This window comes from Synechococcus sp. BIOS-U3-1, assembly GCF_014279975.1.
Classification (GTDB): domain Bacteria; phylum Cyanobacteriota; class Cyanobacteriia; order PCC-6307; family Cyanobiaceae; genus Synechococcus_C.
Window position 1 is genome coordinate 226,816 of sequence record NZ_CP047936.1, and the last position, 444,795, is coordinate 671,610.

The following is a 444,795-nucleotide window of genomic DNA, read 5'->3' on the forward strand; positions in this document are numbered from 1 at the left end:
TGTCCATACCCATTTTGCAGGGATCGGAGCACGAACGGCTTGGTGGATGAGCAAGTTTTATGGGATTTCTTATAGCTTCACTGGCCATGCAAACGATATGTTCTGCAGCAATGATGATCCTTTGCTTCTTCAGGATCTCGTCGATCAATCCTCATTTGTTGTCACCGTTTCAGATTTTTCGCGTGAGTGGCTTTTGATCCAGTGTCCTGATTCTTCCGCGAAAATTCATAGAATTTATAATGGTATGGAGTCTCGATGCTTGCCTGCAAGTGGGGCCAAAACTTTACCCCCTAAAATTGTTTCTGTAGGTCGACTGATTACGAAGAAAGGTTTTCAATACCTTGTCGAAGCTTGTGCATTGCTGCGAGATAGTGGATTAGATTTTCATTGTGAAATCATTGGCAATGGTCCACTCGAGGATGACTTAAGGTACCAGATTCAGCAGTTGAGATTAGATGACTGTGTCGAACTGGCTGGGGCTTTGCCTTGGCAAGAAGTCAATTCCAGGCTCAATGCATCTTCCGTGTTTGTCCTTCCTTGTGTGAGTGATGATGGTGGTGGAATGGATAATCTGCCAACCGTTATTCTTGAGGCGATGAATGCTGCTTTGCCTGTTGTTTCGACGCGATTGGCAGCCGTTCCTGAAATGGTAGATGAGGGGATTACAGGCTTTCTTGTTGATGAATGTGATGCCTCGGCACTTGCTGATGCTGTGGGGCATATTCTTAAGATGCCGGATTGTGGCCAAGCAATTGGACGGGCTGGTAAGGACTATGCTGAAAAAAAGTTTTCTGTTGTACAGACTGTTTCAAGTCTGATGTCTTTAATAAAGCAATCCCTTTAGATGTAAGTTTTGACCGGCCTAATGAAGTTATGTCTGGAGAATTAATGTCAACTATTATGCTTAAGCAGCGTACTACTTGCTAACGGCATGCCAAGAGCTAAGCCAATTATAACTTGTAAGGTATGGTTGTAAACGAAAAAGGTCGTACTAAAACTGCAGATTATTATAAAAACCCCCATTGTTATAATTGCTTCGCTCCAGGGTGCAACAGTGAGGGGCAAATAATTAAAAATTTTCTCTACTTTGATGTAGCCAATAAGGCCTTTGACGTAGACACTGGAAAGTATCGTTAAAGCAAAGATGCCAAAGAGACCATGTAGGCCCATCACGTGTGCCAAGACATTGTGTGCATGACCCCTTGTTCTGCCTGGTTTGCTCCAAAAAATGCCTACCTTTTCATCTGTGCACCTTTGCATAATGAACTCCTTGTTATGACCAGACCCGTAAATAAAACGATTGTTGCCAGAGAGCATTGAATTTGCCCAGCACAATGCAATATTTACGCGCCCTTTGTCGCTAGCTAGTGCTGGTAGGTCAGGTGTTGTTTTGATGACTGGGGATATTGCGACTGCGAGAACAATGCTTAAAATAGAGGCCATAAACGTTGATGCAAAAATAATTTTTGTTTTTGTCTGTAATTTCCTTATTTTGCCAGTATGAGACAACGCAATGCCAAGGATGATGCTTAAAATCGGAGCAATGATGGCCATCCTTGAGTCTGTTATGAGGCATAATACGAAGCCGCCCGCGGCGCCCAAATAGCTCATTATTTTTCCCTTTAAGCTGCTTGACATTCGTCCTGCGATAATTCCTGAGATTGCAAGAAACGAGAACACAGTCTCTTGTAAAAAAGATCTGAGTTCGTCGATATCTGAAAATGCTTGGACTATTGCGGTTGAATTGATGCCGAGTTGTTGGAAAAAATTAGTTGAGACGTCTAGTTGCTGTAGTCCAAAAAGTGCCAGTAAAGGTAGAGAAGTTGCCCCCATCCATTGTAAAAGTCGCTTCCACTGTTGAAGCGTCAAGCCTGCCGCTGCTGCTATCCCTAGGCCAATCAAAAAGTATTGAGTTAGTCCATATTCGTCTTCAATTTTTAGAATTGTTCTGGTTTGGATTAATAGTAAGCCTAATAGCAAAGCATACAGAGTTGATTGATTTTTATTTGTTTGATTGCCATTTTGCCAAATCTTTGTCAGGAATGTGATGCTGATCCATATGATGGTCAGGCCTACGCCGAGTTCTTTCGTTGAATGTTCAATTTGTAAGATGATTCCTGCCGAGAGCAATGCATTGTGCGCTTGGGTATCGAGCAGCGCTTGTTGCGTTTGTGAAAAAAGGTACTGAAGAGGAAGTTTGGGTTTCACGGGGTCTTGCTTTCAACAAGGGATCATGTCTTTGGGATTAAGCCCATTAAGGTTGTGTCAGGCTTAAGTAATTGCAAAAATTGCCGATCTTGGTCCTTTACAAGTCTTCTTTCGCATCAGCTTAATTAGCAATGAACTTTAGCTAATTTGAATCGCAAAAATCATTTGCATTAGTTAGAATAACATAATGAGTTTTTTAGCCGGCCTTAATGACGCCCAGCGCCGGGCAGTGGATCATCACGAGGGGCCGTTGTTGGTGGTGGCCGGTGCAGGCAGTGGCAAAACGCGGGCTCTGACCCATCGCATCGCTCATCTGATCGGTGAACACGGAGCTGATCCGTCTCAGATCCTTGCGGTGACCTTCACTAACAAGGCGGCTCGGGAGATGAAAGAGCGGTTGGAGTTGCTTCTTGCTCAGCGACTGGCGCAGAGTCAGTTCGGGCAGCCTTGGAGCACCCTGCCACCTGTGGAGCAGCGTCAGCTGCGCTCGCGTATTTACCGCGAGGTCACCAAGGAGCTGTGGATCGGCACCTTCCATGCCTTGTTCGCGCGCATGCTGCGCTACGACATCGACAAGTTCAAAGACAAAGAGGGACTCACCTGGACCAAGCAGTTCTCGATCTACGACGAGGCCGATGCTCAGAGCCTGGTGAAGGAGATCGTGACCCAAGAGCTGCAGCTCGATCCCAAGCGTTTTGAGCCTAAGAAGGTGCGCTGGGCGATTAGTAACGCCAAAAACCAGGGCTGGCTCCCGGAGCAGATGGAAGCCAACTCCGAGGGGCAGCGCGGCAAGCTCGCAGCGGATGTTTATCGCCGCTATCGCAAGGCCCTGGCTGCCAATAACGCTCTCGACTTTGATGATCTGCTGCTGCTTCCCGTGCAGCTGTTGCAGCAGAACGAGCAGGTTCGCAGTTACTGGCATCGCCGCTTCGCCCACGTGCTTGTGGATGAATATCAAGACACCAACCGCACTCAGTACGACCTGATCAAGCTTCTTGTCACCGATGGCAAGGAACCCCAGGTTTACGACAACTGGTCAGGGCGTTCGGTGTTTGTGGTGGGGGATGCCGATCAGAGCATCTACAGCTTCCGTGCTGCCGATTTCACCATCCTGATGGGCTTTCAGGACGACTTCGGCGACCAGGCGCCGGACGATGCTACGCGCACCATGGTGAAGCTGGAGGAGAACTATCGCTCTACCGCAACGATCTTGGAGGCGGCCAATGCTCTGATTGCCAACAACAGCGAGCGCATCGACAAGGTGCTGCGTCCCACCCGTGGCGAAGGGGAGTTGATTTCACTCACCCGCTGCGATGACGAGATTGCCGAGGCCGAAGCTGTGGTGCATCGGCTTCGCATGATGGAAGCCGCCAATCCCGAGCTGAGCTGGGGTGACATGGCCTGTCTGTATCGCACCAATGCCCAGTCTCGAGCACTGGAGGAATCGCTGGTGCGTTGGCGGATCCCCTACGTGGTGGTGGGTGGTCTGCGCTTTTACGACCGCCGTGAGATCAAGGATGTGCTCGGCTATTTGCGCCTGATGATCAACCCGGCTGACACCGTCAGCCTGTTGCGGGTCATCAACGTCCCGAAGCGAGGCATCGGCAAAACCACGATTCAGCGGCTCACGGATGCGGCGAGTCAGCTGGGAATTCCGCTCTGGGATGTGGTGAGCGACCCGGAAGCGGTGCGCTCCTTGGGAGGCCGCTCGGCTAAGGGGCTACTGCAGTTCTGTGAACTGATCAATGGGCTGCGCGAGCGCGTTCACAACACGGCGCCTTCGGAACTGATTCAGCAGGTGATGGAGCAAAGCGGCTACGTCAGTGAGCTGATCACCGAGGGCACCGATGAAGCCGAAGAGCGCCGGCGCAATCTGCAGGAGTTGGTCAATGCCGGCTTGCAGTATCAGGAAGAGAACGATGAAGGCGATCTCGAGGGTTTCCTGGCGTCAGCTGCCCTGGCCAGCGATGCTGATAGCAAAGACACTGCAGCCGATCGTGTCACATTGATGACGCTGCACAGCAGCAAGGGCCTGGAGTTTCCTGTGGTCTGCCTGGTGGGGATGGAGCAGGGGCTCTTCCCCAGTTATCGATCGCTGGATGATCCTGCCTCCTTAGAAGAGGAGCGACGCCTCTGTTATGTGGGCATTACCCGGGCCAAAGAACGGCTGTTCCTGTCCCATGCCAGCGAGCGCCGACTCTGGGGCGGAATGCGTGAACCGGCCGTGCCCAGTGTGTTTTTATCCGAACTACCGGAAGCTCTGGTGCAAGGCGAAATCCCCCGCACCGGCGGAGCAGCAATCCGTCGTGAGCAACGTCTTGATCGGCTCACCCGTGTGGACCGCGACACTCCCAGTCCCAGTAGTGCGCCTGCCAACGCTGTCCGTCGCCGTCAGGCTGGACCTGCTCCTGGAAAGAGCTGGAGTGTGGGAGACCGGGTGATGCACAGCAGCTTTGGAGAAGGTGAAGTCACGCACACCTTCGGCAGTGGCGAGAAGGTTTCGATCGCGGTGAAATTTGCTGGCATGGGGCCCAAGATCCTCGATCCGCGTCTGGCGCCGATTGAAGCTCTCGACAGCTAATGCAGCCATGAATCAGCGCGATCGCACGCTGCCGATGTCTGTCCATGGGCTTTGCGGTTGAGTCGTTAGCTGCTGGGCGATATCTGCTTCAACGCTGATCAGCAGCGGTCCACAGGTCTGCGGATCCACTAGCAGCTCCAGCAGGGCTTGATGCTGCTTACTACCTGGATCGATTCCGGCCAACTGCAGATTCACGGATCCGTTGTCCAGCAATCTCCAGGCTCGTCGGTTAGCGGGGGCCAGGCTGCTGGCATAGCCCTTGGCCAGTAGCGAAAGAGCTCCTGGGAGTGCAGGGATCTCGTGGCCGTTGAGCACCACGTTCAGGCCAGTATTACGCAGCATTTCGTCCAGATGCCCCAGCAACCCGAAGCCAGTGATGTCGGTCGCGGCATGAATGGCATTTGGATGTTTGGTTTGCAGAGCTAGAAGCTCTTCCAGCAAGACGTGCTGGCTCCTGCCCATTTGTTCGAGGGCTAAATCCAAAGCTGGAGCTGGAGTTGCACCGGCCATGGCCGCGGCAAATAGCACTCCTGTTCCCAGCGGCCTGCTGAGCAGCAGTCTGTCTCCAGCCTGAAGCCCTGCTTTGGGCCAGAAGGCTTCAACGGTTTGGCCGCTGACGCTCAGCACTATCTGCACCGCTCGGCTGAGCGGCGGCTGGACCAGGCCATCGCGAGCCTCCAAGGTGTGACCACCAATCAGCTGGGCGCCCTGGGGATCAAGGGCGGAGCGAATCCCGGCCAGCGTCTGGGCCAGCAGGGTTTCCTGAGCTGACTCACTGGCTTCGGGAAGGGTGACCACGGCCTGGGCTGCTAGCACCCGCGCACCGCAGGCCCAGAGATCGGAGCAGGCATGCAGGGCCGTAACTCGTCCGTTCAGCCAGGCATCACTGACCAGGGCTGGAAAACCATCCACGCTTTGCAGCACAGGAGCGCTGCCCGCGGCGGTACCCAACGGCAGCACTGCGGCATCTTCCGGGTTTGTGCCAAGCGTTGCGATGCCGGCCTGCTGCAGAGCACTCTCCAGGGGCCCAGCAGGAAGCTTGGCCGCACAGCCCCTGCAGGCCATTGTTTCGGCGCTGTCCATGGATCTTCTGTGCCGAAACATCGCCATAAAGCGCGCATCAATGATCGCTTTGAGGCGCCATAGCAGTGGATGAGGGCCGAGCAGAGCTGAGCCCCGTAGTGCCCAAGCTGTGGGTTGACCCTTGTTGAACCCGCCCAGCAGTTGCAGTGCCTGTCGCTGGGGTCGCCAGTTTCGTAAAGGTTGACCATTGCAAGCGGCTTCCAGGTTTCGGGCCAATGGTTTGGCGGCCCGTACGGCCCAAACTCCTGATGGGGAACGGGGTTGTGCATCGATCAGAGCGCAGTCGCCTGCGGCGAAGAGATTGGGCTGTCCGATCACCTGAAGGCTTACTTCGGTGCGGATCCGACCGCTGTTTGGGCAGCAGGGCAGGCCGCTGGAGGTCAGCCGCTGGGGTGCTTGGCTGCCAGTGCAAAGCAGCCCTGCAGCGGTTTCAAGCTGATTGGTTGGATCTAGGTTGCGCGTTTCAATGAGCTGGATGGATGCTTCTAGCAGCGCCCGTTTCAGCACTGGTTTCAGCTTTGCCGGGTGGATGCGCAGTAGAAGAGGACGCCTTGGCCATCGCTGCCTCAGAGCTAAGACTGTCTCCACTGCAGCCAGGCCGCTGCCGACCACCTGAAAAGGCGAGCTTGCATTAGCCGGCTTGCCCATCTGTTCGTCCTGGTCGGCCAGAAAGGCCAGTGCTGGTTCCAGCGGTTTGATTGGCACTAGTCCTGGAGTTGGCGCTGGGCTGCTTGACGTCACGGCGCCCAGGTTGAGGCTGAGGTGCTCGTAGGGGAGTGCCGGGCGTTGATTCAGTTGCAGTTGCTGGTTTTGGAGATCCAGACCGGTGATCTCGGCCACCACCAGCGCCACGCCGGCCTGATCGGCCAAGTCGCGCAGGTCGACTGCCACCTCGTCGCGTTGATAGACCCCTGCAATCAGCCCAGGCACCATGCCTGAATACAAAGCGGTGCTCGTGCGGCTCACCAGCGTGATTAGTTGATTGGGGCGCTTGCTGGGCTTCATGGCCCAGCGCCGCAAGACCAGTGCGTGACTGTGCCCACCACCAGCCAGCACAAGACCGCTCATTCTTGATCGCTGTAGCCCGTTGGATTGGCCGACTGCCAGGCCCAGCCGTCACGGCAGATCTCGTCTAGGCCGCTCTGCGTTTGCCAACCAAGCCGTTGAAAAGCCATTGCGGGATCGGCAACAGTGATGGCTGCATCTCCATTGCGTCGAGCCACCACGTCGTAGGGCACTGGGCGACCGCTAGCGCGTTCAAAGGCACGGACCACCTCCAGCACAGAGGCACCCTGGCCACTGCCCAGATTGAGGGTGAGCAGTTGTGCTGGTTCAGCGAGCATGCAGTCGAGAGCAGCTCGGTGGCCTTCCGCCAGATCCATCACGTGGATGTAATCACGAACACCGGTGCCATCGCTGGTGGGCCAGTCGCCTCCGAACACCTGGAGAGATTTGCGCCTGCCAACGGCCACCTGACTCACGAAGGGGAACAGGTTGTTGGGGGTACCCAGTGGATCTTCTCCGATCTTGCCGCTGGGATGCGCTCCCACGGGATTGAAATAACGCAGGCAGGCAATGCGCCATTGGTTGGGAGCACTGGAGGCTAGATCGTGTAAGAGCTGTTCAACCGCTGCTTTGGAGTGGCCGTAGGGGTTGATCGGCTGAATGGGCGCTGATTCTGGGATCGGTTCGTCTTTTGGGTAGCCATAGAGCGTTGCGCTGCTGCTGAACACCAAGGTGCGGCAGCCATGGGTGTTCATGGCTGCCAGCAGACAGCGGCTGCCAGTCAGATTCACGTCCCAATAACGCAGCGGTTCACGCACCGATTCACCAACGGCTTTCAGCCCGGCGAAATGAATGACCGCTTCGATCGGCTTGCCAGCGTTGCGGGCATCGATGAACACCTTCTCCAGGCAAGTGATGTCACGGATGTCGCCTTGGATGAGCTGCAAGCGTTCTTTGCTTCTCTCTCCAGAAGCCTGTAGCCCGGCCAGTGCTACCACTCTTTCAAGAGCCACCGGTGAGCTGTTGCTGTAGTCATCCAGAACGATTAGGTCGTGCCCTTCTTGCAACAGCACCAGACAGGTGTGGCTGCCGATGAAGCCTGCGCCTCCTGTGATCAACAGCTGTGACATTGGCTAGAACCTATGGCAAAAATTTTCGCATGAGCGATAACTGAGGGGCAGACTGATCAGTGGTTTCGAGGATTTCGTGACTCAGCTGCAGAGCCTGCGCGGCATGGTGGATCTAATGCCTGCCCAAACTCATCGCTGGCAGGCGGTGGAAGCAATAGCTAGGGCGCATTTTGGACGTTCTGGGTTTAAGGAGATCCGCACGCCGATCCTTGAGGTCACAGAATTGTTCGCCAGAGGGATTGGCGAGGCCACCGATGTGGTGGGCAAGGAGATGTATAGCTTCCAGGATCGAGGGGATCGTTCCTGCACGCTCCGACCTGAAGGAACAGCCTCTGTGGTTCGTGCCGCCGTTCAGCATGGTCTTCTCAGCCAAGGCGCCCAGAAGCTTTGGTACGGCGGTCCGATGTTCCGGTATGAACGGCCTCAGGCGGGTCGCCAGCGCCAGTTTCATCAAATCGGTGTTGAGTGGCTGGGTGTCAGTTCTGCTCGTAGCGACGCGGAGGTGATTGTTTTGGCCTGGGATTTGTTGGCATCTCTCGGGCTCTGTGGCCTTGACCTGCAGATCAATAGTCTCGGAACACCAGAAGATCGTCAGAGCTATCGCGATCAGTTGGTTGCCTGGCTCGAAGCTCGGTCCGACCATCTGGATGCTGATTCGCAGCAACGACTTACCACCAACCCTTTGCGCATCCTCGACAGCAAGAACTCGCAGACCCAGGAGTTGCTTTCAGACGCGCCCACGCTTCTTGATGCTCTCTGTGCTGACAGTGCTCAGCGGTTTGAAGCGGTGCAGAGTTTTCTTGTTGCCATGGGAATTCCCTTCTCGATTAATGAACGTCTCGTGCGTGGACTCGATTACTACGGTCATACCGCTTTTGAGATCACCAGTAATCAGCTCGGCGCTCAAGCCACTGTCTGTGGTGGAGGTCGCTACGACGGTCTGGTTCAACAGCTTGGAGGTCCGGTCACGTCAGCTATTGGCTGGGCTCTCGGCATGGAGCGTCTGTTGTTAGTGCTCGAGGCCGCGGCGTCAGCGGATCCAGATGGGGTGGCGTCACGGCTCACGACCAGCAATGTTCCGGATTTTTACCTCGTCAACCGCGGCGAAAAAGCTGAAGCGTCCGCTTTGGTGCTGGCGCGCAAGTTGCGAGACGCAGGATTTTCTGTAGAGATTGATGACTCTGGGGCGGCCTTTGGCAAGCAGTTCAAGCGCGCCGATCGCAGTGGTGCTGCCTGGGCTGTCGTGATCGGTGATCAGGAGGCGGAGGTTAGTCAATTTTTAATCAAGCCCCTTCATGCTGAGGGTGATGAGCATCGTCTTGCTCTCGAAGACTTTCAGGATGTTGTCGGCATTTTGCAGGGTTAAAATTGGGATTTATTCAACATTTTTTAGCTTTGGAATGTCTTTGCGAGATTGACGTTGCTCCATAAGAAGTATGCCTATTTTCCCGCTCGATTTCTCGATGTTTATAGAGCTGATCGTCTCTCCCAGGTTGCTCGATCGTTAATTATCAAGAATTGGTTGTGTTGTCTGGTTGCTTTATGTCATGGGTCCCTATTTAGCCGTTGTTGGTGATGTCGATAGTTCGCGAGCCGATTGCTAATTGTGGTCATCGCTTTAGCAGGTCTATTATTACTCGTAATGGTTTGGTGAGTCGCCATGATCTGCTCTTCAAAACCATCTGAAGATTGAATCGCTCTTGCTTTAGTTCGGCTTGGAAGTCTTCATGCTGTCGTTCAAGTTGCTTTAGCCGCGCCTTGAGCTGGTTGTGCTCATCAAAAAGACGCAGTTGTCGCTGATCAAGTTGCTGTTGTTGCTGATCAAGTTGCTGTTGTTGCTGATCAAACCGATGGCATAGATCATTGAGAGTGGTTCCGCCAAATGCCTTTGCGCTGCTCTTTAAGGTCTCGCTCAGATGGGGAACCCCACCCTTGATTGCTACCACTGCATAGTCGGGACTGACGCCTTGAAGGACATCACGAAGAAGGATTGATTTGCGTTGCGATAAGTCTTGATCATGTTGCAATCGCAGGATATGAGCATCTTGAAAGCTGCCATGTTGAACTAAGAATTGAAGTAGTTGTGCCGGTAGCGGGCGTTTGTGGGAGGGATCTAGGTAAAAAGTGTTGCTCCCAACGCATAAATTGTCAGGATTTGGGGTCTCCAATATTAAATGGCCGCCTGGAATCAGCACCCTGTGGGCTTCTTGGATGAGGTGCCTTAGCTCTTCGTTGGGAAGATGTTCTGCTAGGTGAAATGCTGTAATGAGTGTTTGGCTGTTCTCCTCTAGCGCTCTTAATTCATCCAATGCGTTGTTGCAGCTTGCCTTAAGTCCGCGCTTGTGACAGCTCTCCAGTTGTGCACTATCAAGATCGATTCCTCGTGCTGAGGCTCCCTGAGCCTCAAGCAGTTCGAGCCATTCACCCCTGCCACAGCCCAGATCGAGAGCAGAAAAAGTCTGGACATGCTCCCTTAGTGGTTCAAGCAACGGCAGATAGCACTTAAGGCGTTGATAAATTATGCTTCTCGGGCCTCGAAACCTCGCTTCAAAATCTGCGTAAAAGCGATTATTTTTTTCTGAGTTCATTTGCTTTGTGAGTTCCTCAAAACTTTGACACGATTACGCTTGTTAAGTGACCCCTCTGGATTTGAAGTTTTTGTTTGCGGGGTGTTTTGGCACTTGCTTTTCAGCGTTTAGGTTTGATACCAACCACTCTGAAGTGTCATCTACCATGGGAGTTGACTCTTGTTGGTCATGAGCTGAGTTACCCTTGCACTCTTTGGCTGATCCCTTGCCAGGTTTGGCCTTGGAGTTGGATCTTGTTTTTCTCAAACCTCGTCAGGTTTAGCTGACCTGATTTGGATAGGCGTGGATGTTGAGGTAGCCGATGGTCGATGAGCAGATTGTGCTTGAGGTGAATGGCCTTAGCAAATGCTTTCGGATCTATGACTCTCCGCGAGACCGTCTGAAACAGTCTTTATGGTGTGGTCGACGTTGTTATTACCGTGAGTTTTGGGCTCTTCGCGAGCTGTCATTTGTCACTCAACGGGGAGAGGCACTGGCCATTATTGGCCGTAACGGCAGTGGAAAGAGCACGTTGTTGCAGTTGATCTGCGGCACTCTCACGGCCACTGCTGGAAGCGTGATCACCCGGGGGCGAGTCGCGGCGTTGCTCGAGTTGGGCAGTGGCTTCAATCCCGAATTCAGTGGTCGGGAGAACGTGTTTCTCAATGCTTCTTTGCTCGGTCTTTCGACGCAGCAGACCCTGGAGCGATTGGATGACATCCTCGCTTTCGCTGACATCGGAGAGTTCATCGATCAGCCAGTCAAGACCTATTCCAGCGGCATGCAGTTGCGCTTGGCCTTTGCGGTGGTAACTCAGGCTGACGCAGATCTGCTTGTGATTGATGAGGCTCTCGCGGTGGGTGATGCTGTCTTCACCCAGCGCTGCATGCGTTTTATTCACCACTGCCGTGAAACACGCACATTGTTGTTGGTCAGTCATGACGCTGCATCGGTAGCTGCGCTCACTGATCGGGCACTGTGGTTGCACGAAGGTTCGCTCCAGCAGATCGGGTCTACTCCTGAGGTGATGCCTTATTACGTGAACTTTTGTCAGCGCTTGACAGGGGCTCAGCAGACACAGGCGAAGGAAGAAACTGATCCCCCTGAGCTCTCAATAGACCGCTCAATGCTCACTGCAACGAGCTCCTCCCCAGAGCATCCTGCATTGGGAGGGGGGCTGGTTCACGACGCCCGCCAAGAGCTTGTCAACTATGAGCTGCTTCCTATGGATTTCTGCTGCGGTTCATTCACGGGCGGAAGCCCCAGTTCCCACACCGATGGTTGTTGTGAAGTGCTCGAGGTCGGTTTTGAAGATCGCCGTGGAGAGCCCCTCGCCTTTTTGAGGGGTGGCAGTGTCTGTCGCTTGAGGATTCAAGGGCGCGTGCTGCAAACCTTGCGTTCACCGATCATTGGTTTCGCTGTGTTGGATCGGTTGGGACAGGTTCTGTTTGGGGAAAATACCTTTGGCAATGGAGTGCATGCCGAAATGGCTGTGCCATCTGGAGAATGTTTGGAGGCTGTGTTTGAGTTGGAATGGCCATGGCTTGCCGCCGGTGAATATGTCGTCACGGTGGCGATTGCTAGCGGTGGACGTGTGGAACATGTCAATCACTGCTGGCTCAATGATTGTGTGTTGATTACTTCCACACCAGGTACGCGTTTGGTGAGTGGCCTTTTTGCTCCTCCAATGTTGCGTATTGATCTGGAGCAGAAGCATCATGGCTGAAACTTGCGCGGCCTTGCTTCAGTCACCACTGCAGGCAGGAGATCCTCTGCTTCTGAGCTGCAATGTTCGTCTTGCTCCTGACTGCTCATTGGAGTCTCTGACTGCCACACTGTTTTCTCTGATTCATCAGAGCTTTCGCAACGTTGAAGTGATCCTGCCGCAAGAACCCTGGCCTGTTGGCTTTGACCTAGAGCTCTGGCGAGAGCGATGCCGCAGTTTGCGGGGTTTACACATCAAGGGCTCTAGTGGAATGCACAGTCATTACCAATTTGAGGTCACAGCAGGAGTCGTGTTTGAACCCGATGAGATGCTTGCCTTGGAATGGCGTCTGAGGCGCCGGCTGGAACAACGTCCTTAAGAGTGTGTTGAACAGTTTCACGCTGATAGCCCGTGCTTTGAAGCTGAAGTTGGGGCTTGCGCTGTTATGGACGCTCGGTCAATGGCGGCTGGGGAGCTTGGACCGTCGCCGGCTTCTGCAGCGTTCTGGTTTGTTTGATGGTCGGTGGTACTCCAGCGCATGCAGAGATTCTTTGCTGGGTGAGCTGGGCCCGCTACTTCACTACCTGACACGCGGCTGGCTTCAGGGTTTGATGCCTGCTCCCGGTTTTAGTGCCAGGCGTTACCAACACCTTCTGAAACAACGGGGACTATCGCCCTGGACTGAGGATTGCAGTGCTTTGCTGGATGCGCTGAGGCGTTTGCAAAGCCAGCAACTGGAGCTCTCCGCACTTCAAACACTCATCGACCGAGATGTGCCATGCATTGTTGGCGCATCAGAGCAGAGACCGTTACCGCTCACTCTGGTTGGTCCGTTTGGATCGGCGACTGGCCTTGGGCAGGCTGCACGGAACCTTGCCTACACATTCGATACAGCAGGTGTCTCCGTTCAGTTTCACGATCTGCCTATGGCAGGCCCCTTGGTGGATACGGAATTTGCCACGAAGTCTTCTGAGTTGCCTGATGGTGGCACCGTGATGCTGGTGTTGCCGCTTTCGCGTGTAGCTCTTGCACCATTGCATGGCTTGCGAGGAAGGCGGAGAGTGCTCTATCCCTCCTGGGAACTTGAACATTTGCCTGTCGACTGTCTTTCTTTGCTGAAAGACGAAGTGGATGCTTTTTGGGCACCTTCCAGCTTCATTGCCGACGCCCTGAAGCCACTAGGCAAGTCAGTGTGGCTCTTCTCTCAGCCCATTCGAATACCTCCCTCTTCTTTGGTTCTGGCTGCTCAGGATGAGCGGGTTGAAGCACCTTTTACTGTGCTCACCTACTGCGATCTTGATTCGTATCCCGCACGTAAGAATCCTTTTGCTGCATTGGACGTGTTTCAGCGGGCGTTTGCTGGTCGTGCTGATGTCTGCCTCACAGTGAAATTGCGCGGCCGCCACGGTGGATCGGTGCGCCGGGAGATGCGCCGCCGCGTGCAATGTGATTCACGTGTGCAGTTGCTGGACCAGACCCTCAGCCGAGAGGCGATGGATCAACTGTTGCTGAATTGTGATGCTTTCTTGTCTCTACACCGTTCCGAAGGAGTCGGATTTGGTCCGGGGGAGGCACTGGCGGCAGCTAGGCCAGTAGTCACAACGCATTATGGCGGTGTGACGGACTTCATTCATACTCATACAGCGTTTCCTGTCGGATATGAGCTTGTTCCGGTCAAGCCAGGTCAGTATCCCCATGCGCGTGGTCAGCACTGGGCTGAGCCTAATTTGTCGGAAGCGGTGAAGCGATTGCGTTGGATCGAGGCGCATAGAACTGAGGCTCAGGAGCATGCCTGGGCTGGACGTTCCTGGCTGCAGGAGCATCAATCCATTGATGCGATGGCTCAACATCTCCTCAGCAAAGAACTCAGCATCCATGAGGGCTGACGCTTTCTGCTTTGTTGTCCCACAATGCGTCTCAGTCAAAAGTTCAGTGATCATTTCAGACCATCAGCTTGGAACAACAGCACAGTGAGCTGAGCTCTCGCACAGCGCACTAAATCTTTTGTTGTTGGAGCCAGCGTTGACTGCGGCGCAACCCTTGCTTGACGCTCGCTGGTAGAAGTATTGCGAGGCGTCTCAGCCGTGATGCTGAAACATGAGGTGCAGTTGATTCCAGTTGCGGCTTTACAAGCCACTTGGCGTAGGGGTGCCTAGGGGTGTTTAGCACCTGGCAGTAGACGCTCAGCAGTTCCTGCGCGTGATCGCGCTGCTGGTCGTACGCAAGTTGCTGCTGCCATACCTGCACGTTTATCTTGCGACAGGCGGGGTCATTCAACAATTGAGCCAGCACGGAGTTGGTGCGGGGGCATGAATAGGGATCAACCGCCACCCAATTCGGCAGCTCCGTGTACACCGAGGTGTTGGCGACAACGGTAGGGCAATGGTGCATTGCCGCCTCATAGGGGATGTAGCCGAAACCTTCCTGCAGACTGAGATAGAGCACCAGCTCTGCGCTTTTATAGAGAGATGTCAGTCGTGCGTCACTCACAGCTCCTTCGATGTGCACGGCCCTCTCCAGCGTCTTGTCGCGGTTGAGCAAAGTCTTCAGCTCCGTAAGGCAGCCGCCATGTGCCACTTCAGGTCCCACTAGTACGAGTTTCAACTGCGGATCAAGTGGCAGTAACGCGTCCCGGAAGAGCTCAACGGAGCCGAGCAGATGCTTATGGCGGAAATCAGTGCCCACGATCAGGCAGAAGCGTTCGGCCGGTGGCCAGTTCTTCTGTTCAGGTTCTGGTGAGATTTGGAGGTGGCACAGAGGGTTGGCGAAGACGCTGCAGCGCTGATGGGTTAGTTGCAGCTGTTCCAGTCCATCGCGCAGAGTGTTCTCCGAGATAGCCAGCACATGGTCGGCCAGACCGGTCAGTTCTCGTAATTGCTGGCGGTAGCTCAGGAAGCTTTCTCCGTTAGCGAAGTAGCTGGGGTTCTCAAAAGCAATTAGGTCGTGGAGCGAGACAACCAGACGGCTGGCGTGACGACGTCGCCGTTGCACAACTTCAAAAGGAATGTTGGCGTGGCATAGGTGATAAATATCCCAGCGCTGGCCTTGACTATCTAGATCTGAACCGGTGAGCCATTCCACCTGCGGGGTGCTCGATTGGTAGCGCTTTTGGGTGCCGGTATCACTCACCACGGCACTCACTTTTAGATCGCCGCGATTGATTGAGGGGTGCAGGAGTTCAATCAAGGTGTCCAGATAACGGACCACACCAGTGAGGCTCTGGCTCAGCACCTCTGCTTCAAGAAGCAGACGCAATGGTTTGGAGTTGTTTGCCCCCGGCAGCAAGTCATAGGGCTGATCCAGGCGTTCAAACCAGTCCTGCACCAGAGCGGCATAAGCAGGGTGTTGCTGCTGGATCAGCTCGTAGTGCCGTTTCTGCAGGCCTGCTTTGTCGGGACCAAAACTTTCTCCGCCCTCATGGTGCACATAGACATCAGAAGCGATGCGGCACTGCAGCCCATGGGCCCTAAGGGTCTGGCAGAGATCGTTTTCTTCTTCGTATCCGGGCGCAAAGGTGGCATTGAATTTGGGAGCGATCGAACGTGCCAGTGCAGTGATCAACAGGCAGAAACCCATCCCGGTGGGTGCCAGCGGGTAATCACAGCCTGTTCGCTTTTCTAGCAGCGCTTCGATGCGCGGCAGATCCTCTCTCGTCAACGCACGACGGCGATCATTTGGGTCTCTGATCGTGCTGAAGGTGGCGTTGTTGCTCAAGGGGGTGAGCGCCCCGAGGCGTGGGTAACGCTTCGCACCTGCTTGCAGACGCGTGGCCCAGTCTCGAGTCACGACCGTGTCGGAATTGAGCAGAACCACCGCACCTGTGACTCGCTCCAGTTGTCGGTTCACGCTGGCGAGGTATCCGAGGTTTGTGTTCTGCTCGATCAGCTCCACCCGCGGCGTTTGATTGCGGAATTCTTTGAGTCGTGGTGAGATGCGTGTATCAGTACTGGCATCGTTGATCAGAACCAACTTGGTGATCGCCGCATCCAAAGGATTTGTGTCGTTGTGCAGGCTGTGAAGGCAGCGGCAGACCGCCTCAAAGCTGTTGTGAATTGGCAGGAGAACAGTGAGTGCAGGCAAGCGAGGAATTAGCCAATCGGTCGGAGGATTCGGCTGATCAGGAGCACCTGACCCTGCATCGAATCAACCAGTGTTCATTTGATTCTCCATGCTCTGGTGATCGTGGCCGTTGTCTCGATGCAAGAAGACATCGTTATCCCAAATGAGCTATCGCTTCACGGTCTGCTTTTCTTCGTAGATTCCAGGATTTCAATCGATGCGCAGGGAGTGAAGGATGTATTTCAGCCTTCGCTTGAAATTCTGCGAGCGAGAAAGAGGAGGCTTCGGAGGAGGCTTCGGAGGAGGCTCGGTGTTAATGGCCAGCCAGGTGTGTGGGACGTTCAGCCAAGTGTTTTTAGGGGGTAGGGGATGATGTGCATTCCAGGTGACGCCACTTGGGTTTAAACCCCAGTAGGTGTTGGTGAGTTGCAATCCTGTGCCACGGTCCAGTCGGTTTGGAATGGCTGCGGAGCTGGTTTCAGTAGAAACTGCCGTACGCAATTGATCAAGATCGTCGATGCTGATGAGGCTGTCAGCCCTCAAAAAGGTGAGCCAACGTAGTTTTTTTGAGAGATCAGGCTCATGAAGCTTATGTTGTCCATTGCCCCATGGGATAACACGAAATCCCGATCGTTTCCAAGCCTCTGCTGCGACGGGCCAATCATCCCCAGTGCGTTGGTGCAATAAGAGACCATGCTGTCTGCGATTATGAACAGTTAATTGTTGAAGTTGGCTCGGAATCTGAGTGGTTTGTTGATCTGACTTGTGTGGCCAGAGTCGTGGCGGCACGCCGATGGCCTCCGCGCGCTGCAAGAGTGATGATGGATTTGAGTTGAAGTCTCCGCCCAGCTGCTGCTTCCAGATGTCGTCGATTAAGAGCCAGCAGGGATTGTCTCTTTGATCGGCTACGACTATGAGTGGCCAGTCTTCATGAAGCAAAGTATTGAAGATGTTTTGGTTCTGCTCCAAGTCGAATTTTGGGAGGGAATTTCTAAGTGGTAATGCATGAATCTTTAGCTGATTTTCATTTGACTCTTTGGGTAAAGCAGGCACTCCTAATGTCGGTAGATCAATGCTCCAGGCGCCTGGCTCATGCACAATTTCATCGAGAAGTAGCATGACGCTGTTGTTTTCATCGGTATGCCAAAGGGCCTCGCGAGATTGCAGCCACGCTGAACCAGAACCAAGTAGCCAGCGACTGGCTGAAAAACATTTGCTGAAGCTGCTGATCTGTTCCAAAAGTGTTGGTTTCCAGGTGGTCTGGAGCTGCACAGGGAACAGCCAGTGGCCACAAGCGACGATTCGACTGACTTCTTGCAGGCTTTTGCTTGTGTGTTTGGGAAACACCCTGATTGCCCCGCTCAGCCAAGGCCTCCAGGCTTCGATCCAGTGGGGTTCTGGGCCTGGCACCAGAAGTTCCCATGAGTTCTCTTGGTGCTCCATCAGGGTGTGCAGCAAGGCCTGCCTATCCATTGGCTCTTGCGAAGGCAATGGTGCATCGAGCAGGAAGCTCACCAGCTGAGTTGTCTCCGGTGGAGGGGGTTGCCAAGCGTCGCTGCGACACCGGGGGCTCAATATTCGGAGTATTTGGTGGATGTGCTCGAGCCCACTCTGTGAATCTGATTGCGTCACAGCACTGTGCTCAGGGCATGGCGAATGGCTGAGGCAACTGCCTTCGATCCGCACTGCTGTTCGATTGCATTGCTCGCTGCCTGACGGATTTCGTCGGCAAGGAATGGTTGATTGTCATGTAACTCTGCTGCTTGGCGTAATGCATCGGCCAGCGGCTCAGGTTCAACCTTGGCCCAAACACTATTTTCTTTGTAAATGCCGTAACCATTGCGGATAGCTTCCAGTTGACAAGGCACGGGAAAACCAGTTTCAGTGTTTAGCCAGTCGCGACAGCCGCCATGGTCGGTCGCAGCTGTGAGACAACCATGGGCCATGGCTTCTGCAATCGTGAGGCCAAATCCTTCACTGGCGTGAGGTGAGGCATAGATGGCACTGCTTCTGAGCAGCTGACTGATGCTCTGTCGATCGAGGACTGCATCGAGAAGTTGAATTTGTTCAGGCCATAGCTTCTGAAGTTCAATGAGCCGTTGTCGCAAATAGTTGAGGATTGTTGGTTCTCCGCCCGCTTCACCGAGGTTCCGTGTCTTCAGAATCAGCTTCCAACCTCGCTCAGGAAGCCCACTGATGGCGAAGGCTTCCAGTAATAGATGTGGATTTTTGCGATGCAAATAACTGTGCCCATCGAAGATATAAAGCACTTGGCGTTGTCGCTTCGTAGGGGACCCTGCTGATCTGGGCTTGCCGACGAGGTGGGGAACCACGTGTACGCGTTTGTTGGTGTAATGCTGCAAAAGATCCTGCACGTAGCCACTGGGCACCCAAAGCTGATCAATCCAGTTCAAGGCTTGGTGCCAGCTGGCCGGAAGTTGCTGGCTTTCCCAGACCCATGTGCCGACGACATAGCGACTGTTTCTCAGCCTGTGTCTTTGATCCGATGTCAGGGAATAGCTGGCGCCATCAGGGTTGCAATGCAGCCAACTCAGAGTTGACTTGGGATGATGTGAAGTTCCAATGCAGTGTTGATGAGGGCTAATCCGCTCATGCAACCCGAAGTGCTCAAAGCCCTCTGCTTCTACATCCAGTTCAGCACTCATCGACCATAGGGTGCGAAGAGCACCTCGGGCTGCTTCGCCAAGCCCAGATGCGTGGTTCCATGGCCCAAGGAACCATATTGAGGGACGCTCTTTGTCCAGCGTCATAGGTGTCAACTTTTAAGTGGTGCTAGTGCTTGAAACTTACCTGAGACTCGAGGGGTCACTCCAATAGCCGACTGCTGATGTCTTGAATAAATGCCAGTCACCAATAGGATTTAGATATTGATAGATGGTCTTTCCGCTTGTCGGTCACTCTGCTTCCACAGAGCCCAGGATGGCGGACAGTAGTTGCGTTACTGAGTCTTTTTTCGGCAGCACCAATTCCTGCTTTGGCGCAAGCCCTCAAGTCTCAGCCGGTGATTTGGCAAGAAGTAGAACCGCCTCCGCCAGTGCTAGTTGCTTCAGACAAAGTTCAATGGGAAATCGTCTCTTCTGATGAGTTAGGTAATTCAGTTCTGCAAAGACCAATTTGGTTAGTTGATGGAGGCATTGATAATGATGAGGCTTTGAAGGATGACCAGCAACCAGTTGTTTGGGTGGTGCTTGACCAGGATCAAGAACAGCAATTTAAAGATTCCCTGAAATCACAATTTGCTTCTGAACCACAACTTCCAGAAGATGTTGAGGTGACTGATTCAACTCAGTACCCGACTGCTGATCAAATTGCTAAAGCGCGCTTTCGGGGATCTGATCCACTGCCTTTTCGCTCTGTTTCCCGCAGCATCGCTTATGGAGAAACGCTTTACCCAGAAATGGGCTTCTGGGTGCCAAGTGCTTTTAGGCAGTCAGAAGATTATCGCTTTACATTCACCGGCCAGCTATTAGGTAATCCCACTAACGGATCAACGCCCGATTGGTGCAACTGGGAGGATTTTTGGAACGGATGTTCTGATAGTCAATATTTGCTGGAGGTGACGCCACTGATTGCTGGCCCAATTTCGATTGGATTGAACTATTCACAGCAAGAATCGTTTTTGGGTGAGCGTTCTGATGGAGACTTTGATCAAGCTGGTCAAGCTTTTGGTTTTGCTCTCAAAAGCAATCTTGGTAATAACTTTGGTGCGGCAATTGTTGGTCAACATTTATGGAGCCCTTACGATAAAGGTGGTCCAAATGGATCGTACCCCAAGCCCAACGAAGACATCCAAGCTGATTTGGGTCGCTCTTATTTGTGGTTGGGATCAGCCGCCTGGGATCTCGGTTTTTGGTTTGGCGCTGATACCCCAGCTGTTTTGGCCGTGACCGGTGGTTTGGGCAATGGTCGTTATAAAGATATTCAAGACACCCAGCGCTTATGGATTAACTACGGTCCTTATGCACCTGTTGGGACAGTCGCCTTAGCCTTAAATTCGCATATTTCTTTCTTTACTGAATGGTCTGGTCAGTACAACGGATTTGGCTTAAGTGTTAAGCCTCTCAAGGAAGTTCCTTTGACGGGAACACTAATGTTCCGAGATTTTCAAAACACGTCCACTGGCATAGTTAATTGCCAACGCGGAGATCCTGATAATTGCCGTACAACAGTCGACGGCAGATTAACGATTAGTTTTTAATCAACTCAGCTCCAGTTCAGGATCGAGCAGAATCCAGCCAGCTAATGGCGTACCTTGTAGCGCCAGCTTTTGCTTCAGCTGGGAGAGCTGAGTGCGAGTGGCAACGCCCGGTGCTGTGAGTAGAAGCTGGGTCGCGCAACGGCTGGTTTGGCGAAGATCGCTGCTGACAACAAGTTCACGGCTGCCAAGCGCATTTTGTAGTTCGCTGCCAAAGCGCCTCAGTTGATCGCTGGGCACATTGCCGACAGGTATCAGAGCAATGGCGCCATTGGTGGACACGTTGAGTGGTCCATTAGCAAGCAGATCAGCAGCGTCGTACCAGCTGTTGGGGGCAAGTGCGGAAAGGTGCTTCAGCAGTGGGCAAGGAAGCAATACCTTGAGATCATCGCTGCTGAATACCAGCCCGGTGCGGCGATCCACCACAAGTGCTGCACCACTTCCCGCGACCAAGCCCGCTAGCAAGCCAAGAGCAATGATTCGCTTTTTATTTGGTGCGACCGGCGAGTCAAGTAATGTCGGTTTTGAGATCAGCTCCCATGGTTCGCCTTGCCTCGCTTGTTCCAATTGCATGGCTTGCAATTGTACTTCCAGCTCAGCAATTGTTTTTTCATCGCGAAGGGCTGCGCGTACCAATTCACGGTGCTTGATGATCACTTCATGTGGTCGATTGAGGGAAGCGAGTTGAGCTTGGGCTGTTTGAAGCTCTCCTCGTAAAAGGCCCATGGTCTGTTGATTGATCACAAGAGTGAGAGATCGGCGCTGGCGTTGTAAGGCCCGAATGCTGGGGTCTGATGGAAGTAGTAGTGATGATTTCTCCTGGAGACTGGCTTCGATCGATTGAAGTTGTCCGTAGAGCTCAGCATTTGCCACTAACTGGGGGGCCACATACACGCGATTGCTACCACTCACTTTTGCATCATTGAGCTGTTGTTGAAGCGCATTCACCTTGTTTTGCGCAGCATTGCGGGCATTTTCAATTGAAGATTCACCAGAATCACCTGATGTACCAATGGCGCTTGCGCCAAGTCCATCTTTCACGCCGAGGTCATTGGCAAGACCGTAATTCTGCGCTGCGCGCATCGAACTGTTTGCTTCTGGGGTCAGCTTGATAATTTGTTGTTCGAGATAAGCCACAGCACTATTCAGTCCGCGGGTGCGATCGCGATCTGAATAAGCCTGATAAGCCTTGGAGATGCGATCAATCACTGGGAGGATCAAGTCTTCCTGGGTGTCGCGGTAGGCGATTTCCAGTACTGAAGTCCCCTTGGCGAGTTCAATTGTGAGGTTGCTCTTAGCCCAATCTGAATAGCGCCAATCGCTGACATCGTCTCCAGCTTTAGTTTTGCTGGCTTTAACGAAATCGAAAACGGGTTTGAGTACCGACGGGCTTTCGAGAATTTTGACCTCTGTTTCCAGTTGACTTTCGCCACTACCGGAGCCGATCAAACCGGCTAAGGCTGGATTGTTTTGCAGCAGGGCTGCTGCCCCACTGGAAGGCTGTTCATTGTTTTGAAGCACAATCTGAAATTGCCCTTCCCAGACCGGCTTTCGGGTGAAGGCATACAGGGTGGAAAGTACAAGTGCAGATCCGGCAACAGCTCCAATCAGGCCCTTGTGGCGCAGGAGTGCTCCTCCCAGTTGCCTTAGGTCAACCTCATCCTCCCTGGAAGTGCTCTCAATTAATGATTGAGTAGTTTTCGAGTGCGTCACTGGTTAGAAATCATTGAAAATGGAGTAAACGCTGTAAATCCCTACAATAGGAGCTGCAAATTCATTAAGCATTTCGGCCGTCGCGCTAAGGGGGGACTCGCGCAAATTTATTAAGTCGCCGGACATTAAAACAGGATTTCTGTAGTCATCTGATGGTGCATTGGGATTGTAATTAAAGATTCTGCGATCAATCTCTCCCTCACGGGTAAAACGAATGAACTCTACTTTTCCGCTAAGAAGTTTTCGCCCACCAGCAAGTGCTATGGCTTGGTTCATTGCAGACCCTTGAGGTACTACAACGCCGCCAGGGCTCTGCACTCTGCCACTCACGAAAACGCTCATGAATTGAGGGGAGAGATTCGTTTGCCCAGCCTGCAACAACTGTTCTTTCATTACGATGTTGCTCTTCGTTACTCTCACCACATCGCCGTCAAATAGGCGAATATTTTGCGATTCGTCCCCCCCAGTAATTAATGAAAGAAAATTAAGGTTTGCACGGATGCGGCCACCACCCAAATTTAGTGCACGTTTGCGAGTTACCTGTACTTTTGAAAGATTGGAGTAAGGAGTAATCCCCTCGGCGCTACGAATTGCGTCAAATACAGTGGGAAATAGTGCCCCAGATGTGCTCAGGCCATTGCTAGGAGCTGATGTTGTTAGTCCTCCAGGTACTTGCCCTAAGCCTGGACGTATCGTCGTTGTGGAGGTACCACGTCGGGCCTGAGCAATATCAGCTGTCGTACTCAAATTTTGACGTTCAGTATTTCCACTAAGTGTATAATAACCAGGCCTTTTGACTTCTCCACTTACGTAAATACGGATCGGGCGGTAGATCACCGGTCTCACATAAATCTGAGGATCACGCACATAAGCTCTGAATTGCTCAGTGAGAAAATAACGCAGCTCTTCTACGGTGAGACCTTCGACGTAGAGAGCGCGCAGTCGTGGCAAGTAAAGGGTCCCGTCTGGACCGATCGAAAATGTGCCGCTTAGCTCAGGCAGATCAAGCAACTCAATCTGAAGCCCATCACCGGGTCCAAGAATGTATGCGTCATATGTGATTTGTGCCCGCTGTTTCAAAGGCAGTGGTTGTTGCTGTCTAGTCGTCGGCTCTTCGATTTCAATGAGCTGCTGAGCACCCACCCTGACGGCCTGGAGGGTTAGCAAGGCTCCTGCAGTGATTGCCCATAGGTAACGGGTATTCAGCAATGCTGAGTCTGCCTAGATCACTTCGAATTTATGGCATTTCCTTTGCGTGGGGAAGCGGGTAGTAGCCAGGCAACGGATTGGGCTGCTGAAAGGTGACTTCCCGTCATGCTGGTTTCACCTAAGAAAAGTAGGCGCGATTCAGCTGCAGAGCCTTCTAGGCATGGTCGACTTTCTATTTGATCGGACTCGCCGTTAATAAACGGTGGAGGCATTGGCTTGTGTTTATGTCCTGGCTTCGGGTCGAGGAGATTCGGACTCCTTTGCTTTTAATGACCGATCTCTTCGCTCGAGGGCTTGGTGAAGCTAGTGGCGTGGTTGTTAAGGAGATGTACTCCTCCCGGGATCGTGGTTAACGCTCTTTCACTCTGCGTCCTGAGGGAAACGCCTTGGTTGTGCTCGCAGCATTGCAAAAAGGCCAACTGAGTCATGAGGCTCAGACGCTCTGGTATTCAGCGTCCATGCTCCGCTAGGAGGTTACCTAAGCAGGATGTCAGCGCCATTTTTATCAGATCGGCGTTGAATTTCTTGGAGTCAGTAATGTTCGCATTGATGTTGAAGTGACCGCATTAGCTTGTGCTTTCTTCATGAGCTCGGGGTATCCGGGTTAAAACACCAGATCAACAGCCTTCGCATGCTGGAGGATCGTCGCCGGTGACGGCCAGCGCAGTCGTTTTGGGATGTTTTTCGTCATGACGATCAGAAGTAAGTCTGCAATTTCCTTGTTGGACTCAGTGCTGGGGCTGACGCCGCTGCAGCGCCGGCTTCTATTAATCACTGCCGATGCACTGCTAATGCCCTTGGCTTTGTGGTTGAGTTTCTGGCTGCGGCTCGCCCATCCCTTTCATCTCAACTTCACTATTACTGGTTTTTGGTTGTTGCCAGCTCTATGGCTGATTGGTTTGCCGCTGTATGCCTTCAGTGGCCAATACAAAGGTCTTACTCGCTATGTGGGCAGCCGATCTCTATACCAGCTGGCGCTACGCAATGGCCTGCTAGTGATGATGTTGGCGGCCCTTGGTTGGCTGTTGCTCCTACCTATGCCGCCGCGTAGCAGCTGGTTGTTGCTCTGGTTGCTGCTTACTGGCTGTACCGGCGCGGTACGTTTTGCCTTGCGAGATCTGCTGCTGAGTTTGCACAACAAACCACGGCAGGTACTTAATCGGGTGGCGATCTATGGCGCTGGAGCTGCTGGGGTTCAGCTGGCGGCGGCCCTGCGCTTGGCCAAAACTCACAGCGTGCAGCTGTTTGTAGACGACGAACCGGCCCTCTGGAGCCGATCAATTAACGGCGTGCCAATCAAGCCACCGCAGGTAATAAAACAGCGCGCTGACGATCTTGATCAGGTGTTGCTAGCGATTCCCTCGCTACGCCGTAGCCGGCGGCGCCAGATTGTCGATGGCTTGCAGGAGAGTGGCATCACTGTGCTGCAGATCGCCTCAATGGAGGAGATCACCAGCGGACGCGCTCGCATCGATGCTCTGCGTCCTATTCAGGTTGAGGAGCTGCTTGGGCGTGATCCGGTGCCCCCCGATCCCCAGCTGCTTGGACCAGCTATTGGTGGGGCGTCGGTCTGCGTCACTGGAGCGGGTGGTTCGATTGGCTCAGAACTTTGTCGCCAAATTCTGGCTTTAAAGCCTAGGCGGCTGGTACTTCTCGAACTCAGCGAACCAAGCCTTTATGCCATCCACCAGAATCTGAGCGGTCTGCTGCCTGCGGGAGTGGAGGTTGTTCCTGTGCTTGGGAATGCCGCCAATGCTCCCTTGGTGGAGCGTTGCTTCAAGGAGCATGGTGTGGAGGTGGTGTTCCATGCAGCTGCTTATAAGCATGTGCCGTTGGTGGAAGCCAATCCCCTGGCGGGGTTGGCCAACAACGTCTTGAGTACCCGCGTAGTTTGCGAGGCAGCCCGGAGGTGTGGATCACGGCATCTGCTGCTGATCTCCACTGACAAGGCGGTTCGGCCCACCAATGTGATGGGGGCTAGCAAACGCCTGGCGGAACTCGTCGTGCAGGCACAGCCTCCTGGTCAGACTCGTTTCGCAATAGTGCGCTTTGGAAATGTGCTGGGCTCTTCTGGCTCAGTGGTGCCCTTGTTTCGGAGTCAGATAAATGCTGGTGGACCAATCACGCTGACGCATCCGGAGATCATTCGTTATTTCATGACTATCCCCGAGGCGGCCCAGCTGGTGCTGCAGGCGGCTGTGCTCGCCGAAGGAGGTGATGTGCTGCTGCTGGACATGGGCGAACCGGTGAGGATCAAGGCCCTTGCGGAGCAGATGGTGCGGCTGAGTGACCTTTCCCTCAAGGACGCCAGCAACCCCCACGGTGATATTGAAATTGTCTGCACGGGTCTGCGACCCGGTGAGAAGCTTTTCGAAGAGTTGTTGATTGATGCCGAGAGCGAGTCGACGGCCCATCCTTTGATCTTCAGGGCTAAGGAGCGAGCACTTAATCCGGAACAGCTCTGGCCGCTTTTGGATGACTTGGAGGAAGCAATTTCCCTGCAGGATGGCCAGGCTGCTTTAGCGGTCTTGACCGCTTTAGTTAAAGAGTGGCGGCAGGAGAAGGTAGATAACAAATGATGCGAGATATGCCTGACTTGACACCTGCCATAACAGCACTTTCACCGGCATCATCGTGAAAGACGTGAGCTATCTAGCGGAGGTGTTCTCTGAGAAGGGCTACAACGTTCAAGGAATCAAGGGGAGCGCAAGCAGCTTCAAAACTACCCGGATTGATCACCTTTACCAAGATCAGATCCCCACGAAACTGGTGAGTATGGCCAGCCACCTCGCCTCACCCTTCACTACGGAGACCTTACCGATAGAACCAATCTGATATGAATCATCCAGTAGGTGTAGCCGGATGAGATCTACAACCTTGGTGTTCAGAGTCATGTGGCCGTTAGCTTTGAGTCACCGGAATACATCGCAAATAGCCGCGCCCTGGGCAGGTTGCGGATCCTTGAGGTGGTTCGGATCTTGGCGTTAGTAGGAACACCCGTATTTATCAGGTAAGCACTTCCGAGCTCTACGGCTTGGTACAAGAAACTACTCAGAAGGAAAGCACACCCTTCTAGCCGGGCAGCCCCTACAGAGTGGCCAAGCTTTATGCCTACTGGATACTGTGAACTACCGCGAGGCCTACGGTATGTATGCATGCAACGGAGTTGTGTTTAATCATGAATCACAGCGTTGGGGTGAAACTTTTGCCACCCGCAAGAGCACTCCTGCCTGGCCCGCATTAATGCGGGCCAGGCAGGAGTGCCTATTTATTGGCAATCTCGATTTTCTTCGTGATTGGAACAATGCACGAAATTATGTGGAAATGTAGTGGTGGATGTTGCAGCAATCCACCACTCCGAAAGACTTTGCGATCGCCACGGGCAGACAGGGATCTGTGCACTGTTTTATTGAGCTCAAGGACTTTGCGTTGGGCTGGGGCCCATTCAGATTGGAAGAGTGAGTGGCGCAACGAAACTGGCTGAAGTAGTGCGGTTGAGGTAGTGGTGCGGATCGATCCGCGTTATTTCCGTCCGACTGAAGTGGAAACTCTCTTAGGCGATCCCAGCAAAGCTCACCAAAAGCTTGGCTGGACTCCAATCATCACTCTCGAGGAGTAAGTGGCTGAGATTGTTGCAGCTGATCGCCAAGAAGCCACCAAGGAGGCCACCCTCAAACTTAAGAGCTTCAACGTGTTTGGCTCGATGGATAACCCAACCCCTGGTCGTTGCCGCCACTTCAAAAAAGGGCTAATGGATTATCTGATCAACTGCAAAGACCGTATCTTTATTACTGGCCACGGCGCATGGCCGGCGGCGCCATCTGTCGCCCTCTATACCGGGCGCGCTACACCATTTTGCTCACAGCCACTCATGCGCAGCTTGATTTGGAAGACAGCCTGGCCGTGCAGCTCTGGTTTGCTCAATATCAGCCCTCGGCGGTGGTGCTGGCGGCGGCCGCGAACACCGATGCTTTGTTCATGACTGTAGCCGTATTTCAAAGACTCGCAGCAATTTGATGAGACAGCGTGTAACCAATCCAGACCAGAAATCCACCCGCATTTTGCTGCTGGGCATCTTGAGCTATCTCAGTCGCCGTCGCCGCATTCAACTTGGCTTGCTGTTTGTGGTGATGCTCGCTTCTGGGGTGGTGGAGTTGGTGTCTTTAGGAGCAGTCCTGCCGTTCCTGGCGGTGCTGAGTGACCCGGAGCGTCTGTGGCAGCAACCATTGGTACAGGCATTTGCGGCTCAAGTGGGCTTCACCACGGCGACTCAGCTAATAATCCCGACGACTCTGATGTTTGCGTTCGCAGCAGTTTTTGCAGCTCTAATCCGGCTAACGAACCTCTGGTTAAATGGACGATTTGTTGCGGCACTGGGTTCCGACTTGAGCTGTGAGGCCTATCTGCGGACTCTCAATCAGCCATATGTCGTGCATGTGCAGCGCAACAGTGCGGCTTTAATCGTAGACCTAACCGCCAACATTAATTTGACGGTGATATCTTTACGTGCTCTACTTCAGTTGATCACATCTGCTTTGGTTGCTGCAGGTCTGTTTACGGGTTTGCTTCTGATTGATGCACAGCTTGCTGTTTCTGTTGCTGCGCTATTTGGAAGTTCTTACGTAATTTTAGCAACTACCTTAAGGCGAGAGCTTCGCATCAACGGTCAAAAAATCAAAGATGCTGTAAGCACCCAGCTCAAAGCAGTGCAAGAAGGACTAGGAGCCATTCGTGATGTGCTACTAGATGGAAGTCAACGTACTTATTTAAGGATTTACCGAAAGGCTGATCGACCCCATAGGCAGTTGACAGCTAAAAATTTATTTATTGGCGCTTTTCCACGCTATGCACTGGAGGCTGTGGGAATGGTCGCTATTGCTCTGCTAGGGGGAGTGTTGGTCTTGCAGCGAGGAAGCGGGGCTGAAGTAATTCCTTTGTTGGGTGCTTTGGCCTTAGGGGCGCAACGTTTGTTGCCTGCTTTACAACAAATTTATAGTAGTTGGGTGTCCTTGAAGAGCAACAATGCTGCAATACAGGGGGTGTTGACCATGCTCAATCAACCTTTACCGCTCATGGAAAGTTCTGCTGAGCTGCTACCGTTGTGCGAAAAAATCACCCTTGAAAAGGTACATTTCCGATATGAGCTTAAGCAGCAGGAGGTGCTGCAGGGCCTGCATTTAGAGATATATCGTGGTGAGCGCATCGGCATAATTGGTAGTACTGGCAGTGGCAAGAGCACCACTGTCGATCTCTTGATGGGCTTACTCGCTCCCTCTTCAGGCAGATTATTAGTGGATGGTGCAGATATGCACGATCCGATGTATCCAGAGCGCCAGGCTGCCTGGCGGTCGTCGATAGCCCATGTGCCGCAGAGTATTTACCTTGCCGATAGCTCGATCGCAGAGAATATTGCTTTCGGTGTGCCTCGCTCGCAGATCGACTTAGCTCGTGTGAGGCAAGCGGCTGCCCAGGCACAGATTGCCAACTTTATTGAATCCAGCTCGGAGGGTTATGCGAGCTTTGTGGGAGAGCGGGGCATACGCCTCAGTGGCGGACAACGTCAGCGCATCGGCATTGCCCGAGCGCTCTACAAGCAGGTGCAGGTGCTTGTCTTGGATGAGGCCACTAGTGCACTTGACACTGCTACTGAGCAGGCTCTGATGGATGCTATTAATAATTTTAGCAAGGAGATTACTATTGTGATGATTGCTCACCGGCTCAGCACTGTCCAGCAGTGTGATCGGGTGATCCGCTTAGAGAGGGGCAGAGTGGTTGCTGACGGCTCGCCGGAACAGGTTTTGATTGGTGATCGTTTCAACTAACAGTATTGAATAAGATTCAGTATGTTTAACTTCAATTAATAATTGAAGTTAAAAGCTAATCGTAGATATTTCGTAGAATGTGCTGAGCACATGCATTAAGCATTAGATAGAGAGCCAGGCAGCTCATGTTGATAAGGCAAAAGCTTGAAAGAGACATCATATTTTGGCCGAATAAACTAAGAATTAGCAATGAAAAGAAAGAAGTTGCGAAGAATGCAGACTTGGCTAACAAGCTGAAGTATGGAAAATGTGTTTCCAGGACGAGCTCAATTGATGAATATCTAAGCGATAAATAACTTATCGGCAAGGCTAGGATAGAAATCAGCATTGATTCAATCAACGAAAATTGCAGAAAAAAGCAGAAAGCGATTACTCCAATCGGAGGCAAAAATACTAGTGAAGACCTGAACTTAGTAAGATGGGTATTATTATTCAGTGCAGATTTGGCTGTTGAGCCTTGAGAAATAAAATGTAAATATTTAGGCAAGTAAATTATGTATTCAAGACGTAATGACATCTGAACTACCAATGAGAGTGACCAAGCTGCAACAAGTGAAGGTGCTACTGTTCCAAGTAAGGAGAAACATATGAATGAACCAAAACGAGGTAAAATATTTAAGAAAGAAGATATGAGGCTAAATGAGCGGAAATGATAGAATTTGGACTTAGCAATTCGATCAGATTTTAACTTCCAGAGAGCTAGACAACATAGAGCAATAGCAGGGATTGCAAAAAAATATGGTTTTAGGGTTGTATCTGATCTTAAAAATATTCCGTAGACAAGTAAACCTATATACAGAATTGGATTGCCATGCAGAAGAGTTAATAAGCGTTGACGGCCAGTACATGCTAATGCGTGACAGGTGTATTCAGATATCAGGAAAAATGCTGAAAAAGTGATTGTATCAATTAAGCCAATATCGAGATTGCGGTATTTAAAAAAATATGAAAGAAATACCAGTAGTAATATATGTGGGAAAACATTAATTGGCTTAGGAAAAAATATTCTCGATCTTGTGATTGAAAATGGTAAATTAAGAAGAGATACTCCACCAATGAATCTAGATGAAGCAAGTAGAACTAATACACTTGAGAAGTGCGTCTGAACTTCGAAAAAAGCAAATAGCGATAAGAGAGATGGTAAAAGTAATGCAATAATTCGAATGAAGAAGTAGAGGTTCAAATTAATAAAGTAGCAGCTTTCGTTTTAAAAGGATTAAAGAATGAATTAGAATGATCAAGCGTGTAATTAGTTTGAGGAAGTAATTTCTATCATTTTTTGTAAGATTATTTGAATGAATTCGACGATAAGTGATTACTGATGAAGTTCTAAGAAGTCCACCCTTGTATGTTGAAGCACAAAGCGAGAACCACTTATCATGTTCGTCAATGAGGGCTGGCAGAGGTAATGCAATATTCAGCAAATCCCTACTAAACAACATGGTGCTACCAAAGTAAGGCCTGCTTTTATCTGAGAATAACTGAGCTATTAGGACTTCGTAGAATCTCTCTTGTATAAGATATTCATCTTTAACAGAGCTTCTTGAAAATTGAGATAATTCTGAATTGTTTCTAAATTCTGTGAAATTACCACATAACATCGAAGGATTAAATTTATTAAATACAAGCTGCGTATGCGAAACGCGAGTTAGTGGCCAAATATCATCTTGATCTGAGAAAAAAATGAAACTACCTCGACATTTAAGAAGGGCAATTTCGAAGGTTTTATTATGTCCTAAATTCGTAGAATTGCAAAAAATACGCAGAGGCATTGAGGTTGCGAGATCATTTAAGATTTCAACAGAGTTATCAGTTGACTTGTCGTCAACACACACTAGTTCAAATGAGCTTTGCTTAGAAGCAAAATTAAATGCAGCATTAATAGAATTAACCTGCTCTATTAAATAGCGTGAGCCATTATAAACAGCAATGGCAACCGAAAAAGTTGGAGCTTGCATTAATTCGCAAAAGCCTTTGTATTTAAAATATATAGACCTGTGCATATATATACTGGAGCCATCTGAGTGCTACCAGAAGGGTTAAAAAGGCCTGCTATGATAAAAGGTAACATAAAAGATGCGGCCAAAGGCACGTTTAAATCGCTTCTGCTCTTGGCTATATAAATTGATTTGAGTTCTGTAAACAATTTATATAGAGTGTTAATGTAAAATGCAAATAGTGGGACAACAAATATCCCTAATTTATGAACTAGGTTAAGGTAAATTAATTCTATACTATACGGGAGTCCACCTCGGGGCTCTACATCAGCAAAACCGGCACCAAGTCCATGCCCTAACAAATTAAATTCTTTCGTAATTAATCCAATTTGTTCTAGCCTTGGATCATTTTCTAAAAATGCGAAAGAACTTACATCAACATAAACTAGGGAAAAGCAAGAAGCAACTAGCAAAATTACAGTGACTAATGCAAGAAGTAGAGGTCTTGATCTTCTAGTAAAAAAATGTGGGAGCATATAAAGGATCAATAGAATCATTATAATTGAGTAAGTGACTGAAGAAATATACCCAATGTAGGCTAAAATGAAGCACAAGCTAAATGTAATTCTGAAAGACTTAGACCATGATATTGTATTTGGGGAAATCAACATCACTACAAAAGAAGGGATAGCTACATAAAACATTGGTGTATATAAATCGCTTATTATAAGTGCAAAATCAAGGTCGGTCAGTAGCATTAGGATGCTAATAGCTCCAATGACAAATGCTGAAAAGCAATAGGCATTTAATTTTAATATAATCTTGATGAACTTGACGTTTTCTGTCGGCTTTAATCCGAATACCATAAAATTATAGATGCCAAAAAGGGATAAAAAATTGAAATTAGATAGTATATAATTTAGATCTGTCATTTTGAATATTGAAACTGAAAATCCCCATAGCCAACTTAGTGATACCATTATGCATATCCAAGATGATATGTGAACTGGCTTTCTGTGTGTTAGCCAGGATTCAAGGGCAAGTATATTTCCAAATAAACTCCCTAAAAATAATGGAAGAAAGATTCCTGTTGATTTGATTAATTCTGTTGGTATCTGTGAATTTATAGGTATAGCGTGAACTCTAAACTCCCCCAAGTAGTTGAATGCTATGAGAAATGGTAGTAGATAAATGTATGCATTAAGAAGCTTTTTCATGATTCTGATTTAATTGCTCGATACACTTTGATGGCTAAGCGAAGTAAGTTGTGGATAAGTTTTGAAGCGTAAGCTTGAATAGGATTATATCCTAGCAAAGACAGGTTTTTAGAGTAATCATTCCAAAAATTAAGATCATAATTTGACTTACTGATTCCCGCGTAGTCATCATGTCGCGAAGTAACTAACATGCTGAAAGAATACGAGGTTGACTTGTAAAGCTTTAGATTTAAAAGAAAGTCTGCAAGAATTGCATACTTTGGATCGTATGAATTAGCAATAATGAATGATGCCTCGTAAAAAATTGACTGATGACAATTATTGAATATTGTCCTGCTAAAAGATTTATGAAGATGATGAATTCTTCTTCGCTTTGGCAGGTATGAGCGGCAAATTAGTGTTTTATTTATTGGTAGCTTTGGTAAAACATAAAGGCAATCAAAGCCGCCAAGGAATATTATATGAGAGCAGTTTTTATAAAGCAATGTGGACCCATGATTGTATGCATGATAAACACCACTCTTTGCTCTAGAAACTACGAGTGTTAGTTTGTCAATACCATAATATTCTGCAATATAATTTACTTTTCGCGAAGAAGTTTCCGGCGTGATAACTATGCAGATTTTTACAGGTTGAGTGGTAGAGGTTAACGCTGTTTTGATTGAATATATTGTGCAGGCAAGTCCCACAAGATCATCATGGATGGCTATAACTATGCCTAGAGCTTTCAAGGTAATGATTTTAGTAAACTACATCAAATTCTAATTCATCACAGCTGCATTTTCTGGGTACATGAGCTCGGAAATGGGACTCGTCTCAAGGAGGCTAGGTGGCAAGCAAAAGTAGTTGCAATTTTCCGTTTGCTATCATTTATTGCTTTAGAAATTTTGCTTGCGCTATTGCTTATGACCTTGCCTGTTTGGTTTGGAAAACTCACTTGTTCTCGCTTAGAAGAGGATTTTGGCGCTGTTGTTTCGTCTGAAGGAGTAGGTGCAGATAATCCTGGCTCTCAAGAAATATATTTTGTTCTTGAAATTTAGATTTTAACCAGCCGAATAATATTCGGTTGGTAGGTTATGAGCCTTATGCCGATTTGTATGATTGTCGCTTGGCTGGTGCCACTGGTTTTCAGTAAATTCACTCCGGAATTAATGTTGGAGCTGGCTCAAATGACCAGAGTCTGTGTTTGACGATTTTATGTATTTGCATAAGCTTGTTCAAAACTTACTAGAAACTGATGGTAAAGAATTCATTTATAAGTTCCTACTGTTTGGGATCATTTCACTTTGCCCTGTCCGTCTGTATCCGAATTCGGGAAGCTCAAGCAGGCATCAGAAGTACGAATGAGGAAAGGGCTTGATCGTTCCAAGCACCAGCTTGATACGCCTAATGCAGTAAGGATAAGGTCGAATTCTCGAAGATCGTCCAAAGAGCTACTGGTGATGCTTGAGCGCAGCTTGACGTACCACCTGATACTTGGCACAGTCGTGCACTCGCAAGATTTTCGCCCAGTTATACCCGCGGCATGTATGGCCTTGGAAGGAGGCGTGCAACTTGAATCAATTCATGGCTGTTTCAGATATCCTGGCGTCCCAGAGGTGACTATCGAGAGGATACGCGTGTCCCTTCATCTGCTCTCATTTGACATGCAGGCAGACAATTATCGGCATTGGCGCGAAACGTTAATCAATATTAAAAGTATCAGTAATTGGGTGTAGGCTTTCCTTTTTTTGCTTCTTGGCAATGAAAACATTTTCGCTGGAGCCAGATTATTTCTTTAGCCGCGTACCCAGGATTACTAAAATGAGTGATTTCGCTAATAAATTTGAATTAATTGTGCTACGCAGATCTGAATTTATCTGTACTATTGTATGATAATGTGGCGAAGTTTAATCCTTTCATTTGGATTCTATTGCAGATAAATAGATCTTCTTGTACAAGCCTGCAATCCGTCTAGGGGCCCAGAGACATTCTGCCCGCTTACGAGCCGCAGCTCCTAAAGCATTTCGGCGCTTCGGATTCGCAAGAACCCAACTAATCGCCGCCGCGAGGGACGCTGGCTCAAACGGCTCGGCAAGTGCGCCGGTGACACGGTCGTCGATGATGTCGGTAAGGCCTCCAGTATTGAATGCCACAACCGGGGTGCCGCAGGCGTGGGCTTCTAGACCGGTGTTGGGTAAGTTGTCCTGGCGGGATGGCACCACCATCACATCAGCAGCGCTGTAGAGGACACGCAAGCTGAGGTCATCGTGAAGATGGCCTGTGTAATGCACTGGGAAGCCAAGCTGAGGTGGCGACTGAGGTGCGAGCTGGCCGAACACCATGAGTCGAAGATCTTGCAGATTGCCTTCAGTGCGCAGCTGGGTGAGGGCCGTAAGAAGAAGATCCATTCCTTTACGGTGATCGTTGCCCCCGCCTATGGCGCCGAACAACAACAGCGGGCAGTCCTGTGGCAACTCAAGCAAATGACGTGCCAAACGCTGCTCAATCGGTTGCCAACGATTGGTGTCAACTGGATATGGCACCACTGCCACGGGCCAGTCAGCCATCAGAGCGCTGGCGTGTACGCAATCTGCTAACCACTGACTGGGGCAGACGATCTGCAGCGGCCGGCGCCAGTGCTTCCGCTTCCGCTGCCAGGTGGTGCGGTTGAGATCAAAACCGCTTTCATGGTCGGGGCGATTGTCTGAGCGATAACCATCACGCCAGCGGTGATCGGTGGTGTAATGCTCAGCGCCGCAGAAGGCCCACATGTCGTGAAGGGTCCACACGATCGGTTTGCGGATGCGGGCAATGTCGGTAATGGAGAGCATCTCGTTCTGAACCCAATGCAGGTGCACCACATCGGCATCGGAGACATTTAGGCGATCCGGCCAACCAGAAGGCACCAGAGATGGTGAGTGAAGAATCGGGTTTTCGGTGTGCAGAAGCTGGCGCAAGGGGGTGACAAGTTGGTGGCGTACGCGGCCGATTGCCTTCGACCTTTTGCTTGTGGGGCCTTGCACCGACCAATCGCCCGAGGCGGCCACATTCACAAGCATCCGTGAGTCGATTCCTGAATTATGTAGAGCGTGATGGATCCGGTAAGCCGCACGTGCGGCGCCGCCGTTGATGTCCGAATGGTTGAGATGGAATATTTTCACTTGTCTAAAGGTTTTGATCTCCTATCAAGTAAGGCCTTGACTCTGCTGACTATGGGTTCAAGATTTTGCTTCATATTAATTTTTTTAGTGGAATAGAAGTGATTCCAAATCCAGTAGATCCATAACCATTCCCATTGTGGAAGATGTAAAGATTGTTGTTATAGACAAAGGGGTAAGAATAGCAAACCATTTCAGAAGCCCACTCACAGTTAAAATTACTATGCAACGAGAGTTCACTGCTGTTTTCCATAGGCCCCCAATTTTTTCCGTCAACAGAATATACATGGTGTATTGAATATTCAGTCTTAGGTGATTTTTTGGAGTACCACATGTGAAATCCATTTTTTGTTTTAATCACAGATGGTCTTGCTAGTGATGTTATCTCTTCAGTATTATCTAAGCATACACATATATTTTGATCCCAATGTTTTCCATCGCTGGATTCAGCATACTTTATATTATAACAAGGCGTGTCCGGACTTTTCCATCCTGTTCCTGACACGTACCACATACGAAATATTGAAGATTTTTTATCAAATAAGACCCATGGAGCAGTAAGAACATGAAAAGGCTCACTGTCTGACAGTGTAAAGATTGGGGCTCTGCTCACTCTCGTATATTTGTTTCCCGCGATTTGTATTGCTAGGCCCCCAAATAATCCAAATCTGACAGTTGATCTAGGTTTCCAACCTATATAGTAAAGCAATTTTGTAATATTTTCACTGCTGACCACAGACGATGGTGAGACTCCATTATCATCAAAACATCCCAATTCTCCTGGCTGAAATACTGTTTCTACGCTTTTTCCAGATATGTGTGGAAAAGGTTCCATATCTATATGAATTCGTCTTATGAATGATCGGTTTTTTGCGTCTCTGTCCGCGAAAAGTACTGCTATAACTGAATTTTGAATTGATTCTACTACCGGGAGCATGAAGTGCTGAATATCAGTATCAAATTTATTTTTCACTATTTCACGGGAAACAATTGGTTTGTCTGCAAGTTTGAATTTCATTTGTTATCAAAAGATATTTGCTGTGGACGAGTCACTTGAGATTATTCTGCCAGGTAGACCCATGACAACTGATGAAGAAGGTATATCCCTCAAGATGTTTGCTCCTGCACCAATCACAGCCCTTTCTCCAATATGGAGGCCATCTCTAATTGTACTATTGACTCCTATAAAGCATGATTCTCCGATAGTGCACCTCCCACTAATTACAACATGGGATGTCACGAATGAGTGAGATTCAAGCTTTGAATGATGTCCAAAATGATTTCCACTCCACATAATTACATTATTTCCGATCTCTGCAAAGTGTTGTATAACATTGTTTTCTAATATAAAACAGTTTTCCCCAACCTTTGCTGTTGAAAAAATAAGTGCATGCGGGCTTATATAAGATATAAAGTTATACCCTTTTGTTTTTGCTGTCATATAACGACTTTTTCTTGTTTCATTCACTTCTCTTGAACTCATAACAATAAGCATTTTGCAGCTCTCGGGCGGAACTTTTTTCTCAATAGTTTCAAATTCATATAAAGGTAATCCAAAATAAGCTTCCTCAGAGATATAATTCGAATCGCATGTAAAACCAACTACTTCATAGCGCGGATCTGCCTTTAAATAAGTATATACAATTTCGGCCATTTGGCCATTTCCATAAATCAATATTCGTTCAACCATAGTTTAGGAAACCTGTGATAACTTTAATCGTAGATTTTAGCTCATCGCTTTTTCCGTTGTTGATTGGAAAGTTCAATATACGATTCGTGAAATCCGTCGCTTGCGACTTTTCTTTCTGATGAAACCCTAATATAAGAGGTAGAGAGGGATAAAGCTTATTGGCACTTAAATCACAAGCCCACAATCTTTGAAGCAATTCATCCCTAGAATTTTTTGATTTCATTAAAATCGAAAACCTCCATAAAACATCAGTGTCTTTTGAATCTAAGATTCTTATTTGGCCTGAGTATGGTTTTAATAGGGTTGTTACATATCTAGTTGTTTTTTTGTATTGAGCACAAATCTCATTTACAGTTTGCAATTTTCTTTCTATATCTTGTTTTTTTGCTGGATCCCCATTATGTGTATAGTACTCACTCCATTTAAGCATCAGTCGGTACATCTCCTTTTTACTGCATACATCCTCATCCTTGTCTGTAATTAAATTAAGTAGTCTATAGTATTCATCACGAAAAGCAGTATTTCCATTATTAGCGGAATTGTACTTTTTATTTTCAGGTTTAATTGCGAAATTCGACAATCTTGTTTTAATTAAGCCTCCACCTCCTAGGTTTATTTGCTTTGAGCTTCCAAAGCTATAAACTGCAAAGTCGCCATAAGAGCCCATTAAATCATTGGTTTTACATCTGTATTCCGAGAGAACGGATTGAGCACAATCTTCCAATATGAATACACCATATTTATCGCATATATATTTAATTTTCCCCATATCCTGTACTATTCCGTTTATGTGAGCGCAAAATAGTATTATTTGCTTTGTTTCTTTGATTGGCATGTCCCTTAATCTTTCTGATAGCGAATCTATGCTCATGTTGCCTGTATTTATATCTGTATCAATAAATTCATACATCACCTTGGCTTGCCATATTGCCATTAAAACCTGAAAGCATATATTGCAAGGCAGGATTACTATTGTTTGACTTTCTCTCTCTCTCATCCACCGAAGAATATGATAAATTCCATTCGTCGCAGATTTCGTTAATATAGAGTTTTTAGGAAAGACTTTCAACATCTTCTTTCGTTAATGGTGTTCCAGTTTTAATATCTTTTTTCGCGCGCAGTCCTATTACTTTTTCCAGCATACATGGATGTAAGCCGTTAGCGGGTCTTATAGAGCGAAGATCTTCTCGTTGAATTATATCACCCTTCATTATGTCATTTACTACATACAATGACCTCCTATATTTATACGCTGTTTTCTCACTTTCTGTAGGACCAAATTCTTTTCTCCCTATGGTCTTAGAATATTCTTTAATCATATATACTAATTCTTTGAATTCAGCCGGTGTTAGGGAAAAAGCAGAGTCAAGAGCACCATCGCTACGTTCTAGTGTGATGTGTTTCTCAAATACCCTTGCTCCTGCGCCCATGGCTATCAAAGGAAGGTGAATTCCAAGGGAGTGATCAGATAGTCCAACGTTACATTCATATCTTTTTATTAGTTCAGGTATTCTTGCAATATTTGCATCTGTTAGAGGTGCCGGATAAGCGGCAGTACACTGTAAAAGCGTTAGATCTTTACAATTTGAAGCCAAATAACTAGTGTATATTCTTTCTATCTCCTCAATTGAAGCCATTCCCAGTGATACCAGGCATTTTTTAGCGTTTTTTAGCACATATCTCACGAATTCAATGTCATTTGCTTCTGATGATGCTACTTTGAGATTCTTGCAACCAATTGATACTATTTCATCAGTTGTTCTTGAGTCGAATGGCGTACAAATAAAATCTATTTTGTTTTCTTGGCAGTATTTTTTTATTCTTCCTTGCCACTCGAAATGCATAGCACCCTCGGTATAGATATCGAACAATGTTCTACCCTGCCATAATGTATCACGAAGCAAAAATTCCGACCTATTTGATTCAATTGTAATCGATTCTGGCCTGTAATGTTGCGTTTTAATGGCATTTACATTCGCCCATTTGCAACTATCTAGAAGTCGAAGACATCGTTCCCAGCTATTGCCATGATTTCCTGAAATCTCTGCGATGACATAACAGGTTTCCATTGTTTTCATTACTTTATCTGTCTTAATGTGCTTGAGGCTTGAATAAGACTTAGCCATTCCGATTTATCGGCGTGCAACATAAGATCTAACACACTTAAATTAGGAATGAAATTTGTATTGCTAGGATACTCTTTTTGTTCATAGCTTATTGAATAAGTCTTGCACCCTTTATTCCAGAATTTATTGATAAGCGGTTGTGCATAGTCAAGTGACCTTGATGGCATTATATAGTCAGTTCCACTAGTAATTTCTAAGATGTCAATTAGTCGGTCAACAGGGGTTTCATACATCGTATCACTATTTTCAAGCGATGATGCCATTATCATTTCTACCTGTATTCCTAAGGACCTTAGACTCTCCTTTATCAACGATACATTTAATTGGACCAATTTGGTGTATTTATAGTTGATTATTTGAATGATGTTTTCAAGAACTTCGTGGTTGATGATTTTCTTTGCAGGAAAATCTATTCTTAATCTCGATACGAGATTCTTTGGGTATTTGTCGGTTCTTATTTCGATATCCTTTATTAACTTTGAATCTACGTGCTTATGGTATACCGGAACTGTGTAAGTTACCTTTTGTCCTTTGTGATTCATAAAAAATCTGTTCTGCGCACCTCCTTTTGAAAAATTTACCACATCTAATATTACTAGTAAATCTACATTCATCGCTAGTGAAAAAAAACCACCCCACGGTATCAGAGCAGGTTGCATAATTCCGATTCTACGGGATTTCATAATTCCTCTGACTCAGTAATTCTATCTTGAATTAAGCTTTCGAGTAACTCATTTTGTGAAATTTTCTTAGATTTAGCTTCTTTTACAATCCAACTTTTTAATTCTGGATTTATTCCATCTAATTTCCCATGGTATCTCTTATGCATGGTTCCACCTCGAGGACTCTTGTGCCTAATATTGGGATTAATTTTTAGTGTATTCATTAGCTTTGTAAATTTAATCATATAGAAGCAATTTCTAACAATATACTCACAAGTTACATTTGTTGCGTTTATTGGTATTTGTGTAATTGGAGCACTGTGGGCATAAAGGGAGTTATTTTCTATGACCATTTTTCCTATATCTGTGTTCCTTAACCATGGGGCTACTGACTCATCTGAAAATACTACTACTCCGTCCTGTGGCTTAACGCATCTTGCCATCTCGTCAATTGCCTTTTCAATGTTTGCAAAACGATTTATTCCACCGAAATGATGTATATAATCAAATTCATCATTATTTAAAGGAAGGCAGCAGGCATCTCCATTGAAAATTATTATTTTATTGCCTTTACTTGAATGCTTTTCTAGGATTTCATTGCCGATATTTTCATAGATATGTTGTATAAAGACGCTTGAAATGTCCTGAGCCACAATTGTACAATTTTTTCTTTCTTGATCAGATATTATTTTTAGGATTTCTATTAATTCATGGCCAAGCCCTACACCTGTTATTAGTATCTTCATGCCATCTATTGTTTCTAGGTATTTGAACAGTTCATGGCGGAGTTCTTTGTCTGTCATGCAGAATGTTCCGTAAAACCATTCCAAATAGTTTTGATAAAAATCAATACTACTTTGAAGCATATACTCTATTTGACCAGTTGTAAGCTTTTCTTGACTTTCTTCTTCAAAGAAATATCTTGTCAATATTTTTTTCGATTCCGACTTCAATGTGTATTTGAACATTGTCTATTCTGATAGTAGGTTTATGATCGCTTCTTTGATAGGGCGACCACTCATGACATTATAATACTGTTCTTCAGGCCACTCTTTAAATGAGGCCTTCATGCCACACTTCACAAATGTATTTAATACATCGGAGCTTAATTCACCAATCATGCATGAATCTACTGACGTTTGGGTTTCGAAAGCACTGTTAGCTCTTCTATGGTGTTGATCTGGATGAATAAGATAAAGTTTTTTCCTATTCAATGTACCGTCATATTTGATTAGGCCACTAGAGCTTATCATATGTGTCGAATTTTGAATGTATTTGAAGAAGTCTTGGCCGATATCTTTTGCAAATTTAAATTGTGATTTATCGAAATTGTATGTTGTTGCTGGAGATGAAGTATAATAGACGATTACACTATTTCTTAGTTCATTGCATTTTTGTATGCCTGTCAAAACCTCTCTTGTTATACTCGCTGGATCACTATATCCTGCTGATAACAGTATTTTATGCTTACCTTTTGCTCTCTGATCATATAGCTTCGATTTACCATCCCATGTTAGTCCTCCATAAGTGTGTAAATGTGGACCATAAATTGTGTTTTGTAGGTCGTGGCATTTCAGCTCTTCTTTATTAATGCAGTATGGCAATATAGTTTTGATATTTTCGCAAAAGAGATCTGCAATATGCCTATCTTGAGCTAACCCCTCAATTGCAATGACTTTCCTATAGTTAGAGTTTTTGACAAAGAACTTTTTCTTTGGTAATTGCCTATAGAACTTAGGCGAGCACACATCTAAAATTATGTTTAAATTTATATTTGTCTTTAGTATTTGCTTTAAGTCATTATAGTTTTTTGCTTGATAGATCTTGGGATCGTTGTCCCTCATTAATCTTCTAATTCTATTGAGCCTTGTGACATGTCCGCTTCCATATGTCATTGCATCTAGTCCGATCATCACTACTTGCATTTATAGCCTTTTTTGAATATAAGACTATTTCAGCGATCTTCCCTTTTTTTGTCAAGCTATTTGCTATGTTCTGCTGTTTTTTGTCATGCTGGCTATTTCTCCTGGATGCTAATTTATCTTTATATCTTTGGTCGTTGTTAGATCGTTATACTTTTACAGGCTTTGCGTATAATTCTTAATTTAACTATTTTGTCTTTGGTTTCCATGTTCGAGGATCCAAAAAGTCTGATTCGATATTTATTTTTCGAATTTCTGCTGATTGATCCCAGTCGTTATTAGTATTCCATGACCTGTATATGCCATCAAGTTGTTTCTTGCTACATATACCGATGACTACAGCTTCAATCATTTGCAATGATCTAGCAAAACCCAGGCAAGTGTCTAGCATTGTTTTCCCAATTGATGCAGAATAAATTTCTAAGGCTCTAAAATGCTTAATTACTTCCCTTGGTGTCTCTAATGGCCAATTTGATGAAGGAGTTAATAAAAGTCCTTGGAGAAAGATGCTTCTTGCATGTACGGCTATACCATTATCGGTTAATTTTTTAATCGTACCGTCTCTAATTAGACGTTGATCTAAAACTGATAGCGGCAGTTGTACGATATCAATATACTTAAGATTGATATCCTTCAAATCATCACTTGTATATATTGAGATTCCAATGCGCTTAGTTAGCCCCTCTGACTTAATCTTATTAAGCCAATTTAGTAAATATTCATTTCCTTCTTTCCTTAAGTCATTGACCGAATGAAGTAGCAATGAATCAAGTGAGGCTACACATAGTTTATTAAGTGAGTTATTTAAACTTGTATCCCAATCCTTTGTGTGGTTCTCGTTGAAAACCATCTCGTTTTGCGGTGATAATTTGCTTATTATTTTAAATTTATCATTTATTAAACCGCTTTTGCCTAATATTTCTTCGGCACATCCATAAGACTGTGCACTATCAATTATATCAATGCCCATATCGTGTGCATGAGTCAAAATTTCTTTGACATTTTCAAATGCCACTTGCCCTAGGTTGTTCGTAACACCATAGTTTGATCCAAATTGTGCCGTTCCTAGGCATATGGCAGGCACTTTACTCATAGTAACCCTTTTAGGTTTTCTACTACTAAGTCTTGTTTTTCATCACTTAGCCCAGGATATAACGGTATGCTCATAGCCGATTTTCCATATAACTCAGAATTAGGAAATTCACCTTTCTTGAACCCTTGTTTTTGATAGTAAGGCTGCATGTGTACCGGAAAATAGTGCAATTGCACTCCTATGTTTCTCTTACGCATTTCTTCAAATATAGCATCTCTCTTTTGATGTTCACCAATCAATATTACCGAAAGATGTCCAGCACTTTTAACAGCAGGTGGAATATTCATCGTCGATATTGGCATACCTTTAAGTTTCTCGGCGTAGTATTCCAGTAGTTTATTTCTTTCTTCAACAATGTTATCCAGTCTCTTTAGTTGACTAAGTCCTAAGGCGGCTTGTATATCAGTTAATCTGTAGTTATACCCCAGTGATGTTTGTTCGTAGTACCACGATGCCATATTTTTTCTTTTCTGTCTCCAGCTATCTTTTATTATGCCATGGCTTCTTAGGTCACGCATTTTTTCCGCTAATCCACTATTATTGGTCGCACAAATACCCCCTTCTCCTGTAGTTATTATTTTTACAGGATGAAAGCTAAATACTGTGATATCACTGAATTTACAATTTCCTACATATTTCTCTTTGTATTTTCCACCTATTGCATGACTCGCATCTTCAATAATTTTGAAACCATATTTTCTACTCAGCATTGCGATTTCTTCCATATCACAGCTGCTCCCAGCTAGGTGTACAGGTATAACTACTTTTGGCAACCTTCCCTCATTCTCAGCTATTTTCAATTTTCTTTTAAGTGACTCAATATCCATCAGCCCCGTTTTGATATTGATATCAACAAAGTCAACTTTTGCTCCGCAATATAATGCACAGTTCGCTGAAGCTACAAAAGTAATGGGAGATGTCCACAACCAATCTCCTTTGCCCAAGCCTAGTGACAAGCATGCAAGATGAAGCCCACTTGTTGCACTCGATGTAGCAACGCTGTAATTAGCTCCTACTTTATTCGAAATGGCATTTTCGAAATCTTGTACTACTGGACCTTGCGTTAAGTACGTCCCCCTTAATATTTGCACTACTGCATCTATATCATCATTTGTTACATTCTGTTTACCGTAAGGAATAAATGATTCGTTAGATTTCATACCGGATCAAAATTAGGGTCAATGTTGATTTTTATCAGTTCTCTTATTTCATCTATAGACAGCTTTTGCGGGTTAGTTCCCGAATCGTAAGCAAACCCTGGTTCAACATGTGAGAACTTGACGGCTTTCTCTTTGTAAAAATCAAGTATCCTAGTCTCAGCAGGGATAATGACATAAAAGTCCTTAAGCCTGATTGTCATTGGAGCGTCTGATCTTGTTATCATATCTTCATGTAGCTTTTCACCGGGCCTTATCCCAATAATTTTTTTATTACAGTTTGGACCAATTGCTTCAGCCAGGTCCATTATCCCATAGCTTGGAATTCTTGGAACAAATATTTCACCTCCAAAGCTATTGTTCAATGCGAATAGTACCATTTTTACACTATCTTTCAACGTTATCGTAAACCTTGTCATTTTAGGATCTGTAATTGGAAGTATTCCTTTTTGCGCAGATTTCATGAAGAAGGGTATAACTGAACCTCTCGATCCCATTACATTACCATATCTTACTACAGAAAATTTTATTGATCTTCCTCCTCTAATATTGTTTGCAGCTACAAAAAGTTTGTCTGAACATAACTTTGTCGCGCCATATAAATTTATTGGTGCCGCTGCTTTGTCAGTGCTTAGAGCAACCACATTAGTTACCCCTGTATCTAGACATGCTCGAACAACGTTTTCAGCACCAATTACATTAGTGTTAATATATTCAATTGGGTTATATTCTGCAGTCGGTACTTGCTTTAATGCTGCTGCGTGCACAACTGTATCTACGTTTTCTAGTGCCCTTCTTAGACGCTCTTGATCTCTAACATCACCCAAAAAAAATCTTAATTGTGGAAACTTATCAGGCGGATATAAGCATTGTAATTCCCACTGTTTTAGTTCGTCTCTACTATATATAACCAATCTTTCAAGATCATTTATATCTCGAAGCGCAGCACTAACAAACTCTTTCCCAAAGCTTCCTGTTCCCCCAGTTATTAGAATTCTTTTCATTTTACTAGGACTCATGCTTTTTTACCTCTCTACATCCTAGCATCTAAGCAACAACTTTATATTCTTATTAACTTATTATCCCAGCAGCCTGTTTCTCTCCAATTTGCACTGGCAATCATTACTTTATAAATGCGATAGCTTTATGTTTTTTTGTTTCTAATGCCTATAACCTCCCCCCTTTGATCATTCTCCTTTTTGCCTGGCAGCGACCTTTCAAATCTTTTTCTAGATTCTCTACCTTCGAGTAATTATTTATTCGTTGCATCTACCAAGTATGCTTAATACATAGTCACTTAGATTTGTCTCTGTTTTAGTTTTTCGTTTTGCCTCTATGTATTGCTTTGTACTCTATACTTTTGCTTAATAATTTTTTGACTTCTAATTTATTGGGGCTTCACTTATATCAACCTTTTTTTTACTTCATAGATTTTTGATTCTTTTTCTATTTTCTTTTGCTCGTTAATCTCTTGTTGACTGCATTAGTGGTTACTCTTTTCTCAGCTTCACCGTTGATTTTTCTTTGTATGTCCGTTTTCTCTGTCTTGGTAGCTTTATTTAGTATCCTTCAATTGTTTTTGCGTAATACAAAGTTTCATTATTGTGCCAGCGATTACCTTTGGCATCATTAACCTATACTTTTTTCTGACGCCCTTTCCCTGCTATTTATTTTACTGATGATTTTTCATTGAATCCAACGAATGGTCTTTCTATCGTTGTATATTTAATAATACTAAGTGAGCTTTGTGTTATCATTTGCATATTTGACACTTTGCCTTGACCTTAGCCATTTAGGATCATTGATTCCCTCAGCTTTTATCCAATATTGTACTTCTCTTTGAATTACTCTTCTTTTGGCTAAAACGGCTTTTCCTTTTTCGATATCATTATGAATTGGCTGCGAAATTTCCATTTAGTTGATTTACCATCTTCTTTGCCTTGTTTTTCACCTGAAAAGGTATCTATTGACAATATAAGAACCGTTATTTCCAATAATATACCGTGTGCAATCGTTAAGAATTTTTATCCATCCAATCTTTCTCTTGCAGCTGCGAACGAAATTGAGCAGTGGGCATTTACTTTACCACCCCATAATACGAGACTTGAGCCTGATCGCACATCATCTAATTTTTGGAGCCTTGATATTTTACCCCGATCTGTCTTAACTAATAGAGTTATGCGGGATTTTATGCTTGGCGATCTTTCTAGTTCTTCATTTCAATTTTCAGATACTTACAAGCTTTTTGACAAACTAAATTCATTTCATTTTTCTCATGTACTCAACAATGATGTAAATGCTATTCAAGCCTTTAAATATGCTCCTCAAATCTTACATATTCCTGAGGGTGGAGGATTCTTTGATTGGCATGTTCACTCCAGGTACCCTCAAAACTACGGCTTTCTGTTAATGATTAAATCTAACACGATTGTTGAGAGTTCAAATGCCCCGGCTTCTATGATAGTGAAGTTTGATGATATCATTTATTCTACTCAAGGTGTACTATCCCCTGGCGATCTTTTTATTTTCAGATATGACTTGCTCCATGCAATTACTCCACATCTTCCACTAAATGATCTCAATCTTTCACACAGTGGGGCTTATTTTGCTGTAAATCCTCTTATCAAGCCTTGTTCTTAAATTCTCAGCTAATTTTGACTATCATTGTTTTTTATTTTTGATTGTTTCCTGCTACATTTCACTTCTTTAGTTTTGCCACCTCCCAAATTTTAGACTCTTTACTACCAAGCCTTCCTAATTGATAATATACAATGTCTTTTCAACAACTTTGTGAGTCTTCACCTTATAACTTTATTTCTTCCTCTAATATTAAATTAATTGCCTCTCTTTCTCTCTCTCTCCAGTCTGCATTGGCCAGTACCTTATCTATACAATCCTCATATTCTGTTTTTACTGGCAATGAGGAGAAATGTTATTTATGGTATCTACTTACCTATGTTGAATCTTGTCAATCGTGTCTTCCAGAACCCCGCGCATACCCTTCTAATTTTTCACTTAGCATAGCTAGTTTAGATTTAGAATCTACTTCTACTTCTACTTCCTCCTCTCTTTCTTTTAAAAGGCGACTGCCTCTTTTCTTCAAGCGTTTTTTACTCCATCTTCCTGACAAGCTTTTTCATATCCACAAGCTTCGAAAATTCAATCTTTTTCACTATTCCTCACACCTGTCTGGCAGCTCTAAGGTTTGTCGAAATTTTACATATCTTTTTGCATCTCACCTATCTGATCGTCATTCGCCTCGATTACGTTCAATATTTTTGAATAATCTCTTGTCATATGGTCTTTCACCTATTATTGCTCATTCAATAGTTAATTCATTTCCACTAAGCCACCTGGAGCATTATTTTTATTTTTCTTCCCACTATTTACACAAAACATGTCATGTTTCTTCGTATTTTGCCTCTATTTATGGAATTCTTGAAGATCCTCTTTTGAGTTATCTCGCAAGAAATTCTTCGGTTTCCTTATATTATGTTGCTCATGGAGGCGGATATGGTCTCCACCCAAACCTACTTTTGCATTATATTGAATCGACTGGGTGTAGCGAACTCATCTTGTGGTGTTTCGGTAGATTTCCAATTCGACAAACTCGTTTCCCAAAAAAAATTATTAAACATAAAGTTCCAATCATTGCTTTTGTTTTAAGTGTTGGTGCCAATCCGCAATGTATCAGTTATTTTACTCGTTTATCTCATCAAATAAATTATATGTTACGCAATTCTGGCTTTACTTCAAAAGTTTTTCTTCATCCAAACTCTTTACATATTAACGAATTTATCCATCTGGATGTTGGCGTCTCCCATAAACTTCATTCCTCTTACTCTCTTGTTGTCTATGACAATATAGGTCATACACTTATGTGGGATCGTATTGAGAACAATTTGGCTTTCCTTATCGTTGATTACGATCATCCTATTGACTACGATCTTTTGGACAAAGATGTTATGAATTTTGTTAAGTTTCTTTCTGGTTTAAAGATATTACTTGGTTCAGATCAAGTACTCGGAGAGATTTTATATCTTATTCATTCAATGATTGAACTTGAGCCATTTCCAGAACGTTATGTAAGGTTGAATGCATGGTACCAGTCTTTTCCCGATTTATTTGAGTTAGCTTCTTCTCTGGCATAGCCTGTTTACTTTGCGATTTTCTTTAGAATATTTTTTATCAATATTTATTTGATTTTTTTTATTTTTTTCGTGGCTTCAGTGAAAATGGTAAAATTGATAAATTGTTTTTGCTCCGTATGTCTATTGAGAGATGGAGACGCGCTTTAAAGGTCATTCCCGGAGGTAATTCACTTCTTTCTAAGAGACCTAATCTTTTTGCTCCCACAAATTGGCCAACATATTTTAGTAAATCTAAGGGTTGTTATGTATGGGACCTTGAAGGTAAACAGTATTTAGATATGTCTATTATGGGTATAGGCCCCAATACACTCGGTTACGCCAACAGTAACGTTGACCGTGAAGTTATTAGTGCCATCAATAATGGAACAATGTCTACCCTTAATGCTTTTGAAGAAGTACTTTTAGCTGAAAAGCTTGTTGATTTACATCCCTGGTCCGACATGGCCAGATTTGCAAAATCCGGCGGTGAGGCTAACGCGATTTCTGTTCGAATTGCTCGAGCGGCTACTGGTCGCGAGATCATTTTATTTTGTGGATATCATGGTTGGCATGATTGGTACTTAGCTTCTCAGCATTCTAGTGATTCACTTAGATCTCATCTTTTTAGTGACACTGGTATTGCCGGTGTACCTCATTCCTTAAGCGGCACCTCTTATCCGTTTGAATGGAATAATATTAAATCCCTCGAAAACTTGTTACGTCAACATTCATCTAATGTCGCCGCTATTAAAATGGAAGTTACTAGAAATATCTTGCCGATGCCAGGTTTTCTTGAATCTGTTCGTCACTTATGTGATAAGTATGGTGTTGTTCTTATATTTGATGAATGTACATCTGGTTTTCGTGAATCATATGGTGGTTTGCATCTTAAATATTCTGTTTCTCCTGACTTAGCTGTTTTCGGGAAGGCTCTCGGTAACGGTTATCCAATTACTGCTGTGATAGGCCGAGAATCAATTATGAAGTCTGCCACGAATACTTTTTTAAGCAGTACCTTTTGGTCTGACCGTATTGGTTTTGTTGCTGCTCTTGCGACTCTTGATGAAATGTATCGCACTAAAAGCTGGGCTGTCATAACAGATGTTGGAAAACGTGTTCAATCCATATGGTTCAATGCTGCTTCTCGGTATCAGATTTCCATTGATTGCGGTGTTATTCCAGCCATTAGTAATTTACAGTTTTTAAATACTCCACGCGCTATTGAATATAGAAGTTATTTTACCCAAGTTATGCTTGAAAATAATATCTTAGGTGGGACTCTGTTTTTTGCATCCACAGCTCACCAAGATGTCAACTTGAAACTCTATGAGTCTTTGATTGATTCCATTTTTCTTCAAATATCAAAAAGAGAGTCTGATCTCTTGCCCCCACTTGTTCGTGAGGACCAGCTTGTTGCTACTACTTTTAAGCGCCTTAACTAACTATGCGTCTTCTTATCACTGTTTTGGCACGCGGTGGCTCTAGAAGAGTACCAAGAAAAAACATCCGCCTTCTCTCTGGTGTCCCTGTTATCTTTCATACTTTAAATGTCATTCGCGATTCTAATATTTCTTCAGATATTGTCGTATCAACAGAAGATCCTGAGATTTCACAACTTATTGCTACCTCATCTTTTAGCTCCTCTCTAAGGCTTCGACCTCATTATTTGTCCTCTGATACAACTCCCTCATTTGCTGTAATTCAGCACATACTTGACTCGGAGGATTCTTCTGGCTGCAACTTCACTCATGTGTTAAATATTCCTCCTACTGCAGCACTTATACGTGTAGATGATTTATGGAATCTATGTTCATTTGCCACCAAATTTCCAACATCTTCTATTATTAGTGTGAAGCCTTTTAATGTTCCTTTTGAGTCCTCTTACATAATGTCTGATGAGTTAGATCTTTTGCCTAATCGCCCAGATTTGTTTACCTCTAATACGCAAAGTTTTGCACGCAGTTATTACGATTGTGGGCTTTATTCTTTAATCCCAGTCAAGTATATTCGATCTTGGCCATCTTATGAATTCTATAAGGTATCGTTAAAAGGTCTTTCAATTAATCATCCATGTGTTGATGTGGATGATGAGTCTGACTGGGATGATCTTGTATCTCTGTTTCAAGCTTTTTCTTCCTAGTCTTGTTTTTGTACACGATTCCACTTCTTTCCCTGTGTTGCTTCTCCCCACCCACCCATTCTATTGTTTCTTTCGCTGACTTTTTTGTTTTCCTAGTGTTTTGATTTTGAGCATATTGCTCTATTTCTTTTTTACCTTACCCTGATCTCTTTATGTACAAAATCTGCTCACGAACCGTAATGGATACTAGTGATACTCGTATCACTTTTAATGACGAAGGTGTTTGCGATCATGCTATTGATTTTTATGAAAATGTATTGCCTAATTGGCATGTAGGCCAGCAAGGCCAAGAATATATTCACAGCGTCATACAAAAAATCAAGCATGATGGCCTTAATCGTGAATTTGATTGCATTCTGGGTCTTAGTGGTGGTGTTGATAGTTCTTACATGCTGCATCTCGCTGTTAAGGAATATGGTTTGAGGCCTCTTGTTTTTCATGTTGACGGGGGTTGGAATTCTGAATTGGCTGTACATAATATTCATGTTTTGGTTGAGAAGTTGGGTCTCGACCTTTTTACTGAGGTTATCAACTGGGAGGAAATGCGCGATTTCCAACTTGCTTGGTTTAAGTCTGGAGTACCTCATATAGACCTTCCCCAGGACCACGCTTTTGTCGCTACACTTTATAATTTTGCTGCTAAGCATGGAATTAGATATATCCTTAATGGTGGCAATATTTCTACGGAGTGTGTAAGAAATCCTATGGAGTATTTTTATTACGGCACCGATATGATTCACATTAAAGACATTATCAGACGTTTTGGTCAGGTACAAATGCAAACATATCCCTTCAGCTCTATCCTGCGCCATAAAATCTACTTGCGTTATTTCCGCAGGATAAAAGTCTTTCGGCTTCTCAATCATCGGGAATATATCAAATCTGATGCTGTCAAACTCCTCCAGAGAGAATATGATTGGAAGTCTTATCCGCAAAAACACTTCGAATCGCGTTTTACTAAGTTCTACGAGTCTTATTGGCTCCCTGAGCGTTTTGGCTTTGATCCCCGTCGAGTTCAATTCTCAAGTTTGATCCTCACGGGTCAAATGTCTCGTGATGACGCACTGAGTTGCCTGAAGAAGCCTGCTTACGATTCTTCCACTATTGGTCTAGATTTTGAGTATGTAGCTACCAAACTTCGTATAAGCATAGATGAGCTGACTCATTACTTAAGGATGCCTAAGCGGTTCTATTGGGATTACAGGAATCAAGAAAAACTTTTCAACACCGGTGCCCATATTCTCAAGGCTATTGGGCTGGAGACTTCGATTAAGCGATGATTACTATTGTTGATTACGGTCTAGGTAACGTTAAGGCGATTGCTAACATTTATAATAGGCTTGGTATTGCTTGCTCGATAGCGCGTGACCCTGATGAGTTGATACGCTCGAAACGATTAATTTTGCCTGGTGTTGGCGCTTTCGATTGGGCAATTAAGCGACTGGAGGCTTCTCGTTTGCGTCCCGTTCTTGATGAGCTTGTCATTAATCGGCGGGTCCCAGTTCTAGGTATCTGCGTTGGTATGCAGATTATGGCTAATCGAAGTGAAGAAGGCCTTCTTCCTGGTCTGGGTTGGATACCCGGTGACGTCAAGCGTTTTGATGAGAACTTGCTGTCGTCAAAGATATGCTTGCCTCATATAGGATGGAATAATGTTATTGCGAACGATCATTCATTGTTTGGCAATATCTTGGATCCACGCTTTTATTTTTTGCATTCATATTATTTCCTGCCATGTTCTGTAGATCTGATTTTGGCCAAAACTCATTATGGTTTACCTTTTGCCTCCGCAGTCTGCCTTGATCATGTGATCGGTGTTCAGTTTCATCCTGAGAAGAGTCATCGCTGGGGTACTCAGCTTCTGCAAAACTTTGCTCAATTTGAGGTTTAGCTCTTTCCATGTTGCGCGCTCGAATTATTCCATGTCTCTTGGTTCATAATGGTGGCTTGGTTAAGACCACCCGCTTCGGTGGCTCGAAATATATTGGAGACCCTCTGAATGCTGTTCGAATTTTTAACGAGAAGCAAGTCGACGAGCTGATTGTTGTCGATATTGATGCCACAACTAAGGATCTTGAACCCAATTATGGCTTAATTGCTAATCTTGCTGCCGAATGTCGGATGCCATTGTGCTACGGCGGTGGTGTTAGAACTGTTGAGCAGATTGAGCGAATAGTAAGTCTTGGCGTCGAAAAGGTCAGTCTTGGTAGTGCAGCAGCCTATAACCCTGGCCTGATTAAGCTGGCGTCTCAGCGAGTTGGAAGCCAGAGCATCGTCGCTGTTATGGATGTGAAAAAGAGTAGTTTCCGTGGCCGCTATGAAGTTCTCACGCATAACGGCTCTAAAAAGACAGGCTGTAATCCTGTTGAGATGGCTCGTCAGTTGCAAGCATTAGGGGCTGGTGAAATTTTGCTTAACTCGATTGATCGCGACGGAACCATGAAGGGCTATGACCTAGGACTCATTGATGCCGTCAGAAAGGTCACTCGGCTACCGATGACGGTCATTGGCGGTGCGGGATCTTTCGATGATATGCGGGCATTGGTCATCCGCTACGGAGTGATTGGGGCTGCCGCCGGCAGCTTGTTTGTTTTCAAGGGTAAGTATCGCGCTGTCTTGATCCAGTACCCACAGCCATCTGAAATAGATTTGTTATCAGCTGTCCTATGACGTTTTGACGCTTAGCCGATCCGAGCAATCTTCTCGTTGCTGATAGTTCACCTGTGAAACAACTCCTCCATTCTCTCGCCACCGGTGCCAGCGAACTTCCTGAGCTTCCAGCACCCGTTGTTCCTCGTGGGCATTTGTTGATTCGCAGTTCTTGCTCACTCGTTTCTGCAGGAACGGAGCGCATGTTGGTGGATTTTGGCAGTGCTAACTGGATCGGTAAGGCCCGTCAGCAGCCAGCCAAGGTTCAGCAGGTATTGGAGAAAGCCCGCACTGATGGTCCCTTAACCACTTTAGATGCGGTGCGTAGCAAGCTGGATCAACCCTTGCCTCTTGGTTACTGCAACGTGGGAACTGTAGTAGCCGTTGGCTCCGAAGTTTCAGGCTTTCAGATTGGCGATAAAGTTGCTTCCAATGGAGCTCATGCTGAGCTCGTATCTGTATCACATCTCCTATGTGCCGTCATCCCGACTGAGGTAAGTGATGAGGCTGCTGCTTTCACTGTTCTCTCCTCTATTGGTCTGCAGGGAACACGTTTAGCCAATCCGACTCTGGGTGAAACCTTTGTGGTTAGTGGTTTGGGCCTGATTGGTCTGCTCACAGGTCAGCTCCTCGCCGCCCAGGGTTGTCGTGTGTTAGGTCTCGATCCGGATCCCTCGAAGTGCGCTCTCGCCGAAACGTTGGGCATCATGGCTCTCCATCTTTCCAGCGGGGTGGATCCAGTGGCTTGGTGTCTTGATCACACTGCAGGTATTGGTGTTGATGGCGTGTTGATCACAGCAGCCACCTCCTCTACTGAGCCAGTTCATGTTGCAGCCGGGGCCTGCCGCCAGCGGGGCCGCATCGTGTTGGTGGGAGTCACCGGCCTGGAACTGCGCCGTGATCTTTTCTACAAAAAAGAGCTTTCCTTCCAGGTGAGCTGCTCGTATGGCCCCGGGCGCTATGACCCAGCTTATGAGCAACAAGGCCACGACTATCCCATTGGTTTCGTGCGCTGGACGCAACAGCGCAACTTTCAGGCTGTGCTCCACGCTCTGGCCAGCGGTGCCCTACGTACCGAGCCGCTCATCTCCCATCGTTTTTCATTCGAGCAGGCCTCAGACGCCTACGAACTGCTCAGCAGTGCCGAACCCTCTCTCGGTATTCTGCTGCGTTACCCCGAAACAGCCGATCCCGAGCAGCGTCTGATTCAGCTGCCGGCAGCTGCCGAAGATGTGGCTTCTACTAAGCCGCTGCTGAGCGTTATTGGAGCTGGCAATTTCGCTAGCCGCGTGCTGATTCCCGCTTTCACCAAGGTCGGGGCCGGCTTCTATACCATCGCCGCCTCCAGCGGCATCGGACCGGTGCACTTGGGCCGGAAATTCGGTTTCCGTCAGGCCAGTACCGATGTGCCCGCTCTCCTGGTCGACCCCAATTACAACACTTTAGTAATCGCCACTCGCCACGACAGCCATGCTCTTCTTGTTCAGCAAGCTCTGGCAGCCGGTAAGAATGTTTTTGTGGAGAAGCCCCTCTGCCTCACAGTCGAGGAGCTGAGTTCTATCCAAGCGGCCTTTACTGGTGAGCAGTTGTTGATGGTGGGTTACAACCGCCGCTTTGCGCCGCTATCAGTTCTTCTACAGCAGCAGCTCTCCCGTTCGCAGGGCCCCAAGGCCTTTGTGTATACCTGCAATGCTGGTGCCATACCTGTTGATCATTGGACTCAAGATCCATCCGCCGGTGGCGGCCGCATGCTCGGTGAGGCATGCCACTTCGTGGACCTGCTGCGCCACTTGGCTGCCAGCCCCATCGAAGACCTCCAGCTATTCAGTGCCGCAGACAGCAAACCCTGTCCAGACACTTTCTCCCTTCAGCTTCGCTTTGCTGACGGCTCGATTGGGACCGTTCACTACTTCGCCAATGGCAGTAAGGCCTTCCCAAAAGAGCGCCTTGAGGTTTTTGTCGATGGCAAAATATTTCGTCTCGATAATTATCTAAAGCTCAAGGCCTGGGGCATCCCTGGCTTCCGCACCCGTCGCTTGCTCCAACAAGACAAGGGACAAGTGGCTTGTTGTGCAGCTTTCCTTACAGCCATTGAAACCGGCGGGTCACCGCCGATCCCCACTTGCGAGATCTTTGAAGTGCAGCGGTGGCTTTTGGAGGCTGTGAATCAGTGAGTACTTGCTGTGTCCTTGGTCTCGGATATATCGGCTTGCCTACTGCTGCTGTACTCGCACGTTCTGGCCATCGGGTGGTTGGAGTAGATGTGAGTTCCAAAGTTGTGGCCATTGTCAATCAGGGCCAGATCCATATTTTGGAGCCAGATCTCGATCAAGCGGTGGCGGCTGCCGTTGCCTCTGGAGCCCTCATGGCTCAGTTGACTCCTGCAGCTGCTGATGTGTTTCTGATTGCTGTACCAACACCTTTCCGCGGTGGGGCCCATGGCATCCCCCAGCCCAACATTGACTACGTGCTTGCCGCAGCCCGCGCGATCGCAACAGTGCTGCGGCCAGGCAATCTCGTACTGATCGAATCCACTTCGCCGGTGGGTACCACCGAAAAGGTTGCAGATGAGCTTCGCAAGATTTCCGGCTTCAATAGTGATCAGATTCATATCGCCTACTGCCCTGAGCGGGTCCTGCCTGGCCGGATCCTGCAGGAGCTGATCGCCAATGACCGCGTCATTGGTGGTCTTACCCCAGCTGCTGCTGAAGCAGGACAGGCCTTCTATGCCAGCTTCTGCCAGGGCCAATTGATTACAACCAACTCACGCACCGCTGAGCTGGTCAAGCTCACTGAGAACAGTTTCCGCGATGTGAACATCGCCTTCGCCAATGAACTCTCGCTGGTGTGCGATCACTTAGAGATCAATCCGCGTGAGCTAATTCGCTTGGCCAATCACCACCCCCGCGTGAATGTGCTGCAGCCCGGTTGCGGCGTGGGAGGCCACTGCATCGCCATTGACCCCTGGTTTATTGCCTCCGCCGCCCCCCATTGCACACCTCTGATTCAAACTTCACGCCACGTGAATGACGGCAAGAGCCGCTGGGTGATAGAGCAGGTGCAGGCCCGCGCAGCAGCCCTGGAAGATCAGCTCGGCCGCACCGCCCGTATCGGCTGCCTGGGCCTCGCTTTCAAGCCGAATGTAGACGATTTGCGCGAATCCCCCGCCCTCCACATCACCACTGAGCTGCTCGTTGCTGGCCTCGACGTGCTTGCTTGCGAACCCAATCTTCACGACCACCCAATCATCAAATTAGATACTCTCAAGCGGGTGCTCGAGGATGCCGATCTGTTGGTGTTTCTAGTCGCTCATACCGCCTTCAAAGGTCTTGATTTGGATGGCCGCTCTGTATTCGATCTCTGCGGTGTAACCAAGTAGACGTGCAGGTGATCTCCCAGTTGCGCATCATCAAGCGGCTGGGTTGGCGCAATTGCGCTGCCGTCGCAGCGCACCGAGTAGCACTGCGGACTGGCCTCTACGTACGCCAGTTGCCGCTAATGCCGTGCCCCATCCCTGAGCGGCTTAACGGCCAGCCCCACCCGGCTCCGTTCTCCGCCGATGGATGGTCGGCGACATCGCTTAATGGCTGTCTCGCAGCGGCTGATGCCCTGCTGGCAGGTACGGCCACCTGGTTCAGCCATGAGAGTCATGCCGTTGGCTCACCTCCGGAATGGTTTTTTGATCCCGCTTCGGGCCAGCGTTTCACGGATGGCAGCCAGCACTGGAGCTGCTGTCGCCCATTCGCCGGGGCTGATATCAAGCGCTGCTGGGAGCTCTCCCGTTGGGCTTGGGCTCCTCTGCTGATCCGTGCCTGGCGCCTCAGCGGCGACCACCGCTACCGCGATGGCTTCAACAGCTGGTGCCTGAGCTGGTGCCAGGCCAACCCCGTGAATGGCGGCAGCAATTGGGTCTGTGGCCAGGAGGCTTCCATGCGCCTGCTCCATGCCCTGCAGGCTTGGCAGCTTGCCGATGCTCCCGCTCAGCTGCCTGATCCCAGGCCCCAGCGGGCAGCATTTGTGGCGGCGCATCTGCAGCGCATCGCCGCCACCGAGCGCTATGCCCAGGCGCAAGACAACAACCACTGGATCTCAGAAGCCGCCGCCCTATTCATCGGCGGCAGCTGGTTGGAGGCTTCCGCCAGCGCCCATGCCTCGGAAGCCCAGCGCTGGGCTTCTGAAGGTCGACGCGCTCTGGAGCGCAGCGTGGCGCGGCTGGTGATGGCAGATGGCTCCTTCGCTCAACACTCGCTTACCTACCACCGTCTGCTGCTCGACACCCTCGCCCAGGTGGAACTGTGCCGCCGTTGGCTGGATCTGCCCGGCTTCTCGCAGCGCTTTCGGGAGCGCTGTCGGGCGGCTACCCATTGGTTTGCTGCGCTGGTGGATCCCTGCAGTGGTGATGGTCCCAATCTGGGCAGCAACGACGGGGTCTTTGTCTATCAGCTGCACAGTCAGCCCTACCGCGATTTCCGGCCCACCTTGCAGCTCGCCTCGGTCTTGTTTGCAGGCCAGCGAGCCCTGGAGCCGGGTCCCTGGGATGAGCCTCTCCATTGGTTCGAGCTGATCAGTTCGTCAGCAGAAGGTCTTGATGCATCATCACCGCAAGCACCGAAGGCTCCTTCGCTTAAGCCCTCACAAGCAGTTGAGCTCTTTGCCGATGGGGGCTATGGGCTGTTGCGACCTACCTCCAGAACTTGGGCTTTGCTGAGGCTCCCTAATTACCGCTTCCGGCCGGCTCATGCCGACCCGCTGCACCTCGATCTCTGGCATGAGGGCGTGAATCTGCTGCGCGATGGCGGCAGTTACGCCTACAACTCTGATGCTGCTGATCTGGCCTACTTCCCAGGTATCGCCAGCCATAACAGTGTGCAGTTCGATGGCGCTGAGCCTATGCCCCGCCTCGGTCGCTTCCTCTGGGGCGACTGGCTTCAGCTGGTAGACCCGCCACTGGTTGAGTCGGGTAAAGCTTGCTCGTCGATCACCGCGGCCTACCGCTCCCCCCACGGTCGCCATAAGCGCCAGGTGCAGGTGGACCCAAGCGGTCTGGGGTGGATCATCACCGACCATTGCTCCTCGTTTCGCCATCGCCTGCTCCTGCGCTGGCGCCTCTGCCCGGCCGACTGGCAGCTGTTGACTGAAGGTGCGACAGCTCAGCTATTCAGCTCCCGTGCCCAGATCAGCCTTGAGACCAATTTTCCTATCCAGCGCCTAGAGGTGGTGGAGGGCTGGGAGTCGCTGCTCTATGCACAAAAAACAACACTTCCTGTCTTGGAGATTGAAGTGGCCGCAAGTTCAAGCCCTGCTTTGATCATCACCAACATCGCCCTGCCGGTGCCGCCATGAAGGTTCTCTACTTCCACCAGTATTTCTCCACGCCTGCAGGTTCCAATGGGACCCGTTCTTATGAACTTGCACGCGATCTCGTTAACCACGGTCATCAAGTGACCATGGTTTGTTTGAGGACAGATCGGTCAGCGACTGGTTTGGAAGGGGATAGATGGAATGGACGCCGCCATGGTTCTGTCGATGGCATCGAGGTGATTGAGTTTGACCTGCCTTACTCCAATCACGCCGGCATGTTGGAACGTGCGTTGGTGTTTCTGCGCTACAGCTGGGAGAGCCTGCTGCTGGCGCTAGGCGCCGAAGTTGATCTTATTTTCGCCACCACTACTCCGCTGACGGCGGGTATCCCAGGAATAGCTGCCCGCTGGTTGCGGGGGATTCCTTTCGTTCTCGAGGTTCGTGACCTTTGGCCCGAGCTCCCCCGAGCCATGGGTGTGGTGCGTAATCCTTTTTTATTGAAGGTGTTATCAGTACTGGAGTGGAGTAGCTACCACTCTGCAGATGCCTGCATCGGTCTGGCCCCTGGCATCTGCGAGGGCATTGCGGATAGGGGGATCCCTCCAGACCGCATTACTAGTATTCCCAATGCCTGTGATCTTGAGCTGTTCAAACCCCTAAAGGCGCAACAGTCCAAGCAGCCAGAGCTAATTAGAGGCTTGGCTTCACCCATGCCAGCTGGATCCTTTGTTGCTGCTTTTACAGGGGCTCATGGTCTGGCTAATGGCCTTGATGCAGTCCTCGATGCAGCTTCCGAATTACAGAGGCGAGGTCGCCACGACATTCGACTGCTCTTTATCGGTGATGGCCGCTGCAAGCATGCCCTTCAGCAACGTGTAAAAGCTGAAAGTCTGGAAAACTGCCATTTTCTTCCTCCGCTCCCTAAGTCCCAACTCGCCCGAAGCCTGGGGCTGTCGGTGCATGTGGGCCTCATGGTGCTTGATGACATACCGGCTTTCTACCGCGGTACTTCCCCAAATAAGTTTTTTGACTACATCTCCTGCGGATTGCCAGTGGTGAATAATTACCCTGGCTGGTTGGCTGAGCTCATTCGTGATCACCAATTGGGTATCCCCGTCCCCCCACGCGATCCGAATGCTTTCGCGGAAGCACTAATCACCTTGAAAGATGATCCAGACCTGCGAGAGGCTGCAGGTGCTAATGCGCGCAGCCTCGCTGAATCCCATTTTTCTCGTCTTGTGTTGGCAGGGCAATGGCGAAATATTTTGACCACGACAGCAGTTCGTAACCGATGGCGAACAAACAGATATTTATGGCGTTTTATTTACTTTACTTTCAAAAATATTGCTGATCGTCTCGCTGCCCTACTGGCGTTGCTGCTGCTGTCGCCGCTATTGCTTTTTGTGTCTCTGCTGGTGCGCTGGCGCCTAGGTGCCCCGGTGTTGTTCCGTCAGCCCCGCCCCGGTTACGGCGAAAGTCAGTTCCAGCTTCTCAAGTTCCGCACAATGACCAACCAACGTGATACCGATGGGGATTTGCTTTCCGATGCCCAGCGCCTCACACCTTTTGGCCGTTGGTTGCGCGCTATGTCTATTGATGAATTGCCAGGGTTGATCAATATTCTGCGCGGCGAGATGAGCTTCATTGGGCCTCGCCCTCTGCTGATGCAATATTTGTCGCTTTATTCTTTTGAGCAAGCTCGCCGTCACGACGTGAAACCAGGTTTCAGTGGCTGGGCCCAGATTAATGGACGTAATGCCCTCTCCTGGAAGGAAAAACTCCGCCGCGACGTCTGGTATGTGGATCACCAAAGTCTCTGGCTTGATCTCCGCATTTTTCTGATCACGATTTGGAAAGTGATCAGTCGAGAGGGTATCAGCGCCCCGGGAAATGTCACCATGCCCCCCTTCCGTGGTGACGAAAATGCCTAATGCGATTCCCACCGGAATCCTGATCACATCGGCGGGGCGAAGGGGGGAGCTTATTAAAATTTGGAAAAAAAGTGCTCTTTCAACTTTAGGGTCTGAAGCTAGAATATATTCTTGTGACCTTAATCCTTCTCTTTCAGCAGCTTGCCAGCTCGCTGATCAGTCATTTAAGAGTGTCCAGTGTACGGAGCCTGATTATCCTGCTCAGATTCTTGAGCTCTGCCTGGCCAATGATATAAAAATGGTCATACCTACAATAGACACAGAATTGCAAGTTCTAGCTGAATCTAGAGAAGCTTTTGATGCCGCAGGTGTGCAACTAGTTGTTAGTGATCCTGGTTTAGTTCGCCTATGTAGGGATAAGCGTCGCACAGCTGATTTATTTGCATCGCTATCAATACTAACTCCCAAGATTCTTGATCCTGAAAGACTCATATTTCCTTGCTTTATGAAGCCAGTGGGCGGCAGCTGCAGTCAAGGAATTAAAACAATACTATCTGCAGATCACTTGGCGCCTGTTGACACTAGCGATTCAAATAATCTTTTCCAAGAACTTGTTCCCAATCATTGGATCGAGTATACAGTTGATCTTTGCTATTCAAAATCAGGTGATCTGCTCGGTTGTGTCCCGAGACAACGTCTGGAAGTTCGAGGCGGTGAAATCAGCAAAGGAGCGACTCGTAAGGATAACGTGCTGCGAACCTTGAAGAAGCGCCTTGGCACATTGAAGGGTGCTAGAGGTGTTATTACTCTGCAGATCTTTGTGGATCCCAGCAGAGATAAGATGCTTGGTATTGAAATCAACCCACGCTTTGGTGGTGGGTATCCGATGAGCCATGCGGCGGGTGCCGACTATCCATCCCTCTTGATCAGGGAATATTTGCTTGCTGAATCAATCGGCTATGAGGAAGCGTGGGAGGCTAATCTTATATTGCTCCGCTATGACACCATGGAGTTTTACTCATCTCCTATGCCAACCGGAATTCAATGAATCTCGACGATTGGGTGGTCGTTTTTGATTTAGACGACACATTGATTTCTGAGCTTGAATATCAACGTTCTGGAATCTCTGCAGTTGAAAAAGTTATTTTTTCAATCTATGGTATTCCTTTTGACGGCCGCATTCAAAGCGCATCTGAGAGGGGTGTTGAGGATGTTTGGGGCTGGGCTTGTGAGCAGCTAAACCTTCCGTTCGAGGTGAAAACAAGTTTTTTGTGGCTTTACAGACTTCATAGGCCTGCAATTCAGCTTGCATCAGGAATTCGTGATACTTTGGATGTACTTTCAGATTTAAATGCAAATCTTGCTATACTGTCTGATGGTCGATCTGTTACCCAACGTCTCAAGTTAGCTGCCGTTGGCCTTGGTTCAATACCTCTTTTTGTCTCTGAAGACTATCAGTGTGAAAAGCCAAGTCCTGAGCGTTTTGTTGCTATTGAGAAGCGATGGCCTGACTGTCGTTATGTATATGTTGCTGATAATCCTGTCAAGGATTTCCTGGCTCCAAATGAAAGGGGGTGGCTCACCCTTGGAAGCAATTGGGTCAAGACTAGGGTTCATCAGATTGATCCCTCATTTTTAGGTGTCGACTATCAGCCGTCGTATTGGCTTTCTGAACCCATCGAAGTTATTCGTCAGATTCAAGCAGCTCAAAAGCATGTTCTGGCCACCTAAGTCCGATGAAGTTGAAAAAAATACTTGTTCATTACGCTGAATATTCTCTTTTGAATTTGATACTATCTCTGATGCCTGTTGATATTCATCTTGTGTTTTTGAAAGGCTTCTCGATGTACGATGCCGGTATGTTTTTTAGAAGCATTTGTCAGCAGCAGCTAAAGGCTCCAATTCTTAATGCACCTAAGTAGGTGAGCGACGAATTTCGCTGTGCCAATTTTTGCTCGAGCTAAGTTTTTCGGATTTACTTCTTCTCATGTAGTGTGAATTTGCTTGTTGCGAAGAGGCTGAGTACGCTCGATTCGTGATCAGTTAAGGAGAAGGATGTTTGAATCTTCATCCATTAATATGTTGCTTGTTGATGTTCGATGGTGATTTGGCTGTTGTTTTTCGATGTTGTAAAGCTTCCTGATTGCCAGGCTCTTTTGATCCAGCTGATCCTTTTGTTGTGATGTCTGGTCAGGATGTTTTTCTGTCTGCTAAATATTTGCTCTTAGGCTTTATGGCCCAGGTAGTGAGATTTTTCCGCCGACCCAAGTTGGTGTGAGTGAGGCTTCTTCGGCTATTCTGTAGCAAGTTAAAATTGTTCCGAAGAGTCAATAAGTCGAATGTGAATCTTTGCTCTTCCCTCAAATTGATTTTTCAGCTTTGTATGCGAGTTGATGGCGTAATGCTCACCCGTAAAGATTGAACATGTCACTTCGATCCAAGCTGGCCCCCTGGCCCCAGTTCGACTCTGATCAGATCGATGTCGCCACTAGTGTGCTCTCCTCTGGCAAGGTCAATTCTTGGACAGGACACGAGACCACCGCCTTTGAGAAGGAGTTCGCCAGCTGGTGCGGCAATGCCCATGCCATCGCCAGCGCAAATGGATCCTTGGCTCTCTCGACTGCTTACTTGTCGATTGGGCTCGCCCCTGGCGATGAGCTGATCACTACCCCGCGGACGTTCATCGCTACCGCTTCGAGTGCTGTATTGCTCGGTGCCAAGCCTATTTTCGCCGACGTAGATGCCGAATCTGGTGCCATTACTGCTCGCGCTATCGAGCCACTGATCACTTCCCAGACCAAGGCAATATCAGTCGTGCATTTAGGTGGCTGGCCTGCCGACATGCCCTCGATACTCGATCTGGCGCTGAATCACGGCATTGCCGTGATCGAAGATTGTGCTCAGGCTCATGGCGCTCGTATCAATGGCCAGTCTGTTGGCAGCTTCGGAGACGTGTCCGCTTGGAGTTTCTGCCAGGACAAGATCATCTCTACGGCTGGTGAAGGTGGCATGGTCACCACCAATCGAGAGGAGTTATGGGATGCGGTATGGGCCTTTAAAGATCATGGCAAAACTCATGAGGCTGTCTATGGGCGCGAACACCCATCCGGCTTCCGCTGGCTCCACGAGCGTTTCGGCTCTAACTTCCGCCTCACCGAGCTACAAAGCGCAATAGGTCGCGTTCAGCTAAAGCGTCTCCCTGAGTGGACTGACACACGCACTCGAAATGCACTTCTCTTAGCAGAAGCCTTGGCTGATTGCTGTGCTGTGCGTGTGCCTTTGCCGCCTGAGAGCATCACCCATGCCTGGTACAAGTTCTATGCCTTCGTTAATCCATATGCATTGGCAGAGGGCTGGAGCCGTGATCGAATCCTTGCCGAGATTGCTGCCCTGGGGTATCCCGCTCTATCTGGTAGTTGCAGCGAGATCTACTTGGAGAAGTGCTTCCAGCAGGCTGGTCTGGCTCCTGCCGAACGCCTTCCTGTGTCTCGCGAGCTCGGGGAGACCAGCCTGATGTTCCTGGTGCATCCCACCATCACTCCAGAGCAAATGGATGGCTACGTCGAGGCTGTGAGGTCGGTGGTGTTGCGGGCTTGTCGATGAAGCTTTTTTCATTACGCCAGGTCATTCGGTTGTCCCCTCTTGCCCGTCGGCTGCTGCTGATAGCGATCGACGCTCTGTTAGTCCCTTTGTCGGTGTGGCTGAGCTTCTGGCTTCGGTTGGCCCATCCTCTCCATCCCAGTTTTCAGGCTGCCGGACTGTGGATGCTTTCAGCAGTGCTGCTGTTCGGCCTGCCCCTATATGCGCTCACAGGACAGTACCAAGGTCTGACGCGTTATGTCGGCAGTCGAGCTTTTTACCAGCTCGCCGGCCGCAATGCACTGTTGGTGTTTCTGTTGGTGGCCACCGGCGTATTGCTGCGCCTGCCGATGCCGCCACGCAGCAGCTGGATCCTGCTCTGGTTATTGCTCACCGGCTTCACCGGATTGGTGCGCTTTGCCCTGCGTGATCTGCTCCTGTCGCTGCGGTCGGTGTCGCACAAACAGATGGTTCGTGTTGCCATTTATGGCGCCGGTGAGGCCGGTGCCCAGCTTGCCGCCGCTCTCCGCCTGGCCGGTAATCATCAGATTATTACGTTCCTCGATGATGCGCCGACCCTATGGCGGCGCACGATCAACGGCATACCGATTCAGCCGCCCCAGGTACTTAGCCAGATCCTGGATCAGCTCGATCAGGTGTTGCTGGCAATTCCCTCAATGCCCCGAGTTGAACGCCGTCGCATCGTGGCTGAGCTCCAACGCCAGGCGATTCCGGTGTTGCAGATTCCCTCGGTTGATGACATCACGGCAGGGCGGGCGCGCATCGATTCGCTTCGCCCTGTCGCCATTGAAGACCTGCTCGGCCGTGATCCTGTGCCGCCTGTGCGGGAGCTGCTTGGCCCTGGCCTGCGCGATGCAGTGGTGTGCGTCACCGGTGCCGGTGGCTCGATCGGTTCCGAGCTCTGCCGCCAAATTCTGCAGCTGTACCCCAAAGTCTTGATCCTGCTCGAGATCAGTGAACCGTCGCTTTATGCCGTCGAGGAGGAGCTGCGCCAACAACTGCCCGCTTCGGTGACCTTGCTTCCTGTGCTTGGCAGCGCCACCGATCCGGCTCTGGTGCAATGGCTTTTTGCAGGCCATGGTGTGCAGACCGTCTTCCACGCCGCTGCCTACAAGCACGTGCCCCTGGTGGAAGCGAATCCGCTGGCGGGCCTCGCCAACAACGTGGGATCCACTCGAGTGCTGTGCCAGGCCGCCATATCGGTTGGTGTGAGTGAAGTGGTGTTGATCTCCACCGATAAAGCGGTGCGACCCACCAATGTGATGGGCGCCAGCAAACGTCTGGCTGAGCTGGTGGTGCAGGCCACGGCGCAAGAGCTTTCTCAGAGTGCCAAGGGCGCAGGCCAGCTGCGCACTCGTTTTGCAATGGTGCGCTTTGGCAACGTGCTGGGGTCTTCTGGCTCAGTGGTCCCTCTGTTCCGTAGACAGATAGCCGCTGGAGGACCGATCACCCTTACCCACCCAGAGATCATCCGCTACTTCATGACTATCCCGGAGGCGGCCGAGCTGGTGCTTCAAGCTGCCACTCTTGCCAAGGGCGGTGATGTCTTCTTGCTGGACATGGGCGAACCTGTGCGTATCAAAGCTCTGGCCGAGCAGATGATCCGGCTCAGTGGTCTTTCCTTGCGGGATGCCCAGAATCCCTGCGGCGATATCGAGATTGCATGCACTGGCTTGCGCCCGGGCGAGAAGCTCTACGAAGAACTACTCATCGATGCCGAATCTGAAGCAACCCAACACCCCCTGATCTTCCGCGCCCAGGAACGGGTCTTCCCTCCTGAGGTGCTGTGGCCTCTGTTGGATGCACTCAATGCAGCGATCGAAGTACATGATGCGGAGGCCGCTCTGCCCTTGCTTGCTGAGCTGGTGCCCGAGTGGGAGCGGGGTGAAGTATCTAATTGATTTTTTTCAAAATCTCTCCGTTAAGGCTCTCGCCACAACAGTGCTAGCCATCTTGAAGACCACCACCTAGGGCCGTTTCGCCTCTAAGAATCAGCGATAACCTTCCAGCGTTTGACGGCTTAGCCCCACCACTAAATGCCTGTTGCTTCAATTCGCTCTATTTGTTGCATCGGTGCTGGCTACGTAGGCGGACCAACCATGGCGGTCATCGCCGATCGCTGCCCTGACGTTCAGGTCACAGTCGTTGATATCAACCAGACCCGCATCGATGCCTGGAACAACAGTGATCTGAGCAGGCTGCCGGTGTACGAGCCAGGCTTGGATGCCGTTGTTAGGCGTGCGCGAGGCCGCAACCTGCATTTCTCAACGGCTGTGGAAGAGGCGATCGCCGCAGCAGACATGGTGTTCATTTCGGTGAACACACCCACCAAAACCAAAGGGCTTGGTGCCGGTCAGGCCAGCGATCTACGTTGGGTGGAAGCCTGTGCCCGTCAGGTGACCAAATCGGCAACGGGCCACACGATTGTGGTGGAGAAAAGCACTCTCCCAGTTCGCACCGCGGAAGCAGTGAAGGCCATTCTGGCCTCTGCGGAGCAATCTTCTGATGGCTCCCAGGTCACGTTCGCGGTGTTGTCTAACCCTGAATTTCTGGCGGAAGGCACAGCAATCCAAGATCTTGAGTCCCCTGACCGGGTGTTGATCGGCGGAGAAGATCCTGATGCCATCGATTCTTTGGTATCTGTTTACAGCCATTGGGTCCCTCAAGAACGGATTCTGCGCACCAACCTTTGGAGCAGCGAGCTCTCCAAGCTCACGGCAAATGCATTTCTGGCCCAGAGGATCAGCTCGATCAATTCCGTTGCAGCCCTTTGTGAAGCCACTGGCGCTGATGTGCGTGAGGTGGCCCGGGCAATTGGCAGCGACAGCCGCATTGGTGCGAAATTTTTGCAGGCAGGCCCAGGTTTTGGTGGCAGTTGCTTCCAGAAAGACATCCTCAACCTTGTTTATCTCTGCAGGCATTTCGGGCTTCCCGATGTGGCCAACTATTGGGAATCGGTGGTGCAGCTGAATAGCTGGCAGCAGCACCGCATTGCTCGCACTGTGGTGCAGAAACTGTTCGGCACCGTCACCGGCAAACACGTGGCCATCCTGGGTTTTGCTTTCAAGGCTGACACCAACGACACCCGTGAAGCGCCGGCAATCCGAATTGCCAAGGACCTCCTGGAAGAGGGCGCTCAGCTCGCTATCCACGACCCCAAGGTGGATTCGGAGCAAATTGCCCGTGACTTGCAGCTGCCCGCCAGCACAGAACCTGATGTGGAGTCAGGTCTTACTCGGGCGGCACTGAGTGGTGAGGGCACCTGGTGGCCCAGTGACGACATCGCCTCTGCGATCAAGGGAGCTGATGCCGTAATCATCCTCACGGAGTGGAATCAATATCGAGAGCTCAATTGGGCGGTACTGGCTCCATTAATGCGTCAGCCCGCCTGGGTGTTTGATGCCCGGTCTGTCGTCACACCTTCTGAGATTCAAGCTGCTGGTCTGAACCTCTGGCGCGTGGGTGAAGGCCAGCCATGACCCTTCCAGTTTTGGTGACAGGTGCCGCCGGTTTCATCGGAGCAGCCCTCAGCTTGCGGTTGCTTGAGCGAGGGGAGAAAGTGGTCGGTGTCGATAACCTCAACAGCTACTACGACCCCCAACTCAAACGTGCGCGCCTTGCACGGATTGAGGAAGTAGCTCCACCAGATGCCTGGCGGTTTGAGCAGCTGGCACTGGAGGATGGTGAAGCCTTGATGCCATTGTTCGCGTCAGAGCAGCCACGGGTGGTGGTCAACCTGGCAGCACAAGCTGGTGTTCGCTATTCACTGGAGAATCCAGCTGCCTACATCCAGAGCAATCTGGTGGGTTTTGGGCAAATCCTTGAAGGTTGCCGCCATCACGGAGTGGAGAACCTGGTCTACGCCTCCAGCAGTTCGGTGTATGGCGGCAATCGCAACCTGCCGTTCCATGAACGCCAGCCTGTCAATCACCCGGTGAGCCTCTACGCCGCAAGCAAGAAAGCTAACGAGCTGATGGCTCACACTTACAGCCACCTCTATGGCTTGCCTGCAACCGGACTGCGTTTTTTCACCGTCTATGGCCCCTGGGGCCGGCCGGATATGGCACCGATGCTGTTTGCCAAGGCAATTCTTGCGGGCGATCCGATCAAGGTGTTCAACCACGGAAAGATGCAGCGTGATTTCACCTACATCGACGACATCGTCGAAGGGGTCCTTCGCTGCTGCGATAAACCAGCAACAGCCAATCCCGACTTCGATCCGCTTCAGCCTGATCCGGCATCGGCCGCAGCCCCGCATCGGTTGTTCAACATCGGTAACAGCCAGCCCACTGAATTGCTGCGCTTCATTGAGGTGATGGAGCAAGCGCTGGGCAAAGAAGCGATCAAGGATTTCCAGCCGATGCAGCCTGGTGATGTGGTGGCGACTGCTGCGGATACCCAGGCTCTTGAGGAGTGGGTGAGCTTTCGTCCCAGCACTCCGATCGAAGAAGGTGTGGATCGCTTTGCACGTTGGTATCGGGAGTTTTACGACGTCTGAGTTTGATCGCCACTGGCCCGAACTCTTCTATGGCCATCTGGCTGAGCAAAATCCTGCCGTTTGCTCTGTTGCCAATTGGCCTCAGTTTGATTCTGCTTTTTGTGGGCTTGATCGGTCGCTGGCGCTGGCCAGTGATCACGGCTGTGGTCTTGCTTTGGCTGTTTTCGCTGGGGCTGGTGAGCCAGATCCTCTGGCGTTTGTTGGAAGCACCCTGGCAACGCCAATCGGCAGCCAAGGCTGAGAATGCTGATGCGATCGTTGTGCTCAGTGGCGGACGTCACCCGGCTCCCGGCGCTGCGAAGGTCAGCGAGTGGCATGACCCAGATCGCTTTCTCGCAGGACTCGATCTGTATCGCAAGGGCAAAGCGCCGCGCTTGCTGTTTACCGGCGGTGCCAGTCCGTTCAGCCCAGGCCAGCCACTGGAAGGGGAGCGTTACTCAGAGGAAGCCAAGCAGTTCGGCATTCCTGCTGCGGCGATGCAGAGCACACCGCCCGTGGTCAACACAGCGCAGGAAGCCATTGGGATTCGCAAGCTGCTTCAGAGTCCTGATCGCTCAGCCAGCATCCAAAGAATTCTCTTTGTCACCAGTGCATTTCATATGCGCAGAGCCCAACGCTTGTTCGAACGCCAGGGGGTGAAGGTGATTCCATTCCCGGTGGATTTCCAGGCCCGTGGCCACTGGGCAGGGCCGATTTGGCGCGATCCCACCCAGTGGCTTCCGACCGCTGCGGCTCTTGATGGCAGCTCACGGGCCTTGCGTGAGTTGCTTGGCAGACTGGCTTATCGGGCCTGGTAGCTCTTCGTTTCCGGGATGGGTTTTCCTTTTACAGCAGTCAGGCTTGTTCGGGAGGTATTGGTTAAGTGAATTACATGTAGCCTGACTTTGTAATTCACTGGTTGGGTCTTGAGAAGCGCGATCACCTCGCGTGGCCAAACCGTTATCCCAGTTGCGATTCGTGAGCGCTTTGATCTGGGTCCATCTCAACGCTTGGAGTGGTTGGTTGAAGAGGACGGTTCGATTCGAGTGGTGCCTGTGGTGGCATCTCCCGTGCAGACCTTTCGCGGACAGGGTCGTGCAGGTGGCTCTACAGCGAGGCTCCTGGCAGATCGGGAGCTCGATCGAAACGCTGAAGGGTGATGCCAGCTTTTTGCCTCGATACCTCAGCAATCATTACCTTGCGAGATGACGAGCCAGGCGCAGAGCGCGTCGCCACGTTGTTGGAAGGACCTGATCTCTGTCTCGCCTGTTTCATCACGCTCATGGAGGTGCTCTACCGGGTTTGGAAAGACGAAGGAGAGAGGAGTGGGCGTCTTGCTTATGAACAGTTGCAATCTTTGCAAATCCAATGGGTTGACCAGACAGAACCCTTGTTACATGAGGCCTCTCGAATCAAGGCGTCGCATCCACTTTCCGTTGCTGATGCCTGGATCGCTGCCACGGCGATCCTCAGTCGGGCAACGCTGCTGCATAAGGTCCCAGGATTTGAGGCCATGACTGAGCTGGATCAGGATTGGTTGGCTTGAAGACCATTGATGGCAAGAGCAGATCTTCGAGGGCTGCTCTGAGGGGGAGAGCGATTTCAGTTGATCGAACCAGCAGTTTTCAGCAGCGGTCGTAATAGCGCTTGCCATCCTCCCGTTTCTGGCGGTGTCGCCCTGCTTCTCTGCGGGAGTACTCGCTTGCTGTGGGTTTGGTCACGATCGGATCCTCATGCGCCACTTGTTGCCATAGCTTCCAGGGCGCCCAGCGCACCGTGTGATTCACGCGGTTGTGCTTAATCAAATGGCACCAGTGCAAGCATCCGCACTTGGGGCAATACAACTCTTCTAGCCACTCATTCTCAGCACCAGAACTGGATAGGCGTTGATGATCAGCTGGGCGCGTTTGGCTGAGATACCTCGCTGATGGAGTTGTTACGGCTGCAGTAGGTGCAGGTAGTGCTTTCTGCCGTTACCTTCGATGTGCTGCTCTGGGTGGGCTGGGCAAAACAGTTGCCGCTTCTTGGCGCGGCGATTGCGCTTGGGCGAGTTCGAAACCTTGAAGGCGGCTGGCTTCCGGGTAAGAAGAACCATCAGAGACTGCCTTTCCCCTCAACCGTATGCCGGCGAGGTGGCCTTTGTCTGTTGCCTATGCATGAACTGCATTGTTGGGATCAAAGCTGATTGGATGGATTGATCCGCTGGGATGAATCTGCAAAAAACCACAAAAAAACCGGGTGTGAACCCGGAACTTTGTTTAAAAAATAAGTGCCGAACAATTCAGGCGGAACCAACACCGGTGTAAGACCCGTAGAAGAACAATCCGACAACAAAGATTGCAGCCATCCCTCCTGCAGTCGCGATCAGCCATAGAGGCAATGTGCCTTCTGTCCAGCGAGAGCGCCAAGCAACTGCTGGGCGACCATCGGGTAAACGATCGGGAATACGACCGTCGGGAAGACCTGATTTCTTACCACTCATGATTCAGACCTCAGTTGAAGAAGTAGCTGGAGAACAGAATGCCTGTGACGAACACAAACAGAAGACCCAGATAAAGGCTGGTCCGGTTGAGTTCAACCGGCAAGGTATTGGGATTTTTGTTGCGCTCCATGGTGTCTCAGAACTGGTGGGAAATCAGCGGCGAATGAATTGCATGGCGGCCAAAGCGCCAATAAAGAACACCGCGGGTACTCCCAGGGTGTGAAGGGCAAGCCAGCGAACCGTAAAGATCGGATAAACGCGGGGTTTTGAGGAGGTGGGTGTCTGCGTCATGGAAAATCCTTATTTCAGGCGTAAGTCAAGATCCGACTTGCCTTCGAAGCGCTGACCAACCACAGGAGCTTTGCTCTCACTGGCTTGGTAATACGAGTCAGGGCGTGGGGTTCCGAAAGCGTCGTAGGCCAGGCCTGTAGACACAAACAGGAATCCAGCAAGGAAGATGGAAGGCAACGTGATTGCGTGGATCACCCAATAGCGAATACTGGTAATGATCTCGAAAAACGGACGTTCCCCGGTTGAGCCGGCGGCCATGACTTCGGGTGTAACAGCTCAGTGATCTTAAGGGCAGGGGTCCGGCGACTGCGCCGGCTCCTGCCAGTTGGTTACAGAGCGTTGTTCGCCAAGCGGCCCCAGTCGCTCTCAGCTCGACGCTGACCAGCGCAGCATCAACCCGCGCTCACCTAGCAGAAACGCATGCTTCTGATTGCCTGTGTCGTCGAAAGCAAAGCGATTGAAGTTGGTTGGTGCTTGCACGCTCTCAGGGTCGCGCTCCCAGCTGTTGCCCTCATCTCGGCTGACCAACAGGGTGCCGTTACCACCGCTGGCCCAAATCGCTCCGTCATCAGACCAGGCCATGTCCATGTAGCCATAGCCGTTGGTGATGGGGATGATCGGCTTGCTCCAGTTCTCTTTGTCGGCTGCATCCTCGTTGAAGCGGATCTGTGCCCCACGAGCCACCATCCACAGCCGGCCGTCGGGCTGGTATCCAATGCTCTGCAGCCTTTGGCTGCTGACCCGCTGATGGACTTGCCAGACCGTCTGGCCTGGATCCCAGGTGGCGTAGAAGTTGCCCAAGCTGCTGACGCTGACGTAGGCGCCATCAGGACTCCGCCGCAGATCGCGAATGGAACCTGCGGCATCACTCACCTCAGCGTCCCAGCTGCCACCGCCGTCGCTGGTTCGGTACACAGCTCCCACATTGGTGGCTAGTTCCGCACTGTTTGGCCCAATGGCAGTGATCAGATAAGGCTCGCCTGGAAGCTTGGTATCCAAGAACAAGCGCGTCCAGTTCTGCCCACCATCGGTGGTGTGCATCAGCAGTCCAGGTTGACCTGCAATCCAGCCGTCATCACCTTCGAAAGCGATGCTGATCAGGCGGAAGTTTTCTTCTTCTGGCAGATCCAGGCTGCGTTCATTCCAGCTGGCGCCACCGTCATTCGTTTCAAGAATTAGGCGGTTGCTGCCCACCAAATAGCCATGGTCGGCGCTGGTAAAGGCAACATCCAGCGGATTGGCCTGGGTGTTGAGATCGATCACCTGCCAGGGGCTTGCTGTTGCAGTGGGAACCTTGGTGGTGACGCAACCGCCGAGACCGAAGCCGATGCAGACCACGAGTGCCAACTTGGCCAGGGATTTGATCAGGGAATTCATGCCGGATTGAGAACGAAGGCAGGCTTGGAGCAATGCGGGTGATCTAGCGCAGTGAATACAACGAGAGGAAGAAGGCAAATCCAAGAGCCAAGCTGCCGAAGATCAGCACATTCTTCTGTCCTGGGGTCAAACGATTGACGCCCAGGCCGAAATCGAGATTCTCTTCGAACCCACTGGCCTTGGAGCGAGGTCCAATGTCGCGGAAGGCGCCAACTCTGCTGCGGCAGACCGGGCAGCGGAACGCCAAAGCATCCAGCTGCTGAAAAGCAGTGCCCGATTCGATGCGCAGTTTTTTGACGCCTTCTTCAGGGTCGTAGACGAATCCGCAGCTACGGCATTCGAAACGGTGCGTGAGTGGATCACTTGGTTGTTCCGCCAGAGTCTTTTCTGGGGCGCGCACCTTTGTATCTGTTGAAGTCTCGACTGAAGGATCAGCTTCAGAGACTTGCTCCACCTCGTTGTCAGCAATTTCGGAAGCAGCAATTTTGGAACCAGAAATTGTCTGATTCGCAGGGTCCTGCGGTGCTTGTGGTTCGTCGCTCACCGCTGATTGACCCAAGGGGGATACCACTCTATCGACGCCAGCTGGCCAAACGTCAGCTAAAGGCTGCAAATGCCAGACTGCATGTCATTCCGATCAGCCCAGATGTTTGTCCTTCCGGGGTACGACGCTTTCCTCGGCTTCCTGCTGATTGCAGCGGCTGTGCCTGTGTTGGCCCTGGTGACGAACAAGCTTGTGTCTCCCCGGAGTCAGGTTGGCGAGCGTGAACTCACCTATGAGTCGGGCATGGAGCCAATTGGCGGAGCCTGGATCCAGTTCAACATCCGCTACTACATGTTTGCGTTGGTCTTCGTGATCTTCGATGTGGAAACGGTTTTCCTCTATCCATGGGCCGTGGCATTCCACCGGCTAGGTATTTTGGCTTTCATAGAAGCCTTGGTGTTCATTGCCATCCTTGTGGTGGCTTTGGCCTATGCCTGGCGCAAGGGCGCCCTGGAGTGGAGCTGATCCCATGACCTCATCCATTGAACGTGCTGCAACAACAGGAGAACCCCCCTCGATTCAGGCGGTCCGCGATCTGAGGGAATCCAGCTGCGGACCTGTGGCTGGCGCTGCGGATGGTGTGCCGACCGTCACTCAGGACCTCAGCGAAAACATCATTCTCACGAGCTTGGATGATCTGCACAACTGGGCACGACTGAGCAGTCTTTGGCCACTTCTCTATGGAACGGCTTGCTGCTTCATTGAATTCGCTGCCTTGCTGGGCTCACGTTTTGATTTCGATCGTTTCGGTCTTGTGCCGCGCAGTTCACCGCGTCAGGCCGATCTCTTGCTCGTCGCTGGCACGGTCACGATGAAGATGGCGCCAGCGCTGGTGCGTCTCTATGAGCAGATGCCTGAGCCCAAATATGTGATCGCCATGGGTGCCTGCACCATCACCGGTGGCATGTTCAGCTCAGACTCCACGACCGCCGTTCGCGGAGTGGACAAGCTGATTCCCGTTGACCTCTACTTGCCCGGCTGTCCCCCCAGGCCTGAAGCGATCTTCGATGCGGTGATCAAGCTGCGTAAGAAAGTGGCCAACGAATCCGTGGCAGATCGTCGTCTGCTAATTCAGACCCATCGCTACTGCACGGTGGAGCATGCGATGACTCCTGTTGAGCCGATCGTCACCGGTGCTTACTTGCGTGCTGAAACTCAGGTTGCTGCACTCAAACCTGGCGCAGGATTGCCGATGCCTGCTTTGGAGACAGCTGAACCCGTCAAGATCCCTGAGGAGTCATGAGCGCAACCCCTGAGAAGGAAACCAAGGCAGATGTTCCAGTTGCGACGGGACCGGATCCAGGGCCTGTCAGTCAATGGTTGAGTGAGCAAGGTTTTGATCACGCTGTGCTGGATCCTGACCATGTCGGGGTCGAGCAGATCGGTGTGGAGGCGTTGTTTCTCCCTGTGATCGCAGCAGCTCTCAAAAGCCACGGTTTTGATCATTTGCAATGCCAAGGCGGCTACGACGAAGGGCCTGGCCAGCAATTGGTCAGCTTCTATCACTTCATCGCACTGGCAGAAGTTGCTGATGGTCTGGTGGATCAGCTACGCGAAGTACGTTTAAAGGTGTTTCTATCCAGGGAGGGAGAGCCCTCTATTCCCAGTCTCTACGGACTATTCCGAGGTGCCGACTGGCAGGAACGCGAGACTTTCGACATGTTCGGTATCAATTTTGAAGGCCATCCCCATCCCAAGCGGTTACTGATGCCTGAGGATTGGACCGGTTGGCCACTGCGCAAGGACTACGTGCAGCCTGATTTTTATGAGATGCAGGACGCTTATTAAGTCGGACTGTTTCAACTCATAGCAGACGTTCTTTCTGCTTTGTACCTTCTGTAAAAGCGCATCACTCCCAGGGCCAAGCTGCGGGGGTCATGACGCAGGGTTGCTGTAGGCCGGCTGCCCTGCAGTGTTGCTTCCATCACGTCGTATCCCTCGGCTTCCAGTTCGCGGCGGTTGCAGGTCACCGGCTCAGCGCCGCGTGAGCGGTAATGCTTGATCAGCGGCGATTGCCGAATGGGCTCTTGAGCGAGCACAGCATCAAACAGTCGATGGCTGATGCCGAGTGAGGCCAATTGCGCTTCGATCGCTCTCAAATGTCCGCTCACATCCAGACCATCGGTTTCTCCGGGCTGCGTCATCAGATTGCAGATGTAAAGCCTGGGTGCGCGGCTGCGTTGGATGGCGCTCACCAGTTCAGGGACCAGCAGATTGGGCAGCAGTGAGGTGTAAAGGCTGCCTGGGCCCAGCAAAATCAGATCGGCTTGTGCAATGGCTTCAAGAGCCCTCGGGAGTGCTGGCGGACGTTCAGGCAAGCAGCCCAGACGAACGATGGGGCTCGGTGCCTTGCCGATCGCCGATTCGCCTTCTATGCGGCGACCGTCTTCTAGTTCCGCCCAAAGCCGCACATCCACATTCGTGGCGGGCACCACCTGGCCCTGCACCGCCAGCACGCGGCTTGAGGCGGTGATCGCGGTTTCCAGGCTGCCGGTGATGGCCGTGAGTGCCGACAGGAACAGATTGCCGAAGCTATGACCTTCAAGACCGCCTCCGGCGGAGAACCGGTACTGGAACAGACGGGTCAGCAGCGGTTCTTCGGTGGATAACGCGGCCAGACAGTTGCGGATGTCGCCAGGTGGCTGCACGCCCAGCTCTCGTCGCAGCACGCCGCTGCTGCCACCATCGTCAGCCACGGTGACGATGGCCGTGATGTGGCTGCTGTAGCGCTTGAGGCCACTCAGCAGCGTGGAAAGCCCGGTGCCGCCGCCGATGGCGACGATGTTTGGACCACGGTTGAGGCGGCTTTTGGCGCGCAGCGCATCCACCAGCACGGTGTCTTTTTCTGGAGCCAGGGCCTGCTGGATGGAGCCGAAGCTGCGGCTCTGCCCCCAGAGCAGCAGGCCGACTCCCACGAGCAGCACCAATGGTCCGGTAATGCCCCTTGGCATCACTCTTGTGATCCAGCTCAGGGATTCCTGGATGGCCCAGAGCATCCAGTAGATCGGCTGTAAGTCGGCCCAGACGGCAGCACCGAGCAGGGCCAACATCAGGCCAATCCCTGAGGTGAGTAGCCAGCGCTTCACGACCAGACCTGGTTGGAGCCAACGCACGGCTCGGCGGGAGCGCAGCATCAGATCGCGCTGCCGTTCGGCCTGCATGGCCCGGATGCGTTGACGGCGTCCGCGATGGCTGGGGCTGGTCAAGTGCAATCCGGGGCCAGGGTCGTCGCTTCCCTCGCGATAAGTGAACTGTACGGAAGTTGTTCCTGATGGCCATCCCTAATAGTGCAAACAGGGCAAGATGGGTCTGTAACGCGCAATCGCTCCGTGCAGACCAGGCTGGATTCAACATCTCCAGCAACCCAGACCCCAGTGGTGGAGATGCGTGGTCTCACGATGCAGTGGGGATCCAAGCCTGTTCTTGACGATGTGTCGCTCTCCATGCAGCCAGGAGAACGTATTGCTGTGGTGGGGCCTTCAGGAGCTGGCAAATCCACGGTGCTGCGATTGTTGGCTGGATTGCAGGTCCCTACAGCTGGTGAACTGCGCCTGTTTGGTGAATTGCAGGAGTACTTGCGCCTGGATCAGCGACGGCCGCCGGATGTGCGTCTGGTGTTTCAAAACCCTGCATTGCTGGCTTCGCTCACGGTTGAAGAAAACGTCGGCTTTCTATTGATGCGTCTTGGGCGCATGACAGCTCCCCAAATTCGTGAGCGCGTGCAGCAGTGTCTTGAGGCTGTTGGACTGAATGATGTGGCTGATCAATATCCGGGTCAGCTCAGTGGCGGCATGCAGAAACGAGTGAGCTTTGCCAGGGCTCTGATTGATGATCCCGATCGCGAAGAGGGCGCGATGCCTCTGCTGCTGTATGACGAGCCGACGGCAGGGCTTGATCCTGTGGCCTCAACCCGCATTGAGGATCTGATCGTGAAGACCACCACCGTGGCCCGCGGCTGCTCGGTTGTGGTGAGTCATGTGCACAGCACCATCGAGCGTTCAGCCGAACGGATTGTGATGCTCTATGGCGGCCGTTTCCAGTGGGACGGCTCGGTCGATGAGTATCGCTCCACCGATAACCCCTATGTCGTTCAGTTCAGGACGGGTAACCTGCGCGGACCGATGCAGCCCTCCGATCAATGAGCCATGCGCCGTAGTGTCCGTGAAGCCCTTGTGGGGTTTTCGATCGTTGGAGCGATTGCAGGATTTGCTGGCACCATGCTGTGGCTGAGAGGTGTGCGTCTGGGGTCGGAGACCTGGACTGTGACTGCAGACTTCGCCAATGCCGGAGGACTGGCGGCCCGTTCCCCCGTGACCTTCCGGGGAATCATGGTGGGCACGGTCCGATCCGTTGATGTCACTCCGATGTCGGTGAAAGCAACGCTTGAGATCAATGCCGATGACCTGAAGTTGCCTTTGCCCGTCAAGGCAACGGTCTCCTCGGCATCACTATTGGGGGGCGATTCACAGGTTGAACTGGTCACAACCGGTGCGCCGCTCCCGAAGAACGCGCCAATGCCGAAATCTGGCGGTTGTCGTAACAGCGGAATCCTTTGCAACGGTGCAACCGTCCCTGGCGAGTCAGCGGCGAGTCTTTCCACCGTGACTGCCTCCCTGGAGCAGCTGCTCAATCAGGCTGAGAAGTCGAATCTGATCCCCCAGCTGGTGGAGTCCACCAAGCAGTTCGGGATCACCAGTCAGGACGCTTCCAAGTTTTTGAATACGGCTGATGTGGCGGCTGAAAATGTCGACACGCTGGTCCATCAGCTGCGCGCTGAAGTGGCCAGAGCCAAGCCCACCATTGAAAATCTGAATAGGGCCACTGCGGAGGCTGCCGCTGCTGCGGCCCATATCAACAACTTGGCAGGGGCCATCGATAACCCAGAAACAGTCAGTGATCTGAAGCAGACGGTGACCAATGCCCGTGAGCTCACAGCTCGCATCGACCAGGTGGGTGGTGATATCGAACAGCTCACCGATGACCCCCGTTTCATGAAGGGTTTACGCAGCCTGATGATCGGACTCGGCACCCTGTTCGAGGAGGTCTATCCCGCCCAAACGGGTGGCTCGAAGTAGGTCTGTAGATCAGGTCACGGCGTTGATGGCATCCATGGCAATGGCCGCGATCGCTTGATCACTGGCCTTGGGGAGCTGCACGTATTTGCCCCCGGCGGCTTCGGCCAGGTCTTTGCCCATGCCACTGCCAATGAATTTGCGTTCGGTGTCGATCACTAAAAGCTTGATTCCCAGCATGCGGTAGCGCGTCGCTACATCCAGCACTTCCTGTTTGAGGTCAGGCTTCTCTTCGCCTTCCAGTTCAGGCTGGCCTAGGGAGGTGCTGAGGGGCACGTTGCCACGCCCATCGGTGATGGCCACCACTACAACCTGGCCCAGATCGCCTGTTGCCAGGGCGTTAGCGCCAACACGGGCTGCCTGGGTCAGTCCGTGGGCTAACGGTGATCCGCCGCCGCAGGGCATCGATTCCAGCCGCCGGCGCGCTGCGGTGATCGAGCGTGTGGGCGGCAGCAGCACCTCGGCCTGATCGCCTCGGAAGGGGATCAGCGCCACTTCGTCGCGGTTTTCATAGGCCTCGGTGAGCAGCCGAATCACGGCACCTTTGGCGCTCTGCATGCGGTTCAGGGCCATGGAACCGCTTGCATCCACTAGGAAAATCACCAGGGCACCGGCCTGGCGCTGCAACAGCTTGGCGCGCAGATCGGATTCCTCAACGATCACGTTGCGCCCTGGCTGGCGTTCGCGCCTTGCCTTTTGATAGGGCGCCGCCGCGCGCAGCGTGGCATCCACGGCGATGCGCCGTACGGGCCCCCTGGGCAGCATCGGTTTCACATAGCGGCCGCGGCTGTCGCTGAGCACCACCGAACGACTGCCGCTGCTTCCGCTTTTGCTCTTGGCTGCATTGAACAGCAGCAGGTCGGGATCGATGGACACCGCCTCCGGATCGAGCATGAATTCCTCTGGAACCGAGGGCGGTGCTTCGTCCTGGTCCGACTCGTCATCGTCCTCGTCGCGATTGTCGTCTTCGCGGTTCTCGTCTTCGTCGTTGGAGTCGTCTTCGGGCGAGTCGCTCTGATCCTGATCAGTGCCTTGCGGCGGAGGCGGTTGGTTTTCCGGGTTCTGCTCCCCTGCGTCCGGTGGCGGCGGTGGCTCCATCTGTTGATCTGGCGGTGGCAGTTGCGACGCACGCGGGGCGATGACCAGGGCTACAGCCACCTGCAGGTCGTCTGCTTCGACCTGTTCACGGCCACTGAGGGCTGCATGGGCTCTGGCGACGCGTACGGCATAGAGCTCGGATCGGTGGCCTTCCACACCACCGCGAAGCGCTTCGGTCACGAGGTACTCGATTTGCTCGCGGCTGATGCGCACGTCCGGCAGCCACTGACGGGCCAGTAGAAGCTGGGTGGCCAGAGCATCGGTCTCCTCTTTCCAGCGCTCGGAGAAACTGCGGCTGCACTGACCATGGCTCAGCACCGCATTGGTGATTTCGACGCGTTCCTCCGTGCTCACTAGTTGGTTGGCTGAGAGGGCGATCGCAAAGCGGTCGAGCAGGTGGTCGCGGACGTTGCCCTCCTCGGGGTTGTAGGTGGCGATCAGCAGCGGCCTGCAGGGGTGGCTGAGGCTGAGGCCTTCCCGTTCCACCTGGTTTTCGCCAGCGCCGACCGCTGCCAGCAAAAGATTGATGATGCCGTCATCGAGCAGGTTGAGCTCATCGACGTACAGCACTCCGCGGTGAGCTTCTGCGAGCAACCCCGGCTGGAAGACAGCGCTGCCGCTGGCCAGTGATGCGGCCACGTCGACGGCGCCGACTAGGCGGTCTTCGGTGATGCCGAGGGGCACCTGCACGAAGGGAGCCGGAATCACCTTGGAGGGTGGTTCGTGGCTCAGCCGCTCGCGCCAGTTCTCATCCCATTCCTCGGGTCGGGTCGGGTCGAGGTTGAGACCTGGTCCTGCAGGCACATAGGCGCTGTCTTGATCCAGCACCTCGATCGGTGGCAGCAGGGCGTGCAAGCCTCGTGCCAGAACCGATTTGCCGGTTCCTCGCCCTCCGGCGATGATCACGCCTCCCAGAGCCGGGTCCACCGCTGCCAGCATCAGCGATAGTTTCAACGTTCCATGGCCTGTGATGGCTGCCAGTGGGAAGGCACGGCTTGCCTGTTCCTGAGCAGCTGTGCTGGCTAGTCCGCTGGCGACCCCTCCACCTGAAACCATGAATGTTTGCCGGCCCAGGGTGTGAGCGCCAGTCTCGCTGATCAGGCTCATTGTCTTGCGATCGCTCTTGGGGCGAACCTCCCCAGTGCCGTGGGTACGCCTCGTCAGACGCTGATCACAGTGCGTCCTCAAGTGGAGCAGCTTGTGATCGCTTGGGCCAGGTCAGCCGCGGGAGAACTTCGCTGCTCCTGGTCACCATTGTTTGAGACGGTTCCTGTGGGTGGGCCTTCAGGTCAGCCGCTGTACTGCAATGCCGTGGTGCTCATCAAAGGAGTCCAACGCCCTGTCGTTGAGGCCGCGGCGTTGGAGCTGCTTATGGAGCTGCATCAGCTGGAGCGACGTTTCGGCCGAGATCGAGGCCAGGAGTTGCCATGGGGTCCGCGCAGTCTCGATTTGGATCTTTTGTTCTGGGGGGAATGGCGTCTCGAACATCCGCGTCTGGTCTTACCTCACCCCCGCCTGCACCTGCGCCAATTTGTTCTCGAGCCCCTGTTGGCAGCCATGCAGCGATCAGTCGACTGGCGTCCCTAAATCAGATCTTGATCACTGCAGAGGCCAGTTCGATCACCACATCGGCTTGCTTCAGCAGAGCCGGGTCGTGGCTGCTGATCAGCACTAGTCGCTCTCGCGACCTTTCATGGATTACATCACGCACTATCTGGCTGGCGCTGGCATCGAGAAATGCTGTGGGCTCATCCAGCACTTCGACCGGTCGGCTCCGCAGCCAGGCACGCAATAGGCCGAGTCGATGCAGTTCACCACCTGAGAAGGGCATCTGGGCGAGCGACATGGGGGAACTGAGCCCGTCTTGCCGGTCGAGCAGATGGCTGAGGCCTAAGCGATGCAGCCATTCCTCAATGATCTGGTCTGGAAGATCAGCGCCAAGCAGCAGGTTGTCGCGCAGGCTTGCTTCCAACAGCACCGCATGTTGTGGTGCACAGGCGATGAGGCCTCGCAGCTGCTGAGCAGCGGGCAGACCAGAGAGCCGCAACGTCTGCTCATGGCAGTGGATTGACCAGCAGCTGTTTTCTTCGTCTCCAAGTCCGCTGAATCGATCCAGAAGCTTGGTTTTGCCACAGCCTGAAGCCCCTGTGATCACGACCAGGCGCTGCGGTTGAAGACTGATCGATGTCGGCTCAAGGGCTTCAGGGTCCGTGCTTTGCCAGTGAAGCTGGCTCCAGCGTTCCAGTTCGAGTCTTGGCAGAGAGTGTTCGCTTAGAGGAGTGCCACTGGTCTGTGCAGGATTGGACCGCAGTTGATGGCGACGCTCACGCAGAGCCTCATATCCAGGCAGATTTCCGAGGCACAGGCGTCGGGCTAGCACCACTGCACTGAGGGATGTGCCGGCTCGGTAGGACAGCACCAGTGTTGTGGCCAGCACTTCAGCCGTGAGCGCATCCCCCTGCCTCAGCATCCAGATGCCAGCAATGGCCACCACCAGCGTGTCGCGCCAGGCGTTGTAGCCCGCTCGTCTGCGCACGCGTTCTTTCAGCAACCAGCGGCCTTTGGCCGTCTCCTGCGCAAAGCGGTTTAGGAGCCAGTCTTCAGCGGCAGCGGCACGCAAGGCTTTGAGTCCATGTAGGCCATCCCCAACGGTGCGTTGCAGGGCTGCATTCAGACGGCTCTGGATCCTGCCTAGTCCCCAACTGCCGGACCGCCTCAGCAGGGCCGCGCCGGCGGTTGCCGCCAGCGCCAGCAGCAGCGGCCAGGCTGCAGTGCGCCCCACGAACAGCACGCTGATGAGGTAAATCAGCATCGCCAGCAAGGCCTGAACCATGCGCAAGGCTTGATCCAGGCTCATGGCAGAGCGAGTGATGTCGGCCATCAGTAGCGCCAGTAGATCACCTCGGCCAAGCCGATCAAGCTGCCGGGAGGAGGCTGAGAACACCTCGTGTAGCAACTGCTGCCGAAGCCGGTCGGTGAAACCGGAACGCAGCCATTCCCTGCTGATGGCCACGCGGGCCTGAATCAGACCCCGAGCAAGGATCAGGCTTACCAGCAGGGCCAGGCTGGACGACAGGGGCAGCCCTTTGAGCAGCGTCGGTGATGCAGCGGATTCTGTCCCCGAGTTCAGCAAGAGGCTGATGGCCAGCCCAAGTCCAGCGATATCCAGCAGGCTGCTGACCACGCTCAACATGGATTGCAACATCAGATGTCGCCATCCCGCTTCCTGCGCCAAAGCTTTCAGGAGCTGCAGCTGCTGCAGCAGTGCTTGATCAGTCAGTGCGATGCGGAATGAAGCAAAAGTCGTCCGTCGATCCTGACGCTCAACCGCCATGCTGGTGCCCAACGTCCTGAGAAGCCATGGCCCCGCTGCCGGCTCCAGAGCCCTACGAGCTACTGGAGACCATCGATGCCCTGGATGCGCGCAAGGTGCGCTTCGAACGCAACCGCATCAGGTTGCCGATGGGAGTGGAGGGCAGCTTTGGGATCATCCGGCATCCCGGTGCATCCCTTGCTGTGCCGATCACGAGTGAGGGTCAGGTGGTGGTGTTGCGTCAGTATCGCTTCGCCGTTCAGGCCAGGCTGCTGGAGTTCCCTGCTGGCACCCTTGAGGACGGAGAAGATCCTCTCGAGTCGATGAAGCGGGAGCTCGGGGAAGAAGCGGGCTATAGCGCCGCTCGCTGGGATGCCCTCGGTCCCATGCTGCCCTGCCCGGGGTACTCCGATGAGGTCATTCATTGCTTCTTGGCCAGGGATCTCATAGCGCTGGAGAATCCCCCCGCGGGAGACGACGATGAGGATCTGGAGGTCCTGCAGATGAGTCCTGCCGAACTGGATGCTCGCCTGAGTTCCGGCGAAGAGTGGCTCGATGGCAAGAGCGTCACCGCTTGGTATCGGGCCAAGCAATTGCTCGGTTTCTGAATTCAACTAAGGATGAGTACCCCTCGCACGCTGTTCTGGCACCGCCGCGATCTGCGCTTGGCGGACAACTCAGGTCTTCAGGCGGCCGTAGCACTAGGCCCGGCTGTGACTGGCGTTTATGTGCTCGATCCGGCTCTGATCACTCCGCCACCCCAGCTGCCGCCGATGGCACCAGCCCGGTTGTGGTTTCTGGTGGAGAGCCTGGTCGAACTGCAACAGCGCTGGCGCCAGGCCGGTAGTCGCCTCCTGGTGTTGGCCGGTGATCCTGTTCAACTGTTGCCGCAGCTGGCAGATCTTCTGAACGCGCCCACTGTGGTCTGGAGTCGCGATGTAGAGCCCTATGCCCGCGAGCGTGACCGTCAGGTGGCCAAGGCCTTGCAGACCGATGGGCGCAAGCTGCTGGTCGACTGGGACCAGCTGCTAGTGGCGCCGGAGTCACTCAAAACTGGTGGTGGTGATCCTTATCGGGTGTATGGGCCATTCCTGCGCAATTGGCGTGGTCAGGTCGAGCGCCTCGGCCCAAGCACCACAGAAGCTCCGCAAGGCCTGCAGGATCTGACGCAGTCCCAGCTTCAGCAGATCAGCTCTGCAGAAGGCGATCTTGGTCGGCTTTGTTCCCAGGGACAGTCTGAGCTTGAACGTCTGCGTAGCAACCATGGCTTCGCAGGTACCGACGTGTGCCCTTGCCGCCCTGGAGAAATCGCAGCAGGCGACCAGTTGGTGACGTTCGCTGACGGCCCCCTGCTTGGCTACGAGCCGGACCGCAATTTCCCGGGGCAGCAGGGGACTTCATCCTTAAGTGCGGCTCTGAGTGTTGGCACGGTCAGCCCCAGACAGGCTTGGTGTGCTGCTCAGAGCGCCAAAGAGATCGTGCGCAGTGATGAACAGCAGCATGCGATCACGGTGTGGGAGCAGGAGTTGGGCTGGCGTGAGTTTTACCAGCAGGCGTTGTTCCATTTTCCCGAATTGGCGGATGGTCCCTACCGCGAGCAGTGGCGACGCTTCCCCTGGGAGAACAACGAACAGTGGTTTGGCTTCTGGAGAGAGGGCCTAACGGGGATGCCGATCATCGATGCAGCGATGCGTCAGCTCAATCAGAGCGGTTGGATGCACAACCGCTGTCGCATGATTGTCGCTTCTTTTCTGGTTAAAGACCTGATCTGCGATTGGCGTTGGGGCGAGCGGGCGTTCATGGAGCTGGAGGTGGATGGCGACCTTGCGGCCAACAACGGTGGTTGGCAGTGGAGTGCCAGCAGTGGAATGGATCCCAAGCCCTTGCGAATTTTCAATCCGGCGACACAGGCATCAAAGTTTGATGCCGATGGCGATTACATCCGTCACTGGTTGCCGGAGCTGCGCCATGTGAACACCAAGGATCTGATCAGTGGTGAGATCGGTGCATTGGAGCGACGCGGATATCCCGAGCTTCTGATCGATCACAAGAAACAGCAAGCCCACTTCAAGGCGCTGTATGCCACGATCCGATCCTGAGCTCAGGCGGCCACGCCGCAGGTTTGCGAGTCCAGTGGGGCGGTTTGGATGAGTAGCGAGCGAAGCACAGAAATGACCTGTTCTTGCTGTTCGTTGGAGAGCTCGGGGAAGATCGGCAGACTCAGCACCTCGCTGCACAACTGCTCGGTTACAGGTAGGCGGGTGCTTTGGTGTTGATCGGCGTAAGCCGGTTGGCAATGTATGGGAATGGGGTAATAAATGATCGTGCTCACTCCCCGCTCCTGAAGGCTCTGTCTCAGCCAATCACGGCAATGACTGCTAGGTAGTCCGAACTCACTCGGGCGATGGCTGGCATTGGAGGAGACCTCAGTTGGACAGACCGTGACACGCACGACAAATTGATTCCAGCCATGGTCGTTGCAAGTCGACGCATCGGGTAGCAGCAGGCCTGGTATATCCTGGAGAGCTTCGCGGTAACGCTGGGCGATCTGCCGGCGCCGATCAACCCACTGGTTGAGTCGGGGCAGTTTCACGTTGAGTACAGCGGCCTGCATCGCATCGAGCCGACTGTTGTAGCCGAGCTCCGTGTGCAGGTAGCGGCGGGGCATGCCGTGTACAGCCAGCTCACGCATGCGCTGAGCAAGCTCTGCGTCGTGGCAGGTGATGGCTCCGGCATCACCTGCCGCTCCAAGATTTTTGGTAGGAAAAAAGCTGAAGCAGCCCGTATCGCCCCAGCTGCCCACCGGTCGCCCCTTCCAGCTCGCTCCTGTGGCTTGAGCACAGTCCTCAATCACGCGCAGATTGTGGTCCTTGGCGATCGCCATCAACCGCGTCATGTCGACAGGCCGACCGAACAAATGCACCGGGATTAGGGCTTTGCTCGCCGCAGTAATCGCCGCAGTGATTTGATCGAGGTCGATCAGGTAGGTGAGTGGATCGACATCCACGAACACGGGTGTCGCACCCACAGCGCTAATCGCTTCGGCTGTGGCAAAGAAGCTGAAGGAGGCTGTGATGACTTCATCACCGGCCCCAATTCCGAGCGCTCTCAACGCCAGGATCAGTGCATCAGTGCCGCTATTGCAGCCCACGGCGTGGGCAGTCCCTACCGCCGCTGCGAAGGCTGTTTCAAACGTCTTGATTTCGGTGCCACCGATGTACTGCCCGCTGCGCAACACACGCAGCGCGGCTTCATCGAGTTCCGGCCCCAGGTCGGCGAGCTGCTGACTGAGGCTGAAGGGAGGCACCTGCATGGGGGGCACCTTAAGCCGGTGCCCCGAACCACGGTGGCTCCTGTCCGGGATGCCACTTGATGTTGCAGCCGACGGATGGCTGCTGTTCCTTGCTGACAGGTTGGCCATTCAGGACCGCATCCAGTGCCTTGCGCAGATCGCGACCATCCAGTTGAACGTCGTTCCCCGGGCGGCTGCCGTCGAGCTGACCGCGATAACGCAGGGTCTGTAGACCCGCATGATCTGGACTGAAGAGATAGAACTCTGGTGTGCAGGCACCCTTGAGCGCTTTGGCCAGGTTCTGCTGCTCATCCAGCAGATAAGGGAACCTCCACTGTCGCTGCTCCGCCTGATGGCGCAGCCCTTCAGGACCATCCTGGGGATGGGTGATGAGGCTGTTGCTGGAGACGGCCAGCAGGGTCACCTCTGGGCCGTAATGCTCAGCAATCCTGCTTAGTTCGGGTTCCACATGCTTCACAAACGGGCAGTGCGCGCAGATCAGCATCACCAGCAGCGGTTGTGCAGGCAGCTCGCTGTCGCTGAGAGTTGCTGAGTCAGCGGCACCGATCAAGCTTCCGCTCACCACGGGCAACTGGAAGGCAGGCAGCGCTTCGCCGAGCGGCAGCATGGTCGAGGGAGTGAGAGCCATGGCGAACGAGCAACAAATGGTGCATCGCTCTTCATCCTGGTTCAGAATCCGGCGCTCCGGTGCAGTGAACGCGTGCTCAGGCGTGCCCAGGCAGCTCGGATCCCAGTCATTTCGCTAGCTCTGATGCTCGGAGCCTGCTCGGCACCGCAAGCTGCCAGCTGGAAAGTGTTTCCGCTGCAGCGGCGTATGCCCCATGACGGGCTTGCGGTTGTGAGTCAGCCCGATGGCTTTGGTCTCCATTTGTTTCTTGAAACCGACACTGACGATCCAGGGGAGTGCAAACCCCGCTGGTTTCCCGATGCGGCACGTCTCTTCAATGGCAATGGCACAGCGCCCTTCAGCGCAGGGCTGGCGCCGCGAGAGGAATTCTTCGCTGCTGTGCGTCGCAGCGATGTGCGCCGTGCTTTGCAGGCCGAGTTGAAGGCCCTCTGCCAGCAGCGGGCTCCCCAGGCCCGCTGGCAGTGGACGCCCCCGCCCACCGAGGCCTCGGAACTCATGCCACTACACCTGCCGGCTTATGAGCGGCGGGATCTACTGAGGGATCCCGCCAAAGAAAAGCGGCTTGAGGACGACCTGCTGGGTGACGCTCAGAAGGCTTCCCAGACCACTGGTTCGGCCTCTCGCCAGTAGCGGCTGAATCGACCAAGCCGTGGTGGTCGCGGCATGGTCACGAACGGTTCTGGTTCAAGCAGTTCCAGTGGGCAGTGCTCTTCGATGGAGGTCGCGATGCGTTCCAGGCGAGGGTCGACGGGCAGGCTGCTCAAGATGCCATCTGCGTTGTGTCGTTCAGCAAAGGCAATCACTTCCTTGACCACATCGCCCTTGCGCAGGGTGATGGGCAGATCCAGGGCGCTTTCGTACAGGAAGCCAAGCCGCTTGCGGCTGATACGGGCTTCCTGGATCCAGCGGGTATCAAAAACAAAGAGGGCTGGGCTATTCGGCCGTTCAAGCAGCGCTGGGTTGCGGGAACCGAGTGCTTCCTCGTGCACCCAGATGACAGGGCGTTGAAAAGACATGGCTTATCGCTTCGGTCGGGCCATGGCCGCTTGGCCGCTTCCCTTCAGGCTCTGCTGTCGGCCTGAGCGTTGCTGGTGGTTGCGGCTGCGTCTGGTCGGTACATCGCGAATGGAGCCCTGATTGGCGAACAGCTGATTTTCCAGCTGTTCGTAACTGCCCTCGAATGGACAGCGCTCACTGCTGGAACAACTTCTGCAGAACTGTCCATCGCTGAACCGTTCCAAATTGCCTTTGTTGAAAAAGTAAGGCTTGTGGCTGAAGCTGCTCGCGACCCACTGCCAACTCAGGTGGTTGCTGGAGGGATCTCCATCTAGGAGATGCTCCAGAAACCAGTCTGCGCCCGCTTTCCAGTGCACCTTGCGCCAATGCACTACATAAGCCGCCATCCACATTCGGGCGTGATTGTGCAGCCAGCCGTGGGTGGTGAGCTTGCTTTGAAATTCATCCATGCAGGCCAGACCTGTTCGTCCTGTGCGGATGTCTTCAGGTAGCTCTCGGGCGTAAGTAGCAGGGTCGTGTCCGGTCTTCAGCTCTTCCTGGCTGTCGTGAATGCCATCTCCGAGATCTCGCCACATGCGCTGCCAGAAGTCCCGCCAGCCCAGCTCGTTGATCAACTTGCTGCCCTCGTCGCGGCTGCGAATGCGTTGGAACACGGCATCACGGACCTCAGCGAGGCTGAGCACACCGTGGCGGATGTAGGGCGACAACCCGGTGACGGCGCCTTTGAGGTGATTGCGGCTTTTGGTGTAGCGCCGCGGGTCGAGACGAGCCAATTTTGTTTCGGCGGCTGCACGACCTCCGCGCAGTGGACTGAGACTGCCGACGGCTTCAGGAAACTGTTCGCCCAGCAGGCGATCGAGGGCTCTGCGGTCCGGAAGATCCCTGGGAAGATCTCCAGACTGTTCTGGCCATGACAAAGAGGTTGAGCTGGGCTGCGAGGGCACCGAACGGCGGACTTTTGAGCAGCCATCCTGTCGATCCAACGGCTCGAACGCGACCGCTCTTGGGAGTTTGGGTCGGGGATGATGGAGAATCTCCTCAACAGTTCAGCGAAGACCGGTCCGATGCTTCTCGATCTCACGGGCAAGAAGATCCTCGTTACCGGCATCGCCAACAATCGATCGATTGCCTGGGGCATCGCTCAGCAGCTCAAAGCGGCCGGCGCCGAGTTGGGCATCACCTATCTCCCAGATGACAAAGGTCGTTTTGAGACCAAGGTTCGTGAGCTCACCGCACCGCTTGAACCCTCTTTGTTTCTGCCTCTGAATGTTCAGGATCCCGTTCAAATGGAGACGGTCTTTGCAGAAATCAAGCAGAAGTGGGGCGTCCTTGATGGATTGGTGCATTGCCTTGCTTTCGCGGGCAAGGAAGAGCTGATCGGTGATTACAGCGCCACGAGCTCCGAGGGTTTTGCCCGTGCACTCGAGATCAGTGCCTATTCCTTGGCTCCCCTGTGTCGTCATGCCAAGCCGTTGTTCAGTGAGAAAGCCGGGGTGGTCACGCTCACTTACTTGGGTGCTGAACGAGCCATCCCCAATTACAACGTGATGGGTGTGGCCAAGGCGGCTCTGGAAGCTTCCGTTCGCTACCTCTCCGCCGAGCTTGGTCCGGATAAGCAGGTTCGGGTGAACGCCATCAGTGCAGGCCCGATCCGCACTCTGGCCAGCTCTGCCATCGGCGGCATCCTCGACATGATCCACAACGTGGAGGAGAAAGCTCCGCTGCGCCGCACCGTCACACAGACTGAGGTCGGCAACACTGCTGCATTCCTGCTCAGCGAGCTGTCCAGTGGCATTTCCGGCCAAACCATCTATGTGGACGCGGGGTACTGCATTAATGGCATGTAACTCTGCGCTGATGGCCCTTGGTCAGCGCCGTCTGTTTCGGCATGATCGGAGCAGCGAAGTCGCCGCCTCCGGAGCTGAACAGCATGCGTACGGGTGAGATCCATCGAGTCACCGGTGAAACCGATGTCAAGGTGTGCCTGGATCTGGACGGCAGTGGGAGGTGCCAGGCCAGCACCGGCGTGCCCTTCTTGGATCACATGCTTCATCAGATCAGTAGCCATGGCCTGATCGATCTGGAGATCAATGCGGTGGGTGATACCCACATTGATGATCACCACTCCAATGAAGACGTGGGCATTGCCGTGGGACAAGCCCTGGCCCAGGCGCTGGGTGATCGTCGAGGCATCGTGCGTTTCGGTCACTTCGTCGCGCCGCTGGATGAAGCCCTGGTGCAGGTCGTGCTCGATTGTTCGGGAAGACCCCATCTCTCGTACAACCTCACGATTCCGAAAGAGAAGATCGGTCGCTACGACACCGAGCTGGTCAAGGAGTTTTTTGTGGCGGTGGTCAACAACAGCGGGCTCACCCTCCATATTCGTCAGCTGGATGGGACCAATTCCCATCACATCGTTGAAGCCTGTTTCAAGGCCTTTGCCAGGGCGTTGCGTATGGCGACGGAGATCGACCCGCGTCGTGCCGGTGCGGTTCCCAGTAGTAAGGGTGTGCTCGAGCAGGCCGGAGCGAACTAAGCCTTCGCCGCGCTTCACAGTCCGTTACGAGAGGATGGAGGCCGATGCCGTTGTTCTCCGTGACCGTCGCTCCCGCCGCTGAACGTTTCAATCGGTCGGAATGGGCCAGCGCCTTCCGCAATGTTGAGCAGGAGCTCACTGAGGTTGCGCTTCAGCCAGCGAGGGGCAATGTGCCGTCCGAGCTGCTGGGAACGCTTTACCGCAATGGCCCTGGATTGATGGAGCGCGACGGTCAGCGGGTCCATCATCCCTTTGATGGTGACGGCATGATCACCGCGATCCAGTTCAACGCTGAGGGGGTTTCGCTCACCAATCGTTTTGTGCGTACGGCTGGATGGCAGGCCGAGGAAGCTGCCGGCAAGGTGCTGTATCGAGGGGTTTTTGGCAGCCAGAAACCTGGAGGTCCACTGGCGAATGCCTTTGATCTGAGGTTGAAAAACATCGCCAACACTGGTGTTGTGCAGCTTGGTGACCAGCTGCTCGCGCTTTGGGAAGCGGCCGAACCCCATGCGCTCGACCCTCGAACCCTTGAGACCCACGGCATCAGCTTGCTAGGGGGTGTTTTGAAAAAAGGTGAGGCCTTCAGTGCACACCCTCGCTTCGATCCCGGCCATCACGATCGTCCGCGCATGGTCACCTTCGGGGTCAATACCGGGCCACGCAGCACCATCCGCTTGATGGAATTCGCCACGGAAAACGACTCCACCGCTGGAATCAAGGCCGGAGACCTGCTGAGCGACCGGCGTGACAGCTTCAACGGCTTCGCCTTCCTGCACGATTTCGCCATCACACCCAATTGGGCGGTGTTCCTGCAGAACGCGATTGACTTCAACCCGCTTCCTTTTGTTCTCGGCAGGAAAGGTGCGGCCCAGTGTCTGCAATCCAAGCAGAATGGTCAGGCCAAGTTTTGGCTGATTCCACGGGATAGTGGTGCCTATGCCGGCCAGGCCCCTCGGATCGTGGATGCGCCCGAGGGCTTTGTGTTTCACCATCTCAACGCCTGGGAAGAGCAGGGTGATGTGGTCGTAGAGAGCATCTACTACAGCGATTTTCCTGCGATCGGCCCCGATGTCGACTTTGCAGCCGTCGACTTCGACCTGATCCCCGAGGGTTTGCTCGAGCAGTGCCGCATCAACCTGCAGAGCGCCTCGGTGCAGACCACGCGTCTCAGCGAACGCTGCTGTGAATTTGCGATGGTCAATCCTGCGAAGGAAGGCCTTCCCTGTCGCTTCGCCTGGATGGCGGCTGCAGCGCGTGAGCAGGGTAATGACCCTCTTCAGTTGGTTAAGAAGCTTGACCTGGTCAGCGGTGAGCGTCAGATCTGGAGTGCGGTGCCCCACGGCTTTGTGAGTGAGCCCTTGATGGTTCCCAGGCCAGGTGCAAGCGCCGAAGACGATGGCTGGGTGCTTGAACTGGTGTGGAACGGCGATCGGGAAGGTTCTGATCTTGTGATCCTTGACGCTGCTGACCTGCGCGAGCTGGCGGTGTTCGAGCTGCCGTTGGCGATACCCCACGGTCTGCACGGCAGCTGGGTTGATGCCAGCTGAATCAGTCGGATTTGGTGGTGTCTTAAGGGGCGCTGGTCATGGTTCTGCAATCGTCTGAGGTGGTGCCTGATCTAGACAGCGAAGCAAGATCCTGCGCTTGTTTCGCCCTTGACGTCCTCAGTCTTGAATTCCTCAGTCCTGTCCTTGGCATCAGCTCTGCTGCTGTGTCCGGTGATCTCGCTGCTGCCTAATTCGGCCAAGGCTCAGATACAGGGCCCTTCTTGCAGGGGAACTCTGTTGCAGCTGACTCTGCGCGAGAGCGGTGAAAGTCGAACTGAGAGCTTCCGCTTCAACCTGCGCCTTGAAGCGGAAGCTTCCAGCAGCGCAGCCGCACTGGAACAACTCAGTGGGCGTTTGCTCAGGCTGCGCAAGGAGTTGGAGCCCCTAGTCATCGGTCGGCTTGTGACCCCTGCGCCGAGAACGTATGCCACGCCAGGTTCTCAGCAGTTGAAGGGCTATCGGGCCTCTACAAGCATCAGCGGAACGGTGGGTCGCAGCAACTACGACACCCTGATTGAGCGTGCCGGCCGTTTGCCGGGCGTTCGACTCCAGGGCATGACCTCTTTGCCATCCGCTGAAGGCCAAGACCGCCTGCAAGACCAACTGCTTGAGAAAGCTCTGCAGCGCGGTCGCAGGCAGGCAGAGCGAACAGCATCTGCCCTGGGGCTACGTCGCGTTGCGTTGCTGCGCATCGATCAACGCAGTCACTCCACCGCCCGCCCCTCTCCAATGGCGGTCAGGGCTGCACCACGATTTAGGCCGGAGGAAGCACCGCTGCCCAAAGCCAGCCTCAGTCTTGCGTTGGATTACTGCCTGAACTGAGCGATTCCCCCACACTGACTTTGAGCTGTTGGCAGAGAGTCATGGAGGCGAGACGCAGCGATCGGTTGCTCTGGGTGACGAGTCTTCTGTTTGTGGTCTGGCTGGTCTGGGTGGAAACCAGCTTTCAGTATTTCGAAGGTTCACTGGGATCGGATCTGCGTCTGCATTCGGCAGGGGTTGCGCTGGTTGCCGGCAGTTTTTTGTTGCCCTACGGCCTGGTGCAAGTGCCCGTTGGCCGTTTGATCGACCGGGGCAGGGTCGAGCTCTGGCTGCTGCTGGCGGCTTTGGCCGCAGCGTGCTGCAGCCTGGTGTTTGCGAGTAGCGACAGCCTGCAGGGGCTGCTGCTGTCCCGTATCGGCACTGGCATGGCTTGCGCTGTGGCGTTCCCTGCATCAGCGTTGCTGGCACGTCGCAGCCTGCCCGCAGAACGCTTCGCTCTGGCGATGGGGTTCACCGATGGCCTGTTGGGGGTTGGTGCCGCCTTGGCGGCCGTCGTGCCCCTGCTGCTAGGCCGCTCCGGCTGGCGGGATCTGGTGCTCCTGCAGGGTCTGTCCCTGGCCCTGATTGTGGCGTTGCCGATGCTTCTGCTCGGGGCCAGCCGACGCGCGCCTGCCGTGTTGCCAAAGGCAGAGCAGGACGTTCGTGTGCAGCGCTGGACCAGGGCTGGAGTCAATCGCCTGATTCAGTGCTGCCTTCTCTACGCGTGGGGGCTTGGCTTCGTGTTCGGGATGGCGCAGTACGGCCTGCTTTCCAGCTTGCGCGGCTGGTCCAGTCCGTTGATGGAGAGTCTCACCCTGATCATGTCGATCGGTCTTGTGGTGGGGATGGTTGTCAGTGGGGCTCTTGGTGGCCGACCTCAGCAACGTGGTGGTTTGCTGTTGGCCGGCACCGTGATCACGCTGCTCTCGCTGTTGCTGTTGATCATGCCTTCTCTGCCTCGTGGGGTTCTGATGCTGCCGGCTTTCAGCTTCGGTGTTGGCATCGGTACGTCCGTGCTGGCGTTCCCGATCGCGGAAGCTGCTGCACCTCCAGGGCAAACAGCGATGACGGTGTCGATCGTCAACACCTCCGGCACGGTGATGGGCGGATTGATGACGATCGTGTCTGGGCTGATTCTGCAGGCCTCTCCTCAGGGAGACCTGTCGCTGGTGCTACTGATCTATGGAGCACTGGCCCTATTTGGTGTTGCAATGGCCAGCTGGATCAGTTTCAGCTCTGAGCTGGCTGTCGTTGGCGCCATTCCTTCCAGGCCAAACGTGGTGCGGTCCAGAGACTCAGCAGAACCAGAGGAGTAACCGGCACCGCCGTGATCACGATGAAGGCTTGCAGTGCGGTGACCGAGGTGTTGTCGCCCAGGCTGGTGCCGATGCGCAGCAGCACCAGGGTGAGGCTGCCGATCATCAGAGCCCAGAACAAACGCAGCAGCGTTGGGGGGGTTCGCTGGCCACTGACCACCATGGCTGCGGCATAACTCATTGAGTCGGCACTGGTGGCCATAAACAGCACCACCAACACAAGACCGACCGGAATCAGCAGCCAGGACAGTGGAAGCTGGCCGAGAATCGCTAGAAGTGCCCCCGACTCCCCGCTGGCGCTGAGAGGGACACTGATGGAGCCAGGGTCGGCGAGTTCCAGCTGCATGCCAGAACCGCCGAGCAACGTGAACCAGATGTTGGTCACGATCGGGCAGAGGATGGCCACCGCAAGGACCAGTTCCCGCAGAGTGCGGCCGCGGCTGACTCCTGCTGTGAACAGACCCATCAGGGGCGCATAGCCGAGGAACCACCCCCAATAGAACACAGTCCAGATATTCACCCAGTTGCCCGAACTGCTGTTGGGCGCAAGGGCCATGCGCGGCAGATTGGTGAGATAGAGCCCAAATGCGCTGATGAAGTGCTGAATCAGCCAAAGGCCTGGGCCCAGCAACAGCAAAGCAGCGGCGAGTCCGAGGGTCAGCCATACATTCAGCTCAGACAGCCACTTGATGCCTCGTTGGATTCCACTCACGGTGGAGGTAGCAAACACTGCTGTGAGCAGGACGACTACGAGTGATTGGAGACCTGCGCTGTCCGTGAATGCAGGCAGCCTCCCCGCGGCGTTACTCAGCTGAAGAGAGAGGAAACCCAGGGGGCCTACGGTTCCTGCGATGGCCGCCACTACGGAGAGGCCGTCCGCCAGGTCTCCAAGGGGACCTCCCACCCAGCGGCTGGGAAGGATGCCCACCAGCAGCGTTCGTGGTCGCAAAGGTTCGCCCCGTTGCTCCTGGATCGAGAGGGTGATCGTCACCGTTGTTGCCACCAGGGCCCAGGCCAGGAATCCCCAGTGCAGGAAGCTCACGGCCAGGGATGGATCGACCGCAGCAGCTGTTGATCCCTCCACTCCGACGAAGTAGGGCGCGGGATCTTTGAAGTGGAAGAGCGGTTCGGCTGCAGACCAGAACACACCACCGCCGGCCAGCAGCGTGCAAATCAGCACAGCACACCAGTCGAAGAATTTCAGGCTCGGTTTGGCATCAGCTCCTCCCAGGCGCAAGGTCCCGATCGGGCTGACCGCCAGCACGATGGCAATCACAAACAGCAGCAGCACCATCCACTGCCAGAGGCCGCCGAGAGCGTTGCTCACGATGGCTTTTCCTGAGCTGGTGAAATGTTCCGCCAGTTTGAGGTCAATGGCGGCGACGACAAGAAAAACCAGCAATGGCCCTGCGCCGATCCACAGGGGTTTGCGTTGCCACCACTGACTGGTTTCAGTCGCGCCGTCCTGGAGGGTTGATGGGTCGGGCAAGGGAGATGTCTTGGCGGGAGGGTGTTTAGGCGCTGACGGCTTCGCGCTGGTGACTCCAGCAGGAAAGATCAACAGCAGGGGTTTCGCCGCTGGCAAGTCGTGCCAGCGAGTCGCCGATCAGGGGAGCGAATTTGAAGGCTTGGCCTGAACCACCGGCAAACAGGCTCAGCTTGGGGCTCAGGCGGTCCAGCACGAAATTGACGTCGCTGGCCATTGAGTAGGGACTGATCACTGTTTCGACCCTTTCCTGGACGCCTTCGACTTCGTTGAACAGGAACGTGTCGAGCAGTTCGACCAGCCTTGCCGGTGGCTCGGTGGTCATGGCATTGGGTTCTGCGACACGTAGTTCCTTGGGTGCCCAGTCGATGCCAGCCTTAATTCGTGGCCGGCCGTCGTTGGTCTGGCTGAGTACTGGGAAGCCGTAATACAGACCTCCGTCATCGCCGCGTTCTTTCTGGAAGCAGAACCATTGCGGATAACGATCCGCCAAAGCAGGGTCCACGGTGTAATGAGCCCAGAGCATGGGCCAGACCTCGAGCTTCGGAGCGAGACCCAGCGGTGCCAGCATCAGCTGACTCCAGATGCCGCAGGCCACGACCAGCTGACCGGCGGTGATGTGGTGGCCGCTCTCAAGAGTGACGCCACCACCGTCGGCATCCAGGCTCGCCACCGGGCAATGTTCGACCAGTTGATGTCCGGCCTGACGGGCTGTACTGATCCAGTGGGCCAGCACCTTGTCGCTGCGCACCGCTCCAGCGGTGGGCTCAAACAGCCCGCTGAAATCGCTTTTTGGTTTCAGCGGAAAACGGGTTGAAATCTGGTCGGCATTCAGTGCTTCATACGGGATGCCCTGTTCGTCCATCACCCGGCGGGCACCAGGAATCGACCCTTCGATGGTTTCTTCATCCCAGCTTTCGCCGTAAAACAACAACCCATGGGTTTCGCGCAGCTGTTCTCCTGCGTGAATCTCTTCCTCACGCCAGAGCCTGTTGGCCTCTTGAGCGAGACGGCAGAGCACGGGGTCGGAGTACATCTCACGAAACATCCGGGTTTCGCCAAAACTGCTGGCCTTGGCATGCGCCAGGGTTTTGGCCTCGAGCAGCACCACGTCGTTGATGCCGCGACGGGCCAGGGATGCGGCACAGCTGAGACCGGCCATGCCACCGCCGACAATCACCACCGATGCCTTAGAGGGAAGAGCGGCTGAGCTCATGCCTCGTCTCCGAAGCTGAGGCCGATCGGATCGGTCTCCCGTTCGGCGGTCACTTCCACCAGAGCTGCTCCAACGGAAAGGCCCTGATCGCGCTGATTGAGGTAGTCAGTGGCTCTTTGGCGCACCTCACTGCGCACGAAGGCGTAGACATCCTCCGCTCCAGCACCTTTCCAGGCATCGGGTGAGAAGCGTTCGATCGAGTCAGCGATGACCGCGCCCGCATTGACCAGTGGATCTGGCAGCACTCGGATGCCCCGGCGACGCAGGTCGTCGGCGAGTTGAGAGCTTTGGAACGGAGCATTGGCCGCTGGGACCACGGATTTGACTCTCAGGGCCGAGGCGATTTCAGCATTGATCAGACCTGAGATCGAGCAGGGCAGCAGCAGATCCAGCTTCAGCTCCCACCATGGACAGTCCTGAGGCAGAGGGGTGGCACCAGGGAAGCCTGCACGTTCGGGACTGAGATCCACGGTGAACACAGTCCAGCCGTGCTCAACCAAGACGCGGGCCACTGTGCCGCCGACGGCGCCACATCCATGCACCAAAGCTCGGCCGGGTTTCGCGTCAGCCAGGGTTGATTCGAGTACGGCTTCAACGGCGCCGAGGGTGCCATGAGCCGTTGCTGCGCTGGCATCAACAGGACTGCCGACTGCTGCCAGCACATGGGGAGTGAGCTCCGTCAGGCGCTCCATGTCTTCCAGGCTGGTATTCAGATCGCAGCCAGTAATCATGGCTCCGTCAAGAGACTCCAGAAGCCCAGCGGTGACGCTGATCAGCTCGTCCTTCACCGCTTCCGGCTCGGCGGCGCGCGCCACGATCTTGCCGCCGGCGAAACCGGTGCCGTAGAGATCGTGCTTGTGGGTCATCAGCCCAGCAAGTCGCTGTCCGTCAGCAATGCAGGCCTCATCGCTTGGGTAATTGAGCAGGCGTAAGCCGCCGTTGGCGGGGCGGCGCGCATCGGTGTTCTCGGCCACCACGAACACCGATAGATGCTCGGAGACATGTTCAGCTAGCACCGAGACGTCCGGCGCAGGTCGGGTTGTTGTTGTCATCAGGCCACTCTCTCCATCATTTGGTGGTGCTCCACGTAATCCAGGCTCCACTCGGTGGGTGCTGCCGCAATCCGTTTCTCCAAGCGGCTGTATACCTCATCAGCCACCGCATCTCCGGCAGTGCTGGCGAAGCTGTGACGGCTCCAGCTGCGGATCGTGGCCATCAGTCCAGCGGCGAAGGCAGCAGTGTCGCCATTCTCCTCCCAGCGGCGGCGGTAGGGGCACTTGACATACACCGTGCGCTCATCCACCAGACGCAGTCCATTGCGGTAGGGCGCCGAGCTTTGGTCTTTCAGTGGCGCCATGAACTCTTCGGGTGACTTGTAGAAGTTCAGCACCGTTCCCTTGCGGTACTGCTCCTCAGAGATCACGCCTTCATCGGCAAGACTCTTCCAGATCTGATGCAACTGGTCGTGCACATTGCGGGTTTCGCCGCCGTTGTTGCCCAGATAACGACCCTCTTCATCGCGTGACAGGTTCACCGTCAGCAGCCGACCACCAACTTTCAGCTCTTTGCTGCGCAACTCCAAGACATAAGTCCAGTCCTTGAGAGCCTGCGCTGTGAAACGTTTCAGAGCATCGGCATCACCGGATGCCAGCACGTGGGTATGGGTATTCAGCGGACCTGGCGACTCGCTCAGCCAGTGCATTGCCGTGGCGGAAAAGCCAAAGCTCACCGTGTTGGGACCCACTGATGGCTCATAGAAGCTGCGGGCGCTCACCAGCACCGTGGGCTTGGGAGTGCGCGGGATCTGTCGTGCCAGATTTTCGGCGAGGGCAACGTTGTCGTTGCTGGGCAGATCGTTACCGATCAGGGTCAGGTGCGCCTGAGGCTGGTTGGCGTGCAAGCGGTCCAGCACCTGGTGCCACAGACCCACGGCAGTCCCTCCATCGGCGGCTCCGTAATCGATCAGCACATGGCTGTCAGCGATAGCAAGTTGGTCAACACAAGTCAGGGCCCAGTCCGAGGCGGCTTCGATGCAAAGCAGAGCGCCTTCAGTCTGTGCGCTGTAACCGGTGGTCATGGCGATGGCCATCGACCTCGTCAGCGACAGATACCACCGTACAGGAACTGTTTGTCAGCCCCTCGTCATCATTAGTGCATCCAAGGGTCTCACTGCTGAGACAGCAGTTGCCGCAGGCGAGGTTCCAGCAAGGTGAACGCGCGACCTCGATGGCCGTGGGCTTTTTTGTCCTGCAGAGACATTTCTGCGAACGTTGCCTGTGTGCCTTCGACTTCAAAAATTGGGTCGTAGCCGAAGCCTTGATCTCCCCTTGGTGTTCGGGTGATCCATCCCTTGCACTGGCCCTCAACCTCGAGCAACACCGTGCCGTCGGGAGCTGCCACACAAAGGGCTGCGCAGAAGCAGGCGTTGCGCTTGTCTTCAGATTCGAGTGCTTGCAGCAGCCGAGCGATTCGTTCTGGATCGCTCGGGGCGTAGCGGGCGGAGTGAACGCCTGGCGCTCCACCAAGCGCATCCACGCTCAGCCCTGAGTCGTCCGCAAGCGCCCACTCCCCGGTCTCTGCCGCCACTGCAAGCGCTTTGATGCGCGCGTTGGCGGTGAAGGTGCTGCCTGCTTCCTCAACGTCCAACCCCTCAGGCTGGGCTTTGACCTTCAGCGGTAGTCCGCTAAGCAGACCCTTGAATTCCCGCACCTTGCCGGGATTGCCACTGGCGATGATCAGGATTTGCGTGTCCATGCTCAAGCGGCCTCCGCGTAGCTGCGCGCCCAGGCCAGCACGGCCGTTACTCGATCACTGTCGGGTGCTTCGCAATACAGCCGGAGCAGGGGTTCAGTGCCGGAAAAGCGCAGCATTAACCAGTGGCTAGGGCCGAGCCGCAGTTTGACGCCATCCGTCGTGATCACCTCCGTCACGGCCTGGCCCGCCACTTGTGCTGGTGGCTCGGTCGCCAGTCGTTGTTCCAGGCGACGACGGGACTCCATATCGGGCAGGCGCAGATCGAGCCGGTCGTAATGACTCGAGCCGCCGCAGCGCTGACGCAGAGCCTGCATGCGGGCTCCCAGCGGCATGCCTCCCTGAACGAGGGCCTCCAGCACGAGCATGGCGGCGAACAATGCATCGCGTTCAGGCAGGTGCATGCCGAAGCCAACGCCTCCCGACTCCTCTCCACCGATCAACACCTCATTCACCAACATCTCTGCGGCGATGTACTTGAAGCCCACGGGTAGCTCAAGCACTTCTCGGCCGTGGTCCTCTGCGACCAGTCGCATCAAGTCGGATCCGCTGACGGTCTTCACCACAGTGCCGGGCAATTGCCTTGCTCCAGCCAGATGATCGATCAGGAGAGGCATCAGTTGCTGGGTGCTGCAGAAACAACCGTGCTCATCCACTGCTGCGATGCGGTCGCCATCACCGTCGAAGACAAGGCCCACTGCAGGCTGCCCGTGGCGACCAGAGGTCTGAACCGCTGCGATCAGATCCTTGAGGTGAGATGCGAGCGGCTCGGGAGGACAGCCGCCGAAGAGAGAATCTCGCTGGCTGCGGATTTCGGAAACGAGGCCATCGGCATCAGTTTCGAGCAGATCCAACACACAGCCTGCAGCTGAGCCATGCATTGGGTCCACGATCACCCGCAGGTTCATGGCCTTGAGTCCAGCGGTGATGGCGCTCAGATTCAACTTGGTTCTCAGCCCTTCCAAGTGCTCGCTGCGTGCGTCAAAGCGTGCCAGCTTCCCCGCAACCGGCACGTTGATGCTGCCTGCCGCCAATCGCTGCTCCACCGCTGCAGTGAAGCTGCCGTCCACTGATCCGCCGAATGGTCCCTTGATCTTCAAGCCCAGCCATTCGGGCGGGTTGTGGCTGGCGGTGATCACGAGGGCTCCCAAGGCCCCGCGCTGCACCACGGTCCAGCTGCATGCCGGTGTGGGAACAGGGGTGCTTGTGAGCAGGGGCTCTAAGCCAACTCCGCGAACGGAAGAAGCGATCGCCTCCGCAAGCTCCGGTGCCAGGAACCGGCGGTCGTAGCCGATCACCACCGTTTTGCTATTGAGCTGAGCCGGTGCTTGGTGGGCGAGTTCCTGGGCGGCCGCCGCCGCCACCGGCAGCAGCCGCTCCAAGGTGATGTCCACGCCGAGGATTCCTCGCCACCCGTCGGTGCCGAAACGGATCGGAGCTGCGCACAGAGGGAGGGGAGCCGTCGCCATGGCATGCCTTGAGTCCATCTGGATTTAGCAGTTGGCCGCCTTAACCTCGGTTCATGGGTGACACCCCTTCTGCTGACAAGCCGCTCACCGACCGACTGCTGCGCAGCTGGTCCCGTTGCCGGCGCCGCGCATGGCTCGATCGCCATGGTGATCAGAACAAGAGGGTTTACAGCGCCCATCGCACCCTGCAGCTTGATGATCAGCAACGCAGTTTCGTTGCGTTATTGCCGCAGAAGCCAGGACATGGGGTTGCCGCCTGCGAGCGGGGGGAAGTTGGTGTCGTGGGATTGAGGCTGCGTGGCCGCACCGAGGAGGGATACAGCATCGAGGCCCATCCAGCGCTGTTGCAACGTCAGCCTGGTCGCAGTCGCTGGGGCGATTACGCCTATCGCCCCGTCCTTGCCAGGCAGGGACGACGACTCACCAGGGAACATCGGCTTCAGCTGGCGTTGTCAGCTCGTCTGCTTGCACTGTTTCAGGACTCTCCTGTGATGGCTGGGCTGGCTCTGGCTGGAGCAGGTCGCTACCTCGAGAAGGAGACCGTTGCTCTCAGTGAGAACCAGCAGCGTCAGCTGGATGAAGCACTGCGCAAACTGGCGGCTGACCTGCAGCGAACCGAGCCACCCCCGCTCGCATCAGACCGACGTAAATGTTCGTTGTGCAGCTGGCGAGGGGTGTGTAACGCCGAAGCTCGACGAGATGGACATCTTAGTGAGGTCAGTGGTATCGGTGCCAAGCGGCGGGAGATGCTTCTCGAGCTGGGGATTGATGGCCTCAATGCACTTGCCGATGCTGATCCGAATGCCTTGGCGGAGCAGCTGCAGCGATTTGGAGACCAGCACAGAGCCGTGGCGGCTCCCCTCGTGGCTCAGGCCCGAGCTCAGCGGGATGGGCAGGCGGAGGCTCTGGCCGATTCTTTGGCTTTGCCGGAATTGATCAATGCGCCTGGGGTGCTGCTGTATGACATCGAATCAGACCCGGATGCCCGAGATGACTTTCTGCATGGATTTGTCTGTTTGCCTCGGGACCCCGACGGTCGCTGGGCTCTTGAGCAGGCCAGTTACCACCCTCTGCTCATGCTGCAGGAGCATGGTGAAGGCCGTTGCTGGCAACGCATCCAGCGATTCCTGAACCGTTATGAGGGCTGGCCAGTGCTCCACTACGGCGAGACCGAGTCATTGGCTCTGCGCAGGATGGCCCAACGTCAGGGCGTCAGTGAGGGGGATCTGCATGCCCTGCGCTGTCGGCTGGTTGATGTGCATGCCCGAATACGCACTCACTGGCGACTTCCCCTGAGTAGTTACGGGTTGAAGACAGTGGCTGATTGGCTTGGATTCAGTTGGAGTCAGGCAGGGGTGGATGGTGCGAGGGCTCTGCTGTGGTGGAGGCAGTGGCGTGGCACCGGACCGCTGGACCGTGGGCATGTCCAGGCTCTGCGCTGGATCTTCACCTACAACCGTGACGATGGGTTGGCGACCTGGGCTGTGGCTGAGTGGATGCTCAAAGCTGACAGCCGCTCTCAACCTCGGGCGGGTGGATCGCAGAAGGTGCTGGGCCGCGCAATGGAGACCACCACATCGTTGTTACCTGCTTGCAATGTTTCTGCATCCAGTGCCTGACGTCGGACCAGGGCAAGGCCGAAACTGCTCCCCGTTGCCTTGTCTCGGGACACGCTGGTGATGATCCCGGCACGCGAGTTGTTCAGCTTCAGCTGATCGCCGCTTTCCAGCACATGTTGAGTTTCAGAGGTGCTTTGCCAGCAACGCAGCTGTTGTTTCACGCCACCGCGGGACGCCAGTTTGGCCACGGTTTCCTGTCCGAGATAACAGCCTTTGTTCAGCTCGACCCAATTGGACAAACCCAGTTCAAAGGGATTGGTGTCGCCAGTGAGCTCCTGATCTCCAAGCGGCCAGCCCTGTTTGTTGCGCCAGTCTTCCAATTCTGTGGGGTTGCAGGGTGAGAGATCTGCCCAGGGGCTCGTTGGCTCGCTGGTTTCATTGAGCCAGATCACCTGGTTCAAGTTGGGCGCTTTGCCCGCCTCAAGGCGTTGCATCCGGCGCTGCTGGCGCCTCTTTCCAAGTCGCACCTGGTCTGCAGGAAAGATCACCCGATCAAACCCGTCAGCGACGCTGTCGCTGTCTCCGTTGAGCACGAGCACATCGGCACCATCTGCATCTAGACGAATTTCAAGCAGGGCCTGTACACGGCCTGTGGCATTGAGCCAACAGGCCTGGATCAGTTCGCCGTGGGCGCACCCGTCGACCCTGGAGCTGGTCTGGCCATGCAGGAAGCTGCTGCATCCACTGCCTTCAAGACGGACGAGGGGGAATCGCGCTTCCCAGATCAACGCTGCGGAGTCCTGATTGCTGTTCATCACTGTTCAAGCTCCTTGGCTCTGGCAGCCACCTCGCTCAGTCGAAACAGGCTGACCAGTTCCAGGCCCGCTTGATCCATGGCCTCCTGACCACCTTCTTCACGATCCACGATGGTGACCACGCGCCGAACGGAATATCCGGCTTCTTTCAGCTGGTTCACAGCCTGGATCGAGGACCCACCGGTCGTGACGACGTCCTCCAGCACCGTGACTAGGGCACCTGATGCAGGCAATGGGCCTTCCAGCCAGGCACCGGTGCCATGGCCTTTGGCCTGTTTGCGCACAATCAGTGCATTCAAATCACGGCCCTGCTGCGCCGCCGCCATGGCCACCCCGCTCACCAGGGGATCGGCCCCAAGCGTGAGCCCTCCAACGGCCGCGGCATCGTTGTCCACCAGGGCCAGCATGGCGGGACTCAGCAGCGCCAGGCCGCTGCCACTGAGGGCCACCGGTTTGCAATTCACATAGTGTTCGCTGCTGCGTCCCGACGCCAGGCTGAACTGTCCGTGCCGGTAAGCCTCCCGGGCCAGTCGCTCTAGTAGGACCTGGCGATCCGTAGACGGGTCGGAATGAACGGACATAAGGGCTGGTGCTTCGCGGATCCTCTACCTAGTTTGCGCGCAGTGATGCCTCTTCCCTTGGACAGGCTGCGATTGGGAACTTAACTTCAGTGTTTATGAGGTATGTCCACATCGATAGCATCTAAAATGGCAAGTGTGGGTTAAAAACTTCAAGATTGCGGCAATTATTGATCCATAAATTGCATTAAAATGAAATTGCTTAAAAGCCTTATTAGGCCAAAGATTTCAGTTTTAAATATTTAGACATGTATAGGCGTCATGCAAAATTAAGTAATCTGATAAATCCGAAAAGTGAAAATAATTTTTCTTGAGTATTAAAACGCAGGTCTTTTAGTTGTGAATAGTCGGCTTGCTTGGTGTCGCAAGCAATCGACAGTAAATCTTTTGAGAATTGAGTCGGAACGCCGGCAATTTAATGTGGATAATGTCATGCATGCAAATAGCAGATTGAAATTAATGCAACATTTTAGCGAAAAGTCTGAAGTGAAAAAAATTTGAGCTTGATTCGAAAAAAATGCTAGAGCCATTTTCTGGCATGCGACTAAATAATTGTATGTTCAACCTTGGAATAGATTTTAAAATAAATGTACCCAGCAGGCCTGTATAGTTAGTTGCCAACAAATTTTCTGCATTTAAGAGTTTTTTTATTTAAGACCAGGCAAAGTATTCCTGCCATGTATAAGTTAAAAATCAGTAAATATCGTTAAAGGCCTAAAGGAATTACAACTATTTTTGTTATTTAGCTTCTAATGATGTTAAGTAATCTTTGTATGTTTGATGTATGCCAGCGCTGAGGCTAATTTTTGGCTTCCACCCTAGCTGCAAAAGTCTATTTGTGTCCAGATTTTTTCTTGGCGTTCCATCTGGCATACTTGCATCCCAGTAAATTTTTCCTTCGAATTGCACTACCTCCGCAATTTGTGTGGCTAATTGGCTGATTTTTACCTCTTCCCCTGACCCTACATTTAACAAAGAAGTCGATTTCTTTTTGTTGTCATTGCTGTCACCTTCGACTTTATTGGCTTTATAATTTTCTAAAACAAAGACGCAAGCCTCGCCTAAATCTTCTGAATGCAAAAACTCTCTTAAAGGTGCTCCAGTGCCCCAGCAAGTTACACTGCTAGCGCCTACATGTTTTGCTTCATGAAAGCGGCGAATTAGTGCTGGTAGTACATGACAATTTTGGGGATGATAATTGTCTCCTGGGCCATATAAATTGGTTGGCATTAAGCTTATCGCGTCAAAGCCATATTGCGTTCTAAGTGAGTCGCATAATTTGATTCCTGTTATTTTGGCAATTGCATACGACTCATTAGTAGGCTCCAATGCACCTGTTAGCAATGAATCTTCTTTAATCGGTTGCTCTGCAAATTTGGGGTAAATGCAGCTGCTTCCCAAAAATAGCAAGCGTCTTACGCCGGCCTTCCAAGCACCTTCAATTACATTCGTTTGGATTTTCAAATTCTCTAATAGAAAATCCGCTGGATATGTTTTGTTTGCATAAATTCCGCCAACTTTTGCTGCAGCTAAAATAACTATGTCAGGTCTATTTATTTTATACCAATTTTTAACAGCTTCTCCATCTAACAGGTCTAGCTCTTGGCGTGTTGGCATTAACAACTCACCTCCCATGGATGTATCGCCATACCTATTCTTTCGCAAAGCCTTGCATATTGCGCTGCCCGCCATTCCACGTGCTCCTGCAATAAAAAAACGATCATTTGCCTTGATCAAATTGCTCACTCTGTTCCTCCTGAGCCCTGCATCGGCTTTTGGCTTGTAGGTGGATTTTCCATGGAACTCACTACTTTGAATCCTTTCTTCATTAAATAAGCTTCTTTGCTGGCTTCTTCTTTATCAAGAGCCACCATTTCTGCCACTAGTTCTTCTAAAGTTGTAGTTCGTGCCCAGCCCAGCTTTTCCATTGCTTTTGTTGGATTGCCTAGTAAGGTCTCTACTTCCGCAGGTCGAAAATAGCGCGGGTCAATTCTTACCACTACTTCTCCGCTTTTGCGTATACCAGTCTCTTGTAATCCCTGACCTTCCCAACGGATTGCACCCCATTCAAGTTCAAGGGCTGTTAATTCAATAAAACGCCTCACGCTTTCTTGCCGTCCGGTTGCTATTACGAAGTCTTCCGGTGGACCCTCCTGTTGCAGCATCCGCCACTGCATTTCTACATAGTCTCTGGCATGTCCCCAATCCCTCTGCGAATCAAGATTACCCATGTAAAGGCAATCTTCTAGGCCCGCATCAATCCGCGCCAATCCACGCGTGATTTTCCGCGTCACGAAGGTTTCTCCGCGACGTGGACTCTCATGGTTGAACAACACCCCGTTGCAGGCATACATTCCGTAAGCCTCACGGTAATTCACCGTAATCCAATAAGCATATAGCTTTGCTACTCCATAGGGGCTTCTTGGATAGAAAGGCGTACTTTCCTTCTGAGGCGTTTCCTGTACTAAACCATATAATTCGCTAGTGCTCGCTTGATAAATTCGCGTTTTTTTTATTAGGTCGAGGATTCGGACTGCTTCTAAAATGCGTAATGTTCCCAAGGCATCACAATTAGCAGTATACTCAGGGACTTCGAAGCTTACTGCTACATGACTTTGGGCAGCAAGATTATAAATTTCATCTGGCTGTACTTGTTGGATTATGCGGATTAAATTAGTGCTATCTGTCAAATCTCCATAGTGAAGTATTATTCGCGGGTCGTACTCATGTGGATCCTGGTAAAGGTGATCAATGCGATCAGTATTAAAACTGCTTGATCGCCTTTTGATTCCATGTACTTCGTAACCTTTCTCAAGAAGCAATTCCGCCAAGTAGCTTCCGTCTTGACCAGTAATGCCTGTGATTAATCCAATTCTGCGGTCGGTTTTTTTTAATGATGGGTTCATCGAGAGCCTGAGTAAAGTCCTTGATGTAGCGTTTACGCGTAAGGTCTATTTCGATGTTAGCCTTGCAAGTCAAGATTTACAAGTTTCAAATAAATTGCGCTGTGTGGAATGTTGCTGCAGGTCGAGAGTTGGGCAAAGTCAGTAATGCCGCATGAATATTTTGCAATAATTGTGATGCAAGGTCTTGCTTATTAATATCAAAATTAAATATCATCGCTTTCGCGGAAAATTATTTAGTTTGGTCTTTAGCCATCAATTTTGCAATTAGTGTGCTCTTGCTCAGTTTTCCCTTGGAGGGGTTTGGCAATTGACTGGGTGCGAAAAGCGAGATTTCGTAAAAAGTTCATTTTGGCTTGTTTGCGATGGATCAGTCCAGGCATATCTTTTTGGCTTTATTTTTCAGGTCTGACGCGTAATCAGTAATGCTGCATTCGCATCCTAATTAAATTTGTTAAAGTCACACCTTAACAACGTGTAATTCTCGAAATTTGAATAACTTTTTCTGCATTGCTTAGAAGATAAATTAAATTATATTAGTGAAAATGTACATAAGCAGAGCAGCGCAAGGCCCCTGCCACTGAGAGCCACCGGCTTGCAGTTCATGGAGTGCTCGCTGCTGCGACCCGATGCGAGGGTGAGCTGCCCGTGCCGACAAGCCTCACGGGCCAGTCGGTCCAGCAGGATCTGGCGATCCATTGATGGGTCGGAATTGACGGGCATGGGGCTGGTGCTTCGCGGATCCTCTGCCTAGTTTGCGCGAAGTAGTGCCTCCTCCCTTGGACAGGCTTCGATTCAGAACTTTGTTTCTGCTTCTGTCACTGAGTTTGTTTCAGGCAGCGGCAGTGGCCCGACCGGTGGTTTGCTCCACCACGTTGGAGGCTCCTTCGACTGCGATCTCTGCAGCTGATGTGACTCCATCACCGGTTGAGGTCACCCGTTGCGGGCCGGTGCAGAGCACTTCAGCCTTTATGGAAGAGCGCTTCTATGGCTGGACAGCTCCTTATGCCAGCGGTGTGGATCTCCTGCATCAGGTCACGGACCTGCTGGGCATTGCCGTTGCCGGTCCTCAGGGCAACCGCTACATGGGATTCGGTTTCCCTGATCAGACGATCATTTGGGACGGAACTGCCGTCGAGAACACCTACACGATGCTGCTTGAGGATCAAAGTGATCCGATCCCCTGGCGCACCGTTGACATCCCCAATGGCTTCAGCGGCAGCCTGGTTGATGACGTGTCCTCGTCAGGTTTTGGCGAGTATCAAGAGGAGGAAGCCTTTCCGCCTGTGCGTGCCCTGTGGTAAATCCACAAATCTGGGGGTCTAGCAATCTGGTGAATGCAGCGAACTCATAATTCGCCTTAGGCGGGTTCGATCCCCGCGACCCCCATCGTTTTGTTCCAATGCGCACCCTGCTGCTGATCGCGCTGCTGGTTCTCCCGGCTCTGTTTTCAGCTGCTGAAGTGGCCCTTCTTCGGCTCAGGCCCAGTCAGGTGCAGGCTCTCAGTGAGGAGGGCCGCCCCGGTGCCCAGTCGGTACAGCGTCTGCAGCGGCACCTGCGCATCGCTCTGCTGATGACCCAGTTCGGGGCATGTTTGTCGCTGGTTGCCTTGGGCTGGATCGGTCGTGGATTCGGTCAGCGCTGGTGGCCACTGGAGATGCCCGCAGGCCGCTGGTGGGATCTCGCCTGGTTTTTGCTGCTGGTCGTGCTGGCCACCTTGGTTGCCGGCCTGCTTCCACGGGCCTGGGTGCTCAGCCGTCCTGAGTTCGCTGCCCTGCAGCTTGGTCCTGTTCTCGAGGGGGCGATCCGGGTGCTGAGTCCCCTGTTGTCGTTTCTCGACAGCCTGGCTTCGTTATTGCTGCGATTGGCGGGGCTCACTCAGCGCTGGGATGCTCCCGTACCGGCTCTCACGGCCGGGGAGCTGGAGACTTTGATCGAGAGTGGCGCAGTGACCGGTCTCAAACCAGACGAGCGCAACATCCTTGAAGGCGTGTTCGCATTGCGTGATACCCAGGTTCGTGAGGTGATGGTGCCGCGATCCGGGATGGTCACCCTTCCCGTTGAGGTCCGTTTTGCGGAGTTGATGGAGGCTGTGCACCGCACCCGCCATGCGCGCTTCCCCGTCATCGGTCAGTCGTTGGATGATGTCCGTGGGGTCCTTGATCTGCGGCGTCTCGCCGAGCCCATCGCTCGGGGCGAGTTGCGTGAGGACTCCTGGCTTGAGCCCTACCTGATGCCTGCGCAGACGGTGCCGGAGACGAGCAACTTGGCCGATCTGCTGGCCATCATCCGCTCAGGGAACCCCCTGCTACTGGTGGTCGATGAACATGGCGGTACCGAGGGCCTTGTCACTGCAGCAGATCTCACCGGAGAAATCGTTGGTGATGAACCTGACGATGAAACCGATGAACCGGACCTGGTGCCCATGGATGATCAGCCGGGCACTTGGCTTGTGGCCGGGGATCTGGAGATTGTTGAGCTGAATCGTCAGCTGCAGCTGGACCTCCCCGAAGCCAGCGACCATCACACCCTGGCTGGATTCCTGCTGGAACGGCTGCAGCACATCCCCTCACCTGGCGAGGCATTGCGCCACCACAACATCCAGTTCGAGATCGTTGCCATGGCTGGTCCCCGCATTGTGCGGGTGCTTCTGGTTCTGATTGAGGAGCCGGATTCGCCCCTTGATTCCCACAATCCGGACCAGGGATTGATGTAATTCACTCTCCATTGCATTGATCACCGATAATCAGCCGGTTCGCGCAGTCCCACTGATGACCGACGCCATGGTTCCGGTGAAGGTCGGCGTGATCGGGATCGGCAACATGGGTTGGCATCACGCGCGCGTGCTCAGCCTGCTCAAGGACGCTGATCTCGTGGGCGTTGCTGACCCGGAAGCGCAGCGTGGGGCACTGGCCACTGAGCAGTTTGGATGTCGCTGGTTCTCTGACTACCGCACCATGCTCAAGGAGGTTGAGGCCGTCTGCATCGCAGTGCCGACCCTGCTCCATCACTCCGTCGGCCTGGCTTGTCTTGAGGCTGGTTCACACGTGCTGATCGAGAAGCCGATCGCCGCCAGCCAGGAGGAGGCCGCGGCCCTGATTGATGCCGCCAGCCGAGTGGGGCGCTTGCTGCAGGTGGGTCATATTGAACGCTTCAATCCCGCTTTCCGCGAGCTCACCAAGGTGGTGGCCAATGAAGAGGTGGTGGTGCTCGAAGCTCGTCGTCACAGCCCCCACGCCGATCGTGCCAACGATGTGTCAGTGGTGCTCGATTTGATGATTCATGATCTGGATCTGGTGCTTGAGCTGGCCAGTTCTTCGGTAGTGCAACTGGCGGCAGCCGGAGGTCGCAGCTCGGACGGGCCGATCGATTACGTCAACGCCACGCTCGGGTTTGAAAACGGCGTGGTGGCCAGTTTGACGGCCAGCAAAATGAGTCATCGCAAGATCAGGACGCTGAGTGCTCACTGCCGGGCCAGCCTTGTTGAAACTGACTTTCTCAATCACAACCTGCACATCCACCGCAGGGCCCATGAGTGGTACTCCGCTGATCATGGAGAGCTGCTGTATCGCAACGACGGTTTCATCGAGGAGGTGAGCACCACCTCGATCGAGCCTTTATATGCCGAACTCGAACACTTCTTGCAGTGTGTGCGCGGCCGGGAGACGCCTGCAGTGGATGGTCAGCAGGCTTCGAGGGCCCTGCGTCTGGCTGATCTGATTGAACAGGCCGTGGAGCAGCCCGGCGTTGGTGTTCCGATCGAGACTCCTATTTGATCTGGATCAGCGCAGTGCTTCCTGATCCGCGAGTTCCCTCAGGGCTTGGATCTGCCACTCCCTGCATTCGGCTGGCGATGACCGGTAGAACTGAGCCCATGCAGCGGCTTTGTACTGGGAATAGTCCACGGTCTTCTGCTCAGGATGGCGATTCCGCCAGCCCACTCTTACGGCGTGTCCGATGACCACATCAAGGGCAATGTCGTCGTCGAAGTGCATGTTGGGATTGGCTGTTGCAAAGGCCATCAATGAGAGCAGGCTTTCAGTGCAGAGTTGTCGGTATTCCGGTGCTCCAATGCGACTAAGCAGATGCTCCACCTGAATGGCGAAGTTGCGTTCGCCCGGGGTTTTTTCCCGAAGCAGGGCGCTGGTTAGACGGTTGCGGCGCTCCAGCTTGTCGCCAATCACCAGCCCATGGCAGTGATGTAGCAGTGACCAGATCCCTGCATAGAACTCTTTGGGCACCTGTTGCAGCGAGCCCAGGCGGATCCGGTGCTGCAGCCAGTCGCTACCGCTGGGGCTTTCATCCAGGGGTTCGGGGATGTTCCATTCCACCTTGCCGCTCAAGTGCAACAGTTCCCGACGTTGCAGGGCCGCTCTGGCGTGATCGACGTCGGCCAGCACCGTGCGCAGGCGCAGGCTGATGCGGTGAGGAGGTTCATCGCACAGAGCTTCGAAGGCTTCGTCTTGACTGCAGTGCTGCTCGGCTGCCAGCTCAGAGGTCAGCAGCAGCAGCAGCTGCCCAAGCTGGAAGGTCAGAGAGCCTCTGATCATGCTCGGTTCACGCCTGGCGATCCCGTCCAGTGCGAGCAGTAACTCCTGCTGCAGCATGCGTTCGCGGCCGTCACTGCCGCAGGTGCGGTCGATCAGTGCTGCGATTGACTGGTTGGAGATAGGACTGGTGAGCCGCGATTCGCTGCTGTAGTTCCTGCCGATGACAACCTGTTTCTGGCGGCTCAGCAGGTCCGTGAGGGCATCTTCCAGCTGAGGATGAATCAGACCCATAGCGCCGGCGCAGCGCCTGGCCACGTTCCAGTCCTCCTGGCTGAGGCCGCGGCGGTAGATCTCTTGCTGCAGTGTGGACAGCTCAACAGGAGCTCCTTTGGGTCCGCTGAGGATGGCCTGCTGACCAAGTCGTTGTGTCAAAAGCTCCAGGACTTCCGCTTGTTCCCGTAGTGAATGGCTGCTCCAAAGCCTCTGACGTAGCTCTTCCAAGGGAATGTCATCCAGTTCCTGCTCCTGGGCCGCGGTGAGGTCACTCAGATCGGTGGAGGCTTGAAGCAGTTCAGCTGCTTGTTGTGTGTTGTCAGGCAGTCTGCTGTGCTCGCTTTCTTCCGGGAGCGTTAACCACTGGGCTTTGCTGGCTAGCGACTCAAGATCAGCGAATTCCACAGCAACCCCCTCAATGTTGCCGCTCTGCAGGCGTTGGGTGAGTTCCAGCAGAAGCATTTCTTCCCTCTCCAGCAGAGCGGCTTGCACGGGGATCAGCAGCAGGGGCGCTCCCTGGCCTTGCCAATGTCGTTGAAGCAGGTGCAGTTCGTTGACGATGCTTTCGATGAGCTGTCGCGGGTCATGGCTGAGAAAAAACGTGCCCTCCTCCAGCACAGAGGGCAGAAAAGCCAGCTGTTGTCCGCCCTGGCGATAGAGACGAGCTGTGACCGCTGTTTCCGGTCGCAGTGGTGGGTGGCCGCTGAGGCCAAGGGCCTGGTCGGCGCCAACGTTGCTTAGCCGTTCTCGCAGCGCTTCAGAGGGGAGCACCGGCAGGTCTGCGGATTGGGGATCGCTGACCGGCAACCCCAGTTTTTGCAGTTTTTTCGCGACGGCGTCATTCCCAGGAACCAGTGAAACCAGCACTGTGTCGGCTCCCAGCGTGGCGGGCAGTCGCCGGCCGCAGGGGTCAAGATCCTCTGCCTTGATCAATCCATCCAGGAGCATGTCTCCAATCCAGGCGAGGCTCTGGGTCCAGAGCAACGGCACGTTTTCATTGGCGATGCGTTTCTGGCTTCCGGGAGTACGTCGTTCCAGCTCCAGCTGTTCAGCGGGCACGAGATAAAGCTCTGGGAACAGTCGTTCTCCATCGCGTTTCACCTGCAGTGCCTGCAGACGTTCACGCCAGAGGCTGGCATCGTCCCAACGCTGCTCGAAACAGGCGGTGACCAATTCGTAGGCGAGGAACAGCGGCCATTCCGATTCGATGCCTTCAAAGGTGGCCAGCTCTTCACGCTCGTAGTGCAGCCGGCTGATGTCTTCCACCACCGTCTGATGACCATCCCTGCGAAAGCGCTTGTAGCCGTAGAGACCGCCCAGCTCCCGCCTGATCCGCCTGTTGGTGCGTTCCACCAGCGCTCGATCCTCCACCGCCCAGGCGGGGTAGCCGACCACGGAGAGGCAGGCGCTGTCGACTTCCTTGCTTGCTGACTCACGCGGCAGCAGCCCCGTTAGGGCTCGTCTCAGACGCACTACAGCACCGTGAGGAATCAGCACCTGCATGCTTCCGTCTCCATGGGAAGCGCAAAGGTCAACCCCGTTTAATGCCTCCAGTGCGGCTTTGGCCATGCCGATCGAACTGGCATTCCTTTCGGGTAGGCCGTGGTTGCCCTTGTCGCCGCGCTCCCAGATTCCGTAGTCGGCAACCCGGTAGGCCCTGGCCACGTAATACACCAGGTTCTGGATGAAGCATGCTTCGTGAGTGTTATGGATGACGGCCAAGCCGCTGGAGCTCAGCTGGGCCAGTTGCAACAGAAACAGTGATGTGGCATCTAGCTGTAGATGACCCCATCCATCATCGGGAACCACCGGGGCTCCGTTGGCACTGTCGTATTTCGCATGAAGAGCATCCAGTGGATCGAGGCTGCCTTTGAAGCGCTCCACTTTTTCGGCCTGACGCATCATGGCGTTCAGTAATCCGCGCATCAGGTCGATGACGCGCTGTTCGAGCTCCCAGCAGCGTTGACAGCGACCTCTCTGTCGCCGGTGGGCAATCGCCAGACCCCAGACGCACTGGATCGAATAGATGCAGTCGCGAACCCAGGCATCTCCGTAATTGCCATGCACGGTGTGGGCTGTGCTGGCGGGCAGCAGGCCACTAATTGGGTTCTGTCGCTGAAGCACCACCCGCTCGATCGAGCGGTCCAGCTGCGTCAGTCGCTGCGCCTTTAGTTGATCCTCTTCACGGTTCGGGTGCGACAGAACCATGGTGGCTAACGCGACCGGATCTAGATTCTCTCGTGCAGCGGACACGTGGATGGAAGCACTGACAACGGGTCCGCGCGATCAACGTCGTTGCCAAGTTCTCGACATCCCCGTAGATGCCTGCCGGGATGTCACTGCCGCAGCGATCGGCCTGCATGCGGAGGGTGGGGGTCAGATCGTCACGCTGAATGCAGAGATGACGATGCTTGCTCGACGCAACACCGATCTAGGTTCTGTGATCCAAGCTGCTGATTTGGTGGTTCCTGATGGAGCAGGCGTGGTCTGGGCGCTTGCTCGCCAGGGCATCAAGGTGCAACGCAGTCCTGGAATCGAGCTTGCCTGGTCATTGCTCAATTACGCCGAAGCCCATGGTTGGCGCGTCGCACTGGTTGGGGCGTCGCCAGAAGTGATGGAGAAGTTGTCTGATCGCCTTGCTCAGCAGAGTCCATCACTGCAGCTGGTCTTCGCAGAACACGGATATCAGGAGGCCAGTGCCTGGCCAGAGCTTGAAACAAGATTGCGGCGACTCCGCCCAGATCTGGTGCTGGTGGCTCTTGGGGTCCCCCTTCAGGAGATCTGGATCCCGAGAATGCGTGATCAGCTCCCCGGTCTCTGGATGGGCGTCGGCGGCAGCTTTGATGTCTGGTCAGGTTTGAAGCAACGTGCCCCAGGCTGGGCCAGCCGTTTGCAGTTGGAATGGCTCTACAGGCTGTTGCAGGACCCAAGCCGGTGGCGGCGTTATTTTGTTTTGCCTCAATTTGCCTGGACGGTGCTGCGCAGCCCGCGGCGCAGTGGTGAAGGCCAGCGCTGAACGCTTTAACGGAAACCGACGGAAGCTTGCCAGACGAAGGCCAGCAGCAGGAAAAACAGAGGAATGATCGGGAGGATGTCGATCAGCGGACCGAAAGCCTGATAGGCCTCTGGAAGTTGGGCCAGCAGGTCGAGGGAGAAAGCAGCCATCCCGGCGGAATACGGTCAGTCTTCGGACGCTACCACGTGTGATGAGCCGGGGAGTCCTCTTCCCAGGGAGCGAAATCCTCTGAAAAACAGCCGTCCTTGATTGCCTGGCCCATGGCAGTAGTGAAGCGGATCAGGTGGGTGAGGTTGTGCAGGCTGAGCAGGGTCAGCCCCAGCAGCTCATCACTGCGGATCAAATGGTGCAGATAGGAGCGGCTGTGCTGCCGGCAGGCCTGGCAGGGACAGGTCGTGTCCAGCGGCGTGTGGTCATGGCGGAATCGAGCGTTGCGCAGATTCCAGCGCTCGCCACCCACGAGGGCTGTGCCGTGCCGGCCAAGCCGCGTAGGCAGGACGCAGTCGAACAGATCGATGCCGTTGGCGACGGCAACGCTCATTTCCCTCAGGGTGCCGATCCCCATCAGATACCTGGGCCGATCATCGGGCAGCAGCGGAGTCACCTGACGCACGATCCTGTGCATGTCGTCCACGGGCTCGCCCACGCTGACCCCACCGATGGCGATTCCTGGCAGATCGAAGCCGGCGACCGTCCGTGCGCTGGCCTCACGCAAGTGTGGGAAGCAACCTCCTTGCACAATGCCAAAAAGAGCCTGATCGGTCTTCTGATGCGCGTTCACGCAGCGCTCGAGCCAGGCATGAGTTCGACGACTGGCCTCCTCCACATCGTTCTCTGTTGCTGGATAGGGGGGGCATTGATCGAAGGCCATGGCGACGTCGGCCCCCAGTGCCATCTGGATTTCCATCGATCGCTCCGGTGTGAGCAGGATGCGACTGCCGTTGCGTGGATTGCGGAAATCCACTCCCTGGTCATCGATGCGATTGAGATCGCCAAGGCTGAAGACCTGAAACCCACCTGAATCAGTGAGCATCGGTCCCTTCCAGCCCATGAACCGATGCAGTCCGCCTGCACCTTCGACGACCGCTTCGCCCGGTTGGAGATGCAGGTGGTAGGTGTTGGATAGCACCATCTGGGCACCGGTGGTGGCCAACTGATCCGTGCTGACCCCCTTCACAGTGGCCAGGGTTCCCACCGGCATGAACCGAGGAGTATCGACGACTCCATGGGGGGTGGAGAACCTTCCACAGCGCGCGTCCGTGCGCGAACAATGAGCGCTGATCTTGAAGTCGAACACGCGCACCTCCGCCCGACCTCTGACCCTACGGTGAGTGAACTCCGTGATCTGCGCTGCTCTGCGGTTTGCCTCTCCCCCTTGGTTGCGTGATTTGGCCGGTGCCTGGGTGTTCTATTCAGTGCTGCCCGGCTTGCCATGGCCGGTACCCCGTTTCGAGCGCATCGCCCGCTTTGCTCCCTTGGTTGGAACGGTGATCGGTGGGCTGATGGCAGCCCTTTGGCTCCTGCTCAGTGCTTTGAACTGGTCACCTGTGGCGATCGCTCCTGTGGCGCTAGCTCTTGGCCTCTGGCTCACGGGTGGGCTTCATCTAGATGGCTTGATGGACACCGCCGATGGCCTGGCTGCCGGTAACAGTCGTTGTCTGGAGGCGATGGATGACAGTCGTGTCGGCGCCAGTGGTGTTCAGGCGGCAATCATCGTGCTCTTGCTCCAGTTTGCAGCGCTGGTCCAGCTGGATGGGTTCGCTCCGACTGCCCTTGTTTTGTCAGCGATCTTCGCAAGAGTTTCGCCGCTGTGGGCCATGGGGCGCTTCTGTTACCTGCGCGGGCAGGACTCAGGCACTGCGGCTTTTCATCGCAGCAATTGGCGTGGTTGGAGTGAAGGCAATCCGACCCTGTTCCTGTTGCTTTTGACAGGGCTGCTCTTGTGGGGTCTGCAGCCCAAGCTGTTCATGGCTTGGACGGGTGTTGTGTTGTTGGGGACTTCGGCAGCTCTGCTTCCGGCTGAGTGGCTGGGCAGGCGTCTTGGGGGTCATACCGGCGATAGCTACGGGGCTACTTTGATGCTCTGTGAAACCCTCACCCTGCTGGGTTCTTCCTTGCTTGCTCCTGTTCTGTTGCCGGCAGCTTGAGCAGAAAGGCATTGCCATGCATAGGCAGATCCGCATCCAGGCTCTTTGGTTCGGTGTGGAGTTTCAGTGAGCCGCCACGGTTTTCAGCCAGACGACGGGCCAGCGAAAGACCCAGTCCGGTGCCAGGGCGATCGATGCTGCTGCTGCCACGCTCACCTTGCTGAAAAATGCGCTCGTGCTCCGTGGCGGGAATGCTGGGGCCTGCGTCCCAGACACAAATTGCATGGTTCAGAAGCTTCAATCCCAGTGCGGTTCCGGGCGGGCTGTAGCGGAAGGCGTTTTCCAGCAGGTTGGCCACGATTTCAGCCACCACGGCATCGGCTGCTGGGCGAGCGGCTTGGGTCCATGCAGTCCAACGATCAGGGCCATCCCATGGCCTGTTCTGCAGGGTCGCTGTGGCAGAAGCTCTCTGAATGAGAGGGTTGAGCAGATCTGCAACGGTCAGGTCAGGAGCATCTACAGGAACGGGTGGCAGCAGTAGAGGTGTGGAAGCATCCGCCTCCAGCCGGAGCTCGCCCCTGCCGATCCTGTCGAGGGATTGGAGATAACGATCCAGCTGATCCTGTTCCTGAATCAGGCTCTCCACCAATGAACGCTGTTGATCCTCTGGGCCAATGCGACGCAGCAGAAGCTGGGCGTAAGTCCGCAAAGCTGTTAAGGGATTGCGCAGTTGGTGTACCACCAGATTGAGCTGCTGACGTTGCTCGTCAAGCTGGTAATGAAGCTTTCGGCAATCTTGTTCAAGACCGAGAATGCAAGCGAGAGTTTCCGCGCAGATCTGAAGGCGAGGGTCGTGCTCGACGGGCCTGCCTGGAAGCGGTCGTTGTTCTGCACGAAGCACGCCAAGCAGCAGGCTCTCGTGCCGCAAGGGGTACCAGCGTCGTTCCTGGGCAACGCTGCGCAGGCTGGGGTCTTCGCTGATTGCCGGAGGTAGTGCTGAGTCGAGAGGCCACTGAGCCACAAGGGTCAGGGTGGGAGTTGAGCTCTGACTTCGATCGGTGACGTACAGGGCAAGTCGTGCCATGGCTGTATCGACCGCGAGAGTCTGCAGCTGCTGCTGCGCCAGCTCTAGGAACCGATCGGACAGTTGCATCAGCCGGGCTGCATCACGGAGTACAGACGGTCGTGCGGAACAACCTCATGGACTGCTTGCCAAATTGGAAAAAAGTCTTAAGATCGGAGATGCGATCGGCAGCACGCCTTTTCAAGAAGACGTGTTCCCTCGTTGCTCAGATTGAAGTTGCACTTTCCTTGCCACCTAGGTTACAGCAGAGGTTGATGAATCCCCTGTTGACGTCGACATTTGTCGTTGTGAGCAATGAAGTGTGTCTGATTGCGAGCCGGCCTTTACCGGATTTCCGCAGTCCGAAACTGATGACCTGAAAAACCTTTTGTGGATTTTCAGGCCATTGTTTAACCAACGGCTGTGTTCAACAGCTCCTTTCCGTCCACCTCTCAGCTCCCGTCTGCGGGAAGCATCCCTATGTCTAAGAAGCGCAAGCGGATTAGCCGCCGCCGTCTTGCCGGTCAGCGCGTGCTGGCTCACGTTTCAACCTTCCACCTTGAAACCGGTGAACACAAGCCTGTAACAGCGGCTCGCCGTTTCATTGCTGAAGGCTGTCTCGTTCCTCCAGCACTTCTCAATGTGCGGCGCAACGAGCACACCACTGACCGTTTTTTCTGGGGTGAAAAAGGTTTGTTCAGTGCTCAGTACGCGGAGGAAAATCACTTTCTCTTCCCTTCGCTGCGCACCATCGTCGACAGCGTTGGCGAAGAGGTGATTTTTGAAGGCCTGGAGCTTTCCTCTGACGACTGGGAAGAGATGGAAGAGTACGAATACGCTTTCGTCTGAACCAGGCGAGACAGCCTCCTGGCCGGGTTATCCCAGCCAGGAGGCTATGGCTTCTGCCATGGCTTTCTGAGCGTCCAGCGGAATGGTGTGTCCACCGGCAAAGGTTTTAAGACTGCATTCTTTTGCTCCAGGTCTCAGCAGCTCAAGCAGCCTGTCTGCTGCGGCAACGGGTACAACCTCGTCATTCCTTCCGTGCAGCAGCAGCACTGGTGGACGGGCCAATGGTGGATTCCACTCCGGATGGGGATAGCCACTGCAGCTGATCACTCCTGCCAGTGGCAGATTGCATCCCACGTGCAGGGCCATGGCCCCACCTTGGGAGAAACCGATCAGAACAGTTTTAGAGAGTGGAATGGCTTCCAGGTCGAGTTTTTCAATGCGCTGGCGCAACTGTTGCGTGGCTGATGGAACGGCCTCCCAGTCAGATGGGAAAAGTCCGTACCACTGGCGCCCCTGTCCGCTTGGGTGAGGTTCGGGTGCTTGAAGTCCGATGCATTCAGCAGGAACTTTTGCGGTCGCCGCTAGCCCTTCGCCGAGCGGGAGCAAATCCTCTGCATCGGCCCCCCAGCCATGCAGAAGCACTAGTCGAAGGCCTCCCGCTCCCGGACCGGCATGAATCACTGAATCAGGCATCAGCTGTTTGACCTGCTGCTGCGTAGGTTGGCCCAAGGTCTTATTCCTGTCCTGCTGCTATGGCTCCCATTGCGTTGCTGAGCGTGTCCGATAAGCGCGGACTGGTGCCTCTCGCAGAGGCTTTGCATCACCGCTTCGGCTACCAATTGCTGTCCAGCGGTGGGACAGCCAAGGTGCTCAAAGAGGCTGGTCTGCCTGTCACTCCTGTGGCGGATCACACCGGCGCGCCGGAGATCCTCGGCGGGCGTGTAAAAACGCTGCATCCCCGCATTCATGGCGGCATCCTTGCCCGGCGTGGTGATGCCAGCCATGAAGCCGATCTGATCGCTCAGGACATCGCTCCGATCGATGTTGTGGTAGTCAATCTTTATCCGTTTCGGGAAACGGTTGCTGATCCCAAGGTGAGCTGGGACACCGCAATTGAGAACATCGATATTGGTGGTCCGACGATGGTGCGATCCGCTGCCAAAAATCATGCGCATGTCGCTGTGCTCACCGCCCCGGATCAGTACGACCGCTTTGTGGCTGCGATGGATGCTTCAGGTGGGGCACTCACAGATACTGTTCGTCGCCAGCTTGCTGTGGAGGCTTTTGCGCATACGGCGGCTTATGACGCCGCGATCACTCGATGGATGCAATCCAGGCCGGAGTCAGGAGACACAAGCGATCCCACTGCGGCGGATCTTCCTTGGCTTGAGGCTTTGCCGTTGCGTCAACGGCTGCGATACGGAGAAAACCCCCATCAACACGCCAGCTGGTACAGCGCGGCCAAGTCGGGGTGGGGCGGAGCCATCCAATTGCAAGGCAAAGAGCTCAGCACTAATAATTTGCTAGATCTGGAAGCTGCTCTGGCAACGGTCCGAGAATTCGGCTACGGCGCTCACGGCGGCCACCCCGCTAGTCGCGCTGCAGCTGTTGTGGTGAAACACACCAACCCCTGCGGAGTGGCGATTGGTGACGGTACAGCTGCCGCATTGAGTCGGGCCCTAGATGCGGATCGGGTCAGCGCCTTTGGAGGCATCGTGGCCTTGAACGGTTGTGTTGATGCAACAGCTGCGCGTGAGCTCACGAGCCTGTTCCTGGAGTGTGTCGTTGCACCGGCGTTTGCACCTGAAGCGCGGGAGATCCTGGCTGCCAAAGCCAATCTGCGCTTGTTGGAGCTCTCCCCGGATTCGATTGACTCCGCCGGCCATGATCATGTCCGCAGCATTCTGGGTGGAGTCCTCGTGCAGGATCTCGATGATCAGCCCGTGACTTCGGATGATTGGACTGTGGCCACTGAGCGAGTCCCCACCGCAAGTGAACGCGAAGATCTTTGTTTTGCCTGGCAATTAGTCCGCCATGTGCGTTCCAACGCGATCGTCGTCGCCAGGGAAGGTCAGAGCCTTGGAGTGGGAGCCGGCCAGATGAATAGGGTTGGCTCGGCGCAGATTGCCCTCAAAGCCGCAGGTGATCGCTGTCGGGGAGCGGTGTTGGCTAGCGATGGATTTTTCCCTTTCGACGACACGGTCCGCTTAGCTGCTGAATATGGAATTACAGCTGTGGTCCATCCAGGCGGCAGCAAGCGTGATGGGGATTCAATCCAGGCTTGCAATGAACTTGGCTTGACGATGCTTCTGACAGGTCGTCGTCACTTCCTGCACTGATGATCTGAGTGGCAAGAGGGTGCGGTAGTCCACGGCATGAGGGCTGCAGTTTTAGTCTTCGACCATTCATGTGATCGTTGATGCCTGAGTCCCTGTCTTTTGGCCTCAATTTCGTTCATCCGCTGATGATGTGGCTGTTACTGGCGGCAGGTGGCTACGCCATGTACTTGGGCATCAAGGCCAAGAAGGTGCGTACAGGGACACCCGAGCAGCGTAAGGCCCTGGTCCGAGGAAAATTTGCCCAGAGACACTTTCTATGGGGCAGCGCGCTGATGGCCGTGATGGTTTTTGGAACGCTGAGTGGAATGGCGGTGACTTATTTGAACAACGGCAAACTGTTTGTCGGACCGCATTTATTAGTAGGTCTTGTCATGACCGGAATGATCGCAGCAGCCTCAGCACTTTCACCCTTAATGCAGCGTGGGAACCTATTGGCCCGAAAAGCTCATGTCGGGCTGAATATGGGAATGATGACATTATTTTTATGGCAAGCTGTCAGTGGAATGCAGATTATGAACCGAATTTGGATCAATCGTTGAGACATGCTGGGGACTTAGATGTTGTTAACGATAAAAATCTTCTCGGGTTAAAGGTGTTTTTCTGTCGTTATTTTTGACGTAAAAGAAGACTGTTGCGGCTACTGCCAGTACGGGAATAGCTGTTAACAGCAAAATTGCAATTGCGGTGTAATCTTGATACATAGAGCTCTGCGTGAACCAGGTCGTCAATTATACAGTGATCCAGCCATGTATTTTATGATATCCGTTTAAGTTATTTATATTACGTCAATTGTGGTTTGCAGCTTTTGCGTCCGTTTAATTGAGTTGTTTCGATGTGCACGATGTTGAAAACCGTGATCAGCTCTGTTTTGCGTGTTCTCGGCCTTCTCGAAACACATCGAGATCACGCTTAGCGCACCAATAAGCACTGAGTTGCTCGCAGCTCTTGTATTGCATCCAGTTGGCTTCTGCTGCCACAACTCTTGCGTGTAGAGCCCTTTCAGTTTTCGTTTCAAACTGAATCGTCCCTTGATCCAATGGAGCGTTAATGAAATAGTCCCAATTCGGTTCAACCACTATTCACGTTGAAGTTGATTTATTTTGGCCGATCCTGCGCCGCGAAGTCCTCCATTTTTTATAGTTAAAGGAGTAATCTGTTGCTTCAATCTCTGCAAAGAAAGATAGTTGATAGCTCTTTTGATTGCCGGCTGCGTGTAGTTCCGCTGGCTTTATTAAAGTTTACTTTTGGTTCTGTTGTCAAAGTTGCATCTATTCATGTCATTCAGCCGGGCTTGGCACGTTCTCGTTCAAGGATTGGGTTCAGCAGAACTCGCAATCTTTCCTGGCTGTCTTAGGATCTATCGACATTGAAATACGGTTCAGGTGCTGAAGCCTTTTCTAATATCGCTGTTGTACGTGAGCAGTTGTGTGCTCGCCTTGCTTCAGGCAACACGTGAATCAACTCCACAGCCGATTGGGCTTCTTATTTTTGCCATGGTCATGACGCCTTTACTGGTCAGCATCATTGCTGGACTTCCTTTGAATTGCATGTCTTTTCAGAACAAGCAAACCAATTGATTTATTGATTTGCTTTCTCTGAAAATCAATTGATATTGGGTTCGATATAATTGAAAACATTTAGGCTGCCGACAGTTTTGGTTGAAGATTGAAGTGTCATTATCTTGATTCTTCCAAGATTGTTTTGCACCAAGCTTCCAAGCGACCCTGCGTCTTTTCTGACTCATTGTCTTCATCAATTGGAAGCCCACAAAACATCCCATCGATCATGCTTTTTGAATCATCAAAAATATAGTCTTCACCTGATACACGCCCAATGAGGTTTCCACCAGCTTTCTGGAACGCTGTATAGAGCTCTTCCATTGCATCACAGAAAAATTTGCTGAAAGCTGCTGAATCTCCAAGGCCAACGATGGCCACAGGTTTTCCTGAACAATTGAGAGCTGGAATCTGCTCGATGTGCTCGTCCCAATCGGTGCCTGACCTTTTGACGTCGGACCCCGTATTCCAGGTGGGTGTGCAGCAGATCAGGGCCTCACAGTCTTCAATATCCTTGATGTCCTGAAAATCACTGAGCTCTTTGAGTTCAGAATCAGGAAGGAGCTGGTCGAGCCTCTCGGCGATGTCTTCCGTATGACCGGTTGCTGATGCAAAGACAATCGTAAATTTCATAGAGAAACCTCTCAACACTATTTTTTCTTGCCGCGAGGCTTCGATCAAATAGTATTTAACAATGCATTGTGGCTTACTATACAGCTGAATTCTGTATCCGGCATGCCTTTCAATCTGCCTCTAAGCCGTTAAATAATTCTTTATGAACTGCAAAAGTATGATATAGCGATGTTGCATTCTCTGGTTGTAGTTTAGTCCCGTCGCATGTGTATGCGATTGCACAAACTAAATTTCCTTGCCACGCGATGTTGTCATCGCTTTGATCTTCTGACCAAGTCATCATCGCTTTGAATTGAACAGGGAGATGATGGCCAATCTTTTCACATGCCTTGCACAATCGATATAAAGCAGGCGGTTTGGATGGCATGGACAATGCCTTCTTTAAGCTGAGTTCATTGAACACCCCGATATATCGTATGTATTCAATAATTTCGCTTTCAATGTCGCTGAGATCGGCCTGGCTGATGGCGTTATCGATCTCATTTGGGTTGAGAGTTGGCCTCACGTTGGATTTTGCAATGTTCGTTGATCAAGCAAGTTTGTAATGGGATCAGTTGCTGATTCTTGTTAAAAAGCTTGGCTTCAGGCTTGTTTGGTAATTGATATCTTCGATCATTTTTTGGGCGCTTGTGTGGACAACGACGCTGATGTCTTGGGTCGTATTATGAATTTTCCAGAGACCAACTCGAATTTCTGATCTTGCACAGGTCACTTGCCATGCGTCTGGTATGGGTGAGCCAACCTGCTTCACGGTGATCTTTGTCCAGTAAGAGTCTCGCCGATGTCCCAGGATTAGCGTGTAAGAGGACGACCCATCTTCTTTTTTTTCTTTTTGGAAATTCAGCTTCAGAAGCTGCTGACTCCAGTCATCCATGATTGCTAATCATTAAGACTCAATCTTAGTCGCCAATGAATTGATTCATGCATCTTTTTTGTCTCCAGCGTGAGCCAATAATTACGATTGGCCGGCAAATCAACCTACCCTTTCTGGAGAGCGAAGGTTTCAATTCGCAACAAATTAAAGGGGGTTGTAGTCGTTGTTGTGATGGATTTATTTTTAATTTGGATGACTTGATTTAAGCCTATTTCTTGAAAACATGCTGCGTTGTTGAGCCATCGAGGGACGGCCTGGAAAGCATTTATCCCTCTTCAGGGGCAGATGTCTTGTCGGCAGCAGGTGCGGCTTTTTTGTCAGCGGCGGGAGCAGCTTTTTTGTCGGCAGCTGCGGGTTTTTTGGGTTTCAGCTTGGATGTGTCGAGGTTTTTCTCGCCGAAAGCTTTGTATCCGAGAAAAATCAGGCCGCCCAACACTGGAATGGAAGCGATCCCACCCACTGCAATCTCAAACCCTGACAATGCCATTGCTGATTGGCCGAGAAAAAGAAAACATAACATATGACCATTTTCACAGTATGCAGCAAAACTGATGGACTAAAAGGAGGAACTTCAGGATTGATCTGAAGCGTGATTTAAAGCGCTTTGCGCTGATCCTTGGCGACTCATGTTTCAATCAATCATGATCAAATATGGATAATTTTTCCTGATTTTTTGAGTCTGTGGAATTAATTGCTGTCTTGACTTGGTAGGTTTTGAAGCATGCTTTCTACGATTAGAAGCTGTATCTGAGCAGCTTTTGTTAGTCGCTAAGTCTGTTAATCGTTGGCGTTCTCCCTGAGCCAGTGTCAGAAAGCTGCTCTCCGTCGTGGAGGGCATGTCAGTTCGTGGGTTGAGTGGAAATCCTCTTGAACTTTCCAGGTCAGTCTGCGTGAGATCTGTCGCACGATTTGGCGAAGCAGATGGTCGCCACTGGATTGAACTAGCCCATTGGGGAGCATGGTGATCACTCGGGGAAGTGCGATCCAGACCGTTAGATCAAGCGTCCAGTTGACCCATGTCTGATCGAGCTCCGCGGTGTTCTCAGGGAGGTCCACCAGGCAGAGATTGGCTTGGAAATCAACGTCATACAACTTCGCCAGAGCTGGGTCGTGATCTGGAAGGGCAACGGTTTCGATCGCGTAACTCCTGTCTTGGCGTGGCAGGAGCCGCAGGCCGATTGTGGGCTCCACTTCGAAGCCGAAATTGCCAAAGCGTCCGAGTGTCAGAGCGTATGCCTGGGGATCGAGCGCTTCGACTTCCATCGGAGCAGCACACCTGCAGAACCAACCTTGGTGTTGGTCGAGATACGTGGCAATTGTGCTGGGATCTGCCCGCATTTCCATGCGGTCACTGAAGTGGCTGCGGTAGCAGCGCACTTGTGGGTCCACGTCCTCGTGATGACGTAGGGCTTCGTCGGATGGTCTCGACAAGAGCAGGACGGACGAGCCCCGATCAGGGGAAGTGCTGTGATGAATCAATGTAAAGCTTCGCGGTGATCAATCTGCGTCGCTGATGGCGATCATGCGTTGAATCACGTGTTCCACCACTCGATCTGGGGTTGAAGCTCCGGAGGTGATGCCAACGGTGATTGGTCCATTCGGCAAAAAGTCCGTGTCACGGGTTAAGTCTTCGCCGAGTGGTTTGTGCTCGATGCTGTTGTCCTCGCTGATTCGTTCCGGCGTATCGATGTGGAAAGAGCGGATGCCACGACTGATGGCAATTTCTTGGAGGTGGGTGGTGTTGGAGGAGTTGTACCCACCGATCACGACCATGAGGTCCAGGGGTTCGTCGACCAGAGAGAACATTGCGTCCTGTCGTTCTTGGGTGGCGTCGCAGATGGTGTTGAAGGCCAGAAAGTGCTCGTTCAACTTGATGGGACCGAATTTGCTGAGCATCGTGCGTTCAAACAGTCGACCGATCTCCTCTGTTTCGCTTTTCAGCATGGTGGTCTGGTTGGCCACACCGACACGCTGCAGGTCGCGGTCCGGGTCGAAGCCTGGAGAGCAGGCATTGGCAAAACGGTCCATGAAGTTGTCTCGATCTCCGTTGCCGAGGATGTAATCAGCGACTAACTGAGCCTCCTCTAGATCCAGCAGCACGAGATAGGTCCCTGCAAAGGAACTTGTGGCGAGAGTTTCTTCATGTTTCACCTTCCCGTGAATGATCGAGGTGAACACATGTTTCTTGTGCTTTTCCACTGTGTTCCACACCTTGGAAACCCAGGGACATGTGGTGTCAACGATGTGGCAGCCACGATCATTGAGCAGTTGCATTTCCTGCACGGTGGCCCCGAAAGCAGGAAGAATCACCACGTCGCCATATTCCACACCCGAGAAGTCCTTCACCCCCTGATCGACAGGGATGAAATGAACATTCATCTTGCGTAGATGATCATTCACCGAAGGGTTATGGATGATTTCATTGGTGATCCATAACCGCTCACTTGGATAGTGCTTGCGCGTCTCGTAAGCCATGGCAACGGCACGCTCTACGCCCCAGCAGAAACCAAACGCTTCCGCTAGTCGAACGTTCAGGCGTCCGTGGCTGAGTTGATAGCCGTTTTCGCGGATGGATCCGATCAGGCTGCTCTGGTATGCCTCTTCCAGGCTTCCAGCGACCTCTTCAGCACGCCCGAATCCACGACGGTTGTAGCGGTCGGAATTATGAAGAGAGCGCTTGAAGGCGTGGGTATCCATGGCCGCTGCAACAGTGCGATGACTCTATGGGCTGTGGGTGGGAGCTGTCTTTTGCTGATGGCCGTACTGACCAAATCAAGAAAAACCCCGGTCCCTCTGGACCGGGGTTTTTCATTCTTCCTGGAACTTCAGTTGCCGGCAGAGGCGAAATCGGGATACGCCTCCATGCCGTGTTCGCCGATGTCGAGGCCGTTGACTTCCTCTTCCTCGGTCACGCGAATTCCGCCGAACAGGGCGCCGATCACGCTCCAAGTGATCCAGCAGGTCACGACAGCCCAGATAGCGAAGGCTGCTGTACCCAAAGCCTGGATACCCAGTTGCTCAAAGCCACCCCCCACAAATAGCCCGAGAGGTGAACCCTCCTCCTGGAGGTCGAATCCCCAGAGGCCAACGACAAGAGTGCCCCAGATGCCACAGACTCCGTGAACGGAAAAAGCTCCAACGGGGTCATCGATGCCTGCGCGGTCGATAGCGCTCACCGCGAACACCACGATGATTCCTCCGATCAGTCCGGCGAGCCAAGCACCTACCCATGTGAGGTTGGCGCATCCGGCTGTGATGCTCACCAGTCCAGCGAGGATTCCGTTGATGATCATCGTCAGGTCCGGCTTGCCTGAAGTGAGTGTTGAGACGATGGTCGCACCGATCGCCCCCCCCGCTGCTGCAAGGGTTGTGGTGACGGCGATGTAAGGAACCCACTCATCCATACCCAGCTGTGAGCCAGGGTTGAATCCATACCAGCCGATCCACAGAATCAAAGCGCCAAGGGTGGCAATGGCCATGTTGTGTCCGGGAATGGCCTGAGTTCGGCCGTTCACGTATTTACCAATCCGGGGGCCAAGCAGCATTGCTCCCACCAGGCCTGCCCAGGCACCGACGGAGTGAACAATCGAGGAGCCTGCGAAATCGATGAATGGCTTGTTGCCAACGCTGTTCAACCAGCCACCGTTCCATTCCCAGGATCCTGAAATGGGATAGATAAGACCTGTCAGAACAAGCGAGAAGATCACGAACTCGCCAAATTTGACGCGCTCGGCCACGAGGCCCGAAACGATAGTCGCTGCAGTTCCTGCGAAAGCGGCCTGGAAGAGGAAGTCAACCGAAGGCACAAGCTGTGAGCACCCCTTTGGACCTTGGCCGGCGGCGCAGGCGAGGGCATCGGCAGCACTCCAATCGAAGAAAAAGCCTTTGAAGGACAACCAACCGCTGATGATCCAAGGCTCGGTGTTGCCATACATCAATGAGTAACCCACGACCCAGTAGGCGGTGACGGCTAGTGCAAAGACGAAAAGGTTCTTGGCGAGAATATTGACCGCATTTTTCTGACGACACATTCCGGCTTCGACCATGGCGAAGCCTGCGTTCATGAAGATCACAAGTGCGGCTGCAACGAGCAACCAGAGGTTGTCGGCAAGAAATTTCGCAGCCTGCATGCCGTCGAGGTCAGTTAGACCAACGCCGGCGCGGGCAGACAGGTTGAAGACGCCGAGGCCAAGCAGTGCAACGGGTGCGCAGGCCAGCCAGAGCAAAGCACGATGGCTGCGAAGCCCCCGGATGCTTTGTAAAAGAAGCATGGGGCCTTCAAGCAGGCTTGCCTCTTGGAGGCGCGCTTTGCGCCGCCGCGATGGCGGATGCAGAGCAGTTGTCATGGAAAAAAAATGCGAAACTGCGGTTTAGATAGTCCTGATAGGAACCATCAGACCTGCACAAATTGCATAAAAGCGAACACTTTCCGAGTCGCCGTTGTTACAAAATCGCTGATTGCTCCGGCAGAACAGGCTTTTGGCCCTTCCAAAAGATTCGGTCTGCTTCGAAGCTGAATGCACATGGAAGGACCTCAACGCCCGCATTCATGGCCTGCCGGAATAGCTCTCCGTAGCGTGGATCAGCACTGTCTCCAGGAGCGAAGCAGGTCACATCGGGGCGGCTCAGACACGGCACCAATACCCCACGTGCATCAGGCAGCACACCCATGAGCTCCTGAAGGTGTTTCTGTCCCCGTTCGGTCACCGTGTCGGGGAATAGAGCTAATGGCCCTTCGCACCAGGTGGTGTTTTTCACCTCCAGGTAGATCGGGCGTGGATCAGGGGCTCCTTCATCCGGCGTGAGCAGTAGATCGATTCGGCTGCGGCGGTTCTCTCCATAGGGCACCTCTGCTTTGATTCCACCGATCGGCCCCAGGGCTTGTTGGAGGCAGCCAGCCTCGATGGCCGCTCTGATCAGGCGATTGGGCAAGGCTGTATTGATTCCTACCCAGCAAGAGTCTTCGTTCGTTCCTGGCACTTCTGCCTGTTCCCAGGTCCAGGCCAATTTCCGCTTTGGCGAAGGGGCGTAGCGCAATCGCACCCGGCCCCCCGGGTGGAGCACGCCGGTCATTGGTCCGGTGTTGGCGCAGTGGGCGGTTACAACGGAGCCGTCCTGGAGTTGCACATCGGCGAGAAAGCGCTTGTAGCGCTTGATCAGGACACCCTCGGTTAGGGGTTCGAACTCAAGTAGAGGGGTGCCGGTCATGGAGGCGGGCTGGCTGGCGCCATGGTGCCTGGCGGTGGACCGAAACTCTCTTTTATTAATCGCATGGTTCAGCGGGCATCGATGGGGAGATCTCTCAAGCGCATCGCTCTGGTGGTCACCTATGGCACTTTGCTCAGCAAGGCTGGAGGCCTGATCCGTCAGCTGGTGATTGCGGCGGCGTTCGGAGTCGGTGCGGCTTATGACGCCTACAACTACGCCTACATCCTTCCCGGTTTCCTGTTAATTCTTCTGGGAGGGATCAACGGCCCGTTTCACAGCGCCATGGTCAGTGTGCTCAGCCGCCGGCCCCGTGAGGAAGGTGCCCATATCCTGGCCACCCTCAACACCACCGTGAGTGCTTTGCTGCTCGTGGTCACCGTGGTGTTGGTGCTTGCTGCCGACCCCTTGATCACCCTCGTTGGGCCGGGGCTAACTCCAGAGCTGCATGGCATCGCCGTTGCGCAGCTTCAGGTGATGGCTCCCATGGCATTGCTGGCAGGTCTGATCGGACTTGGCTTCGGATCGCTGAATGCCGCTGATGAGTTCTGGATTCCTGCTATCTCACCGCTGATGTCGAGCGTGGCTCTCGTCCTGGGAGTGGGTTTGTTGTGGTGGCAGCTCGGTTCTGAGATCGGCCTTCCCATGAACGCTCTTTGGGGGGGTGTGGTCCTGGCGCTCTCCACGCTTGTCGGGGCTCTGCTGCAGTGGCTGCTGCAGCTACCTGCATTGGCCCGCCAGGGGATGGCGAGCCTGCGTCTGTCATGGGACTGGGGTCATCCTGGAGTGCGCGAGGTCTGGCGTGTGATGGGTCCCGCAACCCTGTCTTCGGGAATGCTGCAGATCAACGTGTTCACCGACATGTTTTTTGCCTCAGGAATCCTTGGTGCTGCGGCAGGCCTGAGCTACTCGAATCTGTTGGTGCAGACCCCATTGGGCTTGATTTCCAATGCTCTGCTGGTGCCTTTGTTGCCGACGTTCTCCCGACTCACGGCCCCTGAAGACCGGTTGCCTTTGATCGCCAGGATCAGGCAGGGACTGATGCTGTCGACCGCTTCGATGCTGCCGCTTGGAGCTTTGTTCCTGGCGTTGGCGACGCCCATCGTCGCCCTCGTCTACGAACGCGGAGCATTTGATGAACAAGCGGTCCAACTGGTCACGGGTCTGCTGATGGCTTATGGGATTGGCATGCCGGCCTATCTCGGCCGGGATGTACTCGTGCGTGTTTTTTATGCCCTTGGCGATGGAACAACTCCTTTTCGCCTCTCCATGGCGGGGATCGGCCTGAATGTGCTTTTCGACTGGGCACTGGTAGGTGGCCCTTCCCCCTGGGGGCCTCAGTTCCCGATCAATCTCGGTGCACCTGGATTGGTGTTGGCGACCGTTCTGATCAATTTGCTGACTTGCCTTGCACTGCTTTTGGCTCTGCAGAAGCGGCTGGGTGGATTGCCGCTGCGTGACTGGGGTTTCGATTCACTCAAGCTCACCCTTGCGGCAGCGGCTGCTGGAGTGGCGGCCTGGGCGCTCAGTTTTGGCATCACCTGGCCTGAGAACTTCATGGGGCGCCTGTTCCAGGTTGGCCTTTCCGGTGCCTTGGGATTGATGCTGTTTGTGCTTTGCGCTCAGGCCCTGGCTGTACCGGAGGTGAGCGAGATCAACCGTGGGATTGTCAGTCGCTTCCGGCGTCGTTGAGCCGTACCTCTCGCTCTTCCCTCACTTGTATGGGGAGCTCAATGTGCTGGCGCCCTACTAACTGAGGGCCTTGCACGGACAAGATTCTGGCTTCGATTCCGAATTCCCGGAAAGCAGTATCGATTTCTTGAATCAGGGCTTTCTCCACCTGTGCTTCGGGATCGACGACCTTGCCGATCAGTCGCTCACCCAGGCGGCCGATGCGCTGACGCACCACGTCGCGGGCATTGGTGACCTCGATGATGAGCACGCGCACTTCCTGAAGCTCAGCAACCTTATCGGCAGTGGTCCTCGAGAATCTGCTCCAGCTCGGAAAGTTGAGAGGATGGCAGTAAGCGGCCAAGCGGCAGCCGGCTACTTCCAGCACCGATGGGAACTTGAACTGCTTCCAGTGCTCGTCGCGCACAGACGGCTGGACCCTGGTCCAGCAGAGCACTGCATTCAATGGCCAGAGTCTCAGCCAATCCTGCATCTCCAAGGTAGAGATGCCAGCCAGCGATCTGGAGGTAAAGCCGTTCACTCAGGGCTGCAGTGAGATCTTTTAGGTCAGCAGCATCAAGGGTCATGGCGAGGGGGTGTCTTCATCCATCGTGCCGTCAGGATTCACGGCTGTCTGCATCATCAACGGGCCGCAGCTTCAGAACCACAGCGAGGTGGATCAACAGGGCGGCCAACCAGATTTCACTGAAGAGATCCAGGTGATTCCATGGGTGCCGCATCGACTGGACAAACCACAGACCACTGTTGACTGCGACGAAGGCCCCAGCATGCAGTGTGAAATTCACAATCCGGCTGAAGTGCCTGTAGAGGGGATCTGTGTTGTCACCGGTGCCGTACCAGCGGATGGGCATTGGGAGTGTCGTTCCAGTGCAACGATTCTGGCGTGTGGATGGCACCCTGTTGACGAACGGCACCTTCGTGGGGTCAGATGGTGTGACGCAAGCGCTTGTAGCTCAGCGGATTAGAGCATCTGACTACGGATCAGAGGGTCGGGAGTTCGAATCTCTCCAGGCGCGTTTGTGAAACTGCCTCAGGGCAGTTTTTTTTTGCTCACGTCCTGTCACGTCACGTCAAGGCAGGACTCGTTGCTTACGATTCGGGCAAAGCAATATTGCGACGCATGGCGGATTTCGCTTCGACCCCGATCAATGCATCTCTGGCATCGTCCGACCCGGCCATTGCCGGCCTGATTGATCAGGAACAGAAGCGTCAGGAGACTCATCTGGAGCTGATTGCCTCCGAGAACTTCGCATCAAGAGCGGTAATGGACGCTCAAGGTTCCGTGCTGACTAACAAGTACGCGGAAGGGTTGCCGAGCAAGCGCTACTACGGCGGTTGTGAGCATGTCGATGCAATCGAAGAGCTGGCGATCGAGCGCGCCAAGCAATTGTTTGGCGCAGCCTGGGCCAATGTTCAGCCTCACAGCGGCGCTCAGGCGAACTTTGCCGTGTTCCTGGCGCTGCTTCAGCCCGGAGACACGATCATGGGTCTTGACCTCTCCCATGGAGGCCATCTCACCCACGGTTCTCCGGTCAACGTCAGTGGGAAGTGGTTCAACGTCGTTCAGTACGGCGTCGACAAGCAAACCCAGCGCCTTGATATGGAGGCGATCCGTGCATTGGCTCTCGAGCACAAGCCGAAACTGATTGTCTGCGGGTACTCCGCCTATCCCCGCATTATTGATTTCGCAGCGTTCCGCGCGATCGCCGATGAGGTAGGCGCCTATTTGCTTGCAGACATGGCCCATATCGCCGGACTTGTGGCAGCGGATGTTCATCCAAACCCCGTTCCTCACTGCGATGTCGTAACGACCACCACACACAAAACACTGCGTGGCCCCCGCGGTGGCCTGATCCTCTGCCGTGATGCTGAGTTCGCCAAAAAATTTGATAAAGCCGTGTTCCCTGGCAGTCAAGGCGGCCCCCTTGAGCATGTCATCGCTGCGAAGGCAGTCGCCTTCGGAGAGGCGTTGCTGCCCTCGTTCAAGACTTACAGCCAGCAGGTGGTGGCCAATGCCTCCGCACTGGCGGAGCGCTTGATCGAGCGGGGGATTGATGTGGTGAGCGGTGGTACCGAGAACCATGTGGTTCTGCTCGATCTGAGGGGAATCGGGATGACCGGAAAGGTCGCAGATCTGCTCGTGAGTGATGTTCACATCACAGCAAACAAGAACACTGTTCCCTTTGATCCTGAATCCCCCTTCGTGACCAGCGGCCTGCGTCTGGGTACTGCTGCCCTCACAACAAGGGGCTTTGATGCCGCAGCCTTCCGTGAAGTGGCGGATGTGATCGCGGACCGATTGCTCAATCCTGAGGACGACGCCATTCAGGCCAGTTGTCTCGAGAGGGTGGCCAGCCTGTGCAGCCGTTTCCCCCTCTACGCCACTGCTGCGGAGCCGGCGCTTGCCTGACTGGTCCACGGTCCACTGGATCTTGCATAAAGGGCTGCCTAAGATCCCAGTGTTTCGGCCCTATCCGGGTCGCCACCTCCGGAGTTTTGTTTGACTCTCGCGGGTACTCCCCTCGCAGTTGCTGTCGGGATCTTCGTCACGTCGACGTTGATCACTACAGCGATCGCTCCGTGGGTGATGCAGCTCGGACTCAGACACGGCTTTACTGACGCCCCAGACGCACGGAAGCAGCACAGCGTCCCGATGGTGCGTCTCGGCGGCATTGCAATGGTGCTGGGGTTTTGTTTGGCGCTTGGCCTCACCTGGTTGTTAGGGGGGTTCGGGATGTTGACCCCAGCGCGAGATCAGCTGATTTGGACAACTCTGGCTGGATCACTTTGCTTTTTTGTGATCGGCCTGGCAGATGACCTTCTTTCTCTCTCCCCGTGGCCGAGATTGGCTGGCCAGGTGGCTGTGGCTGTTGTGGTCTGGTCACAGGGGGTTCAGATCGGTGCGATTGATCTTCCCTGGCTCTCCAGCAGCGCCGAAGCAGTGATCCTTCCGGATGTGATCAGTCTGCTCGCCACGGTGATCTGGCTTGTCGGAATCACCAATGCGATCAATTGGTTGGATGGTCTCGATGGGCTGGCTGCCGGCGTTGCCGGTATCGCTGCGATCGGTCTGGTGTCAGTGAGTTTTTCTCTGCATCAGGTGGCAGCTGCTTTCTTGGCAGCATCCCTGGCTGGCTGCTGTCTCGGATTCCTTCGACATAATTTCAATCCCGCCCGCATTTTCATGGGTGATGGTGGTTCCTATTTCTTGGGTTTCAGTCTCGCGGCGATCAGCATCGTTGGGCCTGCCAAGGGACTCACCACAGTCAGCCTTCTTTTGCCGCTGTTGATCCTTTCCCTGCCTCTGGCAGATATGTCAGCAGTGATCATGGGGCGTTTGCGCTCTGGCCGTTCGCCCTTTTATCCCGATCGTCGTCATCTCCACCACCGTTTACTGCGTGCAGGCTTCAGTCATCGCAGAACGGTCCTGCTGATTTACGTGTTCACGCAGTGGTTGGCGTCAATTGCCATGGTGGTTGCCAATGTGGAGATGCGTTTCCTCTGGCTCGCGTTGGCTACAGCGATCCTCGTTGGAACCGTCATGGTGATGCAGCGTCATCGCCACAGTGACATTGTGATTGATGCGCCCGAGCAAGAATCTCAGCAAGAGTGCGCTCAGTCGTGCTGTTCGGATTCCCGTGGCTGAAGCTTCCCCATCCTCTGGGGTTGAGATTCTTTGCGTCGGCACCGAGCTGTTGCTCGGCAACATTGTCAACGGCAATGCACGTTGGCTTGCAGAGCAATTGGCCGCTCTTGGACTACCTCATTTCCGTCAGACCGTAGTTGGGGACAACCGTGAACGCTTAATTGCTGAGGTGCAGGCCATCTCTCGTCGTTCACGGGTGCTGATTACCACCGGTGGCCTGGGTCCGACTCCCGACGACCTCACCACCGAAGCGATTGCAGCTGCGTTCTCCACACCATTGGAGGAGCGCCCTGAGGTCTGGGACGACATCACTGCCAAAGCCCATAGTCGTGGCCGGGAGCCTGGAGCCGAGACGCGCCGGCAGGCTTTATTACCCCTTGGTGCAGGCTTGCTGCCCAATGCCACCGGAACGGCCCCAGGAATGATCTGGTCCCCGATTGAGGGATTCACTGTGCTCACTTTCCCAGGAGTGCCCAGCGAGATGCGAGCAATGTGGCAGTCCACTGCAGTGCCTTGGTTTCAACAATCTGGGCTTTCCAAAGGAGTGTTCAGCAGTCGATTGATGCGTTTCTGGGGTATTGGAGAGTCCAACCTTGCTGAACAGCTCCATGACCTGCTTGATCAGAGCAATCCAACGGTGGCGCCTTATGCCGGTCGTGGTGAGGTCAAGCTGCGCATCACGGCCCATGCCCCAGCCGAAGTTGAGGCTCTGCGTCTGCTGGATGCCACAGAGGCTGAGTTGCGTCAGCGCACCGGCACGCTCTGTTTTGGCTGTGATGCTCAGTCGCTGGCTTGTGTGGTTCTCGAACAGCTTCGCCAGCGGAAGCAAACTCTCTCGGTCGCGGAATCCTGCACCGGCGGTGGGTTGGGGGCTGAACTCACGGCGATGCCAGGATCATCTGATGTGCTGCTGGGTGGAGTGATCGCCTACTCAAATGCCGTCAAACAGCATTTGCTCGGTGTTTCAGCGGATCTCCTTGAGGAGTTCGGTGCGGTCAGTGATCCTGCGGCTCAAGCCATGGCTGAGGGCGCTCGACGCATCACGGGCAGCGACTGGTCGATGGCGGTGACGGGTATTGCCGGCCCTGCTGGTGGTTCAGCGGAGAAGCCGGTTGGATTGGTCTACATCGCCGTTGCCGGCCCCGATGGTTGCTTCAGCCAGCCCATCCGTCTTGGTGAAAGTCGCGGACGCGACTGGGTCCGTACCGTGAGCGTGGGAGAGGCATTGAATCGATTGCGATTGCGTCTGATAGAGACGATGTGATGGATGTCGGCCATTAGGGTTAACAGGTGAAGGCTGACATGAAATGAGCAGCGGAACCCTCTACGACAAGGTCTGGGATCTGCACTGCGTCGCAGATCTTCCTGGAGGTGCCACTCAGCTGTTCATCGGTCTGCATCTCATTCACGAGGTCACCAGTCCACAGGCCTTTGCCGCTTTGGACGACAAGGGCCTTCCAGTGCGCTGCCCCGAGCGCACAGTTGCCACGGTGGATCACATCGTTCCCACCATTAGCCAGGAGCGACCGTTCTCTGATCCCCTGGCCGAGCAAATGCTCAGCACTCTCGAGCGCAATTGCGCTCGTCATGGCATCACCCTGAACGGACTGGGGAGCGGCCGTCAGGGAATCGTGCATGTGATTGCACCTGAACTTGGCCTCACCCAGCCGGGAATGACGGTTGCCTGCGGTGATTCCCATACCTCCACTCATGGAGCCTTCGGGGCGATTGCCTTCGGTATCGGTACGAGCCAGGTGCGCGACGTGCTCGCCAGTCAGAGCCTTGCCATGAGCAAGCTCAAAGTACGCCGCATCTGGGTGGAGAACCGACTCACTGATGGGGTCTTCGCCAAGGATCTGATTCTCCATGTGATTCGGACTCTCGGCGTGAAGGCCGGAGTTGGCTTCGCCTATGAATTTGCAGGGCCTGCGATTGAGGTTCTCTCAATGGAGGAGCGGATGACCCTTTGCAACATGGCGATTGAGGGAGGTGCACGCTGTGGGTATGTCAATCCTGATCAGATCACCTTTGATTATTTGAAGGGTCGCGCCGAGGCTCCAGCTGCGGAGATCTGGGACCGTGCTGTTGCCTGGTGGAGTTCACTCGCCTCGAATGACGATGCGAGTTTCGATGATGAAATTCGCTTCGATGCTGCTGCCATCGCTCCCACGGTCACCTGGGGCATCACGCCTGGACAGGGCATCGGGGTCGATGAACGCGTACCGATTTCAGACCAACTTGATCCGGCTGACCGCCCGATTGCCGAAGAGGCTTATCGCTACATGCATCTTGCTCCCGGCCAGCCCATCGAAGGCGTGCCTGTGGATGTCTGTTTCATTGGCAGTTGCACGAATGGTCGTCTCAGTGATCTTCAGGCCGCGGCTGCTGTGGCTCGCGGTCGGCACGTTGCCGAAGGCATCAAGGCTTTTGTGGTGCCTGGTTCGGAACAGGTAGCTCGCGCCGCGATCAAGGAAGGACTTGATCAGGTGTTTCGTGAGGCAGGTTTCGAATGGCGTGAGCCTGGCTGTTCGATGTGTCTGGCCATGAACCCTGACCGTCTCGAAGGCAGCCAGATCAGTGCGAGTTCAAGCAACCGTAATTTCAAGGGTCGTCAGGGTTCCGCCAGTGGCCGAACCCTTTTGATGAGTCCGGCGATGGTGGCTGCAGCTGCCATCGCTGGACGGGTGAGCGATGTGCGTCAGCTGAGCTGAGTGCACACCGCATTCAGTGCCATTCCGCCCCTGACCATTTCGCCCAACGCTGATTGTTTTGTGATGACTGAGACCACCGCCTTCCCTCAGGGCCCGATCGGCCGTGTTTCTGGCCGTGGACTTGTACTGCGGGGTGATGACATCGATACAGACCGGATTATTCCAGCTCGTTTTCTCAAGTGTGTGAGCTTTGAAGCTCTGGGAGAACAGGCCTTTGCTGATGATCGAAAGGAACTGGCCGGAGCACACCCGTTTGACCAGCCGGAGCATCAGGGAGCATCGATCCTGGTCGTGAATGACAATTTCGGCTGTGGTTCAAGTCGTGAACATGCGCCGCAGGCACTGATGCGCTGGGGGATCCGTGCTGTTCTGGGCGTGAGTTATGCCGAGATCTTTCAAGGCAATTGCCTCGCGCTGGGAATTCCCTGTGCCACAGCCACGGCTGATCAGATCTGCGCTCTTCAGGATGCGGTTGAGGCTGATGCCACAACTGAATGGACGCTTGATCTTCAGGCGCTCAACTTCAGTGATGGATCAATGTCTCAGACCATTTCCCTGGCTTCAGGCTCTCTGGACATGCTCCGCACTGGCCAGTGGGATGCCACTGGCCAGCTCGTGGCGAGAGATGCGGAGCTCACCCGCACGATGAAGGCACTCCCCTATTTGAATGGTTTCTGAGCTCGGTGGAAGCTTTTGATGAATGCCCCATGGCAGGCAGAGACCAGATTGTCTAAGACTGAGATAGAGGCACTGATGCCATGAATCAGTTTCGACCTGTTCAGCTTGCTGCTGTCCTTCTGGTCAGCGCATTGATTCCTGTGACTGCCAAGGCTGAGCCGATTCAGTCATTGCTCGTTCAGCCATACGGATCGGCCAAGGAGCGATTGTTGATCAGCGGTGCCTGTTCTGGTTGTGATCTGCGCTCGGCTCGTTTGCAAGGCGCCCATCTGATCGGCGTGGATCTTCGCGATGCCGACCTCCGCGATGCTGATCTACGCGAAACCAACCTGGAGGGGGCTGATCTCAGTGGCGCCCGTCTTGATGGAGCTGATCTGCAGGGAGCGCAACTCAGCAATGCTGATCTCTCTAGAACCGATCTGCGTCGTGCTGATCTCCGTGGAGCTGTGGTGATCAATGCCTATGCACCGGATGTACGCACAGATGGCATGCGTTTTGCAGGTGCGGATCTCACCGGCAGCCATCTGATTTACGGGGGTGGACCCAACTAAAGCAGGCTCTGGTTAGAACGGTCGCCGGTCAAGTTCGTTGGGGAGATTGCGTGGTGTGTAGGGGATGAAGGGCTGCCCTGTCCCCGTGAAGTTGAAGTCATTCAGGCGGAATCGGAAACCGCCAATGCCTTCGTAGGGATTGAAGTAAAAACCAAGGTCATAACTGCGGCGCTGCCAGCGCAGCTCAATATTGGAATTGATCACATTGCCGTAGAACTCGGAGTTGGGATCAATGTTCACGCCAAGGCCTGCATTCAGGAGTAATGGCCCAGCAAGCTGCTGGGTGATGCCGATGCCGAGGGTGGCGAGGTCCACTGACTGGTCGAATTCAAACGGACTGTCTCCGTTTTTTAGGGTGCCGCCACCGGCGATGGAAAGCTGGGTGTAGTCAAGAAAAGACTTGCTGAACGTGCCGAGAGTGAGCGTTGGTCCACCGGTGAGGCTGATCGTGTTCTGACTCTTTCCGGTCCCGAAGGCTGCCAGAGATGTATTGATGTTGGTGCGCAGAGTCAGGCCAGGCACGATGGCTACTGGCGAGTAGCGGTAAGCGGATTCCGGAGTAAGTGCAGCAGGTTTACCGCGCCAGAGTGGATAGCTGCTGTTTAACGATCCGTAGAAATTGGCCCGCGTGGTGTCGATGAGGTTGGTACTCGTGAAACTCTCAGCCTGGTAATTACCGAGGCCAAAGCGCCAGATGTAGTCGTTTGAAAGCTTGCCCCATCGCCAGTCGCCCTTCTGCTCAGCGAAAGCGCCGTAAGCGCTGTATACGTCGGTCTCACCAAGTGAGCCGTTCCAGGTGCGGTACCGATAAGCGCCAAAGAAACGCGTTTCTACTTGGCCAAGTAGGGGCAGCTTGAAATAGCGATTCACGTTGCCCCAGAAACGGCTGCCATTCATGAAATTGCTGGGATTGAACGTACTGATATCGGCTTCCGCCTCAGTGTTCCAGCCCAGAACCGTGCCACTGAGTTCGGCCTCAAGGCCGAACAGGTCTCCGAGGGCATTGTCTTGTGTTGCTTTGGAGCTATCGATGGGTGTTCCTGGTGCCACGTAGCTGTTGTTGCTGCCGTCAATCGCTCGCTGTACCAGCAACTGGGGTTGCAGATCCAGAATGAAGTTGTCCGACAGTTCGATGGACTTGAGTTCGCGGCCAACGAAGAAACCACTGCGATCGTCTTTGTCGATACTCAGCACCCAGCGGTTCACGACCTCTTCTTGTTTTTGAATTCTTTGTGTCCTGGAGACGGGGATTGGCAACCGCTCTTCAACGATCAATCGGTTGCGCTGGCTCTTGATCAGGATGTCTCCATTCTCTTGCTCCGTGGCCACAACATCCTCCGCATCGATGCGGGTCTGAGCCGGTGTGTAGGGATCATTGCTGAAGCTCATCCGGCTGGCTGTCCAGCCCTCGGGGGTGAATGTCACCTGGGTCGCCTGGATCCGCCAACGGCTGATTTCGCCACTGATCAGCTTGCTTTTTCCGCGTTGATTCAGTTGGGAAGGCTTCACTCCGCCATATTTGTTTGCGGCAAGAACTTCGCTGTTGCGGACTTTGTCACTGTCACCCTGGCTTTGCTCGATCACCAGCCGCTGCTGCAGCTGGATGCTGCTGATCCGTTGATCAATGGCTGCAATGGCCGCGCTGCGACGTTTCTCCTGTTCAGCGAGAGAAAGGCTCGAGTCAGCGTGCTGCGACTGAGGCTGTGTGAGATCTGCAGCAGCTGAGTTCGCAGCTGTTTCCCGCACAGGATTCCCAAGAGTGATGTCTTCGAGTTGTTCGCTGAGACTCTGCGATTGGATCCGCGCTGCGCGGTCGGAATCTGGGCAGCCCAGCGGAGGCGGCGCTTCAGGACTCACCGGTTCAGGTTGATCCTGCCCCCAGCGATAGCGGAGTCCGACCAAGTAAGCGTTGCTGCCTTCCTTTACGCCGCTGTAAGTCCCGAAGGCTCCGGAGCGGTGGTGGATCCGTCCCACCATCGAAAGCTCCGGAGACACCGATGCTTCCAGCTCAAAAGCGAGGTAGTTGAGCAGATTCGCGTAATTCTCGCGGTAGGTGCGCTCGTAATTGCTGACCGCAGAGTTGTAGCTGATGCCTTCGACGAAGCCGAGGCTGAGCCAGGGTTGAACCCACAGGCGAGCACCAATGCCGAGGATGCCCTCGCCGAATGTTTGGGCCGGGGTATTTGCGTTGGGAATGGTCTGATTGAACGGGCCCCCTTGCTGTTCATAGGCCTGGTGGGCAAACAGATCAGCCTCCAGCTCCAGTTGCAGCGGTCCTGCTCGCCAGATGCGTTTCTGCATGCTGACGCCAAGCAGATATTCAGGACGCATCCTTCCGTTGAACAAGAAGGTGTCGCCGAAGTTGGAATCAATCATCTGTCCGCCCCAGGCGGTGATGGCCCAGGGGTGCGGATGCCAGTCGGGGATGGGTGGGATGGCCGGTGGGCAAGCCATGCCTTCCCCATCCTTGCTCTCTGGTGGGGTGGTGTCCGAGACCAGCCATTCTTCGCTGGGCAGAGGCTGTTCCCTGTCCCAGAAGCCTGCATCATCACCCTGGGGGCTGATGCGATTAGCCGTGAACGCGTCAAGCTCGATGTCAATGGCAGTCGGGAATCCCAGGCCAGTGCTCTCGATCACTGGCAGCAACCTGTCTTGGCTTGGATCCTCTGCAGGGACCTGACCCGATGGCGGTGCGTTGGACGTCGGTGCTCCTGGGTTGCTCGGTCGTGGGTTGAAATCAACGGCAGCGGTGTCGAGATCGAGAACGCCGTAAACGTCCGCCATTGAACCGCTGCCTTGGATCAAGTTGAACCGCAGGCTGCTGGCCTGGAAATACTGAGCACCTTTGCGATAACGAACACTGCCGCGAGCGAAGAGGCTGTTGAAATTCGTGTCGAACTCCAGGCGATCTGCTCGTAGGACCCCGCCATTGATCACCGCACTGACGTTGCCTTCGGCTACGAACAACTGACGCTTGGCGTCGTAAGTCTGGCGGTCGGCCCTTAGGCGCAATTTGGGAGGAGGCTGAACGTCTGCCAGAGGTTCTGCAATTTCCGCTTGCTTGGCCTCGGTTGTCGACGCCTCGCTATCCCCATCTTCGTCAGCGGACGATTCCACTCGGGTGGGTGGAATCACTCCGAAGTCGACCAGGTTCTCAAGACCTTCTGATCGCGCTGGGCTTCCCAGGACTGCAGCCACAGCCAGAAGTCCCGTGACCGTGATGGGAGATCGGGAAGCTGGCAAATCCGCTCAAGAGTGGCCGGTGATCCTCACACGAGCATCCTCGGCATCTCTCCTGAAATGACCAGTGTTCGTCGTGACCCCTGAACGGAGTGCGCTCAGATCACGTCTGCACTCAATCTTCCAGGTCTTTGCGACTCGGAGTGCGGCTCGGGTCACTCGCCAGAAATCCAAAGACGAAGATCCCGATAAAAAAGAAGACGACCGAGTAAACGGAAATCTTGAGGGCGAGCATGGAGACCGACCGGCGTCTGGGATAGCGCCATCATCTTATGGGTCAAGGTTGTGAGATCACGATGCAGCCCCCTCTACAGCCCCGGCGATTGGCTTGGATTGAAACGTTTCGAAGTCGCAGCCACCTCAATCGGCTGCCTTTTTGGCATCGTTGCGGCGATTTGTGCCGCCATTCCGTCCTTGAAGAGCCCTGGGGGGCGCAGCATCGACCTGATTGGGCGAAGCGTGGGCTGTTGATCTGGCCAAGAGGGGGCGTCTGGTTGCGAATCGAGCAGACCATCGCCTGGCCAGAGCATTGGCAGCATTGCGAGGAGAGCCTTGAGCGTCTCGTGCTCAGTTGGTGGGCAGACCAGGTGCGGCTCTGGGTGGATGGGGTTCTCGTTCATGAAGGGGACCTGTTCGACACGCGCTGCCGCTGGAAGCTTCCGGCTCACTGGAGGCATGGGGTAGGGCTGAGAGTGCTTCTGGAGCTGCGCAGTCCTTGTCATGACGATGGTGCACTGATCAGAAGTGATCTGGTGAGGGAACCTGCGTCGCCTGCTCTTGATCCGCAGGGGTGCTTGCTTCCCCAGGCCCTTGAACTCACTGGCATCACGGCAGAGTCGGTTCCTGAGTTGTGGCTTGACTGCGATCCGCTCTCTGGCAGGGCGGTGTCTCAGGTTGATCAACACCTCGCGGGACAGGCTCGTGCCAGCGGAGGACTGCACTGGGTGGGTCATGCCCATTTGGATCTGGCCTGGTTGTGGCCCGTTGCTGACACTTGGCAGGCGGCTGAACGCACCTTCCGCTCTGTTCTGGATCTAATGGAGCTCTTCCCGGAGCTGCATTTCGCTCACTCCACTCCGGCTTTGTACGAGTGGGTGGAGTGCCACCGTCCTGCGTTGTTTGCACGCATTCAGCAGGCCAGTCGTCTGGGCCGTTGGGAGCCCATTAACGGTCCCTGGGTTGAGACCGACTGTGTCCTTGTGAGCACGGCTTCTCTCTGGCGACAATTTGCAATAGGCCAGGAGACCAGCCATAGACAGTTCCCTGAGTGGCAACATGACCTGGCCTGGTTGCCGGACAGTTTCGGATTTGCCGCTGGGCTGCCAGCCGTCGCTCACGTCACCGGTGTGCGCTGGTTCTGCACACACAAGCTGGCCTGGAATTCCACCAACGTTTTCCCACACCGTCTGTTTCGCTGGCGAGGCCGCGGCGGGGCCGAGCTGCTGGCGTTGATGTTGCCAGGCATCGGTACGGATGCCGATCCACTGGCCATGCAGCAGGAACAGCAGCGCTTCTTGGCCAAGGCAGGCGTTGATCAAGCGCTGTGGTTGCCCGGAGTTGGTGACCATGGCGGCGGACCCACCAGGGAAATGCTTGAAGAGATGCAGCTCTGGCAAAATCATCCACAGGCCTCTCCACGTCGAGCAGGGACGGTCCGTGAATACTTGACGCAGCTGGAGCCGCTCAGAGCTTCATTGCCCGTCTGGAAGGACGAGCTATACCTGGAACTGCATCGGGGCTGTGCCACCACACGTCCGGATCAAAAACGACACAACCGCACCCTGGAGCGCCTGCTGCGGGAAGCTGATCTGGTGGAGGCCCTTGGGGCTGGCTCGACGCAGCGGCGAGACTGGCAGGTGCTGCTGTTCCAGCAGTTTCACGACATTCTCCCGGGAACATCGATTCCTGAGGTGTTTGATCAGGCGGAGCCCCAGTGGCGAGCGGCCCGCCGTGCTGCGGCAGTGTTGCGGACTGCCGGTCTCCGTCAGTTAATCAGTCATGCATTGCCCGCGGACTCAGGGCCTGGCAAGAGGTGCCAACGCTGGGCATGGTGCGGCCTTCAGCCACTGCAGCGCTGGTCTCCACTGGTGCGGCTGCCGCTAGGCCGGTGGTCGTGTGAGGGCAACAACCTGCCGTCACAGGTGGCTCCAGGCGGGGATCTGTGGGTGCAGTTGCCCGAGGCCCAGGGGGTGATGGCACTGCCTCTGGAGTGTCATCAAGATGCAGCCGCGGTTGCGACAGCTGCTCCTGTAGTGCGGAATCCGGTTCGGGTTCAGGTCATCGCCGAGCAGAGCTGGCGACTCAACAATGGTCTGCTCACGCTTGAGCTGGACCACAGGGGACTGACTCGACTGCAGGACGAGCAGGGTGTTGATCAGCTCTCAGAACCATTGCAGTTCAAGCGCTACAGCGACCGCGGTGAGTTCTGGGATGCCTGGGATCTGGCGGCGGATTATCCGCAGTACCCACTGCCGATGGCTGCTGACTGGCAGCTGGAGCTCGTGGAGCAGGGCCCGCTGGTGGCCAGGGTGGTGCTGCGCAGTTCGATCGAGAGCAGCGCGTTGCGTATGGATGTGCTGCTGCGAGCCGATAGTCCCGCCGTAGAACTGCAAATGACCATCGACTGGCATCAGACCCATGAACTGCTTCGCATGGTCTGCCCCCTGGCTAAGCCAGCGGTGCGCTGGGCTGCGGACACCAGCGGTGGCGTGATCGAACGACCCGCTGTTGCCTTGATGCCCATGGAGCAAGCCCGTTGGGAGGTGCCTGTGATCTCCTGGTTGGCTAGTGAGGAAACATCTCCCGGCGGTGGACTTGGCGTCTTGCTCGACGGTCCTCAGGGTGTTGATGCCGGATCGCATCACCTAGGAATCTCGTTGCTGCGTGGGCCAACCTGGCCCGATCCATCGGCGGATCGGCGACTGCATCGTCATCGCCTGGCCCTGATGCCAGTTGCGAAGGGGTGGTATCGGGATGGTCTTGCGCAGGCAGCGATTCACTTTCGTGAACCGGGTTGGCTCGGACCGCTTGAATCCCGTGATCGCTGGCGGGGTTTCCCTGCTTTACCCAAAGAATTAGTACCGATTTCGATTCGACCGGATCAATCAGCAGATGCGATTAAAAATTCGGTCCTTATTCAGCTGTTGAACCCCGGTGGCGCAAGGGTGAAGTGGTCACCTGGCGATCAGGGCTGGTGGATTCAGGATCAACAACATTCCGCTGAGATCTTTCCAGGAGCCCTGAAAGAACTGCGCCTAACCCCTCAGTCGTCGTGATCATCGAAGGGATCGTCCAGGCGTTTGGACGGTGGTCCGAAGGCTGTATAAACGCCAAAACCAGTGAGTCCGAGCAGTGCGGTTAACACTGCGATTGACACCGACAGCGCCGGGGAGGAGCTTTCCATCACATCTCTCGACAGGATCAGCCCTGTTCAGGGCCGGGACCCCTACAGTATCTGGACTGAACTTCACCCGAGACCTCAGGGCCGCTATGGCACAACGCACTCGTTTGGGCGATCTGCTCCGTCCCCTCAACTCCGAGTACGGCAAGGTTGTGCCCGGATGGGGTACAACTCCCGTCATGGGCATCTTTATGGTGCTGTTTCTGGTTTTCCTATTGGTCATTCTTCAGCTCTACAACCAGTCGCTGATCCTTGAAGGAATCAATGTGAACTGGAACGGCGGCGCCTGATTCGGCCCGCTCATCACCTTCCATGAACATTTTCGGCATCGGACTTCCTGAAATGGCCGTCATCGGAGCCGTTGCGCTTCTGGTGTTTGGGCCTAAGCGTCTGCCTGAATTTGGTCGGACACTCGGCAAAACCTTGAAAGGTTTTCAGACGGCTTCCAAGGAATTTGAGCGCGAAATCAGTAAGGCGATGGCAGATCCGGAGGAACTTCCACCCTCCTCTTCATCCGATGCTGCGTCATCGCCAAAGGGCTCTGAGGACTGATCGGTGATCAAACGTGGGGACCTCCGTCTGGTGGTCGGACTGGGCAATCCGGGTGAAAAATATGCATCAACTCGGCACAACGTCGGATTCATGGCGCTTGAGCTGCTCACAACACGTGAGGGTGGGAATTTCAAGGCGATGTCAAAACTTCATGGTGACCTCGCTGATGTCGGTTCCGGTTGCGCTCGACTCAGGTTGCTGATGCCCCAGACCTACATGAATGACAGTGGCCGTTCGATCCGTGCAGCACTGGATTGGTTTGATCTGGGGATTCATCAGCTGATTGTGCTCGTCGATGACATGGACTTGCCGCTTGGACGGTTGCGCTTGCGGGCGCGCGGTGGTGCCGGCGGACATAACGGTCTGAAGAGCACTATTCAGCATCTCGGCACCCAGGAGTTCGCCCGCCTTCGTATTGGAATCGGCGCTCCCGGTCGCAATCCTGAGGAACGCCGTGCCCGCACGGTGTCTCACGTCCTTGGTCAGTTCAACCGTGCTGAGGAACCTCTCCTTCAGGAGGTGCTGCGGGAAGTGTTGTCCGGCCTCGATCACATCCAGCGGCAAGGCTTGGATCGGGCAGGAAATGCCATCAATGCGGTGAATCTGGAGCCTGCTGTTGATGGCGATCCGGCCTGATGGCGCCATTGCCTGTCACCACGGCTCATCTTCGGGTGCACCAACACAGCTTCCGAGACAAGTGTCTGCAGGGTGAGGTTCAGGCGGGTGGCTTCACCTGGACATTTCACTGGTTGTTTGACCGGGGTGAGCTGAGTGTGGAGCCCTCCCTGGGTAGAGCGTTGATTCAGGACGCGTTGCTTCGCTTTCTTGTCAAATCCGACTACAGGCTGGAAGCCGGAGGTGATTACAGCTTTACTGTGAGGGCGCGTTTCTGAGAGGAGCTGGTCCCGGCCAGAAGATTTGGCGGCCCAGCTCCGATTCAAGAATGACCAGGGCAGCCACGGCATCAAGTTCGGTAGGTGGTATCAGCAAACCTTGGGGGATTAATCGCCGCCATCCTCTTGGCGGCCATAGCTGCCAGTAACGCTTGCGAGCTTGCAGTGTGGTGCCGCGCTCATCCACCAGCTTGACGGGAAGATCCTCAGGAAGCTCATTCCTCAAGCTGTCGCTGGCTGTGCCATCCCCCAGCACTAAGCATTCAACGGGCGCGATCTGCCTCCAGCACTGCAGGGTGTGCAGCACAGCCTTGGTTGCAACGACATGACCTTCGATGACGCAGTCACTTTCGCAATCGACCAGGACTAACCCGCATTTGTTGCGTCCTGGGTCAACAGAGACGATCCAGCTCATGGAATCTCGTCCTGAAGCGTTGAAGTTGGCCGTAGCCGGCGGCTCGGACGGAGCTCGACGGCTATGGCATCGGCGGTTTCACTACGCTGCGCGGCCACTGCTTCCAGTTCAACCAGTCCGCCGCTTCGCTCGGTCAGCTCTCGGGCGAGTGTGTTGACGGCGTTGGCATCAAATTGAAGTCCTTGGCTGAGAGACCCCCGTCGGCGGACCTCCGCCAGGGTGGACGCCAGCAGCAGGTTGATGCGGTTTCGCACCGCTTCTGGATTGGTGTCTTGGCTGGCAAGAGTCGTTTTGGCCAGAACCTCTCCCTCCATGGTGATGGCCACATTGGGACGCACATCCGGAAAGGCGTAAACCACGCGCTCACCACGCAGCACATTGGCCGCTGAGCGCAGCAGCACCACCCAGGTGCCAGGTTTGCGGATGGCTTGTTCCAGCCTTTCAATGTCCTGGCGGGGCACAAGGATGATTTGGCGATCCGGAGCCTGTCCAGGCAGAACCTTTTGAAAGGCCTGCAAATTGGCTTCTCGCAGCACCTGGTCAATCACTTGCCTGGCTTGATCAGGACGATCCAGCTTGAGCGTCACAGTGGCCAATGGCTGGCCACTGCTAATGGCGACATCTCCACGGCGTAGGGCCAGCAGGTTCTCCTCCAGTTGCTGGAGCTCTGATTCGCCGGAGCTGATCCGTTCCCGCACCGCCCGAAGTTCATTATCCGTGCGTTGGATTTCCGCATCACGGTTGCGCACGTCTTGGCTAAGTCTCTGCCGTTCCGCCTCAAGTCGGCGAGTCTGCTCCTGCAGGGGTTGAAGTGTGCTGCGCAGCTCGTCGGCTCGTGCCTGGGCATTCGCCAGGATCTTTCTGGCTTTGATTTCATCGGCGCGAGCTTCTTCGAGTTGCTGACGAGCCTGTCGCTGAGCATTGCGGCTGCCCTTCAGATCTGAGCGGCTGCTTCGTAGGCGTGCTTCGAGGTCGTTGAGTTCAAACAGGCCAACGCGCAGCTGACGGCTCACCAGAAGCATCAGTCCAAGCGACAGAGCACTGATCAGGCTCCCCGTGAGCACAGTGATCACTACGGCGGTTTGACGCGGGCGAAGACCGAAAAGGCTCAGACGGGCCTTCCCGACTCTCGAACCCAGTCGATCACCAAGGGTGGAGAGCACCCCCCCGAGGATCAATAGAGACAGCAGCAGAAGCCAGCCGGTCACGGACGTTCAAACATGCGGTAGGCCTATGAGGTGCTGCCTATCTTCACCTGTCGAGGGGTTAACTGAAACGTTTGGCCAGTGCAATCGGATCCAAAACAGTGATCTTCTTGCGGTCAATTTCGACTAGGCCTGAATTGCGTAGATCGCCAAGCAATCGCGTGATCGTGACACGCGTGGATCCGATCGCTTCGGCGATGGCCTGATGAGACAAACGCAGGTCAATGGTGATGCCTTGGGGCCCAGGCACGCCGAAGTCCCTGCAAAGGACAAGCAGAAAACTCACCAGACGGGAGGACATATCCCGGTGTGTGAGTGTTTCAATCATGGTCTCGGTCTGCAGAATTCGGGTGGAAAGACCCTGAAGCAAAAGCAATCCCACGCTGGTGTTCGCTTCGATCGCCTGACGCACGGAGCTTGCGGGTGCCGTCACCATCTCCACTCTGGTGAATGCCACAGAGTGATAGAAGCGATCGGAGCGATGGCCGGTGAGCAGTGAGAGAACGCCGAACAGGCTGTTCTCTCTGAGCAGGGCAACGGTGATCTCTTCACCCGACTCATACACCCTTGACAGCCGCACAGCTCCTCGTCGGATCAGATAGACGCGCTCGGCGGGGTCGCCAGGAAAAAAGATCGTCTTATTCCGTTCCACCATTTCGGTGCTGGCACCATCCAGATCACGGATCACTTCCAGCAGGGTGCGGCTGGCTGGGTTGGGCGCATTGGTCAGGCTTGTTTCTGCGGATCGCCCAGCTTGGGGAGCAGTCCGACTAAAGCCGCGCATCACTTCAGCCATGACCAACGCATCAATGCGTGGAAGTTAAGGAGCGATGCGCTGTCACCCTGTAGCAACGAACACGGTTCTCCTTGCTCAGTCCTCATGCAGTGCATCCAGCTGGGCAGCCATGAGTTGCTTGAGCCCTGGTTCAGCAAGGTCCAGCAAACTGTTGAGCTGCTGGCGGCTGAATGGTGCGCCTTCAGCAGTGCCTTGTAACTCCAGCAGATCGCCGGCATTGTTCATCACCACATTGAGATCCACATCGGCCCGACTGTCTTCGCTGTAGTCCAGATCGAGCAAAGCCTGCCCCTCGATCAGCCCAACAGAGACAGCCGCCACCTGGTTGATGACTGGATTGGTGCTGATACGACCTTGTTGAAGCAGCCGTTCGCAGGCTTTGTGCAAAGCGAGCCATGCCCCTGTGATCGATGCTGTTCGAGTTCCCGCATCCGCCTGAATGACATCGCAGTCGATCAGCAGGGTGTTCTCACCCAGCGCCTTCATATCGATGGCGGCCCGAAGGCTGCGGCCGATCAGGCGCTGGATCTCCTGGGTGCGTCCTGACAGTTTCATCAGTTCCCTGCGCTGACGATCAGGGGTGGATCCAGGCAGCAGTCGATATTCAGCGCTGAGCCAACCCAGCCCCTGATCCCGTCGCCAGCGCGGGACGCCGTCTTCCTGGCAGACGCTGCAGAGAACGGTGGTGCGTCCGGTGCTCACGATGACGGAGCTCAGGGCGAAACCCATGGGATCCCAGTCGGTCGAGAAGGCCCTGAGGTCGGCGGGTTGGCGGCCATCGTTGCGCTGGGTCTTGCTCATGGGGAAATCGATCTAGATCTTGAGCCTGCCAGTTGGCGTAGAGACACTAGGGATGGTGTCAAAGGGATTGTGATTTGAGTTTTCGCCGCTAGATTCAAGTGCCACTGGGTCAATTCGATTCCAGTTACGACGGAAGCGACCGAGATGACCGCCAGCCTGGGCCCAAGCCATCGTTCCCGCCAACAGAGCGGTGCAGATCATCGGGTTCTGAATCGTGCCGGCTTGCATTCCCTGCCATCTCTCCAGCCACAACAGCCCCTGCATTTAGTAGCTCCTGAGGGGCAGTTGCAGGTGCATACCTCTCCCTATCGAGGAAGTTTCGGCACAGTGCTCAGCCAGGCCCTGCGTACCGCTGGCCTTGGCAGCCGTGTCGCAGTGATGCAGTTTCTCAAGGGTGGAGTTGCTCAGGGGCCAGATGCTGCGATCACGCTCTGCGATCGCATGATTTGGATGCGGCCTGCGGTGATCGGATGTCTTTCTGAACCGGCCAGTTCATCCGAATCCACGACTTTGGATGCTGTTCAAGCGATCTGGCAGATCTGTCGCCGTCACTTGGCCAGCGGTGATCTTGATCAATTGGTTCTGGACGAACTCGGCTTGGCCATTTCTCTTGGCTATCTCAATGAAGCAGAGGTGCGTGACAGCCTGGACGCACGTCCTGGTTCCATGGATGTGATCATCACAGGACCGTCGATTCCAGAATCTCTCATGGGTCTGGCGGATCAAGTGACGGAACTGCGCAGAGGTTTCTGATGCTCAAGAACGACCGTTGGATCACTGAACAGGCTGCCGCCGGCATGCTCGAACCCTTTCAAAAAGGGTTGATCCGCCATTTGAATCCCGAACAGAAGCTGGCGCCTGTTCTCAGCTTTGGGTGTTCTTCCTATGGCTACGACCTGCGTTTGTCGCCTCAGGAATTTCTGATCTTCAAGCACGTTCCGGGAACAGTGATGAACCCCAAACGGTTCAATCCTGGAAACCTTGAACCCACAGAGCTTCACCACGATGATGACGGTGACTATTTCATCCTTCCCGCCCATTCCTATGGCTTGGGTGTGGCTCTCGAAAAGATGAAGGTTCCGCCGAATATCACTGTGATCTGCCTCGGCAAAAGCACCTATGCACGACTGGGGATCATCGTGAACACCACACCAGCTGAAGCCAGCTGGGAGGGGCATCTCACGCTTGAATTCAGTAACAGTTCAGGAGCTGACTGCCGCATCTATGCGAATGAAGGCATCTGCCAACTCTTATTTTTTGAAGGTGATCCCTGCGACACCACTTACAGCGATCGACAGGGCAAATACCAGCATCAACCTGAGAGGGTGACACTGGCCAAGGTTTAATTCGTCAAGGACTTAATCGCCTAGATCTAAGTCAGCAGGGCTGCGACAGTTTTTTGATTTAGGGAGCCAAACGCGCCTTGTGCAGGCGGTTTTTCTCGTACCAGGCAGCGAACTCAGGTGTCCAGTTCTGGAGATGTGGCCACATCAGGTCACAGAGCTCTCGGATTTCCTGCTGTGCATCCAGTTTGGAGCGCAGATCAAGGAAGTGGAGGAAGGCACGCAGGCTGAAGCTCACAACAAAGTGCTGTCGGTAGTCGAACGGCAGGATGCCTCGGGCATGTTCTTCAGAAAAACCTTCTCGCAACAGATCGCGATAGCGCTCTGCTGCTTGTTGGCAGATTTTCAGATCGATGAGTCGTTGCTCATTGACGTAGGTGTATTTCTTGCCAAGTCGGTCTCGGTATTCCCCGACGGGACGCAGGTAAAACACTTCCTCGAGATCCAATTCCCCATCAGCAGCTCTGCAGATGCGCTCGCCGGTGTAACGCATCGATTGCACATCGAAACTCACGCCCACCCTGTGCGTTCGCGCTTGCTGCATCACCGAGTGTGGAAACCACCCCACGTTCAGCACGATCTGTGCATGTTCCAGTGGGCCGTAATGGCCTTTCATTCCACCCAGCAGCCGCTTGATGCAAATTTCTCCAGCTCTCGTTTCGTCCGGCCACTGATCCCGTTCCATCACCACGAACCCCTCGCTGTAGTCCTGGTGCATGCCGGCATACACGCTTTGCTGGGGATTGGGTGTGGCGGCGATCAGTTCGACCCTGAAGCGGGAATCCATGGGGTTTTGAGGTGTCGTGTACGGGATGTCGTTCGATCATCGCCTCTCCGGTGAGCATCGACCGGATTTAGGCGTGGCTTCGTGGACCGGTGGAGTCCGCAGTGGTGCTCTCAGGGAGAGGACTCGTGCTGCCTACGCCAGCCAGAGCTGGGAGTGGGCTGCCGTGCATCAAGGCGTTTGCGATCGAATCCAGCTCGGTTTCACTGCGTGCTCCAAGCGACCGACCACGCATTGTGCCGTCTGCCGAGAACAGGTTCAGCTGGGGAATTCCAGTGACGTCGTAGCGATCGGTCAGATCAAGCCAGCGCGGATTGTCGATGTTGACCAAAACCACATCCAGATCGGCATTGTGACGTTGTTCAACCTCCAGCATCGCTGGAGCCATTTCACGGCAGACCTCACACCAGTCGGCATAGAACTCGAGGATCGTGGGCCGACCGTTACTGAGCGCTACTTCTGGGGCAAGCGAACGTCTGGCGAGCTGATCCAGGGGCGATTCAATGGAACCGCCGTTGCGCACCAAGAAAAGGCTGACAGCCAAGACCAGCGCTGAGATCAGCAGTAAAACTTTCTGCAATGTGGTGAGGCTGGAGTTTGAAGCGCTGTCGGTCATCTCGGACTGACATCAATGGCACCACTCTGACAGGACAAACCGCTTGCTGTTGCTAGCGTCTGACCGCAGATGTTCGCGTCGTTGATGACGCTTGTCCGCCGCGAATCTGCCTCCAAGCCGATGCCCGTCTTGCGTTTTCTCCTGTTACCGCTTCGGGCTCCGCTGCTGATCGTTCTGTTTGTGGTGTCGCTGTTCCTCGGCCATCACTGGGCGATCCAGGAGGCCTGGCTGGCTGAGGCCCACTCGATTTCGGTCAGCACGTTCTGGGCACTCGAGATGATCCAAGCCGTGGTGGTGGTGGTGATCTGCACCATGCCCGATCTGCTGTTACGTCAGCTTTCCATGCTGATGGCGTCGAGTCGTGTCCTCAGTTTGATGGTCACGCTCACGCTGTTGATCACAGTTGGCCTCTACGTGCTGAGTTTGAGTCTGTTGTCGGATGTGTTGATCCTGGGGTCCGCCACCCTGCTGGCGCGCCTTGACCTCAGTCGCATCAAAGTGGTTCCCCCTCCGCAGCTGATGGCGTTTTGGCTTGCAGTCATCGTGATGACCGGTATCTGGATCGGGCATGATCTGCCCAACCTTCCGGGTTCAATCAGTGCAGCGATCCGTGCCGCCATCGTGACCTGAATTGTTGTTCAGATAGGCCCAGAGATTACCCAATACTTTTTTGGTGTAGAGACGAGTTTCAGGGTAAGGAATGCGTTCGACCCACAGCTCAGGATCCTCGTCAAGTTCAGCGCTCACCCATGATTCTGCTGCTCCAGGCCCCGCGTTGTAGCTGGCCACTGTCAGCCAAGGATTGCCTTGCCAACGGTTGAGAAGACCTTCTAGATAGCGGGCCCCTAGAGTGGCGTTGCGCTGAGGTTCGCGCAGCTCATCGCCACTGAGCTTTGCTCCCGCTACTTCAGCGGCAGTGGTCGGCATGAGCTGCAACAGCCCTACGGCTCCAACGGGTGAAGCCACGCCTGGTGAGAACCGAGATTCCTGGCGTGCAACAGCCAGAAGCAGCTCCAATCGCACCTTTTCCTGCTCTGAAGCCGCCACGAACAGAGGCAATAATGGTTTGGGGTGAAGGCTTTTGTGCAGTAGTTGGCGTGTGTTGCAGGTCGGTGACACCAGGCGCAGACTTGCTCTCCACAGACGGCTGAGCCCGGTCCAGTAATCATTCATCCCCAGCCGGAGCCGCCCTTCCAGGAGGAGTTGTTGCGGGGATGGATCCGCCTGTCTTGCGTCGCTGCGCCAGGTCTCCCAAGCTTCCTGATTCAGTCCTAGGCGCCAGAGCTGGTCAATCAACGCACTGCCGCTGTTGAGAGGGGTCCATGTGAGGGCGGAGTTCGGCCGGACCGTTTCTGTGGCATTGATGATCTCGTCGCCTGAGAGAACCGGCAACTGTCCAGATCCAAGCCTGGCCTGAGCTCTCCAGGTGTAGTAGCTGGGTGGTTGTTCACGGATCAATGTCTGCCAAATCCGTCTCGCTTCCTTGTCGTCTCCGAGTTTGTCCATGCTCATCCCCAGCCAGAACTGCTGGCGCGCACGCAGGGGGTCAGGCAATTGTTCGGTTGGGATCGCAGCGAACCATGTCCTCGCCAATTCCCATTGACCTGAGAGGAGCGCCTCACGAGCCAGGTCCCATTGCAGTTGCCAGCTGGCTGGATGGCCTGGCCAGCCTTGCAGTACGACCAACCCTCCTTCGCCCCCTGCCAGACGGACCCGCGCTGCGGCCACATCGGCGGAACGCTTCTGGAGAGATTCAGGCAAAGCGTCGATGAGAGCCCGTTTCGGACGCAAGGGCTCGCTCAGCAGCGCGGCAGACTCAAGGGCCTCCTTGCTATCCGGATCATCCTTGGCCAGCTGCACCAACATCGCTTCACCGCGTTGCTGTTGATCCTTGTTGGCTCGAAGCAGTGTTCGCCCGATTGCCAGGGCTTTTGATGGTGCCAGAGGAGTTCCCTGCAGGCAAAGTTCAGCGGATCGTCCATCCCCGAGCTCAGCCAGGGATGCAGCCAGCTGCAGACGCTGCTGCTGCTGCAGTCCTTGGCCTGTGATTGCGCCACAGGCCTGGCGAAGCAGACGCTCCGCTCCAGGCCAGGTGGCTCCCCAGCGGGCCAGATGTATGGCGCTCGCTTGGACTAAGGCCTGCTCGGCATCATCCGGGATTTCAGCTGCGGCCGCTAGGGCAGCGGGATGGGCGGGTTGAAGGCTGAGCAGCTCCTCTCTCAGTTGCGGCTGGCGATCAGCAAGGTGATAGCGGGCATCGGCACTGGCCACCGAACTGGGAAAACGTTGGAGTAGATCTCGCCAGTGTTGTTGCTCCTCCTGATCGCGGCCCAGTGTCTTTGCCGCCAGGGCTTGTTGTTTCAGGGCCACAGCGGCCATTGGAGCTGGTCCCCAGCCCTGGCCGGTGAGGAGGTGCCTGCGCCTTTGTGGAGAATCGCTGCTGCGGCTGCCCAGCATCAGGGCGGCTTCGCGTCGCTGCTCAGGGTTTGTGGACCAGCGGTAGTGCGTCCAGAGCTGCGCATCACTCAGCTCCGGCGTAATCGGATTGTGCTGGCTGAGCAATAGGGCGCGGCCACCCAGGATCGCCAGAACAGTCAGGAGCGTGGTGCCGCCGAGAAGCAGCGGTCCGCGGGTCTCTGGAGTGTTCAAGCCGTGGCTGAAAACTGCTGGCATTCTGTGCCCAGCAGGATCGAATTGGATGGTTGCTCAGCGGCGGCAACCGCGACCTGGCCAGCGCCAACGCTTGCGCCTGGTTGTGGCTTTAGGGCTGGCTTTTGTGGTTTGGGGCATGCGCTGGCTCTGGCCCTTGCAGTGGCTGCCTGGCTGGGTCGTGCTGCTGGTGGTTTTGTGGGCTCTGCTGGAACTGGCAGCGCTGCTGCTTGTTCCTCAGCGCTGGAACTGATCGGCATCGTGCGGCTGTGGCCCTGTCCCTGGCTCAAGGATCGGTTGTCTCAAGGCTCTTAAGGTTCAATCCACAAATGAGACCTCATGGCCTCTTCTGCTGCCCATCCGCTCGGTTCACTCCAGTCTCCCGAGGTCAGTTTTGGGACGGATGGCCTGCGGGGTCGTGTCGGTACGGCGATCACGCCCGCTCTGGCTTTGCAGGTGGGCTTCTGGTGTGGACGCGTTCTGCCATCGAATGGCCCCGTTCTGATCGGGATGGATTCCCGCTGTAGTGGTTCGATGGTTGTGGCAGCTCTGACTGCAGGCCTCACAGCTGCAGGTCGTGAGGTCTGGACGCTTGGTCTCTGCCCAACGCCAGCTGTTCCAGGCTTAATCCGCCGCTTTCAGGCGTCGGGTGGGCTGATGGTTTCGGCAAGTCACAACCCGCCTGAAGACAATGGCATCAAGGTGTTCGGGCCAGACGGCAGCAAGTTGGGTGCCGCGTTGCAACGCCGCATTGAATCCGGTCTGCGTGGAGAGGTGGACTCTGCTGGGTCGATGAGTGCCTGTGGCACTGCAAGCCACCGCGCTGAATTGCTGGAGCACTATCGAGACAGTCTGTTGAGCAGCGTTCAGCATCACCGGCTTGATGGCGTATCGATTGTGCTCGATCTGTGCTGGGGCTCAGCAACAGCCTGTGGTGCAGAGGTCTTCCGCTCACTTGGTGCCGACCTCACAGTGCTGCATGGCGTTGCCGACGGCGAACGCATCAATGTGGGCTGTGGATCCACCCATCTCGGACCGCTGCGTGAGGCAGTGATTGAACGCGGTGCGGCGATGGGTTTTGCTTTCGATGGTGATGCCGATCGGATGCTCGCTGTGGATGGTCGTGGTCGCGTGGTTGATGGTGACCACGTGCTTTATCTCTGGGGATCTGTGCTTCAGGACAGGGGTGCTCTGCCTGATCAGCGCCTGGTGGCCACGGTGATGTCCAATCTCGGATTTGAGCGGGCTTGGCAGGCAAGAGGTGGTCAGCTGGAGCGGACTCCGGTGGGTGACCAGCATGTGCACGCGGCCATGGTGAGCAGTGGTGCAGCCCTAGGGGGGGAACAGTCCGGTCACATCCTGTCCTCAGCCCATGGACTGGCCGGTGATGGAGTTTTGACTGCGCTTCAGCTCGCCACCCTTTGCAACGGCCAGCAGATGACACTCTCGGACTGGCTTGACCGCAGTTTCCAGGCCTATCCCCAGAAGCTTGTGAATGTACGGGTCACAGACCTCGCCCGTCGCAAGGGTTGGGCCGACTGCGCTCCTCTTCGAGATCTGGTTGACGAAGCAGAGCGTTCAATGGCCGAAGACGGCAGGGTGCTGGTGCGCGCAAGCGGTACCGAGCCTCTCTTGCGGGTGATGGTAGAAGCCGCCGAAGCGGATGTAGTGGAGCTCTGGACTGCTCGCCTTGCTGAGGCGGCAGATCGCCATCTCAATGCGGCCTGAAGGAGGAACGTTCCAGGGCGTAGGCCAGCGCGCCATCACAGGCATCCCCCGACGCTGATTGCCAGTTGCTCTTGGGCAGCAGTTGGAACATTTCCTTGTTGACGAGCTGGCGGAACTCCAATAAATGCTCCAGTGCCCCCCCGCGTGCGCTCAGTGATGGGTTGTCCAGATCGAGTGCTTTCGCAGTGGCGGTTGCTGCCTCAGCGAGCGCGGAGGCAGACCTCTTCAGGATTGCCCGAGCAGCGGCATCTCCTTGTGCGGCTGCGTCGTCGACCAGGGGCGCCAGCTTCGCTTGGTCGGCTACGCCGTGGTCCGGGCTGACCACGAGCGCTTTGAGGTCGGCAGCGCTGCGACAGCTCAGCGCCTCCCAGAGTCGTTGGCGCAGGGCCCCATCTGGAGCACGGCCATCGGCCATCTTCACGCTCAGTTGAAGTGCCTGATGGCCAATATCGAAGGCAGATCCTGCGCCATCCAGACGCCAGCCCCAACCACCGCAGCGATGTTCGCGGCCATTGACGTCTCGGCCAACCACGATCATTCCGGTGCCGCTGATCAGCACGATTCCCGCCTGCTCGGGGAATGCGCCTCGCAAGGCGGTGCGTTCGTCGCCGGTTGCCAGACAGCGCGTTTCCGGCAGCCGCAGTTCTGCAGCGAGCAGCGCTCTACCCCTCGCCTGCAGGGGCGTCTCAGCCTCGATGCCGCTGGCTCCGATGGCCGCAGCATGGATCGGTGCTGTCTCGTTGGAATCCCGACCCAATTGCTGCGTCCAGTCGAGTCGGGCTCTGTTGAGACTGGAGCGGATGGCAACTCGAAAGCGCTCTTCTCCATCAGCGGCATCCAGATGGCTGACTCCAGGTCCTGAACCGTCTCCGATTGGTCGTAGCTGGCCGTCCTCCCAGACACTCAGCCGGCAGCGGCATTGGGTCTGTCCGGCATCAAATCCAGCCAGGATGGGGGCTTGACTGTTCAAGGTTTGCGGAGCAACTGACTCAGGGTGGCGAGGCAGAACCAGCCGCTGATCTGCACCTCAGGGCGGAAGAAGATCGTATCGGCGGCACCCTGGATCAGCAGTCCGGCGATGGCCGCCAGGCAGCCCAGGCAGGGGAGAGCCAGGTCTGAGTCTGCAGTTAGTGCACGCCAGCCGTTGCGAAGGCTGGCAACCGCGAGACCCACGCAGGCGAGCAGCCCAGGGATGCCTGTCTCTACGAGGATTTCAAGGGGTACTGAATAGGCGCTGAGGGCATTGAATTTCGGTTGCTGGTAGAGGGGGTAAATGCTGTTGAAGGCTGCGTTGCCTGGGCCGATGCCTAGCCAGGGACGGTCCTGGATCATGTCGATCGCAGCCAGCCAAACGTTGATGCGGAAATTGTTGGAACTGTCGCCTCTGCCTGCCAGCAGGCTTGCGACTCTGGTGCGGATTGGTTCCACCTGAGTGGCAGCAAGGGCTAGCACCATGCCAGTGACAACCAGTAGGGCCAGAGGAAGAAATCGTCTCCAGAACGCAGGCCAGTGGCGGATGTAGCGAAGCAGCAGCAGTAGCAGCAGAGCACCAAGTGAGGCCACCATCCCGAGCCAGCCTCCTCGGCTGTAACTGAACAGTGTTGAAGCACAGCCCAGGATCAGTGCCGTGGCTGCGTAGAGCCTCGATCCCAAGCCACGCCAGCGGATGATCGCCACCATGGCGATGGGCAGGATTGGAACCAGGTACCCCGCTAGGAGATTGGGATTGCCCAGTGGCCCATAGATACGGATGGTGCCCTCCGCCACCGAGTTGGGATCGGCCCAGCGAGCCAGCTCCTCCGTGGGGGCATACAGCTGGCGTAATGCCAGCAAGCTGCTCAGCAGAGATCCGCCCAGCAAGCCCGCCACCAGACGGTCCCACCATTCAGGCCTGACACTCAGCAGCTGGCGCATCAGGGCATAGACCCCGAGGTAGCTGATCAATTTCAGGAGCCCTTTGGCGGCAGCGCTCGGTACCGGTGAAAGGCCTGTGGCCAGCACTGCCAGAGCCAGGAACAGCAGCAGCCAGCCAGTCACCGAGCCGATGCGAGCGGGAGTCCGGGTGAGTGACCAGAGCACCCAGAGGGCTCCGCAGGCCAGCACAATGAGGCCAAGGCCAGCGCGAGTGAGCACTGGAAGTCCGGCCATCAGCAGAATCAGAACGATCCCTGCCAGCTCGCTCAGGCGCTTTTGCTGTGCCGCTGAACTTGGAAGGAGTCCTTGCCAGCGCAGCAACCAAGGGGTCGGGGCCGAAGCCTCAGCCATCAGTGATTGAGAGGAACATCATCGGGATTATCGACCCGTTGCCAGGCCATCTCTAGTTCTTCCAGCTTCGGCAGTGGCTGTTTGTTGCGGCGGTAAAGCACCCTGTAGGCGGGTAGGTCCCGCTCCTGCACATAGCGTTCGCGTTCCGTCGGCACCGGCAGGGGGTTGTCGGCTCGCCAGGGAAGGCTGTCTTCGGCGGGGCGGTCGAAGCAACCGCACAGTTCCACCAGTGTGACCATCGGTTCTACAACCTCCAGCACATCGCTTTGCAGAAACAGTTCGCGACTGGGACTGAGAGCCGCAGCGATTGCCAGTAGCAGCGAGGGCTGCATCACCCGGCGTTTGCGGTGGCGACGCTTGAACCAGGGATCCGGAAACTGGATGCTCACCAGTTGCAACTGATCCGTTGGCAGCCTTGCAAGCCAGCCCTCCAGGCTGATGTTGGCATTGCAGAAGAGGTAGTGGAGATTGTGACGTTCGAGTCTGTCTCGGTCACGCTGGGCTGCCAGCACAAGCGGACGCCTGATTTCCACACCCAGATGATTCCAGTCTGGTTTCAGTGTTGACAGCTCCAGCAAACAGACGCCACGGGCGCAGCCGATATCCAGATGAATGGGGCGATTTGCTGTGTCAAAGAGCTGATCGGGACAGGGCAGCTCCAGAGGCAGCTGGAAAAAGCGGCTCAGGGGATTGACGTGCTGCCGCATCAGGACCTTGTGGAATCCTTTGGAGGATCGCAGCGCAGTAGACCCCAGCAGGCGGTGTAGCCATGAAGATGAGTGGAACCTCCGAGGGGGCCGATCTCGCCGTTGCAGAAGCTGCCGGCAACTGGAAGTTGTGGAAAGACATCGCGAGCAATGCTGATATCGCCATTGGGGCTGCCGAACAAGCCGTTGCCTCGGCCCAAGCAGGCGAACAAGATTCCCATGAGCGGTGCGGCATCGCTGCCTTGATCGTGCCTGGTTTGTAACAGCTGGCGGGCTTCCAGTCTTGAGGCCTGCGCTTCACGCAGCTGAAATTGGACGTTTTGTCCGGCACGGACGCGATCGGCGACTGCAACCGCGCCGTTGCGGGGATCGACGCCGATCAGGTTGCGGACCAGAAAGGCTCTTTCGGGTCGATTGCCTGATGTGCCCCCCTGATTGAGTCCGGCCAGCATGGCGTCGGCAACCAACTCCTCCCGTTCCACACCCAGGAAGAGTGAGTGCTGCACCAATTCTCTGTCTTCGGCGCTGAGATCGGCGAGGACGCGCTGTAGGCAGGCCACAGGACTGGCGCGATGGTCGCCGTCACTCAGTTCGAGCAGAACGTTGCGTTGAGCCTGTTCAATGGCGAACACCGGACCGATCGGTCGACATCCCTGGGCGACCACTGGATCCAAGCTCCAGCGTCCACCAATGGTGAGTCCTACTGCTCCTCCGACGACCTGATCTCCATAGAGCAAGGAGCCATGAGCCGCATTGTGAGCAACAGCGATTCCTCCGACTTTGGCGATGCCCGGGTAGGCGTAATCCAGTCCGCTCACAAGATCGGTGATGGCATTGCAGCCTGGATCGAGCAGCAGCAGCATCGAGCGGCTGTGCACAGGATTCACCCCCACCCAGTCCTGCCAGTTCTTGGCGGCTCCATCAAGATCGGGCAAATGGGTGCTGTCGAGACTGAAACTGCTCAGTTCAGCCCCTGGAAGATTGAGCAGACTGATGCTGAGAGCTGGCGTGCGCTCCACTTCATGGGCTTCGCCTGAGCTCGTGGTGCCAACGACACCACCGCCAAGACAACCCAGCCAGTGTTTGGCGTTCAGGCGTTTTTGCAGCAGTGGTAAGAGGCGGGTCAAATCGCTCGCGAAGTGACTGGAAATGAACACCAGAGCCAGATCTGCCTCATTTGAGCCCAGAACACTGGTCACTTCCCTTGCAGCGTCCTCAAGAGAAGGCTGGCTGGAGAGGGCATGTCGGCATTGGCCCTGCAGCCCGCGGCTCCGGAACCAGTCGAGAGGATTGAACGGAACCATGAATTGGACCTTACCAATCCTGTCGACCTGCTGGATGACCGTGATAATGACTTTCTGATGTCCCTGGCCGGTGTCCGATCTCACAACACGCACCCTGGTGTGGCTGACTTATCGCCTAGGGGCGACGATCGCTCTCGGAATTCCGCTTGTGCTTCTGATTTGGTCGGTGTTGCGACGTGACCCCGCTTTGGTCAGGTTGCTAGGGATTTACTGGAAAGTGGCGAGTCTGCTTGCCATCAGCGTGTTGCTGCTGACTGATCAAAGGCCGATCGGCTATCTGACGGCTTTTCTCGCACCTCTCCTGATGGCGGCCTCTCTGTGGTTCTGGGTTGACCTCAATGAGGAGCTGGCTGATAGCCCTCCGGGTCGTGCGCTGCCGTTCACAGTGCGGGTCTGGCGATGGGCTCTCACGCTGTTCGCTCTGTTTGCTGCCGTCATGTCCGGTTCTGCACTGGGCTGCACCCGTCAGCTTGGGACCGATGCATGTCGGGTGTGGCTGGAGGCCCCCCAGGGGCTGCATCGAGTCGCTGAATCGGTATTCGACTTTGTATTCGGCGGTGAGTGGACCATGGCCGTGGCGGCCTTCATCGGATATGTAGCGCTGGTGGCTTACGGCGTGGGTCTGCTGCAGTGGGCTCTTGTTCGTCTTCCCAAACAGGGAAGGGTCGCTGGGGATTTCTGATCATGGAGTCCATCGTTCTGGTTCAAGAGCTGGAAGAACGCACGCGTCTGAGTCCTGATCGGGTGGTGAGATTGCACGGGTTTGTCCTGGATGAGCCATTTGAACTCTTGATCTTTCGTGGCTTCAGCAGCAGTACGACGCATCCAACAGCCTTCGATCCAGATACCTCGGTGCTCCCCGAGGGCATCCGTCTGGATTGGGCGGAACTGCTTCAGGGTCCATTGAACGCATCTCAGGAGATTGTGCTGGCAGGTCCCATGCAGCCTGATGGATTGTTGAGTCCGTCGCACTGGGTGTGATACGAGCGGGCGGATGGAAGTTGAGTTGCGATCAAACTGCCGCCACGGAGGGCTCCGCTGAGCTGAAGTTAAAGCTGATCAAGAGGTCGTCATAATCGGCATCTCCGCCTCCAAAAATATCTTCCAATCCCAATAGATTTTTACCGAGTTGGTAGAAATGGCTGATGCCGTCTTTATTGGCGTCGGCAAATCCGAAAAATGTTTGTCCATTGACGATTGCATATGGTGCTAGATAGCCAGTCTCGCCATTGAAGGTGGCGGTTTTGATCGAAGCTTCGTCTGAGTCAGTCGTCAGACCAGTCAATGAATCGAAAATATTGTTATCTCGCAGGGCTTCTTTCGCATAGTCCTCATCACCTGGAGACAGCAGTCTGCCGTTTTTCGCTTCGACGGTTCCGGTCAAGTCAAGAACGCTGAAGAACCCAACAGTGGGTGCATAGTCTGCATCGCGACCAATGACGATGTCAGCTGTCATTGACTCATCCGAGCCCAGAGCGCTGAAATTAAATACGGGTGAGTTGGCATTGCTGTCGAGCCAGTTTTTTGCTGACAATTCTTGTGCGTCGCCCAGTGCAAGTCCAGCTCTCTGGCCGAAATCCAAATAGTTGGTAATGGCTTCATATGGTGATGCGCTGATGCCGTCGTTAATCAATTCCGGATTGGTTGTGAGATAACGCATTCCCACGGCTGCGGCCCTGAAGTTCACAAACGGCGTGATCTCGCCTGTTGTGCGGTTCGTATTGAAAAATGCTTCTGGGTCACTAAGCGCCACTGAGTCGGAGAGGAGATTTGGGTTGCCGGCGAGATAGGCCGCGTCGTCGAATGTGCCGCCGTTGGAATTGATTGTTTTGAGGTTTTGATTGATCGTGGTAGTGAGTTGACTTAACGTTAAGTCATTTGCTGTAGAGCTAATAATAATTCCTGGTTGTTCGCCTCCATAAGTAGATAAATAGTTGTTGAGTTGCTCCCTGGCCGCGCCGCCCCTCTCGGTTAATTTCTGATTGATAGCTGCTGCGATATCAAAAGAGATGCTTGCGTCCATGCGCATTTCCGATCCCCCTCCCATTGGGAATGAGCTGATGGTTAAGGAGGGTAGGAAGTCGAATTGATCTATTTTCTCCTGACTCGTGAGTTGGCTGATCTGCTCGGCTCCGCCAATAATAATCTTGATTGGTGCTGAGCTATTCATTTTAATCTTGTAATCCAGGTCGATTTCGATGGATATTGGGTTGATTTTTTTTGTAGTATCTGAAAGGTCTCGAATCTGATCAATGCTCAGTGGCAGGTTTGTTGTGATCGCTTGAGTGAGTAATTTGTTGTCTTCCAGGGTTGTCAGCGAAATGTTGTTGAGGTTTTTTTGGCTTGCTATTGGGCGGTATGAGGGTAATTCCAGTAAAAGGGTGGCTGGATTGGGACCTTTTTCTGTGAATTCATCCAGTTGGTCGTAGGTGTAGTTGGGGCTGTAAAGACTGCTCAGAACTCTGGTTGGATCGGCTCCCCATTGTGAAAAAGTTGTTGAGTCTTCACTTCCACTTGATGACGGCGCAAAAAATTGATAATTCCAGGGATTATTGGTTAATTCGCTTGTGCTCAAGTAGCTTGCTTTATCAGAAAAATTCCAGTCACTTAGCAGTTTATCAATATAGGAGTGATGGATCCAAAAGATTGGATCAAAGGCAGCACCTTCGACGTTATACATAAGCCCAAATGGGAATCCACTCGCATCGGAAGCGCCTAAGGCTTTGGCGGTGTCTTGCAGGGCCAGATTGACATCGTCGTTGCTGATCGATTCCTGGCCGGATGGCGAGGCCAGGGCTGAGTTCTCGAAAAAGTTGTCATAGGCGCCTCCTAGCGCAACGTGCATCGTGCCATGTGGATTTGCATTTAAGAGTTCATTGAAGCTTTTAAAGCTAGTTTGTGCTTGTGCAGTATTCAGACCTGTTTGGATGGAATCAAGAACCGTAATTCCTTCACGAATCAGGATGTTGCTGAGGCTGATTCCTTCATTGATCAGTACGCTGCGACTGGCTTCATGGAGAGGGGATAAGGTGTCGCGAAATGGTTCGGGAATGATGTCTTCCCCCTGCTTGGTGTACTCCCAGTAGGGAAGTGCCCATGTGTCAGCTCCCTGGATTCCTGCGGCTTGCAGGACTGTGCGTGCAACTTCTTCAAAGCTTTGAAGATAAAGACGATGCCAGCTTAAAAAATTAATCCCAGAATCATCCTGCCTTGAGATAACAGCTGGTGAGGTGTTCCCATCATCTTGGCCCCATAAATCCCTAAAGTGAGTGCAATTCATCAGGGCTGTGTTTCCTAGCAGCACGTCGTCTGCGCTTTCGACATAACCATTGGTTGCCGCCCAGGTCGCAAGAGATTGTCTGTCTGGTTCAAAAGTCCCGTGAATTCCGGCCTGATAATTCCAGCCCAGAGGGTCGCCTGCGTTGTCTGCTGACCGTTGCTTCATCAGCCCAACGGCTGTTTCGTAAAGCTTGAGGGCTTGTTGTCCTGCTTCTGTCTTGACGTTATGGCGAACGAAACTGGTGTCAAAGGTCTCCATGCTGGCTTCGGAGAATCGTTCCGCCAGCTGACTGAAAGACATTGTGGAATTATCTGATTTCCCTATCTAGCAGTCGTTTCTTGTGCTGTGAACCTGTTTAAACATGAATTGTTTTCCTTTTTGTTTTGGTGCCTGCGTAGTTATCGATCAGAGGGTTGATATTGCATTGGTTTGCATTAGCAATTTGATGCTTCTGAGGTCTCAGATCCTGGCCAGAACGCCGATGCAGCGCCCACAGAGTGCTGGATGCTGGCTGTGCTGCCCGATATCACCCTCGTAATGCCAGCAGCGTTCGCACTTGATTCCACGGGCTCTGCTGACCTCGATGATCGCGGTGTCGTCCGTCTGGGTGGCCAGGAGTTCGGCCCAGGGCTCTCCCCCTAATTGCAGCTGGGACACCAACAGCCAGTCACGCAGACCATCCGCTTCCGTGTCTCCGTTCTCGTTCAACCAGTAGAGAGCCGCTTGCAGTTCGGGATTTCGGGTTTCGATCCTTACCGCTGCTTCAAGCGATGCCCCGAGTTCCTGTTGGCTTCGGCACTCCTCCAGAACTTTGTTCACAGCAGCACGTAATTCGCGCAACCTCTGAATCGGTTCGCTGAGGGTCGGATCGCGCCAGTCGGTCGGAACGTTCGGCCAGCCGCGGTTGAAAATTGATCTTTCCTCCACCGCGTAGGGGAGGTTTTGCCAGATGTCTTCCGCCATGTGGCAAAGCACCGGAGCGATCATTCCTGCCAGGCGTTCGATGATCAGCGACATCACGGTTTGGCAGCTTCGCCGTCGGCGGTCTGCGGGAGCGCTCACATAGAGCCTGTCCTTAGCGATGTCGAGATAAAAGTTCGACAGGTCGGTCACGCAGAAGTTCTGCAGTAACTGGAAGAAGCGGAAGAACTCGTAGCTCTCGAAGGCTGCTGTGATCTCATCCATCACCTCTGCAGTGCGCTGGAGCATCCAGCGGTCCAGCAACGGCAGCTCCGCCACAGGAACGGCGTCGTCGGTTGGGTTGAAGTCGTGGAGGTTGCCCAGCAGGTAGCGGCTGGTGTTGCGCACCTTGCGGTAGACATCGGCGAGCTGGCGAAGGATGCCAGAACCGATCGGCACATCAGCGGAGTAGTCAACCGAGCTCACCCATAGGCGCAGCACATCAGCGCCGTAGGCAGGCTCCTGCTTCTGGTTCTTGCCGCCCTCGATGATCACCATCGGGTCGACAACGTTGCCCAATGATTTGCTCATCTTGCGACCTTTCTCATCCAGGGCGAAACCGTGGGTGAGTACTCGCTGGTACGGGGCATGACCATTCACGGCAACCGACGTGAGCAGTGAGCTCTGGAACCAGCCGCGATGTTGGTCGGAGCCCTCCAGGTACAGATCGGCGGGATAGCTAAGGCCCTCTTTCTGGCTGGACACTGCGGCCCAGCTGGAGCCGGAGTCGAACCACACATCCATGGTGTCGCTGCCTTTGCGCCACTGCTCAGCCTGATCGGCATAGGCGGGCGGTAGTAGATCAGCTTCGTCCTTTTCCCACCACACATCGGCGCCGTGTTCGGCGATCAGCGCTTCGATATGCGCGAGCGTGTCGGCGTTGAGCAGTACGTCGCCTCCACTGCGGTTGTAGAAGACGGGGATCGGCACACCCCAGGTTCGCTGACGTGAGATGCACCAGTCACCCCGTTCCTTCACCATCGCTTCGATACGGTTTCGACCTGAAGCTGGAGTCCACTCGACTTGATCGATGGCATCGAGGGCCTGCTGGCGGAAGCCGTCGACGGAGGCGAACCACTGTTCGGTTGCACGGAAGATCGTGGGCTTTTTCGTGCGCCAGTCATAGGGGTAGCGGTGTCCGTAGGCCTCCTGCTTCAGCAGTGCCCCTGCCGTCTCGAGTGCTTCGATGATGACTGGGTTGGCGTCCTTCAGGACGTTGAGACCGGCGAAGGGGCCCGCCTCCTGGGTGAGCGTGCCGGCTTCGTCGACAGGACACAGAACAGGCAGGCCGTTTTTCTGGCCTGTATAAAAGTCGTCGACTCCATGGCCTGGGGCCGTGTGCACCAAGCCTGTGCCTGATTCAGTGGTGATGTAGTCACCGCCGATCACAACGGGGCTTGTGCGGTCCAGTAAGGGATGGCGGTATGTCAGTCCAGCGAGCAGCGATCCCTTCACCGTGGCTTTGCGGACGAGTGGTCGTTCGAGCGTTCTGGCAAGGGAGTCGATGAGGTCGGCGGCAACCACAAGCAGCCGCCCCTGGCCATCGTCGACGAGGGCATACTCCAGGCGTTCATTGACGGAGACCGCCAGGTTGGCCGGAATCGTCCAGGGGGTTGTGGTCCAGATCGCCACCTGAAGTGTCTTCCCGAGTGCGTCGGAATTACTTGGCAATGCGATGCCCTCTGTGCTGAGGGCGTCGCGCAGCAGCGCAGGTACTTCAACCGCAGGGAAGGCGACGTAAATGCTGGGGCTGGTGTGGCCATCGGGGTACTCGAGCTCTGCCTCCGCTAGTGCTGTCTGCGAGCTGGGGCTCCAATGAACCGGTTTGAGACCTCTATAGATGTGCCCTTTAAGCACCATCTCGCCGAAGACCTTGATCTGGGCCGCTTCGTAGGTCTTCTGAAGGGTGAGGTAAGGCTCTTGCCAGTCGGCCCAGATGCCCCAGCGCTGAAACCCTTTCATCTGGCTGTCCACCTGCTTGCGGGCGTAGGCAGCGGCTTTTTTGCGCAGTTTGATCGGGGTGAGCGTTTGGCGCTGATCCTGATCCATCGACTGCAGCACTTTCAGTTCGATCGGCAGGCCATGGCAGTCCCAGCCAGGGATATAACGAACCTTGCGTCCTCGCAGGATCTGATATTTGTTGATCACATCCTTGAGAACCTTGTTCAAGGCATGGCCCATATGCAGGGGGCCATTGGCGTAGGGCGGACCGTCGTGCAGTGTGAAGATCGGACCTGAATTGTCCAGGCCCAGCTTCAGGTCAATTCCGTTGTCGGCCCAGAAAGACTGCAGCTCTGGTTCCCGCTGTACGGCATTCGCGCGCATCCCGAAGCTGGTCTGCAGCAGGTTGAGCGTGTCCTTGTAGGAGGGACGTCCTTCGGCGTTGGCGTCGCGCGTCTCCTTGCTCACGGTTGGGCAGCTGCAGACGGAATTATCCGTCCTCGTTGGCCGACTTGGGTGCGGTTGCCTCCTTGGGCTGCTCCAATGCCGTTGAAAGAGCTTCCTCCAAGCTGTCTTGCTGATTGGAGTCCTCCGGCCGAACCCAGCGTTTGCCGCTGCGGCTGCTGCCCTCTTCGCGGTTGTCAGCCGGTGGCTCAGGCTTCAGGCTGCCAACCGCAGATCGAAGATTGGCGAGCAGTGTGGTGACGGACATGCTGAGCTGTTGTGCGCTCGTCGCCCAGCGCTCCTTCGATTGCAGGCGCTGTTGCTCGTCCTGGCTGAGTCGTTGCCAGCGCGATTGGGCCACTTCCGCGCCGAGTCGACTGATCAGCAATGCGCTGCAGATGACGGCGAGCATCGGTGCGCCGCGTAGGCGGTCACTGCTGGTGACCAAAACCAAGCCCAGCAGCAGCACAATGCCTCCCCAGATTCCGTCTCTGGGTCGACTGAGTTCAGTGGCGAGCAATGGTAAAAACAGTACCGCTAGGCCCAGCAGCAGACAAAGGTCTCCAGCGATTGTGGCCAGCATCAAGGCATCCGCATGTCTGAGTGCATTCTGGTTCTCTGCCTAGAGTTGCAACTTGCCCATCTGGCGGAATTGGTAGACGCGCTGGTTTTAGGTACCAGTGGCTTCGGTCGTGGGGGTTCAAGTCCCCCGGTGGGCATCCGTTTCCCTAATTTGGTTTCACTTACTGCGGTTAGCCAATCACCCCTCGTTGATGACACAGGCTTTCGTACAACCTGCAACGCAAGGCGCCGAGACTCGCTTGCGCTCTGTGCCGAGGGAGTTCCTGGCACCGCCTGCAGCGTTGAACCTCACTCTTGGGTTGTTCATTGGTGGTTATGTGCTGGCCGCACTGACCATCTGGGGCTGGTTTTCAGCGGGTTGGCCCCTGCCGGTGCTGTTGGCCACGGGCTTTCTGGCTTTGCACCTGGAAGGCACTGTTATTCATGACGCCTGCCATAAATCAGCACATCCGGTTCCCTGGATTAATCAGGCCATGGGGCATGGCTCAGCACTGTTGCTTGGCTTCAGCTTTCCTGTTTTTACTAGGGTTCATCTCGAGCATCACGCTCATGTGAATGATCCCAAAAATGATCCAGATCACATCGTGAGCACTTTCGGACCTCTTTGGTTAATTGCTCCCAGGTTCTTCTATCACGAGTGGTTTTTCTTCCAGCGCAGGTTGTGGAAGCGCTGGGAATTGATGCAGTGGGGTCTCGAGCGCAGCGTGTTTCTGGTCATCGTGCTTGCTGCGGTCAAATTTCAGTTTCTCCCCTTCATTTTCAACTGCTGGTTTGCTCCAGCTCTAATGGTGGGAGTGACTCTGGGCTTGTTTTTTGATTATTTGCCTCACCGACCTTTTACGTCTCGTAACCGCTGGAAGAACTCAAGGATCTATCCGGGGCGAATGATGAATTGGTTGATCATGGGTCAGAACTATCACTTAATCCATCACCTCTGGCCTTCTATCCCCTGGTTTGATTACAAACCTGCCTATGAGGCCACAAAACCTTTACTTGATTCCAAAGGCTCTCCTCAGCGCTTGGGAATTTTTGAAACGCGCCGCGATGGATACAATTTTCTCTACGACATTCTTGTTGGTGTCCGCAGTCACAAACGCCGTAGGGGAAAAATGCGTCGCGTTGCCAGATTCATGCCTTTGCGGCGATTGCAGCGATCCTGGCTTGGATTTGTCAACCAGATTGCGATCAAAACCGAGCCGAGGCGTTCGTCTACTCGCTGAATTATTCAGCCAGAATTTTGGGTACCCGAAAGAAGTCTCCTTCTCTTAAAGGTGCTTGTTCGAGAAGCTCTTCCCGCACCTGGGTTGGCTCCACCTTGTCTTCTCTTGTGGCATTGACCACTTCCACAGCACGTGTGGTTGGCGGAATACCTTCGGTGTTAACGCCCTGGAGCTGATCCACATAATCGAGAATGCGCTCGAGCTGCCCTGTGTAGGTCGTGATTTTCTCTTCAGGCAGATCGAGGCGGGCCAGATGGGCCACCTTGCGCACGTCGTCGGCGGTGATCTTGCTCATGCAGCGGCGAGAAAATTTTCTAGATCCTCGCGCAACGCCTTCGCTGCTGTGTTCAAAAGCTCTTGGCCATGTTCTGGTCTGGCCAGAAAGGGGTCTGATCCCATGCGTCCGTCGGGGTAGCGGCGGCGGAAGTCCGCAGGCCCATGAATCGATCCGCAGGGTGCTGGATCTGGCAGCGATCTCTGCTTGCTGATCAGGCTGTCATGGAGATGCAAGGTGACGGCAATTTCGCTGGGAGTGGCGTGCTGCCCTTCGCGGTCGCCATAGAGCTCGCGGGCCCGCCTCATCACCGAACCGGCCATGAACCAATTCGCCAGCCTGCAGCGCAGGCGTGGGGCAACTTCCAGGCCGCGGCTTGCGGCGGTGCCGTAGGCCTGCGCGAAAGCTGCCTTGGTTGTGGCAATGTTGCCGCCATGACCGTTCACCACCAGGATCCGCTCGAAGCCGTGGGTGGCCAGTGACATCACGAGGTCGTGCATTACGGCCAGCAAAGTTGCAGGCTGCAGGCTCATAGTGCCGGAGAAGCCCAGATGGTGTTCGGCCATGCCAAAGGCCTGCACAGGCGTGACCAGTACACCGCTGAGCTGTCCGAGCTCGAGCGCCACGGCCTCGGCGGTCAAGGCGTCGGTGCCGATAGCTCCAGTTGGTCCATGTTGCTCAGTGGATCCGAGGGGGACGATGATTCCCTTGCAGCCCTGAAGATATTGGTCAACGTCTGGCCAGCTCTGCAGAGCCAGGCGAATCGCGTCTTTGTTGTCGGCCGGGCCGGGGAGAATGGAAGACATGCCGCGCTTGGCGTTGGCTTGAAAATCGATCTTGCGAGCTGGCGCTAGTGGGCTGTGCCGTTGCCGTCGTACTGATCGGTGTTGTAATACCCACCCCAGGTGCCGACCAAGAACGTGGCCGCCACGAAGAAGCCGCTGCCGAATAGCAACACTGTGCCCAGGTTGAAACCGGAGAGTGCAGCATCCATGGCGTCAGAACTGTTTCTCTAAGCCTGGCAGCGGATTGGTGCTTGTCATCACTTGCATGCTGGGATCGTCATCGCCCCCGATCTCACTGCCGCTGCTCGGGATCTCAAGCCACTGTCTCAGTCGACCTGTGATCCAGATGAACGGCAGGGTGTCTGCCAGTGCAGCCGCCGATTTGAACAGATAGCCGCTGGCAATGAACGAGATCAGTTGCGGAGCCACTGGTTCGCCGGGCCGTACAGGTAAGACGCCAGAGGCGTAATGGCTGATCAGTACCACCGCGCTGGTGTCGACCAGCTGGCTCACCAGCGTGGAGCCGTTGTTACGCAGCCAGAGGGCCTTGCCATTGCTCACCCTTTTCCAGAAATGGAACATGCGCACGTCCACAAACTGTGCGGTGAGATAGGCGGCCATGGAGGCGATCACGGATCCAAAGGCCAGGCGTTGAATCTCGAAGAAGGTGGCATCCGGTGCACCTTCCACTCCTGGCAAGACTCCGCCCAGCCAGAGGATCAGTACCACCCAGCCGTTGAGAAGCAGGCCAACCCACACAACCTGGGTTGCCCTCCTCTCTCCCCAGAGCTCGCTGATCAGATCTGTACAGAGAAACGTGATGGGGTATGGCAGGGCGCCAACGGCCACCACAATTGGCCAGGAGCCAATGTGCCCAAGTTCGAGAAAACGGGTCAGGCCAAGGATGTTGAGCATGCCAAGCGTGCCCAGAAACAATCCGGCCAGCACCAGAAAGCAGAACTCTCGCCGTTGCTGCAGCGCTGGATTCATTGTTGACGCTTCTCGATGGTTTCAGGCTGGCAGGTTCTCTTCCCGCTCGCTTTTGGCCTCAATGCTCGGGGTGGATGCGTCAGGCAGGCTCCACATGGCCAACTGATTCGGCGTTGTTGGCGATGTTTACGCACCTGAATCTCCTCTGCGAACCTGCAGGAAGCGCACTGAAACAGTCGCTTAAGCCACTCTCATCGTCACTCAACTCATCACCTCAGATTTCCCGTCTCTTCCTAAGTCTTTCTTCTGCCGCCCCGCAGAAGTTGTTGGACCTGAGCTAGTGGGCTGCAGGTTGGTGAAACGCCAGAGCGATGAAAGTTTGCTTTGGGGCGTGATTGTGGAAACGGAGGCGTATGCGCAGGATGAGCCTGCCTGTCATGGTTACCGCCGCCGTTCACCGCAGAACGAAACGCTGTTTGGTGAGCCTGGTCGGTTCTACGTGTACGTGAGCTATGGCATTCACCATTGCGTGAATGTGGTCACCGATCGTCCTGAATGGGCGAACGGAGTGTTGCTACGTGCCGTTGCGATGCCTGGCGAGCCTGAACGGATAGCGGCAGGGCCTGGTTTGCTGGCACGTCGTTTCGGGATCGATCGCAATTGTGATGCTCTGTCGGTTTGTGGAGACTGTGATCTCTGGTTGGCACCCCGCCCCTCGGAGCTCATCGAACCTGCTTTGGTGACGACCACCAGGATTGGGGTCAGCCAGGGGGAGCAGCTGCCTCTGCGTTGGTATTTGAAGAGCAGTCGCAGCATCAGCAAACGCGCGCGTGGCGATCGCTCACCAAAGCCAACCGATGCCTTCCAGCTCAGCGCGAGCTGGGCACCTGAGCCATACCCATCTACGATGGTCTGAAGTGAGGTGAGGCCAGTTGAGCGCCTGGACACACCGACACATCCTTGATCTCGCAGCCTTTTCGTTAGAAGACTTTGCGACTGTCCTGGAGTTGGCCCATCGCTTCAGATCGATGCCGGCCACAGGTGCTCGTCGCCTGCCTGCCCTGCAGGGTCGCTTGGTGGCCACCCTGTTTTTTGAGCCAAGCACGCGGACCCGCAGCAGTTTCGAGCTGGCTGCCAAGCGCCTTTCTGCAGACGTCTCCAGTTTTTCGCCCTCGAGCAGTTCGCTCAGCAAGGGGGAGTCACTGCTCGATACAGCACGCACTTATGTGGCCATGGGCGCCGACATGCTCGTGGTGCGTCACCGCTGCACGGGTGTGCCTCGCCAGCTGGCGGAAGCCCTCGAACGCACCGGTGAACGCACCGTGATCCTTAATGCCGGTGATGGTCTGCACAGCCATCCCAGTCAGGGACTGCTCGATCTTTATACCCTTGCTCACCACTTTGCCCCCAGTCGTCCTCTGCCGCAGGCTCTGGATGGTCGTCGCATCGTGATTGTTGGCGATGTGCTCCATTCCCGTGTGGCGCGCTCAAATCTTTGGGCTCTGACTGCCTGTGGTGCCGAAGTCGTGCTCTGCGGTCCGCCCAGTTTGCTGCCAGATGCTTTCGCCAATTTCATCGCTGGACCGCCGCCAGGCCAGGCCAGTGATCCCGTTGCGAAGCGCGGTTCGTTGACCATCTGCCGCGACCTTGATGCTGCGCTGAATGGGGCTGATGCGGTGATGACCCTGCGCTTGCAGAAGGAACGCATGCGTCAGCACCTGCTCAGCGCACTTGATCGTTACCACCGTGATTACGGTCTCAGCCATGAGCGCTTGGCTCGATGCGGCGCTTCGATTCCTGTGCTGCACCCTGGCCCAGTCAACCGGGGGATCGAGATGAGTGGTGCCCTGCTCGATGACCTGAGCGCCAACCTGGTGGAGAGTCAGGTGAGCAATGGAATCCCAATCAGGATGGCCTTGCTTTATTTGATGGCAGCGGCGGAATCCTCTGTGGACTCTCCTGCTTTGGGTTGAGGTGAAAGACCGGAAACCTGATTGGAGTAGTAGTCCATCGCTGCTCGCAGTGCTGCTCCAGGCTCTGAGATGGATGGGCCTGCGCCTGGTGCCATCGGGAACGCAGCATCCGGTGCGTCCAACCCCATGTGCTGACTTGGCATGCCTGTCAGCAACATCGATGCTCTGGCTTGAGAGACCACCGCAAAGATCCATTTCAGTAGTAACGAGAAGCGATTCTCCTCATTGGGCATGAAGGCGAGGTGAGCAGCGGCCCAAAGCAGCCAGCCAAGACCGCCCTTGAATTTCAATCCACGCAAGTCTGCGACCGCGTCGACGCGATCCAGTACGGCCATGCTGCCGAAATCAAACCAACTGAAATTCGGCCGTGATCCGCCGGCCACAATTGCGGCAATATCTTTGCCCACAAATCCTCCTGCTTGGGTTGCAGGTCCTGCCATTCCAGGCAGCTGATTTCCATCTCGGGTGTGCTTGTAGCAGCAGAGATCACCCACCACTCGGATCTCGGGATGCCCCTTCATGGAGAAGTCTGGCTCCACAATCACGCGGCCGGCACGGTCCGTCTCGCAGCCCACGGAATCCGCCAATTTGCGCCCCAGGTGAGAGGGCCGAACACCGGCGGTCCAGATCACTGTGGCTGCCTGCAGACGGCGCTCACCATCGGGTGTTCCCACAATCACTTCACCGGGTTGCATGCTCTGAACACGCCCTTTGAACAGAAACTCCACGCCAAGCGCTGACAACGTTTTCTGCGCAGCTTGAGAGAGCTCTTTGGGCATCGCTCTGAGGACGCGGTCGCCTGGGTCGACCAGAATGATCCTGGTGTTTTCCAGATTCAGCTGGCGAAATTCCTTGCGCATGGCATTGCGCATTAACTCGGAGGCGGCTCCTGCCATTTCGCAACCGGAGGGCCCTCCTCCAACGATCACGACGGTCTGTAGGAAGCGACGTGCCTCAGGGTCAGGAGTCTGTTCGGCCTGCTCCATGGCCATCAGCAACCGCCGTCTGATCTCTTCGGCGTGCTCCAGGATTTTCATCGGTGGTGCAAAGGTCCGCCACTCTTCGTGGCCAAAGAAGGTGCTTCCGGATCCTGTTGCCAGCACTAGGTGGTCATAGCTGTAGGCCTTGCCGCTGAAGACGATCTGCTTCTCTTCTGGCTTGATCTCAGTCACTTCGCCAAGCAGAACCTGCACGTTGCTTTGGCGTCCGACGAGCTGTCGTAAGGGAGTTGCTACATCACCGCTAGAGACCAGCCCTGTCGCAACTTGATAAAGCAGAGGCTGGAACAAATTGAAGTTGCGTTTGTCGATCAGGGTGACGCGAACGTCTGCCTTGGCCAGCGCCTTGCAGGCACGAACACCCGCAAATCCGCCGCCCACAATGACGACGTGGGGCGCATGACGAAGGCGCTCTTGAGGTGGATCCAGCTCGAGGAAATAATGCTCTCCAGCCATGGAAGCAAGATTGAAAATCTCAATTCAGCGTATGGATGCCGGAAGGTTTTGTCTGCGCTTCTCGCAACTTGGTGCTGGTTAAAGCAACTTGAATCCTTCAAGTAGCAATCCATAAAGCAGCCCAATTCGCGTCATATCGAGCAGTTGTCGACCTAAGTGACTGTTGCGTTCTTTGGCCCAGTGCCTTCTTGCCCGAACCATTACTTCCATCAGCCCGACACTGAGCATCGCTGCCACAGGATCCATCAGATTGAGAGCACCTGAGACGGAAGCCACTCCGTTCCCGATCATGAAACTTCCCGTTAGGGCGATGAGCAGGAGTGATGCTCTCCTCCAGGGATTAGTCGCCCACAGATCAAGCCTCGTCGTGGCTTCGCCGAACGTTCGCTGAAGTCGTGTCGCTTGGAGAGGCGCTGTCACTTGGGCCTCCCCTTAAAAGAGAGGCAGGGACAACAACCGATGATCCCCATCACCCGGCCCGAACCCTGCCTCTCAATGTATACACCATTTGTGGGGTGATTGCCTCTATCAACCGCTACATATTGAGGCTTTTGATGCAAAAAGCCTGAAATTGACTGATCCTGTGAAAGTTTCTTTCCAAAGAAAAGCCTGAACAGCTCTGGTTGGCAAGGGGAGGCTTCAGGATCAATCGGATTCAGCTTTTGCTTTCCGAGAGCTTTTGCCTTCAAGAAGTTCAAGTAGCGCTTCCATTTGAGCCATCACGCCACGCACTTCTCCGGCTTCTGGAAGGAGGCCGTCTTCCATGACGCCCTGATGCATTTCCCTGAGTTCCTGGCGGATGTAGCGCAGATGGCTCACTACCTGTTCTCTTTTCGACTGAGACATCAATCGTGGCTTTCTCAGCCTCTCTTTTACCGCATGGCCTGATTGGAACGCTTCTAACAGCCTCAATCAACGGCGAGAAAGGCCACCTGCCAGAAGAATCAGACCGTAGGTCAATAGAGCGGAAGGTCTGACGAGCACTGAAAGGCAGGCGGTGATGCTGAGCGCAATGAGCAGCGAAGGCCGGCTCGCATGCCTAAAGCCAAGCGTGGGCCAGATCATGGTTTAGCGCTTCGCAAACTTCGCCCTGGCTCTGGCGTAAAAACTTGAATCAATGCAGTCAAGTAGGCACTCCCGGGCCATTGATTCAATCCTTCGGCGAACTGCCGGGCGCACAAAAAAGGGGACTTCCTTGAGCAACTTCTCTGCTTCAGCACTCCAATTCAACCTTGATCTCAAAAGACCACGATGGAGAATAGGGGATTCGAACCCCTGACCTCTGCGGTGCGATCGCAGCGCTCTACCAGCTGAGCTAAATCCCCGGGGTGTGCAACTTAGCGCCGGTTTTCAAAAGCACTCAAAGGCAAAATGATCACCAGTGCTTCGTGCCCGCATGCTGATCACTCCGGAGCGACTGGCTTCCTTTGATGAGGCATCAGTTGCGATGCTGGCGCGCCGTTTGGAGTACGACGACTACCCAACTCCCTTTGAAGGCTTGAGTGACTGGCATCTGTTAAGGGCCCTCGCCATCCATCGACCGGAGCTCACCGCTCCCTATGCCCATCTGATCGACCAGGAACCCTTCGACGAGGACTGAGCCAATGCCAGGACTGCTGAACGGACGACGGGTGCTGGTGGCTGCCTCGGGAAGTATTGCGGCTGTCAAGACTCCGCTGCTGGTCAGTGCGCTTGTTCAGGCGGGGGCTCAGGTCCGCTGTGTGCTCACCGCCAGCGCTGCCCGCTTGGTGAGCCCACTGGCTCTGGCAACGCTCAGTCGTCAGCCTTGCTTGCAAGACAAGGACCAATGGGATCCTGTGCGCCCGCGACCACTGCATATCGAACTCGCTGAATGGGCGGATCTGGTGGTGGTGGCCCCTCTCAGTGCAACATCTCTGTCCCGTTGGGTTCAGGGCGATGGCGAGGGATTGCTGGCCAGTCTTCTGTTGGCTTGTGAGTGTCCAGTTTTGGCGGCGCCAGCGATGAACACCGCCATGTGGAAACACAAAGCAGTTCAGCGCAACTGGAACCTTCTGCTTGACGATCCTCGTGTGCTGCCCCTGGCGCCTGAGGGTGGTCTGCTCGCCTGTGATCGACTCGGCACAGGCCGCATGTCTGACCCCGTCAGAATTGAGCTGGCTGCCGCAAGCGCCCTCTTACAAGCCACTTCTCAGGGCCTGCTCAAATCCGATTGGCGTGGGAAGCATGTGCTGGTCAGCGCCGGTCCGACTTTGGAGTCTTTGGACTGTGTTCGCGTCCTGTCCAACCGCAGCAGTGGCCGCATGGGTGTTCTGCTTGCCCAGGCCGCTCATCTACGCGGTGCGACCGTTGATTTGGTGCATGGCCCGCTGCAGGTTCCACCGTCATGGCTGGAAGGTCTGCAGTGTCATCCAGTGGTGGGCAGTGCTGCCATGGACGACATGCTCCAACAATTGCAGCCGAAAGCAGATGCAGTGTTGATGTGCGCTGCTGTGTCCGATGTGCGCCGCACCAGCTCCAGCGTTGTGGAAAAGCTACCGAAGCAGCAACTTATTGGCTCGATGGAGGGTGGTTGGGAGCTGGTGCCTGATCTACTTCAATCACTAGTGGGTAGGCGTTCTGCGGGTCAATCTGTGCTGGGTTTTGCCGCTCTGACAGGTTCTGACCAGCAAATACTTGAGCTCGGTCGTCAAAAGCTCCAAGCCAAGGGCTGTGATCTCTTAATGGTCAATCCTGTTGACCGCCTCGGTCAGGGGTTCGACAGTGATCAGAACAGCGGCTGGCTTTTAGGGCCTGGGAATCATCATCAGGTCTGTCCTCTCGAGGACAAGCTCGTCTTATCCCACCGGTTGCTGGATCGACTGTTGGAGATCAATCGGACCACTTGAAGTAGGCAGCCAGCCCAACTTGAAGCAGCCATCCAGTTCAAGCAGCCATGTCGGCGGGATCCTGCTCCAGCAGGTCGATGAAGGTGCGCAATTGAAGGCGGGGGATGTAGGGCCAACCTCCGCTGCGTTCCATCGTTTTGAGCAGAGCGAACAGCTTTTGGCGGTCTTCGGGAAGGCTTTCCCGAAACGCACCATCCTGAATCTCTCTGTGAAGGGCTTCCAGATCTCGCAAAAGCAACAGCAGAGACTCGGGATCGCCTTGATGCTGATCTGAGAGCTCACGGAGTGTTTTCAGCGCCGGCTGCAGCTTTTCCTTGATGGTTTCACTGCCGTCGTGCTGCATTGAGAACACTTCACGTTGTTGAGACGTGCAAAACGCTAGCCGGTGCGGCCGTTTGACACCTGTAAGATCCGCCTGTCCGGTTGACTTCGTCAATAGCCGGGGTTTCGGCTTCTCCTCCATGCGCATCCGTCCTCTGCTGGCCCTTGTGCTGGCTTTCTGTCTGACCTTCGTCACTGCCTGCAGCGGAGATGCTCAGGCTGTTGATCGCTCGAACATCACGTACGACGACATCCGTAACACTGGCAAGGCGAATGATTGCCCCACGCTTCCTGAGTCCGCCCGCGGCACGATTCCACTCACACCTGGGACCGATTACCAGCTGCGTGCCATCTGCATGCATCCCAGCCAGGTCTTCGTGAAGGGTGAGCCCGCTAACAAGCGCCAGGAAGCTCAGTTCGTCGAAGGCAAGATCCTTACCCGTTACACCTCCAGCCTCGATCAGGTCTATGGAGACCTCGTCGTGAGTGAGAACAGCCTCTCCTTCAAAGAGAAAGGCGGCATTGACTTCCAGCCCATCACCGTGTTGGTTCCCGGTGGTGAGGAGTTTCCTTTCACGTTCTCCAGTAAGAATCTCCAGGCTCAGGCTGAGGGTGCTGCCATCACCACCAGTACTGACTTCGAGGGTGAGTACCGCACACCCAGCTACCGCACTAGCAACTTCATTGATCCAAAAGGTCGTGCTCTCACCACTGGGGTGGACTACCCCCAGGGCCTGATCGGTCTCGGTGGTGACTACCAGAAGCTCGATAAGGAAAACAAGAAGCGCTACATCGATGGTCAGGGTGTGATGAGTCTGTCCATCACCAAAGTTGATCCCGAAACCGGCGAATTCGCTGGCGTGTTCTCCGCGATTCAGCCCTCCGACTCAGATATGGGTGGTCGTGAAGTTGTTGACGTGAAAATCACTGGAGAGCTCTTCGGCCAGCTTGAGGAAGTCTGATTCCTTCAACTCAGTTCGATTCAACACAGTTGGATCAGCAACGAGGGGCTTCGGCCCCTTTTTTGTTGTGACCCCTGTTCGCTGAAGCTGCAGGCTGTTGTCTGGGAGAATCGCGCCGTCTCCCTAAACCACTCCGGCTTTTCATGACTGCCAGCACCCCTTCCTCTCCGACCGGTGTGATCGCTCCCTATGGCGGCACCCTGGTGGATTTGATGGTTCCTGAGGGTGACAAAGCTGCGCTGAAGGCTTCAGCCAGCAGCAGCATCGAGTGTTCCGATCGCAATGCATGTGACGTTGAGCTGTTGGTGGTCGGTGGCTTTTCTCCTGAAAGGGGTTTCATGCACCAGGCCGATTACGACGCAGTGGTGTCAGGGAACCGCACCACTACGGGGTATTTGTTCGGACTGCCGATCGTGATGGATACCGATCGTGAGGACATCACGATCGGGCAGAAGATTCTGCTCACCTACAAAGGCCAGGACCTTGCTCTGCTCACCGTTGAGGACAAGTGGGAGCCAGACAAGGTCATTGAGGCCAAGGGCTGCTACGGCACCACGTCGCTGGAACATCCGGCTGTGCGAATGATCGTTACCGAACGCCGCCGTTTTTACCTCGGTGGTCTGATTCAGGGCCTTGCACTGCCTTCGCGCGTATTCCCCTGCAAAACTCCAGCTGAGGTTCGCGCAGGTCTGCCCGAAGGCGAGGACGTTGTGGCCTTCCAATGCCGTAATCCCATCCACAGGGCCCATTACGAGCTGTTCACTCGAGCTCTGCATGCCAGCAACGTCAGTGAGAACGCTGTTGTGCTTGTACATCCCACCTGCGGTCCCACCCAGCAGGATGACATTCCTGGATCCGTGCGATTTCAGACCTACGAGCGACTTGCTGCCGAGGTGGATAACGCTCGCATTCGATGGGCCTATCTTCCCTACGCCATGCATATGGCAGGTCCCCGTGAGGCCCTGCAGCACATGATCATCCGCCGCAATTACGGCTGCACCCACTTCATCATTGGTCGTGACATGGCCGGCTGCAAGTCCTCCCTGAGCGGTGACGACTTCTACGGTCCCTACGACGCTCAGAACTTTGCCAAGGAGTGTGCGCCCGAGCTGACCATGGAAACCGTGCCCTCTCTCAACCTCGTTTATACGGAGGAGGAGGGTTACGTCACCGCGGAACACGCTGAGGCCAGAGGGCTGCACGTGAAGAAGCTCAGCGGCACTCAATTCCGCAAAATGCTACGCAGCGGTGAAGAGATCCCCGAGTGGTTCGCCTTCAAGAGCGTCGTGGATGTACTCCGTTCCACCTGAGCTCACAGCTTCCTATTAACATTCCTTCATCAGAGGCGAAAGACCCTTGAACAAACGTTGGCGAAACATCGGCCTTGGGGCCCTTCTAGTGCTCGCGATCGTTGTGATCGCACCGGCTTTTTTTGGAGGTGGCGGAGCCCCTCAACCTGAGGCACGTTCTCTTCGCTACAGCGATTTTGTTGAAAGGGTCCAGGAAGATCAGGTCAGCCGAGTGCTCCTTTCTCCCGATCGTGGTACAGCTCAGGTTGTCGAAACCGATGGTCGCCGCGCTGAGGTGAATCTCGCTCCCGATAAGGACTTGCTCAAGCTGCTCACCGATCACAACGTTGATATCGCTGTTCAGCCCTCCCGTCAGCCCGGCGCCTGGCAGCAGGCTGCTTCAAGCCTGATCTTCCCCTTGCTGCTGCTAGGTGGTTTGTTCTTCCTTTTCCGTCGCGCGCAGTCCGGCGGTGGTGGCGGTAATCAGGCCATGAATTTCGGTAAGAGCAAGGCTCGAGTGCAAATGGAGCCTTCCACGCAAACTACCTTCGGTGACGTTGCGGGTATTGAAGGAGCCAAACTCGAACTCACTGAAGTTGTTGACTTCCTCAAGAATCCTGATCGCTTCACCGCTGTCGGAGCCAAGATTCCCAAGGGTGTTTTGCTGGTCGGCCCCCCTGGTACCGGTAAAACCCTGCTTGCCAAAGCTGTGGCTGGTGAGGCCAGCGTTCCTTTCTTCTCGATCTCCGGTTCGGAGTTTGTCGAGATGTTCGTTGGCGTTGGTGCTAGCCGTGTTCGCGATCTTTTTGAACAGGCGAAGAAAAATGCCCCCTGCATCATCTTTATCGATGAAATTGATGCAGTCGGTCGCCAGCGTGGAGCTGGCATGGGTGGCGGCAATGACGAGCGTGAACAGACGCTCAACCAGTTGCTCACGGAGATGGATGGTTTCGAGGGCAATACCGGAATCATCATCGTTGCGGCTACTAACCGGCCTGATGTTCTTGACTCAGCCCTGATGCGCCCCGGTCGTTTTGATCGCCAGGTCACGGTTGATCGGCCCGACTATGCAGGTCGCCTACAAATTCTCGGAGTGCATGCCCGTGGCAAGACCCTCTCTAAGGATGTCGATCTCGACAAGGTGGCCCGTCGGACGCCTGGTTATACCGGAGCCGATCTGTCCAACCTGCTGAATGAAGCGGCAATCCTTGCCGCTCGCCGCGATCTGAGCGAAGTCAGCAACGACGAGATCAGTGACGCAATTGAGCGAGTAATGGCTGGTCCTGAGAAAAAGGACAGCGTGATGAGTGATCGTCGTAAGCGTCTCGTCGCTTATCACGAGGCTGGCCATGCTTTGGTCGGCGCCCTGATGCCTGATTACGACCCTGTTCAGAAGATTTCGATCATTCCACGTGGTAATGCTGGTGGCTTGACCTTCTTCACTCCAAGCGAAGAGCGGATGGAGTCGGGTCTTTATTCCCGCACCTATCTGCAAAATCAGATGGCTGTTGCGCTCGGCGGTCGTGTCGCTGAAGAGATCGTCTACGGAGAAGACGAAGTCACCACCGGAGCTTCCAACGATCTTCAGCAGGTGGCCTCAACTGCAAGGCAGATGATCACCCGCTTCGGTATGAGCGACAAGCTTGGTCCGGTAGCTCTTGGGCGTTCCCAGGGTGGAATGTTCCTTGGACGCGATATCGCGGCTGAACGCGACTTCTCTGAGGACACTGCGGCAACAATCGACGAAGAAGTCTCCGATCTTGTTGCACTGGCTTATAGGCGTGCCACCAAGGTTCTTGTCGATAACCGTTCTGTGCTCGATGAACTCGCAGAACTGCTTGTGGATCAGGAAACTGTGGATGCAGAAGAGTTCCAGGACCTGCTAATTCGCAGTGATGTCCGCATTGCCGAATACGTCTGAGCCTGATGAGGCTTTGATCCGCTCGCTGCGGGTCCAGCCTCTTCTGATCGTCTTGCGTCCAGATAGACGCGATCTAGAGCAAGTCTTTTCCATCACCCGTCTCTGCCGTCAGCTCGATCAGCTGGTAGAGGCGGGTGTTCAGCATGTTGAGATTGCTTGGATTGAGCATCCCCGCTGGAGTGATCTTGTGATGGCGGCGAGATCTCGTCATTTACATCTGTCCCTTGGAGCGGCATCGATCACGCAGCTGTCGGCTCTCCAGCAGGTGACTGAACTTGGATTCAGCTACGCGATGTCGCCGCTATTGGACAGGGAGCTACAGCGAAGGGCAAAGCTGCTCGATTTTCTATTGGTGCCAGGTGTGATGACGCCTTCTGAGATCAGGTATGCCTGTGATCTGGGTTGCCGTTTGGTGAAGTTGTTTCCAGCAAGCGTGCTGGGCCGAAGCTTTTATCGTCAGATCGCTACGCCGATGGGCAATCTTCCTTTCATGATTGCTGCTGGAGGCTTGCGTGCCGATGACCTCAACTCCTGGCTGGAAGCTGGATATGACGCCATTGCTCTTGGTCGAACGGTGTTCGAAGGCGATGGTTTTGATCCCTCCCTTGCCGCCTGGATGGGCGCATGAGTTGTAGTAATGAGACCCATCTGCTACAGATAAGAGAGATGTTTTGGAGACGATGTCTCAGCTATCCATCAAGTTGAGCGACAAAGCTGACGCTTTGATCGCTCAGTTGCAGAAGGAAATTTTCAATCGTCGTCGCAAGAAGGTCACCGCCTCCGGCGTTGTCGAGACGCTGGTGGAAAGCGGGGCTCGCTCGCAATCCGACAAACGCTTCTCGACCTCTTGGGTCAATCTCATTCAGGACATCGAAAAGGCTGCCAAGCTGGCCAATGCCCATGGGAGTAAACCCTCTTCGCTCAGCGATGAAGAGTGGGTGATGGTGTTGAGCCATCGCAACCGTCAGTCTCCTGGTAAGCCTGTTCGCCAGTCGGCAGCTAAAAAGTCGTCTGCCAAAAAGCCCGCAGCTTCAAAGCTTGCAGCTAAAAAACCTGCAGCTAAAAAGCCCGCTGCTAAGAAGCGTGCTGCCGTGAAGGCTTCTACAGCCAAGGCTCCAGCAGCGAAAGCTGCAGCCGCCAAGGCTTCCACAAAGAAACCCGCCTCTCGCAAGCCGACTACGACCAGAGCCGCCAAAAAGGCAACGACAACGTCAACAACCGTGAGCACTGTGAGCAAGCCACGCCCGGCTCGCCGTGCCCGCAAGGCCACTAAGTCATCCCCTGCTGGGTCTGTGGCTGGACGTATGGCGAAAGCTGCAGCTCAGTTGGGAAGCGGAAGCGGCATCACGTCTCCGGCTCGTAGTTGATTTCTCTAGTGCGGCCTCACCAGAGGCTGCACTGACCCTGCTGCCTGAGCAGGTGATCAGCTAGGACCAGATTCACCATTGCCTCCACCATCGGCACGGCTCTGGGCAGCACACAAGGGTCATGCCGACCCTTGGCGGCAAGAGTGGTGGCTTGCCCTCGATCATTGATCGTTTTCTGCTCTTTGCGGATCGTTGCGGTTGGCTTGAATGCAACTCGGATCACAATTGGCTCGCCGTTGCTGATGCCTCCCTGAATGCCACCGGAATTGTTGGTGGCTGTGCGCAGCCGGCCCTCATCGCTTGGAAGAAAAGCATCATTGTGCTCGCTCCCTTTCAGCCGCGTTCCGGCGAAACCTGAGCCAATCTCGAAACCTTTGGTGGCGGGTAGTGACATCACCGCTTTGGCCAGATCTGCTTCCAGCTTGTCGAATACAGGCATTCCGAGGCCTACGGGAGGCTTACGGACAACGCATTCAATTAGACCGCCGCAGGAGTCGCCCTCGCGGCCGATTGCTTCAATCCGTTCGATCATGCGCTCGGCCATTTCAGAATCCGGACATCGCACAATGTTGGCTTCCACGTCTTCGCGGTTGACAGCGTTGATGTCCACCGTCGCTTCGAGGTCATGAATGCGTCGGACCCAGGCCACCACCTCGGTGCTATTGGCCTTGTAGAGCAACTGTCGGGCAATGGCACCGGCAGCCACCCGGCCGATCGTTTCGCGTGCTGAGGCTCTGCCGCCGCCGCTGCGGGCTTGGATGCCGTATTTCGCTTGATAGGTGGCATCCGCGTGGGAAGGTCGAAAAGTAACCTCCATCTCTCGGTAATCCTGGGGTCGCTGATCTTTGTTGCGCACCACCATGGCGATTGGTGTGCCCAGGGTCATGCCATCCATGACACCGCTCAGGATCTCCACCTGATCGGCCTCCTTGCGCGGTGTGGTGATCCTGCTTTGGCCTGGCTTGCGCCGGTCGAGTTCGGCCTGAATCGCTGGCAAGTCGAGTTCAAGTCGTGGCGGGCAACCTTCCAGGATTACTCCGACCCCGCCGCCATGGGACTCGCCGAAGGTGCTGATACGGAACAGGGTGCCGAAACTGCTGCCCAATGGAATGCCTTCACTCGTTTGAGCGTAAGAGAGCTCAGATCAGCTCGCTTAGGGCCCCTGACGGCTGTTCAGATGTAGGCCTGTCTCGAAGCATCTCGAAGTCGCTGAAGTCGAAACCTGGTCCGACACAGCAGCTCACCAGGGAGTACTGCCCCTCCGAGCGCGCTGCCATCCAGTGGCCTGCGGGCACCACGTGCACAGGATTGTGCATTGAGAGCACATGCTGCATGGCTTTGCCTCCCTCCGGTTCAAGAGTCCAGAGACTCAAGGGTGTTCCCTGCAGATGGGTCCAGACCTCATCGGCCTGATGGACTGCATGCCAGCGGCTTCTGGACCCTGCATTTAGCAGGTAAAGGATGCTGGTGATTGCCGCCCGCTGCTGGCCATCGGCACGGGTGACCTGAGATGTGCTCCGATACAGCTCACGGAACCAGCCGCCCTCTGGATGTGGTTCGAGGCTCCAGTCCTGAATCATTTGATTCACGACCTCCATCGGCGAGTGGCTCGATGATGGGGACTTGTCTGAGATGGGCTCCATCACTTCAGTGGTTTGTCGAAACGCATCAAGCCCCAGCTGAGCTTCCCTGACTGGCCACCATCAACCCAATGGCCCAGCCCGGCATCCATCCGCTCCAGATAACCCGGTGTGATGCTGTTTTCCAGATCCTTCCGGCGCTGTTGCAACTCCAGGCGGACCCTGCTGTAGTGCTCGATCAGCATCGGTGTGCGGTCATACCATGCAGTGCGTGTTAGTCCTGCTTCGGTACCCCAGCGGTGATACCGCTCAGGCGACCCGAGATCCGCAAGGTGAATGCGATCGAGAATCGCCGTCAGTGAATCAGCAGTCACGCCATCGGCTGCCATGGGGTCGGTCATCACCATCACGCCACCTGGTTTCAGCAATCGCGCTGCTTCCCGCATCACCGTCCGGCGGTCACCGGAGTGGAGAATCGCGTCCTGACTCCAGATCACATCGGCGCAGCCATTGGGGAGAGGTACCGCCTCGAAGGATGCATCGTGAACGGTGATCCGCTCAGAGAGGCCGACTTCTTGATTGAGCAGCCGATGTCGGTTGTTCTCTACTGCTGAAATGTTGATGGCATCCACGAAGATCCCAGGACTGCTGCAGAGTCGCCTGGCTGCTCCCCCGTAGCCAGACCCAAAGTCAACAACCCTCAGCGTGCTCGCTTCGTTCGAGGGAAGTGGTTGATCCATCAGTTCGATCAATGCGTCGACAGTGCGACGGCTTGCGGTTGCAATCGGTTCATCGGCAACTTCATAAAGACCGATGTGAATGTCCTCGCCGCCCCAGATGCGTGCGTAGAACCGATCGGCATCATCACTGTCGTAGTAGTTGGCTGCGGTGCTGGCTGCTTCGGAATAAGTGCTCGTCATCGTTCAGATCGCAGTGATGTCGGTGTCGAATAGATATTCCTTTTCAGCGACGTGTACGTAAAAGTCGGGATCATCGTGGCCGCGTTGATAGTCGCCGTAGCTGGTGATTCTCTGGAAGCCCACTTCTCGCATCAGACGTCGCACGTAGCCGTGACGCAGCGGGAACATGTTCAGGTGATAGGTACTGCCATCACTGAAGGCATAACGGAAACGGGCTAGTCCATCGTCGACGTGTTCGGGTCCTACTTCGACGTCTTTGCCGCAGTAGACGTTGCTCTTGCCACTTGTGGAGGTTCCTTCCAGCAGGCGGTCATAGTTGCGGTGATCCAGGATCAGAATGCCGTTGTGCTTCAGCACCGCGTAGTACTCGGCCAAAGCCTTACGACGATCCCGCTCGCGGAATAGATGGGTGAATGAATTGCCCAGGCAGATCACGGCGTCGTACTCGCCGTGGATGTCGCGGTTCAGGAATCGCCAGTCCGCATGCACCGTCCGCATTAATAGGTCGCGTTCCCGTGCGTTCTTGAAGGCACGGGCAAGCATGTTGGGGCTGCCATCCACGCTCACGACATCGAAGCCTTCGCGCAGAAGACGAACGGAATGGAAGCCCGTACCTGTTGCCACATCCAGCACCGAGCGGGCGCCATGCTCGTGCAGTAACCGTACAAAGAAGTTTCCCTCAGCTTCTTCCCTGGCATCCCAATCGATCAGGCGATCCCAGCGGTCTGCAAACTGTTCAATGTATTCCTGCTGATAATGATCTGTTTCTCGGACGCGTTCGGGTCGCTGCCCGAAGCGTTGCGCATCACCGGATTCCGCTGAGGGGTGGCTACTGAGTGTGGTCATGCCGGTGGGATCCTCTACTGCGCGGGGCGGTTCGAAGGACAGCAGCGGCGCTGTCTGACAGCTCGTTACCGACCCTCTGAGCTGTATCGATGTTGCGAAACAGGCTCAATCTGCAACCTAATCACGGCGTTTGCAGCTGTCAGCTACGCGGACCGAGGCTCTGTTGCAATCGGATGGTGACTGTCCTGATCAGAGGGTCGGGCCACTGCTATAAGCAGCTCAGGCGTGGGCGGAGGCTCTGAAGTGCAGTCAGAGATCTCCATCGAGTCGGTCTGGAAGCTGTTCGGCAGATCCTCCTCAGAGTTGATTGAGCAGCTGCGCTTAGGCGCGGATCCAGAGCGTCTTCATGAAGATCGTGGCGTTCGGGCTGCTGTCCAGGATGTCTCGTTAGAGGTACGCGCCGGCGAGATCTTTGTGGTGATGGGTCTTTCCGGTTCAGGTAAATCCACATTGCTGAGGATGCTGAATGGTCTGATTTCTCCTTGCAAAGGGGAGGTGATTGTCAAGGGCCGTTCGCTGAACTCGATGAGAGCACAGCAGCTGGCGGAGCTGCGTCGTCATCAGATGGCGATGGTTTTTCAGTCGTTCGCGCTTTTCCCCCATCGCAGCGTGCTTGAAAATGCCGCTTTTGGTCTCGAGGTTGCGGGCATGCCTCGCAAAGCGAGGATCGATCGCGCCATGCAAGCTCTCGAGCGTGTAGGCCTGGTTGCAGAGGCCCGCAAACGCCCGCGTGAACTCTCTGGTGGTATGCAGCAGAGGGTTGGTCTGGCCAGGGCTTTGGCCCTTGACCCGCCGATTCTGCTGATGGATGAGGCCTTCTCTGCATTGGACCCCTTGATCCGCAAGGACATGCAAGATCTCTTGCTGGACCTGCAAGCGGAGCTCCCTCGCACGGTGGTTTTTATTTCTCATGATCTCGATGAGGCGATCAGGATCGGTGACCGGATCGCTCTGATGCAGGCTGGTCGGCTACTGCAGTGCGACACCGCGCAGCGTTTGCTGCAGCATCCCGCCAACGATGAGGTCAAACGATTTTTTCGCGATGTCGATGTAGCGTCCGTTCTGACAGTGGAGGTGATTGCACAGCCCCCTCCTCATCTGAGTGTCTGCGATGTGGGTGACCCCCTGCCTGATCACGGGGATGCCACGGTTTATGTGACGGATCGTCTGCAGCATTTGCGCGGTCTTCTCCGAGGAGGTCTCAGCTGGGTCGACGTGGCTTCCATCAGCACGTTGTCAGCCGGAACATCTGTGAAGGATGCCATTGATGTGGTGGCGAATAGTGCCGAGCCGGTGCCAGTTCTGGATGACGAAAAGCGGCTGCTCGGCGTGATCAGCCCTCGTCATTTGCTGCTGGCAATGGAGGTAGGCGGTTGATGATGATTTTGGCTGCTGCCCATCAAGCCGGTTGGCTGGGTCAGTCGATCGATCTCTGTGTTGAGTGGTTGTTGGCCAACGCCCAGGGATTGTTTGATGTGATCAAGGTGTCGGTGTTGGCCCTGGTCTCTGTGACCGAGCTGGTTCTGGAGTGGCCACCGGCATGGTTGTTCGCTCTGATCATCGCGGCGCTCGGGTTCTGGCGAGTCAATGGTGGGTTCGCTCTCTTTGTTCTGCTCGGCTTCAATTTGGTGCTCTCCATGGCGCTTTGGAGCGAGATGATCGCCACCCTTTCGCTGGTGCTGACAGCCTCCGGTCTGGCTCTTTTGATCGGCCTTCCGCTGGGCATTCTCTCGGCTCGTTCACGACTCGTCTGGAGGCTGGTGCGCCCCTGTTTGGATCTGATGCAGACGATGCCTGCTTTTGTTTATCTGATTCCAGCAGTGATGTTGTTCAGCACGGGTGCGGTTCCTTCGATTCTCGCCACTCTGATCTTCGCCATGCCACCGGTGGTCCGGCTCACGCATCTGGGAATCGTTCAGGTTCCGGATGACCTGATCGAAGCCGGTCGCTCCTTCGGCTGCAGCGATCGCCAGTTGCTCTGGAAGGTGCAGATGCCCAGTGCCATTCCCACCGTGATGACTGGGGTCAATCAGACGATCATGCTGTCGCTTTCGATGGTCGTGATCGCTTCGATGATCGGTGGCGGCGGTCTCGGTGATGTGGTGTTGCGTGGGATTCAGCAGCTTGATGTGGGGATGGGGTTTGAAGGGGGAATCGCCGTGGTGATTTTGGCGGTGATCCTCGACCGTCTCAGTCAGAGCTTCGCCGGGCGACGCGGATCATCACTTCAACAGCGCCTGCGCGCATGGATGGCTCTTTGGAGGTCGTCATGAGCGGTCGACAGATCCGACGACGAGCTGTCTTACTCGGAGGCCTGGGGGTCGCGGGGATCTCCGCCGCCAGCCTGGTCAAGCTCAGTGCACCATCCTCCTCGGTGAGTTCTTCAGCCCCGGCTGGCCAAAGAGGTGTGGAGGGCTCCCGCAGTCCGCTGCCCAGTTCTGCATCCGCAAGACCCACACTGCGTCTTGGTTGGTCACCCTGGGCTGACGCTGAGGTCGTGAGCCTCATCGCTCAGAGGGTGATCCAACAGGCTTATGACTTGAACGTAGAGCGTGTTCTTGCCGACATCGGCATCCAGTACGCCTCTATCGCTCGCGGTGATCTCGATCTGATGCTGATGGCATGGTTGCCGTTGACGCACCGTGACTATTACCGACGGGTGCGCGATCGGGTGGTCGACTTCGGTGCGATGTATTCAGGCCGTCTGGGCTGGGTGGTGCCTGATTACGTGCCTGCCTCTGAGCTCTCTGCGATTCCTGATTTACGCGATCCTTCTCTGGCGGCACGGTTCGATAACCGCGTGCAGGGGATTGATCCTGGCTCGGGTTTGAATCAGGTCTCGGCTGAAGCTCTCAAGAGCTATCGCCTCAACAATCTGGAGCTGGTGTCATCAAGCAGTGCTGCAATGACGGCGGTGCTTGATCAGGCCATCCGCAAGCAACGCTGGGTGGTGGTCACCAGCTGGACACCCCATTGGATGTTCGCCCGTTACAGGTTGCGTTTCCTTCAGGATCCAAAACGGGTGTTTGGCGGTATTGAGTGGATTCACGCGCTCGGTCGCCCTCAGCTGGATTTGGACATGCAAGATGTGGCTGGTTTCCTGACTCGCTTCCATCTGCCTGATCAGGAGATGTCGGATTTGCTGTTGCAGGCCAATGATCAGTCTGCTGAGGCCGCCGTGGATGGTTACATCGCCTCGCACCCGGCGCGAATTCGTTACTGGATCACTGGCGAGATTTCGGCACCCTGACCCATTTTGATTCAACAACTTGCTAATCCAACAGCAAGCCAACAAAAAGCCCCCTCGTGAGAGGGGGCTTTCCGATTCAGTTGACCTGAATCGTTTGTTGATTCCAGATCAACCGATGGCAGGTGCTTGCAGAGCCACAGGTGTGGACTCAGCAGCAGCCAGGTCGAGGGGGAAGTTGTGAGCGTTGCGCTCGTGCATGACTTCCATGCCGAGGTTGGCGCGGTTCAGCACATCAGCCCAGGTGTTCAGGACGCGGCCCTGACCATCAAGGATGGACTGGTTGAAGTTGAAACCGTTCAGGTTGAAGGCCATGGTTGACACGCCAAGGGCGGTGAACCAGATGCCGACAACAGGCCAGGCAGCCAGGAAGAAGTGCAGGCTACGGCTGTTGTTGAACGACGCGTATTGGAAGATCAGGCGACCGAAGTAACCGTGGGCAGCCACGATGTTGTAGGTCTCTTCTTCTTGGCCGAACTTGTAGCCGTAGTTCTGGGACTCGCTCTCGGTTGTTTCACGAACCAAGGAGGAGGTCACCAGTGAACCGTGCATGGCGGAGAACAGTGAACCACCGAAGACGCCAGCCACACCAAGCATGTGGAAGGGGTGCATCAGGATGTTGTGCTCGGCCTGGAACACCAACATGAAGTTGAAGGTGCCGGAGATGCCCAGGGGCATGCCGTCAGAGAAGGAACCCTGACCGAAGGGGTAAACCAGGAACACGGCGGAGGCAGCAGCCACAGGTGCGCTGTAAGCAACGCAGATCCAGGGGCGCATGCCGAGGCGGTAGGAGAGTTCCCACTCGCGACCCATGTAGCAGAAGATGCCGATGAGGAAGTGGAAGACAACCAGCTGGTAAGGACCGCCGTTGTACAGCCACTCATCAAGAGAAGCAGCTTCCCAGATGGGATAGAAGTGAAGGCCGATGGCGTTCGAGGAGGGAACAACAGCACCAGAGATGATGTTGTTTCCGTAGATCAGGGAGCCAGCAACGGGCTCACGGATGCCGTCGATGTCGACGGGGGGTGCTGCGATGAACGCAACGATGAAGCAGGTGGTGGCAGCCAGCAGGGTGGGGATCATCAGCACACCGAACCAGCCCACATAGAGGCGGTTGTTGGTGGAGGTGACCCACTCGCAGAACTGCTGCCAGCCGTTAGCGCCGGAGCGCTGCTGAATGGTGGTGGTCATGAGAACGGGAAAGAATGTCTCCGAAGAGACGGTTACGGAAGGGCAGGAAGCCCTGCCAAGCCGGATTGTAAAGCAACATTGCGCAAGATGTCGACAGCTTTATGAAGCCCTCGTGAAGAACCATTGAGACCTCGCTCAGGCGTTCTCAGGGACGTGGTTGTTAGCGTCCGAGCCATGCAAGGCCTTTTGCAACCGACTGAGCTTTTGGCTCAGCCCAAGCTTCCCGGAGAGAGGGTGCTGCTGGTCAGGTTGCCTTGCAATCCGATTTTTCCGATTGGCCCGATCTACTTGGCCGATCATCTCCATAAATGCTTTCCAGGAGTTCCGCAGCGCATTCTTGATTTGGCCGCGCTCCCAGTCCTTGATGTGCACCGGGTGCTGCGGATCACCATTGACCAGTTCCGCCCGACTCTTCTGGTGTTTTCCTGGAGGGACATTCAGATTTATGCACCTGTTGACGGACGCGGTGGAAACCCGTTGCAGAACTCGTTTGAAGTTTTTTATGCCCGAAATCCCCTGAAACGGCTGCATGGTGCCCTGGGTGGGCTCCGCCTGATGACCAGTCACTACGGAGAACTCTCCCGCAATCAGGCTCTGGTGCGCAGAGGGCTTCGTCAAGCCAGGCGTCATCGGCCTGAAGCGAGAGCCGTGCTTGGCGGCGGAGCTGTCAGCGTTTTTTATGAACAGCTCGGTCGCTCACTGCCCAAGGGAACAATTGTGTCCGTCGGCGAGGGTGAACCTCTCCTGGAAAAACTACTTCTTGGTCACTCACTGGATGGAGAGCGCTGTTTTGTTGTTGGTGACCCCCCTCGGCGGGGGTTGATTCATGAGCAACCGGAAAGTCGACCGAAAACGGCTTGCGACTACGACTACATCGCCTCGATCTGGCCTCAACTCGACTGGTACCTCGAGGGCGGTGATTTTTACGTGGGAGTTCAGACCAAACGTGGTTGTCCCCACAACTGTTGTTATTGCGTTTACACAGCTGTAGAGGGCAAGCAGGTGCGCTTGAACCCCGTTGAAGCAGTGGTCTCAGAGATGCGTCAGCTCTACGACAGGGGGGTTCGAGGCTTCTGGTTCACCGATGCTCAGTTCATTCCAGCGAAGCGCTACATCGAGGACGCCAAAGAGCTATTAAGAGCCATCAAAGCTGAGGGACTGAAAGACATCCGCTGGGCTGCCTATATCCGAGCCGACAATTTGGACCCCGAACTAGCTCAGTTGATGGTGGAGACCGGGATGAGCTATTTCGAGATCGGCATTACGTCAGGGTCCCAGGAGTTAGTGCGCAAAATGCGCATGGGCTACAACCTGCGCACAGTGCTGGAAAGCTGCAGGATGCTGGCGGACGCAGGTTTCCGAGACCATGTCTCGGTGAACTACTCGTTCAACGTGATCGACGAGCGTCCGGAGACGATTCGCCAAACCGTTGCTTATCACCGAGAGCTGGAGCGAATCTTCGGCGCAGATCTTGTTGAGCCCGCGATTTTCTTCATCGGGCTGCAGCCTCACACCCACCTTGAGCAGTACGGCTTCGAAAAGGGCTTGATCAAACCCGGTTACAACCCCATGAGCATGATGCCCTGGACGGCGCGCAAGCTGCTCTGGAATCCCGAGCCCATGGGAAGCACTTTCGGCCGTATCTGTTTGGAGGCCTTTGATCTAGATCCCTCCGATTTTGGCAGAACTGTGATGTCGTTACTTGAGAGGGATTATGGCGTGGCTCCTTTGCAGGAAGCACTCCGAGCACCACTTCAAGGTCGCGCCGCTTTGGCCAAGGCCGTGAGCTGACGCCAGAGCAGAACGCTCAGAGCAATGATTCCTACCATCCCGCCTAAAGGGTTGGCGTGAGCCCCACCGGGGCCAATGAGCCATTCCGGTGCACTAGGTGATACCTGCAGTAAACCGGATCGCAGAGCGAACCAGCCTCCGACCAGTCCGCCATGCAGCCCGACGCAGCCCCAAAGGCAACCAGCGTCTAAGCGCCTCTGCACGGCAAGACAGAGACCAAGCAGTAATAAGCCTGTAAGCAGACCGAGCATGGGCAGAAAACCCTGATCAAATCGGGTGTGCACGAGGCTGAAAATGACGGCCTGACCGATGACGGCTGTGCGAGACCCTGTAAGTGCGTTGAGCTCTCCCCACAGCCAGCCCCGGAAGAGCAATTCTTCTGCCAATCCCAGTCCGAAGCAGAGCAGTAAGCCATTGACGACATCACCTGTGGTGAGTTCTCCGAGCCAGCGCCCCCAGGACCCCAGCAACAAGGGCAGAGAGATCAATGCCAGCAGGCCAGCAGATCGCAGCAGGCCTTGGATTAAGCAGGATCCGGTTGATGCCTCGCCGCGTCGGCTGCGAACTCCGAGGGTCAGCCACGGCTGACGACTGTTCCAGCGTTGGCGCACCCAGCTGGGCAACACCACGATGAACAGCACGAATGTGATGACAGTGCCGATCAGTGATAGCCGAGGAGGTGAGGCCTCAGGCATTAAGTAGGCGGCGGGTTGCGCCATCAACCATCCCAGTCCGTACAGAGCTGGAATCAGGGCGATTGCTGTGACCCAACGAGGTTGAAGGCTGAGCAGACCACCCCAGGCTTCGGCAATGCGTTTAACGATTACTCCTCCGGCTCGATTGTGCTGGTGAGCCCTTTCCCCTTAAGGGTTTCGCAGTAGAACTCGGCCGGCTCCAGGTCGCAAACGATCACAAGACCCACGCCTGTGTTGTGTGCTTCGAGCATCACGGCCATGCAGTCCTGCTCACTGAGTTGCGGCACCACCTGACGCAAGGTGGTGACCACGTAGTCCATCGAATTCACCGGGTCGTTGTGAAGCAGCACTTTGTACCGGGGAGAGCGCTTTCGGACCTGCTCCGGTGCCTTGTCCAGGACGGCTGCTCCACCTGGACTGCGGCTTGGGGTATCCACCGCCATGACCATGGTTCTAAGAGAGTTTGAATCTAAAGGGGCTGGGAGCACTGCTGGTGAGTCAGAGGGCCTTGATCCGCGCCATGGCGGTGTCGACATTGTCTCGACTGTTAAACGCCGAGAGGCGGAAGTAACCCTCTCCGGCTGCGCCGAAGCCGCTTCCTGGGGTTCCAACCACATTCGCTTGATTGAGCAGATGGTCAAAGAAGCCCCAGGAGTCCATGCCATCCGGAGTCTTGATCCACACGTAGGGAGCGTGCTCCCCGCCGTAGACGGTGAGGCCAGCTGAGCTGAGTTCGCGACGGATGATCGCCGCGTTCTCCATGTAAAAGGCCACTAAGCCCTTCACTTCTCTTTGGCCGGCATCGGAATAAACGGCTTCCGCTCCACGCTGAATGATGTAGCTCACACCGTTGAACTTGGTGCTCTGTCTGCGGTTCCAGAGGCCCCAGAGTTCAATTGCTTCACCATCGGAGGTTTTGCCTCTGAGCCCCTTGGGAACAACGGTGAGTGCGCAGCGTGTGCCGGTGAAGCCGGCGTTTTTGGAGAATGAGCGGAATTCAATGGCGCAGTCACGGGCTCCCTCGATCTCGAAGATCGAGTGGGGGAGGCTCGGGTCCTGGATGAAGGCCTCGTAGGCGGCGTCGAACAGGATCAGAGAGCCATTGGCGCGCGCATAGTCCACCCAGGCTTTGAGCTGCTGCTTCGTTGCCACGGCACCTGTGGGGTTGTTGGGAAAGCACAGGTAAATGAGATCCACTGGCTCGCTGGGGATCTCGGCAGTGAAGCTGTTGTCTGCACTGATGGGCAGATAGGTCAGGCCGGCATAGCGACCTTCCTCACCGGCATCACCAGTGCGACCTGCCATCACGTTGCTGTCAACGTATACGGGGTAGACAGGGTCGGTGACGGCGATCTTGTTCCCCACCCCGAGGATGTCCAGGATGTTGCTGCTGTCGCACTTGGAGCCATCGGAAACGAAGATCTCCTCTGGGCTGATGTCACACCCGCGTGCCTGGAAGTCTTGTTTGGCGATTGCCTCCCGCAGCCAGCCATAGCCCTGTTCAGGCCCATAGCCGTGAAAGCCTTCTGCGGTTCCCATTTCATCAATGGCTGTTTTCATTGCTTCGCGACAGGCCTGAGGGAGTGGTTCAGTCACGTCGCCAATGCCCAGGCGAATCAGCGCTGCATCGGGATTGGCGTCAGCAAAGGCCTTCACCCGGCGTCCGATTTCAGGGAATAGATAGCCCGCTTTGAGTTTGAGGTAATTGCCGTTGACCTGAACCACAGAAAGACCGATTTCTGCGGGCATCCTGCTACATACGATGAAAGAAGTCGGGTCGGAAGACCGTGACCGTCGCGTTGAATCCATCCACCGCTCCTGTTGCGTTTGACGAGCTGGTGGATGCGGGCATCAACAAGCCCGCTCGTTACATGGGACAGGAGCTCGGCGTGCAGCCGAGGGACTGGCATGCCGCCAGGGTTCGCTGGGCTCTCACCTATCCCGAGCTTTATGAGGTGGGCTCCAGCAATCTGGGCCACATCATCCTCTATTCGATTCTCAATGCCCTGCCTGGGCAGGTGTGTGATCGCTCCTATCTCCCTGAAGCGGATCTTGCCGAACGGCTCAAGCAGCGTGAACAGGCGCTGTTTGGTGTTGAGAGCCGCTGGCCCTTAAACGCTTTCGACATCCTTGGCTTCAGCCTGAGTTATGAACTTGGAGCCACCAACATTTTGGAGATGTTGGCTCTCTGCAGGGTGCCGATCCGTGCGGCAGACCGCGGCGACCTGCCGCTGAGCGACCCGCAGGCCCCCCCGCTGATCTTTGCGGGAGGGCCAACAGCCACAAGCAATCCAGAGCCCTATGCCGCCTTTTTCGATTTCATCGCTCTTGGTGATGGTGAGGAGCTGTTGCCGGAGATCGGGCTGGTGCTGGCAGAAGGCAAGCAGGCAGGTCTAACTCGCTCGGCTCTGCTGCTTGACCTGGCTTTGGTGCCCGGGGTTTATGTGCCGTCTCTCTATGCCCTGGGGCCGAATGGAGTGAGCCTTGAACCGCTCAAGCCAGAACTACCTAAACGTGTGCTTCGACGGGTGGCTACGCCGATGCCCCATTACGCGATGGGTCTGGTTCCTCACGTGGAAACAGTCCATGACCGGTTGACAGTCGAAATCCGACGGGGCTGCACGCGTGGCTGTCGTTTCTGCCAGCCGGGGATGCTCACGCGTCCGGCGAGAGATGTGGAGCCCGAAGCGGTGATCGAGGCCGTTGAGACGGGGATGCGTCAGACCGGGTACAGCGATTTCTCATTGCTTTCGCTTAGCTGTAGTGATTACCTTGCGCTCCCCGCTGTGGGAGTGGAGCTGCGCAATCGGCTTGCGGATCGCAATGTCACGCTTCAGCTCCCCAGCCAACGGGTCGATCGTTTCGACCAGAACATCGCCCACATCCTTGGAGGTGCACGTAAGGCCGGGCTCACCTTTGCTCCGGAAGCCGGCACTCAGCGCCTGCGGGACATCGTCAACAAGGGTCTCACCGACGATGACCTTCTGCAGGGCATCCGTACGGCAATGCAGAACGGATACCGCAAGGTCAAGCTCTATTTCATGATTGGGCTACCGGGAGAGACCGATGCCGATGTGATCGGCATCGCCGAAACCTGCCGAATGCTTCAGGAGTGTTGCCGCGATCTGGGCCGCCTCAGCCTTAACACCACCATCAGCAACTTCACACCGAAGCCCCACACACCCTTTCAGTGGCACAGCGTTTCTACAACCGAGTTGCTCCGCCGTCAGCAACTCCTACGTGATGCTGGTCGACGCCTTCGAGGAGTGCGCTTCAACTTCACGGATGTGCGCCTTTCGGCGATGGAGGATTTTGTAGGTCGAGGAGACCGGCGGTTGGCGCCTGTGATTGAAGCGGCCTGGCATGCAGGTGCGGGAATGGATGCCTGGTTCGAGGCCCTGGATCGCACCTACAACGCCTGGACCAGTGCCATTACCCAGGCCGGACTTGAGGGGCGTTATCGGCAGATGGAGCTTGGTGGTTGGAGTGCAGTGTCGTCGCTGGATCGTGATGACCTTGAGGCGTTCTGCCAGCAACCCCTGCCCTGGGATCACATCGACAGCGGGATCGACAAGGGTTGGCTCGCTCAGGATCTGCAGAATGCGCTTGCCTCGAGCGTTGTGCCCGACTGTTCTTTTGAGGCGTGTAGCAGCTGCGGTGTCTGTGGTCCTGATCTGGGGCACAACGTTGTGGTGGTGCCACCTGTAGTCCCAGTGGCCAGACCTCAGCAGGCCCCACCGAGTGACCGTGCTTGTCGCATTCGCTTTCGCTTCAGCAAAACCGGAGCGATGGCGCTACTTAGTCATCTTGATCTGGTGCGTCTTCTCGAGCGGGCATTGCGTCGATCCGAGCTGCCCGTGAGTTTCACAGGTGGTTTTCATCCATTGCCTCGGCTTCAGCTTGCACTTGCGCTCCCGTTGGGAGTGGAAGGGGAAGGCGAATGGATGGACCTGGAATTCGTGGAGACAGTGGATGCGCTGATGGTGAAGCAACGCTGGCAGCAGACGTTGCCACCGGGATTGCATCTGATCACGGCTGAGGAGGTGGCTGTGTCATCTCCGAGCCTTGCTCAGCAGTTGCAAGCCAGCCGCTGGCGTTTTGTTCTCAGTGGCTCTGAGCTGCTGTCGCAGAGTGAATCTGCCACCTGGTCGCAAGCGATCTCGACTCTGCTTGCGCAGAAAGAGCTGATCTGGGAGGACACCGATAAGAAGGGTCGTCCGCGTCGTCGTGATCTTCGTGAACTGCTCCAGGATCTGCGCCTTTTGGAGCAGCTTGAGCCCTGTTCCGGTGAGATTGGCTCCAGGGCGGAGCTGGAGCTGCGCGCTGCCGTTGATTCTCAGGGTCGCAGCCTCAAACCTGCCCAGTTGCAGTTCTGGCTCTCGCAACATCTGGGGTTGGACTTGTCACTCTCCCGTGTTCGACGGGTAGAGCTGACTCTGTTGCAGTGCTAAATTCAACTCAGGACTTCAATCCAGAGGCTTGAGCCACGGATTCGTCCCGGCCTTCTTGTCCCAATCATTGTTTGGAACGAGAGGCCTAGGCCTCCGCTCCAGCCAGCGCCTCAGCGCTGATGTGGACCGGCCATAGGAGTGCTTCACTCCGTGCCATTTCGACCTCAGGGTCTTCTCAAAGCAATTCCAATTCACCTCCGATCAACGAGCCCAGAGGCTCACTGGCCGGTCTCTGCCCTGACGGGCGTCGTCAGTTCCTGTTTATGCCCCAGCAAATCGTCATCGCCGAGCAGCTGCGCATCGCGGCGGTTCTGTCCGATGACCGTGTTGATGAGCTGATCGTGGCGCAAGGCCGCTATCAGATCGGTGACGTCTACTTCGGAACGGTGGAGAACGTGCTCCCCGGAATTGACGCCGCCTTCGTGAACATCGGTGAGAGTGAGAAAAACGGTTTCATCCATGTGAGTGACCTGGGCCCGCTGCGCCTTAAAAAAGGTGCAGCAGGAATCACAGAGCTGCTTGAACCGCGCCAGAAGGTGCTTGTTCAGGTAATGAAAGAGCCCACCGGCACGAAGGGCCCTCGCCTCACCGGCAATCTGGCTCTGCCAGGCCGTTATCTGGTGTTGCAGCCCAGTGGCCAGGGAGTGAACATCTCCCGTCGCATCAGCGCCGAAGGGGAGCGAAATCGCCTCCGAGCTCTCGGGGTGCTGGTGAAACCGCCGGGTGCAGGTCTGCTCGTCCGCACGGAAGCGGAGGGAGTCAGTGAAGACCAGCTCATTGATGACCTCGAGTCCTTGCTGCGTCAGTGGGAAGCGATTCAGAAAGCAGCTGAAACCGCTTCGCCGCCTGTTCTGCTCAACCGGGATGAGGATTTCATCCATCGGATTCTGAGAGACCACACGGGCCCTGATCTGGCTCGCGTGGTGCTCGATGATGCAGCCGCAGTTGACCGAGTGACCACCTTCCTGGGCCAGGAAGGTGCCCACGTATCAGTGGAGGCACATACCGAATCCGACGAACTGCTTGAGCACTTCAAGGTGAATGCCGCGATCCGTGATGCTTTGAAGCCGAGGGTGGACCTTCCCTCCGGCGGTTACGTGATCATCGAGCCCACTGAGGCTCTCACCGTGATCGACGTGAACTCGGGTTCTTTCACCCGTTCTGCCAATGCTCGTGAAACGGTTCTCTGGACCAACTGCGAAGCAGCTGTCGAGATTGGACGTCAGTTGAAGCTCCGCAACATCGGGGGCGTGATTGTCGTCGACTTCATCGATATGGATTCCCGTCGTGATCAGCTGCAGCTGCTGGAGCATTTCATGACGGCGATGCGCGATGACATGGCACGCCCTCAGATCGCACAACTCACTGAGCTTGGCTTGGTTGAGATGACGCGTAAGCGTCAGGGCCAGAACATTTACGAGCTGTTCGGTCGAGTTTCCCCTGGTTATGAGGCAGTGCTGCCTGGCAAGGATCTTCCTCAGCCTCAAGCTGCCGCCACAGGCCTAGTGAGAACTACGACATCGGCTCGTGCAGAAGTCCCTGCTCCTACTGACTCAGGAGGAGGCCGTCGTCGTCGTGGTGGCCGCGGCCGTGTGAATGGATCCATCGAGAACAAGGTGGATCCGATCGTTGAAACCATGGTTGCCGGTGAATCCACATCGGATGCGACCGAGCCAGCGGGCGCCAATCGCCGTCAGGACCCTGAATTGGTTGCTGTGCCAATGGACGATGACCAGGAAATGGTCTTTGGTTGGTTGGGGCTGAATCCTGTGCTTCTGCTGGATCCACCTCCTGATAATGACAACCTGCTCGTGCGTGTGGTGCGACCGGGAGAAGATGCCGACTCGGTCCTTGAAGATGCACGCCAGCAGTTGGCAGCAAGTTCAGGTCGCCGCCGTCGCCGCGGCTCCCGCGGTGGTCGAGGTGGAGCACGCAATGGTTCACCTACTCCAGCACCTTCGCCCGTGTCTGGCCCGGAAATGGCTGAAGAGGCACCATTGCTGGTTGAGATCACTCCGCTTGAGGTGATTCCCGTCAACGACGTTCCGACAGCGTCGCGAACAGTCGCGATATCCGAGTCACCGGTCCCTGAACCTGTTGCAGCAGCAGTTGTCGAGCCTGAGAAGCCCCCTGAAGAGGCCCGCTTAGGTCGTCGTCGCCGACGGTCTTCTGCGACCGCCGAGTGATTGCTGGAGTCGATGAGGTGGGCCGTGGATGTTGGTTCGGGCCTGTCTTCGCTGCTGCAGTCAGTCTCACTGAGGCTGCCGGGAATGAACTCTCTGATCTCGGCCTGACCGATAGCAAAGCCCTCTCTCCTAAGCGTCGAGCTGCGCTGGTTCCCGAGATTGAAGCACGAGCGACCAGTTGGGCCCTGGGCCAAGCGGCTGCGCGTGATGTAGATGGGAAGGGGATCAGGGTGGCGACGGAACTCGCCATGCTTCGAGCTCTTCAAAAACTCCCACACACTCCAGAGTTGGTGCTGGTTGACGGAGTCCTGCCCCTGCGCCTCTGGACAGGACCTCAGCGCACCATCGTGCGTGGTGACAGCTGTGAGGCCTCGATCGCTGCGGCCAGCGTTCTGGCAAAGGAAGCGCGCGATGCCTTGATTCGTCGGTTGGCACGACGTTTCCCTGGCTACTCACTGGAACGCCATGCGGGATATGGCACCGCTCAACATCGAGCTGCCCTGTTGGCTTCAGGTCCCACTCCGATGCATCGTCGCACCTTCCTCACCAAGGTGTTCTCCGGGGTCTGAGCGCTGCCCCGGACTTGTTGTCATCTCGGATGGTGATTGCAGAGCCCAGTCGTGGAAATCTCGCACCAACTGTCGACCGACCCGACCTTTGATCGTCATCAGGATGCCGTTCAGGATCGATTCTCCGGTGCTTTCCAGCACCCGTCTTGGAATCAGCTTCAGCAGTGGTGGCTGACTGACATTTACGCCCAGTTTGGCCTCGCCCTGCAATCCTTGATCCGTCACTTCCAGAAGCGCTTCCAGGCTCAGTTGGAAGTCATCCACAAGTCCGAGCCCCTCCAGGCTGGCGTCTGTCGCCTGAATGGAGATCGTTCCATCTCCCTGCTTGATCTTCAGTGAAACGACAGGACAGACCTGCAGCTGAAACACTTGCAGTGTGGTGACGGTGTATCGGTAACGACCTGGAGCGATCCGGTCGAGCTGACGCGCATCCAGCAGAGCTTTGATCACTCGGTCTTCCTGTTGCAGGTAGCTGCGCAGGTGCTTGGTCTGGTTGGCGACCGGCAGATCGAGATGCTGACTGGCGTGGAAGGCAAGGGTCATGCCCCTTGTGCTGACGCGGCATGATCCTATCGATGCAAGTGCTTGGATCCATGCCGATTCGGATGGCGTTTCTAGGGCCGGAAGGCACCTATGGAGAGCGAGCGGCCAAAGAAATGATCCGGCTGGAACAGATCAGTGATGCTCAGTTGGTGGCATGCACTGGGCTCCGTTCAGTGGTCGACCACGTGGCTGATGGTCGTTGTGAGGCTGCTGTGGTCCCAGTTGAGAACTCCGTGGAAGGTGGTGTCACGGCCAGTCTTGACGCTCTCTGGTCTTATCCCGATCTGTGCATTCGACGCGCTTTGGTTCTCCCGATCCGGCATGCCCTGCTCAGCAGTGGTTCGATTGAGAGCGTGACGGAGGTGCTGTCTCACCCCCAGGCGCTGGCGCAATGCAGCGGCTGGTTGGCAACCCATTTGCCACAGGCGCTGCAACTCCCGACCACATCCACTGCCGAAGCCGCTCGGATGGTGAAGGGCAGTCGATTCAGAGCAGCGATTGCTGATCGGTCCGTTGGTGAACTGCAGGGTCTTGGTGAACTGGCATTCCCAGTCAATGATGTTGTGGGCAACAGAACGCGCTTTCTGCTGCTTCATCGCGGCGAGCGTCTTCGTAGAGGTCAGCTCGCGAGCCTGGCGTTTTCTCTGCATCGCAATGCTCCTGGGGCCTTGATCGAAGCTCTGCAGGCGATTGCTGGTCTGGGCCTGAATATGAGCAGGATCGAGTCGAGACCGTCGAAGCGTGAGTTGGGTGAATACGTGTTCTTTGTGGATGTGGAATTGCCAGCTTCCGGCGCAGATGCTGTACTGACCAAGCTCCAGACACTTCTCCACCCTCTGTGTGAGCATCTGGCTGATTTCGGCGCTTATCCCAGTTCGGAATTCAACTAATCAGTGGCGAGCCGAAAGACGCCGAACTGCATCATTCCCCGAGCGAACGCCCAGCGCATCAGCATCATCGTGGGCGTTTCACGCAGGCCTTGGAGTAAGGCGGGTGGGCCGAGTCTGAGCACCGCTGAGGGGCGGCGAAATCCCTCCAGGATCGAATCGTTCCAAGAAGGAAGAGTTGCTCTGGTCCAGTCATCTGTGTCGATTAGCCCCCTGCGCTGACCGCTGCATTCCAGGTTGTGCTGGAACCCCGGGATGCTGGCGAATTCAGGATGAGCCCACTGAGTCAGCAGCTGGTGCATCACCCAGCGCTCGCGAGCATCCAGAGCACCGTCGCGAGGATCGCGACGGTTCCAATCGGCGACAGCCAGAGCTCCACCTGGCTTCAGAACCCGGAGAAGTTCATCAGCAAACCGTTGTTTGTCTGGCATGTGTGGGCCTGCCTCCACACTCCACACACCATCGAATTCAGCGTCCGCAAGATTCAGGTTCAGCGCGTCCATTACGTCGAAGCGGCAGGACAGGTTGTCCGGCGTTAGATCCGTAGCCCGTTGGATCTGTGCGGGACTGATGCTGATTCCAAGCACGTCAAAGCCATAGTCCCTGGCAAGAATCCTGGCGCTACCGCCAATCCCGCAGCCCACATCGAGCACTCGTGAGCCGGGAGGCAAGCGATCCAACCCACTCCAATGCACCAATTCGTGCACAAAATCGGCTTTGGCGCGACGGAAATCCCGTCGCATTGGAGGATCACCGTAATGTCCTAGATGAACGTGCTCACCCCAAAGGGTTTCGAGCAGACGGTCTTCAGTCCAAGCGTCATACGCAGACGCGACACTGTCACTGGAGTGATAAGTCCGGCTGCGTCGAGTCCAGAGTGCGTAGGTACCTGCAACGACGACGAGCCCGATCGCGGCCGGAACTAAAAAAGTGGAGAGAGACATCAACCGTTGCCCGAATCGGCGGAGGAGAGGGTGTCGCGGAGGACCGTGCGTGCTGCCAACTGACGACGGGTTTCATCGAGCATTTCGAACTCCTGTTCCAGCCGGATACGGGTACTCGTGAGCTCCAGAAGTTCCTGCTGTTGATCTGCTACGGGGCCGCCGAGGTGAGCACCGATCCAAAACGACAGTTCCCTTGGAAGGTCGGGCAAATCGTCTGGAAGTGCGGTGGGAGAGTCTGTGAGCTTTCCTGTCAGCTCAACAACGTCTTTCAGGGCTTGGGTGACGGAACCACTGAGGGTATGAAGTTGTTCGAGGTCGATTTCTGGCTCATCCTCGATCCAGCTCACCATGGCGCTGCGAAAGGGAGTCTCTCGAGTCACATTCAGAACCCTGAAGCGCTGTTGTCCAAGCGTCACAATGTTGCTGCGACCGTCGTCGCCTGTCTGATGCTGAATCACTTCTGCACAACAGCCGACTGTCGCCATGCTCTGGCTGCGGGGATCCCAACGAACGATTCCAAAGCGTCGATCGCTTTCGAGAACGCTCTGCAGCATCATGCGATAGCGCGACTCAAAAATGTGCAGTGGCAGCACGTCGCTGGGGAATAGAACGACATCCGGCAGAGGAAAGAGAGGAAGTTCTCTGACGGACAGGTCAGCCACGCACGAAATTGCTGAGGAATCGAATCTTAGGCAGCTGACCGAATGACCGTGCTGGGCTCAGAGCTTCACCTCAATATCCACTCCGCTGGGCAGATCGAGCTTCATCAAGGCATCAATCGTCTTGGCCGAAGGGCTGTAAATATCAATGATTCGGCGATGAGTGCGGGTCTCGAAATGTTCGCGTGAATCTTTGTCCACGTGAGGGGAGCGGAGTACGCAATAAATCTTGCGCTTGGTTGGGAGCGGAATGGGGCCAATAGCAGTGGCTGCTGTGTTATCGGCGGTTTCAATGATCTTGTCGCAAGACAGATCCAGCATGCGGCGGTCAAACGCCTTCAAGCGGATGCGGATCTTCTGCTGGGCAATTGCAGTGGACATGAAGCGCGAAGAAATCTCCTAAGGAGATCACGAGAGGTGGATTGTCGAGGTGCAGATTGAACGTGTCGTGGCAGCGTTCAGTTCGTTCAGCAATGCTAGGGGATGGCCTGACCGTGGTCAGACCATCCTTGCCATCATCTCAGTGAGATCACTCGATGATCTTGGAGACCACGCCTGCACCAATGGTGCGACCACCCTCACGGATGGCAAAACGCATGCCCATTTCCATGGCGACTGGGCAGATCAATTCGCCAGTCATCTGGATATTGTCTCCGGGCATCACCATTTCCACGTTGCTGCCATCTTCCGCTGTGAAGGCGGTGATCTGGCCGGTCACGTCGGTGGTACGGATGTAGAACTGCGGGCGGTAGCCAGCGAAGAAAGGTGTATGGCGACCACCTTCTTCCTTTTTGAGAACGTAAACCTGACCCTCAAACTTGGTGTGAGGGGTGATCGAGCCAGGCTTGACGAGCACCATGCCGCGCTCGATGTCTTCTTTCTGAATGCCGCGAAGCAGTAGACCGACATTGTCTCCAGCCATGCCCTCATCGAGAAGCTTGCGGAACATTTCCACGCCGGTGACGGTGGTTTTCCGAGGATCTCTAATGCCGACGACTTCGACTTCTTCGCCAACTTTCACAATGCCGCGCTCGATTCGGCCTGTCGCAACGGTGCCACGGCCAGTGATGGAGAAAACATCCTCAATGGCCATGAGGAAGGGCTTATCGACTTCGCGTTCGGGCTCGGGAATGCTGGCATCAACTGCCGCCATCAGTTCTTCGATCTTGGCTTCCCACGCAGCTTCGCCTTCAATCGCCTTCAGGCCTGAGACCTGAATCACAGGGATATCGTCGCCTGGGAAGTCGTAGCTGGAGAGCAGTTCGCGGATCTCCATCTCCACCAGTTCGATGATCTCTTCGTCATCAACCATGTCGCACTTATTTAGTGCAACGACCAGAGCAGGTACACCCACTTGCTTGGCCAGCAGAATGTGCTCCTTGGTCTGAGCCATGGGGCCGTCGGTGGCGGCACAAACGAGAATGGCGCCGTCCATCTGAGCGGCACCGGTGATCATGTTCTTGACGTAGTCCGCGTGACCGGGGCAGTCCACGTGGGCGTAATGACGGGAGTCGGTCTCGTATTCGACGTGAGCGGTGTTGATGGTGATGCCGCGCTCACGCTCCTCAGGAGCACCGTCAATATCGGCGTAGTTCTGGACCTCTGCCTGTCCCTTTTTGGCGAGCACATTGGTGATCGCGGCGGTCAGGGTTGTCTTGCCGTGGTCAACGTGGCCAATGGTGCCGATGTTGACGTGGGGCTTGTTCCTTTCGAACTTCTCGCGTGCCATTTTGGTTAAAGAATCGGGGGTGAAATTAAAAGGGGGTAGAGATCAGGAATTGCCCTGATTCTTGGAGATGATGGCCTCGGCCACGTTGCGAGGAACATCCTCATAGTGGCTGAATTCCATCGAGAAAATACCCCGACCCTGGGTCATGGATCGGAGTTCGGTGGCGTAGCCGAACATCTCGGCCAAGGGCACCTTGGACGAGACCTTTGACGTGCCATCGTCAATTGCCTGACCTTCGACCTGACCTCTGCGAGAGGACAGGTCGCCGATGATCGAGCCAAGGAAATCCTCAGGGACCTCGACCTCGACCTTCATCATCGGCTCAAGAAGCACTGGATTGCACTTCTTGACCGCATCCTTGAAGGCCATCGAACCGGCAATTTTGAATGCCATTTCCGACGAGTCCACATCGTGATATGAACCGTCGATCATGGTGACTTTGACGTCGATCATCGGGAATCCGGCGATTACACCGGACTCACAGGTCTCCTTCATGCCCATTTCGGAGGGCTTGATGAATTCCTTAGGAACGACACCGCCAACAATTTTGTTGACGAATTCAAAGCCCGATTCGGGTTCGCCCGGCTCCATTTCGATCACCACGTGGCCGTACTGACCCTTACCACCTGTCTGACGAGAGAACTTACCCTCGCCTTTTGATGAGGCGCGAATGGTTTCGCGATAGGAGACCTGAGGAGCGCCGATATTGGCTTCCACCTTAAATTCGCGAAGCATGCGGTCCACCAGGATTTCCAGGTGGAGCTCTCCCATTCCGGCAATCACGGTCTGGCCAGTCTCTGAATCAGTTCTGACGCGGAAGGTGGGGTCTTCCTCAGCCAGTGAGACAAGAGCTTTGGAGAGTTTCTCCATGTCGCCCTTCGTTTTGGGTTCAACCGCCACGGAGATGACCGGTTCTGGAACGAACAGAGTCTCCAGAACAATCGGATCTTCAACAGAACACAGGGTGTCGCCGGTGGTTGTGTTCTTCAGACCCAGAACAGCGCCCAGATCGCCGGCGCGCAGTGCATCGACTTCCTCGCGGTCGTCGGCCTTCAGCACCACCAGCCTGGAGATGCGCTCTTTGTTGTCCTTGGTCGAATTGAGCACATAACTGCCCTTTTCGAGAACACCGGAGTACATCCGAACAAAAGTGAGCTTGCCGTAAGGATCAGCCATCACCTTGAAGGCCAGCGCACTGAAGGGGGCTTTGTCGTCGGACGGACGAACAGCCTCCTTGCCATTGGGCAGGACTCCCTGGATCGGGGGAACATCAACAGGGGCGGGCAGGTAGTCGACAACTGCGTCGAGAACAAGCTGCACACCTTTGTTCTTAAAGGCTGAGCCACAAAGAACGGGCACAAGGCCATGCTTCAGAACTCCCACACGAATACCGTTCTTCAGTTCATCGATCGAGAGCTCACCGGTTTCTAGGAATTTCTCAATCAGATTTTCGTCGTTCTCCGCAACGGTTTCCATCAGGACGTTGCGCCACTCATCCACCTGATCCTTCATGTCAGCAGGGACATCGGTGACTTCGATGTTCTGACCGAGATCGTCTTTGTAGATGTGCGCCTGATTGGCAACAAGATCAATAATGCCGCTCAGCTCGCCCTCAGCGCCGATGGGCAGCTGAATTGGAACGGCATTGGCCTTGAGGCGATCCTTGATCTGCCCGTGGACTTTGAGGAAGTCGGCTCCGGTGCGGTCCATCTTATTGACGAACACCATCCGGGGTACGGAGTAGCGATCGGCCTGTCGCCAGACGGTTTCCGACTGAGGCTGAACTCCTCCGACGGCACAGAACACAGCGATCACTCCATCAAGCACACGCATGGAACGCTCCACCTCAATGGTGAAGTCCACGTGACCAGGTGTATCAATGATGTTGATGCGGTGGTCTTTCCAGCTGGTGGAAATTGCCGCAGCGGTGATGGTGATGCCCCGCTCGCGCTCCTGGGCCATCCAGTCGGTCACTGCTGCACCGTCGTGCACTTCACCGATCTTGTGAACCACACCTGAATAGAACAAAATTCGTTCTGTCGTGGTGGTTTTGCCCGCATCAATGTGGGCAGCGATACCAATATTTCTGACGCGTTCCAGGGGAAAGGCGCGAGCCACAGGAAACTCCGGGGTGGGGCGTAAAAAGGCGGGTGAGATCCTACAGGTCCGCCCCGAGCAAACGAGGCTTCAGAGCGGTGTTGGATCAGTAGCGGTAGTGGGCGAAAGCCTTATTGGCTTCGGCCATCTTGTGGGTTTCTTCGCGCTTGCGAACGGCACTGCCGGCTTCATTGGCAGCATCCATCAGTTCACCAGCAAGCTTTTGAGCCATGCTGCGGCCATTCCGAGCACGCGAGAAACTCACGAGCCAGCGCAGCGCCATGGCTGTGCCGCGCTCCTGGCGCACTTCCATGGGCACCTGATAGGTGGCACCACCGACGCGGCGGGCACGCACTTCAACAAGAGGAGTCGCGTTTTTCACGGCCGTCTCAAAGAGTTCGATGGGGTCGCCACCGGTGCGGTCGCCGATCAGGCTGAAGGCATCGGACAGGATTCGCTGCGCCGTGGACTTTTTGCCATGCTTCATCAGCCGGGCCACAAGCATCGTGGCGAGTCGGTTATTGAACTGGGGATCTGGGAGGACCGGGCGCTTGACGGCGGCGTTACGGCGTGACATGGACTGTCAAATGAAGAAGGAACGGGGAAGGGTGAAGGTGATGGACAGAAACGATCCAGAAGGCGGATCGTTGGCGATCATTCCTTCGGAGACTTGGCGCCGTACTTGGAACGGGACTGACGGCGGTCCTTGACCCCTGCGGTGTCAAGAGTTCCGCGAATGATGTGGTAGCGAACTCCGGGGAGATCCTTGACGCGACCGCCACGGATCAGCACAACCGAGTGCTCCTGCAAGTTGTGGCCGATGCCACCGATGTAGGCGGTGACCTCGAATCCGGAGGTGAGGCGCACACGCGCCACTTTGCGCAAGGCCGAATTGGGCTTCTTGGGGGTGGACGTGTACACACGGGTGCAAACACCACGGCGTTCGGGGCAGGCTTTCAGAGCTGGCGATTTGGTTTTCGCTTTTGAGCTCTGGCGCTCGGTCCGGATTAGTTGCTGAATGGTTGGCATCGACGGTCGCGTAGCGGCCGGAGATCCGACCTGTTCGACAATCCATCACAATACTGGTTCGACCTGCCCGTTTAGATCAAAGGCGGCTGAAAGCATTACCGCAGGCACAGCAGCGCACGGCATCGCCGTTCAGGATCAGGAAGCCTCCGCCACTGATGTCACTTCGATAATCCAGTGTCAGCCCCTCCAACAAAGCGTGCTGAGCATCAGGAACATGCAGGGTGACTCCCTCTGCTCTGGCAACGGGTGTTCCGCTGAGTTGGCCTGGCTGAAGACGGATGATGTTCTGTTCACAGTGTCCGGCGGTGAGGTCCAGATGCATCACTCCTGGAGTGCCTGCAACAGCAGCCTGTCGCCCCAGTTCGGCGGCTGCAGTTGCGGTGATTTGCAGCATGGCGCCCTCAGACCGAAGTTTGGGAAAGGGTTCAGTTTGCCAGCCGTTGTTCAGCGGCGAACCAGCCCCAGACCGTTCTGCACCCTGGGCGTCACGCCACGCCCTGTCATCACGGTTCGATTGGCTGCAAGCAGTGTGGTGGAGCTACCACCGTCGAGGTTGAGGGCATCGAGCATTCCAAGCTGCTGGAGAGCCAGGGTCGTTTCCAGCAGCGTGGGATCACTGCCTGAAGTGCCTTTAAGTGTCATCAGCCACACATGACTTCGGTCCTGGGCGACGACCGTTCGCGGAGCTGAAAGTGATAGGAATCCGGCACTGAAACCTTCCTGACGACCTCGCAGGACAACTTGACCATTTTTCAGCAGAAGGGGGCCACCAGCCAGCACATGCGGTTGCTCTCCGACTGGATTGGATGGCTGCAAGCTAAAGCTGACCCGATCGCCAAGTTGAGCGGGAAGCGGTGCTCCAGCGCGCGAAACGATCAAGGAGCTTCCTACTGATAGAGGTACCCCCAGGCTCAATTCGGCGCGCCCGTGCTGGTCGATGGTGACGCCATCTCTCACGGTGATGGCCTGTTCCTCGCCGCTCAGGGCCTTGTAGACAGGGCCCCATGCGCGGTTGTAGCGACTCAACCCGCGCTGGACATAGCCACTGTTGAGAAACCCCAGCTTCCAGAGACGCCCTCCGTTGATCTGCATGGACTGGTCGAGGCGTAGACGGTTGAACAACAGTTTTTCCCCTGCTGCCCAGCCGATGGCACCCCGGTTCAGTATTGGTCCCGAAAGCCAGGTGCCATTCACACGCAGGGCGCCCAGGGGCAGTTGACGAACTCGATTGAAGAACCCTCCATTCACTGCCAATAAAGCCTGTTCAGGTTTGGCCAGTTGGCTGAGAAAGTGAATCCCGGTTTGTGCTCCTCGTGCAGCGAGCGGTCGCAGCTCGAGCGTTGTGCTGTTGAAGGGAACACCTGCCCTATAAATCTTGATCGGCTTTACTCCCACACGAAATGTGCGGGCATCCAGGATCAGTCCTTTGCGGCTTGCCTCCTGAATCTCTGGATTGAGCAGAGCCGATTGGAACGCATTCCCCGAGGTACGAACGCGGGTGGAACGCGACCTTTTCAACCCATCGATCACAAGCCGCCAGGGTGAGGCAAGGGTGAGCGTTGGACGATCGGCACTGCCCTCAAGTCGTAGGCCCTGCCTTTCGCGTTTGGTCTTCAGGCCGATACTGCGCAACTTGGCTTCTTGGGCGGCAGTGATTGCAACCCCGAGCAACAAGTCGTCGTTCAGCCGTTGCACCAGCGCGGGCCCGGTGAGATCGAGCACCAGCCGACCGGCCGTGCTGCCGCGCCCCTGACGCAGATTTTGAACCCTGGGTGCGTTCAGCGAGATCGACAGGACACCATTTCGATAGCGGGTCGCGACGTTGAATTCCTTGAACCAGGATGCTGCGTCAATCGCCACCTCATCAGCAAGAGAGCGCTTGGCCAGCGTCCGTAAAGGGACGCGTTGACCAAACCACTCCAGTGCTTCGCCACGTTCTGTCCCAACCCTCTGGAAGCCGAGTCGTCCGATCAGCACATCGAGCGGAATCCAGAGCTGGAGTGGTGAGCGTTGGTCGTTTCCGACCCATTGCCAAGCCCCCTTGGATTCAAGGTCTCCAACCCTCACTTCGCTTCCTGTGACTCGGTTTGCTGTGCGGACTTCGGTAACCGGGACTGGAGGAGGAGGCGTCAAAAACATCCGCAAACGCTAGCCGGGGTGGCCAATCCTTAGGATCGGATTTGCTTCGTGATGGATGTTGCATCCAGAGCGGAGTCAGCCCGACTGTTATCCAGGTCATGACTCACCTCACCGGCTCCTCCTGGCCTTACAGCGATAGCGCTGCGCCCCAGGCGGTAGCTGGTGAAAGGGATGCCTGTGGCGTGGGATTCCTGGCCCAAATGCAAGGGCATCGCAGCCATTGGGTGTTGCAGCAGGCCTTGCGTGGCCTCGGTTGCATGGAACATCGCGGTGGCTGCGGTGGTGACTCTGACTCCGGAGATGGTGCAGGTGTCTTGTGTGAAATCCCATGGACGTATCTCAGGGCGATCTGGCCAGAAGCCGCTGATGCCAAAGGGCTTGGAATGATGTTCCTACCCACAGACGCTGAACGTCGTCAGCAGGCTCGCCAATTTTTTGAAGCGGAAGCCGTTGCACTTGGTCTGCAGTTCTCCGGCTGGCGTGAGGTGCCTGTTGATTCGGCTGTGCTTGGGCCTATGGCCCGTGAAACTGCTCCTGTTATTGAGCAGTGGTTGGTCAATGGCGAGGCTGAAGGTGATGCCTTCGAGGCGTTGCTTCTACGACTCCGGCGGCGTGTTGGCGCTAGGGCCAGGGAATCGTGGGGGTTTGAAGGCTCACGTGATTTTTATGTGGCGTCCCTGAGCAGCCGAACCGTCGTCTACAAGGGCATGGTGCGCTCGGAAGTGCTCGCCAAGTTTTATGCCGATCTGCGCGATTCCCGTTTTGAAGTGAGCTTCGCGGTGTACCACCGGCGCTTCAGCACCAACACGCTTCCCCGCTGGCCATTGGCCCAGCCGATGCGGCTCTTGGGTCACAACGGTGAGATCAATACTCTGCTGGGCAATCTCAACTGGGCTAAGGCCTCTGAAGCCAGCCTCGCCGGAGTCTGGGGAGAAGCAGCGGACGACCTCAACCCCGTGGTGAATCCCGCTTTCAGTGATTCTGCCAACCTCGACGCCACCCTTGAGCTGATGGTGCGCAGTGGTCGTTCCGTCACCGACAGCCTGATCACCCTTGTACCTGAAGCGTTCCGCAACCAGCCGGACCTTGATAGCCGTCCTGATGTGACGGCCATGTATGAATTCAACGCTGGCATTCAGGAGCCCTGGGATGGCCCAGCTCTGTTGGTGTTTGCTGATGGCAAGCGTGTTGGGGCCACTCTGGATCGCAACGGTCTTCGTCCCGCTCGCTGGTGCTCTACGGAGGATGGTTTCGTGATTATGGGATCCGAGACCGGTGTGGTGGATCTCAGCGGCAAGACCGTGGTTCAAAAAGGTCGGCTCGGTCCTGGCCAGATGCTGGCGGTTGATCTGCAGACCGGCCAGCTGCTGGACAACTGGTTGGTTAAGGAAGACGCCGCCGGACGTTTCCCCTACGGCGATTGGCTGAAGCAGCACCGCCGCAATGTGCCTCCGCAATTTTGGACCCAGTCTCAGCAAGTCGGAGAACTCGACCTACTGAGACTGCAGACCGCTATGGGCTTCACGGCGGAGGATTTCGATCTGATCATCGGTGATATGGCCTCCCTAGGGAAGGAGCCCACCTTTTGCATGGGTGATGACATCCCACTTGCGGTGCTCTCGGATAAGCCTCATCTGCTTTACGACTACTTCAAGCAGCGTTTCGCTCAGGTCACCAATCCGCCGATCGATCCCCTCAGGGAACAACTGGTGATGAGTCTGGAAATGCATCTTGGCGAGCGTCGTCCGGCCTTGAAGCCTCAGGCGGAAGCCGCTTCGGTGATTCATCTCGATACTCCGGTTCTCAACGAGGCCGAGCTGGAAGAGATCAGCCAGCAAGGTCTTCCGGTTCAGTTCCTCTCCACCCAGGTGACAGTTGAATCCTGCACAGGTGGTTTCCGAACTGTTCTTGATGACTTGTGCCAGGCGGCTGAGCAAGCCGTGCAGGATGGTGCCCAGGTTCTGGTGCTCTCCGATCGCGTTAATTCCAACGCTGAGCCCACATCACTGACGGCCACCACGGTGGCGATGCCGGCACTTCTCGCCGTTGGCTCTGTCCACCACCATCTGCTGCGACGCAAACTGCGACTGCGCTGCTCTCTTGTGGTGGACACCGCTCAGTGCTGGAGCACTCATCACATGGCCTGCCTCATCGGCTACGGCGCCAGTGCCGTTTGTCCATGGTTGACCTGGGAAACCACCCGCCATTGGCTCCAACATCCCAAAACGAGAAAGCGGATTGAGCAGGGAAAGCTTCCCGACCTCAGTGCTGATCAGGTTCAGGCCAATGTGCGTCTCTCTCTGGAGAACGGTCTTAGAAAAATTCTGTCCAAGATCGGCATTTCGTTGCTGGCCAGTTACCACGGTGCGCAGATCTTCGAAGCGATCGGGCTGGGTGCTGATGTGATCGAGACCGCTTTCAGTGGCACGACCAGTCGGGTTGCCGGCATGACCCTTGCGGAACTGGCGAACGAAACACTCTCGATGCATGCCAAGGCTTTCCCCGAGCTGAACCGCAGCAAACTCGAGTTCATGGGGTTCGTTCAATACCGCAACGGTGCGGAGTATCACCGCAATAACCCAGAACTCTCCAAGGCTTTGCACAAGGCCCTGGCCCAGGGCCCCGGCTACGACCATTTCTCTACTTACAAGACCTTGCTTGAGAACCGTCCGGTGATGGCACTGCGTGACTTGCTGGAGTTCAAGGTTGCGTCGTCGCCGTTGCCCCTCGATCAGGTGGAGAGTGTGGAAAGCATTTGCACCCGTTTCTGTACAGGTGGCATGAGCCTCGGAGCTCTCTCTCGTGAAGCGCACGAAGTTTTGGCTGTGGCCATGAATCGCATCGGTGGCAAGAGCAACAGCGGCGAGGGTGGTGAGGATCCCGCCCGCTTTCAGGTCCTCACCGATGTGGATGACGTCGGCCGGTCCGTCGCCTTCCCCAGCATCGGTGGGCTTCAGAACGGTGATACCGCCTGCTCAGCGATCAAACAGATTGCCTCAGGCCGCTTCGGCGTGACGGCTGAATACCTGAGGAGCGGTAAGCAGCTGGAAATCAAGGTGGCTCAGGGTGCCAAACCTGGAGAGGGAGGCCAGCTCCCCGGTCCGAAGGTCGACCAGTACATCGCCTGGCTTCGCAACAGCAAGCCCGGTGTTGCGTTGATTTCTCCGCCACCTCATCACGACATCTATTCCATTGAGGACTTAGCCCAGTTGATCCACGACCTGCACCAGGTGCATCCTTCAGCGCCGGTCAGCGTCAAACTGGTCGCAGAGATCGGTATTGGCACCATCGCTGCCGGGGTGGCGAAGGCCAACGCGGACGTGATTCAGATTTCAGGCCACGACGGAGGCACGGGTGCTTCCCCGCTGAGTTCGATTAAGCATGCTGGTGGTCCCTGGGAATTGGGTCTCACTGAGGTGCATCGAGCTCTGCTCGAGAACGGCCTTCGCGACAGAGTTCTGCTGAGAGCCGATGGCGGTCTCAAGACCGGTTGGGATGTGGTGATCGCAGCTCTTCTCGGGGCTGAGGAATATGGCTTTGGTTCGATCGCCATGATCGCCGAAGGCTGCGTGATGGCGCGTGTTTGTCATCTCAACAGCTGCCCGGTTGGAGTAGCAACACAGAAGGAGAACCTGCGTCAGCGCTTCACGGGAGTTCCCGAGCACGTCGTGAATTTTTTCTGGTATGTCGCCGAAGAGGTGCGTCAGTTGATGAGTTTGCTTGGTCTGGCGCGACTGGAAGATCTCATTGGCCGCAGTGACCTTCTCAAGCCCAGAGGTGTGTCTCTGGCCAAAACCAAGTGCGTTGATCTCTCCAGCCTGCTTGCACCGATCAGTGGTTCTGAAGATCGCTCATGGCTTACCCATAGTGCTGAAGCTCATGGCAATGGGCCCATTCTCGAAGACCAACTGCTGGCCGACTCCGAATTGATGGCTGCTATTGAAAGTCAGCAATCCATTCGTCGCACAGTGGAGATCATCAACACCGACCGGAGCGTTTGTGCACGTCTCGCCGGTGAGATTGCCCAGCGCTATGGCAATCGTGGCTTTTTGGGTCAGCTGGAGCTCACCTTCCGCGGAGCTGCTGGTCAAAGCTTCGGGGCTTTTCTGGTTCAGGGCATGAATGTGCGTCTTGAAGGGGAAGCCAACGACTATGTCGGTAAGGGCATGAACAGTGGTCGTATCACGCTTGTGCCATCGGATTCCACCGCCAATCCCGGTGATCAGGTGATTCTTGGCAACACCTGTCTGTATGGAGCAACCGGTGGCGAGTTGTTCGCTCATGGGCGAGCCGGCGAGCGCTTTGGTGTACGCAATAGCGGTGCCCGCACGGTGGTTGAGGGCGCTGGCGACCATTGCTGTGAGTACATGACCGGAGGCGTTGTGGTGGTGCTCGGCAGCACTGGCCGCAACGTCGGTGCCGGGATGACCGGTGGCGTCACGTTCCTTTTGGATGAAGGTGATCGGGTGACTCCACGCGTGAATCCGGAGATCGTGGAGGTGTGCCCCATCACCACATCTGAGCAGGAGTCCACCCTTAAGGGTCTACTTGAACTGCATGTCGAGGCCACCGGCAGTGAGAAGGCGTTGGCGCTCCTTTCTGATTGGTCTGCGGCAAGAAGCCGTTTCAAGGTTCTGGTTCCACCCAGCGAACGAGCTGCAATGGGGCTTGCGGATAAACAGGCCGTTGCGGCCTGATCGATCCTCCGCACCATGCCCTGGTTCATCAAAACAGAAACCTTCACCCCGGAGACGGCCGCCCTGCCGATTGAGCAGAGGCGGCCTCACCTCAACGCGCATCGTCAATGGCTGTTGTCCCACGGCAATAGCGGACGTCGCATCCACAGCGGTTACCTGGTGGATGCTGAGCAGCGGCCGGGCGGCGGCGGCTTGTTGATTTTTGAAGCCAGCAGCTTTGAAGACGCTCACCGCTGGGTGCAGGCCGACCCGATGATTCAGTCCGGACTGGTGACCTGGCAATTGCAGGAATGGATCCAGATCGGCGGCGATGAGCTCTGATCGTCAGCGTGGGTGGCTGATCATTAGGCGTTGCACTTCACCGGCGTGATAGCTGCTGCGCGTCAGTGGACTGCTCACCACTTGCAGACAACCCAGCTCTTCTTCTCCGATGCGCCGATAATGGTCAAATTGTTCAGGAGTCACGAAGCGGTTCACAGGTAAGTGCCTTGGCCCGGGAGAGAGGTATTGGCCAATGGTCACGATGTCGACTCGGTGCGCGCGCAAGTCGCTCAGCACTCCGATGACCTCGTCATCGTTTTCGCCGAGACCCACCATTAGGCCCGATTTGCTGTAGGACCGAGGCCATCCATCCCTCACCCGTTTCAGCAGTTCAAGAGAGCGTTCGTAGCGGCCCTGAGGTCGAGCTCTTTTGTAAAGGCGTGGAACCGTTTCGATGTTGTGGTTGAGCACGTGCGGCGCAGCGTCCATCACCGTTGCCAACGCGTCCCAATTTCCACAGAGGTCAGGGATCAGTAATTCGATTGTGGTGAATGGAGAGCGTTGTTTCACCTGTTCGATGCAGGCAACGAACTGGCTGGCGCCTCCATCACTCAGGTCATCTCGATTCACCGAGGTGATCACTACGTGCTTCAGCTTCAGTCGGGACACCGCTTCACCGAGGCGTTCCGGTTCAGTGGGGTCCAGTGCTCGAACACTCTTGTCGAAGTCGATGTCGCAGTAGGGACAGGCACGCGTGCAGCCCGGTCCCATGATTAAAAATGTGGCGGTTCCCCCGGCGAAGCATTCGCCGATGTTTGGACAACTGGCTTCCTGGCAAACCGTATTCAGCTTGAGGTCAAGAAGCAGGTCGGCGACAGCTCCAATGCGTTCCCGCTGAGGGGCTTTGACGCGCAACCAGTCAGGTTTCAGAACTGAGGTCATCTTCTACAGTCGGGCCATCGGGATGTGGCGCAGCTTGGTAGCGCACTTCGTTCGGGACGAAGGGGCCGCAGGTTCGAATCCTGTCATCCCGACTGCACTAGGTCGTCATCAGCTCAGTGCGGCACCTGGGTAACCCCTGGGGGTCACCATGCGACCGTCCTGAACGCGACTGCTGCTGTTTCCTATTACCAACACCGTAAGCATGTCCACGTCTTCAGGCCGCAGGTTGCCCAGGTTGTGAAGGCTGACCTGCTCGTCGCTGCGTCCGAGCTGGCGTGCCATCACCACAGGAGTGGTCATCGGACGCGCGCAGAGCAGAATCTCCATGGCTTTTGCCAATTGCCAGTCGCGTTCCCTGGAGCGAGGGTTATAAAACGCCACCACAAAATCTCCGGCGGCAGCTGCCTCGATTCGGCGTTCGATCACCTCCCAGGGTGTGAGCCGATCGCTGAGAGAGATGGTGCAGAAGTCATGCATCAGTGGTGCTCCTGCCCTGGCTGCAGCCAGCTGCAGTGCAGAGAGACCGGGATGCACCTGGAACTGAGGACGTTCTGTCTCAGGCAGGTCCATCCAAAGCTGCAGCGCCAGCCCGGCCATGCCGTAGATGCCGCTGTCTCCTGAGGAGATCAGCGCAACACGGGCGCCCTGGCGGGCGAGATCCAGTGCCTGCCAGCAGCGATCCCGTTCCCGGGTGAGTTGTCCATCTAATCGGACCTGGTCGCAACGCCGCAGCGGTTCCAGCAGATCCAGGTAAAGGCCATACCCCACCCAGAGGATGCAGCGGCTGAGCGCTTCGCGGGCATCGGCAGTCAGCAGTTGCAGTGACCCCGGCCCACTGCCGATCAGATGGAGCTCTCCCTTCTTGGGTGCCAAGGGATGGATGGCCTCTGCGATCGCCACCGTCACGGCCCCCTTCTCGTTGCCCTCGGCATGAAAGATCCGTTTGGCCTGCAACAGCTGTGCGTCTTCTCCAGATGCCAGAAGTGCCGAGGCTTCCGCAACGGATGCTGTTCCCATCTCCGCCTTCACCACTTCAGAGGGCGTGGGCACGGCGACATCAGCGAGGGCAGGGCCACCGAACAGTCGCAGAGGCCAATTCCGACGCTCACAAAGGTGTAGCAGGGCCGGCTCGTCACCTTTGGCCTCAATGCTGCTGATGCCTGCCACTGCCTCCTTGGCCAGTCCTGCAGATTCAAGAGCGTGATCAACGGCTCTTTCAATCAGTTCAAAGCTGCTCAAGCGTTCGCAGCCGATGCCGATCCAGAGCGTGGCTGGATGCCAGCGACAGGGAGCCCCGACGGAGCGCGGACCGATGGCGAGCGCCAATTCTTGTTCGTTGGCTGCGGCAACGCCGAAGCCTTTGCCGGCGTCACTGTTGCGCCAGACGTCCGTTCCTGTTTGCTGAAAAATATTCAACGGTTGTCCAGAAGCCTGGAAGAGCATGAGTTCATGCCAGTCCTTTGATGTACCGCCACGCACCCATCCCCAGGCTTCTCCAAAAGAATCGAGAGCTAGGCGCTGCTGGCTCGCTGCATCACCCGTCAGCACGACCTGTCCCCCCATGGACGCAGCCAGGGCATGGGCCAGCTGCTCCGCTCCTGCTGCATGACCACCAATCAGGGGCACGATCTGTTGACCGCGTGCATCCATCACCACCACGGCAGGGTCGTTCTGCTTGTCGCTCAGCAACGGTGCGATCAGTCGTGTGACCGCGCCCAGTGCTCCGATCACGATCGTGGGTCCTCCGCTAAGCCACTGGCTCGTTAGAAGTTCCGCAGCCGGTGCGACCAACAGGTTGCTGGGAGGGTTCTTGAGTGCTGCGGCCGCCAGAGGTGTTAGCCCCACACGATCAGCCTGGCCCGCCTGTTGGAGCTGCTGAAGCAGGGGCCAGGCACTCACCGACAGGCCCAGTGCGAGTGACGCTTCCATCGGCTGGATGGAGGTGGTGTTGACAGCGTTCAGGGCTAGCGGCCTCAGTGAATCAGCGCTGGGTGCCATCCTCGTTCACCAGCTCCCTTGCTGATCCTCCCAGGCTGCTGGTGATCCGCAGCTTCTCTGGCTCGACGGCCGGTTCAGTCTTCCGGATATTGCGTTCGGGAACAGCCTTCTCGGCTTTGCTGGTCTCCAGAGACTTTTCTGTGTCAGCCGCTGCCGGATCAGTGACCCTTAGCAGTTCATCATCAGCTTCAATCTCTGGAGTTGAGGAGTCGATCAGCCCCTGGCTCGGATTATCCATCGAGTTGGCAGCGCCGACTGCTTCTGAATCCATGGTTTGTTCTTCGGTGGTTTGTTCGTCCATGGTTTGTGTCTCAAGCGTTTGTGTCTCAAGGGTTTGTCCCACTGGTGTGTGGATCTCTGTTGAGGCCTCTGCTTGTTCAGACTTTTCAGGTTCAGAAGCAGGCTCGGGTTCAGTTTGCTGCGATGTCGCTTCTCTCTCAGATGCCTGCTCTGGTTCGGGAATGGCTTCGCCAAGCAGGCGCGCCATCTGTTCATCGTTCAGCCTTGACTGCATCCAGATCGGACGGCCGCCGGGACGCGTAGAGGTGGCTCGCAGCTGATTGTTGAAGACTGGAGTGATCGGATCACCAAGGCCATCAAGTAGCTCCATTTGCACGCTGCCATTTCCGTTCCCTGGGGTTTTCAGCCAAAGGGCCTCCTGGCGATCCACAAGGAAACTGTCGCCATTCACGCTGATTCTCAGCCTCCAGCTGCCATCTCCCTCGCGCAGGTTCTGCAACGGTGCGTTCCAGATCAGCCAGTCGATCAGTAGAGGATCTCCGTTGTTGAGGTCGGAGGGGCTGACCACCGCAAGCCAGGGAGCATCCTGATCAGGCTGCGTTCCTGAAAGCTGTTGTAAGAGATCCAGCCGCCACTGAAGGCTGGCGCCCTTTGATTTCACGGCTTCACCCCAGGGCAAGGCGGCATAGGCGGTGAAGCGATGGCTCCCTGGGCTGAGATCGGGAAGCATGATCTGGAGTCGATCGTTGTCGGCGTGGCCGAAACGCAGCGGCGGACCGTCGTCGATCTGCAGGACTACATGAGCACCAAGGCCCAGCTCAGGATCCTCAGCCATTGGCCAATCCTCGATCCGCAATGAGAGTTCCACTTCACCGCTTTTCAGCAAATTGCCATCGGAGGGTCTGATCAGTTCAAGGCGGGGCGTATGGCTGCTCAAGGCTGCCTTGAATTGCTGTACAGCGCCCGGTGGACTGACTTCCTGCAGCCGACCTGATGGCGGCGTGACACTGACAATTTCAGTGGAGTGGTCTTGATTCCCTGAGCCTGATCCTTCCCAGGGCCAGGCCTGCGCGGCTGAGGCGGGAAGCACCAAGATCAACAAGGCAAGCAGAACCTGCAGCCAGTCATGGAGGTGGTGCGTCCGGCCTGATGCCGCCATGGGGCAAAGCTTGATTCAACCCATTCTGGGCACCCATGGGAGGGGCGCACTATTGGGAATGGTTTGCATTAAATAGATCGATATCTGCGGCCTGTTTGTGTTGTACAGCGTGGCTAATCGGGCACTGCTCGCTGATGCTCGGGCTGATCCAGACCCCTGGCCTGGACAGGCTCGCAGCCGGATTGAACCTTTGTAACTCCCTGCCGTGTGATGCCCGCTCCCCCTCCTATGCTTTTTCAAGCGGTCCCCTCTTTGGGGCTCTAGCTCCAGTGAGAGTCAGAGTTTTACTCTGAATACCACTGGCGCCCGGTCACGGTGAAGCTTTGCTGAGCCGCGCCCGGGGCCCCGGTAGTCCCAAGGATTTCCGGAGGGGTGTCCCACCACCTCGATCCCGTCCCTCGAGGAACGACTCGATGACCATCAGCCCACCAGAGCGTGGGAGCACCGCGAAGACTCAGGTCGAAAAGGTCGACAATCCAGCGACCTTCGAACTGTTCGGTAAGCCCGGACATTTTGACCGAGCCCTCGCGAAAGGTCCCAAAACCACCACATGGGTTTGGAACCTCCACGCCAACGCTCACGATTTCGACAGCCATACGAGTGACCTTGAGGAGGTTTCTCGGAAGATCTTTAGTGCTCACTTCGGCCATTTGGCCGTGATCTTCATCTGGCTGAGTGGTGCCTTTTTCCACGGCGCCCACTTCTCCAACTTTTCCGGCTGGCTCGCCGATCCCACCCATGTGAAGCCAAGCGCTCAGGTGGTTTGGCCGATTTTTGGCCAGGAAATCCTCAACGGCGACATGGGTGCTGGTTTCCAGGGCATCCAGATCACTTCCGGTCTCTTCCATGTTTGGAGGGCCTGGGGGATCACCAACGAGACGCAGTTGATGTCTCTCGCCATTGGTGCTCTGGTGATGGCCGGCCTGATGCTGAATGCAGGCGTTTTCCACTATCACAAGGCAGCTCCAAAGCTTGAGTGGTTCCAGAACGTTGAGTCGATGCTCAACCACCACCTCTCTGGTCTGCTGGGCCTGGGCTCACTGTCCTGGACCGGTCACCTGCTGCATGTGTCCCTGCCCACTACGAAGTTGATGGATGCCATCGACGCCGGCCAGCCGCTGGTGTTGAACGGCAAGACCATTGCTTCTGTGGCAGATATCCCCCTTCCCCACGAATTCCTAAATCAGGATTTGTTGGCTCAGCTTTATCCGGGATTCGGCGCCGGCATCGGTGCGTTTTTCAACGGCAACTGGGCTGCGTACAGCGATTTCCTCACCTTTAAGGGTGGGATTAATCCTGTAACCGGAAGCATGTGGATGACCGATATCGCTCATCACCATCTGGCTATCGCGGTGTTGTTCATCGTGGCCGGGCATATGTACCGGACCAACTGGGGAATTGGACACTCCATTAAGGAGATCCTCGAGGGTCAGAAAGGCGATCCTCTGCTCTTTCCTGCAACAAAGGGCCATGACGGCCTGTTCGAGTTCATGATCAATAGCTGGCATGCCCAGCTGGCCCTGAACCTTGCAATGCTCGGCTCCCTGAGCATCATCGTTGCTCAGCACATGTACGCGATGCCCCCCTATCCGTACATGTCGATTGACTACCCGACTCAGATCGGTCTGTTCACCCATCACATGTGGATTGGTGGTTTCCTGATCGTCGGAGCTTCAGCTCACGCAGCCATCGCGATGATTCGCGATTACGACCCTGCCAAGCATGTAGACAACGTGCTGGACAGAGTCCTCAAGGCCCGTGACGCTCTGATCAGCCACCTCAACTGGGTGTGCATCTGGCTTGGCTTCCACAGCTTTGGCCTGTACATCCATAACGACACGATGCGTGCTCTGGGTCGTCCCCAGGACATGTTTAGTGATTCCGCGATTCAGCTCAGGCCCGTTTTTGCTCAGTGGATTCAGGGTCTGCACGCTGCAGCTGCCGGTAGCACTGCTCCCAACGCGCTTGCTGGCGTCAGTGAAGTGTTTAACGGTTCAGTTGTGGCTGTTGGTGGCAAGGTCGCTGCGGCTCCGATTCCTCTGGGCACAGCGGACTTTATGGTCCACCACATTCACGCCTTCACGATTCACGTGACGGTGCTGATTCTCCTGAAGGGCGTTCTTTATGCCCGTAATTCCCGTCTGATTCCAGATAAAGCCAACCTCGGTTTCCGCTTTTCCTGTGATGGACCGGGCCGCGGTGGCACCTGCCAGGTGTCTGCTTGGGACCATGTCTTCCTGGGTCTCTTCTGGATGTACAACTCCTTGTCGATCGTCATTTTCCACTTCTCCTGGAAAATGCAGAGCGACGTCTGGGGTGCGGTGAGGCCTGATGGCTCAGTCCAGTACCTCACTAATGGCAACTTCGCGAACAGTGCCATCACCATCAACGGATGGTTGCGAGATTTCCTGTGGGCTCAGGCTGTGCAGGTGATCAATAGCTACGGCTCCAATACGGCCGGCTACGGAATCATGTTCCTTGGTGGTCACTTCATCTGGGCTTTCAGCCTGATGTTCCTTTTCAGTGGCCGCGGCTACTGGCAGGAACTGATCGAGTCCATCGTTTGGGCTCACAACAAGCTGAGGGTGGCCCCTGGCATCCAGCCTCGCGCGCTGTCCATCATCCAGGGCCGTGCTGTTGGTGTTGCTCACTATCTGTTGGGCGGTATCACAGTTACGTGGTCCTTCTTCCACGCCCACATCCTTGTGGTGGGCGGATGACCTTTCCTGAACTTTCCCTCTAATGGCAACGAAATTTCCTTCGTTCAGCCAGGGTCTGGCACAGGACCCGACAACCCGCCGCATTTGGTACGGGATCGCCACGGCTCACGACTTCGAGAGCCATGACGGAATGACGGAGGAGAGGCTTTACCAAAAGCTCTTCTCCACCCATTTCGGGCATCTCGCGATCATTGGCTTGTGGGTTTCGGGAAACCTGTTCCATATCGCCTGGCAGGGCAACTTTGAACAGTGGGTCACCGACCCTCTGCACGTGAAGCCCATTGCTCACGCAATCTGGGATCCCCACTTTGGTCAAGGCGCCATCACCGCCTTTACCCAAGCGGGGGCCACATCACCAGTGAATATTGCCTACTCAGGCCTTTACCACTGGTTCTACACAATCGGCATGACGACCAATGCCGAGCTCTATCAGGGTTCCATCTTCATGATGATCCTGTCGGCTTGGGCACTTTTCGCCGGTTGGCTGCACCTGCAGCCCAAGTTCCGCCCCTCACTTGCCTGGTTCAAGAATGCTGAATCACGCCTGAACCATCACCTGGCTGTCCTCTTCGGTTTCAGCTCCATCGCCTGGACAGGACACCTGGTGCATGTGGCGATTCCCGAAGCTCGCGGTCAGCACGTTGGCTGGGACAACTTCCTGAGTGTGATGCCTCATCCCGCCGGTCTTGGGCCCTTCTTCACCGGCAACTGGGGTGTATATGCGCAGAACCCAGATTCCATGGGTCAGATCTTCGGTACTGCCGAAGGTTCAGGAACTGCGATTCTCACTTTCCTTGGTGGTTTTCATCCTCAGACTGAGGCCCTATGGCTGACTGATATTGCTCATCACCATCTTGCGATTGGCTGCATTTTTGTGATTGCCGGTCATATGTACCGGACCAATTTCGGAATCGGTCATTCCATTAAGGAGATTCTCGAAGCTCACAATCCACCCAAGGGCACTCCTGGTGATCTCGGTGCTGGTCACAAGGGTCTTTATGACACCTTGAACAACAGCCTTCATATGCAGCTCGGCTTGGCTCTTGCCTCGCTGGGTGTGGTCACTTCATTGGTGGCTCAGCACATGTATGCCATGCCTTCATATGCCTTTATTGCCAAGGCATATACGACGCAGGCTGCTCTGTATACCCACCACCAGTACATCGCCATCTTCTTGATGTGTGGTGCGTTTGCTCATGGAGCAATCTTCTTCATCCGTGACTACGACCCCGAAGCCAACAAGGACAATGTCCTGGCCAGGATGCTCGAGCACAAAGAAGCGATCATCAGCCATCTGAGCTGGATCACTCTTTTCCTTGGCTTCCATACTTTGGGTCTGTACGTCCACAACGATGTTGTTGTGGCGTTCGGAACGCCTGAGAAGCAGATTCTGGTTGAGCCCGTCTTTGCACAGTTCGTTCAAGCCGCATCCGGCAAGGCGATCTATGGCTTCGATGTGCTGCTCTCCAACTCCGGTGGAGCTGCTGCCAATGCCAACGCTGCCTACATGGGTGGCTGGATGGATGCCATCAACGGGAACACAGACGTGTTCTTGCCGATCGGCCCTGGTGACTTCATGGTTCACCATGCCATCGCGTTGGGACTGCACACCACAACCCTGATTCTTGTCAAAGGTGCTCTGGATGCCCGTGGCTCCAAGCTCATGCCGGACAAGAAAGACTTTGGTTACTCCTTCCCCTGTGATGGCCCTGGTCGTGGTGGCACTTGTGACATCTCTGCCTGGGATGCCTTCTATCTGGCTGTCTTCTGGGCTTTGAACACGATTGGTTGGGTGACCTTCTACTGGCATTGGAAGCACCTGGCGATCTGGCAAGGCAACGTTGCTCAGTTCAATGAGTCCAGCACCTACCTGATGGGTTGGTTCCGTGACTACCTCTGGCTGAATTCCTCCCAGTTGATTAACGGTTACAACCCCTTCGGCAGCAATAACCTCGCCGTCTGGGCTTGGATGTTCCTGTTCGGCCACCTTGTCTGGGCAACAGGATTCATGTTCCTGATCTCCTGGCGTGGTTACTGGCAGGAGCTGATCGAGACCATCGTCTGGGCTCATCAGCGCACTCCGCTTGCCAATCTGGTGGGCTGGCGCGATAAGCCAGTAGCTCTGTCCATTGTTCAGGCTCGTGTTGTGGGTCTCGCCCACTTCACGATTGGCTACATCCTCACGTACGCCGCCTTCCTGATTGCATCGACCTCCGGCAAGTTCGGCTGATCAATCCTGGTCGCCCTGGCTGCAGGGCATCTTCAATACACCCCTGTCCAGTTCATCTGGCGGGGGTTTTTTGTTGGGAGAAGCTGAAGGCTGCAGAACAATTCAGCAGTTCATCAGCCGCTAAAAAGAATGTCGAGCGTCCGTAGGTAGGTGTGTAGGCCTGCGTCCTGAATCGGCAGCACATATGCATCCGCACCCGACTCGTTGTGGTGGGAATGCCAATAGCCCGGTGGAGTCACGAAAGCGGCACCAGCTGCCCAGTCTTCACGGTGTGGGCGGAGGATGTTTCCCTGATCATCAAGCTCAGTACCAATCAGGGTGTAACAACCGGGCCTGCAGTCCACGGCGAAATCCAGGGCGATCGATTGATGTCGATGAGGCTTCTGTTCCTGGCCGGCAGGAAGAATCCCAAGCATGGCCCAGAGGGTGTGGCTGACCGTTCTTGTCTGTGGGAACGCTGAGTTTCCCAACAGCACGCTGACTCGGTTAGCTCGGGCTCCGCTTGGACTGGAAGCGATCTCAGCGAGACGACCCTGGCTATCACGATGGCTGTAAAACGTTGGCTCAAAACGAGTTTCACTGGGAGTGACACCCAGATAACGCAGTAAGGGTGCATCGTGCACCCAATAGAGAGCCGCCTTTCCAGAGCAGCTGTGGATAGCGTCTCCACCGGCCGGTAGAACGAGCATGTCGCCCTTGCTCCATTGGAAGTGCTCGCCGCAGGCTTCAGTATCTCCTTGGCCATCGGCCACAAAGAACAACTGGCTTGTTGCGATAGCGGCAGTGCGTAGTTCGTCGCCATCCAGTCGAATGAAGTTGGCGCTCAGAGACGGGCCGGTGGCGGGTCCAGCGCACTGCAGTTCAGTGCTGAGGTCCAAAGCCATCACTGCACTGCCGTTTTTGGCAAAGAAGGCCGGCGAAAAGGAGCGGTAAGGGACGGCTCCCGTTAGTCCGCTGCGAATTGGATTGGCAGCTTCGCCATAGGAGAAATACTGAGCTTGGGCGGACGACGCTTGGCGATCTGTTGCGCTGCTCAACATGCCGTGACTTCTTCGCTCTTCAGGGGGGAGAACACACCTTACAAATCACTGCATCCCAGCTTCGTATGCAAAGCGTCATTGCTTCGACAGATCTCAGTCACGTCTTAGCCAGCTTGTTCGCGTCTACTGGACGCTCACCGGTTGGTTGAGTCCTGAATGTCGTTTCCTTCCCTTCCCCCAAGACTGGAGCTCGTGGTGTTGCTGGTTGGCGTCGTGGCCGGTTACAACCTCACTCTGCAAATCCTGCCAAGAGAGCGAATCGACTTCGCTCAGCTTGAGCTGGATGAGCAGATTGCTGAGCGAGTTGCACTTCGGCCAACTGTTGCTCCAGTGACTGTCGCTTCGATCGCGAGTACGGAATCAGCTGCTGAACCGTCGTCCGCCGGGACCTGCCTGGTTCCTCCAGGTGGAGGCCCAGCCGTGAATGATCGCTTTGAGCCCTGTTGAAGCTCATCCGTCTAAATCCGGCCTAGCCGGGCCGACTCCTCTCCAGCGCTTAAACAGCAGATAAGTGGCGGGAACGATAAACAGCGAGAGCAGCGTGGACACCAGCAGACCGCTGAATACAACAGTGCCGATGCTGATGCGACTGGCTGAGCCTGTGCCAGTGGCGAGTAGCAACGGAAGAAACCCGGCTAGCGATGTCACCGCTGTGAGCAAGATCGGCCGCATTCTGTTGAGTGACGCTTCCTCGACCGCATCAAGTAATGCGACCCCTTGCCTCAGACGCTGATTGGCGAATTCAACAATCAGGATCCCATTCTTGGCTGCCAGGCTCACCAGCACCAGCAGGCCCATCTGGGCATAAACGTCGAGGCTGAGACCGCGCAGCTTCAGGCCGATCAGTGCTCCCAGCAATGCCATCGGCACTGTGAGCAGGATGATCAGTGGATCCACAAAGCTTTCATAGAGGCCCGCCAGCAACAGATAAACCACCGTGACGCCAAGGGCGAACAGCACCCAGGTCACGGATTCCGCGCGGTTCTCCTCTCTGGCAAGACCGGTGAAGGACAGAGCCAGATTGTTGCCTCCGGTCCGATCACTGATCGCTTGTAGGAGATCGATAGCTTGGCCGCTGCTAATTCCATCCGCAGTGACGGCAGTGATGCTGATGGATCGGTTCTGGTTGTAATGGGTGATTCGATTCGCTCCTGAATCACGCTTTAGTTGTGCAACGTTCGCCAAGGAGACCAGGTCGCCGCTGCGGTTGCGCACCATCAGGCTTGTGAGATCTCCAGGCTTGCTGCGGTCAGTTCCTTCCAGTTGGATGTAAATGCTGCGGATTTCCCCTCCTGCAAAGGTGTCATCGATGAAACGACCTCCGATGGCAGTTCCGATGTCCCTCAGAGTCGGACCCACCGGAAGGTCTAGAGCTGCCATCTGGCTGCGGTCCAGCTCCAGTCGCCATCGTGGTGAGCTTGCATCGAAGCGCGTGCTGACGCGCTGGAACTGTCCTGAGTTCTGGGCAGCGAAGATGAACTGCTGGGCCTGTTCTTCAAAATCCTGCAGGCTGAGCTGGCCGCTACTGCGATCCAGAAGCTCCATCTGCAGGCCCGACTCACTGCTGAAACCGCGGACTGTGGCTGGCGTTGTCACAATCACTTGAGCGTCGGTGATGCGTCGTCTCAGCTCGCTATTCAGACGCTGCTTCACGGCTTCACTGCTGTTCTGTCGTCCTGGGCGTTCTTTGAGAGGTGTCAGGCGCAGATAAAAGGATCCTGTGTCCTCGCCGTTTTGTCCGAACGAGCTTCCGGCATAGAAATTGCCGCTCCGGATCAGGGGCTCTTCGGCAACCACCTCGCGGATGCGGTCCATCACAGCCTCGGTTCGTTCCAGGCTTGCCCCCTCCGGCAGTGTGAAATAACCGCGCACCTGACCCTGATCTTCGTTGGGGATGAAGGAGGTGGGGATCGTCGCCAGACCAATGCCTGTGAGCATTAGCCCTGCCAGTACAAGAGCGATCACGGTTCTGCCCCTTGCCAGCCACACCGCGAGCATCCGTGCGTAAACCCGTTGCAACCGGGTCATGCCCTCACGCAGTCTGCGACTGATGAACCTGAGCGGCCTTGGCAATCGTCCGTCGCCTTGTCCAAGCACGCGAGCGCAGGCCATCGGAGTGAAGGTGAGGGCATTGAACGTTGAGAACAAAATTGCGCCGCTGATGGCCAGTGCAATCGGTTGATACAGGCGGCCGATGGAGCCAGGAATCAGCAGAACAGGCAGGAAGACAGCCGCTAGAACCAGTGATGTGGCCATCACGGCGCCCGCCAGCTCTGCCATCGCATCTTCCGCAGCCCCCTGTGGTTCCTCGCCTTGCTCGATTCGGCCGGCAATGTCTTCGCTGACAACGATGGCGTCGTCAACAACGATGCCCGTGGCCAGGACGAGGCCGAACAGGATCAGGCTGTTGAGATTGGACCCGCTTAGGCGCACCACCACAAGGCTGCCGATCAACGCCACTGGAACCGCCAGGCCAGGAATTAAGGCCAGTCGCCAGCGCCCCAGAAACAGCACCAGCACCAGCAAGACCAGTAACACCGCGTCCCGGAGGGTGTCTTTGGTGCGATCGAGGTTGGCCTGAACGGTTTCGGCCACATCCACGATCACCTGTACGTCCAATCCTGGGGGGAAGCTGCTTTCCAGGCTTTTCAGCCTCTCCCGAACCGCACGGCTGACTTCCAGTGCATTCGACCCATCCCGCTGGAAGATGCCAACAGCTACAGAGCTTTCGCCTTGAAGATTGAGGGCGCTGCTGCCGTAGTTGCGTTGGCCAAGCTCGACTCGACCTACATCCTTCAGCCGAACAAGGCCTCCGTTGTTAGTGCGTTTCACCACCATGACTTCAAAGTCAGCCTGGCTGCGTAGACGTCCTTCGGCATCCACCGGCAGGCTGAAGAGTTGCCCTGCCGGTGCCGGTGCCTCACCCAGGTTTCCCACCGCAGCAAGAACGTTCTGCTCTGCCAGAGCGTTGGTGATGTCGTTGGTGGAGAGACCGAATTGCTCCAGCCGACTGGGATCCAGCCAAAGGCGATAGGCGAGTTCGCTACTGCCAAAAACGCGGATGTCGCCAACCCCAGGGGTTGTCCGCAGGCCTTCGCTGAGGCGCTGGTCGAGCCAGCCACCGATGAAGATCGGTTCATACATCCCAGCAGGCGCACTGAAGCCGAGGATCAGCAGAAGATCATTTGTGGAGCGGCTCACATTCAGCCCCTGACGAGTCACGACCTGGGGCAGTCGTCGGCTGGCCAGGTTGACCTCGTTTTGAACCTTGATCGCGTTGAGCTCCGGGTCGCCTGACTCGAAGCGCAGGCTGAGGCTGGCTCCGCCCTGACGGCTACTGGAGGTCATGCTTTCCAGCCCGTCCAGGCCACTGAGCTGGTTTTCCAGCACTGCTGTAACGCTTTGCTCCACCACTTCCGGGCCTGCGGCAGGAAAACTGGCGTTCACACTCACGCGGGTGGGTGCCAATTGAGGTAGGTCTTCAAGCCCGAGGCCTACCAGAGACACCACGCCTGCCAGCAACACCAGCAAGCTGCAGACGATGGTGAAGACGGGCCTTCTCAGAAATGGCTGGGAGATGGACCGCAAGTCGGCGACCGCTTAGCAAGGGCTCAGATCCTGGCAGTACAAAGCCCCGAATGAGTCACTCAGTACTCGTTCGGGGCTTGATGGGTCCGATCAATCAGATCGGTTAGGCAGATTTCTGGAGCTTGGAATTCAGTTGACGCTCCAAACACCGCCAGCAATTTTCACCAACGGAAGAACAAACGTCGAGCTAGCCAGGAACCAGGCGAATGCAGCGCCTCCGCATCCACCCAGCCAGAAGCCACTGGCAAATTCAGCCCAGCCAGTTTTGGTAAACAGGTCCGCGGGAGGGTTAACGATTGTGGCGTCAGCGGGCTGCACGTTTGGGCCTCGTCCGGCAGTGCCGTAGATCGATAAGCACACAGTCAGGATTGACACCAATCCGATGGAGGCGAGCAATCCTGCTGTCGCTGCATAATCGCCGTTACGGAGAGGTCCGCATACAGCGAAGGGGCCGTACAGCAGGAAGCCGTGCGCCATGCCAATTTCCAGACCGCGACGGTTTGGAGACAAGTCAGGTCGGTAAGCGGGCAGAGCGTTGAGGTACGCCTTGGTGAAATAGCTGCTGTTCACCGGAGTAGCCAAATTGCCAACCGTTGGATCGGCGACGGGGGAAACAGACATGGATAAAAAAGCGGTGGGTGGGCGGTGCGCTTGATCGTTGCCGGGAGCCTTTGAACGATCAGTCGGTGGTTTCGATCAGGTTGAACATCAGAACCATCACGACAGCTGGACCCAAAACCCCAGCTAAGGGAATGAAAACCGACGGCATCCAGGAAGCGACGAAATCTCCAGTCATGGCAGCGACCCAAATGTCTGCAGTTACTGTAAAGACTGCTTTTCTAGTGGTCTTCGACCGGTCCGGTCGGTGACATAAAAGTTCAATCCATTTGGCTTCTGCCGCTTTGAACCCATGAATCAGCTGCTTGCAGGTGGTGCCGCTGTTGTGCTGGTGGTTGTGCTGTGGGGTCTTGGCCGACGGCCTGGAAAAACGTTGTTGCGCAGCACTGATGCGACTTCGGTGGCAGCAATCAACAGAGCTCAGCTGGGCCTCGTAGAGGCTTCATTGCCACAGACGGATCATGAGATTCAGTCAGTGTCTGCCAAGGGAGCATTTGATTCTGTCCCGTTCCAGCCCCCGGCTACCAGTGCTGAGCGGATCTCACTGGAGCGCCGGCTCCGCGAGGCGATGGATCAAGGCAACCCAGGTCAGAGGCTTGAGGCTGTAAGGGTGGCTGGCCAGTGGGGGCATGGATCTGTGCTTCCGTTGCTGAGGCGCGGTCTACGTGACGCCGACAGTCTCGTCGTTGAAGCTGCTGCAGTTGCCATCGAGCGGCACCGTGGTGCTACCCGACCCTCTCCAGCTCAGGTGGCTCGACCTCCTCGCAACGTTGCCCGAATGCGATAGATCGGTCGCCCTTGGCTTTCGTGGTACGTACGGATTAGCAGCTCTCCCAACAGTCCGAAACAGAACAGCTGAATCCCGGCCAGGCCGAGCACGACCGCCATGGTGAGCAATGGTCTGTTGCCGATATCTTCACCTGTCAACTTGATGACGAGCAGGTAGGCGCTTGCTACCAAGCTCGTTGCGATGGCGACGAGGCCTCCAAACCCAAAGACATACATCGGCCGGGTGAGGAAGCGCTTCATAAACCACACCGTGAGCAGGTCCATCAGGACTCGAAAGGTGCGATCAATTCCGTATTTGCTGGTTCCGTACTGACGCGCACGGTGATTCACCTTGACTTCGGTAATGCGGGCTCCTTCGATGAAGGCCAGCGCTGGCAGAAAACGATGCAGCTCACCGTATAGACGCATGTCAGACAGCACGTCGCGGTCATAGGCCTTGAGCGAGCAGCCGTAGTCATGCAGGCGAACTCCCGTAACGCGTCCGATCAGGCGATTGGCCAACCTGGAGGGAAGCTTTCTCTGGAGCTCGGCATCCTGGCGATCAAAACGCCAACCGCTCACCAGGTCATAGCCCTCGCGCAGCTTATTCAGCAGCAGCGGGATGTCGGAGGGATCGTTCTGTAGATCACCATCGAGGCTCACGATCACCTGCCCTTTGGCGACATCGAAACCTGCTGCCATTGCAGCTGTCTGCCCGTAGTTTTTGCGCAGTAAAACACCCACCAGCTCCGGCACCTTGTTACTGATGCTCTCCAGCACTGATGCGGTGTTGTCTGTTGAACCGTCATTGACCAGCACTAGTTCAAAGCGCTCTCCAGTGGGTTGCAGCGCGTTAAGCAGCTGGTCGACAAGTTCAGGCAGGCTTTCTTCTTCGTTGTAGAGCGGCACCACAACCGAAAGGTCTAGCCCAGCAGTCATCGGGATCCGATCGATGTTAATGCAACCTAATCGGCGCCTGTTGGACCGATGTTCACGGGCCTTGGGAGACCGGCATCGATCTCATTACCAGGATCGGTAGCGGCGATAGACGGTCTGTGTTCCTAGTTCAATCTTGCTGCCATCGGGGCAGACGCCCTGCCGTTTGACTTTGAAGTAACCGTTACTGCACTGCCCGAGAGGAGTGCGTGAGTAGGAGTATTCCTCGCCAGGGCAGAAGGCATCTTCATCGATGGAGCGAAAATTGCGAGAGCGCTCTCTGTCTTCGGTGTTCACCATCAGTATCGCGTTGCCTTTGGTCGGTCCATCGGCGTTGCGCGCTTTGGTCACAGACCAGCGAAACTCGTTTTCTCCTGGCGATACGGAGAGAAAACTGCCGTGGTGCCGATCACCAAGACTGATTGAAAAACTTTCCGAGCGCCTTCTGCCGCTGCCGTATTCACGGTTGGTGTAGCCACCGGTTCGTCGATTCCGGATCACAATCCGCTGATTGCCTGCCGGTGCTAAGGAGGCCAGAAAACTCATGCCACCGATCGGTTTCACACTCTCGCCAGGACATTCGCCCCGATAGATCGTGCGCATCAGTGTCAGTTGCTGGACGGGCTGACTGCGCTGAAGGAATTCACCCTCAGCGCTCATGTTGCTGGTCTCGTTCATCCCTGGAGACCAGAGATTCATCTGTGCGATTAAAGGGCCAGCGAGCAGTGTCAGCGGATCCATGGGTCCGTCGTGTGGATAGTTCTTGCATTCTCACTCCTCAGGGCAGCGTGCTGCCGTCATGGCAGCGCATGACCCGACCAGCACCCCGTAATTCAGTTCTGTAGTGATTGGCCACAGGATGAAGATCCTGGGGGTTCAGGCTGTCGATGCCGATGCCATTGCGGCCGTGTTCAATGCCCGAGCTGTGCATGTAGTGACCGTTCTCGAGATGGATGCCGACATGGGTGCAGCGCTCAGGGCTGCCGAAGAAGATCAGATCGCCAGCGCGTAATCCAGACACATCCTCCGGTTGCACCGCCAGCGGCTGGCAGAACCTTTCCTGCTGATAGGCATCTCTGGGCAACCAGATGCCAGTGCTGGCGAAGGCTGTTTGCACAAGGCCGGAGCAGTCCAGATCGGGCCCGATGGTGCCTCCCCAGAGGTAGGTGTTCTTGAGCTCGGCAGCAGCTTTCAGCCATTTCAGAACCGCATTCAGCCGGCCGGTGATGTCCGAACTTGACAGCAGACACGGCTGCCGGGCTTCACAGGCCACAGCCTGACCGGCTAGCTCATCCATGGAGAGCCAACAGGGGTAGCCGTCCTCGAGAAGCACAACGTGCAAACGACCTCTATCTTCCGGGCGTAAAGATGCGGCGACTTTGAAGACTCGACCCGCTGCGGCTTGAGTGGCGAGTCCGTTCTCCGTTGGCCTGGCGTAGCCGTTCTGTCCTCTCAGCAGTTTCCAGCAGCCTCCTGAGCTGATCAGGTCCGGAGCGATCGGGGTGCCTAGGGTCGGCATTGCCAGTAGCCAGTGCCATGGCGTTCTACCGTCCCGAGCCGGCGATGCAGCAGCAGCTGGTTGCTCTGCTCGACAGGCTGGCGGCCGACGGCCGTCCCGGTTTGCATGATCAGGTGGCTGTGACTTGGGTGCGTTACGACACCGCATCTCCGACCAATGGAAGCGGCAGTGGCGCAGCCTGGTCTGACCAGAAACTGCTCTACCCCGCGAGTGTGGTGAAGTTGTTCTACGCGGTGGCTGCCGAGCACTGGCTGCAGCGCGATCTGATTCCAGACAGCGATGAACTTCGCCGTGCACTGCTCGACATGCTGGCTGATTCCAGCAACGATGCCACTGGATTGATCATGGATCTGCTCACAGGCACAACGAGTGGTCCAGCGTTGCGTTCCCCTGCATGGGAGCAGTGGCAACGGCAACGACGCCTCGTGAATGACTGGTTTCATGGTTTTGGCTGGCCTGAGTTGGAGCTCATCAACTGCTGCCAGAAAACCTGGGGAGATGGTCCCTATGGACGGGAGCGGGTGTTTTACGGGGAGAACAACAACAATCGCAATGCCCTCTGTACGGCCGCTGTCGCCAGGGTTCTCGAAGCGGTCATGACCGATGGCGTGCTTTCACCTCCGGCTTGTCAGAGACTTCGAGCCCGATTGGCTCGCTCACTCGGCAAATCAGACAGGCTGAATGATCCAGAGAACCAAGTGGATGGGTTCCTTGGTGAGGGTTTACCTGAGGGCATTCAGCTCTGGAGTAAAGCCGGATGGATGAGTCAGGCCCGCCACGACGCAGCCTGGTGGAGCATCGATGGAGAGGCGCCCTGCATGCTGGTGGTCTTCAGCGAAGGCAAGGAGCGCGCCGGCGATGAACAACTGCTTCCTCTGATTGCGACGCAGCTCGCGGCTTACGGAGTCGATTAACGACTTGCTTTTCAGTTAAACGGAGAGGGAGGGATTCGGCGTGTTTTCACAGGCCAGTCGTAGAGAGACCAGGGAGTTTTCTGCATTCTCAGAAAAAGAATACCCACAACACATTTTCTGTGTTGTCCTGGGAATAGATGATAACTACTGCGTTTGAGAGGTATAGGGTGCCCCAGATGTGGGAACAAGTGGAGTCGGGCAACCTGAAGCCCCCCTCCTTTAACCGCCGCATTAGTGCGGTGAGCGCTTTTACTGATGGGCGTCGAAACTTACGAGATCAGCATTGTCAGGAGTGCCGCGGAACCCAATCCCCCAAAGAACAGGAATGGCGGCACCAAATCTGGCCCAACCGCTGGCTGAGTCTGATCTGACATCATTCCCGGGTCTAATCAGGGCCGCGAAGGTAAAGGGGGCAGCCATCGCAGCGCGTCACTACGTGATGTTCCGCGGGTCTTATTTGCTCTGTTGCCGTGTGTTCGAGCTGTGCCGCCTCCGCAGGGAAGCCATCGAGCCGCTAGACGGCGGTGGCAAAGTTCGGCGGCTGGGCAAGGGCAGCAACCCCGCAACATACGTTTTAGTTCTGCGACGCTGGAGCTGTTCGAGTCGTTGGGCTGCGGGGAGCTTGGGGACTGGCTTTTCCCAAATCTCACTACGTTCTTGTCGATCCTGGTGAGAGTTCATCTCTCAAATTGGGTTGATTTACATCTGAGGCAAGGCTTGTCATGACTGTTTCAATACTGAGTCGGGACTCTTGAGGAGTCCTGGGGCTAGAAGGCCCTTATTGATCTCAGGTTTTTCTGGATAACATGATGGCCAAACGTATCGCTTGTATCTCCGCTGCCTCTGGGTTCCAAAGCAGCTAAAGGACTTCGGAGGTGTCCCCAAAAACATATCCCTTGTATTCGGTTAGGCATAAAAATTGCCCTAGATTCGGAAATTAGCTGGAACGACTCCTCCATTTATTGTTCCGTTTTGATGTTTTTTGGGGACATCGATATTGCCAAGTAAAAAATATGTATTGCTTCCCGTCATGTTTCATGTGGTGCCTGCTGATTCAACGCTAGGGCTTTGTATCGGAGTGCATTCGCCAATGACAAAGTTAATCTTAGATCGCCGATATTCATCATTATTTAGTCTCATATGAGCCAGCCAGGGCATGGTTGCTTTCATTTAATTGGGGAAGATCTGCAGGTATGCCTTCTTCTTGGCGTATAGCTCCTCATTGCTGAATCCTAGTTGAGAGCTTTGCTTGCTAGTCACTCTTAGTCTTGGACTTGACGCCAGCTTGGTGTGGTTTCTGAGGTATACCCTGGCCTTGCTTTTGCTGCTTTCGTGGGAATATGATAAAGTAATAATAATTTTCATCAACCGGAAGTGCTATTTTTTTCTAAATTATTGCTTAAATCAATCGCTACTGCGATTGCAATATATGATTCATACGAGCAAACAGTCTTAAATCGATATCCAACTATTTTCAGGGCTTTGCCGAGAAAGCTGCTGTCTAAAGTAGGCTACTTTTCTAATACTGGCTCATTAATTGTTGACGGAAAATCAATTAATTATACGGTTAAAAATAATGGCAATTTTGAAGCCTTTAAAGTGTGGTCTATATCTACAAGCTTGGAAATTTATCCGGGGGAAAGATTTTGCTACGCAGTAGTTCCGAAAAACAGTATTTACAAGCAGCTTTTTTACTTATCTTGTTATTTTAATGCACTTATTAATCTTAAGAAAAAATCTCAAGACATATTTAATACAGCCTTTTATTTTCGAGAATCTTTAGATACCGTAAATAGTGCGTTATTAATGCTGCGAGACCAACGCCAAAATACTTCAGAGGTATCATTCGCTAAGGCTTTTCAGGGCAGAATTCAGCACCAAGAAAATTGCGTAGATGAAGTAATTCAACTTAAATATAAAGATTGTGTCATTTTGAGGTCGGAAATTGGATTATATAAAAATAACAAAGCAAATCAACTGTCCAAAGGCAATAAATCAAAAAAACCAAAGAGAATCTTTGTAGTTTATTTGGATAATATATCTTATGAAACTTGCTTAAAGCCTCTGCTGTATTCAGATCAGTTAATTCTTAGAAACCCTATTGCAGATTTATTCTCCAAGTATAAGATCACCGCCTCAAAATTTACATCCACAAGTAACTGGACTTTTCCCGCTGCTGTATCGATGTTTTCAATGCAACCATATTGGGTGCATAAAATTTATCATCCAGGCTTTCGTGGACATCATCCTATTAACTCACTGATCAGTCGCTCAAAAGAAAATAATAACTACCTTAAAGAGATTTTGCAAGAATACAACTCTTTTATTTCAGGGAGAAATTGGAGGATGAATACGCACCATGGTTTAAATAACATTTTTGCTCATAGTATTACTGCTGACTCGAATGAGATTGATATTTATGATGTTGTATCACAATCGTTAAAGCAAATTGATATTGCTGGCCAGTCATCGTCAATTCATTGGGTTAACATTATGGATACTCATCATCCCATGAATAGTTCGGTTTTGCCTTTGGGTGCGACAAAGTATTTGAGTTCAACTAGCTTAATGAATTCCGGGCTTTCGTATGATACTGGGCCGAAGGTTAATTGTTCATCAGAAAAAAAATCAGCATTTTCAATCTATCAAGCGCAAATTGCATCAGCAGCGAATGCGGTGGATTTAATTTTACAGTCTAGTCTTAAATATATTCCAATAGAGGAGCATTTGATTATGTTTGTCAGTGATCATGGCTCTAATTTTCCAGAGACTGAAGACCAGTATGCTTCTCTATTCGAGAAGCATACGCCACTTTTCGCTATTTCTTCTAATTATTTAGATGCAAATATTGAGTGCAAGGACGCCTCTTTTGCTGAACAGAGATTTGCACATTTCTCTTTGTTCAGCTGTATTCATAAGCTTGCAGGATTTAGTGATGCTTCGTTGCATCATTCATGCTATTCAGAAAATCTTTCAAAAATTTCAATTATTTTTTATCCAGGCAAGCCTTTTGAATTTATTTATTTTGATGACGAGGCAAATGCTATATACAGATATGTTTCGAAGTTGACCGCTCCTGTAAATTCGAAAGTTGATTCTCGGTTTTCTTTATTTTGGTTGGAGCTTAAGGAGCATGTTGCCGTACATAATGGATGGAGTGTTATTCGTAAAAATGCAGATAGTGCTGATCTGATTTCAGTTGATAATCTCCCTTCAGATGTGCTTTTCTCTTTCGAGGAAATTTTTTCAATGAAATAGTATCTTGCTCGTGCATGCTAATCTTTCATTAGTCTTTTAATCCACATGGTTTGCAAGATTGTTGTAACTGTTGGCCCTGGGTCTCTTAGTGCTGAATCGCTAAGAGGAATGGTTGAGGCTGGTGCAGAAGATTTCAGGATTAATCTTTCACACTCTGACTCAACGTCTTTGGCCAAATATTATGATATTCTGCTCGATAATAATATTTTACCTTGTATAGATACCCAGGGAGCTCAGCTCCGATTGATTGGTTTCCGTATCTCTACTCCTGTTTTACAGATCGGGACCATTTTGTCTGTATTCTTTGGTCAGCATGTTCCTGAGCATTTTCAAGGAGATTTTTTATTAGTTAATCATCCAGAAGTTGTTTCTCAAATTTCTGCTGGCGACATACTAAAAGTTGACTTTGGTGGTCTTGCTCTAAGGGTTTGCCACCAGACAGATGGCTTAGCTTTCAATATGGAAGTTGTTGCATCTGGAAAGATTCTATTGAATAGAGCTATTGATGTATCTGGTAAAGATTTGAAGATGAATTGTTTGACTCTATTTGATAGAAAGGCTATTCAATATTCAATTTCTCGGGGTTGCAAGAAAATCTATGCTTCCTTTATTTCTTCTGCAGAAGATGTTTTAGAGGTTAGATCTTTGGTCCCTGGGGATATTCCAATTGTTTCAAAGATAGAGACAAGGCTGGCACTTGCAAATTTGCACGATGTACTGGAGGTCTCGGACGCTATTCTCGTCGACAGAGGCGATTTGAGCCGAAGCATTACTATTCCAATGGTGCCTATGGCAGTTAACAATGTATTGAAAGTAGCCTCAGCCTTCCAAAAGCCTGTCTACATAGCAACTAATATCCTTGATAGCATGATGGATTCGCCTGTTCCTTCGCGCGCTGAGATATCGGACTTGTTTAATCTGCTGGAAAGAGGTGTTAGTGGAATTGTGTTAGCTGCCGAAGCTGCAATTGGGAAACATCCAGTACCGTCAGTTGCGTTAACTAAATACATAATAGACATTTATAAGCTTCAAAAAGACGGATTGCTTGGATTGGCTGAGCTCCCCTTGCCGGCTCCTTCTTTGGTCGGTAATGAGCTGTATCAATGGCTTTGAATTGATTCGCCTGAAAGTTCACTTTGCTCGCACAACTTGCGATTTGAGAAGATTTGTTGTAATGCTGATCTCGCTGTTAAGTGACTAATGCTGGTTTTATCCATTATATTCATTGTTTATTTGCATTTGTATCGTTCATTGAAATCGGAATTTGTATATTCACGATTTAGTTGAGCGCTGCAATTGCTGTATTTGCATAAGTCCAGCTGATTTGGTTCGCAGGCGCAAATGTTTCAGCCGCTTCGGAACCTAGCAGACATTAAGTACATAGGTTCTGTCGCCATATGCATAGACCTCCTCAACACGGATACGCCTCCTAGTGGCGTTGCCTGACTTGTCGACGTAATTGATCAGGAGATAATCCTTGATCAGGAGCTTCTCACAGAGGAGAGTGCGCTACATCCTCCTGCACTGCATCGATCTCTGTTCCTTGGGGGCAACCTTTGCCTCTTCCAACCCAAGTGCCTTACTGAGTCAGACCCACTTGTACGTGGAGGCAACTCCTGCCTTCCTCTCGGGTTGAGGTGCCTTAAGGCTCAGCTCACCTATGACCCGCCCCTTGAGCTTGGCATCTGCCTTCAGTCCCTTCAGTTCCTGTTCGGAGGGGGGGGATCTCAAGGAATTAATAAACCCCTTGTATCCCACAACATCGAATCGACGCGTTGTTCGAATTTGCAGGAATTTCTAGGATTTAAATTTAAAGGATCCATTGCGTCACAGTTGGTTTGGGACGCAATGGGGAGGTTAGAAACCACCTTGAAGCGGAGAGGGAGGGATTCGAACCCTCGACAGAAGTTGCCTCCTGTAACTCCTTAGCAGGGAGCCGCTTTCAACCACTCAGCCACCTCTCCAGCGGCCCACCCACCCTATCAAGAGGGTGCCCGTTCAGACCACCAGTCGCGGCAGGCGGTGCTTGAAGCTGCACAACACTTCCCAGGGAATGGAACCTGACAGATCCGCCCAATCCTGAGGGCGGATCACCTGATGATCGTCCTGTCCGAGAAGTGTGATGACATCTCCGCTTTCAAGATCGGGATGGTCGGTGACATCCAGAATCAATTGGTCCATGGTGATCGCACCAACCTGAGGAAGGGGCTGGCCTCGATGCAGGGCGTGAATTTGCCCTGATAGGCAGCGGCTGACGCCATCGGCGTAGCCGATACCGATCACGGCCAGCCGACTGGGCCGACTGGTGACGAAGCGGTGGCCGTAGCTCACCCCCACACCTGCTGCGACCTCACGGATCAGGCTGACCCGAGCCTTCACGGTCATTGCCGGTTGAAGATCCAGGTTCTGCTCGAGATAGGCACTTGGGGCATGGCCATAGAGAGCCAATCCCACTCTCACCTGATCGAGATGCAGTGATGGGTCCCGAAGGGTGCCTGCTGAATTAGCTAGATGTCGCTGTAAACCATGCTGTCGATGCTTGCGCGTCACAGCCTCGAAACGCTCCTGCTGCAGGCGCGTGATTTGTTCGGCATGGCCTGCAAGCTCGCCATCGGCCAGAGCGAGATGGCTGTAGACCCCACCCAGGTTCAATTGATCGAGTTGCAGGATCGCCTCGGTCAGGCGTTCGCCGTCTTGCCAATCGCAGCCGAGCCGAGTCATGCCGGTGTCAAGCTTGAGCTGCACCGTGAACTGACGGCCGCTGCCATTGGCAAGGTTCTGGCAAAGAAGTGCCTCGCGCATGCTGCTCAATGTGGGCATCAGTTGCCAGTGCAGGCAGGCACGCAGCTCTTCGGGTTGGGTGAGATTGCCCAGCACGAGGACGGGCAGCTCTAGTCCGGCGCTCCGTAGCTCGATTCCCTCCTGCAGGGTGGCGACTCCCAGGCTGGTCGCACCACCGCAGATGGCTGCCCTGGCCACTGTTTCGGCTCCATGCCCGTAGCCGTCAGCCTTGACGACCGCCATTAGGGCGCAGTCTGATGCCAGCACACGCTTCAACGCTCTGGCGTTGTGTTCAACGGCTGAGGCGGACACCTCCATCCAGGCTCGCTGTCGCGGGTCAGCACCAGCAGCCGTCTCAGGGCCGAAGGGGCTTTGACGATCAGCGGACAGGTCTGGCATTGGGACTGGGTAGTGAAGGTCACAAAGCTGCCCTTGTGACCCCGATAGCATGCCGTGTAATCAGGGAGCTGGCATGGGCCAGGTTCTCGTTCTCAATGCGTCCTATGAGCCGTTGAACATCACCACTTGGCGTCGTGCCGTTGTGATGATGATCAAGGGGAAAGCTGAGGGTCTGGAACACGATTCCAAACACCTTGTTCGCAGTGACATGCCTCTGCCGACCGTGATCCGTCTGCGTCAATTCGTGCGAGTCCCCTTTCGGCAAGTGCCCATGACACGACGCAATGTGTTTCAGCGAGACAATCACACCTGTCAGTACTGCGGTAGCCGCGAACTCTTATCCATTGACCATGTGATCCCCCGCAGCCGCGGTGGAACCGATGCCTGGGACAACGTGACTACGGCCTGTACGAGTTGCAATGTCCGCAAGGCCAGCCGTACCCCTTCTGAAGCCGACATGCCTCTCAAACGTGTGCCGCGTTGTCCGCTCAGCAGTTTGAGTTTCGAGGCCGTGCGTCAGATCGACTCAGGTCGTCACAGTGAGTGGGCCAAATACGTGATCGGCGCCTGATCCGTTTTTGATCAATCGTCGGTCTGTTGACTGAGTTGCTCCAGTTTGCTGCGCTGTTCCTCAGCAACACAGGCACCGATCACATCTTCCATCTGTCCTTGAAGAACGGACTCAAGACTGAAATTCCTGCCTAGGCGATGGTCGGTGACCCTGTTGTCTTTGGCGTTGTAGGTACGGATTTTTTCGCTGCGATCGCCCGTACCCACCTGGGAGCGTCGTGCTGAACTCTCCCGTTGATTTGCTTCGGCGAGTTGGCGCTCGTAAAGCTTGGCTCGCAGAATCTCCATGGCCCGTTCACGGTTCTGCAGCTGAGAGCGTTGCTGCGTGCAGAACACCCGGATGCCGCTTGGTTTGTGAAGCAGGTCAACAGCGGTTTCTACTTTGTTCACGTTCTGACCACCGGCTCCTCCCGATCGCGCTGTGCTGATCTCAAGATCTCCGGGTTCAATCTGAACTTCAACGGGATCGGCTTCTGGCATCACAGCGACCGTCGCCGTGGAGGTGTGCACACGTCCCTGGGATTCGGTGGCAGGGACCCGCTGCACGCGATGCACACCGGCTTCGAATTTCAATTCGCTGAAGACGGCATCACCTTTCACGGAAAGGATCAGTTCTTTGTAGCCGCCAAGGTCGGCTTCGTTAGCGCTTACGGGCTGGACTATCCAACCGCGTCGGCTGCTGAAACGCTCATACATACGGGCAAGATCTCCAGCCCACAGTGAGGCTTCATCGCCGCCTGCACCGGCTCTGATTTCCAGCATCACGCTGCGTTGATCGCGGGGGTCCTTGGGTAGCAGTGCCAGCGTCAGCCGTTGGATCAGCTCGTCATGACGTTCCTCCAGAGAGTGCAGTTCTAGCTGAGCGAGTTCTTCCATCTCGGCGTCGCCGCGGCTTTCTCGCACCAGAGTTCGCGCCTGTTCTCTTTCATGAAGAACGTTTTGCAAGCTGGTGTAGTCGACGACCAGAGGTTCAAGACGCGAGCGCTCCTTGGCCACCGACTGCAGGCGCTCTGGATCCGATGCCACGTCAGGGTCAGCGAGCTGGCGTTCCAGATTGTGGAAACTGCTGGTCGCGGCCTCAAGACGGCTAATCAGAGTTGAGGAGTCCATTGCTTCAGAAGCATGGTCGGGAAAGGACCAGACGGTGATGTGCTGTCAGAAAAAAGCCCCGAAGGCAGAGCAATGTCTGCATTCGGGGGCAACAATCGTGGCAATCGATCGCTTGTGCGTCGATTCCAGAGAGCATCAGGCTTCTGCCTTAGCCTCGTCCTTGGCGGGAGCTTGTTTCTCTTCGTTGACACTGGCGGTGCTGCCCATGCCGTACTTGCGCATGAAGCGATCCACTCGTCCTTCGGTGTCGAGGATCTTCTGGGTACCGGTGAAGAACGGATGGTTTCCGCTCCAGACGTCCACATGGATTTCGGGCTGGGTGGAACCAGTGGTCATGACCACTTCTCCGTTGCAAATCACCTTGGCATCGGGGTACCAGGTTGGATGAATGTCGGGCTTGGGCATGGCAGGGATCAGCGCTTGGAGAACTGGGGAGCTTTGCGGGCTTTCTTGAGGCCGTACTTGCGACGCTCCTTGGCCCGTGGGTCACGGCTGAGGTGACCTTCCGTTTTGAGAGGCTTGCGGTTATCCGGAGAGAGCTCGCACAGAGCCCTGGCTGCGCCCTGTTTGATGGCATCGGCTTGTCCGGTGAGACCACCACCTCTCACGTTGACGAGCACGTCGTACTCGGTGATCAGACCCAGCGTCTGTAAAGGCGCCTTGACAGCAGCGATGTAGGCAGGGTTGTAGTTGAGATAGTTATCACCAGGACGGCCATTGATGGTGATCGTGCCGTTGCCGGGGATCAGGCGGACTCGGGCGACTGAGGTCTTACGACGACCGGTGCCCCAATAGACGACGGAATTGGACGTGCTCATTTGGCGGAAGCGGCGGGATCAAGCTGCAGGGGCTGAGGCTGCTGGGCGGAATGTGGATGATCCGTACCCTTGTACACCTTCAGTTTGCGAAACATCTGGCGACCCAAAGCGTTGTGGGGAAGCATCCCCTTGATCGCTTTTTCAACGATTCGCTCAGGAAGACGCTCCTGGAGGTGGGCGAAGGTCTCCACCTTCATCCCACCGGGGCGTCCGGAATGCCGGCGATACAGCTTCTGTTGCGGCTTGCTGCCACTTACCTTCACCTTGTCGGCATTGACGACAACGACAAAATCGCCGGTGTCGAGATGCGGGGTGTAGCTGGCTTTGTTCTTGCCGCGAAGCACGGAAGCCACTTCGGTCGCTAAGCGGCCAAGGGTTTGATTCTCAGCGTCCACCAGATACCACTGGCGGTCGATTGAATCGATGGAGGGGACGGAGGTCTTGTTCATCGCGCCGGCATGCCGGTTCGGTTGTGCCCCGTCGCAAGCGACGAAGCTGGGCAGGGAGCTTCAACCACGCCGTGGCGTGCTGTACGGAGCTCAAAGATCGACTTTACCTGTCGGTGGTTCTCCTCACTGATCGAATCAAATGAGTGGAATCGACTGCTCAGGTACTGATTGGCCATTGGGGAGGATCCGGTGGTGGATCCTCTGAGGCCAGAAAAAACGTCGGTTGACAATCGTACCAGCCGCCCTTGCTGAAAATCGTCTCTGGATAACCAGCACGCAGCAGGCAGAGTCCCTGCGGCGGTGCTCCGTCCTTCACTTCATTCCGGCGAAGCTCTCTCCAACGGCGTTCAAAGTGCTCTGGGGTCAATCGGTGCTCTCCCACAGCCACCAGCTGGCCCGTCAGCAGACGCACCATTCCATAAAGAAAACCACTGGCCTGTATTTCAAAATGGATCAGGTCTCCATGCCGTTGGATGGAGACGTCCTGGACTGTTGTGCGCGAATGGGATCTTCGGCTGCCTGCGCGTTGGAACGCTGCGAAGTCATGACGTCCCAGCAAGCCATGAAGTGCCTGTTCCATCGCCTGTTCATCCAGTCGTCTCTGGTAGCGATGCCAGCTCCAGGGAGCAAGAAACAGATTTGGCCTTCGTCCGTTGTAAAGGGTGTACCGGTAGCGCCGGTAGCTGGCGGAGTAGCACGCATGCCATTCAAGCGGACGCTCCACTGCTTCTCGTACCCGGATCGTGGACGGCAAACGGCCATTGAGAGCCGGTGCCCAGCGGCTGGCTGGAATGGGTCCGCAACTGTCGAAATGCACCACCTGGCCGGATGCATGCACGCCAGCATCGGTTCGCCCTGCAGCCACGGTCCGTATCTGCCGATGGGGTTCGAGCGCTGAGATCGCCTTGTCGAGCACCGATTGCACACTGGTGCCGTTGGCTTGACGTTGCCATCCACAAAACGAAGACCCCTCGTACTGGAGACTGAGGGCAATCCGTTTGGGACGGATGCCAACAGAATCAGCCGAGGAGTCCGGGATGGTGATTTGTGTGATGCTGGCGCTGGTTTTTAGACCAGTTCGATAATGGCCATCTCAGCATTGTCCCCGCGACGGCGCACAGTGCGAGTGATGCGGGTGTAGCCACCTTTGCGATCGCCGTAGCGATCGGGAGCTTTGTCGAACAGGGCATGCACAAGTTGCTTGTCGTACACGTATCCAAGAACCCTGCGCCGTGAGGCAAGGCTGCCCTCCTTAGCGAGAGTGATCATCCTTTCGGTTTCGTCACGCAGTGCTTTGGCACGGGCCTTGGTGGTGGTCACACGACCTTCGCGAATCAACTGTGTTGTGAGGCCGCGAAGCATGGCTTTGCGTTGGTCAGCAGGACGTCCCAGCTTTGGGACTCGACATTGGTGGCGCATGGTTCTGGAGGGGCTGCAGTACGGGGGCGGGGAAGAGTCAGACGCTGGTGCGGCTCTGAGGGATCTGGATGCCGATCCTTTCAAGCGCTTCAATTACCTCATCAGCCGACTTGGAACCGAAGTTCTTGATCTCCAGCAGATCCTCGTAGCTGAAGCCCATCAGATCGGAGACGGAATTGACCTGAGCGCGCTTCAGGCAGTTGTAGGCACGCACAGACAGATTCAATTCCTCGAGAGGAATCTGAGCCTCGGCGGTGGGCTCAGGTTCTGCCTGAACTTCTTCCACCATGGTGACGGTGGCGAGAGGTTGGAAGAGCTCGATCAGCTGGTTCGCGGACTGAGCGATGGCATCGTCAGGTGTGATCGAACCATCAGTCACCACTTCCATGCGCAGGCGCTCGCGAGCGGAACCACCTTCAGCGACTGCCGTTTCATCAATAGTGAAGTTCACCCGTTGCACGGGCATGAACACAGAATCGATCTGGAGAAGATCGATAGCACTGGTGTCCTCGTTGTGACGATCGACGGGGCGATAGCCCACACCGCGCTCGACATGAACCTCGAGCTCGAGGCTGTAGCCATCGCTCACTGTGGCGATCACGCGCTCTCCGTCCACCACCTGAACCTGCGAGGAGAACTGGAGATCGCGTGCCTTCACCGTTGCGGGACCGGCAATCACAAGACGGCCGATCTCTAACTCGTTGGTGCGGCTATTAACCGTGATCTGTTTGCAGTTCAGCAGGATGTCGAGCACGTCTTCCCGAACTCCGGGAATGGTCGCGTACTCGTGATTGACGCCGGCAATCCGGACTGCAGTGACAGCGGTGCCTTCAAGGTTGCCCATGAGCACACGCCGCAGGGAATTGCCCAGGGTTGTGGCTTGGCCTCGTTCGAGGGGGCCAATGAGAAAGACACCGGTTTGGGAGCGATCGTCAGAGATCTGATGCTCGATACGGTCGATCTGGTATTGCAACACGGTCTGAGGCGGGGGAGAGAGGGACCTGAACAGGGACGCGTTGGTTTAGACGCGCCGACGCTTGGCACGACGACAGCCGTTGTGTGGCAAGGGAGTGACGTCTCGGATCAGCGTGATTTCCAAACCTGCAACTTGTAAAGCACGGATGGCGGTTTCACGACCTGATCCGGGGCCACGCACAAGCACTTCGATCTGGCGCATGCCCTGCTCTAGAGCCCTGCGAGCGGCTGCTTCGGCTGCAGTCTGCGCTGCAAACGGGGTGCCCTTGCGAGCACCTTTGAAGCCGCTGGCACCTGCCGAAGACCAGGAGATCACTTCTCCGGTGGTATCGGTGATCGAGACGATCGTGTTGTTGAAGGTGCTCTGGATGTGGGCAACGCCGTTGGGAACGTTGCGCTTGGCCTTCTTGGGGCCTGATTTTTTGACTGTTTTGGCCATGGGCCTGGAGATGGAGAGGTCTTAAGGGACTGAAGGATCCGATTGGCCGAAGTGGCTTATTTCTTCTTGCCGGCCACGGTCTTGCGAGCTCCGCGACGCGTTCGTGCGTTCGTGCGTGTCCGCTGTCCGCGCACTGGAAGACTCATTCGATGGCGACGACCGCGCACGCAACCGATGTCCTGGAGGCGCTTGAGGGCCATGCCCTCTTGTCGGCGCAGATCACCTTCGATGGTGAAGGCTTCGGTGGCACCGCGCAGTTTCTGCACATCACCGTCCTCAAGATCCTTCACCCTGATGTCGGGGTTGACACCGCTTTTGGAAAGGATGGTTCTGGCCCGGGTGGGGCCGATTCCGTAGATGTAGGTGAGTGCGACTTCGATCCGCTTATCGCGGGGAATGTCGACACCAGCAATCCGTGCCACTGAGCAATTAATCGAGGTGGACAATGACTTCCATTACCTGGGAAGTCTTCAATTCAGGTTGGCAGAGTCAGGTTCCCTGCCTTAAACGACTGACCGAGGCTTCAGCCTTGGCGTTGTTTGTTGCGAGGGCGCTTCTTGTTGATCACGTAGATGCGACCTCTGCGCTTAACGATTTGATCGTCAGGGCTGATTTTTTTAACTGAGGAACGCACCTTCATGGGGCGAAGCTCTCCATTGTTGCAAACAGCTACCGTACCACAGTGGGTCAAGCAACAATTCTTTCAATCCTCTCAGCAATGGCTTCAACACTGCCGTTGGCCTGCACTCTGACCAGCAGGTTTTGACTGCTGTAATGATTGATTAGGGGAGCTGTTTGCTGCTTGTAGACCTCAAGACGGTTACGGATCACATCCTCGTTGTCGTCTGCACGACCGCGGCCGAGCAGTCGCTCAATCAGTACGGAGTCATCCAGTTCCAGCAATACGACGCTCTCAATGGCTTGATTGAGTTCCTGGAGCAGCGGCGCCAGCGCTTCGGCCTGGGCCACGTTGCGTGGAAAGCCATCCATAAGCCAGCCCTGGCCATTGAGAGCAGACAGCTGTGCCTTAACGATGGCCAGCACCAGGCTGTCTGTGACTAGTTCCCCCCTGTTCATCACGGCTTCTGCCTCCTTGCCGAGGTCGCTGCCTGCGGCAACCTCAGCTCTGAGTAGATCGCCGGTGGATAGGTGACGAAGTCCGTGCTTTTCGCAGAGGAGCGCAGCTTGTGTGCCCTTTCCGGCTCCGGGCGGGCCCACGAACAGAAGACGTTGTTTCATGGCGGTTCTGGGTGGTTGGGTTAAAGGGGATCTTCAGGTGTGGAAGATCAGTTGCGGTTGTGTTGCTTCGTAGCGACTTCCTGAATGTGCTGTGTCACTGGCGCACCATTCCCTCGTAGCGCTGAGAGATCACATAGGTCTGGACCTGCTTGGCAGTGTCAATGGCAACACCCACCAGGATCAGCAGCGAGGTGGCTCCAAGTCCTTGGAACGTCTGCACATTGGTTGCTCGTTCCACGGCGGAGGGAATGATCGCGACAGCCCCAAGGAAAAGTCCGCCCAGCAGGGTGAGTCTGTTTTTGACACCTTCGAGGTAATTCGCCGTTGCGGTTCCAGGCCTGACCCCTGGGATCGCCACCCCTCCGCGCTTGAGATTGCTGGCGACATCCACAGGGTTAAAGGTCAGAGATGCATAGAAGTAGGAGAAGCCAAGAATCAGGGAGAAGAACACCAGGGCATAAGGCCATGGATTTGAGCTGCCTGGATTCAAGGCAGTGGCTGCTCTGATCAGAAATGAATTTTGGCTGAAGTTGGCGATCGTGATCGGCAGAAAAATCAGGGCCGAGGCAAAAATGATCGGCATCACGCCGCCGGCGTTGAGCTTTAGAGGCAGGTAGCTCTGCCGATTGGGCAACACGGCTCCGCCACCCACCTGACGCTTCGCGCTGACGATCGGAAGCCGGCGCTGTCCCTCCTGCACAAAGATGATTCCCACGATCGTGACCAGGAACACCAGAACCAGGATCACGATCCCAAACACATCATTGCGATCACCGGTCTGAGCTTTTTCAATCGTGGAACCGAGGGCCTGAGGCAGGGTGGCCACGATGTTCAGGAAGATCACAAGAGAGGCTCCCTGGCCGATGCCTCGCTCCGTGATCACTTCGCTGAGCCACATCACGATCATCGATCCGGTGACTAGAGCAAGGGCCGTCTGCACGACGAACACCCCAACAGGAAGTCCTTCCATTGCATAGGGGCGCAGGATCATGGCGAAGACCACGCTCTGAATCAGACCCCAGCCAAGTGCGACATAGCGAGTGATCTGAGCGAGTTTGCGGCGACCTGCTTCTCCCTCATTCTTTTGTAGATCTTCCAGTTGAGGCAGGGATGCTGTGAGCAGCTGAAGGATGATCGAGGCATTGATGAACGGCAGGATCCCCAGAGCGAAAATCCCCAGGGTGGAAATTCCGCCACCGGTGAAGATGTCGAGAAAACCAATCAGTTGTCCACCCTGCTGGATGAACTGCTCGAAAGCGACACGGTCGATGCCTGGCATCGGGATATAGATGCCGAGCCGCACCAGCATTAACAATCCCAGGGTTGTGAGAACCCTTCCCCTCAGCTCAGGGTTCTGAACCAGCTGGGTGATGACTTCACTGGCGCTGGGATTACGTCCCCGACTGACGAGCATGGAACAGAGATTGGGTGATTGAGCTTGAAGCAGCAAAGCCGTCCGCGGATGATGATCCGGCGGACGGCGCAGACATTAGATCCGTGGAGGTCGATCGATGGATCTCAGTCCAGCAGTTCGCAGGTGCCACCGGCGGCTTCGATTTTAGTTCGAGCTGATGCCGTGAAAGCGGCGGCCTGAACCGTGAGCTTGGCCTTGAGTTCCCCATTACCAAGGATTTTCAGAGGGTGCTTAGGGCTGGTCACAATGCCAGCCTTGACCAGTGAGTCGAGGTTGACAGTGCTGCCGGCCTTGAGCTCATTCAGTGCTGACACATTCAAGACGGTGAAGTTCTTTGGATTCACCAAAGTGAAGTGCTTCAGCTTGGGCACTCGCCTGTACAGAGGCATTTGACCACCCTCAAATCCAGGGCGGGTCGGCCGGCCGGAACGGGATTTTTGGCCACGCATGCCGAAGCCACAGCTCGCACCTTGGCCGGCGGCGATGCCGCGACCTTTGCGTAGTTTGCGGCGTCGGGCACCTTTATTGGGCTTGAGGGAATCGAGTCGGAGAGTCATGGGGAATCAGGAATAGATCTGCTCGAGGGAGATCCCCCGTTCCTTGGCGGTCTCCTTGTGAGTGCGGAGACTGTTGAGAGCCACCATGGCGGCTCTTGCGTTGTTCAGAGGGGTTTTGCTGCCCAGTCGTTTAGCCAGCACGTTTTTAATGCCAGCCAACTCGAGAACTGTGCGAATCGAGCCGCCTGCGATGACGCCGGTACCAGGAGCTGCGGGACGAATCAACACGCTGGCCGCACCGTCGCGACCGTTGGACAGGGTCGGAATGGAGTTGTGACGGGTCAGAGGCACTTTGACGAGATGCTTCTTGCCGTCAGCAACACCCTTGCGTACGGCACCGATCACGTCGCCGGCCTTGCCGACACCGACGCCGACCTGACCGCGTTCATTTCCGACAACAACAATGGCCCGGAAGCTCATCTTCTTGCCGCCTTTCACGGTTTTAGACACGCGGCGGATCTGTACAACCCGCTCCTGCCATTCGGAGTCACGCTCTTGATTGCGTCGGTCACCACGGCGTCCGCCACGGCGATCACCACGGTCGCGCCCCCCTCCACGGCGCTGCTCCTGCTGTTGGCCTTCAGCCGCAGCAGGCACATCGGCCGCCGAGGGCACGTTGTTGGGATTGGTCTGGGTGTTGGAATCGGTCATGTTGAGAGCAGGATCAGAACTGAAGGCCCGCTTCCCGGGCGGCGTCGGCAAGGGCTTTCACCCGGCCGTGGTATAGGTTGCCGCCGCGATCGAAGACCACCTGTTGGATGCCCTTGGCGAGAGCGCGCTTGGCCACCAGTTCACCGACGGCTACAGAAGCATTGCAGTTGTTGCCGTTGGCCTTGAGGCTAGTGCGTAGGTCTTTATCAACGGTCGACGCTGAACAGAGCGTGCTCTGGGCGTCATCGTCAATGACCTGGGCATAGATGTGAGTGTTGGAACGGAATACGGCCAGGCGGGGTTTGCCGGCAGTGCCGCTTAGGTGACGACGCAGGCGTCGATGACGCTTCTGGGTCTGTTGTTTACGGGAGAGGGTCGACATGTTGGATAAAGAAGAACGGCGTCTAGCAGTGAATTACTTTTTGCCCGACTTGCCTGCCTTGCGGAGGATCCATTCGCCCTCGTACCGGATTCCTTTGCCCTTGTAGGGCTCAGGCGGACGGATGGCGCGAATTTTGGCGGCTTCATTACCCACCAATTCCTTGTCGATCCCAGAAACAATCACCTTGGTGTTGTTCTCAACTTTGAAGGTGATGCCGTCAGGAGCTGCAAGCTCGATGGGGTGGCTGTAACCAGCCGAGACAACAAGGGTTGTGCCTTTCACTTGAGCCCTGGAGCCAACACCAATGATTTCCAGGCTTTTGCTGAAACCGCTCTCCACGCCAACGATCATGTTGTTGACGAGAGCGCGGCAAAGGCCATGGCGCTCGCGGGAGGTGCGCTTGCTGCTGGTGGGGGACAACACGATGGTGTTCTCCACCTGATCGATGCTGACGCCCTCAGGAAGTGTGCGTTTGAGCTCACCCTTCGGTCCCTTGACGGTGACAGCGAGTCCGTTGAGGCTCACGGTCACCTTTTCAGGGATGGGGATGGGGGATTTACCGATACGTGACATGGTTGTGGCTCCAGATCAAAGGACGTAGCAGAGCACTTCACCGCCTACGCCCTGCTTTCGGGCGTCGCGGTCGCTCATCACACCTTTGGAGGTGGAGATGATCGCCACCCCCAGTCCGCCGAGGACCTTGGGAAGGCCTCGGGTGTTCTTATAGATGCGCAGGCCTGGCTTGCTCACCCGCTGCATGGAGCGGATCGTGGGTTGGCGGTTCTTGCCGCTGTACTTGAGTTCCAGAACCAAATTGGTCTGGACTCCCTCGCCTTCTTCGCTGATCTCAGCGATGAAGCCTTCCTGTTGCAGCACTTTGGCGATGCTGCGAGACATTCGGGAAGCAGGTACTTTCGTGCTCTGGTGACGTTTCTCACTCGCATTACGAATGCGGGTAAGCATGTCGGAAATAGGGTCGTGATTGGCCATAGTTTTTTCCGAGGAGGGCTCAGTTACTGCGGAACGGCATTCCCATCTCGCGGAGGAGGGACCGGCCCTCTTCATCCGAACGGGCAGTGGTCACGATGGTGATGTCCATGCCCCTGATGGCGTCGATTTTGTCGAAGGAGATTTCAGGGAAGATGATCTGTTCTCTCACTCCCAGGGTGTAGTTGCCACGTCCGTCAAAGCTCTTAGGGCTGACGCCACGGAAATCGCGGATGCGTGGCAGTGCCAGGTTGATCAGTCGCTCCAGGAATGCGTACATCCGATCACCGCGCAGAGTTACGGCACAGCCGATCGGCATGCCTTCGCGGATCTTGAAGCTGGCGATGGCTTTCTTGGCTCGGGTCACCACCACTTTCTGGCCGGTGATCTGAGCAAGTTCGTTGACCGAGGCTTCTAGGGCCTTGGCATTCGCTGCAGCTTCGCCAAGCCCCCTATTGACGGTGACTTTGACCACCTTGGGGACTTCATGGACGTTGGAGAGACTGAGATCTTTCAGCAATTTGGGCTGAATGGTCTCCCAGTAGCGCTGTTTCAGTGACATGGCTGGGGAATGAGACTTCTGGACTTGGTCAGAAGGCGGATCGAGGTGATCAGTCGATCACTTCGCCGGTTTTCTTGAGGCGACGCTTTTTGCTGCCGTCCTTTTCAGTGATCAGCTCGACTCGGCTGGTCACTTTCTTGTCGGTGGAATAGATCATCACGTTGGAGGCATGCAGTGATGCCTCTTCGGTGACGATTCGACCGCTTTCACCCTCTTGAGTGGGTTTGACGTGGCGAGTGCGCATGTTCACGCCCTCCACGATCACGCGGTTTTCAGTGGGCAAAGTGCGCAGGACCTCTCCGGTCTTGCCCTTGTCCTTCCCAGTGATCACCTGAACGGTGTCGCCTTTACGGAGGCGCATCTTGATGCGCTGCGCTGCGGCGGATTTCGGAGTTGCAGTTGCCATCTCAGATCACCTCCGGAGCGAGAGAGACGATTTTGGTGAAGTTCCGGTCGCGCAATTCGCGGGCCACAGGCCCAAAGACGCGGGTGCCTTTGGGGTTTTTGTCATCGTTAATGATGACGGCGGCATTGTCGTCAAACCGGATGGAGTTGCCGGTATCACGACGAAGTGTGGCTTTGGTGCGGACCACCACGGCCTTGACCACGTCAGACTTTTTCACGCCCATATTGGGCATGGCGTCTTTCACAGCCGCCACGATCACGTCGCCCACATGGGCGTAGCGACGATTGCTTCCCAGCACGCGGATGCACTGGATGCGCTTGGCTCCGCTGTTGTCGGCAACGGTGAGAAAGGATTCCTGCTGAATCATTTGTTGACCTCCTCAGCCTTCTGGCTGTGGCTGATCACTTCGGCGACGGCCCAGCGCTTGTGGCGGCTGAGCGGACGGGTCTCAGTGATGCGAACACGGTCGCCAACGCGAACACTGTTGTTTTCGTCGTGAGCTTTGTAACGGGTGGTACGGCTAACCGTCTTTTGGTAGATGGGGTGGGGAAAGCGGTTTTCCACCGCAACCACCACCGTTTTGTCCATCTTGTCGCTGACGACGGTGCCGACCCTTTCCTTAAGTGCCATGGGTATGAATTGAAGGATCAGGAGGCGGTGGAGCTTTGGCGCTCCTTCTGCACCGTCAGCAGTTGGGCCAGCTTGGTGCGGCTCTGCTTGAAGCGGTGGGTGTTGGCCAGCTGCCTGGTGGCTTGCTGGAAGCGCAGATCGAACAGCTCGCGACGGAGACCGACGATCTGCTCTGTGATGTCTGCATCGGAGAGCTGACGCAGTTCGGAGGCATTGGGATTGGCCATGATCAGGACTCCACGGAGGCGGAAGCAGCGGCCGGAGCTTCCGCACCGGATGTCTGCTCCTGTTCATCGAGAGTGATGAACTTGGTCTTTACAGGCAGCTTGTATTGCGCAAGGCGCATGGCTTCCTTGGCAATTTCAGGAGTGATTTCGTCACCCCCCATCTCAAAAAGAATCCTGCCTGGCTTAATCACCGCCACCCAGAATTCTGGGTTGCCTTTACCTGAACCCATTCGGGTCTCGGCAGCGCGCATGGTGACTGGCTTGTCAGGGAAGATCCTGATCCAGATTTTTCCGCCGCGTTTGACATAGCGGGTCATGGCACGACGGCTGGCCTCGATCTGGCGCGAGGTGATCCAGCCGCACTCCTGTGCTTGCAGAGCGAACTGGCCGAAGGCGATGGTGTTGCCACGAGTGGCGACACCGCGCATGCGGCCGCGTTGCTGCTTACGGAATTTGACGCGTTTTGGACTAAGCATGGTTCAGGCCTCCTGTTCAACCCTCGTTGGAGCGGTCTTCGAACTGTTGGGGCCTGCGACCGGCCCGACGCCGTGGGGATGCCCCCACAGGCAGTTGCTGCTGGGCTTCGTCACCCAGCACTTCGCCCTTAAACACCCAGACCTTGATGCCGAGCACCCCGTAAGTGGTGCTGGCGACCTTGGTGGCGTAGTCGATGTCAGCGCGAAGGGTGTGCAGCGGCACCCGACCTTCACGCGTCCATTCGGTGCGGGCGATCTCAGCCCCGTTGAGGCGACCTGAAACCTGGATTTTCAGGCCAAGAACGCCGGCTCGTTGAGCTCGCTGAACGGCCATGCGGATCGTGCGACGGAACGCCACACGCTTCTCAAGCTGTTGAGCGATGTACTCGGCAAGCAGGAAGGCATCAGCATCGACACGCTCGACCTCGACCACATTGATCCGAACCTGACGGTTGAGATCACCAACGGTTTTCTGAATGCCTGAGCGCAGCTCTTCGATGCCACTGCCCTGGCGTCCAACCAACACACCGGGGCGTGCGGTTTTCAGCTCCACTTCGAGCTGATCTGCCTTGCGGGCGATCAGCACGTCACTGATACCTGCGGAGCCATATTTCTTGTGGATGAACTTGCGAATCCGGTCGTCCTCTTGAAGGAGGCTCGGATAACTCTTGCTGGGTGCGTACCAGCGTGACCGGTGTTCCTGGGTAATCCCCAGGCGTAAGCCGGTTGGATGGATTTTGTGTCCCATCAGTCGGGGTGCTCGGGGGTCAGGAGTCGGTCTGGGGTGCCACAGCAATGCTGATGTGGCAGGTCTGCTTTTTGATCGCGAATGCACGACCTTGGGCTCGGGGGCGATAGCGCTTCATGGAGGGACCCATGTCGGCGCTGGCCTGTGAGATCACCAGGGTTGAAGGGTCAAGTCCGAGGTTGTGCTCGGCATTGGCCACTGCAGAACGCAGAACCTTGGTGATAGGACCCGTGGAGCGGTACGGCATGAACTCGAGCATGATCAGCGCGTCGCGATAACTGCGACCGCGGATCTGATCGAGCACCCGCCGAACCTTGGATACGGAACCGCGGATGAAGCGACCGTGGGCCTGGGCGGTAGTTGCCGTTGGGGATGACGTTGTCATGGTCTCAGCGGCCTCCTTTCTTGTCTTTGATGTGGCCTTTGAAGGTGCGAGTCGGTGCGAATTCACCGAGCTTGTGGCCCACCATTTGTTCGGTCACGAAGACCGGCACGTGGGTACGGCCGTTGTGAACTGCAATGGTGTGGCCGATCATCATCGGCAGGATCGTGGAAGCCCTTGACCACGTCTTGATTACCGATTTGTCATCGGCGGCATTTTGCTTTTCAACCTTGCGAAGCAGGCTGTCGGCAATGAAAGGGCCTTTTTTAAGTGAACGTCCCATGGCGGATTAAGCGAACGACAGAATGGTGTGCAGCATCATGAGTCGCGTCCGCCACGGCTCCGCTTGGACGTCTTGCGACGTTTGCGGAGGACGAACTTGTTACTCGGCTTGTTGCGCTTGCGAGTCTTGAGGCCCAAAGCAGGCTTGCCCCAAGGAGTGACAGGACCGGAGCGGCCAATTGGAGCTCGACCTTCACCACCACCATGAGGGTGATCGCAGGGATTCATCACACTGCCCCGCACCTGAGGTCGGCGTCCAAGCCAGCGGCGTCGACCTGCCTTGCCAAGGCTGGTGTTGCGGATCTCCGAGTTACCGACTTCTCCGATGGTGGCGTAGCACTCACGGCGGACTAGGCGAACCTCAGTGGATGGCAGCTTCAGGGCGACGTAATCACCCTCCTTGGCCATCACCTGAGCGCTGGCTCCAGCAGTTCGGACCATTTGACCACCGCGACCGGCGTAAAGCTCGACGCAGTGAACGCTGGAACCGAGAGGAATGTCGGAGAGTGGCATGGCATTGCCAATCTCAATGGGAGATTCAGGGCCAGACACCACGGTTTGACCAATGGTGACTCCCGCAGGCGCCAAGATATATCGCTTCTCACCATCGGTGTAGAAGAGAAGGGCCAGCCGCGCATTGCGGTGCGGGTCGTAATGAATCGCGGCCACCTTGGCGGGCACGCCGAGTTTGTTGCGTCGGAAATCGACGATGCGGTATTGCCGCTTATGGCCACCGCCACGATGGCGGCAGGTGATCACACCGCGGTTGTTGCGTCCTTTGCGGCGGTGCTTAGACCCCACAAGTGAACGTTCCGGTTTGCGGCCGGTGACTTCACTGAAGTCAGTGACGACCCGGGTTCGGGTGCCGGGTGTATAGGGACGGAAGGTACGGATTGCCATGACGTTTCAGACTCCTCAGGACTCAGGGAAGAGTTGGATGGAGTTGCCCTCAGCGAGGCGTACCACGGCCTTTTTCACCTGAGAGCGCTTGCCGGCATATTTGCCGATCCGACGACTGCGGCGGGGAGGATTCATGGTGCTCACGCCGGTGACCTTGACATCGAACAACTGCTCGACAGCAGCTTTAATGTCTGGCTTGGCAGCTCGGTGGTCCACTTCGAAGGTGTACTGGTTGAGTTCCAGTGCTCGGGTGGCTTTTTCTGTAATCAGGGGCCTGCGGATCACATCCGCCAGGCGTCCCGTGAAGCGCTCAGTCATCTCCGTAGACCTCCTGGATGGTTGCGAGTGCCTCTTCGCCCAGCACCAATGAATTGGCGTGGAGCAGATCGAAGACGTTGAGCTGGTCTGCCGCGATCAGCTTCACCTTCTCGAGGTTGCGAACAGAACGCCGCAAAACCTCATTGGGGGAGTTCAGCACGATCAGAACCTTGGCGTCGGCAGCAACTCCGAGGCGCCCAAGTGCGTCAACGACTTGACGGGTTTTTGGAGCTTCAAGCGCTGTTCCAAAATCCTTCACCACAATCACGTCGTCGATGCGTGCCATCAGCGCGGTGCGCAGGGCCAAACGACGTTCCTTGCGGTTCATCGCAAGGTTGTAGGTGCGTGGCTTTGGACCAAACACGATGCCGCCACCGGGACGCAGAGGAGTACGGATCGATCCCTGACGAGCACGACCGGTTCCTTTCTGCTTGTAGGGCTTGCGTCCGCCACCACGTACTTCCGCACGGGTGAGGGTGCTGGCGGTTCCCTGACGGCTATGAGCCTGCTGGCGCAGCACTGCGCGGTGCATCAGGTCGACTGCGGTGGTTTCCTTGGCCACCTTCAGGTCCAGAGACGCCTTACCGGCTTCCTTGCCCTGCCAGTCACGAACAACACAATTGGCCATCACTTACCTCCTTTGGCGGGCTTTGCACCCACACGATTGGCGGGTCGGATGTTCAACAGCGATCCAGGCTTGCCAGGAACAGAACCCTTCACTACGAGCAGGTTGCGGTCGCTGTCCACCTTGAGGATCGTGAGGGCCCGAGTGGTGATTTTCTTGCCGCCGTAGCGACCAGCCATCCGTTTGCCGGGGTAAATGCGACCAGGTGTCGTGCCGGCACCGATTGAACCAGGCTCGCGATGATTCTTCGAGCCGTGGGTCATCGGACCTCGGCTGAAGCCATGACGCTTTTGGTAGCCGGCGAAGCCACGCCCCATGGTGTCGCCGCTGACGTCGACCTTCTGGCCTGCCTCGAAATCACCCACGGTGATGGCGCTACCCAGCTCGAGACCATTCAGGTCGTCAACGCGATATTCGTGCAGGTGGCGGAGTAGACCTTCGCCGGATTTGGCGAGGTGACCCTTGGCTGGCTTGTTGATCAGCTTTTCGCGTATTTCGCCAAAGCCGATCTGTACGGCTGCATAGCCGTCAGTTTCACTGGTCTTGAGTTGGGTGATCCGGCAAGGCCCCGCCTCGATCAAGGTGACCGGGACGGCTTTGCCTTGCTCATCGAAGAATTGGGACATACCCAGCTTCTTCCCAAGGATGCCGATGGACATGGGAGGTAATGACGCCAGCGTGAATAACCTCAGCCTTTGCAACTTGACGCTGCTGGAGCTGTGGCCTGAAGGGCGCTGATTGAAATGACGCAGTCATGGCCGAATGCTTCAACGGAAAGCGTTGCTGCAATTCAGATTGGGGCTAGCGAGCGAATCAGCTGGCTGGGACTTAATCAACCTGAGAGGTCGGTAGTTTCCCGGCAATTCAACGAATGGAATCGTTGAAGTGCACTGGCCTGACGATCCGGCGCACACGCCGGACCTGCTCTTGGAACTGGAGGCCCGGCTAGCGGACGGGCACAGATCGGCAGAGCGAAAGAAAACACTACACCACTGCCTTCCGGCTTCCATTCATCCCTGATCAGCTGCCAGACTCACACCATCTGAACTGATTCCATGCCGCTGTTGCTTTCAGGTCGGGGTTTCCGCCGTGAACTGGAATCTGCCGGTGTCATGGCAGTCCATGCTCCCCTAGAAGGTGGCGCAGAAACGCGTCTGCTCAGGCGACTTCGCGCAGCCGGTTATCGAACACAGATTTCTTCGGCAAGGGGTCTCGGGGATCCGGAGGTGTTTCTCTTTCAGAAACATGGCGTACGACCTCCACACTTGGGACATCAAAGCGTTGGACGTGGTGCGGCGGTCGGGGAGGTGCAAGAGGTCATGCCACAGCTTGGAGAAATGTTGCTTGGCAACAAGCCTGTAGTGCTTTGGCTCATCGAGGGGCAGGTGCTATCTCGTTCGGAATTGCTTTCTCTCTGTGACCTTTGCCGGCGTGAGCCGCGTTTGAAGGTGGTGGTGGAAATGGGTGGTGCGCGCAGTCTGCGCTGGCAGCCGATGACACGGCTGCTGGGAGCCTGAACGCCTGTCTTCTGCCGGTCACTGGTTTACAGGGCGCCGGTGATGAGGCCCTCGGTGAGGGTCGTTGGGTCAAGTTGATCTGCGGGGCCAGCAATCAGGATCTGGCTGCAGTCGCTGATCTTTGCGCCCTGTATGCCGTTGCAGGCGTTCAGTGTGTTGACGTGGCAGCCGACTCAGCTGTGGTGAACGCTGCGCGCACGGGTCTCAACTGGGCCCGAGAACGCACCGGTTACTCCCCATGGTTAATGGTCAGTGTCAGCGACGGTCGCGATGCCCATTTTCGTAAGGCTGTCTTTGATCCTTCCCGCTGCCCTTCTGACTGTGCGCGACCCTGCGAGAGGGTCTGCCCAGCTGATGCCATTCAATTTGGGCCCGGTGTCGACCCCAACCGTTGCTACGGCTGTGGGCGCTGTTTACCGGCCTGCCCCCTGGGCCTGATTGAAACCTCCGATCACCGGGTGGGGCTCGACAACCTCGCCCATCTGCTGACGGAGCTTCAACCCGATGCACTTGAGGTTCACACTGCACCTGGGCGTGCGCTGGACTTTGATCGCACGCTTAATCAGGTTGTAGCTGCCTCGATTCCACTGCGAAGGCTTGCGGTGAGCTGCGGCCTTGAGGGGCATGGCTTGCGCCCCGAAGACCTGGTCACGGAGCTCTGGGGGCGCCACGAGGCCCTGCGCAAACATGGGTTTCGTCCTCTCTGGCAGCTTGATGGGCGGCCGATGAGTGGCGATGTCGGTGCAGGCACGGCTCGTGCGGCCCTGCGGCTCTGGCAGCAGGTTCGGACCAGCGCACCTCCAGGGCCGTTGCAGTTGGCGGGAGGAACCAATGGCGCGACCATTGGCCTGCTGGATGCTCTTGGTCTGCCGCGTTCCAGTGGTCCGGCCGGTGTCGCGTTCGGGGGCATGGCACGTTCGATTGTGCAACCTCTTCTGCAGGAGGCGGAATCGCGCCGAAGCACTCTGCGGGACTGGCCCTTGGGCTGGGACAGAGCTCTGGCGCTGGCGCGGGATCTTGTGATTCCCTGGCTTTCTCGCCCCTGACTGTCTCGATTAGGGACTTAGTCCTGCTAGAAGGCGTTCAGGTCCTGATGAGCACTGGGAGCCTGGGCCATGAGTACCGAGCGCATCACCGATGACTTGCAACGGCTGCTCGCGCTGTTGCCAACTGAAGTACAAGAGTTACTTGCATCCGCTGACCGACGGGATCAGCTGCTGGAGGTCGTGCTCGATCTCGGTCGGATTCCTGAAGCTCGTTATCCAGGTCGTTCGGTTGAACTCGGTGAGCGCTGCCTCGAGCCCCAGGATCTTCAGGAGATGGTGAGCAGGATCGGTCAATTCGGTGCCGATAATCGAGCAGGTATTGAGCGAACACTGCACCGCATCAGTGCCATCCGTAATCGGAGAGGTGATGTCATTGGCCTCACCTGTCGAGTTGGACGTGCCGTTTTCGGAACAGTCGCCATCGTTCGCGATTTGCTCGATAGCGGAGAGTCATTGCTGCTGATGGGACGCCCCGGTGTGGGTAAGACCACAGCTCTGAGGGAAATTGCCCGTGTTCTCGCAGATGATCTGCACAAGCGGGTCGTTGTAATCGACACCAGTAATGAAATTGCTGGTGACGGAGATATTCCACATCCAGCCATCGGACGTGCCAGGCGTATGCAGGTGGCCAGGCCGGAACTCCAGCATCAGGTGATGATCGAAGCGGTGGAAAACCACATGCCTGAGGTCATCGTGATTGATGAGATCGGCACTGAGCTGGAAGCTCAGGCCGCACGCACGATCGCTGAGCGGGGGGTGATGCTTGTAGCCACCGCCCATGGCAATGCTCTCGTCAATCTGATCAAGAATCCGACGCTGTGCGATTTAGTTGGGGGGATTGAGTCCGTCACCCTGGGTGACGATGAGGCACGCCGACGCCGAACACAGAAAACGGTTCTGGAGCGTGCTGCTGAACCCACCTTCCCGCTCGCAGTGGAGATGCACAGCCGTCATCGCTGGTCCGTCCATGACGACGTTGGACGCACGGTGGATCTGTTGCTGCGGGGACAGAGCCCCAGACCTCAGGAACGTGAACTCATGGCGGATGGCGATGTCAGGCTGATCGACCCAGAGCCGTCAACACCGCAACCTCCTCAGCGGCGGCCAGCTCTGGCGGTTGTCCCTTTGCCCGATCCTGGCCGTTCCGTTCGCAGGAACAATGATCAACAGAAGCCTCCCATTGCTGAGGCCCCGCGTGAGGCAAAGCTGCACGTGCTCTGTTGCGGTCTCAGCAGGCAGCGACTGGAAGAGGCTGTCCGCTGCCATGGATGGCCTATCTGTGCCGTGGACGATCTGTCTGCTGCTGATGTGCTGCTGAGTGTGCGTCAGGGTTTGGGACGCCAGCCCGAGCTTCGCCGACAGGCAAGGGAAGCCGGGGTGCCCATTCTTGTGATCAAGTCGGACTCTTTGGCTCAGGTGGAGCGAGCTCTTGAGCGCCTGCTCAACCGCCAGCCTCTGCCAAGGAAGGACCTGGAACCTGAGGGGGGATCAGGTCAGCGGGATCGAGCCGATGCTCTGGCTGCTCTAGAGGAATGCCGTTTGGCAGTGGAGCAGATTGTGATGACGCAGGGTCGACCGGTTGAACTTCTGCCGCGCAATGAGAATGTCCTTCAAATGCAGGCGGATCTTGTGGCGCGTTACAGCCTTCAAAGCGACGTCTATGGATCCAGTGATCAACGCCGGCTCAGGGTTTTCCCCCCATAATCCAAACCCGAAAGCTCGAATGGATTGACGAAGGTCACTCCATTGTGAGTAACTATCTGAACCCCAGAGTTGATCTCCGTAGGGAGTCTCAGCGCTGGCGTCAATGGGCCGTCGCCAAGCGGTAAGGCAGCGGGTTTTGGTCTCGCCATTCCTAGGTTCGAATCCTAGCGGCCCAGTTTTTCTTGATACTTGGTGCTGACCCCCCGTCTGCTGGTCTTTGATTTTGATGGCGTGATTGTGGATGGGATGAACGAGTACTGGTGGAGTGCTCGTCATGCCTGTCTGCGGCTGAATCCCACTGTTGATCTTTCTGAGTCCATACCTCCACAGTTTCGGCAGCTCAGGCCCTGGATTCATCACGGTTGGGAGATGGTGCTGATCGCGGCATTGATCTCTGAGCAACGCGGACCTCTCGAGCAGCTCGGGGTCCAAGCGTTTGTGCACGACTACGCGGCGCATTGCACAGCTGCGCTGGAGCGTTTTCGTTGGAACCCTGTTTTGCTGCAGCAGACTTTGGAGGCGGTGCGGGCCGATGCCGTGCGCGGCGATCGGGACGCTTGGCTGGCTCTGCATCAGCCTTATCCAGGAGTGCCTGAGCGTTTGACCGCTTTTTCGGAAGAGAACATTGCCTGGGCGGTGCTCACCACCAAGGCAAGTGATTTCACCTCCGAGCTACTTGCCTCCATGGGGCTCAAGCCAGAACGGCTGGATGGCCACGAGTCTGGATCGAAGCCTGAGGTGCTGCGCCGCCTGGCCTGCAACTGGAGACTGGACGGTTTTGTTGAGGACCGTCGCCCCACTTTGGAAACTGTTCGCACCACCGCAGGCCTCGAAACCGTGCCCTGCTGGCTTGTCAGCTGGGGATACCTGAGGCCCACGGATGTGACGGATCTCCCCAGTGGAATTCGCCTGCTCAGGCCAGAGCAGTTCGCAACCCCCTTGGCGGACTGGCCCTAATTCGATAACGTACATCTGTACTACGTGAGACGGATGGCCTGGATCGGGGCACTGGATGATTTGTCCGGCCTCTGATCCCACCGAGGCGTCGGTTCATCCGCCGTCCCGATCAGCTGCCTGCGGCGTTCTTCTGCTCCTTAACTGTTTTAGCCATGCCAGCCGACGTGAAAGCCTCCCAGTCCTCCGGTGGAGATGTCCGCCCCGGTGAGCGCGACAAAGCGCTCAATCTCGTGCTCGGTCAAATCGAGCGTAACTTCGGCAAGGGTTCGATCATGCGTCTCGGGGACGCATCCAGGATGCGGGTGGAAACAGTTTCCACAGGAGCCCTAACTCTTGATCTCGCATTAGGTGGTGGGTATCCCAAGGGGCGTGTCGTTGAGGTCTACGGGCCCGAAAGTTCCGGCAAGACCACGCTGACGTTGCATGCCATTGCCGAGGTTCAGCGCAACGGAGGCGTCGCAGCCTTTGTTGATGCAGAGCATGCTCTTGACCCGGTTTATGCCGCATCCCTGGGAGTGGATGTGGAAAATCTGCTGGTATCTCAGCCGGATACAGGCGAGATGGCGCTTGAGATCGTGGATCAGTTGGTCCGTTCCGCAGCTGTCGACATCGTTGTGGTCGACTCTGTGGCCGCTCTTACGCCCCGTGCCGAGATCGAGGGTGAGATGGGCGATCTTGCAGTAGGCAGTCAGGCACGTCTCATGAGCCAAGCGATGCGCAAGATCACCGGCAATATCGGCAAGTCTGGTTGCACGGTGATTTTCCTCAACCAGCTGCGTCTCAAGATTGGTGTCACCTACGGCAATCCAGAAACCACTACTGGTGGTAACGCTCTCAAGTTCTATGCCTCAGTGCGGCTTGACATTCGTCGTATTCAGACGCTTAAGCGCGGCACCGAGGAGTACGGCATTCGCGCCAAGGTGAAGGTGGCCAAAAACAAGGTCGCTCCTCCCTTCCGAATCGCCGAATTCGACATTCTCTTTGGTCGAGGGATCAGCACGCTGGGTTGTGTGCTCGATCTGGCTGAGGAGACGGGTGTCGTCACTCGCAAGGGTGCCTGGTACAGCTATGAGGGCGACAACATCGGGCAGGGTCGTGACAACACCATTGGTTGGCTGGAGCAAAATCCGGAAGCCAAGGACGCCATTGAAGTGTTGGTGCGGCAGAAGCTGACGGAAGGTTCGGAAGTTAAGTCCAATTCCATGCGTCCTCTTGCTGCTGCTGCACGCTCGGCTGCTGCTAAGCCTGTCGATAAGTCTGCTGTGGTTGCTTCGCCGTCGAAGGACGCAGCCTGATTAGCTCTGCAGGAGCTGTGAGGGGCTGCATGCACTGCGGCCCTTTTGCAGATGTTCTGTGATGCGTTGAAGTTCCTGAATAGCTTCAGCCCCTTCGAATTTCACCAGTTCGCGTCCGTTGCGGGATTCGACCCAGCTGATGCCGAAGTCAGAGACCAGGAAGCGCACCATGTGCTCCTCGCCCAGCTCGGCCATGAATGAGGCTCCGCTTCCTTCCTGGCCGTCATTGCAGGTGTAGCAAGTCGCGGTGATGCCCTGTTTTCTGAGATTTGTCGCCAAAGCCTGCAGGCTCATGACCAGATCTTGGACGACCGAGCGGTATTGCTCGGAAAGTCGGAGGAACAAGCAGAGCACCGTTCAGGTGCATATGAGCCTAAAGGTTTCCTTTGGAATTCAGTGTTCCTGGTGAGCGTTCTCGGTTTTACGGGCTGTCGGCAAGTGTCCAGAATCCTGCGGCAGGGCCGATGAAACGAACCACCACCCAGAGAAGCACCAGGGCTGCGATGCCAATCCAGGCGCCTCGCGTTGTGACTGACACGAATTGCGTGGCCTGGGCTCGAGTTAGCGGCAACCAGGCGATAAAACGCTCAGCGTCCTTGGGGTCGGGTTTGCGCTGGCGCGGTGGCAGTCCCTGGCTGGCACGACGTCGTGCTTCTCCCATTTCTGGCCTCACAAGCTGTAGGCCAGCCTAGAAGTGACTGTCAGTCTGGACGAAGTCTCTGCAACGAGTCCCAGGGTTCAAGTGCGCGCAACACCTGCTCTCCCCAGCTGCGTCCGCGTACCCTCCCGTCGAGGATGGCTAGGCGACCGCCGCTGCGTCTCAGAGAGGCAATGGCAGGGATCAGAATCGCCAATGCTTCGGGAAGCAGAAGCGTGCGAAACCAATCACGCCCTTGGCGCTTCAGCGACTCCACGCGAGCTGCGGTGAGTGGGTCCTCCAGACTGGCGATTGGCAGCATGGCCGCAATCAGTTGTTCGGGTTCAGGAAGCAGATGCTGATGGCTTAACCACCAGCTCCAGCTGCAGCAGATCACTCCGTTTGACTCCGGAGCCGTGCTTTCAAGTGTGACCCTGCTGCCGAATTCTGCTGCTAGCTCACTGCAGAGGCGCTGACGCATGCAAGGAGCATCAACTAGAACACCGGTCAATCCAGATCGGCCCAGGATCAGGCGTCGGCTCTGCTCCAGAAGATGGCCAGCAAAAATTTCTGTGTTCGGCAGTGGCTGACGTTTTGGCAGATAGATCGGTAGGGGCTCCCCACGCGGTGCATCGCGCAGATCGAGTCGCAGCTCATCGCTGTCGCTACGAGTCTCTTCGCCATGACGACGACAGCCTCCATCCCCATGAATCAATGTCCAGGGATGTTTCAAGAAGAGTGATGCCAGCGTGATGAGTGGTTCAAGCGGTTGTAGCTGCCAGCTCCACTGAAGGGTGTTCGAATTCACTCGAGCCCAGCTGGCCCATGACGGCTGGTCCATGGACATCAGCTGGCACCAGGGTTCTGGTGTTGAACCCAGTAGCTGCAGCAGATCGCGAACCAGGGTCAGAGCGCTCTCGGGCATGGCGAGGTCGCGGTTTGTTCCGCCACCAAGGACGACAAGCTGGCGGCTCAGGCGTTCATGCAGGTCCATCAAACCCTCTCCGGCGGAGGGAAATGCTGCTCGCAGCTCCTCCCAGTGGCAGGGGTCGATCTTCACGGTCATGGCACGTCGAAGACGGTCTGGCAGCCACTCCGCCTCAGGAATAACTAGGTGGTCGTCAGGACGGAGTTGCCCGCGGCGATGGACATCGAGAAGCTGTTGGGGTGTCAACAGCCAGATCTGTTCCCCGGGAGGGGGTTCAAGTCCGGTCCAGCATCCCAGTTTTAATCCGCTCTCCAGCAGACGAGGTCGTTCCACATGCAGCAATCGCTGGTGTTGAGTCGGGTCAAGAATCAGCACTGTGTGATTGCTGCGCAGGCTGAGTGGCACCAGCAGGGCCAGCCACCAACGGTCGCTGCTACCTGCAGACAATTGGATTCTGGTTCGATCCTGTCGTCGCAGACTCCGGCCTACTAGACGGCTCAGGGTCAGTTGGTGCTCCCATTGACCCGCTTCTCCCCTGAGCAGGTGCTTGAGCTGCTGATGGGCCTGAACTTCCAGCATTCGAGAAGCCTAAGAACCGCCCGGCCGCTCATCGGTTCAGGCTGAGCTGTTCCAATCCCTGCATGGGTGAGCAACATGGGCTGGATGGGGACCGTGGTGATGGATCAGGAGCAGATCGCAGAATTGGCTGGTTTCAGCAGGGTCGGAATTGTGGGCCTTGGCCTGATCGGTGGCTCGATCGGTCTTGATCTGCGTGCTCTTGGGGTCAGCGTTCAGGGCCTTGTGCATCGAGATAGCACAGCGGAACGTGCCCTCCAGCGTGGGCTTGTTGATGCTGTCAGCTGCGATCCTGACTGTCTAAAAAACTGTGATCTTGTTGTGCTGGCTTTGCCGCTGGAGGCCCTGCTGCAGCCTCAAGATGCTCTGCTCAAAGCTCTCCCGTCTGAGGCAGTGATCACGGATGTGGGGTCGGTGAAGGGAGCCGTTCTCGATGTCTGGAGAGGTCGTCACCCACGTTTCGTGGCATCTCATCCGATGGCAGGGACTGCCGAGTCAGGGGTGGATTCTGGTTGCCGTGGTCTGTTTAGAGGACGCGCCTGGGTCGGTACGCCGGAAGCCGACACAGATCCCGAAGCCCTGAAGCAGGTCAGAGCCTTGGCTTGCTCGCTTGGTGCGCACTGGGTCAGTGCGGATCCGCTCATTCATGACCAGGCCGTTGCTTTGATTTCGCATCTACCCGTGATGGTGAGTGCAGCACTGCTACGCGTACTCGGGGAGGAGCGAGACCCCCGTGTGCGTGATTTGGCACGTCAACTGGCCTCCAGCGGTTTCGCAGATACAACTCGAGTTGGTGGAGGCAATCCAGCGCTGGGTACGGCGATGGCTTGCCACAACACCTCTGCGTTGCTGAAGTCTCTTGCTGCCTATCGATGGAGCCTCGAGCAGCTTGAAGAGGCAGTCCTTAACGGCCACTGGGCTCAACTGGAACAGGAGCTGGAGAAGACCCGCTCACTGCGCCCCGGTTTCCTGGAGCACCCATCTCAACCAGCTAAGCCGCAAGATTGAGGGTTAAGCCGCGCGCTGCCATCAATTGCCTGCATGCCATTAATGCGGACAGGCTGACGCCGGCGGTGCCCTCTCCAGGATGAATCGAATCACCGCACAGCCACAGTTGGGGAATTGGTGTGCGGCTGGCCAGTCCGAAGGGCCCAAAGCGACCTGGGCTCTGACCAAGACCTCCCACCACGCCATCCGGTCGACCGGTCCAGTGGGCAAATCCTCGCGGAGTTGCCAATTCCTGATGCAGCCAGGCGTGATCTGGCAGGTTCAGAGCGGAGTTCACGTCCCGACGAATTGAATCCTGAAGCTCTCGTTTGCGCCGCTGGTAAGCCTTCTCATCCATGTCGTGCCAACCCTCCGGTGAGGTGAAGACGCTGGCGATCACGGTGGCCTGGCCCTTCGGAGCTCGACCGTCACCGTCGTGACTGATCGACAAGAAGAGAGATCCAGGGGAGTTGCCGTCGCGCTGGAGGTGTCCGGGGCAATTGTCGGGTAGGTAACGCCGTTCGACACCGCCGTAAAACACGATCGCTCCGCTCGGCGCCTTGAGGGTGTTGAGATGCTTCCGGTAATCGTTGGGCATCTGTTCAAGATCCGGAATCAGTCCTGGTAAGCACTGCGGCGGGAGGCTGCAGATAATCTCCCTGGCTCGCAGGCAGTGCTGCCCTTTCGAAGCCGCTTCAACCGTGACTGACCACCCGGAGTGACCGTCGTTGTGATCCAGTTCCAGAGCGCGATGGCGCAGAAGCACATTCCCACCATCGCGTTCCAGGGCTGTCGCAAGCTGGTCGCTGAGGCTCTGCATCGATCCATGGAGATGCCATAGACCGAGTGGGGCCTGGCACATCTGCAAGACCGTTGCGCCGTAGAGGGCTGCAGTGCGCTCACTCGGTTGCTGTGAATACAGCCGCAGCTGTAGGTCGAGAAAGCGTCGCAGTCGTTGGTCTCCAGCGCATCCACTGAGGGTCAGCAGATCGGAGACCGTCAGCAGAGTGAGGGGGGCGCAAGCCAGATTTCCAGGGGTCAGCGCAGCCAGCGTGCGTCCAAGATCCCAGCCCGTGCGAATTGGCAGCACTGGATCGGCCGCAGCGAACTGCCAGTTCTGACGATGAATCCAGCTGCACAGCTGCCAGAAGCGCTCGCTGCCTGGAAATTGCTGGCTGCGCTCTTGGCGCCAACGCTGAGCGTCGTGCCAGAGATGCACTGGAGGAGACCCGTCATTGAAGTCCACCACGCAGCCAGGGTCGAGCCGTTCGGCTTGCGGAGGTTTGATGTCCAGGTGCTGAAAAAGTCGTGCATGACTACCACCAGGTTCTAGTCCTGCAACCTGTGTGGCACCGACATCAAAGGTGAATGGACCCCGTCGGAACGTTCCAGCACAGCCGCCAAGCTGATGGTGCGCCTCAAGCAGTGTGACGGTCAATCCCTCATGGGCCAGGAGGGCCGCAGCGGTGAGACCGGCAATCCCGCCACCGATCACGATCACGTCCTGGACCTGTTCCATCGCGGCATGCTGGCAGCAGAGTTGGATCAGCGTGGATGCGTGATCAGCTGGAACGCGCCCTGGCGACTGCTGACTTGCTTCAAGGGCGAAAATTGGTTGGTGTACGCAGTGTGGGCGGCAGCAGTGTCGGGTCCACATGGCGGTTGAGCCTGAGCGATGGTGAGGAGCTCTTCGTCAAGGTGGCCCAGACGGCCAACTTGTTGGCTGAACAGTCAGGCCTGCAGGCCTTACGTCACTGGTCTGATCCAGCCTTAATCGAAGTGCCCCAGGTGCTCGGCTGCATACCTCTGTCAGGGCAGTCAGCCTTGGTGATGGCCTGGTGGGATGCCAGCAAGGGCGATCAATTCCGTCTTGGTCAAGGACTGGCGCAACTTCATCGTGCATCGGCTGCTGCCGGACCGGGTTGCTTCGGCTGGGATCACGATGGCTTCATTGGTCTGGGGCCCCAGCCTTCCGGATGGTGTGACAACTGGGGCGATGCGTTCACTCAACTCAGACTTCACCCTCAGCTCTGCCTGGCCATGCAGTGGGGGCTGGCTGCGCAGGATTGGGAGCCACTGCTTGGACCGATCGCTGCTTGGCTGAATCGTCATGCGCCTGAGCCCTGCCTTGTCCATGGCGACCTCTGGGCTGGCAATGCAGCCGTGCTGGCTGACGGTCGTGGTCTGTTGATCGATCCCGCGAGCTGGTGGGCTGATCGTGAAGTCGATCTGGCGATGACCCGTCTGTTCGGTGGCTTCTCTCGTCGATTGATGGAGGGATACTCCAGTGAATGGCCTTTGCCAGCTGGCGCAGAACAGAGAGTTGAGACTCTCAATCTCTATCACCTGTTGAATCACGCCAACCTTTTTGGCGGTGGATACCAACAAAGAAGCCGCGAGATCCTTACGGATCTGCGGCTCTCCTTGCTCTGAAAATTGGGAATGAAACTTGTGTCTCATCCCAGGCGGTTTCAGCCCAAGTACTCCTTTCGCAGCGTCTGAATGCGGGTCAAAAGTTCATTGCGCTTGTCGCTGGTGGTGAGGTTCTTCCAGCTCCATTGGCCCACAACCACAACGCCGAGTAGTTCGAGCAGGCCAGGAACAACAGGCAGCAGGTTGATCGTGTCGAGAATCCCTTTGATCAGGATTTGGGCAACGATCACAGCGGCGAAAATGCCTACAACTTTGCCGATACGCCCTGCCTGGCTCCAGTCGACCTTGTCGAGAGTTTCATTCACCTTGCCTAGGACGTCTTTGTAGCGCTCGGCGAATGCGACGTTGTCGCCTGTGGCGCTTTCAGTCGACTGCGTAGTGGTTTCGTCGCTCATGACGCCTAAGCTGGCTACTAATACTCCGCGACGATATCGGCAAGATCACTGGAATGCCATGCCGGCTCCGTATCGATCTGGATTGTCTGATGATTCTCAGGGCCTCACTAAGTGCTGTGTCACCTGAAGAAGGCTGCGCATTGCTGCTGGGGGAGTCATCTCCTGAACTCAACGTGCGCTTCGTGTGGCCCTGTTGCAATGTCTGGCGCCCTGGTTTCGGCGGATTCAGTGATGTGATCTCGGTGGATGGCGATCAAGCGCCGGTCTCCGTTTCGCGACGATCAAGGTTTGCATTGGACCCTCGTGAGCAGATCGCTGCCCAGCGATGGTCTCGCCAAAGAGGTTGGCGGGTTCTCGGCAGTGCACACTCCCATCCAGAGGGTGATCCGGTGCCGAGTGTGCTGGACAGGCAATGGGCTGCCTGCGCAGGAGTCATGCTCATTGATGCCGGTGTCTCTGGTGTCCGTGCCTGGTGGCTGCAGGGGGCCGAGCAGGGGGGGGGCGACAAGCCTGTCATCGCTCTTTCGATGCTTGTCCACAGTCACGCAATGGTGGGAGACACTGTGAAGTCGAGTCCCGATGGCGCATCTCGGCCTGTGCAATGACGGAACACCTTCCAGATCGTGACCTGAGTGTGCAGGAGCGGGGACGTTATGCCCGTCATCTCACACTCCCGGAGTTTGGGGTCGTCGGCCAGCAGCGGTTGAAAACAGCATCGGTGCTGTGCGTTGGCGCAGGTGGGTTGGGCTCACCTTTATTGATGTACCTAGCGGCGGCTGGTGTTGGTCGTATCGGCATCGTTGACGATGACCGGGTGGAGGTCTCCAACCTGCAGCGGCAGGTGATTCATGCTGAAAGTGGAATCGGCCAGCTCAAGACAGACTCTGCCTGTCAAAGGATCGTGGGTCTTAATTCGCATTGCAGGGTTGAGCAGCATGCTTGTCGGCTCACCACCACGAATGCCATCGAGCTGATCGAGAGCCATGACCTGGTGGTGGATGGGTCCGATAACTTCCCCACGCGCTATCTGATCAACGATGTCTGCGCCTTGCTCAAGAAGCCTTGGGTGTACGGATCTGTTCAGCGTTTCGAGGGGCAGGTCAGTGTTTTTAACCAAGGTCTTCAGTCCCCGGATTACCGCGATCTGGTTCCAGAGCCACCGCCCCCGGGCCTTGTTCCCTCCTGCGCCGATGGAGGTGTAGTTGGGGTGATGCCGGGATTGATCGGGCTGCTCCAGGCCACCGAAACCATCAAGTTGCTGGCAGGAATCGGTGAATCTCTGGATGGGAGGCTGCTGCTTGTGGACGGCTTGACGATGCGTTTCCGCGAGCTCCGTCTGCAGCGTCGCCCCCATCGCCCTCCTATTACGGCTCTGATCGATTACGAGGCGTTCTGTAGCGTCGATGACCCTGGCCGCCTTGAGGGAGCGTCAAGCGTGAAAAGCATTTCCGTGACAGAGCTCAGCGCATTATTTGAAGAGGGTGGAGAGCTTGTGCTGATTGATGTACGCAATCCCTCGGAAACAGAGGTGGCCGCGATTCCTCGATCGCAACTGATTCCACTTGCAACCATCGAGAACGGAGAAGGGATCGACGAGATCCGCGGTCTTGCTGGACAACGTCCGATCTACGTGTACTGCAAGCTGGGAGGACGTTCGGCCCGTGCTGTCGAGCTTTTGTCTGAACATGGCATCGTCGCCACCAACGTGGCGGGAGGGATTGATGCCTGGTCGCAGGAGGTTGATTCTGAAGTCCCCCGTTACTGATCTTCTGAACAGGACTTCAATAATCCACTCCACGCTTGAGATCTACACCTTGTTCGGCGTAGTGCTTGTGGCAGACCATCTCCGAATGGACACTTGCCAGATCGAAGTAGGCCGGTGGGTGTTTGCAGCGGCCTGTGATGATTACTTCAGTTTCGGAAGGCTTGCGCACCAGCGCCTGCACGATGGGCTCGACCGGTAGCAGTTCCAAATCAACGGTGGGATTGAGTTCGTCCAGGATCACGGTCTTATAAAGGCCGCTGGCGATCGCCGCTCTGGCAATTTCCCAAGCACGTTCGGCCTCGACGTAGTCGATCGGCTCCTGTTGACCACGCCAGACGATCGCGTCCCGTCCGGAACGCAGGTGGTCCACCAGGTGCGGGTAGCTCTCACGCAGAGCTGCGATCGCAGCATCTTCGGTGTAGCCGTTACCACCCTTGAGCCACTGCAGGATCAGGACGCGGTGGCTTTTGTCCTGACTGATGCCTCGACCGATCGCCTGAAGTCCCTTGCCTAGGGCGCTGGTGGATTTCCCTTTGCCTTCGCCGGTGTAAATCTCGATTCCACCTGGTGACGGGAATGGAAGCAGCGAATCGTCCTTGGCCTCGATCCGCCTGTGGGCGCGCATCTCGGAGTGCAGATCGGCAATCTGAATCAACGGCTGGGGTGCAGCGCGGCCGGTCACAATGATTTCCATACCCTCCGGTCGTGCGGAGAGGGTCTTCACGACGTCCTTGATGTCGAGCAGCCCGAGATCCAGCAGCGGGTTCAGTTCGTCGAGAACCACCACGGAATAGAGAGCGCTGGCAATGGCGCCTCGCGCAATGTCCCAGCCTCTCTGCGCTTCCTGTTGGTCGAATTTGGTGGCCTCATCAGCGTTGAAGTAGTCAGCACGTCCTGTGCGGACCTGATCGATGAGGTGGGGGAAACCCTGCTGCAATGCTTCGATCGCAGCATCTTCGTCGTAAGCACGGCCAGGTCCTTTGAGAAACCGCAGCAGCAGGACCCGGGTTCGCCGTTGTTCGCAGATACCAAGACCGATGGTGCGCAGCACCACACCAAGTGCAGCTTGGCTCTTGCCTTTGCCTTCTCCGTCGTAGACGTGGAGTTGACCGAGACTGCGTTCACGGCTGTCGGCAGCTGTAACGATGCCGATGCCGGGATTGCTGCGGCGACGTGCTCCGCTGGAGCTATCAGATGACTGGACTGCGTCCATCGTCAATTCTTGGATGGCGCTTCTTACGATCGGAGCATACTGAGATTCCCGTTTTCAGCAGTGGCTTCTGAGACCTTCCGCCTGCTGGAACGACTGTCCATTGACGATGAGCAGCGCCTGAAGCAGCTGCGCCAATGGATCCTGGGTTGCGATCGCGTGTTCGTGGCTTATTCCGGAGGGGTGGACAGCACCTTGGTGGCTGCCATTGCCCAGGAACAGCTTGCCGACTGCGCATGCGCAATCACAGGGGTGTCGCCTTCGCTGGCTCCCCATTTGTTGGCTGAAGCTCGTCAGCAGGCGCATTGGCTGCGAATTCGGCACCTGGAAGTGGAAACCAGGGAGCTCGAAGACCCCGCCTACAGCAGCAACCCCACGGATCGTTGTTATGCCTGCAAGCGCGAGCTGCACAGCCATCTCGCGCCCATTGCTGAGGCGGCTGATGGCGCGAGGGTGCTGGATGGTGTGAACCTTGATGACCTCGGCGATCATCGGCCTGGTCTTCAGGCAGCCAGTGAAGCAGGTGTGGGCTCACCGCTGGCGGATCTGCAGATCGATAAGGCCTGCGTGCGACGACTGTCCAGGGCGTTGGGATTTCCCTGGTGGGATAAGCCAGCTCAGCCGTGCCTGGCTTCACGATTTCCTTATGGGGAACCCATCAGCCATGACCGCCTGAGGCAGGTTGGTTGTGCGGAAGCCTGGCTGATCGAACGGGGCTTCTGCCGCGTCAGAGTCCGATCCCAGGGCCTTTCGGCACGGATCGAGGTTCCTCAGGAGCGGCTTGCCGAACTGCTTGATCCTGAGATTAGGGACCCACTCGTGAGGGTCATGCTCGAACTTGGCTTCACCACTGTGAGCCTTGATTTAGAAGGGTTGGTGAGTGGAAAACTCAACCGGGTCATTCCCGGTTGAGGGGGGGATTCAGCCAGCCTGAACGCTCGGTGTTCGTTCTGCTTCAGCCACTGCCGTGGGTGTTTCACGCAGAAAGCTGCGCATGGCATGGTGATCTGCTCCCAGTTCTTGCCTGAGGTGTTCACAGGCTGACTCTGGCATGGTGTGGTCGCCGCACGTGAACACATCCACTGCGGCGTATCCGTTTTCAGGCCAGGTGTGAATGGAGATATGGGACTCGGCAAGCAACGCGAGACCTGTCACGCCCTGAGGTTCGAATCGGTGAGTGATGAGGTTGAGAAGGGTGGCACCAGCACGTTTCGCTGCCATCGTGATGGTGGTCCTCAGGAAGGCTTCATCGTTGAGCTTGCGCTCATCGCAGCCATAGAGCTCAAGGATGCAATGTTTCCCAACCATGTCAGTCGCACTTGTCTGACTGGGGCTGGAGGCTGAAATGGTCAAAGCGTCGTCCCATCCCGGATTGGGATGCAGGCAGGACAGGGTCTGCTCCATCAGGGCATCGAGACAAATGGCCCCAGACCCTAGCTTTTTCTGATCCCGTTTCTCAAGTGATCGGCATTGAGAATCTGCGAACGCTGCCGCCATTGGCCTTCGAAGGCATCCAGGTGGGTTGCGCTCACCAGGCATTGATGGGAATCGCCCACGGCTTCCAGCAGGGTGAGTTGACGACGCGGATCCAATTCTGCCAACACGTCGTCCAGCAGCAGTAGAGGGGGATGGCCACAGAGTTCACCCACCAATTCCAGTTCGGCCAGCTTCAGTGCCAGCACCACGGTGCGCTGCTGTCCGGCAGAGCCGAAGCGACGAGCTGCAGTGCCATTGAGCATTAGATCGATTTCATCGCGATGGGGGCCAACCCTGCAGCTGCCTAGCCGCTCCTCTTCCGGACGCTGCCGCTGTAGCTGCTCTTCTATGGAGAGCCTCCAGGCTTCTTCGGCCTCTTCCCCTTCCAGCACGCTCCCCGGCGTGTAGCGCAGTTCGAGTTGTTCATGGCCCTGGCTGAGACATTGCTGCCAGGCCGCGGCGAGCGGCTCTAATCGTGCCAGTGCTCGGCGGCGGCGGCGGTGAATGCGTGTGCATACCAGTGCCATCTGGGTGTCGAAGCTGTCCAGGAGCGCGTTCCGTTCCAACGATGTGCCGAGGCCACTTCGTCTCCAGAATTGACTGCGTTGTCGCAGCAGGCGGTTGTAGCGACCAATCAGATCGCCGTAGACCGGTTCCAATTGCAACACGACCCGATCGAGCCACTGACGCCTCAGTGCTGGCTCGCCACGCACCAGATGCAGGTCCAACGCACTAAATCCGACACAGCGCAGCGGGCCGATCAGATCCATTTGACGCTGCAGCAGCTTTCCGTTGCGTCGTGCCTGTCGTCCTCCCCGTCGCCTTAGTTCCAGTTCCACCACATCGTCATCCAGGCAGGTGGCCTTGAGCAGAGCGCGGGAAGCATCCCAGTGGATCAGATCCGCGTCTTGGCTGGATCGATGGGAGCGCAGGCTGCCCAGAAGCTCCACTGATTCGAGCAGGTTGGATTTGCCAACGCCATTGCTGCCGATGACCAGCAGACGGGGGGCATCAATCTCCACCTGCAGCTGGCAGTGGTTGCGGAACTCCTGCAGTTCGAGCCGGAGAAGCCGAATCGGTCCGTGTGCGGTGTGTGGCTAAGGTAACTGGAGCGTGGTTGTTCTTCCAGCCGCCGCGTGGGCATGTAGCTCAGTTGGATAGAGCATCAGATTCCGGTTCTGAGGGTCGGGGGTTCGAGTCCCTCCATGCTCGTGTTCAGAAAGATCGACTGGTCATCGGAGCCGCAGACCCATTGCCCTGATCCCGCCTGGATCGAGAATGAATCCTCGTGATTTGAGGGCATCCAGCGCCTGGGCTGGAGCTGCAATCGAAATGCTGCATCCGGGCAGATCTTTGCGCAGACAAACCAGTGATCGGTGAACGAGCACTGCCAGCAATTGGGATTGATCAGGTCCTGAAGCGGCTGTCAAATTCCAGAGATTGGCATTGAGCGCCCGATCACTGGTGGCTCTCACGAAGCCCACAAGCCGTTGCTCCTCACTGTCGAGGATGCTGAGGTGCCAGATGCTGCGTTGCAGTGCAAGCGGCCACCGTTCAACAGGGTGAGGTTGATCGCCGCAGTCTTCCAGCAAGGCATTGATGCTTTCCCCATCGGGAACGAACTCCATGCTCATGCTGTAGCGCTCAGGGAGCCGTGGAGCGGCGGCCTGTTGGCGAAAGGGAAGTAGTGCCACTCAACCGGTGTTGCGCATGCCGGCGGCGATGCCGTTAATGGTCAGCAGGGCACCGCGCAGAAGCTCGCTGCGGCTGTAGGTCCGACCGTCGCCATCACTTGGAAATTCGCTCATGGGTGGCTGACGGTTCTGATCACGCAGCCGTTTGAGCAGGGCCACCTGCAAAAAACCCAGAGGGACGATTGTGCGGTTGCGCAGGTTTACCGACAGCTGCAGTGCTGGGTCGGCATCCAGCAGCCTTTCCTGTCTGGTGATCTCCAGAACCAGGCGTCGGGTGAGTGTGTATTCATCAGCAATCGTCGTGTAGATCCGTTCAAATGCATCCCTGTGGCTCGCACTGCCAAGGCTGGTCACGTAGTGACGGGCCAGATCCAGATCCACTTTGGAGAGAGTCATCTCTACTTTGGAAATCAGCATCCGGAAGAAGGGCCAGCGCTGGTGAAGGGTGCGCAGCAAGGTCATCTGCTCCGGATCAGCTTGAAGTTCCTCACTCAGTGCTGTGCCCACACCGAACCAGCTGGGCAGCAGGAACCGGCTCTGGGTCCAGCCGAACACCCAGGGAATCGCACGGAGGCTGGATAGATCCCTGGCACCCGATTTGCGTCGTGCTGGACGACTGGAAATCTGCAATTTGCTGATTTCTTCAATCGGAGTCACCTGCTCGAAAAAGGCCACCAGGTCGGGATTGTCATGCACGAGGGCCCGGTAGTGGCGTCGAGAGCATTTCGCCAGTCGAGCCATCAGCTCGTTCCAGCTTGGGGTGGCATCCAGCTGATTGGTCACCAGGCTGTTCTGGACGACTGCTGTGGTGACCGTTTCAAGGTTGTAGAGAGCCAGCTCAGGCAGGCTGTATTTGGACGCCAGCACTTCGCCCTGCTCTGTGATTTTGATGCGTCCCTGCAGGGTGCCGCTCGGTTGGGCCAGGATCGCCTGGTATGCGGGGCCACCGCCTCGACCGACGGATCCTCCACGGCCATGGAACAAACGCAGCGCCACGCCGTTGCGTGCCGCTAGATCCTGCAGTGCAATCTGAGCTTTGTGAATTTCCCAGTTGCTGGAGAGGAAACCAGAGTCCTTATTGCTGTCGGAATACCCGAGCATCAGTTCCTGGAGAGGAAGCCCCTGGCTGCCCACACGAGGCAACAGGTTTCTGTAGAGCGTTGTCTGGAACAGCTCTCCCATCACTTCGGGAGCTCGCTGAAGATCCTCCACCGTTTCGAACAGAGGAACCACCAGCAGATCGGCATGGCCAGTGGAGGAGGGATCCACGAGGCCGGCCTCCTTTGCTAGGAGCAGCACTTCCAGCAAGTCGGAAACGCTGTGACTCATAGAAATCACATAAGTGCGACAGATGCGGCTGCCGAACTCGTCTTGAAGGCGATGCAGCATCCGGAACACATCCACCGTTTCCGCCGTGGTGGCTGACCACTCCACGGCAGAGGGAATCAGCGGTCGACGCGTCTGCAGCTCCTGCAGCAACCAGTTCACGCGCTCCTGCTCATTCAGGTCTCCGTAGGCCTGATCTGGATTGAGATATCGGCTGAGTTCATCGAGGGCGTCACTGTGCCGCGTGCTTTCCTGACGGATATCGAGACCCGCAAGGGAGAAGCCATAGATGTGAACCTGCGTGAGCAAGGTGTCGAGGGGCTCACAGGTGAGATCGGTGCTGACCAGGCTTGTTCGGATCAGCTCAAGATCACTGCGGAATTCCGCTATCGACCCATAGTGCAGAGCCTCACTCGGCTGACTCTCGGGTGCAAACGGCTTGGGGCTCTCAGCCGGAGCCCGCCATCCGGCATCGGCTAGCTGATCGTTTCTCAGCTTGGTGAGACGCAACCGTTCGAGCATGAAGCTCATCTTCAGCCGGTACGGCTCGAGGCGGTAGCGGGTGGCTCGCTTTTCGTAGACCTCCGGGAAGTTGAACCGATCCATTTCCAGTGATTCCAGCAGGGAAGCACTCACCTGACTCCACTGCATCGAGATGCTCAGCTGGTCGCGCAGGCTCTGGACAGCACTGATGTAGCGATCCAGCATCAACTGACGCTGATAACAGGCTGTCCGCCAAGTGATGTCTGTGGTGACGGAAGGGTTGCCGTCGCGATCGGAACCGACCCAGGAGCCGAAGGTGCAGAAAGAGGAGGGGGGTAGCTGTACATCGGGGTAACTGCTGGCGAGTGCGGTGGTCAGCCGGCGTCGCAGCTGTGGCATCGCGTCGAACAGAACCTGCTGGAAATAGTGCAGGGCGTAATCGACCTCATCGAGCACTGATGGCTTGAACTGGTGTAATTCATCTGTGCGCCACCAGAGCCTGATTTCTTCTTCAAGCTGAAGACGGATGCTGTCGGCTTGGCGTGGACTGGTTTCGAAGGCGCTCTCCAGCTGTTGCAACAGGCTGGCTACGCGTCGCTGCTTGTGCCTCACCGTGTGACGCACGATTTCCGTTGGATGGGCTGTAAAGACCAGTCGGATGTCGAGTTCCTGAAGCAGAGTCTCCAGCTGTGCGGGAGGCACGTTCAAGCGCCGCAGGCGTTCAAACAGTTCACTGAACGTGGCGGGTTCTGTCTGGGTTGCCAGCGGTGGAGTGAAGGGATCGACCTGTTCGGCCAGTTCCTGAGAGCGGACGATGCTTTCGAGATAGCTGTCCTCCTCGATGCGCTGCTCGAGGATGTTCACCAGCTGGAAGTACAGGGAGAAGGCTCTAGCGGCCGCAATGGCTTCCGACAGGTCCATGTCTCGGATCAGCGAAACAACCGAATCCGAGCTGATGGCACTGGGTTCGGGTAATGCTGGATCGCTGAGCTGTTTCATGCGCAGCAGGCGTTCAGCCTGTTCAGCGGGACATTCGCTGCGCAGCACGGTTTGCCATAGATCCTCCACGAGAGCCAGGCGCTGTTGCAACAGATGGCCATTGCCGGATGTCTCTTGCACCGCAGCCCTGGGCTGATCGCTCGCAGGAATCATTGCGGGGGAGGAGGACATCGAAAGCGGGTCGGGATCTGGAGTCGTCATGATCATCCCAAAGTGCGTTCTGCCGGCGTGCAAACTCCACGGATCTCCTCTTCTCGCATGGCCGTGATGCTCTCGCGAAGCACCGATTCGATGGTTTCTCCGGAGTGGATGCCCTGCAGCCATCGCATGGCCTGATTGCCTTCTTGCAAAACCATGGCCAGTGGACCGAGTTGCTGCTTCAGTCCGAGCTCCTCAGCCAGCGGCATCACACTCTCGATCAGCTGCTCCAACCAGCTTCTGCAGGAGCGTTCGCGTCCGTCGCGCCAGTTGTGCAGTGTTGCTTCAAGACTGGAGCGGGCCGCGGCGCGATCGTTGCTCATGCTCAGCTCTTCGAGTTGCTGCAGATTGAGTGCACTGCATTGCAGGGGGTCGTGCTGCTCGGGCTCTCGTAATACCTGTTGCACTCTGAGTTCAAGCAGAACGGTCACCGCAATCAGTACTTCGGGGTCGGTGATCAGATCGCAGATGCGTAGCTCGAGACGATTCAGTTGGTGCGGACGGTCCGGTCCGTTTGGTCGCACGGAAGTCCAAAGGTGACGGACGTTGTGCATGGAACCGGCCTCAATCTGCTGATTGGTCCAGGAGATGAAGTGCTGGTGGTCGAGGAAGAGAGGAACGCGGGCCGGCGTAAGTGGGAACTGGAGCCAGCGCTGGGAATGAGCGCCGGTGATGCGGCCATTGAGGAAGGGTGAGCTGGCACTCAAAGACAGCAACAGAGCCGCTTCGCAGCGCACCAGACGCAGCGCAGCGAACAGTTCGGCTGGATTGTCGATCCCCAGATTGATATGGATGCTTGCCGTCACAACTGCCGTGCCGTACGTGGCTTCGATCAGTGAGTGATAGGGGTTCTCAGGGTCTGACCGCTCAAAACGGTTGGTGTCGCCGAGGCTGAGGGTGCTGCCTGGCAGCAGGGTGAGACCTTGCTCCATCAGCCAGTGACGGAGCTTGCGGCGAGGTGTCAGCAGGGCCTCGGCAATCCCGTCGTAATTGGCCTCTGGATCGGTCACATATTCGAGATTGCGGTGATCCGGTTCCGTAACGAAGCCCTCCAGTTCGCGTTTGGCACGGGCTGCGATGCCGACATTGCGTCCATCGGGTCGGCCAGTGAACAGCTCGACTTCAAAGCCTTTGAGCAACCTGTTTCGGTTCATGCTTCGACGTCCTCGAGACAGGCCAGCGCTGTGAGCAATCCGCGCGCCTTGTTGAGTGTTTCCTGATACTCCGCCTCTGGCTGGGAATCGGCCACAATTCCCGCTCCGGCCTGCACCTGCAGGGTCCATCCGCCGTCGGATCTGGGTTTGACCACCATGGTGCGGATGGTGATGGCGGTGTTGAGTGCTCCGGCCAGATCGACCGAGCCATAGACCCCGGAGTAGGGACCACGGGCGTCTGGTTCAAGGTCGTGGATGAGCTGCATCGCCCTGATCTTGGGAGCTCCGCTCACGGTTCCTGCCGGAAAGGAGGCCATCATCAGATCCCAGATGTCCTTGCCAGGGGCAAGACGGCCTTCCACTTCGCTCACGATGTGCATGACGTGGGAATAACGCTCGATCACCATCAATTCGCGCACGGAGACCGAACCGGGCGCACAGACCCGGCCCAGGTCATTGCGGCCCAAGTCGACGAGCATCACGTGCTCGGCGCGCTCCTTGGGATCGGCCAGCAGTTCGGCTTCGAAGTTTCGGTCCTCCACAGGATTACTGCCTCGGGGTCTTGTGCCGGCAATCGGTCGCAGCACCGTGCGGATCCCGCCCTGATCCGGTTCTGCCTTCACCATCACCTCAGGACTGGAGCCGATCAGCTGCCAGTCACCGAAGTCGAAAAACGCCATGTATGGAGAGGGGTTGATCATCCGCAGGCTGCGATACAAATCCAGCGGTGGATGATTGACATCCGCGCTCAGACGCTGACTCACCACCAGCTGGAAGGCATCACCAGCAGCGATGTGGTCTCGCGCCTGATCCACCGCTTGATGGAAATCCTCTCGGGTGCGATTGCTTCTGGTCTCTGGAGTTGCTCCTCGGTCTGGCCTCCAGTTGAGAGGCCGCACGGGCGGCAAGGGGGCTGCCATGCGTTCGCGCAATGTGTTGATGCGTGCCATCGCCCCTTCCCAGGCCTCCTCAGGGCTTGCGGCTGCATTGCGCTGTCCGCTGAGATCCCCGTAGGCGACAGCGGTAATCAGCCGTTTGACCTGGTCAAAGATCAGGATGCTGTCCATCAGCATCCACAATCCATCGGGTGGACCATCGGCGATCGCAGGATGAACAGGAACGCTGGGCTCGATCCAGCGGATTAGCTCGTATCCCCACATTCCATAGAGCTGGCCGAGCGGAGGTAGTCCCGGCAGTGTCGCCGGCCGGTAAGGCTCAAGACAGCTTCTCAGGCAATTGAAGGGGTTTCCGCTGTAGGTCTCGTGGTGATTGTCCCGCCAAGTCCGCTCCAGCCCGTCGCGAGCGGCTGACAACGTCCAGAGAGGGTCGCAGGCCACCACACTCCAGCGGCCCAGTGTTTCGCCACCTTCGACAGACTCGAGCAAGACACCAGGTGGACGTTGGTCGCCGACCTTCAACCAGGTCGTCAGCGGTGTCTCCAGATCTGCTGGCCAGCTACAGGCCACTGGGATCAAGGTTGCGCCTGATTCAGCGGCTTGCAGAAAGGCTTTGCGGTCGGGACTGAGCATGAAGAAGTCGTCGAAACCGACCGCCGACCATCATGCCGCTCAACAGAACGACCAGATCGATCTAAGGGAGGAGGTAATCAGGTGTCGAACGTGTCGCGACCACTGAACTTGATCTTGGCAGGATTGGTGTTCTGGCCGATACGGCGTGGGTTGTGACCCACCATCGGACGTCCCTCATTGACTTTTTCGGAGAATACGCCGTCCTTGGGATGCAGGAACTCAGTGTCTCCGCCGGGGTAAATCCGGTAAATCTTGTAGTCCTCGATGCGGGGCTTGAATTTGGTACGCAATTGAGTGCCAAGCGCTAAGCACTGTTCTTTGCGTGCGAAATACATGATGTTCTCGCCGGTGTTCATCACCGCTGCTCCGCCTGTTGGGAGTTCGAAAACCTGATCGGTTTTGCTGCTCCAGGTAATGGCGTATTTCTCTTCTGTTTCAGCGGAATTGAGCAGACCACCGGTGCTTCCGATGTACTGGGGAAGCTGTCCTGTCAAGGGAGTTGATGTCATGGCTGTCCTGAGGAAATCCGCATGCCGATCTGTTTGGAAAGTAGCAAATGATTCGGCTCTGATTTGGTGATCCGATCCGGACCTTCACACCCGTCAACAATGATCGGCGATCGGAAAGAACACCGTCAGCCCTCGGTCCCGGCGCTGGGTGAGGCGCCCGCCCAGACGCTCAAGTAGGCGACGGGTTGCCGTCTGACTCAGCTGCAGCCCTCCAGTGCTGGTGTTCCAACTGAGCACGGGACCTAGCCGTTCTTGGGACAAGTGGTCGTCGTCGGCCACTGAGGTGGAGAGCTGATCAGGGGTCTTAGTGAGAATCTGCAGCTTCAGGCGGGCACCCGCAGGTTGAAGGGTCAGATCAAGGCTGCTCCCTGCCGGCAGGCTGCGGCTGCAACGATCAATCAGTCCTCCAAGCATGGGTTCTAGTCGACCTGGATCGCTGAGTACTGGGGGAAGCCCACTCTCCAGATTCAGCTTGAGATGCAATCCACGGCGTTGAAGCTGTTGTTCCCAGCCCGGTGCCAGAAGATTCAGCATCGCTCCAAGGTCAGTGCGAGCCAGCGCCGATGAGCGGTGTGGCTGCCGCTGCAGTTCGGCCGCCTGAAAAATTAGCCCGAATCGATCGATTTGTTCGCTGCATTCCGTGTCGATCTGTTGCAGGCGACCGAGCACCTGCTGGGGCAGGTCACGACGGCGCAGCAGGGAGCGGATCAAGGTGCGGATGGTGGCCAAGGGAGTACGCACTTCATGCGTGATGGCCTCCAGCAGAGAGAGTTCAGCGTCCTCATCTCCTTGACTATTCTCAGGCTGTTGAGGGGGTGACGGCGCTTTAGACGCCTGCGCTGTTTGCAACATGACCGTGGGTGCCATCCCTGCCAGCCGCTCCGCCAAGCAGGGCCAGAACCGTGTGGCCAGATCGCTGCTGCTCTGTAAAGGGCCGAGTTGACGAACCGCCTGCTGCAGCACGTCAGCCTGCTCGGGCGCATCGAGGCGTAAACGCTGTTCAACTAGCGTCAGTGCCTGGCCAAGGATGTCGGGTTCACTGCGCATGAGTAGCTGTCGCTGTCCCTCTTCGCCATTGAGGGCCAGGGCCACCTGGAGCCGGCTTGTGATCACGATCAGCAGTGGATCGTGACTGTCGGACTCTCTTAACGGCAGGCGCTGAAAGTGCTCGTTGGAGGTGGCTAAAGGGGTCTCTCTGACATTGAAGCGATCCAGTGGGAGCAGGGTTGAACGCTCGGCGGCACTCAGCACATCGAGGGCCTCAGGTGCCCAGACCCAGCCCTGGAACCGCTGGAGCAGACCTGGCGCATAAAGGGCTGGCAGGGGTGCCGCCAGCCAGATGCCTGTGGCGGTGTTGTCCTGGATCTCCAGCAGATCCTGCAGGACTTCCAACCCCCCCCACCAAAGCCGTCTGGCATTGGTATCGCTGGCCTGACCGGTGGGGACGCCGGTCGCCATGCAGGCCTGAATTGACTGCAGCAGCGGTGTGGAGTCTTTCAACGGATCAGAGCTCGTCTTGATCGCCTTGCCACGGACAGGCACACACCAAGGGCGATGAAATTCACCACCATGGCGCTGCGTCCGTAGCTCATGAAGGGCAGTGGAATTCCAGTCACGGGCCCAAGGCCGATGGTCATGAAGATGTTCACCACAACCTGAAACATCAGCATCGTGGCGACGCCGATCACCACCAACGATTCAAAGTCGGTGCGAGCTTTCCCTGCCACCTGAAGCAGGCGCCCCATCAGAAGTGCGAAGCCAACCACGACAAGAATTGTGCCCACGAATCCCATCTCCTCGCCTAGTGCGCTGAAGATGAAATCGGTGTGCTGCTCAGGGATGAAACGCAGCTTGGTGAGTTGTCCTCGCAACAGGCCAGTGCCAAACAGTCCTCCGGAACCAATTCCCACAGTGCTCTGCAGGAGGTGATAGCCACCACCCAAGGGGTCCTTAGTGGGGTCGAGAAACAGCACAAGTCGGTCGCGCTGATAATCCTGCAGACCGTTGTTCCAGAGCCAGGGAGTGACCAGTGCAGCTGCGCTCTGAACCGAGAGCACTAAAGCCAGCGCGACCTTTTTCCAGGGCAGAGACCGGTAGGCGATGCCCAAGGTGAGTGGGATCCATGCGGCGAGTCCCCAGGGGAAGAGTCCAGCGAGAAGTGCCGTGATTAGCGGGGAGAGCAGCAGAACTAGCCACTCAAAAGGCATTCCCGACCAATAGAGCATTGCCAGGAGCAGCGCTCCGAACACCAGAGATGTGCCCAGGTCGGGCTGGATGAACACCAGCAGCCAGGGAATTGAGATGATCCCTAACGGACGCAGCAGATCGACTGGTCTTTCGACAGGGTGCCGATCCAGCACAGCCGCAAGCAAAAGAATGGCCGATAATTTTGCGAATTCCGAAGGCTGAATGTTGAAAGGTCCGATGCTGATCCACCGCTGGGCGCCTAGTGCAGAGGTGCCAATGACCTGCACCGCAATCAGGCTGAATACTGTGGAGATATAAATAGGAAGTAATAAAGGCTTTAAGCGATCGAGCCTGAATTTCGCCAAAAGTAATGCAATGACGATCCCGAAAAGAGCAGTCACGAGCTGCGATAACCACAGCTGGGTATTAATAAACTGAAGCAGTCCTAAAAGACTAAAGGAGAATGTAGACAACCCTTTGAGTGCTACTTGACGCTCGATGCTGAGGATTAAAAAGCTGGAAATTGCCACCATGGCCAGCGGTACTCCCCAGAGAATCCAGTCCCGCTCGCGACCACGCCCCTGCCGTTTGATCGGCCTTCTGTGCAGGGGTTGTCCGCTGAGGCCGACTCCTGACAACATGATCAGGCTTCTCTGGTCACCATCGGTGAAAGACGATCTGCCAGCGACAGAAAGGTCTTGGCGCTGACCGAGTCGGGCTTCGACAAGGTGATCGGTTTGCCTTGATCTCCGCCCTCCTGAACAGGCATCTCCATCGGAATTTGGCCAAGGAGGGGGACGTCGAAGGCATCGGCCAAAGTCTTCCCACCACCTGTGCCGAAGAGGGCATATCGACGGTCGGGCTGGTCGGGTGGAATGAAAGCACTCATGTTTTCGACGACACCCAGCACGGGGATGTTCATCTGGCGGAACATCGCCAGTCCGCGTCGTGCATCCTGAAGGGCCACTTGCTGGGGGGTGGTCACGATCACCACGCCAGCCATGGGAACGGCCTGGGCTAAAGACAATTGCGCATCACCGGTGCCTGGCGGCAGGTCAACCACCAAGACATCGCGCTCTCCCCACTGCACTTGATAGAGAAATTGGCGAATGATCCCGTTGAGCATGGGTCCGCGCCAGATCACGGGTTGGTTCTCTTCAATCAGCAGGCCCATGGACACCATGGCAACACCGCAGGTCTCAATCGGCTGCATGCACTGGTTGTCGCCGCTGCCGCTCACCTCGGGTGTGCGGTCTGCAACGCCAAGCATGGTCGGGGCATTGGGGCCATAGATATCGGCATCCAGAAGACCCACCTTCAGCCCGCGCACGGCCAGAGAACAGGCCAGATTCACGGCCACCGTGCTTTTGCCGACTCCACCCTTGCCGCTGCTGACCGCAATCACGTGGCGGACTCCTGGTATCGACTGTCGTTCTGCAACCTGTCCATGGCCTGCCTGTCCGATTCCTCCCTGGGAGGGTGGTTGACCCAGTTCGATCTGGACATCGTCAATGCCTTCCAGTTGCAGGAGTCGCTGCCTCGCACCATTCACAATCTGGTCACGCTGGTTCTGGGCGAATCCAGGCAGGTTCAGCCTGATCACAGCCCGTGGAGGGTCCACTCGGACCTGGTCGAGCCAACCGAGGTCCAACAGAGAACGGTCACTTCCCGCATCGCGGAGGTCGCTGAGCGCCTGAGTGGCCTGTTCCGCAGTGGTCATGCGTCCCATTCGTTGGTCGGATCCTAGGGGCGCTTTTCCATGACAGTCCTTCACACGGACTTGTCGGAGACGGTGCTGGGCTGAAATGGTCGGGAGTTCACCGACACTGTCGACCATGGTCCGTTCCCTGCTTAAGCGTTTAAAGGGCCGGATGCTCGGGGCCGTGCCCTCGTCGTCTGCGGCTGTCACTGGAGAGCGTCCCCCCGCCGACTCCCGTGAGCGTGCCCGTGCGCTGGTGATGGGTCTTCAAGATGAGATCTGCTCAGGTTTGGAGCAGATCGATGGTGTGGGCAAGTTTCAGGAGGAGAGCTGGGATCGACCTGAAGGAGGAGGTGGCCGTTCCCGCGTCATGCGTGAAGGCCGCATCTTTGAGCAGGGAGGCGTGAATTTCTCAGAGGTGCATGGCAAGGAATTACCACCCTCAATCCTCAAACAGCGTCCGGAGGCCAAGGGGCATCCGTGGTTTGCCACCGGTACCTCCATGGTTCTGCATCCCAGAAATCCATTCGTGCCGACGGTGCATCTCAACTACCGCTACTTCGAGGCTGGACCGGTTTGGTGGTTCGGAGGAGGTGCCGATCTCACCCCCTACTACCCCTTCCTCGAGGATGCTCGCCACTTTCATCGCACCCATCAAAAAGCTTGCGATTCAGTCGATGAACGCCTTTACCAGGTGTTCAAGCCTTGGTGTGATGAGTACTTTTTTCTGAAGCATCGCCAGGAGACAAGGGGGATTGGTGGCATCTTTTACGACTACCAGGATGGGTCAGGGCGTCTTTACCGCGGTCAGGATCCTGAGGGTCCAGCCGCTCATAAAGCGGCTGAGATCGGTTCAGTAAATCTCTCCTGGGAGCAGCTGCATGATTTGGCGAGGGCCAACGGAACGGCATTTCTTCCCGCCTATGCGCCGATTATCGAAAAGCGCAATGGTCTCTCCTACGGAGAGCGCGAGCGTCAGTTCCAGTTGTACCGACGTGGCAGGTATGTGGAATTCAATCTTGTTTGGGATCGCGGAACGATCTTCGGATTGCAGACCAATGGCCGCACTGAATCGATCCTGATGTCTCTACCGCCTTTGGCCCGCTGGGAATATGGCTATCAAGCCGAGGAGGGGTCTCGCGAAGCCCTTCTTACGGATCTGTTCACTCGTCCACAGCATTGGTTCGATGATCCGTCCCTTGAGGAACGCTGTCGACCGCATCAGGCGGTGAACTGAACTTTTGGGTTGCTGGGGCTTCCCCGATCCCCAGCTGGATGGCCTCAACGATCCGTAGGGCCAGTGCTGCGATCACCGCATGACGGCTTTCCGGGTCCCGCAGCTTCTGCTCCAGCTGACCCTCTAGTTTCCCGATCTCGAGAATGCTGATCCCTCGCCTGGGTGCGCCAAGACCGCCGCGAAAGTGGAGCGGATAGCGCCCGAAATTAAGGGCCAGGCTCTCGTCAATCCTTCTCGCAGAGCTGCGCAGGTTAGGGATCAGGCCTGAGCCGACGCCGTGGTTCCCGTAGGCATCAAAGTGGATTTCGAGGGTGTAGCCACCTGCATCGTGGTGACGGCGACCCACCGACCAGTTGGTGCGGGGATCTTCTTCATTCGGAATGGTGAGTTGACCCGGTTCATAGGAACGGATCTTGAGTCCGCGAGCCTGCCCTGTTGTCACTACGGCATCACGAACGCGCTGATTCCAGAACAGTTCATCGCGCATGCGCGGATCCATGGGGCGGGCTCCTCCACGGTCAACGGCGGCTCCAGAGGTCCCGGCTCCTTCCATTCCCTGGGAGTCGGCATGTCCTGCCAGAACCAGAACTTCCATGGCCTCTGAGCTTGTTGCTCTGCCCGTCCAGTTGGCTGGCAACGCAACCCTGACTCCAGTGAGCGGGTCGTTCTCCTGGGGGTGTGGTGCTTGGGCGGTAGTTGCCAACACGCCCGACAGGATCAGTCCCGCAGCCATCAATGCTGGGGTCAGGACCAGTCGTCGCGGAATCACGTCAGATCGGTGATGTCAACAACGCTCCGTCGCTGGCTAGTTCCAGTGGATCGGCAAGGGCGAGTTCGAGGGCGATGAGCTCATCACGATGGGCACGCAGTCGAAGAGTGCTGCCTTCGCCTGCCTCGGCTTCGATCAGGCGAATCTGAATCTCCTCCACACGTTTTGCACGTTGTGAGTAAACCCATCCAGCTACTGGACCCAAAGCAGCGATCAGTAGAGGCCACCAGTTCAAGGATGGATTCATCTGTCGTACGACCAGTCCGAGGCTGCCAGCGCCGACGGTTCCAAGAAATGAAAGCAGGATTGCCAGAGGGGCACTGCTGTCCACCTGGCCCCTGTACTCCAGCAGGCAGCGATCAGCGTCGCCGCCCTGCTGGCTCCACCCCCTTTGCTTCAACCAGGCGTCGAGTCCGTTCAACACCTCCACTGGAGGCCGTGGTGATCGAACCTCTACAACAGTGGTGCGATCCTTGCTGGCAGCACGAAGAAAGAAGACCAGTCCAATCCCCAGCAGCGCAGTGAGCAACAGAGTGGACGTCTGGGGGGATGGCATCCGCTAGCTGCTGCTCGAACAGAGCTCTGTTCTAAGTGGTCACTGGCGAGGTGGTCAGTGGATCGTGTTCATGCAGCCAGCGGCTCCAGGGTTCCATTAGGCGTTCAGCCTGTCCTCTGGCGCTCTGATGCAGATGCAGCATTCGGCGGGGTCGACCCCTGCTGGGACAGCGCTTGGTATAGGAATCAAGCATCTCCTGCTGCTCGAGAAAATCGACTGCCTGATGCAGCACTGTTTCGGAGAGTCGCAGTTTTGGATGATCACTCTGAAGGCGCTGAAGCAGTCCTGAGGGATAGCTGTCGTTTTGAAGAAGGCAATCAAGAACCCAGCAGACCGCTAGCTCGAGATCCAGAAAAAGCGGCGGGGGCTGTCGGAAATAGTGTTCGATGTCCGCCAGACAGGAGCGCGTTGGTTTGCGTTGGGTGAGCATGAAAACAAGCTGTCTCGATTTTGTCTAACTCGGTCTCGTTCTGATTTTCAAGCGTTCAGTTAAAACTCGCTGAATCGGCTTAAGGCCAGAGTGGTGGTCGCCTTTAGTCCCTTGCTTTCCTTCCATGGCTGAGATCCCCAATGAGCCCTGCGCATTCGCAGTCTTTGACGGAGACCTTGATCAGGACTGGTATGACCGCTTTGCGCAGGCGAAGTCCCTCGCGGTCGACACCGAAGCCATGGGGCTGATTCATGGACGTGACCGACTCTGTCTGGTGCAGATCTGCGACGACAGAGACCAGGTTGCCTGCATTCGTGTTGGTCTTGGCCAGACGGAAGCCCCACGGTTGAAGTCTTTGATGGAGGCTCAAGCCATTGAAAAGGTGTTCCATTTCGCCAGGTTTGATGTGGCGGCGCTGGCTACGGGGCTTTCAATCCGAGTCAATCCTGTGTTCTGCACCAAAGTGGGGAGTCGCCTTGCACGCACTTACACCCCGCGGCACGGCCTCAAGGATCTAGTCATGGAACTGGTTGGAGTTGAGCTCGACAAACAGGCCCAGAGCAGTGATTGGGGCAGGGTTGATGAGTTGAGCGATGTCCAGCTGGCCTACGCCGCCAACGATGCCCGTTATCTACTGCCTGCGCGTCGCCAGCTGGAGGTGATGTTGCGTCGGGAGGGGCGCTGGGAGCTGGCGCAGCGTTGCTTCGCGTGCGTTCCCGTGATGTCTGATCTGGATCGTTTCCGCTTCGTTAATACCTTCGAACACTGAGCGGTTTCAATCTTCGACCATGAAATTTTGATCCATGGGCTCTGCCTCAAGCAGTGTGTCCAGCTTGCTGCCCGCTGAGTGCGGTCCCTGTTCGGCCTTCGCTGCGTCAAGCAGCATTGTTGCCATGGCTTTTCGGGTTTCTAGATCCCGTGCACCGTCCCTGGCAGCTAGCTGGTCGACCCGCCGGCGTGCCGAAGCCTGGCTGATGCTGAGCAGACTTGCTAGTTCCGCGCAAAGCCTCAGGTAGTCGCGGTCCTCAATGGCGGCCATGGCGGTGGGAAGGAGATCCTTCGTTCTGAAGTCAAACCCAGTATCAGCGGTCGGGTGCGAGCTGGCCGATCACCTCTTTGGCAATGGCTTCGCTTCCGCCGGCCGGGCCCATTCTCTGGCGACCCATGCGTCCCATGTCTTGTCGCAGCAAAGGGTCGTTGAGAAGTTGGGCAAGCCGGCGGCCCAGCTCCTCTTCCGATCGACAGGTGCGGACGGCGCCACCCAGCAGTCGGCTCTGCCTTTCGGCGAAGCCACGGGTGAACTGTGGCCCGGGACCCGGCAAGGACAGTGCTGGGATTCCCAGCCCCACCATTTGTTCTGTGGCTGTGCCAGCGGTGGCAACTCCCGCTTCCGCCCAAGCCACCCATTGCTGGAATCGCCCTGGTCCAATCAGGAGAAGCACCCGCCCATACACCCAGCATTCAGCCGCCTCGAGGGCGGTGCTTGGAGGCGGACAACTGCGGAATCCCAGGTTTTGCAGCAGTTCCTTCAGCTCGTGCTGCAGGGGTGTGGAGCCGAGGGCTGCCAGAACGGCCAGAGGCACGCTGCTGGGCATTTGCATCAGTCCACTGATCAGGCGGTGGAAGTTATGCAATGCCTCCGGCATCCGGCTGCCGCACAGCAGCAAGATGCGTCGGCATCGCTCCAGGCTTGCGGGGGGTGGGGACGGAGCAAGACCATCCATCATGGGGTTGCCGAGGCTGGTCGCGTTGACACCGTGGCGGCGAAGCCCCCTTGCCGTGAGGCGGTCACGCATGGCAACCAGGCGGCAGCTTCGTAGTTTCATCAGCTGCCATTCCCATGGATCCCATTCGCTGCCTTTGAGTGCGTGATAACGATCACTCAAGGCTTGCCCTGGCCCGCTGCTCCAGGTGTAGTCGCTTTTGGGAGTGCCGATGAACCCGAACGGCCGCCGGGTGCTCCAGGCCATCAGCAGAGGGAGCAGATCTCCTACGGCCAGGATTGCGGCAGTGGACCTGCGCTCCCTCCGCAGACAGATCCATTGCTTCCAGGTGAGCAGCGGCAGACCTGCCATCAGATCCGACAGGAGAGCACGCAGGCTCTGATTGCTGAATCCCCCGCTGGGTAGTCGTGCCCCCGGACCGATCTTCTGCACCCAACCGTTCTCAACAGCGGCCTGAAAGCAGCTGCCCTGGCCGACGAGAGGCAGCACTTTCACGGTCCAGGCAGGCTGCAGTCGGTGCAGCGCTTCAATGATTCTCAGTGCGATCAGATCCTCGCCGTGTCCGTTGCTGATCACCAGCAGGGCAGGGGCGGTCTCGCTGATACGATCCGCCAGTGGAGCGGATTTGCTCCGAGCGGCGGCATGGCCAAGTGGTAAGGCAGAGGATTGCAAATCCTTTATCCCCAGTTCGAATCTGGGTGCCGCCTTCGTTCTCATCACACTGACTGGATGATCAGAGTTGTGCTTCAACACTGACCTGTCCTCCATCAGCTAATACGGCACGGCAGAGAATGCGTCCAGCCCGGACGCTGCAGTTTCCCTGGCTCACAGTCCAGGCCTTCGGCAGACCTTTTGCAAGCCCATAGGCGTCGTAGTTCGCTTCGGACACGCTGTTGATCTTGCCTTGCCAGCTGGCTGATTTCAGTTGGCAGTTGCTGTGGCTGCAATTCAGAACGGGTGACGTTGACAATTCCGACACCACGAATGTGATTCTCTGACTAGCCCCGGGTTGATCGCCAGCCCCAAAAAAGCGGATGCTGATGATCGTGGGAGACCTTCCATCGATTTGGATCAAACGGCAACTACTTTTTTGTCCAGTCGTTGGAATCAATCGGCAGTTGCTGGTCTTGGTCTGATATCGACCTGCAAACGATTCGAGATCGGCCTGGGCCTCGAGTGAGCAGCTCAGGCCTAGGACCAGAGCGAACCCAGAGACCACTTGGTGGTGGATTGGCGGGAAGCGCATCACTTCAGTAGTCGCTGTCGGCCACGCACATGCCGATGCAGCTGATGCCGTTGTTGGCGGTGCGACCGCAGTGAGAGCAAAGCACGCGTTCTTTTGCTGCGGTGCTGGCTGGTTCCTGAACAGAGATCTCATCCAGCCGGTTGTGAGCTGTTTCAGCAGCAGTGAACGACATCGCACAGTCCGTACTAGAGCGATCATGGCGTGCAGCGATCCACAGCGTTGTGACAGGAATCGGATTCGGTACTTGGGCCTGGGGAAATCAACTGCTCTGGGGCTATCGCTCCGAAATAGACGATCCAGAGCTGAAAGCCACGTTTGCAGCGGCCGTTGCCGCCGGACTCCAGCTCGTGGACACGGCAGATTCTTATGGCACAGGGCGATTCAACGGTCGCAGTGAAGAGCTTCTGGGCCAGTGCCTGGAGGGGCTTGAGCTCTCGGCTCGCACCAATCTCATCGTTGCCACCAAGTTAGCTCCGTTTCCCTGGCGCCTCGGTCGTCGTGGCCTGGTGAAGGCATTTCAGTCCAGTCGGCAGCGCCTGCGGGGTCAGCTCGATCGGGTGCAGCTGCACTGGAGCACGGCCCGATATGCCCCATGGCAGGAACGACCGCTGCTGGATGGACTCGCCGATTTGGTGGACCAAGGTGAAGTGCGTGAGTTGGGTGTGTCCAACGTCGGCCCTCAGCGTCTAAGGCTGCTTCACGATCACCTGGCGCGCCGGGGTGTTCGGTTGGCCAGCGTGCAAGTTCAGCTCTCACTGCTGGCGCCAGAGCCGATCAGGCCTGGCGGCATCCTTGACGTGTGTCGAAGCCTCGGTATTGAGGTGCTGGCTTACAGCCCTCTAGCCCTTGGCGTTTTGGCGCGCCGCCCTGGCTGGACACCTGGAGGCGCAACCCTGTTGCGTTCGGGTCTGTTTCGACGTCTGTTGCCTGGTTCGCTGCCTCTGCGTCAGGCGATGGCTGACCTGGCTCAGGCCAGGGGGGTGAATCAGGTGCAGGTGGCACTCAACTGGTGCCGGGCTCACGGAACATGCCCAATTCCTGGATTTCGTAGACCGGTTCAGGTAGATGACGCTAAACAAGCACTCAGCTGGAATCTCACTGAGCAGGAACGCAGTCTGCTCGATCAGCTCAGCTTGGACTGTTCGGTTCGGATGCCGGACAACCCGTTTCAGAGCGCCTGATCACTGGGTTCTGGATCTGGGCTGACGACAACCGGCAGTGACGATGCCTGAGATTGCAGCGAAACCACCTTGAGTGGTGGCTTGACGGTGGGTGAAGATTCTTCCGCCGACTGTTCACAGGCTGAGAGTGCTTCCTGAAGTAGGGAGTCGAACGTTGCACCAGGTAGACGGTGGCGCGCGATCTCCAGGAATGTTCGAGGAAGGGACTCTCCCGCAGCGCGGCGAACGGCAGGATTGTCCCGACGCTGTTGTTGTTCCTCCTCGATTGCTTTCAAAAAGCGATGGGTGACATCGCGCTTCGTGCAGGCCTTGATCAACGTGTCACGGTCACCTTGAACCTGCTCTAACTCGCTAATGCGCCGCTCAAGGCTGACGAGCACTTCAGCGGCTTCCTTACTGATGTTGCCCAGCTGCCCATCAGAGAGAAAGGGCATGTCAGCAACGAAGACCTTGCCGTGGTCTTTCAGTGCAAGAAAGGTCGGTCTCGGTCCGCCCTGCCTATGAGCCCCGTTCTTGTCATATCCGGAAATGACGGGGCGCCTTGGAGGCGTTGGACCCGCTGACGAACGTCGTCGGGTTGCGCGCTGAGGTCTATCGAATGGCATGGCTTACTAGGACGTATGTCACGACGCATTGATCGATGCAAGATCGATCTGTCTGACGGGAGACTAACTGGGTTGAAAGGCCGCAGTGCGCTTTGTTGTCCAGCTGTTGGAGATTGTTGGATGCAGCTCTGTTTCAGGCTGGTAAGCCGAGCACTGGGGAGATTTCTTGGCCGGAAGAAGCCACGATCTCGCCGATGTTCCATGCCTTGAATCCCTGACTTTCACAGTGCTGGCGTGCAGCCTCGACCGCCGTGCTGGGAAGCACCAGGCAGTAGCCAATTCCAAGATTGAAGGTGTGCCAGAGATCGCGTTCCTTGATCTCCCCTTGGGACTGAAGCCAGCTGAACAGTTCCGAGCGCGGCCAACTCTCAGGGTCCACCCTGGCGATCAAGCCGTCCGGCAGGCAGCGAGGAAGGTTCTCGGGAATCCCTCCGCCTGTGATGTGGGCCATGGCGTGAAGCGGAGTGCCTGATTCGATCAACCGCTTCACGAGTGCCGCGTAGAGGTGGGTCGGCTTCAAGAGTGTCTTGATCAGAGGTTGATCGTCGGAGCCGAAGCGTGTTTCGGCAGACACGCCGTTGGCCTCGAGAATTTTGCGAACCAGGCTGAAGCCATTGCTGTGAACTCCGCTGCTGCTGATCCCAAGGATGCGATCACCGCTTCGAACTTGGCTGCCGTCAATCACAGCCTCTTCATCAACCACGGCGACGCAGAAACCCGCCAGGTCGTAGCGGCCAGGGGGGTAGAAGCCAGGCATTTCGGCCGTTTCTCCGCCGAGTAATGCGCAGCCGCTCTGGCGGCAGCCAGCTGCGATGCCCTCGACCACCGTGGCCATGGCATCAGGACTCAAGGCTCCAGTTGCCATGTAGTCAAGGAAGAAGAGGGGTTCAGCGCCGCTGGTGATGACGTCGTTGACACACATGGCAACCAGGTCAATCCCCACGTCGTGGTGGCGGTGATGCTCCTGGGCAAGTTCAAGTTTGGTCCCAACGCCATCGGTCCCCGAGACCAGCAGTGGACGTTTCAGTCCCTGCGGCAGCCGGATCATGCCTCCAAAGCCGCCCAGCCCGCCGATGACCTCCGGGCGATGAGTTGCTTCGACACCGGTTTTGATCCGCTGCACGAAAGCTCGCCCAGCTTCCACGTCCACACCGGCGGCTCGGTAGTCCATCAGCAGCAGTAGTTCTGCTCTGATCCTCTCCCTTCATGAGCTGAGTGCGCGTGTTGCTCTTGTGCCGCTGCGGTCGCCGGTCCTCTGGTGATTAGTGGGGCTTGTTATTCGGATTGCCTGAGCTGATCAATTGGTCCTCGGGAGGCTGTGCTCGCAGCCCAGTTGCCGCACCCTCTCCGGGCAGCTCATCGGTCTCTCGGCCTGGTCCGCGTTAGTTCTTCCTCGCCTGCAGAAGCGTCCAGACATTTTTACGTTCGAAGCACTTTCAAGCGCTTTGGTCGCGGTTCGCTTCGGTCTTTGACAGCCGAAGCGGAGGTCTTTCACAGACTGTCGTTTGACCCACTGTTATGGCTCGTTTTCTCCCTGCCATTGCTGCATTCGCCGGCGTCTCCATCACAGGCCTGGCTCTTTACCCAGTGTTGGCCCGGGACCTCGATGGTTTTGAGATCACTGATCCGCTGGACCTGGTGCTGCCCTCAGAGCCGATTTCTGCTGTCAAACGTGCTGACCCATCGATCGAATCGTTGGTCGATCCACTAACTGCCATTGCTGAGCCTGAACCCGTCGCGATACCAACTCCTCCGGATCCACCTAAGCCTGTTGTTCCGCTCGTGATCTCCACACATTCCGGAGAAGCCAGTTGGTATGGTCCTGGTTTTTACGGCAATCGCACTGCTAGCGGAGAGGTGTTCCGCCCGGGAACGATGACTGCCGCCCATCGCACATTGCCGTTCGGGACACGTGTGCGTGTGACCAACCTTTGGAATGGTCGTAAAGCAGTGGTACGCATCAATGATCGCGGTCCCTTTGCTGGGGACAGGGTGATTGATCTCGCGCATGGTGCTGCAAGCGAACTCGGATTGACGAGCAGTGGCATTGCACAGGTTCGTCTCGAGGTGCTTCGCTGAGTCTTCGTGTTCTCCGAACCGGCTCCGAACTCAGTGCTTGGCGCTCATCACGGCCTGGTCCCATTGATTTCGTTCCAACCATGGGAGGGCTGCATCAAGGCCATGCTCAGCTGATCCAGCGTGCAGCCGCTGGCTGTCCTGAGCCGGGATCGGTCTTGGTGAGTGTGTATCTCAATCCACTGCAATTTGGGGAGGAGGAGGATCTTGATCGTTACCCCCGCTCCTTTGATGCTGACTGCTTGTTGGCGAAGCAGGCTGGTGCAACTGCGATCTGGTGTCCGGATGAGCGCCAGATTTATCCTGAAGGTGCCGTCTCGGGCTGGAGGATCCAAGCGCCCTCAGCCTTGCAATCGGGGTTGTGCGGTCCCTGGCGACCAGGCCATTTCGATGGAGTTGCCACCGTGGTCAGCCGCTTGCTGGCACTGGTCCAGCCAAGGCAGCTCTGGTTGGGTGAGAAGGATTGGCAGCAACTCACCATCGTGCGCCGGATGGTGAGCGACTTTGGTTTGTCGGTTCGGGTCAGGGGATGTGCAACCGTGCGAGAGCCTGATGGTTTAGCTGCCAGTTCACGCAATCTCTACTTGCTACCAGAGGAGCGACTCAGTGCGCTCTCGATTGGAGCCGCTCTCCGTGGTGCAGCGACGCAGCTTCAGAACAGGCTGGTGAGCCAGGCTGATGTTCTGATCCAACTCAGACGGCAACTCGGAACTGCAGGGCTCGAGGTGGAGTATGTAGAGGTCGTGGACCCATCCACGCTGCAGCCTGCAGATGAAGCGCAGTCTCTGCGCCTCCTGGCCGCGGCCGTCTGCTCTGGCACTACACGCCTGATCGATCACATGTTTGTCATGACCCGTTCTCCCATCGTTGCCATCGACGGCCCCGCCGGTGCCGGAAAGAGCACGGTCACCCGGGCTTTCGCTGAACGAATGGGTCTGCTTTATCTCGATACCGGCGCCATGTATCGGGCCGTGACGTTGTGGGTCCAGGAGCACGATGCCGATCCTGCGAGTGCAGAAGCCGTCGAGAGGCTTCTAGAAGGGTTGGAGGTGGATCTCTCGCCGTTGCGCAACGGCGTGCAGACCGTTTGTCTGAATGGCAGGGATGTCACGGATGCGATCCGTGATCCCAAGGTCACCGGTGCCGTGTCACTGGTGGCTGCACATGCATGCGTGCGAGCTCTGCTGACACGGCAGCAGCAGCGACTCGGCGAGAAGGGTGGCCTGGTGGCCGAAGGACGTGATATCGGAACAGCCGTGTTCCCTGATGCCGAGATCAAGGTGTTTCTGACGGCGACTCCTGAAGAACGAGCTCGTCGCCGTGCCAAAGATCTGGAGACGCGAGGCCATGCCGTGCCTGCGCTCAGTGAGCTCGAAGCGCAGATTGTTGAGCGAGACCGGCTCGATAGCACCAGAACGATTGCGCCATTGGTGCAGGCAGAGGACGCCACGGAGCTGATTACCGACGGGATGGGGATCGATGCAGTGATTGATGCACTCGAGGACCTGTTCCGTGGGCGGGTTGCTGAAGAGGTCTGGCCCACACCCGAGCGCTGATCGCTGTTCAGGGCTGGATGGCTGGTTTGTCCTCTGTGCTTAGTTCATCGAGCATCGCTGCGCAGGCATCTTCCAGTAGATCCAGCACATGATCGAAGCCGGCATCCCCTCCGTAATAAGGGTCGGGAACTTCGCTTTCGCTGTAGCGCACGCCGTAGCTGAGCATCGGACGGATCTGCGCAGTGGCTCTGGCCCCCGCTTCACGGGCTAAGCCGCTAACAGATTGGAAATTGTCATCATCCATGGTGAGCACCAGATCGAACTCTTCCAGGTCATGGAGTTCGATCTGACGGGCCCGGCTTGGCAGGTGAATACCACGCCGCTTGGCTGCGGCCTGCATCCGACGGTCCGCGGGATTTCCCACATGCCAGCTGCCGGTGCCGGCGGAGTCCACCAGGAAGCGGTCGTTTAATCCTCGTTCGTTCAGAAGATGAAGGAATACCCCCTCCGCTGCGGGTGATCGGCAGATGTTGCCGAGACAGACGAAAAGAACTTTCTGGGTCATCCGACGCAAAGACGTTGCAGGGCCAGGCTCGCCCTGAGCCGCACCACCTTGACATCCTCTTGCTCGCTGGCGAGCTGACTCAACATTGACCGCCCTCTGTTTTTCATTGACGGTGTTAAAGCATTCAATGTCATCCGTCGTTCGAGTCCATAGACAGCGGCGTACCGCACAATCCACTCATCATCTTTAGAAGCTTGAAGCAGACCGTTGCAGCAGCGGGCTAGCTCTTTTAAGGCTTTTGATTCATCCAAGTCCAAATCGGCCAGCCCTTTTACGGCTGAACGCCGCACGCTGGGTGCAATATCTGCGATAAGAGCATGTTCAAGCAAGTCGAGTCCCCGTGGATCACGAAGTGCTGCTAACACTTTCACAATCCATGCTCTGGCTCCGTAATTCCCTGTGTCCAAGCTGATTAGCAGCGTAGGAACAATATTTCTACCAAGCTTGATCAGTCCTTGCGTTGCAGTCGCTGCCACAGCAGGATTGTTGTAACCAAGAACCTTGATCAGGGTCGGCGCGGCATTCGGATCCATCAAGGCACAAATGTTTTTTGTCGCTCGGATAAGTTCAGGTGTGTTGGTTGCTCGATCGAGTTGAAGTAATGCAGTTTTTAAGTCAGCCATTGTCATCACAAAAGATCATCCATGGCATCTAATACAGCGGTGTCATCGCTGCATTCCGCTAGCCCGCGCAGCGCAACAAGTTTGAGGCTGGTTTCTACCGCTGCTGTTTTGATCGCCGGTAATGACGCCGTCCATCCAGTTGCTCCCAGATCAAGCAGGGCTCCTCGACGCACGAGTGGTTCCGGATGTTCAAGGAGTGTTTCCAGTTCTGCCGCCCATTGAGAAGCGCCAGTGAGTTGCAACAACGATCGACATGCTGCGGCACGGACCAAAGGACGCGGGTGCTTGCAGAACGGCAGGATCGTGTTGTGAATCGTCGTGCAGTTTGCCCCAATGTCACCTAAGGCCTCAATCAGGGCTTCGCAGGGTTCATTTAGAAAAGCAGTGCCGTCAATCTCCCGTCCGGCTTGATCGATGCCACTACTCAGTAATTGGCAGATTGGTTTGATTGCGCCTGGGGCTTTGATGGACCCAAGGCTTCGGGCTGCTTCTTCTCGAACTGAGTAGTCTTCGGACTGAAGAAGTTGGATGAGTTTATCGCTGGTCGATGCATTCTTGAGCAGGCCAAGTGCCCTGATTGAATTGAGGGCAACTCCTCGTCGGTCAGGATCAACTGGCCGCTGATTAAGTGCCGACAAAGTATGGATGAGTAACGGAATTGCCTCTGGGTGCTGAGATCGCATTTTGCCCAGCCACCAGGCAGCATAGTATTGCGCGGAGGTATCTTCCTGTTGGCGCAGATTGTCAAGTATTTGATGTTCGCTTAATGGTTCCATTATGACCAGTTAGTCGGAATGTCGGTGCCCCAGCTGGTTAGTTTTTGAAATCGAAATTCGCCTGCGATTGATCCCCAGCAGCGTTCATTGGTCACGGGATCATGGCCTCTATCAAGTGTTTTTAGCAAGGTTTTTTCCAGCTTAAATGTGCTCACCAGGATGGTGTCTTTGCCATTTCGATGCACAATGCAGCGACAGTTTGGTTCGAGGGATCCAAGATATCCCCCTTCATCTTCGCGCACCTGGTAATGGCATTCATCGAGGCAAATTAAATCGCTTTCCTTAATTTCACCACGTACTTCGCGGTTGAAAGTTGCAGAGTTAAAGCGTGATGGCTCTCGAAAAGTGTGATTCCAGAGTTTAATCACGCCATTGGATTGCTCTTCCGCTCTGATCATGCGCAGTCGATAGGGATTTTTCGGATCGACCGCATATGTTTGCTCAAGCAGGATGGACCCTGGTTGTAGATGCTCGATCGGACGATATCTCAGATGTATATGGGCAAACAGAGGAGGGTTGTCAAAGGCCTGTTTCTGATTGCTGTAGTCACCGCAGAGCAAGGATAGAAAGCTCTTCACAGTTGAAGTCATCAGGCCTCACGTCGTTTCTAGGTCTGCACATTAAAAAAGCCCTCCATAGGAGGGCTTGAATGGCATCAGCGCGATCGATCAGATCAGAGCATTGATGGCGTAGTCGAGGTAGCTGTTGGCTTCTGTTGCAGCATCACCACTCAGACCATGGTTGGCTTTGATGTGCTTCAAAGCTTCAACGTACCAGGAAGGAGACAGCTCAAAGGTCCGGTTGATTTCGTCAAGACCTGCGATTAGATAATCGTCCATGGGGCCAGTTCCACCTGCAACCAGGCAATAGGTCACCATGCGCAAGTAGTAGCCCACGTCGCGGGAGCACTTGGCTTTGCCTTCAGTAGTGGCGGAGTAGTTAGCTCCCTCCATCTGGGTGGTGTAGGGGAACTTGGTGTAAACAGCCTGAGCTGCTCCATTCACCAGGGTGTCAGCCTTGGCGGAAAGAGCTTTGGCAGCTTCAAGGCTGGCTTTTGCACGGATGAAGCGTCCAGAAGCAGCCTGAACTTCAGTGTTGCTCAGAAAGCGACCCTGAGCGTCTGCTGCTGCGACGGCTTCGGTGAGGGGAGTTTTCATGGATGAAGTAGCGAGTAAGCGAAAAAGAAGGGTCTCTGTATCAGGCGACTGACGCTGCTGCGCGATCGAAGTAGGTTCCGATCTCGCTGCTCAGCGAGGCGCAATCACCAGAAGAGATGCCTGCTTTGTCGTTCACGATTCCCAGGGCGGCTTCCTTCATGAGGTTGACGCCGGCAGCCACGGATGCACCGGGAGTTCCAAGAGCGAGATAGGTCTCGCGCAGACCGTTCAGGCAACGATCTTCCATAACGGAAGCATCACCGGTGAACACGGAATAGGTGACATAGCGAAGGATGATCTCCATATCGCGTAGGCAGGCTGCCATGCGACGGGAGGTATAGGCGTTGCCCCCTGGAGCGATCAGGGCAGGCTGCTGAGCAAACAGCTCACGGGCAGCGTTGGCAACGATGGTGGAGGCGTTGCTGGAGATGCGGTTCACAGCGTCCAGACGCTTGTTGCTGTCAGAGACGACGGCGGCGAGTGCATCAATCTCGCTGTTGTTGATGAACTGTCCCCTGGCGTCGGCCTGGGCGACAACCTTGGTGAAGGCGTCGAACATTTGGAACTCCTCTTGGCAGCGTCTAAGTGGGTGTCACAGACACCGGAGGGACATCGTAAAAGTCCCGTCGGGGTCGATAGCGATTCTCGCTAAGTGGTCGAAGCGCATCCGATTGCTGTTCATAATGCTTAATCCCCTGTCAAAGCAGGGCTTTGACCAGGTCAGATCCGGACGCCGGCAATTAGAGGTCAAACAGCACATCGTGGATGTATGCCTCGGTCCATTCACCGCCATGGAATCGAGTCAGCATCCCCCGGGCAGGGTCCTTCTCTGCTCTGTAATTGGTGTACCGCCGTTGTCCTGCCAGGAGATGCTCCATGCGTTGATCGGAGACAGGGATGGCTGCAGCGGCCAGTTCCAGATAAAGGTTGAGATAGTCGTTGAAGGCTGGTCGCACCACGCTTTTGATGAGCTGATCGCCTTCTTCTCCTAGAGGCAGTCGAGTCCAGAGGAACCCCGGCGAGAAGAAGGGCTGGGCTTCGTCAGGAATTGGGCCTCCATCTGGTAATTGGGAACGCCAGCGATCAAAGATCGGCATCAAACGATCCCAAACTCCTTGAGTGTGTTCGTTGTCCTGCTTGTCAGCCGGTTGAAGATCGAGCGCTAGCAAGTGACCCGATGGCAGGGTGACGAGGTCTCCACCGAAGAAGGGCAAGTCATATCGCGGTAGCGGATTGATCACAAAGTTCAAAACCGATGCTGATGAGCCAGCACTGACGCAAGCGGCCCTCACCTGACGGAATTTCTTGGTCTTGCAGGCCCAGGTGGCCGTGGTCACGGCGATAGGTTTCGCTTTCGATCCTGTTTGATCCTGTTTGAGCAGAAATGCATCGTTGACCGGATAAGGCTCGAGCTTTAACGGTTGCAGAGCGTCGACAGCGTCCTCAAGGAACGGCTGCCAGCTCCAGTCTGCAATGGCAACAGGATCAAGGCTGTTGCGTCGGGTTGAACTCATTGCTTGGCAGATGCTGGGAAAAGAAATTCGCTCAGAAATCGGTCAGACCACTCTTTGCCGAAGTGACTGGTGAAGAGTCCGTGAGCAGGGTCTCGTTCAGCGCTGTAAACGTCATAGTTGTCCTGCAGGCGCTTCACTTCATCCGACTGAATCAGCGCATCGTTGTTGAGGGCGTCGTCGTGAAGCTCCCAGTAGGCCTTTAGAAATGCACTGAATGCAGGCGGTAAAGAGGTCTCCGCTTGATCAGCTCCGCCACGACAAAATAACAACCAGGATGAGAAATACTGGTTCGGATCAAACGAACGCATTGTCTCTTCCCCGTTCAGATCAGGAAATTTTTGATTGAGTTGCTTGAGTCCTGAAAAGTATCGGTCGAGATAATTTGAATCTTGGACCAGAGGTTGAAAATCGAGAACGGCAACGAGCTTTTGCCGTGCACCAAACCAGAGCAGATCGACTCCCATAAGCGGGTGGTCAAGGCTGTAATCGGGGTAGGCGACGGAATTCAGAACCTGAAGCTTGTCACCAGCATCCAGCCTGGTAACCCGCCAGCGACGAAAATTCGGGACTTCCCAAAGCCAACTGCGGATCACGCTGGTGCCTTTTTTGGATCGGCATTCTTCGAGCCCAGTGGGCACCTCAATGGCCTTACCGCCTCTTTGCTGGATGCCGTTGTGAAGTTCCTTGAGAAATGGGTCAAACACGTTTCAGCTCTCCTGGATTGGAGGATTGTTGTCGGCTTTCTCTCTGGTGGCTGACGAAAGTGCAGCAATATCAGCGTCACTAGGGCAGCGGAATTCTGTGCAGTACGTGGTCATGGCGACACCATTGAGAAACTGCACCGAACTCACCCGCATTCTGATTTGGTCATTCACAAACCAGCATCGTTCGATACCTGTGTTGGTGTCATATCGGGTTTTGATCGTCAACACTCCATCGTCAGCAAACGAATAGGTGCTGACGACAGATTTTTTTTCCACATAACCAACATCTCTCAAGAGAAAACCCCGACGGGGATCTTCTGGGTTAGGAGCATCCACAACCACTGCGGCGTAGTCGTTGTTGCGAGTGTCTTCCATCAGGTTGCTCTCCCACCAAAATCGGGCCCCGCCGCTCGTATCGCTGGTCTTCACGTTCAGCGCTGAGCAAACTTTTTCAACAACTGGGTCATTGGTGTCGAACGGTTCGATGATCAGATTTGAATCCGCAGCTTCATCGTCTTGGCAATCCAGGTGATGGACCACTCGACGATTCAACCAAGTACCCCGACTTGCTTCAAAAAAGCTGGCCATCGTCATTGGGACCTGATCTACTGAATTCATGAGCTGCTGCTCTGAGCGTTCCGTTGGCTCTTCAGTTGATTCAACACTTCGTCAATACGTGTGAGCTCAGGATGCTCACTGAGTGTCGCGTCAATTTTTTTTTGGGATAGCCGGAGTTTTTTCCCTAGCCCAAGGACATCGTTGTAAAGCCGATCTCGGTAAGCAGAAAGCTCGTCGATGGATTCCTGTAATTCTTCAACTGTGGGCGCTTGCTCAGGAGGCTGATCCGTCATGTTGAGAGGAGAAACAGACAAGCGGCTGGAAGCTTACCCGTCTCCTGATGCAGCCTGCTCGCCGGCGTTGTGATTGGTGACCTAACAGTTGACAAAGCGTGTTTGGTCGTTGGATCGGCTGTTGGCGCTCTGGTTCCTGAAGCCAGTTTTGTCTGTTGTGAGGGTTGCAAGGTGACGAACTCTTGCGTGATAAGCAAATCCCGCACCACTGCTTGGTTAACCCGGCTTAGTTTGTTGAAGCGCTTCCAACCCCTTGGGTTTATCAGCCATCAGATCAAGTCACCTCTCAAAAGGCCTTGTTCTGTGGTTGCTCTCGGCATTAGAAGCCTCTCCCCCACAAAATTGTCTGGCCCAAAATGCTCGACGCATTCTCCCGTTCGGTCGTCAGCGCTGACGCCAAAACCGCTCCTGTTGGCGGTAGTGATCTCGCTGGCCTTCGTACCTATGTCAGCCAAGGCAATAAGCGCCTGGATGCTGTCAACGCCATCACCTCCAATGCTTCCTGCATCGTTTCCGATGCTGTGACTGGCATGATCTGCGAGAACACCGGCCTGATTCAGGCTGGTGGTAATTGCTATCCCAACCGCCGCATGGCTGCATGCCTGCGTGATGGTGAGATCGTGCTTCGCTACATCAGCTATGCCCTTCTCGCTGGCGACGCTTCCGTGCTGGACGATCGCTGCCTGAACGGTCTGAAGGAGACCTACATCGCCCTGGGCGTTCCCACCCAGTCGGCAGCTCGTGCCGTAGCCATCATGAAGGCTTCTGCAACGGCTCACATCGCTGAAACCAACACCCCTGGTCTGGGTGGCAAGCGTTTCCGCAAGATGGAGACCACCCAAGGTGACTGTTCAGCTCTGGTGGCTGAAGCTGGTGCCTACTTCGATCGCGTGATCGGCGCCGTTTCCTGAACGGCTTCTCGCTTTCTTTTCAGACACTCTCCCTCTTAAAGGAACCCATCAATGAAGTCCGTCGTTACCACAGTTGTGACTGCTGCAGACGCAGCAGGTCGCTTCCCTTCCCAGAACGATCTTGAAGCCGTTCAGGGCAATATCCAACGTGCCGCTGCCCGCCTTGAAGCTGCTGAAAAGCTGGCTGCAGGTTTGGATGCCGTCACCCGTGAAGCTGGTGATGCCTGCTTCAACAAGTACGCCTATCTGAAGCAGCCCGGTGAGGCTGGTGATAGCCAGGTCAAGGTTGACAAGTGCTACCGCGATCTCGGCCACTATCTCCGTCTGATCAACTACTGCCTCGTTGTCGGCGGTACTGGCCCTCTCGACGAATGGGGAATTGCAGGTGCGCGTGAGGTCTATCGCTCCCTGGCACTGCCCACTGGTCCTTACGTCGAGGCGCTGACCTACACACGTGACCGAGCTTGCGCTCCTCGCGATATGAGCCCCCAGGCTCTTAACGAGTTCAAGTCTTATTTGGACTATGTGATTAACGCTCTTTCCTGAGTTTTATTCACCATTAAGTACTCAATCAGGGATGCTTCGGCATCCCTTTTTTAATGTCTAGCTGTCTTCTGATTTTTGCAGTCGATCAATGGCAAGGTTCATGACTCTGCTGACGACTGGATCAGATTCTTGTTCACTTAGTCTCAGAAGAATTGGAATGCTTGATGTGCATTCAAGCTTCATTAGCGATAGCGCACTGTTTTTCCTCACCCAACTATCGGAATCCGAAAGGGCTTTGACCAGGAATGATTCTCCCCATTCAGCATCTTCAAGGTTCCCAATAAGTGTGACTGCTTCTGATCGAATTTCTGAGCATGAGTCGCTCAGTGCGCGACACAGCAGATCTCTATCTTTTTGAGCATCAAGAGACTGAATCTGACTGCCTAAAGCAGAGATCGCTGCTTTACGAACACTTGGATGAGTTGACTGTGCGGCATCTCGCAGAGCTTCCGGGGCACGATCACCAATGAATGCAAGGGCCCAATTGGCTAGACCAATTTGCATTTCAGAACTTTCTGCTTTTTTGAGAATGCTCAAAATTGCTTCAACGGCATCAGTGCCAATGGCCGCCATGGCACCCATGGCCGATCCTTGTACGACGGAATCTTCATCGTTGAGAAAGGCATCAGTCAGAGCCGCGAGACTTGCGGGGTCTGAGATCAAAGTCAGTGTTTTTGCAGCAGCTCTCCGAACGGTGACTTGATCGCTCAGCAGCATGGCCTGAGACAAGGAAGGAACGGCTGCTTTCCCTACTGATCCAAGGCTATCGGCAAAGCGCAGTCTCAGTAGACCGCGTGGATCTCCGAGGCCAGCTACCATCGTGGCGATCGACTGAGGATCAGCATCAATCGGAAGACCTGCTTTTAGTTTTTCTTTGAGATGAGTCGCCAGATCAAGTGCTTCTTCTTCGTTTAGCTGAACAACAGCTGAATGATTCAAAGATTTTTTTTCTTGAAAAATTGGTTTTGGAAATTCTTCTTTTTCCATCACCCTGGCCGCTGACTTTGTTAAACCTGACCCCGACCTTAGCCCACACCATGACCATTTTTGTTGTCTCCCATAATCTGCAAGTCACGTCAGCTCGTGTTCCTGCTCTTTCTGCGGTTGCATTGGCCGAAGCCTTGAAGGATCAATCAAACTCTTTTACGGTTGCCGAGCCCCTGAACCACCCTCATTGGTTGATTAGGTTGGAGTCAGCATTGGATGCCAATGCTATGGCTCATGAACTTGTGAAAGCGTGGAAGGGGTTTCGACATTCTGCAGGGCATGCATGTGATCACGATTGCCTTGCACTTGGTGGCCGTAAAGATACACCGGGATCAGCCGGATCACCTCTTCAAGAAGGGGCTTGGGGTGTTGATGTGGTTGAGTGTGCCGAGCCAGATCAATTCTTAGTGAGTATTAACTGGGAAGGCCTGAAAGGTGGACGACCCAGTGATGCGATTTTCGAAGTGAAAGGTTAGTTTAATTGATCTGAAAAAAAACTCTTATTTGCGACGTTGTCGGCGACCGCGTTGAGATTTTTTGTCTGTATTTTTAGATTCACTTGCATCACTATTTGCGCTTGTGCCTTTGGATAGCGAGTTTCTTGTGAGAGGCCTGTTCTCCTTCGCATTTGAGGGTGTCTTTTTTTTGGAAATATCTTTTTCTATGCTCTCAGTATGAATTGAGCCAATATTCATCGACGTAACGCTAAATCCAGCGCGGTGCATGACTTGCATTCCGTGCGACAAGCCTTCAAAAGGGATATTAAAATTGACCGATAACGAGGGCCTCGATCGATTTGTAGCCATCGCTTGAACCTTGAATTGTTGTCCTGGAAATGGTCCCACAATGTTCATGTAACTGAGCGGAGTCTATAACGACTCTTCTCTGAGGTCCGCTCAGTTAGTTTTTGTTGATGAGTTTGAGTTTGGTAAAGACTTCTTGTTTGATCATGCGGTAAAATTTTTACACCATTTCTTTTTTTAATGACGGGTCGGTTTGACAATATTCATCCTGAGCTCACATGCCAGCATGCACGGCAAATCCTTCTCCAGCCTGTAAATGAGCTTGACGCGCAGAGTGATTATTATATGGCGGCGTCTCATTTGATCAATTGCCCTGGTCCTGAAACTGAAAAGTTATTGGCCGAGTTGCTTGAACGCTCTCAAAATGATCAAGCAGTTAAAATTGCAAAACGAAAAGCAGTCGAGGTTTTAGGAAGGCTGGGCGCGACTTCTTTGATTCCCATTGTTGGTCAATGCCTATGGTCTGATGATCAATATCTTGTGGAAAATACCATCTATGCGTTGATGCAGTTGAAGTGCAATGAGCCAAGATTGATACAAAAAATGCAAGATCTCCTGCAGGAAAATATTTGCAATCAGCGTGTTTTGATTCAGTGCTTGTCGAGTCTTTCTGCTCATCAAAGTCTTCCTTTGTTGAGTACATTTCAGTTAGCAGAATCTCCTGGTGTTCGAGGAGCTGCTATCTCAGCAATCGCCAAGCTCTCCGGAAATACAACACAACTCTCGAGTATTGTTAATCATCTGACCCTTCCGAATCAGATGGATCGGCAGTGTGCTATCCAGGATTTAATTGATGCTGGATCTCTGGAACATCTATCTGCAATTGCTGCATCGCCGGTGTCTCCAGCTTTTCGCTTACGTGCTTTCAGATTGCTGATTACACCTCAAAGCCTATATCCTGAGCCGGCAACTTTTCTCGATCTTGTTGATTCTTTGTTGGTTGATGATCCCGACGACATTGAGATCGTGCATCGATACGATGTTGAGCCTGATATTGATTTTCTGGTTCGCGATCTTTTTAATACAGATTTCAGTCGTTGCTATCTTGCTTTAAAGTCACTTCGCCAATGTTCTACGGAACTTCTTTGGCCATTGATTTCAAAAATGTGGGAAGAAGAGGCTCATAATGATTATGGAGCGCATTACTTTTTTATGAGGCTATTTGGCTCTAGAGCAGACTGGCCAGATCACTCAATCATCCCGATTGTCGATATCTTAAAAAGTGCTGCGATTAATAAGCGTCCGCAATTTCAGAAAAGCCGTTCAGCAGCCATGTATGCAATTTTTCAGTTGAATCCCGGTCTCTTCTTCGAACTGGTCCCCAGATTTTTAGATCAAACATGCTGTCCTCCTTGGGATTGCCGCTATGTTTTGATCATGGCTATTGAATCAATTTCGAAGCAAGAAAGCCATCATCAGGTTGCTCACTTGCTGGAGCTGTTGGCTGATGATAATGATGATTTCGTTCGGGCTAGGTTGGCTTTAAATAATAGTTTGTGACTAGTTGCGATGAGTTGATATGAATTTCTCTTATCACTCGACTAAGGTGCGGTGCTAAAATAAAAGTAGTATATTTCTAAGCATTAATATGAGTTCATCAGGCTATTCTTTTGACTCACTTTTTGCTGATCTGTCTCATCCAAACCCGAACATCCGCTTTGATGCGTGTTCCCTTCTCGCGGAATACTTCCCCGATGAGGCCCTGCCAAAATTGTTTGTGCTGATGCATGATTCTGACCCAGGTGTCTATCGGACTGCCGTCAAGGCATTGGGAATGCTTGGCCACCGCAGTCTTCCTGGTTTGATTCAGTTGTTTACTGATTCAGATAACGGAACAATTAGGGCTTGTTGCATTAAGGCGATTGTTCAGGTATCAGTCCATTGCCCGGATAAGGCGTTCCCCATCGAAGTGCTGACTATGCTTGAACAGGCAATGGATGATTCCAATCCTGTTGTTGCTCAATCTGCTTTGATGACACTGGGCCATCTATCGAAGATGGCACCAGAGGAAGATCGAGTGATCCCACTCCTCATTAAGGCGTGCGATAGCAGCAACATTGCCCATGTTCAAGGTGCGGCAATGTCACTTGCTGAAGTTGACTCTCCGTTGGTCAACCAGTGTCTAAAAGGTCTTGTAGATGATGTCTCGAAAGATTCTTTGATTCGTGAAGTCGCTCAATCAAGTCTTGAAAGGCGCCAGAGCTTAGGTCTTAATTAATCAGAATTACGGTCTTTTTTTTAGTACATTTATGGCAACTTCCATGACTGATTTTACTTGTTGTTCTTTTTCTGTCTCCCATGCGGTTTTAAGTGCTCTGATTGCCGTTATAGCTTCCATTTTCATCAGTGCTAGTGACGCATTCTTGCGAACTTGTGCGGAATAATCGTAAAGCAACCTGCATAGTGTTTCGCTGGCATCTTCTGGCTCCAACGTTTTGCCGACCATCGTTGCTGCTTCAGCTCTGACTTCACTCGATTGGTCAGATAATGCCTGGATAAGTGTATTAATTGCTGATTGATTTTGTTCTGATTGAATTTGCTCTGCCAAGACTGTTATGGCTGCAATTCGAATTTCAATATTTTCTGATTTTGTTGCACGATTAAATGCATCTGGCGCTTTTGAACCGATAAAGCTTAAGGCTAAGTTGATCAGTCCCACTTGGAAGGCTGTGCAGTTCGGCTCGGTGAGAATTTTCAGTAGATCTTCAATGGCAGGCACTCCAATGGTTGCCATAGCGCCGGCCGAAGATCCTTGAACCACAGGATCTGGATCTGTTTTAAATGCCTCTATCAAATTGGGTAGGGCTTTTTCACTGCCAATGAGATTGAGTGTTTTTGCAGATGCGCGTCTAATGATGACATTTTCATTGTTCTTCATGGCATCGCACAAATATGGAATTGCTGCTTCGCCCACATTCCCCAGGCTTTGAGCGAATGTCAGTCGTAATGCACCGCGCTGATCTCCCAATCCAGCAACCATCTGCTGAATCGATGTTTGATCAGAATTTGGTGTTTCTTGATCTGCTAATTTTTGCTTTAATACCTCCGCTAATTCGAAAGCTTCCTGCTCGGTAAGGCTTTCGTTTTCATTTATGTTCTGATTTAATGTTGCCTCACTCATGGTCGTCATTCACTTGAATCTAATCTAATTGATTGGCTCGATGGTCTGTTGTTGGCGAGTGAATATACCAATGTCGATCAAAAAAAACCCCATCTGTTGATGGGGTAGGGTCGTATTGATCAAACTTATGTTTGGATCAGAAATGAACACCGAATGGACGGAATGGCACGTAATCGGTCATTTTGGGAGGATTATGTCCGCTGTATTGCTGCTGAGGCAGCTTCACCGGTGTCTTCTGTACAGCTGAGTAGGAGAAGGCTTGTGGTTTGGCTTCTTCTCTAGAAGCAATAGCCAGCGGATTGATGGTGCGGCTATTGCGACCCTGGGCATTGTCGCTGACGGCAACCTTCATGCCCCCAAGTTCACGCATCAGATTGAAGGAACGTGTAAACATCCCTGCATAGGAGTCGTGGCTTCTTTCGTAGGGGACGATGTCTGAGCCAAAGACCTCTGTGTATTCAGCTGAGTCTGTTAGTTTGTCAATCAGCGCATCAAAGCCCTCTTCTGCTTGAAGCTTGATGTGATTCTGAACCTCCGACTGGTTCAGAGGCGCACGGCCGAGCAAGTGTTTGAAGTTCAGTTCGATACCACGTTGGGCACCAACGGAATGGAAGAAATTGTCCTTGTAGAAGTTTGACTTGGCTAAGCCATTGACGAAATCCCGGACGGTGATTTCACCGTTCAGTAGTCGTGCTTCTAGTGATGTCTCTCTTTGGCTCTCTCTTGGATGAAGGTTGCCCATCACCTGACGATATGAAGCCGCGATAACGCGCTCAAGAGCTGCAGTGTTGTCGGGGTTGTACTGATCGAATACAGCTCCAAATGGACATTCGGCGTGTAATCGGGGTCCAATACCAATCCCCATAGAGGCACAGTGTTGCCGCTTGTACTCAGCGCGTACTCCTGCGACTGTTCGGTGTGCTGTGTTTTTACCGGCTTTGCTTTGTGTGGCGAAAGCGGCAGGTCCGGTTCGAGTAGCTGAAGTGAGTGACTTCAGGCTGGTTTCTGTGCCGAGCATGATGAGAATTGGGGGGATAGGTTTGATTGTTTGTCCCGAATTACTCCTGATAAATGCTTTAAATTTTCAAGCTCAAGAGCAAGTCGGTTGCAAACTTTGATGCAACAAGAAATCAAAAATTTGTTTTGCTATCACAGATTATTGGCATCATTCTGTTTGAACACTCAATAAACTGTGTGACTACGATTTGATTGTTTGCAGCAACTTTTGACTGTCCTGATTCACCCTTCCAGTGGTAGGTAAAAAAAAGGGTGGGCAGAAATGCCCACCCATGTCACATTGCTGAATTCAATCAACAGTTGAGCTGTGATCAGCCCAGTGAGTTGATCACATAGTCGAGCAGTTGGTTGTATGCGGTCAGAGCCTGGGGGCTCATATCGCGAGGGGCACAACCGTCGTTACGCATCTGGGAGAAACCAGCAACGTAGGTACCAGCATCGATGCTGAGGGCCTTGTAGACCTCTTTCTGGCCATTGATAGCCAGCTCGTCCAGAGGGCCGGTGCCGCCAGTGACGAGGCAGTAGTTGATCAGACGCAGGTAGTGAACGAAGTCACGCTTGCACTTCTCTTTGCCTTCGGTAGCGCACTGGCGAGGCTGACGGCCAGTAGCACCGTTGGGGTACTGAGCGTACACAGCATCAACTGCGCGCTGAGCGATGGCGTCGTAGCCAGAGGCCAGCTTTTCAGCAGCTTCCAGACGTGCAGATGCACGCTGGATGGAACCCTGAACGGATTCCATATCGGAAGAAGAAGGGAAGCGTGAAGCGCTATCGGCTGCGCCGACAACCGTGGTGATGACGGACTTCATGATGAAGGATGTGTGTTGTTTTGAACGATCAAACAGAAGTGGTTCAGCTGATGGCGCTGATCACCATGTCGAAGTAGCTGCCAGCTTCGGCAGACAGACTTGCGCAGTCACCCTGGGTGACAGCAGCCTTCTTGGCACCACTGTTGGTGTTGGTGATCAGAGCGCTTGAGGCAGCCTTCATGATGGCCACAGCGCGGGCAGCGGAACCTGTGGGAACGCCAAGAGCGGCGTAGGTTTCGCGGAGACCGTTCAGGCAGCGGTCCTGCAGCACGGAAGCGTCACCGGCGAGCAGGGCGTAGCTCACGTAGCGGAGAACGATTTCACCGTCGCGCAGGCAGGCAGCCATTTTGCGGTTGGTGTAAACACCACCGTTAGGGGCGGTCAGACCGGTGTTCTCGCAGCAGATACCTGCAACAGCATCAGAAACGATGCAGGCAGCGTTGCCGGAGATGGCGTTAACAGCGTCAAGGCGCTTGTTGCCTTCAGAAATGAAGGACTTGAGGGAGGCCAGCTCGCCTCCGCCGATGAAAGCGCCGCTGGAATCGGCCGAGACGGCCTTCCTGGAGAATGCGTCGAGCATGGGTGCTTCGGAAAGTTTAGAGGGGGATGCAAATCCGCATCACGAATGACGTTAACCCTGCTTTCTGCCTCGCCACCAAAAGCAGATTGTCAGGACACACAAGTTTGCAAAGCCAATTCGAAGGAAAAAATAAAATTCACTTAGTTCTCAAACTTTTGCCCCTGAACTCCCTGCGCTGCAGCCGAAGTTCATGGTTATGACATCTGTTTAAGGACCTGTTCGCAGCTCCATTTAAGTGGTAACCACTTTGCATTCAATTGAATCTCTTGCAAGAGTTCCATTTGGTCATTGAGTTCAAGGCTGAGGCAGGCCCATGCAGCTGCCACTCTGGATTTTGCATATTGAGGCAGTGTTTCTGCCAGGGCTGTTCGCACTAGATCACTGCGCTCATGCACTTGCTTCAGTCCGATCACGGCGGTGAGTAGGTAATTCGCCCCATAGTCACTCCAGAATTTGTCGTGAATGCGATCGATTGCGTCGAGCTGTTGTCGGCTGGGCATGTTCAACAGAGTGAGTGCTCCTCCGTATTGTTTCCCTTCATCGCGATGCTGAAGATTTTTTTCGATCTCACTTACTGAGCTTTCGCAAATCCATTCTTGTTGTATTGCCATATTCATTGGATTGTCTTGCAGCAGTGATGTGATCAGTTCTGTGAACGGTTCGGGGACAAGTCCCGTTTTTTCGGGATCCACGATTTGGAAGGCGCTTTTTGCTCTGAGGGGCATGGATACTGGAGATGTCACCAGATGTTTGAGAACGGATCTCTCGCCTGCATCTCCTAAGTCGATGACAGCAGATCGACGTCGTCCCGCGATGGGATCAGTCAGTTGAGGAATCAGCGGCTGCAGCCGATCAATCCGACCGTGCACTTTGGCTGCGTAGGCACGTGCAGCTCCAGCAACGAGTGGATTTGCATCTTGTTCCAGCACGGATATTTCACGGTCTCCCTCATTAATCCCGAGACGAGCATGCGCCTGGATGACCGATCGTTTTTGATTATCGCTGCCCTCTAAGGCATTGAGAAGAGTCTTGCGTTGCTGTTCATCGAGGACGGAGCCAATCTGAGCAATCGAGTCGACAGCATTGATGACTGAAGGCTCATCATCAAAAGCCAGTGCGCTGAAGAGTCCTGGTAATGCTCGTGAATCTCGGCGTCGCCCCAGAGCCTCCAACACCTTGCGGCGAGTAATTCGATTAAACAGGTTTTCTTGTTCAAGACCGATGGCTTCGATCAGAGCATCGAGTGATTCATCGCTTTGGCATGCAGCAAGGCGAGTGGCCGCCGTGTATTTCTCTACAGGATTTTTGAGGTCTTCAGGGTTTGTTTTGAGTAATTCTATGGCTTTTTCTTCTGGGAGTCCGGCAAAGAGAACATCAAATCGCTCAGACATAATTGATGACGCCGTCCGTTGTCTATTGTTTCCCTAACTCTACAGCCTGCGCCTTTGCAAGAGTGATCCCATTTAATGGTTTGCTTTTCTCTGTTAAAGTAATGTGCATTGACATGTAATTATGCCTGCCTCTGCAGAAGTGGAAAAAGCGTTGCCACGATTTGTGGACTTGGTTAATAACGACCAGGCAACGCAGGATCAGCTCAATCTCACTACTGATCTAGAAACACTTCGCCGGATCGTTCAATCTGTTGATGCCTCTCTAACTGGGTCAGCCTTGATACCCCTTGAGCAGGCAACTCGTGCCCCAAAGATTCTCGTCGATTCAGGCGTGATGGATCAAGAGATCCCTTGGCGATTGCTTCGCTGTACTGGTGGACCACTGGTCTTGCAATTAATCTGCAGCAAAGCCAATTTTGCGATCTGGATCGAGAGCTGCTGATGGAGGCTAAAGAGCTCACTCGTTTTGTTGGCGAAGTGATTCGTTCTCATGAACTCGCAACTGGTTTGAAACCTCTTGGTACTCATCAAGAGATCATTGCTTACGGGCAACGGCAGGGTTTTGATTTCAGCGAAGCAGAATGGAATTCATACTATGAGCGTGAATTTTCTGGTTTGTCAGTGGGCATACAACAGAAAGTTCTTGGTGCTGATCCAAAGCATTGGTCGTGGGCATTCCGTCAACTTACAGCTTGGAGAGCTATGCTCATGGAAGGGGCGGATAGTCATTCTGGATAATTTCCGCGCTTTGATCACTTTTACAGAGCTTTATTATGTCTGATGTAGAACAAGATCAAATTCTTGAACAGTTTATTGCATTAGCAAAGACAGATCAAATTCTTCAGGATGAAATCAAGTCAGCCCTTAACCAGGAACAAGTGATTGCAATTGCAGCTGAGCGAGGTTTTCAAATCGATCCCCTAGCAATTTTAAGAAAATGGAGCCAGCATACTGATTTTTCTAAGCCAACTTGGATGGGTTGGTTTGGTGAATAGCTTTATGTATTGATGTCGGCGTAACGTGTTTGTTTTCCACCTCGTTTTGCCCAATAGGTCACTAAATTTTCACCTCCAGGTCTTGGAACACTTGCAACAGCCCTGAGAATTTTAAATGAACGATTTGGCCCCATTGGCCAGTTGCCGACTGCTTTAACTTGTCTTACTTGGCCACCAATTTCGATCATACAGGCTTCAAACTTTTCCAGTTGTGTTTGATCAACAGTTTCAAATATAAAATCAGTTCCTTCGCAGATCAAATGTTGTGTGCGAATCCAGCCTTTAAGCTGTTTTTCACTTGTTTGCATTCACTGTTTTTCTTCTTCGATCCACATCGATGTAACTATATCAGAAATGTCCTCAATTCTTTGAAACTTGAGAGGTCCATGCTCTGAACCCCATTTCACTTGGTTTGTTTTCGGATCAAATCCTCTGTCTCGACTGACCCAGCTGTGTTGGTTGACTTCAACTTCGCTGACTAAATAAGTGAGCTCCCCATCTCGGGGAACTAAGCATTCATTTCCTGGCTCAACACCCCCCATGAAATGATTTGGCGTTGTTTCTATGAAATGCATTGAACAACCACAGCGTTTTTTGAGGGTTTTGACATCGAGTGAATCAAGTAATTCCGGATTTCTGCCTGAGCCTGCAAGCCTTGCCTTATTATCAAAATCAAAATTTTCAACAATGAAAATATTGTCTTTGTATGCGAGCCGATGAATTCCTTGTCGGTAGGGATTCCAAGGTGAGTAGTCATAGTATTGCTCTGAATAAAAACCAGGGCCTTTGAAAATAGCCCAAGGCAATGGTCGAAAGACAATATTAATTCGTGCAAAGTCTTTTGGTCGTTCTTGAGATTGGGCAAAATTATCGTAGATGCCCGACAGTGTTTTTGCGAATCTGATTTTATCTTTGTTTTCCATAGCTTGATTTAGTATTGTTTAGGTTACTGGGCGGAAATTTTTCTGACTTCAGACGCAAATGAAGCTTGAAGAATTCCAGAGCCAGCCGATGTTTTTAATACTGAAGATCGACAACGAACGTGTTCTGATATGAACCAAATTCGCTCTTCAGCAATTGATTGATCATAGTGAGTCTTGAGGATAAATGTTCCGTCGTCAAGAAATCGGTAGTCTGATTCCGCTGGTATTGATTCTGCGTAACCGACGCTTCTTAGAAGTTTTCCGGAGATTTTGTCAGCTGGGATTGGTACGATCAAGCATGAACCGCTTGACACTTCGCTTGGGTCATCAGGTTCCCAATCACTTTCAGCATTCCATTCCATACAAAATGGAGCTTGAAACTCACTATCTGATGGTTGAGTTGATACCTTGATAAGGTCTGAGACTTTTTCCTGATCATCTGTAAAATGCTTAATTGATATTTCGCTTAGTACGTCTTCGAATTGTTGAAATGCGAGGGAGTGTCCGCTTCTCATCGAGCGCCATTCTCCGATGCTTTGAGCAACGAACTGCTCAATATCCATCATTATTTCTGCCTTGGCTATTCAGCCCTTCATTGTTTTTGGGCAAATTTGCTTGCATCATGTTGACCATGGAGTCAACCATCATCGACATTGCCATAGGAACTGATGACACAGACTTGTTGAAATCGTCTGTTTGATTCGGATCAGATCTGTTCGTGTCTCTAAGAATTGGCATGTCAGGTTGTGTAGACGAGAAAACTAAGAGTTTGTCTGGCGAATTGATGGAATGGAGTTGGCGTGAGCTCACGCCAACTCCATTATCTCTGATCCAAACAACAATCAGAGCTCACCCCTCGAAGGGTTAAGCCTTCGAAATAGAAATGATCCGACCACCTTGGGCTTGGATGCTCTGAAGCGTTGCAGACATAGAACTTTGGCTGACCACTGATTTCTGCATTACACGGCGATTGGCACTGACCTGTCGACGCGTCGTCCAAAAAATTGAAATTGCATTGGCATTGCCAACGCTTTTGCGGTCAACGATGGCTGGTGCGTTTCCAGTGGAAAGACTACTCAACAGTTTGGAGCGATTGTTGGCTGCGTCATAGCCTGCGAAACCGGCATCGACTGCAATTCCACGTGTGTAATTGATGGTTCGTCCGCCACTGATTGATTGGCTTGAGCGATTGTGGGGCACTTGATCAATACCGAAGGCAGCCAAATATTCTTCGCTATAGGTATAGCTTGCAATCTCTGCGTCGTACCCTTCAGTGTTCATGCGGGTCACATGCTCCATCAGCTCTTGCTGATCATGGGGAGGTCTGCCCAGAAGATGTTTGAAATTGAGCTCTACAAACTGATAGGGACTTTTGTTTTCGAGGAAAAGTCTCTTGTAAGTGTCAGATTGTGCAAGTGCTGTAACGAAGCCCTGAACCGTAAGATCGCCATTCATAAACAAGGCTTCAAGAGACTTGTTGACATCAAGCTCCATGAGGTGACGGTTGCCGAAAACCTGTTTGTAGATGCTTTGAATCACTTCATCAGCATGTCCCAGATCTGCATTTGCCTGGGTCGCCAGTGTGGTGGTTTCCGTCATGTCTCAGGTGATTGGGTGATAGGTCATTTTTAGGCCTTTTGATCATCAAAAGGCCTATTCAACAAGTTGTTGTTGCAGATTTGGCTACATCACTTCAGTGATGGATACAATTTTTCCACCTCTGGCGTGGATATACTTCATCTGGCTGGACATATCTTTGCCTGACACCAGATAAGTGCTGCCTGCGGTGCGCTGCCTGGTACGGGCTGCTTGAGCAGAAACCACAATCCGGAAGCGCTTTTTGGTGGGATCTGGTGCACCAGATTGAACACCAGTTCTATTGATTCTGGTCGTTGTGGAACTCCAGCCCCCAGGCACCATCCCTGTTGCTACTGAAGTGACCAACGAGGAACTAGTCAGAACTGTGTCACTTGCTGCATACCCTTCGGCCAGCTTGAGATGACGGTTGAAGGCAACTTGCGAGCGGCCGTCTTCGGAGAGAATTCGTGCGAAGGGCACTGTGTCTTCCCCGAAAGTCCCTTGATATTCTTCGCAGTCAACGTAACTACAAATTTCCGCGTCGTAACCTCCTTCTGCCAGAATTCGTGTGTGCTCACTGATTTCTGCCTGGGACTTTGGTGCACGTCCGAGGAAATGCTTGAAGTTTAGTTCGATGAACCGATAAGGAGCATTTGTCTCGAAGAAACGCTTTTTGTATTCGGCAGAAAGACCTATCGCTCGAACAAATTCGCGGGTGCTCAGATAGCCATCGATGAATTTGCTTTCAGCTGTGACTGATCTTTCGAATTCCATCAGGTGAGGGTTGCCCATCACTTGTTTGTATGAGGCACGAATCAGTGCATTCAGTTGATCTGCGCTATCGCCAGGGCAACGTTGGAACGTTTCCTGCTCTCTTTGCCCTAGGCCAAAGAACACATAAGAATCTCCGCGCATTGGCGCGCTGTCGCCGCCGCTGGTGACCCCAGGCGCTTTGCTTGGGATCTGACCCCGGGAGAATGCTGTAGAGGGGCGAACTCCCAGGGCCTCAGAAGGACGACCGATGCGGGGGGCCATCCCTGACGCCATGCTGCTTGTCAGTGCACTACTGCCACCACGTGCGCTGTCACTTCCAGCAAAGCTCTTTTGCAATGCTGACAGCATTGGGAATGCTGATGTTGCGAGATCTGCAGGAGAACTCCAAGCACGGGCGTAGGGAACAATGTCACTGCCGAATACCTCCAGGTATTCCGCAGAATCGATGATGCTGTCGATCAGTGCTGCGTGGCCACTTTGAGCCTGCAAGCTGATTTTTTGGGACATCTCAGCCTGCGAATGCGGAGCGCGGCCCAAGAGATGCTTGAAGTTCAGTTCGATTCCACGCTGTGGAGCAACTGCCGAGAAGAAGCGAGATTTGTAGAAACTTGACTTTGCTAGCCCTCTGATGAAGTTTCTGACATCGAGATCGCCGTTACGCAGCTGCGCTTCTAGTTCATTGCAGCGTTCGTAATCCATGACGTGCGCGTTGCCGAAGACCTGTCGGTAACCGGCAGCAATGACTTGATCGAGTGATGCCTGGTCGTCTGGGCTGTAGCACTCTGCGGTGACGCGGTGCGGACAATCCTCATGGCTGCGAGGTCCCACGCCGATCGACATCTGATCGCAGGACTGTTTGAGAAACTCGCCAATGGTCAGTGCAGGCTTCTGAGTGTTCTGTCCTTTTCTTTGGAAGCTGACAGGGCTATTCCACTTGGTTTCAGCGCCGAATCCGTTCGAGGTTTGGTTGGTTGCCATGGTTCAGATCAATGATTAGGTGTTTGGTTTTGGTCGAATGCTTGCTCTGATGCGATCAGGTCACCGGAGTGATGCTTGCGATCTTTCCGCCTTCTCGGTGAATCCTTTTGAATTGTTCGGACAGCTTGTCGAACGGAACGTAGAAGACGCGATTACTGCGTGTGTAGCGAGAGATTCGCCGCACGTTGTTGGCGCTGTAGCCAGTGACTTCCACTCGGTAGGTCACTCCCTCCTCGCCTGCACCAGCACCCAGTCGGGTTGGTGCATCCTGAAGGTTGGTCGAGGGGCGGAAACTCCAGCCTGTGGCCAGAGGGGATGACGGAGGAACCACTGGAAGTGGCAGGTTCTGGTAGGCCGCACCACCAAGCTTGCTGCGGTTGCCTGACAAATCACCTTTCAGGCTGCTGCTGCTGTTGCCACGCAGCAACTGGAAGCTCCAGGTGAATTCCTGGAGCGTTGTGCAGCACTCAGTTTTCCAACCCCGTTGATAGGGAACAACCCATTCACCGTATGCATTCTGGTAGTCGGCCGAATCCAGAAAACTGTCGATATCTGCCTCGTACCCCTTGCTGTCTAGGCGCTCTGCATGGGTGCGCATTTCTTGGAAGTCTTCAGGAGCCCTTCCGAGGAAGTGGCGGAAGGCCAGCTCGATATAGCGATAGCGCGCACAGGTATCGAAGAAGCGTGAGCGGTAGAGCTCGCTCTTAGCGATGCGTCGTACCAGCTCTCGCACGCTGATCTCGCCGAGCTTGAACTGCGATTCGGCAATGATTTGGCGCTCGCTTTCCATGACGTAAGCGTTGCCAAGCACCTGCTGATACACCTTGCGGATGATCTGCTCCTTTTTGGCATCGTCGTCGCCAGGGAGTAGTTCGAGGGGTGCTTCACTCTCGTCCGAGAAGCGCTCGACCCCCAAAAGCGAGGCAGGACCAAAGGGCATGAAGGTTCTCGCGATATTCGCTGACCCATCGTCAGTCAGAACTGCCGTGCGTGAGCGCCTTCTTTATAAAGCTCAATCAAGTGTGTCTAAATATTGCGTGACATGACAATTTGGGGCTCCTGGAAGGGCTTTGAAGAAGAAATCAGTTTTGTTCTGACGAACTATTTTTTGCTCTCAGCGACTCCAGGCTTGTGCGCGTCGAGCTGCGTGTTAAGGGATTCCATTGATCAAGTTCAAGGGCGTCACGGTTCAGCAAGGCTTCCAATTGCTGGTCGAGACCTCGGCAAAGACTGAAGTCAGCACCCCGAATTGAATCGACGCAGTCCAGAGCTGCAGATTCCAGGTTTGCGCCTCGGAAATCGGCCATATCAAGTTGGCTGGTTCCAAAGCGCGTGCCTCTGCACATCGCACCACGCAAGTTGGCGTGTCGAAGATCTGCTCCCGCCATCGCCGTGCCATCGAGAATGGCGCCGCTGAGGTTGGTCCCGCTGAGATAGGCGCCCATTAAGACAGCTTTTCGCAGGTCAACCCCTCTTAAATCTGCATTATTGAGAAATGCACCATTCAGTTTTGCCCCTGGACCAACGGCTCCGCTATTTCGATGATCGAAATTGTCCGGAAATTGGGTGTTTGAGTCGTAAATCGCCAGACGCAGATCTGCACCATCCATCTTGCATAGGCTTAAATTGCTGCCCCGCAGGTTGCAACGGCAGAGCAAAGCGCCGCTGAGGTCACATTTCCCCAAATCCTGTTGGCTCCAGTCGGAACCGCGAGCATCGATTGATGATCCTTGTGCATCTCCAGGAGTTTGCGTTTCGGGCGCCGTCCAGGTGCGAAGGTCGATGAATTGAGACGTCAGAGCCCAGGCCTCCTTGATTGAGTTGCCGAGAGGCTAGCTCTCTCGAGTCAGAACAATATTAATGAATAGGAGCTAAATCGTAATTGTCTTTGAGATTAACTAGGCCCTTGCATGCCTTTTGAATTGCGTGCTTGGTTTTGGTTTGCGAGAGCCATAAAAAAGCACCGACTGATCAAGTCGGTGCTTTGATCCTCAATCCTTAGTTGGGATTGAATTTACAAACCAGGGCCTAAAGGGTTACGCCCAGGTTTTTGCAGTTTTAGATTGATACATGCGCTGGAATGCTCCGCTGTAAGGGTCTTTGACTGCCTTGGAGTAAACGAAACCACTCACGTCATACCCAGCTCCGGATTGTGAAATCCGTCGAGCATTGGTGAATTCCATCACTAGTTGGCTGCGAGACTCGATTGTGGTATCAGAAGCAGCGTTTGCTGGAGTGACTCTCGCCAGATTTGTGAAAGTGGAGCAATAGGCACCAGCAGCTGAAGTCCAGGCGCGTGGATATGGAACAGTGTCTGTTCCAAACACTTCCAAATACTCTCCAGAATGAGTGATCTTATAAACCAATGCATCAAAACCACTTTCTGCGATCAGCGTGATGGCCGCACTCACTTCAGCTTGATTGATTGGGGGTCTACCAAGCAGATGCTTGTAATTCAATTCAATGCCACGAATTGGAGAAACACGATGGAAATACGTCTCTTTGTAGAGATCTGACTTGGCGAGCCCTGCTACGAAATCTCTCACGCTGATTTCGCCGTTGCTGAGCTGCGATTCCAGTTCAGTACAGCGCTGATTGCCCATAGGGCCGAGGTTTCCGAAAACCTGCTTGTAGCTTGCTGCGATAGCTGTCTCTAGGGCCTCACTTCCATTGGCTGCATAAACTTCGTTCACACTGCTGAAAGGGCATTCGCTATGAAGCCTTGGCCCGATGCCAATGCCCATGGCAGAACAAAGGTTCTCTTTGTACTCCTCAGTTGTTGAAGCTGCCTGCCCCTTTCGCGCTATCAAGTTTCCCTTCTCAGATTCCTGGCGATAGAGATTGGTAGCAGTGTTTTGTATTGCTTTTGTAGAATTGCCTGCGGCGTAAGAAACGCGGTACAGGTTCGTGAAATCGCGTGTCGGCTTGATGGCGACCATTACTGATCTCAAAGAGGTACTTGTGATCAGACACTAATCGCGTTCACTGATGAACTCCTCAGAGTCGCTGGGCTTGCAACAAAATGTTTACTCGCGGTTCTTCGATTTTCTTAATGATCGGCGATTGGACACTTCATGATTCTTAGCATTTGGTTTTGATGGTCGATTGATTGATTTCGTATGGCCTTATTTTGATGATTCACTGGAGTTCTTCGATTGAAAGCCCCGATCAACTTGTCAATCCATCAAGAGAGATGGATTTTGCCTGGTCAGTTGTAACTGGAATTGGATTCCGGACCCAGCTCGATTGAATTAGCGAGTGCTATACATTTCTGCTGCCACAATCAGAAGAACTCTGATCAGTTCAAAGGCCCCAATGGCTGCCAAACCAAGCCAGGCCTTTTTGGCCCACTCAGGAGTTTTGATGTAAGCAGGGACAAGGGTTTCAATTTCAATCCGGGCTTGTAGTTTCTGATCCCAGAGTTGATCTCTCCAGTCGCTTCCGTAGCGAGGAAATTGCTGGTAGATCGGCATCACTCCTGTTGAGGCGCCTGGAATAACCCGTGATCTTTGACTTGGAACATCGTCATAGCCAAATGAATCGAGATATTCGCTGCTATCGAGTACAGCATCAACAAAGCTGCTAAAGCCCTTGTCTGCGATCAGGATTGACCAACTAATGCGTTCACTTTGCCCATGTACTTCCCTTCCTAAAACGCGTCCAACGACCTGGTCGACCAACCTGTAATTCGTGCTGCAGGACACATATCCTTCTTGGAAGCGTCTTGACAGCAACAATCCTCGTATAAAATCTCTGGCTGTGATGCTTCCATCGCGGAACTGAGACTCAAGATTCACGTCGCGATCACATTTCATGGCGTGAAAGAAGATCTGGCGATAGGCCTGCTCGATCTGTGCGCTCCGGTCTTCGCGGTTTGGGAATGTCGCGCGATTGAGCTCCGACTTCAGGCCGCCTTGGTCGCCGACACGATTATTTTGGCTGGTCAGCGGGTAGTCGAGCAGCTGAAGCGCCATCCGTATAAATGCTCAGTCAATGCTGCTCATTTTATGTCTGCAGCACTGTCTTTCTGCTGCGTGCCGTCGTGTCTCTTCATCTCCTTGCGAATCATGTTGCAAAGATGGGTTAGCGCGTCACCTAGTGCTTTGGCTTCTGCTCCCGCTCCAAGCCTGCTGTAACTGGCCACAGAATGCACGCGTAGGCGATCCAGAGCCAGCAGTAATGCAGGCACAGGAACATCTAGCAGTGCGTAAAGCTCCGCTAGGCATCGCATGCCGTCACTGTCTGTGACATCGGTCCTGCGTAAAGCGCTTCCGTAAATGCTGACCCGCAGAAAATGGAAGCAGTCGCGCCAGCACGCCTCGGCCCGAAGCTGCGGAAACAATTTGCCGCCCGGTTGCACCAGTTCGGGTTGCTCACTGAGAAGATCTGCACGCGACTGGTCGACAAGATGCGAAACCTGTCCTTGCAGTGCAATCAGCGGAGCGGCTTCAACACCTGACCAGCCACAACACAATTGAATTTCCTCGTCGCTCAGCAAGCGTTTGTGCTGATCTGCTTCATCGATCAGATCACGTAGTTGTCCTGGAATGCTGCGATCTCCACTGAGTCCACACACCTTTGACTGTTGCGCCAGTTCTTTGATTTGTTCTGCTGAAGTGGAACTCACGGATGAACGACTTTGTTTCTGGAAGTGATGGGAAGAATCGGGCATGCGGTCAGCCAGCCATGGCGTTCCAGATAGAACGCCCAGGCAATCTCCTGGCCGACGCCTGGGCAGTGACGGGGGATGGCATCCGCGATTGGCTCACTCACTCCAAGACGCTTCAGTAGTGCTCCTACATCAGAAGCAGACCTGACTGACGTGCTGCGGATGGCAGCACCAACAACCCATGTGAGCTTGGTTGCTTCCAATGGGCAGGCGTCGCTTTCGCAGGCGAGCAGTACATTCCCAGGCTCTGCCATGGCTGCGAAGGTGTCCTGCCAGAGCTGAAGGTCATCGGGTTTCAGATTGAGTCGCAGGATCTGATCTCCGACCGAATGGAGCTGTTCGTTTTCATCTCCGACCCCCTCGAGCAATGACATGAGGTTGGCCTGCTGTGATCCATCCATCGCTCAAATCCGGCCTAGAGGACTGTATCCGTACTGTTTGGAATCTCTGGTGCCCATCGTCAGAGATGTCACCAGAAGCCGTAGGGAGCCAGCCTGAGTTGAGTTGACGCCATGTCCTCCTGGACAACCCACGCACGATGGATACCATCGGGCCGTCACTGCTCTTGTCCCATGGCTGCAGCTGAATCCAATGTGTTGATGGTCCAGCAGCTCAGTCGACAGCTGCATGCAGTCAGTGAGATTGCTGAATCACTCACGTTGCGTTTGCTCGCCCTGGAGGAACGTTTTGAGCAGTTGCATCTGAATGGGTTGTCTGATGGATCAGACCCTGTGCCGGATGAAACCAGTCAACAGCTGCTTGAAGAGAGTGGTGATCGTCTCAGGCATCTTCAGGGGTTGCTGGATGAGGAAGCTCCTGGCCAGATGCTTGCACTCGTTACCCCAACAGTCGAAGAGCTGATGTCTGTCTGCGCGGATGAAGTGATCTCTGATCGTGAAGGTTTGGATGATCTTGAGGACGAGCTTGAGCCCACTCTCAATGAAACGGTCTACGTGGATGACCCGCAGATCGCCCCTTCTCGTGATGAATTGAATGATCTGGATGAAGATGATCAGATTGATCTCTTGAGTGCCTGATGATTTGAGTTCAAGGCCGCTTCAGATACTCACAGCTCGAGGAGGCGAACTCTGAACTGAGCGATCTGGCGGGCTTGTTTTGGTTCTGACTGCACGAAGGGATGGTCGTTCAAATGTTTAATCACTATTTCAATTTTTTCATCGATTGATTTGTCTTCGAGCTCGCCGAGTTTGAGACACTCTTTCCAGGCTGGATCGAACACCATGGCGAAGCCATCGGCATTGTTGAATTGTCGATCGTCGTTAACCGGTATTGGAATCAATGATCGATTCTGCGAAGTGCCAGGACCAGGATTTGATTTACTAGCAGCGACCAAGGCAGTGCTTTTAAGCAGACCTTTGATTTGCTGCTCCCACACCGCGTCCGTACTCTTGGTTCGGTTTGGTGGTAGGTCCTTCGCCTTCCTGGTGGGTGGCGTTGGTACGGGAACTCTATGTCTCGCTCTCTTCCTCAGAACTGGATCGACGGCACCCTTCACACCCTCAATGTGGTGCGTGATCTGGGATGGGGAGGGGCGATCGTTCATCCATCCCTCGCTGTCTTCCGCCAGAAACCGAGCGCCAAAAGTAGGAAGACCAAGCATCTTCAATGGCGTTTCCTACCGGAAAAGGCAGATGATCCGCGTCCCTTCGCGGGAAGAACCAATCGAGGACAAGGCAAGCGACTTTCGATCGAAGGCACCTGTGGGACGACTGACCCCTGGGAAGCGGCAACCATTGCTGTCACTGTTTCGCTGGAGCGGTGGAGATCCCTGCATCAGCAACTGGAGCAGCAGCAGCGTGAACAAGATCAGGCACTTTCGGCCTATTGGCAACGCTGGTATGCCCGTCAAGAGCAGCAACCAAGGAGCAATCACAATCGCTGGTTAATTGATAAGTGGAACCTTTGGAATGGATCCATAGGGCTGGGTCTCCAACCTTGGGCGACAACCAAGAGCATTGAGCGAATTTCCAGCAACGATTTTCTTGAGTTCTTCTTGATCGTGCGTAAGCATTGTGAATTAAAGGGCATCTCCCTAGACGACACCAGACGCCAATACAAAGCTCTGATCCGGAATCTTTTCATGGAGGCAAGAGCAGATTTTCCTGCTCTGACGTGCCCTGATTTTCAGCAATAAAAATATAGTACCGATTACGACAGCAGGCTCATAGCCGTGTAATGAGTAAGTATCAATGTTGGATTGCTTGGCAATTTGGCGGCGCAGGCGCGACTTGCTGCACCCGTATCGATTCCTGCTGCTTGAACAACATTCGCTTCATGTGTACATCGCGGCTAAGGCTTGCCTCTTGGGTGGGATCAACCTGCCTTTGCCTTTAATGAGATGTGATCGATGTTGTCTATTTTTCCAAGCTGTGCGCCGTTGTTGGGTTCGTGATCTCTCTCCCTCTCTCTCCCTCTCTCTCTCATAGATTTGCGGGATTGGGCGGTTATCCCACTCTGATCAGTTCCTCAGTGAAATAGTCCTAGCTCATACGATGTGCTCTGTTATTTTTGACCCATGACAGAGATGAGTGGAGACAGAGAAGTCAGCAACAAGAAAAAAGATTGTGGTGGAAAAAAGAAAGCAATGCTTGCTTATGGCTTAATTCAAATATCTGCCACCGTTGTGTCGGCTATTTCACTGGCCGCAATCGCCTTGGGTCTTTGCGCTGTTAAGCAGGAGAGCAAGTTGTTTAATGGATGCGTCGAAATGGTCATCGCCGATGGGAAGACCAATGCTGAAGCAGTTCGCTTCTGCAATGGCGGCTGAGTCCTCTCTTGTGTGCTTTCCTCTATTCAATTGGGAGGCACCTGCAAAAAAAATCTTCTTTCAATAGAAGATTTGAGTGGTGTGTACGACGTTTAATCCTATAGTTACATTGCGTGGAGCTCAACTGTTTAACTTGATTGAAGCTTTTTATAGAAGAGCTTTGTGGCTAGGGAGCGTCAGTAAAAAAGCGATACCGATTCATGTTCGTTGGCTGGGAATCGTCGAGTTTGATTTGGATGTCCTTTCAGGCGTCGATCATTGCTTTGAAAGTCTGGCCTGACTATCTTGGGAGAAAATTCTTGTATCCATGTCTCGCAGGGTTAAAACCATTGCTTCAGCACTGTGTGTGCTTGCAATTGGATCTCCGTTGGTAGCTGGTTGCACGGACCCATTGGCGACGAAATCTTTTAATAGCGGAGTGGAAGAATATGAACAAGGCGATTATCAAGGAGCGATTGAAAGTTTCACAAAAGCAATAGCAATCAACCCCCAGGATGCCGATTATTATTACGTTCGTGGTAATTCTAGGTTTGAATTAAAGGATTTTGAAGGAGCAGCTGCTGACTACACAAAGGCAATAGAAATTAATCCAAGGCTAGCCTCTTCCTACTCTAATCGCGGTGCTTCTAAGGATTATTTGGGTGATTATCAAGGAGCAATTTCTGATTTCACAACGGCAATTGAAATCAATCCTCAAGATGCCGATTTCTATTATAACCGGGGTAATTCCAAGGGACAGTTAAAAGATTATCAAGGAGCAATTGCCGATCTCGACATGGTCATCAAGCTCAATCCGCAGTATGCCGATGCCTATCTCACTCGTGGTAACGCGAAAGAGTTTGTCAATGATCTTGCTGGTGCCTGTGCTGACTGGAACAAGGCAGCTGATATGGGACTCAAAGAGCCTGCTGAATGGGTGCAAAACCAGTGTTGATTGGTGCTCTGTTCACGCGATGAGGCCTCCATCTTGTTTATGAAGTGGAGTAGACCTCACCACAGGAAGTTTGTCAGTATCACGATTGACCAATCAATGATCAATATTGCCTCCGCCGCATTGTGACTCTCCTGCAGCAGGTCTAAAGTCATAGTTTCTTTTGAGCTGAAATGGGTTTGAGGACTGCTGCTCGAGATGTCCTCAAGAAGGTGTTCGGCGAATCCTTCTATGCAGATTTGAGGAATCTCTATCGCAATGCTCGCTACGGCGATAGAAGCAAGCCTCAAGCGAGGGTGTCGATGGACCTTAACCATGAGGCACCTGAACCTCAATGGAAGGAAGTAGGTGCCTCGACGTACAAGTGGGTTCCTACGAGTCAGGCGAAGGAGGCATTGCCTGATGCGGTGGAGGAATCACGGGTTGCTCCCGCGGATTTTGAGACTGATCTGAGCGAAGAGCAAAGCCGCACTCTGCTGTGTGAGAAGTTCCTGGTCCAAGACCGTTTTCTGATCGATTACGTCGATAAGTCAGGCAACACCACAAGGAGGCCCATCCGTGTGGAGGAGGTTTATGCGTATGACGACGGCGTCTTTGTTCTTCGTGCCTGGTGCTTGCTGAGGAAGGCTTACAGGACCTTTGTCAGTACACGGATCAAGGGGTGTCGCGATGCATTTTCCAAGGAAATGGTCTTTGACTTGCTCTCCCGTCTGAGGAAACGTTCACTCTCGGATCCAGGCAACGTGGCCCAGGAAATTCTTGATGGCATGACGCTGGAGATCGTTATTTCCATTTACACGTTGATGCACTATTCAACGGGCAAGGGATATGAGAAGCGGTTCGTTAGCGGTAAGAAGAAAAATGCCTTAGCCGACTGGGTGTTGAAGCAGTCCAAAGCGGAATCTCTGCTGGGTTCACTGGATGCCGACCAGTACAGCGAAATGGAGGAACTTTTGAGGGAATCCATTGGAGACATCAAGGTCACCCAGAGCAGTTATGAATCTTGTGCTCGGGCATTGAAGAGAACGCGATACGTCTTCTCAAGCAATGATGGTTATGAGGTGAGGAGGCAAGACCTCATCCTTTTCGTCGAGAAGGCGCTCGAGGGCGAAGCTGCCAGAGATATTGCCCTCACCCGCCTCAAGCAAGACCTATTAGATCCTTCATTCTGTATTGGCAGAGAGGTCGACGTCGACAAGTTCACGGAGGAGTTCAGCAAGGTCAAGAAGGACTCCAAAAAGGCAGAGAAGAAGTACAAACGCAAGAAAAAATCAGAGGTTGTTTCCAAGCAGTATCGGCGCTACGAGCGAGGTGAACCTATTCGTCTATTGGCGATTGAAGTAGCACAACGGAACCTTCAGCAATGCCTTGATGATGACCGGTTGCTTTTTGGCAAAGATGAATTTGAGGAGTGCGTTATGAGAGAGGTGGAATCTTCATTTTCAGAAGAAGAGTTGAAGAAAGCAGGAGAGATGTTTCGTAAGCGTTGTGGAGCAGGCTTGAGCACTGCTTATTGTTCCTTCGGATTACGCAAAGAAAAGCGGTCTTGGTTCACTGACTCAAGGGGCAAGTCCTGGCTAGACTTGAAGACAAGAATTGGTGCCTGAAGTAATCAGACCTTTGTTATTTATTCGTTTTTCTTGCATGTACGCCTGCTGTTGGGTATTCGAACTATGGGTCGCAAGTAAGAGATTGAATTATACGGTTGTATCAGGAATATCAAAGGCTAGGTCTCATCTATTTCTTTAAAATAATTCTCCTGTTCTTATCTTATATTTTCCAAATTGTCATGGGTTTCGCGCTGGTAAGTTATGTCAGCATGTTTATCGGTTATTGAATAACTCATTGTGCTTCGCCCAATCCGTTACAGACCTTTGTCGCTGATTTTAAATGCATTATCTCTCCGTGATCGGGCGCCTTCGCTCTTTCGGTCATGGTCTTTTGAATGCACTTCACTCGGTAGTGAGCGTCTTTAGAGATGGGATCCATCTGGATTAGGAATATCGCTGCACCGATCACTGCCAGAGTCTTAAATATCGGAATTTGAGGGAGCTTCCCAGTGATGATACCTATCTCCTTGCTCATGACGGTAATCCCTATGGAATAGCAATCACAGAGTACACGAAGGCGTTATTAATATAGAGAAATCTGATTTAGGTCGATGAATTTGCTGCAACGAATGAGGGTTGTTGGTAGTGGGTTGATTATTGCTGCCTATTTCATCACATTGCACTTTGATGTCGTGACTGGGGTAATTATTCATCTAACAGCAATGAGTATCTCAATCCCTTATTTTATAAAGTCAAAGGCGTGGGATGTTGTCATTATGATGTCATTTCTTATGACGATTGGAGCCGGAAGATTGATCACAGCGGCGATATAGCGAGTCAATGAAATCTGTTTAGCTGATGTAAACTGTATTGTTGCACGCTTATGTTTGTTCTTCAGGTTGCTTAAGCTTATCAAGCTTTGCGACCTGGAGTGGACCCTCGCCTACATTTTTGACTGCATCATGGTGATTCCACTTTTATTCTTTTGTTGTTGGAAGAGGTTGTGGAGGGATGTTTAGTTTGATTCCCTTGGTTTTAGAATCTTTTTCTGCTGGATGTAGGTATTCAGCAGTTGCTCTCAGCACCTGTGCGGTGATGCGTCTTGCGTCAGGGTTGCTCCACAGCAGGACGCCAGCTCCAGCGCCAATAAGTAGTTTCAGCACTTAACCACCTCTTGCTCTTTGATAATGCAGGTCATGGGTGCGAGTGCCAGTCCTGTTGCCTTTGATTGACCATTTGGACATATCTTTCCGCTCCGCACGCTGAGCCAGTGCGTCCTCCTTGGGTGGTCAATGGGATAGGGCAGGGAGAATTTGGAAGCTGCGCTTGAGAAATGAATGGCAGAACTTTCTGTAGTTTGATGATCTGAGCTTGAACCTTAGAAGCCGCTGGGGCAGCTTTTCTTGTTTTCTATTGCCTTTTCGGTTCGGTTTGTTTAGAAAGCAGTTAGACCCGAGGAACACCTGCCCTTCTGGAGAGGACAGAGTTCTCATGGGTAGGAAGGGGGCAGAAATGCCCCCTTCCTTTATGGGGAGTTGATGCTGTCCGGCAGCCTTGCAGCACAAATGCTTGACGCGTGGCCATAGGCAGGATGACTCGCATGAGAGCAAAAACCAGGGAGGTCAAACAGTCCTGGGTGTTTTAGGGAAACGGGGACTGCACTCATGGCACCACCAGCGCATCGTTGATGGAGGTTGTGCTGGTGTGATTCTCCGGGCGACATGTTCAATTCTTTGAGAGCTAGAGGGATAGCGTTCCCCTGTTTCGTGCCCTGTGGGTGACTGAAGCAGTTGTTGTCTCTAGGATTTTGATGTGAGAGGGAGACCAACCAGGCGTGGTTGCTTGTTTTGGTGGGTGGGGTCACGCTCACTGCCTCTTTCACACTTTTTTGGCAGAGAATCGCACTAGCAACGAAGCTCGAAACTGGTTCCGAAGGTTCTCTTGCTCCTCACGACCAGAGCTTCAGTAGCCCCCAACATGTGACAGCAAGAAGTCTCTGGTGGCGTGACGCACCATTGATCAAAATTGTGCCTTTGACGACGTTGTGTATCAGCTTGATACACAAAAATGGCGAGGTCCAACACAGAGGGGTGCGGCACGACACGGGACAACACCAGGAGGGGAGTGACGGGGTGGTGCGAGAACCATCCCGTTTTTTGTCTTCAGGCGGCGAGTTCTGGGCCCTTACTGCTGCTGTTGATCCACTTGGCAGGGCTTCAGTACAGAAAAAGCACCGAACGGTACCCATTCCGGACCCGATCGGTGCTCTTTTGGCGCTTAAGAAAGGTGCCAGGACCCAGATTTGAACTGGGGACACGGCGATTTTCAGTCGCCTGCTCTACCAACTGAGCTATCCCGGCGCGTTGCCCACGCGACTTCTGAATCTTAAATCACGGGGTGGAACTCCTAAGGGGTTCTGGCCAGGCAGAGCACCCCTTGGATCTTGACTCCGGAGGCCTGAAGAACCTGTTGTGCGGCCAGAACTGTTGCACCTGTCGTCACGATGTCATCAACAAGCCAGACCTGCGGCTGAGGACGCTTGTTTGTGCAGGGATGGTTTGTCCATTCGGTCGATACCTTGTTCAACTTGAAGCTGCCGTATTGGTTTCTCACTCTTTGCCGACGGTTCAGACGGTGCTGGCCCACCGTGGGGCGACAACGCTGCAGCAGCTGAAGTGTCGGTCGTTCCAGGCAGCGGCACATCAGGTCTGGCAGCGGATTCGACCGGCTCTTGCCCTTCCAGCCGGGTATCGGAATAAGCAGACTGTCTGGCGGCAGATCACACGCAACAATTCTGCAAATCGCTTGCAGAGAGTGAATGTCGTGATTCCTGCGCAACGACAAAATGAACTGGCGCATTGCTCCTCCATACCAGGAGGCGGCTCGCCAGGGCAATGGGCTCATACCCTTCACCGAAGAGTGTGCAAGACCCAGGTGTCTTTGGCAGGCCTGGCAGACATTGGACGGATCAGCTTCAGAGAGGGTCTTTCGCTTGCAGATCGTGCAACTTGGTTCGATCAACAGCTTTGTCAGACAGCTCTTGATGGAGTTCAGCAAGGCCAATCTCTGCGATTGACCTCATGATTCCCCTTGGTCAGCCCCGGCAGGCATGGCCCTCAACATGGCTACGAGAGTCCGGTGAGCATCTTCACTGTCTGTGAGCGTGTGGTCGAAGGGAATGCTCACGGGCTCGCCATTGACCTCAAGGGTCATGGCTTCCGCAGTGACTCCTGTCATCTTTGCTGCCGTTGCGGATGTCTGACCTCCGTAGTGGTGTGCGTAGCGAAGTACAGCATCACTGTGATCGTCATTCATGTGACGACAGATGCGTTCGCTGATGGCTGGAGTGAGCGGATCGGCGGCCATGGGAAAGAGGCAAGAATGAAAGGAACGAAATCAGCTGAAGCGCTGCCAGAGCAGGAGGGCTAGTCGTAAACCGCTGTACCCGACGAATCCGGCCAACACGATGAACAGCCCGATGGCGAGAGCGTCGCGGAGTCTGTTTGCCAAAGGCTCATGGAAGCTCAACCGATTCTCGCCTGGAACAGGTGATTTGATCATGTTGCTGTTGCAGAGCGGTGAGTGCGAGCCGCGCCACCCCTGCAGCAGGAGGGCTGTAACAACTACGGATTGGAACACCCAGTAATCGTTGCCGCATCCGTCGCCATTGGGGGTTTTTGGCACCCCCACCAAGGGTTACCAAGCGTTTCGGCGCGGGTGCTCCAAGTTCAGTGAGCTTTTTCCAGCCCTGGGATTCGATCTGGCTCAAGCCTTCCAGAAGACCGTGCAAATACAGAGCATCACTCACCGGCCTTGGAGTCAGTATTGGTGCAAGATCGGGGTCATCAACGGGAAAGCGTTCTCCTTGTCCGGTCAGGGGCAGCAGCTTCAGCCCGCTCTCCTGGTCAGGATCGATCTGTCGGCTTAGTTCGTTGAGGTCTATCCCTGGAAAGCACTCGCGCAGCACGGCACCGCCACTGTTTGAGGCTCCCCCTCCAAGCCAGCGACCTCCTACTCGGTGGGTGGATGTCCCTGCACCATGTCGCAGAGGGATGCTGATGAAGCGTTTGAGCACCAGCGTGCTACCCAGCACGGTGATGCCCTCGTCGTCGGCGGCATCGGCAGTGAGCACTGCCGCATTGGCGTCTGTCGTTCCTGCGATCACGAGAATGTCCTTTGAAAGTCCCAATTGGTTGGCTCGGCCACCATTGATGTTTCCGAGCCTTGAGCCGCTTGGTCGGATCTCCGGCAGTGCTTCACGCCAGGTCTGTTGCTCAAAAGCATCAGGCCATTGCTGATCGGTGAGTGACCAGCCCAGACGAAGGTTGTTGCCTTCCTCTCCAAACCTCCAGTGTCCAAGCAGCCAGCCGCTGATCCAATCAGCCTGGTGTCGAAGGATCAGCGGCTGCGAGTTCTGTTGCAAGAGCCTCAGAGCGCGGGCCAGGCTGCCACTGGCACTCGATGCTGGCTGGCCTGCTTGCACCAGCTCACGCACTCGAGCCAGCTGTTCTGGACAGGCAACGTTGTAGGGCAAAGCCTTTCCCTGGGGAGTGCCTTGTCGATCACAGGCCAACAGTGTCCCTGAGGTTCCATCAACAGCCAGTGCCATGAGCTGGCTGCGAAGCTCCTGTGGGATGGCCTTGATCAGCTGAATGCAGTTGTTCAGCCAGTCATCCGGATAGGCCAGACCTCTGTCGTACTCGGTGGAATCCGTGTACAGCAGCTCACGCTGTTCATTAAGGACCGCAACCCGCACTCCACTGGTGCCCAGATCGATTCCGAGCGCCAGTGAATCCTGCATCAACCGATCAGGCGTTGCGCAGTTCTGCCGCCTTGGCATCAACGTCTTCCCAGGGAGCCTTCAGGTCGTTGCGGCCGAAGTGTCCGTAAGCCGCGGTGTCTTGATAGAAGCGACCACCGCGTTGCTGAGGCAAATTGCGCAGTCCGAAGCTTTCGATGATGGCTCCGGGTCTCAGGTCAAAGTGCTCCTGAACCAGGCCTGTCAGCGCATCATTGTCCAACTGGCTTGTTCCGAAGGATTCGACCAAAATCGACACTGGCGTGGCAACGCCGATGGCATAGCTCAGCTGCACCTCGGCCCTTTCCGCTAGACCAGCTGCCACAAGACATTTCGCGACAAAACGCGCCGCATAGGCTGCCGAGCGGTCGACTTTGGTGGGGTCTTTCCCTGAGAAGGCGCCCCCGCCATGTCTGGCATAACCTCCGTAGGTATCCACAATGATCTTGCGACCGGTCAGCCCTGCATCACCCTGGGGTCCGCCGACAACAAACTTTCCGGTCGGGTTAACGAGATATTTGGTTGCTTCGCGACTGGGTTTCAGAGCTAGATCGGCAGTTGCTGGCTCAACGACGTGGGTCCAGAGGTCCTCTGTGATCCGCTCACGGATGCCCTGCTCGTCACTGATGCCTCCCACCTCCGCGGTGTGCTGGGTTGAAATCAGAATCGTGTCGATCGCAACCGGCTTGTTGTTGTCATAAACCACACTCACCTGTGTTTTGCCGTCTGGCAGGAGGTAACCGAGGGCGCCGTTGTGACGTACTTCCGCCAGCCTTCTTGCGAGACGGTGGGCCAGGCTGATGGGCAAAGGCATCAGCTCGGGTGTCTCGTTGCACGCATATCCGAACATGATCCCTTGATCCCCGGCGCCAACCAAATCCAGGGGATCACCGGCGTGGTCGTCGGCTTCATTGACACCCTGGGCAATGTCAGGCGACTGCTGGTCGAGGGCGACCAAGACTGCACAGCTGTTGGCATCAAAGCCACCGGCGCGGGCTCCGCTGTAACCGATTTCCTTGATTACGTTGCGAACAAGGTGGATGAAGTCCACTTGCGCTTTGGATGTCACTTCGCCTGTGATCATGCAAAGGCCAGTGTTCACAACTGTTTCGCAGGCCACACGGCTGGTGGGATCCTGCGCCAGAAGTGCGTCGAGTACGGCATCACTGACCTGATCGCAGATCTTGTCTGGATGCCCCTCCGTGACGGATTCGGAGGTAAAGACGTATCGACTCATAGCCATCGGTGATTGCCGGCGACTTTACGAGGTCGACTCATTAAGCCTTTGACATTTCGTCTTTGGTAGCGCTCAGCTCGCTCCAGTCACTGATCAGATGTTCATGGGCTGTGAGCGTTGGCTCGCGATGCCACCCGGCTACATAGCCGAGGGTCAGACCGATCCCTGCCTGACGTGCCATCAACAGATCGGTGTCGGCGTCACCGATCAAGGCGCAATTCTCCACTTTCAAGTTCAACTGCGAGCAAAGTGCTTCAACAGCTTCGGGGTTCGGTTTGGTCGGGTGGTGATCGGCACTCCACAGTCCACTGATGCAGTCGTTGAGATTGTGCTGGTGCAGAAAGCTCTCGATGCCCTCAGTGGTGTCATTGCTGATCACGGCGCAGATAATTCCAGCAGCGGCAAGCTCTCTCAGCAGCCTTGCTGCATCCGGCAACAACCCAATCGGGTCTCCACCTGGATGCAGCGTTCGTCTCTGGCGGTCCACGTGATCAAACACTTCCTGAGCAAGGACCAGTGATTGGGGCCAACTCAGATTCATCTGACAGAACACTGTTGCGGTGCTCAGCAGGTTGTGATGTCTCGACGCCACAGCCAGTGTGCCGTCAGGAATGACGCCGCCCTCGCAACGGCCGTAGGTTCTCGCAAGCAGATCGTTGAGTTCCTGCAGCATCGTGGCTGACGCGCCTTTTGAGCTGAGTTGGCGCCGTGCTTCCTCAATCCGGGCGTCAGCCAGTTCGATCAAACGCGGCTCGCTATGGGAAAGGGTGCCGTCCTTATCGAACAGCACCCCCTGAACGGAACCGAGCGCCCGGCCCTTGAGCTTGAGATGAGCCATGGGCTCAGTGTCCTCAAACCATCATTGAACCCAGGGGCTCTTCACCTTCCTCAGCTTGCTCAAGCAACATCTGTTTGTAGCGAGCGGCCATTTCTTCTGCTTTGTCAAACACCTTCTGCGGATCCGTGAGCATGTCACCAGGCTCCGGCTCCAGTGCCTTGGTGGACAGGGAGATCCTGCCACGCTCGGCGTCGAGATCGATGATCATCACTTTCATCTGATCATTCACGTTCAGCACCGAGTGAGGGGTCTCGATATGTTCGTGACTGATTTCAGAGATGTGTAGCAGACCGCTGACACCGCCGATGTCGATGAAGGCGCCATAAGGCTTGATTCCGCGAACCGTACCCACAACAACTTCGCCCACTTCGAGGCGATTCATCTTTCGCTCCACCAAAGCGCGCCTGTGGCTCAGCACCAGACGATTGCGCTCTTCGTCAACCTCAAGGAACTTGAGAGGGAGAAAGTCTGCAACAAGTTCTTCCTTAGGTTTACGGGTGCTGATGTGGGATCCAGGGATGAATCCACGCAGACCTTCAACTCTCACCAAGGCTCCACCTCTGTTGGTGGCAAAAACCTCTGAGTAGATCGTCGCGTCTTCCTTCTGGAGCTGGCGGACGCGTTCCCAGGCTCGCTGATATTCGATCCGACGAATGGAGAGGGAGAGCTGTCCGTCTTCGTTCTCCTCGCTCATGATGAAGAACTCCCGGATTTCGCCGGGTTGGAGCACATCGCTCAGTCCTTCAACGCGGTTGATCGACACCTCCTGAAGAGGCATGAATGCAGCGGTTTTCGCTCCAATGTCGATCATGGCGCCCTTTGATTCCAGGGCGAAAACCGTGCCGTTGACGATGTCTCCGGGCTTGAAGTTGTAGTCGTATTTGCTGAGTAATGCTGCGAACTCATCAAGGGTGAATCCAGCACTGTCCATGTCCCGGCTGGTTGCCCGGCTGCTGGGGTCATCAGCTGTTGGGATGTCTTCGGGAATGCCGAGGTCTTCATCGGTACCGAAGTCGGCTTGATCAGCTGACCCTTCAGCGACTGCTTCGGTTTCGGATGTGACCGCTTCAGCGGTGTCCACTGCAGATTCCTGAGAAGGATCTGTGGGAGTGACAGTCATGGAACATTGGCGGTCTGCCTCTGGGACAGAGCGATGGAATCTGAAACAGGCCCGCCGACCTGAATCAGGCAATTGCCGAGTCTACAGATCGATGACCAAGCTCAGATCGCGGCCGTCAGCTCCGCTTTGGTTGCAGTGATGCCTTCCAGAGTGGCCACAAAATCACTGACACCACTGAACTGGCGATAAACGGACGCAAAACGGATGTAGGCGACTTCGCTGAGAACTTTCAGCTTTTCAAGCACAAGTTCCCCGATGTCGCTGCTCGATACTTCTCGTCCGCTGCGTTGTTGAAGGCTGAGTTCCAGCTCTTCCACCATGGTTTCAAGGCGTTCTGGAGGAATGCCTGTTTTCTCGCAAGCTCTGCTCAACCCATGCAGCAGTTTGCCTCGAGTGAAGGTTTCACGATTGCCATTTCGTTTGATCACTGTGATTGGAACGGTTTCAACCCGTTCGTAAGTGGTAAAACGAAATTCGCAGTTGAGGCACTCTCGACGACGACGCACACTTCTTCCGCCATCGGCGGCTCTTGATTCGAGCACCCGGCTATCTGTGTTCTGGCAGGAGGGGCACTGCACGCCCTTGTCATTACGTAGATGTATTAATTGTAAGGGTCGCGTCCACCCACGACATTTGCCTGGCGAATTCAAGTTCTAGGCATAAAAAAGCCCCGCTGAAAGCGGGGCTGAGATGATCACTTTCCGATCTTCGGAGGATCGCGGAATGCGATAGCGAAGAACAGAGTTGCAATCGCGAGAGTGAGGATGAGGATGTAAGCGAAGCTTTCCATCGGTTATCTCCTAAGGACGGATCAGCTGAGCGGTGTGCCTGCAGGGGGCACGTAGCCCTCTGGCAGTCTGCGAGTAGAACGGTCTCCAAGTTTTTGGAAGAGACCGAATTCCACTTGTTCGCCGAGGTCTGGGTCAATACCGGCGAACACATCGCGGTACAACGTGCGGGCTCCGTGCCAGATGTGGCCAAAGAAGAAGAGCAGTGCGAAGACCGCGTGACCGAAGGTGAACCAACCTCGAGGCGAGCTGCGGAAGACGCCATCGGAGTTGTAGGTCTCGCGATCGAATTCAAACGCTTCTCCTAGCTGTGCTTTACGAGCCAAGCGCTTCACATCGGCGGGGTCGGTGAAAGTTTGACCGTCAAGTGCACCTCCGAAAACAGCCGCACTGACGCCTTGCTGTTCGAAGGAATACTTCGCTTCCGCGCGACGGAAGGGAATGTCAGCTCGAACGATGCCGTCACTGTCTTCGAGAATCACGGGGAAGTTCTCGAAGAAGTTCGGTAGACGCCGGACTTGCAGATCACGACCGTCCTTATCCGTGAAAACAATGTGCCCCAACCATCCAGTGGCTAAGCCATCGCCGTTGACCATCGGTCCTACGCGGAACAAACCACCTTTGGCTGGACTGTTTCCGACGTAATCGTAGAAAGCGAGTTTTTCGGGAATCGAGGCGTAAGCCTCCGCCGCTGATTGACCTTGATCCATCGCTGTTTGGACACGGCGGTTGATCTCGGTCTTGAAGTAACTCTGATCCCACTGATAGCGAGTGGGCCCAAAGAGTTCGATAGGAGTTGCAGCAGCTCCATACCACATAGTTCCTGCAACGATGAACGCTGCAAAGAACACCGCAGCAATGGCGCTAGCCAAAACTGTTTCGATGTTGCCCATCCGCAAGGCCTTATAGAGGCGTTCCGGAGGACGAGTGGTGATATGGAAGACGCCAGCGATAATGCCAACGATTCCAGCTGCAATGTGGTGGGCAACGATTCCACCTGGATTGAAAGGATTGAACCCTTCAGGTCCCCAGGACGGTTGCACTGGCTCTAAGTGACCGGTGATTCCGTAAGCATCTGTGACCCACATTCCTGGGCCAAAGACTCCCGTGAGATGGAAGGCGCCGAAGCCGAAGCAGCCGAGACCTGCCAGGAGCAGGTGGATGCCGAAGATTTTGGGTAGATCAAGAGCTGGCTCTCCTGTGCGGGGGTCTTGCCAGATCTCGAGATCCCAGAATGTCCAGTGCCAGATGGCGGCCAACATGAGCAGGCCGCTGAAAACAATGTGTGCAGCGGCAACACCTTCGAAGCTCCAGAAGCCAGGATCCACTCCTGTGGCTCCCGTGATGCTCCAGCCTCCCCAGCTGTCCGTCACGCCCAGTCGGGCCATGAAGGGCATCACGAACATGCCCTGACGCCACATCGGGTTCAGGACTGGATCGGAGGGGTCGAAGATGGCGAGTTCGTAGAGGGCCATCGAGCCGGCCCAGCCGGCGACGAGGGCAGTGTGCATGAGGTGCACGGCCAGAAGACGGCCTGGGTCGTTAATTACGACGGTGTGCACCCGATACCAGGGCAATCCCATGGGTCAGGTTCGGGGGAACGGAGCTGCCAATGCAGTCAGACTCTGTAAATGTAGGCCGTTCGCTTCGATGTACGCGCCAGGCTGTCGTGAGCTGAAATGCGAATTGACGGTCTCGGAGGTGATCGAAGTTCTCGTGCCCGCCGGATTCCTGGGTTCGCTTGTCTTTGCAGCCATCTCTCGCGGGGGGTTACAAAACTAAACCTGGAGCTCTTAATGTCAGCTCCTTGGCGTGTCGCAGCGCCCATCTTTTGCGGAGCTTCAATGCCTGTCATCCGTTTTGTGCGCGAGGGTCGCGATGTGGAGTGCTTCCCAGGAGAAAATCTGCGTGCTGTTGCTGTGCGAGAGGGAATCCAGCTCTACGGACTGAAAGGCCAGCTTGGTAACTGCGGTGGCTGCGGTCAGTGCAGCACTTGTTTTGTGAAGGTTGAAGGCGAAACGTCCGCAGCTGCGATGAGTCCGAGAACTGCTGTGGAGGAGGCCAAGCTGAGACGCAGACCAGAACAATGGCGCTTGGCTTGTCAGTCTCTGGTTGAAAAGTCGGTGGTTGTGGTGACCAAACCACAGGCTTCGATGCCAGATCAGGACAAGCGAGTCGCTGCGGCCTTGGCGGCACCTCTTCCTCCCGGGCCAGAAGAATGGCCTGGTGCGCCTGCGGTTGATGAGGACGCTGATGATGAGTCAGTCACTGAAGAAACGATGCAGCCTCTGGAGGCTTCTAGCCAGGGTTCGCCTGCAACGCCCGGTGAAGAGCGCTGATCGGTTCGTGTCAAAGCTTTCCGGACGGTGATACGTTCCAGCAGGTTCTTTCACGTTCATGGAAACCAACGATCTCGGCTTCGTGGCCAGCCTGCTGTTTGTTCTGGTGCCGACCGTCTTCCTGATCATCTTGTTTATTCAGACGAACAGCCGTGAAGGTTGAGTTCCCTCAAGGCTGACGACATCAGCCGTTTTGATCGAGATGCTTCACCTCTGCTCCGGCTCTCTTACCAGAAGTACCGGGGCAGGGGCATGAACTCGGATGTAGTCACTGACTGAACCACCGAGCAGTTTGTCGAGGTCAACCAGTCCTCTTGCCACCAGAGGCCGGCGATCCTGAGAGGCCAGCACAACCAGATCAGCGTTGACCTTCTCGGCTGCGAAACACACACCCTTGCCAATGTCGGCGTCAGTCACGTGCAAAGGTTTGAGTTCAACGCCAAGTTTTCGAGCTCTCTGCACAGCGCGGTCGAGGTAGCTGTCGCTTTTGCCAGCTGCTCCTCGGGATGGGGTGGGGTCCTGGCGAGCTACGTGAACGCCTGTCAGTTGTCCTCCGGGAATCTCTTGAACCATCTCGCAGGCCAGCTTGAGGGCGTCGTCGCCGACTCCTGTGCCATCGATCGTGACCAGGACCCTATTGATATGTCGGATGTAAAGGTCATCGCGAACCAGCAACATGGGTCTCGTCGACAGTTGGAAGACGTACTGGCTGGCACTGTTGGACAGGATTGACCGAAGCCTGCCAAGGCCTCTGGACCCCATCACGATTAGGTCCACGTTTAATTCGTCCGCCACATTGAGAACGGTCTGCTTGGCGTCCCCCTGGCGAATGATTGAATTCACATCCTGTGGATTGAGCCCCAATTTCTCCACGGATCCAGCCAGGAGACTGCCTGCGCTTTCCCAGTGCTGTTGTGTCGCGGCCATGGTCTGTTCTGGGACCACATGCAGCAGGTTGATTCTGGCTGCCTTGAAAGCGGGCAAGTCGCGCAGCATGTTGATCATTTCACCGACATGGCCTTTGCCTGAATCAGCGATCAGAAGGTTCTTGAACACGGCGAAGTTTCAGCCTATGCATCAGCCTATGGCCGATTGGAGTCCGCAGTTCGGATGCTGAATGAGAGCGTTACCAGCCTCCCCTGGCGCCTGATCAAACGAGTCCTGCCACAGCACACAGACCATGGCGGAGTGATGTGGCACGGAGCGTATGTGGGATGGCTTGAGGAGGCTCGGGTAGAAGCACTGTCCGCCACGGGCTACCCCTAGGAAAAGATGGCTTCAGGTGGCTTGGAAATGCCTGTTGTTCAGCTTCAGATCCGCTACCGGGAGGCGCTAATGCTTGGAGATGAGGTGGAGCTGATGAGTGTCTCCAGTGCTCCTCGGGGTGTTCGCTGGCCCTGGTCAACCCGTTTCATGAAGGGTCGTCTCTGTGTGGCTGAGGCCATGGTGGAGCTTGTTTTGGTGAGCGTGCATCCCGTTCGAAGAGTTCTGCGACATCCGCCTGAAACGGTGGCAGAGGCGTTCAGGGCCCTGGCTCAAGGCCCAAAAGAAAGCCAGTGATAGTATTTTTGTACTAGTACTGTTGTCGTGTTGGAGCGCTCCTGGCGGTGGCTTTGGTTGAAGTGTCCTGGGATTGGTTCGGCCCGGATGCGCCAGCTCTGTTTTGCTGCCGCTGAGACCCCTCAGGGTTTTCAGGACCTTTGGAGCTGGTCTCTGCCGAGATTGCGCAAGGAGTTCGGATGGCCGGCGTCGGTGCTGTCTTCGTTCGACCGTTATCGAGCAAGCCACGGCCTAGCACCTTGCATCGAGGTCCCCATCGATGTTCTGTTGCCTTGTGATCCTTCGTGGCCAGCTTGTTTTGAAAAGCTGGAGCGCCCGCCTTTGTCGATTCAGTGGCATGGACGTCGAGGCCTGTTGCCCTTGCTCTCGTCGCAACAGGCGGTTGCCGTGGTCGGAACGAGGAGGCCTTCCAGCCATGGGCTTCGGATGGCGGACAAGTTGGGTCGAGCCCTCGCCCAAGCCCACTGGCCAGTGGTCAGCGGTCTGGCTGAGGGTATTGATGCAGTTGCTCATCGAGCTTGTCTTCGGGCTGGTGGCAGTCCCGTCGCTGTTCTAGGAACTCCGCTACAGCGTGTTTATCCCACTGAACATCGCTCCTTGCAGAAGGAGGTCGGGCAGGTTGGCTTGCTGATGACTGAGCTCCGTGATTCCGAGAGGGTCACGCGATCCAGTTTTGCTCTGCGCAACCGCTTGCTCGTCGCTGTCACCAAGGCTGTAGTGGTGGTGGAGTGTCCAGAGAACAGTGGAGCGCTGCGATCGGCATCGATGGCGCGTTCTTTGGGCATCCCCGTCTGGGTTGTTCCAGGTGATGCTCTGCGTGCATCGTCTCAGGGAAGCAATGCGCTGCTTCAATCGGGGGCACTGCCTTTGAACAACACTCAGGATTTGATTCATCAACTTGGGGCAGGCCCGTGTATTTGTTCTGTTGAGGACGGTGATTCCTTCGCTTTGAAGTCAGAGAGACCACTGATCCCCAATCCTGTGCAGACCCACTTGCTGAAGTTGGTGGATGACGATTTCAGCTTCGATGAAATGGTTCAAGCACTGCAATTCAATCCTGAGCGTGTCGCTGCGGAGCTGCTGAAGCTTGAGCTCCAAGGTCTGGTCGTAGCGCAGCCAGGTCTGCGTTGGCGCTCGCTCTAGGTTGAATCAATGGTGTCCGACCCTTGTTCAGGACAGGAGTTGCTGGTCTGGCGCCGCCGACAGTTGCTGCGAGGCGGGCGGGCTGTGGATCTCGACTGGCTTCTGGCGATGGAGGCCAATTTGAGCTGGGCTGAACTTCAGCGGCTGCGAATCTTGCCTGAGTCAATCGCTCCTCTGGCCAGCACCCTGCAGGACCTGGAGAAGCTCTGGGCAAGACATCTTCAGAATCATGTTCCGTTGCAGCATCTCGTCGGACGCTGTCCATGGCGTGATCTTGACCTTCAGATCAGCCCAGCAGCGCTGATCCCGCGGCAGGAGACGGAACTTCTGATTGATTTCGCACTTGATTGTCTTCAAGATCAACAACCTCCTGGTTGCGGATCTGCGGGTCGCTGGGCTGATCTGGGAACAGGTAGCGGAGCGCTGGCGATTGCCCTCGCTCGTGCCCTTCCGCGATGGGACGGACATGCTGTGGATCTCAGCACTGCTGCTCTCGAATTGGCGCGGATCAACCTCAACGCCTTGACGACTTCTCGGACATGGCATTTGCATCAAGGATCTTGGTGGGATCCCCTCGATCAATGGTGGGGACAGTTCAACCTCGTTGTCGCCAATCCGCCTTATATCCCGTCCCAGGTTGTAGACGCTCTCGATCCCCTCGTACGCGACCACGAACCAAGACAGGCTCTGTGTGGAGGTGAGGACGGTTTGGATTGCTGTAAAGCGATTCTGGATCGGGCCCCTCAGGCACTCTCCCCAGGCGGATGGCTGCTGCTTGAGCATCATCATGATCAGAGTGATCAGGTGCTTGGCCTGATGAGATCTGCAGGACTCGTGCGTTCCAGAGCTCGCTGTGATCTCAGCGGCGTGAAGCGTTTTGCGATCGCCAGGCGCCCCCTTTGACGCTGATCCTGTTCTTCGCTCTTCCTCATGACCAATGCCAAGTCTTGTTTGATGTCAGCCAAGCAGTTGGCACTGCATCTCACGGGTGGTGGAGCAGCTCTGCTGCCCACGGATACCTTGCCAGCACTTGCTGCTTCCCCCGATTATGCGGCACAGCTCTGGACTCTCAAGCAGCGTCCGCAGGACAAGCCTTTGATCCTGATGGCAGCTCAGGCTGATCAGTTACTAGCACTCACCACTGAAGACGCCAGGGTTGACGCTGAACCGCTGGCCCGTCGTTTCTGGCCAGGGGCACTCACCCTCGTGCTTCCCGTTGAGGGGTGTCTCACTCAGAGCCTCAACCCCGGTCAAGGAACCCTGGGAATGCGTATTCCAGCATGTGATTTGACCCGAGCCCTGCTGATGCAGAGCGGTCCACTGGCGACAACGAGTGCCAATCCTTCGGGCGCACCGCCAACTCAGAGCGCAGCCGAAGCCGCTGACGCTTTCCCGGATCTGCCGCTGCTGGCTCCTCTGCCTTGGCCTGATCCATCCGGTTTGGCGAGCACCGTGATTGCCTGGACATCTTCCGGATATTGGCAATTGCTCCGCCAGGGCGCTGTGATGGTTGATGTGATTGAGAAATCCCCCCCATGCTCTGGCTGATCGCCCTTGTGCTGGCGCTCCAAGCCCTCTTTCACTGGACGCTGGAACCGGCGATTCGTTGGCTTACGCCCTTGTTCGAACTGAGACTGCTGCCTGTGCTACTGGCTTTGGTGGGGGTCTGGCTGCTGGCTGGGCGCACTGAGTCGGAGAGAAAGCACTGAACGCTCGGAGTTGAGTGCTGACAAGCCGGCTGACGGATTTGAACCGACGACCTTCGCTTTACAAAAGCGCTGCTCTACCACTGAGCTAAGCCGGCAATGAGGGAATCCTACTGGCGCACATCCGCTTGTCTTCCGTGACCTGCTGCATCCACCAAAGGCTGAGCTGCAGTCGTGAACGACAACCTGTCTTCCCCAGGGCTCTGCTGATATGGCTTTCAACGGTGCGCACGCTCAAAACGAGTATTTCAGCGATGGCACGATTGCTATTGCCCTGCAGCAAAAGATTGAGCACGCCAATTTCTGCTGGTGTGAGCTGAAAGTTCGTCATGGGTCGCGAGAAGTCCTGGTGTTGGGATTCCCCTCAATCGCCAACGCGTCACTCCTGTGAGCTGGTCGCCATTGACCGTCTGATCGGCAGATTGGCCACCAGTGCTGTGACACGATCTTCGGTCTCCAGGCTCACATCGCCTTCCTCGAGATCTATGTCCACATATTTGGCCACGACTTCAAAAATTTCGCGTCGCATCTGATCAAGAGTTTCAGGGCTCAGGTCACTGCGATCGTGGGCGAGAACCAACTGCAAGCGTTCACGTGCTGTGGTTGCACTAGCGGGTTGACGGCGCAGGATTTTGTCGATCAGGTCTTGCAAAGTCATGGCATTCAGAAAATCTTGGTTTGCATCAGTTGGCGCACCCTGGCGCGAATTCCGCGTCGTCCGCTCTTCGCAGGGTCCATGAGGGGGATGTCCTCCCCTTGGAGGCGCCGAGCGATGTTCCCGTAAGCCTTTGCAGCAGGGGAAGCATGTCCATTGAGTGTTAAGGGTTCACCTCGGTTGGTGCTGACAATCACCTGCTCATCTTCAAGAACCAGGCCCAGCAGCGGTAAAGCCAGGATGTCTGTGACGTCGTCGACCGCCAACATCTCCTGATTGGCCATCATTTTTGGTCTCACTCTGTTCAGCACGAGCTGAACGGGTGAGACGCCTTGGGTATTCAGCAAACCGATCACACGATCTGCGTCTCTAACCGCCGACACTTCAGGAGTTGTGATCACGATCGCTTCCTTTGCTGCTGCAACGGCATTTTTGAAACCGTCTTCGATTCCTGCTGGGCAATCGATCAGAACGTAGTCAAAACGCTCCGACAGCATTCCAACAATGGTTTGCATGTCCTCAGGTTTCAACCACTCGAGCATCCGCGGATTCCCTGCAGGCAGTAGTGCCAGGTTCGGCTCTTGCTTGTGCTTCACCAGAGCCTGGTCAAGCCGGCAGGTTTCTGCCAGCACCTCCTGAGCGGTGAACACGATTCGATTTTCAAGGCCAAGCAGCAGATCGAGATTTCTGAGGCCGAAGTCCGCATCCAGAACCACGGTGCGAGCCCCTTGCCCGGCCAGCGCAATGCCGAGATTGGCAGTGAGGGTGGTCTTGCCGACGCCACCCTTTCCCGAGCAGATCAGGATCGTTCGCGAATTGGTCACGGGGTCCCGTTTTGATCGCGCCACCTTAATGGCATTGATTCCTCTCGTCTGCCTGATATCGATCAGGTTTGCTGAGCGAAGAAGGGAGCACTGGCTGGCTCGATGGAGATGGCACCATCCAGAACGCAAGCCTGCTCGGCGAGACCTGGCTGGGGCTGTTCTTCAGGACCTCGCGCCACAAGCTCCGCGATCCGCAACTGAAGTGGTCTCAGCTGCAATGCCACGATCCTGGCATTGCAGTTTCCCTTGCTGCCAGCGTGGGCTCGACCTCGCAGGCGTCCCCAGACGTAGACATCTCCCTCAGCGGATGCCGACCCCCCTGGGTTTACATCACCAATGATCAGCAGGTGACCTCGAGTTTCGATGTGATCACCGGAGCGCAAGGTTCCTCGATGAACGGTGAGGTCAGCGTGGGTGTTGGTCTCGTTCGGTTGATCATCCCTGGCTTCACTGGTGTGGACGTCATGACTGGCCTCTCGAACAGGCAAACCCAGTGCTGCTGTGCTGATCAACGTGTCTCGGCAGCGCGTGACCACCAACTGAACCTCGTGGCCAGCTTGATGCAACGCATGGAGCAGTTCGTCCAGATCGCGACAGCTCAGGCTCCAGTCTCCAATGTCAAGATCGATGGCTCCTGGGGGGATGGATGGCAGCTGTGCTGGCAGCCATTGCTGCCAAGCCACGGAACGGAACCCCGGGAGTCTGAGGCAGTACGGGACCTGCTCTGTTGGTTCAACGGTCATGGCCGGACAGTAGGGAGATCCTCCGCCTAGCGAATGCTGGCCATGGCCACATTCAGTTCGGTTGAGATCTCTCCTGGGTGAATCAACCAGGCTGACGCTGCAGGAATCGCGAGGCTGTTCACCAGTGGCGAGCACTGTTCGAGCGCCTGAAGGCTTTGACCATCCCACAAGCGCAATCCACCTCGATAGGGGTGGTATCCCCGGATCTGATGATGTCGAAGTCCACAACACATCTCAGGGTCGAGGCCTGCTGCAGCTGCATAGGTCTGCGCTTTAGCCAGCATTTCCAACTGCGTTGATGCTTCCATCTGGCTGACATCGAGAGCTTTAAACAGTCTCCTGTTCAGAAATCGATCACAGAGATCGGCAAGCGGCTCGGGTGCTTCCTCCCTCCATCGCTGAAAGTGATAGCCGGTTCGTAGGTCGTCGTTGGAGAGATAACTGTGGAGGTCGAGCTCCTGGGTCTGCCAAAGCCATGCCTGCATGGTTCGGTCAGCCCAGATTCGACTGGGGCCAAGCAGTCGCGCTTGGCGGATCAACTGATCCAGCAACCAATTGCAAACCACATTGAGGCGGTGGTTGTAAACGCTGCGGTACATCAGGCTTCGGACCACCAGGTAGTGCTCCACCGCCATTAATCCCTTCGGATGAATGGCCAATTCACCATCGGGTGCCAGGGTGATCGCACTGAGGATGCGATCTAGGTCCAGCTGGCCATATCGGGCCCCTGTGCTGTAGCTGTCGCGTAAGAGGTAATCCAGACGATCACAATCAAGCTGGCTGCTCACTAGAGCCTTGATAACGCCACGTTCGCTACGTCCATGTTCCAGAAGATCGGCCACCGAGGCAGCTGTGCCTGACGCAAACTGTTCGAGCGGGCCCTGAATGTCAGGGTGTTCCCTGATCACACGAGCTGACCACTGTTCGTGGTGCGTGCCAAACATCTCCTCGCCTGAATGGCTGAGAGGTGCGTGGCCAAGGTCATGGAGCAGAGCGGCGGCATAAAGCACACCCTTTTGTTTGTCCAGGGAGGCATCGAGCTCAATTAGGCGGCCCATCGCTCGGCGCGCGATGGCAAAGACACCCAGCGAGTGGGTGAATCGACTGGATTCGGCGCCGTGGAACGTGAGAAAGGCTGGGCCGAGCTGGCGGATGCGTCTAAGACGTTGAAAAGGTGCTGAATCAACCAGCGCAAGCACCATGGCTTCCGCTGGTTGATCGGCGTCCAGGCTGATGCTGCGATGGAGTGGGTCGTGATAGGTGCGAGAGCCCATTCAGCTCAACGGCTCCCCTTCCACGTCATCCGTGATCGGTATTTGATCTGTAGCGGCTTGACTGGCTTCCTGGTCAATCATCGACTGGAGCACCAGTTCGGCGTCCGTGAGCCAGCGATCACCTTCTCCGCCGGGATTCAGTGGTTCCGGTCCGTCCAGGATCCTGTCAGGAGTGATGCCTTCGCCCTGAATGTCTCGACCGCTGGGGGTGACGTATCCCGCCACAGTCACGGCGAGTCCACTGCTGTCGCTGAGGTTGGTCAGAGTCTGAATCAGACCTTTCCCGAAGGTGTTGCTCCCAAGCAGCAGCGATCGCTCATTGTCCTGAAGAGCGCCAGCCAGAATTTCGCTGGCGCTTGCCGTCCCTCCATTGACCAGCGTCACCATCGGTCCCGAGTAAAGCACTTCAGCTCCTGCCTGGATCGGATCGGCGATGCCGCTGCGATTTCGAGTCTCCACAATTGGTTGCTGATCCAGGAATGCATCGGCAACCGCGAGTCCTGCACTGACCAGCCCCCCTGAGTTGTTGCGTAGATCAAGTACTAGCCCCTCAACGCTCTTGTCGGATAACTCGTTGATGGCTTCTCGAACTTGTTCGGGCACGCCCTCGCTGAACTGCGTGATCCGGATGTAACCGAGGGTGTGGGTGTCACTGCGCAGCCTCCTTGTCCGCACGGGTCTTAGGTCGATATTGCGTCGTTCCAGAGTGATTTCCTGCTGCTCTTCCTGCGGCGTCAGCACAGTGAGTAACACTTGGGTTCCCACCGCCCCCCGGAGACGTGCCGCGGTCGTTTCGAGGCCGAGCATCTCAACAGTTTCTCCATTCACTGCCAAGACTTCAGTTCCACTCACGATGCCAGCCTCAGCTGCGGGAGATCCTTCCAAGGGAGCAATCACTACGGTTGCATTGCTGTCTTGGCGATGACCCAGCTGAAGGCCAACACCGCTGAGGTTCCCCTCGTTGCTGGCCTTCATGACCTCGTAATCCGCAGGCCTCAGCAGCCGGGTGTAAGGGTCGTTGAGCGGCAGCAGCATCGCCTCGATGGCGTTGTAAGCGTCTTCGCTGGTATCAATCGTGTTTTCCAGTGCTTTCTGGCGAAGACGTTTCCAGCGGATGCGGTCGAACTGCTCAGGGTCCAGATAACCCTGATTCACAAGACGCCAGCTTTCCACCACCAGTTGCTGCGCATCGTTCAGTGCCAGTGCCTGCGGGCTGGCAATCAGAATGATCAGAATGGCACTCGCCAAACCAAAAGCCAGACGTCGCAGACGATCTGAGCTTCCGTTAACAGTCGGCAACATTGGCTTCATCCCTGCCCGCAACTGGATCGACATCGGTAGACTCTCGCAATCCAAGCCCACCTCTGCATGGCGAACTCCTCACCTGTCTACGACTGGTTCCAGGAACGTCTTGAAATTCAGGACATTGCTGACGACATCAGCAGCAAATACGTGCCTCCACACGTCAACATTTTTTACTGTCTCGGCGGAATCACCCTTGTGTGCTTCCTGATTCAGTTCGCGACAGGCTTCGCGATGACCTTCTACTACAAGCCGACGGTCGCTGAGGCTTACACCTCTGTTCAGTACTTGATGACGGATGTGAGTTTCGGCTGGTTGATTCGTTCGGTCCATCGCTGGAGCGCCTCGATGATGGTGCTGATGCTGATCCTTCACGTGTTCCGCGTCTACTTGACTGGTGGTTTCAAGCGTCCCCGTGAACTCACCTGGGTGACAGGTGTCACCATGGCCGTGATCACGGTTTCTTTTGGCGTTACGGGCTATTCCCTTCCCTGGGATCAGGTTGGCTACTGGGCTGTGAAGATCGTTTCAGGTGTACCTGCTGCAATTCCAGTGGTTGGAGACTTCATGGTTGAACTCCTTCGCGGCGGTGAGAGCGTTGGTCAGTCCACGCTGACTCGCTTTTACAGCCTTCACACCTTTGTGATGCCCTGGCTTCTGGCGGTCTTCATGCTGATGCACTTCCTGATGATCCGGAAGCAAGGCATTTCTGGTCCCTTGTGATCCGTTTCAGTCTCTGAGCGCTTTGCCGTTCAGCGTCCCTGGTCTGATTAAGGTTTATCCATTACTCCCTGATCCATGCACATCCTCAAGAAGCCGGATCTGTCTGATCCCAAAATGCGCGCCAAGCTCGCTAAGGGCATGGGCCACAATTATTACGGCGAACCCGCCTGGCCTAACGACCTCCTCTACATTTTCCCGGTCGTGATCCTGGGCACAATTGCTTGCATTGTCGGGCTTGCCGTCTTGGATCCAGCCATGCTTGGCGACAAGGCAGATCCGTTCGCTACACCACTGGAGATTCTTCCTGAGTGGTACCTGTATCCCGTCTTTCAGATCCTGAGGGTCGTTCCTAACAAGCTTTTAGGAATCGCTCTTCAGACCCTTGTTCCTCTTGGTTTGATGCTCGTTCCGTTTATTGAGAGCTTCAACAAGTTCCAGAATCCTTTCCGTCGTCCTGTTGCGATGGCTGTGTTTCTGTTCGGAACAGCCACCACTATTTATCTCGGTATTGGTGCAGCAATGCCGATCGACAAATCGTTGACACTGGGCCTCTTCTGAACTCAGGTTGCAGGGATGTCACGAGCTCAGCCTTACGGCTGGGCTTTTTTAATGGTGATCCCAGTCGTGATCAATGTCTTCGTGATCCTCATCTGCAGGGTCAGGAACAGCCCCTTCATCCAGGTCCAGAAGCAATACGTCATCGGGATTGACGCGCAGGAAATGGTGGAGCAGTAGGAAGCCAACAATCGTCCAGGTCTGGTAAGTCCTGGACTGTTGACCCACCCAGGTGCCTGTTGGGCCATCAAAGTATTCAGCCCACTGTTGCCTCGGCAATTGGTTGAGATGACTCCAATAACATTCCTCCAGAAGGGCTTTCATCTGCCCCATCAGCAGAACATCGGCATGGGGATGGCGGCGCTCATGCAGCAGGATTGAGCCACCGAAGAACCACAACAGGCTCGGCCAGTGACCACCGTTGTGATAGCTCCAGGGCCAGTTCTTTGGATCCGACCCGGTTTTGTTTTGCCATTCGAGGCTTTCCATCGGAGGGTGGCAGATGCGCATGGGCATTTCGGCCATCAGGTGGTCGCGGTTATGCAGCGTTAGGCGAAATAGCGCACGTTGTTGTGGGGCAGTCAGTAGTCCGAACAGGCAGCCGAGCGAATTTCCGAGGCTGTAAAAGCGGAAGTCAGGACGTCCTGTGCGCATGTTGCCGATCAAGTAGCCCCCTCGATTTTCCAGCCAGTCCTGCAGCCAGTCAGGAATGACCTGCGGCTGAACATTGAATTCGTTCTGGTGCTGGTTGTCTCCGTACTGTTCGGTTGGTCTGCGACGCAAAACCTGCATGGTTTTGCTGGTGACCCAGTAGTGCTTGAGAAGAAACTGGCGAAGGTCGTGAACCCACTGCCGGGTCAGCACGAGTCGTTGGTCAAGCAGTCTGCTGTTGTGATGCTTTCGTCCCAGCTCCATCAGCTGAGTGCAGCACCGCAGGGATCCGTAGAGCAACACCTCCACTTCCAGTGGAGCTCCCCAGACGTCCATCGGACGGTCAATCATGAACGCGCAGTCCGGCACAAACAGCACCGGAGTCCCTTCAAAGGTGGGATGTAACACAAGGTCCAGCAAAAGCTGAACACCGCGCTGCACAGCCTGACTGGAGGCAAATTCCTCATCTCCACTTGATTTGACGTACATCCAGCACAGAACTGGCCACCAGAGGCTTGCGTCGACTGACGTGATCCGGCCAATGGAGCGTTGGCCATAGTCCGCAATCAGGTGGCCTTCCTCTTCCACGAAACTGGTGGGGAAGACACCCCGTGTCTGATACGTGGTGCTTTGTAGGTCAAGACAGATGGTCAGGAACTGACGAACGATGTCGAATCGCTTCTGTGTCAGTAGGTAGAGCATGACGGGAACGTTGTCCCTCAGGAAGATCTCGCCGTAGTTGAGAGCTTCGTCATGACGGGGATGTTCCAGGGCGGCGACGCTGCCAGCCAAGTGACCACGCAGTGGAATCAGTGTTCGCTCGAAGTGCTCCCGGGCCTTTTGGACTACCTGGTCTTCCTTCGAGCTGGGTCTGACACGCTGGTTCTGCTGGCTGAAGCGTCCTGCCATGGTCCGTTGCGTGTAGCCAAAACGTAGTGCTGGCTTTTGATCACGGCAGTGGAAGCAAGTCTTGAGATGCGATCAGTTGCGAAGAGGGGTGTAAGTGGGCTATGTTTTTGGACTGCGCGGCAGGCGGAAGCCTGGAGCGCAGCTTCTAAGCATGAAGAGCGCGAGCTTGTAATGTTTGGGGGTGCTTACAAGGCCTAGAGGGAGAGATCCCACGGTGTTGTAAGTTTCACAAGCGGTCGCGAGACCGCACCGCCAACCGTTCCTGAGAGGGAACGCGCCGGCAGAACCTGGACAATCGAAAAGTTTAGGAACTGACGCTTTCATCGTGTCAAGTTTCGATTGCTTAGCTGAGAAGTTGAGTGAGTTGAGCTTGATGAAATAGCGATGTAAGTGTGAGGTCCCGTCAACAATTATTAGTTGCAAAGAAGCAATGTGCTTACAAGATTGAAAGTTTTCACGAGCTTTCGATGTTGTCGGTGTGCATGTTGTGGAGCAACGACCGGATCTGAGATCCTGGAAAGTCACGAAGGAGAGATTCTAAGTGCACTCTTATGAACCCTTCTGTCAGAGGAAGGTGGTTTTAACTGCAATCAGTGCGCCAGTGCTGATGAGTGGGTAAAGCAAATCAAGTTGAAGAGGTGAAAGCCTTTAAGAGGACTTGATCTACAACGGAGAGTTTGATCCTGGCTCAGGATGAACGCTGGCGGCGTGCTTAACACATGCAAGTCGAACGAACCTTCGGGTTAGTGGCGGACGGGTGAGTAACGCGTGGGAATCTGCCCTCAGGAGGGGGATAACGGCTGGAAACGGCCGCTAATACCCCATATGCCGAGAGGTGAAACGAATTTCGCCTGAGGATGAGCCCGCGTCTGATTAGCTAGTTGGTGAGGTAAGAGCTCACCAAGGCATCGATCAGTAGCTGGTCTGAGAGGATGATCAGCCACACTGGGACTGAGACACGGCCCAGACTCCTACGGGAGGCAGCAGTGGGGAATTTTCCGCAATGGGCGAAAGCCTGACGGAGCAACGCCGCGTGAGGGATGAAGGCCTCTGGGCTGTAAACCTCTTTTCTCAAGGAAGAAGATCTGACGGTACTTGAGGAATAAGCCACGGCTAATTCCGTGCCAGCAGCCGCGGTAATACGGGAGTGGCAAGCGTTATCCGGAATTATTGGGCGTAAAGCGTCCGCAGGCGGCCTTTCAAGTCTGCTGTTAAAACGTGGAGCTTAACTCCATCATGGCAGTGGAAACTGATTGGCTTGAGTGTGGTAGGGGCAGAGGGAATTCCCGGTGTAGCGGTGAAATGCGTAGATATCGGGAAGAACACCAGTGGCGAAGGCGCTCTGCTGGGCCATAACTGACGCTCATGGACGAAAGCCAGGGGAGCGAAAGGGATTAGATACCCCTGTAGTCCTGGCCGTAAACGATGAACACTAGGTGTCGGGGGAATCGACCCCCTCGGTGTCGTAGCCAACGCGTTAAGTGTTCCGCCTGGGGAGTACGCACGCAAGTGTGAAACTCAAAGGAATTGACGGGGGCCCGCACAAGCGGTGGAGTATGTGGTTTAATTCGATGCAACGCGAAGAACCTTACCAGGGTTTGACATCCTGCGAATCTCTTGGAAACGAGAGAGTGCCTTCGGGAACGCAGTGACAGGTGGTGCATGGCTGTCGTCAGCTCGTGTCGTGAGATGTTGGGTTAAGTCCCGCAACGAGCGCAACCCACGTCTTTAGTTGCCAGCATTTAGTTGGGCACTCTAGAGAGACCGCCGGTGATAAACCGGAGGAAGGTGTGGATGACGTCAAGTCATCATGCCCCTTACATCCTGGGCTACACACGTACTACAATGCTACGGACAAAGAGCAGCAAGTTCGCGAGGACAAGCAAATCTCATAAACCGTGGCTCAGTTCAGATCGTAGGCTGCAACTCGCCTACGTGAAGGAGGAATCGCTAGTAATCGCAGGTCAGCATACTGCGGTGAATACGTTCCCGGGCCTTGTACACACCGCCCGTCACACCATGGAAGTTGGCCACGCCCGAAGCCGTTACTCCAACCCTTGTGGAGGAGGACGTCGAAGGTGGGGCTGATGACTGGGGTGAAGTCGTAACAAGGTAGCCGTACCGGAAGGTGCGGCTGGATCACCTCCTAACAGGGAGACAAACAATGATTTTGATGTCTGAGTAATTCATTCTTAGGCCGAAATCCTGTCACCTTAGGTCGATCGGTACCTCAATTTTGAAGTCAAGAATGCATAGAAATATGGATTGCTTGGTGGAAATTTTCAGTTCCTAAACTTTGTCTAGTTCACATCCCACAAGGGTTGAGTCTTCCTGGGCCATTAGCTCAGGTGGTTAGAGCGCACCCCTGATAAGGGTGAGGTCCCTGGTTCAAGTCCAGGATGGCCCATTCGGTGTTGGGGGTTTAGCTCAGTTGGTAGAGCGCCTGCTTTGCAAGCAGGATGTCAGGAGTTCGAGTCTCCTAACCTCCACTGATCGAACTCAATCTCCATCTTCTGAACAAGGAAGGTAAATTCGAGTGTGTTGTGATTTAGATGTGTCCGCTGACATGAACCTAGCTTCCTGTCATTCTGAAAGAGCGTGAGTCATCACGATTTTTTAGTTGATAAGATGCTGGGCTCGAACTGATTTATCAGTTTGATGTTTAGCAGAACCTTGACAACTGCATAGGAAAAGTCTGTAAGAATAAAGCATCTCTCATGGATGCATCATTCTTTTTAGGATGATGTCAATTCTTGAGCAAGAGCCGAGACTCCATAACGTTCTTCTAATTGTGTCGAGCAAATAGGAGTTTGATGATGAATTCAGAAATGAATTTTTCAGAATCTGTTTCAACAACAGCAAGCGTTTTGGAGATTAATGGTCAAGCTACAAAGAGCTCACGGCGGATACCTTGGCACACAGAGGCGATGAAGGACGTGGTTACCTGCGATAAGTCTCGGGGAGCTGGAAACACGCTTTGATCCGGGAATTTCCGAATGGGGCAACCCTTAGAACGGCCAGCTGAATCCATAGGCTGGCACGAGCCAACCCAGCGAACTGAAACATCTTAGTAGCTGGAGGAAAGGAAAGTAAAAACGACTCCCTGAGTAGCGGCGAGCGAACGGGGAAGAGCCTAAACCGATGGTTTCGACCATCGGGGTTGTGGGACAGCAATGTGGAAAAGGGATGTTAGTGGAAGTGTTTGAAAGACACGCCAAAGAAGGTGAAAGCCCCGTACACGAAAACTGAACTGACCTAGCTGTATCCCGAGTAGCACGGAGCACGTGAAATTCCGTGTGAATCTGCGAGGACCACCTCGTAAGGCTAAGTACTACTGTGTGACCGATAGCGAAACAGTACCGCGAGGGAAAGGTGAAAAGAACCCCGGGAGGGGAGTGAAATAGAACATGAAACCGTGAGCTTACAAGCAATGGGAGCCCTACTCATAGGGTGACCGTGTGCCTGTTGAAGAATGAGCCGGCGACTTATAGGCACTGGCGGGTTAAACCGGAAATGGTGGAGCCATAGCGAAAGCGAGTCTGAATAGGGCGTTTGTCAGTGTTTATAGACCCGAACCCGGGTGATCTAACCATGGCCAGGATGAAGCTTGGGTGATACCAAGTGGAGGTCCCAACCAACTGACGTTGAAAAGTCACTGGATGAGCTGTGGTTAGCGGTGAAATGCCAATCGAACCCGGAGCTAGCTGGTTCTCCCCGAAATACGTTGAGGCGTAGCGTCTCGTGCTCCAGCAGGGGGGTAAAGCCACCATTTCGGTGCGGGCTGCGAGAGCGGTACCAAATCGAGATGAACTCTGAATACCCTGTGTGTAGCGAGGCAGTCAGACTGTGGGGGATAAGCTCCATGGTCGAGAGGGAAACAGCCCAGACCGCCAGCTAAGGTCCCCAAATCAACGCTAAGTGATAAAGGAGGTGGGATTGCCCAGACAACCAGGAGGTTTGCCTAGAAGCAGCCATCCTCAAAGGAGTGCGTAATAGCTCACTGGTCGAGCGATCCTGCGCCGAAAATGAACGGGGCTAAGCGTTGTACCGAAGCTGCGGATTTATGGTAGGGGAGCGTTCTATGTGGGGCGAAGCGTTAGCGTGAGCGGGCGTGGACTGCATAGAAGTGAGAATGTCGGCTTGAGTAGCGAAAACATGGGTGAGAATCCCATGCACCGAAACCCTAAGGGTTCCTCCGGCAGGCTCGTCCGCGGAGGGTTAGTCTGGTCCTAAGGTCAGGCCGAAAGGCGTAGTCGATGGATAACAGGTCAACATTCCTGTACCGGTTATGTTTTGGGAAGAGGGACGGAGAAGGCTAGCCGAGCCAGACGTTGGTTACTGGTTCAAGCGTTCGAGGCTATGAGGAGCGGCGAAAACGTTCCGAGCTGAGGCGTGAGTACGAGCTGCTACGGCAGCGAAGTCGGTGACGTCATGCTTCCAAGAAAAGCTCTAAACCCGTTAAGACATAACTGCCAGTACCCGAAACCGACACAGGTGGGGTGGTAGAGAATACCGAGGTGCGCGAGGTAACTCTCTCTAAGGAACTCGGCAAATTAGCCCCGTAACTTCGGGAGAAGGGGTGCCACCGCAAGGTGGTCGCAGTGAAAAGGCCCTGGCGACTGTTTACCAAAAACACAGGTCTCCGCTAAGTCGCAAGACGATGTATGGGGGCTGACGCCTGCCCAGTGCCGGAAGGTTAAGGAAGCCGGTCAGCGTAAGCGAAGCTGGCGACTGAAGCCCCGGTGAACGGCGGCCGTAACTATAACGGTCCTAAGGTAGCGAAATTCCTTGTCGGGTAAGTTCCGACCCGCACGAAAGGCGTAACGATCAGGGCACTGTCTCGGAGAGAGGCTCGGCGAAATAGAATTGTCTGTGAAGATGCGGACTACATACACCCGGACAGAAAGACCCTATGAAGCTTTACTGTAGCTTGGTATTGTGCCCGGGCTCTGAATGCGCAGGATAGGTGGGAGACGTTGATCTAGTGCTCGTGGGTACTAGGGAGTCAATGGTGAGATACCACTCTTTCAGAGCTAGGGTTCTAACGTTCACCCGTTATCCGGGGAGCGGACAGTATCAGGTGGGCAGTTTGACTGGGGCGGTCGCCTCCTAAAAGGTAACGGAGGCGCGCAAAGGTTTCCTCAGGCTGGTTGGAAATCAGCCGATGAGTGCAAAAGCAGAAGGAAGCTTGACTGTGAGACCTACAAGTCGAACAGGGACGAAAGTCGGCTTTAGTGATCCGACGGTTCTGAGTGGAAGGGCCGTCGCTCAACGGATAAAAGTTACTCTAGGGATAACAGGCTGATCTCCCCCAAGAGTTCACATCGACGGGGAGGTTTGGCACCTCGATGTCGGCTCATCGCAACCTGGGGCTGAAGTCGGTCCCAAGGGTTGGGCTGTTCGCCCATTAAAGCGGTACGCGAGCTGGGTTCAGAACGTCGTGAGACAGTTCGGTCCATATCCGGTGTATGCGTAGGAATATTGAGAGGATTTCTCCCTAGTACGAGAGGACCGGGAGGAACGCACCTCTGGTGTACCAGTTATCGTGCCAACGGTAAACGCTGGGTAGCCATGTGCGGAGTGGATAACCGCTGAAAGCATCTAAGTGGGAAGCCCACCTCAAGATGAGTATTCCCATGGGGTAACCCAGTAAGGTCACGGGAAGAACACCCGTTGATAGGCTCTACGTCGAAGTCCAGTAATGGATGCAGCGGAGGAGTACTAATAGACCGAGGGCTTGACCATGATTTGGTTCTTGCCTGAGGCGAAGTTTTATTCGATTCAGACACATCATTAACGATGAAAGTTGTTGATGATGTCCTATGCAGTTCTCAGGGTTCAACCTTGGGAATGTTTTCTATCCTGGTGTCCATAGCGCTGTGGAACCACTCCGATCCATCTCGAACTCGGTTGTGAAACGCAGCAGCGGCGACGATATTTGGGGGGTAGCCCCCTGAGAAAATAGCTCGATGCCAGGTAAAACATTTCTATCACGCACGTGATGCGAAGAAAGCCATCCTGGAGGATGGCTTTTTTTGTGCCCTGACGCGCTAGTTCATCTGCTGGCAGGTTTGATTCGGGGTTGGTTGTCGTCCAAAGCGTTGATTTGTCCGAGATCAATGTCGGACAGTTGACGCACCACTGCGTGGTTGGCTGAATTTTGATGAGGATTGCCCTCTCGCAGACAGAAGACAGTGTTCATTCCTGACTCCCGAGCTGCATCGCATTCGCCTGGATGATCGCTGATAAAGAGAACTTGATTGGATTGAACGCCAATTTTTTGAGCGATGACTACATAGCTTTGATGGGCAAGTTTTGGGCCTGTGCGTGTATCAAACCAGTACTGAAAACGATCTGTGATGTCTCCTTGTTCGGTGTGGGCGTAAAGGAGTTTCTGAGCATGAATACTGCCAGATGAGTACACTGCAAGAGTGATTCCACTGTCGTTCCAGCTATCCAGTTGTGGGCGTACATCACTGAACAAGGGGGATTTCAATTCGCCTGATTTGTAGCCTTGCTCCCAGATGATGCCTTGTAATTGTTTGAGGGCTGTCGACTTTCTGTCTGATTGAATTAGGTGCTGTAGATACTCTTCCGTATTACTTGTTGATGGAGGCTTCTGGGCAGTTTGGCGTAGCATCATTTGGCTTATTGGATCCGAATCAGCCAGCCATTCATTGACTGCTTCTTTCACTAATTCATCGATTTCAGTATTTCTCCCTCTCTTCGTCAATGTTGCTTTCAGATTCTTTTGTGCGAAAGGAAATAACGTTTGGCTGACAAAATCGACGGGGCATGTTGTTCCTTCGATATCCAGCAGAATGGCCCGAATCACGTGTTATTCCTCAGTAGTAATTGTCTCCAGGTGAGTTCCAGGAGGAATTCCAAGATTTCGGTATGTCGACGAGCTTCGTCTAGATCGTCGCCCCATGCATAGAGGCCATGGCCTGAGACCAGCAGTCCATGGGGAGCATCTCTCAGTCGTAGCGATGCTGATTCGCTCAGTGTCTGAAGATCCTGGCTGTTGGCGATGATGGGCACGTTGACGCTGGAGTCATGGGTGGTGATTCCTTTAAGACCTTTCAGCATTTCCCAGCCCTCGATGGTCACGCAGCCTTGGTCCAGCTTCATTCTCGACAGCAGAGTCCCCGCCAGGGAATGGGTATGCAGCACTGCCCCAGCTCCGCAGCAGTGAATGATGCGCAGATGCAGCAGGGTTTCTGCACTTGCTTGCCCCACTCCTCGAGTTACTTCAGCACTGTTGTTCACTTCGATCAGTTCCTCGGGTCGGACTGATCCCTTGTCGACTCCGCTGGGGGCCATCAACAGTCGCAGAGGATCATGGGCCACTACAACGCTGAAATTGCCTCCAGTGCCGTCGCACCAACCTCGGCGATGCAACAACTTCATCGTGGCTGAGAGTTCTTCAGCAGCCTGAACCAATGGTTTCACGCCTCCCCCGTTCCATGCAGATCTGTCATATCGCAGTCAAGTTTCAGGATTGGCAGGAGGGGCACCAATGGGTGCTGCGTCCAGCAATCTTGACCCGATCAATAGCAGTGCCACAGTTCAAGCATGGTTGCCCGGTACGTCGATACACCGCGGCCTGCCCGCCGTAATTGCCGTTGACGCCTTCAAGGTCTCGAAAATCACTGAATGTTGTGCCACCAACACCGATGCTGATTTCCAGCACTTGCACAAGGCTTTCGCAGACTTGTTCAAGTTGTTTGCGGTTGAGCCTGCCTGCTGGTGTTTGGGGCGCGATGCCTGCTGCAAAGAGGCTTTCATCGGCGTAGATATTGCCTGCTCCAGCGACCAGTGACTGGTCAAGTAGTGCTGCCTTAATTGAGCGTTTTGATCCTTTCAGCTTCTGTTGCAAGTAACAGGCATTGAACTCTGTGCTGAATGGTTCTGGTCCTAGCCGCTTCAATCCGGTCATCACTGAGTCGGTGGCTGTTCCTTGCGGAACCCACCACATCTCTCCAAAGCTGCGCACGTCGACGAACCTCAGCTCCTGCTCCTTGGCGTTCCAGAAGCGCGCCCGCGTGTGTTGGCAAGGTTCTGTGGGTTCTTCGTGCCACTGGAACTGGCCTGTCATGCGCAGATGGACTCCCCAGAAACCATTGGCCTCTCCGGTGCTGGGATGCAACAGCTGGGCAATCAGATACTTACCGCGTCGCTGCCACTCGCCAACGGTCTGGCCTGCAAGTCCACGACAAAAGGCAGTCGAGCCCCCAGGGCTGGCCACAGCCCTTTCACGGAGGATTTCGGCCTCCTGGATGACAAATGATTGAAGACGGCTCGCCAGTCCTCGGCGAACCGTTTCAACTTCCGGAAGTTCCGGCAAGAGACTCAGGCCGGCTCGAGTTCGTCGAGCGCAAAGTTGTTGGTGTTGATGCCACCGTCTGTGCCTTGGAGGCCGTTGTAGTTGACCTGTTCGAACCGAACCACAACCGGATAACGGATGCCCGAAGTGTCGATCGAGGCGACTTTGCCGACATCGTTGAACCAGAAGGACTCAGGGCGCTTGATCCGCACCATGTCACCGCGGGAGATCGCCATCGCTTCGTAGGAACTAAAAGCACATTGAGCGTATCTCCAGGTCTTTCCCTGGAGGTCTGTTGCGTCACACAATGTCGCCCTGATCAGCTGGGTTCTTGCCCTTCGCCATGCCAGCATCCAACCTCCGGCGTCCTGCCTGCCTTGCTGCCAACGAACATGGAAACTCCTGCTTTGGAGCTGGATCTGCCAGATCCTGAGCAGGACGACATCAGCACGATGGAGTTTCTGGCTCGCTTGGAGGAGGCCTGGGCTGTCTGTGACAAGTTCGATCTACAGACCGAGATCTGGCGTGGAAAGATTCTCAAGGCCGTTCGCGATCGTGAAAAGAGGGGGGGAGAGGGACGTGGCGCCGGATTCCTGCAATGGCTTAGGGAGCGGGAGATCAGCAAGACCCGGGCCTATGGATTGATTCAGCTCGCAGAGTCGGCGCAAGAAATGCTGGGTGAGGGTGTGCTCGAGGAGGCCAGCGTTAATCAGTTCTCCAAGCGCGCCTTCATGGAAACCACTCAGGCTGCTCCGGAGGTGCAGTTGATGATCTCCGAAGCTGCCAATGAAGGTCAGGAGATCACCCGCAAACAGGTTCGACGTCTGACGGACGAGTTCATGGCTGCCACCAGTCCTCTGCTGCCTGAGGAGATCAGGCAGCGCACCCAGGAGAATCTGCTGCCATCGAAAGTTGTTGCTCCTCTGGTGCGTGAGCTGTCCAAGTTGCCTGAGCCACAACAGGAGGACTTACGCAAGGTGCTGCGGGACGAGCCCGAGCTTGATCGTATTAAGGATGTGACCCACACTGCTCGCTGGATCACCAAGGCGACGGAATCCAGCATTGCCGTTCGCGCCTTTCAGCAAGGTGAGCTTGATCTCGAGAAGGCGATGCAGGAAGCTCAGCGGCTGGATGCACTCGGATTGCTGGCTGATGCCGTCGGTCAGGCTCAGTCTCTTGAATCGGCAGTGCTGAAGCTGCACACGTCGTGGCGACGACTGGGAGGTTTGCAGGAACGGCTTTGGGTGGAAAGTGGCAGCAGTACGCCCTATCTGCGGGATGTACTCTCGGCGCTTCAGAGTCTCAGCGGCGCAACATTTCGGGTCTCTCTGGGTGAATTGGCGGGGGGGAAGCGGGTACGTCTCCAGTTGGTTGAGGAATCACCGGACCAGCTGGATCCCCCTCCGATCCCCTAGATCTGGGGCTCGGTAGGCTGGTCACACCCCATCCATGGAGTGCTTTGGACCTGCTGCTGGACGCGCTAAAGCGCCATTACGGCTGGTCCGAGTTCCGGCCAGGGCAGCGCTCCGTCGTGGAATGTCTGTTGCAGGGTCAGGACTGCTTGGCGGTGTTGCCGACCGGTGGGGGCAAATCGCTTTGTTTTCAGTTGCCTGCCTTGGTGAGATCGGGCCTCGTGGTGGTGATCTCCCCCTTGGTGGCCCTGATGGAAGATCAGGTTCTCCAGTTGAGTCGTCGAGGCATTGCAGCGGCCTGTCTTCACGGCGGTATTGCGCCGGCTCAGAGACGGCAGACGCTCTCGCAGCTCAGCGACGGATCACTGCGGCTGTTGTATCTCGCACCAGAGCGTCTTCAGGGTGAAGCCACCCGTTCCGTTCTGCAGGAGCATGCCGCCACAGGTCAGTTGGTAGCGCTTGCGGTGGATGAGGCCCACTGCATCAGTGCCTGGGGGCATGACTTCCGCCCTGATTACCGCCGGCTGGGTGAGTTGCGAGCTCTTTGTCCAGGGGTTCCATTGGTGGCTCTCAGTGCCACGGCAGCTCCCCGTGTCAGGGCAGACATCCTTCGTCTTCTTCACCTCCGGCGGCCATTGATCCAGGTGGGATCGGCTCGACGCCACAACCTGCACTACGCCATGCGCCGGCGGGTTGGGGATCCTTTGCAGGATGTTGTTAACGCGTTGGGAAATGCCCGTGGTGCCTGTCTGATCTACGCCCGCACCCGTGTCTCGGTGGAGCGTTGGACTGAGCGGCTCTGTGCCAACGGAATTCAGGCCATCGCTTATCACGCTGGCCTGGATCCTGACGTGCGGCATCGGGCTCTCGAGCATTTCTTGGGAGCGCAGGATCCCGTGCTGGTGGCCACCGTGGCTTTTGGTATGGGAGTGGACCGGCCTGATGTTGGTTTGGTTTTGCATCTGGACCTTCCGAGTACTCCTGAGGGCTACCTGCAGGAGTCAGGTCGCGCAGGACGCGATGGCAAGCCAGCTCATTGCCTGGTGTTGTTTTCACCGAGAGATCGAACCAGCCTTGGCTGGGCGATGCAGAGTGCTCTTCGCCGGTCATCAGCCAGCGATGCTGCCGAAGAATCCCGTCGGATTGAATTGGCGCAGCAGCAGTTGCGTCGTATGGAGGCCGTCGCCGAGGGAGAAACCTGTAGAGAACAAGCTCTGCTGTTGTCTGTTGGTGAACTGGTTCCTCCCTGCGGCCGCTGTGATCGCTGTCTTTCCAATACCTCAAGGCAGGACTGGTCCGATGAGGCCACAGCTGTTCTGGAGTTGCTAGCGGAGGTCCACGGCACAGACTCCCGCAGGCTCAGTGAACGGCTCAATGCTGAAGAAGGCCGCTCAGCGTATTGGGGATGGCTGACGCGACGGCTAGTTCAGGAGGAGTTGATCCATGAAACCGATGACGGCAGCCAGCGCTTGTACTTGAAGGAAAGCGGCCGGCGCTTTCTGCGTCAGCCTTGGCCCTTGCACTACGCGGCTTGAGCCGGATTCAACGTTTCGCAGTCGTGCAGCGATCCTTGACGAGAGCCTTTTCAAACGCGGACTGGGGTGCAATCCAGTTTTTCCACATTCCGTTAGCGCCGGTGGCATTGATCTTTTTGGCAGAGCAGTTCACTGCCACATAAAGCGATTGCCCATCGCTGTTCAGTGTCGGAGCTACTTCGCTTCCCCCCATCGACTGCCAGTTGCTCCAGTCGACCTGCAGTGGGCCATAGGTGCGCCAGGCGGCTGGCTTGGGCTGCACGCTTGTTGTTGTTTGGCTCGCTTTGGCAGTTGTCACGGGTTTGACCCCCTTGGGCTTCACTGCTTCCGGTTTCACAGCCTCTGGTTTTGCAGCGGACGATTGGACGTTCTCGGCCTTTGGTTCGACTTGTGTTGGCTGCTGCTTTTCGGGTTGGCTCTCGGTCAGCAATGGTTGCTGTTCTGTGGCTGCTGTTGATGTATTGCTGGTGCTCTCGGTGGAGCGCAGCATCAGCTGAGTTCCGATATTGACCTGGTTGGGGTTCTGAATGGCATTGATGCTGATCAATGACGCAATCGGGATGTCGTAGGCCTTGGCGATTTGGGTAAGAGTTTGGCCTCGGGCCACGGTGTGGGAGATGGCATTGGGCTTGGCCTGAATCGGCACAGGCTTGGCGATGGCTTTGGGTTTTGCTTGAGGAAGCACCGCGTTGCTGGGCAGCTTTAGGGTTTGACCGATCTCAACATGATCAGCACTCGACAGTCCGTTCAGTGCCATCAACTGGCGCTCACTGACTCTGTACTGCGCAGCAATGCCGCTGAGGGTGTCGCCGGACTGCACGCTGTGACGGCCCTTGCCGGCTGAAACGCTTCCCGGCAGCCGCAGTGTCTGGCCGGCCTCCACATGATCCGAGTTTCTGATTCCGTTGAGGCGCATCAGGCTGTTCATCGACACGCCATACCGATCCGCAATATCGGAAAGGGTCTCCCCTGACTGCACCGTGACGTTGGCGCCATGACCGGCGAGCGGCGTCAGGGCTATCACGGCCAGGACGGTCAGGAGGGTGCGGCGCATGCGTGTCCATTGACTGGGCGAAACATAAGGTGCCTTCCGTGGAGTGCCAGTGCTGTTCTGAACTTGTTTTTGCGCTAGCTAGCTCAACAGACGGCGGAATGTTTCTGGCTTGAGGGTGTATGGCGGATAGCGCTGAGGCAGATCCAGCCAAAACGGACGTTTGAGCACCGAGCGCTCATGAGAAAAGGTTTTGAATCCCGCTTCTCCGTGATGGGCTCCCATCCCGCTGGCGCCCACTCCACCAAAAGGCAGATCCGGCACGCCTGCCTGCATCACCACGTCGTTGAAGCACACCCCACCGGAGCTGGTGCTACGCAGCACCAAGTCTTGGTCACGCTCGTCACCGCCAAATAAATAGAGCGCGAGCGGCTTGTCCCGCTTTTGGATCCTTTGAATCGCGTCATTCAGATCAGCGATCTCCAGCACAGGCAGAAGTGGTCCGAACAACTCATCGGCCATCAGCGGGTCTTGTTCGTTCTGTACGTCAATCAGCGTGGGTGCAATCCTGTGTCTGATGGGGTCCGCTTCACCGCCGAGCAGCACACGACCTTCATCTTTGGCCTGTTTCAACAAAGCCTCCAGTCGGCCGTAATGACGATCATGAATCAGGCTTCCGAGCGATTCCGATTCCAGTGGATTGCTGCCGTAGAGCTTCAGTCGTTCTTCGGCAATGGCCTGCAGCAGAGGCTCGCGGATGTCTGCCTGGACCAGGAGATGATCCGGCGCAATACAGGCCTGCCCAGCATTGAATCCCTTCCCCCAGACCAGCCTGCGGGCTGTGACGGATAAATCGGCGCCAGGAAGCACGATTGCAGGGTTCTTGCCGCCGAGTTCCAGCGTTACCGGCGTGAGGTTGGCGGCGGCCCCTTCCAGCACTTTCGCTCCGATCCGCCCACCACCGGTGAAGAAGATGTGGTCGAAGCGCTGCCTCACCAGTTCAGCCGCAACAGCTCCATCACCGTTGACGACCTGAACCACATCGCTTTGGAAGTACTCGGGAATGAGCTGTTCGATGAGTTCAGCGGTTGCCGGGGCATGTTCAGAGGGCTTGACCACGGCGGTGTTGCCGGCTGCAAGTGCACTGACAAGTGGCCACAACGTGAGACTGAACGGCAGATTCCAGGGACCAATCAGCAGTACGCATCCGAGTGGTTCCCGTATTAATTCGGCTCGGCCGGGTTGCTGCACGAGCGGCACACGGATGCGGCGCGGACGCATCCAGGTCCGAAGACGTCGCTCCGCGAGTTTGAGTTCCTGTAGCAAGGTCACCACCTCGGCCATCCCCTCCAGGTCGGGCTTGGCAAGGTCCTGGCGAAGGGCCTCAAGAATCTCCGGTTCGTGTTGTGTCACGAGTTCACGCAGCCGCTGAAGTTGTTCACGACGCCAGGTTTCCGGCCGTGTGATGCCCTCCAGAACGGGTTTGCGCAGGTGGTCCAGGTCGGTGTCGGTGAACGTGCTTGCAGCTTTGGCCTGGACCATGAGGGGATGAGCGTGCTGTCTGTGTCGAGCATGCTCGCAGTTTCGTTAGCTCAACCGTTGACGTGGGGATGACGCTGAGCACGATCGCCATTACACCGTGATCAGAGGCAACGGCCTGATGAGTCAGCAGAAGCCGTGGTGGAACGGAGCCGTCATCTATCAGCTGATCGTGCGCAGTTACCGCGATGGCAACGGCGACGGGATCGGAGACCTGCAGGGGTTGGCTAGCCGGCTTCCTTATTTGCGTTGGCTGGGTGTGGAAGCCATCTGGCTGACGCCCATCTACCCCTCACCGCTGGATGACGGCGGGTATGACATCACCGACTTCAAGGCGATTCACCCTGATCTGGGCGATCTCGCAGCGTTCCATCGTTTTCTCACGGCCGCACATTCGCAGGGCCTCAAGGTGGTGATGGATTTGGTGATGAATCACACCAGCACCCTCCACCCCTGGTTTCAGCGCGCTCGATGGGCACCACAGGGCAGCCCTGAGCGTGACATTTATGTGTGGAGTGATGATCCGCATCGTTATGCGGATGCCCCTGTGCTTTTCCGCCATTTCGAGTCGTCGAACTGGGAATGGGATGAGGTGGCAGGTCAGTACTTCCTCCACCGTTTCTTGCGTCATCAGCCTGATCTCAATTACGCCAATCCATTTGTCCAGGAGGCGATGTTGGATGTGGTGGATTTCTGGATTGATCGTGGTGTCGATGGCTTCCGCCTGGATGCCGTCCCTTTCCTTTGTGAGGAGGAGGGATCACGCTGTGAGGGGCTCCCTGAAACCCATGCTTTTCTCAAGCGATTGCGCCAGCGAGTGGATTCCCATGGCCGGGACATTTTGTTGCTGGGAGAAGCGATCCAGCCCGTTGATGAAATTGCGCCCTATCTGTTGCAAGACGAGCTCCACGGCGCCTACAACTTCGCTCTGACCGCTCACTTGTTTGCTGCAATCGCGAGCGGCAGTGTGGACAATCTGCGTAATTGTCTTGAGGAGGCACAGCAGGTTGTCAGTGGCTGCCGCTGGGCATTACCTCTGCGTAACCACGATGAATTGTGGCTGGGTGATGGTCACCTGATCCCAGAGGAGGTGATCCAGATCATTCGTGCCGGTCTCCATCAAGGACAGGGGCATTGGCTCAACTGGGGCATCAACCGTCGCCTGGCGCCATTGCTGAATGGCGACCCAGGTTCCAATCGCGTTCTGCACGCGCTGCTTTACAGCCTGCCGGGAATGCCATGCCTCTACTACGGCGATGAGCTCGGCATGGGTGATTGGCCGGGATTACGTGACCGCGATCCCAACCGCACCCCCATGGCCTGGACTCCTGCGCGTAACGGGGGCTTCTCAACCGCACCTGATCCGTTGCTGGTACTCCCGCCGATCACATCTCCCGGCTACGACTATCGCGTGGTCAATGTTGAAGTGCAGAAGCAGCTGCCTGGTTCGCTGCTGAACTGGCACCGGCGCATGCTCACCTGTCGGCGTTTACTGCCAGCTCTGCGATATGGCGATTTCGAGCTGCTGAAATGCGCCCACCCAGGTGTGATTAGCTATGTGCGCTGTGACGGCAGCATGACGGTGCTGGTGGCGGCCAACCTTTCGGCAGCAGGGGCTTCTTTGCACCTTGATCTCAGCCGCTGGAGCGGTGTGCGCACGCGTGAAGTCTTTTGGGGTTGTGAGTATCCGCCTGCTTCGGAGGACTGGTTTGTCTATTTGCCAGCCCATGGATTCAGCTGGTGGCTGATCGGTGAAGTGGAGGACGTGAGCTCCGATTAGTGATTCAGGTCCAAAGGTGTGCTGTTGCCATGGCCGCACTGCTCAAGAATCTGATTCACCACAGGAGTCAACCGTTGCGCTTCGTCGCGATCGACCATGGCCAGCCGTGTTCGGCGGGCCAGCACGTCCGTGACGTTTCTCGCTTTTTCCCTCTCGACGGCATGCCGCAGCTCTCCTCTGCAGATGGGCATCACCGGGCTAAGAGGTTCCCGCTCTTCCTCTGACCAGCTATTGACCAAGGCTTCCGCATTGAGGCCATGACCGCTTTCAAGATGTTCAATTTGTTGCGCTTGCTGAGACGATTTCGGCAACAGATCCTGGAGGGTTGCTCGTTGAGAAATCAGACGGTTTGGGGTTTGCAGGGGATCGGAGTCGGCGCCGATCAGGGCGAGTTCTCTGCGCGCTGGCAGTGATTGTCCGAGTTGCTTTGCAACGGCCACAAGCGTGTCGAGAGCCATTGGACGGCAGGTGGTCCATTTGCCTCCCATCACGCTCACCAGCCCGCTTGGCAGCGTCTCTACCTCGTGCTCGCGAACCACGCGGCTGCTGTTCACATCGGCATCGGCAGGTTTAAGCAGGGGCCTCCCTCCAGCCCAGCAACTGCCGACTTCGATGCTGTTCAGGCCTGGGAACCATCGCTTCACGTAGTTCAGGAGATAGCTCTGCTCCTGATCGGAAGGCACAGCTGCCTGCGGATGGGTGCAGGGCGTGTCTGTTGTCCCGACCAATGTGCGTCCGAAGAAGGGCAGCATGAACAGCACCCGGCCGTCATCGGTGGAGGGCAGCAGTAGGCCAATCCGTTGTGGACATAGACACTGCTTCAGCACAATATGGACTCCGCGGCTGGTCAGCATGCGCTCCTGGCAATCGGGTTCGGCCATATGTCTCAGCGCATCGGCATGAATGCCGGTGGCGTTGACCACCACGCGGGCTTGCCAACGCTCCCTCTGGCCACCAGGGTTTTCGCTGATGGCTCCGCAGACCTTCCCGTGGCTGTTTTTCTCCAGCTCCACCACCGGTGTCTGGGTGCGCACGATCGCCCCATGCTGCTCGGCGCTGAGTGCCATCAGCAGGTTCAGCCTGGCATCGTCAAACTGCCCGTCGCTGTAGGCAACTCCCCCGCTGACGTCGTTACGCAGATTGGGCAGCGCTTCATGCAACAGCGCCCGAGACAGCAGGCGGCTACTGCCGATTCCTGAACGGCCTGAGAGAGCGTCGTACATGCCGAGCCCGAGGCGGTAATAGAGCTGGCCGATGAGCCCACCTGTGGGCAGAGCCAGCTCAAGGCGATGGGCAAGAAACGGTGCCTGTTTCAGCCAATGACCGCGTTCCAACAAGGCTTCTCTCACGAGTCGAAGCTGAGCTGTGTCGGCGGTCTTGAATGCCAGTTCGAGGTAACGAACGCCTCCATGCAAGAGCTTGGTGCTGCGCGAACTTGTGCCTCCGCCAAGGTCATGGCTCTCGAGAAGGGCCACCTTGAGCCCCCGGCAGACGGCTTCGTAGGCCACGCAGGCTCCACTGGCTCCGCCGCCAATCACCAGAAGGTCGAAGTAGTTCTCAGTCATGCCAGCGCAGGCTCCTGGAGATGGCGTCGTTCCACTGCTTCAGCCAGTGCTGGCGTTGTTCGGAACTGAGCGAGGGTTCAAAGACGTCCGCCTGCTCACCGCGGAGGGTTTCCAGGTCTTGGAGGCTGGTGATCAGCCCGGCCTGAACACCTGCCAACAGAGCGACTCCACGGGCGGTGCTCTGAAGGTAGGCCGGACGTCGCACCCTCAGTCCTGTGCTGTCGGCCTGGGCTTGCAGCAGTGGATCCGATGCTGCCGCACCACCATCAACGGCCAGCTCCCCGAGACCATGGCCGATGGACTGCTCCGCCACCTGCACCAGCCCTGCCACTGAGAGTGCGATGCCATCAAGGGCCGCACGGGCGATCTGGCCGCGACCGGTGTCGCGGGTCAATCCGATCAGAAGGCCTCTCGCACCAGGATCCCAATGCGGTGTTCCCCAGCCTGTGAAGGCGGGGACAAGCATCACTCCACCTGCATCGGCCACGCTTTGGGCCAGCTGGTTGACTTCCTCGGCTGTCTCGATGATCCCCAGTCCGTCCCGCAGCCACTGCACCACCGTGCCGGCATTGAAAAGGCTGCCCTCAAGGCAGTAAGTGGGCTCGCCCTGGTCGTCGGTCCAGCCGAGGGTGCTCAGCAAGCCAGCATCACTGCGTTGAATGCTGCCGCCTGTGTTCACCACAAGAAATGCACCTGTGCCGTAGGTGCATTTGGCTTCGCCAGGTTCAAGGCATAACTGGCCCAGTGTGGCGGCTTGCTGGTCACCAAGCAGGGCATGGATTGGGACTCCTGCGAAGGGGAGTCCTGATGCGATCGCTCCAAAATCGCCGCGGCAGGGCACTAGCTCTGGGAGTGCGCTCAGGGGCAGCCCGGTCTGGTTGCAGAACGCATCCACCCACTGACGGTCTTTTAGATCCATCAGCAGAGTGCGGCTGGCATTGCTCATGTCGGAGCAGTGCCGCTTTTGTCCGCTGAGGTTCCACAGCAACCAGCTCTCCACTGTGCCGAAGCAGAGATCATCGTTGGCGGCAGCGCTGGAGGCACTCGGTTCATGCAGCATCAGCCAGCGGATCTTGCTGGCGCTGAAGTAGGGGTCCAGGAGCAGGCCGGTGCGAGCACGCCATTCCGGCTCCAGGCCCTTCTCTTTCCAGTCTTGGCAGATGTCCGAGGTGCGGCCGTCTTGCCACACCAAGGCCGGACCACAGGGCTGTCCGTCACTGCGTCGCCAAAGGATCGTTGTTTCCCTCTGATTCGTGATTCCGCAGGCGATTACAGCGTCTCTCTGCTCCTGGCTGATGGACTTGTCCAAGCGCTTCATCGCTAGGAGCTGGCTTTCCCAGATCTCGCAGGGGCTTTGTTCGACCCAACCGTCAGCTGGGTAGCTGATGGCTAGTGGAGCGCTGGCACTGGCAACGGGGTATCCACGCGGGTCAAAGAGAGCGGCGCGCGAGCTGCTTGTGCCCTGATCCAGTGCAAGAAGGAGCGGCGTTGCTGCCATAGCCGGGTCGTTTTTTAAGTGCTAGCGGCGGGTCAGGCTCCTGCAAAGGGGATAGGTTGTGAGTGAAGCCTTTACTAATCATTCTTGTCGGCCGGGGATGGCGGCCTTTCCGTTGATATTTAGACAAGGAGCTGAATTTCAGGATGTTGGGTCTGTTGGTCCACTAAGCGTTGTCGTAGTGCTGCGCTGAGACTCACGACTGATGGTTGATTGGTGTGTTGTTGCTTGACAATCAGTGCTACGCCCGTCTCAATGCCTAGTTCCAGCGGTAATGGCACCAAGTCAGGGGTGTATCCGTTGTTGGTTAGTACGGATCCAACATGCACGATGAGCGAAAGATTGTTCGTTCCCTTCCAGTTCGCTTCGCTCAGCTGACGGCTTCGACGTTCCGGCGGCCAGAGATGTAGAGCTCGCAACTGTTTCTCTGTACCTGGATAAGCGCCTCGAGGGATGCGCTGCCAAGCTGTTGAGCAATTTCTTTGTTGCTTTTCCCTTCTCCCATCAGTGCATAAATTTCTTTTTGGCGTTGGGTCAGTGATTGATGAGCAGGTTTGATGATGCTGTTAAGACAGTTTCTAAGTGATTCGAAAGCATCAGCTTTATCGATTATCCCGCAGATCGAGTTTTGTAAATGGATGGGGCAGATGAATTCTTGAGCAGATCCCGAGAGAATGATGAGTTGAATATTGGGGTGCTTCTGCATAAGGGTTGTTGCCAGGTCGCAACCGTCTCCATCGGGGAGAATGAGGTCAATGATGGCGATGTCGAAAGTTTCGCGTTCGCTGAGTGCTTCGGCGGACTTGATGCAATCCGCTTTTGCCACGCTTTCGATCTCAGGAAAGCTCTTCAGAAGTGAGGCTAAAAGATCCAGAAAGATTGTCTGGTCGTCAATAACAAGGCAGTTCATGCCCTGCATCATCAGCTCTTGAAAGTGTTTGCAGCAACGAAGTGGTGTTCATTTGATGCAGATATTGCAAATTTTTAGTGCAGTGCGCGCTGATCGCTGTCGGCAACTGCTTCATGAGTTCTTCCCCGATGCCTGAGAAGAACAGAGCCCTTGTCGAGACTTGAACTCGAGACCTCTCCCTTACCAAGGGAGTGCTCTACCGCTGAGCTACAAGGGCGTGTGGTGGATGGGCCGGGTTGGATTTGAACCAACGTAGGCAGAGCCAGCGGATTTACAGTCCGCCCCCATTAACCACTCGGGCACCGACCCGAACCACCAGAAGAATTTACCAGTCGACCTGGCGAGAGATTCGGTGAGCTGTTCCTCTCGTGGGTTCTCGATACGATCGACTTGAAAGGAATTCTTGAAAGGCCATGCGCCTGCTGCTCCTGAACGGCCCCAATCTCAACCTGTTGGGGCAGCGAGAGCCTGCTCTCTATGGACATCAGACGCTTGAGCAGATTGAGCACGATTTGAATCAGCGTGCAACGGCAGCAGGCGTGCAGCTGGAGTGTTTTCAAAGCAATTTCGAGGGTGCGCTTGTGGAGCGCGTCCACCAGGCCATGGGCGAGGTGAACGGGATTCTCGTGAATGCAGGCGCCTACACGCACACGTCGATTGCCTTGCGTGACGCTTTGCTGGGAGTGGCCATTCCTTACGTCGAGCTTCATCTCAGCAACACTCATGCTCGTGAGGCCTTCCGTCATCACTCGTTTCTGGCCGATCGTGCGGTTGGTGTGGTGAGTGGCTTCGGGCCTTTCAGTTATGACCTGGCCCTCGATGGCCTGCTGCATCACCTGCGCCAAGCTGCCATATGACCATTACCTCGTCGGTGACGAGCATCCGCTGGCTGGCAGCGCCGACCAGCGGTCGCTGGGTTGAGCAGGCCATTACCAGGCCGATGGAGGTGCTGATCGACCATGCCCATTGCGAACGCAAAGCGGCTGGGGCGGCGGTACAGCTGATGTTCCGCTATTTATGCGAGCCAGGTTTGGGCGAGGCTCTCAGTCCGTTGGCGCGAGAAGAGCTTGAACACTTTGAACGGGTCTTGAAGCTCCTTAAGGAACGGGGGCGCTATCTCGAGCCCCTTCACTCTCCTGGTTACGGGGCATCATTGGCCAAGCAGGTGCGCCGGGGAGAGCCCGAGCGCATGCTCGATTCTTTTTTGGTTGCGGGGCTGATCGAGGCCCGCAGCCACGAGCGCATGGCGCTGCTTGCTGAGCACAGTCCGGATCCAGACCTGCGCCTGCTCTATGGCGATCTTCTGAAGAGCGAAGCCCGCCATTTCGGTCTCTACTGGGTGCTTTGCGCAGACCGTTATCCAAGGGATGTGATCGTGCCTCGTCTTTATGAGTTGGCCGCGGCTGAGGTGAATGCCCTGCGCGGTGATCTGCCTGCCCCGGAGGCTGTTCGGATGCATTCAGTGGGTGTAGACGCCTGATCCCGTCGGCGAAAGCAGCGCGAGCGCGAGATGCTGGAAGTTCGTAACCAGAGTCCAAAAGAAGTCTGAAGAGACGCGCCATAGAAGCTGGGTCACTTCTAGGATTGACCCACTCACTTCGCGTTATCGATGCCTGATCCTGTGATCGCTGTTGCTGATTCGCTGCAGGCTTTGCGTAACGGCACCACTGATGAGCAATGGGATGGACTTAAGTCCAACCCATTGGTCCGTGACCTGATCGGGCGTTGTGCCGACCTGGAGGCCGCAATGCTGCTGGATGAACAGGCATTGGTGGCTGAGCAGAGGATTTGCAGGACCGCATCCTTGAAATCCGCTGTTGACGCCCGCCTGTTGCTAGCGGCCTGAGTCTCTACGACGCACTGAGGCCGGGGTAGCGCTCGGCGATTGCGTCTCCGGTGTACTCAGCGACCCATCCGTTGGAATGATTGAAAAATCTCAGTGTGCAGAAACAGGGTGTTTCGCCCATGTCAAACCAGTGAGGCGTGTTGGCAGGAACGCTGATCCAGTCGTTTGTTTCACAGAGCACTTGCACAACTTCATCGCCGATGTGCAGGCAGAAGAGACCGCAACCTTCCACAAAAAATCGCACTTCGTCCTCCGTATGGACGTGCTCTTTCAGAAATTTTCGGCGCAGTGACACGCGATCTGGATGATCGGGAAGCACTCTGATTGCATCAACGCTGGGATAATGCCCTCGAGCCTGCGTTTGTTTGATTTCGCTTGCGTAGCTCTCGAGGATCTGTGCGGGTGAAGCGCTGATGTCCGGTCGATGGTGTGCTGGCCAGCGTTCGAAGCCAATCCCCCTTTGCTTTAGTTCGTCTTGGATCCGCTTGCCTTCACTGGTTTTCAGCAGGATGGTGTCGGAGTGTGCTGAATACAGAGTCAGTTGGCTCATGGCTCGGAGGCAATCCTGAAGCAGTGCATGAAGGCTCCTGCCGCCCTGTTCAGCATGCTGGATGGCTGGTTGGCTTGCATTGCTGTTGTCCATCACATCCGTGCGTTCCCCAGATCAGTTGGTGTTGGTGGGTGTAGGCCCCGGTGATCCTGAGCTGCTCACGGTGGCTGCGGTTCGCGCACTGGAGGCTGCCGATGTCATTGCCCACCCCATCGCGCATGAGGGGGCTGAGGGCATGGCCCTTGCGATTGCGTCCCGCTGGATCCGGCCTGATCAGCGATGTCTGCCTCTGTTGTTCCCCATGGTGAGTGAGTCTCAGCCACGGATCGCAGCGTGGAGGCAAGCTGCTGATGTGTTGGCTGCAGAGGTCCGATCCGGTCACCGGGTGGTGCTGTTGTGCGAAGGGGACGTGTCACTGTTCGCGACCGGGAGCTACGTGCAATTGGCTCTGCGACGCCGTCACCCTGATGTGCCGTTCTTGCTCATTCCAGGCATCACGTCGGTGTGCGCAGCAGCAGCGGCAGCGGTGGAGGAATCTCTTGATCTTCCTTTGGCGTTTCAACAGGAGGGCTTGCTCATTCGCCCTTGCCCTGAAACGAATGCCGAGTTGATCGCCTTGCTGCAGAGTGCTCGCAAGACTTCCACGGTGCTGGGTTTGATCAAGCTGGGGCAGCGTTGGTCTTGGGTGCGAGCAGTTCTGGAACAGCAAAAGCTGCTTGATCGGACTCTCTTTGCACAACGGGTTGGTTGGCCTGACCAGTGGGTGGCACAGGCTGAGGCGGTGCCCGACGATGTGAAGCCCTACTTCTCAATGCTGCTGATCCGTCAGCAATGGCCTGAGGTGTTGCCTTGATTGCCGCTTTGCAACCGATGACACCTCTGCAATGGGTTGCACTGGTGCATCCGGTGTTGATCATCCTGTTTGTGTATCCGGTGATCGGCGCCACCATCCGACTTGGAATTCTGGCAAGGGAGCGCCGTCTGGAGATCAATCCCATTGCCGCAACAGTGCCTGTCGAGCATGTTGATCATGGCCGTTGGGCGACAGCGGGTCTGCTTGTGGCTGTGCTGTTCGCGTTGAGTCATGACTTGGCTGCCGCAGGCGCAGGATTCAGCAGCTGGGCGGTGGCCCTCCTTCAGGCATCTGGAGTTGTGCTGTCGTTTTTGGCTCTACTGCGTACCCGCCGACTGGCTCTGAGGCTGCTCTTTGCCTGGAGCTGTTGGCTGTTTCTGCTGCTGATCACGATCCAGCCTTTGTTGGTCAGTGACCGAGCGTTGACTGCCCCTGCTGTTTGGCAGTCGCACACCTGGGGCGGATTGTTGCTGCTCGCATTTTTGCTGCTGACCATGGCCTGTCAGCGGGAGATCGCTGGGCGCTTGTGGATGCGCCGTCTGCATGTGGCTCTCAATCTTCTCGTGGCTCTTTTGCTGGCGACTCAGGCCATCACGGGGACTCGTGATCTCTGGCTTGGCTGAGGGTCATTGCGGTGGGGTCTGTGGCATCAGGCAGCGATGAAAAGGGCGTCGTGATGGCAGCCTGAACAGACGACTGATCAGGGCGAGGAATGCTCGCCACTCAGGCGGTGCCTGACGTTCCGGCCAGCACTCAGGCCGGCAGAACAACCAGAGGATGAGCTCTTGTCGAGTTCGGTCGCTCAGTTCCTGCCAGCGAAGCGCCAGTCGATTGTCTTGGCTGCTCTCCAGCACAACCGGCAATGGCGGAACGTCATCTGTCCAGCGAAGAAGCCTGATGTTTGTTCCCATTGGCATTGGAGTGGCCACCTCCAGCTCCACACCGTCTTCGCTGAGGGCCGTGATTCGACAGGGTCGCCATTGTCCGGAGCCTTCTTCCAGCTCTGCTGGTAAGGAAGCCGACTGCCATGGGGCTGGTTCCTGTGCGGGTGGATCCCAGCAGGCGCGCAGTGCAATCCAGAGGCTGAGCAAGTTGATCACTGCCCAAGTCAGGCCAAGCGGCCTGGAGTCGAGGATCTCACTGTCCAGAGATTCCGTTGTCACCAGTCCAAACAGGTTGACCAGGTTCAGCAGCAGCAGTCCCAGCAGAGGGATCACCAGAACGAGGCTGAAGCTGCCCCGATTGCGTTTCTGGTGTTTTGGTGTCACTCGAAAACCACCGATGTGTCCCATCAGATTGGTGAACACCGTCAGCGTTAGCGGCACCGTCAGCACCCAGCCGGTGAGTTCGCTCAGCAAGGCTGTGCGTGAGCCGCGGTTGATCCAGCCGATGCTGAGCAGAAGTGTGGCCCAGAGCGGTAACAGCAGCCGGAGAGCTTCATTGGTGCTGATCAGAATGGGAACGGTGCCAAGCAGGCCGTAGCTGAGCGGCATCAGCATCAGCACCAACCGGGGCATGTTGTTGAACCAGTGCACAACGCCTTCGAGGTAGGCCATCCGCTCCCCGAAACGAAGCTCGCCAGGGCCCAGTGGTCCGTCACGCAGTCGCAGGCTTTGCAGTGTTCCATTAGCCCAGCGCTGGCGCTGACGCACAAAGTCGGCCATGGTTTCCGCGGCCAGCCCTGCACTGAGCTTCTGTTGGAGATACAGCAGTTTCCAGCCCTTGCGCCGTAGCCGAAGCCCCGTCACGAAATCTTCGGAGATCGCCTGTTCCTTGAATCCTCCGACTGAATCAATGGCGCTGCGTCGAGCCAGAAAAGCAGTGCCGGCGCAAACCACTGCGCCCCAACCGTCGCGGACGGGTTCGATCCATCGATAGAAGCTCTCTTCGTCGGGCAGTAACCATCGCTCCATGCCCAGGTTCCGCATCACTGGATCGGCATTGATGAAGGTCTGCGGGGTCTGAAGCAGCCCTACCGATGGGTCCTGGAGAAAGCCGATGCAGCAATTGAGGAAGTTTCTCTGCGGAATGAAGTCAGCGTCGAATACCGCCACCAGCTCTCCGCTGCAATGGTGTAGTCCGTCATTGAGATTGCCGGCTTTGGCATGGGTGCGAGCCGGTCGATGGCGGTAATGGCACCCGTGCCGAAGAGCCAGTTCTTTCACCTCATCACGGCCGCTGTCATCCAGCACCCAAACGCAACGGTTCCGATAGTTTTGATGGCAACAGGCGATCAGGCTGCGTTCCAGCACCTCGAGGGGTTCGCCGTAGGTGGGCACGAGAATGTCAACCATCGGCCGCCAGTCGCTGCTCTGCCACTGTTCTTCCAGCTGCTGCATCGTGCCTCGACGATCGGGGAAGCGACGCCAGGCCAGCCATAAGGGCAACAGACCCGACAGCAGCAGCCAGGCTTCCGCTGCAAGCAACAACAGGCTCAGTCCTGTGCTGAGGCTCGTGCTCAGGTTGAGGCTGCTGGTGATCCGCCAATGCAGATAGCGGGCGGTGAGCAGGCTGATCAGCAGAATCAGGCTGCGTCGCTTCCAGATGGGGCTCTGCTGCTCGGGCTGTCTTTTCAACCAAAGGGGCCACACCAGCACCATCAGCGGCAGCCAGTTCAAGCCAGCTGCTCCTGCTGTTGTTGAAGCAGTGTCAGTGCCTGATCAGGGGTGGCTGCCCGCATCAGTTTTTGGCGGAACTGGGATGCTCCTGTGAACCCTGTGCAGGTCCAGCTCATGTGTTTTCGTGCGATCAGCAGACCGTGATCGCCCCTCGAGTCAAGCAGGGCCTGCAGTTGTTCAGAGGCCAGCACCAGGCGTTCTCGTGGACCTGGGGTGAGGGGAATGGTACGACCGCTCAACGCCGCATCGATTTGTCCCACTAGCCAGGGGGCCCCCATGGTTCCTCTCCCTACCATCACCCCATCAGCACCGGTCTGCTCAAGGCAGCGCAAGGCGGCGTCCGGGCTGTTGACATCGCCGTTGGCGATCACCGGGATGTTGAGTGACTGCTTGACCGATGCAATCGCTTGCCAGTCTGAGGATCCGCTGAAGCGTTGTTCCCGAGTACGACCGTGCAAGGTCAGCAGCGTTGCACCCGCATCCTCCAGCTGCCTGCACCAGGCCACTGCCGCGTCGTGGGACCCTTCGATCTGCGCTTGATTGCACCATCCCAGGCGTGTCTTCACGGTGACAGGCACGCCGACGGCTGAAGCCACGGATTCCACGATCTGGCAGGCCAGATCGGGATCGCGGATGAGGCCGCTACCACCACCTTTGCGCGCGATTTTTCGCACAGGACAGCCCATGTTGATGTCGATCAGGAAGGCACCGGCGCCCTCGGCTCGTCGGGCTGCATCGGCCATCGCCGCCGGTCTGTGATCGAATAGCTGGACGCCGATCGGTCCGATTTCCTCGCTCAACTCTTCGACTTTGCCCCTGCCATGGCCGAGCTCAAGACTGGTGGCGTTCACCATTTCCGTGAACAGCAGAGCATCCGGCGCCCAGCGTCTTACCAGAGCACGAAAAATTTTGTCGCTGACTCCTGCAAGCGGAGACTGCAGCACGTTGCAGCGCAGAACGCGCTCAACGCTGCTTCCATTCAGCCGCAGACCCCTGACCATCGGGACTTGATTCAGTTCACGCATCCTCGCCAACCGCAGGTCGCATGCGGCTTCAGGCCGCAGACTCATCCAGTCCGAGCCGGGTGCGGGTGTCGCGAACCTGGGCTTCGATGGCGTTGCGGAGCCAGGCCTGGTTGGACCAGTCTTCGTACAGGGCCAGCCGCTCGACTTCCTGCATCAGGTCGAGTGGCACCCGAAGGTTCACGTTCTGAATGCTGTGTGGACTGGCTAGTCCTCCCTGGTGGGGAGCATCGAGATGGAGTACTTGAACTTTCAAGACCTGAAGCCGGGCACCGGCTCGAGGCTGTAGCTGAAGCACACCCTGCCTTGCGCATTCCAGGGAGGGGGTGACACTTCAGCGGTCTCTGTCTTCTTAAGTAAACGCCGGCGATCGCGCTTGGCTGTTGCCATGACTTCGTCCGGAAGTCGAAAAATCAGACGCTGCAGGTGCGCATCACCAAGAAGCGACGTCTTCGGTTCCAGAGATGTGTCGAAGACGTACAGGCTTCAAAAGGTAATAGAAGTGCCTGAGGAGACGTCGTGACATCTCCGCAGCCGCAGCGGCTGTGGATGACAACATGCGGCGATGTCATCACACTCTTGGAGCCTGAGCCGGACTCTTCTGGTCGCGATCCTCGAAGATCGCCTCAGCGATCAATTCGTGGCGTCGCTGGTTTGGGAGCGATTGGGATATCTCTGCCCTGAGAGTGGGGCGGGACCGTGGCTGGCGGGCCCTGCAACGCCTGCTACCTGGAGAGAATCCTTCCCGGAAGCTCCGCCGGTCATCACGTCGCGGCCCGCTTCGGTTCGTCTGACCCGCTCGATTCCAAAGGAATCCAAACAGCTGCTGAAGCAGCAGCTGCAGTTCAGCGGCTATCGAATCACTGAGCTCTACCCAAGGCGCACTCGTCGCGCTACTGCGGTGAACTGGTTGCTGGCCTGGCTGAAGTCAGATGGTGAGCTGTTGCCAGAACAAGGGGCTCTGCCGCTTTTGCTCGATGCTCCGGTGGATCCGGTGCGTGGGCACCCCGGCGATCCACCGGTGGAATGAGCTTCACACCTGAATAACCACCTTGGTGCCCTTGAGCGTGTTCTCAAACAGCCAGCGAGCTTGTTGCGTGGGCATGCGGATGCAGCCATGACTGCGGGGAACTCCGAAGGCTTGTCCGGCATCTTCCTGCCATGGAGCGCCGTGCATGCAAATCATCTCGTTGGCGGTGATGCACATCGCATAGGGCACGCCGGGTGCGACATAGCCACGGCCATGCATGGTCACGGAGGAGTATTTGGTCACCACCTTGGCTTCACCCGTAGGGGTTGGCGTAGCTGCCTTTCCAGTACTTACGGGGATGACCCGCACGATCTCATGGTTGTTGTCGTAGACGGTGAGCTGTTGATCTGAGAGGTCCACCACCAGGGTGGCGATCAGTTCGAGCATGGCGATGTGATGGCGGGTTCACTGACCTATCGCTAGCTGTCTCGTCTGGGTCTTACTGGTCTCGTTCGGAAAGAATTCCCATTCTTGTTGGTGAAATGAAAAGTCCAGCTGGACGTTGCGGCTCTTGATCCCACCGACAGGCGCCTCTGTACTGTCAAGTCTGTTCTTTCTGTGGACTTTCTTGGCGCGTCCCGTCGTCGCGATCATCGGGCGCCCCAACGTTGGCAAGTCCACGCTTGTGAATCGTCTCTGCCGAAGTCGCGAGGCGATCGTTCACGACCAGCCGGGTGTGACCCGTGATCGCACCTATCAGGATGGCTACTGGGGGGATCGCGAATTCAAGGTGGTCGACACCGGTGGACTGGTGTTCGACGACGACAGTGAGTTTCTGCCTGAAATTCGTGAGCAGGCTGCTCTGGCTCTCGAGGAGGCCAGTGTCGCTGTCGTGATAGTTGACGGTCAGCAAGGTCTTACGGCATCGGATGAAGCCATCGCTGAGTTCCTGCGTGGTCAGCGTTGTCCAACGTTGCTCGCGGTGAACAAGTGCGAGTCACCCGATCAAGGTCTCGCCATGGCGGCGGAGTTCTGGAGCCTTGGCCTGGGAGAGCCCTACCCCATTTCTGCGATCCATGGCGCTGGCACTGCGGAGGTCCTGGACAGGGTGCTGACATTCCTGCCGACGAAGGATCAGGAGGGTGACCAGGAAGAGCCAATTCAAATGGCCATCATTGGTCGCCCGAACGTGGGGAAATCAAGTCTTCTGAATGCCATTTGTGGTGAACAGAGGGCCATCGTGAGTCCGATTCGAGGCACCACACGCGACACGATCGATACCAGCATTGTGCGGGAAAATCATCCCTGGCGCCTGGTCGACACCGCTGGAATCCGGCGGCGCCGCAGTGTTAATTACGGGCCTGAATTCTTCGGAATCAACCGCAGTTTTAAGGCGATTGAGCGCAGTGATGTGTGTGTGCTGGTCATTGATGCGCTGGATGGTGTCACTGAGCAGGATCAACGTTTGGCAGGTCGTATCGAAGAAGACGGTCGGGCTTGTGTGGTCGTTGTCAATAAATGGGATGCCGTGGAGAAGGACAGCCACACCATGACGGCCATGGAGAAGGAGCTGCGTTCCAAGCTGTATTTCCTCGACTGGGCCCCGATGCTGTTCACTTCGGCTCTCACCGGCCAGCGTGTCGACAGCATTTTCGCCTTAGCTGTTCTGGCTGTGGAGCAGCACCGTCGTCGTGTCACCACCTCCGTGGTCAATGAAGTGCTCAAGGAAGCCCTCAGCTGGCGGAGCCCGCCGACAACGAGAGGTGGACGTCAGGGCCGGGTGTACTACGGCACCCAGGTGGCGACCAGGCCCCCGAGTTTCACTCTGTTCGTCAATGACCCCAAGCTTTTTGGGGATACCTATCGACGCTATGTCGAACGTCAGATACGGGAAGGGCTCGGATTTGACGGCACTCCTCTGAAGTTGTTTTGGCGTGGGAAGCAGCAGAGGGACGCCGAAAAGGAGCTGGCCAGGCAGCAGAACCATCAGGGCTGAGCGGCATGGATTGGCTGAGGCAGATTCCGATCGGTCAGTACGTGGATGGAGCCGGTGGATGGCTGCGCCAGCTAGATCCCCGTCTCAAGCTGTTATGGGTCCTGGTGTTTCTGCTCACTCCTGTGTTGGCAGGTCCGCTGTGGCGAGTGGCGCTTGTGCTGGCTCTGTTGATGATCACGTTGGTGAGTGGATTGCCGGCTCGGCTGTGGTGGCGCTCGTTGCTGTTGGTCAGTGTTCTGGGGTGCGCGGTCGGATTGTTGGCCATGTTGCTTCCGACTGGTGATCCCGGAGCCAGCGTGAATCTGCGGCCACCAGGGGAGATTCCAGGTCTCACGCTGACCTCACCCTCCTGGGAGTTGATTCGCCTGGGTCCACTGCAATTGGGGTCCCTGAAGCTCGGCCCGCTTGTGGTCGATCGCCGCTCAGCGGAGCTGGGATTGAACAGCGCCACTCTGATCGTGACCGTTGTCCACAGCGTGAATCTGATGTTGCTGTCCACTCCAAGTGAGGAGTTGATGTGGTCTCTGAGTTGGTGGCTGGCTCCTCTGGCTCGTCTTGGAGTGCCGATTGATCGACTGAGCTTTCAGTTGCTTCTGGCTCTTCGCTTTCTGCCATTGGTCCAGGAGGAGCTCCAGAACCTATTGCGCTCTCTTGCTAGTCGTGCCGTCAACCTGCGTCAGCTCGGTTTCAAAGCCTCCTTCGCTCTCGTGCTTTCAGTGGGTGAGCGTTTGCTTGCCAATATTTTGCTGCGTGCTGAACAGGGCGCTGAAGCACTGCTTGCTCGTGGTGGAACCTGGTTGCCTGCGGATTCATTTCGTCCGGAGCATCTCTCGAAGGGTGCTGCCCGTAGCATTTTGAATGGGGTGGCTGCTGTGGGGCTTGTCACCGTTCTTGTTCTGCGCGGAAGGTACGGTGCTCTCTAATTGCCGTGTTCAGGTCTGTGAGCGCTGAGGGTTATCTCAACCATCCCACCTTTGGGATGCTCTACAGAGTGGCCCCTGCCGGGGAAGGTCGTGATGTGTATGCCACGTTGTATGCCCAGCGCATGTTCTTTCTCGTCACCCTGCAGCCTCGAGGGGCTCAGTTCGAGGTGATTCCTTATTTGGATGCGCGCCACCACGCCGAGCTGAATCTCGCCCGCCGACGTCGGGATGCCTCGGAGGATTACGGCAGCTGGAAGCAGTTGTTCGACCAGACCTTCATCTGACCATGCAAGAAGGACAGCTCGGGTGACGGAGATTCAGAGCCGCTGGCAGCAACTGCAACAGCGTCTCCCGCAGGGAGTCAATCTGCTTGCTGTGAGCAAGATGCAGCCTGCTTCAGCAGTTCGAGAACTTGCCGCTTGCGGTCAGATTGATTTTGGGGAAAGCCGGGTTCAGGAAGCCTTGCCCAAACAGGAAGCTCTGTCTGACCTCATCGATTTGCGCTGGCATTTCATTGGCCGCCTGCAGGCCAACAAGGTGCGTGCGGTGGTGAAGGCCTTTAGCTGGATTCATTCCATTGACTCGATGGCACTAGCGGAACGTTCATCCCGAATTGCCCTGGAGGAGGGGCGTTACCCCTCCGTGTTGTTTCAGGTGAAGCTGAGGTCAGATCCATCCAAGGGTGGTTGGGACCCACAGTCACTGAAAGAGGCCTGGCCGGTGCTGCGCCAATTGCCGGGCCTGAAGGCCTCAGGGTTGATGACCATGGCCCCGTTGGAACTGGACAGCAATGAGCGTCAGGACCTTTTCAGGGATTGCCGTGATCTGGCAGATGAGCTTGATCTGTCTCAGTGTTCGATGGGAATGAGCGGCGACTGGCCGCAAGCGGCAGCTGCCGGTGCGACCTGGGTGCGAGTGGGATCGGCCCTGTTTGGTGCCCGGCCGCCGCTGATTCCCGGATCGGAATGATCCAATCAACTTTGTGAGATGGACATCAATTCATCTGGACACGCTTGCTCACAACTCCCTTGAGCGCTATTCAGGGTCAAGGTTCTGCAGATTTCCAGTGTCGTTGATTTCTCGCCTTCGCGCGGTCGTTGCTGGTGATGATTACCTGGACGGCGATTATGACGAGCTCGATTACGACACCGGTGAGCAAGAAGACAGCATGCAGGGCATGTCGTCTGTGAATACCAGTGCTCTGGCTCCTCTGGATGCATCCAATCCTTTTGAGATGGACCAGAGTTTCACGGGCTCCAATGTGATCGGCATGCCTGGAATCAGTTCCGGCACTGCAGAGGTTTCACTAATGGAACCCCGCAGCTTTGATGAAATGCCAAGAGCCATTCAGGCATTGCGTGAACGCAAAACCGTGATTCTTAACCTCACGATGATGGAGCCGGACCAGGCTCAAAGAGCGGTTGACTTTGTTGCTGGTGGAACTTTTGCCATCGATGGTCATCAAGAGCGTGTTGGAGAGAGCATTTTCTTGTTCGCCCCGAGTTGCGTCACCGTGACGAATGCCAGTCAGGACGAAAGCACTACTCCTACTGTTGTAACCAGGGATGTTGAACAAGCTTCGGCTGAGAGCAGTGTTGCTCCTGCACCGGCTTGGTCTGTTTCGGATGCTGCCGCTCTTTGAGTTTTCGCTTCAGTGACCTTTTCGCTTGGTGTGATTGGCTTGGGTCGGATGGCTCAGGCCCTGATCTTTCCTCTGATTGAAAGAGGCAAACTGCTTCCAGCTGATGTCATCGGGGTTGTCGGTAGTCAAGCGTCCGTCTCCCGGTTAATTCCTGATTTGCCCAATGGCTTGACTGTTGTTCCAGCATCTGACCCCAGGGCAGTCTCGGCCTGGAATGCTTCGGTTCAGTTGCTGGCCGTGAAGCCCCAGCAGCTTGATGCTGTGGCCGAGTGTGTTGGGCCAGCTCAATCCGACCAGCCGCCGCTGCTGATCTCCGTGTTGGCGGGTGTCACCCTGGAGCGTCTTCAGAATCAATTCCCAGGACGTGCGTGCGTCCGTGCAGTGCCCAATACTCCTTGTTTGGTGGGTGAAGGGTTGTGTGGGTTGGCATGGGGAGAGGGCATCACGGCCCAGCAGCGTCAGTGGGTGAAGGCGGCTTTCGATCCTGTCAGCGAGGTTCTTGAGTTGCCGGAATCCAGGCTTGATGCGTTTCTTGCTCTCACCTCCTCAGGCCCTGCCTATGTGGCCTTGGTTGCCGAGGCCATGGCTGATGGTGCAGTGGCCGCAGGTTTGCCGCGTGAGCTAGCCCACCGGCTCGCTCATCGAACATTGGCTGGAACTGCCGCACTTCTCGATCAGCAGCAACTCCATCCAGCTCTGCTCAAGGATATGGTCGCCTCTCCTGGCGGTACGACCATGGCAGCACTTCGCACATTGGAGAGTGCCGGTGTGCGGACAGCCTTGATCGAAGCGGTGGTTGCTGCCGCTGAACATGGACGAGCTTTGCGCTAGAGCAAAGCCGAGCTGCTGGATTCAAATTGTGTTGGAGATTGTGAAAATCAGGTCATTGAAATCGTTATCACCAACACCCAGTTTTGTGTCTTCGAAGCCTATCGACACCGATGACTGGTTGGCCGATTCAAAGCTAGATAAGCCAATGAACTGATTCGCCGTCTCGCCGTAACTTGCGAATAATTCACCATCAATATCAATGATGAATCCGTAGTTTTTACCAGTGTTCAGATCAAGCAGCTTGTAATTTTTTTCCTCGCCTCTGTTTGGAAGATCGCTGAAGTGTATCGTTGTTTTTGCGCTGGAGATTGCTTTTTGAATGTAGTCTTTGTCTCCAGGATAGTAATAGCTTCCGTCTGCAGGGGGCGTTCTATCATCTGCTATTGGCGCTGTATTGAGCAGGCCAGTGATTGAATCTGCTTCATAGATATAAACGGTCGCCTTGTTTCCGCCGAGTTTTTTGATGTTGAGATTGAGGTCGCTCCCCATTGCTGTTGAAGCTGCGCCAAGAGCTTCCGGAATGGTTTGTACTTCTAGAATTTCATACATCCAGTCTGCCTTATTTGCATTATGAGGTCTCCAGGATTGGACAAGTTCGCCTACCCCAGGCCCGATCGCAGGATTGTCATTCCATCCCTCATTGCTTGGGTAGTAAGGGTCATAAGTGTATCCGCGTCCTGTCCATGGGAAATTCCTTTTGACTGTATTGCTTTCCCACCAGTTTTCATACCACTCACTGAATGTAATGTCAGATCGCGAGGGATCAACTGTTTTGGCGAGTCCCTTTCCGATCGCCGGGTTGTGGAATCCGATGGTTTGACCATCAGGGATCTTGAACTGATAGGTACCATCGTTTTGCAGCTTAAAACCTTCCAGAGCTCCTGGGATTGTGTTGTCTGTTTTCTGGAAATCTGTATAGGAGCTGTTGTTGCGGTCGTAGCCACCGCCCTTGGGACGGAAAACTGTTTCCTTGGGGACATTCATGGTGACAACAAATTGAAAGTTGTCAAATGCGTCACCCTCAACTCCCACAACATCGGGAAATCGGTTGTATGGATCAAGATTGTTTAATGTGCCGTTGATCAGATTCCGGTCGTATTGATCAGTGCGGTTAACGCCCAAGGCGCCGTTGAGATAGAGAAAAGGTTGTGATTGATTTGTGTTTGGACTCTGAGGGTCTTCGGTATAAGCGCCATACCAGGGGTAGTCTCCAGTATTTAGGTCTTTGGCTTGAAGTTCTTCGAAGGAGGGGAAGAAGGATTTGGATAAATAGTCTCCCTTGTCTCGGACGATATAGTTCCCCTGCTTGTCTTGTTCAATGAGCGGATTGGCTGAATTGATGCCAAATGTTGCGCTGCTGTAGGGAAACTGAAAAGCTACTTTGATGCGACCTTCGGAATCTTCGATGGGCTCTGAGATGATGACATTATTGCCGATTGGAAATGAGTTGGGATCAGCTGTGGCAATCGTATTGATTGATTGGTTGTAGTTGCTTTTAGAGTACTTAAGATCCTGAGCCCACAATCCATTCTCACTGTCCGTTCCCCATGCGTTTTCAAGATCGTATCGGCGAATTTGAACTGCAGTATTTGGAGATGAGAGCTGGATCTTCACCCCGTTGGCGAAGGTGGCGATCAGTCCATTCGCATTCGCCTCGTAGTTGATGGCTTCCTGTTCTATAGATTCACCATTTTGTTTGATTTTGAGTTTGAAGTTGCCAGGCTTGAAGATATGAGAAAAATGTCGTGTGCTCACGCTGCCGAGAGTGCCAGCCTGTGTCGTTTTGGAGGTTGGGATCGAGTTCTTTTCTGTCTTTAGCCACGCGTCCCCATTTGCGATATTGATGCTGCTGATCGACTGTTTGTCCGCAGATTGACTGTTGCTCAGAATGATTTGGGGATTCAATTCCGTGTCATTGTTCACGCCATAGAGCAGGACGTCGAATTTTGAGTTGTTTTGCTCGTCAATTCGTGTCGCGACGAATGACAGTGGATTGTTCAGCGTGAAGTTTGAGCTACTACTTGCAAAACCGGAGATCTGGTTAGAGCTAAATACAAATGTCATGGCAACTTTGCCTTTTTTGGAAAATAGTCATACCAATTGATTCATTGTTGCTCCTTCAGTATTTTTTTTGTTTGTGATCTCACTCGCTGGAGCTCTCAGCGTTGATATGGGCTAAGTGTTTGGTGATGCCGATGTCTCAGGCCGCCAGCGGAGCTCTGCGCACCAGGTCGCCATACAACTGCTCGAGGGCGTCAATATTGCGGCTGATCGTGTATTTCTCCAACACTCTTTCTCGAGCCTGTCGACCGAGTTCACGCGTCAACACAGGTTGATCACGCAGCACCGGAAGCAAGGTGCGCAGTTGGCTGGTGACCCCCAGGGTGCTCATCACAATCCCCGCCCCGCCGGCGAGCACTTCTCCATCGGCGCCAGCATCGGTGGCCACACAGGCACAGCCACTAGCCATGGCTTCAAGCAGGGCGAGTGACAGCCCCTCCACGAGAGAGGGCAGCACGAACACTTCGGCGCATTGCATTAAGGCAATGCGCGTGGCCAGATCTGCTTCATAGCCCCACCAAAGGACGCCTTCGTCGTAACTGTTTTGCAGAGTGCTGCGCAGAGGCCCCTCGCCTACAATCACTAGACGACATCCCTCCATTGGCACCAGGCGCCAGGACTGCAGAAGAGCCTCCACGTTTTTTTCGGTGGCGACTCGCCCCATGTAAAGGACGATGCGCTCCTGACCAAGACGGGAGCGCACCTGATGCATTGCGCTGCCGGCTGCCGGTGTGATGCCAGGCTGTGTCTGTGGCTCTGAAGGACGCCATTGGTTGGTGTCAACCCCGTTTGGGATCACGGCTAAACGGTCTTCGCGCACGCCGAGACGCGCCAGGAATTCAGCTTGTAAATCTGAAAACACGATCACCCGGTCGTACTTCGAGAGCGCAGGTGCGTAGAGCTGATAGGTGAGTTGCTGTGTGCCTGCCGTCAGGTTGCGAAGGCTGGCGTCGAAGGGAGGGTGGAAGGTGGCCACCAGGGGGACCCCCAACTGCTGACAAAGCTCCGGAAGTCGGAAATCCAGCGGCGACAGCGTGAGGCTCGCATGCACCAGATCGGGTTGCAGGCGTTCCAGCGATTCCCGCAACTCACGCTGGGCTCCTGGTGAGGGGATTGTGTAGACCTGCGATTTGACCAGATAGGGAAGGCTGACATCGGGATCATTGGCCAGAAGCGATGTGCTGCTGCCAGGTGCCTTCGGGTTATCGAAGTGGATGAAACTGGTCTGATGCCCCCGTGCCTTCAGGGCCTCCGTTGTGCTCAGCCCATAGGTGACATTGCCGCAGAACGGAGTTTTTTTGCCCAGCCAGGCAATATGCGTCACCGCCAGCGCTCACAAGCCATGGCCGACGCTAGCAGCGTTGCCAGGGGCGTTCGAGTAGCGCGGCAATAAGAGCCAGCAGGGCGAGCAACCACAACACTGGACTAAGCCCAATGCTGCTGACCAAAGTGCCTGCCAGCACTAGCGGCAGGCTGAGGGCGATGTTGATCAGATTGTTCTGAAGACCGAAGACCCTGCCTCTCTGGGATTCCGGAGTTTCCTCCTGGATGGTGGTCTGTGCCGGAATGGCGACTAGTGCGGCTCCGACGCCGAGGATCCCGCAGAACGCCAGAGTGCTATTGAGTGAGCCCTTGAACTGGCTGAGCAAGACCAGTGAAAAGGTGATCAGTCCAAGCCCTGCAGCGGAGAGTCGGCGGCGACTGAAGTGATGACCAAGCTGGGCCATCATCACCGCGCCGATAGCCATTCCCAGTCCGCTCATCGCCAGCAGCATGCCGAAACCAGAGGGCCCGAGACTGCGAATCAGGCCTGCCAGCTGAAGGGCCAGAACGTAGAGAGCTGCAAGCAGGCTGTAAAGCAGCACCAGATGAACCATGGCGTTGCGCACCGTGGGGATGCGCTTCAGCACCTGTAGTCCTTCTCCGATTTCGTGCCAGACCGATCGACCATCGTTTTGGATCTCCCGTTCTCGGTAGCGCACCGCCAGCAGGCTCAGAGCTGCCATGCCATAACAGAACGGCAGCAGAATGAATTCACCACCGCGCACGCCGATCGCGCTGAACAGGTGATTCAGACCTCGCAGGATTGGCTCACCCAGAGCGAAGCCAACGATCGTGGCTCCCATACTTGTGGTTTGGTAGAGCGAGTTCGCTGCCAACAGGTGTTCGCCCGGTACAAGCAGGGTGATGGCCGCCTGTTCGGCGGGTGCGAAGAACTGCGTGAGGATTGATTCAACAAACGTCATGCCGATCAGGCCCCAGTAGCCCCAGGGCAGTCCCAAGATGAGAGGACCAGGGATCAGGAACAGAGGGGTCAGCATCACCATCAAGGCCCTCAGTCCGTTCGAGGCCACCATCACGCGCCGTTTTGGCCAGCGGTCAACCCAAACCCCCGCCACGCTGCCCAAGACCATCGCTGGCAGTGTGTTCGCCACGAAGATCCCTGTGGCGAGGAGGGTGATCACCTGTGTGCGGGTGCTGATATCGAAGCCGTAATCGGAGGCCACCTCTGCAAGAACGCCGTTCTGCTGCGATGTGAGCAGCAAGTGCTGATCGATCAGAAAGACCATCAGCACGATGTAGAACTTGTCCGCCAGCTGGGAAAAGATCTGGCCGATCCAGAGTTTGCGGAAGTCGCTCAGGCGCAACACGGCCTGGAGCCCGCGGCCTCCCTCCGGATTATTGCCGGTGGGTAGGACCGGCTCTGGACTGTTCAGGGGGGATCCGCTCAAGGTTCGAGCAATGATCGGGTCATGATCGCTCACTGCGGAGGCATGCAGTTGCCGACCATCTCCAGTGAACGCACTGGGCGGGGCAAATGGGTGCGGCACCAGCATTCCAGGACAGCCAGAAGCTTTAGCCACACCGGACGCGGACCCATCAGTTCGCCATCGCGTCTCCTTGGCACTTCCGCCCTGGGCAACCGTTGCAAAAGAGCCAGCTCGGATGGGTTGAACTGAATTGTGGCGCCCGGTAAGGATCCGATCGCCAATCCCTCCTCAGGTAGAAGGCTGCAGCGCCATGCCCACTCACCAATCGGAGGGGCCAGTTCAGCTCCTGTGCGGCAGCAAATCTGTAGTGGAATTCCATAGCCGCCCAGAGCCAGTAGATGGACTCCTGCCTGCACGAGCATCGCTAAGCAGAGATCTGCGTCTGGTTGGCTGGAGCGGCTCAGGCTTTCGAAGCTCTCGAGATGAATCAGCACCGTGTCGAGCATTCCTGGAACAGGGTCGCAGTCGCTCACAAGGGCAATGGCCAGTTCCGCCAGGGCTTGGGCGGCAGCCAATGTTTCCAGTTGCTTCCCAACACCGCTGTAGTTGTGCACGACCTGCAGCTGACGCACCCTCTTCAAACTGCGACGACCCACCACCTGCAGATCCAGCAGGGTGAGCGGAACTGCAGCGGCAAGGCTGCTACGTGGTTTACGTGCTCCGGGCACTGCAAGTCGCACCACGCCGTCTTCATCACTGAGCAGGGTCAACAAACGATCGTGCTCTCCGAGGGGCCCCACCTTGAGGGCCAATCCCGTCAGGCGCTTGTCTCCACTCATCGCGGTTGTCGCAGAGCCTTCACCAACGCTGGACCATGACCGGTGCCCAGCGCGATGGCTCCTGCTTCAACGAGATCAAGCGCCAGTTCAAGTTCTCGGATTCCACCGGCAGCCTTGATGGCGCAACGGCCTCGGGTGAGCTGCCTGAGTTCCCGGATCTGATTGGCTGAGACGGCTGCTCCAAAACCATTGCCGGCCTGGAGCGATGCAGCGCCTGCATCCATGGCAGCTTCTGCTGCGAGAGCAAGCTGCGCTTCATTCAGTTGATTGACGTCCAGCACTACGGTCATGGGCAGATCCAGTGCCGCGATCGCCGCCAGCTCTTCGGCAAAGCTGTTGGCACGGCCGTTCACAAGTGCTGACCAGTCCGGTGTGACTTCGAGAGCGTCGGCTCCATGGGCAGCAGCCCATTCGGCTTGGGCTTGTTTCAGCTCGGCAGGCAGCGCTCCAAAAGGGAAGGCAACAGTGGCGATCAACCTCACCGGTCCATGACCCCCCAGGCGCCTGCGGACAGCTTCGAGGTGAACGAGGCTGACGCAGACTCCGCCGAATCCCAGTTGCCTGGCGGCGTCGCAAAGCGTGAACAGTTCCTCCTCCTGCAGCAGTGGATTGAGCAGAGCTTGGTGAATCAGAGGGGGGATGTCCGGCAGATCCTGCCGGCGCGGTGACTTGGTCATCGCTGAGCAAACGACGGATCAAGCCGCCATGAAAGGGTCAGTTGCGTGCCTGGATCACTCCATAGCCACCGTGGTTGCGCCGATAAATCACCTGCAGCTCGCCGCTTTCACTGTCGCGAAATAGATAAAAGTCATGGTCGATGAGATCCAGCTGGGTGCGTGCGTCATCCAGCGTCATCGGTGGCATGGCGAAGTACTTGCGGCGCACACCTGGGCTGGGCAGTTGAGCCTCTTTCCCCGCGAGGAGTGAACCGTCCACGGGGCTGTCATCGAGCACCGCTTCAGTCGTTGGGGTCTCGGTGGCTCGATGGCCAGGGCTGTGGTGGTGGTCGCTGTGGCGTTCTTTGAAGCGTCGAAGCTGACGTGCCAGCTTGCTCGCCACCAAGTCGATGCTGGCGTAGAGATTCTCACTGCGTTCCTGGGCACGAATCACTGTGCCGTTGGCGAAGACGGTCACCTCAGCTGTTTGCTGGGGAACGCGGGGATTGCGAGCTACCGACAGGTGGACATCCGCTTCCTGAACGAGATCGTTGAAGTGATGGATTGCCCGATCAAGCTTCGTCTCGGTGTAATCCCGCAATGCGGGAGTCACATCCAGATTGCGACCATGGATCAAGAGCTTCATGCATCCCTCCGGTGTCTGCTCCTAAAGGAAAGCTAGTGACGCCTTCGGATTCCGGAACCGGGTCTTCGGCATTTCTTTTCCAGCCTGAACAGCTGGTGCCTTTTCAGCAGGCCTGGGACCTGCAGCGCTGTTGGCAGGAGCAGTTGCTTCTGGAGTCAGATCACGCCGCTGATGCGGAAGCGGTCTGGCTGCTGCAGCACCCTCCCTGTTACACCCTTGGCCGCGGCGCCAGTGAAGACCATCTGCTGTTCGATCCGGAGCATCCGCCGGCCCCACTGCACCGCATTGATCGTGGTGGGGAGGTGACGCATCACGCACCCGGTCAACTGGTGGCTTACCCGGTGCTGGATCTCCGTCGTCGTCGCACCGATCTGCACTGGTATCTGCGTCAGCTGGAACAGGTGGTGATTGATGTGTTGCAGGCTCTCGACTTGCAGGGGGTGCGGATCGAAGGTCTCACTGGGGTCTGGCTTGATCAGCAAAAGGTGGCGGCAATCGGTGTTGGTTGCCGTCGCTGGATCACGCAGCACGGTCTTGCGTTGAACGTGACCTGCGATCTGGAGGGTTTCGAGTCCGTGGTGCCTTGTGGACTCAAAGGACGAGCGGTTGGTCGCCTCTGCGACTGGATTCCTGAACTGGAGATCGAGATTGTGCAACCCCTGCTGCGCGATGCCCTGGCCACTCGCTTCAATCTGGTCTGGAAGGAGAGCGTTGGCGAGCAGCTGTGTTTGCCGAAGCAGCCTTGAGGTGATAGGCCTGGGCGACTACAAACCGTTTCCGTGACTGCCGCCGCTCAATCCACCTGGCATCCAACCTCTCGCGAGCAGGTGGCACTGGCTCGCCAGGATCATGTTCAAAGTCTCGGCAGGGTGGATCAGGTCTGGCCCTGGCTGAAATCCCATCACGGTGAGGTGATGGCGGTTGATGCTCCCCATGCCGCCCATCCCGAGTGTCTCAGCTATCGAGAGCTGGCTGAGCGGATTGATCAAGCCTCTGCCGCATTCCGCAGTCTGAAGATCAGCAGCGGCGATGTTGTGGGCCTTTTCGCTGAGAACAGTCCTCGCTGGCTGGTAGCCGATCAGGGCCTCATGCGGGCCGGTGCCATTGATGCGGTGCGTGGGGCAGCAGCACCTGTGGAGGAGCTGCGTTACATCCTCGAGGATTCGGCGGCCGTTGCGCTGGTGGTGCAAACCGCTGATTTGCTGCAGCGTTTACAGCTGCCGGCGGAGATGCAGGAGCGTCTGCGCTTTGTGCTCGTACTGGAGGGCCCAGCTCCTACGGGCGCGATTGATTTCGATGCTTTTCTCGCCCTTGCCGATGGCCACGATGCACCGGATCCAATGGCCGGGCGGGACCGCGTCTCTGCACCAGCCACCACGGCCACGATTTTGTATACGAGTGGAACTACAGGTCGGCCCAAGGGCGTGCCGCTGACGCATGCCAACCTCCTGCATCAGATGCGGAGCCTCGCCTGTGTCACTCGGCCGCAACCAGGATCCCCGGTGTTGAGCGTTCTACCGATCTGGCATTCCTACGAACGCAGCGCTGAGTATTACTTCTTCTCTTGTGCCTGCTCGCAGAGTTACACCACTATCAAGCAGCTCAAGAAGGATCTGCCTCGGGTTAAGCCGGTGATCATGGCCACGGTCCCCAGGTTGTGGGAAGCCGTTCAGGCAGGCTTTGAGGATGCCGTCAAGACCTTTCCAGCTTCCCGTCAACGCCTGTTGAGGGCAGCCTTGGCCAATAGCAAGGCGTACTGCCTCGCCAGGCGCCGCAGCCGTGACCTCATGATTCAGCCGCTACGCAAGCGCGACCGTCTGAGAGCTGCTGCAGAGGCGAGTCGCCGCTGGCCAGCCCATGCGCTTGCCTCCAAACTGATCTGGCCAAAGCTGAGGCAGCAACTCAGTGGCGGAGCACTGCGCTTCCCGATTAATGGAGGAGGCGCCATCGCTCCCCACGTTGATTCGTTCTTTGAAGCGGTGGGCATCGAGCTTCTGGTTGGTTACGGCCTCACGGAAACCAGTCCGGTGGTGAGTTGCCGGCGGCCATGGCGCAACATCCGCGGTAGCTCTGGCCTACCGCTCCCTGACACTGAATTCCGCATTGTTGATGCCGAGACCAGGCAACCGCTTGGGTTTCGAGAACGCGGTGTGGTGTTGGTGCACGGTCCTCAGGTGATGGGTGGATACCTCGGCAAGCCTGAGGCCACCGCCAAGGTGCTTGATGCTGATGGCTGGTTCGATACAGGCGATCTGGGCATGCTTCTCCCTGATGGATCTGTGGTCCTCACCGGACGGGCCAAGGACACGATCGTGCTCAGCAGCGGAGAGAACATTGAGCCCGGGCCGCTTGAAGAGGCGCTGGTCTCAAGCCCGCTGATCGAGCAGGTGATGCTGGTGGGGCAGGACGAACGTCAGCTGGGGGCTCTGGTAGTGCCACGGGCCGATGCGATCAAGGCCTGGGCTAGCTCTCAGGGCTGCGATCCAGGCGATCAGCGCTTGTTCAAGCTGCTGCGCGGGGAGTTGAACCGACTCTTGGCTGAGCGTGTTGGATCCAGGGCTGATGAGCGTCTTGCTGGTGTCGCTCTCGTGGAAGCCTTCTCGATTGAGAACGGCCTGCTGACTCAGACGCTTAAGCAACGCCGAGACCGCATCACGGAACGGGACCGCTCAGCAATCGAAAGCATGTATGGCCGCTAAGAGCTCTTAGGTCAGGCTCGGGTTGACCATCCGCCATGGGGCTGAGACGCTTGGCGCTGATTCCCCGCCCCAATGTCCGACGGCACCACCCTGTCGATCAAGCGTTCCATCACCATCCGTGCCGTGGTCACGCCGGCCTGGAAGGAGGAGGCTGAGCGTGAGCTGAGCGCTGGCATCTCCACCAGCGACCAGCAACTGGCTCAACTTGAGCAGGAGGGTCAGCAGGTTGTCGATGATGTTCGTCGTCAGAGCGCCAACCCCCTAGATCCGCGTGTGCAGGAACAGGTCGCTCAGGTGCAGCAGCAGGTTGCGGCCAAGCGGGCTGAGCTCGAAGAACAGAAGCGCAATCTGCTTCAGCAGCAGGCTCAGGTCCGCGAGCTTGAAATGGAACAGATCGTGGATCAGGGTCAGCTCGAGAGCTTCTGTGACATACAGGTGGGTGACAACCTGGTGAGCAAGATGCAGGTTGCTGTCGTGGTGCGCGACGGTGTGATCGAGGCCATCGAGCAGGGCTGAGCGCTGACGAGGGCCGGCCTGCCGGCCCGTAAGATTTTTCTAGTCAGCCCCTCTGGAAACGGTTTTGGCAACCCACGACATCTTCATGCCTGCCCTCAGCTCCACGATGACGGAGGGAAAGATTGTTGAGTGGCTCAAAAACCCTGGCGACAAGGTGGGCCGCGGCGAGTCTGTGCTTGTGGTCGAGTCCGACAAGGCCGACATGGATGTCGAATCCTTCAATGAGGGTTATCTCGCGGCTGTTCTGATGCCTGCGGGCAGCACGGCTCCCGTGGGCGAGACCATTGGTTTGATCGTGGAGACCGAGGCTGAGATTGCCGAGGCCCAGGCCAAGGCGCCGTCGGGTGGTGGATCGGCTCCCGCAGCCACCGCTGCGCCAACAGCTGCGCCAACAGCGGCTGCTTCAACGGCACCTGCTTCCCCAGCACCCTCTCCCGTTCCTGCTCAAACTGCACCAGTCGCCCCACCTGCTCCGGCGGCTGCGCCGCCCAGTAATGGTCGACTGATTGCCAGTCCAAGGGCCAAGAAGCTGGCCTCTCAGATGGGTGTTGACCTTGCCGGCATCCGCGGCAGTGGCCCCAATGGTCGAATTCAGGCCGAAGACGTGGAGCGCGCTGCTGGGCGTCCGATCAGTGTGCCTTTGGTTGGGGAAGGCACCGCCGCTGCCGTGAGTTCTGGAGCTGCGAGCGCCGCCAAGGCTCCGAGCTCTCCCGCGGGTAACAGCTTTGGTCGCCCTGGAGACACCGTGGCGTTCAACACGCTCCAGGGCGCGGTGAATCGCAATATGGAGGCCAGCCTCGCCGTCCCCTGCTTCCGGGTGGGCTACACGATCACCACCGACCTACTCGATGCTTTCTATAAACAGGTGAAGCCCAAGGGCGTCACGATGACGGCCCTTCTGGCTAAGGCTGTTGCCGTCACCCTGGCGCGGCATCCGCAGGTGAATGCCGCAACCACTGCCGCGGGCATGAGCTATCCCGCCGATGTGAATGTGGCAGTTGCAGTGGCGATGGAAGACGGTGGATTGATCACACCCGTGCTGCGTCAAGCCGATCGAACCGATTTGTATGAGCTCTCTCGCCAATGGGGGGATCTAGTGAAGCGCTCTCGCAGCAAACAGCTTCAGCCCGAGGAATACAGCACCGGAACGTTCACCCTCTCCAATCTCGGCATGTTCGGGGTCGATCGCTTCGATGCCATCCTTCCTCCCGGCACTGGTGCCATTCTCGCGGTGGCTGCTTCAAGACCTGCCGTCGTGGCTGGAAAGGATGGATCTATCGCTGTGAAGCGGCAAATGCAGGTCAATCTCACGGCGGACCACCGTGTGATTTATGGCGCCGATGGTGCCGCGTTCCTTAAAGATCTGGCTGAATTGATCGAAACTCGCCCTGAAAGTTTGGCGATCTGAAACAGGTCAGCAAAAGACACCCAGCTGCCGAGCTCAGGGAACCTTGCCACTCTTGAAGTGGTGTAGGTCGCCCTGTGTCTGTTCCGTCCTTTTCACGTCTGCTGGGCCGCCCCCTGCCGCGCTCCAGTGCCAAGGATGAGCGACTCCCCAATCTTCAGGCGCTGCCGATTTTGTCCTCGGATGCTCTGTCATCCGTGGCCTATGCCACGGAAGCGGCGCTTGGCATTCTGATCCTTGGAGGCGGCGCAGCTCTTCGGCTGTCGCTCCCCATCACCTTGGCGATCATCGCTTTGATCACGATCGTGGTGCTGTCCTACCGGCAGGCGATCTCGGCTTATCCCAATGGTGGCGGTTCCTATGTGGTGGCCCGCGACAATCTCGGACGCAATGTGGGATTGGTGGCAGCCGCTGCGCTGCTAATCGACTACACCCTCACCGCAGCGGTCAGCCTGATGGCTGGAACCCAGGCCCTGTCGTCACTGGATCCATCGTTGTTGGGCTACGAGGTTCCGATCGCTCTGCTGCTGCTCGTGCTCGTGGGCTGGGCAAACCTTCGCGGGGTGAGGGAAGCGGGGCGTGTGTTCTCGGTTCCCACCTATGCCTTCGTGGTGATGATCGTTCTGCTCACGGTTGCTGGGCTCAAGGACCTCACCTTCCATCACGGCTGGAGTCCCGATGCCCCTCCAATGGCGGCTGCGCTGCAGCCGATCGGCTTATTTCTGATCCTCCGGGCATTCAGCTCAGGCTGCTCAGCGATGACCGGCATCGAAGCCATTGCCAATGGTGTTCAAGTTTTCCGGGAGCCTGCTCCCGTCAATGCCCGTAAAACCCTTCTGGTGATGGGTGTTCTGCTGTCGGCAATGTTTCTTGCAGTCAGCACCATGGGCTTCATGTATGGAGTCGCACCCAATCCCGACATCACCGTGTTGGCTCAGATCGGTCAACGCGTGTTTGGTGATGGCAGCGTTCTGTACTGGACTCTGCAGATCTCAACGCTGCTGATTCTGGTGCTGGCAGCGAACACGGCCTTCTCCGGATTTCCCCGTCTGGCGGCAATGCTGGCGGAAGACCAGTGCTTGCCGATGCAGATGAAGCTGCTTGGTGATCGGCTTGTTTATCAGAACGGAATCGGGGTGTTGGTGGCGATCACGGCGCTGATCATCGTGATCTGCAGGGGTGATACCACCGTTGCAGTCAATCTGTATGCCCTTGGGGTCTTCACCGCCTTCACGCTGTCGCAGCTGGGATTGGTGTGTCGCTGGTTGAAGCAGCGTGGAGAGGGCTGGCGGGGGCGAATGGCGATGAATGCCCTCGGATCGATCACCACCTTCGTGGTGCTGGTGGTGATCGTGGTGAGCAAATTCGATGAGGGGGCTTGGACTGTGGTGATCGCCATCCCGCTTTTGGTCTGGGGATTGGCCTTGATCCGCCGCCGGTACCGGGAGATCTCCGCTGCCCTCGCTCTCGACCCTGTTGGGTCGTCCTTAAAGCTGGTTCCCCGAGATCCACCAACTGGGCACCATGCGATCGTCTGGGTCGCGAGTGTGATGCAACCGTCTTTTGAGGCGTTGCGCTACGCCTGTTCGTTTGCCGATTCGGTCACGGCGGTGATGGTGGTGCAGAAGGACGAGGATGCCGGCCAGCTCAGCCAGTTGTGGGATCGCTATGCGGGTACCGACACCGGTGCTCTTGAGCTGGTGCTGCTCGACAGCCCATACAGTTCGCTACTTGATCCCTTCTGTGACTTCGTGATGGAGCAGGAGCGACGGCATCCTGAGCGCACCACGACCGTGGTGATGCCTGTGGCTATTCCTAGGGATCGATTGGATGTGGCCCTACTCAACCAAAGGGCACGCAACCTTTTTGAAGCGCTTTCCACCGACCAGAGCCGGGTGTTTTCGATTGTGCGCTATTTCGTGCCCCGTTCGACCCGCAGGGGTGGAAGTTTGCCCTCAGGCAGCATGGATTGATCATCTTTAAACCTTGTGGTGGATCCAAGGGATCTTCAGCTCAGCTCCTACGACTACCGACTGCCTGAAGAGCGCATCGCGCAGGCACCTGTGGAGCCACGCCATGCAGCACGTTTGCTGATGGCGCCCCCCCAGGCCCGATCAGCGACGGAGCTTATGCATCGTCAGGTCTGGGATTGGCAGGATCAGCTTCGAGCTGGCGACTTGCTGGTGGTGAACGACACACGGGTCCTGCGGGCGCGCTTGAGGGTGCGGCGTTGCGGTGGTGGTCTTGCGGAGCTTCTGGTGTTGGAGCCCCGCGGTGAGGGCCGCTGGCTCTGTCTTGCCAGACCCGGCAAGAAATTGAAGCCCGGTGATCAGGTTTGGCTTGAAGCCCCTGAACAGGAGCCCATTCCACTGCAGGTGGTCAGCGCGGATGGCGCTAGTGGCGGCCGCGTGATCCAATTCCCTGCTGCTTTCATCGATGCTGCAGCGATCGAAGCGCTGCTTGAGCGCTATGGCGAAGTGCCGTTACCGCCCTACATCTCGCGTCACGATGAGTCGGATCAGGAGCGTTATCAGACGCGTTATGCCTCCAGCCCAGGAGCGGTTGCTGCACCAACCGCGGGCTTGCACCTCAGTGACGAGCTTTTGAAGGCGATCCGTGGCCGCGGCGTTCAACTGGCCACGGTGACGTTGCACGTGGGGTTGGGCACATTCCGGCCGGTGGAGACTGAAGATCTCACAGATCTGAGCCTGCATAGCGAATGGGTGGAGGTCACTCCTGAGCTGGTGGCTGCTGTTGTCGCATGCCGGCAGCGTGGAGGCCGTGTGATTGCCGTAGGCACCACCAGTGTGCGCGCTCTGGAGGGAGCGGCGGCAGCAGGGGGCGGCAGCCTGCAACCGCTACGGGGACCTGTGAATCTTGTGATCCAGCCCGGCTTTCGTTTTTTGGTGGTGCAGGGTCTGTTGACCAACTTTCATTTGCCCAAGAGCTCACTGTTGCTTTTGGTCAGCGCTCTGATCGGACGCAACAGGTTGCTTGAGCTTTATGAAATTGCCATTCAGGAGGCCTATCGCTTTTATTCCTACGGTGATGCCATGTGGATCGCTCCGGATGCCGTCCTGCCTGGTGTGACTCCCTGAGCTGATGGCTGACCAGCTCGGCATCAAAAAAGCCCCGGTGTTCCGGGGCTGAGTGGTGTGCAAAAGCTGCGGTTCAGGCTGTGACGGGTTGCTCGATGATCCCTGTGGGAACGTCGGCGAACATCACTGAAGAGAGGTAGCGCTCGGCCAGATCGGGGAGAACAACCACGATGGTCTTGCCGGCATAAGCGTCTTGCTTGGCCAGGCGAATGGCGGCGGCCGCTGCGGCTCCGCAAGAGATGCCCACCAGCAGTCCTTCTTCCTTGGCCAAACGAAGAGCCATCTCAACGGACTCGTCGTTGGTGACCTGTTCCACTTTGTCGACCACGGACAGGTCGAGGTTCTTGGGAATGAAGCCGGCGCCGATTCCTTGGATCTTGTGAGGGCCTGGCTTCAGGTCCTCACCGTTCATGGTCTGAGTGATCACTGGGCTATGGCTGGGCTCCACGGCAACCGATTCAATCGCCTTGCCTTTGGCGTTCTTGATGTAACGGGACACGCCAGTGATGGTGCCGCCGGTACCCACGCCGGCCACCAGAACGTCGATGGCGCCTTCGCAGTCGTTCCAGATCTCAGGGCCAGTGGTCTTTTCGTGAATCTCCGGGTTGGCGGGATTCTCAAACTGCCCGGGCATGAAGTATTTACCAGGGTCGCTGGCAGCGATCTCCTTGGCTTTGGCAATGGCGCCAGGCATGCCTTTGGCAGCTTCGGTGAGCACGATTTCAGCGCCGAGAACGGCCATCACGCGGCGACGTTCGATCGACATCGACTCGGGCATTGTGAGCACGAGCTTGTAACCGCGAGCGGCGGCGGTGAAGGCGAGAGCAACGCCGGTATTGCCTGATGTGGGCTCAACGATCACCTTGCCTTCGGTGAGTTCGCCACGCTTTTCGGCATCCCAGATCATGTTCGCGCCGATGCGGCACTTCACGCTGTATGCGGGATTGCGTCCTTCAATTTTGGCAAGAACGGTGGCTTTGCAGCCCTTGGTGACATTGTTTAGACGCACCAGGGGGGTATTACCGATGGCCTGGCTGTTATCGGCGTAAACGCGAGACATGAGGGAGTCGAAAAAGTGGCCAATTTTCGCAATTTAGGGAGACTCTTCGTCAGGTGCCTGGCTCTTAAGAGCTTGTTCAAACTCTGTCAATCCAGCAGGAAGCAACTCAGCATTCATCAACCCAGTTTTCTGCTTAAGCCTTGTCCAGAGCCAGCAGGAATCGATTCCAGAGATCTTGCTGCTCCTCAAGCCCTACGGAGACGCGCAGCAGATGGGATGGCACATCGCAACGCTTGGCCCATATCAGCTCTTCGTAGTGAGCAAGAAGCACGTAAGGGCACACCAGTGTGAAGGCGGTGCCGAGACTGGGTCCCTTGCAGACCTCGAGAGCGTCGTAGACCTTTTGTGCCGACCGGGTTCCACCTTTCAGCTCAAAGGACAGCAGACAGCCATGGCCAGCTCCCGGCCGCTGCAGAGCCTTGAAGTTCTTGCATTGACCCGGATGGAACACCTTCGCTACGGCGGGGTGCTTGCGTAGGCGTTCAGCCAGAAACAGTGTGTTGCTATTGAGCTGGTGCACCCGCTCGACCACATCTTCACTGCCCTGGTCGAGGGTGATGACATCCATGTCGGCAAGCTCCGCCAATGGCTGCAGGGAGCGAGCTGATGCAGCGAGCTGATCTCTCCACGTTGAGTGGTGACTCAGCACCAGACTTCCTGCAAGAACATCACCTCGGCCGGCGAAGCTTTTGGTGAGGGAGCTGAACACCAGATCGGCATGTGGCAGCGCGTCGATATTGACTCCGGATCCGATGGTGTCGTCGGCGATCACGGGGATGCCCTTCTCGTGGGCGAGCCTGGCGATGGTTGATAGATCAATGCAGCGCAGTAGGGGGTTGCTGGGTAGCTCAATCACCACTACCGAGGGTTTTAGCCGCTCGAGGGCGGCGCTCACGCTGGCTGCACTGTCATCCAGCAGCAGTTCGGCTCCGTTGAACACCACCTGGGGCAGCTTGAGCACATCGACATAGGGGAAACCGATTTGCAGCACGGGCCTGTTGGGCCGAATGGCTGAGATCAGTTGAAGTGCTCTGTGCAGAGCGGACATTCCGGAGGGGTGGAGGCTGATCGCATCCCCCTCGCAGCAATAGATCCGCTTCAGGCGCTGCGTCACATTGCTGCGGGCGTTCTCTGCTGCCGAACCGCTGGCAGTTCGCTCCTGGCCGAGGGCAATGGCAGCCAGCCTGGAAGACGCTCCAAGGCCAGTGTGTTGCCAGAACGCCTTCGCGGCAGGAGTGCTGGCTGCATCAGCAATCAGGCAGGTCAGGCCATGAATCGCGCTGAGCTGTGTTTCTCCCGGAGGCCTTGTTCTCCGGCAGTGGGCTAGAGCGGCTTCAGCCGCGGCGAGGCTCGGATACGGCCAACTGCTTGCTCCATTGGAGCTGCCAACGTCGGAGGCCTGCAGCGACAGCTTCGCCAACTTCTCAACCAGCGGATGCTGGCCGAATCTCGGATACACCGCCCGCAAAGCTTCTCGGCAGGCAGGATCTTGTTCCTCATAGGCGATGACATCGCTCCATCGAGGCAGGGCCACCGACACGGCATGGGTGGCATCAGGAAGAGGGTGGCCGAGATCACTGCCTTGCCAGCAGGGATCGCGCAGTAAGTCACGCGAACTCATCGGAGCAAGCAAAGTGCCTGGTCGAGATCAGCAATCAGGTCCGAAGCGTCTTCACAGCCCACGGAGAGACGGATCAAACCATCGCTGATGCCCAGTTTCTCCTTCACTTCTGTTGATACCGAAGCATGAGTCATCGTGGCGGGGTGGCAGATCAGGCTCTCTACGCCCCCAAGACTTTCGGCCATGGTGAACCATTGCAAGGCCTTGCACATGGCGTAAGCCTGGTCGCGGCTGGCTTCGACTCCGATCGTGACAATGGCGCCGCCGCTGCTCATCTGCTGAATCGCCAATGAGTGTTGGGGGTGATCCGGGCGATGCGGATAGCGCACCCAGTTCACCTGAATATGGTTGGCGAGATGATCAGCTATGACGGCCGCACTGGCCATCTGTTGTCTGAGTCGCAGAGGCAGGGTCTTGATGCCGCGGGTGATCAGCCAGCAATCGAAGGGGGAAGGCTGCAGGCCAAGGGCTTTCTGGGCGAACACCATTTTTTGATGCCAAGCCGGATCATCAGTGCAGACCGCTCCGCCAAGAGCGTCAGAGTGCCCGTTGATGTATTTGGTTGTGCTGGTGAGTGAAAGGGTGGCCCCTAGCTGCAAGGGCCGCTGCACAAGTGCGGTGGCGAAAGTGTTGTCCACGACCACTGGTACGTCGACGGCAGCGGCGGCTGCGCAGACCTGTTTCAGGTCGATCACCTTGAGCAGTGGGTTGGTGGGACTCTCAATCCAGACCATCGCGGGTTTTCGAGCCGCGATGCTGGAGACAGCCTCAGTTGATGTGAAATCTACCCACTCAGTTCGGACTCCGAATTTGGCGAACACTTGTTCAAAGAGCCGCACGGTGCAGCCGTAGAGATTCTCCTCGCAGAGCACCAGATCTCCTTGGCTCAGGCCGGAGGCGATCGCCGTGATCGCGCTGACGCCGGAGCCAAACACCGTGGCATGGTTGCAGTGCTCCACCGAAGCGAGCACGCCCTCCAGGATGCGGAAGTTGGGGTTTCCTGAACGGGTGTAATCGAAACCACCGGCGTTGCCATGAGCAAACGTCGATGTGGAGTAGATCGGCGGCATCACGGTGCCCGTCCCCTCCGCAAAGCTCTCCCCGTGGTGAATCGCCCGGGTGGCATCGGCTGGTGTTGGTTCTGGACGCTGCAAGTGATGGCTGCGATCAGGTCTTAACGCTAGGAAACAGCCTGGCTGTCGCCGCTAGCGTCAAAACCGATGTTGAGACCTGGAGCCTTGGCTGATACTTCAGTGCCACAGAGCCACAAGGATGAGTGGCGGGATCATGTGCTCAACGAAATTGTCACGTTTCTGAGCCAGAACAAGCAGCAGATTCATGCTCGCTATCTGGAGCAGCGACAGGGACAGTTGCCTCGCGATTTGATTGAGCGGGAGGGACTGATGGATTTCGAGCTGGCCATTACCTTTTTGGAGGACAAGCCCAAAGGCTTTGGGTTGGGGCTCGGCTTTTTTAAAGCGAATCTGATTCGTTGAAATGACCGTATCGATACCACTGATGACGCAGGACAAGTAAAAAAACTCAGCGAGTTCAGCCGTCTTTAAAGCTGGCCCAGCTTTCTATTGTTGTTGTGCTTGTAAGACTTTATGGACAATCAGTACTAGCTCATGCCTCCGCTTCTTGCTTAGTAAGACACATTTAATCAGTCATGATGAATGATGTGAACGAAGTGGGTTGAATGAAGCGACTCAGGCTGACAGCATGGCGACGTAACGGCCAAGAATGGAACGTCACTGTTGCCTTTGAATGACCACTGACTGGCTTTTATAAAAGCTGATGAGATTGAGGGTGTCGAGCGTTCTTTGGTTGTCGAGTTGCCTTTGTTCTGTATGATGAGTTAAGAATCTTGCAAGTAGGTCTCTTTAAAGACATGATTGAATATCTGCGAAATAAATTTGACTACCGAAGGCCGATGGGGCGCCTCAACTATTTTCGTAGCGTTGTCGTCTATTCACTGTTAATCACTATTTTGCCGGTTTCGTTGACTCTTGGCTCTGCGTCCCCTCCTTCTGTAGAGACAGCGCTTTTGCTTGGACTTTATTATTTTGCTGTAGGGATTCCCCTGCAGCTACTAGGTCTTAGGCGTGCAAAGGCTGCCACGATTCCAAGCGCGTTCATCTTTGTGGCGTGGGGATTTTCTATTGTGAATCTTTTGGGTGGCTTTAATCAGCTATTCTCTTTTACAGTTTTTACTATTGTCTATGGAGTCATTCTTGGCTTGTTCCTTTATTTTATGCCTAACAAGGTTGAGCCATTAGTTCCTTGATTGAGCTCTGATTCGATAGCTCTTCTGCTGTCCGGATTAGCCAGCACCATTCTTTTGTCGACGCCTGCAGTGAGAGGAGCGACTACGTGCCGTGCCATGTGACTGATCGGCAAGATGTGCCGCTCGCTGGACTGGTCAGAACTGGTTGCACTCTTGTTGTTGGTGAATATTGTTTGATTGTGAGGAGAAAAATCTCGCGGGGTGGAAACAAGGCAACACTCCCTCAAGAGTTTTCAAAACCCCTGCCTTTGGCGGGGGTTTCTTTTTATCTGCGCTCCGCAGGCAAAAAGCTCAATCTCACCAGCTCTGCACGTTTCTTGATTGAGCTTGGTTGTCGAGGAAAAAGCCCTCCCCAGTCTCGGTATCAAGAGAATCCATGCGATATCTGGGATGACCGAGTGCTTCCGCTGGTCGCCATGAAAGTGTGTTGAGAAGACCTCCATTGTATTGCGATCTTCACTGGTCCTGAGATGGAAAATTAATGCTTATCATTCGTTTTGTTGTCAAACATCCACTCCAGCATTCCTTTGCTGTCGTTTTTGAGGGAGACGATTCCGAAGCTCACCAGAAAAACGATTGATACTCCGCTCAGAACAACTGCGCTGGCCTCGCTGATTTCGAGATTACCGAGCGATAGCGTGAGTAGCACTAGGCCATTCATTCAGTGATTTCGCTTCTTCCTTCTCTAGGGACTGGCCCGAGAATTAAGAGCATTTTTTCATCTGGGAAGCTCTGATTGCCTGAGAGCAACGACATTAACCAATTCAGCATTTTAGTCGACCATATTCAACAAACTTAGCCGCGCACACTGAGCCGGAGTTCGTTTGGCATGACCGCTTATCAACACTCAATATGGTTGTATCCGATTTAACTCTTTGTTGGGCTCTTTTGCAAAATTGCTCTTTTTGTTTGCCACGGTTTTGACTCCCATTCTGTTGCGATCAGCTGTTGAAGGGTTGATGTTGTCAGCAGAGTTGATCCCTTGGGTGAATCTCGATCCATAGCAAAAGGGGCCGGATAAATCCGACCCCTGCCACCTGCATCCTTTGATCATGGCGATGCGGCTGGCATCTGCAGGCCGCTCTTAACGTCTTGAGACCAACGCGGATAAGACTGTCAGGGTTGAGTCTTGACTTGTTGCTTTTGCTCCATGGTCTCGGCATCAGCTGAATTTTGGCTGCGGCCACAGCCGCCTTAGCTTGCTAAAAAGCATCGTTGTCATTGTGTTTCTGGAATGCTTGCGAATCAACAACTGTGATCGCGAGCATTACTCAACGCCAAAAAGAGGCCGCAAGAAGCAAGCGTTTAGGCACAAGAATGCGCTCAAATTGTCGTTCAATGTCGCGTGATCCCAAAGCTGGTCTATTGCTTATTGGCTTGTAAATGCCGGCTGAAGCACACTGCACTCATCACAGGGTGCGCTCGTGTTTTGTATTCAACGGCTTTCTGATCAAGGCTGGGTCGGCATTGCAGAAAACCTCAACCTGCTGGAAGCCCGAGCTAAGGCGACACTGTTCTCTCAAGAGCATGGCGCTGCATTTCGGGTGGTGAGTGATGATCAATCCGACATGCAGTTTCTCTGCCGGGATGGCGTGATTCTGGTCGATCTTTCCGAACCCGCGGATCTTGCTGCCGCTCTCGAGGGGCAGCCATCGGTGCTGATGGAAGACATCTCCTGGAAAATTCTTGCCGAGGCCAACTGAAATTTCACGTGATTGCTGCCGCTGATGGGACGGCGGAGGGAACCTTTCATTCACTCATTCGTCAGACATGAAAAAACCCCGCTACGGAAGAACCGGGCGGGGAATGCAACACAAGAACGCTGCGAGGTGCGAGGCAGTCCTCAGACCTTGCGGGAGTAGTACTCCACCACCAGCAGCTCATTGATCTCCAGCGCGACCCATTCGCGTTCGCACTTGCTCACCACCTTGGCGCTGAGCTTGGCTTTGTCGAGCTCCAGGTGAGGAGGCACGTTGGCGAGACCAGGGAATTCCAGATTGCCCTCAGCCAATTTCTTGCTGCCCTTGCGCTCACGGACGGTGATCACATCACCGGCCTTGCACTGATAGCTGGCGATGTCGGTGACGCGGCCGTTCACGGTGATATGGCCATGATTCACCAATTGGCGGGCGCCAGGCACTGTGGGGCCGAAACCGAGGCGGAAGCAGACGTTATCGAGACGATTCTCGAGAAGTTTGAGCAGGTTGGTTCCGGTGGAACCGTCCTGAGCGCGTGCTTTTTTCACGTAGCGCACGAGCTGGCGTTCGGAGACGCCGTAGTTGAAGCGAAGCTTTTGCTTTTCCTCAAGGCGGATCGCGTATTCAGAGCGCTTGCGACGGGCTTGGCCGTGCTGACCGGGTGGATAGGACCGCTTTGCGGCCTTCCGGGTGAGACCAGGGAGGTCTCCCAAGCGCCGCGTGATCCTCAGGCGAGGGCCGCGGTAACGAGACATAGGTGTAGAAGGTGTTGGAGCATTCACGCTGACGAAACGCCATGCTGGACTTGAAGTCAGCTTTGCGTTTCTGCATGCGCGAACCACGCATCCTATCTGTCGGCTTCCTGGCGGGTGTCGGAGAGGGTTTCAGCAAGGCCATGGCCGAGCTGATGATCGCGGCGATCGGTTTTTATCGCAGCTGGTTTTCGCCCTTATTTGGCCCCCGTTGTCGCTTCATTCCCAGCTGCAGTGCCTATGGACTGGAAGCGATTCAGCGCCACGGTCCCTGGCGTGGTGGCTGGCTCACAGTGCGCCGGATTTGTCGCTGTCATCCCTTTACCCCCTGTGGCTGTGATCCAGTCCCCGATTGAGTCCCTAGAGCTGACCTTGTTCAGTAGGCAGGGCTGCTGTCTTTGTGAAGGACTCGAGCAACGTCTGAAAGACCTTGATCTCAGTCGTTTTGAGCCACCGCTGAACTTAGAGGTGATTGATATTGATGGTCCTGGAATCGATCCGGAACTGAGGATTCGCTACGACCTTGAAGTGCCTGTCTTGGCGCTGCAGGGAAAGCCCTTGCCACGGGTGTCTCCTCGCTTGAGCGGCGAGGGACTGTTCAATTGGTTGCAACGGCTTTGCTCCACCATCGCCGGATCGGACTAGAACGACCTCAGCTTTAGGGGCCGGTGATGACGCAGACGCTCCATTCGCTGCTGAACGCAGTGTTGCTTCCCGTGCCGGCGGAACTCGCCAACCCAGTGGTTACGTCGATCACCTGTGATTCCCGCAGTGTCAGCGAGGGCTGTCTCTTCATTGGTCTTACCGGTGAACGAGTGGATGGTGGCTGTTTCTGGCCGCAGGCTCTGAAGGCCGGCGCCGTAGCCGCGCTGATCGGAGAGCAAGCTGCGCAGTCGCATCCGCCTTCCGATCAGGATCCTGTTCTTGTGATCCCTGAGCCTGTGGCCCATTGGGCGGGAGAACTGGCTGCAGCTTTCTGGCAACAGCCCTCTTTGCGCATGCAGTTGATTGGTGTGACGGGCACTAATGGCAAGACCACAACAACCCATTTGATCGAACACCTCAGCCTGGAGTGCAGTCGCCCTGCAGCGCTGTTCGGAACACTGGTGAACCGTTGGCCTGGTCAAAGCCTCACGTCTACTCACACCACTGCAGTTGCTGATCGGCTGCAGGCCCAGCTCGCTGAAGCGTTGAACCAGGGCACACAGGTGGCGGCGATGGAAGTCAGTTCCCATGCTTTGGATCAGCAACGGGTCGCAGGTTGTCGTTTCTCCTCCGCTGTGTTCACCAACCTCACGCAGGACCATCTCGACTACCACTCATCAATGGAGGCCTATTTCGAAGCGAAAGCGCGCCTGTTTGCCGATCCCTTTCTGGTCGGCGAAGGCCCTCGAGCGGTAGTGAATGTTGATGATGCTTGGGGACGTCGACTGGCTGATCGCCTTGGTGATCGCTGTTGGCGCTGCAGTCTCGACGAGACGGCTGATCTCGGCATGCGTGATCTCGTGATGACATCCAATGGTGTGCAGGGACTGTTGCTCACACCTCGAGGGCAAGGACGTTTCCATTCGCCTCTGGTGGGTCGCTTCAATCTGATGAATGTGATGCAGGCCGTCGGCTCGCTGCTCCAGCAGGATCTGCCACTGCCCCAGTTGTTGGAGGCCCTATCGCAGTTCCGCGGTGTACCGGGTCGGATGGAACGGGTGATGCCTTCTTCCCTTTCTGCAGATCAGCTACCCGCCGTTGTTGTGGATTACGCCCACACCCCGGACGGCCTGCGCAGTGCGCTCCAGGCCAGTCGCCCCTTCGTGGATGGACGCCTGGTGTGTGTGTTTGGCTGCGGTGGAGACCGCGATCGGGGCAAGCGCCCTCAGATGGCCTCAATTGCTGCCGAGCTGGCTGACCGTGTTGTGGTCACATCCGATAATCCACGTACTGAGGATCCTCAGCACATTCTCGAGGATGTGGTCGCGGGTCTCTCTTCAAGCATCGACTACCAAGTTGAAGTCGACAGAGCGATCGCGATCGCTCAGGCGATTGCTCAGGCAGGACCCGGCGATCTTGTCTTGATCGCGGGTAAAGGGCATGAGGATTACCAGATTGTCGGTACAGAAAAGCGGCATTTCGATGACCGAGAAGAAGCAGAGCGAGCGCTCAAGCAACGCCTCGATGGCTAAAAGGTTTGTGGTTAAGGTTCAAATTTTTGACAGGCATCCGTCTAATAATTGCCAGTAAAACATGGCAATGTTGAGTTGTTTCGATGTTGAGCTTTTAGTGAAGTCTATCGATTGGGCTTGGATTCCCGAGTTGCCATTTTGACGAGTTGAGTGAGCTGTTCGCAAACGAGCTTGGGCTGTTCGAACTGTATGAAGTGGCCACCATGAGCTCTGAGAATAGTGCTATTGGGATTCTGGTTTAACCATTGCTTTTGCAGGCTATGCCAATTCCCTTTGATTGGTTTCTTGATTCTCATTTCAGTCGATGAAATGATGATGATTGGGAATGTGTTGCTCATCAGAGGTAGCTCTGCTACTTGCTCCATGGTCTTATGAAATCCTTTCAGTTGATAAAACCCATCGGCTGTTATCCCATTGTTTTTGCTTTGTCTTGAAATGCCGTATAGCTTGTAGGCTTCTTTGCTAGTCATTTCTCCCATTGCTGTGAGGGCGATCTCGAAGTCTTTTTGAATCTGGTCTGAATACAGGAAATTGCTCGGCACCGGATCAACCATCAGCATGCCGGCAACTGAATCAGGGTATTTGCGTGCAAAATATCCCGCATAGAGTCCACCGTATGAGTGTGAAACGAGAATATATGGTGATTTGATGCGATTCCTTTCGAGCAGTTGAATGAGTTTTAAATTAACGAGTTCCGCTGTGATTGGATTTGCGGAAGAGACGCTGAAATCTGGTGAGCTTTTGCCTAGGCCACTTCTGTTGTACATAAACAGATTGCCGAGTTGTTTGATGCACTCAAAGAACGTTTTGTTTGCAGACCATGCTTCAAATGATGATCCTGTCCCGTTTTGAAAGATGATCGTACCTTTGAAGCTTGAATTAGGATTTGGGTGATATTGAGTGTGTAAAAGACTTCCGTCAATTTCTGTGAAATTGACCTGAGCAGAAGCCTGAAAGGTGCAGAAATAAGAAGAGAGGATGACTAGTTTCTGGAGTATGTTTTTCATGCCTTTTAAGGTGCATTTCATAGTGCTCTCTGTGCTAGCTGTTCATTGCTGACAACATCCGAATCTGATCGATGAGTTGCGCGATGTCGTTCTCGCTGGTGCAGACGTGGGTACAGGCACGCAGGCAGATGGGATCTGCTAAGTCACGGATCCAAATCTGTTCTGCGCCTAGGGCTTTGACCACCTCAGATGGTGTGGCTCCCGTTGCCTCAGAGTGCATCTGAAAACTCACGAGGCCAGCCGGCGGTGGGCCTTCAAGTAGCGGTGAGACCTCTGGAAGCGACTGCAGCTCTTTCCAGAGCTGTTCGCTCAGCGTGCGGATGTGCCTGAGTCGTTCGTCGTCTGAGCCCTCCTGTTCCAGCAGGTCAAGAGAGCAGCGCAGCCCAGCCATCAACGGCACACAGCTGGTAGCCACCTCAAAACGACGGCTGTCGTGATGGAAGGGGTCTGGATCATCAGCCACAGCCCGCGTTTCATCTTGAAGGCTGCGCCAGCCGATCACGGTGGGATGAGCCTCAGTGAGCATCCGCTCTGAGATGGCTACCCCGCCGAGTCCTTCTGGACCGCAAACCCATTTGTGCCCGGTAAAGGCATAGATATCGGCCGCTTGTGCCGCCTTTGCAATGGGGATCTGGCCAACGCTCTGTGCAGCATCCACAAGGAGGTAAGGCTGTGCCGGGTGCTGTTGCAGTTGTGCTGCCACCGCTGTGATCGGCATCTGTTGCCCGGTGTTCCAGAGCAGATGCGACAACACCACCAGTCGGGTTCGGCTGGTGAGCTGTTGTTCGATTGCCGCCAGTACGTCGTGATCGGTGCGGGCCTGCTGGTCGCGTCCGAGTCTGAGTTGCTTGACCGGCAGCGTATGGACCTGAAGCTGGCGGCGACGAGCCAGTTCGTGACAGGCCGCCACGACACCGGGGTGTTCACAGTCGCTAATCAAAATGTGGTCGCCATCGTGCAGGGGAAGGCCCCAGAGCGGCAGCACACACCCCGTGGTCACGTTCTCGCTGAGGGCGAGCCGATGCGCTGGCACATTGCACAACCGGGCTAGACGGCCGCGAGTTTTACTCACTTCGGCGCTGATATAGGGCCAGATGTCCGTGGTGAAGGGGCCGAGCTCCTGGATTCGTTTCCAGCTGGTGGTAATGGCATCCAGCGAGGGTGTTGGCAGCGGCCCCTGCCCGCCGTAATTGAAGTAGGTCTTGTTGGCCAGTGCGGGGCAGAGTTCTCTCAGCATTGGGGATCTAGACCTGGTCTCATGATCGCTCCTCAGCTCATGCATTGCTGCCTTGCCAGGCTGCTTCAGATGTGGTGGCGCTGAGCGTTGCACCAGGTGCCTTTAAGCGGGTCAGTTTCGACGTTCAAGGCTTGGTTTTGCTGCGGAATGTTCAGCCAAGCGATGGCTACGTTGCGTTTGTTCGTTGGCTTGGTATCACCGATGGCCCTGGTGGACTGGCTCTGGATCCTCCACCCGGTTTTGGCGGTGGTGTTGATCTATCCCCTCACCGGGATCGTGATGCGACTGGCGATGCAGACACGATCTCGGCGATTGAAGACCGCAAAACCGCCTCCGACGGTGGGGCGGGACCACAGTGATCTCGGGCGCTGGCTGGCCGTAGGTGTGGTTGTGCTGGTGATCGTTGCGCTCACCGTGGTCATCGCAACATCTGCACCGCTTGATCAGTTTCAAGGCGGCTTCCGTCGTGCTTGCACGCTGTTCTTGGTGCTGATCGGAACCCTGCTCAGTGTTGGGGCGCTGTGGATTGCGAAGGCGCCTGGTCTTCGGCTGGCGTTTGCTCTGATCACTTGGGCTGGCGTTCTTGGTTTGGGAGCTCAGCCGGAGGTTTGGCGTCTCTCCGATGACCCTTTCTCGCCAGCGTTCTGGCAATCCCATTACTGGTCTGGTGTTGCGGTGGTGGGCCTCATGCTGTTTTCTCTTGGTGCCCGGCCGGAGATTTTGCGTGACCTCCGCCTGCGCCGCCTGCATGTCACCGCCAATGTGCTCGCCGCGCTGCTATTCGTGCTGCAGGGCATTACCGGCACCCGTGATCTGTTGGAGATTCCCTTGAGTTGGCAGAAGCCGACGATCTATGCCTGCAATGTCGAAGCCCGCAGCTGCCCGCCGTTGGCCCCGCTTTCTCCGGCTTCTCAGCCTTAGAGAGGGGTGTTGCTGCCATGCACGCAGTGTTGCCCGGCTGACTCCGGATGATCTGGATTCCAGGGTTTGGGTTCGATCACCCCGAAATCTTTCACCACTTGGAAGTTGCCAGTGTCATCAGCTTTGCCAAGCAGGGAGCGCTTGTTGAGGTGCTGGCTAGGGGTGATGGTTAGCAAGCCCTGTGGCGCTGAGTAACTGGTTCCGATCAGTTGCCGACGTACGTCTTTGGGATTCGTACTGCCTGCTCGTTCTGCAGCGCGGGCCCAGAGATGGACCAGGCTGTAGCCGGCTTCAGCGGGGTCGTTGATGACGCGGTGATACCCATAGCGACGACGAAAGCGCTGCGCGAATGTTCTGGAATGATCTCCAGCCAACGATTGGAAATAGCTCCAGCTGGCATAGGTTCCGGAGATTTTGTTCGTACCGATCGCCAGGGCCTCTTCCTCCGAAACAGACAGACTCAATACGGTCACACCGGTATCCACCGCTTCTGAGCCAATGATGGCCTCGCGGTAGAGCTGTTCAAAGAAGGCGAGGTTGCTATCGCCGTTCAGGGTGTTGATGACAACAATCGGACCGCTTGCATTGGCCTGCTGAATGCTTTCAACCAGTGGGTCGACATCTGCACTGCCGAGTGGGAGGTAGTGCTCATCCAGTACTGTGCCACCCGCCCGTTGTACCTGGGTGCGCATGATGCGATTGGCGGTACGGGGGTAGATGTAGTCCGAGCCGATCAGCAGGATGCGTTTGCTGCGGTTCGCCAGCATCCAGTTCAAGGCGGGTTCCGATTGTTGATTGGGAACCGAACCGCCATACACCACGAAAGGGGAGCACTCCTGGCCTTCGTATTGCACCGGATAGAACAGCAGTGCATCACGTTCTTCCAGGGCTGGCAGCATTGCCTTGCGACTGGTCGATGTCCAGCCTCCGAAGATGGCCACCACCTTTTCGTGATCGAGCAATTGTTCGGTCCGACGAGCGAAGGTGTCCGGATCGGACATGCCGTCCTCCTCGACTGGTTGAATCAAGACCCGCTTGCCCTTCAGCATCAGTCCGCCGCCGGCATTGAGTTCCTCGATCGCTAGTCGTTCGGCTTCGGCAACGGTGTTTTCAGACAATGCCATCGTTCCACTTCGGGAATGCAGCAGGCCTACGCGCACCACGTTGATGTCGCTTTTTGAAGCGCTTCTGCCGCAACTGCTGAGTAGCAGGGTGGCCAGCAGGCCGATGAGCACCTTGTGGTTCATCGACTTCCCCAGCTGATCAAGGCGGTCAGCACCAAGGCTGAGGCCGAGATGATCTGAAAGCGCATGTCAGCTCGATTGATCTTGAGCATGGTGTTCAGTTTCTGATCATCTGCAGCGGCTGCGTAGGTGTTGTATCCCCACGTGAACAGACCAAAAAGGGCCATCGCGATCAGATAACTGGCAGTGAACAGATCGTCGAGGAAGGTGGTGTAAGGCAGTTTCGGCAGCGAGGAGTGATACGACTGCTGGAGAAAGATCAGTGTGAGTAGTGCCGTGGATGGGACGGCCAGTCGCACATCGGAGAGTGTTCCCTCAACAGAAGGAGCCATCAACACAATTGAGTTGATGATCATCAGCGGGATGACCCAATTCACGATTCCAGGCCAGAGATTCGATTGGTAGACCACTTCCAGGCGTACCTGGCTGATGTGCGGCCGATACCAGGTGCCCCGACGGTTGCTTGTGCGTCGCAGATAGGGCGTGAAGCTGGCACTTTCGAGTTGATAGCCGCTCAGGGAACCCAGCTCCCCAACAAGGTTGTCGTCACTCGGTTCGGGCAGCAAACGCAGGTCGGCGTATTTCTGCGATGTCCACAGTGGTTTGAGCTCCACGATCACCGGCAGCCGCAACATGTCGAACGGATCTCGGCGGAAGTCGACTTCATCGTCGTAGAAGCGGCTTGAAAAGTGGTAGTGCTGCTGGCGCCTGCCTCCGGAAAGCTCCCGTGGTCTTTCCGTGGAGGGTTCAAAGGTTGAGTCCCACGTTTCGATGCGGTTGGCGAGTGTGATCAGCTCGGCAGGATCCTCGCCATGTTTTTGCAGCAGTGCTTCCACTTCGGGCAGCCATTCCAGCCAAAGTTCACCATCGGCGGTGAACGTGCGTGAGTTCAGATTCAGCTCATAGATCTTGTCGAGATGGATGCCGGCGTAGATGAACGGATGCTTTTGCACCAGAGCTTCCGAGATGCGCACCTCTTGAAGTCCTGAAGGACCCTCCATCACTTCCGTGATGGAGTCCTGGTCAAGGACCTTGCTTGGACTTTGCCCGACCAGCTGGCGTCCGCCCAGAATCAGAGTGATCGTGAGCGCCGCCATCAGCAACAACACGATTGGACGTGGACGGGGAAGCCTCCGCATCAACTGTTGTTCAGACCGTCACTGATGTCTTCAGGATGGCTTCGCGCGTTGAACCTGTCAGTGGCTGGACTGAATCAGAGAACCTGAACCACTTCACTCACTTCGGGGATCGACTCGCGCATTTTGCGTTCGATGCCCATTTTCAGAGTCATGGTGCTGCTGGGGCAGCTGCCGCAGGCACCTTGCAGTCGCACCTTGACCACGGGTCCATCGATCTCCACCACTTCCACGTTGCCTCCGTCGGCCATCAGGAATGGGCGCAGCTCATCCAGCACCTTTTCCACGTTTTCAGTGGTGAGCGGCAACGTTTCGGTGCTCATGGCCGGATGGGGGGTAAGTGCTTCTTTCCAGCGTAGGCAGGCACGTGTCCGGATTGATTCATACCCTTGAGAAGCAGGATCACCCGATGCGATGGATCGTTACGACGCCGTGCTGGTGGGTGCGGGAATGATGAGTTCAACCCTGGCTTCATTGCTGCATGCTCTTGACCCTGAGATGCGCTTGCTGATGGTTGAGCGTCTCGAGGCACCTGCTCTGGAGAGCAGTGCCGCGGTCAACAATGCCGGCACCGGCCATGCCGCGAATTGTGAGCTCAATTACACCCCTCAGCAGGCCGATGGAACAGTGTCCACCGATAAAGCCCTGGGGATCAATGCAGCGTTCGAGCGAAGTCTCGAGTTCTGGGCATCCCTCACAGAACGGGGAATTCTGAATCCAGACAGCTTCCTTCACTTGGTGCCCCATCTCAGTTTTGTCTGGGGACAGGAGGACGTGGCGTTTCTTCAACAGCGGCATCGTCAGTTGAGTGCCCTGCCGGCCTTCGCAGCCATGCACTGGAGCACAGATGCCGGGCAGATCGGCAACTGGATGCCTTTGGTGATGGAAGGGCGTCGTGCTGGTCAACCGATTGCCGCTACCCGTATCGAGCGTGGGCTCGATCTTGATTTCGGGGCCCTGACCAGGGCATTGCTGCTGCCGTTGCAGACAGCGGGTGCTCTGCAGGTGGTGTACGGCACGTCAGTGCAGGGACTCAAACGACCGCTGACGGAGTCGATGACCCGCTGTGACTGGCAGCTTGAGCTGCGCGGTCCGTCGGGCCGACGCAAGGTGCAGGCTCCATTTGTGTTTCTCGGTGCTGGTGGTGGTGCTCTTCCATTGCTGCAGAGCAGTGGTATCCCTGAGGCAGCCGACTATGCCGGCTTCCCCGTGAGCGGCCAGTGGCTGGTGTGCGGCGAGCCTGCACTGGTGGAGCGGCACCACGCCAAGGTGTATGGCAAAGCGAAGGTGGGAGCACCGCCGATGTCGGTGCCCCATCTGGATACGCGCTGGATTGACGGCAAGCGGTCGCTGTTATTTGGTCCCTACGCCGGATTCAGCAGCAAATTTCTCAAGACCGGCTCGCTGTTGGATCTGCCGCTTTCGGTGCGTCCTGCCAACCTGTTGCCGATGCTGCAGGTGGGAGTCCACAACCTGCCTCTGGTGAAGTACCTGATCAATCAACTGCGCCAGAGCGAAGCCGATCGGATGGATGCAGTGCGAGCCTTTCTGCCGGAGGCCAATGCGGAGCACTGGAGTCTGTCGGTGGCCGGTCAGCGCGTGCAGATCATCAAACGCACACCTGATGGCGGTCGCCTGCAGATGGGCACAGAAGTGGTCAGTGCAGCAGATGGATCCCTTGCCGCGCTGCTTGGTGCTTCCCCTGGGGCCAGCACGTCCGTGCAGATCATGGTGGAGGTGCTGGAGCGTTGCTTTGCCTCAAAGCTGGCCACGCAGGCCTGGCAAGAGCGACTGCAGCAGCTAATTCCCAGCTACCGGCGAGATCTCAACAGCGATGCCGAGCTATTGATGCGCACCCGAGAGCGCACTGATGCGCTGCTGGGTCTAAGCGTCTGAACCTGTTGGCTTGCGCATGCGTTTCTGGATCACTCCCGCCACAATCGCCAAGGCGAACATGCCGAAAACAGCTCCGATCAGCAAGAGTTTGCCGCCGCTGAAAATCCCAGCGCCCAGGGCCACGATCGGTGCACTGCTGAGCAACACACTCACCAGCAACGGCAGCGCGAACGCCCGCCAGGGGATGCCTCCGAGGCCAGCGGCATAGCTCACGAAATCAAACAGGCCCGTCATCAGCAGCCCGGTGAGCAGAAACGGATTGCCCTCCAGTTGATTTTTACTGAAGCGTTCAATGGTGGTCATCGCTCCTTCTCCCACCAGTTTCTGGATTGGGCCGCGCCCATAGTTGCTGGCCAGCAGGAAGGCGGCCTGGCAGAAGATCAGATCGCACACCACGATTGTGATGAAGCCAGTCTGGAAGCCCAGCAGCGCTCCGGCCAGGAGTGAGTAAGCCGTGCTGGGTAGTGCTGGCAGGATGATGCTCACGCCGCGCAGGAACAGGATCCCTAAGGGGGCCCAGAACCCCAAGCGCTCCACCTGCGCTCGGATCGGCTCAAGACCGTGCACGTTGATGAGGTGAAACAGCACGGCGAGTCCGGCAATCACAGCTGCAATCAGCAGGAATCGGCGAAAGCGCGGCACAGGTGGGGAGGTTCAGCGTGCTGATGACCTTCCCATATCAATGTCATCTCACGCGACTACTGGTATCACTTGATATGAGCGCTTCCTGTTGATCCGCGGTCCTGATGCAGCCGCTACCGCTGCAGCGTTGATTGAGTTTTGGCCCAACTATGGGTGCCCGGTGGTGCTGCTGAGATTCACTGTGATGACGCCGGCTGTAATGAGGGCCATACCAATAAGTTGCCCATGGGTTGGCACTTGGTGGTATAGCAGCAGGCCGATTAGCACGATCGCCACGATGCCGATGCCACTCCAGAGGGCATAGGTGAGGCCCATCGGGAGCACCTGCACCACCCGTGACATCAACGTCATCGAAATCGCATAAGCAGACAGCACAATCAACGTGGGGCCAGGTCTGCTGAACCCTTGCGAGAGCTTGAGGCACGAAGTGCCGATCACTTCTGCACCAATCGCCAGCAACAGTAAAAACCAGGGCGAATTCATCCGTTGACAAACCAGAGGGTTAATCCATTCAACAAAACGTTGGTTTGTTCAGGCTTGGATTGACAGTATTCAACTCATGTCTACGGTTTGGTAGTCGATTTGGCATTGTTGCCTCTGCTGTGATGTGGTCATCTCTCAGTCGTGATGAACGCCGAGTTGCTCGCTTGATCGGTTTTGAAGAAGAGTCGTTCGGTACTGATCAGCTTCAGGAAGTGCAGGACCTCCTGAGTCGTGCCGAAGATCTTGGCATTTGGCGGCTTGATCAACGGTCTGAACTGAAACGGGTCCGCTCGCTTCTGAATGAACAGGCCTCACCAGATGATCTGCTGGGTCTAAAGCCCAACAACAGTGAACGGCGAGTCGCCGAGTTGGCCGGGTTCAATCTCGATCAGCTCAGTGATCAGGAGTTGATGCAGACCAGGGATTACCTGAGCGTTGCTGAGCAGATCGGATTGGAGGGAATTCAGAACTCAGATCAACTTGATCAGGTTCGTAGAAGCATTACTGATTCCGAATCCTCCACGGAACGTCCACCGAATCTGGTTCTGTTCATCCGAGATCAAGTCAAACCTGAAGATCTGTGGTTGCCCCGCGATTGGGCCCGCGACAATCTGCCCACGCGTCAGTGGCTGCTTGATAACGGCCTTTCATTCGAGAATTCCTTCACGAACACGGCGATGTGCTCGTCTGCACGTGCCACGTTTTTTACCGGTAAATTTCCAGCTCAACATGAGCTCGACCTGCTTCTCAGCGATATTGAGAATCCAATTCTCGACTCTCAGGTTCAGCTCAATCCAGATCTGCCCACTCTCGGCAATGTTTTGCTGGATCAGGGGTATGACGTGTCGTATTTCGGCAAGACCCACCTGAGCAAAACCATCACCCTCAAAGACGGCGAGGTGGTTTATCAAGACATGCTGCCCTACGAGCTTAGCGACTGGCAGGGACCGGATGCCGGTCAGGACATGGATCCCGCCAATGCGGGCGGTGGTTATGCCGATAACGACTCCCGTTTTGTCGCCGAGGCCACTGACTGGCTCAATCGACGTGTCAACTCAGGGAATGATCGACCGTTCGCCATGGTTGTGTCGTTGGTCAATCCCCATGATGTGTTGTCGTATCCAGAGACCTGGCATAAGGGCGATCCCGAGACGATGTTCGGCTACAGCCCGGACATGCTCGAAGGCAGCATCGACATCTTGCCTAAGACGGTGAATGAACCGATTGCATCACCCACGGCGGTACAGAAAGGGTTTGATATTGCTGGCAATTACAAACCCCAGATTCAGCGCGAGTGGCTTGTAGGGCAGGCCAGCACGCAACCGCTGCCGACCGATGAGATGAAGCTCGATTACCTCAACTTCTACGGCAATCTCATGGAGATCGCCGATACCCAGATGGGCCAAGTGATCTTGGCGTTGCGTCGTCATGGGATGGTCGACGACACTATGTTTGTGAGCACCAGTGATCACGGAGAAATGGGCCTGACCCATGGCGGCATGGTTCAGAAGATGTTCAACGCTTACGAAGAGTCGATCCGGGTGCCGATGATCTGGTCGAATCCCCAATATTTCAAGGGTGGTCAGACATCTGATGCCCTGGTCTCACTTGTGGACTTCCTACCCACAGTGGCTGGGCTCTATGGCTCCAGTCAACAGCAACTGAAGGAGTATGACCTGCGCGGCGTTGATTATTCCCCGATCATTCGCAGAGCTGCGGCCAATTCGCCACTTTCAGTGGATGATCTGGATGTGCAGTCGTCGTTGCTTTACACCTATGACGACATCTATGCAGGGCAAGATCCTGCTAATTCAATCCCAGAGGGCGCATGGGATCACGGAATACTCCCAGGCCCTAATCGTCTGCAATCTGTACGTACCAAGGATTACAAATACGTTCGCTACTTCTCAGGTGATGAGCCGTATGACCCGGCGAATTGGCAGGGCGAGTTTTATGACCTCCGACCAGGCGGTGGCGACTATTACCCCAACATTGATCCAATCACCGGCCAGTTGAACCCATTCAAGGCGGCTCCTCTGGAACTGCGCAATCTGGATCCCAAGGCTGAGGCTCTGAGAGTGATCCATGGAAACGAGCCCTTGGCCAGCGATGGGCAACGGCTGGCCTACGCGCAGATGTCGCAGCTGCTGGATGACCAGATCAACAGTCGACTCACGCCTCTGTTGCCCTTTCCGTCGCGCCAACCCACGCCGACCATCTATCGAGGCGGTTCCGCTGGAGATTCATCCGCTTATGACTACGGCGATCCGATTGTCAGGCTGATGCCGACGGCGAATGGCACCAATGCCCTTGAGGTGGCCTTCAACACCCGGGCTGGCCAGAGCTACAACATCGTGACGCTTCAGAGCCAGATGGAAGATGGACAGCTGGTCTTCAGCAGGGATGACGTTCTGGCATCGAACATCATCGGCACCAACGGACCCACTTATCACTACATCACTGGCCTCTCGAGTGGCCTGGAGCTCTCGGACTTGGCGGTGGAATGGATTGGTGGATTTGTGCCTCTTGGTTTATGGGGATGAACGGAGCAGAGCAGCTCACAGCCTTTCTGACCAGAGTGCGCTCGGATGCCGAGCTGCAACAGAAACTGGCGGCATTTCATGTGGAGCTTTGGGGAGACGCCCATCTTCCACTGGATATTGATCTTGATGCCGTGATCGCTTTGGCCTCAGAGATCGGCTTTCACTTTGATCGTGCTGATGTGGTGACCAGTCAGTGCAGGCACCTAGAGCGTTTTGCTTCCTTTGAGATGGATAACGCCGTCGTGGCCAGGCGCTACTTGGCCAGGATCCAGTTGCAGGTTGATCGGGGTGGAGAACCAGAAGCACCAATGAATTACTACCGGGCTTAGATTCTCCTGCTTCTCAAGTCGCTGAAAACTTGTGGTAATGAAGTGTTTGCTTTGAGGATTCCGCAGATAGTTTTTATTTTGTCGATGAGCTCAATACATACTTTTTGTCGATATATAGGTAATCTCCTGTTGTTTTGCCTGCAAGGGATTGCATCCAATTGGATTGTAAACCCAATGCAACGGTGTTGACTTTCAGTGAGATCTCCCTGTTGTTATTGAGACCTGCATAATGACCTGAGGTTGACGAATGATCAGCTGTAGTCCACCGACCGCGATTTCGATCATAGTTTGGTTCGCCGTCGGAAAGGAAGTAAAGCGTGTCGGTGTTGTTGTCGGCGAAGGCTTCATTCAGGCCCTCCCAAGGATCTGTTCCGCCCCAGCGGTAGGCGTAACCGTCATCCAAGGTGTTCACAAATGCAATCGCTGAATCACGTGCATTGTTTTGTCCGATTTTGACCAGTGATTTGGCCGAGTTCTGCCAAATTCGGTGATTTTGATAGCCAGGTGAGCTGAAAGAGCGAAGGCTAATTTGTGTGTCGTTGGGAAGCTCTTGGAGAAGCGAAATTAATTCATGCTGGAGTGACTCCATTCGTGTGAGTGCGCAACTTCTTTGGGTTGAGAAGTAATAACGACCACTCCAGAAGATCTTTCTGTTCCCAATTCCACTACCCCACAAGATGCATGCACTCATCGAGCCAGAGCCATCGACCAGAAAACGCATGCGCTTGCTGCTGACATTCCGGAAGAAGAGACCATCAAGCACTTCGCCGTCATCCGGACCCTTCTCAATGCGTTTGTCGGCGCGGGAGTAGGCAATAAAATAAAACGGATGTGTCGTGATCTCTTTGTTGACGTCTTCAATTTTTAGGTAGCTCGTTTGAATATTGTCTTTTTCTGTGGTTGGGTCGATGAAGCGAATGAGTTTTCTGTTTTCATCCGTCATTAGACGAATCGCCGGCTCACGTGAGGATCGCTCAGGGGTTTTGTCGTCGTTAAAGACGAATTGCATCTTGCTGGCTAGCTCACTTAAGGGTGTTGTCTCCTTGCTCGGATCAATGATGCACTCGGGCTGATCTGAGGCGCATCGAATGACACCAATATCATCAATCACCATTGCGAGGGATTGTTGTTCTCTTTCGTTGTATCGGCCATCGAGTTGCATTGAGGATCCACAGCGCTGTAATGAATAACCCCTGCCAACGCTGCTTAGTGATAAGCCGTAGTACACAGGATTATTAAGTTCAGCCATTTTGACGCCGAATACAGGATTAAACACCTGTCCAGATTCTTGCGCCAATGATTGACATTGGCTTAGAGAAACTTTGTAGTCTGCGTGAGTGATATCAGTATGCGCTAGTTGATCTGCAGGCTTTTGTTGGGTTTTGATTAGTAGGTGCAAACTTCGCTCAATTTCTGAACGCATCATGCGTTTACCGCTGATGGTGTTTTGTTGTAGGCCTGCCTTGAGATCCATCTTGTTGATCAGGCTTCCAGTGGTTCGTAGAGCCAGTGCTGATGCTCCAATGAGTACGACTCCTGCAGACGCAGCAATCAATGTTTCCGGTAGACCAAAGCCGCGTTGAGCATGGGAGGCCATATGTTGTTTGATCCTGTTCATGAACTTCATGGTTAGAGGAGTCATCGATGAAAAAAGCGGTTGATTGGAGATGGACAGGTAGTGAATAAGCTTCTTGTTGTTTTCATCGGCGTCGACATCGCGTCTTTTCCCATGTTCCACTATGCAGGTGACCTGAAGTTGATAACTTGATGCAGCGAACTGGTAGAGGCCGTTGTGGATCTTGATTCCAGCTGGTAGAGCGAACTAGCAGAACTAATGCATTCCCATCAGTGCTCGTTCCTGGTGGAGAGAGAGAGTATGCCTTTTGCGAAACCTTGATTTCTACATTTTTTGAAATCCTTGTCTGTTCCATGTTGATCAATCGATACGGTGGATCCCACTCGCATTGAGTTGTGTCGCAGCATTGCAGCCGGTTAGCCCGATCTTCCTTTGATAGGTGACCTAATTCGATAACATTCTCAACTGCACCAAATCCCCCAGTATTATTGTTAACGCCAACATAAGAATCAGCAAAATTTATTTCACAGCTTGTCCCCTCTGCTGACTGGCGAGCTCGCAAGTTGAATAATCCTGATTCGATTTTTTGTGTGTATTGATCCAAGTGGTTTAGTGCAAGTTGACGCTGATATTGAGGGATTGCCCAAGATGCACTAATTATCACGATCACCGTCGTGATCAATACTTCGACAAGGCTGAACCCTGATGAGGCTGAGGATTTATTGTTTGTCATTATTCTAAAATGCATCGGGTCTGGAAATTGGGATTGAGTTCGATAGTTCTTCGTTCGTTCTTAATTGAATGCTCTGGGGCTAGAAATTGATAAGTGATAACAGTAATGCCCGGATGTTGTCCTGCCGAGATTGATCTTTCGATCAGGTTGTTATGACTCACCCCGGATAAGGCCGGTGCAGGAACAGCAATTGCCCCACCTTTTTGTGATAATTGCTTTTTAAGGTATGCAGCTGGATTGAGACAGGCCGATCTTTGGTCTTTTTTCGGCATTGATTCCAGGGTTAGCATTGAATCAGCCTGTTGAATTAATTGAATATTGTTGTGTATTGCAGCTTCGATTCTGTCTCGTTCGATTCGATGCCTGCCACTTGTGATCGATTGGATTGAAATCCTCGCAGTTCCAACCATCACAATCAGCATAATCACCCCAGCGAGGAGTACCTCTACCATCGTAATGCCCTTGCTGCCATTGCTAAGTAGGTGACGTAATTGCTGCTTGGATAAATTATTGCTCATGATCAGAATCGTTGGAATTGATCGAGACCTGTTCCTCTGATCCCGCGGGTGATTCGGCGCCCATACCCCGAGAAGCCTTTGTTTCCCCACTCCCAGAGAGTAGATGCCTGCTTCATCAGGGATGAGGATCCGTTGGTTTGTGCACTCAGGCTCAGGCGATGACCATTGGAGCAATAGCTATGGCTCCAGATCACGCCCTGAAGCTGTGTTGCTTCTTGCAATGACACGGTTCCTTGACGCATCAGAATCCATGCTGCTGGGAGACTTCGACCGGCCAGATTGATTCTGTGGTTTTGTCCTGAACACTGATCAGGCTTTTGAGTTGCATCCGTCATGATCACCAGTCGTTCAGGGCGCTGATTACAGCTATTAGAGTTGGTATTAACTCCGCAGATCAGTGCCTGACGTCCCAGAGTGATCGATGCTGGTTCGCTGTTTGTACCAGTGTGTCTTTGCTTAGGTCCCAGCAGGTGAATCACAACGGGTCTGTTGCTATTTTCGATCAGAAGTTGTGAACGACTGAGGTTGATGCGATCAACGTAGATATGACAATCGCCACTCTTCCCTGCGCAGATATCTTTTTCTTTTAATCGAATGGTTGCTGTTGTCTGCCATCGACCGTTGATTCGACGCCACAATCTTCTGCTGTCAAGATTCGCGGGTGTGCTGTAAGCCCCCGACTGATTGCTGCGCTGGCAAAGCACACGCCACCAGCAGTTGCCTGAAGGGTTGTACTGATCATCATCAATTCTCCAGACTCGAACCATTGAAGGCTGTCCCGGGTAGGTATCCCTGGATCCTGTTGATTTGAAGATGCCGGAAGCGGGTTGTTTTTGATTGATAACGGGCCAAATACGAGATTGTAAGTTCGTTGTGTAGTTATCGTTGCCTTTGATCTGTTTTAAAATCCCTGATTGATTGCACAGGCTTGTGATTGCTTTGGCATTGTTATCCGATGTGTGCCAAAGAATTTGCCCAGGGCTATTCAGCTGAACTGGTCCAAGTTCAATGTGATGTGCAGCTAAAATTGCCCAATCATTGGACCTGTTCACATCAACCCAGGATTGAATATAGAGGGATCTTTCAAGGCGACTGCGTGCGAGATAAGAATCAGGTGCTGCATCCTTGCGACGAACAATGCCTTCGATGATGAATTTCGCTTCACCGTTATCTGTGCTCCCTGATGTTCCCGGACTGCTATAACCCCTCAGCCGATAAAACGTCTCTATTTTAGAGACCCCATCCTCACGCAGGCTTGGATCGCCCGCACCTTCAAGTGCAACATTCTGCGTTGGCCAGAATCCACCTGATTGATTCTGGCGATGCTTGGGCAGACCGATGGATGTATCGAGGCAGACTTCTGAAAATTGAGGTGGTTGGCTGCTTTTCAAGCGTTCCCAGTGGAACCCGTTATTGGCTTCATTTAGGTTTTCACGGTTGTCGAGAGTGAAGAGGAATCCTCTGTTTTGATTGGGGTTGGGATTGTTCAGTTCACCAAGAATACGGTTTAATCCATTGTTTGCTGCTGATTCAGCCATCTGTTGATAGCTTTCTTTTGCGCTTAGCCGCCGTGACATCAACTGCCTTGCTAGCAGACTACTAACACCAGCCGTAATCACCACCCCAAGCATTAATGTTGAGATTAAGGCCAGCCCGTCTTCGTGGCCTTGCCTTGTGATGATTGATCGATTATGGCTTTTTTTTCTTCTCATGGGCAATGATCTTGTCATTGACCATTCCCCACGCATTGTAAATCGTTGATTGAAGCAGCCTCCCCGTGAGTTCCTTTCCTTAAATCACTGGACCCGTTGCGTAGATCAATGCAGGCCACAACGTTGTAAGTGCCAGCATCTGGATTTTTCGAACGTGCTTGTAAGGTGAAAATCTGATCCTTTTCTGTGATGTTCGCCTCATAGCAATTCATCTCATCTTGATTGCTATTTGATTTGCTTTTTGCTGCCTTCTTGCAGGCTGCGCTCGCGAGCGAAATCCATTCGAAATTTTCTTCAACGGCCGGCCCGCTGGGCGTCATCAGCGGGGTGATCTTGTTGAGATCAGCCCAACTTTTTGGCAGCAAGCCCATCTCGTCGACAAACGCCGCGATTGTGACCTGTAGTTGCGATAAGTGCGTTGCTGTTTCGTTTTGCCTGGTTTTCTGTACTTGGTTGAAGTATTGGGGCCAAGCGACGGCTCCTAGGATGCCAACAATTGCAACAGTCACGATTAGTTCAGTCAATGAAAAACCTTTTTCGTTTTCACTGGCGAGTGACATTTTTATGTGTGTTGCGTGAGAATTTTTGGAAATTCTTGCTGGCTTAAATGCCTGCAACAACTGGCTTTGAGAACGTTCCGTCGGTAAGGTTTGCAGTGACAGTGACAGTCACTCCTTTTGTATTGTCGTTCGTATTTTTACCAGTTGCGGTTACGACAAACGCATCTTTGGTCCCTGAGCAGCCATAGGTAAAATTAGTATTGTCCTGCTTGATTGTTCCTCCATAGGCGGAGCAATTTGTGTGAGTTTCTCCGCTTGCAACCCCACCGTTCTCCAAGTAGTACGCACTGGCTTGCTTTGCAATTGCTGAGGCCTGTTGCGTCCCCTCCGTCGCTGCTGCTTTTTTGGTCTGCCCCAAAAATTGAGGAAGTGCCACGGCGCTCAGGATTCCAACAATCGCCACCACAACAAGGAGTTCAACCAGCGTGAAGCCTCCGCTCAAGGCTGTTTGGGCCCTGCTTGAGCGTGTAGCCAGTGAGCGAAGAAGCTGCGTTTTGATCGTTGTCATGAGTTCAGGGATGAGAATGTCCTGATGGTCAGCGGATGCTGCCAAGGTTCTTGACATTCGCCCAGTGCTTTGGCCAGGCGATCATCAAGATTTTTAGTCCTGAATCACAAATTAGTTGCTGTCGATCATTTGGCTGACAATTTAATGAGATCTTCGTGAGAGCTTCATAACCAAATGTGACTGGGCCTGTTCTTTCCAGGAAGCCTTGAGACTTGGCTGTTTGGCAAAGGCCATGGCTTGACACTCTTGCCGGGCTCTTTGGTTACATGATTTCTTCAATCCTTCAAATGAAGGATTTTGAGCTTGTCCGTTCGCTTCGCTGCGATATCGGTTTGAAGCAGAGAGCCGTGCTGGTTGACCATCGGATGCCCTGAGTGGTGGCTTCACAAACACTCGCCCTTCGATCACCGTTGGATTGATAGGCCAGTTAGGCCATCCATCAATGCATCTATGAGTGCTCGAAGCTGCTTTTGCCGCCTAGAGCGATGAGCTGGCGCCAGGCTCGAAAGCGCCATTCATTGGCCCTTGGGACTCATGGCTGCTCCCTAGGATTAAGTCAAAGCCTTGATCAGCCCCAGACGGGACACCGCCAACCGCATGACCGACGCCCCCGTCTCACGGATCCGTAATTTCTGCATCATTGCCCACATCGACCATGGCAAGTCGACGCTGGCCGACCGTTTGTTGCAAGACACGGGCACGGTGGCTAACCGGGATATGCAGGAGCAGTTCCTGGACAATATGGATCTTGAGCGTGAGCGCGGTATCACGATCAAGCTGCAGGCGGCGCGGATGAATTACACCGCCGCTGATGGTGAGACCTACACCCTCAACCTGATCGATACCCCAGGCCACGTGGACTTTTCCTACGAGGTGAGCCGCAGCCTGCAGGCCTGTGAGGGAGCGCTGCTGGTGGTGGATGCCAGCCAGGGCGTGGAAGCCCAGACGCTGGCCAACGTGTACCTGGCCCTGGAGAACGATCTAGAAATCATTCCAGTGCTGAACAAGATTGATCTGCCGGGGGCGGATCCTGATCGCATCAAGGAAGAAATCGAAGCGATTATTGGGCTCGATTGCAGCAACGCGATTCCTTGTTCAGCCAAGACAGGACTTGGTGTGCCTGAGATTCTTCAGGAGGTGGTGGACAAGGTGCCTGCGCCTGCCAATGCGGTGGATGAACCCACCAGGGCTTTGATTTTTGATTCCTATTACGACCCCTACCGGGGAGTGATTGTGTATTTCCGGGTGATGAGCGGCCGGATCAATTGCAAAGACAAGGTCCTGCTGATGGAAAGCAAGAAGGTCTACGAGCTCGATGAAGTGGGTGTGATGGCGCCCGACCAGCGCAAGGTGGATGAGCTGCATGCCGGTGAGGTTGGGTATCTGGCTGCGTCGATCAAGGCCGTGGCTGATGCGCGGGTGGGTGACACCATCACCTTGCTCAATGCACCTGCTGAAGAGGCGTTGCCCGGTTACACCGAAGCCAAGCCGATGGTGTTCTGTGGTTTGTTTCCCACGGAGGCGGATCAGTACCCCGACCTGCGTGAAGCACTCCACAAGTTGCAGCTCTCTGACGCTGCGCTGAAGTTTGAACCTGAAACCAGCAGCGCCATGGGTTTCGGCTTCCGCTGCGGCTTCCTCGGTTTGCTGCACATGGAAATTGTGCAGGAGCGGCTGGAGCGCGAATACGACCTTGATCTGATTGTCACCGCACCGTCGGTGATTTACCAGGTGAACATGATTGATGGCAGCGAGGAGATGGTGGACAACCCCGCCACACTTCCGGATCCGCAGAAACGTGAATCGATCGAAGAGCCTTACGTGCGCATGGAGATCTATGCGCCTAATGAGTACAACGGTGCGCTGATGGGCCTTTGCCAGGAGCGTCGCGGTGAGTACATCGATATGAAGTACATCACCACTGACCGGGTGACGTTGATCTATGAACTACCGCTGGCTGAAGTGGTGACTGACTTCTTCGATCAGATGAAGACCCGCACCCAGGGCTATGCCTCGATGGAATACCACCTGATCGGTTATCGCAAAAATGAACTGGTGCGCCTTGATGTGTTGATTAACGGCGAACGGGCTGACCCGCTCACCACGATCGTGCACCGTGATAAGGCCTACAACGTGGGCAAGGGTCTGGTGGAAAAGCTCAAGGAGCTGATTCCTCGCCAGCAATTCAAGATTCCGCTGCAGGCTTCCATCGGTAGTCGCATCATTGCCTCCACAAGTATCAGTGCCATGCGTAAAGACGTGTTGGCCAAGTGTTATGGCGGTGATATCTCGCGGAAGAAGAAACTGTTGAAGAAACAGGCCAAAGGTAAGAAACGCATGAAGGCGATGGGCAAGGTCGATGTGCCGCAGGAAGCCTTTATGGCGGTGTTGAAGTTGAATGAATCGAAGTGATTGTGACTGGCTGTTTGTGTATTTTGTTTTTATCGGGTTTTTGTAATTGCTGAATAGTGTTGTTGTATTAGTCTCAACTACTGTAGATATTCATTTGCAATCTTTTCAAGGTTTCTTTTCTCTTTTTTTGAAAATTTGGACGTTTTGGTGGCTCGAAGGCTTGCATTAAAAACTGCCGCAGGGGCGTGTCTCTAGTAATTTGGGTGACTGCCCCAGCCATTATGGTTGTTGGCGTCATAAAGCCAGCTGCTTGGATCAGACGCTAAGTATTTTTCTTTAGACCAAAGATCTTGAGGCTTGCAAGCAGAGGTTCTGGTGTTAGTGCCATAAACCCCCCATCTATCATTTTGAGGACATTGATGTCCTGAATATTTTGTGGGAGGTTCAAAAAGAAAGCTGCGACCACCGCTGCCACCATCGTTAATTTCAGGGGCAATCCGAAAGCTGCGCGAAGCCATGGATTGAAATCTTCCGTCCCCTGCATTACAGTTAATCTTGTAGACACTGTCTATTGGATCTGTGACTGAGCAGCCTGAAGGGATATCAGGCAGAGACTGTTCGGCTTCCGCTTTTCCTGCAAAAGTAACAGCAAGTGCTTCGGCTTGAGTAAACATCTGAGCGCGCTTTTGTGCTTCCAGTGGAGCAAGGGACATTTGAACTATCGAGGGGGCCGCAGCCCCCGCAATGGTTAATCCAACGATTGCTGAGATTATGTTCATGGGTCAAGGTTTGGTAACGTTTTCGGCAACTTGGCTCACTCCGTCTATTAGTGTTACCTTCCAGTCTTGTTCGCCACCTGTGAAGGCGAAAGCTGCAGACAATCCACAAGTGATATCTTTAGCGTCTGTTATCTTTACGTCGCCTGTGTAATCGGCTGTTGCAACATCTCCGTCCGTAGAATCAGTGCCAATTAAAGCAATAGAGCAAGTCTTAGCGGTATTGATTGCTGTAGTGCGTGCGGCGGATGACTTGGCTGTGCTTTGAGCTTTTGTTAATTGAGGCAGGGCTACTGCAGATAATGTTCCAACAATGGCAACGCCAATCATTAGTTCGATCATTGTGAAGCCGTTTGGCTTTTTGTTCTTCGACTTGATGTTTTCCCGGCTGAGAAGTTGTTTGAAGGAGTTCATGGTTATCGAATTTTGAAGGTTTTGTCGGCACCTGTGGTGCTCACTCATTCACCATCTCCTGTTTTCATGGCCGCTGGAGGAAAGAACGGCTAAAGCTCTCTAAGAACGTTCTTAGGGTCTTTCTCAGACGGTGAAACACCAGCGACTGCTTTCCTTGCAGATGTGGGTGCAGTCCACATCAGTGTTCAGTGTGATCGCCGGTTACATCGTGTTGTTGATGCTCTATGGCGCTCTGGCCGATCAGCAACGCAAGCAGGGCCACCAGCAGCTTGTTGCTGCATTGACGCAAAGCATTGAGACAGCAGGCTCACAGCCCTCTTCACTGCCGTTGCCTGGCATGGGCGTGCAGGCCTCATTGTTGCCCTCAAGTCCGAACCTGTTGCCTCAATTACAAGCAGGCACATCAGATCAGCACTGGCTGGTGAGCCGAACACGCTTAACGCTGCCGTCCGGAGAACTCCGAAACCTTCAGGTCCGCCAGAACGTGTCGGCATCGATCAAGCAGCAGCGTTTCAATCAACTTTTGCTCGTGGGCGCTGCAGGTGTCTCGATTCTGTTCACATCACTGTTGCTGAGGCTGGTGTTGCGCCGTGGGCTGCTGCAGCCTCTGCAAGATCTCGATCAGCATTTGCAGTCTCTTGAAGCCGGCAATCTGGGCGCAATTCTTGTTGATCCTGAACTGCAGCCCAGGGAATTGCGTTCGATTGCAGAGTCTTTCAACAGCCTTCAACTGCGTTTGGCAGAGGCCTGGCAGCGGGAGCGCGCCTTTGCGAACTCCGTTTCCCATGAATTGCGGACACCGATCACCGTGATCGTTGGGCATGCCCAGCGACTGCGGCGGCAGAACCTTCCTCCAGCGGCTGAGCGCTCAGCAGCCTCCATCCGCTTAGAGGCCAAGCGGATGGATCAGCTGCTCAGGGTGCTTCGTGATCTGGCTCGCAGTGATTCAGCGCGGCTGCAGCTTCAGCTGATGCCTGTGGATCCCGATCAGCAGCTGCTGTTGGCCTATGAACGGGTGCTGCCGATGGCAATAGATCGACTGATCATTCCTCAACCCTCAGGCAAACCCCATCCGATGCTGTGTGGCGATCGTGTGCGTCTGCAGGAGTGCCTGGATGTGCTGCTGGAGAACGCCTTGATCTACAGCAAGGGGGCTGTGCAGATGACATCCGAGCGGGTCGGCGATCAGATGGTGTTGCACGTGATCGATCAGGGGCCAGGTATCGCCATTGATGAACGTGAGCTTGTTGTGCAACGTTTCAAGCGGGGCTCCACATCCGCTGGCACCCGAGGATCCGGGATCGGCCTTGCACTTGCCGATCAGCTGATGCGTGCGATGCAGGGAGCTCTGGTGATTGCTGATGCAGATGGGGGCGGTGCCGATCTGCAGCTTCGTTTCAAGCTTTGGTCAGATCAGGATCAGCAGCCGGACAGCGAGCGATGAACCCCACTCCGCGCACGGTCTGCAACAAAGCAGGTTGATCGGGCCTCTCGATCTTGCGCCGCAAGTAGCCCACATAGACATCCAGGGTGTTTGGGTCACCCACGAAAGGTGCTCCCCAAACGGATTCCAGGATTTGCTGGCGAACTTGGACTACCTCCTTGTTCTTCACCAGGTAGGCGAGCAGATCGAATTCCCGCCGCGAGAGAGACAACGCATGATCTCCTCGTTTGACCTGTCGTTCGATCAGGTCAATGTGCAGATCTCCAAGGCTGAGGCTGTCTTTGCTGCGTTCGGAGCTGGCGTATTGGCCTCGGCGTAAGCCCGCACGCACGCGAGCGTGTAATTCTTTCAGCTCGAAGGGTTTGGTGAGGTAATCGTCCACACCGAGATCCAGCGCATGGACCCGATCGTCCACGTCATCATTGGCGGTGAGCATCAGCACTGGTGTGGTGTCGTTGCTGCTGCGCAGACGCCGGCAGATCTCAGTTCCATCAAAATCAGGCAGGTTCCAATCGAGTACGACCAGATCAAATCGTTCCTGCCTCAGCATCAGCAGGGCATCACTGCCGCAAGCAGCACTGCTGCATTTCAACCCCTGCTGACTGAGCTCATCCCTTAGCAGCAAGAGCAGTTCGGGATCGTCATCAACGACCAGCAATCTGCTGTTGTTGGCTTCCACCGCGGAACTGCACATCCCAGCTACACCCTTACCAAGTGTCTGCATCATTTCTGGATCATCCGGAATCCACATCACCCATTCGGGGGAATGCTTTGCGCAGTGGTGAAGCTTTGCTGTGTGGTTACCGAAATTTCGCCAGTCGCTTGTTGCCAAAACGAAGCCGCGAGCGACAGGTTTTGTTCTTCCCTGCGCACTGTCCGCTTCCGCCGTGTTGCTGCTGGGTAGCGCCTCGATTCATACGCTCAGCTTGAAAGGGCGTCTGCGCTTGCAGGCTGCCATGGAGCGAGACCAAGCAGCAGATCAGTTGCGCTCAGCGGCCCAGGCGTTCACGACCATGGCTAGTGGTGCGCAGGCCTGTCTGCTGCTTTGGCCGTCTGTTGATTGGACCTTCCGCAAGAAAAGCTGCTTCGGCGCTGAGCCCAAATCACTGTGGGAAGGCAGCGTGGCTGATCAGCAATGGCAGCTGCTGTCATGGCAACCCAGTCCTGGATCGGGTGATTTGCGCTTGGCATTGGCGGATGGTCGCCGTGCCCATTTCAGGTTGAAGCTTGCCCCGAATGGGTCTCAGGTCCTGGGCATCAGTGCTGTGCAGTTGATCGGGCGTGATGGATCGGAGTCCTCGTCATGAGCCTGCCGGAGCTGCTGATTGCATCGCTTTTGCTGGCTTCCAGCAGTGGTGCTGCCCTTGGGGTGTGGAGCCAGGCGATGGCGACCTGGCAGCAGAGCAGCGAGCTGCAGAAGCAAGCCGATCAGCTGGAACTGTTGCAGCTCGCCAGCCATCGCTGGCTCACTCTTCGTGGCTCTGAGCACGATCTGGTGATCTCTGGTTCTGATCGATGCGTTCTGGATGTTGAGGCTGTTGATGTTGCCTCGGATCGGGATTTACCAATGCCTCCGGGCATGACGCGGCAATGGGTTGTGGATCCTGAGCGACTGGGCATCTGGCAGGAGCTGTCTGCGCTGAACGTCAACGGTGAGGTGCTCTTGCAGCGTCGACAGTTGGTCAGTCCAGCGGCCTACGGGCTTTGCGAGTCATGAGACGTGCGAGCGCAGGGTTCAGCCTCGTGGAGCTGACGGTCACTGTCGCTGTGATGGGGATCATCGCCTCAATGGCTTCGCCCAATACAGCTGCTGATCGTGATCGGTTGCAGCTGGATGCAGCAGCCCGGCGCTTGCAGCTCGGCCTGGAACGAGCCCGCTTGATCGCGAGACGTGCGCAGCAGGCCTGCGGGTTGAGCCTGGGCAGTGATGCTTGGGTGGAGCCTGAGCAGCGTGCATTGCCGGGTGAGTTGGCTCCCTGCTCAGGGATTGACTTGGCATTGCAAGAGGACTCTGAGCAAGGGCCGATTCAGGTGCACACCAACCTGCCGGATGTGATCCGCGTGTCGGCCAATGGCTTGCTGTTGGATGGAGGCACCACCGTGCTCAGCCATGCCCGGCTCGATCGAAGTCGCTGTTTTGTTGTGAGTTTGCCGTTGGGTGTGAGCAGGGTTGGTGTTTATCCGGCAGGCCCTCCTGAGCTGGGTGAAGCACCTCGCAGCACTCTCTGCCGACCCATGGCTCAGGAGGATTGAGGTGATGCGAAGACGGTGCAAAGCCGAAGGCTCGCGCGGATTCACGCTGTTGGAGCTATCGCTGGCTCTCAGTTTGGGCACCCTGTTGTTTGCACTGATGCTGCGGTTGATCGGCGCTGATCTGCAGTTGGGCAGGGCGATGGCCGTGCGCCTGAGTGAAACGTCTCGCCAGCGTCGCAGTCTGGAGCTGATTCGCGAAGAACTGGCATTGGCCCATGGCTGGCAAGTGAATCCACCGGTCTCCACGCGTTGGCCTTGCCGAATGAGTGGTCGTCGTCCGGTGCTGGCTATTGCCACTGTGGCTGACGATGAACTGGCGCGTGGTGAGGGTGCGATCGTCTACTCGGTTGGTTCTGTACCTGATGTGATCTGGCGCGGTCAGGTCTTGATGCGTTGTGGCCCGGCCTACAGCCTGGATGGCGTTCCTAACCTGCGGGGTGCTTTCCAGAACCGAGTCCTGCTGGATGCTCTTCCCAGCGACATCGGATCAGGATTCACGGCACAGCCCCACCCGCAATGGCCTGTGCTTGAGCTGGAGATCCAACAGCAGTTGCCGTCTGGTTCCGGTGAACAGCAATTACTGCGCAGTCGGTTGGCGGCCTGAGGCATGGATCAGTGCTGATTCTGAATAGATGACTTTGCTGAAGACTCTGATCCTTAGAAGGTGCGTGTCTCCTGCTCCGGAAGCGCATCCTCCGCTTCATTGAGCAGGTAGTAGGCCAGCACCGCCATGCAGGCGATGGCTAGGAAGAGGTGATCCACCCAGCCGTACTCCACGCCCATTCCCATGGCAGTGATCTTGCTGTTCACCACCACCAGCACTACGGCAAAGCTCGCCAGCAGCAGGGCGGGTAGCCGTTGAATTTGCCGGCGTTGACGCCACATGCTGAACAGAGGAGGCACCAACACCACTGTCGACACCCCGTGCAGAAGTCGCATGCTCAGATCGCTATGCAGATGTGGAGTGATTGACGCCCAGAGGTTGGCCGGCACCAGCAGCGAGATCAGGATCAGGTAGGGAATCAAGGGGCTCGCCTCAATTGAATGGCAAAGCAACTGCCCATGCCGGGTTCGCTTCTCAACTTGATGCTGCCACCCATCGCCTCCAGCAACAGTTTCACAACGGATAATCCAACGCCACTGCCGCTTTGCCCTGTGGTGTTGGCACCGCGGTGGAAGCGATCGAAGACGTAGGCCTGGTCTTGAAAGGGAATGCCGATGCCTCGATCTTCCACCTCAAGCACCAAGCTGTTGATGTCCGATCGCAGGCGCAGCTGGATGGGCTGCTCAGGCGGTGAGTACTTGTGAGCGTTTTCGATCAGGTTGAGCAACACCTGCCGCAGCCTGGCGGCATCGCCGAGGGCTGTAGTGGAGCTGCCTTCTGCAGGTAGCTCCAGGGTGAGTTGACGATCCAGGGCCGCTCCCTGGGCACGAACCACTTCATCCAACAGAGGATGCAGATCTACCGGTTCCTGTTTGACCTGCAATCGCCCGGAATCGCTGCGGGAGAGGTCGAGCAGGTCATTGAGCAGCTGCTGCATGCCGATGGTTTCCTCTTCGGCGTCATGAAGACGCTGAATTAGTTGTGCATTCAGCTCTGGTGCTTTGCGGATCACGCGTTTGAGAGATCCCGAGACCAGGGTCAGCGGCGCTTGTAATTCATGACTCACCGCGCTCACGAACTGACGTTGTTGGCTCCAGGATTGAGCTAGTCGCTCGGTGAGGGCGTTGTAGGTGCGGGTCAGCTGGCTGAGTTCTTCTGGACCCCTCGGCACCGGTAAAGCAGCGGTCTGCAGGCCTTCAGCAGTGAGCTCGGCGCTGCGGCTGCTCAGCTCTTGCAACGGTCTGGTGATCCGCTTCACCAACAGGCTGACCAGTAGTAATGAGGCGCTGAGGGAGCTGCCCCAGATCAGGATCATCCAAGCTAGAAATTCGCTTTGGGCCGAGCCCAGGCCGGAGATCTCTGTGCTGCTCCAGAGAAGATCACCAGACTGCAGACGGCGGTCTAACAGGGTGAGGTACTCGCGCTCTTGCAGAACGATCAGATTGGATTGGCCTTGCTTCCGTAGGGGGTTTGCCGCAACGGCGGCCTGCAGCAGAGCTACTGGGATGGGGTGATGGCCCCTTCGCGGTGTGATCACCTGGCCGTTGGGCTGTTCCAGCCACAGATTGGTGCGCACGCTGGAGTGATCCTGCAGGTCTTGCACGATCAACGCTGTGCCCTGATCGCCTTGGCTCTCCAGACGAACAGCGAGTGATGCCGATGCGGCAAGCAACTCATCTTCACCCACACGTAGCCGGCTGCGTTCGCTCAGTAACAGCCCCGTACTGGTGGCACCGGTGAAGCCCAGCAGCACTGCGGCGTAGGTGGCAAGTTGCAGCTGGCCGAGCATGGTGCCCGTCAGGCGAGAGCGCCAGTGGCCGGAACGGTTCATGCTCCAATCCTGCTCTCGGTTGGATAGTCGGGCAAGAATGCGCTTGATCAACACTGCGCTCCTCTGTGGGTTTTGCCGCCTCGCCCCTGGGCATTGCCCGCCCCAGTCTTTCGGCTCGCATGGCCCGCTGGGGTCTGGTGATCGTGGCGATCTATGGCCTGGTGGCCCTGGTCACACCCGTGTTACTGGCCGCTGGACTGCTGCCGGATCCCAATGCAGGGCTGGAGAATCCCATCTATGCGCCTCCCTCAATGGCGCATTGGTGCGGCACCGACCGTCTCGGCCGTGATGTTTGCGTGCGCACGCTGCAAGGCAGCGGGGTAGCTCTTCAGGTTGTGCTCTTAGCTGTGACCTTCGCGCTGGTGATTGGTGTTCCCCTGGGCATGGTGAGTGGCTATCTGGGGGGAGGCGTGGATCGCGTGTTGGTGCTGCTGATGGACACGCTGTACACCTTGCCGGTGTTGTTGCTGTCGGTGGTGCTGGCTTTTCTGTTGGGGAGGGGGGTTCCCAATGCGGCCGCGGCATTGTGCGTGGTTTATATCCCTCAGTACTTCAGAGTGGTGCGCAATCAGACAGCCCAAGTAAAAGCAGAGCTGTTCGTGGAGGCAGCGCGCACGCTGGGTGCCGGACCGGTCTGGATCCTGCGCCGTTACCTACTGCGCAACGTGATCACCTCTGTGCCGGTGCTGCTCACCCTCAATGCTGCCGATGCGGTACTGGTGCTGGGTGGCCTCGGATTCCTTGGCCTAGGACTGCCGGAAACAGTGCCGGAATGGGGGAGTGATCTCAATCTTGCGCTTGCTGCCGTGCCGACCGGTGTGTGGTGGACCGCCCTCTATCCAGGCCTAGCGATGTTCGTGCTGGTGCTCGGGTTGTCGTTCCTGGGTGAGGGTCTCGAAGCCTGGGTCAGCAGCACGGGGCGTGACGCTGCAAAATAACTCAACAGGATTGATCAGATCATGCCGTTCTGGGCCACGCTCGCTCTGCTGACCCTGATGGTGACGTTGTGGATTTCTGGCCGCAGCAACCCAGATGATGTGATCGGTCTGCTTGAGCAAATGTTGGCCATTGCTCTGGGGCTGGTGGTCCTATTTATCAGCCGCAGCCTGCCTCTGGAATTGCTCACTCTCGCGTTCGCCTTGCGACTGCCTGCAGCGCGCCGAAACCATCCGGTGATGGAACGCAGGCAAGGCAGTAAGGATGTGTTGATGCCGTTTTGAATTAGTCCTCAGAACAGTCCTCAGAACTGTGGTTTTCACTCAGCAGTGCAGCTTGGCTGTGCGAGGCAGCTGCTCGAGAATCTCACCGTCTTCGCTGAGGGCCGGATAGCTGCGGCCCTGCTCGCGGCACCAGCCCGCCACCTCGGGGTAGCACCACTCAAACAGCAGGTCGGTATAACGCTCTACTGGAATCCCCTCACCCTCAAGTGGTGCCAGCCCAACCGCCTGACGCTGTCTGAGGGCTTCAAACAGCAGTGTGGCCGTGGCCACTGACACATTCAGCGACTGCACCATGCCACGCATGGGGATGAAGATTGCCTGATCCATCAACGCGGTGGCTTCCTCGGTCAGCCCCCATTTCTCTGCACCCAGAACGAAGGCGCTGGGGCCGGTGAAGTCGCATTCGCGGTAGTCGCGCGCGTTCACGCCCAGGTTGGTGCCATACAGCCGGAAACCTTGAGTCTTGAGCTGGCGCACAGCGCTGCTGATGTCGGCATGGTCATGCAACGGCACCCACCGCTGACTTCCTTGGGCGGTGCTGTTGAAGGTGCGGGGCCTGCCGCTGAAGCTCACGGCATGGGCTTCGAGAACCCCTACGGCATCACAACTGCGCAGGATGGCCGAGAGGTTGTGGGGTTTTTCCACATGCTCCACCAGAACGGTGAGATCCGACATCCTGCTGTCCAGGACTTGCTTCAGACGCTGAAATCGGCGGGGAAGAATCGGCATCGCTGAGATCTCTGCAGGCGCGAAAACTGGCCGGCAGCCATGGGGGCAGTGCTCAGATTTGCATGCAAGCGGCTTTTGCCATTCCGCTGACACGTCATTGCATTTGCTACACAAGTCCACGTCATGGCCACCATCTGAAGGAGGCTTCAGCTGGTAACTCTGATCAGAACGAGGGATCTTGGATGGGCACGATCTTGACGTCAAACGCGGCTATGGAGCTGATGCGTCAATCCGCCGTCGCCGGCATACCAGGTGAAATGCATGCCGAAGTGGTGGCGGGAGGCTGTTCTGATTGCGCGATTGTGTTCAAGGCAGGTCGTCATTCAGGTGAGCCAATCTCTAGAGAGTCTGGCGTGACGCTCTATTCAAAAGCCGAACAGGTCCGTCTGTTTTCGGGGATGGTTATCGATTATCAAGAATCACTATCCGGCGGAGGTTTTTTTCTGTCGGGTAAGACGATTGATGTGTCGTCGTGTGGAAATTGCTTCTCTTTTAAGGCTGATTGAGATTTTTGCAAGTGGTTGAACTCTTCTTGATTGGAGTTCAACTTTGAAAGACCGAGTTAATCGGACTGCATTGCGTTTTACCCACAGCATCCGCTTTGCTGAAGGGGCGTGATGGTGACATCGCTAACAACTTTTGGATCCATTAAGACACGTACTTTGATGCCGCCATCTGGATCATCGGCAAGTTCGATGCCGAGGCCAAGCAGCTCCTTGCCAGCTTCGTTTTTGTAGTTGATCAACTCGACTCGTTGGATATTGCCTTGCTCAGACATTGTTGAGGCCTGTGTTGTTATCCACTATTATGCCTGTCTGATGTTGAAAGAATCTTGATTGCTGAGATCAGCTCTCTTCATCAGCACTTCCTTTGGTACGGCAAAGGTTGTGGGCTGATGAGCAATAGCGTTGGCAGAAGCTGCTCACCATGGCGTTTTGTCCTGAGCGCGACGCCTTGCTCTGAATCTGCCGCCAGACAGGTTTGTCGTTGAGGTACGACTCCAAATTTTGGCTTGCTTCTGAGTCGCTGCCGAGCGGTGGCAGTCGTTCACCAAGGGCGACTCGACTCACCAGATTCCACTCCTGCGGGATGCCATCGACCGACACGATCGGCAAGGCTTCAAGCCTGCAGGGCTGGTTGCTCCGACCACTCTGGTCAACGCCATGTTGACTGGATCGCAGCCAAAGCTCGTTCTCTTGGTCGCAAACCTGCAGGTAACGCAGGTCAGCTGCTTGCAGGCCATAGGTAGCCATCAGTTGGAAGGCGAACCCGTAGCGGCGCCCCATCGTTGTATTCGGCAAAGCTGCCAGTAGCTCAAGGATTTCGGAATCCTGCAGCGCATAGGTGATGGGTTCGCGTTGATTTCTCTTGGGTTGATTGCTTTTGGGTTTGTTGATCAATGGCTATGTCCCCTTCGCTCGGTGTAGGTCACGGAGCCAAGTCATATCTGGATGCAGAATCGCCGAAGTTCAGTCACCTCTTCAGAGGTCGGTCCCAACAGGATGGCTCTATCCATGAATGGAGTCATCATGAATCATTCGGTTCCCGTGAGTCTGTCGGCACTGTTGTCGCTGAGTGCTCTGTTGCCGATGACGGCAACTCCTCTGTTGGCGTATGAGAATCGTGATGACGACCGCTACGCCTATAGCGGCCGCGATGCCTACAACAGCAGTCGGTCCTCCAACGGTCGTGACCATGACGAGAGTCGTGAGTATCTGTATCGACCGAAAGGAACAGCTCAGAGAGCTGCATGGGAGAAGCCCAACTCAGATACCAACAGTTGCGTGGAGGGCAGCTTGATCGGTGGTCTGCTCGGAGCCGGTCTTGGCGCTGTGCTGTCGCGAGGCAATGGCCGTTGGATCGGTATGCCTGTTGGGGGTGCCGCTGGTGCCTTGATTGGTTGCCAGGTTGATGGGGGCTGATGTCTCCATCTCAACGCAGCACATTTGATCGACGTGTGAGAGCTGTTGTTGCTTTCATCCCTCCGGGCCGCTTGTCCACTTATGGCCAGGTCGCAGATTGGATCGGTGCCTATGGCTGTGCGCGCCAGGTGGGTTGGGCTTTGCGGCGTTTAAGCCTGCCAACTCAGGTTCCCTGGCAGCGTGTGGTCAATGGCCAAGGCCGCATCTCGATGAGCCTGAGTCGTGAGGGATCCGACTGGATTCAGAGGGAGCTGTTGATCGCTGAAGGAATTCCTGTGGATCTAGAAGGTCGTCTGCCCCTCAAAAGGTTTCTGTGGGCACCTGATGAAGGGCAGATCGCTGAGATGGGTCAGTTACTCAGGGCGCTATAGGCCACGGTGACCGCCAGGCGCGTGATTTCGATCACCCCAGCGATGACGAATACCGTTGCGAACCGGGTCGCCCAGCGCGGTGGCTGATTGCCTCTCCAGCTGTTAGAGATCCGCATCCACTGGACCTCGGCGGAGGCCGGAAAAGTGATCCTGCTTGCCCGCCCTGAAGCCAGCTGATTGCCGAGTTTGGAGCTTGTTCCGATCGCTTTGTCGCTGAAGGCGTACCCCAGCGACACCGCAGCAGTGCGGTTGAAGGCCGACTGGGCTGATCCCGGTTGGGATTGCCAGGAGCGCACGAACGGCACGCCATGCTCCCCGAAAGCTTCGCTGTATTCCTCTGAATCAATAAGTGAATCCACGAGTGCATTGTGTCCTTGTGAAGCTTGAATCTGAATGGATTCGGACACTTCTCTTTGATGGTGGGGTGGTCTGCCTAGCAAATGTTTGAAATCCAGTTCGATGGTTCTCTGTGGAGAACAGAAATCGTAAAAGTTTTTGCGATAGAAGTCGGACTTAGCGAGTCCCCGGACGAACTCCTGCACGGTGATCCGTCCATCGTGCAATTCAGCCTCAAGAGAGATTGAGCGCTCACAATCCATGACATGTCCATTGCCGTAGACATGCTTGTAGGCAGCTTGAATCGCCATATCGACATCCGCCGCTTCGGCAGAGCCTGCGTATCCGGAGCGCAGTTTCACGGGCTGCTTTGTTGCACGTTCACCACCGAATTGTGTCGCGACAGAGGTGGACGAAAGCATGGCAATTTTTGAAGGTGACCTTGGTATCAAAGAGAGTCTTGAGCCGAACTAAGATTGAATTGTGCGATTCTTATGTTTTCGCAAATAAACAAGATCTTTTTTCAAGTTAATCAGCATTTTGGGTGAAGTTGAGTATCGCTTTTCAGCGATTTCGAATGTTTCTGGTAATGGCGATAGTTTTTGATCTTGTGGTTTTTTGGGTTTGACTTCGATGCGCGCCGTCTCAGGCCGAGCCTTGGCTTGCTGTTTGCGCTCAGTCCAGGTGCTGGGGGTTGCTGGCAGATGATTGAAATCAGTGAAGCCCACCTATGGCTCAACCTGCTGAACCCTCTCTCCGTGATGCACTGCTCTCTCGCCGTGTTGCATGGGACGTTCTGGAAGCAGTTGCGGCCGGGGCTTACGCAGATGTGGCTTTGGAGCGGGCGCTGCGCCGCCGGCCTCTTAGTGCTGTCGATCGTCGCTTTGTCACCGAGCTGTCTTACGGGGCCATTCGCTGGCGACAGTGGCTTGATGGTTGGCTGGATCGCTTGGGCAAGGTGCCTGCTCGTAAGCAGCCGCCGCGTTTGCGCTGGCTCTTGCACATCGGGCTTTACCAGTTGTTGCGTATGGAGCGCATTCCTGCCTCCGCTGCAGTGAACACCACTGTGGAGCTGGCGAAACAGGGAAAGCTGGCCCGTCTAGCGCCAGTGGTGAATGGACTGTTGCGTTCAGCATTGCGAGCCCGTGAGGCCGGCGAAGCGTTGCCTATGCCCGAGGACCCGGCAGCTGCTTTGGCCCAGGAACATTCGCTGCCGTTGTGGCTCAGCCGCGGACTGTTTCAGTGGTGTGGCCCCGAACAGGCTGAGTGCGTTGCCAGAGCCTGTAATCAGGTTCCGCCCCTCGATCTGCGCGTGAATCGCCTGCGTTCAAAGCCTGACCTTGTGGCAGCACTGTTCGCCGAACGGAGCATTGCAACAGCGCCGATTACAGGTTGCCCGGATGGGCTTCAGGTGCTGGAGCCATCCGGTGATCTGCGCCAATGGCCCGGGTACAGCGAAGGGTATTGGTGCGTCCAAGATCGTGCGGCCCAGTGGGTGGCACCGCTGCTGGATCCACGCCCTGGTCAACGAGTGTTGGATGCCTGCGCTGCCCCAGGTGGCAAAGCCACCCACCTAGCGGAATTGATGGGAGATGGTGGGGAGATCTGGGCTGTGGATCGATCCCCCGGTCGTTTGCAGCGGGTGGCAGCCAATGCTGCTCGGCTTGGCTGCAGCAGCATCCATGCGCTGGCGTCTGATGCGTCGCAGCTTGGGCAGGAGAGACCGGAGTGGCAGGGCCGCTTCGACCGGATACTTGTGGATGCACCGTGTTCCGGCTTAGGAACGTTGGCGCGCCATCCCGACGCTCGCTGGAGAGTCACAGAGGAGTCGGTTGCTGAATTGCTGAAGCTGCAGATCGGCCTACTGAATGGTCTCCGATCTCTGCTGGCCCCAGGTGGGCGTCTGGTTTATGCGACTTGCACCATCCAACCTTCAGAAAACACCGAACAGATCCATGGTTGGCTGCAGGCCCATCCTGATCTCGTGCTCAACTCCGAGCAGCAGCGTTGGCCTGACCCCGGAGGGGGAGATGGTTTTTACGCCGCAGTGATTACTGCACCGGGAGATAACAGCAGTGGCTGACTAGGATTTTAGGATTATTACAGTGTTTGAATAACGTTGGACTAATTGGTTTGTCCGACAAGAGCTGGAGGTTCCTGCTGCCAGCTGCTATGGTGTGTACCTATTAAGCACCGTGATACATGCCTACAGCCTTAGACAGAGTTCAGGTACTGCTGCAGCCTGATGAATATGCAGAGCTAACCCTGCTTGCGAAGGAAGACCGGAGATCTCTTGCTGCAATGGCTGCTGTTCTCATCTCAGAAGCCATCAAGGCTCGGGTGAAGAGTGGAGACTTTGTTATTGACCCTGAGGACCCTGCTTATGCAAAGGCTCGGGAGCGCCAGTTAGAGAGAGCCGGGATTACTCCAGAGGCTCTAAAGAAGGTGGATAAGGAGTTCTGGGACAAGGCTGCTGAAGCAAAGGCTCAGTCCGAAGAGGTCATGAAGAACACCAAGGCAAAGAATAAGTTGGCTTCTACTGAGGAACTTGAGGCTCAGATGAAACAGATGATGGAACAGATTGCTGCTCTAAAATCTCAGGATTGACTCCAAGCTTTAGAGTCTTTACTGTCTTGCTAAAGTAACGAATATTGATTTTAAGCTGATGCTATCGAAGGTGCTTGGCTTCTCGCTGATTCTTTCATCCCTTGCTATATCCGTGAATGCACAGGTGACAGAAAAAGATGTAACAGATAATTGGCAACGAGGTGCATTCCAATGGCCAACGAAAAAACAGTACGCCTCTTTCAAGTTTCTAGGGAAAAATTCTGAGTTTGCAGTTGCATTCATCTATCCAAGCAGTTTCATTCAGTGGGATGATCGGATGCCATCGCTTGCCATGGTGGATTGTAAGTCTTTTGAGATGATCGGTGGATGGCTGGTAACTGACAGCACTGACGAGAAGCTAGTTAAAGATCCCACGAAGCAGATTGAGGAGGCACAGCAGGTTGTCAATGACTTCTGCACTACACACAGAAATCTCTTTCCAAAAGCTGCTATTTATTAGAGTATTGAGATGTAAATTGGTATGAATCACCAGGTAGCAGATTTGATCTGCAGCATCTCGCGTGATGCCTGGCTATAAGATGAACTAACTGACAAAGAGGATGTCCTGATGGATCCAACGTTAATGCCAGTAGTTATTTCTGTTATTGGCTACAGCATCATCCTTGCAGTTGGTGGAGCCTGTGTTGCAGCTGCGCCATAGTTAGTGTTACTTAGCCATGAACGGTTAGTGATGCCTACTATTCTAATCATTGGATGTAGTGCACATCAACCATGCTCTAGTCCAACAAAATTGAGTGGCTTAGTCCAGCAACCTAGGCAGATGCACTGGCACCACTGCATGGTGCTGTGTTCATTGGAATCACAGTGCATTCATTAGATGGCCTATCTATCTAGCTGGACTGGCTAGCACCGCTGAATCACGCTGGCTGGCAGTTATTAACACCTACTAGTGGCACAGTAAGCACCACATAGCACTATGGAATATGGGTGCGAACTAGACACCCGGCACGGGGATAAGTCCAACTACAACACCTTCTTGTAAGCCTTCAGACTTTTTTATTATTTTTAATCGATATTATCATAATAAATATTTTCTAATTCATAAGCACCTATGCCGTATTCTGACAGTAATTCTGACGGTGGCTGAGTAAGAACATAAGCCCAAGCCAATTGAATATCCATGTGAATATCATCTCTAATATCCATGAAAATATCCCCTTTAATATAATCTGAAATATCCATGTAGATCTCATTGAAAAATTGACCTGTCATTCCGTGATTACCGAAGGTATGGTTCGTATCGACAGGCTCTAGACTATTTTCGTTGGGATAAAAAGTTATGCCGTGCAGATGCGGCGTTCCAGAATGAAGAGCATTTTGCACATCCATTTGAATTACATTGTCAATAGCTATATATGCAGTCTGAGTAATCTGACCACCGAAATTTCCGTATTGATCTGGATTTCTATCAAAGTCCCACGCACTTCCACCTGGAATTTCTACAGGAAAGCTAAACCAGGACTGACCGCCATCAAGAACTGAAGGAATAAAATCTAACCCGTATTCCCCTAGGTTTGTACCTATTATTTCATCTAGATTCTCTTGTATCTGACCGTTAATAGCAACAATAAAATTTCCTTG

453 protein-coding genes, 15 tRNA genes, 3 rRNA genes and 1 pseudogene (2 of these 472 cut by a window edge) are annotated in these 444,795 nt (G+C 55.2%); 199 read left to right on the plus strand and 273 right to left on the minus strand.

From position 1 onward, the window contains the following. Positions 1 to 844: the 3' portion of a glycosyltransferase gene (locus tag SynBIOSU31_RS01025; protein ID WP_186491436.1), read on the plus strand. It extends 344 nt beyond the left edge of the window; the window shows 844 of its 1,188 coding nt (coding positions 345–1,188); its start codon lies beyond the left edge, outside the window; it ends in the stop codon at positions 842 to 844. A gap of 47 nt (positions 845 to 891) precedes the next feature. Here the strand turns inward: SynBIOSU31_RS01025 and SynBIOSU31_RS01030 are convergent, their stop codons facing one another. Continuing rightward, the gene (locus SynBIOSU31_RS01030; RefSeq protein WP_186491437.1) at positions 892 to 2,208 is read right to left on the minus strand and encodes a hypothetical protein; all 1,317 of its coding nucleotides are present in this window, start codon (positions 2,206 to 2,208) and stop codon (positions 892 to 894) included. Between the two features lie 187 nt (positions 2,209 to 2,395). On the opposite strand from SynBIOSU31_RS01030, the gene SynBIOSU31_RS01035 reads away from it, so the two are divergent. Continuing rightward, positions 2,396 to 4,789 carry a UvrD-helicase domain-containing protein gene (locus SynBIOSU31_RS01035; RefSeq protein WP_186491438.1) on the plus strand — a complete coding sequence of 798 codons (2,394 nt, stop codon included), beginning with the start codon at positions 2,396 to 2,398 and terminating at the stop codon, positions 4,787 to 4,789. A gap of 12 nt (positions 4,790 to 4,801) precedes the next feature. Here the strand turns inward: SynBIOSU31_RS01035 and selD are convergent, their stop codons facing one another. After that, positions 4,802 to 6,940 carry a selenide, water dikinase SelD gene (selD, locus tag SynBIOSU31_RS01040; protein WP_186491439.1) on the minus strand — a complete coding sequence of 713 codons (2,139 nt, stop codon included), beginning with the start codon at positions 6,938 to 6,940 and terminating at the stop codon, positions 4,802 to 4,804. Continuing rightward, positions 6,937 to 8,007: a UDP-glucose 4-epimerase GalE gene (galE, locus tag SynBIOSU31_RS01045; protein ID WP_186491440.1), complete on the minus strand. Its 1,071-nt coding sequence runs from the start codon at positions 8,005 to 8,007 to the stop codon at positions 6,937 to 6,939. The genes selD and galE overlap by 4 nt, the downstream gene beginning before the upstream one ends. Positions 8,008 to 8,083: 76 nt before the next feature. On the opposite strand from galE, the gene hisS reads away from it, so the two are divergent. Beyond that, positions 8,084 to 9,373, plus strand: coding sequence for a histidine--tRNA ligase (gene hisS / locus SynBIOSU31_RS01050; protein ID WP_186491442.1), 1,290 nt, complete (start codon positions 8,084 to 8,086; stop codon positions 9,371 to 9,373). 244 nt (positions 9,374 to 9,617) lie between these two features. Here the strand turns inward: hisS and SynBIOSU31_RS01055 are convergent, their stop codons facing one another. Beyond that, positions 9,618 to 10,496 carry a class I SAM-dependent methyltransferase gene (locus SynBIOSU31_RS01055; protein ID WP_186491444.1) on the minus strand — a complete coding sequence of 293 codons (879 nt, stop codon included), beginning with the start codon at positions 10,494 to 10,496 and terminating at the stop codon, positions 9,618 to 9,620. Between the two features lie 400 nt (positions 10,497 to 10,896). Between SynBIOSU31_RS01055 and SynBIOSU31_RS01060 the strand changes: the two genes are divergently transcribed. From SynBIOSU31_RS01060 to SynBIOSU31_RS01070, 3 genes are read left to right on the plus strand one after another with little or no spacing between them, the layout of a single operon-like run. Further along, positions 10,897 to 12,300, plus strand: a complete 1,404-nt coding sequence (locus tag SynBIOSU31_RS01060) for an ABC transporter ATP-binding protein (protein WP_186491445.1) — start codon at positions 10,897 to 10,899, stop codon at positions 12,298 to 12,300. Further along, entirely contained in the window at positions 12,293 to 12,658 is a 366-nt protein-coding gene (locus SynBIOSU31_RS01065; RefSeq protein WP_186491446.1) for a hypothetical protein, read from the plus strand. Before SynBIOSU31_RS01060 ends, SynBIOSU31_RS01065 begins: the two co-directional genes overlap by 8 nt. A 7-nt stretch (positions 12,659 to 12,665) precedes the next feature. Further along, positions 12,666 to 14,165, plus strand: coding sequence for a glycosyltransferase (locus SynBIOSU31_RS01070; RefSeq protein ID WP_186491448.1), 1,500 nt, complete (start codon positions 12,666 to 12,668; stop codon positions 14,163 to 14,165). A gap of 109 nt (positions 14,166 to 14,274) precedes the next feature. On the opposite strand, the gene SynBIOSU31_RS01075 is transcribed toward SynBIOSU31_RS01070, so the two are convergent. The 3 genes from SynBIOSU31_RS01075 to SynBIOSU31_RS01085 all read right to left on the minus strand — a co-directional run bounded on the left by SynBIOSU31_RS01075 (position 14,275) and on the right by SynBIOSU31_RS01085 (position 19,004). Continuing rightward, complete coding sequence (locus SynBIOSU31_RS01075; protein WP_186491450.1) at positions 14,275 to 16,359, minus strand: glycosyltransferase; 2,085 nt, start codon at positions 16,357 to 16,359, stop codon at positions 14,275 to 14,277. Positions 16,360 to 16,548: 189 nt separating this feature from the next. Beyond that, positions 16,549 to 17,853: a hypothetical protein gene (locus SynBIOSU31_RS01080; RefSeq protein WP_186491453.1), complete on the minus strand. Its 1,305-nt coding sequence runs from the start codon at positions 17,851 to 17,853 to the stop codon at positions 16,549 to 16,551. 113 nt (positions 17,854 to 17,966) lie between these two features. Beyond that, positions 17,967 to 19,004, minus strand: coding sequence for a glycosyltransferase family 4 protein (locus SynBIOSU31_RS01085; protein ID WP_186491455.1), 1,038 nt, complete (start codon positions 19,002 to 19,004; stop codon positions 17,967 to 17,969). A gap of 242 nt (positions 19,005 to 19,246) precedes the next feature. Between SynBIOSU31_RS01085 and SynBIOSU31_RS01090 the strand changes: the two genes are divergently transcribed. Continuing rightward, positions 19,247 to 20,557: a hypothetical protein gene (locus SynBIOSU31_RS01090; protein ID WP_186491457.1), complete on the plus strand. Its 1,311-nt coding sequence runs from the start codon at positions 19,247 to 19,249 to the stop codon at positions 20,555 to 20,557. Here SynBIOSU31_RS01090 and SynBIOSU31_RS01095 read toward each other — a convergent pair whose 3' ends face one another. Both SynBIOSU31_RS01095 and SynBIOSU31_RS01100 read right to left on the minus strand, forming a co-directional pair. Next, on the minus strand, positions 20,558 to 22,267 hold the full coding sequence (locus tag SynBIOSU31_RS01095) for a GumC family protein (RefSeq protein ID WP_186491458.1): 1,710 nt from the start codon (positions 22,265 to 22,267) through the stop codon (positions 20,558 to 20,560). It abuts the gene before it with no gap. A 3-nt stretch (positions 22,268 to 22,270) separates the two neighbouring features. Next, complete coding sequence (locus SynBIOSU31_RS01100; protein WP_186491459.1) at positions 22,271 to 23,476, minus strand: polysaccharide biosynthesis/export family protein; 1,206 nt, start codon at positions 23,474 to 23,476, stop codon at positions 22,271 to 22,273. A 689-nt stretch (positions 23,477 to 24,165) separates the two neighbouring features. Between SynBIOSU31_RS01100 and SynBIOSU31_RS01105 the strand changes: the two genes are divergently transcribed. From SynBIOSU31_RS01105 to SynBIOSU31_RS01120, 4 genes and pseudogenes are all read left to right on the plus strand, one after another. Further along, positions 24,166 to 26,055 carry a polysaccharide biosynthesis protein gene (locus tag SynBIOSU31_RS01105; protein ID WP_186491460.1) on the plus strand — a complete coding sequence of 630 codons (1,890 nt, stop codon included), beginning with the start codon at positions 24,166 to 24,168 and terminating at the stop codon, positions 26,053 to 26,055. A 49-nt stretch (positions 26,056 to 26,104) separates the two neighbouring features. Next, a pseudogene (locus tag SynBIOSU31_RS01110) lies at positions 26,105 to 27,191 on the plus strand (GDP-mannose 4,6-dehydratase); the annotation flags it as partial. An 89-nt stretch (positions 27,192 to 27,280) separates the two neighbouring features. After that, positions 27,281 to 27,493 (plus strand): hypothetical protein, encoded by a 213-nt coding sequence (locus SynBIOSU31_RS01115; RefSeq protein WP_186491462.1) that lies wholly within the window; start codon positions 27,281 to 27,283, stop codon positions 27,491 to 27,493. Further along, on the plus strand, positions 27,493 to 29,298 hold the full coding sequence (locus tag SynBIOSU31_RS01120; RefSeq protein WP_186491464.1) for an ABC transporter ATP-binding protein: 1,806 nt from the start codon (positions 27,493 to 27,495) through the stop codon (positions 29,296 to 29,298). The genes SynBIOSU31_RS01115 and SynBIOSU31_RS01120 overlap by 1 nt, the downstream gene beginning before the upstream one ends. A 1,184-nt stretch (positions 29,299 to 30,482) precedes the next feature. Here the strand turns inward: SynBIOSU31_RS01120 and SynBIOSU31_RS01125 are convergent. The 13 genes from SynBIOSU31_RS01125 to pseB all read right to left on the minus strand — a co-directional run bounded on the left by SynBIOSU31_RS01125 (position 30,483) and on the right by pseB (position 45,246). Further along, the gene (locus tag SynBIOSU31_RS01125; RefSeq protein ID WP_186491465.1) at positions 30,483 to 31,256 is read right to left on the minus strand and encodes a glycosyltransferase; all 774 of its coding nucleotides are present in this window, start codon (positions 31,254 to 31,256) and stop codon (positions 30,483 to 30,485) included. Then, positions 31,256 to 32,452: a hypothetical protein gene (locus tag SynBIOSU31_RS01130; protein WP_186491467.1), complete on the minus strand. Its 1,197-nt coding sequence runs from the start codon at positions 32,450 to 32,452 to the stop codon at positions 31,256 to 31,258. The genes SynBIOSU31_RS01125 and SynBIOSU31_RS01130 overlap by 1 nt, the downstream gene beginning before the upstream one ends. A gap of 1,898 nt (positions 32,453 to 34,350) precedes the next feature. Continuing rightward, complete coding sequence (locus SynBIOSU31_RS01135) at positions 34,351 to 35,595, minus strand: glycosyltransferase family 4 protein (protein ID WP_186491468.1); 1,245 nt, start codon at positions 35,593 to 35,595, stop codon at positions 34,351 to 34,353. Between the two features lie 70 nt (positions 35,596 to 35,665). Next, positions 35,666 to 36,610: a hypothetical protein gene (locus tag SynBIOSU31_RS01140; protein WP_186491469.1), complete on the minus strand. Its 945-nt coding sequence runs from the start codon at positions 36,608 to 36,610 to the stop codon at positions 35,666 to 35,668. Positions 36,611 to 36,616: 6 nt separating this feature from the next. Next, positions 36,617 to 37,282 carry an acetyltransferase gene (locus SynBIOSU31_RS01145; protein ID WP_186491471.1) on the minus strand — a complete coding sequence of 222 codons (666 nt, stop codon included), beginning with the start codon at positions 37,280 to 37,282 and terminating at the stop codon, positions 36,617 to 36,619. Then, positions 37,275 to 38,354: a DegT/DnrJ/EryC1/StrS family aminotransferase gene (locus SynBIOSU31_RS01150; protein WP_186491473.1), complete on the minus strand. Its 1,080-nt coding sequence runs from the start codon at positions 38,352 to 38,354 to the stop codon at positions 37,275 to 37,277. The genes SynBIOSU31_RS01145 and SynBIOSU31_RS01150 overlap by 8 nt, the downstream gene beginning before the upstream one ends. Then, positions 38,335 to 39,408, minus strand: coding sequence for a pseudaminic acid synthase (pseI, locus tag SynBIOSU31_RS01155; protein ID WP_186491475.1), 1,074 nt, complete (start codon positions 39,406 to 39,408; stop codon positions 38,335 to 38,337). Before pseI ends, SynBIOSU31_RS01150 begins: the two co-directional genes overlap by 20 nt. Next, a complete protein-coding gene (locus tag SynBIOSU31_RS01160; protein ID WP_186491476.1) occupies positions 39,360 to 40,067 on the minus strand; it encodes a WbqC family protein in 708 nt (235 codons plus the stop codon). Before SynBIOSU31_RS01160 ends, pseI begins: the two co-directional genes overlap by 49 nt. A 20-nt stretch (positions 40,068 to 40,087) precedes the next feature. Further along, on the minus strand, positions 40,088 to 41,023 hold the full coding sequence (locus SynBIOSU31_RS01165) for a class I SAM-dependent methyltransferase (protein WP_186491477.1): 936 nt from the start codon (positions 41,021 to 41,023) through the stop codon (positions 40,088 to 40,090). A gap of 18 nt (positions 41,024 to 41,041) precedes the next feature. Continuing rightward, positions 41,042 to 41,983 (minus strand): hypothetical protein, encoded by a 942-nt coding sequence (locus tag SynBIOSU31_RS01170; protein WP_186491478.1) that lies wholly within the window; start codon positions 41,981 to 41,983, stop codon positions 41,042 to 41,044. 196 nt (positions 41,984 to 42,179) lie between these two features. After that, a complete protein-coding gene (locus SynBIOSU31_RS01175; RefSeq protein ID WP_255477297.1) occupies positions 42,180 to 43,085 on the minus strand; it encodes an aldo/keto reductase in 906 nt (301 codons plus the stop codon). Beyond that, positions 43,082 to 44,245 (minus strand): UDP-4-amino-4,6-dideoxy-N-acetyl-beta-L-altrosamine transaminase, encoded by a 1,164-nt coding sequence (gene pseC, locus SynBIOSU31_RS01180; protein WP_186491484.1) that lies wholly within the window; start codon positions 44,243 to 44,245, stop codon positions 43,082 to 43,084. Before pseC ends, SynBIOSU31_RS01175 begins: the two co-directional genes overlap by 4 nt. Further along, the gene (gene pseB, locus SynBIOSU31_RS01185) at positions 44,242 to 45,246 is read right to left on the minus strand and encodes a UDP-N-acetylglucosamine 4,6-dehydratase (inverting) (RefSeq protein WP_255477298.1); all 1,005 of its coding nucleotides are present in this window, start codon (positions 45,244 to 45,246) and stop codon (positions 44,242 to 44,244) included. The genes pseC and pseB overlap by 4 nt, the downstream gene beginning before the upstream one ends. An 886-nt stretch (positions 45,247 to 46,132) precedes the next feature. Here pseB and SynBIOSU31_RS01190 point away from each other — a divergent pair. The 20 genes from SynBIOSU31_RS01190 to SynBIOSU31_RS01290 all read left to right on the plus strand — a co-directional run bounded on the left by SynBIOSU31_RS01190 (position 46,133) and on the right by SynBIOSU31_RS01290 (position 69,956). Next, entirely contained in the window at positions 46,133 to 46,882 is a 750-nt protein-coding gene (locus SynBIOSU31_RS01190; protein ID WP_186491490.1) for a hypothetical protein, read from the plus strand. A gap of 131 nt (positions 46,883 to 47,013) precedes the next feature. Further along, positions 47,014 to 48,393: a hypothetical protein gene (locus SynBIOSU31_RS01195; RefSeq protein ID WP_186491491.1), complete on the plus strand. Its 1,380-nt coding sequence runs from the start codon at positions 47,014 to 47,016 to the stop codon at positions 48,391 to 48,393. A 116-nt stretch (positions 48,394 to 48,509) separates the two neighbouring features. Next, entirely contained in the window at positions 48,510 to 49,814 is a 1,305-nt protein-coding gene (locus SynBIOSU31_RS01200; protein WP_186491493.1) for an aminotransferase class III-fold pyridoxal phosphate-dependent enzyme, read from the plus strand. Positions 49,815 to 49,816: 2 nt separating this feature from the next. Then, positions 49,817 to 50,512, plus strand: coding sequence for a cytidylyltransferase domain-containing protein (locus SynBIOSU31_RS01205; RefSeq protein WP_186491495.1), 696 nt, complete (start codon positions 49,817 to 49,819; stop codon positions 50,510 to 50,512). A gap of 152 nt (positions 50,513 to 50,664) precedes the next feature. After that, positions 50,665 to 51,792 (plus strand): N-acetyl sugar amidotransferase, encoded by a 1,128-nt coding sequence (locus tag SynBIOSU31_RS01210; protein WP_186491497.1) that lies wholly within the window; start codon positions 50,665 to 50,667, stop codon positions 51,790 to 51,792. Further along, positions 51,789 to 52,403 carry an imidazole glycerol phosphate synthase subunit HisH gene (gene hisH / locus SynBIOSU31_RS01215; protein ID WP_186491499.1) on the plus strand — a complete coding sequence of 205 codons (615 nt, stop codon included), beginning with the start codon at positions 51,789 to 51,791 and terminating at the stop codon, positions 52,401 to 52,403. Before SynBIOSU31_RS01210 ends, hisH begins: the two co-directional genes overlap by 4 nt. 8 nt (positions 52,404 to 52,411) lie before the next feature. Next, complete coding sequence (locus tag SynBIOSU31_RS01220; RefSeq protein WP_186491501.1) at positions 52,412 to 53,182, plus strand: AglZ/HisF2 family acetamidino modification protein; 771 nt, start codon at positions 52,412 to 52,414, stop codon at positions 53,180 to 53,182. Between the two features lie 53 nt (positions 53,183 to 53,235). Further along, positions 53,236 to 55,335, plus strand: a complete 2,100-nt coding sequence (locus SynBIOSU31_RS01225; RefSeq protein ID WP_186491503.1) for a bi-domain-containing oxidoreductase — start codon at positions 53,236 to 53,238, stop codon at positions 55,333 to 55,335. Next, positions 55,308 to 56,540: a UDP-N-acetyl-D-mannosamine dehydrogenase gene (gene wecC / locus SynBIOSU31_RS01230; protein ID WP_255477299.1), complete on the plus strand. Its 1,233-nt coding sequence runs from the start codon at positions 55,308 to 55,310 to the stop codon at positions 56,538 to 56,540. The genes SynBIOSU31_RS01225 and wecC overlap by 28 nt, the downstream gene beginning before the upstream one ends. 2 nt (positions 56,541 to 56,542) lie before the next feature. Further along, complete coding sequence (locus tag SynBIOSU31_RS01235; RefSeq protein ID WP_186491505.1) at positions 56,543 to 58,504, plus strand: heparinase II/III domain-containing protein; 1,962 nt, start codon at positions 56,543 to 56,545, stop codon at positions 58,502 to 58,504. Then, positions 58,501 to 60,393: a sugar transferase gene (locus SynBIOSU31_RS14875; protein ID WP_222930055.1), complete on the plus strand. Its 1,893-nt coding sequence runs from the start codon at positions 58,501 to 58,503 to the stop codon at positions 60,391 to 60,393. Before SynBIOSU31_RS01235 ends, SynBIOSU31_RS14875 begins: the two co-directional genes overlap by 4 nt. Beyond that, the gene (locus SynBIOSU31_RS01250; protein WP_255477300.1) at positions 60,374 to 61,381 is read left to right on the plus strand and encodes an ATP-grasp domain-containing protein; all 1,008 of its coding nucleotides are present in this window, start codon (positions 60,374 to 60,376) and stop codon (positions 61,379 to 61,381) included. The genes SynBIOSU31_RS14875 and SynBIOSU31_RS01250 overlap by 20 nt, the downstream gene beginning before the upstream one ends. Continuing rightward, positions 61,378 to 62,064 (plus strand): HAD family hydrolase, encoded by a 687-nt coding sequence (locus SynBIOSU31_RS01255; RefSeq protein ID WP_186491507.1) that lies wholly within the window; start codon positions 61,378 to 61,380, stop codon positions 62,062 to 62,064. The genes SynBIOSU31_RS01250 and SynBIOSU31_RS01255 overlap by 4 nt, the downstream gene beginning before the upstream one ends. A gap of 693 nt (positions 62,065 to 62,757) precedes the next feature. After that, a complete protein-coding gene (locus tag SynBIOSU31_RS01260; RefSeq protein ID WP_186491509.1) occupies positions 62,758 to 63,936 on the plus strand; it encodes a DegT/DnrJ/EryC1/StrS family aminotransferase in 1,179 nt (392 codons plus the stop codon). Continuing rightward, the gene (locus tag SynBIOSU31_RS01265) at positions 63,933 to 65,834 is read left to right on the plus strand and encodes a polysaccharide biosynthesis protein (protein WP_186491511.1); all 1,902 of its coding nucleotides are present in this window, start codon (positions 63,933 to 63,935) and stop codon (positions 65,832 to 65,834) included. Before SynBIOSU31_RS01260 ends, SynBIOSU31_RS01265 begins: the two co-directional genes overlap by 4 nt. Before the next feature lie 135 nt (positions 65,835 to 65,969). After that, positions 65,970 to 67,412 carry a nucleotide sugar dehydrogenase gene (locus SynBIOSU31_RS01270; RefSeq protein ID WP_186491512.1) on the plus strand — a complete coding sequence of 481 codons (1,443 nt, stop codon included), beginning with the start codon at positions 65,970 to 65,972 and terminating at the stop codon, positions 67,410 to 67,412. Continuing rightward, positions 67,409 to 68,431, plus strand: coding sequence for an NAD-dependent epimerase (locus tag SynBIOSU31_RS01275; RefSeq protein WP_186491514.1), 1,023 nt, complete (start codon positions 67,409 to 67,411; stop codon positions 68,429 to 68,431). Before SynBIOSU31_RS01270 ends, SynBIOSU31_RS01275 begins: the two co-directional genes overlap by 4 nt. Positions 68,432 to 68,460: 29 nt before the next feature. After that, positions 68,461 to 69,228: a YdcF family protein gene (locus SynBIOSU31_RS01280; RefSeq protein ID WP_186491516.1), complete on the plus strand. Its 768-nt coding sequence runs from the start codon at positions 68,461 to 68,463 to the stop codon at positions 69,226 to 69,228. Positions 69,229 to 69,336: 108 nt separating this feature from the next. Continuing rightward, positions 69,337 to 69,570 carry an AbrB/MazE/SpoVT family DNA-binding domain-containing protein gene (locus tag SynBIOSU31_RS01285; protein ID WP_186491518.1) on the plus strand — a complete coding sequence of 78 codons (234 nt, stop codon included), beginning with the start codon at positions 69,337 to 69,339 and terminating at the stop codon, positions 69,568 to 69,570. Further along, on the plus strand, positions 69,570 to 69,956 hold the full coding sequence (locus tag SynBIOSU31_RS01290; RefSeq protein ID WP_186491526.1) for a PIN domain-containing protein: 387 nt from the start codon (positions 69,570 to 69,572) through the stop codon (positions 69,954 to 69,956). The genes SynBIOSU31_RS01285 and SynBIOSU31_RS01290 overlap by 1 nt, the downstream gene beginning before the upstream one ends. A gap of 79 nt (positions 69,957 to 70,035) precedes the next feature. On the opposite strand, the gene SynBIOSU31_RS14660 is transcribed toward SynBIOSU31_RS01290, so the two are convergent. Then, entirely contained in the window at positions 70,036 to 70,197 is a 162-nt protein-coding gene (locus SynBIOSU31_RS14660; RefSeq protein WP_255477302.1) for a hypothetical protein, read from the minus strand. Between the two features lie 164 nt (positions 70,198 to 70,361). Here SynBIOSU31_RS14660 and SynBIOSU31_RS14665 point away from each other — a divergent pair, with 164 nt between their 5' ends. Then, positions 70,362 to 70,595: a hypothetical protein gene (locus tag SynBIOSU31_RS14665; RefSeq protein WP_255477303.1), complete on the plus strand. Its 234-nt coding sequence runs from the start codon at positions 70,362 to 70,364 to the stop codon at positions 70,593 to 70,595. Positions 70,596 to 70,691: 96 nt separating this feature from the next. Here SynBIOSU31_RS14665 and SynBIOSU31_RS01300 read toward each other — a convergent pair whose 3' ends face one another. The 6 genes from SynBIOSU31_RS01300 to SynBIOSU31_RS01325 form a co-directional block, all read right to left on the minus strand. Continuing rightward, complete coding sequence (locus SynBIOSU31_RS01300; protein WP_115126958.1) at positions 70,692 to 70,892, minus strand: photosystem II reaction center protein J; 201 nt, start codon at positions 70,890 to 70,892, stop codon at positions 70,692 to 70,694. Between the two features lie 10 nt (positions 70,893 to 70,902). Continuing rightward, positions 70,903 to 71,022 (minus strand): photosystem II reaction center protein L, encoded by a 120-nt coding sequence (locus SynBIOSU31_RS01305; protein ID WP_066904825.1) that lies wholly within the window; start codon positions 71,020 to 71,022, stop codon positions 70,903 to 70,905. A 23-nt stretch (positions 71,023 to 71,045) separates the two neighbouring features. Then, positions 71,046 to 71,183 (minus strand): cytochrome b559 subunit beta, encoded by a 138-nt coding sequence (psbF, locus tag SynBIOSU31_RS01310; protein ID WP_074160697.1) that lies wholly within the window; start codon positions 71,181 to 71,183, stop codon positions 71,046 to 71,048. A 9-nt stretch (positions 71,184 to 71,192) separates the two neighbouring features. After that, positions 71,193 to 71,441, minus strand: coding sequence for a cytochrome b559 subunit alpha (gene psbE / locus SynBIOSU31_RS01315; RefSeq protein ID WP_186491527.1), 249 nt, complete (start codon positions 71,439 to 71,441; stop codon positions 71,193 to 71,195). A 108-nt stretch (positions 71,442 to 71,549) separates the two neighbouring features. Continuing rightward, positions 71,550 to 72,560, minus strand: coding sequence for a photosynthesis system II assembly factor Ycf48 (locus SynBIOSU31_RS01320; RefSeq protein WP_186491529.1), 1,011 nt, complete (start codon positions 72,558 to 72,560; stop codon positions 71,550 to 71,552). Between the two features lie 43 nt (positions 72,561 to 72,603). Further along, complete coding sequence (locus tag SynBIOSU31_RS01325; protein ID WP_370593645.1) at positions 72,604 to 73,104, minus strand: rubredoxin; 501 nt, start codon at positions 73,102 to 73,104, stop codon at positions 72,604 to 72,606. A 102-nt stretch (positions 73,105 to 73,206) separates the two neighbouring features. Here SynBIOSU31_RS01325 and SynBIOSU31_RS01330 point away from each other — a divergent pair, with 102 nt between their 5' ends. Genes SynBIOSU31_RS01330 through SynBIOSU31_RS01340 form a run of 3 tightly spaced genes read left to right on the plus strand, consistent with a single transcriptional unit; the run spans position 73,207 to position 74,892 of the window. Next, complete coding sequence (locus tag SynBIOSU31_RS01330; protein ID WP_186492761.1) at positions 73,207 to 73,569, plus strand: NAD(P)H-quinone oxidoreductase subunit 3; 363 nt, start codon at positions 73,207 to 73,209, stop codon at positions 73,567 to 73,569. Positions 73,570 to 73,573: 4 nt separating this feature from the next. Further along, the gene (gene nuoB / locus SynBIOSU31_RS01335) at positions 73,574 to 74,347 is read left to right on the plus strand and encodes an NADH-quinone oxidoreductase subunit NuoB (protein ID WP_186491531.1); all 774 of its coding nucleotides are present in this window, start codon (positions 73,574 to 73,576) and stop codon (positions 74,345 to 74,347) included. After that, on the plus strand, positions 74,344 to 74,892 hold the full coding sequence (locus tag SynBIOSU31_RS01340; RefSeq protein ID WP_186491532.1) for an NAD(P)H-quinone oxidoreductase subunit J: 549 nt from the start codon (positions 74,344 to 74,346) through the stop codon (positions 74,890 to 74,892). The genes nuoB and SynBIOSU31_RS01340 overlap by 4 nt, the downstream gene beginning before the upstream one ends. 11 nt (positions 74,893 to 74,903) lie before the next feature. On the opposite strand, the gene SynBIOSU31_RS01345 is transcribed toward SynBIOSU31_RS01340, so the two are convergent. Continuing rightward, on the minus strand, positions 74,904 to 76,265 hold the full coding sequence (locus tag SynBIOSU31_RS01345) for a gluconeogenesis factor YvcK family protein (RefSeq protein ID WP_186492762.1): 1,362 nt from the start codon (positions 76,263 to 76,265) through the stop codon (positions 74,904 to 74,906). Positions 76,266 to 76,502: 237 nt separating this feature from the next. Between SynBIOSU31_RS01345 and SynBIOSU31_RS01350 the strand changes: the two genes are divergently transcribed. Further along, the gene (locus SynBIOSU31_RS01350; protein WP_255477412.1) at positions 76,503 to 77,246 is read left to right on the plus strand and encodes an ABC transporter ATP-binding protein; all 744 of its coding nucleotides are present in this window, start codon (positions 76,503 to 76,505) and stop codon (positions 77,244 to 77,246) included. A gap of 3 nt (positions 77,247 to 77,249) precedes the next feature. Beyond that, positions 77,250 to 78,179 carry an MlaD family protein gene (locus tag SynBIOSU31_RS01355; RefSeq protein WP_186491533.1) on the plus strand — a complete coding sequence of 310 codons (930 nt, stop codon included), beginning with the start codon at positions 77,250 to 77,252 and terminating at the stop codon, positions 78,177 to 78,179. A 9-nt stretch (positions 78,180 to 78,188) separates the two neighbouring features. On the opposite strand, the gene SynBIOSU31_RS01360 is transcribed toward SynBIOSU31_RS01355, so the two are convergent. Beyond that, complete coding sequence (locus SynBIOSU31_RS01360) at positions 78,189 to 80,330, minus strand: putative cobaltochelatase (protein WP_186492764.1); 2,142 nt, start codon at positions 80,328 to 80,330, stop codon at positions 78,189 to 78,191. Between the two features lie 21 nt (positions 80,331 to 80,351). Between SynBIOSU31_RS01360 and folK the strand changes: the two genes are divergently transcribed. After that, positions 80,352 to 80,861, plus strand: coding sequence for a 2-amino-4-hydroxy-6-hydroxymethyldihydropteridine diphosphokinase (folK, locus tag SynBIOSU31_RS01365; RefSeq protein WP_186491534.1), 510 nt, complete (start codon positions 80,352 to 80,354; stop codon positions 80,859 to 80,861). 1 nt (position 80,862) lies between these two features. Here the strand turns inward: folK and SynBIOSU31_RS01370 are convergent, their stop codons facing one another. After that, the gene (locus SynBIOSU31_RS01370; protein ID WP_186491535.1) at positions 80,863 to 82,608 is read right to left on the minus strand and encodes an ATP-binding cassette domain-containing protein; all 1,746 of its coding nucleotides are present in this window, start codon (positions 82,606 to 82,608) and stop codon (positions 80,863 to 80,865) included. A 26-nt stretch (positions 82,609 to 82,634) separates the two neighbouring features. Here SynBIOSU31_RS01370 and SynBIOSU31_RS01375 point away from each other — a divergent pair, with 26 nt between their 5' ends. After that, positions 82,635 to 83,195, plus strand: a complete 561-nt coding sequence (locus SynBIOSU31_RS01375; RefSeq protein ID WP_186491536.1) for an NUDIX hydrolase — start codon at positions 82,635 to 82,637, stop codon at positions 83,193 to 83,195. A 12-nt stretch (positions 83,196 to 83,207) separates the two neighbouring features. Then, positions 83,208 to 84,686, plus strand: a complete 1,479-nt coding sequence (locus SynBIOSU31_RS01380; protein ID WP_186491537.1) for an FAD-binding domain-containing protein — start codon at positions 83,208 to 83,210, stop codon at positions 84,684 to 84,686. 2 nt (positions 84,687 to 84,688) lie between these two features. Here SynBIOSU31_RS01380 and SynBIOSU31_RS01385 read toward each other — a convergent pair whose 3' ends face one another. Further along, complete coding sequence (locus SynBIOSU31_RS01385) at positions 84,689 to 85,900, minus strand: DegT/DnrJ/EryC1/StrS family aminotransferase (protein WP_186491538.1); 1,212 nt, start codon at positions 85,898 to 85,900, stop codon at positions 84,689 to 84,691. Positions 85,901 to 85,910: 10 nt separating this feature from the next. Next, complete coding sequence (locus SynBIOSU31_RS01390) at positions 85,911 to 86,528, minus strand: thioredoxin family protein (protein ID WP_186491539.1); 618 nt, start codon at positions 86,526 to 86,528, stop codon at positions 85,911 to 85,913. A gap of 123 nt (positions 86,529 to 86,651) precedes the next feature. On the opposite strand from SynBIOSU31_RS01390, the gene SynBIOSU31_RS01395 reads away from it, so the two are divergent. Next, positions 86,652 to 87,158 (plus strand): hypothetical protein, encoded by a 507-nt coding sequence (locus SynBIOSU31_RS01395; RefSeq protein ID WP_186492765.1) that lies wholly within the window; start codon positions 86,652 to 86,654, stop codon positions 87,156 to 87,158. On the opposite strand, the gene SynBIOSU31_RS01400 is transcribed toward SynBIOSU31_RS01395, so the two are convergent. Together SynBIOSU31_RS01400 and SynBIOSU31_RS01405 are read right to left on the minus strand one after the other, a co-directional pair. Continuing rightward, the gene (locus SynBIOSU31_RS01400) at positions 87,116 to 87,544 is read right to left on the minus strand and encodes a hypothetical protein (protein WP_186491540.1); all 429 of its coding nucleotides are present in this window, start codon (positions 87,542 to 87,544) and stop codon (positions 87,116 to 87,118) included. The genes SynBIOSU31_RS01395 and SynBIOSU31_RS01400 overlap by 43 nt on opposite strands. Before the next feature lie 3 nt (positions 87,545 to 87,547). Beyond that, positions 87,548 to 88,489, minus strand: a complete 942-nt coding sequence (locus SynBIOSU31_RS01405; RefSeq protein ID WP_186491542.1) for an FAD-binding domain-containing protein — start codon at positions 88,487 to 88,489, stop codon at positions 87,548 to 87,550. A 120-nt stretch (positions 88,490 to 88,609) separates the two neighbouring features. Here SynBIOSU31_RS01405 and fabI point away from each other — a divergent pair, with 120 nt between their 5' ends. The 5 genes from fabI (at position 88,610) to SynBIOSU31_RS01430 (ending at position 93,745) form a co-directional block, all read left to right on the plus strand. Next, positions 88,610 to 89,392 carry an enoyl-ACP reductase FabI gene (fabI, locus tag SynBIOSU31_RS01410; protein WP_186492766.1) on the plus strand — a complete coding sequence of 261 codons (783 nt, stop codon included), beginning with the start codon at positions 88,610 to 88,612 and terminating at the stop codon, positions 89,390 to 89,392. Between the two features lie 83 nt (positions 89,393 to 89,475). Then, the gene (gene hisB / locus SynBIOSU31_RS01415) at positions 89,476 to 90,081 is read left to right on the plus strand and encodes an imidazoleglycerol-phosphate dehydratase HisB (protein WP_186492767.1); all 606 of its coding nucleotides are present in this window, start codon (positions 89,476 to 89,478) and stop codon (positions 90,079 to 90,081) included. A gap of 44 nt (positions 90,082 to 90,125) precedes the next feature. Further along, positions 90,126 to 91,628, plus strand: a complete 1,503-nt coding sequence (locus SynBIOSU31_RS01420; RefSeq protein ID WP_255477304.1) for a carotenoid oxygenase family protein — start codon at positions 90,126 to 90,128, stop codon at positions 91,626 to 91,628. Positions 91,629 to 91,751: 123 nt separating this feature from the next. Further along, the gene (locus tag SynBIOSU31_RS01425) at positions 91,752 to 92,450 is read left to right on the plus strand and encodes an SIMPL domain-containing protein (protein WP_186491544.1); all 699 of its coding nucleotides are present in this window, start codon (positions 91,752 to 91,754) and stop codon (positions 92,448 to 92,450) included. A 41-nt stretch (positions 92,451 to 92,491) separates the two neighbouring features. Beyond that, a complete protein-coding gene (locus SynBIOSU31_RS01430) occupies positions 92,492 to 93,745 on the plus strand; it encodes an MFS transporter (protein WP_186491546.1) in 1,254 nt (417 codons plus the stop codon). Here the strand turns inward: SynBIOSU31_RS01430 and SynBIOSU31_RS01435 are convergent. From SynBIOSU31_RS01435 to SynBIOSU31_RS01460, 6 genes are all read right to left on the minus strand, one after another. Further along, complete coding sequence (locus SynBIOSU31_RS01435) at positions 93,660 to 95,234, minus strand: BCCT family transporter (protein ID WP_186491547.1); 1,575 nt, start codon at positions 95,232 to 95,234, stop codon at positions 93,660 to 93,662. The two genes, SynBIOSU31_RS01430 and SynBIOSU31_RS01435, sit on opposite strands and share 86 nt — an antisense overlap. Before the next feature lie 25 nt (positions 95,235 to 95,259). After that, a complete protein-coding gene (locus tag SynBIOSU31_RS01440; RefSeq protein ID WP_186491548.1) occupies positions 95,260 to 96,447 on the minus strand; it encodes an FAD-dependent oxidoreductase in 1,188 nt (395 codons plus the stop codon). Then, positions 96,444 to 97,499: a Glu/Leu/Phe/Val dehydrogenase dimerization domain-containing protein gene (locus tag SynBIOSU31_RS01445; protein ID WP_186491549.1), complete on the minus strand. Its 1,056-nt coding sequence runs from the start codon at positions 97,497 to 97,499 to the stop codon at positions 96,444 to 96,446. The genes SynBIOSU31_RS01440 and SynBIOSU31_RS01445 overlap by 4 nt, the downstream gene beginning before the upstream one ends. Further along, positions 97,499 to 98,536, minus strand: a complete 1,038-nt coding sequence (locus tag SynBIOSU31_RS01450; RefSeq protein WP_186491550.1) for an SAM-dependent methyltransferase — start codon at positions 98,534 to 98,536, stop codon at positions 97,499 to 97,501. The genes SynBIOSU31_RS01445 and SynBIOSU31_RS01450 overlap by 1 nt, the downstream gene beginning before the upstream one ends. A 77-nt stretch (positions 98,537 to 98,613) precedes the next feature. Further along, a complete protein-coding gene (gene rdgB / locus SynBIOSU31_RS01455; RefSeq protein ID WP_186491551.1) occupies positions 98,614 to 99,201 on the minus strand; it encodes an RdgB/HAM1 family non-canonical purine NTP pyrophosphatase in 588 nt (195 codons plus the stop codon). A gap of 2 nt (positions 99,202 to 99,203) precedes the next feature. Further along, entirely contained in the window at positions 99,204 to 100,667 is a 1,464-nt protein-coding gene (locus SynBIOSU31_RS01460; RefSeq protein ID WP_186491552.1) for a phosphoglucomutase/phosphomannomutase family protein, read from the minus strand. A 53-nt stretch (positions 100,668 to 100,720) separates the two neighbouring features. On the opposite strand from SynBIOSU31_RS01460, the gene SynBIOSU31_RS01465 reads away from it, so the two are divergent. Beyond that, positions 100,721 to 102,286, plus strand: coding sequence for a TM0106 family RecB-like putative nuclease (locus SynBIOSU31_RS01465; protein ID WP_186491553.1), 1,566 nt, complete (start codon positions 100,721 to 100,723; stop codon positions 102,284 to 102,286). Here SynBIOSU31_RS01465 and ygfZ read toward each other — a convergent pair. From ygfZ to SynBIOSU31_RS01490, 5 genes are all read right to left on the minus strand, one after another. After that, complete coding sequence (gene ygfZ / locus SynBIOSU31_RS01470) at positions 102,187 to 103,041, minus strand: CAF17-like 4Fe-4S cluster assembly/insertion protein YgfZ (protein WP_186491555.1); 855 nt, start codon at positions 103,039 to 103,041, stop codon at positions 102,187 to 102,189. The genes SynBIOSU31_RS01465 and ygfZ overlap by 100 nt on opposite strands. Beyond that, positions 103,041 to 103,622, minus strand: a complete 582-nt coding sequence (gene pyrE, locus SynBIOSU31_RS01475) for an orotate phosphoribosyltransferase (RefSeq protein WP_186491557.1) — start codon at positions 103,620 to 103,622, stop codon at positions 103,041 to 103,043. The genes ygfZ and pyrE overlap by 1 nt, the downstream gene beginning before the upstream one ends. Before the next feature lie 735 nt (positions 103,623 to 104,357). Continuing rightward, a complete protein-coding gene (locus tag SynBIOSU31_RS01480; protein WP_186491559.1) occupies positions 104,358 to 105,365 on the minus strand; it encodes a GDP-L-fucose synthase family protein in 1,008 nt (335 codons plus the stop codon). Beyond that, on the minus strand, positions 105,362 to 106,525 hold the full coding sequence (gene gmd / locus SynBIOSU31_RS01485) for a GDP-mannose 4,6-dehydratase (RefSeq protein WP_186491561.1): 1,164 nt from the start codon (positions 106,523 to 106,525) through the stop codon (positions 105,362 to 105,364). Before gmd ends, SynBIOSU31_RS01480 begins: the two co-directional genes overlap by 4 nt. Positions 106,526 to 107,053: 528 nt before the next feature. Further along, positions 107,054 to 107,245, minus strand: coding sequence for a hypothetical protein (locus SynBIOSU31_RS01490; RefSeq protein WP_370593646.1), 192 nt, complete (start codon positions 107,243 to 107,245; stop codon positions 107,054 to 107,056). 80 nt (positions 107,246 to 107,325) lie between these two features. Here SynBIOSU31_RS01490 and SynBIOSU31_RS01495 point away from each other — a divergent pair, with 80 nt between their 5' ends. The 4 genes from SynBIOSU31_RS01495 to SynBIOSU31_RS01510 all read left to right on the plus strand — a co-directional run bounded on the left by SynBIOSU31_RS01495 (position 107,326) and on the right by SynBIOSU31_RS01510 (position 110,298). After that, positions 107,326 to 107,826 (plus strand): occludin/ELL family protein, encoded by a 501-nt coding sequence (locus tag SynBIOSU31_RS01495; RefSeq protein WP_186491563.1) that lies wholly within the window; start codon positions 107,326 to 107,328, stop codon positions 107,824 to 107,826. A 12-nt stretch (positions 107,827 to 107,838) separates the two neighbouring features. Next, positions 107,839 to 107,911 (plus strand) — tRNA-Ile (locus SynBIOSU31_RS01500). Positions 107,912 to 107,924: 13 nt separating this feature from the next. Then, positions 107,925 to 109,238: a hemolysin family protein gene (locus tag SynBIOSU31_RS01505; RefSeq protein WP_186491565.1), complete on the plus strand. Its 1,314-nt coding sequence runs from the start codon at positions 107,925 to 107,927 to the stop codon at positions 109,236 to 109,238. Between the two features lie 55 nt (positions 109,239 to 109,293). Continuing rightward, entirely contained in the window at positions 109,294 to 110,298 is a 1,005-nt protein-coding gene (locus SynBIOSU31_RS01510; protein WP_186491567.1) for a Gfo/Idh/MocA family protein, read from the plus strand. Positions 110,299 to 110,304: 6 nt separating this feature from the next. Here the strand turns inward: SynBIOSU31_RS01510 and SynBIOSU31_RS01515 are convergent, their stop codons facing one another. Next, positions 110,305 to 113,493: a glycoside hydrolase family 15 protein gene (locus tag SynBIOSU31_RS01515; RefSeq protein ID WP_186491569.1), complete on the minus strand. Its 3,189-nt coding sequence runs from the start codon at positions 113,491 to 113,493 to the stop codon at positions 110,305 to 110,307. A 49-nt stretch (positions 113,494 to 113,542) separates the two neighbouring features. Between SynBIOSU31_RS01515 and SynBIOSU31_RS01520 the strand changes: the two genes are divergently transcribed. Next, positions 113,543 to 114,301, plus strand: coding sequence for a WecB/TagA/CpsF family glycosyltransferase (locus SynBIOSU31_RS01520; protein WP_186491570.1), 759 nt, complete (start codon positions 113,543 to 113,545; stop codon positions 114,299 to 114,301). 5 nt (positions 114,302 to 114,306) lie between these two features. Here SynBIOSU31_RS01520 and SynBIOSU31_RS01525 read toward each other — a convergent pair whose 3' ends face one another. Further along, positions 114,307 to 114,450 (minus strand): photosystem II reaction center protein K, encoded by a 144-nt coding sequence (locus SynBIOSU31_RS01525; protein ID WP_066904771.1) that lies wholly within the window; start codon positions 114,448 to 114,450, stop codon positions 114,307 to 114,309. Between the two features lie 29 nt (positions 114,451 to 114,479). Beyond that, the gene (gene tgt / locus SynBIOSU31_RS01530) at positions 114,480 to 115,598 is read right to left on the minus strand and encodes a tRNA guanosine(34) transglycosylase Tgt (RefSeq protein WP_186491571.1); all 1,119 of its coding nucleotides are present in this window, start codon (positions 115,596 to 115,598) and stop codon (positions 114,480 to 114,482) included. A gap of 34 nt (positions 115,599 to 115,632) precedes the next feature. Here tgt and SynBIOSU31_RS01535 point away from each other — a divergent pair, with 34 nt between their 5' ends. After that, a complete protein-coding gene (locus tag SynBIOSU31_RS01535) occupies positions 115,633 to 116,448 on the plus strand; it encodes an adenosylcobinamide-GDP ribazoletransferase (RefSeq protein ID WP_255477305.1) in 816 nt (271 codons plus the stop codon). Here the strand turns inward: SynBIOSU31_RS01535 and SynBIOSU31_RS01540 are convergent. After that, entirely contained in the window at positions 116,396 to 117,541 is a 1,146-nt protein-coding gene (locus SynBIOSU31_RS01540) for a sensor histidine kinase (RefSeq protein ID WP_186491572.1), read from the minus strand. The genes SynBIOSU31_RS01535 and SynBIOSU31_RS01540 overlap by 53 nt on opposite strands. Before the next feature lie 390 nt (positions 117,542 to 117,931). On the opposite strand from SynBIOSU31_RS01540, the gene SynBIOSU31_RS01545 reads away from it, so the two are divergent. After that, the gene (locus SynBIOSU31_RS01545) at positions 117,932 to 118,300 is read left to right on the plus strand and encodes a DUF3155 domain-containing protein (RefSeq protein WP_186491573.1); all 369 of its coding nucleotides are present in this window, start codon (positions 117,932 to 117,934) and stop codon (positions 118,298 to 118,300) included. 27 nt (positions 118,301 to 118,327) lie between these two features. Here the strand turns inward: SynBIOSU31_RS01545 and SynBIOSU31_RS01550 are convergent, their stop codons facing one another. Further along, complete coding sequence (locus SynBIOSU31_RS01550; RefSeq protein ID WP_186491574.1) at positions 118,328 to 118,933, minus strand: alpha/beta hydrolase; 606 nt, start codon at positions 118,931 to 118,933, stop codon at positions 118,328 to 118,330. A 59-nt stretch (positions 118,934 to 118,992) separates the two neighbouring features. On the opposite strand from SynBIOSU31_RS01550, the gene purH reads away from it, so the two are divergent. Both purH and SynBIOSU31_RS01560 read left to right on the plus strand, forming a co-directional pair. Then, entirely contained in the window at positions 118,993 to 120,579 is a 1,587-nt protein-coding gene (gene purH, locus SynBIOSU31_RS01555) for a bifunctional phosphoribosylaminoimidazolecarboxamide formyltransferase/IMP cyclohydrolase (RefSeq protein ID WP_186491575.1), read from the plus strand. 80 nt (positions 120,580 to 120,659) lie between these two features. Then, a complete protein-coding gene (locus SynBIOSU31_RS01560) occupies positions 120,660 to 121,118 on the plus strand; it encodes a DUF4079 domain-containing protein (RefSeq protein WP_186491576.1) in 459 nt (152 codons plus the stop codon). 1,137 nt (positions 121,119 to 122,255) lie between these two features. On the opposite strand, the gene fldA is transcribed toward SynBIOSU31_RS01560, so the two are convergent. From fldA to sfsA, 8 genes are all read right to left on the minus strand, one after another. Further along, a complete protein-coding gene (gene fldA / locus SynBIOSU31_RS01565; RefSeq protein ID WP_370593647.1) occupies positions 122,256 to 122,816 on the minus strand; it encodes a flavodoxin FldA in 561 nt (186 codons plus the stop codon). A 61-nt stretch (positions 122,817 to 122,877) separates the two neighbouring features. Further along, complete coding sequence (locus tag SynBIOSU31_RS01570; RefSeq protein ID WP_186491577.1) at positions 122,878 to 123,273, minus strand: hypothetical protein; 396 nt, start codon at positions 123,271 to 123,273, stop codon at positions 122,878 to 122,880. Between the two features lie 45 nt (positions 123,274 to 123,318). Then, complete coding sequence (locus SynBIOSU31_RS01575; RefSeq protein WP_186491579.1) at positions 123,319 to 123,642, minus strand: hypothetical protein; 324 nt, start codon at positions 123,640 to 123,642, stop codon at positions 123,319 to 123,321. A 265-nt stretch (positions 123,643 to 123,907) separates the two neighbouring features. Then, entirely contained in the window at positions 123,908 to 124,129 is a 222-nt protein-coding gene (locus SynBIOSU31_RS01580; RefSeq protein WP_186491581.1) for a hypothetical protein, read from the minus strand. Positions 124,130 to 124,449: 320 nt separating this feature from the next. Then, positions 124,450 to 125,073, minus strand: a complete 624-nt coding sequence (locus SynBIOSU31_RS01585) for a DUF1997 domain-containing protein (protein WP_255477306.1) — start codon at positions 125,071 to 125,073, stop codon at positions 124,450 to 124,452. Between the two features lie 66 nt (positions 125,074 to 125,139). Further along, on the minus strand, positions 125,140 to 126,339 hold the full coding sequence (locus SynBIOSU31_RS01590) for a 4-hydroxy-3-methylbut-2-enyl diphosphate reductase (protein WP_186491584.1): 1,200 nt from the start codon (positions 126,337 to 126,339) through the stop codon (positions 125,140 to 125,142). A 128-nt stretch (positions 126,340 to 126,467) separates the two neighbouring features. Continuing rightward, on the minus strand, positions 126,468 to 127,988 hold the full coding sequence (locus SynBIOSU31_RS01595) for an ammonium transporter (protein ID WP_186491585.1): 1,521 nt from the start codon (positions 127,986 to 127,988) through the stop codon (positions 126,468 to 126,470). A gap of 97 nt (positions 127,989 to 128,085) precedes the next feature. After that, on the minus strand, positions 128,086 to 128,850 hold the full coding sequence (gene sfsA / locus SynBIOSU31_RS01600) for a DNA/RNA nuclease SfsA (protein WP_186491586.1): 765 nt from the start codon (positions 128,848 to 128,850) through the stop codon (positions 128,086 to 128,088). An 81-nt stretch (positions 128,851 to 128,931) separates the two neighbouring features. On the opposite strand from sfsA, the gene murJ reads away from it, so the two are divergent. Beyond that, a complete protein-coding gene (gene murJ, locus SynBIOSU31_RS01605) occupies positions 128,932 to 130,539 on the plus strand; it encodes a murein biosynthesis integral membrane protein MurJ (RefSeq protein ID WP_186491587.1) in 1,608 nt (535 codons plus the stop codon). On the opposite strand, the gene SynBIOSU31_RS01610 is transcribed toward murJ, so the two are convergent. From SynBIOSU31_RS01610 to SynBIOSU31_RS01620, 3 genes are read right to left on the minus strand one after another with little or no spacing between them, the layout of a single operon-like run. Continuing rightward, positions 130,517 to 130,789, minus strand: a complete 273-nt coding sequence (locus SynBIOSU31_RS01610) for a cytochrome-c oxidase (RefSeq protein ID WP_186492771.1) — start codon at positions 130,787 to 130,789, stop codon at positions 130,517 to 130,519. The two genes, murJ and SynBIOSU31_RS01610, sit on opposite strands and share 23 nt — an antisense overlap. 25 nt (positions 130,790 to 130,814) lie before the next feature. Further along, complete coding sequence (locus SynBIOSU31_RS01615) at positions 130,815 to 131,105, minus strand: DUF3181 family protein (protein ID WP_186491588.1); 291 nt, start codon at positions 131,103 to 131,105, stop codon at positions 130,815 to 130,817. Between the two features lie 30 nt (positions 131,106 to 131,135). After that, positions 131,136 to 131,390 carry a hypothetical protein gene (locus SynBIOSU31_RS01620; RefSeq protein ID WP_186491589.1) on the minus strand — a complete coding sequence of 85 codons (255 nt, stop codon included), beginning with the start codon at positions 131,388 to 131,390 and terminating at the stop codon, positions 131,136 to 131,138. 91 nt (positions 131,391 to 131,481) lie between these two features. Here SynBIOSU31_RS01620 and SynBIOSU31_RS01625 point away from each other — a divergent pair. From SynBIOSU31_RS01625 to SynBIOSU31_RS01655, 7 genes are all read left to right on the plus strand, one after another. Continuing rightward, a tRNA-Arg gene (locus tag SynBIOSU31_RS01625) sits at positions 131,482 to 131,555 on the plus strand. Between the two features lie 104 nt (positions 131,556 to 131,659). After that, a complete protein-coding gene (glyA, locus tag SynBIOSU31_RS01630; RefSeq protein ID WP_255477307.1) occupies positions 131,660 to 132,949 on the plus strand; it encodes a serine hydroxymethyltransferase in 1,290 nt (429 codons plus the stop codon). A gap of 90 nt (positions 132,950 to 133,039) precedes the next feature. After that, the gene (locus SynBIOSU31_RS01635; protein ID WP_186491590.1) at positions 133,040 to 134,185 is read left to right on the plus strand and encodes an MraY family glycosyltransferase; all 1,146 of its coding nucleotides are present in this window, start codon (positions 133,040 to 133,042) and stop codon (positions 134,183 to 134,185) included. Then, entirely contained in the window at positions 134,121 to 135,449 is a 1,329-nt protein-coding gene (locus SynBIOSU31_RS01640) for a competence/damage-inducible protein A (protein WP_370593649.1), read from the plus strand. Before SynBIOSU31_RS01635 ends, SynBIOSU31_RS01640 begins: the two co-directional genes overlap by 65 nt. 43 nt (positions 135,450 to 135,492) lie before the next feature. Beyond that, positions 135,493 to 136,896 (plus strand): 3-isopropylmalate dehydratase large subunit, encoded by a 1,404-nt coding sequence (leuC, locus tag SynBIOSU31_RS01645; protein WP_186491592.1) that lies wholly within the window; start codon positions 135,493 to 135,495, stop codon positions 136,894 to 136,896. Between the two features lie 63 nt (positions 136,897 to 136,959). Beyond that, the gene (locus SynBIOSU31_RS01650; protein WP_186491593.1) at positions 136,960 to 137,574 is read left to right on the plus strand and encodes a 3-isopropylmalate dehydratase small subunit; all 615 of its coding nucleotides are present in this window, start codon (positions 136,960 to 136,962) and stop codon (positions 137,572 to 137,574) included. 80 nt (positions 137,575 to 137,654) lie between these two features. Then, positions 137,655 to 138,125, plus strand: coding sequence for a pentapeptide repeat-containing protein (locus SynBIOSU31_RS01655; protein WP_186491595.1), 471 nt, complete (start codon positions 137,655 to 137,657; stop codon positions 138,123 to 138,125). 12 nt (positions 138,126 to 138,137) lie between these two features. Here the strand turns inward: SynBIOSU31_RS01655 and SynBIOSU31_RS01660 are convergent, their stop codons facing one another. Further along, positions 138,138 to 141,368, minus strand: a complete 3,231-nt coding sequence (locus tag SynBIOSU31_RS01660; protein ID WP_186491597.1) for a DUF3769 domain-containing protein — start codon at positions 141,366 to 141,368, stop codon at positions 138,138 to 138,140. Between the two features lie 112 nt (positions 141,369 to 141,480). Next, positions 141,481 to 141,600: a photosystem II reaction center protein I gene (locus SynBIOSU31_RS01665; RefSeq protein ID WP_006172424.1), complete on the minus strand. Its 120-nt coding sequence runs from the start codon at positions 141,598 to 141,600 to the stop codon at positions 141,481 to 141,483. 37 nt (positions 141,601 to 141,637) lie between these two features. Here SynBIOSU31_RS01665 and SynBIOSU31_RS01670 point away from each other — a divergent pair, with 37 nt between their 5' ends. Beyond that, positions 141,638 to 144,640, plus strand: a complete 3,003-nt coding sequence (locus SynBIOSU31_RS01670; RefSeq protein ID WP_255477308.1) for an alpha-mannosidase — start codon at positions 141,638 to 141,640, stop codon at positions 144,638 to 144,640. On the opposite strand, the gene psbN is transcribed toward SynBIOSU31_RS01670, so the two are convergent. Continuing rightward, entirely contained in the window at positions 144,628 to 144,768 is a 141-nt protein-coding gene (gene psbN, locus SynBIOSU31_RS01675; RefSeq protein WP_115126914.1) for a photosystem II reaction center protein PsbN, read from the minus strand. The genes SynBIOSU31_RS01670 and psbN overlap by 13 nt on opposite strands. An 86-nt stretch (positions 144,769 to 144,854) precedes the next feature. Between psbN and psbH the strand changes: the two genes are divergently transcribed. From psbH to SynBIOSU31_RS01695, 4 genes are read left to right on the plus strand one after another with little or no spacing between them, the layout of a single operon-like run. Continuing rightward, positions 144,855 to 145,055, plus strand: a complete 201-nt coding sequence (gene psbH / locus SynBIOSU31_RS01680) for a photosystem II reaction center phosphoprotein PsbH (RefSeq protein WP_066904734.1) — start codon at positions 144,855 to 144,857, stop codon at positions 145,053 to 145,055. Between the two features lie 22 nt (positions 145,056 to 145,077). Continuing rightward, positions 145,078 to 145,317 carry a TatA/E family twin arginine-targeting protein translocase gene (locus SynBIOSU31_RS01685; RefSeq protein ID WP_186491599.1) on the plus strand — a complete coding sequence of 80 codons (240 nt, stop codon included), beginning with the start codon at positions 145,078 to 145,080 and terminating at the stop codon, positions 145,315 to 145,317. 6 nt (positions 145,318 to 145,323) lie between these two features. Then, the gene (gene pth / locus SynBIOSU31_RS01690) at positions 145,324 to 145,953 is read left to right on the plus strand and encodes an aminoacyl-tRNA hydrolase (RefSeq protein WP_186492775.1); all 630 of its coding nucleotides are present in this window, start codon (positions 145,324 to 145,326) and stop codon (positions 145,951 to 145,953) included. Beyond that, on the plus strand, positions 145,953 to 146,210 hold the full coding sequence (locus SynBIOSU31_RS01695) for a DUF3146 family protein (RefSeq protein ID WP_066904730.1): 258 nt from the start codon (positions 145,953 to 145,955) through the stop codon (positions 146,208 to 146,210). Before pth ends, SynBIOSU31_RS01695 begins: the two co-directional genes overlap by 1 nt. Here the strand turns inward: SynBIOSU31_RS01695 and SynBIOSU31_RS01700 are convergent. The 4 genes from SynBIOSU31_RS01700 to rph form a co-directional block, all read right to left on the minus strand. Beyond that, complete coding sequence (locus SynBIOSU31_RS01700) at positions 146,188 to 146,625, minus strand: resolvase (protein ID WP_186491600.1); 438 nt, start codon at positions 146,623 to 146,625, stop codon at positions 146,188 to 146,190. The genes SynBIOSU31_RS01695 and SynBIOSU31_RS01700 overlap by 23 nt on opposite strands. After that, entirely contained in the window at positions 146,622 to 147,833 is a 1,212-nt protein-coding gene (locus SynBIOSU31_RS01705) for a DUF3084 domain-containing protein (RefSeq protein ID WP_186491602.1), read from the minus strand. Before SynBIOSU31_RS01705 ends, SynBIOSU31_RS01700 begins: the two co-directional genes overlap by 4 nt. A 58-nt stretch (positions 147,834 to 147,891) precedes the next feature. Next, entirely contained in the window at positions 147,892 to 148,626 is a 735-nt protein-coding gene (ntcA, locus tag SynBIOSU31_RS01710; protein ID WP_186491604.1) for a global nitrogen regulator NtcA, read from the minus strand. A gap of 75 nt (positions 148,627 to 148,701) precedes the next feature. Beyond that, positions 148,702 to 149,427 carry a ribonuclease PH gene (gene rph, locus SynBIOSU31_RS01715; RefSeq protein ID WP_186491606.1) on the minus strand — a complete coding sequence of 242 codons (726 nt, stop codon included), beginning with the start codon at positions 149,425 to 149,427 and terminating at the stop codon, positions 148,702 to 148,704. A 144-nt stretch (positions 149,428 to 149,571) separates the two neighbouring features. Between rph and SynBIOSU31_RS01720 the strand changes: the two genes are divergently transcribed. Both SynBIOSU31_RS01720 and dcd read left to right on the plus strand, forming a co-directional pair. Beyond that, positions 149,572 to 150,180: a cob(I)yrinic acid a,c-diamide adenosyltransferase gene (locus SynBIOSU31_RS01720; protein WP_186491608.1), complete on the plus strand. Its 609-nt coding sequence runs from the start codon at positions 149,572 to 149,574 to the stop codon at positions 150,178 to 150,180. After that, positions 150,180 to 150,773, plus strand: a complete 594-nt coding sequence (gene dcd / locus SynBIOSU31_RS01725; protein ID WP_186491610.1) for a dCTP deaminase — start codon at positions 150,180 to 150,182, stop codon at positions 150,771 to 150,773. Before SynBIOSU31_RS01720 ends, dcd begins: the two co-directional genes overlap by 1 nt. Positions 150,774 to 150,831: 58 nt before the next feature. Here the strand turns inward: dcd and thyX are convergent, their stop codons facing one another. Continuing rightward, positions 150,832 to 151,557 (minus strand): FAD-dependent thymidylate synthase, encoded by a 726-nt coding sequence (gene thyX / locus SynBIOSU31_RS01730; protein ID WP_186491612.1) that lies wholly within the window; start codon positions 151,555 to 151,557, stop codon positions 150,832 to 150,834. Between the two features lie 67 nt (positions 151,558 to 151,624). Beyond that, positions 151,625 to 152,170, minus strand: a complete 546-nt coding sequence (locus SynBIOSU31_RS01735; RefSeq protein WP_186491614.1) for a thioredoxin domain-containing protein — start codon at positions 152,168 to 152,170, stop codon at positions 151,625 to 151,627. A 120-nt stretch (positions 152,171 to 152,290) separates the two neighbouring features. Between SynBIOSU31_RS01735 and SynBIOSU31_RS01740 the strand changes: the two genes are divergently transcribed. Beyond that, on the plus strand, positions 152,291 to 152,800 hold the full coding sequence (locus SynBIOSU31_RS01740) for a hypothetical protein (protein ID WP_186492776.1): 510 nt from the start codon (positions 152,291 to 152,293) through the stop codon (positions 152,798 to 152,800). Here the strand turns inward: SynBIOSU31_RS01740 and SynBIOSU31_RS01745 are convergent. Then, positions 152,762 to 154,843, minus strand: a complete 2,082-nt coding sequence (locus SynBIOSU31_RS01745) for a lytic transglycosylase domain-containing protein (protein WP_186491622.1) — start codon at positions 154,841 to 154,843, stop codon at positions 152,762 to 152,764. The genes SynBIOSU31_RS01740 and SynBIOSU31_RS01745 overlap by 39 nt on opposite strands. 25 nt (positions 154,844 to 154,868) lie before the next feature. On the opposite strand from SynBIOSU31_RS01745, the gene SynBIOSU31_RS01750 reads away from it, so the two are divergent. Beyond that, a complete protein-coding gene (locus SynBIOSU31_RS01750) occupies positions 154,869 to 155,072 on the plus strand; it encodes a hypothetical protein (protein ID WP_186491624.1) in 204 nt (67 codons plus the stop codon). 86 nt (positions 155,073 to 155,158) lie between these two features. After that, positions 155,159 to 156,547: a phosphoglucosamine mutase gene (gene glmM / locus SynBIOSU31_RS01755; protein WP_186491625.1), complete on the plus strand. Its 1,389-nt coding sequence runs from the start codon at positions 155,159 to 155,161 to the stop codon at positions 156,545 to 156,547. Here the strand turns inward: glmM and SynBIOSU31_RS01760 are convergent. Genes SynBIOSU31_RS01760 through SynBIOSU31_RS01775 form a run of 4 tightly spaced genes read right to left on the minus strand, consistent with a single transcriptional unit; the run spans position 156,534 to position 160,823 of the window. Further along, positions 156,534 to 157,517, minus strand: coding sequence for a BadF/BadG/BcrA/BcrD ATPase family protein (locus SynBIOSU31_RS01760; protein ID WP_186491627.1), 984 nt, complete (start codon positions 157,515 to 157,517; stop codon positions 156,534 to 156,536). The two genes, glmM and SynBIOSU31_RS01760, sit on opposite strands and share 14 nt — an antisense overlap. Further along, entirely contained in the window at positions 157,514 to 158,812 is a 1,299-nt protein-coding gene (locus SynBIOSU31_RS01765) for an IctB family putative bicarbonate transporter (RefSeq protein WP_186491629.1), read from the minus strand. Before SynBIOSU31_RS01765 ends, SynBIOSU31_RS01760 begins: the two co-directional genes overlap by 4 nt. Continuing rightward, positions 158,812 to 159,519: a tRNA (guanosine(46)-N7)-methyltransferase TrmB gene (trmB, locus tag SynBIOSU31_RS01770; RefSeq protein ID WP_186491631.1), complete on the minus strand. Its 708-nt coding sequence runs from the start codon at positions 159,517 to 159,519 to the stop codon at positions 158,812 to 158,814. Before trmB ends, SynBIOSU31_RS01765 begins: the two co-directional genes overlap by 1 nt. Beyond that, the gene (locus SynBIOSU31_RS01775) at positions 159,519 to 160,823 is read right to left on the minus strand and encodes an FIST signal transduction protein (RefSeq protein ID WP_186491632.1); all 1,305 of its coding nucleotides are present in this window, start codon (positions 160,821 to 160,823) and stop codon (positions 159,519 to 159,521) included. The genes trmB and SynBIOSU31_RS01775 overlap by 1 nt, the downstream gene beginning before the upstream one ends. Before the next feature lie 70 nt (positions 160,824 to 160,893). On the opposite strand from SynBIOSU31_RS01775, the gene SynBIOSU31_RS01780 reads away from it, so the two are divergent. Both SynBIOSU31_RS01780 and SynBIOSU31_RS01785 read left to right on the plus strand, forming a co-directional pair. Then, positions 160,894 to 161,505, plus strand: a complete 612-nt coding sequence (locus tag SynBIOSU31_RS01780) for a DUF3177 family protein (protein ID WP_186491634.1) — start codon at positions 160,894 to 160,896, stop codon at positions 161,503 to 161,505. A 2-nt stretch (positions 161,506 to 161,507) separates the two neighbouring features. Then, positions 161,508 to 161,804: a DUF7734 family protein gene (locus SynBIOSU31_RS01785; RefSeq protein ID WP_186491636.1), complete on the plus strand. Its 297-nt coding sequence runs from the start codon at positions 161,508 to 161,510 to the stop codon at positions 161,802 to 161,804. Between the two features lie 31 nt (positions 161,805 to 161,835). Here the strand turns inward: SynBIOSU31_RS01785 and SynBIOSU31_RS01790 are convergent, their stop codons facing one another. From SynBIOSU31_RS01790 to SynBIOSU31_RS01800, 3 genes are all read right to left on the minus strand, one after another. Further along, positions 161,836 to 164,403, minus strand: coding sequence for a tyrosinase family protein (locus SynBIOSU31_RS01790; protein WP_186491638.1), 2,568 nt, complete (start codon positions 164,401 to 164,403; stop codon positions 161,836 to 161,838). Between the two features lie 159 nt (positions 164,404 to 164,562). After that, a complete protein-coding gene (ileS, locus tag SynBIOSU31_RS01795; RefSeq protein WP_186491640.1) occupies positions 164,563 to 167,472 on the minus strand; it encodes an isoleucine--tRNA ligase in 2,910 nt (969 codons plus the stop codon). A 22-nt stretch (positions 167,473 to 167,494) separates the two neighbouring features. Beyond that, entirely contained in the window at positions 167,495 to 168,031 is a 537-nt protein-coding gene (locus SynBIOSU31_RS01800) for a Ycf66 family protein (RefSeq protein WP_186491641.1), read from the minus strand. Between the two features lie 54 nt (positions 168,032 to 168,085). Here SynBIOSU31_RS01800 and SynBIOSU31_RS01805 point away from each other — a divergent pair. Both SynBIOSU31_RS01805 and crtR read left to right on the plus strand, forming a co-directional pair. After that, a tRNA-Leu gene (locus SynBIOSU31_RS01805) sits at positions 168,086 to 168,167 on the plus strand. Positions 168,168 to 168,221: 54 nt separating this feature from the next. Beyond that, positions 168,222 to 169,250, plus strand: coding sequence for a beta-carotene hydroxylase (gene crtR, locus SynBIOSU31_RS01810; protein WP_186491642.1), 1,029 nt, complete (start codon positions 168,222 to 168,224; stop codon positions 169,248 to 169,250). Position 169,251: 1 nt separating this feature from the next. Here crtR and gatC read toward each other — a convergent pair whose 3' ends face one another. Genes gatC through SynBIOSU31_RS01830 form a run of 4 tightly spaced genes read right to left on the minus strand, consistent with a single transcriptional unit; the run spans position 169,252 to position 171,299 of the window. Then, positions 169,252 to 169,545: an Asp-tRNA(Asn)/Glu-tRNA(Gln) amidotransferase subunit GatC gene (gene gatC, locus SynBIOSU31_RS01815; RefSeq protein ID WP_186491643.1), complete on the minus strand. Its 294-nt coding sequence runs from the start codon at positions 169,543 to 169,545 to the stop codon at positions 169,252 to 169,254. Next, the gene (locus SynBIOSU31_RS01820; protein ID WP_186491644.1) at positions 169,542 to 170,330 is read right to left on the minus strand and encodes a creatininase family protein; all 789 of its coding nucleotides are present in this window, start codon (positions 170,328 to 170,330) and stop codon (positions 169,542 to 169,544) included. Before SynBIOSU31_RS01820 ends, gatC begins: the two co-directional genes overlap by 4 nt. Positions 170,331 to 170,374: 44 nt before the next feature. After that, positions 170,375 to 170,518, minus strand: a complete 144-nt coding sequence (locus tag SynBIOSU31_RS01825; RefSeq protein WP_186491645.1) for a hypothetical protein — start codon at positions 170,516 to 170,518, stop codon at positions 170,375 to 170,377. 4 nt (positions 170,519 to 170,522) lie between these two features. After that, positions 170,523 to 171,299 carry a queuosine precursor transporter gene (locus SynBIOSU31_RS01830; protein ID WP_186491646.1) on the minus strand — a complete coding sequence of 259 codons (777 nt, stop codon included), beginning with the start codon at positions 171,297 to 171,299 and terminating at the stop codon, positions 170,523 to 170,525. Between the two features lie 193 nt (positions 171,300 to 171,492). Between SynBIOSU31_RS01830 and SynBIOSU31_RS01835 the strand changes: the two genes are divergently transcribed. Further along, a complete protein-coding gene (locus tag SynBIOSU31_RS01835; protein ID WP_186492777.1) occupies positions 171,493 to 172,155 on the plus strand; it encodes a DNA-3-methyladenine glycosylase in 663 nt (220 codons plus the stop codon). Between the two features lie 16 nt (positions 172,156 to 172,171). Further along, positions 172,172 to 173,212 carry an aspartate carbamoyltransferase catalytic subunit gene (locus SynBIOSU31_RS01840; RefSeq protein WP_186491647.1) on the plus strand — a complete coding sequence of 347 codons (1,041 nt, stop codon included), beginning with the start codon at positions 172,172 to 172,174 and terminating at the stop codon, positions 173,210 to 173,212. Here the strand turns inward: SynBIOSU31_RS01840 and SynBIOSU31_RS01845 are convergent. From SynBIOSU31_RS01845 to SynBIOSU31_RS01870, 6 genes are all read right to left on the minus strand, one after another. Beyond that, the gene (locus tag SynBIOSU31_RS01845) at positions 173,161 to 174,666 is read right to left on the minus strand and encodes an NAD(P)/FAD-dependent oxidoreductase (RefSeq protein WP_186491648.1); all 1,506 of its coding nucleotides are present in this window, start codon (positions 174,664 to 174,666) and stop codon (positions 173,161 to 173,163) included. The two genes, SynBIOSU31_RS01840 and SynBIOSU31_RS01845, sit on opposite strands and share 52 nt — an antisense overlap. A gap of 78 nt (positions 174,667 to 174,744) precedes the next feature. Further along, the gene (locus SynBIOSU31_RS01850) at positions 174,745 to 175,086 is read right to left on the minus strand and encodes a DUF565 domain-containing protein (RefSeq protein WP_186491650.1); all 342 of its coding nucleotides are present in this window, start codon (positions 175,084 to 175,086) and stop codon (positions 174,745 to 174,747) included. Positions 175,087 to 175,311: 225 nt separating this feature from the next. Further along, positions 175,312 to 175,512, minus strand: a complete 201-nt coding sequence (locus SynBIOSU31_RS01855; protein WP_006042295.1) for a hypothetical protein — start codon at positions 175,510 to 175,512, stop codon at positions 175,312 to 175,314. A 66-nt stretch (positions 175,513 to 175,578) separates the two neighbouring features. Next, positions 175,579 to 175,731 (minus strand): hypothetical protein, encoded by a 153-nt coding sequence (locus tag SynBIOSU31_RS01860; RefSeq protein WP_186493191.1) that lies wholly within the window; start codon positions 175,729 to 175,731, stop codon positions 175,579 to 175,581. Positions 175,732 to 175,734: 3 nt separating this feature from the next. Then, positions 175,735 to 175,908, minus strand: coding sequence for a PCP reductase family protein (locus SynBIOSU31_RS01865; RefSeq protein WP_370593652.1), 174 nt, complete (start codon positions 175,906 to 175,908; stop codon positions 175,735 to 175,737). A 10-nt stretch (positions 175,909 to 175,918) separates the two neighbouring features. After that, positions 175,919 to 175,991: transfer RNA gene (locus tag SynBIOSU31_RS01870), tRNA-Ala, on the minus strand. Between the two features lie 71 nt (positions 175,992 to 176,062). Here SynBIOSU31_RS01870 and isiD point away from each other — a divergent pair. Then, a complete protein-coding gene (gene isiD, locus SynBIOSU31_RS01875) occupies positions 176,063 to 176,266 on the plus strand; it encodes a protein IsiD (RefSeq protein ID WP_186492778.1) in 204 nt (67 codons plus the stop codon). Positions 176,267 to 176,270: 4 nt separating this feature from the next. Beyond that, on the plus strand, positions 176,271 to 177,533 hold the full coding sequence (coaBC, locus tag SynBIOSU31_RS01880; protein WP_186491654.1) for a bifunctional phosphopantothenoylcysteine decarboxylase/phosphopantothenate--cysteine ligase CoaBC: 1,263 nt from the start codon (positions 176,271 to 176,273) through the stop codon (positions 177,531 to 177,533). 37 nt (positions 177,534 to 177,570) lie between these two features. On the opposite strand, the gene SynBIOSU31_RS01885 is transcribed toward coaBC, so the two are convergent. Then, positions 177,571 to 177,876, minus strand: coding sequence for a hypothetical protein (locus SynBIOSU31_RS01885; protein ID WP_186492779.1), 306 nt, complete (start codon positions 177,874 to 177,876; stop codon positions 177,571 to 177,573). Between the two features lie 118 nt (positions 177,877 to 177,994). On the opposite strand from SynBIOSU31_RS01885, the gene psbO reads away from it, so the two are divergent. The 5 genes from psbO to SynBIOSU31_RS01910 all read left to right on the plus strand — a co-directional run bounded on the left by psbO (position 177,995) and on the right by SynBIOSU31_RS01910 (position 183,393). Further along, positions 177,995 to 178,816: a photosystem II manganese-stabilizing polypeptide gene (gene psbO / locus SynBIOSU31_RS01890; protein ID WP_186491656.1), complete on the plus strand. Its 822-nt coding sequence runs from the start codon at positions 177,995 to 177,997 to the stop codon at positions 178,814 to 178,816. A 143-nt stretch (positions 178,817 to 178,959) separates the two neighbouring features. Beyond that, on the plus strand, positions 178,960 to 180,126 hold the full coding sequence (sat, locus tag SynBIOSU31_RS01895) for a sulfate adenylyltransferase (RefSeq protein ID WP_186491658.1): 1,167 nt from the start codon (positions 178,960 to 178,962) through the stop codon (positions 180,124 to 180,126). A 46-nt stretch (positions 180,127 to 180,172) separates the two neighbouring features. Continuing rightward, positions 180,173 to 182,026: an ATP-dependent zinc metalloprotease FtsH3 gene (ftsH3, locus tag SynBIOSU31_RS01900; protein WP_186491659.1), complete on the plus strand. Its 1,854-nt coding sequence runs from the start codon at positions 180,173 to 180,175 to the stop codon at positions 182,024 to 182,026. Further along, positions 182,001 to 182,654, plus strand: a complete 654-nt coding sequence (locus SynBIOSU31_RS01905; RefSeq protein ID WP_186491660.1) for a bifunctional 4-hydroxy-2-oxoglutarate aldolase/2-dehydro-3-deoxy-phosphogluconate aldolase — start codon at positions 182,001 to 182,003, stop codon at positions 182,652 to 182,654. The genes ftsH3 and SynBIOSU31_RS01905 overlap by 26 nt, the downstream gene beginning before the upstream one ends. A gap of 52 nt (positions 182,655 to 182,706) precedes the next feature. Beyond that, positions 182,707 to 183,393, plus strand: coding sequence for a hypothetical protein (locus SynBIOSU31_RS01910; RefSeq protein ID WP_186491661.1), 687 nt, complete (start codon positions 182,707 to 182,709; stop codon positions 183,391 to 183,393). 16 nt (positions 183,394 to 183,409) lie between these two features. On the opposite strand, the gene aroC is transcribed toward SynBIOSU31_RS01910, so the two are convergent. The 4 genes from aroC to bsmA are packed head-to-tail and all read right to left on the minus strand — an operon-like array spanning position 183,410 to position 186,739. Next, a complete protein-coding gene (gene aroC, locus SynBIOSU31_RS01915) occupies positions 183,410 to 184,498 on the minus strand; it encodes a chorismate synthase (RefSeq protein WP_186491666.1) in 1,089 nt (362 codons plus the stop codon). A gap of 34 nt (positions 184,499 to 184,532) precedes the next feature. After that, a complete protein-coding gene (locus SynBIOSU31_RS01920) occupies positions 184,533 to 184,991 on the minus strand; it encodes a cupin domain-containing protein (RefSeq protein ID WP_186491667.1) in 459 nt (152 codons plus the stop codon). A gap of 44 nt (positions 184,992 to 185,035) precedes the next feature. Further along, positions 185,036 to 185,893: a methyltransferase domain-containing protein gene (locus SynBIOSU31_RS01925; RefSeq protein ID WP_186491669.1), complete on the minus strand. Its 858-nt coding sequence runs from the start codon at positions 185,891 to 185,893 to the stop codon at positions 185,036 to 185,038. A gap of 3 nt (positions 185,894 to 185,896) precedes the next feature. Next, positions 185,897 to 186,739, minus strand: a complete 843-nt coding sequence (bsmA, locus tag SynBIOSU31_RS01930) for a glycine/sarcosine N-methyltransferase (RefSeq protein WP_186491671.1) — start codon at positions 186,737 to 186,739, stop codon at positions 185,897 to 185,899. Between the two features lie 225 nt (positions 186,740 to 186,964). Between bsmA and SynBIOSU31_RS01935 the strand changes: the two genes are divergently transcribed. Genes SynBIOSU31_RS01935 through SynBIOSU31_RS01945 form a run of 3 tightly spaced genes read left to right on the plus strand, consistent with a single transcriptional unit; the run spans position 186,965 to position 189,989 of the window. Next, on the plus strand, positions 186,965 to 188,116 hold the full coding sequence (locus tag SynBIOSU31_RS01935) for a quaternary amine ABC transporter ATP-binding protein (protein ID WP_255477309.1): 1,152 nt from the start codon (positions 186,965 to 186,967) through the stop codon (positions 188,114 to 188,116). Then, the gene (locus tag SynBIOSU31_RS01940) at positions 188,116 to 189,012 is read left to right on the plus strand and encodes an ABC transporter permease (RefSeq protein WP_186491673.1); all 897 of its coding nucleotides are present in this window, start codon (positions 188,116 to 188,118) and stop codon (positions 189,010 to 189,012) included. Before SynBIOSU31_RS01935 ends, SynBIOSU31_RS01940 begins: the two co-directional genes overlap by 1 nt. Then, positions 189,009 to 189,989 carry a glycine betaine ABC transporter substrate-binding protein gene (locus SynBIOSU31_RS01945; RefSeq protein WP_186491675.1) on the plus strand — a complete coding sequence of 327 codons (981 nt, stop codon included), beginning with the start codon at positions 189,009 to 189,011 and terminating at the stop codon, positions 189,987 to 189,989. The genes SynBIOSU31_RS01940 and SynBIOSU31_RS01945 overlap by 4 nt, the downstream gene beginning before the upstream one ends. A gap of 108 nt (positions 189,990 to 190,097) precedes the next feature. Here SynBIOSU31_RS01945 and psbA read toward each other — a convergent pair whose 3' ends face one another. Continuing rightward, positions 190,098 to 191,177 (minus strand): photosystem II q(b) protein, encoded by a 1,080-nt coding sequence (gene psbA, locus SynBIOSU31_RS01950; protein ID WP_186490358.1) that lies wholly within the window; start codon positions 191,175 to 191,177, stop codon positions 190,098 to 190,100. Between the two features lie 174 nt (positions 191,178 to 191,351). On the opposite strand from psbA, the gene SynBIOSU31_RS01955 reads away from it, so the two are divergent. Beyond that, a complete protein-coding gene (locus SynBIOSU31_RS01955; protein WP_186491677.1) occupies positions 191,352 to 192,968 on the plus strand; it encodes a photosystem II high light acclimation radical SAM protein in 1,617 nt (538 codons plus the stop codon). Here the strand turns inward: SynBIOSU31_RS01955 and SynBIOSU31_RS01960 are convergent. From SynBIOSU31_RS01960 to SynBIOSU31_RS01970, 3 genes are all read right to left on the minus strand, one after another. Continuing rightward, positions 192,932 to 193,687 carry a CPBP family intramembrane glutamic endopeptidase gene (locus tag SynBIOSU31_RS01960; protein ID WP_186491679.1) on the minus strand — a complete coding sequence of 252 codons (756 nt, stop codon included), beginning with the start codon at positions 193,685 to 193,687 and terminating at the stop codon, positions 192,932 to 192,934. The genes SynBIOSU31_RS01955 and SynBIOSU31_RS01960 overlap by 37 nt on opposite strands. 104 nt (positions 193,688 to 193,791) lie before the next feature. Continuing rightward, positions 193,792 to 194,112, minus strand: coding sequence for an ATP-dependent Clp protease adapter ClpS (gene clpS, locus SynBIOSU31_RS01965; protein WP_186491681.1), 321 nt, complete (start codon positions 194,110 to 194,112; stop codon positions 193,792 to 193,794). Between the two features lie 49 nt (positions 194,113 to 194,161). Continuing rightward, positions 194,162 to 195,388 (minus strand): LL-diaminopimelate aminotransferase, encoded by a 1,227-nt coding sequence (locus SynBIOSU31_RS01970; RefSeq protein WP_186492781.1) that lies wholly within the window; start codon positions 195,386 to 195,388, stop codon positions 194,162 to 194,164. Positions 195,389 to 195,534: 146 nt separating this feature from the next. Here SynBIOSU31_RS01970 and SynBIOSU31_RS01975 point away from each other — a divergent pair, with 146 nt between their 5' ends. The 3 genes from SynBIOSU31_RS01975 to SynBIOSU31_RS01985 all read left to right on the plus strand — a co-directional run bounded on the left by SynBIOSU31_RS01975 (position 195,535) and on the right by SynBIOSU31_RS01985 (position 200,869). Then, positions 195,535 to 198,114, plus strand: a complete 2,580-nt coding sequence (locus SynBIOSU31_RS01975; protein ID WP_370593697.1) for a TIGR03960 family B12-binding radical SAM protein — start codon at positions 195,535 to 195,537, stop codon at positions 198,112 to 198,114. A 263-nt stretch (positions 198,115 to 198,377) separates the two neighbouring features. Then, complete coding sequence (locus tag SynBIOSU31_RS01980) at positions 198,378 to 200,300, plus strand: Rne/Rng family ribonuclease (RefSeq protein WP_186491685.1); 1,923 nt, start codon at positions 198,378 to 198,380, stop codon at positions 200,298 to 200,300. Next, complete coding sequence (locus SynBIOSU31_RS01985; RefSeq protein WP_186491687.1) at positions 200,297 to 200,869, plus strand: ribonuclease HII; 573 nt, start codon at positions 200,297 to 200,299, stop codon at positions 200,867 to 200,869. The genes SynBIOSU31_RS01980 and SynBIOSU31_RS01985 overlap by 4 nt, the downstream gene beginning before the upstream one ends. On the opposite strand, the gene SynBIOSU31_RS01990 is transcribed toward SynBIOSU31_RS01985, so the two are convergent. Beyond that, positions 200,810 to 201,412: a DUF1997 domain-containing protein gene (locus SynBIOSU31_RS01990; protein ID WP_186491689.1), complete on the minus strand. Its 603-nt coding sequence runs from the start codon at positions 201,410 to 201,412 to the stop codon at positions 200,810 to 200,812. The genes SynBIOSU31_RS01985 and SynBIOSU31_RS01990 overlap by 60 nt on opposite strands. A 50-nt stretch (positions 201,413 to 201,462) precedes the next feature. Here SynBIOSU31_RS01990 and pheA point away from each other — a divergent pair, with 50 nt between their 5' ends. Next, positions 201,463 to 202,302: a prephenate dehydratase gene (pheA, locus tag SynBIOSU31_RS01995; RefSeq protein ID WP_186491690.1), complete on the plus strand. Its 840-nt coding sequence runs from the start codon at positions 201,463 to 201,465 to the stop codon at positions 202,300 to 202,302. Here the strand turns inward: pheA and SynBIOSU31_RS02000 are convergent. The 9 genes from SynBIOSU31_RS02000 to SynBIOSU31_RS02040 form a co-directional block, all read right to left on the minus strand. Beyond that, a complete protein-coding gene (locus SynBIOSU31_RS02000) occupies positions 202,299 to 203,243 on the minus strand; it encodes a methyltransferase domain-containing protein (RefSeq protein ID WP_186491692.1) in 945 nt (314 codons plus the stop codon). The two genes, pheA and SynBIOSU31_RS02000, sit on opposite strands and share 4 nt — an antisense overlap. Then, on the minus strand, positions 203,243 to 203,905 hold the full coding sequence (locus SynBIOSU31_RS02005) for an LON peptidase substrate-binding domain-containing protein (RefSeq protein WP_186491694.1): 663 nt from the start codon (positions 203,903 to 203,905) through the stop codon (positions 203,243 to 203,245). Before SynBIOSU31_RS02005 ends, SynBIOSU31_RS02000 begins: the two co-directional genes overlap by 1 nt. A 57-nt stretch (positions 203,906 to 203,962) precedes the next feature. Next, entirely contained in the window at positions 203,963 to 204,283 is a 321-nt protein-coding gene (rpsJ, locus tag SynBIOSU31_RS02010; RefSeq protein WP_006042265.1) for a 30S ribosomal protein S10, read from the minus strand. Positions 204,284 to 204,431: 148 nt separating this feature from the next. Beyond that, complete coding sequence (gene tuf, locus SynBIOSU31_RS02015) at positions 204,432 to 205,631, minus strand: elongation factor Tu (RefSeq protein ID WP_186491696.1); 1,200 nt, start codon at positions 205,629 to 205,631, stop codon at positions 204,432 to 204,434. Between the two features lie 42 nt (positions 205,632 to 205,673). Continuing rightward, positions 205,674 to 207,749, minus strand: a complete 2,076-nt coding sequence (gene fusA / locus SynBIOSU31_RS02020; RefSeq protein WP_186491698.1) for an elongation factor G — start codon at positions 207,747 to 207,749, stop codon at positions 205,674 to 205,676. Positions 207,750 to 207,834: 85 nt separating this feature from the next. Next, positions 207,835 to 208,305, minus strand: coding sequence for a 30S ribosomal protein S7 (rpsG, locus tag SynBIOSU31_RS02025; protein ID WP_066904590.1), 471 nt, complete (start codon positions 208,303 to 208,305; stop codon positions 207,835 to 207,837). Positions 208,306 to 208,382: 77 nt separating this feature from the next. Further along, positions 208,383 to 208,757, minus strand: coding sequence for a 30S ribosomal protein S12 (rpsL, locus tag SynBIOSU31_RS02030; protein WP_066904579.1), 375 nt, complete (start codon positions 208,755 to 208,757; stop codon positions 208,383 to 208,385). A gap of 76 nt (positions 208,758 to 208,833) precedes the next feature. Beyond that, positions 208,834 to 209,151, minus strand: coding sequence for an AIR synthase (locus SynBIOSU31_RS02035; RefSeq protein WP_186491700.1), 318 nt, complete (start codon positions 209,149 to 209,151; stop codon positions 208,834 to 208,836). Between the two features lie 50 nt (positions 209,152 to 209,201). Further along, positions 209,202 to 210,896 (minus strand): phosphodiester glycosidase family protein, encoded by a 1,695-nt coding sequence (locus SynBIOSU31_RS02040; RefSeq protein ID WP_186491702.1) that lies wholly within the window; start codon positions 210,894 to 210,896, stop codon positions 209,202 to 209,204. 98 nt (positions 210,897 to 210,994) lie between these two features. Here SynBIOSU31_RS02040 and gltB point away from each other — a divergent pair, with 98 nt between their 5' ends. Both gltB and SynBIOSU31_RS02050 read left to right on the plus strand, forming a co-directional pair. Beyond that, entirely contained in the window at positions 210,995 to 215,593 is a 4,599-nt protein-coding gene (gene gltB / locus SynBIOSU31_RS02045; protein ID WP_186491703.1) for a glutamate synthase large subunit, read from the plus strand. A gap of 15 nt (positions 215,594 to 215,608) precedes the next feature. Then, positions 215,609 to 215,914: a YciI family protein gene (locus SynBIOSU31_RS02050; RefSeq protein ID WP_186491705.1), complete on the plus strand. Its 306-nt coding sequence runs from the start codon at positions 215,609 to 215,611 to the stop codon at positions 215,912 to 215,914. Between the two features lie 3 nt (positions 215,915 to 215,917). Here the strand turns inward: SynBIOSU31_RS02050 and lipA are convergent, their stop codons facing one another. Next, complete coding sequence (gene lipA / locus SynBIOSU31_RS02055) at positions 215,918 to 216,796, minus strand: lipoyl synthase (RefSeq protein WP_186491706.1); 879 nt, start codon at positions 216,794 to 216,796, stop codon at positions 215,918 to 215,920. 18 nt (positions 216,797 to 216,814) lie between these two features. Here lipA and SynBIOSU31_RS02060 point away from each other — a divergent pair. Next, positions 216,815 to 216,888 (plus strand) — tRNA-Pro (locus SynBIOSU31_RS02060). A gap of 16 nt (positions 216,889 to 216,904) precedes the next feature. Here the strand turns inward: SynBIOSU31_RS02060 and cobJ are convergent. After that, positions 216,905 to 218,725, minus strand: coding sequence for a precorrin-3B C(17)-methyltransferase (gene cobJ, locus SynBIOSU31_RS02065; RefSeq protein WP_186492782.1), 1,821 nt, complete (start codon positions 218,723 to 218,725; stop codon positions 216,905 to 216,907). A 52-nt stretch (positions 218,726 to 218,777) separates the two neighbouring features. Next, the gene (locus tag SynBIOSU31_RS02070) at positions 218,778 to 220,193 is read right to left on the minus strand and encodes a hypothetical protein (protein ID WP_186491707.1); all 1,416 of its coding nucleotides are present in this window, start codon (positions 220,191 to 220,193) and stop codon (positions 218,778 to 218,780) included. Between the two features lie 413 nt (positions 220,194 to 220,606). On the opposite strand from SynBIOSU31_RS02070, the gene psaA reads away from it, so the two are divergent. Both psaA and psaB read left to right on the plus strand, forming a co-directional pair. Next, positions 220,607 to 222,913 carry a photosystem I core protein PsaA gene (psaA, locus tag SynBIOSU31_RS02075; RefSeq protein ID WP_186491708.1) on the plus strand — a complete coding sequence of 769 codons (2,307 nt, stop codon included), beginning with the start codon at positions 220,607 to 220,609 and terminating at the stop codon, positions 222,911 to 222,913. A 22-nt stretch (positions 222,914 to 222,935) separates the two neighbouring features. Continuing rightward, positions 222,936 to 225,143 (plus strand): photosystem I core protein PsaB, encoded by a 2,208-nt coding sequence (psaB, locus tag SynBIOSU31_RS02080; RefSeq protein WP_186491709.1) that lies wholly within the window; start codon positions 222,936 to 222,938, stop codon positions 225,141 to 225,143. A gap of 113 nt (positions 225,144 to 225,256) precedes the next feature. On the opposite strand, the gene SynBIOSU31_RS02085 is transcribed toward psaB, so the two are convergent. Beyond that, positions 225,257 to 226,183, minus strand: a complete 927-nt coding sequence (locus SynBIOSU31_RS02085; RefSeq protein WP_186491710.1) for a cupin — start codon at positions 226,181 to 226,183, stop codon at positions 225,257 to 225,259. Positions 226,184 to 226,339: 156 nt separating this feature from the next. On the opposite strand from SynBIOSU31_RS02085, the gene SynBIOSU31_RS02090 reads away from it, so the two are divergent. Beyond that, positions 226,340 to 226,630 (plus strand): hypothetical protein, encoded by a 291-nt coding sequence (locus SynBIOSU31_RS02090; RefSeq protein WP_186491711.1) that lies wholly within the window; start codon positions 226,340 to 226,342, stop codon positions 226,628 to 226,630. 3 nt (positions 226,631 to 226,633) lie between these two features. Here SynBIOSU31_RS02090 and SynBIOSU31_RS02095 read toward each other — a convergent pair whose 3' ends face one another. The 3 genes from SynBIOSU31_RS02095 to SynBIOSU31_RS02105 all read right to left on the minus strand — a co-directional run bounded on the left by SynBIOSU31_RS02095 (position 226,634) and on the right by SynBIOSU31_RS02105 (position 230,567). Further along, positions 226,634 to 229,771: an efflux RND transporter permease subunit gene (locus SynBIOSU31_RS02095; protein WP_186491712.1), complete on the minus strand. Its 3,138-nt coding sequence runs from the start codon at positions 229,769 to 229,771 to the stop codon at positions 226,634 to 226,636. 129 nt (positions 229,772 to 229,900) lie between these two features. After that, positions 229,901 to 230,392, minus strand: a complete 492-nt coding sequence (locus tag SynBIOSU31_RS02100; protein WP_186491714.1) for a photosystem I reaction center subunit XI — start codon at positions 230,390 to 230,392, stop codon at positions 229,901 to 229,903. Positions 230,393 to 230,450: 58 nt separating this feature from the next. After that, a complete protein-coding gene (locus tag SynBIOSU31_RS02105) occupies positions 230,451 to 230,567 on the minus strand; it encodes a photosystem I reaction center subunit VIII (protein ID WP_186491716.1) in 117 nt (38 codons plus the stop codon). A gap of 114 nt (positions 230,568 to 230,681) precedes the next feature. On the opposite strand from SynBIOSU31_RS02105, the gene SynBIOSU31_RS02110 reads away from it, so the two are divergent. Then, positions 230,682 to 231,176 carry a HEAT repeat domain-containing protein gene (locus tag SynBIOSU31_RS02110; RefSeq protein WP_186491718.1) on the plus strand — a complete coding sequence of 165 codons (495 nt, stop codon included), beginning with the start codon at positions 230,682 to 230,684 and terminating at the stop codon, positions 231,174 to 231,176. Here SynBIOSU31_RS02110 and SynBIOSU31_RS02115 read toward each other — a convergent pair. From SynBIOSU31_RS02115 to SynBIOSU31_RS02125, 3 genes are all read right to left on the minus strand, one after another. Continuing rightward, positions 231,134 to 232,096: a glycosyltransferase family 2 protein gene (locus SynBIOSU31_RS02115; protein WP_186491720.1), complete on the minus strand. Its 963-nt coding sequence runs from the start codon at positions 232,094 to 232,096 to the stop codon at positions 231,134 to 231,136. The genes SynBIOSU31_RS02110 and SynBIOSU31_RS02115 overlap by 43 nt on opposite strands. A gap of 84 nt (positions 232,097 to 232,180) precedes the next feature. Continuing rightward, positions 232,181 to 232,834 carry a hypothetical protein gene (locus SynBIOSU31_RS02120; RefSeq protein WP_186491722.1) on the minus strand — a complete coding sequence of 218 codons (654 nt, stop codon included), beginning with the start codon at positions 232,832 to 232,834 and terminating at the stop codon, positions 232,181 to 232,183. A 37-nt stretch (positions 232,835 to 232,871) separates the two neighbouring features. Then, positions 232,872 to 233,612 (minus strand): C40 family peptidase, encoded by a 741-nt coding sequence (locus SynBIOSU31_RS02125; RefSeq protein ID WP_186491723.1) that lies wholly within the window; start codon positions 233,610 to 233,612, stop codon positions 232,872 to 232,874. Between the two features lie 17 nt (positions 233,613 to 233,629). Between SynBIOSU31_RS02125 and SynBIOSU31_RS02130 the strand changes: the two genes are divergently transcribed. The 4 genes from SynBIOSU31_RS02130 (at position 233,630) to SynBIOSU31_RS02145 (ending at position 238,897) form a co-directional block, all read left to right on the plus strand. Beyond that, a complete protein-coding gene (locus tag SynBIOSU31_RS02130) occupies positions 233,630 to 234,526 on the plus strand; it encodes a serine hydrolase (RefSeq protein ID WP_186491725.1) in 897 nt (298 codons plus the stop codon). Positions 234,527 to 234,851: 325 nt separating this feature from the next. After that, positions 234,852 to 235,199: a hypothetical protein gene (locus tag SynBIOSU31_RS02135; RefSeq protein ID WP_255477310.1), complete on the plus strand. Its 348-nt coding sequence runs from the start codon at positions 234,852 to 234,854 to the stop codon at positions 235,197 to 235,199. A gap of 701 nt (positions 235,200 to 235,900) precedes the next feature. Continuing rightward, positions 235,901 to 237,784 carry a hypothetical protein gene (locus tag SynBIOSU31_RS02140; protein WP_186491727.1) on the plus strand — a complete coding sequence of 628 codons (1,884 nt, stop codon included), beginning with the start codon at positions 235,901 to 235,903 and terminating at the stop codon, positions 237,782 to 237,784. Positions 237,785 to 237,829: 45 nt separating this feature from the next. Then, entirely contained in the window at positions 237,830 to 238,897 is a 1,068-nt protein-coding gene (locus tag SynBIOSU31_RS02145; protein WP_186491729.1) for a pyruvate kinase, read from the plus strand. A gap of 762 nt (positions 238,898 to 239,659) precedes the next feature. On the opposite strand, the gene SynBIOSU31_RS02150 is transcribed toward SynBIOSU31_RS02145, so the two are convergent. Together SynBIOSU31_RS02150 and alr are read right to left on the minus strand one after the other, a co-directional pair. Further along, positions 239,660 to 239,748 (minus strand) — tRNA-Ser (locus SynBIOSU31_RS02150). A 34-nt stretch (positions 239,749 to 239,782) separates the two neighbouring features. Continuing rightward, a complete protein-coding gene (gene alr / locus SynBIOSU31_RS02155) occupies positions 239,783 to 240,964 on the minus strand; it encodes an alanine racemase (RefSeq protein WP_186491731.1) in 1,182 nt (393 codons plus the stop codon). Positions 240,965 to 241,037: 73 nt separating this feature from the next. On the opposite strand from alr, the gene SynBIOSU31_RS02160 reads away from it, so the two are divergent. Continuing rightward, a complete protein-coding gene (locus tag SynBIOSU31_RS02160; protein WP_186491733.1) occupies positions 241,038 to 241,535 on the plus strand; it encodes an HNH endonuclease in 498 nt (165 codons plus the stop codon). 11 nt (positions 241,536 to 241,546) lie between these two features. Here SynBIOSU31_RS02160 and prfA read toward each other — a convergent pair whose 3' ends face one another. From prfA to rplC, 30 genes are all read right to left on the minus strand, one after another. Next, a complete protein-coding gene (gene prfA, locus SynBIOSU31_RS02165) occupies positions 241,547 to 242,644 on the minus strand; it encodes a peptide chain release factor 1 (RefSeq protein WP_186491734.1) in 1,098 nt (365 codons plus the stop codon). Between the two features lie 135 nt (positions 242,645 to 242,779). Further along, the gene (rpmE, locus tag SynBIOSU31_RS02170) at positions 242,780 to 243,049 is read right to left on the minus strand and encodes a 50S ribosomal protein L31 (protein ID WP_186491735.1); all 270 of its coding nucleotides are present in this window, start codon (positions 243,047 to 243,049) and stop codon (positions 242,780 to 242,782) included. Positions 243,050 to 243,057: 8 nt separating this feature from the next. Next, entirely contained in the window at positions 243,058 to 243,462 is a 405-nt protein-coding gene (rpsI, locus tag SynBIOSU31_RS02175; protein ID WP_186491736.1) for a 30S ribosomal protein S9, read from the minus strand. Continuing rightward, on the minus strand, positions 243,459 to 243,911 hold the full coding sequence (gene rplM, locus SynBIOSU31_RS02180; RefSeq protein WP_186491737.1) for a 50S ribosomal protein L13: 453 nt from the start codon (positions 243,909 to 243,911) through the stop codon (positions 243,459 to 243,461). The genes rpsI and rplM overlap by 4 nt, the downstream gene beginning before the upstream one ends. Positions 243,912 to 244,068: 157 nt before the next feature. Then, positions 244,069 to 244,956: a tRNA pseudouridine(38-40) synthase TruA gene (truA, locus tag SynBIOSU31_RS02185; protein WP_370593698.1), complete on the minus strand. Its 888-nt coding sequence runs from the start codon at positions 244,954 to 244,956 to the stop codon at positions 244,069 to 244,071. A gap of 23 nt (positions 244,957 to 244,979) precedes the next feature. After that, entirely contained in the window at positions 244,980 to 245,330 is a 351-nt protein-coding gene (gene rplQ / locus SynBIOSU31_RS02190) for a 50S ribosomal protein L17 (protein WP_186491738.1), read from the minus strand. Positions 245,331 to 245,367: 37 nt separating this feature from the next. Further along, positions 245,368 to 246,306 carry a DNA-directed RNA polymerase subunit alpha gene (locus SynBIOSU31_RS02195; protein WP_186491741.1) on the minus strand — a complete coding sequence of 313 codons (939 nt, stop codon included), beginning with the start codon at positions 246,304 to 246,306 and terminating at the stop codon, positions 245,368 to 245,370. Between the two features lie 45 nt (positions 246,307 to 246,351). Then, entirely contained in the window at positions 246,352 to 246,744 is a 393-nt protein-coding gene (rpsK, locus tag SynBIOSU31_RS02200) for a 30S ribosomal protein S11 (protein WP_066904496.1), read from the minus strand. A gap of 56 nt (positions 246,745 to 246,800) precedes the next feature. Beyond that, complete coding sequence (gene rpsM, locus SynBIOSU31_RS02205) at positions 246,801 to 247,166, minus strand: 30S ribosomal protein S13 (RefSeq protein ID WP_186491743.1); 366 nt, start codon at positions 247,164 to 247,166, stop codon at positions 246,801 to 246,803. 101 nt (positions 247,167 to 247,267) lie between these two features. Beyond that, on the minus strand, positions 247,268 to 247,384 hold the full coding sequence (gene rpmJ / locus SynBIOSU31_RS02210; protein ID WP_066904998.1) for a 50S ribosomal protein L36: 117 nt from the start codon (positions 247,382 to 247,384) through the stop codon (positions 247,268 to 247,270). 47 nt (positions 247,385 to 247,431) lie between these two features. Continuing rightward, complete coding sequence (locus SynBIOSU31_RS02215; RefSeq protein WP_186491745.1) at positions 247,432 to 247,983, minus strand: adenylate kinase; 552 nt, start codon at positions 247,981 to 247,983, stop codon at positions 247,432 to 247,434. Between the two features lie 94 nt (positions 247,984 to 248,077). After that, on the minus strand, positions 248,078 to 249,397 hold the full coding sequence (secY, locus tag SynBIOSU31_RS02220) for a preprotein translocase subunit SecY (RefSeq protein ID WP_186491746.1): 1,320 nt from the start codon (positions 249,395 to 249,397) through the stop codon (positions 248,078 to 248,080). Positions 249,398 to 249,501: 104 nt separating this feature from the next. Continuing rightward, the gene (gene rplO / locus SynBIOSU31_RS02225) at positions 249,502 to 249,954 is read right to left on the minus strand and encodes a 50S ribosomal protein L15 (RefSeq protein ID WP_186491747.1); all 453 of its coding nucleotides are present in this window, start codon (positions 249,952 to 249,954) and stop codon (positions 249,502 to 249,504) included. Positions 249,955 to 249,960: 6 nt separating this feature from the next. Beyond that, the gene (gene rpsE, locus SynBIOSU31_RS02230; RefSeq protein WP_186491748.1) at positions 249,961 to 250,605 is read right to left on the minus strand and encodes a 30S ribosomal protein S5; all 645 of its coding nucleotides are present in this window, start codon (positions 250,603 to 250,605) and stop codon (positions 249,961 to 249,963) included. Positions 250,606 to 250,618: 13 nt separating this feature from the next. Next, complete coding sequence (gene rplR / locus SynBIOSU31_RS02235; protein ID WP_186491749.1) at positions 250,619 to 250,987, minus strand: 50S ribosomal protein L18; 369 nt, start codon at positions 250,985 to 250,987, stop codon at positions 250,619 to 250,621. A gap of 33 nt (positions 250,988 to 251,020) precedes the next feature. Beyond that, entirely contained in the window at positions 251,021 to 251,560 is a 540-nt protein-coding gene (rplF, locus tag SynBIOSU31_RS02240) for a 50S ribosomal protein L6 (RefSeq protein ID WP_186491750.1), read from the minus strand. A 15-nt stretch (positions 251,561 to 251,575) separates the two neighbouring features. After that, complete coding sequence (rpsH, locus tag SynBIOSU31_RS02245) at positions 251,576 to 251,977, minus strand: 30S ribosomal protein S8 (protein WP_186491751.1); 402 nt, start codon at positions 251,975 to 251,977, stop codon at positions 251,576 to 251,578. A 19-nt stretch (positions 251,978 to 251,996) separates the two neighbouring features. After that, positions 251,997 to 252,536 (minus strand): 50S ribosomal protein L5, encoded by a 540-nt coding sequence (rplE, locus tag SynBIOSU31_RS02250; protein ID WP_186491752.1) that lies wholly within the window; start codon positions 252,534 to 252,536, stop codon positions 251,997 to 251,999. Between the two features lie 49 nt (positions 252,537 to 252,585). Next, positions 252,586 to 252,942 (minus strand): 50S ribosomal protein L24, encoded by a 357-nt coding sequence (gene rplX, locus SynBIOSU31_RS02255; RefSeq protein WP_186491753.1) that lies wholly within the window; start codon positions 252,940 to 252,942, stop codon positions 252,586 to 252,588. Position 252,943: 1 nt separating this feature from the next. Next, complete coding sequence (rplN, locus tag SynBIOSU31_RS02260; RefSeq protein WP_186491755.1) at positions 252,944 to 253,309, minus strand: 50S ribosomal protein L14; 366 nt, start codon at positions 253,307 to 253,309, stop codon at positions 252,944 to 252,946. Continuing rightward, positions 253,306 to 253,572, minus strand: coding sequence for a 30S ribosomal protein S17 (rpsQ, locus tag SynBIOSU31_RS02265; protein ID WP_186491756.1), 267 nt, complete (start codon positions 253,570 to 253,572; stop codon positions 253,306 to 253,308). The genes rplN and rpsQ overlap by 4 nt, the downstream gene beginning before the upstream one ends. Before the next feature lie 17 nt (positions 253,573 to 253,589). After that, positions 253,590 to 253,799 (minus strand): 50S ribosomal protein L29, encoded by a 210-nt coding sequence (gene rpmC / locus SynBIOSU31_RS02270; RefSeq protein WP_186491757.1) that lies wholly within the window; start codon positions 253,797 to 253,799, stop codon positions 253,590 to 253,592. Between the two features lie 2 nt (positions 253,800 to 253,801). After that, positions 253,802 to 254,275, minus strand: a complete 474-nt coding sequence (gene rplP / locus SynBIOSU31_RS02275; RefSeq protein WP_186491761.1) for a 50S ribosomal protein L16 — start codon at positions 254,273 to 254,275, stop codon at positions 253,802 to 253,804. A gap of 16 nt (positions 254,276 to 254,291) precedes the next feature. Further along, complete coding sequence (rpsC, locus tag SynBIOSU31_RS02280) at positions 254,292 to 255,023, minus strand: 30S ribosomal protein S3 (protein WP_186491762.1); 732 nt, start codon at positions 255,021 to 255,023, stop codon at positions 254,292 to 254,294. Between the two features lie 19 nt (positions 255,024 to 255,042). Further along, positions 255,043 to 255,408 (minus strand): 50S ribosomal protein L22, encoded by a 366-nt coding sequence (rplV, locus tag SynBIOSU31_RS02285; protein WP_186491767.1) that lies wholly within the window; start codon positions 255,406 to 255,408, stop codon positions 255,043 to 255,045. A gap of 4 nt (positions 255,409 to 255,412) precedes the next feature. After that, positions 255,413 to 255,688: a 30S ribosomal protein S19 gene (gene rpsS / locus SynBIOSU31_RS02290; protein ID WP_006854824.1), complete on the minus strand. Its 276-nt coding sequence runs from the start codon at positions 255,686 to 255,688 to the stop codon at positions 255,413 to 255,415. Between the two features lie 35 nt (positions 255,689 to 255,723). Next, positions 255,724 to 256,587 (minus strand): 50S ribosomal protein L2, encoded by an 864-nt coding sequence (gene rplB, locus SynBIOSU31_RS02295; RefSeq protein WP_186491768.1) that lies wholly within the window; start codon positions 256,585 to 256,587, stop codon positions 255,724 to 255,726. A 15-nt stretch (positions 256,588 to 256,602) separates the two neighbouring features. Then, a complete protein-coding gene (locus SynBIOSU31_RS02300) occupies positions 256,603 to 256,905 on the minus strand; it encodes a 50S ribosomal protein L23 (protein WP_186491769.1) in 303 nt (100 codons plus the stop codon). Next, a complete protein-coding gene (gene rplD, locus SynBIOSU31_RS02305) occupies positions 256,898 to 257,533 on the minus strand; it encodes a 50S ribosomal protein L4 (RefSeq protein ID WP_186491770.1) in 636 nt (211 codons plus the stop codon). The genes SynBIOSU31_RS02300 and rplD overlap by 8 nt, the downstream gene beginning before the upstream one ends. Next, positions 257,533 to 258,189 (minus strand): 50S ribosomal protein L3, encoded by a 657-nt coding sequence (gene rplC / locus SynBIOSU31_RS02310; protein WP_186491771.1) that lies wholly within the window; start codon positions 258,187 to 258,189, stop codon positions 257,533 to 257,535. Before rplC ends, rplD begins: the two co-directional genes overlap by 1 nt. A 396-nt stretch (positions 258,190 to 258,585) precedes the next feature. Here rplC and SynBIOSU31_RS02315 point away from each other — a divergent pair, with 396 nt between their 5' ends. The 6 genes from SynBIOSU31_RS02315 to recA all read left to right on the plus strand — a co-directional run bounded on the left by SynBIOSU31_RS02315 (position 258,586) and on the right by recA (position 264,049). Continuing rightward, the gene (locus SynBIOSU31_RS02315) at positions 258,586 to 259,047 is read left to right on the plus strand and encodes an NAD(P)H-quinone oxidoreductase subunit N (RefSeq protein ID WP_186491772.1); all 462 of its coding nucleotides are present in this window, start codon (positions 258,586 to 258,588) and stop codon (positions 259,045 to 259,047) included. A 74-nt stretch (positions 259,048 to 259,121) separates the two neighbouring features. Then, positions 259,122 to 260,093 carry a Light dependent period protein LdpA domain-containing protein gene (locus tag SynBIOSU31_RS02320; RefSeq protein WP_255477311.1) on the plus strand — a complete coding sequence of 324 codons (972 nt, stop codon included), beginning with the start codon at positions 259,122 to 259,124 and terminating at the stop codon, positions 260,091 to 260,093. Between the two features lie 69 nt (positions 260,094 to 260,162). After that, positions 260,163 to 261,797, plus strand: a complete 1,635-nt coding sequence (locus SynBIOSU31_RS02325; RefSeq protein ID WP_186491773.1) for an AAA family ATPase — start codon at positions 260,163 to 260,165, stop codon at positions 261,795 to 261,797. Between the two features lie 104 nt (positions 261,798 to 261,901). Continuing rightward, positions 261,902 to 261,973, plus strand: a tRNA-Gln gene (locus tag SynBIOSU31_RS02330). Between the two features lie 16 nt (positions 261,974 to 261,989). After that, complete coding sequence (locus SynBIOSU31_RS02335; RefSeq protein WP_370593656.1) at positions 261,990 to 262,754, plus strand: HAD family hydrolase; 765 nt, start codon at positions 261,990 to 261,992, stop codon at positions 262,752 to 262,754. 152 nt (positions 262,755 to 262,906) lie between these two features. Next, positions 262,907 to 264,049: a recombinase RecA gene (recA, locus tag SynBIOSU31_RS02340; RefSeq protein ID WP_186491775.1), complete on the plus strand. Its 1,143-nt coding sequence runs from the start codon at positions 262,907 to 262,909 to the stop codon at positions 264,047 to 264,049. Here the strand turns inward: recA and SynBIOSU31_RS02345 are convergent, their stop codons facing one another. The 3 genes from SynBIOSU31_RS02345 to SynBIOSU31_RS02355 form a co-directional block, all read right to left on the minus strand. Then, positions 264,050 to 264,394, minus strand: coding sequence for a DUF1815 family protein (locus tag SynBIOSU31_RS02345; protein WP_186491777.1), 345 nt, complete (start codon positions 264,392 to 264,394; stop codon positions 264,050 to 264,052). A 76-nt stretch (positions 264,395 to 264,470) separates the two neighbouring features. Continuing rightward, on the minus strand, positions 264,471 to 264,710 hold the full coding sequence (locus SynBIOSU31_RS02350; protein ID WP_186491779.1) for a DUF2839 domain-containing protein: 240 nt from the start codon (positions 264,708 to 264,710) through the stop codon (positions 264,471 to 264,473). Positions 264,711 to 264,750: 40 nt separating this feature from the next. After that, the gene (locus SynBIOSU31_RS02355) at positions 264,751 to 266,193 is read right to left on the minus strand and encodes a helicase (RefSeq protein WP_186491780.1); all 1,443 of its coding nucleotides are present in this window, start codon (positions 266,191 to 266,193) and stop codon (positions 264,751 to 264,753) included. Positions 266,194 to 266,277: 84 nt separating this feature from the next. Here SynBIOSU31_RS02355 and SynBIOSU31_RS02360 point away from each other — a divergent pair, with 84 nt between their 5' ends. After that, positions 266,278 to 267,198 (plus strand): prephenate/arogenate dehydrogenase, encoded by a 921-nt coding sequence (locus SynBIOSU31_RS02360; RefSeq protein WP_186492786.1) that lies wholly within the window; start codon positions 266,278 to 266,280, stop codon positions 267,196 to 267,198. Here the strand turns inward: SynBIOSU31_RS02360 and crtD are convergent. Continuing rightward, positions 267,182 to 268,696 carry a C-3',4' desaturase CrtD gene (crtD, locus tag SynBIOSU31_RS02365; RefSeq protein WP_186491781.1) on the minus strand — a complete coding sequence of 505 codons (1,515 nt, stop codon included), beginning with the start codon at positions 268,694 to 268,696 and terminating at the stop codon, positions 267,182 to 267,184. The two genes, SynBIOSU31_RS02360 and crtD, sit on opposite strands and share 17 nt — an antisense overlap. A 35-nt stretch (positions 268,697 to 268,731) precedes the next feature. Between crtD and SynBIOSU31_RS02370 the strand changes: the two genes are divergently transcribed. Further along, entirely contained in the window at positions 268,732 to 269,610 is an 879-nt protein-coding gene (locus SynBIOSU31_RS02370) for a fructosamine kinase family protein (protein ID WP_186491782.1), read from the plus strand. A 38-nt stretch (positions 269,611 to 269,648) separates the two neighbouring features. Here SynBIOSU31_RS02370 and SynBIOSU31_RS02375 read toward each other — a convergent pair whose 3' ends face one another. Then, positions 269,649 to 270,005: a CAAD domain-containing protein gene (locus SynBIOSU31_RS02375; RefSeq protein ID WP_186491783.1), complete on the minus strand. Its 357-nt coding sequence runs from the start codon at positions 270,003 to 270,005 to the stop codon at positions 269,649 to 269,651. Between the two features lie 89 nt (positions 270,006 to 270,094). On the opposite strand from SynBIOSU31_RS02375, the gene SynBIOSU31_RS02380 reads away from it, so the two are divergent. Beyond that, the gene (locus SynBIOSU31_RS02380; protein WP_255477312.1) at positions 270,095 to 270,610 is read left to right on the plus strand and encodes a M67 family metallopeptidase; all 516 of its coding nucleotides are present in this window, start codon (positions 270,095 to 270,097) and stop codon (positions 270,608 to 270,610) included. After that, entirely contained in the window at positions 270,607 to 271,770 is a 1,164-nt protein-coding gene (gene moeB, locus SynBIOSU31_RS02385; protein ID WP_186491785.1) for a molybdopterin-synthase adenylyltransferase MoeB, read from the plus strand. Before SynBIOSU31_RS02380 ends, moeB begins: the two co-directional genes overlap by 4 nt. 16 nt (positions 271,771 to 271,786) lie before the next feature. Here moeB and SynBIOSU31_RS02390 read toward each other — a convergent pair whose 3' ends face one another. Continuing rightward, positions 271,787 to 272,983 (minus strand): cob(I)yrinic acid a,c-diamide adenosyltransferase, encoded by a 1,197-nt coding sequence (locus SynBIOSU31_RS02390; RefSeq protein WP_186491786.1) that lies wholly within the window; start codon positions 272,981 to 272,983, stop codon positions 271,787 to 271,789. 60 nt (positions 272,984 to 273,043) lie between these two features. Between SynBIOSU31_RS02390 and larE the strand changes: the two genes are divergently transcribed. Then, positions 273,044 to 273,892 carry an ATP-dependent sacrificial sulfur transferase LarE gene (gene larE, locus SynBIOSU31_RS02395; RefSeq protein ID WP_186491791.1) on the plus strand — a complete coding sequence of 283 codons (849 nt, stop codon included), beginning with the start codon at positions 273,044 to 273,046 and terminating at the stop codon, positions 273,890 to 273,892. A 9-nt stretch (positions 273,893 to 273,901) separates the two neighbouring features. Here the strand turns inward: larE and speD are convergent, their stop codons facing one another. Both speD and recF read right to left on the minus strand, forming a co-directional pair. Continuing rightward, positions 273,902 to 274,384: an adenosylmethionine decarboxylase gene (speD, locus tag SynBIOSU31_RS02400; protein ID WP_186491792.1), complete on the minus strand. Its 483-nt coding sequence runs from the start codon at positions 274,382 to 274,384 to the stop codon at positions 273,902 to 273,904. Between the two features lie 29 nt (positions 274,385 to 274,413). After that, positions 274,414 to 275,511: a DNA replication/repair protein RecF gene (gene recF / locus SynBIOSU31_RS02405; protein WP_370593699.1), complete on the minus strand. Its 1,098-nt coding sequence runs from the start codon at positions 275,509 to 275,511 to the stop codon at positions 274,414 to 274,416. Between the two features lie 83 nt (positions 275,512 to 275,594). Here recF and SynBIOSU31_RS02410 point away from each other — a divergent pair. Beyond that, positions 275,595 to 275,668: transfer RNA gene (locus tag SynBIOSU31_RS02410), tRNA-Arg, on the plus strand. A 20-nt stretch (positions 275,669 to 275,688) separates the two neighbouring features. Here SynBIOSU31_RS02410 and SynBIOSU31_RS02415 read toward each other — a convergent pair. From SynBIOSU31_RS02415 to SynBIOSU31_RS02450, 8 genes are all read right to left on the minus strand, one after another. After that, entirely contained in the window at positions 275,689 to 276,150 is a 462-nt protein-coding gene (locus tag SynBIOSU31_RS02415) for an N-acetyltransferase (protein WP_186491793.1), read from the minus strand. Continuing rightward, the gene (gene ppc / locus SynBIOSU31_RS02420; RefSeq protein ID WP_186491794.1) at positions 276,151 to 279,165 is read right to left on the minus strand and encodes a phosphoenolpyruvate carboxylase; all 3,015 of its coding nucleotides are present in this window, start codon (positions 279,163 to 279,165) and stop codon (positions 276,151 to 276,153) included. It abuts the gene before it with no gap. Next, a complete protein-coding gene (gene gshA, locus SynBIOSU31_RS02425) occupies positions 279,162 to 280,310 on the minus strand; it encodes a glutamate--cysteine ligase (RefSeq protein ID WP_186491796.1) in 1,149 nt (382 codons plus the stop codon). Before gshA ends, ppc begins: the two co-directional genes overlap by 4 nt. After that, positions 280,307 to 281,839 (minus strand): anthranilate synthase component I family protein, encoded by a 1,533-nt coding sequence (locus SynBIOSU31_RS02430; RefSeq protein WP_186491798.1) that lies wholly within the window; start codon positions 281,837 to 281,839, stop codon positions 280,307 to 280,309. The genes gshA and SynBIOSU31_RS02430 overlap by 4 nt, the downstream gene beginning before the upstream one ends. Before the next feature lie 77 nt (positions 281,840 to 281,916). After that, positions 281,917 to 282,348: a photosystem I reaction center subunit II PsaD gene (locus SynBIOSU31_RS02435; RefSeq protein ID WP_186491799.1), complete on the minus strand. Its 432-nt coding sequence runs from the start codon at positions 282,346 to 282,348 to the stop codon at positions 281,917 to 281,919. 93 nt (positions 282,349 to 282,441) lie between these two features. Further along, complete coding sequence (locus SynBIOSU31_RS02440) at positions 282,442 to 283,806, minus strand: sensor histidine kinase (protein ID WP_186492788.1); 1,365 nt, start codon at positions 283,804 to 283,806, stop codon at positions 282,442 to 282,444. A 38-nt stretch (positions 283,807 to 283,844) separates the two neighbouring features. Then, on the minus strand, positions 283,845 to 285,176 hold the full coding sequence (gene rodA, locus SynBIOSU31_RS02445; RefSeq protein WP_186491801.1) for a rod shape-determining protein RodA: 1,332 nt from the start codon (positions 285,174 to 285,176) through the stop codon (positions 283,845 to 283,847). A gap of 2 nt (positions 285,177 to 285,178) precedes the next feature. After that, on the minus strand, positions 285,179 to 286,255 hold the full coding sequence (locus tag SynBIOSU31_RS02450) for an Mrp/NBP35 family ATP-binding protein (protein WP_186492789.1): 1,077 nt from the start codon (positions 286,253 to 286,255) through the stop codon (positions 285,179 to 285,181). A gap of 115 nt (positions 286,256 to 286,370) precedes the next feature. On the opposite strand from SynBIOSU31_RS02450, the gene hemF reads away from it, so the two are divergent. Continuing rightward, positions 286,371 to 287,471: an oxygen-dependent coproporphyrinogen oxidase gene (gene hemF / locus SynBIOSU31_RS02455; protein ID WP_186491803.1), complete on the plus strand. Its 1,101-nt coding sequence runs from the start codon at positions 286,371 to 286,373 to the stop codon at positions 287,469 to 287,471. Here hemF and SynBIOSU31_RS02460 read toward each other — a convergent pair. Genes SynBIOSU31_RS02460 through SynBIOSU31_RS02470 form a run of 3 tightly spaced genes read right to left on the minus strand, consistent with a single transcriptional unit; the run spans position 287,398 to position 289,226 of the window. Further along, positions 287,398 to 288,204 carry an N-acetylmuramoyl-L-alanine amidase gene (locus SynBIOSU31_RS02460; RefSeq protein WP_255477313.1) on the minus strand — a complete coding sequence of 269 codons (807 nt, stop codon included), beginning with the start codon at positions 288,202 to 288,204 and terminating at the stop codon, positions 287,398 to 287,400. The genes hemF and SynBIOSU31_RS02460 overlap by 74 nt on opposite strands. A 37-nt stretch (positions 288,205 to 288,241) precedes the next feature. Then, positions 288,242 to 288,796, minus strand: coding sequence for a cofactor assembly of complex C subunit B (locus SynBIOSU31_RS02465; RefSeq protein ID WP_186491805.1), 555 nt, complete (start codon positions 288,794 to 288,796; stop codon positions 288,242 to 288,244). Between the two features lie 31 nt (positions 288,797 to 288,827). Then, entirely contained in the window at positions 288,828 to 289,226 is a 399-nt protein-coding gene (locus SynBIOSU31_RS02470) for a helix-turn-helix transcriptional regulator (protein ID WP_186491807.1), read from the minus strand. A 124-nt stretch (positions 289,227 to 289,350) separates the two neighbouring features. On the opposite strand from SynBIOSU31_RS02470, the gene SynBIOSU31_RS02475 reads away from it, so the two are divergent. Next, positions 289,351 to 289,995 (plus strand): ribonuclease D, encoded by a 645-nt coding sequence (locus SynBIOSU31_RS02475; RefSeq protein WP_186491809.1) that lies wholly within the window; start codon positions 289,351 to 289,353, stop codon positions 289,993 to 289,995. A 6-nt stretch (positions 289,996 to 290,001) separates the two neighbouring features. On the opposite strand, the gene SynBIOSU31_RS02480 is transcribed toward SynBIOSU31_RS02475, so the two are convergent. Together SynBIOSU31_RS02480 and SynBIOSU31_RS02485 are read right to left on the minus strand one after the other, a co-directional pair. Beyond that, positions 290,002 to 290,265, minus strand: coding sequence for a hypothetical protein (locus tag SynBIOSU31_RS02480; protein ID WP_186491811.1), 264 nt, complete (start codon positions 290,263 to 290,265; stop codon positions 290,002 to 290,004). A 43-nt stretch (positions 290,266 to 290,308) separates the two neighbouring features. Then, positions 290,309 to 291,532: a lipid-A-disaccharide synthase-related protein gene (locus SynBIOSU31_RS02485; RefSeq protein ID WP_186492791.1), complete on the minus strand. Its 1,224-nt coding sequence runs from the start codon at positions 291,530 to 291,532 to the stop codon at positions 290,309 to 290,311. On the opposite strand from SynBIOSU31_RS02485, the gene SynBIOSU31_RS02490 reads away from it, so the two are divergent. Together SynBIOSU31_RS02490 and SynBIOSU31_RS02495 are read left to right on the plus strand one after the other, a co-directional pair. After that, positions 291,467 to 291,607, plus strand: a complete 141-nt coding sequence (locus tag SynBIOSU31_RS02490; RefSeq protein WP_186491812.1) for a hypothetical protein — start codon at positions 291,467 to 291,469, stop codon at positions 291,605 to 291,607. The genes SynBIOSU31_RS02485 and SynBIOSU31_RS02490 overlap by 66 nt on opposite strands. Next, positions 291,587 to 291,657: transfer RNA gene (locus SynBIOSU31_RS02495), tRNA-Cys, on the plus strand. The genes SynBIOSU31_RS02490 and SynBIOSU31_RS02495 overlap by 21 nt, the downstream gene beginning before the upstream one ends. A 26-nt stretch (positions 291,658 to 291,683) precedes the next feature. Here SynBIOSU31_RS02495 and SynBIOSU31_RS02500 read toward each other — a convergent pair. Then, positions 291,684 to 292,196 (minus strand): hypothetical protein, encoded by a 513-nt coding sequence (locus tag SynBIOSU31_RS02500; protein ID WP_186491813.1) that lies wholly within the window; start codon positions 292,194 to 292,196, stop codon positions 291,684 to 291,686. A gap of 4 nt (positions 292,197 to 292,200) precedes the next feature. Further along, entirely contained in the window at positions 292,201 to 292,368 is a 168-nt protein-coding gene (locus SynBIOSU31_RS02505; RefSeq protein WP_186493193.1) for a hypothetical protein, read from the minus strand. Between the two features lie 49 nt (positions 292,369 to 292,417). Here SynBIOSU31_RS02505 and SynBIOSU31_RS02510 point away from each other — a divergent pair, with 49 nt between their 5' ends. After that, entirely contained in the window at positions 292,418 to 293,377 is a 960-nt protein-coding gene (locus tag SynBIOSU31_RS02510; protein WP_186492792.1) for an aldo/keto reductase, read from the plus strand. Here SynBIOSU31_RS02510 and SynBIOSU31_RS02515 read toward each other — a convergent pair. Further along, positions 293,365 to 293,982, minus strand: coding sequence for a histidine phosphotransferase (locus tag SynBIOSU31_RS02515; RefSeq protein WP_186491815.1), 618 nt, complete (start codon positions 293,980 to 293,982; stop codon positions 293,365 to 293,367). The two genes, SynBIOSU31_RS02510 and SynBIOSU31_RS02515, sit on opposite strands and share 13 nt — an antisense overlap. Before the next feature lie 133 nt (positions 293,983 to 294,115). After that, positions 294,116 to 295,153, minus strand: a complete 1,038-nt coding sequence (gene purM / locus SynBIOSU31_RS02520; RefSeq protein ID WP_186491817.1) for a phosphoribosylformylglycinamidine cyclo-ligase — start codon at positions 295,151 to 295,153, stop codon at positions 294,116 to 294,118. Between the two features lie 347 nt (positions 295,154 to 295,500). Here purM and SynBIOSU31_RS02525 point away from each other — a divergent pair, with 347 nt between their 5' ends. Together SynBIOSU31_RS02525 and SynBIOSU31_RS02530 are read left to right on the plus strand one after the other, a co-directional pair. Beyond that, positions 295,501 to 296,061: a septal ring lytic transglycosylase RlpA family protein gene (locus tag SynBIOSU31_RS02525; RefSeq protein ID WP_186491819.1), complete on the plus strand. Its 561-nt coding sequence runs from the start codon at positions 295,501 to 295,503 to the stop codon at positions 296,059 to 296,061. A gap of 62 nt (positions 296,062 to 296,123) precedes the next feature. Then, positions 296,124 to 297,614 carry a bifunctional pantoate--beta-alanine ligase/(d)CMP kinase gene (locus tag SynBIOSU31_RS02530; RefSeq protein ID WP_370593700.1) on the plus strand — a complete coding sequence of 497 codons (1,491 nt, stop codon included), beginning with the start codon at positions 296,124 to 296,126 and terminating at the stop codon, positions 297,612 to 297,614. Positions 297,615 to 297,621: 7 nt separating this feature from the next. Here the strand turns inward: SynBIOSU31_RS02530 and SynBIOSU31_RS02535 are convergent, their stop codons facing one another. From SynBIOSU31_RS02535 to SynBIOSU31_RS02580, 10 genes are all read right to left on the minus strand, one after another. Next, a complete protein-coding gene (locus SynBIOSU31_RS02535; protein WP_186491820.1) occupies positions 297,622 to 298,119 on the minus strand; it encodes a low molecular weight protein-tyrosine-phosphatase in 498 nt (165 codons plus the stop codon). Further along, a complete protein-coding gene (locus tag SynBIOSU31_RS02540) occupies positions 298,116 to 298,652 on the minus strand; it encodes a HEAT repeat domain-containing protein (RefSeq protein WP_255477314.1) in 537 nt (178 codons plus the stop codon). Before SynBIOSU31_RS02540 ends, SynBIOSU31_RS02535 begins: the two co-directional genes overlap by 4 nt. Before the next feature lie 95 nt (positions 298,653 to 298,747). Beyond that, positions 298,748 to 299,518 carry a HEAT repeat domain-containing protein gene (locus tag SynBIOSU31_RS02545; RefSeq protein ID WP_186491822.1) on the minus strand — a complete coding sequence of 257 codons (771 nt, stop codon included), beginning with the start codon at positions 299,516 to 299,518 and terminating at the stop codon, positions 298,748 to 298,750. After that, positions 299,518 to 300,108, minus strand: coding sequence for a chromophore lyase CpcT/CpeT (locus SynBIOSU31_RS02550; protein ID WP_186491823.1), 591 nt, complete (start codon positions 300,106 to 300,108; stop codon positions 299,518 to 299,520). Before SynBIOSU31_RS02550 ends, SynBIOSU31_RS02545 begins: the two co-directional genes overlap by 1 nt. A gap of 78 nt (positions 300,109 to 300,186) precedes the next feature. Continuing rightward, positions 300,187 to 300,675, minus strand: a complete 489-nt coding sequence (gene cpcA, locus SynBIOSU31_RS02555) for a phycocyanin subunit alpha (protein WP_186491824.1) — start codon at positions 300,673 to 300,675, stop codon at positions 300,187 to 300,189. 40 nt (positions 300,676 to 300,715) lie between these two features. Continuing rightward, the gene (locus SynBIOSU31_RS02560) at positions 300,716 to 301,234 is read right to left on the minus strand and encodes a phycocyanin subunit beta (RefSeq protein WP_186491825.1); all 519 of its coding nucleotides are present in this window, start codon (positions 301,232 to 301,234) and stop codon (positions 300,716 to 300,718) included. A gap of 181 nt (positions 301,235 to 301,415) precedes the next feature. After that, positions 301,416 to 302,189: a phycoerythrobilin:ferredoxin oxidoreductase gene (locus SynBIOSU31_RS02565; protein WP_186491827.1), complete on the minus strand. Its 774-nt coding sequence runs from the start codon at positions 302,187 to 302,189 to the stop codon at positions 301,416 to 301,418. Next, entirely contained in the window at positions 302,186 to 302,893 is a 708-nt protein-coding gene (locus tag SynBIOSU31_RS02570; RefSeq protein ID WP_186491828.1) for a 15,16-dihydrobiliverdin:ferredoxin oxidoreductase, read from the minus strand. Before SynBIOSU31_RS02570 ends, SynBIOSU31_RS02565 begins: the two co-directional genes overlap by 4 nt. Before the next feature lie 3 nt (positions 302,894 to 302,896). Beyond that, positions 302,897 to 303,511, minus strand: coding sequence for a phycobiliprotein lyase (locus SynBIOSU31_RS02575; RefSeq protein ID WP_255477315.1), 615 nt, complete (start codon positions 303,509 to 303,511; stop codon positions 302,897 to 302,899). After that, on the minus strand, positions 303,508 to 303,744 hold the full coding sequence (locus SynBIOSU31_RS02580; RefSeq protein ID WP_186491829.1) for a hypothetical protein: 237 nt from the start codon (positions 303,742 to 303,744) through the stop codon (positions 303,508 to 303,510). The genes SynBIOSU31_RS02575 and SynBIOSU31_RS02580 overlap by 4 nt, the downstream gene beginning before the upstream one ends. A gap of 356 nt (positions 303,745 to 304,100) precedes the next feature. Between SynBIOSU31_RS02580 and cpeB the strand changes: the two genes are divergently transcribed. Next, the gene (gene cpeB / locus SynBIOSU31_RS02585) at positions 304,101 to 304,655 is read left to right on the plus strand and encodes a class 1 C-phycoerythrin subunit beta (RefSeq protein WP_186491830.1); all 555 of its coding nucleotides are present in this window, start codon (positions 304,101 to 304,103) and stop codon (positions 304,653 to 304,655) included. Between the two features lie 51 nt (positions 304,656 to 304,706). Beyond that, the gene (cpeA, locus tag SynBIOSU31_RS02590; RefSeq protein ID WP_186491833.1) at positions 304,707 to 305,201 is read left to right on the plus strand and encodes a class 1 C-phycoerythrin subunit alpha; all 495 of its coding nucleotides are present in this window, start codon (positions 304,707 to 304,709) and stop codon (positions 305,199 to 305,201) included. A 57-nt stretch (positions 305,202 to 305,258) separates the two neighbouring features. Here the strand turns inward: cpeA and SynBIOSU31_RS02595 are convergent, their stop codons facing one another. After that, complete coding sequence (locus SynBIOSU31_RS02595) at positions 305,259 to 306,188, minus strand: HEAT repeat domain-containing protein (protein WP_186491835.1); 930 nt, start codon at positions 306,186 to 306,188, stop codon at positions 305,259 to 305,261. On the opposite strand from SynBIOSU31_RS02595, the gene SynBIOSU31_RS02600 reads away from it, so the two are divergent. From SynBIOSU31_RS02600 to SynBIOSU31_RS02610, 3 genes are all read left to right on the plus strand, one after another. Beyond that, positions 306,167 to 306,664: a DUF2656 family protein gene (locus SynBIOSU31_RS02600; RefSeq protein WP_370593659.1), complete on the plus strand. Its 498-nt coding sequence runs from the start codon at positions 306,167 to 306,169 to the stop codon at positions 306,662 to 306,664. The genes SynBIOSU31_RS02595 and SynBIOSU31_RS02600 overlap by 22 nt on opposite strands. A gap of 507 nt (positions 306,665 to 307,171) precedes the next feature. Next, entirely contained in the window at positions 307,172 to 308,491 is a 1,320-nt protein-coding gene (locus SynBIOSU31_RS02605; protein WP_186491837.1) for a HEAT repeat domain-containing protein, read from the plus strand. Between the two features lie 88 nt (positions 308,492 to 308,579). Beyond that, positions 308,580 to 309,209 (plus strand): HEAT repeat domain-containing protein, encoded by a 630-nt coding sequence (locus SynBIOSU31_RS02610; protein ID WP_186491839.1) that lies wholly within the window; start codon positions 308,580 to 308,582, stop codon positions 309,207 to 309,209. A 6-nt stretch (positions 309,210 to 309,215) separates the two neighbouring features. Here the strand turns inward: SynBIOSU31_RS02610 and SynBIOSU31_RS02615 are convergent, their stop codons facing one another. The 5 genes from SynBIOSU31_RS02615 to SynBIOSU31_RS02635 form a co-directional block, all read right to left on the minus strand. Next, positions 309,216 to 310,121, minus strand: coding sequence for a HEAT repeat domain-containing protein (locus tag SynBIOSU31_RS02615; protein ID WP_370593660.1), 906 nt, complete (start codon positions 310,119 to 310,121; stop codon positions 309,216 to 309,218). Positions 310,122 to 310,248: 127 nt separating this feature from the next. Beyond that, positions 310,249 to 311,130 (minus strand): phycobilisome rod-core linker polypeptide, encoded by an 882-nt coding sequence (locus SynBIOSU31_RS02620; protein ID WP_186491841.1) that lies wholly within the window; start codon positions 311,128 to 311,130, stop codon positions 310,249 to 310,251. Between the two features lie 310 nt (positions 311,131 to 311,440). Next, positions 311,441 to 311,938, minus strand: coding sequence for a class 2 C-phycoerythrin subunit alpha (mpeA, locus tag SynBIOSU31_RS02625; RefSeq protein ID WP_186491846.1), 498 nt, complete (start codon positions 311,936 to 311,938; stop codon positions 311,441 to 311,443). 43 nt (positions 311,939 to 311,981) lie between these two features. Further along, positions 311,982 to 312,518 carry a bleomycin hydrolase gene (locus SynBIOSU31_RS02630; RefSeq protein WP_186491847.1) on the minus strand — a complete coding sequence of 179 codons (537 nt, stop codon included), beginning with the start codon at positions 312,516 to 312,518 and terminating at the stop codon, positions 311,982 to 311,984. 194 nt (positions 312,519 to 312,712) lie between these two features. After that, positions 312,713 to 313,909: a HEAT repeat domain-containing protein gene (locus SynBIOSU31_RS02635; protein ID WP_186491848.1), complete on the minus strand. Its 1,197-nt coding sequence runs from the start codon at positions 313,907 to 313,909 to the stop codon at positions 312,713 to 312,715. A 121-nt stretch (positions 313,910 to 314,030) separates the two neighbouring features. On the opposite strand from SynBIOSU31_RS02635, the gene SynBIOSU31_RS14670 reads away from it, so the two are divergent. Genes SynBIOSU31_RS14670 through SynBIOSU31_RS02645 form a run of 3 tightly spaced genes read left to right on the plus strand, consistent with a single transcriptional unit; the run spans position 314,031 to position 314,904 of the window. Next, positions 314,031 to 314,351, plus strand: a complete 321-nt coding sequence (locus tag SynBIOSU31_RS14670; protein ID WP_255477316.1) for a hypothetical protein — start codon at positions 314,031 to 314,033, stop codon at positions 314,349 to 314,351. Then, a complete protein-coding gene (locus tag SynBIOSU31_RS02640; RefSeq protein ID WP_255477317.1) occupies positions 314,261 to 314,647 on the plus strand; it encodes a Nif11-like leader peptide family natural product precursor in 387 nt (128 codons plus the stop codon). The genes SynBIOSU31_RS14670 and SynBIOSU31_RS02640 overlap by 91 nt, the downstream gene beginning before the upstream one ends. Positions 314,648 to 314,682: 35 nt before the next feature. Next, a complete protein-coding gene (locus SynBIOSU31_RS02645) occupies positions 314,683 to 314,904 on the plus strand; it encodes a Nif11-like leader peptide family natural product precursor (RefSeq protein WP_186491853.1) in 222 nt (73 codons plus the stop codon). 2 nt (positions 314,905 to 314,906) lie between these two features. On the opposite strand, the gene SynBIOSU31_RS02650 is transcribed toward SynBIOSU31_RS02645, so the two are convergent. From SynBIOSU31_RS02650 to SynBIOSU31_RS02700, 11 genes are all read right to left on the minus strand, one after another. Continuing rightward, positions 314,907 to 315,212, minus strand: coding sequence for a CpeR family transcriptional regulator (locus SynBIOSU31_RS02650; RefSeq protein ID WP_186491855.1), 306 nt, complete (start codon positions 315,210 to 315,212; stop codon positions 314,907 to 314,909). Continuing rightward, the gene (locus SynBIOSU31_RS02655; RefSeq protein ID WP_186491857.1) at positions 315,213 to 315,827 is read right to left on the minus strand and encodes a chromophore lyase CpcT/CpeT; all 615 of its coding nucleotides are present in this window, start codon (positions 315,825 to 315,827) and stop codon (positions 315,213 to 315,215) included. A 23-nt stretch (positions 315,828 to 315,850) separates the two neighbouring features. After that, the gene (locus tag SynBIOSU31_RS02660) at positions 315,851 to 316,390 is read right to left on the minus strand and encodes a phycobiliprotein lyase (protein ID WP_186492798.1); all 540 of its coding nucleotides are present in this window, start codon (positions 316,388 to 316,390) and stop codon (positions 315,851 to 315,853) included. A 301-nt stretch (positions 316,391 to 316,691) separates the two neighbouring features. Further along, entirely contained in the window at positions 316,692 to 317,426 is a 735-nt protein-coding gene (locus tag SynBIOSU31_RS02665) for a phycobilisome rod-core linker polypeptide (protein ID WP_186491859.1), read from the minus strand. A gap of 84 nt (positions 317,427 to 317,510) precedes the next feature. Next, positions 317,511 to 319,157 carry a phycobilisome rod-core linker polypeptide gene (locus SynBIOSU31_RS02670; RefSeq protein ID WP_186491860.1) on the minus strand — a complete coding sequence of 549 codons (1,647 nt, stop codon included), beginning with the start codon at positions 319,155 to 319,157 and terminating at the stop codon, positions 317,511 to 317,513. A gap of 55 nt (positions 319,158 to 319,212) precedes the next feature. Continuing rightward, positions 319,213 to 320,097 carry a phycobilisome linker polypeptide gene (locus SynBIOSU31_RS02675; protein ID WP_186491862.1) on the minus strand — a complete coding sequence of 295 codons (885 nt, stop codon included), beginning with the start codon at positions 320,095 to 320,097 and terminating at the stop codon, positions 319,213 to 319,215. A 142-nt stretch (positions 320,098 to 320,239) separates the two neighbouring features. Next, positions 320,240 to 320,842 (minus strand): pentapeptide repeat-containing protein, encoded by a 603-nt coding sequence (locus SynBIOSU31_RS02680; protein WP_370593662.1) that lies wholly within the window; start codon positions 320,840 to 320,842, stop codon positions 320,240 to 320,242. 351 nt (positions 320,843 to 321,193) lie between these two features. Further along, a complete protein-coding gene (locus tag SynBIOSU31_RS02685; protein ID WP_186491864.1) occupies positions 321,194 to 322,096 on the minus strand; it encodes a phycobilisome rod-core linker polypeptide in 903 nt (300 codons plus the stop codon). Positions 322,097 to 322,408: 312 nt separating this feature from the next. After that, the gene (locus SynBIOSU31_RS02690) at positions 322,409 to 323,131 is read right to left on the minus strand and encodes a phycobilisome rod-core linker polypeptide (RefSeq protein ID WP_186491866.1); all 723 of its coding nucleotides are present in this window, start codon (positions 323,129 to 323,131) and stop codon (positions 322,409 to 322,411) included. A 26-nt stretch (positions 323,132 to 323,157) separates the two neighbouring features. Then, positions 323,158 to 323,784 (minus strand): phycobilisome polypeptide, encoded by a 627-nt coding sequence (locus SynBIOSU31_RS02695; RefSeq protein WP_186491868.1) that lies wholly within the window; start codon positions 323,782 to 323,784, stop codon positions 323,158 to 323,160. Beyond that, entirely contained in the window at positions 323,781 to 324,227 is a 447-nt protein-coding gene (locus SynBIOSU31_RS02700) for a hypothetical protein (protein ID WP_186491870.1), read from the minus strand. The genes SynBIOSU31_RS02695 and SynBIOSU31_RS02700 overlap by 4 nt, the downstream gene beginning before the upstream one ends. A gap of 171 nt (positions 324,228 to 324,398) precedes the next feature. Between SynBIOSU31_RS02700 and SynBIOSU31_RS02705 the strand changes: the two genes are divergently transcribed. Then, complete coding sequence (locus SynBIOSU31_RS02705; RefSeq protein WP_186491871.1) at positions 324,399 to 324,863, plus strand: hypothetical protein; 465 nt, start codon at positions 324,399 to 324,401, stop codon at positions 324,861 to 324,863. 29 nt (positions 324,864 to 324,892) lie between these two features. Here SynBIOSU31_RS02705 and SynBIOSU31_RS02710 read toward each other — a convergent pair whose 3' ends face one another. Continuing rightward, positions 324,893 to 325,222 (minus strand): hypothetical protein, encoded by a 330-nt coding sequence (locus SynBIOSU31_RS02710; RefSeq protein WP_370593663.1) that lies wholly within the window; start codon positions 325,220 to 325,222, stop codon positions 324,893 to 324,895. A gap of 75 nt (positions 325,223 to 325,297) precedes the next feature. Between SynBIOSU31_RS02710 and SynBIOSU31_RS02715 the strand changes: the two genes are divergently transcribed. The 4 genes from SynBIOSU31_RS02715 (at position 325,298) to SynBIOSU31_RS02730 (ending at position 329,152) form a co-directional block, all read left to right on the plus strand. After that, positions 325,298 to 325,981 carry a hypothetical protein gene (locus SynBIOSU31_RS02715; protein ID WP_186491873.1) on the plus strand — a complete coding sequence of 228 codons (684 nt, stop codon included), beginning with the start codon at positions 325,298 to 325,300 and terminating at the stop codon, positions 325,979 to 325,981. A 390-nt stretch (positions 325,982 to 326,371) separates the two neighbouring features. Continuing rightward, a complete protein-coding gene (locus tag SynBIOSU31_RS02720; protein WP_186492801.1) occupies positions 326,372 to 326,614 on the plus strand; it encodes a hypothetical protein in 243 nt (80 codons plus the stop codon). A 307-nt stretch (positions 326,615 to 326,921) separates the two neighbouring features. Next, positions 326,922 to 327,548, plus strand: a complete 627-nt coding sequence (locus SynBIOSU31_RS02725) for a tetratricopeptide repeat protein (RefSeq protein ID WP_186491875.1) — start codon at positions 326,922 to 326,924, stop codon at positions 327,546 to 327,548. A 170-nt stretch (positions 327,549 to 327,718) separates the two neighbouring features. Further along, complete coding sequence (locus SynBIOSU31_RS02730; RefSeq protein ID WP_186491878.1) at positions 327,719 to 329,152, plus strand: transcriptional regulator; 1,434 nt, start codon at positions 327,719 to 327,721, stop codon at positions 329,150 to 329,152. Between the two features lie 2,230 nt (positions 329,153 to 331,382). Here SynBIOSU31_RS02730 and SynBIOSU31_RS02735 read toward each other — a convergent pair. The 10 genes from SynBIOSU31_RS02735 to psbB form a co-directional block, all read right to left on the minus strand. Next, positions 331,383 to 331,455, minus strand: a tRNA-Phe gene (locus tag SynBIOSU31_RS02735). Between the two features lie 46 nt (positions 331,456 to 331,501). Continuing rightward, the gene (locus SynBIOSU31_RS02740; RefSeq protein ID WP_186491880.1) at positions 331,502 to 331,999 is read right to left on the minus strand and encodes a ComF family protein; all 498 of its coding nucleotides are present in this window, start codon (positions 331,997 to 331,999) and stop codon (positions 331,502 to 331,504) included. 174 nt (positions 332,000 to 332,173) lie between these two features. Then, positions 332,174 to 332,461, minus strand: a complete 288-nt coding sequence (locus SynBIOSU31_RS02745) for a DUF2470 domain-containing protein (protein ID WP_186491882.1) — start codon at positions 332,459 to 332,461, stop codon at positions 332,174 to 332,176. 148 nt (positions 332,462 to 332,609) lie between these two features. Continuing rightward, positions 332,610 to 333,899 (minus strand): FGGY-family carbohydrate kinase, encoded by a 1,290-nt coding sequence (locus SynBIOSU31_RS02750; protein ID WP_370593664.1) that lies wholly within the window; start codon positions 333,897 to 333,899, stop codon positions 332,610 to 332,612. A 4-nt stretch (positions 333,900 to 333,903) separates the two neighbouring features. Continuing rightward, positions 333,904 to 335,130, minus strand: coding sequence for a methionine adenosyltransferase (metK, locus tag SynBIOSU31_RS02755; RefSeq protein ID WP_186492802.1), 1,227 nt, complete (start codon positions 335,128 to 335,130; stop codon positions 333,904 to 333,906). Between the two features lie 40 nt (positions 335,131 to 335,170). After that, positions 335,171 to 335,968: an HAD family hydrolase gene (locus tag SynBIOSU31_RS02760; RefSeq protein ID WP_186491884.1), complete on the minus strand. Its 798-nt coding sequence runs from the start codon at positions 335,966 to 335,968 to the stop codon at positions 335,171 to 335,173. A 13-nt stretch (positions 335,969 to 335,981) separates the two neighbouring features. Further along, a complete protein-coding gene (locus tag SynBIOSU31_RS02765) occupies positions 335,982 to 337,088 on the minus strand; it encodes a 30S ribosomal protein S1 (protein ID WP_186491885.1) in 1,107 nt (368 codons plus the stop codon). A 101-nt stretch (positions 337,089 to 337,189) separates the two neighbouring features. Then, entirely contained in the window at positions 337,190 to 337,666 is a 477-nt protein-coding gene (gene nrdR / locus SynBIOSU31_RS02770) for a transcriptional regulator NrdR (RefSeq protein WP_186491888.1), read from the minus strand. 116 nt (positions 337,667 to 337,782) lie between these two features. Continuing rightward, a complete protein-coding gene (locus tag SynBIOSU31_RS02775; protein WP_006042122.1) occupies positions 337,783 to 337,878 on the minus strand; it encodes a photosystem II reaction center protein T in 96 nt (31 codons plus the stop codon). Between the two features lie 21 nt (positions 337,879 to 337,899). Beyond that, positions 337,900 to 339,459: a photosystem II chlorophyll-binding protein CP47 gene (psbB, locus tag SynBIOSU31_RS02780; protein ID WP_186491889.1), complete on the minus strand. Its 1,560-nt coding sequence runs from the start codon at positions 339,457 to 339,459 to the stop codon at positions 337,900 to 337,902. Between the two features lie 261 nt (positions 339,460 to 339,720). On the opposite strand from psbB, the gene SynBIOSU31_RS02785 reads away from it, so the two are divergent. Together SynBIOSU31_RS02785 and psbM are read left to right on the plus strand one after the other, a co-directional pair. Next, positions 339,721 to 340,215 (plus strand): 2Fe-2S iron-sulfur cluster-binding protein, encoded by a 495-nt coding sequence (locus SynBIOSU31_RS02785; protein ID WP_186491890.1) that lies wholly within the window; start codon positions 339,721 to 339,723, stop codon positions 340,213 to 340,215. A 58-nt stretch (positions 340,216 to 340,273) separates the two neighbouring features. Continuing rightward, positions 340,274 to 340,378, plus strand: a complete 105-nt coding sequence (psbM, locus tag SynBIOSU31_RS02790) for a photosystem II reaction center protein PsbM (RefSeq protein WP_006042119.1) — start codon at positions 340,274 to 340,276, stop codon at positions 340,376 to 340,378. Positions 340,379 to 340,422: 44 nt separating this feature from the next. Here the strand turns inward: psbM and SynBIOSU31_RS02795 are convergent, their stop codons facing one another. Then, complete coding sequence (locus SynBIOSU31_RS02795) at positions 340,423 to 341,271, minus strand: universal stress protein (RefSeq protein ID WP_186491891.1); 849 nt, start codon at positions 341,269 to 341,271, stop codon at positions 340,423 to 340,425. Between the two features lie 36 nt (positions 341,272 to 341,307). Between SynBIOSU31_RS02795 and SynBIOSU31_RS14900 the strand changes: the two genes are divergently transcribed. The 6 genes from SynBIOSU31_RS14900 to SynBIOSU31_RS02820 all read left to right on the plus strand — a co-directional run bounded on the left by SynBIOSU31_RS14900 (position 341,308) and on the right by SynBIOSU31_RS02820 (position 344,627). Beyond that, complete coding sequence (locus SynBIOSU31_RS14900) at positions 341,308 to 341,481, plus strand: hypothetical protein (protein WP_370593665.1); 174 nt, start codon at positions 341,308 to 341,310, stop codon at positions 341,479 to 341,481. A 27-nt stretch (positions 341,482 to 341,508) separates the two neighbouring features. Next, positions 341,509 to 341,775: a hypothetical protein gene (locus SynBIOSU31_RS14905; protein ID WP_370593666.1), complete on the plus strand. Its 267-nt coding sequence runs from the start codon at positions 341,509 to 341,511 to the stop codon at positions 341,773 to 341,775. 87 nt (positions 341,776 to 341,862) lie between these two features. Beyond that, positions 341,863 to 342,918 carry a DNA-processing protein DprA gene (locus SynBIOSU31_RS02805; RefSeq protein ID WP_186491893.1) on the plus strand — a complete coding sequence of 352 codons (1,056 nt, stop codon included), beginning with the start codon at positions 341,863 to 341,865 and terminating at the stop codon, positions 342,916 to 342,918. A gap of 9 nt (positions 342,919 to 342,927) precedes the next feature. Continuing rightward, on the plus strand, positions 342,928 to 343,821 hold the full coding sequence (prmC, locus tag SynBIOSU31_RS02810; protein WP_186491895.1) for a peptide chain release factor N(5)-glutamine methyltransferase: 894 nt from the start codon (positions 342,928 to 342,930) through the stop codon (positions 343,819 to 343,821). A gap of 51 nt (positions 343,822 to 343,872) precedes the next feature. Beyond that, the gene (locus SynBIOSU31_RS02815) at positions 343,873 to 344,466 is read left to right on the plus strand and encodes an L-threonylcarbamoyladenylate synthase (protein ID WP_255477318.1); all 594 of its coding nucleotides are present in this window, start codon (positions 343,873 to 343,875) and stop codon (positions 344,464 to 344,466) included. Then, positions 344,454 to 344,627, plus strand: a complete 174-nt coding sequence (locus SynBIOSU31_RS02820; RefSeq protein WP_186491899.1) for a hypothetical protein — start codon at positions 344,454 to 344,456, stop codon at positions 344,625 to 344,627. Before SynBIOSU31_RS02815 ends, SynBIOSU31_RS02820 begins: the two co-directional genes overlap by 13 nt. A gap of 23 nt (positions 344,628 to 344,650) precedes the next feature. Here SynBIOSU31_RS02820 and SynBIOSU31_RS02825 read toward each other — a convergent pair. From SynBIOSU31_RS02825 to ctpZ, 7 genes are all read right to left on the minus strand, one after another. Next, positions 344,651 to 344,722: transfer RNA gene (locus tag SynBIOSU31_RS02825), tRNA-Thr, on the minus strand. Beyond that, positions 344,713 to 344,955: a response regulator transcription factor gene (locus SynBIOSU31_RS02830; RefSeq protein ID WP_186491900.1), complete on the minus strand. Its 243-nt coding sequence runs from the start codon at positions 344,953 to 344,955 to the stop codon at positions 344,713 to 344,715. The genes SynBIOSU31_RS02825 and SynBIOSU31_RS02830 overlap by 10 nt, the downstream gene beginning before the upstream one ends. A gap of 48 nt (positions 344,956 to 345,003) precedes the next feature. After that, a complete protein-coding gene (minE, locus tag SynBIOSU31_RS02835) occupies positions 345,004 to 345,282 on the minus strand; it encodes a cell division topological specificity factor MinE (protein WP_066904195.1) in 279 nt (92 codons plus the stop codon). 5 nt (positions 345,283 to 345,287) lie between these two features. Further along, on the minus strand, positions 345,288 to 346,103 hold the full coding sequence (minD, locus tag SynBIOSU31_RS02840; protein ID WP_186491901.1) for a septum site-determining protein MinD: 816 nt from the start codon (positions 346,101 to 346,103) through the stop codon (positions 345,288 to 345,290). A 62-nt stretch (positions 346,104 to 346,165) separates the two neighbouring features. Next, positions 346,166 to 346,846, minus strand: coding sequence for a septum site-determining protein MinC (locus tag SynBIOSU31_RS02845; RefSeq protein WP_186491902.1), 681 nt, complete (start codon positions 346,844 to 346,846; stop codon positions 346,166 to 346,168). A 26-nt stretch (positions 346,847 to 346,872) separates the two neighbouring features. Further along, positions 346,873 to 348,120, minus strand: a complete 1,248-nt coding sequence (locus tag SynBIOSU31_RS02850) for an HD domain-containing protein (protein ID WP_186491903.1) — start codon at positions 348,118 to 348,120, stop codon at positions 346,873 to 346,875. Continuing rightward, positions 348,121 to 349,422, minus strand: coding sequence for a carboxyl-terminal processing protease CtpZ (gene ctpZ / locus SynBIOSU31_RS02855; protein ID WP_186492803.1), 1,302 nt, complete (start codon positions 349,420 to 349,422; stop codon positions 348,121 to 348,123). It lies immediately after the preceding gene. A gap of 66 nt (positions 349,423 to 349,488) precedes the next feature. Between ctpZ and petB the strand changes: the two genes are divergently transcribed. Further along, positions 349,489 to 350,145, plus strand: a complete 657-nt coding sequence (gene petB / locus SynBIOSU31_RS02860; protein WP_007100534.1) for a cytochrome b6 — start codon at positions 349,489 to 349,491, stop codon at positions 350,143 to 350,145. Between the two features lie 75 nt (positions 350,146 to 350,220). Continuing rightward, positions 350,221 to 350,703, plus strand: coding sequence for a cytochrome b6-f complex subunit IV (gene petD, locus SynBIOSU31_RS02865; RefSeq protein WP_186491904.1), 483 nt, complete (start codon positions 350,221 to 350,223; stop codon positions 350,701 to 350,703). Between the two features lie 48 nt (positions 350,704 to 350,751). Here petD and SynBIOSU31_RS02870 read toward each other — a convergent pair whose 3' ends face one another. After that, on the minus strand, positions 350,752 to 352,260 hold the full coding sequence (locus SynBIOSU31_RS02870; protein ID WP_186491905.1) for a glycoside hydrolase 100 family protein: 1,509 nt from the start codon (positions 352,258 to 352,260) through the stop codon (positions 350,752 to 350,754). Positions 352,261 to 352,925: 665 nt separating this feature from the next. On the opposite strand from SynBIOSU31_RS02870, the gene SynBIOSU31_RS02875 reads away from it, so the two are divergent. The 5 genes from SynBIOSU31_RS02875 (at position 352,926) to rrf (ending at position 358,238) form a co-directional block, all read left to right on the plus strand. Continuing rightward, a 16S ribosomal RNA gene (locus SynBIOSU31_RS02875) occupies positions 352,926 to 354,410 on the plus strand. Between the two features lie 183 nt (positions 354,411 to 354,593). Then, positions 354,594 to 354,667 (plus strand) — tRNA-Ile (locus SynBIOSU31_RS02880). A 9-nt stretch (positions 354,668 to 354,676) separates the two neighbouring features. Beyond that, positions 354,677 to 354,749: transfer RNA gene (locus tag SynBIOSU31_RS02885), tRNA-Ala, on the plus strand. 390 nt (positions 354,750 to 355,139) lie between these two features. Continuing rightward, positions 355,140 to 358,005, plus strand: a 23S ribosomal RNA gene (locus SynBIOSU31_RS02890). Between the two features lie 116 nt (positions 358,006 to 358,121). After that, a 5S ribosomal RNA gene (gene rrf, locus SynBIOSU31_RS02895) occupies positions 358,122 to 358,238 on the plus strand. The 16S, 23S and 5S rRNA genes sit together here with 2 tRNA genes alongside, the layout of an rRNA operon. Before the next feature lie 77 nt (positions 358,239 to 358,315). Here the strand turns inward: rrf and mtnC are convergent. The 4 genes from mtnC to SynBIOSU31_RS02915 are packed head-to-tail and all read right to left on the minus strand — an operon-like array spanning position 358,316 to position 360,822. Then, positions 358,316 to 359,095, minus strand: coding sequence for an acireductone synthase (gene mtnC / locus SynBIOSU31_RS02900; protein WP_186491907.1), 780 nt, complete (start codon positions 359,093 to 359,095; stop codon positions 358,316 to 358,318). Beyond that, positions 359,092 to 359,712 (minus strand): methylthioribulose 1-phosphate dehydratase, encoded by a 621-nt coding sequence (mtnB, locus tag SynBIOSU31_RS02905; RefSeq protein ID WP_255477319.1) that lies wholly within the window; start codon positions 359,710 to 359,712, stop codon positions 359,092 to 359,094. The genes mtnC and mtnB overlap by 4 nt, the downstream gene beginning before the upstream one ends. 43 nt (positions 359,713 to 359,755) lie before the next feature. Beyond that, positions 359,756 to 360,607, minus strand: a complete 852-nt coding sequence (locus tag SynBIOSU31_RS02910) for a DNA-formamidopyrimidine glycosylase (RefSeq protein ID WP_186491909.1) — start codon at positions 360,605 to 360,607, stop codon at positions 359,756 to 359,758. A 5-nt stretch (positions 360,608 to 360,612) separates the two neighbouring features. Continuing rightward, complete coding sequence (locus SynBIOSU31_RS02915) at positions 360,613 to 360,822, minus strand: photosystem I reaction center subunit IV (RefSeq protein WP_186491911.1); 210 nt, start codon at positions 360,820 to 360,822, stop codon at positions 360,613 to 360,615. A gap of 156 nt (positions 360,823 to 360,978) precedes the next feature. Between SynBIOSU31_RS02915 and SynBIOSU31_RS02920 the strand changes: the two genes are divergently transcribed. Beyond that, on the plus strand, positions 360,979 to 362,001 hold the full coding sequence (locus SynBIOSU31_RS02920; protein ID WP_186491913.1) for a hypothetical protein: 1,023 nt from the start codon (positions 360,979 to 360,981) through the stop codon (positions 361,999 to 362,001). Positions 362,002 to 362,045: 44 nt separating this feature from the next. Further along, a complete protein-coding gene (locus SynBIOSU31_RS02925) occupies positions 362,046 to 363,533 on the plus strand; it encodes a RecQ family ATP-dependent DNA helicase (RefSeq protein ID WP_186491915.1) in 1,488 nt (495 codons plus the stop codon). A gap of 7 nt (positions 363,534 to 363,540) precedes the next feature. Here the strand turns inward: SynBIOSU31_RS02925 and SynBIOSU31_RS02930 are convergent, their stop codons facing one another. Together SynBIOSU31_RS02930 and SynBIOSU31_RS02935 are read right to left on the minus strand one after the other, a co-directional pair. Continuing rightward, entirely contained in the window at positions 363,541 to 364,587 is a 1,047-nt protein-coding gene (locus tag SynBIOSU31_RS02930; RefSeq protein ID WP_186491917.1) for a LysM peptidoglycan-binding domain-containing protein, read from the minus strand. A 78-nt stretch (positions 364,588 to 364,665) separates the two neighbouring features. Further along, positions 364,666 to 366,066, minus strand: a complete 1,401-nt coding sequence (locus SynBIOSU31_RS02935) for an aldehyde dehydrogenase family protein (protein WP_186491919.1) — start codon at positions 366,064 to 366,066, stop codon at positions 364,666 to 364,668. Between the two features lie 118 nt (positions 366,067 to 366,184). On the opposite strand from SynBIOSU31_RS02935, the gene SynBIOSU31_RS02940 reads away from it, so the two are divergent. Further along, positions 366,185 to 367,843, plus strand: coding sequence for an alpha-amylase family protein (locus SynBIOSU31_RS02940; protein WP_186491921.1), 1,659 nt, complete (start codon positions 366,185 to 366,187; stop codon positions 367,841 to 367,843). Here the strand turns inward: SynBIOSU31_RS02940 and SynBIOSU31_RS02945 are convergent. The 6 genes from SynBIOSU31_RS02945 to SynBIOSU31_RS02970 form a co-directional block, all read right to left on the minus strand. Beyond that, on the minus strand, positions 367,840 to 369,408 hold the full coding sequence (locus SynBIOSU31_RS02945; RefSeq protein WP_186491922.1) for a glycerol-3-phosphate dehydrogenase/oxidase: 1,569 nt from the start codon (positions 369,406 to 369,408) through the stop codon (positions 367,840 to 367,842). The genes SynBIOSU31_RS02940 and SynBIOSU31_RS02945 overlap by 4 nt on opposite strands. Continuing rightward, positions 369,401 to 370,906, minus strand: coding sequence for a glycerol kinase GlpK (gene glpK, locus SynBIOSU31_RS02950; protein ID WP_186491923.1), 1,506 nt, complete (start codon positions 370,904 to 370,906; stop codon positions 369,401 to 369,403). The genes SynBIOSU31_RS02945 and glpK overlap by 8 nt, the downstream gene beginning before the upstream one ends. Positions 370,907 to 371,025: 119 nt before the next feature. Further along, positions 371,026 to 371,232 (minus strand): hypothetical protein, encoded by a 207-nt coding sequence (locus SynBIOSU31_RS02955; RefSeq protein ID WP_186491924.1) that lies wholly within the window; start codon positions 371,230 to 371,232, stop codon positions 371,026 to 371,028. Between the two features lie 41 nt (positions 371,233 to 371,273). Beyond that, the gene (locus SynBIOSU31_RS02960) at positions 371,274 to 371,813 is read right to left on the minus strand and encodes a response regulator transcription factor (RefSeq protein WP_186491925.1); all 540 of its coding nucleotides are present in this window, start codon (positions 371,811 to 371,813) and stop codon (positions 371,274 to 371,276) included. Between the two features lie 145 nt (positions 371,814 to 371,958). Next, a tRNA-Thr gene (locus tag SynBIOSU31_RS02965) sits at positions 371,959 to 372,030 on the minus strand. 10 nt (positions 372,031 to 372,040) lie between these two features. Continuing rightward, positions 372,041 to 372,122 (minus strand) — tRNA-Tyr (locus SynBIOSU31_RS02970). 104 nt (positions 372,123 to 372,226) lie between these two features. On the opposite strand from SynBIOSU31_RS02970, the gene aroQ reads away from it, so the two are divergent. The 3 genes from aroQ to SynBIOSU31_RS02985 all read left to right on the plus strand — a co-directional run bounded on the left by aroQ (position 372,227) and on the right by SynBIOSU31_RS02985 (position 373,659). Next, positions 372,227 to 372,670, plus strand: coding sequence for a type II 3-dehydroquinate dehydratase (gene aroQ / locus SynBIOSU31_RS02975; RefSeq protein WP_186491926.1), 444 nt, complete (start codon positions 372,227 to 372,229; stop codon positions 372,668 to 372,670). After that, positions 372,667 to 373,293 carry a tRNA-(ms[2]io[6]A)-hydroxylase gene (locus SynBIOSU31_RS02980; RefSeq protein WP_186491927.1) on the plus strand — a complete coding sequence of 209 codons (627 nt, stop codon included), beginning with the start codon at positions 372,667 to 372,669 and terminating at the stop codon, positions 373,291 to 373,293. Before aroQ ends, SynBIOSU31_RS02980 begins: the two co-directional genes overlap by 4 nt. Positions 373,294 to 373,422: 129 nt before the next feature. After that, the gene (locus tag SynBIOSU31_RS02985; protein WP_186491928.1) at positions 373,423 to 373,659 is read left to right on the plus strand and encodes a hypothetical protein; all 237 of its coding nucleotides are present in this window, start codon (positions 373,423 to 373,425) and stop codon (positions 373,657 to 373,659) included. A 4-nt stretch (positions 373,660 to 373,663) separates the two neighbouring features. On the opposite strand, the gene SynBIOSU31_RS02990 is transcribed toward SynBIOSU31_RS02985, so the two are convergent. Continuing rightward, entirely contained in the window at positions 373,664 to 374,209 is a 546-nt protein-coding gene (locus tag SynBIOSU31_RS02990) for a 1,2-dihydroxy-3-keto-5-methylthiopentene dioxygenase (protein WP_186491929.1), read from the minus strand. Between the two features lie 61 nt (positions 374,210 to 374,270). Between SynBIOSU31_RS02990 and cobI the strand changes: the two genes are divergently transcribed. Continuing rightward, the gene (gene cobI / locus SynBIOSU31_RS02995; RefSeq protein WP_186491930.1) at positions 374,271 to 375,062 is read left to right on the plus strand and encodes a precorrin-2 C(20)-methyltransferase; all 792 of its coding nucleotides are present in this window, start codon (positions 374,271 to 374,273) and stop codon (positions 375,060 to 375,062) included. A gap of 17 nt (positions 375,063 to 375,079) precedes the next feature. Continuing rightward, complete coding sequence (locus SynBIOSU31_RS03000; protein ID WP_186491932.1) at positions 375,080 to 375,685, plus strand: DUF4079 family protein; 606 nt, start codon at positions 375,080 to 375,082, stop codon at positions 375,683 to 375,685. A 3-nt stretch (positions 375,686 to 375,688) separates the two neighbouring features. Here SynBIOSU31_RS03000 and SynBIOSU31_RS03005 read toward each other — a convergent pair whose 3' ends face one another. Genes SynBIOSU31_RS03005 through SynBIOSU31_RS14675 form a run of 3 tightly spaced genes read right to left on the minus strand, consistent with a single transcriptional unit; the run spans position 375,689 to position 379,000 of the window. Then, positions 375,689 to 377,680, minus strand: a complete 1,992-nt coding sequence (locus tag SynBIOSU31_RS03005) for a glycosyltransferase family 2 protein (protein ID WP_186491939.1) — start codon at positions 377,678 to 377,680, stop codon at positions 375,689 to 375,691. Continuing rightward, entirely contained in the window at positions 377,677 to 378,681 is a 1,005-nt protein-coding gene (dusB, locus tag SynBIOSU31_RS03010) for a tRNA dihydrouridine synthase DusB (RefSeq protein ID WP_186492805.1), read from the minus strand. The genes SynBIOSU31_RS03005 and dusB overlap by 4 nt, the downstream gene beginning before the upstream one ends. A 52-nt stretch (positions 378,682 to 378,733) precedes the next feature. Next, complete coding sequence (locus SynBIOSU31_RS14675) at positions 378,734 to 379,000, minus strand: hypothetical protein (RefSeq protein WP_255477320.1); 267 nt, start codon at positions 378,998 to 379,000, stop codon at positions 378,734 to 378,736. 267 nt (positions 379,001 to 379,267) lie between these two features. On the opposite strand from SynBIOSU31_RS14675, the gene SynBIOSU31_RS03020 reads away from it, so the two are divergent. Next, the gene (locus tag SynBIOSU31_RS03020) at positions 379,268 to 379,732 is read left to right on the plus strand and encodes a DUF1823 family protein (RefSeq protein WP_186491941.1); all 465 of its coding nucleotides are present in this window, start codon (positions 379,268 to 379,270) and stop codon (positions 379,730 to 379,732) included. A 3-nt stretch (positions 379,733 to 379,735) separates the two neighbouring features. Here SynBIOSU31_RS03020 and SynBIOSU31_RS03025 read toward each other — a convergent pair whose 3' ends face one another. Beyond that, complete coding sequence (locus SynBIOSU31_RS03025) at positions 379,736 to 380,119, minus strand: L,D-transpeptidase (protein WP_186491943.1); 384 nt, start codon at positions 380,117 to 380,119, stop codon at positions 379,736 to 379,738. 181 nt (positions 380,120 to 380,300) lie between these two features. Between SynBIOSU31_RS03025 and der the strand changes: the two genes are divergently transcribed. From der to proC, 6 genes are all read left to right on the plus strand, one after another. After that, positions 380,301 to 381,668: a ribosome biogenesis GTPase Der gene (gene der, locus SynBIOSU31_RS03030; protein WP_186491945.1), complete on the plus strand. Its 1,368-nt coding sequence runs from the start codon at positions 380,301 to 380,303 to the stop codon at positions 381,666 to 381,668. 5 nt (positions 381,669 to 381,673) lie between these two features. Next, a complete protein-coding gene (locus SynBIOSU31_RS03035; protein WP_186491947.1) occupies positions 381,674 to 382,591 on the plus strand; it encodes an energy-coupling factor transporter transmembrane component T family protein in 918 nt (305 codons plus the stop codon). Between the two features lie 17 nt (positions 382,592 to 382,608). Then, on the plus strand, positions 382,609 to 382,875 hold the full coding sequence (locus tag SynBIOSU31_RS03040; RefSeq protein WP_067093917.1) for a PipX family protein: 267 nt from the start codon (positions 382,609 to 382,611) through the stop codon (positions 382,873 to 382,875). Positions 382,876 to 382,897: 22 nt separating this feature from the next. Continuing rightward, positions 382,898 to 383,560 carry a YggS family pyridoxal phosphate-dependent enzyme gene (locus SynBIOSU31_RS03045; protein WP_255477321.1) on the plus strand — a complete coding sequence of 221 codons (663 nt, stop codon included), beginning with the start codon at positions 382,898 to 382,900 and terminating at the stop codon, positions 383,558 to 383,560. 97 nt (positions 383,561 to 383,657) lie between these two features. Continuing rightward, positions 383,658 to 384,233, plus strand: coding sequence for a cell division protein SepF (locus tag SynBIOSU31_RS03050; RefSeq protein WP_186491949.1), 576 nt, complete (start codon positions 383,658 to 383,660; stop codon positions 384,231 to 384,233). Positions 384,234 to 384,245: 12 nt separating this feature from the next. Then, positions 384,246 to 385,064, plus strand: a complete 819-nt coding sequence (proC, locus tag SynBIOSU31_RS03055) for a pyrroline-5-carboxylate reductase (RefSeq protein ID WP_186491950.1) — start codon at positions 384,246 to 384,248, stop codon at positions 385,062 to 385,064. 21 nt (positions 385,065 to 385,085) lie between these two features. Here the strand turns inward: proC and SynBIOSU31_RS03060 are convergent, their stop codons facing one another. From SynBIOSU31_RS03060 to hpf, 6 genes are all read right to left on the minus strand, one after another. Continuing rightward, complete coding sequence (locus SynBIOSU31_RS03060; RefSeq protein WP_186491951.1) at positions 385,086 to 387,128, minus strand: hypothetical protein; 2,043 nt, start codon at positions 387,126 to 387,128, stop codon at positions 385,086 to 385,088. 136 nt (positions 387,129 to 387,264) lie between these two features. Then, positions 387,265 to 388,449, minus strand: coding sequence for a glycosyltransferase family 4 protein (locus tag SynBIOSU31_RS03065; RefSeq protein WP_186491952.1), 1,185 nt, complete (start codon positions 388,447 to 388,449; stop codon positions 387,265 to 387,267). Positions 388,450 to 388,477: 28 nt separating this feature from the next. Continuing rightward, entirely contained in the window at positions 388,478 to 389,857 is a 1,380-nt protein-coding gene (locus SynBIOSU31_RS03070) for an MFS transporter (protein ID WP_255477322.1), read from the minus strand. Between the two features lie 29 nt (positions 389,858 to 389,886). Continuing rightward, a complete protein-coding gene (recO, locus tag SynBIOSU31_RS03075; protein ID WP_186491954.1) occupies positions 389,887 to 390,675 on the minus strand; it encodes a DNA repair protein RecO in 789 nt (262 codons plus the stop codon). Continuing rightward, positions 390,672 to 391,352, minus strand: coding sequence for a 2-deoxyribose-5-phosphate aldolase (locus SynBIOSU31_RS03080; protein WP_186491955.1), 681 nt, complete (start codon positions 391,350 to 391,352; stop codon positions 390,672 to 390,674). The genes recO and SynBIOSU31_RS03080 overlap by 4 nt, the downstream gene beginning before the upstream one ends. Positions 391,353 to 391,389: 37 nt before the next feature. Then, positions 391,390 to 391,977 carry a ribosome hibernation-promoting factor, HPF/YfiA family gene (gene hpf, locus SynBIOSU31_RS03085; protein ID WP_186491956.1) on the minus strand — a complete coding sequence of 196 codons (588 nt, stop codon included), beginning with the start codon at positions 391,975 to 391,977 and terminating at the stop codon, positions 391,390 to 391,392. A 95-nt stretch (positions 391,978 to 392,072) separates the two neighbouring features. Here hpf and lipB point away from each other — a divergent pair, with 95 nt between their 5' ends. From lipB to queA, 6 genes are all read left to right on the plus strand, one after another. Further along, on the plus strand, positions 392,073 to 392,723 hold the full coding sequence (lipB, locus tag SynBIOSU31_RS03090) for a lipoyl(octanoyl) transferase LipB (RefSeq protein ID WP_370593701.1): 651 nt from the start codon (positions 392,073 to 392,075) through the stop codon (positions 392,721 to 392,723). Positions 392,724 to 392,756: 33 nt separating this feature from the next. Further along, entirely contained in the window at positions 392,757 to 394,676 is a 1,920-nt protein-coding gene (locus tag SynBIOSU31_RS03095; RefSeq protein WP_186491960.1) for an AMP-binding protein, read from the plus strand. Positions 394,677 to 394,748: 72 nt separating this feature from the next. Further along, positions 394,749 to 395,192, plus strand: a complete 444-nt coding sequence (locus tag SynBIOSU31_RS03100) for a YlqD family protein (RefSeq protein WP_186491962.1) — start codon at positions 394,749 to 394,751, stop codon at positions 395,190 to 395,192. A gap of 85 nt (positions 395,193 to 395,277) precedes the next feature. Further along, entirely contained in the window at positions 395,278 to 396,600 is a 1,323-nt protein-coding gene (locus tag SynBIOSU31_RS03105) for a dihydrolipoamide acetyltransferase family protein (protein ID WP_255477324.1), read from the plus strand. 74 nt (positions 396,601 to 396,674) lie between these two features. Further along, positions 396,675 to 398,570 (plus strand): APC family permease, encoded by a 1,896-nt coding sequence (locus tag SynBIOSU31_RS03110; RefSeq protein ID WP_255477325.1) that lies wholly within the window; start codon positions 396,675 to 396,677, stop codon positions 398,568 to 398,570. A 15-nt stretch (positions 398,571 to 398,585) separates the two neighbouring features. After that, positions 398,586 to 399,695 carry a tRNA preQ1(34) S-adenosylmethionine ribosyltransferase-isomerase QueA gene (gene queA, locus SynBIOSU31_RS03115; RefSeq protein ID WP_186491966.1) on the plus strand — a complete coding sequence of 370 codons (1,110 nt, stop codon included), beginning with the start codon at positions 398,586 to 398,588 and terminating at the stop codon, positions 399,693 to 399,695. 73 nt (positions 399,696 to 399,768) lie between these two features. On the opposite strand, the gene cysK is transcribed toward queA, so the two are convergent. The 3 genes from cysK to SynBIOSU31_RS03130 form a co-directional block, all read right to left on the minus strand. Further along, positions 399,769 to 400,755, minus strand: a complete 987-nt coding sequence (gene cysK / locus SynBIOSU31_RS03120) for a cysteine synthase A (RefSeq protein ID WP_186491967.1) — start codon at positions 400,753 to 400,755, stop codon at positions 399,769 to 399,771. 133 nt (positions 400,756 to 400,888) lie between these two features. After that, positions 400,889 to 402,376 (minus strand): PLP-dependent transferase, encoded by a 1,488-nt coding sequence (locus SynBIOSU31_RS03125; protein ID WP_186491973.1) that lies wholly within the window; start codon positions 402,374 to 402,376, stop codon positions 400,889 to 400,891. Beyond that, a complete protein-coding gene (locus SynBIOSU31_RS03130) occupies positions 402,373 to 403,530 on the minus strand; it encodes a trans-sulfuration enzyme family protein (protein ID WP_186491975.1) in 1,158 nt (385 codons plus the stop codon). Before SynBIOSU31_RS03130 ends, SynBIOSU31_RS03125 begins: the two co-directional genes overlap by 4 nt. Positions 403,531 to 403,614: 84 nt before the next feature. On the opposite strand from SynBIOSU31_RS03130, the gene SynBIOSU31_RS03135 reads away from it, so the two are divergent. From SynBIOSU31_RS03135 to SynBIOSU31_RS03145, 3 genes are all read left to right on the plus strand, one after another. After that, a complete protein-coding gene (locus tag SynBIOSU31_RS03135) occupies positions 403,615 to 403,872 on the plus strand; it encodes a hypothetical protein (RefSeq protein ID WP_186491976.1) in 258 nt (85 codons plus the stop codon). Between the two features lie 371 nt (positions 403,873 to 404,243). Continuing rightward, the gene (locus SynBIOSU31_RS03140) at positions 404,244 to 404,663 is read left to right on the plus strand and encodes a hypothetical protein (protein WP_186491978.1); all 420 of its coding nucleotides are present in this window, start codon (positions 404,244 to 404,246) and stop codon (positions 404,661 to 404,663) included. Positions 404,664 to 406,087: 1,424 nt separating this feature from the next. After that, the gene (locus SynBIOSU31_RS03145) at positions 406,088 to 406,366 is read left to right on the plus strand and encodes a hypothetical protein (protein WP_186491980.1); all 279 of its coding nucleotides are present in this window, start codon (positions 406,088 to 406,090) and stop codon (positions 406,364 to 406,366) included. Between the two features lie 140 nt (positions 406,367 to 406,506). Here the strand turns inward: SynBIOSU31_RS03145 and rpsD are convergent, their stop codons facing one another. After that, complete coding sequence (gene rpsD / locus SynBIOSU31_RS03150; RefSeq protein ID WP_186491981.1) at positions 406,507 to 407,115, minus strand: 30S ribosomal protein S4; 609 nt, start codon at positions 407,113 to 407,115, stop codon at positions 406,507 to 406,509. A 74-nt stretch (positions 407,116 to 407,189) separates the two neighbouring features. Here rpsD and yidD point away from each other — a divergent pair, with 74 nt between their 5' ends. From yidD to SynBIOSU31_RS03165, 3 genes are read left to right on the plus strand one after another with little or no spacing between them, the layout of a single operon-like run. Then, positions 407,190 to 407,468, plus strand: a complete 279-nt coding sequence (yidD, locus tag SynBIOSU31_RS03155) for a membrane protein insertion efficiency factor YidD (RefSeq protein WP_186491982.1) — start codon at positions 407,190 to 407,192, stop codon at positions 407,466 to 407,468. After that, positions 407,449 to 407,757, plus strand: coding sequence for a glutaredoxin family protein (locus SynBIOSU31_RS03160; protein ID WP_255477414.1), 309 nt, complete (start codon positions 407,449 to 407,451; stop codon positions 407,755 to 407,757). The genes yidD and SynBIOSU31_RS03160 overlap by 20 nt, the downstream gene beginning before the upstream one ends. A gap of 26 nt (positions 407,758 to 407,783) precedes the next feature. Further along, positions 407,784 to 409,289: a UDP-N-acetylmuramoyl-L-alanyl-D-glutamate--2,6-diaminopimelate ligase gene (locus SynBIOSU31_RS03165; protein ID WP_186491984.1), complete on the plus strand. Its 1,506-nt coding sequence runs from the start codon at positions 407,784 to 407,786 to the stop codon at positions 409,287 to 409,289. A 104-nt stretch (positions 409,290 to 409,393) separates the two neighbouring features. Here SynBIOSU31_RS03165 and SynBIOSU31_RS03170 read toward each other — a convergent pair whose 3' ends face one another. Together SynBIOSU31_RS03170 and SynBIOSU31_RS03175 are read right to left on the minus strand one after the other, a co-directional pair. Further along, positions 409,394 to 410,296 carry an alpha/beta fold hydrolase gene (locus tag SynBIOSU31_RS03170; protein ID WP_186491985.1) on the minus strand — a complete coding sequence of 301 codons (903 nt, stop codon included), beginning with the start codon at positions 410,294 to 410,296 and terminating at the stop codon, positions 409,394 to 409,396. A 34-nt stretch (positions 410,297 to 410,330) separates the two neighbouring features. Beyond that, positions 410,331 to 411,533: an aminotransferase class V-fold PLP-dependent enzyme gene (locus SynBIOSU31_RS03175; RefSeq protein WP_186491986.1), complete on the minus strand. Its 1,203-nt coding sequence runs from the start codon at positions 411,531 to 411,533 to the stop codon at positions 410,331 to 410,333. 201 nt (positions 411,534 to 411,734) lie between these two features. On the opposite strand from SynBIOSU31_RS03175, the gene SynBIOSU31_RS03180 reads away from it, so the two are divergent. After that, on the plus strand, positions 411,735 to 412,454 hold the full coding sequence (locus SynBIOSU31_RS03180) for a DUF4079 domain-containing protein (RefSeq protein ID WP_186492807.1): 720 nt from the start codon (positions 411,735 to 411,737) through the stop codon (positions 412,452 to 412,454). Here SynBIOSU31_RS03180 and SynBIOSU31_RS03185 read toward each other — a convergent pair. The 3 genes from SynBIOSU31_RS03185 to SynBIOSU31_RS03195 all read right to left on the minus strand — a co-directional run bounded on the left by SynBIOSU31_RS03185 (position 412,451) and on the right by SynBIOSU31_RS03195 (position 415,157). Continuing rightward, the gene (locus SynBIOSU31_RS03185; RefSeq protein WP_186491989.1) at positions 412,451 to 413,701 is read right to left on the minus strand and encodes an urea ABC transporter substrate-binding protein; all 1,251 of its coding nucleotides are present in this window, start codon (positions 413,699 to 413,701) and stop codon (positions 412,451 to 412,453) included. The genes SynBIOSU31_RS03180 and SynBIOSU31_RS03185 overlap by 4 nt on opposite strands. Continuing rightward, positions 413,698 to 414,837 (minus strand): hypothetical protein, encoded by a 1,140-nt coding sequence (locus SynBIOSU31_RS03190; protein WP_186491991.1) that lies wholly within the window; start codon positions 414,835 to 414,837, stop codon positions 413,698 to 413,700. Before SynBIOSU31_RS03190 ends, SynBIOSU31_RS03185 begins: the two co-directional genes overlap by 4 nt. Before the next feature lie 74 nt (positions 414,838 to 414,911). Beyond that, positions 414,912 to 415,157: a NifU family protein gene (locus SynBIOSU31_RS03195; protein WP_186491993.1), complete on the minus strand. Its 246-nt coding sequence runs from the start codon at positions 415,155 to 415,157 to the stop codon at positions 414,912 to 414,914. A 91-nt stretch (positions 415,158 to 415,248) separates the two neighbouring features. Between SynBIOSU31_RS03195 and SynBIOSU31_RS03200 the strand changes: the two genes are divergently transcribed. Continuing rightward, positions 415,249 to 416,730 (plus strand): malate:quinone oxidoreductase, encoded by a 1,482-nt coding sequence (locus SynBIOSU31_RS03200; protein WP_186491994.1) that lies wholly within the window; start codon positions 415,249 to 415,251, stop codon positions 416,728 to 416,730. Here the strand turns inward: SynBIOSU31_RS03200 and SynBIOSU31_RS03205 are convergent. Next, positions 416,719 to 417,372: a TVP38/TMEM64 family protein gene (locus tag SynBIOSU31_RS03205; protein ID WP_186491996.1), complete on the minus strand. Its 654-nt coding sequence runs from the start codon at positions 417,370 to 417,372 to the stop codon at positions 416,719 to 416,721. The genes SynBIOSU31_RS03200 and SynBIOSU31_RS03205 overlap by 12 nt on opposite strands. 147 nt (positions 417,373 to 417,519) lie before the next feature. Beyond that, positions 417,520 to 417,855 (minus strand): DMT family transporter, encoded by a 336-nt coding sequence (locus tag SynBIOSU31_RS03210; protein WP_186491998.1) that lies wholly within the window; start codon positions 417,853 to 417,855, stop codon positions 417,520 to 417,522. 122 nt (positions 417,856 to 417,977) lie between these two features. Between SynBIOSU31_RS03210 and SynBIOSU31_RS03215 the strand changes: the two genes are divergently transcribed. Further along, positions 417,978 to 420,398: a sulfatase-like hydrolase/transferase gene (locus tag SynBIOSU31_RS03215; RefSeq protein WP_186492000.1), complete on the plus strand. Its 2,421-nt coding sequence runs from the start codon at positions 417,978 to 417,980 to the stop codon at positions 420,396 to 420,398. Continuing rightward, a complete protein-coding gene (locus SynBIOSU31_RS03220) occupies positions 420,395 to 420,727 on the plus strand; it encodes a Nif11-like leader peptide family natural product precursor (protein ID WP_186492001.1) in 333 nt (110 codons plus the stop codon). Before SynBIOSU31_RS03215 ends, SynBIOSU31_RS03220 begins: the two co-directional genes overlap by 4 nt. A gap of 73 nt (positions 420,728 to 420,800) precedes the next feature. Here the strand turns inward: SynBIOSU31_RS03220 and SynBIOSU31_RS03225 are convergent, their stop codons facing one another. The 5 genes from SynBIOSU31_RS03225 to SynBIOSU31_RS14880 form a co-directional block, all read right to left on the minus strand. After that, on the minus strand, positions 420,801 to 422,369 hold the full coding sequence (locus SynBIOSU31_RS03225) for a vWA domain-containing protein (protein WP_186492003.1): 1,569 nt from the start codon (positions 422,367 to 422,369) through the stop codon (positions 420,801 to 420,803). Between the two features lie 666 nt (positions 422,370 to 423,035). Then, positions 423,036 to 423,554 (minus strand): type IV pilus modification PilV family protein, encoded by a 519-nt coding sequence (locus SynBIOSU31_RS03230; protein ID WP_186492004.1) that lies wholly within the window; start codon positions 423,552 to 423,554, stop codon positions 423,036 to 423,038. A 2-nt stretch (positions 423,555 to 423,556) separates the two neighbouring features. Continuing rightward, positions 423,557 to 425,266: a hypothetical protein gene (locus SynBIOSU31_RS03235; protein ID WP_186492005.1), complete on the minus strand. Its 1,710-nt coding sequence runs from the start codon at positions 425,264 to 425,266 to the stop codon at positions 423,557 to 423,559. Positions 425,267 to 425,280: 14 nt separating this feature from the next. Continuing rightward, on the minus strand, positions 425,281 to 425,826 hold the full coding sequence (locus SynBIOSU31_RS03240; RefSeq protein WP_186492006.1) for a type IV pilin protein: 546 nt from the start codon (positions 425,824 to 425,826) through the stop codon (positions 425,281 to 425,283). Between the two features lie 43 nt (positions 425,827 to 425,869). Further along, on the minus strand, positions 425,870 to 426,379 hold the full coding sequence (locus SynBIOSU31_RS14880) for a type IV pilin protein (RefSeq protein WP_304623144.1): 510 nt from the start codon (positions 426,377 to 426,379) through the stop codon (positions 425,870 to 425,872). A 552-nt stretch (positions 426,380 to 426,931) separates the two neighbouring features. Between SynBIOSU31_RS14880 and lepA the strand changes: the two genes are divergently transcribed. Beyond that, positions 426,932 to 428,746, plus strand: a complete 1,815-nt coding sequence (gene lepA / locus SynBIOSU31_RS03250; RefSeq protein ID WP_186492809.1) for a translation elongation factor 4 — start codon at positions 426,932 to 426,934, stop codon at positions 428,744 to 428,746. Between the two features lie 191 nt (positions 428,747 to 428,937). Here the strand turns inward: lepA and SynBIOSU31_RS03255 are convergent, their stop codons facing one another. Beyond that, complete coding sequence (locus SynBIOSU31_RS03255) at positions 428,938 to 429,399, minus strand: hypothetical protein (protein WP_186492007.1); 462 nt, start codon at positions 429,397 to 429,399, stop codon at positions 428,938 to 428,940. Positions 429,400 to 429,468: 69 nt separating this feature from the next. Next, positions 429,469 to 429,876 (minus strand): type IV pilin protein, encoded by a 408-nt coding sequence (locus tag SynBIOSU31_RS14885; RefSeq protein ID WP_186492008.1) that lies wholly within the window; start codon positions 429,874 to 429,876, stop codon positions 429,469 to 429,471. 160 nt (positions 429,877 to 430,036) lie between these two features. Between SynBIOSU31_RS14885 and SynBIOSU31_RS03265 the strand changes: the two genes are divergently transcribed. Continuing rightward, on the plus strand, positions 430,037 to 431,320 hold the full coding sequence (locus SynBIOSU31_RS03265; RefSeq protein ID WP_255477326.1) for a sensor histidine kinase: 1,284 nt from the start codon (positions 430,037 to 430,039) through the stop codon (positions 431,318 to 431,320). Here the strand turns inward: SynBIOSU31_RS03265 and SynBIOSU31_RS03270 are convergent. Continuing rightward, positions 431,274 to 432,014 carry a response regulator transcription factor gene (locus SynBIOSU31_RS03270; RefSeq protein WP_186492811.1) on the minus strand — a complete coding sequence of 247 codons (741 nt, stop codon included), beginning with the start codon at positions 432,012 to 432,014 and terminating at the stop codon, positions 431,274 to 431,276. The genes SynBIOSU31_RS03265 and SynBIOSU31_RS03270 overlap by 47 nt on opposite strands. A 193-nt stretch (positions 432,015 to 432,207) precedes the next feature. Between SynBIOSU31_RS03270 and SynBIOSU31_RS03275 the strand changes: the two genes are divergently transcribed. The 4 genes from SynBIOSU31_RS03275 to SynBIOSU31_RS03295 are packed head-to-tail and all read left to right on the plus strand — an operon-like array spanning position 432,208 to position 434,177. Beyond that, positions 432,208 to 432,627 carry a hypothetical protein gene (locus SynBIOSU31_RS03275; protein ID WP_255477327.1) on the plus strand — a complete coding sequence of 140 codons (420 nt, stop codon included), beginning with the start codon at positions 432,208 to 432,210 and terminating at the stop codon, positions 432,625 to 432,627. Further along, positions 432,624 to 433,037, plus strand: coding sequence for a hypothetical protein (locus SynBIOSU31_RS03280; protein WP_186492009.1), 414 nt, complete (start codon positions 432,624 to 432,626; stop codon positions 433,035 to 433,037). Before SynBIOSU31_RS03275 ends, SynBIOSU31_RS03280 begins: the two co-directional genes overlap by 4 nt. Further along, on the plus strand, positions 433,034 to 433,573 hold the full coding sequence (locus tag SynBIOSU31_RS03285) for a GspH/FimT family pseudopilin (protein ID WP_186492011.1): 540 nt from the start codon (positions 433,034 to 433,036) through the stop codon (positions 433,571 to 433,573). The genes SynBIOSU31_RS03280 and SynBIOSU31_RS03285 overlap by 4 nt, the downstream gene beginning before the upstream one ends. Before the next feature lie 4 nt (positions 433,574 to 433,577). Continuing rightward, positions 433,578 to 434,177 (plus strand): prepilin-type N-terminal cleavage/methylation domain-containing protein, encoded by a 600-nt coding sequence (locus tag SynBIOSU31_RS03295; RefSeq protein WP_255477328.1) that lies wholly within the window; start codon positions 433,578 to 433,580, stop codon positions 434,175 to 434,177. Between the two features lie 53 nt (positions 434,178 to 434,230). Here SynBIOSU31_RS03295 and SynBIOSU31_RS03300 read toward each other — a convergent pair whose 3' ends face one another. Beyond that, positions 434,231 to 434,599: a hypothetical protein gene (locus tag SynBIOSU31_RS03300; protein ID WP_186492015.1), complete on the minus strand. Its 369-nt coding sequence runs from the start codon at positions 434,597 to 434,599 to the stop codon at positions 434,231 to 434,233. Next, the gene (locus SynBIOSU31_RS03305) at positions 434,596 to 436,008 is read right to left on the minus strand and encodes a sensor histidine kinase (protein ID WP_186492016.1); all 1,413 of its coding nucleotides are present in this window, start codon (positions 436,006 to 436,008) and stop codon (positions 434,596 to 434,598) included. Before SynBIOSU31_RS03305 ends, SynBIOSU31_RS03300 begins: the two co-directional genes overlap by 4 nt. Positions 436,009 to 436,127: 119 nt before the next feature. Here SynBIOSU31_RS03305 and SynBIOSU31_RS03310 point away from each other — a divergent pair, with 119 nt between their 5' ends. Next, positions 436,128 to 436,946 (plus strand): ABC transporter permease, encoded by an 819-nt coding sequence (locus tag SynBIOSU31_RS03310; protein WP_255477415.1) that lies wholly within the window; start codon positions 436,128 to 436,130, stop codon positions 436,944 to 436,946. A gap of 21 nt (positions 436,947 to 436,967) precedes the next feature. Then, a complete protein-coding gene (locus SynBIOSU31_RS03315; RefSeq protein WP_186492018.1) occupies positions 436,968 to 437,228 on the plus strand; it encodes a hypothetical protein in 261 nt (86 codons plus the stop codon). A 39-nt stretch (positions 437,229 to 437,267) separates the two neighbouring features. On the opposite strand, the gene trmH is transcribed toward SynBIOSU31_RS03315, so the two are convergent. Beyond that, positions 437,268 to 437,957: a tRNA (guanosine(18)-2'-O)-methyltransferase TrmH gene (gene trmH, locus SynBIOSU31_RS03320; RefSeq protein ID WP_186492023.1), complete on the minus strand. Its 690-nt coding sequence runs from the start codon at positions 437,955 to 437,957 to the stop codon at positions 437,268 to 437,270. 182 nt (positions 437,958 to 438,139) lie between these two features. Here trmH and SynBIOSU31_RS03325 point away from each other — a divergent pair, with 182 nt between their 5' ends. Further along, positions 438,140 to 438,463: an AIR synthase gene (locus tag SynBIOSU31_RS03325; RefSeq protein WP_186492024.1), complete on the plus strand. Its 324-nt coding sequence runs from the start codon at positions 438,140 to 438,142 to the stop codon at positions 438,461 to 438,463. Positions 438,464 to 438,540: 77 nt separating this feature from the next. Here SynBIOSU31_RS03325 and SynBIOSU31_RS03330 read toward each other — a convergent pair whose 3' ends face one another. Then, positions 438,541 to 438,735 (minus strand): hypothetical protein, encoded by a 195-nt coding sequence (locus tag SynBIOSU31_RS03330; protein ID WP_186492025.1) that lies wholly within the window; start codon positions 438,733 to 438,735, stop codon positions 438,541 to 438,543. Between the two features lie 67 nt (positions 438,736 to 438,802). Next, positions 438,803 to 439,357, minus strand: coding sequence for a hypothetical protein (locus SynBIOSU31_RS03335; RefSeq protein WP_186492026.1), 555 nt, complete (start codon positions 439,355 to 439,357; stop codon positions 438,803 to 438,805). Positions 439,358 to 439,486: 129 nt separating this feature from the next. Here SynBIOSU31_RS03335 and SynBIOSU31_RS14690 point away from each other — a divergent pair, with 129 nt between their 5' ends. Next, positions 439,487 to 439,879, plus strand: a complete 393-nt coding sequence (locus SynBIOSU31_RS14690) for a glycine zipper 2TM domain-containing protein (RefSeq protein WP_255477331.1) — start codon at positions 439,487 to 439,489, stop codon at positions 439,877 to 439,879. Next, on the plus strand, positions 439,879 to 440,250 hold the full coding sequence (locus SynBIOSU31_RS03345; RefSeq protein ID WP_186492028.1) for an MGMT family protein: 372 nt from the start codon (positions 439,879 to 439,881) through the stop codon (positions 440,248 to 440,250). Before SynBIOSU31_RS14690 ends, SynBIOSU31_RS03345 begins: the two co-directional genes overlap by 1 nt. Here the strand turns inward: SynBIOSU31_RS03345 and SynBIOSU31_RS03350 are convergent. Both SynBIOSU31_RS03350 and SynBIOSU31_RS03355 read right to left on the minus strand, forming a co-directional pair. Beyond that, positions 440,229 to 440,948 (minus strand): phycobilisome rod-core linker polypeptide, encoded by a 720-nt coding sequence (locus tag SynBIOSU31_RS03350; protein WP_255477332.1) that lies wholly within the window; start codon positions 440,946 to 440,948, stop codon positions 440,229 to 440,231. The genes SynBIOSU31_RS03345 and SynBIOSU31_RS03350 overlap by 22 nt on opposite strands. A gap of 108 nt (positions 440,949 to 441,056) precedes the next feature. After that, positions 441,057 to 441,314, minus strand: coding sequence for a hypothetical protein (locus SynBIOSU31_RS03355; protein WP_186492030.1), 258 nt, complete (start codon positions 441,312 to 441,314; stop codon positions 441,057 to 441,059). A 2-nt stretch (positions 441,315 to 441,316) separates the two neighbouring features. Here SynBIOSU31_RS03355 and SynBIOSU31_RS03360 point away from each other — a divergent pair, with 2 nt between their 5' ends. The 3 genes from SynBIOSU31_RS03360 to SynBIOSU31_RS03370 all read left to right on the plus strand — a co-directional run bounded on the left by SynBIOSU31_RS03360 (position 441,317) and on the right by SynBIOSU31_RS03370 (position 443,653). After that, a complete protein-coding gene (locus SynBIOSU31_RS03360; RefSeq protein ID WP_186492031.1) occupies positions 441,317 to 442,669 on the plus strand; it encodes a 16S rRNA (cytosine(967)-C(5))-methyltransferase in 1,353 nt (450 codons plus the stop codon). 119 nt (positions 442,670 to 442,788) lie between these two features. After that, positions 442,789 to 443,193, plus strand: coding sequence for a ribbon-helix-helix domain-containing protein (locus tag SynBIOSU31_RS03365; RefSeq protein WP_186492032.1), 405 nt, complete (start codon positions 442,789 to 442,791; stop codon positions 443,191 to 443,193). Positions 443,194 to 443,251: 58 nt separating this feature from the next. Beyond that, positions 443,252 to 443,653, plus strand: coding sequence for a hypothetical protein (locus tag SynBIOSU31_RS03370; protein WP_186492033.1), 402 nt, complete (start codon positions 443,252 to 443,254; stop codon positions 443,651 to 443,653). 566 nt (positions 443,654 to 444,219) lie between these two features. Here SynBIOSU31_RS03370 and SynBIOSU31_RS03375 read toward each other — a convergent pair. Beyond that, positions 444,220 to 444,795 carry the 3' portion of a hypothetical protein gene (locus SynBIOSU31_RS03375; RefSeq protein WP_186492034.1) on the minus strand. 129 nt of this gene lie beyond the right edge of the window, so only the last 576 of its 705 coding nucleotides appear in the window; the start codon falls outside the window, past its right edge — the gene reads right to left on this strand; its stop codon occupies positions 444,220 to 444,222.

Bases quoted from the DNA above. Each gene is read 5' to 3' on its own strand.
- SynBIOSU31_RS01035 (WP_186491438.1), top strand. From the start codon at position 2,396: ATGAGTTTTTTAGCCGGCCTTAATGACGCCCAGCGCCGGGCAGTGGAT.
- selD (WP_186491439.1), bottom strand. From the start codon at position 6,940: ATGAGCGGTCTTGTGCTGGCTGGTGGTGGGCACAGTCACGCACTGGTC.
- galE (WP_186491440.1), bottom strand. From the start codon at position 8,007: ATGTCACAGCTGTTGATCACAGGAGGCGCAGGCTTCATCGGCAGCCAC.
- SynBIOSU31_RS01060 (WP_186491445.1), top strand. From the start codon at position 10,897: ATGGTCGATGAGCAGATTGTGCTTGAGGTGAATGGCCTTAGCAAATGC.
- SynBIOSU31_RS01065 (WP_186491446.1), top strand. From the start codon at position 12,293: ATGGCTGAAACTTGCGCGGCCTTGCTTCAGTCACCACTGCAGGCAGGA.
- SynBIOSU31_RS01085 (WP_186491455.1), bottom strand. From the start codon at position 19,004: ATGAGTGCTGAACTGGATGTAGAAGCAGAGGGCTTTGAGCACTTCGGG.
- SynBIOSU31_RS01105 (WP_186491460.1), top strand. From the start codon at position 24,166: ATGACGATCAGAAGTAAGTCTGCAATTTCCTTGTTGGACTCAGTGCTG.
- SynBIOSU31_RS01115 (WP_186491462.1), top strand. From the start codon at position 27,281: ATGGCCGGCGGCGCCATCTGTCGCCCTCTATACCGGGCGCGCTACACC.
- SynBIOSU31_RS01120 (WP_186491464.1), top strand. From the start codon at position 27,493: ATGAGACAGCGTGTAACCAATCCAGACCAGAAATCCACCCGCATTTTG.
- SynBIOSU31_RS01125 (WP_186491465.1), bottom strand. From the start codon at position 31,256: ATGCAAGCTCCAACTTTTTCGGTTGCCATTGCTGTTTATAATGGCTCA.
- SynBIOSU31_RS01130 (WP_186491467.1), bottom strand. From the start codon at position 32,452: ATGAAAAAGCTTCTTAATGCATACATTTATCTACTACCATTTCTCATA.
- SynBIOSU31_RS01140 (WP_186491469.1), bottom strand. From the start codon at position 36,610: ATGAAATTCAAACTTGCAGACAAACCAATTGTTTCCCGTGAAATAGTG.
- SynBIOSU31_RS01145 (WP_186491471.1), bottom strand. From the start codon at position 37,282: ATGGTTGAACGAATATTGATTTATGGAAATGGCCAAATGGCCGAAATT.
- SynBIOSU31_RS01150 (WP_186491473.1), bottom strand. From the start codon at position 38,354: ATGTTGAAAGTCTTTCCTAAAAACTCTATATTAACGAAATCTGCGACG.
- pseI (WP_186491475.1), bottom strand. From the start codon at position 39,408: ATGGCTAAGTCTTATTCAAGCCTCAAGCACATTAAGACAGATAAAGTA.
- SynBIOSU31_RS01160 (WP_186491476.1), bottom strand. From the start codon at position 40,067: ATGCAACCTGCTCTGATACCGTGGGGTGGTTTTTTTTCACTAGCGATG.
- SynBIOSU31_RS01170 (WP_186491478.1), bottom strand. From the start codon at position 41,983: ATGATCGGACTAGATGCAATGACATATGGAAGCGGACATGTCACAAGG.
- SynBIOSU31_RS01175 (WP_255477297.1), bottom strand. From the start codon at position 43,085: ATGAGTAAAGTGCCTGCCATATGCCTAGGAACGGCACAATTTGGATCA.
- pseC (WP_186491484.1), bottom strand. From the start codon at position 44,245: ATGAAATCTAACGAATCATTTATTCCTTACGGTAAACAGAATGTAACA.
- pseB (WP_255477298.1), bottom strand. From the start codon at position 45,246: ATGAAAAGAATTCTAATAACTGGGGGAACAGGAAGCTTTGGGAAAGAG.
- SynBIOSU31_RS01190 (WP_186491490.1), top strand. From the start codon at position 46,133: ATGAATTGGCTGCGAAATTTCCATTTAGTTGATTTACCATCTTCTTTG.
- SynBIOSU31_RS01195 (WP_186491491.1), top strand. From the start codon at position 47,014: ATGTCTTTTCAACAACTTTGTGAGTCTTCACCTTATAACTTTATTTCT.
- SynBIOSU31_RS01200 (WP_186491493.1), top strand. From the start codon at position 48,510: ATGTCTATTGAGAGATGGAGACGCGCTTTAAAGGTCATTCCCGGAGGT.
- SynBIOSU31_RS01205 (WP_186491495.1), top strand. From the start codon at position 49,817: ATGCGTCTTCTTATCACTGTTTTGGCACGCGGTGGCTCTAGAAGAGTA.
- SynBIOSU31_RS01210 (WP_186491497.1), top strand. From the start codon at position 50,665: ATGTACAAAATCTGCTCACGAACCGTAATGGATACTAGTGATACTCGT.
- hisH (WP_186491499.1), top strand. From the start codon at position 51,789: ATGATTACTATTGTTGATTACGGTCTAGGTAACGTTAAGGCGATTGCT.
- SynBIOSU31_RS01220 (WP_186491501.1), top strand. From the start codon at position 52,412: ATGTTGCGCGCTCGAATTATTCCATGTCTCTTGGTTCATAATGGTGGC.
- SynBIOSU31_RS14875 (WP_222930055.1), top strand. From the start codon at position 58,501: ATGAAGGTTCTCTACTTCCACCAGTATTTCTCCACGCCTGCAGGTTCC.
- SynBIOSU31_RS01255 (WP_186491507.1), top strand. From the start codon at position 61,378: ATGAATCTCGACGATTGGGTGGTCGTTTTTGATTTAGACGACACATTG.
- SynBIOSU31_RS01260 (WP_186491509.1), top strand. From the start codon at position 62,758: ATGTCACTTCGATCCAAGCTGGCCCCCTGGCCCCAGTTCGACTCTGAT.
- SynBIOSU31_RS01265 (WP_186491511.1), top strand. From the start codon at position 63,933: ATGAAGCTTTTTTCATTACGCCAGGTCATTCGGTTGTCCCCTCTTGCC.
- SynBIOSU31_RS01270 (WP_186491512.1), top strand. From the start codon at position 65,970: ATGCCTGTTGCTTCAATTCGCTCTATTTGTTGCATCGGTGCTGGCTAC.
- SynBIOSU31_RS01275 (WP_186491514.1), top strand. From the start codon at position 67,409: ATGACCCTTCCAGTTTTGGTGACAGGTGCCGCCGGTTTCATCGGAGCA.
- SynBIOSU31_RS01280 (WP_186491516.1), top strand. From the start codon at position 68,461: ATGGCCATCTGGCTGAGCAAAATCCTGCCGTTTGCTCTGTTGCCAATT.
- SynBIOSU31_RS01290 (WP_186491526.1), top strand. From the start codon at position 69,570: ATGCCAGCTTTTTGCCTCGATACCTCAGCAATCATTACCTTGCGAGAT.
- SynBIOSU31_RS01300 (WP_115126958.1), bottom strand. From the start codon at position 70,892: ATGAGTGGTAAGAAATCAGGTCTTCCCGACGGTCGTATTCCCGATCGT.
- SynBIOSU31_RS01305 (WP_066904825.1), bottom strand. From the start codon at position 71,022: ATGGAGCGCAACAAAAATCCCAATACCTTGCCGGTTGAACTCAACCGG.
- psbF (WP_074160697.1), bottom strand. From the start codon at position 71,183: ATGACGCAGACACCCACCTCCTCAAAACCCCGCGTTTATCCGATCTTT.
- psbE (WP_186491527.1), bottom strand. From the start codon at position 71,441: ATGGCCGCCGGCTCAACCGGGGAACGTCCGTTTTTCGAGATCATTACC.
- SynBIOSU31_RS01320 (WP_186491529.1), bottom strand. From the start codon at position 72,560: ATGAATTCCCTGATCAAATCCCTGGCCAAGTTGGCACTCGTGGTCTGC.
- SynBIOSU31_RS01330 (WP_186492761.1), top strand. From the start codon at position 73,207: ATGTTTGTCCTTCCGGGGTACGACGCTTTCCTCGGCTTCCTGCTGATT.
- nuoB (WP_186491531.1), top strand. From the start codon at position 73,574: ATGACCTCATCCATTGAACGTGCTGCAACAACAGGAGAACCCCCCTCG.
- SynBIOSU31_RS01340 (WP_186491532.1), top strand. From the start codon at position 74,344: ATGAGCGCAACCCCTGAGAAGGAAACCAAGGCAGATGTTCCAGTTGCG.
- SynBIOSU31_RS01345 (WP_186492762.1), bottom strand. From the start codon at position 76,265: ATGCAGGCCGAACGGCAGCGCGATCTGATGCTGCGCTCCCGCCGAGCC.
- SynBIOSU31_RS01350 (WP_255477412.1), top strand. From the start codon at position 76,503: ATGCAGTGGGGATCCAAGCCTGTTCTTGACGATGTGTCGCTCTCCATG.
- SynBIOSU31_RS01355 (WP_186491533.1), top strand. From the start codon at position 77,250: ATGCGCCGTAGTGTCCGTGAAGCCCTTGTGGGGTTTTCGATCGTTGGA.
- SynBIOSU31_RS01360 (WP_186492764.1), bottom strand. From the start codon at position 80,330: ATGGTTTCAGGTGGAGGGGTCGCCAGCGGACTAGCCAGCACAGCTGCT.
- SynBIOSU31_RS01370 (WP_186491535.1), bottom strand. From the start codon at position 82,608: ATGGCGGTTGAGCGTCAGGATCGACGGACGACTTTTGCTTCATTCCGC.
- SynBIOSU31_RS01375 (WP_186491536.1), top strand. From the start codon at position 82,635: ATGGCCCCGCTGCCGGCTCCAGAGCCCTACGAGCTACTGGAGACCATC.
- SynBIOSU31_RS01380 (WP_186491537.1), top strand. From the start codon at position 83,208: ATGAGTACCCCTCGCACGCTGTTCTGGCACCGCCGCGATCTGCGCTTG.
- SynBIOSU31_RS01385 (WP_186491538.1), bottom strand. From the start codon at position 85,900: ATGCAGGTGCCTCCCTTCAGCCTCAGTCAGCAGCTCGCCGACCTGGGG.
- SynBIOSU31_RS01390 (WP_186491539.1), bottom strand. From the start codon at position 86,528: ATGGCTCTCACTCCCTCGACCATGCTGCCGCTCGGCGAAGCGCTGCCT.
- SynBIOSU31_RS01395 (WP_186492765.1), top strand. From the start codon at position 86,652: ATGCTCGGAGCCTGCTCGGCACCGCAAGCTGCCAGCTGGAAAGTGTTT.
- SynBIOSU31_RS01400 (WP_186491540.1), bottom strand. From the start codon at position 87,544: ATGTCTTTTCAACGCCCTGTCATCTGGGTGCACGAGGAAGCACTCGGT.
- fabI (WP_186492766.1), top strand. From the start codon at position 88,610: ATGCTTCTCGATCTCACGGGCAAGAAGATCCTCGTTACCGGCATCGCC.
- hisB (WP_186492767.1), top strand. From the start codon at position 89,476: ATGCGTACGGGTGAGATCCATCGAGTCACCGGTGAAACCGATGTCAAG.
- SynBIOSU31_RS01420 (WP_255477304.1), top strand. From the start codon at position 90,126: ATGCCGTTGTTCTCCGTGACCGTCGCTCCCGCCGCTGAACGTTTCAAT.
- SynBIOSU31_RS01430 (WP_186491546.1), top strand. From the start codon at position 92,492: ATGGAGGCGAGACGCAGCGATCGGTTGCTCTGGGTGACGAGTCTTCTG.
- SynBIOSU31_RS01440 (WP_186491548.1), bottom strand. From the start codon at position 96,447: ATGAGCTCAGCCGCTCTTCCCTCTAAGGCATCGGTGGTGATTGTCGGC.
- SynBIOSU31_RS01445 (WP_186491549.1), bottom strand. From the start codon at position 97,499: ATGACAACAACAACCCGACCTGCGCCGGACGTCTCGGTGCTAGCTGAA.
- SynBIOSU31_RS01450 (WP_186491550.1), bottom strand. From the start codon at position 98,536: ATGGCCATCGCCATGACCACCGGTTACAGCGCACAGACTGAAGGCGCT.
- rdgB (WP_186491551.1), bottom strand. From the start codon at position 99,201: ATGGACACGCAAATCCTGATCATCGCCAGTGGCAATCCCGGCAAGGTG.
- SynBIOSU31_RS01460 (WP_186491552.1), bottom strand. From the start codon at position 100,667: ATGGCGACGGCTCCCCTCCCTCTGTGCGCAGCTCCGATCCGTTTCGGC.
- SynBIOSU31_RS01465 (WP_186491553.1), top strand. From the start codon at position 100,721: ATGGGTGACACCCCTTCTGCTGACAAGCCGCTCACCGACCGACTGCTG.
- ygfZ (WP_186491555.1), bottom strand. From the start codon at position 103,041: ATGAACAGCAATCAGGACTCCGCAGCGTTGATCTGGGAAGCGCGATTC.
- pyrE (WP_186491557.1), bottom strand. From the start codon at position 103,622: ATGTCCGTTCATTCCGACCCGTCTACGGATCGCCAGGTCCTACTAGAG.
- gmd (WP_186491561.1), bottom strand. From the start codon at position 106,525: ATGAACCCATCATTAAAAAAAACCGACCGCAGAATTGGATTAATCACA.
- SynBIOSU31_RS01490 (WP_370593646.1), bottom strand. From the start codon at position 107,245: ATGCCCGTCAATTCCGACCCATCAATGGATCGCCAGATCCTGCTGGAC.
- SynBIOSU31_RS01505 (WP_186491565.1), top strand. From the start codon at position 107,925: ATGCGCACCCTGCTGCTGATCGCGCTGCTGGTTCTCCCGGCTCTGTTT.
- SynBIOSU31_RS01510 (WP_186491567.1), top strand. From the start codon at position 109,294: ATGACCGACGCCATGGTTCCGGTGAAGGTCGGCGTGATCGGGATCGGC.
- SynBIOSU31_RS01515 (WP_186491569.1), bottom strand. From the start codon at position 113,493: ATGGTTCTGTCGCACCCGAACCGTGAAGAGGATCAACTAAAGGCGCAG.
- SynBIOSU31_RS01520 (WP_186491570.1), top strand. From the start codon at position 113,543: ATGGAAGCACTGACAACGGGTCCGCGCGATCAACGTCGTTGCCAAGTT.
- SynBIOSU31_RS01525 (WP_066904771.1), bottom strand. From the start codon at position 114,450: ATGGCTGCTTTCTCCCTCGACCTGCTGGCCCAACTTCCAGAGGCCTAT.
- SynBIOSU31_RS01540 (WP_186491572.1), bottom strand. From the start codon at position 117,541: ATGCAACTGTCCGATCGGTTCCTAGAGCTGGCGCAGCAGCAGCTGCAG.
- SynBIOSU31_RS01545 (WP_186491573.1), top strand. From the start codon at position 117,932: ATGTCTAAGAAGCGCAAGCGGATTAGCCGCCGCCGTCTTGCCGGTCAG.
- SynBIOSU31_RS01550 (WP_186491574.1), bottom strand. From the start codon at position 118,933: ATGCCTGATTCAGTGATTCATGCCGGTCCGGGAGCGGGAGGCCTTCGA.
- purH (WP_186491575.1), top strand. From the start codon at position 118,993: ATGGCTCCCATTGCGTTGCTGAGCGTGTCCGATAAGCGCGGACTGGTG.
- SynBIOSU31_RS01560 (WP_186491576.1), top strand. From the start codon at position 120,660: ATGCCTGAGTCCCTGTCTTTTGGCCTCAATTTCGTTCATCCGCTGATG.
- SynBIOSU31_RS01575 (WP_186491579.1), bottom strand. From the start codon at position 123,642: ATGGATGACTGGAGTCAGCAGCTTCTGAAGCTGAATTTCCAAAAAGAA.
- SynBIOSU31_RS01580 (WP_186491581.1), bottom strand. From the start codon at position 124,129: ATGGCATTGTCAGGGTTTGAGATTGCAGTGGGTGGGATCGCTTCCATT.
- SynBIOSU31_RS01590 (WP_186491584.1), bottom strand. From the start codon at position 126,339: ATGGATACCCACGCCTTCAAGCGCTCTCTTCATAATTCCGACCGCTAC.
- SynBIOSU31_RS01595 (WP_186491585.1), bottom strand. From the start codon at position 127,988: ATGACAACTGCTCTGCATCCGCCATCGCGGCGGCGCAAAGCGCGCCTC.
- sfsA (WP_186491586.1), bottom strand. From the start codon at position 128,850: ATGACCGGCACCCCTCTACTTGAGTTCGAACCCCTAACCGAGGGTGTC.
- murJ (WP_186491587.1), top strand. From the start codon at position 128,932: ATGGGGAGATCTCTCAAGCGCATCGCTCTGGTGGTCACCTATGGCACT.
- SynBIOSU31_RS01615 (WP_186491588.1), bottom strand. From the start codon at position 131,105: ATGACCCTTGATGCTGCTGACCTAAAAGATCTCACTGCAGCCCTGAGT.
- SynBIOSU31_RS01620 (WP_186491589.1), bottom strand. From the start codon at position 131,390: ATGCCCATCCGCTGGTACGGCACCGGTGACAACACAGATCCCCTCTAC.
- glyA (WP_255477307.1), top strand. From the start codon at position 131,660: ATGGCGGATTTCGCTTCGACCCCGATCAATGCATCTCTGGCATCGTCC.
- SynBIOSU31_RS01640 (WP_370593649.1), top strand. From the start codon at position 134,121: ATGCGCCCGAGCAAGAATCTCAGCAAGAGTGCGCTCAGTCGTGCTGTT.
- leuC (WP_186491592.1), top strand. From the start codon at position 135,493: ATGAGCAGCGGAACCCTCTACGACAAGGTCTGGGATCTGCACTGCGTC.
- SynBIOSU31_RS01650 (WP_186491593.1), top strand. From the start codon at position 136,960: ATGACTGAGACCACCGCCTTCCCTCAGGGCCCGATCGGCCGTGTTTCT.
- SynBIOSU31_RS01655 (WP_186491595.1), top strand. From the start codon at position 137,655: ATGAATCAGTTTCGACCTGTTCAGCTTGCTGCTGTCCTTCTGGTCAGC.
- SynBIOSU31_RS01665 (WP_006172424.1), bottom strand. From the start codon at position 141,600: ATGCTCGCCCTCAAGATTTCCGTTTACTCGGTCGTCTTCTTTTTTATC.
- SynBIOSU31_RS01670 (WP_255477308.1), top strand. From the start codon at position 141,638: ATGGGTCAAGGTTGTGAGATCACGATGCAGCCCCCTCTACAGCCCCGG.
- psbN (WP_115126914.1), bottom strand. From the start codon at position 144,768: ATGGAAAGCTCCTCCCCGGCGCTGTCGGTGTCAATCGCAGTGTTAACC.
- psbH (WP_066904734.1), top strand. From the start codon at position 144,855: ATGGCACAACGCACTCGTTTGGGCGATCTGCTCCGTCCCCTCAACTCC.
- SynBIOSU31_RS01685 (WP_186491599.1), top strand. From the start codon at position 145,078: ATGAACATTTTCGGCATCGGACTTCCTGAAATGGCCGTCATCGGAGCC.
- SynBIOSU31_RS01695 (WP_066904730.1), top strand. From the start codon at position 145,953: ATGGCGCCATTGCCTGTCACCACGGCTCATCTTCGGGTGCACCAACAC.
- SynBIOSU31_RS01700 (WP_186491600.1), bottom strand. From the start codon at position 146,625: ATGAGCTGGATCGTCTCTGTTGACCCAGGACGCAACAAATGCGGGTTA.
- ntcA (WP_186491604.1), bottom strand. From the start codon at position 148,626: ATGGCTGAAGTGATGCGCGGCTTTAGTCGGACTGCTCCCCAAGCTGGG.
- rph (WP_186491606.1), bottom strand. From the start codon at position 149,427: ATGAGCAAGACCCAGCGCAACGATGGCCGCCAACCCGCCGACCTCAGG.
- SynBIOSU31_RS01720 (WP_186491608.1), top strand. From the start codon at position 149,572: ATGACCGCCAGCCTGGGCCCAAGCCATCGTTCCCGCCAACAGAGCGGT.
- dcd (WP_186491610.1), top strand. From the start codon at position 150,180: ATGCTCAAGAACGACCGTTGGATCACTGAACAGGCTGCCGCCGGCATG.
- thyX (WP_186491612.1), bottom strand. From the start codon at position 151,557: ATGGATTCCCGCTTCAGGGTCGAACTGATCGCCGCCACACCCAATCCC.
- SynBIOSU31_RS01735 (WP_186491614.1), bottom strand. From the start codon at position 152,170: ATGACCGACAGCGCTTCAAACTCCAGCCTCACCACATTGCAGAAAGTT.
- SynBIOSU31_RS01740 (WP_186492776.1), top strand. From the start codon at position 152,291: ATGCCCGTCTTGCGTTTTCTCCTGTTACCGCTTCGGGCTCCGCTGCTG.
- SynBIOSU31_RS01745 (WP_186491622.1), bottom strand. From the start codon at position 154,843: ATGCCAGCAGTTTTCAGCCACGGCTTGAACACTCCAGAGACCCGCGGA.
- SynBIOSU31_RS01750 (WP_186491624.1), top strand. From the start codon at position 154,869: ATGGTTGCTCAGCGGCGGCAACCGCGACCTGGCCAGCGCCAACGCTTG.
- glmM (WP_186491625.1), top strand. From the start codon at position 155,159: ATGGCCTCTTCTGCTGCCCATCCGCTCGGTTCACTCCAGTCTCCCGAG.
- SynBIOSU31_RS01765 (WP_186491629.1), bottom strand. From the start codon at position 158,812: ATGGCTGAGGCTTCGGCCCCGACCCCTTGGTTGCTGCGCTGGCAAGGA.
- trmB (WP_186491631.1), bottom strand. From the start codon at position 159,519: ATGCGGCAGCACGTCAATCCCCTGAGCCGCTTTTTCCAGCTGCCTCTG.
- SynBIOSU31_RS01775 (WP_186491632.1), bottom strand. From the start codon at position 160,823: ATGGTTCCGTTCAATCCTCTCGACTGGTTCCGGAGCCGCGGGCTGCAG.
- SynBIOSU31_RS01785 (WP_186491636.1), top strand. From the start codon at position 161,508: ATGGAGTCCATCGTTCTGGTTCAAGAGCTGGAAGAACGCACGCGTCTG.
- SynBIOSU31_RS01790 (WP_186491638.1), bottom strand. From the start codon at position 164,403: ATGTCTTTCAGTCAGCTGGCGGAACGATTCTCCGAAGCCAGCATGGAG.
- SynBIOSU31_RS01800 (WP_186491641.1), bottom strand. From the start codon at position 168,031: ATGCTGGCCACAATCGCTGGAGACCTTTGTCTGCTGCTGGGCCTAGCG.
- crtR (WP_186491642.1), top strand. From the start codon at position 168,222: ATGACACAGGCTTTCGTACAACCTGCAACGCAAGGCGCCGAGACTCGC.
- gatC (WP_186491643.1), bottom strand. From the start codon at position 169,545: ATGAGCAAGATCACCGCCGACGACGTGCGCAAGGTGGCCCATCTGGCC.
- SynBIOSU31_RS01820 (WP_186491644.1), bottom strand. From the start codon at position 170,330: ATGTCTTCCATTCTCCCCGGCCCGGCCGACAACAAAGACGCGATTCGC.
- SynBIOSU31_RS01825 (WP_186491645.1), bottom strand. From the start codon at position 170,518: ATGGATGCTGCACTCTCCGGTTTCAACCTGGGCACAGTGTTGCTATTC.
- SynBIOSU31_RS01830 (WP_186491646.1), bottom strand. From the start codon at position 171,299: ATGAATCCAGCGCTGCAGCAACGGCGAGAGTTCTGCTTTCTGGTGCTG.
- SynBIOSU31_RS01845 (WP_186491648.1), bottom strand. From the start codon at position 174,666: ATGGCTGGAGAGCATTATTTCCTCGAGCTGGATCCACCTCAAGAGCGC.
- SynBIOSU31_RS01855 (WP_006042295.1), bottom strand. From the start codon at position 175,512: ATGTCTCAGTCGAAAAGAGAACAGGTAGTGAGCCATCTGCGCTACATC.
- SynBIOSU31_RS01860 (WP_186493191.1), bottom strand. From the start codon at position 175,731: ATGATCTGGCCCACGCTTGGCTTTAGGCATGCGAGCCGGCCTTCGCTG.
- isiD (WP_186492778.1), top strand. From the start codon at position 176,063: ATGCTGATCACTCCGGAGCGACTGGCTTCCTTTGATGAGGCATCAGTT.
- coaBC (WP_186491654.1), top strand. From the start codon at position 176,271: ATGCCAGGACTGCTGAACGGACGACGGGTGCTGGTGGCTGCCTCGGGA.
- SynBIOSU31_RS01885 (WP_186492779.1), bottom strand. From the start codon at position 177,876: ATGCAGCACGACGGCAGTGAAACCATCAAGGAAAAGCTGCAGCCGGCG.
- psbO (WP_186491656.1), top strand. From the start codon at position 177,995: ATGCGCATCCGTCCTCTGCTGGCCCTTGTGCTGGCTTTCTGTCTGACC.
- sat (WP_186491658.1), top strand. From the start codon at position 178,960: ATGACTGCCAGCACCCCTTCCTCTCCGACCGGTGTGATCGCTCCCTAT.
- SynBIOSU31_RS01905 (WP_186491660.1), top strand. From the start codon at position 182,001: ATGTCCGCATTGCCGAATACGTCTGAGCCTGATGAGGCTTTGATCCGC.
- SynBIOSU31_RS01910 (WP_186491661.1), top strand. From the start codon at position 182,707: ATGTCTCAGCTATCCATCAAGTTGAGCGACAAAGCTGACGCTTTGATC.
- SynBIOSU31_RS01920 (WP_186491667.1), bottom strand. From the start codon at position 184,991: ATGGAGGTCGTGAATCAAATGATTCAGGACTGGAGCCTCGAACCACAT.
- SynBIOSU31_RS01925 (WP_186491669.1), bottom strand. From the start codon at position 185,893: ATGACGAGCACTTATTCCGAAGCAGCCAGCACCGCAGCCAACTACTAC.
- bsmA (WP_186491671.1), bottom strand. From the start codon at position 186,739: ATGACCACACTCAGTAGCCACCCCTCAGCGGAATCCGGTGATGCGCAA.
- SynBIOSU31_RS01940 (WP_186491673.1), top strand. From the start codon at position 188,116: ATGATGATTTTGGCTGCTGCCCATCAAGCCGGTTGGCTGGGTCAGTCG.
- SynBIOSU31_RS01945 (WP_186491675.1), top strand. From the start codon at position 189,009: ATGAGCGGTCGACAGATCCGACGACGAGCTGTCTTACTCGGAGGCCTG.
- psbA (WP_186490358.1), bottom strand. From the start codon at position 191,177: ATGACCACCACCATTCAGCAGCGCTCCGGCGCTAACGGCTGGCAGCAG.
- SynBIOSU31_RS01955 (WP_186491677.1), top strand. From the start codon at position 191,352: ATGCAAGGCCTTTTGCAACCGACTGAGCTTTTGGCTCAGCCCAAGCTT.
- SynBIOSU31_RS01960 (WP_186491679.1), bottom strand. From the start codon at position 193,687: ATGGCGCAACCCGCCGCCTACTTAATGCCTGAGGCCTCACCTCCTCGG.
- clpS (WP_186491681.1), bottom strand. From the start codon at position 194,112: ATGGTCATGGCGGTGGATACCCCAAGCCGCAGTCCAGGTGGAGCAGCC.
- SynBIOSU31_RS01975 (WP_370593697.1), top strand. From the start codon at position 195,535: ATGGGACAGGAGCTCGGCGTGCAGCCGAGGGACTGGCATGCCGCCAGG.
- SynBIOSU31_RS01980 (WP_186491685.1), top strand. From the start codon at position 198,378: ATGCCCCAGCAAATCGTCATCGCCGAGCAGCTGCGCATCGCGGCGGTT.
- SynBIOSU31_RS01990 (WP_186491689.1), bottom strand. From the start codon at position 201,412: ATGACCCTTGCCTTCCACGCCAGTCAGCATCTCGATCTGCCGGTCGCC.
- pheA (WP_186491690.1), top strand. From the start codon at position 201,463: ATGCCGATTCGGATGGCGTTTCTAGGGCCGGAAGGCACCTATGGAGAG.
- SynBIOSU31_RS02000 (WP_186491692.1), bottom strand. From the start codon at position 203,243: ATGTCTCTCTCCACTTTTTTAGTTCCGGCCGCGATCGGGCTCGTCGTC.
- rpsJ (WP_006042265.1), bottom strand. From the start codon at position 204,283: ATGTCCACTGCAATTGCCCAGCAGAAGATCCGCATCCGCTTGAAGGCG.
- tuf (WP_186491696.1), bottom strand. From the start codon at position 205,631: ATGGCACGCGAGAAGTTCGAAAGGAACAAGCCCCACGTCAACATCGGC.
- rpsG (WP_066904590.1), bottom strand. From the start codon at position 208,305: ATGTCACGCCGTAACGCCGCCGTCAAGCGCCCGGTCCTCCCAGATCCC.
- rpsL (WP_066904579.1), bottom strand. From the start codon at position 208,757: ATGCCAACCATTCAGCAACTAATCCGGACCGAGCGCCAGAGCTCAAAA.
- SynBIOSU31_RS02035 (WP_186491700.1), bottom strand. From the start codon at position 209,151: ATGCTGCAAATCACCGCAACTGCAGCCGCCGAACTGGGGCGACAGGCT.
- SynBIOSU31_RS02040 (WP_186491702.1), bottom strand. From the start codon at position 210,896: ATGTTTTTGACGCCTCCTCCTCCAGTCCCGGTTACCGAAGTCCGCACA.
- gltB (WP_186491703.1), top strand. From the start codon at position 210,995: ATGACTCACCTCACCGGCTCCTCCTGGCCTTACAGCGATAGCGCTGCG.
- SynBIOSU31_RS02050 (WP_186491705.1), top strand. From the start codon at position 215,609: ATGCCCTGGTTCATCAAAACAGAAACCTTCACCCCGGAGACGGCCGCC.
- lipA (WP_186491706.1), bottom strand. From the start codon at position 216,796: ATGACCTCAGTTCTGAAACCTGACTGGTTGCGCGTCAAAGCCCCTCAG.
- cobJ (WP_186492782.1), bottom strand. From the start codon at position 218,725: ATGGAAGCGTCACTCGCACTGGGCCTGTCGGTGAGTGCCTGGCCCCTG.
- SynBIOSU31_RS02070 (WP_186491707.1), bottom strand. From the start codon at position 220,193: ATGGCGGCATCAGGCCGGACGCACCACCTCCATGACTGGCTGCAGGTT.
- psaA (WP_186491708.1), top strand. From the start codon at position 220,607: ATGACCATCAGCCCACCAGAGCGTGGGAGCACCGCGAAGACTCAGGTC.
- psaB (WP_186491709.1), top strand. From the start codon at position 222,936: ATGGCAACGAAATTTCCTTCGTTCAGCCAGGGTCTGGCACAGGACCCG.
- SynBIOSU31_RS02085 (WP_186491710.1), bottom strand. From the start codon at position 226,183: ATGTTGAGCAGCGCAACAGATCGCCAAGCGTCGTCCGCCCAAGCTCAG.
- SynBIOSU31_RS02090 (WP_186491711.1), top strand. From the start codon at position 226,340: ATGTCGTTTCCTTCCCTTCCCCCAAGACTGGAGCTCGTGGTGTTGCTG.
- SynBIOSU31_RS02100 (WP_186491714.1), bottom strand. From the start codon at position 230,392: ATGTCTGTTTCCCCCGTCGCCGATCCAACGGTTGGCAATTTGGCTACT.
- SynBIOSU31_RS02105 (WP_186491716.1), bottom strand. From the start codon at position 230,567: ATGACTGGAGATTTCGTCGCTTCCTGGATGCCGTCGGTTTTCATTCCC.
- SynBIOSU31_RS02110 (WP_186491718.1), top strand. From the start codon at position 230,682: ATGAATCAGCTGCTTGCAGGTGGTGCCGCTGTTGTGCTGGTGGTTGTG.
- SynBIOSU31_RS02115 (WP_186491720.1), bottom strand. From the start codon at position 232,096: ATGACTGCTGGGCTAGACCTTTCGGTTGTGGTGCCGCTCTACAACGAA.
- SynBIOSU31_RS02120 (WP_186491722.1), bottom strand. From the start codon at position 232,834: ATGGATCCGCTGACACTGCTCGCTGGCCCTTTAATCGCACAGATGAAT.
- SynBIOSU31_RS02125 (WP_186491723.1), bottom strand. From the start codon at position 233,612: ATGCCGACCCTAGGCACCCCGATCGCTCCGGACCTGATCAGCTCAGGA.
- SynBIOSU31_RS02130 (WP_186491725.1), top strand. From the start codon at position 233,630: ATGGCGTTCTACCGTCCCGAGCCGGCGATGCAGCAGCAGCTGGTTGCT.
- SynBIOSU31_RS02135 (WP_255477310.1), top strand. From the start codon at position 234,852: ATGGCGGCACCAAATCTGGCCCAACCGCTGGCTGAGTCTGATCTGACA.
- SynBIOSU31_RS02145 (WP_186491729.1), top strand. From the start codon at position 237,830: ATGGTTTGCAAGATTGTTGTAACTGTTGGCCCTGGGTCTCTTAGTGCT.
- alr (WP_186491731.1), bottom strand. From the start codon at position 240,964: ATGCCAGACCTGTCCGCTGATCGTCAAAGCCCCTTCGGCCCTGAGACG.
- SynBIOSU31_RS02160 (WP_186491733.1), top strand. From the start codon at position 241,038: ATGGGCCAGGTTCTCGTTCTCAATGCGTCCTATGAGCCGTTGAACATC.
- prfA (WP_186491734.1), bottom strand. From the start codon at position 242,644: ATGGACTCCTCAACTCTGATTAGCCGTCTTGAGGCCGCGACCAGCAGT.
- rpmE (WP_186491735.1), bottom strand. From the start codon at position 243,049: ATGCCCAAGCCCGACATTCATCCAACCTGGTACCCCGATGCCAAGGTG.
- rpsI (WP_186491736.1), bottom strand. From the start codon at position 243,462: ATGAGCACGTCCAATTCCGTCGTCTATTGGGGCACCGGTCGTCGTAAG.
- rplM (WP_186491737.1), bottom strand. From the start codon at position 243,911: ATGAACAAGACCTCCGTCCCCTCCATCGATTCAATCGACCGCCAGTGG.
- rplQ (WP_186491738.1), bottom strand. From the start codon at position 245,330: ATGCGCCACCAATGTCGAGTCCCAAAGCTGGGACGTCCTGCTGACCAA.
- rpsK (WP_066904496.1), bottom strand. From the start codon at position 246,744: ATGGCCAAAACAGTCAAAAAATCAGGCCCCAAGAAGGCCAAGCGCAAC.
- rpmJ (WP_066904998.1), bottom strand. From the start codon at position 247,384: ATGAAGGTGCGTTCCTCAGTTAAAAAAATCAGCCCTGACGATCAAATC.
- SynBIOSU31_RS02215 (WP_186491745.1), bottom strand. From the start codon at position 247,983: ATGAAACAACGTCTTCTGTTCGTGGGCCCGCCCGGAGCCGGAAAGGGC.
- secY (WP_186491746.1), bottom strand. From the start codon at position 249,397: ATGCTCGTCAGTCGGGGACGTAATCCCAGCGCCAGTGAAGTCATCACC.
- rplO (WP_186491747.1), bottom strand. From the start codon at position 249,954: ATGACTCTCCGACTCGATTCCCTCAAGCCCAATAAAGGTGCCCGACGC.
- rpsE (WP_186491748.1), bottom strand. From the start codon at position 250,605: ATGACCGATTCCAACACCCAGACCAATCCCAACAACGTGCCCTCGGCG.
- rplR (WP_186491749.1), bottom strand. From the start codon at position 250,987: ATGTCGACCCTCTCCCGTAAACAACAGACCCAGAAGCGTCATCGACGC.
- rplF (WP_186491750.1), bottom strand. From the start codon at position 251,560: ATGTCACGTATCGGTAAATCCCCCATCCCCATCCCTGAAAAGGTGACC.
- rpsH (WP_186491751.1), bottom strand. From the start codon at position 251,977: ATGGCCAATCACGACCCTATTTCCGACATGCTTACCCGCATTCGTAAT.
- rplE (WP_186491752.1), bottom strand. From the start codon at position 252,536: ATGTCACTGAAACAGCGCTACTGGGAGACCATTCAGCCCAAATTGCTG.
- rplX (WP_186491753.1), bottom strand. From the start codon at position 252,942: ATGGCAACTGCAACTCCGAAATCCGCCGCAGCGCAGCGCATCAAGATG.
- rplN (WP_186491755.1), bottom strand. From the start codon at position 253,309: ATGATTCAGCAGGAATCCTTTCTCACCGTTGCCGACAACAGCGGAGCC.
- rpsQ (WP_186491756.1), bottom strand. From the start codon at position 253,572: ATGGCACTTAAGGAAAGGGTCGGCACCGTCGTCAGCGACAAGATGGAC.
- rpmC (WP_186491757.1), bottom strand. From the start codon at position 253,799: ATGGCCAATCCCAATGCCTCCGAACTGCGTCAGCTCTCCGATGCAGAC.
- rplP (WP_186491761.1), bottom strand. From the start codon at position 254,275: ATGCTTAGTCCAAAACGCGTCAAATTCCGTAAGCAGCAACGCGGCCGC.
- rpsC (WP_186491762.1), bottom strand. From the start codon at position 255,023: ATGGGACACAAAATCCATCCAACCGGCTTACGCCTGGGGATTACCCAG.
- rplV (WP_186491767.1), bottom strand. From the start codon at position 255,408: ATGACAACGTCATCCCCAACGGCAACTACCGCCCAGGCCCACGGTCGC.
- rpsS (WP_006854824.1), bottom strand. From the start codon at position 255,688: ATGGGACGTTCACTTAAAAAAGGCCCTTTCATTGCCGACAGCCTGCTT.
- rplB (WP_186491768.1), bottom strand. From the start codon at position 256,587: ATGGCAATCCGTACCTTCCGTCCCTATACACCCGGCACCCGAACCCGG.
- SynBIOSU31_RS02300 (WP_186491769.1), bottom strand. From the start codon at position 256,905: ATGACTGAGCGCTTCACGGGACGCCTGGCGGATGTGATCCGCAGGCCC.
- rplD (WP_186491770.1), bottom strand. From the start codon at position 257,533: ATGGCCAATTGTGTTGTTCGTGACTGGCAGGGCAAGGAAGCCGGTAAG.
- rplC (WP_186491771.1), bottom strand. From the start codon at position 258,189: ATGTCCATCGGCATCCTTGGGAAGAAGCTGGGTATGTCCCAATTCTTC.
- SynBIOSU31_RS02315 (WP_186491772.1), top strand. From the start codon at position 258,586: ATGCCGCTGTTGCTTTCAGGTCGGGGTTTCCGCCGTGAACTGGAATCT.
- SynBIOSU31_RS02325 (WP_186491773.1), top strand. From the start codon at position 260,163: ATGAGTACCGAGCGCATCACCGATGACTTGCAACGGCTGCTCGCGCTG.
- recA (WP_186491775.1), top strand. From the start codon at position 262,907: ATGCCAGCCGACGTGAAAGCCTCCCAGTCCTCCGGTGGAGATGTCCGC.
- SynBIOSU31_RS02350 (WP_186491779.1), bottom strand. From the start codon at position 264,710: ATGGGAGAAGCACGACGTCGTGCCAGCCAGGGACTGCCACCGCGCCAG.
- SynBIOSU31_RS02355 (WP_186491780.1), bottom strand. From the start codon at position 266,193: ATGCTGGAAGTTCAGGCCCATCAGCAGCTCAAGCACCTGCTCAGGGGA.
- SynBIOSU31_RS02360 (WP_186492786.1), top strand. From the start codon at position 266,278: ATGGGGACCGTGGTGATGGATCAGGAGCAGATCGCAGAATTGGCTGGT.
- crtD (WP_186491781.1), bottom strand. From the start codon at position 268,696: ATGGAACAGGTCCAGGACGTGATCGTGATCGGTGGCGGGATTGCCGGT.
- SynBIOSU31_RS02370 (WP_186491782.1), top strand. From the start codon at position 268,732: ATGCGTGATCAGCTGGAACGCGCCCTGGCGACTGCTGACTTGCTTCAA.
- SynBIOSU31_RS02375 (WP_186491783.1), bottom strand. From the start codon at position 270,005: ATGAGCGACGAAACCACTACGCAGTCGACTGAAAGCGCCACAGGCGAC.
- SynBIOSU31_RS02380 (WP_255477312.1), top strand. From the start codon at position 270,095: ATGATTCTCAGGGCCTCACTAAGTGCTGTGTCACCTGAAGAAGGCTGC.
- moeB (WP_186491785.1), top strand. From the start codon at position 270,607: ATGACGGAACACCTTCCAGATCGTGACCTGAGTGTGCAGGAGCGGGGA.
- SynBIOSU31_RS02390 (WP_186491786.1), bottom strand. From the start codon at position 272,983: ATGGACGCAGTCCAGTCATCTGATAGCTCCAGCGGAGCACGTCGCCGC.
- speD (WP_186491792.1), bottom strand. From the start codon at position 274,384: ATGGAGCAGACCCTGTCCTGCCTGCATCCCAATCCGGGATGGGACGAC.
- ppc (WP_186491794.1), bottom strand. From the start codon at position 279,165: ATGATCATGACGACTCCAGATCCCGACCCGCTTTCGATGTCCTCCTCC.
- gshA (WP_186491796.1), bottom strand. From the start codon at position 280,310: ATGAACCGAAACAGGTTGCTCAAAGGCTTTGAAGTCGAGCTGTTCACT.
- SynBIOSU31_RS02430 (WP_186491798.1), bottom strand. From the start codon at position 281,839: ATGCTCAGTCCCGACCGCAAAGCCTTTCTGCAAGCCGCTGAATCAGGC.
- SynBIOSU31_RS02435 (WP_186491799.1), bottom strand. From the start codon at position 282,348: ATGACATCAACTCCCTTGACAGGACAGCTTCCCCAGTACATCGGAAGC.
- SynBIOSU31_RS02440 (WP_186492788.1), bottom strand. From the start codon at position 283,806: ATGGCGACCGGCGTCCCCACCGGTCAGGCCAGCGATACCAATGCCAGA.
- rodA (WP_186491801.1), bottom strand. From the start codon at position 285,176: ATGTTGTCAGGAGTCGGCCTCAGCGGACAACCCCTGCACAGAAGGCCG.
- SynBIOSU31_RS02450 (WP_186492789.1), bottom strand. From the start codon at position 286,255: ATGACCACTGCGGAACAGGCCACTCAGGCGCTCAGCGACCTCCGCGAT.
- hemF (WP_186491803.1), top strand. From the start codon at position 286,371: ATGGTCCGTTCCCTGCTTAAGCGTTTAAAGGGCCGGATGCTCGGGGCC.
- SynBIOSU31_RS02460 (WP_255477313.1), bottom strand. From the start codon at position 288,204: ATGGCTGCGGGACTGATCCTGTCGGGCGTGTTGGCAACTACCGCCCAA.
- SynBIOSU31_RS02465 (WP_186491805.1), bottom strand. From the start codon at position 288,796: ATGCCATCCCCCCAGACGTCCACTCTGTTGCTCACTGCGCTGCTGGGG.
- SynBIOSU31_RS02470 (WP_186491807.1), bottom strand. From the start codon at position 289,226: ATGCTCACCCAACGCAAACCAACGCGCTCCTGTCTGGCGGACATCGAA.
- SynBIOSU31_RS02475 (WP_186491809.1), top strand. From the start codon at position 289,351: ATGGCTGAGATCCCCAATGAGCCCTGCGCATTCGCAGTCTTTGACGGA.
- SynBIOSU31_RS02480 (WP_186491811.1), bottom strand. From the start codon at position 290,265: ATGGCCGCCATTGAGGACCGCGACTACCTGAGGCTTTGCGCGGAACTA.
- SynBIOSU31_RS02500 (WP_186491813.1), bottom strand. From the start codon at position 292,196: ATGCGCTTCCCGCCAATCCACCACCAAGTGGTCTCTGGGTTCGCTCTG.
- SynBIOSU31_RS02505 (WP_186493193.1), bottom strand. From the start codon at position 292,368: ATGTCGTTCACTGCTGCTGAAACAGCTCACAACCGGCTGGATGAGATC.
- SynBIOSU31_RS02515 (WP_186491815.1), bottom strand. From the start codon at position 293,982: ATGCCATTCGATAGACCTCAGCGCGCAACCCGACGACGTTCGTCAGCG.
- purM (WP_186491817.1), bottom strand. From the start codon at position 295,153: ATGGACTACCGAGCCGCCGGTGTGGACGTGGAAGCTGGGCGAGCTTTC.
- SynBIOSU31_RS02525 (WP_186491819.1), top strand. From the start codon at position 295,501: ATGGCTCGTTTTCTCCCTGCCATTGCTGCATTCGCCGGCGTCTCCATC.
- SynBIOSU31_RS02535 (WP_186491820.1), bottom strand. From the start codon at position 298,119: ATGACCCAGAAAGTTCTTTTCGTCTGTCTCGGCAACATCTGCCGATCA.
- SynBIOSU31_RS02540 (WP_255477314.1), bottom strand. From the start codon at position 298,652: ATGGATCCGAATGCCGCGCCGACCCTGATCAAGGTTCTTGGTTACAAC.
- SynBIOSU31_RS02545 (WP_186491822.1), bottom strand. From the start codon at position 299,518: ATGGAACCATTAAGCGAACATCAAATACTTGACAATCTGCGCCAACAG.
- SynBIOSU31_RS02550 (WP_186491823.1), bottom strand. From the start codon at position 300,108: ATGACTTCAACTGTGAAGAGCTTTCTATCCTTGCTCTGCGGTGACTAC.
- cpcA (WP_186491824.1), bottom strand. From the start codon at position 300,675: ATGAAAACTCCCCTCACCGAAGCCGTCGCAGCAGCAGACGCTCAGGGT.
- SynBIOSU31_RS02560 (WP_186491825.1), bottom strand. From the start codon at position 301,234: ATGTTCGACGCCTTCACCAAGGTTGTCGCCCAGGCCGACGCCAGGGGA.
- SynBIOSU31_RS02565 (WP_186491827.1), bottom strand. From the start codon at position 302,189: ATGAGTTCAACCCGACGCAACAGCCTTGATCCTGTTGCCATTGCAGAC.
- SynBIOSU31_RS02575 (WP_255477315.1), bottom strand. From the start codon at position 303,511: ATGAATTCAGTAGATCAGGTCCCAATGACGATGGCCAGCTTTTTTGAA.
- SynBIOSU31_RS02580 (WP_186491829.1), bottom strand. From the start codon at position 303,744: ATGACGGATCAGCCTCCTGAGCAAGCGCCCACAGTTGAAGAATTACAG.
- cpeB (WP_186491830.1), top strand. From the start codon at position 304,101: ATGCTCGACGCATTCTCCCGTTCGGTCGTCAGCGCTGACGCCAAAACC.
- cpeA (WP_186491833.1), top strand. From the start codon at position 304,707: ATGAAGTCCGTCGTTACCACAGTTGTGACTGCTGCAGACGCAGCAGGT.
- SynBIOSU31_RS02595 (WP_186491835.1), bottom strand. From the start codon at position 306,188: ATGGAAAAAGAAGAATTTCCAAAACCAATTTTTCAAGAAAAAAAATCT.
- SynBIOSU31_RS02605 (WP_186491837.1), top strand. From the start codon at position 307,172: ATGACGGGTCGGTTTGACAATATTCATCCTGAGCTCACATGCCAGCAT.
- SynBIOSU31_RS02610 (WP_186491839.1), top strand. From the start codon at position 308,580: ATGAGTTCATCAGGCTATTCTTTTGACTCACTTTTTGCTGATCTGTCT.
- SynBIOSU31_RS02615 (WP_370593660.1), bottom strand. From the start codon at position 310,121: ATGACGACCATGAGTGAGGCAACATTAAATCAGAACATAAATGAAAAC.
- SynBIOSU31_RS02620 (WP_186491841.1), bottom strand. From the start codon at position 311,130: ATGCTCGGCACAGAAACCAGCCTGAAGTCACTCACTTCAGCTACTCGA.
- mpeA (WP_186491846.1), bottom strand. From the start codon at position 311,938: ATGAAGTCCGTCATCACCACGGTTGTCGGCGCAGCCGATAGCGCTTCA.
- SynBIOSU31_RS02630 (WP_186491847.1), bottom strand. From the start codon at position 312,518: ATGCTCGACGCATTCTCCAGGAAGGCCGTCTCGGCCGATTCCAGCGGC.
- SynBIOSU31_RS02635 (WP_186491848.1), bottom strand. From the start codon at position 313,909: ATGTCTGAGCGATTTGATGTTCTCTTTGCCGGACTCCCAGAAGAAAAA.
- SynBIOSU31_RS14670 (WP_255477316.1), top strand. From the start codon at position 314,031: ATGCCTGCCTCTGCAGAAGTGGAAAAAGCGTTGCCACGATTTGTGGAC.
- SynBIOSU31_RS02645 (WP_186491853.1), top strand. From the start codon at position 314,683: ATGTCTGATGTAGAACAAGATCAAATTCTTGAACAGTTTATTGCATTA.
- SynBIOSU31_RS02650 (WP_186491855.1), bottom strand. From the start codon at position 315,212: ATGCAAACAAGTGAAAAACAGCTTAAAGGCTGGATTCGCACACAACAT.
- SynBIOSU31_RS02655 (WP_186491857.1), bottom strand. From the start codon at position 315,827: ATGGAAAACAAAGATAAAATCAGATTCGCAAAAACACTGTCGGGCATC.
- SynBIOSU31_RS02660 (WP_186492798.1), bottom strand. From the start codon at position 316,390: ATGGATATTGAGCAGTTCGTTGCTCAAAGCATCGGAGAATGGCGCTCG.
- SynBIOSU31_RS02665 (WP_186491859.1), bottom strand. From the start codon at position 317,426: ATGACGGAAACCACCACACTGGCGACCCAGGCAAATGCAGATCTGGGA.
- SynBIOSU31_RS02670 (WP_186491860.1), bottom strand. From the start codon at position 319,157: ATGGCAACCAACCAAACCTCGAACGGATTCGGCGCTGAAACCAAGTGG.
- SynBIOSU31_RS02675 (WP_186491862.1), bottom strand. From the start codon at position 320,097: ATGCCCTTTGGTCCTGCCTCGCTTTTGGGGGTCGAGCGCTTCTCGGAC.
- SynBIOSU31_RS02685 (WP_186491864.1), bottom strand. From the start codon at position 322,096: ATGGTCGCCATCAAGCCGACACGCGATTTCACGAACCTGTACCGCGTT.
- SynBIOSU31_RS02690 (WP_186491866.1), bottom strand. From the start codon at position 323,131: ATGGCGCTTCAGCTGCTCGACTACCCGCTGACCAGCCAAAATAATCGT.
- SynBIOSU31_RS02700 (WP_186491870.1), bottom strand. From the start codon at position 324,227: ATGGATGGATCACAGCAGGCCAACCTCATGTCATTGCTCGAGGGGGTC.
- SynBIOSU31_RS02705 (WP_186491871.1), top strand. From the start codon at position 324,399: ATGGCTGCAGCTGAATCCAATGTGTTGATGGTCCAGCAGCTCAGTCGA.
- SynBIOSU31_RS02715 (WP_186491873.1), top strand. From the start codon at position 325,298: ATGTCTCGCTCTCTTCCTCAGAACTGGATCGACGGCACCCTTCACACC.
- SynBIOSU31_RS02720 (WP_186492801.1), top strand. From the start codon at position 326,372: ATGAGTGGAGACAGAGAAGTCAGCAACAAGAAAAAAGATTGTGGTGGA.
- SynBIOSU31_RS02725 (WP_186491875.1), top strand. From the start codon at position 326,922: ATGTCTCGCAGGGTTAAAACCATTGCTTCAGCACTGTGTGTGCTTGCA.
- SynBIOSU31_RS02730 (WP_186491878.1), top strand. From the start codon at position 327,719: ATGGGTTTGAGGACTGCTGCTCGAGATGTCCTCAAGAAGGTGTTCGGC.
- SynBIOSU31_RS02740 (WP_186491880.1), bottom strand. From the start codon at position 331,999: ATGAGCCCATTGCCCTGGCGAGCCGCCTCCTGGTATGGAGGAGCAATG.
- SynBIOSU31_RS02745 (WP_186491882.1), bottom strand. From the start codon at position 332,461: ATGGCCGCCGATCCGCTCACTCCAGCCATCAGCGAACGCATCTGTCGT.
- metK (WP_186492802.1), bottom strand. From the start codon at position 335,130: ATGAGTCGATACGTCTTTACCTCCGAATCCGTCACGGAGGGGCATCCA.
- SynBIOSU31_RS02760 (WP_186491884.1), bottom strand. From the start codon at position 335,968: ATGGCTCATCTCAAGCTCAAGGGCCGGGCGCTCGGTTCCGTTCAGGGG.
- SynBIOSU31_RS02765 (WP_186491885.1), bottom strand. From the start codon at position 337,088: ATGACTGTCACTCCCACAGATCCTTCTCAGGAATCTGCAGTGGACACC.
- SynBIOSU31_RS02775 (WP_006042122.1), bottom strand. From the start codon at position 337,878: ATGGAAAGCTTCGCTTACATCCTCATCCTCACTCTCGCGATTGCAACT.
- psbB (WP_186491889.1), bottom strand. From the start codon at position 339,459: ATGGGATTGCCCTGGTATCGGGTGCACACCGTCGTAATTAACGACCCA.
- SynBIOSU31_RS02785 (WP_186491890.1), top strand. From the start codon at position 339,721: ATGCCTGTCATCCGTTTTGTGCGCGAGGGTCGCGATGTGGAGTGCTTC.
- psbM (WP_006042119.1), top strand. From the start codon at position 340,274: ATGGAAACCAACGATCTCGGCTTCGTGGCCAGCCTGCTGTTTGTTCTG.
- SynBIOSU31_RS14905 (WP_370593666.1), top strand. From the start codon at position 341,509: ATGCCTGTTGTTCAGCTTCAGATCCGCTACCGGGAGGCGCTAATGCTT.
- SynBIOSU31_RS02805 (WP_186491893.1), top strand. From the start codon at position 341,863: ATGCGCCAGCTCTGTTTTGCTGCCGCTGAGACCCCTCAGGGTTTTCAG.
- prmC (WP_186491895.1), top strand. From the start codon at position 342,928: ATGGTGTCCGACCCTTGTTCAGGACAGGAGTTGCTGGTCTGGCGCCGC.
- SynBIOSU31_RS02815 (WP_255477318.1), top strand. From the start codon at position 343,873: ATGTCAGCCAAGCAGTTGGCACTGCATCTCACGGGTGGTGGAGCAGCT.
- SynBIOSU31_RS02820 (WP_186491899.1), top strand. From the start codon at position 344,454: ATGCTCTGGCTGATCGCCCTTGTGCTGGCGCTCCAAGCCCTCTTTCAC.
- SynBIOSU31_RS02830 (WP_186491900.1), bottom strand. From the start codon at position 344,955: ATGACGAACTTTCAGCTCACACCAGCAGAAATTGGCGTGCTCAATCTT.
- minE (WP_066904195.1), bottom strand. From the start codon at position 345,282: ATGACTTTGCAAGACCTGATCGACAAAATCCTGCGCCGTCAACCCGCT.
- SynBIOSU31_RS02845 (WP_186491902.1), bottom strand. From the start codon at position 346,846: ATGACCGTTGAACCAACAGAGCAGGTCCCGTACTGCCTCAGACTCCCG.
- SynBIOSU31_RS02850 (WP_186491903.1), bottom strand. From the start codon at position 348,120: ATGGGCTCTCGCACCTATCACGACCCACTCCATCGCAGCATCAGCCTG.
- ctpZ (WP_186492803.1), bottom strand. From the start codon at position 349,422: ATGTTGCCGACTGTTAACGGAAGCTCAGATCGTCTGCGACGTCTGGCT.
- petB (WP_007100534.1), top strand. From the start codon at position 349,489: ATGGCGAACTCCTCACCTGTCTACGACTGGTTCCAGGAACGTCTTGAA.
- petD (WP_186491904.1), top strand. From the start codon at position 350,221: ATGCACATCCTCAAGAAGCCGGATCTGTCTGATCCCAAAATGCGCGCC.
- SynBIOSU31_RS02870 (WP_186491905.1), bottom strand. From the start codon at position 352,260: ATGGCAGGACGCTTCAGCCAGCAGAACCAGCGTGTCAGACCCAGCTCG.
- SynBIOSU31_RS02915 (WP_186491911.1), bottom strand. From the start codon at position 360,822: ATGGCGATCTCCCGCGGTGACATGGTGCGGATCAAGCGCCCTGAGTCC.
- SynBIOSU31_RS02920 (WP_186491913.1), top strand. From the start codon at position 360,979: ATGGAAACTCCTGCTTTGGAGCTGGATCTGCCAGATCCTGAGCAGGAC.
- SynBIOSU31_RS02930 (WP_186491917.1), bottom strand. From the start codon at position 364,587: ATGCGCCGCACCCTCCTGACCGTCCTGGCCGTGATAGCCCTGACGCCG.
- SynBIOSU31_RS02935 (WP_186491919.1), bottom strand. From the start codon at position 366,066: ATGGTCCAGGCCAAAGCTGCAAGCACGTTCACCGACACCGACCTGGAC.
- SynBIOSU31_RS02940 (WP_186491921.1), top strand. From the start codon at position 366,185: ATGAGTCAGCAGAAGCCGTGGTGGAACGGAGCCGTCATCTATCAGCTG.
- SynBIOSU31_RS02945 (WP_186491922.1), bottom strand. From the start codon at position 369,408: ATGACTGAGAACTACTTCGACCTTCTGGTGATTGGCGGCGGAGCCAGT.
- glpK (WP_186491923.1), bottom strand. From the start codon at position 370,906: ATGGCAGCAACGCCGCTCCTTCTTGCACTGGATCAGGGCACAAGCAGC.
- SynBIOSU31_RS02960 (WP_186491925.1), bottom strand. From the start codon at position 371,813: ATGAACTGCCTTGTTATTGACGACCAGACAATCTTTCTGGATCTTTTA.
- aroQ (WP_186491926.1), top strand. From the start codon at position 372,227: ATGCGCCTGCTGCTCCTGAACGGCCCCAATCTCAACCTGTTGGGGCAG.
- SynBIOSU31_RS02980 (WP_186491927.1), top strand. From the start codon at position 372,667: ATGACCATTACCTCGTCGGTGACGAGCATCCGCTGGCTGGCAGCGCCG.
- SynBIOSU31_RS02985 (WP_186491928.1), top strand. From the start codon at position 373,423: ATGCCTGATCCTGTGATCGCTGTTGCTGATTCGCTGCAGGCTTTGCGT.
- SynBIOSU31_RS02990 (WP_186491929.1), bottom strand. From the start codon at position 374,209: ATGAGCCAACTGACTCTGTATTCAGCACACTCCGACACCATCCTGCTG.
- cobI (WP_186491930.1), top strand. From the start codon at position 374,271: ATGGCTGGTTGGCTTGCATTGCTGTTGTCCATCACATCCGTGCGTTCC.
- SynBIOSU31_RS03000 (WP_186491932.1), top strand. From the start codon at position 375,080: ATGACACCTCTGCAATGGGTTGCACTGGTGCATCCGGTGTTGATCATC.
- dusB (WP_186492805.1), bottom strand. From the start codon at position 378,681: ATGGTCAGGGGTCTGCGGCTGAATGGAAGCAGCGTTGAGCGCGTTCTG.
- SynBIOSU31_RS03020 (WP_186491941.1), top strand. From the start codon at position 379,268: ATGTCATCACACTCTTGGAGCCTGAGCCGGACTCTTCTGGTCGCGATC.
- SynBIOSU31_RS03025 (WP_186491943.1), bottom strand. From the start codon at position 380,119: ATGCTCGAACTGATCGCCACCCTGGTGGTGGACCTCTCAGATCAACAG.
- SynBIOSU31_RS03035 (WP_186491947.1), top strand. From the start codon at position 381,674: ATGGATTGGCTGAGGCAGATTCCGATCGGTCAGTACGTGGATGGAGCC.
- SynBIOSU31_RS03060 (WP_186491951.1), bottom strand. From the start codon at position 387,128: ATGACATTTGTATTTAGCTCTAACCAGATCTCCGGTTTTGCAAGTAGT.
- recO (WP_186491954.1), bottom strand. From the start codon at position 390,675: ATGAGTGGAGACAAGCGCCTGACGGGATTGGCCCTCAAGGTGGGGCCC.
- SynBIOSU31_RS03080 (WP_186491955.1), bottom strand. From the start codon at position 391,352: ATGACCAAGTCACCGCGCCGGCAGGATCTGCCGGACATCCCCCCTCTG.
- hpf (WP_186491956.1), bottom strand. From the start codon at position 391,977: ATGAAGCTCTTGATCCATGGTCGCAATCTGGATGTGACTCCCGCATTG.
- SynBIOSU31_RS03100 (WP_186491962.1), top strand. From the start codon at position 394,749: ATGTCCGACGGCACCACCCTGTCGATCAAGCGTTCCATCACCATCCGT.
- SynBIOSU31_RS03105 (WP_255477324.1), top strand. From the start codon at position 395,278: ATGCCTGCCCTCAGCTCCACGATGACGGAGGGAAAGATTGTTGAGTGG.
- cysK (WP_186491967.1), bottom strand. From the start codon at position 400,755: ATGTCTCGCGTTTACGCCGATAACAGCCAGGCCATCGGTAATACCCCC.
- SynBIOSU31_RS03125 (WP_186491973.1), bottom strand. From the start codon at position 402,376: ATGAGTTCGCGTGACTTACTGCGCGATCCCTGCTGGCAAGGCAGTGAT.
- rpsD (WP_186491981.1), bottom strand. From the start codon at position 407,115: ATGTCTCGTTACCGCGGCCCTCGCCTGAGGATCACGCGGCGCTTGGGA.
- yidD (WP_186491982.1), top strand. From the start codon at position 407,190: ATGCGCGAACCACGCATCCTATCTGTCGGCTTCCTGGCGGGTGTCGGA.
- SynBIOSU31_RS03165 (WP_186491984.1), top strand. From the start codon at position 407,784: ATGACGCAGACGCTCCATTCGCTGCTGAACGCAGTGTTGCTTCCCGTG.
- SynBIOSU31_RS03170 (WP_186491985.1), bottom strand. From the start codon at position 410,296: ATGAAAAACATACTCCAGAAACTAGTCATCCTCTCTTCTTATTTCTGC.
- SynBIOSU31_RS03175 (WP_186491986.1), bottom strand. From the start codon at position 411,533: ATGCTGAGAGAACTCTGCCCCGCACTGGCCAACAAGACCTACTTCAAT.
- SynBIOSU31_RS03180 (WP_186492807.1), top strand. From the start codon at position 411,735: ATGGCCCTGGTGGACTGGCTCTGGATCCTCCACCCGGTTTTGGCGGTG.
- SynBIOSU31_RS03185 (WP_186491989.1), bottom strand. From the start codon at position 413,701: ATGAACCACAAGGTGCTCATCGGCCTGCTGGCCACCCTGCTACTCAGC.
- SynBIOSU31_RS03190 (WP_186491991.1), bottom strand. From the start codon at position 414,837: ATGCGGAGGCTTCCCCGTCCACGTCCAATCGTGTTGTTGCTGATGGCG.
- SynBIOSU31_RS03195 (WP_186491993.1), bottom strand. From the start codon at position 415,157: ATGAGCACCGAAACGTTGCCGCTCACCACTGAAAACGTGGAAAAGGTG.
- SynBIOSU31_RS03200 (WP_186491994.1), top strand. From the start codon at position 415,249: ATGGATCGTTACGACGCCGTGCTGGTGGGTGCGGGAATGATGAGTTCA.
- SynBIOSU31_RS03210 (WP_186491998.1), bottom strand. From the start codon at position 417,855: ATGAATTCGCCCTGGTTTTTACTGTTGCTGGCGATTGGTGCAGAAGTG.
- SynBIOSU31_RS03215 (WP_186492000.1), top strand. From the start codon at position 417,978: ATGTGGTCATCTCTCAGTCGTGATGAACGCCGAGTTGCTCGCTTGATC.
- SynBIOSU31_RS03220 (WP_186492001.1), top strand. From the start codon at position 420,395: ATGAACGGAGCAGAGCAGCTCACAGCCTTTCTGACCAGAGTGCGCTCG.
- SynBIOSU31_RS03225 (WP_186492003.1), bottom strand. From the start codon at position 422,369: ATGACTCCTCTAACCATGAAGTTCATGAACAGGATCAAACAACATATG.
- SynBIOSU31_RS03230 (WP_186492004.1), bottom strand. From the start codon at position 423,554: ATGAGCAATAATTTATCCAAGCAGCAATTACGTCACCTACTTAGCAAT.
- SynBIOSU31_RS03235 (WP_186492005.1), bottom strand. From the start codon at position 425,266: ATGAGAAGAAAAAAAAGCCATAATCGATCAATCATCACAAGGCAAGGC.
- SynBIOSU31_RS03240 (WP_186492006.1), bottom strand. From the start codon at position 425,826: ATGTCACTCGCCAGTGAAAACGAAAAAGGTTTTTCATTGACTGAACTA.
- lepA (WP_186492809.1), top strand. From the start codon at position 426,932: ATGACCGACGCCCCCGTCTCACGGATCCGTAATTTCTGCATCATTGCC.
- SynBIOSU31_RS03255 (WP_186492007.1), bottom strand. From the start codon at position 429,399: ATGTCCCTTGCTCCACTGGAAGCACAAAAGCGCGCTCAGATGTTTACT.
- SynBIOSU31_RS14885 (WP_186492008.1), bottom strand. From the start codon at position 429,876: ATGAACTCCTTCAAACAACTTCTCAGCCGGGAAAACATCAAGTCGAAG.
- SynBIOSU31_RS03265 (WP_255477326.1), top strand. From the start codon at position 430,037: ATGTGGGTGCAGTCCACATCAGTGTTCAGTGTGATCGCCGGTTACATC.
- SynBIOSU31_RS03270 (WP_186492811.1), bottom strand. From the start codon at position 432,014: ATGTGCAGTTCCGCGGTGGAAGCCAACAACAGCAGATTGCTGGTCGTT.
- SynBIOSU31_RS03280 (WP_186492009.1), top strand. From the start codon at position 432,624: ATGAGCCTGCCGGAGCTGCTGATTGCATCGCTTTTGCTGGCTTCCAGC.
- SynBIOSU31_RS03285 (WP_186492011.1), top strand. From the start codon at position 433,034: ATGAGACGTGCGAGCGCAGGGTTCAGCCTCGTGGAGCTGACGGTCACT.
- SynBIOSU31_RS03295 (WP_255477328.1), top strand. From the start codon at position 433,578: ATGCGAAGACGGTGCAAAGCCGAAGGCTCGCGCGGATTCACGCTGTTG.
- SynBIOSU31_RS03305 (WP_186492016.1), bottom strand. From the start codon at position 436,008: ATGAACCGTTCCGGCCACTGGCGCTCTCGCCTGACGGGCACCATGCTC.
- SynBIOSU31_RS03310 (WP_255477415.1), top strand. From the start codon at position 436,128: ATGGCCCGCTGGGGTCTGGTGATCGTGGCGATCTATGGCCTGGTGGCC.
- SynBIOSU31_RS03315 (WP_186492018.1), top strand. From the start codon at position 436,968: ATGCCGTTCTGGGCCACGCTCGCTCTGCTGACCCTGATGGTGACGTTG.
- trmH (WP_186492023.1), bottom strand. From the start codon at position 437,957: ATGCCGATTCTTCCCCGCCGATTTCAGCGTCTGAAGCAAGTCCTGGAC.
- SynBIOSU31_RS03325 (WP_186492024.1), top strand. From the start codon at position 438,140: ATGGGCACGATCTTGACGTCAAACGCGGCTATGGAGCTGATGCGTCAA.
- SynBIOSU31_RS03330 (WP_186492025.1), bottom strand. From the start codon at position 438,735: ATGTCTGAGCAAGGCAATATCCAACGAGTCGAGTTGATCAACTACAAA.
- SynBIOSU31_RS14690 (WP_255477331.1), top strand. From the start codon at position 439,487: ATGAATCATTCGGTTCCCGTGAGTCTGTCGGCACTGTTGTCGCTGAGT.
- SynBIOSU31_RS03345 (WP_186492028.1), top strand. From the start codon at position 439,879: ATGTCTCCATCTCAACGCAGCACATTTGATCGACGTGTGAGAGCTGTT.
- SynBIOSU31_RS03360 (WP_186492031.1), top strand. From the start codon at position 441,317: ATGGCTCAACCTGCTGAACCCTCTCTCCGTGATGCACTGCTCTCTCGC.
- SynBIOSU31_RS03365 (WP_186492032.1), top strand. From the start codon at position 442,789: ATGCCTACAGCCTTAGACAGAGTTCAGGTACTGCTGCAGCCTGATGAA.
- SynBIOSU31_RS03370 (WP_186492033.1), top strand. From the start codon at position 443,252: ATGCTATCGAAGGTGCTTGGCTTCTCGCTGATTCTTTCATCCCTTGCT.